This is a genomic window from Sphingobium chungangianum, from assembly GCF_977014255.1.
In genome coordinates, this window is the sequence record NZ_CDRNIV010000006.1 from 1 (window position 1) to 447,963 (window position 447,963).

At 62.8% G+C, this 447,963-nt stretch carries 433 protein-coding genes, 5 tRNA genes, 6 pseudogenes and 2 riboswitches (1 of these 446 only partly in view); of the genes and pseudogenes, 250 read left to right on the forward strand and 194 right to left on the reverse strand.

Translation table 11 applies throughout. The annotated features are described in order from the left end of the window. Positions 1–55 precede the first annotated feature (55 nt). Together cofD and cofE are read right to left on the reverse strand one after the other, a co-directional pair. On the reverse strand, positions 56–988 hold the full coding sequence (gene cofD / locus ACWNC0_RS06880; protein WP_449470531.1) for a 2-phospho-L-lactate transferase: 933 nt from the start codon (positions 986–988) through the stop codon (positions 56–58). Then, entirely contained in the window at positions 985–1,740 is a 756-nt protein-coding gene (cofE, locus tag ACWNC0_RS06885) for a coenzyme F420-0:L-glutamate ligase (RefSeq protein WP_449470532.1), read from the reverse strand. Before cofE ends, cofD begins: the two co-directional genes overlap by 4 nt. Before the next feature lie 102 nt (positions 1,741–1,842). Between cofE and ACWNC0_RS06890 the strand changes: the two genes are divergently transcribed. After that, positions 1,843–2,823 (forward strand): polysaccharide deacetylase family protein, encoded by a 981-nt coding sequence (locus ACWNC0_RS06890; RefSeq protein WP_449470533.1) that lies wholly within the window; start codon positions 1,843–1,845, stop codon positions 2,821–2,823. A 32-nt stretch (positions 2,824–2,855) separates the two neighbouring features. On the opposite strand, the gene ACWNC0_RS06895 is transcribed toward ACWNC0_RS06890, so the two are convergent. Beyond that, positions 2,856–2,947: transfer RNA gene (locus ACWNC0_RS06895), tRNA-Ser, on the reverse strand. A gap of 233 nt (positions 2,948–3,180) precedes the next feature. On the opposite strand from ACWNC0_RS06895, the gene ACWNC0_RS06900 reads away from it, so the two are divergent. After that, entirely contained in the window at positions 3,181–3,975 is a 795-nt protein-coding gene (locus ACWNC0_RS06900) for an EipA family protein (RefSeq protein WP_449470535.1), read from the forward strand. Between the two features lie 6 nt (positions 3,976–3,981). Here ACWNC0_RS06900 and dinB read toward each other — a convergent pair whose 3' ends face one another. Genes dinB through ACWNC0_RS06915 form a run of 3 tightly spaced genes read right to left on the reverse strand, consistent with a single transcriptional unit; the run spans position 3,982 to position 6,160 of the window. Continuing rightward, positions 3,982–5,061, reverse strand: a complete 1,080-nt coding sequence (dinB, locus tag ACWNC0_RS06905) for a DNA polymerase IV (protein ID WP_449470537.1) — start codon at positions 5,059–5,061, stop codon at positions 3,982–3,984. 56 nt (positions 5,062–5,117) lie between these two features. Next, positions 5,118–5,648 (reverse strand): YceD family protein, encoded by a 531-nt coding sequence (locus ACWNC0_RS06910; RefSeq protein ID WP_449470539.1) that lies wholly within the window; start codon positions 5,646–5,648, stop codon positions 5,118–5,120. Then, positions 5,645–6,160, reverse strand: a complete 516-nt coding sequence (locus tag ACWNC0_RS06915; RefSeq protein WP_449470540.1) for a ubiquinol-cytochrome C chaperone family protein — start codon at positions 6,158–6,160, stop codon at positions 5,645–5,647. The genes ACWNC0_RS06910 and ACWNC0_RS06915 overlap by 4 nt, the downstream gene beginning before the upstream one ends. 88 nt (positions 6,161–6,248) lie before the next feature. Between ACWNC0_RS06915 and ACWNC0_RS06920 the strand changes: the two genes are divergently transcribed. The 4 genes from ACWNC0_RS06920 to ACWNC0_RS06935 all read left to right on the forward strand — a co-directional run bounded on the left by ACWNC0_RS06920 (position 6,249) and on the right by ACWNC0_RS06935 (position 9,721). Further along, positions 6,249–6,803 (forward strand): outer membrane protein assembly factor BamE, encoded by a 555-nt coding sequence (locus ACWNC0_RS06920; protein WP_449470542.1) that lies wholly within the window; start codon positions 6,249–6,251, stop codon positions 6,801–6,803. Positions 6,804–7,335: 532 nt separating this feature from the next. Next, positions 7,336–8,097 (forward strand): LuxR C-terminal-related transcriptional regulator, encoded by a 762-nt coding sequence (locus tag ACWNC0_RS06925; protein ID WP_449470543.1) that lies wholly within the window; start codon positions 7,336–7,338, stop codon positions 8,095–8,097. A gap of 174 nt (positions 8,098–8,271) precedes the next feature. Next, a complete protein-coding gene (locus tag ACWNC0_RS06930) occupies positions 8,272–8,904 on the forward strand; it encodes a DUF1326 domain-containing protein (protein WP_449470544.1) in 633 nt (210 codons plus the stop codon). Then, on the forward strand, positions 8,894–9,721 hold the full coding sequence (locus tag ACWNC0_RS06935) for a DUF2182 domain-containing protein (protein WP_449470546.1): 828 nt from the start codon (positions 8,894–8,896) through the stop codon (positions 9,719–9,721). Before ACWNC0_RS06930 ends, ACWNC0_RS06935 begins: the two co-directional genes overlap by 11 nt. Positions 9,722–9,802: 81 nt before the next feature. Here the strand turns inward: ACWNC0_RS06935 and ACWNC0_RS06940 are convergent, their stop codons facing one another. Further along, positions 9,803–11,167 (reverse strand): aspartate aminotransferase family protein, encoded by a 1,365-nt coding sequence (locus ACWNC0_RS06940; protein WP_449470547.1) that lies wholly within the window; start codon positions 11,165–11,167, stop codon positions 9,803–9,805. Positions 11,168–11,504: 337 nt separating this feature from the next. Here ACWNC0_RS06940 and putA point away from each other — a divergent pair, with 337 nt between their 5' ends. Then, positions 11,505–15,110 (forward strand): trifunctional transcriptional regulator/proline dehydrogenase/L-glutamate gamma-semialdehyde dehydrogenase, encoded by a 3,606-nt coding sequence (gene putA, locus ACWNC0_RS06945; RefSeq protein WP_449470548.1) that lies wholly within the window; start codon positions 11,505–11,507, stop codon positions 15,108–15,110. A gap of 45 nt (positions 15,111–15,155) precedes the next feature. Here putA and ACWNC0_RS06950 read toward each other — a convergent pair whose 3' ends face one another. From ACWNC0_RS06950 to ACWNC0_RS07045, 20 genes are all read right to left on the reverse strand, one after another. Next, entirely contained in the window at positions 15,156–15,932 is a 777-nt protein-coding gene (locus tag ACWNC0_RS06950) for a 3-keto-disaccharide hydrolase (RefSeq protein WP_449470550.1), read from the reverse strand. A 414-nt stretch (positions 15,933–16,346) separates the two neighbouring features. Continuing rightward, a complete protein-coding gene (locus ACWNC0_RS06955) occupies positions 16,347–16,790 on the reverse strand; it encodes a deoxycytidylate deaminase (protein WP_449470552.1) in 444 nt (147 codons plus the stop codon). A 183-nt stretch (positions 16,791–16,973) separates the two neighbouring features. Further along, positions 16,974–18,785 (reverse strand): HEAT repeat domain-containing protein, encoded by a 1,812-nt coding sequence (locus ACWNC0_RS06960; RefSeq protein ID WP_449470554.1) that lies wholly within the window; start codon positions 18,783–18,785, stop codon positions 16,974–16,976. A gap of 1 nt (position 18,786) precedes the next feature. Further along, positions 18,787–19,680, reverse strand: a complete 894-nt coding sequence (locus tag ACWNC0_RS06965; RefSeq protein WP_449474557.1) for a phosphorylase family protein — start codon at positions 19,678–19,680, stop codon at positions 18,787–18,789. 363 nt (positions 19,681–20,043) lie between these two features. Beyond that, on the reverse strand, positions 20,044–20,481 hold the full coding sequence (locus tag ACWNC0_RS06970; protein WP_449470556.1) for a very short patch repair endonuclease: 438 nt from the start codon (positions 20,479–20,481) through the stop codon (positions 20,044–20,046). Positions 20,482–20,489: 8 nt separating this feature from the next. Beyond that, positions 20,490–25,973: a hypothetical protein gene (locus ACWNC0_RS06975; RefSeq protein ID WP_449470557.1), complete on the reverse strand. Its 5,484-nt coding sequence runs from the start codon at positions 25,971–25,973 to the stop codon at positions 20,490–20,492. Further along, the gene (locus tag ACWNC0_RS06980; RefSeq protein ID WP_449470559.1) at positions 25,970–27,490 is read right to left on the reverse strand and encodes a hypothetical protein; all 1,521 of its coding nucleotides are present in this window, start codon (positions 27,488–27,490) and stop codon (positions 25,970–25,972) included. Before ACWNC0_RS06980 ends, ACWNC0_RS06975 begins: the two co-directional genes overlap by 4 nt. Next, positions 27,487–29,343 carry a hypothetical protein gene (locus ACWNC0_RS06985; RefSeq protein ID WP_449470560.1) on the reverse strand — a complete coding sequence of 619 codons (1,857 nt, stop codon included), beginning with the start codon at positions 29,341–29,343 and terminating at the stop codon, positions 27,487–27,489. Before ACWNC0_RS06985 ends, ACWNC0_RS06980 begins: the two co-directional genes overlap by 4 nt. A 258-nt stretch (positions 29,344–29,601) precedes the next feature. Then, positions 29,602–30,927, reverse strand: coding sequence for a DNA cytosine methyltransferase (locus ACWNC0_RS06990; protein ID WP_449470562.1), 1,326 nt, complete (start codon positions 30,925–30,927; stop codon positions 29,602–29,604). A 437-nt stretch (positions 30,928–31,364) separates the two neighbouring features. Then, a complete protein-coding gene (gene rlxS / locus ACWNC0_RS06995) occupies positions 31,365–33,296 on the reverse strand; it encodes a relaxase/mobilization nuclease RlxS (RefSeq protein WP_449474558.1) in 1,932 nt (643 codons plus the stop codon). A gap of 283 nt (positions 33,297–33,579) precedes the next feature. Beyond that, on the reverse strand, positions 33,580–33,945 hold the full coding sequence (locus tag ACWNC0_RS07000) for a hypothetical protein (RefSeq protein ID WP_449470564.1): 366 nt from the start codon (positions 33,943–33,945) through the stop codon (positions 33,580–33,582). A 233-nt stretch (positions 33,946–34,178) separates the two neighbouring features. Continuing rightward, positions 34,179–34,778, reverse strand: a complete 600-nt coding sequence (locus tag ACWNC0_RS07005) for a lytic transglycosylase domain-containing protein (protein WP_449470566.1) — start codon at positions 34,776–34,778, stop codon at positions 34,179–34,181. Beyond that, entirely contained in the window at positions 34,766–35,347 is a 582-nt protein-coding gene (locus tag ACWNC0_RS07010; RefSeq protein ID WP_449470568.1) for a S26 family signal peptidase, read from the reverse strand. Before ACWNC0_RS07010 ends, ACWNC0_RS07005 begins: the two co-directional genes overlap by 13 nt. Next, positions 35,344–35,574, reverse strand: a complete 231-nt coding sequence (locus tag ACWNC0_RS07015) for a helix-turn-helix domain-containing protein (protein ID WP_264593074.1) — start codon at positions 35,572–35,574, stop codon at positions 35,344–35,346. The genes ACWNC0_RS07010 and ACWNC0_RS07015 overlap by 4 nt, the downstream gene beginning before the upstream one ends. A gap of 153 nt (positions 35,575–35,727) precedes the next feature. Further along, positions 35,728–36,027, reverse strand: coding sequence for a DUF736 domain-containing protein (locus ACWNC0_RS07020; RefSeq protein ID WP_449470569.1), 300 nt, complete (start codon positions 36,025–36,027; stop codon positions 35,728–35,730). A 322-nt stretch (positions 36,028–36,349) separates the two neighbouring features. Further along, positions 36,350–37,327 carry a hypothetical protein gene (locus ACWNC0_RS07025; protein WP_449470570.1) on the reverse strand — a complete coding sequence of 326 codons (978 nt, stop codon included), beginning with the start codon at positions 37,325–37,327 and terminating at the stop codon, positions 36,350–36,352. A 109-nt stretch (positions 37,328–37,436) separates the two neighbouring features. Next, positions 37,437–39,221 carry a ParB/RepB/Spo0J family partition protein gene (locus ACWNC0_RS07030; protein ID WP_449470572.1) on the reverse strand — a complete coding sequence of 595 codons (1,785 nt, stop codon included), beginning with the start codon at positions 39,219–39,221 and terminating at the stop codon, positions 37,437–37,439. A gap of 100 nt (positions 39,222–39,321) precedes the next feature. Beyond that, complete coding sequence (locus tag ACWNC0_RS07035) at positions 39,322–39,735, reverse strand: DUF2958 domain-containing protein (RefSeq protein ID WP_449470574.1); 414 nt, start codon at positions 39,733–39,735, stop codon at positions 39,322–39,324. Continuing rightward, positions 39,732–40,697 (reverse strand): ArdC family protein, encoded by a 966-nt coding sequence (locus ACWNC0_RS07040; protein WP_449470576.1) that lies wholly within the window; start codon positions 40,695–40,697, stop codon positions 39,732–39,734. Before ACWNC0_RS07040 ends, ACWNC0_RS07035 begins: the two co-directional genes overlap by 4 nt. Positions 40,698–41,134: 437 nt before the next feature. After that, positions 41,135–41,377 (reverse strand): helix-turn-helix transcriptional regulator, encoded by a 243-nt coding sequence (locus tag ACWNC0_RS07045; RefSeq protein ID WP_449470578.1) that lies wholly within the window; start codon positions 41,375–41,377, stop codon positions 41,135–41,137. 80 nt (positions 41,378–41,457) lie between these two features. On the opposite strand from ACWNC0_RS07045, the gene ACWNC0_RS07050 reads away from it, so the two are divergent. Next, on the forward strand, positions 41,458–41,724 hold the full coding sequence (locus tag ACWNC0_RS07050) for a hypothetical protein (RefSeq protein ID WP_449470580.1): 267 nt from the start codon (positions 41,458–41,460) through the stop codon (positions 41,722–41,724). An 8-nt stretch (positions 41,725–41,732) separates the two neighbouring features. Here the strand turns inward: ACWNC0_RS07050 and ACWNC0_RS07055 are convergent, their stop codons facing one another. From ACWNC0_RS07055 to ACWNC0_RS07095, 9 genes are all read right to left on the reverse strand, one after another. After that, positions 41,733–42,506 (reverse strand): DNA -binding domain-containing protein, encoded by a 774-nt coding sequence (locus ACWNC0_RS07055; RefSeq protein ID WP_449470581.1) that lies wholly within the window; start codon positions 42,504–42,506, stop codon positions 41,733–41,735. A gap of 26 nt (positions 42,507–42,532) precedes the next feature. Further along, positions 42,533–43,399, reverse strand: coding sequence for a phytanoyl-CoA dioxygenase family protein (locus tag ACWNC0_RS07060; protein ID WP_449470582.1), 867 nt, complete (start codon positions 43,397–43,399; stop codon positions 42,533–42,535). Then, complete coding sequence (locus ACWNC0_RS07065; protein WP_449470583.1) at positions 43,396–44,001, reverse strand: acyl-homoserine-lactone synthase; 606 nt, start codon at positions 43,999–44,001, stop codon at positions 43,396–43,398. The genes ACWNC0_RS07060 and ACWNC0_RS07065 overlap by 4 nt, the downstream gene beginning before the upstream one ends. A 67-nt stretch (positions 44,002–44,068) precedes the next feature. Continuing rightward, positions 44,069–44,854 carry a LuxR family transcriptional regulator gene (locus ACWNC0_RS07070; RefSeq protein ID WP_449470584.1) on the reverse strand — a complete coding sequence of 262 codons (786 nt, stop codon included), beginning with the start codon at positions 44,852–44,854 and terminating at the stop codon, positions 44,069–44,071. A gap of 194 nt (positions 44,855–45,048) precedes the next feature. Beyond that, positions 45,049–45,948, reverse strand: a complete 900-nt coding sequence (locus tag ACWNC0_RS07075; protein ID WP_449470586.1) for an EamA family transporter — start codon at positions 45,946–45,948, stop codon at positions 45,049–45,051. Positions 45,949–45,989: 41 nt separating this feature from the next. Next, positions 45,990–46,856: a PhzF family phenazine biosynthesis protein gene (locus tag ACWNC0_RS07080; protein ID WP_449470588.1), complete on the reverse strand. Its 867-nt coding sequence runs from the start codon at positions 46,854–46,856 to the stop codon at positions 45,990–45,992. Positions 46,857–46,881: 25 nt separating this feature from the next. Next, positions 46,882–47,700, reverse strand: a complete 819-nt coding sequence (locus tag ACWNC0_RS07085; protein ID WP_449470589.1) for a nuclear transport factor 2 family protein — start codon at positions 47,698–47,700, stop codon at positions 46,882–46,884. Further along, on the reverse strand, positions 47,700–48,188 hold the full coding sequence (locus tag ACWNC0_RS07090; protein ID WP_449470590.1) for a cupin domain-containing protein: 489 nt from the start codon (positions 48,186–48,188) through the stop codon (positions 47,700–47,702). The genes ACWNC0_RS07085 and ACWNC0_RS07090 overlap by 1 nt, the downstream gene beginning before the upstream one ends. Next, entirely contained in the window at positions 48,181–49,164 is a 984-nt protein-coding gene (locus tag ACWNC0_RS07095) for an alpha/beta hydrolase family protein (RefSeq protein ID WP_449470591.1), read from the reverse strand. Before ACWNC0_RS07095 ends, ACWNC0_RS07090 begins: the two co-directional genes overlap by 8 nt. 415 nt (positions 49,165–49,579) lie before the next feature. Between ACWNC0_RS07095 and ACWNC0_RS07100 the strand changes: the two genes are divergently transcribed. Together ACWNC0_RS07100 and ACWNC0_RS07105 are read left to right on the forward strand one after the other, a co-directional pair. Then, the gene (locus ACWNC0_RS07100) at positions 49,580–49,798 is read left to right on the forward strand and encodes a hypothetical protein (RefSeq protein WP_449470592.1); all 219 of its coding nucleotides are present in this window, start codon (positions 49,580–49,582) and stop codon (positions 49,796–49,798) included. Positions 49,799–49,929: 131 nt separating this feature from the next. Further along, a pseudogene (locus ACWNC0_RS07105) lies at positions 49,930–50,368 on the forward strand (nucleoside deaminase). A 26-nt stretch (positions 50,369–50,394) separates the two neighbouring features. Here the strand turns inward: ACWNC0_RS07105 and ACWNC0_RS07110 are convergent. Then, complete coding sequence (locus ACWNC0_RS07110; protein ID WP_449470594.1) at positions 50,395–51,753, reverse strand: aminotransferase-like domain-containing protein; 1,359 nt, start codon at positions 51,751–51,753, stop codon at positions 50,395–50,397. Positions 51,754–51,877: 124 nt separating this feature from the next. Next, entirely contained in the window at positions 51,878–52,768 is an 891-nt protein-coding gene (locus ACWNC0_RS07115) for a LysR family transcriptional regulator (protein WP_449470595.1), read from the reverse strand. A gap of 126 nt (positions 52,769–52,894) precedes the next feature. Between ACWNC0_RS07115 and ACWNC0_RS07120 the strand changes: the two genes are divergently transcribed. Beyond that, positions 52,895–53,668, forward strand: a complete 774-nt coding sequence (locus ACWNC0_RS07120) for a class I SAM-dependent methyltransferase (protein WP_449470596.1) — start codon at positions 52,895–52,897, stop codon at positions 53,666–53,668. On the opposite strand, the gene ACWNC0_RS07125 is transcribed toward ACWNC0_RS07120, so the two are convergent. Next, the gene (locus ACWNC0_RS07125; protein ID WP_449470598.1) at positions 53,659–54,408 is read right to left on the reverse strand and encodes a sulfite exporter TauE/SafE family protein; all 750 of its coding nucleotides are present in this window, start codon (positions 54,406–54,408) and stop codon (positions 53,659–53,661) included. The two genes, ACWNC0_RS07120 and ACWNC0_RS07125, sit on opposite strands and share 10 nt — an antisense overlap. A gap of 255 nt (positions 54,409–54,663) precedes the next feature. Between ACWNC0_RS07125 and ACWNC0_RS07130 the strand changes: the two genes are divergently transcribed. The 13 genes and pseudogenes from ACWNC0_RS07130 (at position 54,664) to ACWNC0_RS07190 (ending at position 66,615) form a co-directional block, all read left to right on the forward strand. Next, on the forward strand, positions 54,664–56,712 hold the full coding sequence (locus tag ACWNC0_RS07130; RefSeq protein WP_449470599.1) for a conjugal transfer protein TraG: 2,049 nt from the start codon (positions 54,664–54,666) through the stop codon (positions 56,710–56,712). 2 nt (positions 56,713–56,714) lie between these two features. After that, entirely contained in the window at positions 56,715–57,110 is a 396-nt protein-coding gene (locus tag ACWNC0_RS07135; RefSeq protein ID WP_449470601.1) for a CopG family transcriptional regulator, read from the forward strand. 47 nt (positions 57,111–57,157) lie between these two features. Next, positions 57,158–58,114, forward strand: a complete 957-nt coding sequence (gene trbB, locus ACWNC0_RS07140) for a P-type conjugative transfer ATPase TrbB (RefSeq protein WP_449474559.1) — start codon at positions 57,158–57,160, stop codon at positions 58,112–58,114. Positions 58,115–58,134: 20 nt separating this feature from the next. Beyond that, positions 58,135–58,446, forward strand: a complete 312-nt coding sequence (locus ACWNC0_RS07145; protein WP_067535036.1) for a TrbC/VirB2 family protein — start codon at positions 58,135–58,137, stop codon at positions 58,444–58,446. After that, a complete protein-coding gene (locus ACWNC0_RS07150; protein WP_449470602.1) occupies positions 58,443–58,730 on the forward strand; it encodes a VirB3 family type IV secretion system protein in 288 nt (95 codons plus the stop codon). The genes ACWNC0_RS07145 and ACWNC0_RS07150 overlap by 4 nt, the downstream gene beginning before the upstream one ends. Beyond that, a complete protein-coding gene (trbE, locus tag ACWNC0_RS07155) occupies positions 58,724–61,168 on the forward strand; it encodes a conjugal transfer protein TrbE (RefSeq protein ID WP_449470603.1) in 2,445 nt (814 codons plus the stop codon). Before ACWNC0_RS07150 ends, trbE begins: the two co-directional genes overlap by 7 nt. After that, complete coding sequence (gene trbJ, locus ACWNC0_RS07160; RefSeq protein ID WP_449470605.1) at positions 61,168–61,914, forward strand: P-type conjugative transfer protein TrbJ; 747 nt, start codon at positions 61,168–61,170, stop codon at positions 61,912–61,914. The genes trbE and trbJ overlap by 1 nt, the downstream gene beginning before the upstream one ends. Before the next feature lie 132 nt (positions 61,915–62,046). Further along, positions 62,047–63,354, forward strand: coding sequence for a P-type conjugative transfer protein TrbL (gene trbL / locus ACWNC0_RS07165; protein WP_449470607.1), 1,308 nt, complete (start codon positions 62,047–62,049; stop codon positions 63,352–63,354). A 3-nt stretch (positions 63,355–63,357) separates the two neighbouring features. Then, positions 63,358–64,174 (forward strand): annotated as a pseudogene (gene trbF, locus ACWNC0_RS07170) (conjugal transfer protein TrbF). Beyond that, positions 64,171–65,004 (forward strand): P-type conjugative transfer protein TrbG, encoded by an 834-nt coding sequence (trbG, locus tag ACWNC0_RS07175; RefSeq protein WP_323809718.1) that lies wholly within the window; start codon positions 64,171–64,173, stop codon positions 65,002–65,004. The pseudogene trbF and the gene trbG overlap by 4 nt, the downstream one beginning before the upstream one ends. Further along, a complete protein-coding gene (locus tag ACWNC0_RS07180) occupies positions 65,001–66,197 on the forward strand; it encodes a TrbI/VirB10 family protein (RefSeq protein ID WP_449470608.1) in 1,197 nt (398 codons plus the stop codon). Before trbG ends, ACWNC0_RS07180 begins: the two co-directional genes overlap by 4 nt. 2 nt (positions 66,198–66,199) lie before the next feature. After that, on the forward strand, positions 66,200–66,430 hold the full coding sequence (locus ACWNC0_RS07185; protein WP_323809720.1) for a DUF2274 domain-containing protein: 231 nt from the start codon (positions 66,200–66,202) through the stop codon (positions 66,428–66,430). Beyond that, positions 66,427–66,615, forward strand: coding sequence for a helix-turn-helix domain-containing protein (locus ACWNC0_RS07190; RefSeq protein WP_449470609.1), 189 nt, complete (start codon positions 66,427–66,429; stop codon positions 66,613–66,615). The genes ACWNC0_RS07185 and ACWNC0_RS07190 overlap by 4 nt, the downstream gene beginning before the upstream one ends. A gap of 48 nt (positions 66,616–66,663) precedes the next feature. On the opposite strand, the gene ACWNC0_RS07195 is transcribed toward ACWNC0_RS07190, so the two are convergent. After that, entirely contained in the window at positions 66,664–67,158 is a 495-nt protein-coding gene (locus ACWNC0_RS07195; protein WP_449470610.1) for a winged helix-turn-helix transcriptional regulator, read from the reverse strand. A 101-nt stretch (positions 67,159–67,259) separates the two neighbouring features. Here ACWNC0_RS07195 and ACWNC0_RS07200 point away from each other — a divergent pair, with 101 nt between their 5' ends. From ACWNC0_RS07200 to ACWNC0_RS07225, 6 genes are all read left to right on the forward strand, one after another. After that, positions 67,260–67,697 (forward strand): MAPEG family protein, encoded by a 438-nt coding sequence (locus ACWNC0_RS07200; RefSeq protein ID WP_449474560.1) that lies wholly within the window; start codon positions 67,260–67,262, stop codon positions 67,695–67,697. Continuing rightward, on the forward strand, positions 67,694–68,002 hold the full coding sequence (locus ACWNC0_RS07205) for an antibiotic biosynthesis monooxygenase (protein ID WP_449470612.1): 309 nt from the start codon (positions 67,694–67,696) through the stop codon (positions 68,000–68,002). Before ACWNC0_RS07200 ends, ACWNC0_RS07205 begins: the two co-directional genes overlap by 4 nt. 36 nt (positions 68,003–68,038) lie before the next feature. Beyond that, a complete protein-coding gene (gene panB / locus ACWNC0_RS07210; RefSeq protein ID WP_449470613.1) occupies positions 68,039–68,881 on the forward strand; it encodes a 3-methyl-2-oxobutanoate hydroxymethyltransferase in 843 nt (280 codons plus the stop codon). A 165-nt stretch (positions 68,882–69,046) separates the two neighbouring features. After that, entirely contained in the window at positions 69,047–69,886 is an 840-nt protein-coding gene (locus ACWNC0_RS07215) for a type IV toxin-antitoxin system AbiEi family antitoxin domain-containing protein (RefSeq protein WP_449470614.1), read from the forward strand. Next, positions 69,876–70,796: a nucleotidyl transferase AbiEii/AbiGii toxin family protein gene (locus tag ACWNC0_RS07220; protein WP_449470615.1), complete on the forward strand. Its 921-nt coding sequence runs from the start codon at positions 69,876–69,878 to the stop codon at positions 70,794–70,796. The genes ACWNC0_RS07215 and ACWNC0_RS07220 overlap by 11 nt, the downstream gene beginning before the upstream one ends. Positions 70,797–71,045: 249 nt before the next feature. Beyond that, positions 71,046–71,810, forward strand: a complete 765-nt coding sequence (locus tag ACWNC0_RS07225; RefSeq protein ID WP_449470616.1) for an isocitrate lyase/PEP mutase family protein — start codon at positions 71,046–71,048, stop codon at positions 71,808–71,810. Between the two features lie 356 nt (positions 71,811–72,166). Here the strand turns inward: ACWNC0_RS07225 and ACWNC0_RS07230 are convergent, their stop codons facing one another. Beyond that, positions 72,167–72,871, reverse strand: coding sequence for an SIR2 family protein (locus ACWNC0_RS07230; protein WP_449470618.1), 705 nt, complete (start codon positions 72,869–72,871; stop codon positions 72,167–72,169). A gap of 103 nt (positions 72,872–72,974) precedes the next feature. After that, a complete protein-coding gene (locus tag ACWNC0_RS07235; protein WP_449470619.1) occupies positions 72,975–73,553 on the reverse strand; it encodes a non-canonical purine NTP pyrophosphatase in 579 nt (192 codons plus the stop codon). Positions 73,554–73,575: 22 nt separating this feature from the next. Here ACWNC0_RS07235 and add point away from each other — a divergent pair, with 22 nt between their 5' ends. Next, on the forward strand, positions 73,576–74,550 hold the full coding sequence (gene add, locus ACWNC0_RS07240; protein WP_449470621.1) for an adenosine deaminase: 975 nt from the start codon (positions 73,576–73,578) through the stop codon (positions 74,548–74,550). 148 nt (positions 74,551–74,698) lie between these two features. Beyond that, positions 74,699–75,787, forward strand: coding sequence for a hypothetical protein (locus ACWNC0_RS07245; protein WP_449470623.1), 1,089 nt, complete (start codon positions 74,699–74,701; stop codon positions 75,785–75,787). A gap of 31 nt (positions 75,788–75,818) precedes the next feature. Here ACWNC0_RS07245 and ACWNC0_RS07250 read toward each other — a convergent pair whose 3' ends face one another. The 4 genes from ACWNC0_RS07250 to ACWNC0_RS07265 all read right to left on the reverse strand — a co-directional run bounded on the left by ACWNC0_RS07250 (position 75,819) and on the right by ACWNC0_RS07265 (position 81,208). Beyond that, complete coding sequence (locus tag ACWNC0_RS07250; RefSeq protein WP_449470625.1) at positions 75,819–77,375, reverse strand: argonaute/piwi family protein; 1,557 nt, start codon at positions 77,373–77,375, stop codon at positions 75,819–75,821. Next, entirely contained in the window at positions 77,372–79,288 is a 1,917-nt protein-coding gene (locus tag ACWNC0_RS07255; protein ID WP_449474561.1) for a toll/interleukin-1 receptor domain-containing protein, read from the reverse strand. The genes ACWNC0_RS07250 and ACWNC0_RS07255 overlap by 4 nt, the downstream gene beginning before the upstream one ends. 427 nt (positions 79,289–79,715) lie before the next feature. After that, entirely contained in the window at positions 79,716–80,945 is a 1,230-nt protein-coding gene (locus ACWNC0_RS07260; protein WP_449470626.1) for a tyrosine-type recombinase/integrase, read from the reverse strand. A gap of 176 nt (positions 80,946–81,121) precedes the next feature. Then, a tRNA-Leu gene (locus tag ACWNC0_RS07265) sits at positions 81,122–81,208 on the reverse strand. Positions 81,209–81,350: 142 nt separating this feature from the next. Here ACWNC0_RS07265 and ACWNC0_RS07270 point away from each other — a divergent pair. Both ACWNC0_RS07270 and ACWNC0_RS07275 read left to right on the forward strand, forming a co-directional pair. Further along, the gene (locus tag ACWNC0_RS07270) at positions 81,351–82,106 is read left to right on the forward strand and encodes an alpha/beta fold hydrolase (RefSeq protein ID WP_449474562.1); all 756 of its coding nucleotides are present in this window, start codon (positions 81,351–81,353) and stop codon (positions 82,104–82,106) included. Then, positions 82,106–82,936, forward strand: a complete 831-nt coding sequence (locus ACWNC0_RS07275) for a tetratricopeptide repeat protein (RefSeq protein ID WP_449470628.1) — start codon at positions 82,106–82,108, stop codon at positions 82,934–82,936. Before ACWNC0_RS07270 ends, ACWNC0_RS07275 begins: the two co-directional genes overlap by 1 nt. Positions 82,937–82,942: 6 nt before the next feature. On the opposite strand, the gene ACWNC0_RS07280 is transcribed toward ACWNC0_RS07275, so the two are convergent. Beyond that, positions 82,943–83,647, reverse strand: a complete 705-nt coding sequence (locus tag ACWNC0_RS07280; protein WP_449470630.1) for an SIMPL domain-containing protein — start codon at positions 83,645–83,647, stop codon at positions 82,943–82,945. A gap of 103 nt (positions 83,648–83,750) precedes the next feature. On the opposite strand from ACWNC0_RS07280, the gene ACWNC0_RS07285 reads away from it, so the two are divergent. From ACWNC0_RS07285 to ACWNC0_RS07295, 3 genes are read left to right on the forward strand one after another with little or no spacing between them, the layout of a single operon-like run. Beyond that, positions 83,751–84,185: a VOC family protein gene (locus ACWNC0_RS07285; RefSeq protein WP_449470631.1), complete on the forward strand. Its 435-nt coding sequence runs from the start codon at positions 83,751–83,753 to the stop codon at positions 84,183–84,185. A 4-nt stretch (positions 84,186–84,189) separates the two neighbouring features. Then, positions 84,190–84,912, forward strand: coding sequence for a hydroxyacylglutathione hydrolase (gene gloB / locus ACWNC0_RS07290; RefSeq protein ID WP_449470633.1), 723 nt, complete (start codon positions 84,190–84,192; stop codon positions 84,910–84,912). Between the two features lie 57 nt (positions 84,913–84,969). Continuing rightward, positions 84,970–85,371 carry a hypothetical protein gene (locus ACWNC0_RS07295; RefSeq protein ID WP_449470635.1) on the forward strand — a complete coding sequence of 134 codons (402 nt, stop codon included), beginning with the start codon at positions 84,970–84,972 and terminating at the stop codon, positions 85,369–85,371. Positions 85,372–85,374: 3 nt separating this feature from the next. Here the strand turns inward: ACWNC0_RS07295 and ACWNC0_RS07300 are convergent, their stop codons facing one another. From ACWNC0_RS07300 to ruvA, 3 genes are all read right to left on the reverse strand, one after another. Then, a complete protein-coding gene (locus ACWNC0_RS07300) occupies positions 85,375–87,117 on the reverse strand; it encodes an AMP-dependent synthetase/ligase (protein ID WP_449474563.1) in 1,743 nt (580 codons plus the stop codon). A gap of 132 nt (positions 87,118–87,249) precedes the next feature. Further along, positions 87,250–88,269 carry a Holliday junction branch migration DNA helicase RuvB gene (ruvB, locus tag ACWNC0_RS07305; RefSeq protein ID WP_449470636.1) on the reverse strand — a complete coding sequence of 340 codons (1,020 nt, stop codon included), beginning with the start codon at positions 88,267–88,269 and terminating at the stop codon, positions 87,250–87,252. After that, positions 88,266–88,874, reverse strand: coding sequence for a Holliday junction branch migration protein RuvA (gene ruvA / locus ACWNC0_RS07310; RefSeq protein ID WP_449470638.1), 609 nt, complete (start codon positions 88,872–88,874; stop codon positions 88,266–88,268). The genes ruvB and ruvA overlap by 4 nt, the downstream gene beginning before the upstream one ends. A 136-nt stretch (positions 88,875–89,010) precedes the next feature. Here ruvA and ACWNC0_RS07315 point away from each other — a divergent pair, with 136 nt between their 5' ends. The 3 genes from ACWNC0_RS07315 to ACWNC0_RS07325 all read left to right on the forward strand — a co-directional run bounded on the left by ACWNC0_RS07315 (position 89,011) and on the right by ACWNC0_RS07325 (position 91,612). Further along, positions 89,011–89,586, forward strand: coding sequence for a peptidase S14 (locus tag ACWNC0_RS07315; RefSeq protein ID WP_449470639.1), 576 nt, complete (start codon positions 89,011–89,013; stop codon positions 89,584–89,586). 89 nt (positions 89,587–89,675) lie between these two features. After that, positions 89,676–90,266 carry a DUF1345 domain-containing protein gene (locus tag ACWNC0_RS07320; protein WP_449470640.1) on the forward strand — a complete coding sequence of 197 codons (591 nt, stop codon included), beginning with the start codon at positions 89,676–89,678 and terminating at the stop codon, positions 90,264–90,266. A 44-nt stretch (positions 90,267–90,310) separates the two neighbouring features. Further along, a complete protein-coding gene (locus ACWNC0_RS07325) occupies positions 90,311–91,612 on the forward strand; it encodes a methyltransferase family protein (RefSeq protein ID WP_449474564.1) in 1,302 nt (433 codons plus the stop codon). A gap of 1 nt (position 91,613) precedes the next feature. On the opposite strand, the gene ACWNC0_RS07330 is transcribed toward ACWNC0_RS07325, so the two are convergent. Beyond that, positions 91,614–92,987, reverse strand: a complete 1,374-nt coding sequence (locus tag ACWNC0_RS07330; protein WP_449470641.1) for a glutamate--cysteine ligase — start codon at positions 92,985–92,987, stop codon at positions 91,614–91,616. Between the two features lie 112 nt (positions 92,988–93,099). Continuing rightward, complete coding sequence (locus ACWNC0_RS07335) at positions 93,100–93,846, reverse strand: 16S rRNA (uracil(1498)-N(3))-methyltransferase (RefSeq protein ID WP_449470642.1); 747 nt, start codon at positions 93,844–93,846, stop codon at positions 93,100–93,102. Positions 93,847–93,933: 87 nt separating this feature from the next. Here ACWNC0_RS07335 and ubiA point away from each other — a divergent pair, with 87 nt between their 5' ends. Next, positions 93,934–94,836: a 4-hydroxybenzoate octaprenyltransferase gene (gene ubiA, locus ACWNC0_RS07340; RefSeq protein ID WP_449470644.1), complete on the forward strand. Its 903-nt coding sequence runs from the start codon at positions 93,934–93,936 to the stop codon at positions 94,834–94,836. Further along, the gene (locus tag ACWNC0_RS07345) at positions 94,833–96,281 is read left to right on the forward strand and encodes a phospholipase D-like domain-containing protein (protein WP_449470645.1); all 1,449 of its coding nucleotides are present in this window, start codon (positions 94,833–94,835) and stop codon (positions 96,279–96,281) included. Before ubiA ends, ACWNC0_RS07345 begins: the two co-directional genes overlap by 4 nt. A 15-nt stretch (positions 96,282–96,296) precedes the next feature. Here the strand turns inward: ACWNC0_RS07345 and smc are convergent, their stop codons facing one another. From smc to ACWNC0_RS07365, 4 genes are all read right to left on the reverse strand, one after another. Beyond that, a complete protein-coding gene (gene smc, locus ACWNC0_RS07350; RefSeq protein WP_449470647.1) occupies positions 96,297–99,737 on the reverse strand; it encodes a chromosome segregation protein SMC in 3,441 nt (1,146 codons plus the stop codon). A 92-nt stretch (positions 99,738–99,829) separates the two neighbouring features. Next, positions 99,830–100,564, reverse strand: coding sequence for a thioredoxin domain-containing protein (locus ACWNC0_RS07355; protein WP_449470648.1), 735 nt, complete (start codon positions 100,562–100,564; stop codon positions 99,830–99,832). A 45-nt stretch (positions 100,565–100,609) separates the two neighbouring features. After that, positions 100,610–101,290 (reverse strand): thioredoxin domain-containing protein, encoded by a 681-nt coding sequence (locus tag ACWNC0_RS07360; protein WP_449470650.1) that lies wholly within the window; start codon positions 101,288–101,290, stop codon positions 100,610–100,612. Positions 101,291–101,335: 45 nt separating this feature from the next. Continuing rightward, entirely contained in the window at positions 101,336–101,878 is a 543-nt protein-coding gene (locus ACWNC0_RS07365; RefSeq protein WP_449470651.1) for a DUF721 domain-containing protein, read from the reverse strand. Between the two features lie 26 nt (positions 101,879–101,904). On the opposite strand from ACWNC0_RS07365, the gene mutY reads away from it, so the two are divergent. From mutY to ACWNC0_RS07385, 4 genes are read left to right on the forward strand one after another with little or no spacing between them, the layout of a single operon-like run. Then, entirely contained in the window at positions 101,905–102,963 is a 1,059-nt protein-coding gene (gene mutY / locus ACWNC0_RS07370; protein ID WP_449470652.1) for an A/G-specific adenine glycosylase, read from the forward strand. A gap of 15 nt (positions 102,964–102,978) precedes the next feature. Further along, entirely contained in the window at positions 102,979–103,881 is a 903-nt protein-coding gene (gene nudC / locus ACWNC0_RS07375; protein ID WP_449470653.1) for an NAD(+) diphosphatase, read from the forward strand. A 47-nt stretch (positions 103,882–103,928) separates the two neighbouring features. Beyond that, on the forward strand, positions 103,929–105,275 hold the full coding sequence (locus ACWNC0_RS07380; RefSeq protein ID WP_449470654.1) for a TldD/PmbA family protein: 1,347 nt from the start codon (positions 103,929–103,931) through the stop codon (positions 105,273–105,275). Continuing rightward, positions 105,262–106,059, forward strand: coding sequence for a 3'(2'),5'-bisphosphate nucleotidase CysQ (locus ACWNC0_RS07385; RefSeq protein ID WP_449470655.1), 798 nt, complete (start codon positions 105,262–105,264; stop codon positions 106,057–106,059). Before ACWNC0_RS07380 ends, ACWNC0_RS07385 begins: the two co-directional genes overlap by 14 nt. A gap of 73 nt (positions 106,060–106,132) precedes the next feature. On the opposite strand, the gene ACWNC0_RS07390 is transcribed toward ACWNC0_RS07385, so the two are convergent. Together ACWNC0_RS07390 and purD are read right to left on the reverse strand one after the other, a co-directional pair. Continuing rightward, complete coding sequence (locus ACWNC0_RS07390) at positions 106,133–106,645, reverse strand: hypothetical protein (protein ID WP_449470657.1); 513 nt, start codon at positions 106,643–106,645, stop codon at positions 106,133–106,135. A gap of 78 nt (positions 106,646–106,723) precedes the next feature. Then, the gene (gene purD, locus ACWNC0_RS07395) at positions 106,724–108,001 is read right to left on the reverse strand and encodes a phosphoribosylamine--glycine ligase (protein WP_449470658.1); all 1,278 of its coding nucleotides are present in this window, start codon (positions 107,999–108,001) and stop codon (positions 106,724–106,726) included. A gap of 7 nt (positions 108,002–108,008) precedes the next feature. Here purD and xseA point away from each other — a divergent pair, with 7 nt between their 5' ends. From xseA to ACWNC0_RS07415, 4 genes are all read left to right on the forward strand, one after another. Continuing rightward, entirely contained in the window at positions 108,009–109,514 is a 1,506-nt protein-coding gene (gene xseA, locus ACWNC0_RS07400; protein ID WP_449470659.1) for an exodeoxyribonuclease VII large subunit, read from the forward strand. Positions 109,515–109,547: 33 nt separating this feature from the next. Further along, complete coding sequence (locus tag ACWNC0_RS07405) at positions 109,548–109,760, forward strand: DUF2093 domain-containing protein (protein ID WP_449470660.1); 213 nt, start codon at positions 109,548–109,550, stop codon at positions 109,758–109,760. Then, positions 109,757–110,596 (forward strand): M23 family metallopeptidase, encoded by an 840-nt coding sequence (locus ACWNC0_RS07410; protein WP_449470661.1) that lies wholly within the window; start codon positions 109,757–109,759, stop codon positions 110,594–110,596. The genes ACWNC0_RS07405 and ACWNC0_RS07410 overlap by 4 nt, the downstream gene beginning before the upstream one ends. Positions 110,597–110,914: 318 nt before the next feature. Further along, positions 110,915–113,986: a TonB-dependent receptor plug domain-containing protein gene (locus ACWNC0_RS07415; RefSeq protein ID WP_449470662.1), complete on the forward strand. Its 3,072-nt coding sequence runs from the start codon at positions 110,915–110,917 to the stop codon at positions 113,984–113,986. Between the two features lie 158 nt (positions 113,987–114,144). Here the strand turns inward: ACWNC0_RS07415 and clpB are convergent, their stop codons facing one another. Together clpB and ACWNC0_RS07425 are read right to left on the reverse strand one after the other, a co-directional pair. Next, complete coding sequence (gene clpB, locus ACWNC0_RS07420; protein WP_449470663.1) at positions 114,145–116,724, reverse strand: ATP-dependent chaperone ClpB; 2,580 nt, start codon at positions 116,722–116,724, stop codon at positions 114,145–114,147. A 112-nt stretch (positions 116,725–116,836) separates the two neighbouring features. Beyond that, entirely contained in the window at positions 116,837–116,971 is a 135-nt protein-coding gene (locus tag ACWNC0_RS07425) for a hypothetical protein (protein ID WP_449470665.1), read from the reverse strand. Here ACWNC0_RS07425 and ACWNC0_RS07430 point away from each other — a divergent pair. The 3 genes from ACWNC0_RS07430 to ACWNC0_RS07440 are packed head-to-tail and all read left to right on the forward strand — an operon-like array spanning position 116,970 to position 120,671. Next, entirely contained in the window at positions 116,970–119,846 is a 2,877-nt protein-coding gene (locus ACWNC0_RS07430; RefSeq protein WP_449470667.1) for a M16 family metallopeptidase, read from the forward strand. The two genes, ACWNC0_RS07425 and ACWNC0_RS07430, sit on opposite strands and share 2 nt — an antisense overlap. Before the next feature lie 24 nt (positions 119,847–119,870). Then, positions 119,871–120,173 carry a hypothetical protein gene (locus tag ACWNC0_RS07435; RefSeq protein ID WP_449470669.1) on the forward strand — a complete coding sequence of 101 codons (303 nt, stop codon included), beginning with the start codon at positions 119,871–119,873 and terminating at the stop codon, positions 120,171–120,173. 48 nt (positions 120,174–120,221) lie between these two features. Beyond that, positions 120,222–120,671: a MarR family winged helix-turn-helix transcriptional regulator gene (locus ACWNC0_RS07440; RefSeq protein ID WP_449470670.1), complete on the forward strand. Its 450-nt coding sequence runs from the start codon at positions 120,222–120,224 to the stop codon at positions 120,669–120,671. A 165-nt stretch (positions 120,672–120,836) separates the two neighbouring features. Here the strand turns inward: ACWNC0_RS07440 and pal are convergent, their stop codons facing one another. The 6 genes from pal to ACWNC0_RS07470 form a co-directional block, all read right to left on the reverse strand. Then, a complete protein-coding gene (pal, locus tag ACWNC0_RS07445; RefSeq protein WP_449470672.1) occupies positions 120,837–121,352 on the reverse strand; it encodes a peptidoglycan-associated lipoprotein Pal in 516 nt (171 codons plus the stop codon). Between the two features lie 59 nt (positions 121,353–121,411). Beyond that, positions 121,412–122,734, reverse strand: a complete 1,323-nt coding sequence (gene tolB, locus ACWNC0_RS07450; RefSeq protein ID WP_449470674.1) for a Tol-Pal system beta propeller repeat protein TolB — start codon at positions 122,732–122,734, stop codon at positions 121,412–121,414. Next, a complete protein-coding gene (locus ACWNC0_RS07455; RefSeq protein WP_449470675.1) occupies positions 122,731–123,702 on the reverse strand; it encodes a cell envelope biogenesis protein TolA in 972 nt (323 codons plus the stop codon). Before ACWNC0_RS07455 ends, tolB begins: the two co-directional genes overlap by 4 nt. 18 nt (positions 123,703–123,720) lie before the next feature. Then, positions 123,721–124,200 (reverse strand): protein TolR, encoded by a 480-nt coding sequence (gene tolR, locus ACWNC0_RS07460; RefSeq protein ID WP_449470677.1) that lies wholly within the window; start codon positions 124,198–124,200, stop codon positions 123,721–123,723. Positions 124,201–124,325: 125 nt separating this feature from the next. Then, the gene (gene tolQ, locus ACWNC0_RS07465) at positions 124,326–125,048 is read right to left on the reverse strand and encodes a protein TolQ (RefSeq protein ID WP_449470678.1); all 723 of its coding nucleotides are present in this window, start codon (positions 125,046–125,048) and stop codon (positions 124,326–124,328) included. Then, positions 125,045–125,515, reverse strand: a complete 471-nt coding sequence (locus ACWNC0_RS07470) for a YbgC/FadM family acyl-CoA thioesterase (protein ID WP_449470679.1) — start codon at positions 125,513–125,515, stop codon at positions 125,045–125,047. Before ACWNC0_RS07470 ends, tolQ begins: the two co-directional genes overlap by 4 nt. Before the next feature lie 213 nt (positions 125,516–125,728). Between ACWNC0_RS07470 and ACWNC0_RS07475 the strand changes: the two genes are divergently transcribed. Beyond that, complete coding sequence (locus ACWNC0_RS07475) at positions 125,729–126,607, forward strand: 3-hydroxybutyryl-CoA dehydrogenase (protein ID WP_449470680.1); 879 nt, start codon at positions 125,729–125,731, stop codon at positions 126,605–126,607. 63 nt (positions 126,608–126,670) lie between these two features. Here ACWNC0_RS07475 and pspF read toward each other — a convergent pair whose 3' ends face one another. Further along, positions 126,671–127,687 (reverse strand): phage shock protein operon transcriptional activator, encoded by a 1,017-nt coding sequence (gene pspF / locus ACWNC0_RS07480; protein WP_449470681.1) that lies wholly within the window; start codon positions 127,685–127,687, stop codon positions 126,671–126,673. Positions 127,688–127,834: 147 nt separating this feature from the next. On the opposite strand from pspF, the gene pspA reads away from it, so the two are divergent. From pspA to ACWNC0_RS07510, 6 genes are all read left to right on the forward strand, one after another. Continuing rightward, positions 127,835–128,503, forward strand: coding sequence for a phage shock protein PspA (gene pspA / locus ACWNC0_RS07485; protein ID WP_449470682.1), 669 nt, complete (start codon positions 127,835–127,837; stop codon positions 128,501–128,503). A gap of 17 nt (positions 128,504–128,520) precedes the next feature. Continuing rightward, complete coding sequence (pspB, locus tag ACWNC0_RS07490) at positions 128,521–128,802, forward strand: envelope stress response membrane protein PspB (RefSeq protein WP_449470683.1); 282 nt, start codon at positions 128,521–128,523, stop codon at positions 128,800–128,802. Between the two features lies 1 nt (position 128,803). Next, complete coding sequence (gene pspC / locus ACWNC0_RS07495; RefSeq protein ID WP_449470685.1) at positions 128,804–129,184, forward strand: envelope stress response membrane protein PspC; 381 nt, start codon at positions 128,804–128,806, stop codon at positions 129,182–129,184. A 21-nt stretch (positions 129,185–129,205) separates the two neighbouring features. Next, complete coding sequence (locus tag ACWNC0_RS07500) at positions 129,206–129,439, forward strand: hypothetical protein (protein WP_449470687.1); 234 nt, start codon at positions 129,206–129,208, stop codon at positions 129,437–129,439. 35 nt (positions 129,440–129,474) lie between these two features. Continuing rightward, positions 129,475–129,897, forward strand: a complete 423-nt coding sequence (locus ACWNC0_RS07505; RefSeq protein WP_449470688.1) for a SufE family protein — start codon at positions 129,475–129,477, stop codon at positions 129,895–129,897. Positions 129,898–129,964: 67 nt separating this feature from the next. Continuing rightward, positions 129,965–130,459 carry a hypothetical protein gene (locus ACWNC0_RS07510; RefSeq protein ID WP_449470689.1) on the forward strand — a complete coding sequence of 165 codons (495 nt, stop codon included), beginning with the start codon at positions 129,965–129,967 and terminating at the stop codon, positions 130,457–130,459. 112 nt (positions 130,460–130,571) lie between these two features. On the opposite strand, the gene ggt is transcribed toward ACWNC0_RS07510, so the two are convergent. Then, positions 130,572–132,272 (reverse strand): gamma-glutamyltransferase, encoded by a 1,701-nt coding sequence (gene ggt, locus ACWNC0_RS07515; RefSeq protein WP_449470690.1) that lies wholly within the window; start codon positions 132,270–132,272, stop codon positions 130,572–130,574. 58 nt (positions 132,273–132,330) lie between these two features. Continuing rightward, the gene (locus ACWNC0_RS07520) at positions 132,331–133,401 is read right to left on the reverse strand and encodes a quinone-dependent dihydroorotate dehydrogenase (protein ID WP_449470692.1); all 1,071 of its coding nucleotides are present in this window, start codon (positions 133,399–133,401) and stop codon (positions 132,331–132,333) included. Between the two features lie 342 nt (positions 133,402–133,743). Here ACWNC0_RS07520 and ACWNC0_RS07525 point away from each other — a divergent pair, with 342 nt between their 5' ends. The 12 genes from ACWNC0_RS07525 to ACWNC0_RS07580 all read left to right on the forward strand — a co-directional run bounded on the left by ACWNC0_RS07525 (position 133,744) and on the right by ACWNC0_RS07580 (position 142,417). Further along, positions 133,744–134,688, forward strand: a complete 945-nt coding sequence (locus ACWNC0_RS07525; RefSeq protein WP_449470693.1) for a helix-turn-helix domain-containing protein — start codon at positions 133,744–133,746, stop codon at positions 134,686–134,688. A 113-nt stretch (positions 134,689–134,801) separates the two neighbouring features. Then, the gene (locus tag ACWNC0_RS07530) at positions 134,802–135,212 is read left to right on the forward strand and encodes an RrF2 family transcriptional regulator (protein ID WP_449470695.1); all 411 of its coding nucleotides are present in this window, start codon (positions 134,802–134,804) and stop codon (positions 135,210–135,212) included. A 13-nt stretch (positions 135,213–135,225) separates the two neighbouring features. Further along, entirely contained in the window at positions 135,226–136,710 is a 1,485-nt protein-coding gene (gene sufB, locus ACWNC0_RS07535) for a Fe-S cluster assembly protein SufB (RefSeq protein WP_449470697.1), read from the forward strand. A gap of 41 nt (positions 136,711–136,751) precedes the next feature. Then, positions 136,752–137,240 carry an endonuclease domain-containing protein gene (locus ACWNC0_RS07540; RefSeq protein WP_449470699.1) on the forward strand — a complete coding sequence of 163 codons (489 nt, stop codon included), beginning with the start codon at positions 136,752–136,754 and terminating at the stop codon, positions 137,238–137,240. Next, positions 137,237–137,692, forward strand: coding sequence for a hypothetical protein (locus ACWNC0_RS07545; RefSeq protein ID WP_449470701.1), 456 nt, complete (start codon positions 137,237–137,239; stop codon positions 137,690–137,692). The genes ACWNC0_RS07540 and ACWNC0_RS07545 overlap by 4 nt, the downstream gene beginning before the upstream one ends. 3 nt (positions 137,693–137,695) lie before the next feature. Then, positions 137,696–138,442, forward strand: coding sequence for a Fe-S cluster assembly ATPase SufC (gene sufC / locus ACWNC0_RS07550; protein ID WP_196225023.1), 747 nt, complete (start codon positions 137,696–137,698; stop codon positions 138,440–138,442). Continuing rightward, on the forward strand, positions 138,439–139,191 hold the full coding sequence (locus tag ACWNC0_RS07555; RefSeq protein WP_449470703.1) for a SufD family Fe-S cluster assembly protein: 753 nt from the start codon (positions 138,439–138,441) through the stop codon (positions 139,189–139,191). Before sufC ends, ACWNC0_RS07555 begins: the two co-directional genes overlap by 4 nt. Continuing rightward, positions 139,188–140,411: a cysteine desulfurase gene (locus tag ACWNC0_RS07560; RefSeq protein ID WP_449470704.1), complete on the forward strand. Its 1,224-nt coding sequence runs from the start codon at positions 139,188–139,190 to the stop codon at positions 140,409–140,411. The genes ACWNC0_RS07555 and ACWNC0_RS07560 overlap by 4 nt, the downstream gene beginning before the upstream one ends. Next, positions 140,404–140,883, forward strand: coding sequence for an SUF system Fe-S cluster assembly protein (locus ACWNC0_RS07565; protein ID WP_449470706.1), 480 nt, complete (start codon positions 140,404–140,406; stop codon positions 140,881–140,883). Before ACWNC0_RS07560 ends, ACWNC0_RS07565 begins: the two co-directional genes overlap by 8 nt. Positions 140,884–140,991: 108 nt before the next feature. Next, a complete protein-coding gene (locus ACWNC0_RS07570; RefSeq protein WP_196225027.1) occupies positions 140,992–141,354 on the forward strand; it encodes a HesB/IscA family protein in 363 nt (120 codons plus the stop codon). A gap of 18 nt (positions 141,355–141,372) precedes the next feature. Further along, positions 141,373–142,179: an SDR family NAD(P)-dependent oxidoreductase gene (locus ACWNC0_RS07575; RefSeq protein WP_449474565.1), complete on the forward strand. Its 807-nt coding sequence runs from the start codon at positions 141,373–141,375 to the stop codon at positions 142,177–142,179. Between the two features lie 82 nt (positions 142,180–142,261). After that, positions 142,262–142,417: a hypothetical protein gene (locus ACWNC0_RS07580; RefSeq protein WP_449470708.1), complete on the forward strand. Its 156-nt coding sequence runs from the start codon at positions 142,262–142,264 to the stop codon at positions 142,415–142,417. Here the strand turns inward: ACWNC0_RS07580 and ACWNC0_RS07585 are convergent. Then, positions 142,414–143,316, reverse strand: a complete 903-nt coding sequence (locus ACWNC0_RS07585; protein WP_449470709.1) for a DMT family transporter — start codon at positions 143,314–143,316, stop codon at positions 142,414–142,416. The two genes, ACWNC0_RS07580 and ACWNC0_RS07585, sit on opposite strands and share 4 nt — an antisense overlap. Further along, positions 143,313–144,326, reverse strand: coding sequence for a threonine aldolase family protein (locus ACWNC0_RS07590; RefSeq protein ID WP_449470711.1), 1,014 nt, complete (start codon positions 144,324–144,326; stop codon positions 143,313–143,315). Before ACWNC0_RS07590 ends, ACWNC0_RS07585 begins: the two co-directional genes overlap by 4 nt. A gap of 158 nt (positions 144,327–144,484) precedes the next feature. Between ACWNC0_RS07590 and ACWNC0_RS07595 the strand changes: the two genes are divergently transcribed. Next, positions 144,485–145,576, forward strand: coding sequence for a branched-chain amino acid aminotransferase (locus tag ACWNC0_RS07595; protein WP_449470713.1), 1,092 nt, complete (start codon positions 144,485–144,487; stop codon positions 145,574–145,576). Positions 145,577–145,758: 182 nt separating this feature from the next. Then, positions 145,759–146,967, forward strand: a complete 1,209-nt coding sequence (locus ACWNC0_RS07600; protein ID WP_449470715.1) for an FAD-dependent monooxygenase — start codon at positions 145,759–145,761, stop codon at positions 146,965–146,967. Positions 146,968–147,039: 72 nt separating this feature from the next. On the opposite strand, the gene ACWNC0_RS07605 is transcribed toward ACWNC0_RS07600, so the two are convergent. Then, positions 147,040–147,555, reverse strand: coding sequence for a cytochrome b (locus tag ACWNC0_RS07605; RefSeq protein WP_449470716.1), 516 nt, complete (start codon positions 147,553–147,555; stop codon positions 147,040–147,042). 24 nt (positions 147,556–147,579) lie between these two features. Next, entirely contained in the window at positions 147,580–149,523 is a 1,944-nt protein-coding gene (gene acs / locus ACWNC0_RS07610; protein WP_449470718.1) for an acetate--CoA ligase, read from the reverse strand. Positions 149,524–149,692: 169 nt separating this feature from the next. On the opposite strand from acs, the gene ACWNC0_RS07615 reads away from it, so the two are divergent. Beyond that, the gene (locus tag ACWNC0_RS07615) at positions 149,693–150,364 is read left to right on the forward strand and encodes a glutathione S-transferase family protein (RefSeq protein ID WP_196225035.1); all 672 of its coding nucleotides are present in this window, start codon (positions 149,693–149,695) and stop codon (positions 150,362–150,364) included. Between the two features lie 4 nt (positions 150,365–150,368). Here ACWNC0_RS07615 and ACWNC0_RS07620 read toward each other — a convergent pair whose 3' ends face one another. After that, positions 150,369–151,532 carry a diguanylate cyclase gene (locus ACWNC0_RS07620; RefSeq protein WP_449470720.1) on the reverse strand — a complete coding sequence of 388 codons (1,164 nt, stop codon included), beginning with the start codon at positions 151,530–151,532 and terminating at the stop codon, positions 150,369–150,371. Between the two features lie 92 nt (positions 151,533–151,624). Then, entirely contained in the window at positions 151,625–152,506 is an 882-nt protein-coding gene (locus tag ACWNC0_RS07625; RefSeq protein ID WP_449470721.1) for a LysR substrate-binding domain-containing protein, read from the reverse strand. A 336-nt stretch (positions 152,507–152,842) separates the two neighbouring features. Here ACWNC0_RS07625 and ACWNC0_RS07630 point away from each other — a divergent pair, with 336 nt between their 5' ends. The 3 genes from ACWNC0_RS07630 to ACWNC0_RS07640 all read left to right on the forward strand — a co-directional run bounded on the left by ACWNC0_RS07630 (position 152,843) and on the right by ACWNC0_RS07640 (position 157,387). Beyond that, positions 152,843–155,137 (forward strand): CDC48 family AAA ATPase, encoded by a 2,295-nt coding sequence (locus tag ACWNC0_RS07630; RefSeq protein WP_449470722.1) that lies wholly within the window; start codon positions 152,843–152,845, stop codon positions 155,135–155,137. 151 nt (positions 155,138–155,288) lie between these two features. After that, on the forward strand, positions 155,289–155,915 hold the full coding sequence (locus ACWNC0_RS07635) for a class I SAM-dependent methyltransferase (protein WP_449470724.1): 627 nt from the start codon (positions 155,289–155,291) through the stop codon (positions 155,913–155,915). A gap of 206 nt (positions 155,916–156,121) precedes the next feature. Continuing rightward, positions 156,122–157,387 (forward strand): glutamate-5-semialdehyde dehydrogenase, encoded by a 1,266-nt coding sequence (locus ACWNC0_RS07640; protein WP_449470726.1) that lies wholly within the window; start codon positions 156,122–156,124, stop codon positions 157,385–157,387. Positions 157,388–157,521: 134 nt separating this feature from the next. On the opposite strand, the gene kdsA is transcribed toward ACWNC0_RS07640, so the two are convergent. After that, on the reverse strand, positions 157,522–158,349 hold the full coding sequence (gene kdsA / locus ACWNC0_RS07645) for a 3-deoxy-8-phosphooctulonate synthase (protein WP_449474566.1): 828 nt from the start codon (positions 158,347–158,349) through the stop codon (positions 157,522–157,524). A 5-nt stretch (positions 158,350–158,354) separates the two neighbouring features. Continuing rightward, entirely contained in the window at positions 158,355–158,648 is a 294-nt protein-coding gene (locus ACWNC0_RS07650; protein WP_449470727.1) for a hypothetical protein, read from the reverse strand. Between the two features lie 21 nt (positions 158,649–158,669). Here ACWNC0_RS07650 and ACWNC0_RS07655 point away from each other — a divergent pair, with 21 nt between their 5' ends. Beyond that, positions 158,670–159,797: a hypothetical protein gene (locus ACWNC0_RS07655; RefSeq protein ID WP_449470728.1), complete on the forward strand. Its 1,128-nt coding sequence runs from the start codon at positions 158,670–158,672 to the stop codon at positions 159,795–159,797. After that, positions 159,794–161,158, forward strand: a complete 1,365-nt coding sequence (locus ACWNC0_RS07660) for a cytochrome P450 (protein WP_449470730.1) — start codon at positions 159,794–159,796, stop codon at positions 161,156–161,158. Before ACWNC0_RS07655 ends, ACWNC0_RS07660 begins: the two co-directional genes overlap by 4 nt. A 141-nt stretch (positions 161,159–161,299) precedes the next feature. Here ACWNC0_RS07660 and ACWNC0_RS07665 read toward each other — a convergent pair whose 3' ends face one another. Then, positions 161,300–161,596: a hypothetical protein gene (locus ACWNC0_RS07665; protein WP_449474567.1), complete on the reverse strand. Its 297-nt coding sequence runs from the start codon at positions 161,594–161,596 to the stop codon at positions 161,300–161,302. 79 nt (positions 161,597–161,675) lie between these two features. Beyond that, a riboswitch (TPP riboswitch) is annotated at positions 161,676–161,786 on the forward strand. Positions 161,787–161,841: 55 nt separating this feature from the next. On the opposite strand from ACWNC0_RS07665, the gene ACWNC0_RS07670 reads away from it, so the two are divergent. The 8 genes from ACWNC0_RS07670 to ACWNC0_RS07705 all read left to right on the forward strand — a co-directional run bounded on the left by ACWNC0_RS07670 (position 161,842) and on the right by ACWNC0_RS07705 (position 170,237). Then, positions 161,842–162,249 (forward strand): DUF2065 family protein, encoded by a 408-nt coding sequence (locus tag ACWNC0_RS07670; RefSeq protein WP_449470731.1) that lies wholly within the window; start codon positions 161,842–161,844, stop codon positions 162,247–162,249. Between the two features lie 14 nt (positions 162,250–162,263). After that, entirely contained in the window at positions 162,264–164,111 is a 1,848-nt protein-coding gene (gene thiC / locus ACWNC0_RS07675) for a phosphomethylpyrimidine synthase ThiC (RefSeq protein ID WP_449470732.1), read from the forward strand. A 137-nt stretch (positions 164,112–164,248) separates the two neighbouring features. Further along, positions 164,249–164,533 (forward strand): hypothetical protein, encoded by a 285-nt coding sequence (locus ACWNC0_RS07680; RefSeq protein WP_449470733.1) that lies wholly within the window; start codon positions 164,249–164,251, stop codon positions 164,531–164,533. Between the two features lie 59 nt (positions 164,534–164,592). Further along, complete coding sequence (locus ACWNC0_RS07685; protein ID WP_449470734.1) at positions 164,593–165,693, forward strand: hypothetical protein; 1,101 nt, start codon at positions 164,593–164,595, stop codon at positions 165,691–165,693. After that, a complete protein-coding gene (locus ACWNC0_RS07690) occupies positions 165,680–166,747 on the forward strand; it encodes a nucleotidyltransferase family protein (protein WP_449470735.1) in 1,068 nt (355 codons plus the stop codon). The genes ACWNC0_RS07685 and ACWNC0_RS07690 overlap by 14 nt, the downstream gene beginning before the upstream one ends. A gap of 113 nt (positions 166,748–166,860) precedes the next feature. Further along, positions 166,861–168,801 carry a DUF4838 domain-containing protein gene (locus ACWNC0_RS07695; protein WP_449470736.1) on the forward strand — a complete coding sequence of 647 codons (1,941 nt, stop codon included), beginning with the start codon at positions 166,861–166,863 and terminating at the stop codon, positions 168,799–168,801. Positions 168,802–168,867: 66 nt separating this feature from the next. Then, positions 168,868–169,659: a transporter gene (locus ACWNC0_RS07700; protein WP_449470737.1), complete on the forward strand. Its 792-nt coding sequence runs from the start codon at positions 168,868–168,870 to the stop codon at positions 169,657–169,659. An 11-nt stretch (positions 169,660–169,670) separates the two neighbouring features. Continuing rightward, positions 169,671–170,237 (forward strand): DUF4337 domain-containing protein, encoded by a 567-nt coding sequence (locus ACWNC0_RS07705; protein ID WP_449470738.1) that lies wholly within the window; start codon positions 169,671–169,673, stop codon positions 170,235–170,237. Positions 170,238–170,256: 19 nt separating this feature from the next. Here the strand turns inward: ACWNC0_RS07705 and ACWNC0_RS07710 are convergent, their stop codons facing one another. Both ACWNC0_RS07710 and ACWNC0_RS07715 read right to left on the reverse strand, forming a co-directional pair. Continuing rightward, positions 170,257–171,678, reverse strand: a complete 1,422-nt coding sequence (locus tag ACWNC0_RS07710; RefSeq protein ID WP_449470740.1) for a hypothetical protein — start codon at positions 171,676–171,678, stop codon at positions 170,257–170,259. A 14-nt stretch (positions 171,679–171,692) separates the two neighbouring features. Further along, positions 171,693–173,141: a virulence factor family protein gene (locus tag ACWNC0_RS07715; protein WP_449470741.1), complete on the reverse strand. Its 1,449-nt coding sequence runs from the start codon at positions 173,139–173,141 to the stop codon at positions 171,693–171,695. A gap of 497 nt (positions 173,142–173,638) precedes the next feature. On the opposite strand from ACWNC0_RS07715, the gene ACWNC0_RS07720 reads away from it, so the two are divergent. Further along, the gene (locus ACWNC0_RS07720; RefSeq protein ID WP_449470743.1) at positions 173,639–173,848 is read left to right on the forward strand and encodes a hypothetical protein; all 210 of its coding nucleotides are present in this window, start codon (positions 173,639–173,641) and stop codon (positions 173,846–173,848) included. A 305-nt stretch (positions 173,849–174,153) separates the two neighbouring features. On the opposite strand, the gene ACWNC0_RS07725 is transcribed toward ACWNC0_RS07720, so the two are convergent. Beyond that, on the reverse strand, positions 174,154–175,167 hold the full coding sequence (locus ACWNC0_RS07725; RefSeq protein WP_449470744.1) for an IS110 family transposase: 1,014 nt from the start codon (positions 175,165–175,167) through the stop codon (positions 174,154–174,156). Positions 175,168–175,328: 161 nt separating this feature from the next. Then, positions 175,329–175,718 (reverse strand): hypothetical protein, encoded by a 390-nt coding sequence (locus tag ACWNC0_RS07730; RefSeq protein ID WP_449470746.1) that lies wholly within the window; start codon positions 175,716–175,718, stop codon positions 175,329–175,331. Between the two features lie 331 nt (positions 175,719–176,049). On the opposite strand from ACWNC0_RS07730, the gene ACWNC0_RS07735 reads away from it, so the two are divergent. The 4 genes from ACWNC0_RS07735 (at position 176,050) to ACWNC0_RS07750 (ending at position 181,239) form a co-directional block, all read left to right on the forward strand. Continuing rightward, complete coding sequence (locus ACWNC0_RS07735; RefSeq protein ID WP_449470747.1) at positions 176,050–178,536, forward strand: autotransporter domain-containing protein; 2,487 nt, start codon at positions 176,050–176,052, stop codon at positions 178,534–178,536. A 394-nt stretch (positions 178,537–178,930) separates the two neighbouring features. Continuing rightward, a complete protein-coding gene (locus tag ACWNC0_RS07740) occupies positions 178,931–179,386 on the forward strand; it encodes a carboxymuconolactone decarboxylase family protein (RefSeq protein ID WP_449470749.1) in 456 nt (151 codons plus the stop codon). After that, positions 179,386–180,237 (forward strand): sigma-70 family RNA polymerase sigma factor, encoded by an 852-nt coding sequence (locus ACWNC0_RS07745; protein WP_449474568.1) that lies wholly within the window; start codon positions 179,386–179,388, stop codon positions 180,235–180,237. The genes ACWNC0_RS07740 and ACWNC0_RS07745 overlap by 1 nt, the downstream gene beginning before the upstream one ends. Before the next feature lie 222 nt (positions 180,238–180,459). Next, positions 180,460–181,239, forward strand: coding sequence for a transglutaminase-like domain-containing protein (locus tag ACWNC0_RS07750; RefSeq protein WP_449470750.1), 780 nt, complete (start codon positions 180,460–180,462; stop codon positions 181,237–181,239). Between the two features lie 320 nt (positions 181,240–181,559). Here ACWNC0_RS07750 and ACWNC0_RS07755 read toward each other — a convergent pair whose 3' ends face one another. Next, positions 181,560–181,880 carry a hypothetical protein gene (locus tag ACWNC0_RS07755; RefSeq protein WP_449470751.1) on the reverse strand — a complete coding sequence of 107 codons (321 nt, stop codon included), beginning with the start codon at positions 181,878–181,880 and terminating at the stop codon, positions 181,560–181,562. A 40-nt stretch (positions 181,881–181,920) separates the two neighbouring features. Further along, entirely contained in the window at positions 181,921–182,280 is a 360-nt protein-coding gene (locus ACWNC0_RS07760) for a hypothetical protein (protein WP_449470753.1), read from the reverse strand. Positions 182,281–182,392: 112 nt separating this feature from the next. Here ACWNC0_RS07760 and ACWNC0_RS07765 point away from each other — a divergent pair, with 112 nt between their 5' ends. From ACWNC0_RS07765 to ACWNC0_RS07780, 4 genes are all read left to right on the forward strand, one after another. After that, a complete protein-coding gene (locus ACWNC0_RS07765) occupies positions 182,393–182,731 on the forward strand; it encodes a hypothetical protein (RefSeq protein ID WP_449470754.1) in 339 nt (112 codons plus the stop codon). 253 nt (positions 182,732–182,984) lie between these two features. Next, positions 182,985–183,356 carry a DUF6481 family protein gene (locus ACWNC0_RS07770; RefSeq protein ID WP_449470756.1) on the forward strand — a complete coding sequence of 124 codons (372 nt, stop codon included), beginning with the start codon at positions 182,985–182,987 and terminating at the stop codon, positions 183,354–183,356. A gap of 115 nt (positions 183,357–183,471) precedes the next feature. Further along, positions 183,472–183,663, forward strand: a complete 192-nt coding sequence (locus tag ACWNC0_RS07775; protein ID WP_449470757.1) for a hypothetical protein — start codon at positions 183,472–183,474, stop codon at positions 183,661–183,663. Then, entirely contained in the window at positions 183,660–183,845 is a 186-nt protein-coding gene (locus ACWNC0_RS07780; protein ID WP_449470759.1) for a hypothetical protein, read from the forward strand. Before ACWNC0_RS07775 ends, ACWNC0_RS07780 begins: the two co-directional genes overlap by 4 nt. Positions 183,846–184,203: 358 nt before the next feature. Here ACWNC0_RS07780 and ACWNC0_RS07785 read toward each other — a convergent pair. Further along, positions 184,204–184,290: transfer RNA gene (locus tag ACWNC0_RS07785), tRNA-Leu, on the reverse strand. 151 nt (positions 184,291–184,441) lie between these two features. Here ACWNC0_RS07785 and ACWNC0_RS07790 point away from each other — a divergent pair. Continuing rightward, a complete protein-coding gene (locus ACWNC0_RS07790) occupies positions 184,442–184,924 on the forward strand; it encodes a hypothetical protein (RefSeq protein WP_449470761.1) in 483 nt (160 codons plus the stop codon). An 81-nt stretch (positions 184,925–185,005) separates the two neighbouring features. Here ACWNC0_RS07790 and gltB read toward each other — a convergent pair whose 3' ends face one another. The 7 genes from gltB to ACWNC0_RS07825 all read right to left on the reverse strand — a co-directional run bounded on the left by gltB (position 185,006) and on the right by ACWNC0_RS07825 (position 196,052). After that, entirely contained in the window at positions 185,006–189,526 is a 4,521-nt protein-coding gene (gene gltB, locus ACWNC0_RS07795) for a glutamate synthase large subunit (protein WP_449470762.1), read from the reverse strand. Continuing rightward, positions 189,523–190,059 (reverse strand): hypothetical protein, encoded by a 537-nt coding sequence (locus ACWNC0_RS07800; protein WP_449470763.1) that lies wholly within the window; start codon positions 190,057–190,059, stop codon positions 189,523–189,525. Before ACWNC0_RS07800 ends, gltB begins: the two co-directional genes overlap by 4 nt. Then, on the reverse strand, positions 190,056–191,507 hold the full coding sequence (locus tag ACWNC0_RS07805; protein WP_449470764.1) for an NAD(P)-dependent oxidoreductase: 1,452 nt from the start codon (positions 191,505–191,507) through the stop codon (positions 190,056–190,058). The genes ACWNC0_RS07800 and ACWNC0_RS07805 overlap by 4 nt, the downstream gene beginning before the upstream one ends. Positions 191,508–191,670: 163 nt before the next feature. Continuing rightward, a complete protein-coding gene (locus ACWNC0_RS07810; RefSeq protein ID WP_449470765.1) occupies positions 191,671–192,480 on the reverse strand; it encodes an undecaprenyl-diphosphate phosphatase in 810 nt (269 codons plus the stop codon). A gap of 174 nt (positions 192,481–192,654) precedes the next feature. Continuing rightward, the gene (locus ACWNC0_RS07815) at positions 192,655–193,602 is read right to left on the reverse strand and encodes a complex I NDUFA9 subunit family protein (protein ID WP_449470767.1); all 948 of its coding nucleotides are present in this window, start codon (positions 193,600–193,602) and stop codon (positions 192,655–192,657) included. Between the two features lie 89 nt (positions 193,603–193,691). After that, on the reverse strand, positions 193,692–194,270 hold the full coding sequence (locus ACWNC0_RS07820) for a TMEM165/GDT1 family protein (protein ID WP_449474569.1): 579 nt from the start codon (positions 194,268–194,270) through the stop codon (positions 193,692–193,694). Between the two features lie 100 nt (positions 194,271–194,370). Beyond that, positions 194,371–194,499: riboswitch (yybP-ykoY riboswitch) on the reverse strand. A gap of 53 nt (positions 194,500–194,552) precedes the next feature. Then, entirely contained in the window at positions 194,553–196,052 is a 1,500-nt protein-coding gene (locus ACWNC0_RS07825) for a pectate lyase (protein WP_449470768.1), read from the reverse strand. Between the two features lie 286 nt (positions 196,053–196,338). On the opposite strand from ACWNC0_RS07825, the gene ACWNC0_RS07830 reads away from it, so the two are divergent. Next, positions 196,339–197,463: a hypothetical protein gene (locus ACWNC0_RS07830; protein ID WP_449470769.1), complete on the forward strand. Its 1,125-nt coding sequence runs from the start codon at positions 196,339–196,341 to the stop codon at positions 197,461–197,463. 33 nt (positions 197,464–197,496) lie between these two features. After that, positions 197,497–197,940 (forward strand): DMT family transporter, encoded by a 444-nt coding sequence (locus ACWNC0_RS07835; RefSeq protein ID WP_449470771.1) that lies wholly within the window; start codon positions 197,497–197,499, stop codon positions 197,938–197,940. A gap of 27 nt (positions 197,941–197,967) precedes the next feature. Here the strand turns inward: ACWNC0_RS07835 and ACWNC0_RS07840 are convergent, their stop codons facing one another. The 11 genes from ACWNC0_RS07840 to rpsM all read right to left on the reverse strand — a co-directional run bounded on the left by ACWNC0_RS07840 (position 197,968) and on the right by rpsM (position 209,568). After that, on the reverse strand, positions 197,968–198,669 hold the full coding sequence (locus tag ACWNC0_RS07840) for an HAD family hydrolase (RefSeq protein ID WP_449470773.1): 702 nt from the start codon (positions 198,667–198,669) through the stop codon (positions 197,968–197,970). Positions 198,670–198,680: 11 nt separating this feature from the next. Further along, positions 198,681–199,670 carry a UbiA family prenyltransferase gene (locus ACWNC0_RS07845; RefSeq protein WP_449470775.1) on the reverse strand — a complete coding sequence of 330 codons (990 nt, stop codon included), beginning with the start codon at positions 199,668–199,670 and terminating at the stop codon, positions 198,681–198,683. A 573-nt stretch (positions 199,671–200,243) separates the two neighbouring features. After that, positions 200,244–201,677, reverse strand: coding sequence for a DNA recombination protein RmuC (rmuC, locus tag ACWNC0_RS07850; protein ID WP_449470777.1), 1,434 nt, complete (start codon positions 201,675–201,677; stop codon positions 200,244–200,246). A gap of 71 nt (positions 201,678–201,748) precedes the next feature. Then, entirely contained in the window at positions 201,749–202,921 is a 1,173-nt protein-coding gene (locus ACWNC0_RS07855) for an aminotransferase (RefSeq protein WP_449470779.1), read from the reverse strand. A 202-nt stretch (positions 202,922–203,123) separates the two neighbouring features. Then, the gene (gene guaA, locus ACWNC0_RS07860) at positions 203,124–204,683 is read right to left on the reverse strand and encodes a glutamine-hydrolyzing GMP synthase (RefSeq protein ID WP_449470781.1); all 1,560 of its coding nucleotides are present in this window, start codon (positions 204,681–204,683) and stop codon (positions 203,124–203,126) included. A gap of 42 nt (positions 204,684–204,725) precedes the next feature. Then, on the reverse strand, positions 204,726–205,979 hold the full coding sequence (locus ACWNC0_RS07865; protein WP_449470782.1) for a TCR/Tet family MFS transporter: 1,254 nt from the start codon (positions 205,977–205,979) through the stop codon (positions 204,726–204,728). Positions 205,980–206,154: 175 nt separating this feature from the next. Continuing rightward, positions 206,155–206,721 carry a hypothetical protein gene (locus ACWNC0_RS07870; RefSeq protein ID WP_449470784.1) on the reverse strand — a complete coding sequence of 189 codons (567 nt, stop codon included), beginning with the start codon at positions 206,719–206,721 and terminating at the stop codon, positions 206,155–206,157. 184 nt (positions 206,722–206,905) lie between these two features. After that, positions 206,906–207,331 carry a 50S ribosomal protein L17 gene (gene rplQ / locus ACWNC0_RS07875; protein WP_449470786.1) on the reverse strand — a complete coding sequence of 142 codons (426 nt, stop codon included), beginning with the start codon at positions 207,329–207,331 and terminating at the stop codon, positions 206,906–206,908. A gap of 224 nt (positions 207,332–207,555) precedes the next feature. Then, positions 207,556–208,617, reverse strand: coding sequence for a DNA-directed RNA polymerase subunit alpha (locus ACWNC0_RS07880; RefSeq protein ID WP_449470787.1), 1,062 nt, complete (start codon positions 208,615–208,617; stop codon positions 207,556–207,558). 118 nt (positions 208,618–208,735) lie between these two features. Then, on the reverse strand, positions 208,736–209,125 hold the full coding sequence (rpsK, locus tag ACWNC0_RS07885; RefSeq protein ID WP_004208752.1) for a 30S ribosomal protein S11: 390 nt from the start codon (positions 209,123–209,125) through the stop codon (positions 208,736–208,738). A 74-nt stretch (positions 209,126–209,199) separates the two neighbouring features. After that, the gene (gene rpsM / locus ACWNC0_RS07890) at positions 209,200–209,568 is read right to left on the reverse strand and encodes a 30S ribosomal protein S13 (protein WP_007707977.1); all 369 of its coding nucleotides are present in this window, start codon (positions 209,566–209,568) and stop codon (positions 209,200–209,202) included. A gap of 413 nt (positions 209,569–209,981) precedes the next feature. Here rpsM and ACWNC0_RS07895 point away from each other — a divergent pair, with 413 nt between their 5' ends. After that, complete coding sequence (locus ACWNC0_RS07895; RefSeq protein WP_449470792.1) at positions 209,982–210,506, forward strand: hypothetical protein; 525 nt, start codon at positions 209,982–209,984, stop codon at positions 210,504–210,506. A gap of 558 nt (positions 210,507–211,064) precedes the next feature. On the opposite strand, the gene ACWNC0_RS07900 is transcribed toward ACWNC0_RS07895, so the two are convergent. The 3 genes from ACWNC0_RS07900 to ACWNC0_RS07910 all read right to left on the reverse strand — a co-directional run bounded on the left by ACWNC0_RS07900 (position 211,065) and on the right by ACWNC0_RS07910 (position 212,124). Next, positions 211,065–211,349 carry a 3TM-type holin gene (locus ACWNC0_RS07900; protein ID WP_449470794.1) on the reverse strand — a complete coding sequence of 95 codons (285 nt, stop codon included), beginning with the start codon at positions 211,347–211,349 and terminating at the stop codon, positions 211,065–211,067. Next, positions 211,342–211,881, reverse strand: coding sequence for a glycoside hydrolase family 108 protein (locus ACWNC0_RS07905; protein WP_449470796.1), 540 nt, complete (start codon positions 211,879–211,881; stop codon positions 211,342–211,344). The genes ACWNC0_RS07900 and ACWNC0_RS07905 overlap by 8 nt, the downstream gene beginning before the upstream one ends. A 166-nt stretch (positions 211,882–212,047) precedes the next feature. Beyond that, positions 212,048–212,124 (reverse strand) — tRNA-Pro (locus ACWNC0_RS07910). Between the two features lie 185 nt (positions 212,125–212,309). Between ACWNC0_RS07910 and yajC the strand changes: the two genes are divergently transcribed. From yajC to ACWNC0_RS07945, 7 genes are all read left to right on the forward strand, one after another. Then, entirely contained in the window at positions 212,310–212,645 is a 336-nt protein-coding gene (yajC, locus tag ACWNC0_RS07915) for a preprotein translocase subunit YajC (protein WP_196225079.1), read from the forward strand. A 7-nt stretch (positions 212,646–212,652) separates the two neighbouring features. Further along, a complete protein-coding gene (gene secD, locus ACWNC0_RS07920; protein WP_449470798.1) occupies positions 212,653–214,251 on the forward strand; it encodes a protein translocase subunit SecD in 1,599 nt (532 codons plus the stop codon). Between the two features lie 18 nt (positions 214,252–214,269). Beyond that, positions 214,270–215,256, forward strand: coding sequence for a protein translocase subunit SecF (gene secF / locus ACWNC0_RS07925; protein ID WP_449470799.1), 987 nt, complete (start codon positions 214,270–214,272; stop codon positions 215,254–215,256). 53 nt (positions 215,257–215,309) lie between these two features. After that, complete coding sequence (locus tag ACWNC0_RS07930) at positions 215,310–215,651, forward strand: MTH938/NDUFAF3 family protein (RefSeq protein WP_449474570.1); 342 nt, start codon at positions 215,310–215,312, stop codon at positions 215,649–215,651. A 134-nt stretch (positions 215,652–215,785) separates the two neighbouring features. Next, complete coding sequence (locus ACWNC0_RS07935) at positions 215,786–216,904, forward strand: Ppx/GppA phosphatase family protein (protein ID WP_449470801.1); 1,119 nt, start codon at positions 215,786–215,788, stop codon at positions 216,902–216,904. Next, on the forward strand, positions 216,901–217,575 hold the full coding sequence (locus ACWNC0_RS07940; RefSeq protein ID WP_449470802.1) for an RlmE family RNA methyltransferase: 675 nt from the start codon (positions 216,901–216,903) through the stop codon (positions 217,573–217,575). The genes ACWNC0_RS07935 and ACWNC0_RS07940 overlap by 4 nt, the downstream gene beginning before the upstream one ends. 39 nt (positions 217,576–217,614) lie before the next feature. Then, a complete protein-coding gene (locus tag ACWNC0_RS07945) occupies positions 217,615–219,123 on the forward strand; it encodes a YifB family Mg chelatase-like AAA ATPase (RefSeq protein ID WP_449470803.1) in 1,509 nt (502 codons plus the stop codon). Between the two features lie 72 nt (positions 219,124–219,195). On the opposite strand, the gene ACWNC0_RS07950 is transcribed toward ACWNC0_RS07945, so the two are convergent. Continuing rightward, positions 219,196–220,302, reverse strand: coding sequence for a M23 family metallopeptidase (locus ACWNC0_RS07950; protein ID WP_449470804.1), 1,107 nt, complete (start codon positions 220,300–220,302; stop codon positions 219,196–219,198). 203 nt (positions 220,303–220,505) lie between these two features. After that, complete coding sequence (locus ACWNC0_RS07955; RefSeq protein ID WP_449470805.1) at positions 220,506–222,791, reverse strand: putative bifunctional diguanylate cyclase/phosphodiesterase; 2,286 nt, start codon at positions 222,789–222,791, stop codon at positions 220,506–220,508. A gap of 365 nt (positions 222,792–223,156) precedes the next feature. Between ACWNC0_RS07955 and rpsL the strand changes: the two genes are divergently transcribed. The 28 genes from rpsL to ACWNC0_RS08095 all read left to right on the forward strand — a co-directional run bounded on the left by rpsL (position 223,157) and on the right by ACWNC0_RS08095 (position 241,770). Beyond that, complete coding sequence (gene rpsL, locus ACWNC0_RS07960; protein ID WP_007686591.1) at positions 223,157–223,528, forward strand: 30S ribosomal protein S12; 372 nt, start codon at positions 223,157–223,159, stop codon at positions 223,526–223,528. A gap of 13 nt (positions 223,529–223,541) precedes the next feature. After that, positions 223,542–224,012 (forward strand): 30S ribosomal protein S7, encoded by a 471-nt coding sequence (gene rpsG, locus ACWNC0_RS07965; RefSeq protein WP_013847768.1) that lies wholly within the window; start codon positions 223,542–223,544, stop codon positions 224,010–224,012. A gap of 152 nt (positions 224,013–224,164) precedes the next feature. Then, positions 224,165–226,258, forward strand: coding sequence for an elongation factor G (gene fusA / locus ACWNC0_RS07970; protein ID WP_449470806.1), 2,094 nt, complete (start codon positions 224,165–224,167; stop codon positions 226,256–226,258). Between the two features lie 137 nt (positions 226,259–226,395). After that, positions 226,396–227,586: an elongation factor Tu gene (gene tuf / locus ACWNC0_RS07975; protein ID WP_449470807.1), complete on the forward strand. Its 1,191-nt coding sequence runs from the start codon at positions 226,396–226,398 to the stop codon at positions 227,584–227,586. Positions 227,587–227,794: 208 nt separating this feature from the next. Then, the gene (gene rpsJ / locus ACWNC0_RS07980; protein ID WP_004208724.1) at positions 227,795–228,103 is read left to right on the forward strand and encodes a 30S ribosomal protein S10; all 309 of its coding nucleotides are present in this window, start codon (positions 227,795–227,797) and stop codon (positions 228,101–228,103) included. 275 nt (positions 228,104–228,378) lie between these two features. After that, complete coding sequence (rplC, locus tag ACWNC0_RS07985; RefSeq protein ID WP_449474571.1) at positions 228,379–229,134, forward strand: 50S ribosomal protein L3; 756 nt, start codon at positions 228,379–228,381, stop codon at positions 229,132–229,134. Between the two features lie 3 nt (positions 229,135–229,137). Beyond that, entirely contained in the window at positions 229,138–229,761 is a 624-nt protein-coding gene (rplD, locus tag ACWNC0_RS07990) for a 50S ribosomal protein L4 (protein WP_449470809.1), read from the forward strand. Beyond that, on the forward strand, positions 229,754–230,071 hold the full coding sequence (locus ACWNC0_RS07995) for a 50S ribosomal protein L23 (protein WP_021239762.1): 318 nt from the start codon (positions 229,754–229,756) through the stop codon (positions 230,069–230,071). Before rplD ends, ACWNC0_RS07995 begins: the two co-directional genes overlap by 8 nt. Positions 230,072–230,073: 2 nt before the next feature. Further along, positions 230,074–230,910 carry a 50S ribosomal protein L2 gene (rplB, locus tag ACWNC0_RS08000; RefSeq protein WP_196225088.1) on the forward strand — a complete coding sequence of 279 codons (837 nt, stop codon included), beginning with the start codon at positions 230,074–230,076 and terminating at the stop codon, positions 230,908–230,910. Positions 230,911–230,915: 5 nt separating this feature from the next. After that, a complete protein-coding gene (rpsS, locus tag ACWNC0_RS08005; RefSeq protein ID WP_007686576.1) occupies positions 230,916–231,194 on the forward strand; it encodes a 30S ribosomal protein S19 in 279 nt (92 codons plus the stop codon). Next, the gene (rplV, locus tag ACWNC0_RS08010) at positions 231,194–231,580 is read left to right on the forward strand and encodes a 50S ribosomal protein L22 (protein WP_449470811.1); all 387 of its coding nucleotides are present in this window, start codon (positions 231,194–231,196) and stop codon (positions 231,578–231,580) included. Before rpsS ends, rplV begins: the two co-directional genes overlap by 1 nt. A gap of 4 nt (positions 231,581–231,584) precedes the next feature. Then, positions 231,585–232,280: a 30S ribosomal protein S3 gene (rpsC, locus tag ACWNC0_RS08015; protein ID WP_449470812.1), complete on the forward strand. Its 696-nt coding sequence runs from the start codon at positions 231,585–231,587 to the stop codon at positions 232,278–232,280. Between the two features lie 21 nt (positions 232,281–232,301). Beyond that, on the forward strand, positions 232,302–232,733 hold the full coding sequence (gene rplP / locus ACWNC0_RS08020) for a 50S ribosomal protein L16 (RefSeq protein WP_267249803.1): 432 nt from the start codon (positions 232,302–232,304) through the stop codon (positions 232,731–232,733). 3 nt (positions 232,734–232,736) lie between these two features. Further along, a complete protein-coding gene (gene rpmC, locus ACWNC0_RS08025; RefSeq protein ID WP_056691689.1) occupies positions 232,737–232,940 on the forward strand; it encodes a 50S ribosomal protein L29 in 204 nt (67 codons plus the stop codon). A 12-nt stretch (positions 232,941–232,952) separates the two neighbouring features. Beyond that, positions 232,953–233,216: a 30S ribosomal protein S17 gene (gene rpsQ, locus ACWNC0_RS08030; protein ID WP_006960320.1), complete on the forward strand. Its 264-nt coding sequence runs from the start codon at positions 232,953–232,955 to the stop codon at positions 233,214–233,216. A gap of 164 nt (positions 233,217–233,380) precedes the next feature. Further along, positions 233,381–233,749, forward strand: coding sequence for a 50S ribosomal protein L14 (gene rplN, locus ACWNC0_RS08035; protein WP_007686569.1), 369 nt, complete (start codon positions 233,381–233,383; stop codon positions 233,747–233,749). Next, positions 233,749–234,060, forward strand: coding sequence for a 50S ribosomal protein L24 (gene rplX / locus ACWNC0_RS08040; RefSeq protein WP_196225092.1), 312 nt, complete (start codon positions 233,749–233,751; stop codon positions 234,058–234,060). Before rplN ends, rplX begins: the two co-directional genes overlap by 1 nt. Further along, entirely contained in the window at positions 234,060–234,632 is a 573-nt protein-coding gene (rplE, locus tag ACWNC0_RS08045) for a 50S ribosomal protein L5 (RefSeq protein WP_449470813.1), read from the forward strand. The genes rplX and rplE overlap by 1 nt, the downstream gene beginning before the upstream one ends. Positions 234,633–234,684: 52 nt before the next feature. Further along, on the forward strand, positions 234,685–234,990 hold the full coding sequence (rpsN, locus tag ACWNC0_RS08050) for a 30S ribosomal protein S14 (RefSeq protein WP_449470814.1): 306 nt from the start codon (positions 234,685–234,687) through the stop codon (positions 234,988–234,990). Positions 234,991–235,002: 12 nt separating this feature from the next. After that, positions 235,003–235,398, forward strand: coding sequence for a 30S ribosomal protein S8 (gene rpsH / locus ACWNC0_RS08055; protein WP_021239751.1), 396 nt, complete (start codon positions 235,003–235,005; stop codon positions 235,396–235,398). Further along, on the forward strand, positions 235,398–235,931 hold the full coding sequence (rplF, locus tag ACWNC0_RS08060; RefSeq protein ID WP_449470815.1) for a 50S ribosomal protein L6: 534 nt from the start codon (positions 235,398–235,400) through the stop codon (positions 235,929–235,931). Before rpsH ends, rplF begins: the two co-directional genes overlap by 1 nt. 1 nt (position 235,932) lies before the next feature. After that, positions 235,933–236,298, forward strand: coding sequence for a 50S ribosomal protein L18 (gene rplR, locus ACWNC0_RS08065; protein ID WP_449470817.1), 366 nt, complete (start codon positions 235,933–235,935; stop codon positions 236,296–236,298). A 2-nt stretch (positions 236,299–236,300) separates the two neighbouring features. Beyond that, positions 236,301–237,026 (forward strand): 30S ribosomal protein S5, encoded by a 726-nt coding sequence (gene rpsE / locus ACWNC0_RS08070; protein ID WP_449470819.1) that lies wholly within the window; start codon positions 236,301–236,303, stop codon positions 237,024–237,026. Between the two features lie 5 nt (positions 237,027–237,031). Then, positions 237,032–237,211: a 50S ribosomal protein L30 gene (rpmD, locus tag ACWNC0_RS08075; protein ID WP_196225097.1), complete on the forward strand. Its 180-nt coding sequence runs from the start codon at positions 237,032–237,034 to the stop codon at positions 237,209–237,211. Between the two features lie 279 nt (positions 237,212–237,490). Then, on the forward strand, positions 237,491–238,015 hold the full coding sequence (rplO, locus tag ACWNC0_RS08080) for a 50S ribosomal protein L15 (RefSeq protein ID WP_449470820.1): 525 nt from the start codon (positions 237,491–237,493) through the stop codon (positions 238,013–238,015). Positions 238,016–238,231: 216 nt separating this feature from the next. Then, positions 238,232–239,596: a preprotein translocase subunit SecY gene (gene secY / locus ACWNC0_RS08085; RefSeq protein ID WP_196225099.1), complete on the forward strand. Its 1,365-nt coding sequence runs from the start codon at positions 238,232–238,234 to the stop codon at positions 239,594–239,596. A 45-nt stretch (positions 239,597–239,641) separates the two neighbouring features. Further along, entirely contained in the window at positions 239,642–240,298 is a 657-nt protein-coding gene (locus tag ACWNC0_RS08090; RefSeq protein WP_449470821.1) for an adenylate kinase, read from the forward strand. 431 nt (positions 240,299–240,729) lie between these two features. After that, positions 240,730–241,770 (forward strand): acyltransferase family protein, encoded by a 1,041-nt coding sequence (locus tag ACWNC0_RS08095; protein WP_449470822.1) that lies wholly within the window; start codon positions 240,730–240,732, stop codon positions 241,768–241,770. Between the two features lie 90 nt (positions 241,771–241,860). Here the strand turns inward: ACWNC0_RS08095 and ACWNC0_RS08100 are convergent, their stop codons facing one another. Further along, complete coding sequence (locus ACWNC0_RS08100) at positions 241,861–242,673, reverse strand: CsgG/HfaB family protein (RefSeq protein ID WP_449470823.1); 813 nt, start codon at positions 242,671–242,673, stop codon at positions 241,861–241,863. A 164-nt stretch (positions 242,674–242,837) separates the two neighbouring features. Here ACWNC0_RS08100 and lepA point away from each other — a divergent pair, with 164 nt between their 5' ends. From lepA to ACWNC0_RS08115, 3 genes are all read left to right on the forward strand, one after another. Further along, complete coding sequence (gene lepA, locus ACWNC0_RS08105) at positions 242,838–244,643, forward strand: translation elongation factor 4 (protein ID WP_449470824.1); 1,806 nt, start codon at positions 242,838–242,840, stop codon at positions 244,641–244,643. 126 nt (positions 244,644–244,769) lie between these two features. After that, complete coding sequence (locus tag ACWNC0_RS08110) at positions 244,770–245,156, forward strand: PH domain-containing protein (protein ID WP_449470825.1); 387 nt, start codon at positions 244,770–244,772, stop codon at positions 245,154–245,156. 151 nt (positions 245,157–245,307) lie between these two features. Next, positions 245,308–246,006: a hypothetical protein gene (locus tag ACWNC0_RS08115; RefSeq protein WP_449470827.1), complete on the forward strand. Its 699-nt coding sequence runs from the start codon at positions 245,308–245,310 to the stop codon at positions 246,004–246,006. Between the two features lie 362 nt (positions 246,007–246,368). On the opposite strand, the gene ACWNC0_RS08120 is transcribed toward ACWNC0_RS08115, so the two are convergent. Beyond that, entirely contained in the window at positions 246,369–246,665 is a 297-nt protein-coding gene (locus ACWNC0_RS08120) for an I78 family peptidase inhibitor (protein ID WP_449474572.1), read from the reverse strand. An 11-nt stretch (positions 246,666–246,676) separates the two neighbouring features. Next, positions 246,677–247,843 (reverse strand): ribonuclease D, encoded by a 1,167-nt coding sequence (gene rnd, locus ACWNC0_RS08125; protein ID WP_449470829.1) that lies wholly within the window; start codon positions 247,841–247,843, stop codon positions 246,677–246,679. A 128-nt stretch (positions 247,844–247,971) separates the two neighbouring features. Between rnd and aspS the strand changes: the two genes are divergently transcribed. The 5 genes from aspS (at position 247,972) to ACWNC0_RS08150 (ending at position 253,815) form a co-directional block, all read left to right on the forward strand. Next, a complete protein-coding gene (aspS, locus tag ACWNC0_RS08130) occupies positions 247,972–249,756 on the forward strand; it encodes an aspartate--tRNA ligase (protein WP_449470830.1) in 1,785 nt (594 codons plus the stop codon). Positions 249,757–249,920: 164 nt separating this feature from the next. Further along, complete coding sequence (locus tag ACWNC0_RS08135; protein WP_449470831.1) at positions 249,921–250,703, forward strand: polyphosphate kinase 2 family protein; 783 nt, start codon at positions 249,921–249,923, stop codon at positions 250,701–250,703. Positions 250,704–250,788: 85 nt separating this feature from the next. After that, positions 250,789–252,108, forward strand: a complete 1,320-nt coding sequence (locus ACWNC0_RS08140) for a methyl-accepting chemotaxis protein (protein WP_449470833.1) — start codon at positions 250,789–250,791, stop codon at positions 252,106–252,108. A gap of 79 nt (positions 252,109–252,187) precedes the next feature. Then, on the forward strand, positions 252,188–252,373 hold the full coding sequence (locus ACWNC0_RS08145) for a hypothetical protein (RefSeq protein ID WP_196225106.1): 186 nt from the start codon (positions 252,188–252,190) through the stop codon (positions 252,371–252,373). A gap of 92 nt (positions 252,374–252,465) precedes the next feature. Further along, the gene (locus ACWNC0_RS08150) at positions 252,466–253,815 is read left to right on the forward strand and encodes a S41 family peptidase (protein ID WP_449470834.1); all 1,350 of its coding nucleotides are present in this window, start codon (positions 252,466–252,468) and stop codon (positions 253,813–253,815) included. Positions 253,816–254,073: 258 nt separating this feature from the next. Here the strand turns inward: ACWNC0_RS08150 and greB are convergent, their stop codons facing one another. After that, positions 254,074–254,556 (reverse strand): transcription elongation factor GreB, encoded by a 483-nt coding sequence (gene greB, locus ACWNC0_RS08155; protein ID WP_449470835.1) that lies wholly within the window; start codon positions 254,554–254,556, stop codon positions 254,074–254,076. A 106-nt stretch (positions 254,557–254,662) separates the two neighbouring features. Then, positions 254,663–256,702: a transglycosylase SLT domain-containing protein gene (locus tag ACWNC0_RS08160; RefSeq protein ID WP_449474573.1), complete on the reverse strand. Its 2,040-nt coding sequence runs from the start codon at positions 256,700–256,702 to the stop codon at positions 254,663–254,665. 154 nt (positions 256,703–256,856) lie between these two features. Here ACWNC0_RS08160 and dapA point away from each other — a divergent pair, with 154 nt between their 5' ends. The 6 genes and pseudogenes from dapA to recA all read left to right on the forward strand — a co-directional run bounded on the left by dapA (position 256,857) and on the right by recA (position 262,952). Beyond that, the gene (gene dapA, locus ACWNC0_RS08165; RefSeq protein ID WP_449470836.1) at positions 256,857–257,735 is read left to right on the forward strand and encodes a 4-hydroxy-tetrahydrodipicolinate synthase; all 879 of its coding nucleotides are present in this window, start codon (positions 256,857–256,859) and stop codon (positions 257,733–257,735) included. 45 nt (positions 257,736–257,780) lie between these two features. Beyond that, the gene (smpB, locus tag ACWNC0_RS08170) at positions 257,781–258,263 is read left to right on the forward strand and encodes an SsrA-binding protein SmpB (RefSeq protein ID WP_196225111.1); all 483 of its coding nucleotides are present in this window, start codon (positions 257,781–257,783) and stop codon (positions 258,261–258,263) included. Then, positions 258,263–258,871: a DUF2062 domain-containing protein gene (locus tag ACWNC0_RS08175; RefSeq protein WP_449470838.1), complete on the forward strand. Its 609-nt coding sequence runs from the start codon at positions 258,263–258,265 to the stop codon at positions 258,869–258,871. Before smpB ends, ACWNC0_RS08175 begins: the two co-directional genes overlap by 1 nt. A gap of 43 nt (positions 258,872–258,914) precedes the next feature. After that, positions 258,915–261,339 (forward strand): annotated as a pseudogene (locus tag ACWNC0_RS08180) (response regulator). A gap of 80 nt (positions 261,340–261,419) precedes the next feature. Beyond that, a complete protein-coding gene (locus ACWNC0_RS08185) occupies positions 261,420–261,776 on the forward strand; it encodes a response regulator (protein WP_449470840.1) in 357 nt (118 codons plus the stop codon). A 102-nt stretch (positions 261,777–261,878) separates the two neighbouring features. Beyond that, positions 261,879–262,952: a recombinase RecA gene (gene recA / locus ACWNC0_RS08190; protein ID WP_449470841.1), complete on the forward strand. Its 1,074-nt coding sequence runs from the start codon at positions 261,879–261,881 to the stop codon at positions 262,950–262,952. A 170-nt stretch (positions 262,953–263,122) separates the two neighbouring features. Here the strand turns inward: recA and ACWNC0_RS08195 are convergent, their stop codons facing one another. Further along, positions 263,123–264,493, reverse strand: coding sequence for a sulfotransferase domain-containing protein (locus ACWNC0_RS08195; protein WP_449470842.1), 1,371 nt, complete (start codon positions 264,491–264,493; stop codon positions 263,123–263,125). A 159-nt stretch (positions 264,494–264,652) separates the two neighbouring features. On the opposite strand from ACWNC0_RS08195, the gene ACWNC0_RS08200 reads away from it, so the two are divergent. From ACWNC0_RS08200 to ACWNC0_RS08215, 4 genes are all read left to right on the forward strand, one after another. Beyond that, positions 264,653–265,468 carry an ImuA family protein gene (locus ACWNC0_RS08200; protein ID WP_449470844.1) on the forward strand — a complete coding sequence of 272 codons (816 nt, stop codon included), beginning with the start codon at positions 264,653–264,655 and terminating at the stop codon, positions 265,466–265,468. Beyond that, positions 265,365–266,960 (forward strand): Y-family DNA polymerase, encoded by a 1,596-nt coding sequence (locus tag ACWNC0_RS08205; protein ID WP_449474574.1) that lies wholly within the window; start codon positions 265,365–265,367, stop codon positions 266,958–266,960. The genes ACWNC0_RS08200 and ACWNC0_RS08205 overlap by 104 nt, the downstream gene beginning before the upstream one ends. After that, positions 266,957–270,571 carry an error-prone DNA polymerase gene (locus ACWNC0_RS08210; protein WP_449470846.1) on the forward strand — a complete coding sequence of 1,205 codons (3,615 nt, stop codon included), beginning with the start codon at positions 266,957–266,959 and terminating at the stop codon, positions 270,569–270,571. Before ACWNC0_RS08205 ends, ACWNC0_RS08210 begins: the two co-directional genes overlap by 4 nt. Positions 270,572–270,762: 191 nt before the next feature. Next, positions 270,763–271,224, forward strand: a complete 462-nt coding sequence (locus ACWNC0_RS08215) for a GFA family protein (RefSeq protein WP_449470847.1) — start codon at positions 270,763–270,765, stop codon at positions 271,222–271,224. On the opposite strand, the gene ACWNC0_RS08220 is transcribed toward ACWNC0_RS08215, so the two are convergent. Both ACWNC0_RS08220 and ACWNC0_RS08225 read right to left on the reverse strand, forming a co-directional pair. Beyond that, positions 271,218–275,432 carry a translocation/assembly module TamB domain-containing protein gene (locus ACWNC0_RS08220; RefSeq protein ID WP_449470848.1) on the reverse strand — a complete coding sequence of 1,405 codons (4,215 nt, stop codon included), beginning with the start codon at positions 275,430–275,432 and terminating at the stop codon, positions 271,218–271,220. The two genes, ACWNC0_RS08215 and ACWNC0_RS08220, sit on opposite strands and share 7 nt — an antisense overlap. Continuing rightward, on the reverse strand, positions 275,432–277,534 hold the full coding sequence (locus ACWNC0_RS08225; RefSeq protein WP_449470850.1) for a BamA/TamA family outer membrane protein: 2,103 nt from the start codon (positions 277,532–277,534) through the stop codon (positions 275,432–275,434). The genes ACWNC0_RS08220 and ACWNC0_RS08225 overlap by 1 nt, the downstream gene beginning before the upstream one ends. Positions 277,535–277,663: 129 nt before the next feature. On the opposite strand from ACWNC0_RS08225, the gene recJ reads away from it, so the two are divergent. From recJ to ACWNC0_RS08250, 5 genes are all read left to right on the forward strand, one after another. Further along, positions 277,664–279,430: a single-stranded-DNA-specific exonuclease RecJ gene (recJ, locus tag ACWNC0_RS08230; RefSeq protein WP_449470852.1), complete on the forward strand. Its 1,767-nt coding sequence runs from the start codon at positions 277,664–277,666 to the stop codon at positions 279,428–279,430. Positions 279,431–279,529: 99 nt separating this feature from the next. Next, a tRNA-Glu gene (locus ACWNC0_RS08235) sits at positions 279,530–279,604 on the forward strand. 105 nt (positions 279,605–279,709) lie between these two features. Further along, complete coding sequence (locus tag ACWNC0_RS08240; protein WP_449470854.1) at positions 279,710–280,477, forward strand: histidine phosphatase family protein; 768 nt, start codon at positions 279,710–279,712, stop codon at positions 280,475–280,477. Continuing rightward, on the forward strand, positions 280,474–281,364 hold the full coding sequence (locus ACWNC0_RS08245) for an NAD(P)H-hydrate dehydratase (protein ID WP_449470856.1): 891 nt from the start codon (positions 280,474–280,476) through the stop codon (positions 281,362–281,364). Before ACWNC0_RS08240 ends, ACWNC0_RS08245 begins: the two co-directional genes overlap by 4 nt. Positions 281,365–281,409: 45 nt before the next feature. After that, positions 281,410–281,877, forward strand: coding sequence for an MgtC/SapB family protein (locus ACWNC0_RS08250; protein ID WP_449470858.1), 468 nt, complete (start codon positions 281,410–281,412; stop codon positions 281,875–281,877). Positions 281,878–281,886: 9 nt separating this feature from the next. Here the strand turns inward: ACWNC0_RS08250 and rlmN are convergent, their stop codons facing one another. Both rlmN and ACWNC0_RS08260 read right to left on the reverse strand, forming a co-directional pair. Continuing rightward, a complete protein-coding gene (gene rlmN, locus ACWNC0_RS08255) occupies positions 281,887–283,146 on the reverse strand; it encodes a 23S rRNA (adenine(2503)-C(2))-methyltransferase RlmN (protein ID WP_449470859.1) in 1,260 nt (419 codons plus the stop codon). A gap of 58 nt (positions 283,147–283,204) precedes the next feature. Further along, on the reverse strand, positions 283,205–283,693 hold the full coding sequence (locus ACWNC0_RS08260; RefSeq protein WP_449474575.1) for a hypothetical protein: 489 nt from the start codon (positions 283,691–283,693) through the stop codon (positions 283,205–283,207). A 150-nt stretch (positions 283,694–283,843) separates the two neighbouring features. On the opposite strand from ACWNC0_RS08260, the gene dnaN reads away from it, so the two are divergent. Together dnaN and ACWNC0_RS08270 are read left to right on the forward strand one after the other, a co-directional pair. Beyond that, complete coding sequence (gene dnaN / locus ACWNC0_RS08265; RefSeq protein ID WP_449470860.1) at positions 283,844–284,956, forward strand: DNA polymerase III subunit beta; 1,113 nt, start codon at positions 283,844–283,846, stop codon at positions 284,954–284,956. A gap of 181 nt (positions 284,957–285,137) precedes the next feature. Next, a complete protein-coding gene (locus ACWNC0_RS08270) occupies positions 285,138–287,747 on the forward strand; it encodes an EAL domain-containing protein (RefSeq protein WP_449470861.1) in 2,610 nt (869 codons plus the stop codon). Between the two features lie 87 nt (positions 287,748–287,834). On the opposite strand, the gene ACWNC0_RS08275 is transcribed toward ACWNC0_RS08270, so the two are convergent. Together ACWNC0_RS08275 and ACWNC0_RS08280 are read right to left on the reverse strand one after the other, a co-directional pair. After that, on the reverse strand, positions 287,835–288,254 hold the full coding sequence (locus ACWNC0_RS08275; RefSeq protein ID WP_449470863.1) for a response regulator: 420 nt from the start codon (positions 288,252–288,254) through the stop codon (positions 287,835–287,837). A gap of 65 nt (positions 288,255–288,319) precedes the next feature. Beyond that, positions 288,320–290,839 carry a TonB-dependent receptor gene (locus tag ACWNC0_RS08280; RefSeq protein WP_449470864.1) on the reverse strand — a complete coding sequence of 840 codons (2,520 nt, stop codon included), beginning with the start codon at positions 290,837–290,839 and terminating at the stop codon, positions 288,320–288,322. 154 nt (positions 290,840–290,993) lie between these two features. Here ACWNC0_RS08280 and pip point away from each other — a divergent pair, with 154 nt between their 5' ends. Continuing rightward, on the forward strand, positions 290,994–291,935 hold the full coding sequence (gene pip, locus ACWNC0_RS08285) for a prolyl aminopeptidase (RefSeq protein ID WP_449470865.1): 942 nt from the start codon (positions 290,994–290,996) through the stop codon (positions 291,933–291,935). A 46-nt stretch (positions 291,936–291,981) separates the two neighbouring features. On the opposite strand, the gene ACWNC0_RS08290 is transcribed toward pip, so the two are convergent. The 5 genes from ACWNC0_RS08290 to uvrB all read right to left on the reverse strand — a co-directional run bounded on the left by ACWNC0_RS08290 (position 291,982) and on the right by uvrB (position 296,328). Further along, positions 291,982–292,377: a hypothetical protein gene (locus ACWNC0_RS08290; protein WP_449470867.1), complete on the reverse strand. Its 396-nt coding sequence runs from the start codon at positions 292,375–292,377 to the stop codon at positions 291,982–291,984. A gap of 88 nt (positions 292,378–292,465) precedes the next feature. After that, entirely contained in the window at positions 292,466–293,047 is a 582-nt protein-coding gene (locus ACWNC0_RS08295; RefSeq protein ID WP_449470868.1) for a hypothetical protein, read from the reverse strand. 13 nt (positions 293,048–293,060) lie between these two features. Beyond that, positions 293,061–293,615: a demethoxyubiquinone hydroxylase family protein gene (locus ACWNC0_RS08300; protein ID WP_449470870.1), complete on the reverse strand. Its 555-nt coding sequence runs from the start codon at positions 293,613–293,615 to the stop codon at positions 293,061–293,063. Next, positions 293,612–294,097, reverse strand: coding sequence for a disulfide bond formation protein B (locus ACWNC0_RS08305; protein WP_449470872.1), 486 nt, complete (start codon positions 294,095–294,097; stop codon positions 293,612–293,614). The genes ACWNC0_RS08300 and ACWNC0_RS08305 overlap by 4 nt, the downstream gene beginning before the upstream one ends. A gap of 47 nt (positions 294,098–294,144) precedes the next feature. Then, the gene (gene uvrB / locus ACWNC0_RS08310; protein WP_449474576.1) at positions 294,145–296,328 is read right to left on the reverse strand and encodes an excinuclease ABC subunit UvrB; all 2,184 of its coding nucleotides are present in this window, start codon (positions 296,326–296,328) and stop codon (positions 294,145–294,147) included. A gap of 55 nt (positions 296,329–296,383) precedes the next feature. Here uvrB and ACWNC0_RS08315 point away from each other — a divergent pair, with 55 nt between their 5' ends. The 5 genes from ACWNC0_RS08315 to ACWNC0_RS08335 all read left to right on the forward strand — a co-directional run bounded on the left by ACWNC0_RS08315 (position 296,384) and on the right by ACWNC0_RS08335 (position 299,316). Next, positions 296,384–297,226, forward strand: a complete 843-nt coding sequence (locus ACWNC0_RS08315; protein ID WP_449470874.1) for an acid phosphatase — start codon at positions 296,384–296,386, stop codon at positions 297,224–297,226. A gap of 88 nt (positions 297,227–297,314) precedes the next feature. Next, positions 297,315–297,851, forward strand: coding sequence for a DUF3617 domain-containing protein (locus ACWNC0_RS08320; protein ID WP_449470875.1), 537 nt, complete (start codon positions 297,315–297,317; stop codon positions 297,849–297,851). Positions 297,852–297,855: 4 nt separating this feature from the next. Continuing rightward, on the forward strand, positions 297,856–298,134 hold the full coding sequence (locus tag ACWNC0_RS08325; RefSeq protein WP_449470876.1) for an HNH endonuclease: 279 nt from the start codon (positions 297,856–297,858) through the stop codon (positions 298,132–298,134). Between the two features lie 78 nt (positions 298,135–298,212). Beyond that, the gene (locus tag ACWNC0_RS08330; protein WP_449470877.1) at positions 298,213–298,713 is read left to right on the forward strand and encodes a DUF3617 family protein; all 501 of its coding nucleotides are present in this window, start codon (positions 298,213–298,215) and stop codon (positions 298,711–298,713) included. 129 nt (positions 298,714–298,842) lie between these two features. Beyond that, complete coding sequence (locus tag ACWNC0_RS08335; RefSeq protein WP_449470878.1) at positions 298,843–299,316, forward strand: hypothetical protein; 474 nt, start codon at positions 298,843–298,845, stop codon at positions 299,314–299,316. A gap of 1 nt (position 299,317) precedes the next feature. Here the strand turns inward: ACWNC0_RS08335 and ACWNC0_RS08340 are convergent, their stop codons facing one another. From ACWNC0_RS08340 to ACWNC0_RS08375, 8 genes are all read right to left on the reverse strand, one after another. Next, on the reverse strand, positions 299,318–300,538 hold the full coding sequence (locus ACWNC0_RS08340) for an MBL fold metallo-hydrolase (protein ID WP_449470879.1): 1,221 nt from the start codon (positions 300,536–300,538) through the stop codon (positions 299,318–299,320). Positions 300,539–300,617: 79 nt separating this feature from the next. After that, a complete protein-coding gene (locus tag ACWNC0_RS08345) occupies positions 300,618–300,932 on the reverse strand; it encodes a hypothetical protein (RefSeq protein ID WP_449470880.1) in 315 nt (104 codons plus the stop codon). Further along, entirely contained in the window at positions 300,929–301,825 is an 897-nt protein-coding gene (locus ACWNC0_RS08350) for an iron-containing redox enzyme family protein (protein ID WP_449470881.1), read from the reverse strand. The genes ACWNC0_RS08345 and ACWNC0_RS08350 overlap by 4 nt, the downstream gene beginning before the upstream one ends. 134 nt (positions 301,826–301,959) lie before the next feature. After that, complete coding sequence (locus ACWNC0_RS08355; RefSeq protein WP_449470882.1) at positions 301,960–303,000, reverse strand: ATP-dependent DNA ligase; 1,041 nt, start codon at positions 302,998–303,000, stop codon at positions 301,960–301,962. Next, positions 302,997–303,785, reverse strand: a complete 789-nt coding sequence (xth, locus tag ACWNC0_RS08360) for an exodeoxyribonuclease III (protein WP_449470883.1) — start codon at positions 303,783–303,785, stop codon at positions 302,997–302,999. The genes ACWNC0_RS08355 and xth overlap by 4 nt, the downstream gene beginning before the upstream one ends. A 59-nt stretch (positions 303,786–303,844) precedes the next feature. Then, positions 303,845–304,450 (reverse strand): alpha-ketoglutarate-dependent dioxygenase AlkB, encoded by a 606-nt coding sequence (locus ACWNC0_RS08365; RefSeq protein ID WP_449470885.1) that lies wholly within the window; start codon positions 304,448–304,450, stop codon positions 303,845–303,847. Next, positions 304,447–304,737 carry a hypothetical protein gene (locus ACWNC0_RS08370; protein ID WP_449470887.1) on the reverse strand — a complete coding sequence of 97 codons (291 nt, stop codon included), beginning with the start codon at positions 304,735–304,737 and terminating at the stop codon, positions 304,447–304,449. Before ACWNC0_RS08370 ends, ACWNC0_RS08365 begins: the two co-directional genes overlap by 4 nt. Positions 304,738–304,751: 14 nt before the next feature. Next, on the reverse strand, positions 304,752–305,570 hold the full coding sequence (locus ACWNC0_RS08375; RefSeq protein ID WP_449470889.1) for an alpha/beta fold hydrolase: 819 nt from the start codon (positions 305,568–305,570) through the stop codon (positions 304,752–304,754). Between the two features lie 168 nt (positions 305,571–305,738). Between ACWNC0_RS08375 and ACWNC0_RS08380 the strand changes: the two genes are divergently transcribed. Beyond that, the gene (locus ACWNC0_RS08380; RefSeq protein ID WP_196225163.1) at positions 305,739–306,356 is read left to right on the forward strand and encodes a hypothetical protein; all 618 of its coding nucleotides are present in this window, start codon (positions 305,739–305,741) and stop codon (positions 306,354–306,356) included. A gap of 56 nt (positions 306,357–306,412) precedes the next feature. Here the strand turns inward: ACWNC0_RS08380 and katG are convergent, their stop codons facing one another. Continuing rightward, positions 306,413–308,662, reverse strand: a complete 2,250-nt coding sequence (katG, locus tag ACWNC0_RS08385) for a catalase/peroxidase HPI (RefSeq protein ID WP_449470891.1) — start codon at positions 308,660–308,662, stop codon at positions 306,413–306,415. Between the two features lie 313 nt (positions 308,663–308,975). Between katG and ACWNC0_RS08390 the strand changes: the two genes are divergently transcribed. Then, the gene (locus ACWNC0_RS08390) at positions 308,976–309,776 is read left to right on the forward strand and encodes a DUF2189 domain-containing protein (RefSeq protein WP_449470893.1); all 801 of its coding nucleotides are present in this window, start codon (positions 308,976–308,978) and stop codon (positions 309,774–309,776) included. A gap of 51 nt (positions 309,777–309,827) precedes the next feature. Here ACWNC0_RS08390 and ACWNC0_RS08395 read toward each other — a convergent pair whose 3' ends face one another. The 6 genes from ACWNC0_RS08395 to ACWNC0_RS08420 are packed head-to-tail and all read right to left on the reverse strand — an operon-like array spanning position 309,828 to position 314,756. Then, entirely contained in the window at positions 309,828–310,502 is a 675-nt protein-coding gene (locus ACWNC0_RS08395; RefSeq protein ID WP_449470895.1) for a c-type cytochrome, read from the reverse strand. A gap of 4 nt (positions 310,503–310,506) precedes the next feature. Beyond that, on the reverse strand, positions 310,507–310,860 hold the full coding sequence (locus ACWNC0_RS08400; protein ID WP_449470896.1) for a cytochrome C oxidase subunit IV family protein: 354 nt from the start codon (positions 310,858–310,860) through the stop codon (positions 310,507–310,509). Positions 310,861–310,865: 5 nt separating this feature from the next. After that, positions 310,866–311,561: a heme-copper oxidase subunit III family protein gene (locus tag ACWNC0_RS08405; protein ID WP_449470898.1), complete on the reverse strand. Its 696-nt coding sequence runs from the start codon at positions 311,559–311,561 to the stop codon at positions 310,866–310,868. Between the two features lie 11 nt (positions 311,562–311,572). After that, positions 311,573–312,172, reverse strand: coding sequence for a cytochrome c oxidase subunit 3 (locus ACWNC0_RS08410; protein WP_449470900.1), 600 nt, complete (start codon positions 312,170–312,172; stop codon positions 311,573–311,575). Next, positions 312,169–313,887: a cytochrome c oxidase subunit I gene (locus tag ACWNC0_RS08415; RefSeq protein ID WP_449470901.1), complete on the reverse strand. Its 1,719-nt coding sequence runs from the start codon at positions 313,885–313,887 to the stop codon at positions 312,169–312,171. Before ACWNC0_RS08415 ends, ACWNC0_RS08410 begins: the two co-directional genes overlap by 4 nt. Continuing rightward, the gene (locus ACWNC0_RS08420; protein WP_449470903.1) at positions 313,887–314,756 is read right to left on the reverse strand and encodes a cytochrome c oxidase subunit II; all 870 of its coding nucleotides are present in this window, start codon (positions 314,754–314,756) and stop codon (positions 313,887–313,889) included. Before ACWNC0_RS08420 ends, ACWNC0_RS08415 begins: the two co-directional genes overlap by 1 nt. 324 nt (positions 314,757–315,080) lie before the next feature. Between ACWNC0_RS08420 and ACWNC0_RS08425 the strand changes: the two genes are divergently transcribed. Together ACWNC0_RS08425 and ACWNC0_RS08430 are read left to right on the forward strand one after the other, a co-directional pair. Then, the gene (locus ACWNC0_RS08425; RefSeq protein WP_449470904.1) at positions 315,081–316,901 is read left to right on the forward strand and encodes a GumC family protein; all 1,821 of its coding nucleotides are present in this window, start codon (positions 315,081–315,083) and stop codon (positions 316,899–316,901) included. Beyond that, positions 316,880–317,380, forward strand: coding sequence for a hypothetical protein (locus ACWNC0_RS08430; protein WP_449470906.1), 501 nt, complete (start codon positions 316,880–316,882; stop codon positions 317,378–317,380). The genes ACWNC0_RS08425 and ACWNC0_RS08430 overlap by 22 nt, the downstream gene beginning before the upstream one ends. Before the next feature lie 449 nt (positions 317,381–317,829). Here ACWNC0_RS08430 and ACWNC0_RS08435 read toward each other — a convergent pair whose 3' ends face one another. Next, on the reverse strand, positions 317,830–319,170 hold the full coding sequence (locus ACWNC0_RS08435; RefSeq protein WP_449470907.1) for an O-antigen ligase family protein: 1,341 nt from the start codon (positions 319,168–319,170) through the stop codon (positions 317,830–317,832). A gap of 191 nt (positions 319,171–319,361) precedes the next feature. Continuing rightward, the gene (locus ACWNC0_RS08440) at positions 319,362–320,117 is read right to left on the reverse strand and encodes a LuxR C-terminal-related transcriptional regulator (protein WP_449470908.1); all 756 of its coding nucleotides are present in this window, start codon (positions 320,115–320,117) and stop codon (positions 319,362–319,364) included. Positions 320,118–320,759: 642 nt separating this feature from the next. On the opposite strand from ACWNC0_RS08440, the gene ACWNC0_RS08445 reads away from it, so the two are divergent. The 4 genes from ACWNC0_RS08445 (at position 320,760) to ACWNC0_RS08460 (ending at position 326,018) form a co-directional block, all read left to right on the forward strand. Next, positions 320,760–322,841 carry a polysaccharide biosynthesis protein gene (locus tag ACWNC0_RS08445; RefSeq protein WP_449470909.1) on the forward strand — a complete coding sequence of 694 codons (2,082 nt, stop codon included), beginning with the start codon at positions 320,760–320,762 and terminating at the stop codon, positions 322,839–322,841. A 52-nt stretch (positions 322,842–322,893) separates the two neighbouring features. After that, positions 322,894–324,141, forward strand: coding sequence for a DegT/DnrJ/EryC1/StrS family aminotransferase (locus ACWNC0_RS08450; protein WP_449470911.1), 1,248 nt, complete (start codon positions 322,894–322,896; stop codon positions 324,139–324,141). Between the two features lie 87 nt (positions 324,142–324,228). Beyond that, complete coding sequence (locus tag ACWNC0_RS08455; RefSeq protein WP_449470913.1) at positions 324,229–324,795, forward strand: polysaccharide biosynthesis/export family protein; 567 nt, start codon at positions 324,229–324,231, stop codon at positions 324,793–324,795. Continuing rightward, positions 324,792–326,018, forward strand: a complete 1,227-nt coding sequence (locus tag ACWNC0_RS08460; protein WP_449470914.1) for an outer membrane beta-barrel protein — start codon at positions 324,792–324,794, stop codon at positions 326,016–326,018. Before ACWNC0_RS08455 ends, ACWNC0_RS08460 begins: the two co-directional genes overlap by 4 nt. A 12-nt stretch (positions 326,019–326,030) precedes the next feature. On the opposite strand, the gene ACWNC0_RS08465 is transcribed toward ACWNC0_RS08460, so the two are convergent. The 4 genes from ACWNC0_RS08465 to ACWNC0_RS08480 form a co-directional block, all read right to left on the reverse strand. Then, positions 326,031–327,440, reverse strand: a complete 1,410-nt coding sequence (locus ACWNC0_RS08465; protein ID WP_449470915.1) for a pectate lyase — start codon at positions 327,438–327,440, stop codon at positions 326,031–326,033. Further along, entirely contained in the window at positions 327,434–328,582 is a 1,149-nt protein-coding gene (locus ACWNC0_RS08470; RefSeq protein WP_449470916.1) for a glycosyltransferase family 4 protein, read from the reverse strand. The genes ACWNC0_RS08465 and ACWNC0_RS08470 overlap by 7 nt, the downstream gene beginning before the upstream one ends. Before the next feature lie 115 nt (positions 328,583–328,697). Beyond that, positions 328,698–329,885 (reverse strand): glycosyltransferase, encoded by a 1,188-nt coding sequence (locus tag ACWNC0_RS08475; protein ID WP_449470917.1) that lies wholly within the window; start codon positions 329,883–329,885, stop codon positions 328,698–328,700. Positions 329,886–329,908: 23 nt separating this feature from the next. Then, the gene (locus tag ACWNC0_RS08480) at positions 329,909–330,754 is read right to left on the reverse strand and encodes a hypothetical protein (protein WP_449470918.1); all 846 of its coding nucleotides are present in this window, start codon (positions 330,752–330,754) and stop codon (positions 329,909–329,911) included. Between the two features lie 186 nt (positions 330,755–330,940). Between ACWNC0_RS08480 and ACWNC0_RS08485 the strand changes: the two genes are divergently transcribed. The 3 genes from ACWNC0_RS08485 (at position 330,941) to ACWNC0_RS08495 (ending at position 335,131) form a co-directional block, all read left to right on the forward strand. Next, positions 330,941–332,113: a glycosyltransferase family 4 protein gene (locus tag ACWNC0_RS08485; RefSeq protein ID WP_449470920.1), complete on the forward strand. Its 1,173-nt coding sequence runs from the start codon at positions 330,941–330,943 to the stop codon at positions 332,111–332,113. 281 nt (positions 332,114–332,394) lie between these two features. Further along, positions 332,395–333,588, forward strand: coding sequence for a calcium-binding protein (locus ACWNC0_RS08490; RefSeq protein ID WP_449470922.1), 1,194 nt, complete (start codon positions 332,395–332,397; stop codon positions 333,586–333,588). Between the two features lie 202 nt (positions 333,589–333,790). Next, positions 333,791–335,131 (forward strand): lipopolysaccharide biosynthesis protein, encoded by a 1,341-nt coding sequence (locus tag ACWNC0_RS08495; protein ID WP_449470924.1) that lies wholly within the window; start codon positions 333,791–333,793, stop codon positions 335,129–335,131. A gap of 9 nt (positions 335,132–335,140) precedes the next feature. On the opposite strand, the gene ACWNC0_RS08500 is transcribed toward ACWNC0_RS08495, so the two are convergent. The 6 genes from ACWNC0_RS08500 to ACWNC0_RS08525 are packed head-to-tail and all read right to left on the reverse strand — an operon-like array spanning position 335,141 to position 340,265. Beyond that, the gene (locus tag ACWNC0_RS08500) at positions 335,141–335,824 is read right to left on the reverse strand and encodes an HAD family hydrolase (protein WP_449470926.1); all 684 of its coding nucleotides are present in this window, start codon (positions 335,822–335,824) and stop codon (positions 335,141–335,143) included. Continuing rightward, positions 335,805–336,803: an ATP-grasp domain-containing protein gene (locus tag ACWNC0_RS08505; protein ID WP_449470928.1), complete on the reverse strand. Its 999-nt coding sequence runs from the start codon at positions 336,801–336,803 to the stop codon at positions 335,805–335,807. The genes ACWNC0_RS08500 and ACWNC0_RS08505 overlap by 20 nt, the downstream gene beginning before the upstream one ends. Before the next feature lie 43 nt (positions 336,804–336,846). After that, entirely contained in the window at positions 336,847–337,530 is a 684-nt protein-coding gene (locus tag ACWNC0_RS08510; protein ID WP_449470929.1) for a PIG-L deacetylase family protein, read from the reverse strand. Further along, positions 337,527–338,450 (reverse strand): methionyl-tRNA formyltransferase, encoded by a 924-nt coding sequence (locus ACWNC0_RS08515; protein ID WP_449470931.1) that lies wholly within the window; start codon positions 338,448–338,450, stop codon positions 337,527–337,529. Before ACWNC0_RS08515 ends, ACWNC0_RS08510 begins: the two co-directional genes overlap by 4 nt. Further along, positions 338,422–339,024, reverse strand: a complete 603-nt coding sequence (locus ACWNC0_RS08520) for a sugar transferase (RefSeq protein ID WP_449470932.1) — start codon at positions 339,022–339,024, stop codon at positions 338,422–338,424. Before ACWNC0_RS08520 ends, ACWNC0_RS08515 begins: the two co-directional genes overlap by 29 nt. Further along, positions 339,024–340,265, reverse strand: coding sequence for a glycosyltransferase family 4 protein (locus ACWNC0_RS08525; protein WP_449470934.1), 1,242 nt, complete (start codon positions 340,263–340,265; stop codon positions 339,024–339,026). Before ACWNC0_RS08525 ends, ACWNC0_RS08520 begins: the two co-directional genes overlap by 1 nt. Positions 340,266–340,450: 185 nt before the next feature. On the opposite strand from ACWNC0_RS08525, the gene ACWNC0_RS08530 reads away from it, so the two are divergent. Continuing rightward, complete coding sequence (locus tag ACWNC0_RS08530; RefSeq protein ID WP_449470936.1) at positions 340,451–341,314, forward strand: sulfotransferase family protein; 864 nt, start codon at positions 340,451–340,453, stop codon at positions 341,312–341,314. A gap of 162 nt (positions 341,315–341,476) precedes the next feature. Next, positions 341,477–342,892, forward strand: coding sequence for an FkbM family methyltransferase (locus tag ACWNC0_RS08535; protein ID WP_449470938.1), 1,416 nt, complete (start codon positions 341,477–341,479; stop codon positions 342,890–342,892). 30 nt (positions 342,893–342,922) lie between these two features. Here the strand turns inward: ACWNC0_RS08535 and ACWNC0_RS08540 are convergent, their stop codons facing one another. Further along, entirely contained in the window at positions 342,923–344,029 is a 1,107-nt protein-coding gene (locus ACWNC0_RS08540; RefSeq protein ID WP_449470940.1) for an AI-2E family transporter, read from the reverse strand. 180 nt (positions 344,030–344,209) lie between these two features. Here ACWNC0_RS08540 and ACWNC0_RS08545 point away from each other — a divergent pair, with 180 nt between their 5' ends. After that, positions 344,210–344,647, forward strand: a complete 438-nt coding sequence (locus tag ACWNC0_RS08545; protein ID WP_449470942.1) for an acyl-CoA thioesterase — start codon at positions 344,210–344,212, stop codon at positions 344,645–344,647. A 211-nt stretch (positions 344,648–344,858) separates the two neighbouring features. Here ACWNC0_RS08545 and ACWNC0_RS08550 read toward each other — a convergent pair whose 3' ends face one another. Further along, entirely contained in the window at positions 344,859–345,245 is a 387-nt protein-coding gene (locus ACWNC0_RS08550) for a DUF983 domain-containing protein (protein WP_449470944.1), read from the reverse strand. Positions 345,246–345,339: 94 nt separating this feature from the next. Here ACWNC0_RS08550 and pabB point away from each other — a divergent pair, with 94 nt between their 5' ends. The 7 genes from pabB (at position 345,340) to ACWNC0_RS08585 (ending at position 350,865) form a co-directional block, all read left to right on the forward strand. Beyond that, entirely contained in the window at positions 345,340–346,521 is a 1,182-nt protein-coding gene (gene pabB / locus ACWNC0_RS08555; RefSeq protein ID WP_449470946.1) for an aminodeoxychorismate synthase component I, read from the forward strand. A gap of 18 nt (positions 346,522–346,539) precedes the next feature. Further along, positions 346,540–347,163, forward strand: a complete 624-nt coding sequence (locus ACWNC0_RS08560) for an aminotransferase class IV (protein ID WP_449470948.1) — start codon at positions 346,540–346,542, stop codon at positions 347,161–347,163. Positions 347,164–347,426: 263 nt separating this feature from the next. Beyond that, complete coding sequence (locus ACWNC0_RS08565) at positions 347,427–348,629, forward strand: pyridoxal phosphate-dependent aminotransferase (protein ID WP_449470949.1); 1,203 nt, start codon at positions 347,427–347,429, stop codon at positions 348,627–348,629. A gap of 51 nt (positions 348,630–348,680) precedes the next feature. After that, positions 348,681–348,860: a hypothetical protein gene (locus tag ACWNC0_RS08570; RefSeq protein WP_449470950.1), complete on the forward strand. Its 180-nt coding sequence runs from the start codon at positions 348,681–348,683 to the stop codon at positions 348,858–348,860. Positions 348,861–348,913: 53 nt separating this feature from the next. Next, complete coding sequence (locus tag ACWNC0_RS08575; RefSeq protein WP_449470952.1) at positions 348,914–349,081, forward strand: hypothetical protein; 168 nt, start codon at positions 348,914–348,916, stop codon at positions 349,079–349,081. Beyond that, positions 349,068–349,739 (forward strand): peptide-methionine (S)-S-oxide reductase MsrA, encoded by a 672-nt coding sequence (gene msrA, locus ACWNC0_RS08580; protein WP_449470954.1) that lies wholly within the window; start codon positions 349,068–349,070, stop codon positions 349,737–349,739. Before ACWNC0_RS08575 ends, msrA begins: the two co-directional genes overlap by 14 nt. A gap of 13 nt (positions 349,740–349,752) precedes the next feature. Next, the gene (locus ACWNC0_RS08585) at positions 349,753–350,865 is read left to right on the forward strand and encodes a zinc-binding dehydrogenase (protein WP_449470955.1); all 1,113 of its coding nucleotides are present in this window, start codon (positions 349,753–349,755) and stop codon (positions 350,863–350,865) included. 58 nt (positions 350,866–350,923) lie between these two features. On the opposite strand, the gene ACWNC0_RS08590 is transcribed toward ACWNC0_RS08585, so the two are convergent. From ACWNC0_RS08590 to ACWNC0_RS08630, 9 genes and pseudogenes are all read right to left on the reverse strand, one after another. Continuing rightward, entirely contained in the window at positions 350,924–351,307 is a 384-nt protein-coding gene (locus tag ACWNC0_RS08590; RefSeq protein WP_449470957.1) for a VOC family protein, read from the reverse strand. A gap of 318 nt (positions 351,308–351,625) precedes the next feature. Continuing rightward, positions 351,626–352,159 carry a translation initiation factor IF-3 gene (gene infC, locus ACWNC0_RS08595; protein ID WP_449470959.1) on the reverse strand — a complete coding sequence of 178 codons (534 nt, stop codon included), beginning with the start codon at positions 352,157–352,159 and terminating at the stop codon, positions 351,626–351,628. A 126-nt stretch (positions 352,160–352,285) separates the two neighbouring features. Then, positions 352,286–354,268 (reverse strand): threonine--tRNA ligase, encoded by a 1,983-nt coding sequence (gene thrS, locus ACWNC0_RS08600; RefSeq protein WP_449474577.1) that lies wholly within the window; start codon positions 354,266–354,268, stop codon positions 352,286–352,288. Positions 354,269–354,375: 107 nt separating this feature from the next. Then, positions 354,376–354,741, reverse strand: a complete 366-nt coding sequence (locus ACWNC0_RS08605; RefSeq protein ID WP_449470961.1) for a DsrE family protein — start codon at positions 354,739–354,741, stop codon at positions 354,376–354,378. Then, positions 354,729–355,496, reverse strand: coding sequence for a HesA/MoeB/ThiF family protein (locus tag ACWNC0_RS08610; protein WP_449470962.1), 768 nt, complete (start codon positions 355,494–355,496; stop codon positions 354,729–354,731). The genes ACWNC0_RS08605 and ACWNC0_RS08610 overlap by 13 nt, the downstream gene beginning before the upstream one ends. Further along, the gene (gene dut / locus ACWNC0_RS08615; protein ID WP_449470964.1) at positions 355,493–355,957 is read right to left on the reverse strand and encodes a dUTP diphosphatase; all 465 of its coding nucleotides are present in this window, start codon (positions 355,955–355,957) and stop codon (positions 355,493–355,495) included. The genes ACWNC0_RS08610 and dut overlap by 4 nt, the downstream gene beginning before the upstream one ends. After that, positions 355,932–357,116 (reverse strand): bifunctional phosphopantothenoylcysteine decarboxylase/phosphopantothenate--cysteine ligase CoaBC, encoded by a 1,185-nt coding sequence (coaBC, locus tag ACWNC0_RS08620; RefSeq protein WP_449474578.1) that lies wholly within the window; start codon positions 357,114–357,116, stop codon positions 355,932–355,934. Before coaBC ends, dut begins: the two co-directional genes overlap by 26 nt. A gap of 60 nt (positions 357,117–357,176) precedes the next feature. Beyond that, positions 357,177–358,716, reverse strand: a pseudogene (ubiB, locus tag ACWNC0_RS08625) (2-polyprenylphenol 6-hydroxylase). A 173-nt stretch (positions 358,717–358,889) separates the two neighbouring features. Continuing rightward, positions 358,890–359,621, reverse strand: coding sequence for a class I SAM-dependent methyltransferase (locus ACWNC0_RS08630; RefSeq protein WP_449470966.1), 732 nt, complete (start codon positions 359,619–359,621; stop codon positions 358,890–358,892). 120 nt (positions 359,622–359,741) lie between these two features. On the opposite strand from ACWNC0_RS08630, the gene mutM reads away from it, so the two are divergent. From mutM to ACWNC0_RS08650, 4 genes are all read left to right on the forward strand, one after another. Next, entirely contained in the window at positions 359,742–360,554 is an 813-nt protein-coding gene (gene mutM / locus ACWNC0_RS08635; protein ID WP_449470967.1) for a bifunctional DNA-formamidopyrimidine glycosylase/DNA-(apurinic or apyrimidinic site) lyase, read from the forward strand. Between the two features lie 117 nt (positions 360,555–360,671). Beyond that, the gene (gene rpsT / locus ACWNC0_RS08640) at positions 360,672–360,935 is read left to right on the forward strand and encodes a 30S ribosomal protein S20 (RefSeq protein WP_449470969.1); all 264 of its coding nucleotides are present in this window, start codon (positions 360,672–360,674) and stop codon (positions 360,933–360,935) included. Positions 360,936–361,370: 435 nt separating this feature from the next. Next, entirely contained in the window at positions 361,371–362,783 is a 1,413-nt protein-coding gene (gene dnaA, locus ACWNC0_RS08645; RefSeq protein WP_449470971.1) for a chromosomal replication initiator protein DnaA, read from the forward strand. A 37-nt stretch (positions 362,784–362,820) separates the two neighbouring features. After that, on the forward strand, positions 362,821–363,426 hold the full coding sequence (locus ACWNC0_RS08650) for a peptidylprolyl isomerase (RefSeq protein ID WP_449470973.1): 606 nt from the start codon (positions 362,821–362,823) through the stop codon (positions 363,424–363,426). Between the two features lie 73 nt (positions 363,427–363,499). On the opposite strand, the gene ACWNC0_RS08655 is transcribed toward ACWNC0_RS08650, so the two are convergent. The 4 genes from ACWNC0_RS08655 to secB form a co-directional block, all read right to left on the reverse strand. Next, positions 363,500–364,147, reverse strand: coding sequence for a DUF4136 domain-containing protein (locus ACWNC0_RS08655; protein ID WP_449470974.1), 648 nt, complete (start codon positions 364,145–364,147; stop codon positions 363,500–363,502). A gap of 165 nt (positions 364,148–364,312) precedes the next feature. Next, the gene (gene trpS / locus ACWNC0_RS08660) at positions 364,313–365,317 is read right to left on the reverse strand and encodes a tryptophan--tRNA ligase (protein WP_449470976.1); all 1,005 of its coding nucleotides are present in this window, start codon (positions 365,315–365,317) and stop codon (positions 364,313–364,315) included. Between the two features lie 4 nt (positions 365,318–365,321). Next, a complete protein-coding gene (gene murJ, locus ACWNC0_RS08665; RefSeq protein WP_449470977.1) occupies positions 365,322–366,914 on the reverse strand; it encodes a murein biosynthesis integral membrane protein MurJ in 1,593 nt (530 codons plus the stop codon). 134 nt (positions 366,915–367,048) lie between these two features. After that, positions 367,049–367,549 (reverse strand): protein-export chaperone SecB, encoded by a 501-nt coding sequence (gene secB / locus ACWNC0_RS08670; RefSeq protein ID WP_449470978.1) that lies wholly within the window; start codon positions 367,547–367,549, stop codon positions 367,049–367,051. A 186-nt stretch (positions 367,550–367,735) separates the two neighbouring features. Between secB and ACWNC0_RS08675 the strand changes: the two genes are divergently transcribed. From ACWNC0_RS08675 to ACWNC0_RS08690, 4 genes are all read left to right on the forward strand, one after another. After that, a complete protein-coding gene (locus tag ACWNC0_RS08675; RefSeq protein ID WP_449470979.1) occupies positions 367,736–368,392 on the forward strand; it encodes a Tim44/TimA family putative adaptor protein in 657 nt (218 codons plus the stop codon). After that, complete coding sequence (gene mltA, locus ACWNC0_RS08680; RefSeq protein WP_449470980.1) at positions 368,389–369,642, forward strand: murein transglycosylase A; 1,254 nt, start codon at positions 368,389–368,391, stop codon at positions 369,640–369,642. The genes ACWNC0_RS08675 and mltA overlap by 4 nt, the downstream gene beginning before the upstream one ends. 12 nt (positions 369,643–369,654) lie before the next feature. Then, the gene (locus tag ACWNC0_RS08685) at positions 369,655–370,188 is read left to right on the forward strand and encodes a Smr/MutS family protein (protein WP_449470982.1); all 534 of its coding nucleotides are present in this window, start codon (positions 369,655–369,657) and stop codon (positions 370,186–370,188) included. Between the two features lie 99 nt (positions 370,189–370,287). Further along, positions 370,288–371,964: a putative bifunctional diguanylate cyclase/phosphodiesterase gene (locus tag ACWNC0_RS08690; RefSeq protein ID WP_449470984.1), complete on the forward strand. Its 1,677-nt coding sequence runs from the start codon at positions 370,288–370,290 to the stop codon at positions 371,962–371,964. A gap of 3 nt (positions 371,965–371,967) precedes the next feature. Here ACWNC0_RS08690 and dapE read toward each other — a convergent pair whose 3' ends face one another. After that, positions 371,968–373,110, reverse strand: coding sequence for a succinyl-diaminopimelate desuccinylase (dapE, locus tag ACWNC0_RS08695; protein WP_449470985.1), 1,143 nt, complete (start codon positions 373,108–373,110; stop codon positions 371,968–371,970). 50 nt (positions 373,111–373,160) lie between these two features. Between dapE and ACWNC0_RS08700 the strand changes: the two genes are divergently transcribed. Continuing rightward, the gene (locus tag ACWNC0_RS08700; protein ID WP_449470986.1) at positions 373,161–373,604 is read left to right on the forward strand and encodes a cupin domain-containing protein; all 444 of its coding nucleotides are present in this window, start codon (positions 373,161–373,163) and stop codon (positions 373,602–373,604) included. Between the two features lie 26 nt (positions 373,605–373,630). Beyond that, positions 373,631–374,635 carry a S66 peptidase family protein gene (locus ACWNC0_RS08705; RefSeq protein ID WP_449474579.1) on the forward strand — a complete coding sequence of 335 codons (1,005 nt, stop codon included), beginning with the start codon at positions 373,631–373,633 and terminating at the stop codon, positions 374,633–374,635. Positions 374,636–374,640: 5 nt separating this feature from the next. On the opposite strand, the gene ACWNC0_RS08710 is transcribed toward ACWNC0_RS08705, so the two are convergent. The 3 genes from ACWNC0_RS08710 to ACWNC0_RS08720 are packed head-to-tail and all read right to left on the reverse strand — an operon-like array spanning position 374,641 to position 375,972. Next, positions 374,641–375,000: a hypothetical protein gene (locus tag ACWNC0_RS08710; protein ID WP_449470988.1), complete on the reverse strand. Its 360-nt coding sequence runs from the start codon at positions 374,998–375,000 to the stop codon at positions 374,641–374,643. Between the two features lie 45 nt (positions 375,001–375,045). Continuing rightward, entirely contained in the window at positions 375,046–375,510 is a 465-nt protein-coding gene (locus ACWNC0_RS08715; protein ID WP_449470990.1) for a vgr related protein, read from the reverse strand. Positions 375,511–375,513: 3 nt separating this feature from the next. Next, positions 375,514–375,972 carry a copper chaperone PCu(A)C gene (locus ACWNC0_RS08720; protein ID WP_449470992.1) on the reverse strand — a complete coding sequence of 153 codons (459 nt, stop codon included), beginning with the start codon at positions 375,970–375,972 and terminating at the stop codon, positions 375,514–375,516. A gap of 173 nt (positions 375,973–376,145) precedes the next feature. Here ACWNC0_RS08720 and dnaK point away from each other — a divergent pair, with 173 nt between their 5' ends. Beyond that, positions 376,146–378,044, forward strand: coding sequence for a molecular chaperone DnaK (dnaK, locus tag ACWNC0_RS08725; protein WP_449470994.1), 1,899 nt, complete (start codon positions 376,146–376,148; stop codon positions 378,042–378,044). 98 nt (positions 378,045–378,142) lie between these two features. Next, positions 378,143–379,282, forward strand: a complete 1,140-nt coding sequence (gene dnaJ / locus ACWNC0_RS08730) for a molecular chaperone DnaJ (RefSeq protein ID WP_449470996.1) — start codon at positions 378,143–378,145, stop codon at positions 379,280–379,282. A 150-nt stretch (positions 379,283–379,432) separates the two neighbouring features. Here dnaJ and ACWNC0_RS08735 read toward each other — a convergent pair whose 3' ends face one another. The 3 genes from ACWNC0_RS08735 to ACWNC0_RS08745 all read right to left on the reverse strand — a co-directional run bounded on the left by ACWNC0_RS08735 (position 379,433) and on the right by ACWNC0_RS08745 (position 382,362). After that, positions 379,433–379,771 carry a hypothetical protein gene (locus ACWNC0_RS08735; protein WP_449470998.1) on the reverse strand — a complete coding sequence of 113 codons (339 nt, stop codon included), beginning with the start codon at positions 379,769–379,771 and terminating at the stop codon, positions 379,433–379,435. 342 nt (positions 379,772–380,113) lie between these two features. Further along, positions 380,114–381,916 (reverse strand): acyl-CoA dehydrogenase C-terminal domain-containing protein, encoded by a 1,803-nt coding sequence (locus ACWNC0_RS08740; RefSeq protein ID WP_449471000.1) that lies wholly within the window; start codon positions 381,914–381,916, stop codon positions 380,114–380,116. A gap of 35 nt (positions 381,917–381,951) precedes the next feature. Then, positions 381,952–382,362 (reverse strand): MerR family transcriptional regulator, encoded by a 411-nt coding sequence (locus ACWNC0_RS08745; protein WP_449471002.1) that lies wholly within the window; start codon positions 382,360–382,362, stop codon positions 381,952–381,954. 97 nt (positions 382,363–382,459) lie between these two features. Between ACWNC0_RS08745 and ACWNC0_RS08750 the strand changes: the two genes are divergently transcribed. From ACWNC0_RS08750 to ACWNC0_RS08790, 9 genes are all read left to right on the forward strand, one after another. Next, on the forward strand, positions 382,460–382,870 hold the full coding sequence (locus tag ACWNC0_RS08750; protein ID WP_449471003.1) for a DUF2946 family protein: 411 nt from the start codon (positions 382,460–382,462) through the stop codon (positions 382,868–382,870). 53 nt (positions 382,871–382,923) lie between these two features. Beyond that, positions 382,924–384,972 (forward strand): TonB-dependent receptor family protein, encoded by a 2,049-nt coding sequence (locus tag ACWNC0_RS08755; protein ID WP_449471005.1) that lies wholly within the window; start codon positions 382,924–382,926, stop codon positions 384,970–384,972. A 65-nt stretch (positions 384,973–385,037) separates the two neighbouring features. Next, entirely contained in the window at positions 385,038–386,657 is a 1,620-nt protein-coding gene (locus ACWNC0_RS08760; RefSeq protein WP_449471007.1) for an NAD(P)/FAD-dependent oxidoreductase, read from the forward strand. A gap of 281 nt (positions 386,658–386,938) precedes the next feature. Beyond that, positions 386,939–387,433, forward strand: coding sequence for an energy transducer TonB family protein (locus tag ACWNC0_RS08765; RefSeq protein ID WP_449471009.1), 495 nt, complete (start codon positions 386,939–386,941; stop codon positions 387,431–387,433). Between the two features lie 54 nt (positions 387,434–387,487). Next, complete coding sequence (locus ACWNC0_RS08770; RefSeq protein WP_449471011.1) at positions 387,488–387,805, forward strand: DUF6894 family protein; 318 nt, start codon at positions 387,488–387,490, stop codon at positions 387,803–387,805. After that, positions 387,777–388,493: a Crp/Fnr family transcriptional regulator gene (locus tag ACWNC0_RS08775; protein ID WP_449471013.1), complete on the forward strand. Its 717-nt coding sequence runs from the start codon at positions 387,777–387,779 to the stop codon at positions 388,491–388,493. The genes ACWNC0_RS08770 and ACWNC0_RS08775 overlap by 29 nt, the downstream gene beginning before the upstream one ends. A 125-nt stretch (positions 388,494–388,618) precedes the next feature. Next, positions 388,619–390,190, forward strand: coding sequence for a GAF domain-containing sensor histidine kinase (locus ACWNC0_RS08780; RefSeq protein WP_449471014.1), 1,572 nt, complete (start codon positions 388,619–388,621; stop codon positions 390,188–390,190). 25 nt (positions 390,191–390,215) lie between these two features. After that, positions 390,216–390,584, forward strand: a complete 369-nt coding sequence (locus tag ACWNC0_RS08785) for a response regulator (protein WP_449471016.1) — start codon at positions 390,216–390,218, stop codon at positions 390,582–390,584. Then, positions 390,581–390,856, forward strand: coding sequence for an Hpt domain-containing protein (locus tag ACWNC0_RS08790; protein WP_449471017.1), 276 nt, complete (start codon positions 390,581–390,583; stop codon positions 390,854–390,856). The genes ACWNC0_RS08785 and ACWNC0_RS08790 overlap by 4 nt, the downstream gene beginning before the upstream one ends. A gap of 132 nt (positions 390,857–390,988) precedes the next feature. Here the strand turns inward: ACWNC0_RS08790 and rplL are convergent, their stop codons facing one another. The 3 genes from rplL to ACWNC0_RS08805 all read right to left on the reverse strand — a co-directional run bounded on the left by rplL (position 390,989) and on the right by ACWNC0_RS08805 (position 394,858). Then, entirely contained in the window at positions 390,989–391,363 is a 375-nt protein-coding gene (gene rplL / locus ACWNC0_RS08795) for a 50S ribosomal protein L7/L12 (protein WP_449471019.1), read from the reverse strand. An 81-nt stretch (positions 391,364–391,444) separates the two neighbouring features. Then, positions 391,445–391,960 carry a 50S ribosomal protein L10 gene (rplJ, locus tag ACWNC0_RS08800; RefSeq protein WP_449471020.1) on the reverse strand — a complete coding sequence of 172 codons (516 nt, stop codon included), beginning with the start codon at positions 391,958–391,960 and terminating at the stop codon, positions 391,445–391,447. A gap of 792 nt (positions 391,961–392,752) precedes the next feature. Continuing rightward, positions 392,753–394,858, reverse strand: coding sequence for a RelA/SpoT family protein (locus ACWNC0_RS08805; protein ID WP_449471022.1), 2,106 nt, complete (start codon positions 394,856–394,858; stop codon positions 392,753–392,755). Between the two features lie 111 nt (positions 394,859–394,969). Between ACWNC0_RS08805 and ACWNC0_RS08810 the strand changes: the two genes are divergently transcribed. From ACWNC0_RS08810 to ACWNC0_RS08820, 3 genes are read left to right on the forward strand one after another with little or no spacing between them, the layout of a single operon-like run. After that, a complete protein-coding gene (locus tag ACWNC0_RS08810) occupies positions 394,970–395,452 on the forward strand; it encodes a winged helix-turn-helix transcriptional regulator (RefSeq protein ID WP_449471024.1) in 483 nt (160 codons plus the stop codon). Positions 395,453–395,498: 46 nt separating this feature from the next. Next, positions 395,499–396,605 (forward strand): sensor histidine kinase, encoded by a 1,107-nt coding sequence (locus ACWNC0_RS08815; protein ID WP_196225242.1) that lies wholly within the window; start codon positions 395,499–395,501, stop codon positions 396,603–396,605. Continuing rightward, entirely contained in the window at positions 396,602–397,402 is an 801-nt protein-coding gene (locus ACWNC0_RS08820) for a LytR/AlgR family response regulator transcription factor (RefSeq protein WP_196225243.1), read from the forward strand. The genes ACWNC0_RS08815 and ACWNC0_RS08820 overlap by 4 nt, the downstream gene beginning before the upstream one ends. Before the next feature lie 7 nt (positions 397,403–397,409). On the opposite strand, the gene ACWNC0_RS08825 is transcribed toward ACWNC0_RS08820, so the two are convergent. Further along, a complete protein-coding gene (locus ACWNC0_RS08825; RefSeq protein ID WP_449471027.1) occupies positions 397,410–397,826 on the reverse strand; it encodes a GtrA family protein in 417 nt (138 codons plus the stop codon). A 45-nt stretch (positions 397,827–397,871) separates the two neighbouring features. On the opposite strand from ACWNC0_RS08825, the gene ACWNC0_RS08830 reads away from it, so the two are divergent. After that, entirely contained in the window at positions 397,872–399,773 is a 1,902-nt protein-coding gene (locus tag ACWNC0_RS08830) for a hypothetical protein (RefSeq protein ID WP_449471029.1), read from the forward strand. On the opposite strand, the gene ACWNC0_RS08835 is transcribed toward ACWNC0_RS08830, so the two are convergent. Then, on the reverse strand, positions 399,735–400,193 hold the full coding sequence (locus ACWNC0_RS08835; protein ID WP_449471030.1) for a nucleoside deaminase: 459 nt from the start codon (positions 400,191–400,193) through the stop codon (positions 399,735–399,737). The genes ACWNC0_RS08830 and ACWNC0_RS08835 overlap by 39 nt on opposite strands. Positions 400,194–400,232: 39 nt before the next feature. Beyond that, on the reverse strand, positions 400,233–400,454 hold the full coding sequence (locus tag ACWNC0_RS08840) for a hypothetical protein (protein ID WP_196225247.1): 222 nt from the start codon (positions 400,452–400,454) through the stop codon (positions 400,233–400,235). A 155-nt stretch (positions 400,455–400,609) separates the two neighbouring features. Here ACWNC0_RS08840 and rpmB point away from each other — a divergent pair, with 155 nt between their 5' ends. Continuing rightward, entirely contained in the window at positions 400,610–400,903 is a 294-nt protein-coding gene (rpmB, locus tag ACWNC0_RS08845) for a 50S ribosomal protein L28 (RefSeq protein ID WP_196225248.1), read from the forward strand. A 122-nt stretch (positions 400,904–401,025) separates the two neighbouring features. Here the strand turns inward: rpmB and ACWNC0_RS08850 are convergent, their stop codons facing one another. Then, positions 401,026–402,027, reverse strand: a complete 1,002-nt coding sequence (locus ACWNC0_RS08850; RefSeq protein ID WP_449474580.1) for an esterase-like activity of phytase family protein — start codon at positions 402,025–402,027, stop codon at positions 401,026–401,028. Between the two features lie 277 nt (positions 402,028–402,304). On the opposite strand from ACWNC0_RS08850, the gene ACWNC0_RS08855 reads away from it, so the two are divergent. After that, complete coding sequence (locus ACWNC0_RS08855; protein WP_449471032.1) at positions 402,305–402,715, forward strand: glycine zipper 2TM domain-containing protein; 411 nt, start codon at positions 402,305–402,307, stop codon at positions 402,713–402,715. A 133-nt stretch (positions 402,716–402,848) separates the two neighbouring features. Here the strand turns inward: ACWNC0_RS08855 and ACWNC0_RS08860 are convergent, their stop codons facing one another. Continuing rightward, positions 402,849–403,076: a circumsporozoite protein gene (locus tag ACWNC0_RS08860; protein WP_449471033.1), complete on the reverse strand. Its 228-nt coding sequence runs from the start codon at positions 403,074–403,076 to the stop codon at positions 402,849–402,851. Positions 403,077–403,291: 215 nt separating this feature from the next. Here ACWNC0_RS08860 and ACWNC0_RS08865 point away from each other — a divergent pair, with 215 nt between their 5' ends. The 5 genes from ACWNC0_RS08865 to ACWNC0_RS08885 all read left to right on the forward strand — a co-directional run bounded on the left by ACWNC0_RS08865 (position 403,292) and on the right by ACWNC0_RS08885 (position 409,838). Further along, entirely contained in the window at positions 403,292–404,263 is a 972-nt protein-coding gene (locus ACWNC0_RS08865) for an ArsR/SmtB family transcription factor (protein ID WP_449471035.1), read from the forward strand. Further along, positions 404,260–405,192, forward strand: coding sequence for a methylenetetrahydrofolate reductase (gene metF / locus ACWNC0_RS08870; protein ID WP_449471036.1), 933 nt, complete (start codon positions 404,260–404,262; stop codon positions 405,190–405,192). The genes ACWNC0_RS08865 and metF overlap by 4 nt, the downstream gene beginning before the upstream one ends. Further along, a complete protein-coding gene (locus tag ACWNC0_RS08875; protein ID WP_449471037.1) occupies positions 405,189–406,235 on the forward strand; it encodes a homocysteine S-methyltransferase family protein in 1,047 nt (348 codons plus the stop codon). Before metF ends, ACWNC0_RS08875 begins: the two co-directional genes overlap by 4 nt. 125 nt (positions 406,236–406,360) lie before the next feature. Continuing rightward, positions 406,361–408,958, forward strand: a complete 2,598-nt coding sequence (gene metH / locus ACWNC0_RS08880) for a methionine synthase (RefSeq protein ID WP_449471038.1) — start codon at positions 406,361–406,363, stop codon at positions 408,956–408,958. Positions 408,959–408,971: 13 nt separating this feature from the next. Then, positions 408,972–409,838: an SGNH/GDSL hydrolase family protein gene (locus ACWNC0_RS08885; RefSeq protein WP_449471040.1), complete on the forward strand. Its 867-nt coding sequence runs from the start codon at positions 408,972–408,974 to the stop codon at positions 409,836–409,838. Positions 409,839–409,845: 7 nt separating this feature from the next. On the opposite strand, the gene ACWNC0_RS08890 is transcribed toward ACWNC0_RS08885, so the two are convergent. After that, positions 409,846–410,991 (reverse strand): serine hydrolase, encoded by a 1,146-nt coding sequence (locus tag ACWNC0_RS08890; RefSeq protein ID WP_449471042.1) that lies wholly within the window; start codon positions 410,989–410,991, stop codon positions 409,846–409,848. 185 nt (positions 410,992–411,176) lie between these two features. Between ACWNC0_RS08890 and ACWNC0_RS08895 the strand changes: the two genes are divergently transcribed. Then, positions 411,177–411,995: an alpha/beta fold hydrolase gene (locus ACWNC0_RS08895; protein ID WP_449474581.1), complete on the forward strand. Its 819-nt coding sequence runs from the start codon at positions 411,177–411,179 to the stop codon at positions 411,993–411,995. Between the two features lie 11 nt (positions 411,996–412,006). Here the strand turns inward: ACWNC0_RS08895 and nadB are convergent. The 5 genes and pseudogenes from nadB to purM form a co-directional block, all read right to left on the reverse strand. Further along, positions 412,007–413,609: pseudogene (gene nadB / locus ACWNC0_RS08900) on the reverse strand (L-aspartate oxidase). Positions 413,610–413,613: 4 nt separating this feature from the next. Continuing rightward, on the reverse strand, positions 413,614–414,066 hold the full coding sequence (locus tag ACWNC0_RS08905; protein ID WP_449471043.1) for an endonuclease domain-containing protein: 453 nt from the start codon (positions 414,064–414,066) through the stop codon (positions 413,614–413,616). Further along, entirely contained in the window at positions 414,063–415,001 is a 939-nt protein-coding gene (locus tag ACWNC0_RS08910; protein ID WP_449471045.1) for an ABC transporter ATP-binding protein, read from the reverse strand. The genes ACWNC0_RS08905 and ACWNC0_RS08910 overlap by 4 nt, the downstream gene beginning before the upstream one ends. A 72-nt stretch (positions 415,002–415,073) precedes the next feature. Further along, the gene (gene purN / locus ACWNC0_RS08915) at positions 415,074–416,024 is read right to left on the reverse strand and encodes a phosphoribosylglycinamide formyltransferase (protein ID WP_449471047.1); all 951 of its coding nucleotides are present in this window, start codon (positions 416,022–416,024) and stop codon (positions 415,074–415,076) included. A 109-nt stretch (positions 416,025–416,133) separates the two neighbouring features. Next, positions 416,134–417,228 carry a phosphoribosylformylglycinamidine cyclo-ligase gene (purM, locus tag ACWNC0_RS08920; RefSeq protein WP_449471049.1) on the reverse strand — a complete coding sequence of 365 codons (1,095 nt, stop codon included), beginning with the start codon at positions 417,226–417,228 and terminating at the stop codon, positions 416,134–416,136. A 184-nt stretch (positions 417,229–417,412) separates the two neighbouring features. On the opposite strand from purM, the gene ACWNC0_RS08925 reads away from it, so the two are divergent. From ACWNC0_RS08925 to ACWNC0_RS08970, 10 genes are all read left to right on the forward strand, one after another. Continuing rightward, positions 417,413–418,615, forward strand: a complete 1,203-nt coding sequence (locus ACWNC0_RS08925; RefSeq protein WP_449474582.1) for a heavy-metal-associated domain-containing protein — start codon at positions 417,413–417,415, stop codon at positions 418,613–418,615. Next, positions 418,612–419,244, forward strand: coding sequence for a chromosomal replication initiator DnaA (locus tag ACWNC0_RS08930; protein WP_449471051.1), 633 nt, complete (start codon positions 418,612–418,614; stop codon positions 419,242–419,244). Before ACWNC0_RS08925 ends, ACWNC0_RS08930 begins: the two co-directional genes overlap by 4 nt. A gap of 10 nt (positions 419,245–419,254) precedes the next feature. After that, positions 419,255–421,393: an RNA degradosome polyphosphate kinase gene (locus tag ACWNC0_RS08935; protein WP_449471053.1), complete on the forward strand. Its 2,139-nt coding sequence runs from the start codon at positions 419,255–419,257 to the stop codon at positions 421,391–421,393. A gap of 6 nt (positions 421,394–421,399) precedes the next feature. Beyond that, complete coding sequence (locus tag ACWNC0_RS08940) at positions 421,400–422,914, forward strand: Ppx/GppA phosphatase family protein (RefSeq protein ID WP_449471055.1); 1,515 nt, start codon at positions 421,400–421,402, stop codon at positions 422,912–422,914. A 189-nt stretch (positions 422,915–423,103) separates the two neighbouring features. After that, positions 423,104–424,009 (forward strand): acetylglutamate kinase, encoded by a 906-nt coding sequence (argB, locus tag ACWNC0_RS08945; protein WP_230463238.1) that lies wholly within the window; start codon positions 423,104–423,106, stop codon positions 424,007–424,009. 155 nt (positions 424,010–424,164) lie between these two features. Continuing rightward, positions 424,165–424,455, forward strand: a complete 291-nt coding sequence (locus tag ACWNC0_RS08950) for a YggT family protein (RefSeq protein WP_196225267.1) — start codon at positions 424,165–424,167, stop codon at positions 424,453–424,455. Continuing rightward, complete coding sequence (locus ACWNC0_RS08955) at positions 424,452–424,775, forward strand: DUF167 family protein (protein WP_449471057.1); 324 nt, start codon at positions 424,452–424,454, stop codon at positions 424,773–424,775. The genes ACWNC0_RS08950 and ACWNC0_RS08955 overlap by 4 nt, the downstream gene beginning before the upstream one ends. Beyond that, a complete protein-coding gene (folD, locus tag ACWNC0_RS08960) occupies positions 424,772–425,665 on the forward strand; it encodes a bifunctional methylenetetrahydrofolate dehydrogenase/methenyltetrahydrofolate cyclohydrolase FolD (RefSeq protein WP_449471059.1) in 894 nt (297 codons plus the stop codon). The genes ACWNC0_RS08955 and folD overlap by 4 nt, the downstream gene beginning before the upstream one ends. Then, positions 425,662–426,312 carry a hypothetical protein gene (locus ACWNC0_RS08965; RefSeq protein WP_449471061.1) on the forward strand — a complete coding sequence of 217 codons (651 nt, stop codon included), beginning with the start codon at positions 425,662–425,664 and terminating at the stop codon, positions 426,310–426,312. The genes folD and ACWNC0_RS08965 overlap by 4 nt, the downstream gene beginning before the upstream one ends. After that, positions 426,309–426,926, forward strand: coding sequence for a MarC family protein (locus ACWNC0_RS08970; protein ID WP_449471062.1), 618 nt, complete (start codon positions 426,309–426,311; stop codon positions 426,924–426,926). Before ACWNC0_RS08965 ends, ACWNC0_RS08970 begins: the two co-directional genes overlap by 4 nt. Positions 426,927–427,171: 245 nt before the next feature. On the opposite strand, the gene ACWNC0_RS08975 is transcribed toward ACWNC0_RS08970, so the two are convergent. Then, positions 427,172–427,852: an OmpA family protein gene (locus ACWNC0_RS08975; RefSeq protein WP_449471064.1), complete on the reverse strand. Its 681-nt coding sequence runs from the start codon at positions 427,850–427,852 to the stop codon at positions 427,172–427,174. A 153-nt stretch (positions 427,853–428,005) separates the two neighbouring features. On the opposite strand from ACWNC0_RS08975, the pseudogene ACWNC0_RS08980 reads away from it, so the two are divergent. From ACWNC0_RS08980 to arsC, 4 genes and pseudogenes are all read left to right on the forward strand, one after another. Continuing rightward, positions 428,006–429,321, forward strand: a pseudogene (locus tag ACWNC0_RS08980) (hemolysin family protein). A 181-nt stretch (positions 429,322–429,502) separates the two neighbouring features. Then, positions 429,503–429,850 carry an ArsR/SmtB family transcription factor gene (locus tag ACWNC0_RS08985; RefSeq protein ID WP_449471066.1) on the forward strand — a complete coding sequence of 116 codons (348 nt, stop codon included), beginning with the start codon at positions 429,503–429,505 and terminating at the stop codon, positions 429,848–429,850. After that, entirely contained in the window at positions 429,847–430,515 is a 669-nt protein-coding gene (locus ACWNC0_RS08990; RefSeq protein ID WP_449471068.1) for an aquaporin, read from the forward strand. The genes ACWNC0_RS08985 and ACWNC0_RS08990 overlap by 4 nt, the downstream gene beginning before the upstream one ends. Continuing rightward, positions 430,508–430,918 (forward strand): arsenate reductase (glutaredoxin), encoded by a 411-nt coding sequence (gene arsC, locus ACWNC0_RS08995; RefSeq protein ID WP_449471070.1) that lies wholly within the window; start codon positions 430,508–430,510, stop codon positions 430,916–430,918. Before ACWNC0_RS08990 ends, arsC begins: the two co-directional genes overlap by 8 nt. A 102-nt stretch (positions 430,919–431,020) precedes the next feature. On the opposite strand, the gene ACWNC0_RS09000 is transcribed toward arsC, so the two are convergent. Then, a complete protein-coding gene (locus ACWNC0_RS09000) occupies positions 431,021–431,680 on the reverse strand; it encodes a c-type cytochrome (RefSeq protein ID WP_449471072.1) in 660 nt (219 codons plus the stop codon). A 187-nt stretch (positions 431,681–431,867) separates the two neighbouring features. Between ACWNC0_RS09000 and ACWNC0_RS09005 the strand changes: the two genes are divergently transcribed. The 7 genes from ACWNC0_RS09005 to ACWNC0_RS09035 all read left to right on the forward strand — a co-directional run bounded on the left by ACWNC0_RS09005 (position 431,868) and on the right by ACWNC0_RS09035 (position 436,663). Next, positions 431,868–432,758, forward strand: a complete 891-nt coding sequence (locus ACWNC0_RS09005; RefSeq protein WP_449471074.1) for a prephenate dehydratase — start codon at positions 431,868–431,870, stop codon at positions 432,756–432,758. A gap of 40 nt (positions 432,759–432,798) precedes the next feature. Next, a complete protein-coding gene (locus ACWNC0_RS09010; RefSeq protein WP_449474583.1) occupies positions 432,799–433,527 on the forward strand; it encodes a sterol desaturase family protein in 729 nt (242 codons plus the stop codon). Next, positions 433,524–433,961 carry a DUF2141 domain-containing protein gene (locus tag ACWNC0_RS09015; RefSeq protein ID WP_449471076.1) on the forward strand — a complete coding sequence of 146 codons (438 nt, stop codon included), beginning with the start codon at positions 433,524–433,526 and terminating at the stop codon, positions 433,959–433,961. Before ACWNC0_RS09010 ends, ACWNC0_RS09015 begins: the two co-directional genes overlap by 4 nt. 72 nt (positions 433,962–434,033) lie before the next feature. Then, on the forward strand, positions 434,034–434,876 hold the full coding sequence (locus ACWNC0_RS09020; RefSeq protein WP_449471078.1) for a MipA/OmpV family protein: 843 nt from the start codon (positions 434,034–434,036) through the stop codon (positions 434,874–434,876). 82 nt (positions 434,877–434,958) lie between these two features. Then, positions 434,959–435,870 carry a tetratricopeptide repeat protein gene (locus ACWNC0_RS09025; RefSeq protein ID WP_449471080.1) on the forward strand — a complete coding sequence of 304 codons (912 nt, stop codon included), beginning with the start codon at positions 434,959–434,961 and terminating at the stop codon, positions 435,868–435,870. An 11-nt stretch (positions 435,871–435,881) separates the two neighbouring features. Beyond that, a complete protein-coding gene (locus ACWNC0_RS09030; RefSeq protein WP_449474584.1) occupies positions 435,882–436,493 on the forward strand; it encodes an LON peptidase substrate-binding domain-containing protein in 612 nt (203 codons plus the stop codon). Further along, positions 436,490–436,663 (forward strand): Trm112 family protein, encoded by a 174-nt coding sequence (locus ACWNC0_RS09035; RefSeq protein ID WP_449471082.1) that lies wholly within the window; start codon positions 436,490–436,492, stop codon positions 436,661–436,663. The genes ACWNC0_RS09030 and ACWNC0_RS09035 overlap by 4 nt, the downstream gene beginning before the upstream one ends. A gap of 62 nt (positions 436,664–436,725) precedes the next feature. Here ACWNC0_RS09035 and ACWNC0_RS09040 read toward each other — a convergent pair whose 3' ends face one another. Beyond that, on the reverse strand, positions 436,726–437,334 hold the full coding sequence (locus ACWNC0_RS09040) for a TlpA family protein disulfide reductase (protein ID WP_449471084.1): 609 nt from the start codon (positions 437,332–437,334) through the stop codon (positions 436,726–436,728). A 58-nt stretch (positions 437,335–437,392) separates the two neighbouring features. On the opposite strand from ACWNC0_RS09040, the gene argH reads away from it, so the two are divergent. Genes argH through ACWNC0_RS09065 form a run of 5 tightly spaced genes read left to right on the forward strand, consistent with a single transcriptional unit; the run spans position 437,393 to position 442,019 of the window. Next, complete coding sequence (gene argH, locus ACWNC0_RS09045) at positions 437,393–438,760, forward strand: argininosuccinate lyase (RefSeq protein WP_449471086.1); 1,368 nt, start codon at positions 437,393–437,395, stop codon at positions 438,758–438,760. Continuing rightward, positions 438,757–439,017: a hypothetical protein gene (locus ACWNC0_RS09050; RefSeq protein WP_449471088.1), complete on the forward strand. Its 261-nt coding sequence runs from the start codon at positions 438,757–438,759 to the stop codon at positions 439,015–439,017. Before argH ends, ACWNC0_RS09050 begins: the two co-directional genes overlap by 4 nt. 25 nt (positions 439,018–439,042) lie before the next feature. Then, on the forward strand, positions 439,043–440,308 hold the full coding sequence (gene lysA / locus ACWNC0_RS09055) for a diaminopimelate decarboxylase (RefSeq protein WP_449471089.1): 1,266 nt from the start codon (positions 439,043–439,045) through the stop codon (positions 440,306–440,308). Next, positions 440,308–441,066: an NAD(P)-dependent oxidoreductase gene (locus ACWNC0_RS09060; RefSeq protein ID WP_449471091.1), complete on the forward strand. Its 759-nt coding sequence runs from the start codon at positions 440,308–440,310 to the stop codon at positions 441,064–441,066. Before lysA ends, ACWNC0_RS09060 begins: the two co-directional genes overlap by 1 nt. Further along, positions 441,063–442,019 carry a zinc transporter ZntB gene (locus tag ACWNC0_RS09065; protein ID WP_449471093.1) on the forward strand — a complete coding sequence of 319 codons (957 nt, stop codon included), beginning with the start codon at positions 441,063–441,065 and terminating at the stop codon, positions 442,017–442,019. The genes ACWNC0_RS09060 and ACWNC0_RS09065 overlap by 4 nt, the downstream gene beginning before the upstream one ends. 13 nt (positions 442,020–442,032) lie before the next feature. Here the strand turns inward: ACWNC0_RS09065 and ACWNC0_RS09070 are convergent, their stop codons facing one another. Then, positions 442,033–442,656: a response regulator transcription factor gene (locus ACWNC0_RS09070; RefSeq protein ID WP_449471095.1), complete on the reverse strand. Its 624-nt coding sequence runs from the start codon at positions 442,654–442,656 to the stop codon at positions 442,033–442,035. A 52-nt stretch (positions 442,657–442,708) separates the two neighbouring features. Further along, entirely contained in the window at positions 442,709–443,380 is a 672-nt protein-coding gene (locus ACWNC0_RS09075) for a TetR/AcrR family transcriptional regulator (RefSeq protein WP_449471097.1), read from the reverse strand. Positions 443,381–443,469: 89 nt separating this feature from the next. On the opposite strand from ACWNC0_RS09075, the gene ACWNC0_RS09080 reads away from it, so the two are divergent. The 3 genes from ACWNC0_RS09080 to ACWNC0_RS09090 are packed head-to-tail and all read left to right on the forward strand — an operon-like array spanning position 443,470 to position 447,657. Continuing rightward, a complete protein-coding gene (locus tag ACWNC0_RS09080) occupies positions 443,470–444,981 on the forward strand; it encodes an efflux transporter outer membrane subunit (RefSeq protein ID WP_449474585.1) in 1,512 nt (503 codons plus the stop codon). Beyond that, on the forward strand, positions 444,974–446,122 hold the full coding sequence (locus ACWNC0_RS09085) for an EmrA/EmrK family multidrug efflux transporter periplasmic adaptor subunit (protein WP_449471099.1): 1,149 nt from the start codon (positions 444,974–444,976) through the stop codon (positions 446,120–446,122). Before ACWNC0_RS09080 ends, ACWNC0_RS09085 begins: the two co-directional genes overlap by 8 nt. Before the next feature lie 38 nt (positions 446,123–446,160). Further along, positions 446,161–447,657 (forward strand): DHA2 family efflux MFS transporter permease subunit, encoded by a 1,497-nt coding sequence (locus ACWNC0_RS09090; protein ID WP_449474586.1) that lies wholly within the window; start codon positions 446,161–446,163, stop codon positions 447,655–447,657. On the opposite strand, the gene ACWNC0_RS09095 is transcribed toward ACWNC0_RS09090, so the two are convergent. Next, positions 447,654–447,963, reverse strand: partial view of an ABC-F family ATP-binding cassette domain-containing protein gene (locus ACWNC0_RS09095; protein WP_449471101.1) — the end only. The gene runs 1,268 nt beyond the window's last position; the window shows 310 of its 1,578 coding nt (coding positions 1,269–1,578); its start codon lies beyond the right edge, outside the window; the stop codon is at positions 447,654–447,656. The genes ACWNC0_RS09090 and ACWNC0_RS09095 overlap by 4 nt on opposite strands.

Below are 447,963 nucleotides of genomic sequence, written 5' to 3' on the forward strand. Positions count from 1 at the left end.
GCGTCTTGCACAATTGCGGCGCCTTGACTGGGATGACGATCCAGCAGCGCACGGTTCAGCTGGCGATCCGGTCCGCCAGTGCCAGGGCGGCGCGCGCAACTCTTTCCCGGTCCTCCAGCGTCTTCATCAGCGTGTCGCAAACGTCGTGTGGGATCGAAATGTCAGAGGCGTCGTCGCGTTCGTCGATCAGCAGCCCATCGATCACATCGGCATAATGGGCCGCGATGCTTTTATTGGTCACGGTCAGGCCCAACTCCTGCATGAGCTTGGCGGTGGGTCCCTTGACCGCCTGGCCCCCGACGATCGGCGACACCGCAACAACCGGCGCGCGAGCGGAAGCCAACGCTTCCCGGATGCCAGGCACCGCAAGGATCGGATCGACACTCAGCCAGGGATTGGACGGTGCTATCACAATGGCCCGTGTGTCAGTGGCGGTGATCGCTTCGATCACGCCTGCCGCCGGTATAGCGCGCTCTGCGCCTTCGAAACGAATGGCCCGCACCTCTGGCGCGCAGCGGCGTTCGACGAAATAGCGCTGGAAGGGCATGTCGCCTTCGCTGGTGTTGAGATGCGTCGCAACCGGGTCATCACTCATCGGCAGGATGGTAAGGTCCAGCCCCCATGCAGAAGCGAAGCTGGCGGTAATCGAGCTCAGCGTCTCTCCCCGCGCCAGCAGATGAGATCGCAGCACATGCAGCGCTAGGTCGCCATCGCCCAGCAGGAACCAATCTTCGCCGCCCAGGGATTTGAGGGCGTCCATGAAGCTCCAACTCTCGCCTTCCCGGCCCCAGCCTTGCGCCGCATTGGCCTTACCGGACAGGGTGTAGAGAAGGGTGTCGATGTCAGGAGAGATGGTGAGCCCGAAGTGTCGGAAATCGTCGCCCGTATTCACGATGGCGGTAATCTGTTCTGGCGGGCAAATGCGCATGAGACCCAGCACCAGCTTGGCGCCGCCCACGCCACCTGTCAGCGTCACGATACGGCTCATCGAAACAGATCCTCATCCAGCGGCCGGACAAGCGCCGTTGCAGGCGCGTCGCCCTGTGGCCAGCGCAATCCACGCATAAGCACGGCCGGAATGCCTTCGGCCCCTTCGCCGGTTACCAATGCGGCGGCGGTCGCAATCTGGTCAGCCAAGGCGATCTGCGTCACTTCCAGGCGGCGGCCATCCCTGTCCCTGTCTCCCCTTCGGTCGATCAGCGCAGGCAAGCGTGCCGCGCCTATGGCAACTCCGACCACCCCGTAGCGCCATGGCCGCCCGAAGCTGTCGGATATCACCACCGCAGGCGCGATCTCGCCGTCGGTAAGGGCATGGCTGATCGCGGCAGCTGAGCCATCAGGATCGAGGGGCAACAGCAACGCCCGTTCCGGACCGCCCGGGCCGATATTCGATCGGTCTATGCCGCTATTGGCCATGACATGGCCCAGCCTGTGACGAGTGATCAATATGTGGGGCACGGCACGGACGACGGCGACGCTTTCGCGCAGCACAAGCTCGACAAGGCGCGGGTCCTTTTTGGTGGTTGTCGCCAGTTCCAGAGCCTCCGGTCCCGGCTCGACCTGGGCAAGATCGACCATGCGACCTTCCGCCTTGGACAATATCTTCTGCGTGACGACCAGCACGTCGCCGTCCAGCAACGGCCAGAGCCCTGCCATTTTCAAAGCGTCTTGCAGCAGGACGGCCAAATCATCACCGGCACAAATTTCAGCCATGCCGGTCAGCGGGTGAATTGAAATCATAAGGCGATGTAGCGCGCGACTGGTCCAGTGGGTAGCCGCCCTGTCGCCATAGTTAGGGCGGCGTTACGGCTCCTTAACATGGATGGGGTAGGGACATCGGCAATGACTGCCCTGCTGATCACCGTGGACACAGAATTATCGTCACTGCTTCACGAGCGGGGAATAAGTCTGGAGGATAATATCCGCCTGTCCATCTGGGCAGAGTCTCGGGGCCAAGCCTATGGCGTCGGCTGGCAGATGGCGGAGCTGGAAAGGCATGGCCTCAAAGGCGTGTTCTTCGTCGATCCGATGCCCGCGCTGGTTTATGGAACCGAGTTTTTGAAGCCCATCGTCGCCTCGATCGTGGACCGGGGGCACGAGGTGCAACTGCACGTTCACAGCGAATGGCTCCGCTGGGCGCGCCACTCCCCTGTCGAAGGGAGGCTGGGCCGCAATATCGGTGACTTTTCGATGAATGATCAGATCACCCTGCTGCGCTTGGGCAGGCAATGGCTGGAGGAAGCCGGAGCGCCTGCGCCCATGGCCTTTCGAGCAGGCAATTTCGGTGCCAATGACGATACGCTGCGCGCCCTCGCTCATGTCGGCATGACGTGGGACAGCAGCGTAAACCCCGCCTATCACCGCTATGGCTGCCGCATCAACGGTGCGCGCGATCAGGTCGCACCAACGCGCAGCTTCGGTGTCTGTGAGCTTCCAGTTTCGGGCATCACCGACCGGCCCGGCAGCTTTCGCCCTGCGCAAATTTGCGCGATGTCGGCGAAGGAGATGCGCACCGGGCTGTGCCACGCGGTGGGCGAGCGGCATGCCGCGTTCGTCGTCGTCACGCATAGCTTCGAAATGCTGACCCGCGACCGCCAACGTCCCAATCATGCAGTAATGCGCCGGTTCACCGCTCTCTGCCGGGAGGCTGTGAAGCTGACGGGCCTTCGTGTCGGTGGTTTTCATGACCTGCCGCCCAGCTTGGCGACAGAGGCGAACCCCTCGCACAGCCGCGTCCCGCCCGACCGTTTTCGCACCACCAGCCGGATGGTTCAGCAGCTATGGGCCAGCTGGCGCTACGAACGCCGCTTCATACCGTTCTGAACAGCGGCGGCGGACGGGATTTTACGGAAAGGTGGCGGAGACGGAGGGATTCGAACCCTCGGTGCCGAATTCTCAGCACGACGGTTTAGCAAACCGTTGGTTTCAGCCACTCACCCACGTCTCCAAACATGGCCTGAATACCCGCTTGGGGCGGGACAGCGGCTAGGCGAGAAGCGCTATAACGGTGGCTTTCGCGCAAGGCAACGGGTGTATGCCATGAAATTCTTACAAACTTGTCCGCTGGATTCGTTCCAGCCCAGAATCGACTCGGGTCGCCGTTCGTTCATTGTCGTTTCAGCTTGCTTTCCGATAATCTGATAGTTGGTCGAAGAGCGGAAAATTCGGGGAGTAGCGGGCATGATCGGGATTTTAAGGCGTGCGGCGGCTCGCAATGTGCGGCGGGGTGCGATGGCATTTGCCGCCGCGGGCATGGCGTTCAGTCCAATTGTTGCGACTGCGCAGGTGCGCACGGTCGATCCCAACACCGCGATCGACGCGGACCTCGCGCCCGTTCCGCCCGCGAACAGTACCCCGACCGACCCCGGCGTCGACCACAGCGTTCCGCCCCCCAGCAATACGACGCCGGATTATGCCCCGCCCGCGGCGAACAGCACCGCCACCGGCGCGCCGGTAACGTCCAACTCGCCCCCCGCCGCCTTGAGCCCGAGCGAATCCTATCAGGAAGATGACCTGATCGGGGCGGCCGAGGGCGTCTTTGGCAAGGGGGCCGAGGGGCTTGCCGGCATGATCGAGAAGATCCTGAAGGATCAGGGGCGTCCCAACGCCTATATTGCCGGTCGGGAAGCATCCGGCGCCTTTGTCGTTGGCTTGCGCTATGGATCCGGCACGCTCAACCATAAGGTGGAAGGCAAGCGGGAGGTGTATTGGACCGGGCCATCCATCGGCTTCGATGTGGGCGGCAATGCGTCCAACACCTTCGTCCTGGTCTATAATCTCTACGACACGCAGGACCTTTATCACCGCTTCCCCGCTGCCGAAGGCACGGCCTATCTCGTCGGTGGCTTCACAGCCAGCTACCTGCGTTGGGGCAGCGTCGTGCTGATCCCGATCCGTCTGGGCGTTGGTTATCGACTGGGCATCAATGCTGGTTACATGAAGTTCACGGAAAAGCGGAACTGGCTGCCTTTCTGATCTGGTTTAAAGGACAAAGCTAAGCTGCTGGCCTCCCTCGACCGGCTCTTCGGCGTCGAGATTATGCACCCCAAGACCCAGCAGCCGAGCCCCCATGGGTAGCGGCAGCTGGGCGAGTAGCAGGGCACGCGCCGTTTCCGCCAGCAAGTTGGGCGACCGTACTGGGGCGCCCATGCTTTTCGACCGGGTGATGATTCGGAAATCGGCAAATTTGATTTTCAGGACGATGGTGCGGCCATAGGCGCCGCTCTTCTCGATCCTTCCCCAGAGGCTTTGCGAGATACGGTCTATTTCTGTGACCAGCGCGTCCTGCGTTATCAGGTCGTCGAAAAATGTGTCCTCAACGCTGACGGACTTCCTTTCCTGCCGCTCGTGGACGGGTCGGTCGTCCTCCCCGCGCGCGGCACGATAATAAAAGGGGGCGGCGCTGCCGAAATGCTGCTGGAGGAAAGGCAGGTCCCGCTCGCGAAGGTCGGCGCCGGTCTCAATCCCCAACGCCTGCATCCGCCGCGCCGTCACCGGCCCCACGCCATGGATGCGTCGCACCGGCATCTCCGCCATGAAGCCTGCTCCCTCGCCGGGTCGCACGACGCAAATGCCGTCCGGCTTGTTCTGATCTGAAGCGAGTTTGGCTATCAGCTTGTTGTAGGAAACGCCCGCCGAGGCGGTGAGGCCCGTTTCTTCGTGGATCATGCGTCGGATTTCCTGGGCGATGACCGTTGCGGAGGCTAGGCCCGGCTTGTTCACCGTGACATCGAGATAAGCCTCATCAAGCGACAGCGGCTGAATGATGTCGGTGAAGCGGGCGAAAATCTCCCGCACATGAGCCGAAACGGCGCGATATACTTCGAACCGAGGCTTCACGAACAGAAGGTCCGGACAGAGCCGCCGCGCCCGCGCGCCGGGCATGGCCGATTTCACGCCAAATGTGCGAGCCTCATAGCTGGCGGTGGCAACGACCCCTCGCGGGCCGCCTCCGCCCACGGCGATCGGCTTGCCCCGCAAGGTTGGGTCGTCGCGCTGTTCGACCGACGCATAAAAGGCATCCATGTCGATATGGATGATCTTGCGCGGCCCGGAATCCATGGCAGGGGTTTATGCCACAGCAGGAACGAAAGCAAAACGCGGAAGGTGTCGTCAGGTCAGGACTTCTTGTCCTTCAAAGACTGGAGGACAGCGAAAGGACTGGCCTGTTCTTCCGAAAGGACGCCCGCTTCCCGCAGATAGGAGTCTGCGTCGGCAGAACGGGGATAGGGCGCCATGGCCAAGGCCATAGTTTCGGCGACCGCTTCCCCCATGTCGATTGTCTGCCCATCAAAGCCGATGATGTCGCAATCCTCCGAATCGATCTCCATCTCTTCGTCATCGCCTTCATCGCCGCGCTCCGCGACGAAGCGCAGCAGGAATTCGGTGTCGATCTTCTCGGGCACGGCCACGCCGGTAGCGACGCAGGGCTGGGCCAGTTCCGCCCGCACGCGCCCGCGTGCCTCGATGCCGCTATCATTTTCGCTCAGCGTATAATCGGCTTCAAGGCGGCTGAGCGAAAGCAGATGGAAACGCTTCGCCAGTGCTTCCCGCTCGTTGGCGTCGGCGGTGATCGTCACTCCTTGCGCATGCCGCACGATCTGATCAGCGCGCACCGGGCGAGAGAATTCGGGTGCAGGGTTGCTCATCCAATATCTCCGGTCAGCAATGCGTCCAGCGGCAACGCGGAAAGCCGAGCCCAGCGCGATCGCAAGCGAGATTCGACATGATTGATCGCACCATCACCCGGCGTCGCGCCACGATACAGGTTGCGCTCCAGCGCTTCCCGCAGCTCCGCCTCGCCCAGTAGTGCAGCTTTATAGGCTGACAGTCTGCCGCCCAGCGCGCTCACCATCCGGCCGATATGCTTGCCCACCACGACGTCGCCCACGCCTTCCTGACGCAGCTGGCCGTCCATGTCATCGACGAATAATTCCGTCAGCCAAACGCTCTCCTGCGCGGCGCCGATCGCTTCCATCCGCATCAGCACCTGCGCGAGTATGGCGACGATCATGTCGAACCGGCCGTCCATGGTGTCGGGGACCTGGCCTTCCATATACCAGTGCGGCTGACGCCCCTCGTGGACGATGGCCTGATAGAGCGGCTGCATCGCTTCCTTGGGATCGGTTCGCGCGAACAGGCGCTGGAATAGGTTTGGCATGTCGAAGCAGTTTCCTGGCTGAGCTGAGCGGAGGCCCCCTTGCCGGGGGTCGCGCATTTCCATATTGATCGGCGGGCCGCGCGATGCAATGGCGGCTTTGGTTTTCGCGTTTTCCCGGGGCCTGTCCCGGCAGGAGAAGTTCATGCGTCAGTTCAGCCGACATCTGTTGCTCGCCGTCGGCCTTGGCGCGCTGGTCCTCGGCACATCCGCCTGCACCCGCATCCGGACGCATCAGGGCTATCAGGTGGACAAGCTGTTGGTCGATTCGATCCAGCCGGGCATCGACAACCGTGCCTCCGTTGAAGGAACGCTGGGCCGACCCAGCTTCACCGCGCAATTCGGTGATCAGGACTGGTATTATGTGTCGCGCGACATGCGGGCGCTTGCCTTCTCCAATCCCAAGCCCGTGGCCCAGACCGTTTTGCATGTCCGTTTCGACCCGGCGGGCAATGTGACTGCCGTGGATCGCATGGGGCTTGAGCAGGTCGCCAAGATATCGCCCGCGGGCGACAAGACGCCGACCCTTGGCCGTCATCGCAGCCTGTTCGACGAGATTTTCGGGAACATCGGCACGGTGGGAGCCGGTGGCATGGGCGGCGGTGGCGGCAGCAATACCGGCGGTGGCGGTCCTAACGGTTCCTAAGGACAGGATAGCAAGACTGTCCGGGGTCGACGCTCCCTTTTAGCGGAAGCCTTATTACCGGATTCCCCCTGGCGGCTGTGGCAAGAAAGCCCCGCCTTCGCGAGTCTCGAGCAGGCTTGCGCGCCAGCAGCGGCGACATCAAAAAATTCCGGCGATCCAAGTCATTGGACTCGTTTGGAAACATGGTTAATTTTTCGCGTTAACAAATAGAGACTCGCAACGGCGACGGCTCAGGCATATGCTCGATCAGTGTCGTCGGCCGTAAGACTAAAGTAGTATATCTCGCTCTGCACGTACGGCATACTACATAAGGTTAAAGTCAGAATATAACGCATTAACAGTTCGTTAGTGAATTCTGACACTAACCCCAAATTTCCGCGAGCAGTTCAGGACTCTTGTCGCGCAAATATGCTAGTCATAACTTATTGAAACGAAAAGAAAGGGTCGCACTGCAGGCATTTGGAAACTGGTCTTTCACGCTTCGTTTGGGGCCTGCTAACGAAGGTGGAAGGGATCATGAGGGGAATACCCAATGGCTTACCCAGTCAATGTGCGTCTGTTGTGCGGTAATGCAATTGTTAGAGAAGGGCTGAGCCGGATTCTCACTGAACGAGATTTCCGGGTTAACCAATATCCCAATATTGCCGCTGCACTCCAGAAGGCGGAGGTGCCGGAAGAAGATACCGGACCGTCGCTGCTCCTGGTCGATAATGGAACCGAAGAACTTGATGCGGACAGCGTCGCCGTCCTTCAACGGCGATTTCCCTGTTCCTATCTGGTGGTTCTGTCCGACCGGTTCGATTTCCAGACGATGCTGAAGGCCTTCCGGCTTGGTGCAATGGGTTATATCATCAAGGAAATCAGCTGCGACCGCCTGGTGGCGACGCTGCATCTGGTGGCGATGGGCGAACGGGTGCTCCCACCGCAACTCGCCGATGAATTGCAGTCGCGACCGACACTCACGGACGCGCTGGAGGTTGAACGGCCAGTCGATGCCGCCAGCCTGTCGGATCGCGAGCTGGAAATTCTGCGCTGGTTAATCATGGGGTGCCCCAACAAGGTGATCTCCAAGAGAATGGAAATCAGCGAGGCGACGGTGAAGGTCCATGTGAAGGCGGTGCTGCGCAAGCTGCGCGTCAAGAACCGCACCCAGGCTGCGATCTGGGCAGCCAATCATGGAATGCGTGGACGGGTGCCGGAGGTAGAGCCGGTAGTGCCAGTGGAGGTGACGATCCCCCATCCCGCGCAGCTGCCGCCGCTTGAAATGGCTGCCATGCCGCTTAGCCGTGCCTGAACTGGATCGTCGCCCGAAAAGGGCTGCGGTCACCCCCTCATAAATTCTGAATGAGGCTCCTGCGCGCAAACGCAGGAGCCTCAGAAGCCCAAGGCAGAGCAGGCTTCGGCCTGTTGAACAACAGCAAAAGCTGCTATGCTGACCCCGTCCAAGACTCAAGGCGGGAGAGGTCCCATGGCCACGCGCTGGACCATCAAGGGCAAGGAATTTGTCCACTGCAATTGCGCCTATGGTTGTCCCTGCCAATTCAATGCGTTGCCGACGCATGGACATTGTCAGGCCGTTGCCGCGATCGACATCGAACAGGGCCATCATGATGACACCGACCTGTCGGGCTTACGCATCGGCCTGATCGTCGCCTGGCCGGGGCCGATCCATGAAGGCATGGGCGAAGCCGTTCCGATCGTCGATGAACGGGCGGACCCGACGCAGAGAGAAGCGTTGCTGCGCATCATGAGCGGGCTGGACACTGTGCCTGGCGCCACCTTCTTCCAGGTTTTTGCCACGACCTACACCAAGGTGCACGATCCCGTATTCGCGCCCATAGACTTACGGGTGGACATTGACGGCCGATCCGCCCGGCTGAACGTTCCCGGCTGGATCGATGCGCGTGGCGAGCCGATCGTCAATCCGGTCACGGGAGACGCCCATCGCGCGCGCATCAACCTGCCCCAGGGTTTTGAATATGATGTGTGCGAGGTCGGTCGCGGTTGGGCGAAAACCCAGGGGCCGGTCGATGTGCAGCTCAGCGATTCCCATGCGCAGTTCGCCGAGCTTCACCTGACCGAGAGTGGCGTTGTCCATTAGGCCGGTGCCACCACCAGACGGCACCCCTTCTGTTGTCCATCAGCTATTGTCGCGAAACAACCTGATCGTCGGAGCGGCGCTGCTGCTGCTGGTGATGATGGCCTGGATGTGGCTCCTTTCCACGCCGGACGCCTCAATGGGGGACATGGCGGGGGAAGGGATGGCGGACATGCCGATGGGCGCGATGCCCATGGCCATCCAGCCCTTGTCGTCCAGCTATTTTCTCGCCGCCTTCGCCATGTGGTCGATCATGATGGTCGCCATGATGCTTCCTTCCGCCGCGCCCATGATATTGCTGCATGCGCGGATTGATCGAGCGACCAGTGACTATGCGCGTTTGCTGCACAGCCTTATGGTCATGGGCTCTTATCTGCTCATATGGATAAGTTTTTCAGCGATCGCGGCTGGCGCACAGGCCCTGCTGCTGCATGGTGGCTATTTGTCAGCCGCGACGCTGTCTCTGGGTGGCCGCATGGGCGCTGCTGGCCTGTTGCTGGTGGCGGCTCTCTATGAATTGACGCCCGCCAAGCATCGTTGCCTGGAAAACTGCCAGTCGCCGCTCATCTTCATTCATCGCTACTGGCGCCCCGGTGCAGGCGGCGCGTTCCAGATCGGCATGCGGCATGGACTTTATTGTCTGGGCTGCTGCTGGGCGCTGATGATGCTGCTGTTTGCGGGCGGCGTCATGAATCTCGCCTGGATCGCATTCCTCACATGCCTGGTCGCAGCCCAGAAGATGGCGCCGCCGCGCTGGCGGTTGGACCGGTGGACCGCTGCATTCCTGCTTTTCGCGGCACTGTTTGTCGCGCTTCGCTGACGACGGGTGAGCCGCGCGGCAACCGGGGGCCGGATCAGAGCAACCGCTGCGTCGTGCGGCAGTTGCTCCGATGCCGGGCTGTTAGCCGATGGTTTCTTCGAAGATAGCCATCGTACGTTCGAACCGAGCGAACAGCTCGTCAAGCTCTTCGGCGGTGATGATAAGCGGCGGGCAGAAGACGATCGTATCGCCTAGCGCCCGTACGATCAGGCCCTGCGTCAGCCCGATTTCGACCAAGCGTGACCCGGCCTTTACTGCGGGGTCGAAGCTGGTCCGGTTTTCAGGATCGGCATAAAGCTCGATAGCGCCGACCAAGCCGACCCCACGCACTTCGCCCACATATTTGCGGCCTTCATAGCTGCGCAGCGCCTTCGAGAATTGCGGCATCAACGACTGCACGTGGCCGACGACATTATCTTCTTCGTAGATTTTGAGCGTTTCCAGCGCGATGGCGCAGCTGACCGGATGGCCCGAATAGGTGAAGCCGTGGCCGAAGGTGCCGATGGTGCCGCTGTTCCGGGCGATCGGCGCATAGACCTTCTCATTCACCATCACGGCGGAGATCGGTGCATAACCAGATGACAGCCCCTTCGCCGTGGTGAGGATATCGGGTTTCATGCCGAAAGTGGTCGAACCGAACATCTCCCCCGTCCGGCCGTAGCCGCACACCACTTCGTCCGCGACGAGAAGCACGTCATATTTCGCCAGTACCTTCTGGACCTTTTCGAAATAGGTAGCCGGCGGCGTAAGCACCCCGCCCGCACCCATGACTGGTTCGGCGAAGAAGGCGGCGACCGTCTCCGGACCTTCTTCCAGAATGAGCTTTTCAAGATTGTCGGCGAGGCGAGTCGCGAAATCCTCTTCGCTTTCGCCCGGTTCGGCGTAGCGGAAGTAATGCGGGCAATCGGTATGCAGAATATTATGGATGGGCAGGTCGAAATCGCGATGATTGGTGACAAGCCCGCTCAGGCTGGCCGACGCCACGGTAACGCCGTGATAGGCGTTGCGTCGGGCGATGATCTTCTTCTTCTCCGGCTTGCCGATGGCATTATGATAATACCAGATCAGCTTCACAGCAGAGTCGTTTGCTTCAGATCCGCTGTTGGCGAAGAACACCTTCGACATCGGCACGGGCGCGATCGACAGCAGCTTGTTGGCCAGCGCGATCACGGCTGGATTGGAACGGCCGGTGAAGGTGTGATAATAGGGTAATCCACGCAGCGCTTCGCTGCCCGCCTTGGCCAGACGCTCGTTGCTGAAGCCCAGAGAGGCGCACCACAGCGCTGATACAGCTTCAAGATAGCGGTTCCCCCGATCGTCTTCCACGAAGACGCCGTCGCCCTTGGTTATGACAAGGGGGCCGACCTCAGGATGGGTCGCCAAATTCGTGAAGGAGTGGAGGTGAGCTGCAATATCAGCTGCAGCATTTTCTCTGGGATCGTACATTATCTTCGTGCTTCCGATCTTTTAGAAACTGACATTTCGGCCGTCCCGGAGATGGATATGCGCCCGACGACCATTACGCGCAGAATGTGGGGATCGACTTACCCTCATCCATGCAGGGAAGTAGCGTGCCCGCCGGATGCATAAGAATTTTGTGGACACTTATCAACACATGATCATGGGACGGGGCGGTTTGTCTGAGATTTCCGTCGATTGAAGGCGGCGAACAAGTCCAGATAGAGTGATTTTCCAGCTTTTCCCCGACCGGGATGCTGAATTGGGTCAATCCATCCATATATGCGATTCTTAGGCCCAATGATGGAGGGTAGTTGGAGCTGCCATGACCCGACGCGTGCCCTTCCAAGGCTTTGCGCCGCCCATACGTCCCCAGTCACCTCTTCGGCGAGCGATCACCGCCGCCTACCGGCGGGAAGAGCCCGCGTGCATCGCGCCGCTGCTGGAAGCCGCGACTCTTGAGCCATCGGATCGCGAAGCGATCAGAAAACTCGCCCGCCTGCTCGTGACCACGCTCCGCGCCAACCACAGGGGCAACGGCGTGGAAGGGCTGATCCAGGAATATTCACTTTCCAGTGAAGAGGGCGTGGCGCTGATGTGCCTCGCCGAAGCCTTGCTGCGTATCCCCGATCAGACGACACGCGACGCATTGATCCGCGACAAGCTTTCTAATGGCGGTTGGGGATCGCATCTGGGCGGTGGCAAATCACTGTTCGTCAACGCCGCGACATGGGGCCTGGTCGTGACCGGTAAGCTGGTCGGCAGCGTCGATGATGATGGGCTGGGCGCCGCGCTGACCCGGCTGGTGGCGCGCGCGGGGGAGCCAGTGATCCGTCGCGGCGTGGATCTCGCCATGCGGATGATGGGCGAACAGTTCGTCACGGGCGAGACGATCGAGCAGGCATTGAAGCGAGCTCGCAGGCTGGAAGCGAAGGGCTTCCGCTACAGCTACGACATGCTGGGTGAGGCGGCGACGACCGGGGCCGATGCCGACCGCTATCATGCCGATTATGAGCGTGCCATTCACGCGATCGGAAAGGAGGCGCGCGGACGCGGCGTGTATGAAGGCCCCGGCATCTCGATCAAGCTTTCGGCGCTGCATCCCCGCTATGCCCGCTCTCAGGCGGATCGGGTGATGGGGGAATTGCTGCCCCGCGTGCGGCAACTGGCTCTGCTCGCCAAAAGCTATGATATCGGCCTCAACATCGATGCCGAGGAAATGGACCGGCTCGAACTCTCCCTTGACCTTCTCGAAAGTCTGGCGACAGACGCGGAATTGGCAGGATGGGATGGCCTGGGGTTCGTCATTCAAGCCTATGGCAAGCGCTGCCCCTTCGTCATCGACTGGATCATCGATCTTGCCCGGCGTGCAGGACGCCGCATGATGGTCCGTCTGGTGAAGGGCGCCTATTGGGACGCGGAGATCAAGCGCGCCCAGGTGGACGGCCTTGCCGACTTCCCGGTCTACACGCGCAAGGCGCACACCGATGTCGCCTATATCGCTTGCGCAAAAAAGCTGCTTGCGGCCCCCGATGCGATCTTTCCGCAATTTGCGACCCATAATGCGCAGACCCTCGCGACCATTTACCGCATTGCCGGGCCGGATTTCAGCGTCGGCCAATATGAATTTCAGTGCCTGCACGGCATGGGAGAGCCGCTATACGAACAGGTCGTGGGCAAGGAAAATCTCGACCGCCCGTGCCGCATCTATGCGCCGGTTGGCACGCATGAGACGCTGCTAGCCTATCTGGTCCGCCGCTTGCTTGAGAATGGCGCCAACTCTTCCTTCGTCCATCGGATCGCGGACCCGGCGGTTTCGGTCGATGACCTGATCGCTGATCCGGCCGAGGTGGTCCGTGCCATGCCCCATCCCGGCGCGAAGCATGACCTGATCGCCCTGCCTGCCGATCTGTATCCCGATCGGCGCAATTCAACCGGCTTTGACCTTAGCGATGAAAGCACGCTCGCCGCCCTGTCGCAGGCCCTTCGCGATAGCGCCGCGATCGAATGGATGGCGGCGCCGACCTTCGGTTCAGGGGAGGCGCGCGCCATACGCAATCCAGCCGATCATCGGGACAGGGTCGGCACGGTGGTGGAATTGGCGGCCGGGGACGCCGCAGCCCTCATGTCCCGTGCCGCGACATCCGATTGGGGTAGCGGGCCGGTGGAGGAGCGCGCAGCCATTCTGGAACGCGCCGCCGACGCGATGCAGGCGCGCATGCTCATCCTGATGGGCCTGTTGATCCGCGAAGCCGGAAAATCTCTTTCCAACGCGATCGCGGAGGTTCGCGAGGCGGTCGATTTCCTCCGCTATTATGCGGCGCAGGCACGGGCCAATCTTGGCGCCGGGCAGGATCCTCTGGGACCGATCCTGTGCATCAGTCCGTGGAATTTTCCCCTCGCGATCTTCACCGGTCAGGTCGCCGCCGCTCTGGTTGCAGGCAATCCGGTGCTGGCAAAACCCGCAGTCCAAACGCCACTGATCGCGGCAGAGGCCGTGCGCTTTCTGCATGAGGCGGGCGTGCCCCGGCATGCTCTTCAACTGGCGCCGGGCGATGGCGCGTTGGGCAGCGCTCTAGTGGTGGCGCCGGAAACTGCAGGCGTGATGTTCACGGGATCGACCGCCGTTGCGCGACTGATTCAGGGCCAGCTTGCCAAGAGGCTTTCACCCGCAGGCCATCCTATTCCGTTTATCGCCGAAACGGGCGGGCAGAACGCGATGATCGTCGACTCGTCTGCTCTCGCCGAACAGGTGGTGGCGGACGTGCTGGTCTCCGCATTCGACAGCGCGGGTCAGCGCTGTTCGGCGCTGCGCATACTCTGCCTGCAGGAAGAGGTGGCGGATCGCATTCTCTTGATGCTCAAGGGCGCGTTACGGGAAATGCGCGTTGGCAGCACCGATGCGCTGAGGATGGACATCGGCCCGGTGATCACGCAGGCAGCAAAGAGGACGATCGATCAGCACATCGCCAGAATGCGCGAGCGCGGAAAACGGGTTGATCAACTCACCCTGCCTGCCGAGGCGGCACACGGCACCTTCGTCGCGCCAACGATTATCGAGATCGACGATATAGCCGAGTTGGAGCGGGAGGTTTTCGGCCCGGTCCTGCATGTCGTGCGTTTTCGCCGGGAGCGGTTGGGCACGCTGATCGATTCGATCAACGCCACTGGCTATGGGCTGACCTTCGGCCTTCACACCCGGCTCGATGAGACCATCTCTTATGTCACATCGCGGGTGAGGGCGGGCAACCTTTACGTGAACCGCAACATGATCGGCGCAGTTGTCGGCGTCCAGCCGTTCGGGGGCTGCGGGCTTTCTGGAACGGGACCCAAGGCTGGCGGGCCGCTTTATCTTAACCGACTGGTGACGCGGCCATTCGCATGTGGATGGAAGTCGCGGCATCCTGTTTCACCCATCCATGATTTCGCGGATTGGCTGGAAGAAAAGGGAGAAATCGGCAGCGCGAGGAAAGCTCGTGCCTATGCCGCCGCCTCTACTCTTGGAGTGGAACGCGCGCTCGCCGGACCAGTCGGGGAACGCAACCTTTACAGCCTGCATCCCCGTGGTCAGGTGTTGATGATGCCGCAGAGCCGAGATGGCTTGTTCGAACAGATGGCCGTCATCCTTGCGACCGGGAACCGGGGCGTGGTTGCGGAGGCGCTTCCCGACGATTTGCCCCCAAATGTCGCCGCTGCATTCGCTGGCCTGCCTGACGGGCCTTATGCAGTTGCGCTGGTGGAAGGACACAGGGCAGCCGTTGCCCGAGCCGTGGCGGAAGTCACGGCGATGCCGGGGCCGATCATATCCGTTCACGCAGCTGAGCCGGACCAGCCCCTTGCCTATCATTGCGATTGGTTGCTTGAAGAAGTGTCGATCTCCATCAACACGACCGCTGCTGGAGGTAATGCCAGCCTAATGATGATCGGATAAGCGCCAACGCCGACGCTTCCATAGCCGATCCCTTCACGGATTGCGCTACAGCAGCTTCAACCGGATGTTGCGGAATTCCACCTTCATCGGCGGACCTACGTGCGCCTGCATCCCGATCTCGCCCTTGCGCCGACGATCCGCCGACTCATCGATCGCCGCCGCCATCAATTGGCCGTTCAACAAATGATAGATTGCCGGACCCTTGGCGATGATATGGGCTTCGTTCCATTCCGCTTTGATCGCTGCTTTCAGAGGGCCGGGCTCACCAATGGAACAGATTATTTGCGACGGCGGTGACGTTGTTCGCGCAAACTGACCACGGCGGGCGATAAAGCCGCGCCCCCGTTCCTCGTAGACCATGGCCGTGAAGAGATTCCGGCCGTCGATATCAAACTGTAGCCCCGACATGGCGAAGCGATTGGTAGGCGTGATCGCGTCTTTGACAACGGTGCTGCGGTAATTGACGCCGCTATTGCCTTCAGGGGTGATCCGATACTCCGCCTTCAATTCGAAATCCTCGGGCCTCCCGCCTTCCCAGATCAGGAAAGTGTTGCTCCGAAGCAGTGTGTCCGGCGTCACTTCGCCAACTATGCAGCCGTCTTCCACGCGCCAGTATCGCGGATCACCGCGCCAGCCCGCCAGAGTGTGACCGTCAAACAAGGATCTGAACCCCGGCCCATCACCGTCAACCGGCCGGGGCATCAGGGGCATGGCTTTTGGTGCAGGTGCCTCTGGCCGTTGCGTCGCCACGGCCAAGCGCGGGAATAGCGTCAACGTGGTCGCTGCGGCGATGAACGTCCGACGTCCGGTCCTCTGATCCATGCTTTTCTCCAATGTCGATGCGCTGGTTCGGCGGTTAACAGCATGGTCGCGAAAAGTCCTGCTTGGTCAAGCCGGGTACCGCCCGCACCGCCGGAAGGATCATCAAAAGCGATATATTACTGGAGATTATAATTGGATTTCGCGGGACAGCGTCCGGCAATTTTCTGTCGAAAGCGCTGTAATATCAGTCGCTCGCTTGGCGCCTTTAGCGTCCAAAAATGGTGCCAGAAGAGCTTTCTGGGGCTCTGCCTAAGCGGTTGATTTCGCAGTAAAATCATGGACTTGCGAAGTCGCCACAGGCAGCATTAGCATGCTTTCAATTCGTGGAAAAGGCTGGACGAGCACGGACGATAGGGTTCGGGTCCCTTGCTACCGCCTTGTCGCAGCCAACGCGGGGGCGCTCCAGCGATTTCGCTAGGGTGTGGAAATGAAGCGAACAGCGACGCCTGCTTCCTCCAGGAGATCCACCGAAACGCGAAATCCCTCGCCCCACTGCGGGTCGGAGAACTCAGGAGCCAAGCTCACAAGTTCTGATATGCCTGCCTGGACGATAGCCCGGGCACAATCGACGCAGGGAAACCAGGGCAGGTACATGCGACAGCCAGCGAGCGGAATTCCGTTGCGTGCAGCCGCATAGATAGCATTCCGCTCGGCATGCTCAGTCCAGAAATACTTGGCCGGCCGCTCATGCCGGTGATCATGGTCATCGTTTAGACCGCGCGGGAACCCGTTGAACCCGATCGATCGGACGCTGTTGTCCGGGGCCACGATCACGCAGCCGACCTGACGGCTCCGATCCTTACTCCAGCCGGCTACAAAGCCGGCCAGCTCCATGAACCTCTGGTCCCAGTCAGCCATGGTGCGCGCCCTCCTGCACCACCGGTGCCGGGGCATACAGTTTCTCCGCCTCGTTCAGGCACCCGCGCCATAAATCCCGGTCCCCAAGGCGCTCGGTTGCGAGGAACATCGCTTGTACGCAAGCCTGCACGAAGGACAGCCATTCAGGCGGAGCGACTGAGGGTTCGACGAGCAGGCTGGACCTCAGTTCACGTGCAATCCGGTCAGACCTCGAGATAGCCGACGCTCGCTCTGCGATCGCGGCGCTCGCTTCCCCCTAAGCTCCGGACTCGCGATGGTGGCAAGCTCGACCAGCGATCTTGTCGCACCGTAGCGGACGTCCTCGTCGGCATCGTTGTCTACCAGGTCTCCAAGGCAATGAAGCGCTTCTTGCTCTGGGATTGCCCCGAGCACGTGGGCGATCCTCCACCTCACCGTCGCATTGGGGGAGGCCGCAAGCCATTCGGCCAACTGGGGCAGGATCCATCCGCCGTCGGCGACCCTCTTGGCGACGTTTGCCACGGTCCAGCCAAGGATGGAGTTTTCGTCCAGGATCTTTGCCAGCGTTGCGAGCTCAATGGCCTGTGTCTCGGATATTCGAAACACTTCCTTCCATTCGTTAAACCATGGAATGTCGGAGCCAACGGCATCGACTATGGCGCAAAGCTCGGCGAGGGTCGTCGCCTGACGAAAAGGGCCTGCTTCCTCGATCTGCATAAGACGCAAGGCGTCCGCAGCGCGTTGGCGGGTAGCAATGACAGGGTCGAAGCACTTGTCGCCGAGCATCGCGAGAATCACGGTCCGCATCTCTGCGCCCACTGGGGTGTCATCTTGTCGCCTTTGCGCGAGGGCATAGCCAGCTGCATAGAGGTTCCAGTCATACAGCTTCTGCAGGAACAAGTCCGCGGGCCCCTCCGCGAGCTGCTCGAACGCCAACTCGACTGCGTCGAACGAGCTGGCATCGAAGCTCAACTCCCGGAACAGCCCTGGCGTCCAGAGGGCGGGGTCGAGCCGCGCGACATAGGTTGCGGCAAGGAAGTCGTGCGCGATGTGGTGCTGGAAGAATCCGTTCGTGTCGTCGATCCTGATCGCGCCGGACTGCTCGAGCTTGTCGAGGATGGGTTGGCCCACCGTCTCCCTAAACGACACGACGTCGAACATCCGGGATCGTGCAGCGGAGTATGCAGCAAAGCAAGCTTCGGCGACTGTCCCGACCTCGGCATCGGCAAGTCCGAAGTGTTCGTGGATCATCGTATCCAGCATCGTCACGCGACCTTCGCCGGAGGTCCCGGACCGCAACGCTGCATCAAGGAAGAACGGGGAGGACCGCAGGTCGTTCTCAACCACCGCAGCATCCTTGGGCAGGTGCCGGCGGATCTCGTCGGCGGCCAGCGGCAGTGGCGTTCCAATCCACCACCGGGCTGGGCTTGGCAGTTCCCTGCGGACGAGGCGATCCACGACGATGACCGAGGTATTCATGTAAAACGCCACGATCTCGTCGAGCACCGTGAGTACTTCCAGGCCAACCTTGGCGGTAATCTCGTTCAGGCCGTCTACGAATATGATCTTGCGAACGTTGGGCGGCAGGCGATCAAGGTCAATGATGCCGAGCCCCAGCCCCGAAAAGCGGCGGACGAGAAAGTCTGCGCCGGCACCGACATTGTCCTGGGTCCATTCCTTCCAGCGCTCGTAGTCCGCGCCTGTCCATTGCTTCAAGTCGATGAATACCGGCACGACGCCGGCATCGATCGCGCACCTGAACAAGCGTCGCAGCAACCAGGTCTTTCCATCCCCGCCCCGGCCAGACAAGATTGCCCGTCCCGTGGAAAGCGAGTGGTCGAGCACCTCGTCCTCGCGAAGCGTTGTACCAAGCTCGCCCGCGAAAATGCTGTCGTAGGACCGCGACCAGCGGGTAAGGAGCGAAAATGCCGGCTCGTGCGCCTTCCACGAGGCAACAAGGCTGCGCGCCGAGGCGATAACCTGTTCGCGAAAATCCTCTGGCTTGGGTTGCGGCATGTCAAATCCCTCCAATATCGGGCGGAAGGGTCTGGACGAACTGCCTTGCGACCAGCGCAGCGGCGTGCGCGGCGAAGGATTTCCATTGTGCGCGCTGCTCGTTGTTTTCCCCGTCGGCCACCAGATCCGAGATGCCCCGAACGATCACATAGCGAGGATGATACCAGAACGATCCCCGCCCGTGGCAGACGGCCCTGGCCATTCCGATGGACTCCATGTCAACCGCAAGCGGCTTGTCGAAGGGCTCGAGCAACTGCTTCTGCACCGGGCTGTGGACGTCCCCCAGCACCTTCTCGGCAGACACGATCCCGCCCACGTGGATCTTGCACGGGGCCCCGGCATCGGGGGGCTGGTGGTCCACGTCCAGCGCGTCGCGAATGTTGAAAGTCTTCGAGATTGGCGCGCAGACGTTCTTGCGCAGGGGTTCCGACGGATGGTCGATGGCGTAGGTGCGAACCCTGGCGGCGTTGTTGTCGATCTTGAGGAACTCGACGTAGTTGACCTGATCGGCGAACACGACGTCGCCGGTGCGAATTCCGTCCCGGCCTTGGTTATTAGCATCGCAAAGGCCGCCCGCGACGCCCAGCAGGATCATCACCTGAGGTCGCAGGTCTTCCATGAAGTCGGTGGCATCGGCGGACACGGGCACGTTGGAGCGGTCCGACGCCTGGATCAGCGCAAGGTCCCACTCCCTCATGCCTCGGTCGTCGTCGACGAAATAAGGCGTCCCCGCGACATTGTGGTGCAACCCGAAGACCGACTTCGCGGCTTCGAATTCTTCCTCAATGATCGTGATTATCCCGACCCTAACGCGCCCGACGCGTCCTGTCGGGGCAACTCTTTCCACGACTTCGCTCGATGTCGCTTGCCGGGAACCCAGGAGGGAGGCGAGCATGCGTTTCACCAGCGGAACCCCAATCGAATCTGCATGCCTGAACGTCTCCGACCCCAACGGCTCCCCTTGGCACCGGCATGTGCCGAAAGCAATTGAATATTCCCCATTTGTTCCATTTTGCCTCCTGCGGGTGCATCCCCTGCCTAGACCCAAAAGACAATGAAAGTTGCTGCTGAGGTGTTGATTGCCACTGAGAGCTGACCTGGGGCGCCTATAAGTTTCCACTAAGTATTCTCGATAGAAATCACGAATGAGCTCTCAGTGGTAATCAACACTCGTCAGCCCCCAGCATTGCCATTCTCCCCAAAACACGGGACGAAGGAATGTCCATGGCCTTCCACGCCCTTGCCTGTTGCGAGGGGCTCATGCCTCTTCCCTCGGGACATGGTCGATCTCGGCAGCGATGCGGCGCGCGGCCTCGCCAGCCTTGCCTCGCGAGCCTAGCTCGCATTCCCATGCCACGATTACCCTCCATCCCTGCGCTTCGAGGGCTGCGGCATTCCTCACGTCACGCTGGACATTCCGGTCGAATTTTTCCTGCCAGAAGGCGGTGTTGCTCTTGGGGGTAGTCGCGACCTTGCATCCAGCATGCCGATGCCAGAAGCATCCGTGTACCAAGACCACCGTCTTGAACCTTGGCAAGACTATGTCTGGCTTGCCCGGCAAGAGCTTGCCATGCACGCGAAACCGGAGACCCAGCGCATGCAGCGCCCGCCGAAGCGCCAGCTCAGGCGACGTGTCCTTAGACCGGATCCGAGACATGCGCTCGGAGCGCTCGGATGGGCTCAGAAAATCGACCAAAGGCGTTCCTAGTGCTCGCGTTCCCCCCGTGCCTTCTCGAGCTCGTAGAATGGGTAGCCGCGGATGAACTCGCCAGGGCTGTCGAATGACTTGTACAGGCACTGGTGGTTGCCGAGACCCTTGATGCGCTCGGCCATCTCGGATGCAGTCGCCGTCAGCCCAAGTGCAGAGAGCTCCGTTGGAGTCACGTTCGGGACCTTGTGGATGAACCAGGTTAGCAACGGCTCGCGGTAGTCGGTGCCCCCGGCCTTGAAATGCCGGAGGTATTGCGAGGCCAGAATCACACCAGTGCCGAATTCCCGACCTTGGAGCAGTAGCTTGCGCAGCACGTCGAACTCGTAGCGCATGATGTTGTCGGCTTCGTCGACCAGCAGGTAGGAATCTATCGCTCGCAGCTGCGGATCCTGCCCAAGGAAGGGGCGCTTGGGAACCCGGAGCATGTTCTCGTAGAACATGTTGAGCATCACGGCGACCAGCATGTTCTTGCTGTGGTCATCCTGCCCTAGAGCGTCCAGAGCTATCACCACGACCCCGTCGAGGAAACTGTCGAACGGTACCGTCTTCGACTGGTCCTCCTCGAAGATCTCCATGTCCAGCATGTCGCCAATGATCGACATTGGCGAATCCGGCTTCCCCTCCACGATCTCATGGTAGGCCGTGTGTACCTCGCGCAGCGTCGGAGGGACGCCCGGCGCTGCGCTGTCGTAGGCTTCCTTCACTGCTCGCTTCAACTTGTCGCGCTGGACGGTGCCGATCCCCGAGTAGATCTTGCCTAATACGTCCGCGAAGAACCTGAACCTATCGAACCAAGGCGCCGGGACGTCTCCGCTTGTCCGCGTGTCGAATAGGTTGAGGGGTATACGATGTGGCCGGACGACGCGCGCGCCTGTCGCCGCGACGAAATCTTCACTGCTGTAGTCTCGCTTGTAGTCGAAAATCAGGAATCGCGGCGGGTGGCCGCGGTTCTCCGGGGCCGACGATGCAATTTGCGCAATCAATGACTTGAGCAGCTGGGTCTTGCCTGTACCGAGGTCTCCCACCACGCCGATGTTCAGCTGGTTTAGGCGCGTGTCCGATATATTCAGCTCAAGGTCGCGCGGACGGAAACCGTCGATCGTTTGGCCAACCTCGAGGATGACGCCGGATCCAACGGGCTCTGCTGCACGCTTGTTGCTGTCAACTGGTGCGGCCGTCTGGCTGTCTGTTGCCTTAACTTCCGCGAGCGGCCCTTCATCGGCAGCGCCTGACTCACTCGCCCTGTCTTCCATAGGCCCGGGAGATATCTCGGGAGGCTCCGCGGCAGGGACTGCGACGACCGCTCCCGGCATTAGCTGCCAGTCGCCAAGGCGAGCCCGGACCATGTCGTAGAACGACGCTGGGTCGTCCGCCACGACCTTACCGGCATCGTTGCGGCCGATGACGATTGTCTCCTCGAAGCCGTCGTTATCGAAGTCCTGCGGCTTGCTAGTGGGATTGTCGTCGAGGATGATAAGCCTTCCGCGGGTATCGACTTCGACGGCGTCCCCGCCCCCGAGGATTGAACGGGCGATGCGTTCGTGGAAGTCAGACCATCGCACCGCATGGCCGATCACATCGTGATGCTGGCTGTATACGCGAAGGCCGAACCCGATGATCGACAAAAGCAGGTGCTGGTACGCAAGGGCCCACAGTCGTGGCTGCTCATCGTGCCGCTGCATTGCCTGTAGCAGCGAGGACAAGGCCCTTGCCTGCGCCAACGCATCGACCGCCTCCGTGGCGCCAAACCGCGATGTGGGCCGGCATTTCACCTCGACCGGGGTTAGCTTGATGCGCACATTGCCGCCGGAAAGGTCAATGCCCACGACAATCAAGTCAGGCCGGAGCTGCGTAAGGTCGCCGCGTTCCTTGCCGAGCGCCTTGCACAAGTCGCCAATGTACCCACGGAATGGGTCCACCGGCACGACGATGGCGATGGTCGCATCGTCGGCCGACCCACCAATCACGGGAAGCAGTCCGTCTCCCTCATGCTGGCTTCCGCGGAAGCGGTCCTGCAAAAAGCGCACGCCCACGAAGATCCCGAGGTCCCCAGTCGCGCCGGCGTCATCGCCCGCGAGGCCCTTGATGGTTGGAATGCCTCGGCGCGCTACCTCAAGCAGTACGTCCTGCACCTTTTCAATGCCAAGCTTGTCGCATCCGGGGAGCCTGGCGAGGGCCTGCGACAGGGCATCACGGTCTGCGTCGGTGACCTGGGAGAGCAAGTAATAGCCGTTCGTGTCGCCCGCCCGATGTGAGTACGATGGAAGGTCGAAGTCCCACAGGTAGGCTCCCTCAAGCCACCCGCCGAGGAAGCAGGCCGGGTCTATCGCAGCAGAGGAAACCGCCACGAAGTCGGTCCGGCGCTCCCTGAGCATATGCTGGACCTCGTGCACGTTGGGAGCGAATTGCAAGCCAGTCCTTGCCGGCCCTAGGTTCTCCATCGCGGACAACAGGCTGGCGACCTTGTCTGGCAGGACCTCGCCGGAGGGGCCTGAGGCAGTCGATTGCCTGGACTCCGCAAGAAAGGCCCCAGGTAGCTGCCTCCGGACGCGGTGCCTGATCATACCGCCCAAGCCGAGCGGGGTGCGACCGTCGACTCGCTCGGACCGCGGCTCGGACATGTCGAGCTGCGCGATAATCCCCAGGTCAGGCACTGCGCCATCTGGTTGGTCGAGATACCAGCGGACGCTGTTCGCAGTGTCCTCGGACAGGTTCGCGATCGTTGCGTCGTCCGGCCGCGCACTTTGGGGGCGATCGTCGAACACCTCAATGAACCTAGGCCCGACTGCCAAGCTCCGCGGCTTGCGCGATTCCTCCTGGAATCGCGCGGTACACCAGTCTACGAGGCCTTGGTTGCAGGCGTCTGTTGTCCCGCCAGCGCTGGAGATGGCAACCGCGATCACTGGCTTTGCCGCCAGCAGGTCCGAGACGTCGTCCAGTGCTCGCTTCACCTGTGCAGCGCTGAACCCTACCGAAATCCCTCCGACGCTGATTCCGAAGGCATCGCCGAAGGGCTCGGCGAGCGAGCGCTCGGGCAGCTTCTCGAGTTCCCGGCCGTTCCACAGGACTGACCAGTAGTCGGTGCCATTCTCGACCGCCAGATAGTCGACTTGGTCTAGGCCGGCGGGCGAGCGAAGATGGAGCGCCAGGATGTCGGGGACGCAGTCGGGATCGAGCACGCTAGCGGCCGGGCAAGGCTTGCCTGCCTCGTCCGCCTCGGCAAGGATCCGCTGGGCCACCACATGCCAGCCCACGCGGAGCGGGTGCATTGGCGAGAGCATTATGGCAACCGGTTCCCTGGCAAGGCTGCGACCGCTTGCATCCAGGGAGGTTACCGCCAGGACGTCAGACCAGCATGCTATCTCGGGATCGGACGCCAACCACGCTTGGTAGGCATCGACGTATTTCTCCACGAGCGCGGCAAACTGCTCGTCGCGCATCGCCCACTCCCCAAGGCGCGCCGTCTCGAAGACGCCCGACTGGTCCCCATCGCCGCGAACGCGCCGGGCTATTTCCTCCCTGGCATCGAGGAAGTCGATGGGCGGATTGAATTCGAGGGGCTCCGGCCGGGGATCCTGGATGAACGATCCGCGCGACAAGACGGGTCCCCCATCGACTCCCCAGTTGGGAGGTGACCAGTGGTCGCCATAGTCCTCGGCAAGCACGATTGGCTGGTAGGATTGCCGAATGCTGTCACTGGCGAGAATCCAATCCTGGAGCATCGTCGAGCGCACGGCCCGGTTGACGGGAATGACGGCCTTCGCGTCGAAGCTCTCCAGCTGGCGCCGGTTGGCCTTGATAAGGCGCTCGAACTCACTGCGACACCCAACTTCCGGCACGTCTTCGCAAGTAATGTAAGTCCGGCAGCTCTCCCGCGTGAGGGTGCCATTCTTGTCGGCGCGCGAGAATCCAAGGTCGAGCTGGCAATTCCCGTCGGCCTCTATCTCGGCCCGGAACATTTCAACGCTCGCCGACCGGAGCGCGACGGCAGCCGGTGCACCAACGTTGCCATCCGGCTGGTCGGCCGACACCTGTCCCGTGGCGTCAAGCGTGACGCCCGGGGAAGCGAAGACGAGCAATTCGTACCTGCCAGGCCCCGGGAGGCTCAGGCTTGCTTCCCATTCCAAAGACGCCTTGGCGCCGCGCTTGGCGGGCCTGCGCGGCGGCGAGAACTTCCTTGCCAGGCGGCATGCCACCACGATTCCCGGCTGCCAGGTGGCCAGCGAGATCACCTTCATGGACCCCGGCTTGAAATCGTCGGCAGTCGCCTTGTAGGTTAGTGGAAGCTTATGCGCCGGCGGACCGGCATCTAGAAGAATATCTTCGCCATCGGCGGCCACCGAGCCAACCAGCCCATTCCCGGCAGCAGGCGTGCGGTTGACCTCGATGGTCGCCCCGCTTGGGTCACCGCCCTTGGTTTCGAATCTCAGTTCCACCTCGCGCGAGACTATCGCGGGCATTGCCTTGCTGAGATCGGCCAGCGAGTTAGTGCATATCATTGCGATGTCACCAGCCGAGGACGGCTCCTCGGCGAGCAGCTCGCTCCACTTCTCGACGTCAAGCGAGGCCCACCAGGAGGGTGGAGCCGATAGTTCAAGCCAGCTTGCTGGCCTATAGTACGCGGGCGTTGCTCGCTCGAAAGTCGTGGCGACCTCGCATGTCGAGCGGACTTGCTCCAGGAATCCGGCCAGATGTTGTTGGTCATCATAGCTGGCGCCATCGGACAATCGATCCACGCTTCTCCGGAAGCCCTCGGTCATGGCCTCAGCAATGCTCTTGAGCGTGCCAATCTGTTCCCTGGCTGCCAGGGTTCCGGCTCGCATCGGCGGCATTCCACACGCAAGGCTAAGCGCCACGCCTGGCATTAGACCGCTGGCCGGGCCGATCGAGAACAACCTCGAGAGTAGGCGCCACGCGCCTTCGCGGGGCGAGCTGCCGGACTCAACTTCATCGGCCGCGCGGGCGCCAGCCTCGACTAGTTGCCTTGCCTCCTCGACCTGCGCGTCTGGAATACCCGCTTGGGAGATTGCCTGAAGCACCAAACTCTGGACGAAACTGTCCTCCCACCAGGACTCAAATGTCGCGTTGCCCCCGTTGTTGCGCTCGGCGACCCCGAACTTGCCTGTTGTCGTGTCGACCGAGAGGATCTTGTGCTCGCCCGGCGGCAGGAGGGCGACGTAGCTCGCATGGTCAGGAGTATTGCGCAGGACGAGGAGATGGTCTTCGTCGCACCATCCGGACGCCCCTAGCGAAGGGTTCCCGCTTGCCAGCTTGTCCCGCGGAACCTGCAGGAGAAACGGCAGGTGGGTTGGTGGCGCATCGCCGGACATGGCTACGAGTTCGTCGAACACGCCGCTCATGAGCTCATGCGGCGGACCCAGGAAGACTAGGCGTATCTCGCGCGGTCCATCCGGCGTGGATGCTGCACCGAGCTGCGATCGAATGCGATCCGCCAGGACGGATGCGAGCTTGTTCATGCGCCGGCTCCCGTTGGCATCGCCTGGCGAAATGGGGGGACAAGCAACATCCCGCTCTCCGCATCCGGACTGTCCAGCACCAGCCCGAGCATCCGGAGCTGGTGGCCAAGTTCATTCTGCGGGATGTCGCGATGGTCCATGGTAACGCCGTACTGGGCAAGGTGCTGGGCAAGCCGGTGGACCGAACGCGGCCCCCCCAAGCCTGCGAGTGAGCAGTGCACTAGGGCGATGGTGGCGACGGGCCCGAGGGACGTGATCCACGGGCTGTTGGCATAGGTGCCGCGCTTCCGGAGGATGTAGCCTTGGTCGTAGCCCCTCAACCTCGGATTTGCCGTCTGCCGCTGCTGGAGGCTGTAGGTCACGAACTCATCGATATTCTTGCCGACCCCTCTCCGGCACAGGAGCGTCCTGGTTTCCCTGTCGATCAGGTCCTCTACCGTCTCGCGGATGTCCAGTGCGAGCTGGCCGGTGCAGGTTCGTCGAACCTGATCGCAAGTAATCGCTAGGCCAGCGGCAGAGCCAAGCAGGTCTGCTGGGTCCACGTGCTTGTCCTGAAGTGCCCAGAGTACGGCGTTGATCCCAAGCCGGGCGGCAAGGTATCGGGAGATGCTATCCCGGATACCCGGCAGCGGCTTGCTCGATAGCGGAAGAAAGGAGAACTGCTCGGGGAACATGCGCTTGCGAGCATCCTCCGCGGTAGCGGGGCCAGCGCCGTTCAGCGCTTCCGACAAGCATGCCCACACTCTTGAGTGCAACTCGCACAGCCACACGACGTGGGCGACAGTCCCCAGGCGAAGCACCGCCTCGAGCAAGCTGGTCCATTGGCGTCTGGTGAGCAGGGCCTTGGAGGCCACAATCGAATTCAAGTCATGGACGAATTGCCGGGCAGGAAAGGCACCGGAGCCTATGTCCGGACTACCGGGCAAGCCTTCGGATGGCGGCGGCACAAACGCCCAAGCGGGCTCGGGCAGCCAGGCCTCGACCTCTGACTGGAGGAAGCGAGCAAATACATCGTCGTCATCCCTGACGGTGAGCGCGTCGAACAAGCGTCGCCAGGTTTCTTCCGCCGAAGCGTGGTCCGGCGAGCCCAGCCAGATCATTCGTCGCACAAGCGTGCCGGGCGTCCAAGGGCTGCCATTCAGCCTGGGGGAACCCGAGAACACCGCGACTTGCGGCACAAGGGGGGTGACCTGGAGGAATCGCTTGGCGGACTGGTTCGGGCGCTTCGGACTCTCCAGGAGCGAATTGAGCAAGGTATCAAAGCTGTCCGCGTCCAGTGCTCCCTTTGCCGCTGGATTCTTCTTCTCGCGCTCCCTCCTGATTAGCCCCTGTAGCCTCGTGCCCTGCGATGGTACGGACCGCTCGGTGGCCCCTGGCAACCCGATCACACGGTAGAGCGACGAGAGCACAACTTCGGAGGTTGAGTTCTCGGGCGCCGGTGTCATTGCCAGTGCACCGCTTCCATAGGCGCCGTGCGACTTGCTCCAAGGAGCTTCGCGGAATGCGGCCAACGTCATCGACGGCTGCTCCCGCCAACGACCCCGAACCCTGAGCGCCGCTGCTCGACCGTGATCCCGGTTCCGAGCCGGATCTCGGCCCTGCGCAATACGGTTTCATCCCGCACGATAGGGCCTGCAAGGCGGGCGCCAGTCGTGTCGAGCAGCGCGAGGACCGACCGCGGGAGCGAGGCATTGGACAATCCCCGCTTTATGTCCTTCACAGCCTTGAACAATTCGTAGGTCAAGGCGACGTCCTGAGCCGAATTGCCCTCGCCGACTTCCAGGAATCGCAACGGAGCCGCTGGCCGCCCCTCCGTGTTCGGACTGGCTGGCTGGACATGGCGCCTCGGGACGACGAGAAGCGCCTGCACCGAGGAAGGTGGCAATGGCTGGCCAAAGGTCGTGGTGAGGGACACCTCGAACTCCTGTGCCTTGTTGAGCAGAAATTCAATCTCGCGGGCGACCTCGAAAACACCGTCATCTCGCTGGTCCTCGACGACCTCCTGGAATTCCTGAAGCACGGGGGCGTCCAGAACCGTCATCGTCCGGACGCCGATCGACCTTCGTACCAGCCGGCACGCGAAGTCCCGGACTAGACGCTGGACGCGCGTGGCCGTCGCTGGGCGCTTCTTGCGGACATCTTGCCTCGATAGGTGCGTATCAAGCTCGGCGAGCCTGCGAAGCAACTCGACTTCAAGCGAGGTCAAGATCCTGGATTTGCGAACATGCTCGAGCCCCTCGGCGACCGAGCGGCTGAAGCGAGTGTCGATGTCCCGGAGCCGGTAATGCGTATTGCGGCTGACCTCGACGACTGTGTCTGGTCGCGCAAGGGCCGGATCGAGAAGCCCCGCAAAGCTATCGAGCAGACCGTCAATCATGCCGGGAAGGTAAGGCGAGCGCCGTGACGTCAGGAACCATTGTAGGCCCATGGCCGTGTTGTTGTCCTGTAGCCCAAGTTCCTTGATGTCCTTCAGCAGCGACGGTCCAGCATCTCGGTCCCAGAGGTGAAACAAGGCATGTTGGTACTGGGCGGCCACGAGCTCGAAGATTGCGGAGGATGTCCGCATCGATGGCTTGGCATTGCGCACAGCCTGGTCGTCCGCCACGGCGAGTCGTCCTGCCCAGGCGCAGGGCATGAGGTCCGACGCGCGGGTTTCGTGCCGGTGTCCCGCAAGCATGTACGAGAACAGCGAGAACAGATCGCGGAAGCTCCAGCGCTTGCCGCTGCCAAGTTCATACCAGCGCAGCATCGAGAGGAACGCAGTTTCCTCCCGGCCGTGGGACAGTTGCTCCCGGCTTGAGCAAAATGGGCAACGCGAGCCAGCCTCGCAGGCCCCAGCCGCTGGCCAACGACTGGCGTCGATGGCGTGGCGAAGGACCTGCCCGGCAGGGGACGGCTCTCCCTCCTCTACCCCGACCATCAAGGACTCCATGTCCATGGGCCACACGGCAACGGCTGGATGGTCCTCCAGGGGCCAGCATGGCGGCGCGTCCGGCAGGAGGCTGACAGCGCGCGTGACTTTCTCGATCAGGGCGCGGGGCGCCAGCATTCCCTTCTCGGTCGCTACGATCAGGGCATCGTCGAGCACGCCACGGTTGACGCAGCAAAGGTAGAGTCCAGAGGCGGCATCCGAGCAGGCGGCATCGAGCTCGTCGAGCAATAGCTCGGCGGCAGGCTTCCCGCTGCCATCGGCGACGAAGGAGGCGTCCTGTACGATCGACAAGGGCAGCGACCCGCGCGCTGGCCGGGCAAGCTGGCCGGCATCGACCGACACCAGCCTGGTTACTTTGCTATCCGCAGGCCGGAACGCTCGAGACAATTCGGCCAGGAGCGCCCCATCGGCGCCCATCGCCGCGTCGAGCCATCCCATGGTCCTCTCGATTGCCTCGGTCTTCCCGTTGCCTGGACCGCCCACCAGCAGGATAACGCGAGGCGCAGTTGGCGTTGCTGTACCGATCTCGGCGCACCACAGCCCGAGCTTGGCTAGCAGGTTTGTTCTGAAGACCTCCTGGCCACCAGGGCGCCCGCTCGACTCGTCGAAGGGCCGGCGAACGCCTCCCGACCTGTTGCCAGCCCATTCCAGGAGTTGCGCGGGAAAGGGCGCCTCGGCTAGTTGCGATGCCACGCGCTACCTCGTCGCAGCCAGGGCGGGCTGCGTCGAGGTCTGGCCGAAGAGCCTGCTGGTCAGCTCGATTTCGGCGAGAGCCTTGTCGAGGGCACTGCCAAGCGCGCGGGCAAGGAATGGCGGGACTGCATTTCCTACCTGCGTGTAGCGTGGGCATTCCTTGGTCCGCCGGTCCCCGCCCGTCGTGTACTTGCCCTTGAACTGGAACCAGTCCGGGAAGGACTGGAGCCGAGCGCTCTCCCGCACAGTTAGGATGCGGGGCTCCGAATAATGAAGGACATCGTCCGGAAGAGTCGTGATCGTGGGGGCCGGGTTCGTCGCCGACATCGGGTAGATGCGGTGCTTCTTCAAGCCGTAGCTGCGGCGCGACTCATCATCCATGCGGACGCCGCGGCGGCACTCCGCCAATATTCGCGCAAAGCGCTCCCGGACGTCGTCCCGGTGCCGCGCGAGGCGCATGCTGTTTGGCGTGTCTTCGCTATCGCCCCGCATCAGGCGCTGGTAGCCGGATGTTGCCTCGCCCCGCCTTGCCTCGAGGAACCCGCGGGCGGATTCCGGATCCTCGCAAGGCCGCAGTTCCGTGCCTGCGGTCTCAAGGTCGGATATTGCATCGAAAGCCGAAACGGACTCGCCGAGGCCAAGGAGTGCCAGCTGCCTCACGCGCTCCTCCTCGATCAGCGCGAAGACGCGCGCAATACCGCCGTCCAGCCAGTGCGAAAGATCCTTTCGAACCCCAATCGCGATCAGGCGCGAGCGGCGCTGCGGTACGCCAAACCGGGAAGCGTCAACCAGGATGGCCTCCACCTCATAGCCTATGCCATCAAGCTTCTCGGCCAGCTTGTCATAGAACGAGCGCTTCTTGGGCGCCGGCCCGAAGGGAATCTCGACGATATTTGAGCGGCGATGGACGACGCGCATTCCGGGCACGTTCTCGAGTATCAGTGCCGCTGGCCTGATAGCATCGACCGCCTCGACATATTTCTCGAAGAGCTGGTTTCTCGGGTCGTCCTCGATGCGTCGACCCGCGAAGCTGAAGCCTTGGCATGGCGGACCGCCCGCGAGAATGTCGACTTGGCCGCGGAGCTGCCGGAGCTCCTTCTTATGTTGCTTCAGTAACTCGTCGATGCCCCAAGCTTGCTGCTGCAACCAGCTGGGCCATTCGAATGCATGCCGCTGGGTGAGTGAGCCGGACACGAAATTCGCCGCGAACGTTTCGAAGGCCATCGGGTCGCGCTCGACGGCGAAGAGGCCCTGCATGCCGGCCATCGACAAGCCCAGTGACAATCCGCCGCAACCCGAGAACAAGTCTATGAACTTCCGCGCCTTCATTCGAACCACTCATCCATTTCATGCCCGTGACTTAGCGGGCAAGGCAGAACGAGGTATCGGGCTTCGTTCTTCTTGGGTCCGATAAATGACAACCTGCCCCCGCGCGAGGTGCAGGCATAGCAATGAATATCGCCCCTTGCTATCGCCATCATCGCCGCGGTGGCACCCCTTTCCTTTTGCGTGCGAGAGTATCCTGCAAGACCTGCCCCTAGCATCAAGGTTGCAGTGGTGCCCATTGTGCGAACATAACTAGAACGAGATCGAGTCGCAACGGTTGGGATGCGCTAATCATCGATGTGCAACGACTATCGCCTCGATCATGGAGGAGTTCGACGATCTCGAGATCAACATCGAGACATCTGAGGGCGTACCCGAAGATGACAGCGCTGATGCAGTGGAGCGCCATCAAAAGGCGTGAGGGGTCGGGTAATCGGCGGTCACGTGATTGCCGGGCCGGACCGTCCCCGCCCAAGCTTCCAGTTGATGCTGTCCGTGCGCATGACCCCCGATACGGGTTTGCCGATGTTGCGCTCGAGAACATCGCGCCAGGGTACGAGCGTGAAATCGCGCGACCGTTCAACAAGCGCGTAGCTGCCGCTCTCGAGTTCGACGCGACGCGCGATAATGCCCTCAACCCGCTCTCCCATCCGGCCAGGCTCAAAACGCTTGCCGAGCCGGTCCGCAAGGCCTTCTCCAGCACGCCGCAATTCACGATCGCGTAGCGCATCAACGGCGCCTTCTCTAAGCCTAAATGTCTCGCGATCCCCGGTGGCCAGCTGCTGCTCGACCAGCCATTGCCGGCGGGCAGCAAGCGCAGTCCTGACCTCTCGGCCAAAGCCTATGTCGCGCGGGGCGTACAAGGCGCCCTCGGCGAGCTGATGGTCGAGCCACGTTGGCGCCTCGCTTGAAGCCAGTTCGGCGATAGGTGTCTGGGACAATATCGACAGCGTCACCGGCCGGTCACGCTGCTGGCGCTGGGAATAGGCTTCCGCCTGCGCCAGGTGATCGGCGGAAATCTTCCAGCTTCCATCCGCCAGTCGCTCGGGCCCGGCCCCGGCGCGCCGCATCGCTTCCAGCCGGCGGACATGGCTGATCGCGAATACCTCGCTAGCGGTCGGATCGTGCGCCAGGTGCAGGTCGACCGAGTACTGGCCACCATTGGCGCGGGCGATCGCGTCGACGGTGCGGTCCGACTGTGTTGATTGCAGCCTCGTCGCCTCGATTCTGACCGTTGCATCTTCGGGCACGGACGGCAGCCCGTCTCCCCGTCCGACGTCGATATAATGGACCCGGCCATCGATGCCGTCGATCATCAGGTAGTGGCGGTCACGATGCTCGTCGGAAAAGCCGCGATGAATCACGCGGCCGATGATCGGTTCGCTCACGGATGTCGTCACCACTTGCTCGACTCCGGCACGTTCCAGGCGACGCGCGGTCAGCTCGCGCTGCATGAGGCGGACGATGTCGCCTCGCTCGCCCATGCGCCGCAATGTATCCTGGATCCCGTCTGCAAGTCGGTAGCGACCGCCGCCTATATCCTCGGCCAAATCCATGGCCTTGAGCTTGCGCAAGCGCCCCGCCGTCACCGACTGCAGGAAGGGATCGTTGTCGGTTGGAGAGACCACGCGCTCACCATCCATTCGCCTCAGCAGCTTTCGGTCGATCGCGGTGAGGCGCTCCTGATCGACATCGTGGCGGAGTCGGGCCTCGATTTCCTGATCGGTTCGCGGCCCGAGATCCAGCGTGATCAGCTCGGAAGCGCGCTCGCGCAGGCCATGCGAAATATACTCCCGCGCGATGATCAGATTGTCGCCGTGTTCGTCGACACCACGCAGGACGATGTGGGTGTGCGGGCGCTCGGTGTTGAAGTGGTCAACGGCGACCCAGTCGAGCTGGGTGCCCACGTCCTGCTCGACCTGCGTCATGAGGCGACGGACATAGGGTTTGAGGTCGGAATATTCGGCGCCGTCCTCGGCGGACACTATGAAGCGAAATTGGTGACGGTCGCCGGCGGTCCGTTTCAGGAAATCGTCGCCATCGGCGCGGTCGGTCTCGGGACCATAGAGCTCGCCTGGCAACCCCTCGCGCGTAACCCCGTCGCGCTGGATGTAGCGCATGTGCGCGCGAGCGACCTGACCGGCCTTGCCTTGCAGGCGGATTAGGCTCGCCTTGATCACCGCCCGGCGCCCCCGAAATCCGGCCAGTCGATCGCGGCTGGAAAGCAGCCGCCCGATGCTCGCGCCGCGCCCGATCCGGCTGCCATCGAAGCGGCGCGACCGCCCCCCCTCTTGGTGCCCGCAAGCCGTGCCGCGGCAACGATGCGGCCGCCATATTTGACGACGCGCTTGCCGTCCTTGCCGCGCTTCCAGCCGAGCTTCGGCGTAAAGTCATCGTCAGACATGACCAAGCCGCAAAGTCTCGCGATTTCGAACAGAAAATGGCGATTTTCCGCCATTCGCGCGTATTATATCTCGCTTGGGAGCGCGCCTGTCTCTCGAAAAAAGGATGTGCAGACAGTTGCTTACGCAGTGTCGCGAGACACTGCCTTTATCTTGTTTCCCCTCTCTTCCCTCCTCCTCACCATTCCAGATCAAAAAATGGGGAGAGACAGACGCCTTCCGACGCCGCCTCTCCCCGCGGACCTTGCTACGATCAGTGCGCATGGAGCATTGCATCCCGCGCCCTGGCCAACGACCTGAACAGACGGCATCCCAGAATCCCATGGGCCTCGCCATCGCCATCGCCATCCACGAGCATGGTGGCGCAGAACCAGTTGCCGTCCAGTCGCCCATAAATCGCGATCCGATCCAGTTCGAATTCCTCGTCGTCAGGGCTTTCGTAGGCGGCGATCCAGCGCTCCTCGACCCGTGCATCCCAGCGGAAATCCGCTTCCTCGGCCGCCAGAAACCGATGTGCCAATTCTTCCCCGGCACCCCGCCCGAACTCCAGTTCAAGGCCAGATACCAGCGCCGCCATCACGCGATCCGACGCCGTTCCGATGCTCTGATCCATGCTCATTGTGACCTCCAACGCTACCGTCCTCACCATCGAGAACGGCGTCCGAGGGACAGGTGGCGGAGCGGCTGTCAGGGTCGCGGAGCGAAGCGCAGCGCCGCGAAGCGGACGTGGGGGGAGCCGATTTTCGAAGAAAATCGGAGGGTACCCGCGGGCCTTGAGAGCCGCTCCGCCACCTGTCATGCTGGGTCTGTCGAGACGAGCTTCCTTCCTCCCGGCCACGCACGACATCACCGTCAATCCGCATTCGACAGCGCGACGAACAGCGTAGATGACGGTGTGTCAGAAGAGGTAGCGGGCACGTTTCGCCGTACCGCGAAGATCGACTGCTGCGGGGCGGGCCTGGCAGTCATGATCATGCTTTTCGCTGGCGAAGGAGCCACTGCCGCAAGGTAGCCCACTGTCTCCTCCGGCAGTGCGCGACCGCCTGACAGATGCTCGGCATAGCGCCTTGGACCGGCATTATAGGCCGCGAACATGCCCGGATAGCCAAAGCGATCGTACATTAGCCGCAGGTAGAATGTGCCGGCCAGGATATTATCGCGCGGATCATCCGGGTTGCCCCCTAGGCCTAGCCGCACGCGCATGTCGGCCCAGGTCGCGGGCATGAGTTGCATGAGCCCCTTGGCGCCTGCAGACGAACGGATCGGACGGCCTTTCCACTGGGTTTTTCCGCCGCTCTCGGCGCGCATGACGCGCTCGATCCATTCGCTGGGGATACCGAAGCGCAGCGATGCCTCGCGGATAAATGGCTGCCAGGTTGCCACCGATTCGGCGTGTGCAGGCGTCGCACAGGCGATTGCCAGTGCGATGACGGAGCGCTTCACCGGCGCCACAGCAGCTTTGCCTTTCCGATGACGTCGGCGCCTTCGGTGGGGCCGAAGTAGCGACCGTCGAACGAGGACGGGTTGTCCATCAGCAGGAATAGCTGGCGCCCGCGCAGGACAAGGCAGCCAGTCCAAAATGGCATGGACCGTCCTGCTGCATCGGCTGTCCGGCGCTCGGCAGCCCATCGCCCATTGATGAAGACTTGGCTCCCGAGTGCGCAAATCTCGTCGCCGGCATAGGCTGCGACACGCTTCACGAGCGGTACGTTCAACGGCAGGTAGCGGCGAGAAGCAGCGAGATGCCGATAGCGCTGCGGGACGCGTGCGATTGCCATGTCGCCAGGCTCGAGCATGGCTTCCGGCTCAACGGAATAGAGGCCGACCGGCGCGCTGGCGCTGGCATTCCAGACGAGACGTGGGGTCGGTGGAAGCATGGCCGAGAGGAGCAACATTCCGATCCCCGCACTCCCCGCGAGGACATGACGCCGAAGCCGACTGCGCTGCGTTTTTCGAGTGCGCAAAGCTTCGCCCCACGCCAGGAGGGGTGCGTCATCCGACAGTTTGCAGTGCCCGCTCACCGGTCGATTTCCCGCGCGCTATGCTCGCTCGACCACGTGTCGAGGTCATCGATATGATACTGCACGAAGCGGCTATGGCGGCGGAAGACGGGCCCCTTTCCAGCCCGGCGCAGGCGCTTCAGGAGGCGGCTCGACATCTTGAGATACGCAGCCGCCTGGTCAGTATTGAGGAAAGGTGATCCGCGCTTGGCGCGGTTTGCCCGCGTGATTTCGTCGTCGGTGTCCATGGGGAAGCGATATCCTTGCAGCCGCGACCGCCCCGTGCGGTCGCGGCACCCCGCTTGCCGGGTGGGACACCGCCTGATCAGTGTCGAATTCGGGGGTAGCGCTTTCGACACCGGTGAAGGGAGCCCCGCGCTTGGCCGGCGCGGGGCCGAGGATCACCGTGACCAGATGAGCTTGTGCTCGCCGTTTTCGCCCTGGGTCAGCGTCGCGTAGATTGGTGCGGGGAAGGACGGATCGTCGAACTTGAGGCTGAGGTATTCCGCTCCGGTCTCGCGTGCCGCCTTGGTCCAGCCCGCGCCGAACTCGACGCCGCCAGCGTTGACCCGGTGGTCCGGTGCCTTGTCGTTCTCGCGTTCAACGGGCCGGATCGTGGCCTTGACGCGGAGTGTCAGAGTGCGGATTTCGCCGTTGTAGACGCCGTCTTCGTTGCGGATGAAGCTGCCGATTTGTGCCATTTAAAGTCTCCTTCTCGATCTCGAGAGCCGCCCCATGCGGCCTCGATGGCAGTCAACCAGGCGGCGATCGACCGCCGCGCACCGCCAGGCCGAAGCGCTAGCGGAGGACGGCCCGAGGTGGGCTTCTTGTCTCGCGAGGAAGCCCGGAGGGCGGGGAAGAAGGTCAGCGAAGCCGTTGCGCGGACAAGGTCGAACGCCGCCAGACCTGCCATGAAGAGATGCCAGGCGGCGCCTTCGATATCTAGTTGCGGGATCGTGATGGCCCGGATCGGCGCATCGCTTAGCGCATCCATGCAAGGCCTGCCGACGCGATCCGCTGGCCTCAGCTTCCGAACATGTCCTCGAGGAAATCAAGCGAGGTATCGCGCGCCGGGACGCCGGGCATCTCGTGGACGATGCTTTCGACAATGTTGCGGGACGAGGCGTAGCGCAGGTGCTTGCCGGCCCGATAGTCGTCGATCAGGTCTGGCCTGTCAGTGCGATAGAAGAGCCGCTCGCGCGAATAGACCTGCACGACATCGTTGAGACTTCGAGCTTCGTCAGCCCCGACCACCAGCGTCGAAAGGCGCGGCTCCGTGGTGTATCGCATCGGGATTGCATAGAGCACGGCGAGCCTTGGCGTCAGCGGAGCAAGGATGCGAGGTGAATGCGGCGCCATGCTGGGCGAGTTGAGATTGTGGTAGAAGCCGTCGCCGAAAATGAATTCGCGGTCTGGCGAAAGCATCGCAGTCGCCTTGCCGCGCGACCCGAAGGCCTCGACGGCGCGGCGGTGCATGTCCCGAATGTTCACCGCGATCAGGCTGTTGCGCTCGCGCTCTGGGAGCGGCCCCCGCAAGCGCTCGGCGAGCGATACGGAGGATTCGCGGGTCATCGGACTGCGGATCGCCAACGAGACAAGCGCTTCCACCATGCGTCCGAACCTGTCGTCATCCGATGGCTGGGGCAAGAAGCGTTGGCGGTTCGGCCGGTCGATCCGGTTCTCGTATTCTAGGCTCTCAAGCCAGGAGATCACGCCCGGAAATCCATCATCAGCGCGCTGGAAAAAGCTCTCGAAGTTCTGGTCCCATGGCGTCGTTTCACCTGATTCCTTGCCGAGCTTGATATAGTGGCCGTTGCCGATCACGCCGAAGGAAGCAGGCTTGGCGCGTTGCTCGGAACCATCTGGCCGCAGCCAGTGAACGCCGCCGTTTTCGTCTGCCCAATGCTTGGAGACGCATTCGGGCCACCAATGATGTCGTTCGGATTTCGCTTTTGCCATGATCGACAGATAGGTTTGGAATGCCGCTGCGTCAGCATCCAACCATCTGCACCGCTACGAACCAAGCATGCGCGCCGACGCCGATACGGCGGAGGCGCGCCGATTTTTTCGGGTTCGGTAAGCGGGCGGGCCAGGGCCCGCCCGTCTCATGTCATGCGGCCTCGGCGAAGGGCACTCCCATATCTGCAGCGCCCGGCTGCACCACCAGATCGCGCGCGGCGATGACCTTGGCATGGGCAGCGACGGTGCCGACGCCGCCTCGTTCCGTGTAGGCGCTTGGCGGGAACTGCATCCAACGGGGCACCCAGCGTTCGACCTTTTCGCGTCCGTCATTGCCCGCCAGATGGTCGGCGACGATGCGCTTCAAGGTCTTTGCCTTTTCGCCCGCGTTGGCGCGCGCGACCGTCTCACCGGCCACTTCGCCGACCATTCGCCCTAGAACCTCGCGGTCGCGCAGCAGCGAGAACATGGCGTCATCGGCTTGCCACCAGTCGGCCATGGCGATCCCGATCTCGTTGCCAACCACCTCGACGGCGGCACTTCCGGCAGGGAGTGTCTCGCCGATGACAACGGCGATGATGCGGGCCACATCCTCATCGGACAGTGCGATCAGGCGGAGGAATACCCCCACGACGCCATAGTCGTCGCCATTGCCGCCGATAACGCTCGGCTCCTCGGACGAAAGACCGAGCAGGTCGAGCGCGGCGCGCCGATGCCGGTCGAAGACGGCTTCGCCGCGGCAGGTCTCGATGCTTTCGCGCACCTCGTCATTGCGCGTCGATTGCCGCTCGGGACGCACAGTCCATAGCTGCGATCCGACGATTGCATGGGCCACCATGAGCCGCAGCGCGACGCCGGGATGGCCGAGTAATGCGGCGCGCACGGCGGCATGGCGATGCAGGTCGACATAGGTCTGGAGCGTCGAAGTCAGTTCAGGGCGCTGCGGCTTTTGTCCTTCGGGCGTTTCAGCACAGGCCGCGCGCCGGGCTTCCTTGCGGGTGACATAACCCTCATGGAACGTCACTTCGCCGGTACTGCTCACATCGGCATAGACGCGCCCGCCCTTGCGCTTCGGAGCCTTTTCATACTCCCACGAATGGAAGTGCTCCGACGGTGGAACGATGACGACATCGCTCCAGCCTTGCTCCAGATAGGCGGATCGCGCGGTCTGGATGGCCGCATTCTGCGCGGTCCAGAATGCGTCGGGATCAGCAAAACAGCGGTCCTCGCCGAACAGGTCGGCGATGGTCGCTCCGCAGAAATCGTCAAGGTTGAACAACGCGAACCGGGCGGGGATCGACTGGCCTCCGAACAGCCATGCCTTCAACTGGTGCCCGGTCGGCACGTAGCTATCGGGATCGTCGTAGAGCGCCAGCCATGCCTTTTGCTGGCTCTTGCTGGCAAGGGTCAGGTGGCGGACGGTGGCGCGATCGATCTTTTCCGAGCGGTAGAGGTCGCGGATGCGGGGCAACAGATTGCCCAACGCAAGGACACGGCGGATGGTAAGGTCGGGCAGGCCGAAGGTTGCCGCAATGTCGTCCACCTCGCGGCCTTCCTTGACCAGCCGGGTGAAGCTTTCCCATTGGCGAACCTCGTCGGCATCGAGCCGCGCCATGTTCTCGATCATCGAGGCCTCGATGGCGGCGGCATCGTCGCCTGCTTCAAGGATGCCGCAGGGCAGCAGCAGGCTTTCAGGATCGACTTCGCCCGCCGCGCGGCGCTCATTGGCGACAACAAGGCTGGCATGAAATCGGCGGCTTCCGGCAACAATGCCGAAGCAGCCGTCGGCATTGGCGGGGCGAACCAGCAAGGTCTGGATGACACCGCGCGCACGGATGGTCGGCAGGATGTCCGACACGTCGGGGGCCTTCTGGCGCGCGCGCATGTTCGTCCGGTCCACGAAGAGCTTGTCGAGGGGGATGTATTCGAGTTTCATGGCAATCACCTTTCAAAGGTGCCGGTCCCGTCGTTCGTGCAAGTTTGGCGGGATCGGCTTTTGATGGCGGCGAGACGCGCCGCCTCGCGTCATTCCGCCGTCAGGCTGGCGGAATCTCGGGAGCCATGCCGCTAGCGGCAACACGGCGGAACAGGGCCTCGGCGTGGATGATCGAACCGGCGCGGCGCGAGCAATCGGCCCAGGCCGAAAGCGGGTGCGATGTCTTGAAACCGAGGTCGCGCTCGATGGCGAGGCCGAACGGCAGGCGGACGGAGGCAATCTCCGACAGGCTGAACCAGCCAAGCTCGGGGCATCCAAAGCCAAGATCAGCAAGTCCGAACAGCGCGTCGCCGTCCTCGGCGAGCTCGGTCGCAAGCCAGGTCGCCGCGCCCACGGGATTGAACAGCTTGATCACGGGCAAGGGATCGAACCGTTCGCCGCGCGCCTCCGATACTTGTCGATTGGCGTAGTTGTCGCGCAGGGCCTGTTGCAGCTCCGGGGTGAGGAGGATCATGCCGCGATCCTCCCCTCAGTTTGCACGTCACGTGCCTCGCGATGGCGAGACAATAGCCAGTCGGCGGCCTTGCTCGCGGCGCTTGCCGCCCGGAAGATCGCCCGATTGTCCTCCCGCAGGACTTCAAGCCATGCGCCGATATAGTCGGCATGGCGTACGGTCGGGGAGATGCCGAGCGCCGCGCAGAGGAAGGCCGATCCCATTTCCGCGACCAGTTCTTCGCGGGCGTAGTCCTTCGATCCGAAGGCGTTGACGAGGTTGCGCCCCAGCCGGTTCGGGTGCCCGGTGGCGTGGGTCAGTTCGTGAAGGCAGGTCCGGTAGTAGTTGACCTGCAGGAAGAAGGCGGGCTGCGGCGGGACCTGCACATAGTCGAGCGAGGGCACGTAGAAGGCCTTGTCCCCGCCGATCCGGAAATCGACGCCCGAGGCTGCGATCACCTCCTCGGCCAGCGGCACGACCTCACGTTCGGGCAGCGGCGCCGGGTCTGAGGCAAGGCCTTCGCGCAAGCCTTCGCACTGCGCGACATTGAAGACGGTGAACCGCTTGAGGAATGGCACCGCCTTGGCCTCGCCCCCATCACGTTCGGCCCGCTGCTTTTCGGCCTCGGGAGTGAAGCGGTCGGCATAGACGACGCACTGCCCCCGTTCGCCCTTGCGGACGCAGCCGCCTGCTTCCTGCGCTTGCCGGAAGGTCAGCCACGATTGCGATGGCCAGCCGTTCTCGATGACCGCGCCCCACAGGATCAGGATGTTCACACCCGAATAGGGACGCGCGGTCAGGGCATTGCGCGGCAGGCCGGGACCGATCCCGCCAGTCGTGCCCCAAGGCTGCACCCATGGCAGGCGTCCGGCCTCAAGCTCGAACACGATCCGCTGGGTCACCTCGTCATAGAGAGTGCCCCGGCTTTCCTCCCTTTCCTTCGCAACCTCCCGGCTGGCACTACGCTTGATATTCCTCGGCATGGCTTGTCCTCCACACCGCCCCAAAAAAAAAAGCCCCATGGCTTTCCCGCAGAGGCGGGGGTGGGCGGCAAGCCGCGACCAAGAGGCCCGGCTCCAGCGGTTGGCGCACCGCAGGGCGAAAGGAACTGGAGCACCCCGAGCAAAGGCGAGGGGGTTGCGCCGGCCGCGACGGGCCTAGCCGGAAGCGCCGCCCGCACCCGCCGATACGGGAAGGCCACCAGCGACGCCGCCGCGCCAAGCGGCGACCATCAGCCGGTATCTTGACCGGCCCACGCCAGGGATCGAAGCCGAATGGCCGAGACGCCAAGGCGGCTCGGCGGCGCAGCCGCGAGAGCTCGGTCGTGCGCTTGACGCACGAGGCGCCGTCTAGTTTTTCTCGATGAGATCTTGCTCAAACATGCCGAACGAGAATGGCCGTGCCTTCGGGAGCCCTTATTTCAGTGTCGTTTCAGAACCTCAGTTGGAAGATTTTTCATCAACAGGACGTGGGGTTCAAGGCCGAAGGAGCGCGCCAATTCGTCCAGCCGGTCGATTGTGACGCTATACTTCTCGCGTTCCAGTGCACTGATATATGTTCGATCAACCTTTGCAGCGTCCGCCAATGCTTCTTGAGACATGCCCCGCGCTGCGCGAAGTACGCGTAAATTTTGCGCAAGGGTTTCTCGGCTCGACACGCTCACTGTTGAGCCGTGTTGCGCTGATTTTAGCCATGGTGTAGAAACCTCAAATTGACGAGCAAACTACACAAAAAGCAACTCTCATGCTTCAGAATGTCGCACCTATGGGGCCAGTCAGCGCGTATGATCGCCGCAACCTATCCATTTATGCGCAGCTTCTCGATGCGGAAGAGAGCGGCTTGGACTGGCGCAACAGCGCAGAAGAAATCCTAGGCCGCGACCCGTGTGCCGAGGCAACGCTTGCTTGTTGGCAGAGTCACATCAAGCGAGCGCGATGGATTATAGGAAGTGGCCTCGCCGAAGCTGTCGAGTACTTCAACAAGCGAGAAACGCCAGATTTCTCGGTGTAACAACTTTGTCACCCAAGTAGCTCCCGATAGCCGCCCGTCGCCATGTCGCGAGCCATTGCGATCAGTCGCCTGCACTGGGACTTGAGCGCTTCTCCCGCCCATTCTTCCCGGATGCGATCAAGGCCGAAGAGCATCACGCCGACGTCCCGAATGCTCGCACCCGCGACGAGCGCGTCATGAACGCGCAGGGCCAGCACCTGCCGCCGCAGGCGCTGGCTGGCAGGCGGGACTACCGTGAGATGCCCAGTGCGGCGGAAATTCAGGAACCGGCGAAGCGCGGCCAGCGTAGGCTCAAGATCCACGACCCCAGACAGGTCGTGCATTAAGGATACAGGCCCCTCCAGCAACGAACCGCCCGCTACGTCGAGGCGAATGGCGCCAGCGCCAGAGCCAAGCAGGACATGCTCGCGCTGATCCCCACGAACCACCGTCGCCCGGACAGCGCTCCCGATATGATCGAACGGCTCCGTCTGCAGGTCCATAACCGCCAAGGCCACTACCTGGAGGACGGAGGCATCCACCGCGGCGCTCCACAGGACCGGGGCCTCCATCCACCCAAGGCCGGCATCGGGCATGGCAAGGCAACCCCAGCGGCCCGTGCAGTCGGCGGGCGCGGGCTCAAGGAGCGTCACGTCGCCATGGGCAACGGCAGAAGTGCCGGCAACCGCCTGATAGGCGGGATCCCGCCGCAGCCATTCCCAGGCAAGCCCCGCGGGACCGGCATGGTCAAGATAGCGATAGGATGCGGCGGCCGGCCAGGCATCTGGCAAGGCCGCCGGCATCGCGTGTCACCCGAGCCGGTGCGGCCTCAGCCCATCTCGCCCAACTGGCCGCGAACGAAGGCGGCGACGGCGTCCTCTTGGTCGGGCCGTAAGGCGTCGACCGCCGGCAGGCAGTCCGGCACGTCGCCGCGCAACAATATCGAGGGACATTGCCCCTCGACGTTGCCGAGGTTCGGCCGGTGCTGGGCGTATCCGACCAGTGCCGCCAGTTCGGGCGAAAACTCCCTAGCAATGGCTGGCGGATAGACGAGCCACTGCAACTCGAAAGGCTTCAGCCAGCCGAGGCAGTAACTGACGATAATGCCGCGTCGCGGCGCTGGGCTGGTATTCCCGCCGCCGCCATGCAGGGTCGAGCCCAGGAAGACCAAGGCATCGCCTGGCGACAGCCGGGGTACGATTGCTTCCGCCTCGTCCAGTTCTACGACCTCCGCGTCGATGTGGCTGCCCGGCCAGAGCCGAGTCCCGCCATTTTCCCGGGTGAAGGGATCGAGCGGCCACATCACGTTGACGAGATATTCGAGCGTGCCCTTGGGCCCGGGCCACATGTCCTGGTCGCGATGCGGCAGTTGCGGCAGCGCGCCTGGATGGATCTCGATCGCCTGGGTGAGGTTCAAGGCGATCCTGTCGCACCAAGGCAGGAGTGCGGCTTCGACGATGGCAAGAACGCGCTCGTGCATGACAAGCCGTGCCATGTCGGGCGAACGGCGAAGCAAGGCCCCGAACCGCTTGGTGCGAGCGCCGTAGAATCCGCCGTGACACAGTGGTGTCGCTCCAAAGCGGGTATCCAGTCCGGCATTGATGCCCGCAACCAGTTCCGGACCGATGGCACGCTCGAGGATGCAATAGCCATCGCGCGCCAGCGCAGCGCTCTCCCGGTCGACACGCGCGCTCATGCCGCCACCGCCTGAGCCGTGTCCATGTAAGTGCCGGACCAGCGCAGCCGATCAGGCGTATCTTGCCCCACATGGGCGGCGAAGGCGCCGACCAGGCCGCCGTCGATGCGCACCGCCGGGCCAAGAGGCTCGGCGGCCCAGCCCATGGCGAGGACTTCCTTGCGGAAGGCATCGGGCAGGACGCCGGTCAGGCAGGTGATCCCGCGCTCCAGCGCGAAGTCGACCATGGTGGAGATCAGACTGTTGCGAAGCTCGCGTCGCCGCAAGGCACCGTGGCGCGGGGGCAGGCACAGCCGCGTGCTTTCCCAGATCGTCGGCCCTATCGGGACGCCGAGCGGGCACAGGTGTGCGAACAGTTCCCCGAGCATGTGCGGGCGCGTCGATGGCATCAGCCGGATCGAGGCTTCGTGTTCGCCGTTCGCGTCAGCGCAGATGATGTAGACCGTGCCGGCGGTATCGAACTGGTCGATTTCGAACAGGCCGTCGACGACGGGCACGTCCCATCCGAAAAGATCGACGAACAGGCGCTTGCGATCGGCGAACATGGTCTCGAGGAGCTGGCGGCTCCCCGGCGCGAGGTGGTTTTCAACGACGTGAATCATGAGGTGCTCCCGGTTTGCGGACAGCCGCAAGGGAAGCACCGGCACGGCCTCGAAACAGGCCGAGTGATTACTCGGGTTGACGAGCCACGAGTTCGTCGAGGCCGATTTCGCCAGCGAAGATCGCGCTCACGACGAGTTCGGTGCGATCATGGGCGCCGAAGAGCGCGCGCGCCTCGGTCATGTAGCCATCGACGGTGCGCGGGGTGAGCGAGAGGGTTCGCGCGATTTCCTTGTTGGACATGCCGCGTCCGGCGAGGATCACGCAGTCGCGCGGACGGGGGTGGAGGCGCGGCGCCGGCCGTGGCTGGCGCTGGCCCATGACCAGGCGGCGTCCTGCCTGGAAGGCGAATATGCCGATCATCTGGACGGGTCCGAGCAGGCGACTTGCGCGCTTCGGCGATTTCAATCCGGCGAAGGTGCAAGAGCCCATGCAGTCCCCGAGCAGCACGGATGGCACGGTGATGCCCTCGTTCAGCCCCTCAGCCTGGCCTGCCTCGAGACAGCGGCGGTCATGACGATCGAGGTGGATGATCCGGTCGAGCTCGGACCAGAGAAATGCGCCATCAGTGAAGGCACAGGCCCGGATGACGGGATCGCGGCGATACCGGCCCTCATCGATGATCCGGGCAGCAGCTGCCTCGGGATATTGGCGGACATCAACCCTGCCCGGGGGCGCACCGCGCAGGTCGGCGTGATGGATGAGCGCATAGTATCGGAAGCCCAGGTCGGCGGTGACCGCCTCCATTAGCAGGGCAAGGTCGCCTGGCGACGCTGCCGCCCGGGCGGAGCGGATGAAGGCATCCGCCAGGGCTACGCTTGGCGCCAGCCGCGACCGCCATCGGTCGGCAGGCATGCTCGGCTTTTCCCTCCCGCCGGGTCAGCCCGGCACCCAGACCCTTTCCCAAGGGCGCAACTGCGCGTGATCCGCAATGCCGCCGGCCTTCGGCGCCAATATCTTGCCTGCTCTCGAGCCACGCACCGGCCACGGCCCGGGCGGCCCGTCCCGCCGGGGCAAATGGTCGTAGTGAAAGAATGAACCCGCCCAGATCAGGATGCTGGCTTTCCGCATGAAGCTGCCGGCGCAGCGGCGGCGGCCTTGGTCGTCAGGCGCGGGCGGGTCATGCCGAGGAACAGGCCCCCGACAATGGCCAGCGCGGCGATAATCTTCCAAGGCTGGAGTGGCTCGGACAGATACCAGGCAGATGCTCCGAGCCCGAAGGCGGGGACGAGGAGCGCCAGTGGTGCAATCCGTGACGCGGGATGCCGGGCCAGCAGCCAGTTCCACACGCTGTAGCCAAAGAGGGCGTTGGCAAGGGCCTGCCATAGGACGACCATCCAGCCGCCCCAGCTGGCATGGACAATGCTACCGAGTACCCGGTCGGGGCCGTCGACCAGGAGGGCCGCGGCAACCAGCGGCGGGATCGCGAAAAGGTTGCTCCAGGCGACGAGCGAGATGGCTCGCGCTGGCCGAGCACGGCGCACAATGATGTTCGCACAGGCCCAGGCGAGCGCTGCCCCAAGGACGCAGGCAATACCGAGGATGCTGGCGTCGCCGTCCGCAACGTGCCCGCCGATAACAGCAATGCCGAACCCTGAAATGATAAGGCCCAGGACATCGCGTCGGTCGAGGCGCTCGCTCCCCGTCAGGGCAGCAATGACCGCCGTGAAGAGGGCCTGCATCTGGAGCAAGGTCGAGGCGAGGCCGGGCGAGACATGCCCGTTCATCGCATAGAGCATCAGCCCGAACTGAAGGGCGCCGCTGAGCAGGCCGTAGGAAATGACCGTGAGCGGTCGGACGTCGGGCCAGGGCAGGAAGGGCAGCAAGGGCACCGAGGCAAAGAAGATGCGCAGTGCCCCGAGGGTCAGCGGGGAAAATTCCGCGAGCCCCTCGTGGATCACCACGAAATTGGTTCCCCAGACGGCTACGACCAGCAGGGCTATGGCCAAGTGTCCGGGGGGCACGCCTGGGCTGGCGGCGTGGTGCGAACTCACAGGGTCACCGTGCCGCTGAAGACCGGGACGCAGCGTCCCGCGACTGCGGACCGGATTTCGTCGGCGGTTCGCCAGGCCCGCAGGAACAGCATGCTGGGCCTCCCCATCTCGACACCCTGGACCGCCTGGAATTCCAGCTTGTCCTCGCCGCCTAGCGAGAGAAGGAGTGCGGCGAGCGCCGCATTGGCGCTGCCGGTCGCCGGATCCTCCCAGGTCCCTGCCAATGGCGCGAACATTCGCGCGCGGACCATGTCACCGCAGCGTTCGTAGGCGAGGATCGAGAGGCGCGTGCAGTCCTCGGCCGAGGCAGCTTGCCGGAAGGCGGTGATATCCGGGGCCAGGTCGGCGACACTGCCTTCCACCACTTCGACGAGCAGGAAGTCGATGCCGACGCTAGCGACGAGCGGCGGGTGGCGGGAGGTGACGATCCGGGCCGGGTCGATCGACAGGCACGGTGCCACCATGGCGGCCGGCAGGCCAGGACCCGTCGAAAGCGGCCGGGGCGCCTCGATCTCCACTTTTCCATCGGGACACAGGCTGACCTCGACGATCCCGGCCGGGACCTCGAAGCGCAGCCTGGGACCGCTCGCGAGGCCGAGCGAGGACATGATCCAGGCCGTGCCGACATTGGGATGACCGGCAAAGGGCATTTCCGCCGTGCGGTTGAAAATCCGAACCCGAGCCGTATTCGACGGATCGTCCGGCGGCAGTACGAACGTGGTCTCGCTGTAGTTCATCTCGGCGGCGAGCGCCTGCATTGTCGTTGCATCTAGCCCTTGGGCTTCGGGAAAGACTGCCAGCGGGTTTCCGCCGAAGCGCCGCTTGGTAAAGACATCGACAGTGAAATAGGAATAGGTCGGCACGGGCAGTGGTCCTCAGGAAGCAGGGTCAGGAAGGCAGGCGAAGCGCGGGGCGGTCGGTGGCGTGGCCATAGAGCGCTTCGCCCGCGGCCTTTCCGCCGGGCCCGAACTGGAAGATCTCGCAGGCCCGCATGACCGAGGCATCCAGCTCAGCTTCGTAATGGATGACCATGGCCTGCGCGGGCTCGTCGCAGACCATGCCGATCAGCCGGAAGTGGAGATGGCTGATCCGGTCCAGTGCAGCCTGCCAGTAGGCCCGGATCTGCACCGTTCCCTCAAGCTGGCCTGTCCCGGCGATCCTCGCCGCCATGGGGCTGCGAAAGATCGCGTCTTCCGCAAAGCCGGCAAGGACAGCCTCGGCGTCACGCCGGTTCCAGGCATCGATCCATTCCTCGCCATGGCGGACCATCTGCTCGCGCGTCATCATTGCGACCACCCTCGCAGCGGGGCCTTCGCCCAGCGCATCGTGGCAGCAGACGCAGAGCTTGTTGCCCTCCGGGTCGCGGAAATAGGCCCCATAGTAGTCGGCGTGGTATTGGTGGCGCGGTCCAGGAGCCCCCTCGCTGGTGCCGCCGGCTTCGAGCGCCAGGGCAAAGACAGCATCCACGGTCGGCCGATCGGGGGACAGCAGCGCAACCATGCCGCCATTGGCGGGCGAGGCCGGGCGGCCATCATAGGGCCTGCCGACGATCAGGAGCGGCCGGGCCGCATTGGCAGGCTGCCACGCCGCCCAGCCGACAACCGGATCGGAAAAGCGGGAACGCCATCCCAGTCGCTCGAGGATCGGCCCGTAGAAGGCTTCGGCCCGGTCAAGGTCGTTGGCTCCGAGATAGATGTGCGAGAACATCAGTAGGGCGTCCCGTCCTTGTGGAGGAACCGCCATCCGCCCTCGGCCCAGGTGGCTTCGAGGTCATCCTCCGGATAGGAGCCGCCATCCTCGGGATTGCGGTCACCGATCTCGAGGTAGAGGACGTCCTCGCTCGACCTGTTGACCAGTTGGTGCGCACATCCGCCAGGCGTGAACCCGGCGCACATGCCGGGCTGGAGCAGGAACTCCCCGTCCTCGGTTCGCAGCGTTGGCGTCCCGCTCAGGACGTAGAGGAATTCCTGCTGGTGGCTGTGCCGGTGCAGCAGGGCCGATTCCGCTCCGGGCCGCAGGGTGGTGAGATTGACGCCGAACCGGGTGAGGCCGAAGGCATCCCCCAGCTGCCGCTTGATCCGGCCCGCCATCCGGGTGGCAAAGGGCTCCGGATAGTTGCTCGGCTTGGCGCGTGGAGGAAGGTCGAGGGCGACCAGCGGCTGCCAGCCAGTATTGTCGTCAAGACCATTAGGCATGGGTGTTTCCTTTCGCGAGGGAATGCCCCGTCACGGGGCGGATGATGCCAATGTCCCAGCATCCACCGCCGCTCTCGAGCCAGCGCGCGCTGGACTGCCAGAAGGTGTCGCGATGGCGACTGTGGAACAGGTCGAAATGGCCGACGCGCTCGCACCCGATGTCGGCTGGCTCGATCACCGCGAGCGACCGCCGCGCTCCGGCGTAGTAGGACAATCCGCGCTCGATCGCCGCTGGCGTACCGAAGGGATCATCGCTCGTGGTGACGGCGAGCAGCGGCCCCTGGAAAGCCGCAAGCCGGCGGATAATCTCGGCCCGCTCCGCCCGGGGCAGGCTTTTTTCCATTCGCGCCCCGCGGAAGGCCCACTCGAATGCTACTCCGGCCGGCAGGTCCTCCAGCCACCCGATCCGTCGCCCAGGAAAGTAACCGAGCAGCGCGGTAATTGCCGGCATGGCAACATGCCACTTGAGGCAATGGCTCAGCCGCGCCCAGCGGGCATAATCGCGCCAGTAGGCATATTGCGCGCCGACCGTCAGGACGGCTGCGCAGCGATCCATGCGCGGGGCGAGCCCAGGAATGAAACCGCCGATGCTGTGGCCGACGACCATGATCGGGCGACCTTGCGCGAGCCGCTCCGCTTCATCGAGGACTGCGGCGAAATCGAGTGTGCCCCAGTCGCTGCCGCGATAGCCGCATCCGCGCAACGCTGCCGGCCGGGAGCCGCCGATTCCACGATAGTCATAGGTGATGACATCGTGGCCGCGCCCGGCAAGGAATGCCGCATAGCGATGGTAGTAGCGGGCAAGGACGCCGGTCGCGGGGTTGATGACCACGACGCTGCGTGCTGGGCCGCCGCGCCAAAGCTGCGCTGCCAGCACGACGCCATCGTCGCAGCGGACGTGCAATGCATGCGCCGTGCCGACAACGCCATCACTTGGCTCGACCATTCTGTCGGCAATTGACAGGGCTGGATTCACGTCGCCTCCAAATTGAATCATGGACTCGGCGATTATTGTATCTATTGATCTCTCGATTGCCAGCATTTGTTCACGAGGTGGCCGGTGGGCCAAAATCAACGAGGTAATGGCCGCTCGCGGCAAGGCGAGGCTACAGCGCACGACCGGCAGGCCACGTTGGTCGTGGGACTTGGCATGGTGGCAGCCGCGATCGCATGTGCGCGCGTTGCAAATGTTCATTGGGCAGGCTGGCAATGGGTGCTGGTGCTATTCGTCGCCTTCGACCTCGGCGGCGGCATAGCTTCGGCGTGCATGCCTCCGACGTTGCGCTCCGTTCGCCCGCAAGGCGATCCCTTGCGTCCCTTGCACAATGCGGTCCTTCACATCCATCCGCTCCTTCTCGCGCTGGTCGTTCCGGACCAGGAACTGGACAGCGATGTTCCTGCTCCACGGCGCCGGGGCAGCGGGTGTCGCGGCGGCCGGTCTTGTTCCGACTTCCTACCGCGCGAGCCTCGCGCTGGCATGGAGTGCCGGAGCCATTGCGCTCATCACCTCGATCGGGATCGTCCCTGGCCTCGCATGGCTGGCACCGACCTATCTCCTGAAGCTTGTCGGCTCGTTCGCGGTTCTGGCGCCATGGGAGCAGCAGTCGTGACGTCTACCTGCCCGCGCAATACGCGCGACCTGAATTCTCGCACTTCTTGACTGACAGGGAGCACGCCCATGCCAACACATCCCTCGGATAAGGAATTCATGCGAAGGGCCATAAGCCTGTCGCAACAGGCCATGGCGACTGGGTCAGGCCCACCATTCGGCGCGGTGATCGTCCGCGGCGGCAGGATCGTCGCGGAGGGACTTAACTGTGTCCAATCATGACCCCACCGCCCATGCCGAGATCGTGGCGATCAGGAAGGCCTGCCGGAGCCTCTCCAGCCCGTTTCTCGAGGATTGCGTAATCTATTCGAGTTCGGAGCCCTGTCCGATGTGCCTGTCGGCAATCCATTGGTCGCGGATCTCGGCGATCTACTATTCGACGGATCGCGAGGCAGCGGCCCGGGCCGGATTCGATGACGCCTTGCTCTATGCCGAACTGCAAAGGCCGATCGCCTTGCGCCAGGTTCCGATGTCGCAGGTCCTGCCTCGCGAAGGCCAGCGGACGTTCGACCTTTGGGCCGCGAATGGACATATGGCAGTGCAAACGCGACTGGGGAGCGTGGCAGGCTGAAGCAGGAAGCCTGCCCGATGGCACCGCTAGACGATCATTTCCTCGGGTTCGTCGCGAAGCGCGGCGACCACGCGAAGCGCGCGTTCGAGGTCATCACGGCTGGTCGTCGCCATGATCGACAGCCTGACCCCACCGGCGCATTCGCCGCCAACGAAGGATGCATCGGGCGGGGTGAGGCGAACCCCCTGCTCGCTCGCGCGGCGCGCAAGCTTTTCTGCTCGGATGGCAGGCATCGGCAGCCAGAGATGTGGGGCGCCCTCAGGCATGGGGACAGCTTCAAGGCCCAGGACGCGCTGGGCCATTGCAATCCGCGCCTTGGCTTCCTTGCGCAGGACGGAAGCAACGATCGTGTCCGCACCCAATTCGATCAGCCCGCAGGCCATCTCGACTCCGTAGGGTGGTGCTCCCCAGACCTGCGCCCGCAAGGCGCGCATGATCGCGGAACGCCTGCCTGGTGGCGGCGCGATCACGCCGACGCGCAAGAGAGGCGTCAGGCACTTTGACAGGCTGTTGAGATAATAGGTCCGCTCGGGCGCCAGGTCCTTGAAGGTCGGTGCCTTTCGGGTCGAGTAGACAGAGTAGATGTCGTCCTCGACGATCCAGGCATCGTGCTTCTCGATGACGGCGAGGAGATCGCGGCGACGCTCCTCGCCGGTCTCGAAGCCGATCGGATTGTGGCTGACAGGCGTCAGGTAGACAGTCCTGGCCTTGGTAGCTTCGAGGATCCGGTCGAGGTCATCGGGTTCCATCCCTTCGCCATCATGCCGGACAGGGACCATCTGCATGCCCAGGGATCGTGCGGCGGCGATTGCGCCGGGATAAGTAGCCCCTTCGGTCGCGATCAGCGGCGAGGCGCCAAGCCGGTCCTGGAAGGCCAGGTGGACGCCATGCTGGACGCCGATGGTAACGATCACGTCGTCTTCAGAGAGGCGCAGCCGCGTGCGCGCGAGCCAGTCGACGAGGATGCGGCGCTGGGCGGGCGTTCCGCGTTGATCGGCATAACCGCCGTGCGGCAGGGCGAGGGAAGCGCGCATTGCCCGGTCGGCGGCGGCCTTGAACATGTCCTCGGGAATGACCTGCGGCGGGCCATTGATGGAAAGATCGACGGTGCCGCCCTCGACAGGCGGGATGCGAATGTCGTTGACGAATGTACCGCGCCCGACTTCCCCGCGCAGGATGCCACGCGAACCGAGCAGGTCGAGAGCCTTGGTGACCGTGCCGATGGCAACGCCAGCCTGCCGTGCGAGGACGCGGTGCGTGGGCAGCCTGTCACCAGGCTGGTAGCGGCGCTCGCCAATGAGGCGCTCGACTGCAACGGCCAGTCGCTCATGCAGCGGACCGTCCATTTCGGGCAATTCGATCTTTTCGTCTGGGGCGGTATCCAAGGCTACTCGCAATACAATCTTGTGAATTGTACTATATCGCAGGGATCAGCAGCATAGCCCAGCAGAAAATGGTCCCCCGGGTCGGCGGAATGCCTTCCTCGCGAAGGGACCCGTCGAGGGTGCGTCAGCGCTCGCTTCCCTGGCGCTTGATCTCGTCGACGAGCGCCAGGGCATGGCCGCTGAGGTTCCCGAAGCGCCTGGCGCAGAGCAACAGGCGGCGGTGGGCCCAGCGATCAGAGAGGGGCACGAGACAGAGAGCGTCCGAGCCCAGGCGCTCGGCAGCGCGCAGCGGGAGGATGCCTATGCCGATCCCGGCTTCCACGAGGCGGGCCACCGTCTCGAAGCTGCGCAGGCGCACGCGGTAGTTGATCCGCCGCCCGAGCTTGGCCGCCTGGTCGGCAAGATGGCTGTGGAGCGCTCCGGCGCTCAGGCCCACGAATGGTTCGTCGAGCAGGTCGGGGAAAGCAACGGAATGGCGTGCCCCCAAGGGATGTGACCTCGGGGCAAGCACCACCAAGGTGTCATCAGCCACCTCGGCGGTCTCCAGTTGACCAAGATCGACAGAGTCGGCGACGAGCCCGAATTCGGCGCGCCCTTCGGCCACAGCCGTCACGATGTCGGAACTGGTGCGTTCCTCGATCTCGATGTCAACATCGGGATTGGCCGTCAGAAAGACGCGGATGGCGTCAGGGAGCGGTGCGACAAGGCCTGCGGTGTTCGAGAGCATCCGGATCCGGCCCTTGAGCCCGGAGGCAAAGGCCCTGAGGTCCCCGCGCATGCGTTCGACCTGCGCCGTTACCGTCCTTGCGTGCTGGAGCAGCGTTCGGCCAGCTGGCGTCGCGGTGACGCCGCGCCGGCCGCGCTCGAGCAGCGGGACGCCAAGGACATCCTCCATGCCGCTGATCCGGGCGCTGGCCGAGGCTAGCGCGAGGTGGACTGCGTCTGCCCCGCGAGAAATGCTCCCTGCCTCCACAACGGCGGCGAACAATTTGAGATCGACCAGGTCAAAACGCATGAGCCTTCGTTATCACCGAAGCCTGTTGCCGTATATCCCGCATTGTGGCCTTCAAACAGGCGCTTCAATGCCATGAGCGCCGCTATTCCATCGGCAGGAACGAAGTCACACCCAAGGAGCCGTCCCATGACATCGCAGAACGAGGCCGCCGCACGGCAGTTCGGCCCACAGGCGCAAGCCTATGTCGCAAGCTCGGTCCATTCGGCCGGCCCAGACCTGGAGCGACTGGAGGCGATCGCGCGCGATATGCCCGCAGCACGGGTGCTTGATCTTGGCTGTGGTGGTGGTCATGCCGCCTATCGCATCGCCCCCCATGTCCATGAGGTCGTCGCCTGCGACCTTTCCGCCGAGATGCTGGCCGCGGTCGCTGCCGAGGCGGCACGACGCGGGCTCACGAACATCACCGTGGAGCTGGCGGCCGCCGAGCGCCTGCCCTTTTCGGACGACGCATTCGACTTCGTGGCCTGCCGCCTCACAGCCCATCATTGGGGCGATCTTGACGCGGGACTGCGCGAGGTGTGCCGGGTGCTGCGAGCTGGCGGCAAGGCGGTCGTCATCGACGTCGTCGCGCCCGGCCTGCCTGCCGCCGATACTCATCTCCAGGCGATCGAACTGCTGCGCGATACCAGCCATGTCCGCGACTATCGCATGGACGAGTGGATGGGCGCGCTCGAGCGTGCCGGCCTGCATATCCTCGGTGCCGCGAAACATTGGCTGCCCATGGAGTTTGCCTCCTGGGTGGCGCGGATGAAGACGCCTGAAGCAAATGTCGCGGCGATCAGGGCACTCCAGTCCGGGGCTACCGCCGCGGTGCGCGAAATCCTCGATATTGCCGAGGACGGTAGCTTCCGGATCGAGGTTGCCATGTTCGAACTCGAGGCCCGGCGTGCTCAGGCATAGGCCCTTGCGAAGAATGCGAGCGTGACCAGCGAGGCCAGGGCCAGCGTCACCGCTCGCATCCATCGCGGGGGCAAACGGGTGGCGACACGCGCCCCGAGATAGCCACCGGCGATGGCCGAAGGGGCAAGCAGCAGCACCGCGCGCCACTCGACCGTGCGCATGGCGGCAAAGACGATCAGGGCCGCAGTGTTCGCGGCCGTCACGAGGAATGTCCGGGGCGCCTGAAGGCGCTTGATGTCGCTACGGGTCGCAACGCTCCAGAACGCCATCATCATCAGACCGACGGCACCACCGAAATAGCCTCCATAGATGCCGAGAAGGGCCTGGGCGGCCAGGATCGTCGGGCCGCTCGCCTCGACGTCGCCCCGGAAGTGAGCCGCGAGCCGCTGGCCGAAGGCGAGCGCAAGCAAGGCAAGGAGTAGCAGCCACGGCAGGACAAGGTCGAAGAGCGTGGCCGGTGTCGCCAGTAGCAGCACCGATCCGGCAAGGCCGCCCAGCAACGAAGTGAGTGCCAGGCTCCGAAGCGAAACCCCGGCCACCCCGCCAAGGTCATGACGGTAGACCCAGGCGCTTGCCATGCTTCCTGGATAGAGCGCGACGCTGCTCGAGGCATTGGCGAGCACCGGCGCGACGCCGCAGGACAGGAGGGCTGGCAAGGCTACGAATGAGCCGCCCCCGGCGATCGCGTTCATGGCACCGGCAACGAGGCCCGCAGCGGCAAGGACAAAGATGTCGTTCATGCCGGGATTGTCCGCGCTGGAGGCCGGGGCCCGCAATCTGGATTTTGCGAAGACGCGGCTTCGGGCCAGGCGAAGGCACTGCCTAGCGAGCGCTCCGGCAAAATCACTTCCGCGCCGCCATGCATGGCGGCCATCACCGCAATGGCACCAGGAAGGTCCTTCGCGGCACCCGCTGGTGACTGATGCCGGAAGGCGGTTGGCCCGATGCTTGGGGCTGCCCGCCACCGAATGAGTCGGCGGCGGGCGGAGGCCTGCATGACCCCGACCAAGCTGCTCATAGGACAGATCCTTGTCGTGCTCGCGATCATCGTCGCGGGCATCTGGTCTGCCACCCAATGGGCGGCGGCGGCCCTCGCATACCAGCCGCAGCTTGGCGAACCCTGGCTCCTTTTTCTAGGAATTCCGGTCTATCGACCCTGGTCGATCTTCGTCTGGTGGTTCCAGTACGACGCCTATGCGCCGGTCGTCTTCGACGAGGCCGGTGCAATAGCGGCGGCAGGTGGCCTGGTCGGCTGCGGAGCTGCGATCTTCGGGTCGGTCTGGCGCGCGCGCCAATCGGGCAATGTAACGACCTACGGCTCGGCGCGCTGGGCTGGCCTGCGGGATATCGCCGCCGCTGGCCTGCTGGACGAGCGCGGCGTGATCCTCGGCCGGCTCGGCGCGCGCTATCTGCGCCACGACGGTCCCGAGCACATCATGGCATTCGCGCCGACCCGCTCGGGCAAGGGCGTGGGCCTCGTCGTACCCACGCTGCTCGGCTGGACAGGTTCGGCCGTGATCCACGACATCAAGGGCGAGAACTGGCAACTGACCGCCGGCTGGCGCCAGCGCTTCTCCCACTGCCTCCTGTTCAATCCGACCGATGCCCGCTCGGCCCGCTACAACCCGCTGCTGGAGGTCCGCCGCGGCATCGACGAGGTTCGCGACGTCCAGAACATCGCCGATATCTTGGTCGATCCCGAAGGCGCGCTCGAGCGGCGCAACCACTGGGAAAAGACGAGCCATTCGCTGCTCGTGGGCGCGATCCTTCATGTCCTCTATGCGGAGGAGGAGAAGACGCTCGCCCAGGTCGCCACCTTCCTTTCGGACCCCCAGCGCCCGTTCACCGCGACCTTGCGGCGGATGATGGCTACCAACCACCTTGGCAGCGATGCGGCACCGCGCGTGCACCCGGTCGTCGCCTCGGCCGCGCGCGAGCTCCTCAACAAGAGCGAGAACGAGCGCTCGGGCGTCCTCTCGACCGCCATGTCCTTTCTCGGGCTTTACCGCGACCCAACCGTCGCTGCCGTGACAAGCGCGTCGGACTGGCGGATCGCCGACCTCGTCGAGGCCAAAAATCCGGTCTCATTGTACCTTGTCGTGCCACCATCGGACATCAGCCGCACCAAACCGCTGGTTCGGCTCATCCTCAACCAGATCGGTCGCCGGCTGACCGAGGAGCTGCAGGCGGAGGGCGCCGCGGGCCAGGCTAGCATGCGCGGCAACCGTCATCGGCTTCTCATGATGCTCGACGAATTCCCCGCGCTGGGCCGCCTCGATTTCTTCGAGACGAGCCTCGCCTTTCTCGCCGGCTACGGGGTGCGCGCATTCCTCATCGCTCAGAGCCTCAACCAGATCGAGAAAGCTTATGGCGAGCACAACGCTATCCTCGACAACTGTCATGTCCGCATTGCTTTCGCCAGCAATGACGAGCGCACCGCGAAGCGCATCTCGGATGCCCTTGGCACTGCCACCGAACAGCGGGCCATGCGCAACTATGCCGGTCACCGGCTCGCGCCCTGGCTCGCCCACGTCATGGTCAGCCGCCAGGAGACCGCCCGCGCACTGCTGACGCCTGGCGAGGTCATGCAGCTCAGCCACAAGGACGAGCTCGTGCTGGTCTCGGGCCATCCGCCAGTGCGCGCCAGCAAGCTGCGCTACTATGAGGACAGTTGCCTTGCCGCCCGCGTGCTGCCTGCACCCGCGCTGACTCCTGGCGCGTACCAGGATTTGCCGCCGCAGCGCGCCGACGACTGGGCTGGCCAGGTCCGCAGCGCTGACGAACGGCTCGGCGGCCGCCTCGACCTTGATGACGGCGCCGATGCCGGCGGGCACGAGCAGGCTCGCCACCCCGCGCACGAGATCGAGGTCGTCGCATTACCAGACGCAGAGATCGCCGATCCCCTCGGCCTGGCCGACGACGATGGTGACCAGGCTGCCGAGCGCCGAGCCATGGACCGGGTCCAGGCGCTCGGAGCGGCGCGAGCCGTCTACGCGCTTGATGCCGGGACGCCGCGTCCCGACGACCTCCAGCTGGATTTTTGACCATGGAGAAGGTTCGGCATCAGCTCTTCCTCCCGAGATCCCTTAGCGACAGGCTTGAGGCGCTGGCCGCGAGGCCCGGCGCGACCAAGTCGGCAATCCTGGTCGATGCCTTGACCGCGTGGCTCAATCGCCGCGGCGCGTCCGAGCTCGAGGACCGCTTCTCGATCCGGCTGGACCGTCTGACCCGGGCTATCAGCCGGGTCGACCGGGATACCTATGTGATCCTCGAGACGCTGGCCCTTTTCATCCGCTTCGAGCTCGCGATCCAGACCCCACTTGCCGAGAATGACCAGGCTGGTCGTGCGCTGGGTGCCAAGCGCTTCGAGGCCTTCGTCAACCAGGTGGGCCGCCAGGTCGCGACCGGTCGGCGGACGCTGGGATCGGAGCCGGGCGAGTGAGCGCGCAGCAAGACCCGGCGACGCTTTCGAGCGCGCGACGCCGCGCGATGCTCAGGACCGCGATGGGGCCGGAGATCGCTTCGGCGCTCGCTGACCCCCGGACCCAGGAGATCATGGTCAACCCGGACGGCGCCCTGCGGATCGACCGCCTTGGCGAAGGCCGTATCGACACAGGCGTGCGAATCCCGCCCGCGCAAGTCGAGCGCATCATCCGCCTCGTGGCCAGCCATGCCCGCGCCGAGATCCATGGCGACAGGCCGGTAATCTCGGCGGAGTTGCCGCCCCATGCCGAAGGGCGTGCGGGCGAACGCTTCGAAGGCGTGCTGCCGCCTGTTTCCGAGGCTCCCTGCTTTTCCATTCGCAAGCCTGCCGAGCGGCTCCACCTGCTCGAGGACTATGTCGCCGAGGGCATCATGCCGGCTGAATCTGCAGGGTTGCTGCGCACGGCGGTGGCCGACCGGCTCAACATCCTCGTCGCCGGCGGCACCAGTTCGGGCAAGACGACGCTTGCCAATGCGCTTCTTGCCGAGATGGCCAGTGTCGATGCCCGTGTCATCCTCATCGAGGACACCCGGGAATTGCAATGCCCCCTGCCTGACACGGTCGCGCTGCGGACCAGGGCGGGCGCCGCCTCGATGACCGACCTCGTGCGCTCGACGATGCGCCTGAGGCCCGACCGTATCGTGGTTGGCGAGGTGCGCGGCCCAGAGGCGCTCGACATGTTGAAGGCATGGAACACCGGGCACCCTGGCGGCATCGCCACGGTCCACGCCAACTCGGCCCGCGCTGCGCTCACCCGGATCGAGCAGCTCGTCCAGGAGGCCGTGGTGACCGTGCCGCGGCAACTCATCGCCGAGGCCATCGACATCATCGTCTTCATCGCTGGTCGCGGCGCTGGCCGCCGGGTGGCCGCGGTCGTGCGGGTCGCCGGGTTGGACCCTCGCACCGGTGCCTACGACCTTGCCGATCTTCTCAATCCCCAACCCGAAGGAGATGCTTCATGACCAAGCCCACCCGTTTCCCGATGCCGTCCGCGCTGGCTGCGGTCGCTGCCCTCGCCACTTCCCTCATGGTCTCGGCGCAGGCGCATGCGGCGGGTTCCGGCATGCCATGGGAGGAGCCGTTGCAGCAGGTGCTGGAGTCAGTGCAGGGCCCCGTCGCGAAGATCGTCGCGGTGATCATCATCATCGTCACCGGTCTCACGCTCGCGTTCGGCGAGACAGCCGGTGGCTTCCGCCGCCTGATCCAGATCGTCTTCGGGCTGTCGATCGCCTTTGCCGCGTCGAGCTTCTTCCTCTCCTTCTTCAGCTTCGGCGGCGGGGCCCTCATCGCATGAGCGGCAGCGTCCACCATTCTGCCAGCGGCCACGTCGAGGGCTTCGAAGCGCCAATCCATCGCTCGCTTGGCAGCCCGATCCTGCTCGGCGGCGCACCGCGCGGCATCGCCATCGTCAACGGTACGCTCGCTGCGGCCGTCGGGCTGGGCCTCCAGCAATGGCTGGCCGGCCTGGTGCTCTGGGCGGCGGGGCACAGCCTCGCCGTCCTCGCCGCCCGGCGTGATCCCGACTTCGCCCCGGTGCTCGTCCGGCACCTGCGGCAGAAAGGTTACCTCGCATGCTGAACCTTGCCGAATATCGGTCGCGCGCCGACCGGCTGGCCGATCACTTGCCGTGGGCGGCCCTGGTCGGGCCAGGCATCGTGCTCAACAAGGACGGAAGCTTCCAGCGCACGCTCGCCTTTCGCGGGCCAGACCTTGAGTCCGCCACCGAAGCCGAGCTGATCGGTGCCTGCGCGCGAGCGAACAATGTCCTTAAGCGCCTTGGCAGTGGCTGGGCGATGTTCTTCGATGCCGAGCGGGTGGCCGCCCCCGGCTATCCCGCAAGTCGGTTCCCTGATCCGGCCAGCGCCCTTGTCGATCGCGAGCGCCGCGCTGCGTTTGAGGCGGAAGGCGTGCATTTCGAGAGTCGCTACCACCTGACCCTCCAATGGCTACCTGCCGCCGATGCCGTGGATAGCGCCGGGCGCAGGCTCGTCGACCGGCCAGATGCCGACGGGGCAAGGGACTGGCGAGGGGCGCTGTCGGGCTTCGCGGCCGAGACCGACCGCGTGGCAGACCTCCTGTCGAGTTTTATGCCCGAAGTTCGTGCACTGGACGACAGCGAGACGCTGACCTTCCTCCACGGGTGCATTTCGGAAAAGCGGCATCCTGTCTCCGTGCCGGAAACGCCGGTCTATCTCGACGCGCTGCTGGTCGATACGCCGCTGACCGGTGGGCTCGAGCCGATGCTCGGGGCAAGCCACATGCGAACGCTGAGCGTGCTCGGCTTCCCGAATATGAGCCGGCCGGGCATCCTTGACGCGCTCAATCACCTTGGCCTGCCTTATCGCTGGGTCACGCGCTTCATCGCGCTCGACAAGGCAGAGGCAACCAGGACGCTGACCGGAATTCGCCGGCAGTGGTTCAACAAGCGCAAGTCGGTCAGCGCCCTGCTGCGCGAGGTCCTCTACAACCAGCCGACGCAGTTGCTCGACAGCGATGCGGACAACAAGGTCGTCGATGCCGACGAAGCCCTGCAGGTGCTCGGGCAGGACCATGTCGCATTCGGCTACCTGACCACGACGATCACGGTAAGCGACCGGGACCGGGGCGCAGTCGAGGAGAAGCTCCGCGCCGTCGAGCGCATCGTCAATGGCCTTGGCTTCACGACCATTCGTGAAGGCGTGAATGCCGTCGAGGCGTGGCTCTCCTCGCTTCCCGGCCAGTCCTACGCCAACGTCCGGCAACCGCTTGTCCATACGCTCAACCTTGCGCACCTCATGCCGCTTTCGAGCACCTGGGCTGGCCCTCGCCGGAACGATCATCTCGACGGGCCGCCCCTGCTCCTCGCCAGCACGGCGGGCTCGACGCCCTTCCGCCTGTCAACGCACGTCGGGGATGTCGGCCATATGCTGGTCGTTGGCCCCACCGGAGCTGGCAAGTCCGTGCTCCTCGCCACCCTTGCGCTTCAGTTCCGGCGCTACGAGGGCGCGCAGGTCTATATCTTCGACAAGGGCTTTTCCGCGCGTGCCGCCGTTCTTGCCTGCGGCGGCATGTACCATGCCCTGGGCAGCGACGAGGGCAAGGCGCTCGCTTTCCAGCCGTTGGCCGGAATCGACCGGCCCCTCGAGCGCAGTTGGGCAGCGGAATGGATCGCGGCCCTGCTCGAGCATGAGAAGGTCGCGGTCACCCCGGACGTAAAGGACATGCTGTGGTCGGCGCTGGGCAGTCTCGCCACCGCACCGGCTGAGCAGCGGACGATGACCGGCCTCGCGCTGCTGCTCCAATCCAATGCCCTGCGCACGGCCTTGCAACCCTACACGTTGGACGGCCCCTATGGGCGTCTGCTCGATGCCGCCGAGCAGGGCCTCGAGCTTGCCGACATGCAATGCTTCGAGACGGAGGCCTTGATGGGCCAGGCCGGCGTGGTCGCCCCGGTGCTGTCCTATCTCTTCCACCGCCTGGAGGAGCGGTTCGGCGGCCGCCCGACGCTGCTTATCCTCGACGAGGCCTGGATATTCCTCGACCATCCGCTGTTCGCAGCCCGGATCCGGGAATGGCTCAAGGTCCTCCGCAAGAAGAACGTCTCGGTGGTCTTCGCCACGCAGAGCCTTGCCGACATCGCGGGGTCGTCGATCGCACCCGCCATCATCGAAAGCTGCCCGCAACGCATCCTGCTCCCGAACGATCGGGCGATCGAACCGCAATCCCGGAGCATCTACGAGCAATTCGGGCTCAATGACCGACAGGTCGAGCTGGTCGCAAGGGCGACGCCCAAGCGCCAGTACTACCTCCAGTCTACCCGTGGGAACCGCCTGTTCGAACTGGGTCTCGGCCCTGTCGCGCTCGCGTTCTGCGCTGCCTCCGATCCCGCGACCCAGGCTCGCATCGACGCGCTGCTCGAGGCGGGCGGCACTGACAACTTCGCGGCCCGCTTCCTGCGCACCGCTGGCCTCGACTGGGGGGCTGACCTCCTGGCCCAGGCACCCGAATCCTTGTCCCCCGAAGAAGGAGAATCCTGATGCGAATTCCTGCCCCCGCCCATGCCGTCGCATGCAGCCTTGCACTGGCCTCCGTCTGCGTGACGGGCGCGATACTCGGCCTGCCCGCTGCGCCCGCCCAGGCGCAGATCTCGGTCTTCGACCCGAGTAACTACGCCCAGAACATCCTGACCGCTGCGCGCACTCTCCAGCAGGTCAACCAGCAGATCAGGCAACTCCAGAACGAGGCGCAGATGCTTGTCAACATGGGCAAGAACCTCTCCCGGATCGATTTTCCCCAGCTCGACGCCCTTCAGCAGAAGCTCGCCCAGATCGATCGCCTCATGGGCCAGGCCCAGGGTATCGATTTTCGGGTCGACCAGCTCGACGACCGGTTCCGATCGCTGTTTCCGCAGGACTTTGCGACAGCCCTTCGAACCGACCAGCGCGTGCAGGGCGCCCGCGGCCGGCTCGAGGCCAGCATGGATGCCTTTCGCCAGACGATGACGGTCCAGGCGCAGGTCGTCGAGAACGTGCGGGACGACACCCAGGCGCTCGCCGACATCGTCTCGCGGAGCCAGGGCGCCGAGGGCTCACTGCAGGCGCAGCAGGCGACTAACCAGTTGCTCGCCCTGACGGCAAAGCAGCAGTTCCAGATCCAGCAGATGATGGCCGCCCAGTTCCGGGCCGAGGCCCAGGAACAGGCCCGCCGGGCGACGCAAGGGGCCGAGGCGCGCGCCGCAACGAAGAAGTTCCTCGGTTCCGGGTCGGCCTACACACCGCAGTAGCCCCCACGCGGCAGAAAGCCGATCCGGTCCTGGCGGCAAGGCGAGCCTCCCGCGCCTGCCGTCGCCCGCGGGGCGTGGCCTGCCCCCAGTCACGCCCCGCGGCATCCACCCCCATTCAGGAAGATCACGCCCGTGAACGACCTCAACGTCATCGACCGCTTCATGCAGTCGTTCATTACCTATATCGACAGCGGGTTCGGACTGCTCGGCTCGGACGTGGGCTTCCTGACGTCCGTGCTTATCGGCATCGACATAACGCTTGCCGGCCTGTTCTGGGCGATGGGCGGCGAGGACAATGTCATCGGCCGCTTCGTCCGAAAGATTCTCTACATCGGCGCGTTCGCATTCATCCTGAACAGCTTCTCTACGCTCGCCGACATCATCTTCCGGTCTTTCGCGCAGGCGGGGCTCACCGCTGGCGGCGGCACGCTTGGCGCCGATGACCTGCTCAAGCCAGGTCGGCTCGCAGGGACCGGGTTCGAGGCAGCCTGGCCGCTGCTCAGCCAGGCGAGCGAGATGGTCGGTTTCACAACCTTCTTCGACAATTTCCTGACGATCATGGTGCTGCTGTTCGCGTGGGCCCTGGTGATCATCGCCTTCTTCATCCTCGCGGTGCAGATGTTCGTCACGATCATCGAGTTCAAGCTGACGAGCCTTGCTGGCTTCATTCTCGTGCCGTTCGCCCTTTGGAATCGAACCAGCTTCCTCGCCGAGCGCGTTCTCGGCAACGTGGTCTCCTCGGGCATCAAGGTGATGGTGCTCGCGGTGATTGTCGGCATCGGATCCAATTTCTTCGCCGAGTTCACGGCTGCCCTCCAGGGCCAGGAGCCAGACATTGGTCAGGCCATGAGCCTTGTGCTGGCGAGCCTGTCCCTGTTCGGCCTCGGAATCTTCGGCCCCTCGATCGCAAGCGGCCTTGTCTCGGGCGCTCCCCAGCTTGGCGCTGGTGCAGCCTTCGGCACGGCGGCTGGGGCGGCGGGCATCACCATGGTGGCAGGCGGCGCGGCCGTGGGCGGTGCGCGCGCGCTCGGCGGGGCAGCGCTGGGAGCGGTCCGTTCCGGCACGGCCATGGGTTCGGCAGCAAGCACGACCTATGGCCTTGGCCAGAAGGCGGCGGGCAACTCCTCGGTTAGCGCTGGCCTTGCGGGGGTAGGGAGAGCCGCAGGCAATGCAGTTCGGGCCAAGGCATCGGATGCACTGGGCCTCGGCGAAGCTGCGTCGAACGGACGCCAGGCCGCCTGGAATGCGCTCCACGACACGAAAACGAACCCTGCACAGGCCCAGGCAGGAGGCGACAACGAGGCGGCGCCCGCCTGGGCGCGCGCCATGCGGGCCGAGCAGTCCTCGCGGCATCGCCGGCAGCTGGCCCTTCATGCCCTTCAACAGGGCGACCGAGGCGGCGGAGCCGCCACTCCCGACATCAAGGAAAGGAACGACTAGGCCATGATCTTCAAGCGCAGCGTCCAGCGCTATGGACGCACCCCAATTCCGGAGACGCCATACCAGCGTGCAGGGCCAGGTCTGGGATGACCGGATCGGCTCGGCCCGGGTGCAGGCACGCAACTGGCGCCTCGCGGCCTTCGTGAGCCTCGGCCTCGCCGCAAGCCTGTCGGGCGGACTTGTCTGGCAGTCCCTGCAGAGCCGGGTGGTACCCTATGTGGTCGAAGTCGATCGACTGGGCGAAGCCCGCGCCGTCAGCGAGGCGGCGGCCGGCTACCAGCCAACCGATCCGCAGATCGCCTGGCATCTTGGCCGCTTCATCACGAACGTACGCTCGGCGTCGCTTGACCCTGTCCTGATGAAGCGCGGTTGGCTCGAGGCCTACGATTTTGCGACACGGCGCGGGGCCCAGTTCCTGGGCGACTACGCCCGCAGCAATGATCCGTTCGCACGTATTGGCGAGCGAACGGTATCGGTCCAGGTCACGAGCGTCGTGCGGGCTTCCGACACATCGTTCCAGGTCAAGTGGACCGAGACCGTGTTCGAGCGCGGTGCACGGGCCGGGAGCAGCCGTTGGACGGCCATCCTCACCATCGTGACCAAGCCCCCCGTCGATGCCGACACGCTCCGTCGCAATCCGCTCGGCATCTACGTCGACGCGATCGACTGGAGCCGCGAGCTCGATGGCGAGCCGCAATCCCCATCACCCTCGAGGCCAGTTCCAATGGCCACGCCAACCTCGAACCTGCCACTCGGCTCGCCGCTCGATCCCGGCCTAGCGGCGCCTGCCACCCAGAACGCCAAGGAGGTCCAGCCATGATCATCCGCTCCATGCTTTTCCCCATTGTCGCGCTTGCCTGCGTCCCGGCCCAGGCCCACGAAGGTGCATCGCCCGTGCGCCGAGTGGCCGTCGCCAATCGCAACGCGACCGAGCAACCCGCGGCGCAGGGGTTCATCAACGCAGCGCAGGTCTATGCCTTTTCCGAGGGAATGATCTTCCAAGCCTACACCGCGCCAGGAGCAGTGACCGACATCGCATTGCAGCCGGGCGAAGCCCTCGTGGCCGTGGCGAGCGGTGACACGGCGCGCTGGGTTATCGGCGATACGACCAGCGGGAACGGCGATACCCGGCGAACGCACATCCTCGTAAAGCCGTTCAACGCTGGGCTCATCACCAACCTCGTCATTACCACCGACCGGCGGACGTACCACCTGCGCCTCGCCAGCACGGCACGAACGCCAATGGCGGCGATAAGCTGGACCTATCCCCAGGACGAACTGCTTGCGCTCAAGCGGCAGGCGGAAGTTGCCCGGTCCGCGACGCCGGTCGCAGCGGGCCTCGATGTGGACCAGTTGCGCTTCGACTATGCCTTGTCAGGGGACCGGCCTGCATGGCGGCCGCTGCGCGCATTCGACGACGGACAGAAGACATATATCGAGTTTCCCTCGGGCCTGTCGCAGGGCGAGGCGCCGCCATTGTTCGTGCTTGGGGCCGACGGAAAGGCCGAACTCGCCAACTATCGGGTGCGCGAGCGCTACTACATCATCGACCGCCTGTTCGATGTGGCCGAGCTGCGGCTCGGTCTCAAGAAGCAGCAGGTCGTCCGTATCACTCGCGGGGGCCGGGCGAAGCATCGGAGGGGCGCATGACGGCCGAAAACGCCGGGCAGCCGGCTACGCCCGCCGCCAAGGTCGATCCCGAGACGCTGGTCCTGCGTGCGAGTCCCGCACGGGCCATCCGGTTTCGGCGGGGTGCGATCATCGGCATTGCCGCACTGGGCTCGGCCAGCCTGATGGGCATTGCCTGGATGGCGCTGAAACCCCGGATCTTCCACCGGCAAGCCCAGGAAAGCGAGCTGGCGCAGCCGTTGGGCAAGACCTCGAGCGACGCACTTGCGGCCTTGCCGTCAAGCTATGGCGATGCCCCAAGGCTGGGGCCGCCATTGCCAGGCGACCTTGGCCGACCGATCCTGCGCGCGCAGCAGCAACAGCTCGCGCCGGTGGACGGCGCTGCGGCCGCCCGGACAGGCGCCGACACTGCCGAGGCAGAGAGGATGGCGCGCCTCGCGGAGTTCAAGGCTGCGCGTCAGTCGGGGCTCATGGTCCAGACGAGGCCCGGCGATTCCGCGCCATCGGCAACCGAAGCCAACTCGGAGGGCCAACCGCTCGTCCCGGCAGCAGCGGCGGCCCCGCAGGATCGCAAGACAGCATTCGCCGAGCGGGCGGACCCGGGGGGCGATGCCAATCCGCACGCGCTGATGGCCCCGGCCTCTCCCTACATGCTGTCCGCGGGAAGCGTCATCGCGGCCAGCCTCATCACGGGTATCAATTCGGACCTGCCAGGCCTGGTCACTGCCCAGGTCACACAGAACGTGTTCGATAGCGCAACCGGTCGTTTCCTGCTGGTGCCGCAAGGGGCCCGGCTGGTCGGCAAGTATGACAGCGTCGTCGCCTTCGGGCAGCGCCGCGCGCTGGTAATCTGGCAAAGGATCATCCTGCCCGACGGTAGCTCGCTGCGCCTCGACAACATGCCTGCGACCGATCCGTCGGGCTATGCGGGTCTCGCGGACAAGGTCGATTTCCATAGCTGGGCACTGCTCAAGGGCGTCGCCATGGCGACCTTGCTTGGGGTGGGTTCGGAACTGTCCATCAAGGGCGAGAGCGACCTCGTCCAGGCGATCCGCGAGTCCACGCAGCAGAACGTATCGCGCGCTGGCGACCAGTTGACGTCCCGAAACCTCGACGTCCAGCCGACCATCACGATCCGCCCCGGCGCACCAGTACGGCTGCTGGTGAGCCGGGACCTCATCCTCGCGCCCTGGCGCGGCAATATTGGAGGATAGCCATGGCCGAACTGAAGCTTGCCAAGCTGCCGGACCGCACGCCGGTCAAGCTTGCGATCACGATCACGCCCGACCTGCAAGGCGCCTTGCGTGAATATGCCGCCATCTATGCGGCGGCCTATGGCTGCGAAGAGCCCATCGCTGAACTGATTCCGGCGATGCTGACAGCCTTCCTCGAGAGCGACCGGGCCTTTGTCCGGGCTCGCGAGGCAGCACAGCGGGGGCGGGCATGATTGACCATAAGACGGAGCAGGCATTGCAGCCACTGACGGTCCGGGTCGCCACCGCCGTGCGCATCACGGGCCTCAGTCGCTCGCGGATCTACGAGTTGATCCAGTCCGGGGACCTCGAGACCATCAAGGTCGGCCGGGCGACGCTGATCCAGTTCCGGAGCCTCAGGAACCTGACCCAGACCTAGCCGACGGCCCAGTTGCCGCATCAAGCACGGGGTGACGGCAATCGCTCGCTATTCCGCACTGTCTACCGGATGCGGGGCCCAGTCCTCGAAGCGGGCGGCCAGGTCATCCGGGGGGACGATACGGCCCTTGTCATCGACAAAGGCGACATGGATTTCCGAACCGTCGGACTGGCGCACCAGTCTCATGGGCGGTGTGCGGCCCTGGCCAACCCAGTGATCGGACCACTCGCGCATGGCCAGGAACGGCAGGCGTAGCGCCTCGCCCATCTCGGTGAGGCAGTATTCCTTCCGGGGCCGGCTGCCGTCCGCCTTGTAGTCCTGCTGGGTCATCAGCCCCGAAGCGACGAGGCGCTTGAGCCGGTCGGCCAACACGGTCCGCGGAATTCCAATCTCGGTATGAAAATCGTCATATCGCCTCACCCCGAACAGGGCGCTGCGCAGGATCAGCAACGACCAGCGATCCCCCAGGAAATCGAAGCTCGCCGCCAGCGTGCAATGGCTGATGTGGATCGGGGACTGTCGGCGAAACGGAGGTGTGGCCATGCGGCCCACAATATCTGGGTTGCAAAAACAAATCCAGCCTCTATGCCTAGGTATCAAATATGGACTCAGTATCGATGTGAGGAGGCACCGTCGTGAGCGCAATGAACCTGGCCATTCTCTGGCCAACCGTGGCCCTGGCAGGGCTGATATTCGTCGTCTGGTCCGTTCTGCTGCGGAAGCGCTTCGCCCATATCGCGGCCAACCGGCCCACCGCTGCCGACTTCGCCAATGCGGAAGCTGTCGGCCGTTACTTTCGTCCCGTCGAACGGCCCGCGCAGAACCTTGCCAACCTGTTCGAGATGCCGGTGCTCTACTTCGCGCTGGTGCCACTGCTGATCCTGACGGGCGGTGCCTCGCCTGCGCAGGTCGCGCTGGCGTGGATCTTCGTCGCGCTCCGGGTGGTGCATTCCGCCATCCACATCGGCCCCAATACGGTTCGGACCCGGGCCCGCGTCTATATCGCCTCGAGCATCGTGCTGTTCGCGATGTGGGTGGGCTTCGTCATCGATCTCCTGGCAATCAGCGGAGTTGGCGCATGAGCTTTTCCAAGGGCGACGCCCAGCGGCCCCATGTCCTCATCATCCATGAAGTGGAGGACTACGAGAAGTGGAAGGCTGTGTTCGACGATGCGGCCGCGATCCGGCGCGAGGCCGGAGAGATCGCCTATCAACTGCTGGCCTACGACACGGATGCCCGTCAGGTCGTCCACTTCTCGCAATGGACTTCTCTCGATGCGGCTCGCGCCTTTTTCGAATCTCCGCAGCTCGTCGAAATCCGGCGTATCGCTGGCGTTCGGGCGCCGGAGTTCCGCTACCTCAACCAGATCGAAGCGAGGACGCTTTGATGGTTGCATGTCATTGTCCTGCAGGAGTGAAGCCCCATGTCCGTTCCCGTTAGGCTGAAGCGCCTCACAGCCCCTGACGTCCTTGGTAGGAAGGCTGGCGAGAAACTTGTCGTCCTCACCGCATACCATGCCCAGTCGGCCCGGATGGCTGATCCGCATTGCGACGTCCTGCTTGTCGGCGATTCCCTTGGCAATGTTCTCTATGGCTTCGACACGACCCTGCCGGTGACGCTCGACATGATGATCATGCACGGGCGGGCCGTGGTGGCTGCATCGCGCCGGGCGCTGGTCGTGGTGGACATGCCCTTCGCATCGTATGAAGTCTCGAGAGAGCAGGCATTCGCGTCGGCGGCACGCGTCATGCAGGAGACTGGCTGCGGAGCCGTCAAGCTCGAGGGCGGGGTCCATTTCGCCGAGACCATCGCCTTCCTCGTTGCCCGCGGCATACCGGTCATGGGGCATGTCGGCCTGACTCCGCAGTCGATCCACACGATCGGATCGTTTAGATCCCAAGGAAAGGCCGAGGCCGCCGCCTTGGGCAGCTCCAACCAGCCGGGACCGATCGAGGCTGATGCCATCGCTGTCGCCGAGGCCGGTGCATTCTCGATGGTGATAGAAGCGGTGGTCGAGCCTTTGGCACGGCACATCAGCGAGAGGGTCGCCGTACCCACGATCGGCATCGGCGCGAGCCAGGCTTGCGATGGGCAGGTCCTGGTCCTTGAAGACATGCTGGGGATGACGGAGCGAACGGCGCGCTTCGTGCGCCGGTTTGCGGATCTCGGATCGGAGGCCGATGCGGCAATCGGAGCCTTTGCCGATGCGGTCAGGAAGGGAGCATTCCCTGCCCGAGAACATCTGTATGGGCTGCCCGGAGCATGACCGCTGGGTTGCCTGGGAGTTGCCCTGACATCCGGGAATGCCGATCAGGTATGGCGCTGCGCTCAATTTTACGTTGATCGCATTTAGTCCATCACAAATGCGCCAAATCAGCGATTGTCGAAATGCAAATTGCGGAAATTTTGATAATCTGCTATTTAGGCCGTTATGGCCGAACCAAATCGCAATAGACTAAAATATGTCCTTGATCGGGTTCCGGCTGGCTTCCTGGTCGACTCCCAATGGTTGGGGGCCCATGACGTCGCCAAGAGTTCGGCATCGAACTATGATCGAGACGGCTGGCTCGAGCGTGTTGCGCGGGGCGTCTATCGCCGCCCCTACCCGGGCAAGCCAGCGGGAAATGTTGTCGAATGGAAGATGGCGGTGCTCTCGGCCCAGTGGATCATGGGTTATGATTTCCATGTCGGCGGCATGAGCGCGCTAAGCCTTGAAGGGCACAACCACTATCTCGGCCTCGGCCGCAGCGCGAATGTCTATCTCTACGGCAACGTTCCGTCCTGGTTGTCCAGGCTAACTCTCGACGCTCATTTTGTGATGCGGCGAAGGCAGTTGTTCGGTTCGGAGCCTCTTGGAATCGAGGACCATGACTTCGACCCTGCGGCAGGGACTGGGCCGAACCCCTGGGACTGGCCGATGCGGCGATCGACCCCCGAGCGCGCGGTGCTTGAAGCCCTGAACGAACTTCCGGACCAGGAGAGCTTCCACAAGGTCGACATGCTTTTCCAGGGACTGGCGACGCTGCGCCCCGGCCGGTTGAGTGCCTTGCTGGGCGCCTGCAAGAGCGTAAAGGTGAAGCGGCTGTTCTTCCTGTTCGCCGACCGGCATCGGCATCGGTGGCTGCCGCACATCGATCGCGCTGGAATCGATATGGGCAAGGGGCCGCGCATGCTGGTCGAAGGCGGTCGCTATGCGGCAGCCTATCAACTTGTCGTGCCAGAGGAGTTTGCGGCGGCCGAGCCTGCCAACGAGGTCGGCGATGGCGCGTGAACGCTATGCGGCCCAAGTCAGCCTCCTGGTGAGCGCAATCCCCATCGTGGCCGACGAGCCGGATTTCGCACTCAAGGGCGGCACGGCGATCAATCTCTTTTATCGCGACATGCCGCGGCTCTCGGTCGACATCGACTTGACCTACGTGCCGCTCCACGATCGCGAAACCGCCCTTGCCAACATCGATGCTGCCTTCGATCGCATTGTCGAGCGTGCACGGAAGAGCCTCCGCGGTGTCGATGCGCGACGGATCAGCGGCGGGGGTGACGGCGACACCAGGGTCCTCCTCCGTTCCGCCGATGCCGAAGTGAAGATCGAAGTTTCGCCCGTTCTTCGAGGCACCGTGAAGGCGCCGCACATCATGCGGGTCACGGATGCGGTGGAGGAGGCATTCGGCTTTGCGGAAATGCCGGTGCTTTCCTTCGAGGACATCTATGCCGGCAAGGTCTGCGCGGCACTTGATCGCCAGCATCCACGCGACCTCTACGATATCCATCTGCTCTACCAGCACGAAGGCATCAACGACGACCTGTTCCGAACCTTTCTGGTCTATGCCGCCTGCTCGGGCCGCCCGATCCACGAATTGATCGATCCCAACCGCATCGATATCGACCGTGCCTTCGCGCAGGAATTCGACGGCATGACGATCGAGCATGTGCCGCTCGAAACGCTCCTCGTCGCCCGTGAGCGCCTGATCGAGGATATCCAAGCACGGACCAATGGCGCCGCGGCGGAATTTCTCCTGTCTCTCCACGATGCGCAGCCTGACTTCAGCCTGATTGGCTTGCCAGAAGCGGCGAACCTCCCTGCGGTTCGGTGGAAACTGATCAATCTCAGGAAGCTCATGGCGCTAAACCCTGAGAAGCATGCCGATCTACGTAGTAGGCTCAATGCTGCAATCGGCAGATAATGCAGGCCTCTTAGGTCTGGCGGCTATCGCCCTCACAGCGGACGTTGCAGGAACCTGACGACGAAACGGGAAAGCGCCCAAGGCGCTGGGAACAGTTGGGTTGCAAAAGCAAATCCAGCCTATATAGCTAGGTATCGAATCTGCACTCAGATTGATTTTGCGACGTGGAATCAGCGCATCACCCGGCGTTCACATGCCGGCATTCGAATCCGTCCGACCGGGCAATAGGCTTTGAGTAGGAACCGCATCATGCCGACTACCTCCGAAAAGCGTGCTGACTTTCGGGCAATGCACGACGCAGGATTCTTCATAGTCCCAAACGTCTGGGATGCAGGCAGTGCCGCCCGTCTAACCAAGCTCGGTTTCAAGGCGCTGGCTTCAACCAGTGCCGGTGCAGCCTGGGCTGCAGGCAAAAACGACGGCGATCTTTCGCGCGATGAAGTGCTTGCTCATCTCAGGCTGCTTGTCGATGCAACCCACCTGCCGATCAATGCCGACTTCGAGAACGGCTTTGCCGACACCCCCGCTGGTGTCGCTGCAAACGTCGCGATGGCATTGGACACCGGCATCGCTGGCATCTCGATAGAGGATTGGTCGGGCAGTGAGATGTACGAATTGGGCATCGCCGTGGAGCGCATAGCGGCCGCACGGGCGGTTATCGACGCGATCGATCTCAGCGTCATGCTGATTGGGCGGAACGAGAATTTTCGTGTTCCCGGCATGACGACTTCCGAAAGCATCACGCGTGCGATCGCCTATGCCGAAGCGGGCGCCGATTGCCTGTTCGTGCCTTTCATCAGCGATCCAGCCGCAGTGAAAGAATTGGTAGCCGCCGTGTCGCCCAAGCCAGTCAACCTCGTCGTCCATGAGTATGACGCATCGATCCGGGATTACGCAGAGCTTGGCGTGCGCCGCTTCAGCTTGGGCGGGAGCTTGGCGAGACGGGCTTGGTCGGCGGTCGAAGTGGCCGCAAGGGAGCTAAGGCAATTCGAGGGGGCAGCCGTTATCCAGTAGCTCCTTGTGATCGCAGTTAGCTACTAAGCAGCCTACGATCCGTTGGACGGATGATTTTCGGCTGAAAGCAAATGGCAGCTTCAGATTCGCATGGGCTGGAGCGGTCCTTCGTTGCTTCAGTGCTGAGTGCCGCTCCCGACCAAGTCCTGCCGATCGCTGGGCACGCGTTCGAAGGCAACTTCTGCCAAAGTCTACCGCTAGCCCGATTCTCCGCTGACCGACAAAAACTTTCCTAATCTCGCTCATTTAGTCCGCTCGCACACCATCCCGAAAGCCGCGGCTAATTAGCTCCCCAGCAACTGGCGAGAATTGGTAATAGACTCAGCGGGTGGCTGCGTCCGCAGCCGAGAGTCTGCTCACCCGGCTCCGCGTACCATTTCAACTAGGCGGTCGAAAAACTCCGGAAGCGCCTCGTCAGGGTCAAGGGCGTCGGAAACGATAGGCGAAACGCCGCGGCTCTCTAGTACCTCTTCCTGTACGACGTCCGGTCGAACCAAGAAGATGAATGATCGTGGCCGCCGCTTCGCATAAGCCGTGCCGTCCCAAGTACGCTTGAGCTTATAGAGGAGAAGGCGAAGGTTAAGATCTCTGAGGCTGTATCCGACGAACAAAATCGTGCGGCCCAGCACATCCGACCGGAGCTTCAGATCAAGTGGCGATTCAAATTCTAGTCGTTCGAAATAATCCGACTCTGTTACAACGAGAGAATTGTCGTCTGAAAAGTCACCATGAAACTTAACGACGTGGGCGTGATCCGGCTTCGCATCAGCGATGTCGACTACCGACGCGATCTTTGAGACATTGTGCCCGCGCAGCCGAAACGCACGCTCCAGATTACTATCGTAGTTCGTCGTGTAAATGAGCGGGAAGCCAAGATCTACAATCTGGCCATGAACCTTTGAGGCAAGAAGCTTCTCGTCCGTGACGTTCCAGCTTCTGTCCATCCAACTACGCAAGTCCCCGATGCTTCCTTTCCGTAGTTTGTAAAACTCTGCCACCTGCAGATAATCTGCGCCTGGACCGACCAGAACGGCAGGATCGAAATCCAGCTCTTCGGCCATGTGCTCAATCAGTTGTCCCCACGACGGGAGGCCGAGCGGTCGAGACAAGCCTGCCCCAACGAAAAGGATCACTCTACGATCCCGAATTTCTCGCGCGAGCATGTCAAGCATCGGCCTTCCCCCGCAGATAGTCTGCAAATGCATTCAGGGCGATCCGCCGCATTGAGATGTCGTTCTTTCCCTGCCCCATCTCTGCGAAGGTCTGCTCATATCCGTCTGGGACAAATATACAGTCCCATTGAAATGAGCGATCACCGCGCGGTGCCGACGCGACTGTGCCGCGAATCTCTCCCTCGAAGTGATGGATTCGCCGACCGTCGCAGTAGCCTATCCACGTTTTTGCTGTGAGGCCTCGCTTTTCCCCATTGCCGAACAGTTCGCAGAACCGGTCGGCCTCGAGGGAATCCCAGAACGGTTGGGTTAAACCGCCCGGAAACCCATTAAGCGCATCGATGTAAAGGCACGTTTGCTCAACAAAGAGCCGGTGGCCGATGCGTTCGAAAGCACGCAGCACCTTGTCCCGCACGATCGCTTTCACGTCTGTTGTCTGAATCTCATCAATCGCGACGCTTATCGGGACCACTTGGGCGCCTAGTGGTTCAAGAATCTTCCGCGCCTCATGAAGCTTGTGCTCGTTCTTTGAAAGAAATCTAATCCGCATCGCGCCGTCCACTTCGCTCACATGGCCATTATCGCCGCTCTCTATGCTAGTCGACCTTCACGTCCACCTTCGGGGGACGCTCGTCCGGGAAACCGTACTTTCCCTTGCGGAACGTAGCGCCGTCTCAATTCCCGAGGCAATCCTCGCCGATGCGCGATATGGCTGGCACAACTTCGCAACTTTCTTGAAGGCCTACGATCTCGTTACTTCGGTGGTGAAGTCGGCCACGGACTTAGAGGTAATCGCGACCTCTTACCTGAAGCGGTGCGCCGAGCTGGGTGGTCGCTATGTGGAATTCATGTTGTCGCCGCCGGACCTCGCTCGCACCGGCGTACCGTTCAATGATCAGTTGAAGGCGCTCAGTTCTGCGGCTGATCGCGCTGCAGAAGAATGGGGCGTGCATTCGCGCCTCATCGCTACGGCGGTTCGCCATCTCGGGCCGGCTGCCGCCATTGAAGCCGCACGCATGGCTACCTCGATACAGTCCAACATGCTGGTTGGCTTCGGACTAACCGGAGACGAGCATTTGTATATGGTAGGCGAGTTCGCCGAGGCGTTCCGCATCGCGCGAGGAGAGGGGCTGCGGGCAACGGCGCACGCTGGCGAACATCGACCAGCTGATACGATACTACAAGCAATCGAAATGCTTGGTCTTGAACGCGTTGGTCACGGCATCAGAGCTGTGGAGTCGCAGGACATCATGCGACAGCTAGCCGAGGCCCAGATGCCACTCGAGATTTGCCTCGGCAGCAACTTAGCCCTCGGTCTCTGCCGCTCGGTGACGAGGCACCCCGTGGGCATACTCGCGGATGCCGGCTGCACCATTGTGCTCGGCACGGACGATCCGGGCTTCTTTGACACCGATATTGCCAAGGAGCACGCCCTTGCCCTTCAAGCAAATCCGCGTCTCGGGTTCGAGACTGTATCCGCGAACGCAATCGAGGCTGCTTTCTGTGACCAACATACTAAGTCAGTACTCGCCAAATTGCTCGAAAGCAGGCTGCGTGGCAACTCATGACCGAACTAGCCCCTGTGCCGACTGGGCGGTGTCGGCTGGCTATCTTGATCTCAACCGGTGACCTGATGGAAATTTCAAGACACGCTTGATCATCAAAGGTCCGTCTCCGATCTAACGGGATCAGGCTCAAGGGGGAATTACGGGCGATATGGCGGAAGAAGAGCAGACGTTTCTCAATACCTTCGGCTTAGATGTTTACGAGGTTCTAGCAGCAATGGAGCGTGCGAGGGCATTGCTCGACGATCCTGACACGGTCCGGGCTGTCCAGGAATTCACGAATTCCAGCCCCGGGGCCCTAAAGCGTAAAAGCGATGCGGTTCGAGGAAGCTCGGCATGGCTTGCGGGTGCCGGCAACATGACAATGACCCATATGGCATTCACCGACCCTCTGAAGCTGGATGACTGGGATGTCCTGCTCGACCGCATCCTTACGCAGCCGCCCTGCTATCGTGATCTCGCCGACTGGTGGTTGTATTTCGCCGCTCTCGAAGCGAGCACCGGGTTCCAACTCGAGATCTGCCTGGCCGCGAAGCGTGAACAGCAACTGACAGGTCGTCTGCTAGGCGCGCTTTCGGAACAAGCGAAGCGCTGGGGGGAGGTGATCGCACCGGCGGTCAAGCGCAGCGGTGCCACACTCGCCATCAGCGACATCGATCTCGAGCTTGGCGGCGGGGAGCAAACCACCGGCGGGGACTTCGGGCTCATACTCGATTTCGACGGCCGCACGGTGCAGCCCGGCGAGGCGAAGCGACCGGATGATCGCCGGATCGTGCCGCTTATCTTTCAGGCCAAGCGCTATGCTCGGCCCGATGCGGATGTGTCCCAGACCCACCTGAGACGTGGGCCGCAAAGGACGCTGCTCGCGAGCAACACCTGCGCATCCGCCTATATCTTCTACGACAATCTCGGCGATCCCGAAACGCCGTTGCCGCCGCTGGTGAAGCCGGTGGCAAAGGTGCCCCATGCCGGCAAAACGGATGTGCTCAAGGACAGCCTCGACCTTGCCACCTATCTCCTCCAGGCCGCCATCGATCCTGCCACCGCACCGCGGGCCAATTCACCCGATGATGCGCTCAGGATGATCTTCAGTCAGGCGCATCCCAGCGATTTGTCGGCCCTCGCTGTGGTGTCGAGCGACCCGCAGGCGGGCAACCGCTATCGCTCCGGCTTCTCGATGCTCAAGCATGTCATGAACAGGGGTGGGGACGAGGAGCAGCACGTCCATCTGAGGGATTAGCGCTCGCTGGGCGGAAGCCGCCGCCGCCCAGTCAGACATAGTATTTGAAGGGCTGCTTCTCTTGTCCTTTGGCTGACCCCATCGTGAGGACGTCACCAACCATGCGCGCGAACCGTACCGTGACCGGCAGGCCGTCATTGAAGTTGCAGCTGTTATAGTTGATCTTGGTTAGGCCCATGATGTCCTCGAGGACCGACCGGATCTCAGGCTTGGCATATTTGCTGCGCATGACGGTGATATGGAGCGGGTTGGGTGTCTCCGGCCCGATATAGGTGTCGAGCTGGGGCACGTAGCCGGTCGTCCAGAGATAGGCGGTCTGCTGGTCGAGCAGCAGTGCCGTCCCTCGCAGGACCGGATAGTCACCATCCCGGAAGAGCTTGGTCTCGCCGCCCGTCGTTCGAATCCGGACGCCGACCACGTTTGTTTCCTTGGGGGCTGCCGCGCAGAATGCGTTCCACTCCTCGTCATTGAAGTAGGTCTGGCCGTGAATGAAGAGCTCCCGGGGCGGCTCGTCATAGAGCTCCTGGTAGGTCTCGAGCACGAGACTGAGGAGCCGCTTCGCCGCGTCGGGCTTCAGGTGATACTCGTAGTCGCCCGTCTTCCATGGCCCGTTCGCCCCGCGGAATACGACGCCGTCGCCTTCGTTCAGGAACATTTGCGCTGCGCAGCAGGCATGTCCCTCGGGGTCGTGGGGAAGGCTCTTGTAGACCATCCCGATATAGCAGACTCCCGGTCGGATTGTCGCCAGCCGCCACGGCGGTTTGGGCTGCGTCTTGTAGTAGAGGCCCGTGGCGAGGTTCCAGGCAACCGTCGCGGCGTCCTGTGTCTTGCGCAGCGGATAGCCAGCCTTGTTCTTGAAAGCCTCGGGTGCCAGCGTGGTTTCGCGAACCAGCTGCGTCGGCGCGATATTGAGGAACTCCGCTTTGATGCGCCGATGGAAATCCGGGACGTCAGCGAAGATATCCTCGTCTGTCTGGTCGATCACGCCGGCGGCCGCCAGAAGCGGCAGGACCTCTTTTGCCTTCTGGCGCCGCGCGAAATCGCCCGGAGCCATGGTGACCCCGCTGCGGCGGGATTCCGGACGGCAACGGTCATAGATGATCTCGGGTAGAGCGAGCACCCACACATCGACTGCCTGCTCTTCGTTTCGCAGATGCTTACGCACCCGCTCAATGAAGAGCTTGGCGACCTTGTCGACGGCCTCGTGCAGATTGACGATGCTGGTCGCCTTCTCGATGTCCGCGGCTGGAATCGAGAGTGTACTGATCTCGTCAGGCTCGAAGCTGATGCCGAACGCTTCCTCAAGCCCTGGGAAGTTCGCGAGGTGGAGGCGGTCCTGCTTTTCGCCCTTGCCCGGCGGCGGCACGGCGACGACCTGCTGGATTTTACGCGCCCATGAGCGGAAATGGCCGATGCCTTCCGTCGTCCCGACCACGCCGACGCGGATCTCGCGCGTCTTCTTTGAACGGGCATGCGGACCGTAGAGGAACAGGCCGTCCTTGGGATGAGGGCTGGGCTGGCCGAAGGCAAATTCGAGGTCGGGCTCGCGAATATGGTCGACGATGAGCGATGTCTCCGGGAACTTCATTCCGGATCCTCCTCGTGGGCTTCAGGGCGACCCAGCGTGCTCAGGTCGGTTTCTTCATCGTCTCCGCTCTGCGTATCCGGCAGGTCCGTGCTCACCGGGGATGAGAACAGGATGGGAGCTGCTTCCAGCACGACATCCTCAGAAGCCGAAAGGCGAAGGCGGATGTAGGCGGATTCTCCCGACAACAGTTCGAGAAAGGCGAGCATCCGGCCATACCACTGCTTGTTGCGCCAACCCTTGCAGATCGTCCGCCGCAGCTTGTGCATCTTCCGCTTGTCGTCAATTTCGAGGCCTTCGGCCGTCCCGTTGTCGCCGGCAAAGAGGACGCGAGATTTCAGCTTGAAATGCCAGAAGGGCCAGAAATTCGGAAGTGCGGTGACACCGAACTGCCAGATATGCCCCTTCGCGCGGTTGCGCAGCATGGAGGATCGGCGGTCGCCCTGCTTGCCCCATGGGATGCGCTGGCCGATCGCCGCGACCGCGGGGGAGGCATGAAAGCCGGATCCGCCGGAGAACTGGTATTCGATTAGCCCCTTCTCTCGGCAGAAGGCGAACCAGGCCTGTTTCATCATCACGTTGATCAGGTTCTGGGCCGGCTGCTTCTCGAGCCGCAGCTTGCGATCCCCCTCCTGGACGAGCCGATCCAGCGGGATGCTGCGTTTCAGCTTGAAGCGACCGACCGACGCGAAGGCCTCGGCGATCGCGTCTTCACTCTCGAATGTCAGGATGCCGCGCCCTTGTACGGCCACTGGAAAAGGATGGGTTGCCGCAAAGCGCTTCATGCGGTCGAGATCGACCACACCGGATGGCTCATAAAAGTGGATGGCATCCGGCGCCTCGACGATCCGCAGCCAGTTGGACGTGAGCCGCTCAGGTTCATTCTTGAGCGGTATCTCGCCTCTGCGGCGAAAGATCTCCCAATGGGGGTCGATAGTGGCTGCATCCGTGCGCCGGGGTGTGCGCTGTCGTTTAAGCGTGTCGAGAAGAGTGCTCAGGCCCTCGCCCCAGCCACGCACGAAGTCGACGGCGATTGCGTCACCGAGCCCTTTGATCTTGCGACCCTGCTCGAGCTTGAGTTGAATGATGAAGCGATTGTCGTCGACCGCCTTGGCAACATCGAGCGCGATGTCGATGTCATCCTGCATCGCCTGGTCATCGGCGGTCGCATTTCGGCATACCAGAAGGACCTTCGCTGCCCGGTGTTCAAGTGCGCGACTGACCTCGCGCCGCCAGCGATCGCCCGGCTGCAAAGTCAGGATGTCGGCAAAGACCTGATAGCCTTCTGCCTCCAGCTTTGGTGCAAGCCAAAGAGCGAATTCATCGTCCGATGGCGACGCTTTCAGGATGAAGAGAACGTCGCGCGCCGGTGGCTCGGCATCGGGACTGGCAACTGCCGGCAAAAGGCGGGCGAGGGCTGGCGGCACCGGCGCCGGTTTGGGCAAGGCATCGGAAACGGCTTGTGTGACGATGGACTTGAGGACGGCGCTATCCCGCGCCCAAAGCGCCTGATGGGCGGTAACGATGGAAGGAAATTTTCGCAGCAGACCGTTGAGGTCGCCCTGACCGAAAATGTCTCCGGTGCCGTGCAGCCACGACCCGATCGCGCCCGCCAGATCTGCCTTGTTCTTAGGGGTCAAGGTGGCTGATGTCGTCAGGATGTATCGGCTGGGCTCCAGCGCATCGATGCTGGCGCGTTCCGCCTTCATCTTTGAAAGGAGCTTAGCTGACCCGGAGCGCAGATAGTGCTTGGCCTGCAGGATGATCGCGCCGTCCGCAGTGGCATGCCTCCCGTCCATCCCATCGTCAGGCCCTTCAGGGAAGGCCTCGAACCGCAATCCCAGTTCAGCACCGATCAGATCGCGACAAAGATCCTCGAATTGAGAATGGGATAGGTTGGCGAAATCATAATCCATCAGACCTGATTGGGGGATGCGTCGCGCGCGGGTCAAGAACGCCTTGTGTGATTTGCAGATTTATCGGGCGGTACCCACCCGTTGCAACCGCAGTTATCCGGACTCACGTAAGAATGACCGCTTGGAGGAGGGCAAGTTTATTCCTGAGCGACCGAGATGATGGCTGTTGCCATCAAAGGATTGTTAGCCAGCTGAACGCTGGGAGCGTCTGGTTTCTTGAGTCGTGCGCCCAGAAGCAGAAAGTCGTGAAGGTCCCAAGGCAAGCCGCTAATCTGCGCTCGCGTCGCCGCGCAGTCAGCGTCGGCTTTCTCTGGGCCGCCGCCGGTAAGCCGACTGACCGGAAAGTCCCACAATAAGCCCGTGAGCCTTAATGCTGGCCATAGATCGCGCTGGCAGTCAGCGACCGCCAGCGCGTGGAAGTGTGTCATCAGGATGCGCGTCTTGCCGCCGGGAAGCTGGGCCGCAGAATTTTGCCACCGTCGCGCAGTTCGTCGAGATAGTCCGACCAGCGCTGCATCATCTGCACGCGCTCATCCCAATATTCGCCGCGGGCGTAGGCCCGCCGCACTTGGTTGGTATCGACATGCGCGAGTTGGCGCTCGATCGCGTCGGGATGCCATTCGCCCATCTCGTTGAGAAGGGTCGCGGCCATTGCCCGGAAGCCATGGGCAGTCATCTGGTTCGTGGTGTAACCGAGCTTGCGCAGGCCTTGATTCACGGCGTTCTCTGACATCGCCTTCCGTGGCTTTCCGAGGCACGGGAACAGGTATTTCCACCAGTGCGTGTGCTCATGGAGTTCCTTCAGCATCGCGATAACCTGCCGAGATAGTGGCACCCGGTGCGGTCGGCGCATCTTCATCCGTTCGGCGGGGATGAACCAGATGGCTTCATCGAAGTCGATGTCGGTCCATTCGGCCTGCCTGAGTTCGCCTGGGCGGAGCAGGACATGCGGAGACAGGCGCATTGCCATGATCGTCACCTTGTGCCCGCTGTATCCGTCGATGGCCCTCAGCAAGGCTCCGACCTCCGATGGCCTCGTGATAGCTGCGAAGTGCTTGACCTTGGGCGCTGCGATCGCGCCGCGTAGGTCGGCAGCAACGTCCTTGTCGCAGCGCACGGTTGCAACGCCGTAACGGAAGACGCGGCTCAGCACGCTTCGCATCCGCCGGGCGCTCTCGTAGGCTCCGGTGGCCTCGACCTTGCGCAGGACGGCTAGTGCCTCGTGCGGTGTGATCTGCGCGATGGGGATGCTGCCGATCACGGGGTAGGCCTTGGCAAGCAGCCACGCGATTTTCTCGATCGTTACCTTTGCGAGGCCGTCCCGCTCGCATTTAACCAGCCATTCCTCGGCCACCGCCTGGAACGTGTTGGCCGCGGCATATTTGGCAGCGATGCGGGAGCGCTTCTTCTCCAGCGCGGGATCGATCCCGTTTGCCACGAGCTTCTTGGCCTCGTCCCGCCGGACGCGGGCATCCGCGAGGCTTATGGTTGGCCACCCTCCGAGATGGAGCGTCTTCTGCTTGTCCAGGAAACGGTACTTGAAGCGCCATAGCTTCGAGCCGTTGGGTCGGACGGTGAGATAGAGGCCTTGAGAGTCGGAGAGGGCGTACTCCTTGTCCCTTGGCTTGGCTGCGTTGATCTGGATGTAGGTCAGCATATCGATTTCCCAGCAAAGCCGGGTCGATCCGTGACCACCAAATGAACCACCAAAGGGGGGTGGTTTTTGGTGCTCTTGGCCGGATGTCGCCGGACGGTGTCTGGCGATTCTCGGTCAAGAAATGCTGTAAAACCAGCCGCTTACTGGACTTACCTGGACGTTGCCAGAGCCAATAGTGGTGCCCAGAAGAGGACTCGAACCTCCACGACCTTGCGATCGCCAGCACCTGAAGCTGGTGCGTCTACCAATTCCGCCATCTGGGCACGGGGTAGGACGGCGCGATTAGCCGTTGGTCCTCACACTGTCAATTCCGCGACGGGCATTATTTTTCTTCCTTTCTGGTTTTCTGCGCGTCAGCGTCTATTGCATCAGGCAGGACGCATTGATCGCCAGTGGAGACAGCCGATAGCCCCCTTCCAAGCCGCGCCGCTGGCGCTGTTCGCCCGTCCCGATGGGGTCCGGCTCGCATATCGGTATCGTGCGGGCGCGGGGCCGACCATCGTCTTTCTGCCGGGCTACATGTCCGACATGGAAGGGGGCAAGGCGGTGGCGATCGATGCCTGGGCGGCGGAGACGGGACGGGCCATGTTGCGGCTCGACTATGGCGGCAATGGCGCCAGCGAAGGCCGTTTTGAGGATGGCACGCTCGCCAGCTGGCGCGACGACGCGCTGCTGCTGGTCGATGCCCTGACGGAAGGGCCGTTGCTGCTGGTGGGGTCGTCTATGGGGGGCTGGATTGCCCTGCTCATCGCGCTGGCTCGCCCTGATCGCGTTGCCGGGCTCGTCGGCATCGCGGCCGCTCCGGATTTCACCGAATGGGGCTTCAGCGACGCGGACAAGGCTTTGTTGGCAACCCAAAGGAGGCTGACCGAACCCACGCCCTATGGCGATCAGCCGCTGGTGACGACGCTTGCCTTCTGGCAGTCGGGCCAGGCGCTACGCTTGCTGAACGGTCCTGTCGCCATCGATTGCCCTGTGCGGCTGATCCAAGGGCAGGAGGACCGCGACGTCCCTTGGCAGACCGCGCTGCGGCTAGCCCAGCGCCTGCATTCATATGATGTGCAGACGCTGCTGATTAAGGATGGCGACCACCGTCTGTCGCGCGATGGCGACATTGCATTGCTGATCCACACTCTCGGCAGTCTTTTGGACAATCTTTGATGAGCTTTTTCCTTCCGTTGCTGCTTTTGACGCCGCAAGCCTATGATCCGGAAATTGAGGCGGTGATGAACCGGCCCAAGAAGGAGGCGCAGGCGCCCGCACCAAGCCCCGCTGCTGACGGTCGCATTCCCGTTCCGGAAAAATATGCCAAGCCTTTCCAGGCCTGTCTCGACGAGGCGCTTCAATCGCCGGAGCAGGGCGTCGCGTTCGCGCAGAAATGGCGGCTGGAAGGGGGCAGCTTCTACGCGCGCCATTGCATGGGTTTCGCCTATGCCCGGGCGGAGCGGTGGGCGCCCGCGATTGTGTCTTTTGAACAAGCTGCTGATGAGGCCGAGCGCAGCGGCGAAATGGCGCAGAGCGCACGCTTATGGGCGCAGGCTGGCAATGCCGCGCTGGCGGCGGGCGATCCCGCCAAGGCGCGCACCAGTTTCGACGCGGCACTGGCGCGCGGCCTGCCCGACGGCGTGGAAAAAGGCGAAACCCATCTCGATCGCGCCCGCGCCCTCGTCGCGCTGGGTGAGGTCAAGGAAGCGCGCGCTTCGCTCGATGTGGCTCTGGCGCAGGTGCCACAGGACCCGCTGGCGTGGCTGCTCTCGGCCACGCTCGCCCGCCGCGCGGGGGAGTTGAAGCTGGCGCAGGCGCATATCGCGCGGGCGGTGCAGCTCTCTCCCGATGATGCGTCGGTGGCTTTGGAGGAGGGCAATATCGCTGTCCTGACTGATCATGCCGACATCGCCCGATCGGCTTGGCAAAGAGCAGTCAAGCTCGCGCCGCAATCGTCCGCAGGCAAGGCGGCCGCCGATAATCTCACCCGGCTGCCGCCCGCCTGAATCCGCCTATTTAAGGTAGAAGTCGACGGTCGTGACTACGCGGACCTTCTTGTAGGGGGTGTCGCTCGATCCGTCCGCCTCTCCATCGCGTGGATCGATGGAAAAATAGCCCTGGGTGGCGCTCTTGATGCCGCCGACGCTTGCCCCGCTGTCGCGCGCGAATTGCTCGGCTGCGGCGCGGGCATCGCGGGTCGCGGCGGCCACCATCGGTGGCTTGACGTCGTTGAGCTTTGTGAAGCTATAGCGCATGCCGGAACCTTCCTGCAGCGTGACGCCCCGGCGGACCAGGTCGAACTGCTGCGCGACGGCTTTTTGAGCGCGTGCGATGTCGGTCGTGCGCAACAACATACGTTGAGTGATAGTGATCGTGTTGACGCCGTTGTTGATATATTGATTGACGCCCGCGCCCGTAGGGGTCAGCGCCTCCGGCTTGAAGCCGAGGCTTGCGAAATAGGCCTTCAGCTCTCGCGTATTATTGTCGATCTCCGCACGCACCGCAGGCAGGTCGAAGCCGGTTGCGGCATAGCTGATCGACCAGGTCGCAAGGTCGGCCGTGACATTGCGCTCCGCCAGACCCCTCACTGTGACTGACCGGTCCGCAGCCTTCGCGCGCTTCAGCCCGTCACCCAGCAGATAGCCGCCGCTGACCAGCCCCAGCGCCAGCAACCCGGCACAGCCCAGCAGCACCTTGTCGCGATACTCGATTGCCATTCGCGTCTCCTCTTCCATCCACGCCTGCGCCGCCCTATCTTGAGATCATTCCTGCCATTGCCGAGATGAACCGTTGCTTGATAGCGACGAACGGAGCGACTGCTTGACCAAATATCTGCATACGATGATCCGCGTGACTGACGTTGACCGCACGGTCGCCTTCTTCAAGCTATTGGGGCTGGAGGAGCAGAAACGCTTCGACAATGAAAATGGACGCTACACCCTCGTTTTCCTCGCCGCGCCGGGGGATGAGGATGCTCAGGTGGAGCTGACCTACAACTGGCCACCGGAAGACGGCAGGCCAGCGGAAAGCTATGGCGAGGGCCGGAATTTCGGCCATCTCGCTTATCGGGTCGATAACATCTACGCGGTGTGCCAGCGGCTGATGGATGCGGGCGTGACCATCAACCGCCCCCCGCGCGACGGCCACATGGCCTTTGTCCGCACGCCCGACAATATCTCGATAGAATTGTTGCAGGATGGCTATCTCGATCCTGCCGAACCTTGGGCGTCGATGCCCAATACCGGCGTCTGGTAAGCCCATGTTGAGCGTTGTCCGAATCCCGGTGCTGTCCGATAATTATGTCTGGCTGCTGCACGATGATGCCAGTGGCGAGACCGTTGTGGTCGACCCGGCGGTGGCGGACCCTGTGCTGGCGGCGGCGGCCGAGCGGGGCTGGACCATCAGCCAGATCTGGAACACGCATTGGCATGGCGATCATGTGGGCGGCAACGCGGCGATAAAGGCGGCGACCGGCTGCCGGATCACCGGGCCGACCGCAGAGGCAGCCAAGATCGGCACGCTCGATCGCCCAGTGGGGGAAGGGGATGAGGTTCGCATCGGCGATCATGTCGCCACCGTGATGGAGGTGCCCGCCCATACGGCGGGGCATATCGCCTATCATCTGGCTGGCGATCACATCATCTTTGTCGGCGATACGTTGTTCGCCATGGGTTGTGGGCGGCTGTTCGAAGGGACGGCGGATCAGATGTTCGCCAACATGGTTCGGCTCGCAGCGTTGCCGGATGACACGATGGTCTATTGCGCCCATGAATATACGCAGGGCAATGGCCGTTTTGGCCTGACGATCGAGCCGGACAATGAAGCACTCGCCGACCGCATGGTGCAGGTCGATGCTGCCCGTGCACGCGGCGAGGCCACCGTGCCTACGACCATAGGGCTGGAGCGCGCGACCAATATCTTCATGCGCGCGAGCGATGCCACCGAACTCGCCCGCCGCCGCACGGCGAAGGATACCGCCTGACGGTTCAGGCGTTACGCCGACGTCTCCATTTATGGAGAGATGTGCAGGAGGATTGCCATGCGTGCATCGATATGTCTGGTGCCACTGATGCTGGCAGCGTGCGCAGGCGGTAGCGAGCCCCCGCGCCTTACGGAGAAGCAAGCGGCCCGGCTTGAGGCTGCACTGGAAGGCAAGGTCGCGGGCGAGCCAGTCAACTGCGTGAGCCGCTATCCGGGCTCCAGCCTCACCGCTGTCAGCGAAAGCGTTTTGCTGTACCGGGTGAGTGGGCGGCTGATCTATCGCAATGACCTGATCGGCAGTTGCACCGGGTTGGGGAGGGGCGACACCCTCATCATCAAGCCGACAGGTTCGCAATATTGCCGGGGCGATCTCGCGCGGAGCGCCGATCTGGTCACCGGGTCGATCACCGGCGGTTGCGCGCTGGGGTCTTTCACGCCCTATCGCACCCCCGGCCGCTGAAGGTCAGCCCTTGTAGAGCGCGTCCAGCCGCTCCTGGTAGCGCGCCTTGATGACGTGGCGGCGTATCTTCATCGATGGCGTCATCTCGCCATTTTCGATGGTGAAGGGTTCGTCCGCCAGGATGATGCGCCGGACCCGTTCGGTGACGGACAATTCCTCGTTCACCCGATCGACCGCCGCCCTTAATGCTGCCTGATAGGCGGCGTTGGATGCGGTGTCGTCCGCATCAACGCTGTGCGCCGCCGCCCATTCGCGTGTCCACTCTGCATCGGGCACCAGCAACCCGACCAGATGTGGCCGTCGGTCGCCATAGACCATGGCCTGACCGATCTCCGGCTGTAGCGTCAGTATGCCTTCGACCTTCTGCGGCGACACATTATCGCCCTTGTCATTGACGATCAGGTCCTTCTTGCGATCGGTGATGCGGATGCGCCCCTTGGCGTCGATCTCGCCAATGTCTCCGGTGTGCAGCCACCCGTCCTTCAGCGCCTTTTCGGTTTCGGCGGCATTGCGCCAATAGCCCTGCATCACCAGTTCGCCGCGCACCAATATTTCGCCATCCTCGGCGATCCTGACCTCCACCCCGTCGAGCGGCGGGCCGACCGTGTCCATCGCGATACCCGCGCGCGGCCGGTTGCAGCTGACCACTGGCCCCGCCTCCGTCTGACCATAGCCCTGCAACAGCGTCAGCCCCATCGCGTCGAAAAACAGGCCGACATCCGGATTGAGCGGCGCGCCGCCCGATACCAGTGCCTTCATCCGCCCGCCAAAGCGCTTGGCGATCTTGGGCTTCAGCGTCCGGTTCAGCAGCAGCTTGATCGGCAGGTCGGCGACCGATGTGTTACCGTTCTGCTCCTTCGCGGCGATCCGCAGCGCTTGCGCCAGCAGCCAGGCGGGGAACTTGCCCTGCTTCTCGATCGACTTGATGATCCGCGCGCGCAGCACTTCGAACAGGCGGGGCACGACGACCATGATCGTCGGGCGCGCTTCCTCTATGTTGCTGGCGAGCTTTTCCAGCCCTTCCGCATAATAGATTTGCCCGCCCAGCATGATCGGCAGGAATTGTCCGCCGCTATGCTCATAGGCGTGGCTGAGCGGCAGGAAGGACAGGAAAACTTCATCCCCCCAGCCGAAATCCTCCGCGACCAGCCTGCCCGCGCCTTCGATATTGCACAGTATCGCGCCGTGATGCTGCATGACGCCGCGTGGCGCACCACCCGTGCCGCTGGTATAGATGATGCAGGCGAGGTCATCCCGTCCGGCCGTCTGTTCGGCGGCGCAGGCGTGGGGATCGGCGATGCGGGACGCGACCATGTCGGCCCACAGATGGCAGGACAGATCGCCCTGCGCGCCCCGGAGCGGTTCCATGCCGATGATGAAGCTCGCCTGCGATCGCAACACGGCGGGCATCAGCGTCTGCGCCAGCTTGGCCGTCGACACGATCACCGCGCGGGCGCCGCTGTCCGTCAGGATATGCTGATGATCGCGCGTGGTGTTGGTGGTGTAGGTCGGCACCGTCACGCATCCCGCCGCCATGATGGCGAGGTCGGCAATGCAGAATTCGGGGCGGTTCTCGCTCACCAGCATGACGGGGTCGCCCGGCTTAAGCCCCTGCGCCTTAAGCGCGGCGGCAAGTCCCGCCACCTGCAACGCCACCTCGGTCCAGCTGAGCGATTGCCAGCCGCCAGCCGTCTTGCGCCAAAGGAAGGGGAGGTCGCCCATTTCCTTTGCGCGGGCAAAGAACATGGTCACCAGATTGGGATACTGTTCGATCGCCCGCAAAGCAGCGCAACTCCTTGATTCAAGAGCGCGTCCGATGCGCGCATCCGCTCCTTGCCGACGCTATAGCCGCGCCTTGCCGTAGCGGTCACGCATTTTTCAGTCGAACAGACCGTCCTGCAGCCCGGCGGGCGGATTGAGCCCTAGATGCTTCCAGCCCGGCCCATTCAGGCAGCGGCCTCGCGCCGTGCGGGCGATCAGGCCAAGCTGGATCAGATAGGGTTCGATCACCTCTTCGATCGTATCGCGCGGTTCCGACAGACCGGCCGCCAGTGTTTCCACGCCCACCGGCCCCCCCCGATAGATGTCGGCGATCATCATCAAATAGCGCCGGTCCATCAGGTCGAGGCCCAACTGGTCGACCTCCAGCCGCCTTAGTGCCGAGTCCGCCGCCTTGGCGTCCACCGCTTCGACGCCCGCGACATTCGCAAAGTCGCGTACCCGCCGCAGCAACCGCCCAGCGATGCGGGGCGTTCCGCGGGATCGCCGGGCAATCTCGATCGCCCCGTCGGAAGTGATGCCAAGGTCCAGCAGCCGCGCCGCGCGTCGCACCACTAGTTCCAGTTCCTCGACGGTATAGAATTGCAGCCGCACTGGAATGCCGAAGCGATCGCGCAGCGGTGTTGTCAGCAGTCCTTGCCGTGTCGTCGCGCCGACCAGGGTAAAGCGGGGCAGGTCTATCCGCACCGACCGGGCCGACGGACCCTCGCCGATCATCAGGTCCAGCGCGCGGTCCTCCATCGCGGGATAAAGCACCTCTTCGACCGCGGGGTTGAGCCTGTGGATCTCATCTACGAACAGCACGTCGCCTTCGTCCAGATTGGTGAGCAGCGCCGCCAGATCCCCGGATTTGGCGATCACAGGCCCTGACGTCGCGCGGAAGCCGACGCCCATTTCCTTCGCCACGATCTGCGCCAGCGTCGTCTTGCCAAGCCCCGGCGGGCCGAAGAACAGCACATGATCCAGCGCGTCGCCACGCTGCTTTGCCGCTTCGATAAAGACCCGCAAATTGCCGCGCGCAGCCTCTTGCCCGATGAACTCGGTCAGGGATTTGGGCCGCAGGGCAGCATCCACATCCTCCGCCCGGCGCGTGGAGGCGATCAGCCGTTCCTCGCTCACTTGGCCGCCTTCCGCAGCGCCAGCCGCACCAGCGCATCCAGGGTCGCGCTATCGCCCAACTCTTCTTCCGCAGAGGCAACCGCGCTGCTCGCCTCGGCAGGCTTGAAGCCGAGATTCTGCAGGGCGGAAATCGCATCCGCTCCCAATCCTCCAGCCATGACAGGCGCGATGCCCGAGCCCAACAGGCCGCCCGCGCCCGGCGCCGCGCCGATCTTGTCCTTCAATTCGTTGACGATCCGCAGCGCCAGCTTCGGCCCCACGCCATTGGCGCGCGCCACCATCGCCTTGTCCCCGGTCGCCACCGCGCGATGCAGTTCGGCCGGTTCGAGCGCCGACAAGATCGCCAGCGCCACGCGCGATCCCACGCCCTGAACGCCGATCAGCAGGCGGAACCAGTCGCGCTCTTCTCCCCGCGCAAAGCCGACCAGCCTAATCGAATCCTCCGACACCAGCATTTCGGTATGCACCGTCACCGCTTCGCCTACCGGCCCCAGCGCCGACAAGGTGCGCGACGATGCGCCGACGAGATAGCCCACGCCCCCCACGTCGATGATCGCATGGTCGGTGCCCGTGCTATCCAGCCGCCCTTTGAGTTTCGCGATCATGCCCCGCACCCTTTGGTCATGATCTGTTCTTTACAGCCTCTTGAGCGCAGCGCCAGTCAAAAGCGCGCCTGCCGTGGCACCAATTCCCCCGCCGGACGTAGTGCAGCCCGATCCCTAGTCTATCAGGAACCCATTGATGTCGATGCAAGCGCCCTTGCTCTCGCCCCAGGACTTCGCCTGTCCCGCCATCCGCCTGTCCGGTCCCGTCGATCAGTCCATGTATCTGTACTTCAAGGACGCGCTGGCGGGGGCGCCCTCCGAGGGGCTGGTGGTGACAGAAATTTCGACGCTTGGCGGCGATCCCGAAATCGCCCGGATGATGGGCGAGGATATCCGCTTCCATTCGGAACTCAGCGCCGCGCGGCGGCTGGTGTTTCTGGGAAAGACCGCCGTCTATTCGGCTGGCGCGACCTTCATGGGCTTTTTCGCCAAGGAGAACCGCTACCTCACGCGGGGCACGCGGGTGATGATCCATGAACGGCTCATCACCAAGGAGATCCACTTGCAGGGGCCGCTGTCCACCTGCATCGCACCGCTAAGGGCCGCTTTGAACGAAATAGAGGCGTCGATCGCCATCCAGAATGAAGGCTTTTCCAACCTGATCCTGGGCTCAGGCATTTCACTCGACGAAGTGCTGAAGCGGGCACCGGAAAACTGGTATCTCGAAGCGAATGAAGCCGCGACGCTTGGTCTGGTGGCGGCGGTGCTCTGACGCCGCTTGCCAGCCTGGTCATTTTGCGGCTTTCTGGGCGGATGAAGTCCTCTTCCTCCCACTCTCCGGTTTTTCCCTGGCGTTACGGCATGTTCCTGGTGCTGCTGGCGACCGCCTTGCCGTTCGGTTGGGTGATGCCCTGGCATCAGGCGGTGATGGCGGGGTTCGATTGTGCCGCTCTTGCCTTCATCGCCGCAGCGGCGCCGCTTCTGAAAGCCGACCCCGATCGCATGCGCCGCACCGCGCAGGAAAATGATGCCAATCGCCGCCTGATGCTGCTCCTGACCGGCATTGTCTCGCTGGTGGTGCTGGTCGCGGTGGGAGCAGCCGTCAGCCAGCATGGCGGCCCCAACGCAGCGGCCGTCGCGCTGTTGCTGGTGACGCTGGCGCTTGCCTGGCTCTTTTCCAACCTCGTCTATGCGATGCATTATGCGCATCTCTTCTACCTGGCCGATCCGCGCGGGAAGGATCAGCAGGGCATCGACTTCCCGGGTACGAAGGAGCCCGGTTACAGCGATTTTCTCTATTTCGCCTTCACCCTCGGCATGACCTTCCAGACGTCCGATGTCACGGTGACCCGCACATCCATGCGTCAGGTGGTGACCGCGCATTGCCTCGCGGCGTTCCTGTTCAACCTTGGTATTCTGGCCTTTACGATCAATGTGCTGGGCGGCGTCTGAGGCGGCTTCACGGCTTGCTTACCATTTCCCGGCATAAGCCGGGCATGTCTTCCGCTACCGATCCTTGTCCACCCTCTGCCGTCAGCCATGGCGTAGGCTTCGCCGGACTGGCCGGTCTTGCCCTTTGGGCGGTGGTGGCGCGGCATTATGGGATGAATGGCCCCAATGCGGGCTTCGCGGCGGTAATCGCCTGCGGGCTGCCGATGATCTTGTGGTCGCTGCTGGTGGACAAGGTTCATCGCAATCCATCGACCGGTATCGACTGGCAGGCACTTCCCCGACCATGGCGCGCCGTCCTCGACATCAGCCTCGTCAAGATCGCTGGCCTTTGGGCGACATGGCTGGCGATCGCGATCTTCTACTGTTTGGCCCGCTGGTACTGGAGCGGAAACTATCATTATTCCATGAACCTGTTCATGGGCGCGGCCCCTTGGCTTGTGCTGTTCTCTGTCCCTTATGTCGTCTGGCTGGATCGGCGGCTGGTCGAACCCCGCGATGCCACCCATGCCTTTGGACAATGGATCATCGGGGGAGCAGCGGGCGCGCCGGACATGGCGCAGGTCGCCAATCATGCCCGCGCATGGGCGGTCAAAGGCTTCTTCCTTGCCTTCATGCTCTCCATCGTGCCTGGCAATTTTGCCAGCGTGGTGGACTGGCGGTTGGATCCTGCCTTCGCCAATCCAGTGAACCTTGCCGCCTTCCTGATCGCGGTCATGTTCATGATCGATGTCTGCATGGCGACGGTCGGCTACCTGCTGACATGCAAGCCGCTCGATTCCCACATACGCTCGGCCAATCCGCTGCTGACCGGTTGGGTAGCGGCGCTGATCTGCTACCCGCCCTTCGTGCTGATGGGGTCGGGGGGGCCGCTCGACTATCATGCAGGCGGCGCGGAATGGGACGTTTGGACGCAGGGACATACGACCTTGCAATGGATATTGGGCAGTTGGCTCGTCCTGCTAACCGCCATCTATGCTTGGGCGACGGTGGTGTTCGGCATCCGCTTTTCCAACCTCACCCATCGCGGCATCCTGACCCATGGGCCGTATCGCTGGACCCGTCATCCCGCTTACCTGTCGAAGAATCTCTTCTGGTGGTTTTCGGCGCTGCCCTTCCTCACGGTCTCGGGAAGCCTCACCGACATGGTGCGCAATTGCGCGATGCTGGCGGCGACCAACGCCGTCTATTATTGGCGCGCCCGGACGGAAGAAGCCCACCTCTCCACTGATCCCGCCTATCGCGACTACAGCCAATGGATGGAGCGCAACGCGCCCGTCCCACGTCTGTTCGCGTGGGCAACGGGCCGCCGCCGCAAGACTCAAACAGCCCTGACGCCAGCGGAATAGGTTAGAAGCTTTCCTCGGCGTAGACGCGCGAAAGATCGCCCGCCCACTCGCCATGATAGCGGGCGAGCAGATCTTCGGCATGCGTTCGCCCTGCCGCGACGATCTCATCAAGCGGTGCCAGATAGCCCGTTTCATTGTCGCCAATATCGTTCAGCCGTGCCCGCGCCCGCAGCCCGCTGCGGCTGATATCCAGCACTTCCGCCGCGATGTCGCGCAGCTTGCGCCCGCCCGGTAACGGTGCGTCCAGCGCCAGCTTCGGCGCGGCGTCGCGCAACGTCTGGCGGTCCTCCATGGTCCAGTCCTTCACCAGATCCCACGCCGCATCCAGCGCGCCCTGATCATAAAGAAGGCCAACCCAGAAAGCGGGGAGGGCGGTGATGCGATCGGCGCGTCCGCCATCGGCCCCGCGCATTTCAAGGAAGCTCTTTAGCCGCACTTCGGGGAAAGCGGTGGACAGATGATCTTCCCAATCCTTCTCGGTCGGCTTCTCGCCGGGCAGAATGGAAAGCTTGCCCTCCAGGAAGTCGCGGAAGCTGAGGCCTGCCGCATCGATATAGCGGCCGTCGCGATAGACGAAGTACATCGGCACATCGAGCGCATAGTCCGCGTACCGCTCATAGCCAAAGCCGTCCTCGAACACGAAGGGCAGCATGCCCGTGCGGTGCGGGTCGGTGTCCGACCAGATATGGCTGCGATAGGACAGGAAGCCGTTGGGCTTGCCTTCGGTAAAGGGCGAATTGGCGAACAGCGCAGTTGCCAGCGGTTGCAGGGCCAGGCCGACGCGGAACTTCTGCACCATGTCCGCCTCGCTGCCATAGTCGAGGTTCGTCTGAATGGTGCAGGTTCGCAGCATCATGTCGAGGCCCATCGTGCCTACGCGCGGCATGTGCCGCAGCATGATGTCATAACGCCCCTTGGGCATCACCGGCAGTTCGTCGCGTGTCTTGTCGGGCCACATGCCCAGGCTCAGGAACCCCAGGCCCAGCATGTCGCCGACATATTTGACCTGTTCCAGATGCCGTTGCGTCTCCGCGCAGGTCTGGTGAAGATTTTCCAGCGGCGCACCGGACAGTTCCAGCTGACCCGCCGGTTCCAGACTGACCGTTCCATCGGCTCCGGACAGGGCGATGATGTTATCGCCCTCGAACACTGGGCTCCAGCCATAGCGGGTGAGGCCGATCAGCAGCGTGTGGATGCCGCCCTGCTCGCTGTAGGACGGCGCATGATGATCCGCCCTGGAATAGACGAACTTTTCATGCTCGGTGCCGATACGCCAGCGGTCCTTGGGTTTGGCACCCTTGGAAAAAGCCACGATCAGCTGGTCGCGGCTTTCGATGACGGGATCGATTCCCCCTGAGTCGGTTCTCGTGCTCATGCCCCGCCTTAGCCTGTCCCCCTTGCGCGTCAATCGACAGCGCGCGGGGGACAAATAGGTTGCGTCCACCGGGGCTGCAATCCCATTTCGGATTGCAACTGGAACAGCTATCCTATCGCCAGTCGCCGTTCAGCGTCATCCACGCCGACGTCGCGGCGATCGCCGCCGTCTCCGCGCGCAGGATGCGAGGGCCAAGGGACACGGGCACGGTCCTAGCCACAGCGCGGATCGCCTCCCGTTCTGCCGGGTCGAAGCCGCCCTCCGGCCCGATCAGGAACGCCGCAGGGCCTTGATGCGCGCGCAGCGTCTCGTGCAGCGGCTCACCCCCGCTTTCGTCGGCGAAAAACAGCCAGCGATCCTCCGGCCAATCGCGCAGCAACGCGTCCAGCTTGACCATGCCGCCGAGGTCAGGCAGCGCGGTGCGGCCACACTGTTCGGCCGCCTCGACCAGATGCGCGTGCAGCCGGTCGAGGTTGAGCTTGTCCACCACCGCGCGCCGCGTCAGCACCGGTTGCAGCTTTGCAACGCCCAGCTCGCATGCCTTTTCCGCGATCAGGTCGATGCGGCCTTTCTTGATCGGGGCGCAGCATAGCCAGAAATCGGGCACATCCTCCGGTGCCTTGGTCTGGCTGACGCATTCCAGCACCAGATCGCGCTTGCGCATGTCCCGCACCCGCGCGGCCCACTCGCCGGACCTGCCATCGAACAGCAGGACGATGTCATCGGGCTTCACCCGCATGACGCTGATCAGATAATGGGCCGGGTTGCCATCGACAGGCACGGCCACGCCGTCGCCCAACTGCGTTTCGACATGCAGGCGCGGCGCGCTCTGCGGCGGCCATGCGGGGGTTGCGGTCATATGCCAATGCTCCGTTCGGGCTGAGCTTGTCGAAGCCCTCTACTTCTCTAAAGAGGAAGAACGGCCCTTCGACAAGCGAGCGTGACGTTGATTGACAGTATAGTTCCAGACAGCGAGGCCCGCAGCCTGCTCGCGCGCTTGCCCGCGACACCCCGCGCGCTTGCGCTGCTGGCTCGGCTCGATCGTCCGATCGGCTGGTGGCTGCTCTTCTGGCCGGGCGCCTGGGCGGTGGTTCTGGCGGGCGGGGCAGGGGAGCGCTGGCCTCTGATCCTTTGGCTGTTGCTCGGCAGCATCGCGATGCGGGGCGCCGGTTGCGTGTTCAACGACATCGTCGATCGCGATCTTGACCGGAAAGTCGCCCGCACCGCCGCCCGGCCGCTCGCGAGCGGTGCTCTTTCCCTGCGTACCGCCTGGGCATGGCTCATCCTGCTTTGCCTCGTCGGCCTCGTTGTCCTGCTGCAATTGCGCCCTTATGCGCAGATCGTTTCGCTCGGCAGTCTCGCGCTGGTCGCCGCCTACCCCTTCATGAAGCGGATCACCGGTTGGCCGCAGCTCTGGCTAGGCCTCGTTTTCTCCTGGGCGGCGCTGGTCGGCTGGAGCGAGGTCGCAGGGGCGCTTACCCTGCCGGGGCTCCTCCTTTACGCAGGCACCATCTTCTGGGTCGTGGGTTATGACACCATCTATGCATTGCAGGACCGGGAGGAGGATGCGTTGATCGGTATCGGGTCGAGCGCCTTGTCGATGGGACGTCATGTGCGCGGCGGCGTAACGCTCTGCTACCTGATTGCACTTTCTCTCTGGGCTGCCGCTATTTGGCAGGTGCGGCCGCAATGGCTTGCTTTCGCTGCGCTGCTGCCGATGGCGGTTCAACTTTTCTGGCAGGTGGGAACGCTCAAGGAGGATGGAGCCGATCCGCTCACCAAGTTCCGTTCCAACCGTTTCGCGGGGCTCCTGATGTTTCTTGCCTGCCTCGTCGTGGGGAGTGCATGAGCATGCCGCAAGAGGGTGAGGATTGCTGGCGCATCGCCCGCGCCGCAAAAGCCAGCGTCATTATCGACGCGGATTGCTATTTTCGCCACGCGCGCGCCGCCATGCTCAAGGCGAAGCGTCGGATCATGCTCATCGGCTGGGACTTCGACGCGGCGATCAGTCTGATCCGCGAGGATGAGGTCAAGGACGGAGCCCCGGTCATCATCGGCGACTTCATCAGCTGGCTCGTCGCGCAAAAGCCTGACCTCGAAATCTTCCTCCTGCGTTGGGACATCGGCGCGATGAAGTCGATGGTGCAGCCTGCCAACCTCTTCACCACCGTCAAATGGATGGCGCACAAGCGCATACAGGTGAAGCTGGACAGCCATCATCCGCCAGCGGCTTCGCACCATCAGAAGATCGTCGTGATCGACGATTGTTTCGCCTTTTGCGGCGGCATCGACATGACCAGCGACCGTTGGGACACGCGCCATCATCGGGACGAGGATCCCGGCCGCCGCCATCCGGACGGTTCCGCCTATGGGCCATGGCATGACGCGACCACGGCCTTACAGGGCGATGTCGCGATGGTGCTGGGCGACCATGCCCGCGCCCGTTGGAAGGGGGCTGGCGGCGGCGATCTGGAGCCGATCTTCGGCGAGCATGATTGCTGGCCCGACGCGCTGCCGGTGCAGTTCGAAAATGTCGATATAGCCATTTCCCGCTCTGCGCCGGAAATGGACGACCAGCAGCCGTTGCGAGAGATTGAGCGACTCTATCTCAACCAGATCGCGTCGGCGAAGCGGACCATCTATGCCGAAAGCCAGTATTTCGCCTCCCGCCGCATTGCGGAGGCAATCGCCGCGCGGCTGGGTGATCCCGATGGGCCGGATATCGTCATCATCAATCCGGAACAGGCCGATGGCTGGCTGGAACAGCAGGCGATGGATACCGCCCGCGCGCGCCTGTACGAGGCCCTGCGCGCCCGCGACACATACGGGAAGCTGCGCATCTACCATCCCTTCACCGTGCGCGGTGAGCCCATTTACGTCCATGCCAAGATCATGATCGTCGATGACCGAACCGTGCGCGTGGGCTCGTCCAACATGAATAACCGCTCGATGCGGCTCGATACCGAGTGCGACGTGACGATCGACGGGGCACTGCCCGTCAATGCGGGGCACGAAACGACCATCCTAGGCATCCGTGATGACCTGATCGCCGAACATCTGGACCTGCCCGTCGAGCGGGTGGCGGCCGTCATCGCCGAGCGCGGGCTGATTGCCGCGATTGAGCAACTGCGCGACAAGCCCGGCCGAACCCTGCGTCCCTATGTGACGCCGAATCTCAACGACGTGCAGGCGTGGCTGGCCGACAATGAAGTGCTGGACCCCGAAGGGCCTGAGGAGATGTTCGAGCCGGTTGCCGACCGCAGCCTGTTCCGCCGCATGCGCAAGAAACGCTGAGGCGCTGCCTCCTACCTATTCTGCCGCCAGCAACGCTTCCGCGCCGCCAAGATTGACGGAAACGAGGCGGCTCACCCCGCGCTCCACCATCGTGACACCGAACAGCCGGTGCATGCGCGCCATCGTCACCGCATTATGGCTGACGATCAGATATCGCGTGTCGGTCTGCCCGACCATGACATCGAGGAGGTCGCAGAAACGCTCGACATTGGCATCGTCCAGCGGCGCGTCGACCTCATCCAGCACGCAGATCGGCGCCGGGTTGGTCAGGAACAGGCCAAAAATCAGCGCTACCGCCGTCAACGCCTGCTCCCCGCCGGACAGCAGCGTCAGCGCGGCCAGCTTCTTGCCCGGCGGCTGCGCCATGATCTCCAGCCCCGCCTCCAGCGGATCGTCGCTGTCGATCAGTTCCAGATGCGCCTGTCCGCCATTGAACAACGTCGTGAACAGCCGCCGGAAATGCCCATCGACCGCCTCGAACGCCGCCAATAGCCGCTGCCGCCCTTCACGATTGAGGCTGCCGATCGACCCACGCAGCCGGTTGATCGCCTGGCTCAGCTCCTCGCTTTCGGCCCGGCTCGTCGCCTGCGTCGTTTCCAGCTCCTCCAGCTCCTGCGCCGCCACCAGATTGACCGGCCCGATCCGCTCGCGCTCGGCGGCAAGGCGGTCATGTTCACCCTGCTCGCTCTGCGCGATCCTTATGTCGGCACTGGCAAAGCCGAGCTTCTCGGGCAGCACGGGGGGCGGACACTCAAAGCGTTCGCCCGACAAGCGGTTGGTCTCGACCCGCTTCTCCTCGGCTGCCTCGGCTCGCGCGGCGGCAGTCGCACGCCGTTCGCGCGCCTGCGCCAGCGCCTCGCCTGTTTGCGCGGCCCGTTCCTCGGCGACGCGCAGCGCTGCCTCGGCCTCGCTCTCCGCCCGCCGTGCCGCTTCCGCCGCTTCCGCCAGCCCAGCGCCCTGCTCGGACAGGGCGGCGATCGCCGTCGCCAGCGTGTCGGGCTGCTGCGCTAGTCCATCGCGCTCGGACGCGATCGCTTCGCCGCGCTCCACCATGGCGGCGATCCGCTTCGCCGCCTCGCCCGCTCGCGCGCGCCAGCCCTTGGCTTCCGCGTCCGCCGCAGCCATGCGTTCACGATCGCTTGCCAAAGCCCGGTCGGCCAACGCCTGATCCGCCTGCAACTGGCTGACAGCCATGCGCGCCTTCTCGCTCGCTTGCGAAAGCGATGCCACCAGCGTCCGCGTCCCGGCCCCGTCGGGCACCGCCGCGCGGGCTGCGTCCACCTTGTCATGCTCGGCCCGGGCAGCGCTCAGATCAGCGCGTGCTTCAGCCAGTCGTTCCTCGATCGCCTCCCGCCGCCCGGAAAGCCGCTCCAGCGCCGTAGCCGCTTCGTCGGCAGCACGAAGCGCCGCGCGCAACCGCTGGTCGGCCGCGCCAAGCTGCGTCCTCGCAGCCCCCAGCGCCTCGGCCGCCGCCCGTTCTCCACTGGCCGCGCTATCCTGCGCCGCGCGCGCCGCCTCGACCTCCGCTTCGGCCGCCGGTCGCGCCGCAGCAATCGCTTCCAGCCGATTGAGCCGGATCAGCCGCTCGGCCGCCGCCGCGCCTCCCTCGACCGCGACATAGCCGTCCCAGCGCCGCAGCTGTCCGTCCTTGGTGACCAGCCGCTGTCCCACCGCCAGCGTCTGTCCATCATCCGTTTCGGCGACCGCGATCTGCGCCAGCCGCCGCGCCAGTTCCGCAGGCGCGCGCACATAATCTGCCAGCGAAGCGCATCCGGCGGGCAGGGCCGGATCGCTGTCCAGCGCCGCCGCCCCAGTCCAACACCGCGTGCCTTGCGCGCCGACCGGCGCCTCCAGGTCATCGCCCAGCGCGGCGGCCAGCGCCCGCTCAAACCCCGGCGCGGCCTTCAACTGATCCAGCGCCCGTTCGCGCCCGCTTCCGCTCTCGATCGCCCGCTTGAGCGCCGCCGCCTCGCTATCCAGCGCCGCCAGTCCCGCCCGTGCGGAAGATACCGCCGCTTCGGCCGCCGCCCGCGCCTCGGCTGCCGCCTGCCGCGCCGTTTCAGCTTGCCCGATCGCCGCCTCGGCCGCATCGCGATCCGATCCAGCCGTTGCCTGTGCCGCCAGCGCCTCGCTTCGTTTCGCCTCCAGCGGCGCCGCATCGGGCAGGGCGCCCGCTTCCGCTTCCAGCCGCGTGGCTTCCCGCTCCGCCCGTTCCAAACGGCTCCGCGCCGCCGCCAACGCCGCTTCGGCTACGCGCAATTCAGCCTGCTCGCCCGCCTGTCGCGCCATCGCCTTGGCGAGGTCCAGCTCGGCATCGCGCGCAGCATCCTCTGCTCGCGCTATCCGCCCGGTAAAGTCAGGCCGCATTGCCTCAGTCTCGGCAGTCCGTTCCTTCAGAACAGAAATCTCGGCCGTAAGCCGCGCAATCGCCTCGGCCGCATCGTTGGCTAGCGTGCGCTCACGCGCCCGGTCCTCTTCCAGCCGCTCGGCCTGCTGCGCCAGATCATGCAGCCGCCGCACCACCCCATCGCGCTCAGTCCTAAGCGCCGCGAGCCGATGCCCCGCCTCATTCGCCTCGTCTCGCGCGGCCTGTGCCGCCACCCGCCGCCCGGCGAGCGCATCCACTGCCGCATTGGCATGAACCGCCGCCGCCGCCTGAGCCTCCTGCGCGGCGCTGACGGCGCTTTCGGCCTCCACCGCTTCCTTCCGCGCGGCATCCGCGCTCGCCGCCGCCTCGCGCCAGCGGGCGAAGATCACGCGCCCTTCGGCGACCCTGATCTGCTCGGACAGCTTGATATAGCGCTCGGCCGCCTTGGCCTGCCGCCGCAGGCTGCTGGCCCGCGCTTCCATGTCGGTCAGTATCTCGTCCAGCCGCACCAGATTGGCCTCGGCCGCGCGCAGCTTCTGCTCGGCATCCTTGCGCCGGACGTGCAGCCCGGAAATCCCTGCCGCTTCCTCCAGCATCGCGCGCCGTTCCTGCGGGCGCGCGGCGATGACGGCGGCGATCCGCCCCTGACTGACCAGCGCCGGGCTGTGCGCTCCGGTGGCGGCGTCGGCGAAGACCAGCGCGACATCCTTCGCCCGCACGTCGCGGCCATTGGCCCTGTAGGCGCTCCCCGCACCGCGTTCGATCCGGCGGATAACTTCCAGTTCGCCGTCCGCGCCCACTTCGACCGCGTTGAACAGTTCGCCCTGTTCCTGCACCGTCAGCAGCGACACTTCGGCAAAGTCGCGTTGCGGCCGGGTGGACGTGCCTGCGAAGATCACATCTTCCATGCCGCCGCCGCGCATCGACTTGGCGCTGGATTCTCCCATCACCCAGCGGATCGCTTCCAGCAGGTTGGACTTGCCGCAGCCATTAGGCCCGACAATCCCGGTCAGGCCGGGCTCGATGCGCAGCTCCGTCGGATCGACGAAGCTTTTGAAACCGGAAAGCTTGAGGCGCTTTATCTGCATGGCCACCCCCCGGACCAATTGCCGGGGCAGCGTGATGCTGCCCCGCCTTCAGCGGGCAAACTCATCGCAAATGTCCGCCCCCCTTGAGCCAATCAGATACCCGCTTCCTTGAGCTTGGGCTGCAAAGTCGCCCAGGTTGCGACATTGTCAATCTTCACATCATTCAGGATGAAGGTCGGCGTGCCCTCGATCTTATATTGATTGTTCGCCGCCTCGACGCCCTTGGCCAGCTTTTCGGCGGCGGCGGTATCGGCCAGGCACTGCTTGGCCTTATCCTCGGCAATCCCACGCTGCTTGGCGAAGTCGACCAGCCCCACGGCGGCGGCCAGATTGCCGAAACGCTGCGCAGGCGGTGCGCTCATCAACGCCTGATATTTGGCGTCGCCCAGCGACTGCGCCTTTTCGAACATGGCATTCTGGTTGGCGAAGAACTGCTCGCTCAGCGGATAGAAGACGTCCTTGCCGCCGCAACGGGCCAGCAGCGACGTGGAAATATCGATCGGATCACGCACGAAGTTGCGGAACTCGAAGCTCATCTTTCCGGTGTCCACGATCTTGCGGATCTCCTCCGAAGCCTCCGCCGAAAAATCGCGGCAATGGCTGCAGGTATAGGACCCATATTCGATCAGCTTCACCTTTGCCTGCGGGTTGCCCATGACGAATCCGCCTTCGGGGGTCTGCGTCACTGTGGCGGACCAGCTGGTCCCGGCAGGGGCAGCAACAGCAGCGACCGGTTCTGCGGACGAGTTGCTGGCCGCGTCCTTTTTCCCGCAGGCGGAAAGGGACAGCGAGAGGGCGATAAGGGCAAGTCCGGTAATGGCTTTCACTGTGTGCAGGCTCCGTTGCTCGGGCATCAGGATCAGGGGTTTAGTTTACTGTGCGGCGGCGGGCAATGCGTCGCGCAAGCTGGCCCAGCTCGATCCGTCCACGCGCGTCCCGTTGATGGTGAAGCCCGGCGTGCCGCCAATCTTCACCTTGTTCCACGCCTCGTCGGTCATCGCCAATATCTGCTTCATCGCCGCTGGATTGGCGATGCAGGCGTCAAGCTGCGCAGGCGTGAACCCGCGCTTGCCCATCAATGTGTAAAGGCCCGTGTTGCGCCCAATGTCGCGCAACAGGGCGATCTGCTCGGATGGCTTGGCCGCGCCACGGTCATAGGCCTGCAACTGCTCCATCCAGGCATCCTGATTTGCAAACAGCGCCTCATGATTGCCAAAGAAGCGTTTAGGCCCGCCGCATCGCGCCAGCAGCGCCGCCGTCAGGTCATATTTGTCCCGCACCGCATTGCGCGCTTCCACGCTCACCTTGCCGCCCTTCACATAGTCAGCTTTCAGCGGCGCGCTCGCCTCACCCACGAAATGGGCGCAGTGCGAACAGGTATAGCTCACATATTCGACCAGCTTCGTCGGAGCGGCCGGGTTGCCCATCACATGTCCCCCAATGGGCGACAGCGCGACCCGTGTCGTCCAGTTGACGGCGGGCGCGGCGATCAGCGTACCGGGGAGGGTGATCAATGCGAAGAGGCCAAGGATTAGCAAGCGCGATTTCGTCATGCGTTCTTCCAATGAAGCGCCGCCCCTGTACGGCAATTGAACGGTTCAGCTGATTTTCGGCAAACCATTGGAATTGACAAGCCCCTGCGCGAGAGACTCCAGAACGGCGCGCAATTCGGGGTCGCCAATGTCACGCAGCGAATCGCCAAGCTCCACCGGCACCGGTCTCAAATTACGCGGCGGCGGCCGGCGTTCGGGCGCGGAACCGCGCACCTCGCCCTGCTTCATCGCGACCTTCGCCACGGCGGCATAGCCAAAGAAGCGATTCACCCGGTCGATGATGTCAGGCAGGACATGCTGGATCATTGGCGCATGGCCGCTCATCACCGTCAGTTGCAGCGTCCCGCCTGCTTTCTTGCCTACCGGAAAGCGGATCGATTCGGGGGCGGAAATCTCAGCGTAATGCTGCCCCACAATCTCGGCCCAGCGCGTGACGATGCTCGACTGGACAAAGCCGAACTTGCGGAAAGCGGCAGCGCCGATCTGCGGCATCAGGTCGGCAATCTGGCGCGGACCGCCGACGCGAGGCCGTTCGGCCGCTGCCTGGGCACGGCTTTTCAATTTGGGTGTCGCGGGCCGTTCCGTCATGCTCCGCTTAATGGCATAGGGCGGCCATGGACGTCGAGCGGAACCTCATGAAAATCGCAGCAGATCTGCTCGGACATTATGACGTCCATGCCCGTCGCCTGCCTTGGCGCGCTCCGCCGGGCGCCAACGCGGCGGACCCCTATCGCGTTTGGCTGTCGGAGGTCATGCTTCAGCAGACGACGGTCGCCGCGGTCGGCCCCTATTTCGCGAAGTTTACCGATCGCTGGCCGTCGGTGGAGGCGCTCGCTGGGGCAGAGGATGCCGACGTCATGGCGGCATGGGCGGGCCTTGGCTATTATGCCCGCGCCCGCAACCTGCTTGCCTGCGCGCGCGCCGTCAGCGATCGGCATGGCGGCGTTTTCCCGGACAATGAAGAAGGACTGCGCGCCCTGCCCGGCGTGGGTGCCTATACCGCCGCCGCCGTCGCCGCCATCGCCTTCGGCCGCCGCGCGGTAGTGGTGGATGCCAATGTGGAGCGCGTCGTCGCCCGCCTGTTTGCCATCGACACGCCGCTGCCCGCTGCCCGACCAGCCATCCGCGCCGCTGCGGACAGCATCACGCCCGATGCCCGCGCAGGCGATTTCGCGCAGGCGATGATGGACCTTGGCGCGACCATCTGCACATCTCGCAACCCCGCCTGCGGCATCTGCCCGTTGCGGCAGGACTGCGCAGCCTTCCGCACCGCCGATCCCGCCGCCTTCCCGGTCAAGACCGCGAAGAAGGCAAAGCCGCACCGTCTCGGCCACAGCTGGTGGATCGAGCGCCCTGACGGTCATGTCTGGCTCGTCCGCCGCCCGGCCAAGGGCCTGCTCGGCGGCATGCGCGCCCTTCCTTCCTCCCATTGGAGCGCGACGCCCGACGCCACTCCGCCGCTTGCGGCAATCTGGAAGGCGCTGCCGGAGCCGGTCGCCCATGTCTTCACCCATTTCTCGCTGGCCTTGACGGTTCATGTCGCCCATGTGGCAGAGGAAAGCATGCCAACGGGTGACGGCGAATGGTGGCCGCTCCCCCGCATAGGGGAGGCGGGCCTGCCGACCCTGTTCCGCCGCGCCGCCGAGGCAGCAATGAAGGCTAAGCAGCAATGAAGGAGAGCGAATCTCATGTCCCCTGACCAGCTTGGCTATGCTGGCGGCCGCCTCGATCGCGCCGATCATATCCGGATGAAGCCGGACCTTGTGGCGCAGGCGCTTGCCTCGCCCGATGCCCGCTGTCTCGTCCTCGACGGCCTTGATCCGGTCACGCAGGACGGCCATCTCCTCATGGAGCCGCCGTCTGCCGACGCCCGGGTGGAGGAGCATCTGCTGCTCGGCATCGACGAAGCGCAGCGCCCGATCTTCGCCCGCCTTATCGAGGAAAGCGGCACGAACTTCGTCCCCAGCGCCCGCAGCCGCGCCATCGTTACCGAAGTGCCCGCCGACGAAGTCGCGCTCTATGGCGCGGCGCGCAGCCTCGTCCACTGGCACGGCCGCCATCCTTTTTGCTCCGTCTGCGGATCGCGCACCCGTCCGGAAAAGGCAGGCTGGGCGCGCCGCTGCTGCTCTTGCGATGCGGAACATTTTCCCCGCGTCGATCCGGTCGTCATCATGCTCGCCGAACATGACGGCCGGGTGCTGGTCGGACGGCAGCATAGCTGGCCGCAGGGCTTCTACTCCGCGCTCGCCGGTTTCGTGGAGCCGGGCGAAACCATCGAGGAAGCCGTTATGCGCGAGATCAAGGAAGAGGCGGGCGTCACCGTCCATTCCGTCCGCTATGTGATGAGCCAGCCCTGGCCCTTCCCCTCATCGCTTATGATCGCTTGCATCGCGCAGGCTGACGATGATGCGCTCACGCTGGATGAAACAGAGATTCAGCATGCCCTCTGGTGCAACGCAGCCGGAGTCCAAGCGGCGCTGGCAGGGGATGCAGACGCGCCCTTCACCTCGCCTCCGCCAATGGCCGTCGCCCACCATCTCCTCAAACACTGGGCCGATGCGCAGGTTGCCCAGCCGGGTTCAAGCGCGTAAGGCCCATGGCCTGACGCCTCACCCCTCAGCAGGAACGCCCCGCACCCATGCTCAGCCTTGAAGAAGCCCAGTCCCGCGCGCAGGATCTGGTGACGGCGGCTCGCAGGGCCGGGGCGGACGCGGCCGACGCCATCTATGCCTGTAATGCATCGACCACGGTCGCGGTGCGCCTTGGCGCGCTGGAGGATGTGGAGCGATCGGAGGGCGAAGAAATCGGCCTGCGTGTCTTCGTCGGCCAGCGCTCCGCCAGCATCGCCGCGTCGGACATGAATCCCGCGACCTTGAGCACGCTGGTCGACCGCTCCATCGCAATGGCGCGGGAGGCGCCGGAAGATCCCTATGCGGGCCTTGCGCCTGAAGACCGGCTGCTGCGCGGCGCTTTGCCTGCACTAGATCTTGCCGATCCGAGTGAGCCTGAACCCGCGAAACTGCGCGAGCGCGCCCTCGCTGTCGAGGAAGCCGCTCGCGCCATCGCAGGCGTCACCAACAGCGAAGGCGGCGGCGCATCCAACGGCCGCAGCCAGGTCGCGCTCGCCACCAGCCACGGTTTTGCCGGTGCCTATGCGGGCACTAGTCATTCGACCTGGGCCAGCGTCCTTGCGGGCACCGGCGCGGACATGCAGCGGGACCATGCCAGCCACAGCGTCCGCCATCTGGTAGATCTCGATGATGCCGCGACGATCGGCACCCGCGCGGGGGAGCGCGCCGTTGCCCGCCTCAACCCCGCCAAACTCGAAAGCGGCGTCCTTCCCATCCTGTTCGATCCGCGCATCGGTTCCAGCCTGCTCGGCCATCTGATCGGCGGCATGGTCGGCCCGGCCATCGCCCGGCGATCGAGCTTCCTGCTCGATTCCCTCGGGGAGAAGCTGTTCGACAGCGCCATCACCATCATCGACGATCCGCTCCGTCCGCGCGGAATGCGCTCGCGCCCCTTCGACGGTGAGGGATTGCCGGTCGCCCGTCGTGCCCTGATCGATGCGGGCGTGCTGACCGGTTGGCTGATGGAAAGCGCTTCCGCCCGCCAGCTCGGCCTTCAGCCCACCGGCCATGCCAGCCGGGGCGGCAGCGGCGCGCCCGGCGCAGGCGTCACCAATGTGCACATGGAACCGGGCAACATCTCTCCCGCAGCCCTGATGGCGGACATAAAGCGTGGCCTCTATGTCACCGAACTGATCGGCATGGGTGTGAATGGCGTCACCGGCGACTATAGCCGCGGCGCCGCCGGTTTCCTGATCGAGGATGGCGTGATCACCCGTCCGGTTTCGGAAATCACCATCGCCAGCCATCTGAAGGACATGTTCCGCGCTCTCGTCCCGGCGAACGACCTTGTATTCCGCTATGGCATGAACGTGCCCACGATCCGCATTGACGGGATGACCGTTGCCGGGGGCTGAGATCGATCTGCGCGCGCTCGTCGGCGCGGTATCGGACGCGGCCGACCGAGCGCTTACCCTCTGGGCGGGCGGCCAGACGCAGGTGCGCCAATGGGAAAAGGTCCCCGGCCATCCTGTGTGCGAGGCGGACCTCGAAATTGACGAGATGCTCCGCCAGAGCCTCAGCGTCATCGACCCCACCGCCGGATGGCTGTCGGAAGAAACCGCCGACACCGTCCACCGCCTCGACCTCGACCGCGTCTGGGTGGTCGATCCGATCGACGGCACCCGCGACTATCTGCGCGGTCGTCCGGGTTGGTCCGTGTCAGTCGCGCTGGTCGAACATGGCGCGGTGCGCATCGGCATCCTCGCCGCGCCTGCCCGAAACGAATTGTGGATCGCGCGGGTAGGGGAGGGCGCCACCCGCAACGGCCGCATGCTTTCCGCAGGGTCCCGCATGATCCTGCCCGGCGCCCGCGTCCCCGCCGACCAGCTCCCTCGCTACGACCGCGACCTCGTCACCGTTCACAAACCCAACAGCATCGCGCTGCGCATGGCGATGGTCGCCGCCGATGAGGCCGACCTTGTCGCCACCGTCCGCTGGGGCAATGAATGGGATGTCGCCGCCGCCGCGCTGATCGCGCAGGAAGCAGGAGCAACCGTCACCGACGCGCTCGGCGTTCCCCTGTCCTTCAACCGCCCCGATCCCACCGCCTTCGGCCTGCTCTGCACAGCCCCCGGCATCCACGAAGCCGCGACGCAGCGCCTCGCCCCCCGCGCCCGCGAACTGCTAGGGCAAGGCTGAAAGAGCGGGTTACGTGGTCCGATCGCCTATCGTCTTTTCCTGAGCCGAAGCTAACACCGGCACTCGCTACGCCCTAAAGCTTGCCGTATTTCGCTTCGAACCCGGCAGTATCGCCAGCCGCCAGATATTTCGCCTGATCAACCCATTGGTCGCGCACCGGCCGACCCTTGAAAGTACCGAGCTTGGTATCGATCGCCGCGATGTCGGCTTCGCTCCAATTAGCGATTTGCGCGTAGCGGGTCACGCCCAGCTCGATCAGCAGTTGATTGAGCTTGGGGCCGACCCCCTTCAACCTCAGCAGATTGTCATGCGCGTCCGATGTGGGGGCTGCCGCCGGAGCAGCGGAAATCGGCGGTGATACCGGCGCGACTATAGGCTGAGGCTCAGCCGCGATCGTCGTGGGTGCAACGGTCACCGGCTCTGCGGCGGGTGCTACCGGCGGCTCTTGCCGTTCCACCACGGGGGCACGCTCGGCCGGGGCGTTGTCGATGGGCGTCTTGCGCCCCGACAGCAGGAACACGACGCCGATCAGGACCAGAAGCCCGATCAACAACCACAGGCCATAGTCCATGAAAAATTCCTGCATCACGCTCCCTCCCGTTTTTTTCAGGCTCTTATCTAAGGGCGCTGGCGCACGATCGGCAAGAGCCTGCGTTGGATGCCTTCAGCGCCCCTCGCGCTCCACTTCGCGCCAGCCAATGTCACGACGGCAAAATCCGGTCGGAAAGTCGATGGCGTCCACCGCCCGATAGGCCGCCGCCTGCGCCTCGCCCACGCTGCTGCCGCTCGCCGTGACGTTCAGCACCCGCCCGCCATTGGCGACCAGCACGCCATCCTTGTCCGCCGTTCCTGCATGGAAAACCCGCGCGCCGCCAGCTTCGGCCGCGTCTATGCCGCCGATCGCGCCGCCCTTTTCCGGCGTACCCGGATAGCCATTCGCCGCCATCACCACCGTCAATGCGGTGCGGTCGGCCAGCTTTACCGGCCCCTTCTCCGCCAGCCGTTCCTGCGCCACCGCCAGCAACAGTTCGACCAGATCGCCGTCGAAGCGCATCATCAGAACCTGGCATTCCGGATCGCCGAAACGCGCGTTATATTCGATCAGCTTCGGCCCCTCATCGGTCAGCATCAGTCCCGCATAAAGCACGCCCGAATAAGGCGTCCCCTCGGCGGCCAACGTTTCAACGGTCGGCCGGATGATCTTCTCGATCACTTCAGCTTCCAGCTCGGGCGTCAGCACCCGCGCCGGGCTATAAGCGCCCATCCCGCCGGTATTGGGGCCGGTATCGCCGTCACCCACCCGCTTATGGTCCTGCGCAGAGCCGAAGGGCAGGATGGCGCTGCCGTCGGTCAGAGCGAAGAAGCTCGCCTCCTCGCCCGTCATAAACTCTTCCAAGACTACTTCCGCGCCCGCCGCGCCAAATGCGCCGGAGAACATGTCCTCGATCGCTTCGACGGCCTGATCGCGCGTCTCCGCAATAATCACGCCCTTGCCCGCCGCGAGGCCATCGGCCTTGATCACCACCGGCAGGCCGAAATCGCCAAGCGCCGCGATCGCACCATCCTTGCTGTGGGTGCGCTCATAGGCGGCGGTCGGAATGTGCGCGCGCTTGCACAAATCCTTGGTGAAGCCCTTGGACCCTTCCAGTTGCGCGGCCTTCTTGCCCGGCCCGAACACCGGATAGCCCTTGACCCGCAGATTGTCGGCCAGCCCATCGACCAGCGGCGCTTCCGGCCCGATCACCACCAGCCCGATCGCATGGCGCAGGCAGAAATCGACCACCGCGCGATGATCCGTGGCATCCAGGTCGACCAACGTCGCATGCTGGGCTATGCCGGGATTACCGGGCGCTGCATAAAGGGTCGTGAGGCTGGGCGATTGCGCCAGCTTCCAGGCCAAAGCATGTTCGCGGCCGCCGCTGCCCAACAAAAGGATGTTCATTTCGCCCATGTCCCCGGAATATGAAGCTGGTTTGGATGCATCGGGCCGCCTGTTAGCCGAGGAACGGGCGGGGGACAACGCGCCGCCGCTTTCGGTGAGCGAATTGTCGGCCATATTGAAGCGCACGGTCGAGGATCGCTTCGGCCATGTCCGCTTGCGCGGCGAGATTTCCGGCTTCAAGCGCGCTGCGTCAGGCCATCTCTATCTTTGCCTGAAGGATGACAATGCCGTCATCGACGGGGTGATGTGGAAGGGCGGGGCGCAGCGTCTGCCCTTCGCGCCGCAGGACGGGGTGGAGGTGATCGCCACCGGCAAGCTCACCACCTATCCGGGCCGTTCCAAATATCAGATCGTGATCGAACGGATGGAGCTGGCGGGCGAGGGCGCGCTAATGGCGCTGCTCGAAAAGCTTAAAGCAAAGCTTGCGGTCGAGGGACTGTTCGACCGCTCCGCCAAACGCCCGCTCCCCTTCATGCCGCGCACCATCGGCGTCGTGACGTCGCCCACCGGCGCAGTCATTCGGGACATTCTCCACCGGCTCGAGGACCGCTGTCCCACCAATGTCCTGCTCTGGCCGGTGCTGGTGCAAGGGCAGGGGGCGGCAGAGCAAGTCGCCCGCGCCGTGCGCGGCTTTTCGGCCATGCAGCCTGGCGGCCCGCTGCCTCGTCCCGACCTCGTCATCGTCGCGCGCGGCGGTGGATCGGTTGAGGATCTATGGAGCTTCAACGAGGAAATCGTCGTCCGGGCCGTGGCGGAATGTTCGATCCCGATTATCTCTGCCGTTGGCCATGAAACCGACACGACGCTTTGCGACTATGCCGCCGACATGCGCGCGCCTACGCCGACCGCCGCTGCCGAAATGGCGGTGCCGGTGCGCGCCGATCTCATGGCGATGCTGACCGAACAGGGGCTGCGCATGAACCGCGCGGTGCGTCGCGGTGCCGCGCAGGCGCGCGAGCGGCTGGAGGTGCAGGCCCGGCTCATGCCCACTCCCGACATGCTGCTCGCACCCCAGCGCCAGCGGCTCGACCAGCTGTCCGGCGATCTTGGCAATGGTCTGCGCCACCGCGTCGCCGACGCCCGCGCGCATCTGGGGCAAGCCGGCGGCGCGCTCCGTCCAGCGCTCCTGCACCAGCATTTGAGCCGGGCGAAGGAACGGCTCGACCGTCAGCGCCTGCGTCCCGATTATCTGACCCACGTTTTTCACGACCGCGCCACCGCCTTCGACCGCCTGTCGCGCCTGTTCGTCTCGGTCAATCCCGACCTGCCGCTCAAGCGCGGCTTTGCCCGCGTCATGGCGGGGGACCGCCTCGTCAGGACAGTCGATGAAGCCCGTGCCGCAGGCACGGTAGCGCTCCATTTCGACGATGGCGCGGTCGCGGCGACGGTGGAAGGCGGCCCACCATCACCAGCCCTTGAGAAGGCGCCCCCGCAAGCTATATCCCCATCATCCCGCCCTTCCCGCAAATCGCAGGAAGGCGGCGAAATCCGCCAGCAGGACCTGTTCTCCTGATGTGCATGAATGTGAAAAAGGCCGCCTGATCCCATGCTGATGTCCAACCGCGATCGTCCGGCCCGCCTCCATTATATGGCCTACAGCTTCCGCGTGCTTCAGGCGGGCGACCATGTCGTCTGCGCCGTCACCGGCCAGCAGATCCCGCTCGACGACCTGCGCTATTGGAGCATCGCCCGGCAGGAACCCTATGCCAGCGCCGAAGCCTCGGCCCAGGCGGAGCTGAAGGCGCGCGGCCTGCGATGAAATGCTGGGCAGCCGCGCTTCTGCTGATAACCGGCAGTGTGGGCGCGGCGAGCAATCCGGCTCCCCTCCCCGCCGCCAGCATCACGCTTCAGGGCACCGCGCAGCAGGGCGGCACGCTCACCGGCACCACGCCGCCCGCAACGACGGAATTGCGCCTCGACAATCAACTCGTCCGCGTCGATCCCGATGGCCGCTTCCTCATCGCCTTCGACCGTGACGCCGGGCCGCAGGCGCACCTCACCGCCCGCCTCTCCGATGGCCGCACAATCAGCCAGACGATCAGCATCGCCCCACGCGCCTGGCGGATAGAGCGCGTGAATACGCCGCTCCGCCCGGTGCGCGACAATGAAGCCTTCCTGGCCTTGCGCCGCCCGGAACTGGCGCAGATCGCCGCCGCCCGCGCGCAGGAAACCGGCGCTGAAGGCTGGCGCCAGCGCTTCCTCTGGCCGCGCGTCGGGCGCATCTCCGGCCTATTCGGATCGCAGCGCGTCTATCAGAGCGTACCCGGCGCCTATCATGGCGGCATCGATATCGCCGGGGCGACCGGCGATCCCGTTCTGGCGCCTGCTGACGGCGTGGTGACGCTGGCGGCCGATCATCCCTTCTCGCTGGAGGGCAATCTGCTGATCATCGACCACGGCCACGGCCTCAACAGCGCTTTCCTCCATCTGTCGCGCATCGACGTGCAGCTTGGCCAAGCCGTCCGCCAAGGTCAGCGCATCGGCGCGGTTGGTGCGACCGGCCGCGCGACAGGTCCGCATCTTCACTGGGGTTTGCGCTGGAATGAAGCGCGGATCGACCCGCTTCTGCTCACCGGACCAATGCCAGCAAACTGAACTGAGATGCATTTGCGCAACTTAGTGTAACCTGCGGCAAGGGCAGAGCATCAAAGTTCCACCTGCCATAAATGACGCCAAATAAAGTTGTTAAACGAACGTAAAACCGCGCTTATCGCGCATGTGGCAAATTTACGACAGTGAAACAGCAAAGTGCGCTCCGCTCCCTAGCATTGCTTTACACGCATAAAACGACTGCGCAGACTATCGCACAGCACGGATGAAGAGGGGTTTGCTGTCGGGCTCCAAGGCCCCCCTTCATGCGTCGGTAACTAGGCGCAGGTTCGCTTGCGCCGCTCCAGAGCAAGGGACTGGACTGTGAAGAAAATCTCGAACAATGCGTGGCTGCGCAATAGCGCAGCGCTGCAGGCGCTCGCATGCGCGGGCGCCGGTTTCGCGGCGCTCGCCGCTCCTGCCTTTGCGCAGGACACTCCGGCTGGCACCGTGGCCGAAGAACCTCAAGCGACCATCGTGGTCACCGGGTCCATCCTGCGGCAGGACGTGAACAACACGCCTTCGCCGATCTCAGTCCTGACGTCCGAGTCGCTTGAACAGCGCGGCATCCAGACCACGCAGGAAGCGCTTCAGCGCATCTCGTCGAACAACGGCGCGGCGCTCACCAACAGCTTTTCGGCGAACGGAGCCTTCGCGGCGGGTGCGTCCGCCGTTTCGCTGCGCGGCCTGTCCACCAGCTCCACGCTTGTCCTTTTCGATGGTCAGCGCGCCGCCTATTATCCGCTGGCGGATGACGCGACGCGCAACTTTGTCGATCTTAACACTATCCCTGACGATATTGTCGATCGCGTCGAAGTGCTGCGCGACGGCGCATCGTCCACCTATGGCGCCGACGCTATCGCGGGCGTCATCAACGTCATCACCAAAAAGCAGTTCAAGGGTATCGGCGGCCGGATCGAGGGCGGCATCACCGAACGTGGCGATGGCGAAAACTACCGCGCCACCCTGACTGTGGGCACGGGCGACCTCAACCGAGACGGCTATAACATCTACGCCAGCGGCTTCTGGTATCGCCAGAACGCACTCTACAATCGCGATCGGCCCTACCCCTTCAACTCTCAGGATCAGTCGGGCATCTGCCGTGATGGCGTCTGCGGGCCGCAGGTCGGCCCCAATGGCGGCTCGATCAACCCGTCCAGCACTGGTTATGTCGGTTGGGCAGACGCCACCGGCACGAGCGACCGCCGCTCCTTCGCGACCACTTTCTTTGTTGCGCCAACCGATTCAACCAGCGCGCTTGACGATCCGCTCGGCCGCTATCAGATTCTAAATCCCGCCGCAGGCTGTATCGCTGGCGAGACTCCCTACACCCTGACCGCAGCTGAATTGGCCGATACCGATCAGAACGCCTTTGCGCCCAACACCGTCTGCCAAGGCGATCTGGTGCGTCAATATGGCGTTATCTCGCCCCGGATCGAACGTTTCGGCGGCGCATTGAAGGCGACAGTCGCCGTCACTGACGATATCGAAGCGTCCTTCACCGCCAACTATCTTCAGAGCAAAGTGAGCTACACCGGCGAACCGGCGACCATTCGCGCCAATGGCCCGGCGGGCATCGCGTTCCCCCGCTTCAGCACCTATAATAGCGGCCTGCCCAACGCTCCGGGCTCCTTCGCACTGGCGCTGCCGGTCTATGTCTGCCCGCTAGTCAACGGCCTGCCGCAGCCCAATTGCGACATCACCAACGGTACGCTGAACCCGAACAACCCCTTCGCAGCGCAGGGCCTGCAGGCCCGGATCATGGGCCGTATTCCCAACCTGACGGAATATAATGAAACGCTCAGCCGCACCTATCGTGGAGCCTTCTCGATCGCTGGGCCGATCACGGATAACTGGAACTTCGCGGCGGACATCGTCGGCATGGTGACCGACCTCACCCGCACGTCGAAGGGCTATGTCTACATCCAGAACCTGCTGAACGTGGTCGCCGACGGCAGCTATAATTTCGTCAATCCGCTGTCGAACAGCCAGTCGGTCCTGGATTATCTGTCGCCCGACAACATCACCAAGTCCAAGTCCGAACTTTATGCCGCTCAGGTCAGCTTCAACGGCACGCTGTTCGATCTACCCGCTGGCCCCGTCCAGCTTGGCTTTGGTGGTCAAATCCGTCTGGAATCGATCAACGCTCCCAGCGCCAACGACGACTTTGCAGGTCCGACCCAGCGCTATTTCATCCTCAATGCCTTCGGCACCAAGGGTGAGCGCGTCGTTCGGTCGGGCTTTGTCGAGTTGAGCGTCCCCGCTTTCGAAGGCTTCGAAGTCAACGCATCGGGCCGCTATGACAATTATAACAGCGGCCAGGACGCCTTCTCGCCCAAGGTCGGCTTCCGCTACAAGCCGTTCGACGCGCTGACGCTACGCGGCACCTGGTCGCGGGGCTTCCGCATCCCGAGCTTCGCAGAAGCTAACGCGCTGCCGACGACCGGCTTCGTCAACAATACGTCCGGCACATTCCCCGACTCTTATCTGGCGCAGTTCGGATGCAGCAAGGCCACCTTCGCCAGCTGCCCGACCTATCTCAATGCCAGCAGCTATGGCCAAACCCAGTTGGCCAGTCCCGATCTTGAACCGGAAAAATCGACCAGCTGGACGGCGGGCGTGATCTTCGAGCCCAGCCGCAACATCCGGCTGAGCGTCGACTATTATAATATCAAGAAGAAGGGAGCGATCATCCCCGCGCCTTATGGCCCGGCGCTGGCCGCCTATTATTCGGGTGCGGCGATCCCGGCGGGCTATAACATCATCGCGGATTCGCCAGATCCGCTGCATCCGGGCGCTCTGCCGCGCGTCGCCTATGTTCAGGCGCCGTTAATCAACGCCAACACGATCCGGTCGGAAGGCCTTGATTTCGCGGCGACCGGCCGGTTCGACTTCGGCGATGTGCGTCTCACCAGTTCGCTGGAGGCGACCTACATCATCAATCTCGACACCACATTCGCCGACGGCAGTGTCGAAAGCTATGAAGGTACGCTTGGCAACAACAGCCTGACCGCCGGATCTGGCACGCCCGAATGGCATGGCAGCTGGGCCAACACGCTGGAATGGAAGCGCTGGACCCTTTCGGCGACGGCAGAATATTTCGGCGGCTACAATCTGTCGGCAGAAGACATCGAAGGCCCCGGCACGTCGGGTGATTGCGGCCTGCTCTCGCCGCAGTTCGTCAAGTGCGACGTAAAGCCCTATATCACCGTCGATCTCACCACCAGCTACAAGCTCAACGACAATTTCACGGTCTATCTGAACGTGCTCAATGTCTTTGACGATCTGCCGCCGATCGATCCGATCACCTATGGCGCGAACAACTACAACCCGGTTCAGGGTGGCACCGGCATCTACGGCCGCGGCTATCGCCTGGGTGTTAAGGCCAACTTCTAAACAGGCGATCAACTAAAAAGGGGAGGGGCGCCGGTCATTCCGGCGTCCCCTTTTTTTCTTTAAGCCCCCTCCCCTTCAGGGGAGGAGTTGGGGTGGGGGCCATCCGCTCGGCACAGCGTCTGCCCCCCTCCCCTCCCTGAAGGGGAGAGGCGGACAGCTCACCCCACCCGCAACTGCAAGGCGCCATCCCCCTCGTCCACACGCACCGTCGCGCCGTCCGGCACCTCGCCGCGCAGAATCAGGTCCGCGAGCGGGTCCTGCAGATACCGCTGCACGGCCCGCTTCAACGGCCTTGCGCCATAGACCGGGTCATAACCGACCCGTCCCAACCAAGCCCGCGCGCCATCTGTCAGGTCCAGCTTCACCTTGCGGTCCTTAAGCAGCTTGCCGATGCGCGCGACCTGAATATCCACGATCGGCGCCATGTGGCTCGCACCCAGCCGGTGGAACAGGATCACTTCATCAAGGCGGTTGAGGAACTCCGGCCTGAAATGGCCCCGGACGATGTCCATCACCTGATCCTCGACCTTCTCGACAGGCTCATCATCGGCCAGCGAAGCGATGAACTGGCTGCCGAGGTTCGACGTCAGCACGATGATCGTGTTGGTGAAGTCCACCGTCCGCCCCTGCCCATCGGTCAGGCGGCCGTCGTCCAGCACCTGCAACAGCACGTTGAAGACATCGCTGTGCGCCTTCTCGACCTCATCGAACAGCACGACCTGATATGGCCGCCGCCGCACCGCTTCGGTCAAGACGCCACCTTCCTCATAGCCGACATAGCCCGGAGGCGCGCCGATCAGCCGGGCGACCGAATGCTTCTCCATGAACTCGCTCATGTCGATCCGCACCATCGCGCTGTCGTCGTCGAACAGGAATCCGGCGAGCGCCTTGGTCAGCTCCGTCTTGCCGACGCCCGTGGGGCCAAGAAACAGGAACGACCCAAGCGGCCGGTTCGGGTCCTGCAAGCCCGCGCGGGAGCGGCGCACGGCGGTCGATACGGCCTTCACCGCGTCGGCCTGGCCGATCACCCGCTTGCCCAGCATTTCCTCCATGGCGAGCAGCTTTTCACGCTCGCCCTCCATCATCTTGTCGACAGGAATGCCGGTCCAGCGCGACACGACCGAGGCAATGTCCTCCGGCGTCACTTCCTCGCGCAGCATCGCGCCTTCAGTAGCGCCCTCGGCCTCCGCAATCTTGCGCTCCAGATCGGGAATGCGCCCATAGGCCAGCTCGCCAGCCTTGGCGAGATCGCCCGCCCGCTGCGCCTGTTCCAGTTCCACGCGAGCAGCCTCCAGCTGTTCCTTCAGCTTGCTGTCGCCCGCAATCTTGTCCTTCTCCGCCCGCCAACGCTGCGTCAGCGCCGCCGACTGCTCCTCAAGATTCGCGAGGTCCTCCTCCAGCGCGTCCAGGCGATCCTTGGAAGCCTTGTCGGTTTCCTTCTTCAACGCCTCTCGCTCGATCTTGAGCTGGATGATCCGCCGATCGAGATTTTCAATCTCTTCGGGCTTGCTCTCCACCTCCATGCGCAGACGGCTCGCTGCCTCGTCCATCAGGTCGATGGCCTTGTCCGGCAGGAAGCGGTCGGTGATGTAGCGGTTGGAGAGCGTCGCCGCGGACACCAGCGCGCCGTCCGTGATCCGCACGCCATGGTGCAGCTCATATTTTTCTTTGAGGCCGCGCAGGATGGAGATCGTGTCCTCCACTGTCGGCTCGCCCACGAAGACCGGCTGGAAGCGCCGCTGGAGCGCAGGGTCCTTCTCAACATATTTGCGATATTCATCGAGCGTCGTCGCGCCGATGCAGTGCAGTTCGCCGCGAGCAAGCGCGGGCTTCAACAAATTGCCCGCATCCATCGCGCCTTCCGACTTGCCCGCGCCGATCAGCGTGTGCATCTCGTCGATGAACAGGACGACCTGCCCTTCGGCGCCCTTCACCTCGTCCAGAACGCCCTTCAGTCTCTCCTCGAATTCGCCGCGATATTTCGCGCCCGCGATCAGGCTGCCCATGTCGAGCGCCATCAGCGTGCGGTCCTTCAGCGTATCGGGCACGTCGCCATTGGCGATGCGCAGCGCAAGGCCCTCCGCAATCGCGGTCTTGCCCACGCCGGGATCGCCGATTAGCACCGGGTTGTTCTTGGTTCGCCGCGCCAGGATCTGGATCGTCCGTCGAATTTCCTCGTCGCGCCCGATCACCGGGTCCAACTTGCCCTCGCGCGCCGCCTCGGTGAGGTCGCGGGCGAATTTCTTGAGTGCATCATAGCGATCCTCCGCGCCTGCCGTGTCGGCCGTGCGCCCGCCACGCAGATCGTTGATCGCGCTATTCAGCGCCTCCGCCTTCAGTCCCGCCGCCGCCAGAGCCTTGCCCGCCGCGCTCGTGGTCGCAAGGCAAAGCGCCAGCAGCAGCCGCTCAACCGTGACAAAGCTGTCCCCGGCCTTCGCCGCGACCTGCTCGGCGCTGTCCAGCACCCGCACCGCGTCATTGTCGAGGCCCGGCGTCTGCTGCGCCCCGCTGCCCGACACCGCAGGCACCTTGGCCAGCGCCGCATCGGTTTCCCGCAGCGCGACAGCGGGATCGCCGCCCGCCGCCTTGATCAGGCCGGAAGCCATGCCCTGATTATCTTCCAGCAGCGCCTTCAGCAGATGCTCCGGACTGATCCGCTGATGGCTCATGCGGATCGCGACGGTTTGCGCCGATTGCAGGAAGCCCTTGGCGCGGTCAGTGAATTTTTCGAGGTTCATAGGAAGCCCTTCGTGAAACTGGTCACGATGTAATGTTGCATAAAAGCCACACAAGAGGCGCTACGCAATTATCCTTAGCATCGCTCGCCCACCCGGCGCAAACCTCCCCATTTTAGAGGAAGATAAGCCTTCGATCCTGACGCGCGTTCATCCAATGCATATTGCGCCGTCCCCATGCGCCGCTATGCTGCGGCCAGCCATTGCCGCCTCCCCGGCGATGATCTCCAGCTTCGATGAGGGCGCCCATGATTTTTTCCTCCACCTCGCGTCGCCTGGCTCTGTCGCTTGGCCTGTCTTCAATAAGCCTGTCGATCATCGCCCTTCCAGTCCCCGTCGCGCTTGCTGCCCCAGCGGCTCAGACGGCTTCAGTCCCGCTTTCCAGCCTCGTTTCCGCCGTCGATATTCCCTATGAGCAGTTCACGCTGAAAAACGGCCTGCGCGTCATCGTCCATACCGATCGCAAGGCTCCCGTGGTGGCGGTGTCGGTCTGGTATCATGTGGGCTCCCGCTTCGAGCCTGCGGGCAAGACGGGCTTTGCTCATCTGTTCGAACATCTGATGTTCTATGGTTCTGAAAATGCCGATGGGCCTTTCTTCGGACGGCTGGAGGATATCGGCGCGACCGACTGGAACGGTACGACCTGGTTCGATCGCACCAACTATTTCGAAACGGTGCCGACCGGCGCGCTCGATCGGGCACTGTTCCTCGAATCCGACCGCATGGGTCACCTGCTCGGCGCGGTGACGCAAACCAAGCTCGATGCGCAGCGCAGCGTCGTGCAGAATGAAAAGCGGATGGGCGAGAATGAGCCCTATGGGCTGGTCGAATATGCCCAGCTTGCGGCCATGCTGCCCGAAGGCCATCCCTATCGCCACTCGACCATCGGATCGATGGCGGACCTGAATGCAGCCAGCCTTGCCGACGTGCAGAACTGGTTCAAGACCCATTATGGCCCGAACAATGCCGTGCTCGTGCTGGCGGGCGATATCGATGTGCCGACCGCCAGGGCGAAGGCCGAAAGATGGTTCGGGAACATCCCGGCCGGTCCCGCGCCCAAGGATGTGGATGCCACCGTGCCGACGCTCGACAGGCAAGTCGACAAGCTGATGCACGACAATGTCGCGGCGACCCGGCTCTACCGCAACTGGATCGTGCCGGGTGTCAATTCGGATGACCTGCCCCAACTCGATCTGGCGATGTCGGTGTTCGGCGGGCTCAAATCCTCCCGCCTCGACAATATATTGGTGCGCGATGAGAAAGTGGCCGTCGGCGTCAAGGCCAGCATCCAGCCATTCGAAAAGCTGTCGATCGCGGAAATCACGGTCGATGTGAAGCCGGGGCAGGACGCCGCCGCCGTCGGCAGGCGGCTCGACCAATTGTTGGCCGACTATCTCGCCAAAGGGCCGACCGCTGACGAGGTTCAACGCGCGGCGACCCAGCAGCTGTCGGGTACGATCGGCGGTCTGGAAAAGGTCGGCGGCTTCAGCGGCAAGGCGGTGACCCTGGCGGAAGGCGCGGTCTATTCCGACGATCCGGGCAAATATAAGAAGGACCTCGCCCTCTACGCCGCCGCCACGCCGCAGTCGGTGGGCGACGCCGCCCGCAAATGGCTCGGGCGTCCGGTATTTCGGCTGACGGTGGCGCCGGGTGAACGGACGGCCGAGGATAATGCGCTCGCGGGCAACGCCACGCACCACCCCGCCTATTTCCGCGATCCCAAAAAGCCCGCGCCGGTAGCCGCCACGCCTCCGCCACCCACACGGGTCGCCGAACCGCCAATCGAGCCGGTCAAGGATCTGGATTTCCCCGCTGTCGAGGAAGCCCGGCTCAAGAACGGCATTCCGGTCGTTTTCGCCCGGCGCGCGACCGTCCCGGTGGTGCGGGTGTCGGTGTCCTTCGACGCGGGCAACGCAGCCGACGACAAGGCAAAACTGGGCACGGCCGCGCTGACCACGGCCCTGCTGGATGAAGGCACGAAGACGCGCAGTTCGGTGCAGATCGCGGAAGAACAGGAACGGTTGGGCGCGTCGATCGGCGCGAGCAACGGCATGGATAGCACCAATGTCGGCCTCTATGCGCTCAAGCCCAATATCGATGCGTCGCTCGGCCTGCTCGCCGACGTCATTCGCAACCCCGCCTTCGCTCCGGCAGAGGTGGAGCGCATCCGGGGCCAACTACTGACCCGCATCGCCGCCGAGAAAACCGAACCGATGCCGATCGCCCAGCGCCTGCTGCCGCCGTTGCTCTATGGCGCCGCACATCCCTACGGCATCCCCTTCACCGGATCGGGCACGGCCAGCGGCGTCAAGGCGGCGACCCGCGCTGATCTTGCCGCCTTTCATGACAAATGGATGCGGCCTGACAATGCCACCATCTTCGTGACCGGCGACGCCAGCCTGGCCGAAATCATGCCGCTGCTCGAAAAGCGCTTCGGCGACTGGAGGGCGCCTGCCGTGGCCAAGGGCAAGAAGCTGTTCCGCATGGACCGGATGGCGCGCCCGGCGCGGATCATCCTGGTCGACAAGCCGCAAAGCCCGCAATCGATGATCCTGGCGGGCCTGTTGACGGGCAAGCAGGGCACCGACAACCCATTGACGCTGCAGACCGCCAATGAAGTGCTGGGCGGCAGCTCCACCTCGCGTTTGATCATGGACCTGCGTGAAACGAAGGGCTGGGCCTATTCCGCTGGCACCGCGTTGCCCGGCGTTAAGGAAACCATTCCCCTGCTGGTCTATGCTCCCGTCCAGACCGACAAGACCGGCGCGTCCATCGCCGCCGCGCGTCAGGACATTGCCGATTTCCTGACCGCCAAGGGCACGACAGAGGCCGAACGCAACCAGACCATCAACAGCCAGATCCTGTCTCTGCCCGGCAGCTTCGAAACATCGTCGGACCTGATGGGGGCGATGATGCGCAACCGCCTGCTCGGCCGCCCGGACGATTTTTATGAAACGCTGCCGGGCCTCTACCGCGCGATGACCGCCGCCGACCTCGACAAGGCCGCACGCGAGGCGATCGATCCCGCGCGGCTGATCTGGGTCGTCGTGGGCGATGCGAAACTCGTCCGACCACAGCTTGACGCGCTGGGCCTGCCCGTCGAAATGGGAACCCTTGCCGATTGATGGCTGCTTTGAGGAGATGAAGTGATGGCGAATGTCGATGGCGCTTATGATTGCGTGGCAAAGACGCCGCTGGGCGATCAGAAGGGCGTGTTCACCGTCATCAGCAACGGCACCAGCTTCCACGGCACCTTCGCGGGCATGATGGGGTCGCTGGACGTCGCCGAGGGCAAGGTCGACGGCGACAAACTCAATTGGAAGATGAACATGACCATGCCCATGCCCATCACGATGGAATGCGAAGCGGTCGTGGAAGGCGATGCGATCAACGGCACCATGCAGCTGGGCGCGTTTGGCGCGGCGGGCTTTTCCGGCACGCGGCGCGTTTAAGCGGGCGTTTCCGCCAATGACCGGCCGCGCCACCCTGGGATTATCCTGATGCCTAGTTCCGGCCTGACGCAGGGGCTGGTGCAGCAGTTCCCGCTGGTCGCGCGCGGCTGGCGGCAACTGGCTGATGAAGCGCTGGCGGAATTGCGGGTGTCCTCCAGCGCGGGCTGGTGCCTAGTGCACCTCGCCCGGCTGGGACCCGACGTAAGGCAGGCCGACCTTGCCGATCAGCTGGGCATTACCCAGCCCTCGCTGGTGCGGACGCTGGACGGGCTGGCGGCGATGGGATTGATCGAGCGCCTGCCGCATCCGGAAGACAAGCGATCGAACCGGGTGGAGTTCACCGATGCAGGTCGCGACCTTGCCGCACGGATCGAAGCACGGCTCGATGACCTGTCGCAACAGCTGTTCGAAGGCGTCCCCGAAGCTGCCGTCGAGATCACCGTCAACATGATGCAACTCCTCACTCGCCGCATCGCTGAACGGCGCAAACAGGCTTAGGACGCGCCACCATTCGTGAGTGCCCCAAAGCGGGGCCGCTCATCCTAAGCGCCTGCCGTGAGCAGGGAGAGGCACGGAACGCCCGTTGCCATATCCTGACACAGAAAAGCCCGCCGGTCCGAAAACCGGCGGGCTTCCTAAAGCCCGGTGCGACCCGAAGGCTTTTTAATACTGAACAGTCACCGTCACAGCGCGGCGGTTCTGTGCCCAGGCGGCCTCATCCGAACCCAGCGCAGCCGGACGTTCCTTGCCATAGCTGACCGTGTTGATCCGGCTGGGGTCGATGCCGAGTGAGGCGAGATAGTTTTTCGCGGCATTGGCGCGGCGATCGCCCAGCGCGATGTTATAGTCGCGGGTGCCGCGCTCGTCGGCATGGCCTTCGATCGTGACGCGAACATTGGGGTTCTGCTGCAACCATGCCGCCTGGCTCTGCAAGGTCTGCTGATCCTGCGCATCGACATCATATTGGTCGGTGTCGAAGAAGATGCGGTCGGATGAGACCGACGCGACGAAATCCTCCTGGCTGCCCTTGACCGGTCCAGTGGTCGTGCCGGTCCCGGTGCCGGTCTGCGCACTGGTATCGGTCGCGGGCGGGGGTGGCAGGTCCTTGGGCGCCTTCTTGCCGCAGGCGGCGAGCGCGAGGACGGACACGGCGATCAAAAGGGGGCGGTTGAGTTTCATGGGAGGCTCCTCAAAAAGTCCATGCGGTCGTTACGCTTGCGCGATGATGTGGTTCCCTATCAGGGCAGCAGCGGACCCCATGAAGGGTCGGAGCCGCTTAGGGGCGTGGGGATGCGGCGTTCGTTGACGCCGGTCAGGTCGACTTGCCAGACCTGGCTGGTGCCTTCGCGCCCGGCGGTGGTGCGGAAAAATTGCAGGACGCGGCCGTTGGGCGACCAGGTGGGCTGCTCATCCTGCCAGCCATTGGTGAGGATGCGTTCATTGCCGCCGTCCGGGGTCATGACGGCGATCTTGAAGTCGCCCGAAATCTTGGTGAAGGCGATCAGGTCGCCGCGCGGGCTCCATTCGGGCGTCGCATAGCGGCCGCCGCCATGGCTGATGCGGCGTTGGCCCGATCCATCAGCGTTCATGACATAGACTTGCTGGCTGCCCGAACGGTCGCTTTCAAAGACGATCCGGGTGCCATCGGGGGAATAGCTGCCCCCGACATCGATGCCGGGCGCGGTGGTGAGGCGCACTGGCTGACCGCCCTGCGCCGACACACGATAGATGTCGGTGTTACCCGCCACCGCCATCGAAAAGAGGATGTTGCGGCCATCGGGCGACCAGCGCGGCGCAAAGGTCGCGTTGTTGCTTTCGGTGACGAGGCGCTGACGGCCGGTGCCGATGTCATAGACATAGATGCGCACCCGGCTGCCCAGATAGCTCACATAGACGATCGACTTATAGTCGGGCGAAAAGCGCGGCGTAAGCGCGATAGACTGGCCATTGGTGATGAAGCGGTGGTTGGCGCCATCGCTATCCATGATGGCAAGGCGCTTGGTACGGTTCCCCTTGGGGCCGCTCTCCGCGATATAGGCGATGCGGCTGTCGAAGAAGGGGCTTTCGCCCGACAGGCGCGCATAGATGGCGTCGGCGCACTTATGCGCGGCGCGGCGCCAGTCGCGTGGGGCGACGACATAGCCTTGGCGGGTCAGTTCCTGCTTGAGCGCCACGTCATAGAGATAGCAGCCGACCGTGATGTCCGCCTCGCCACCCGTGGTGCGGACGAAGCCCTGCACCAGCGCCTGATAGGCGCCCCATTTGTCATAGGCCGGGTTGGTGACTTCGGGAAAGGCGATGGCGGGGATGCCGCCGGGACCGGACGGATCGAACAGGCCCGAGCCCTTGAGGTCCGAGGCGATTACTTCGGCGATCTTGCGGCCAAGTTCGCTGGACGAACCAGCCGGGGTAGACACCTCCGCCTGTGGGGGGAGGGCGGGGACGACGATCTTGAGGTTGCTGTCGATATCGCCGGTGACGTCGACCGACAACTGGGCCATCGCAGGGCTGGCAAAGGCTGCGCAAAGGGTGAGCAGTGCGGTTATTCCAAAGCTTCTCATCGCGCTTTCCTTGCGTAGACTCTCAACGGCTTGAGCCATTTCCACTGTTCATAATATTCGTCCGGCAGCCCCTGGAAAGGGGACGCCTGCATGACCGCCTGTACGGCGCGTTCCTTGTAGATGGAGACCTGCGGCTTGTTGCTGGCCGTCTGGCCCTGTACGTCGATCACTTCGGGCCTGCCGATTACTCGGCCGTTGCGGTCAATCTTCACCTCCAGAAAGGCCACCAGCTGCTCGACATCCGCGCCGGAAGGGAGCTTCAAATGCCGATAGATTTGATCGCCGATGAGGCGGTCAAGCGCAGCCTTCTGGACGGGACCCATGGTCGCAGCGGGCGGCGGCGCGGCCCTGCGCGGAGCGTCGGCTTCGGTGTCGATGCCCTTCAGGAAATCCTTGCCGAGCAGCGACCCTTTGGGCTTTTCCGCCTTGCCCTGACCGGACGCGCGGGCAGGGGCATTGGGCTTGGCCTTTGCGGCAGGCTTTTGCGCGGCCTTGGCCGGAGTGGGCGCGGCGGCGGCGGGCTTCGCTTTGGCGGGCGTCGGCTTGGCCGCTGGCCGTGTAGGCGCGGGCTTTGGCTTCGGCTTTGGCTGGGGCTTTGCCACGTCCTTCCTTGCCGTGGCCAGTTCGGGCTTGGCGGGTTTCGCCACGGGCTTGGGCGGCGCAGGCTTCGGCGGCGAGGGTGCGGGCGTTGGCGTTGGCTCCGGCACAGGCGCGGGTTCAGGAACGGGCGCCGGTGCCGCATCCTCGGTCGGGCCTGCTTCCGGCGCGACGCTGGGTGGCGGCGGTTGGGTCGAGATTTGCGGCGCGGCGGATTGCAGCGCGGCCTCGTCCACCAAACTGACGTCCATCGGCGGCGAATTTAGTTTGAGCGGATTGGGGGTGGCGAGAAAGCCAACCGACAGCAAGCCGAACAGCAGGACATGTCCCGCCGTCGCCACGCCAAGGCCGATTTTCTCCGCACGTTCCATCCCCGAGTCCTATGGTCCCTATTCTGAACCGCCGCTGACGGCGCCTGAGGAGATTGGGGCATCGCCGCCGCCGGTGCTGACCAGCGCGACCTTGTTAAGCCCGGCGCGGTTGAGTTCACCCATCACGCGCATGACCCGGCCATAGTCGAGGCCCGTGTCCGCGCGCAGGAAAATTTGCGGCGGTTCGGCTTTGCCTGCGTTGGCGGACATGATCTCGGCGAGGCGATCCGGCAGGTCAGCATCGCTGATCTGTGTCTCGTCGATGTAGAGGCCGCCGTCGCGGTCGATGGAGACGACGGTCGGCTTCTGATCCTGATCGAGCCCCTTGGCGCGGGTTTCCGGAAGATTCACCGGAACGCCGGTAACGAGCAGCGGCGCGGTCACCATGAAGATGATGAGCAGCACCAGCATGACGTCGACTAGAGGGGTGACGTTGATGTCCGCCATCGGCGCGCGGCCCCGGCCACGGCGGTGGGAAGGTGGGCCGGACATGGCCATTTACACGACCTCCGTCATGCCAGCGAAAGCTGGCATCTCAGGCCGGATAGGGCCGGGCGTGAGGCACGAGATCCCAGCTTTCGCTGGGATGACGAAATGGGGTGGGATGATGGTGAGAGGTGCCATCACCGCTGCGCCTCCAACTCCCGGCTGAGTGTCGAATAAAAGCCGTCCGCGAAGCGGGTGAGCTTGGATTCCATGCGGTTGATGCCATGGCTGAAGCGGTTGTAAGCGATGACCGCCGGGATGGCGGCGAACAAGCCGATCGCCGTGGCGAAGAGCGCTTCGGCAATGCCGGGCGCGACGACGGCGAGCGAGCTGTTCTGTTCCTTCGCGATGGCGGTGAAGGCGCGCATGATACCCCACACGGTGCCGAACAGGCCGACGAAGGGCGCAACCGAGCCGATCGTCGCAAGGATGTTCAGGCGATCGGACAGGCGATCGACCTCTGCCGCGATCATGCTGGACATAGCCGTCGACAGGCGGTCGCGCGTACCGTCGCGGTCGATGACCTTCTGCGCGGTGGAGCGGCGCCATTCGGTGACGCCTGCGGCCATCACCTTGGCAGCGGGGAAGTCGGATGACTTGCCGCGCGCTTCATAGAAGCGGTCGATATCTTCCGCTTTCCAGAAATCATCCTCGAACGCGCTGCTGTGGCGGCTGGCCTTGCGCAGGGTGAAGGTGAAGCCGATGATCATCGCCCAGGTCCAGATGCTGGCGAGCACGAGGCCCAGCATCACCACCTTCACGACAATGTCGGCCTGCAGGAACAGGGCGAGCGGCGAAATGGTCGCAGCTTGGGTGGCGGCGCCGACAGCGGCGCCGACGTCGGGCATCGAAAGGCTCATGGGTTGATGTCTTCCCCTCTCATCAAACGGCTGAAAATGTCTATCCAGGGCTTGGGTTGCCGCGTGGGACGGCCCTGGCTGGTCAGGAAGGCGACAGAGACCTCGCCGTCCGTCAGTATTTCATCGCCGCACCTGACTCTTTGCTGAATGGTACACGCGACGGGGCGAATGGCCGTCACGCGGCTTTCGACCAGTAAATCATCGTCAAGCCGGGCCGGGCGCTTATAGGCGATTTGGAGGCTGGTGACGGCATAGACGCCGGTCCCATCTTCCTGCGCGGCGCGCTGATCGATCCCGGCGACGCGCAGCATGTCGGATCGCGCGCGCTCCATATAGCGCAGGTAATTGGCGTGGTAGACGAGCCCCGACAGGTCCGTATCCTCAAAATAGACGCGCAAGGGAAAGTGATGCACGGCGGCAATGAACCTTCCGGTTGCCGGCTCGGGCATGGACGCTGAAACGGACATGCGCGGCCTTTTAACCATCAAGCAGGCGGCAGGCAAAGGCGGAAATGAACAGGGTCGAAGCAGCCTGCCGGGCGACGGGGGCTATCCGTCCCACAAACGCGGCGTGCTAGCCCTGATTAACACAGCAGCCGTTGTGATGGATGCTCGAAAGCGCTGGCCCCCTGCTTCCCATAGCGCTAGTGGGCGGCAAATTGATTTTGCGAGGACATTAGCATGACCGACATTCAGACCGTGGGCGTCATCGGCGCTGGTCAGATGGGCGCGGGGATCGCGCAGGTCAGCGCGCAGGCTGGCTATGATGTGATCCTGTGCGACGTCGATCTGGCCCGCGCCCAAAAGGGGCTTCAGGGCATTTCAAAGCAGCTTGCCCGTGCGGTCGAAAAGGGCAAGTTGAGCCAGGAAGATTCCGAAGCCGCCTTCGCCCGCATCCGGCCGAGCGGCGACTTGGCTCCGCTGGCCGAAGCTCAACTGGTGATCGAAGCCGCGACCGAGCGGGAAGAGATCAAGCGCAGCATCTTCACTAATGTCAGCGCGGTGATCACGCCCGGCACGATCCTGGCGACCAATACGTCGTCCATCCCCATCACTCGTTTGGCGCAGGTGGTGCCCGATCCGGCGCTGTTCGTGGGCATCCACTTCTTCAACCCCGTACAGGTCATGGCGCTGATCGAGTTGATCCGCGGGCTGGCAACATCGGACGAAACGGTCGCGACGATCGAAGCCTATACCAAGCGGCTGGGCAAGCATGTCGTGCAGGCGTTCGATTCCCCCGGTTTCGTCGTCAATCGTATCCTGCTGCCGATGATCAACGAATCCATCTTCGCGCTGGGCGAAGGGGTTTCCAACATTCGCGACATCGACACGGGCGTGCGGCTGGGGCTGAACCATCCCATGGGTCCGCTGACGCTGGCGGATTTTGTTGGCCTCGATACCTGCCTTGAGATTCTGAACGTGCTGCGGTCGACGACCGGGGATTCCAAATATCGCCCCGCGCCGCTGCTGGTGAAATATGTCGAGGCTGGCTGGCTGGGACGCAAGACCGGCAGGGGCTTTTATGACTATTCGGGGCCGGAGCCTGTCCCGACCCGCTAAGTGAGGGACTTCGACATTTGAACGAGACAAGCGGCTCGTTCAAACAGCCTGAACGGCGGTAGGCTAGAGCGGGCGCTCAGCACCCAAGCCATGTTTCCTCAAACAATGGCGCAGCTGGTCATAACTTAGGCCAAGAGCCTTGGCGGTCGCGCGTTGATTGTAGCGGTGGCGTTCCAGCACTGCCTGCACGATCGCGGCTTCATGCGCGTCCACGGCGGCCCGCAGGTCGCGGACGTCGGTGAAGCCGGTTGCGGGGGCGGGCTTGGGTTCCTCTGCACTGGCGTTGAGCGGCGGCGTTTGCGGCTTCCAGGGCGAGGCGAAGGGGTCGAAGATGATCCGGCCGACGGGGGCCGAGGGATCTTCCCAGCGATAGACGGCCCGCTCCACGACATTGCGCAGTTCGCGGACATTGCCGGGCCAGCCATGCGCTTCCAGTGCGGCGAGGCAGTCAGGCGTGAAGCCACGCCATTCGGACCGTCCCAGTTCGGCGGCCATGCGGCGGCCGAAATGATCGGCGAGCACGACCACATCTCCCTCGCGGGCGCGCAGTGGCGGCAGGGTGATGACTTCGAAACTGAGCCGGTCTAGCAGGTCCGCACGGAAGCGGCCCGTTTCGGCCAGCAGGGGCAGGTCTTCGTTGGTGGCCGCGATGATGCGGACGTCCACCGTCATTGGCCGGGATGCGCCGATGCGGGTGACTTCGCCATATTCGATGACGCGCAGCAGCCGTTCCTGCGCGGCCATGGAGAGGGTCGCCAGTTCATCGAGAAAGAGCGTGCCGCCATCGGCTTCCTCGAACCGCCCGGCGCGGGCGCGGGTGGCGCCGGTGAAGGCGCCCTGTTCATGGCCGAACAGTTCCGCCTCGATCAGCGTTTCCGGAAGCGCGGCGCAGTTCATGACGATGAGCGGCTCGCCCCAGCGCGGAGAGAGGCGATGGAGGCGTTCGGCGATCAGTTCCTTGCCCGTGCCACGCTCGCCAACAACCAGGATCGGGCGATCAAGTTCGGCGGCGCGTCCTGCCTGCTCGACTGCGTCAAGGAAAGGTAGCGACTGGCCGATGAATTGGCTGTTTCGTTCCATGACCATATTATGGTGAAAATCGCCACTTGTTGGCAAGATTAATTGGCGCTGGAGGGAGTCAACGTAGGAAATTCCGGCTTTTCACGAATTGGCACGGCTCCTGCAAAGAATGCGGGCAAGGCCGCTGAACGAAGGATCGTAGTTCCGATGGGTATCTTTTCTCGCACGCGCGACATCATCGCCGCCAATGTCACCGACCTTCTCGATCGGGCGGAAGACCCCGCGAAGATGATCCGCATGATCATCCTGGAAATGGAGGAAACGCTGGTCGAGGTGCGTGCGTCCGCCGCGCGGACCATCGCTGATCAGAAGGAGATGCGCCGCCATATCGGCAAGCTGCAGGGCTTGCAGGACAGCTGGACCGAGAAGGCGCAGCTGGCGCTGAGCAAGGATCGCGAGGACCTGGCCAAGGCGGCGCTGGTGGAAAAGCAGAAGGCGGCCGACATGGCGGAGAAGCTCTCCCATGAGATCGAGGTGCTGGACGAGGCGCTGAAGGCTTCGGAAGAGGATATCGCCAAGTTGCAAGGGAAGCTGCGCGAGGCGCGGACCCGGCAGAACAGTCTGGTCACGCGGATGGAAAGCGCGCAAAATCGTGTCCGCATGCGCGAAGCCTATGCCGGGGAAAAGGTGAATGAGGCCTTCGCCCGCTTCGATATATTGGAGCGCCGGGTCGATATGGCCGAAGGGCGTGCGGATGCGCTGAATCTCGGCCAGGGTCAGAAGACTCTGGAGGAGGAAATTGCCGAGTTGCAGTCGACCGAGAAGGTCGATGCCGAACTCGCCGCGATGAAAGCCAGCATGAACAGGACAGCTTGAACAGGGGAGCGTGACGCATGGAGGATGTGTTTTTACCGATCATGATCTGCGGCATGCTGTTCATCGGCATGCCCTGGCTGATCCTGCACTATACGACCAAGTGGAAGCAGGCGCCCAAGATCACCGATGAGGATGAGCGGTTGCTGGACGAAATGCACCTGCTCGCGCGGCGGCTGGAAGACCGGCTGCAAACGGTCGAGCGGATCGTCGCCGCCGATAATCCCGATTTCCGTCCGTCGCGCTCCGCGCTCGACGACGCTTATGATCTCGACCGCCAAGATATTGGCAGGAGGAACTGACATGGCCGCGCGCCGTACGAAATTCTACCTCGACAAGCAGAATGGCAAATGGATGGGCGTGTGCTCAGGCATCGCCGACTATGCGGGCATCGACGTGACGTGGGTCCGCGTCGGCGCGGTGCTGGTGACGCTGATGGGCGCCTTTCCCTGGTCGCTGATCGCCTATTTCGCCGCTGCTTATTTCGCCGAGAACAAGCCGCTGGGCCTTTATGCCGACCGGGATGACGAGAAATTTTGGCAAGGCGTGCGGACCAATCCGGCGCGGTCGGCACGGGACGTGCGATCGAAGTTTCGCGACATCGACCGGCGTCTGGCGGATATCGAGACATTCTACACCAGCCGCAACACGAGGCTGGCGGACGAGATCGACAGCCTGCGTTGAGCAAGGCGTTCGGAGGACGGCATGCAGGAGCTGGCTTTTACGCTGACCATCGCGGCGAGCTGCATTATCGCGCTGTTGATCGTCGCGGCGGCCACTTTGCGCGGCTGGAACGGCTGGCTGGCACTGAAGCGTGCGGAGCTGGCGCGGCCGGACGTTGACGCTGTGCCGCCTTCGGCCAGCGCGCGGATCGAGGTCGCCGACCTCAAGGAACGCATCCGCAAGCTGGAGGCTATCGCGGCGGGCGTCGATCTGTAAGGAAAGCGGCTTTCGCGGGCAGCTTTTCTGCCTATATGCGGGATATGACCGATGTGCCTGCCCTTGCCGATCTTCAGGAAGAATATGAATTTCTGGACGCGGATGACCGTTACCGGCTGCTGATCGACCTTGGGCGCGCGCTGGAGGCGATGCCCGACGCGCTCAAGACCGACGCCACGTTGGTGCGGGGCTGTTCGGCGGCAGTCTGGGTTTATCCGACGGTGCGCGACGATGGGCGGCTGCATTTCCTGGCGGACAGCAATGCGGCGATCACCAAGGGGATCATCGCGCTGGTCCTGCTGACCGTGCAGGATCAGGCGCCCGCCGAGATTGGCGCGGCGGACATTGAAGGCGCGCTGGCGCCGTTCGACCTCAAGAATCAGCTCAGCTCCAACCGGACACAGGGCATCCCCAACATGATTGCGCTTATCCGGCAAACTGCGGAGCGCTACAGCTAGGCGGGAAACCTGCGGACGTCCGGGCGTTCTCTTTGCGTGAGCGAAACGGAAGTTGAGGAGATGCGCGATGCGGAGCCTATTGGCGCTGGCGGCGATCAGCCTGCTGGCGGGCTGTTCTGGCAGCGAAAAGGAAGGGCCGACCCAGCGCGAGCAGATCGGCCAGACGTGGAAATATGAGGGTGGCGACGGCGGCAAGCCCAAGGTTGCTTATATCGGCAGCGCGAACAGCGTGCAGACCATGACGGCAGAAGATACGTTCTCGGTGCTGCTGGTGCAGCCGATGCCGGAAGGTGGCACGGACGTGACCGTTAAACTGGTGGGCGCGCCTTTCAGCTGCGACCTGTCCGACTGTCGCGTCACGGCAGTGACCGATGATGGCAAGAGCCATGATTGGCGCGGGCGGATGACGGAAAATAAGGACGGGATAGAGGTGCTACCGGCCGCGAAGGCCGATGAGGCGATCAAGGAAACGAAGCTGTTGAAGGTTAACCTCGTGGTTGGCCCGAAGGATAAGGCATTTCCGTTTGAGTTTAAGGTCGCGGGATTGGATTTGAAGGGGTGAGGGCCGCCGTCGTGAACAGTCGTCATCCCAGCGAAAGATGGGATCTCGTGCGGGTGCGCTCATAGGCCTGAGATCCCAGCTTTCGCTGGGATGACGGGAGGTAGGTGGACGGTTATTCCTGAAGCGAAACCCCGGGGCTTCTAGGATCGGCCGCGCCCCGCCAGTGCCCGTCGGGCGCGCGCTCCGCCGCATTTGCTTTCAACCCCATCGGAGCGATCGTGACCTTGTGGCCCCAGCCTTCGAGCGGCGCCTTCATCGCTTCGAGTGGCGTCCCCTGCTCAAGCACAAGACCGTTGGCGTCGAAAAATTCCAAGCCCAGCGCGATGGAATCCTGCGCGGACAGGCCCCAGTCGAAATGGGCGATCAGGGCCTTCGTCACCTGCATGATAATCGTTCGCCCCCCCGCCGCGCCGACGGTGAAGACCGGCGTTCCTTTCCCGTCATAGACGATCGTCGGCGACATGGAGGACAGCGGCCGCTTGCCCGGTTCTACCCGGTTGGCGACAGGCGCGCCGTTCTTTTCGGGCGTGAAGCTGAAATCGGTCAGTTCATTGTTCAAGATGACGCCATCGGCGATCAGCTGACTGCCGAAGAAGCTTTCGATGGTGGATGTCCAGGCGGTGATGTCGCCGTCGCGGTCGATCGCCACGAAATGACTCGTCCCGCTTTCCGGCTGGGGCAGCGCCGCAGTCCGGGCCTCCGCACCCGGCGGGCTGCCCGGACGATAGTCGTTGAGGGTGCGGCCCAGCGCGATGAGCGCTGATCGCTTCTTGAGATAGGCCGGGTCGATTAGCCCCGCGATCGGCACGGACACGAATTCGGGATCGCCCAGCCATGTGTCGCGATCGGCATAGGCGAGGCGCATGGCTTCACCGATGACATGCCAGGAACGGGGATCATCCTTCCCCCATTGGGCCAGTGGGAAGCGTTCGACCATCCCCAGGATTTGCAGAACGGTGATCCCGCCGGACGAAACCGGACCCATGCCGCAGATGCTGTAGCCGCGATACGGGCCGCAGACGGGCTTGCGCGCCTTCACTTGATAGGAGGCGATATCGGCCTCCGTCATCGGCACGGGATTTTTGGGCGCATTGGTAACTGTGCTGGCGATCGCCCGTGCGGTCTCGCCCTTGTAAAAAGCGTCTGGCCCTTCCGCGGCGATGCGCCGAAACAGGGCAGCGAGCGGAGGGTTTTTGAGCATCGTGCCAACAGGCGCGGGCGCGCCATCTATCCAGAAGAACTTCTGAATCTCGGGAAAGTCGGCCCAGATGGGGGCGACCGCCTTCATCGCGGTGTCGAGCCTCTGACGGACCTCAAAGCCATCTTCGGCCAGGCGGATCGCAGGCGCAAACAACGCCGCCCACGGAAGCTTCCCCCATTTGAAATGGGCTTCCCAGGCGAGCCGGAGGTTGCCGGGCACGCCCACGGAATAGCCGCCGGGCCAGGCGGACCGGAAGGCGAGGGGCTGACCATCCGCACCGATGAAACGATCGGGCCGGGCCGCCGCCGGGGCGGTTTCGCGCCCGTCGATCGACTCCAGCACCCCGGTCTTGCCATCATGATGCATCAGGAAGCCGCCGCCGCCGATGCCGCTATTATGCGGTTCGACCACATTGAGGGCGAGCATCATGGCGATCGCGGCGTCGGTCGCGCTGCCGCCCTGGCGAAGCATCTCCTGCCCCGCCGCCGCCGCGCGCGGATCGGCGGCGGAAACCGTGGCATTGAGTGAGACAGGCTCGCGCGCCGCCACGGGGGCGGCATATAGAAAAGCGAGTATTATAGGGGCCAGCAGGCCAGTGAGGCGAGGCGTCATGCCCCGCACCCTATCGTCCGACCGGGCCGCCGCAAGCCCCTGAGATCAACCATCGAGATCAGCTGTCGATGCCGATGACCTCACTGATATGCGTGAAGCCATCCCGCGCCATCAGCTTTTTCAACCCCGCATTGATGCGCCGGGCGAGATACGGCCCTTCATAAACAAGCGCGCTGTACAGCTGAATCAGGCTCGCCCCCGCGCGGAGCCGGGCATAGGCCTGTTCCGCATTGCCGATGCCGCCAACGCCGATCAAGGGCAGGCGCGCGCCCAATATCCGGCGGAAGTCACACAGCCGCTGAAGCGACAGATCGGTGAGCGGCGCGCCTGACAATCCCCCGCTTTCATTGGCATGGACCGACTGGAGCGGGGGCCGCGAAATGGTGGTGTTGGACACGATCAGTGCGTCCACCCCATGATCGAGGCAAGCGTCGGCGATATCCTCGACATCCTCGGGCTCCAGATCGGGCGCGACCTTCAGGAAGACGGGCGGCAGATGACCCCCGTCCCGGCCCCCGTTCACGCCACGCGCGGCCATGACGGCGCCCAGCAACTGATCTAGCGCTGCCCTGTCCTGCAAGGCGCGCAGTCCCGGCGTATTGGGGGATGAGATGTTGACCGTCAGATAATCGGCAAGCGGCGCCATGCAGGTCACGCCGGTGACATAATCGGCGATGCGGTCGGTAGCGTCCTTGTTCGCGCCGATATTGATGCCGACGATCGGTGCAGGCCCATCGCCAGCAGGACGGCGGCGCTTGGCGACGCGCTCGGCCGCCGCCGCCAGGCCGCCATTGTTGAAACCCATGCGGTTGATGACGGCGCGATCCTCGACCAGGCGGAACAGTCTAGGCTTGGGATTACCCGCCTGCGGCATCGGGGTGAGCGTTCCGAGTTCGGTGAACCCAAAGCCCAGCGCATGCATCTTGTGCGCGACCAGCCCTTCCTTGTCATAGCCGGCAGCCAGTCCGACTGGATTAGGAAAGCGGATGCCCGCCACCGTCTGGGCCAGCGCGGCGTCCGGTGCGGGTGGAGGGGAAACGGGCATCAAGCGGAGCAGCATGACCGAAAAATGATGCGCGCGTTCTGCATCGAGCGCGAAGAAAAGCGGGCGGACAAGGCGATAGGACATGGGGCGCCTATGCCATTGCGGCAGGCCGGCGTCGAGTCGCTGTGGCAAAGGGGCAACAGGTGGCCCACAACAATAAATTCTGCTGCGAAATCATTCATTTTAGTCCTGATTCAACCCACGAGATGTCCGATCCATCCAATCAACCGAGTCCGATTCGGACTTATGAAAGTGCTGCGACCCGAAGGCTCTTGGCCATCTTTGGCTGACGAGACCTTTTACTGGCCCGGCGGGTAAAACCGCCGGGCCATTTTTTTTCGAAGCCGTTCGGAAAAATCGGTGGTTTCCTCAGTATCGCTCTTGCGCGGGCGCGAAGAAGCATCATAGTGCGCTGGTGGGGTGAATATGGGGCCGCATCGCGACAGTGCATCCGGGGGGGTGCCAAATGGCAGGGAAAAGGACGGAGACCCGTCGCTTTCCTATATGGTGGAAGCGGCTCAAGGTCCGGTTCGATTAAGCTATTTCGCGCCGCCCGAACATCTGCGGGCCTATTTCGGCTCGGTTTACCTCTTCACCGAAAGCGCTGACCGCTATCTGGATGTGACACGTGCCGACGTTCCCCAGTTGCGGTTCATGGTGCAAGGGACAGGAAGCTACCATTTCCATGATGGAACGGTGGAGGCCACACCGGATATATGCCTGCTAGGCCCGACCCTCGGCGCGACCCGGTTTGAACTGGATGGACCCGCCTGCGTCGTGGGCGTGTCGTTGCTCCCGGCCGGGTGGGTCAGCCTGGACGGCGGCGACGCCAACGCGCTTGCCGATCGTGTACGGGACATGGCCCCTGAGAAAAAGGGAGCGATGGCCGCGCTTCGGGCCAGCCTGGCGACCATGCGTGACCCGGAGGCCATAGCTGCCCATTGCTGGTCTGTTCTGGGACAATTGGTGAAACCCTTGCCCATTTCGACCTGGCAATTGCTGGAATCCATAGATGCATGGCTGATGGGGGAAGGATCGCCCCGAATTGAAGCGCTGGTGGAGCGAACGGGGTTGTCACCGCGCCAACTCGCCCGGCTGACCAATCGCTATTATGGCTGCCCGCCCAAGCTGCTGGCGCGGAAATATCGGGCGCTGCGATGCAGTGCGCGCATCGCGCTGGACCAGCATAGCTGGCAGGAATTATGCGAGGATGGCCGCTTCTACGACCAGTCGCACTTCATCCGCGAGATCAAGCATTTCATCGGCTTGACCCCGCACCAGTTGCAGACCGAACCGACGGCCGTGGCACAGCTTACCCTGCTGCGGCGCTCGCTGGGTGCGGACGTGGCGGTGCTGAACCGTTTCAGCTGAGACGAGCGGACTCATAGAAATGGCTTGATTCCACGCGCCCGCGCGACCACATGCGCAATCGGATTGATTCGATCCGATTTGAGAATGGTTCGCAACCGGGACGCTTGCCAACGATGAGACTTTCGAGTTTCGCAGATTATGCCGTGGTGCTGATGTCCGCCGCTGCGCGCCATTGCGGAGCGGCAAAGATGAATGCGACCACGCTTGCCAGCGAAACCGGCATCCCGCTGCCCACCGCGCAAAAGCTGGTGAGCCGTCTCTCGGCTGCGGGGCTGCTGGAATCGAGTCGCGGAACGGGCGGCGGCGTGCGACTGGCGCGACCTGCGGCGGCAATCACCTTGGTGGATGTCGTGGAAGCGGTGGAAGGGCCGATCGCCATGACCGCCTGCGCCGAACAGGGCGCCCATGATTGCACGCTGGAACATGGCTGCCGCGTACGCCCGCACATGAATGTCGCGAACAATGCGATACGATCCGCCTTGGCCGGGGTGACGATCGCCAGTTTGACCCGAGAATTGGCCTGACACGAGAAATGGCATGACCGAAGAGACGACCACTGTTCGCAATCTGGAAGCGCATGAGGCCGCCGAGCGCGCCTCTGCCTACGAACATGGCTGGTCATCCGCCATCGAACAGGACTTCGCGCCCAAGGGCCTGAATGAGGATACCGTCCGCTTCATCTCCGCCAAGAAGAAGGAGCCGGAATGGCTGCTGGAATGGCGGCTGAAGGCCTTTGCGATGTGGCAGAAGATGGAGTCGCCGGACTGGGCCAAGCTCAACATTCCGCCAATCGACTATCAGGACGCCTATTATTACGCCGAGCCCAAGAAGAAGGCAGAGCTGGATTCGCTGGATCAGGTCGATCCCGAAATCCTCGCCACCTATCAGAAGCTGGGCATCCCCATCGCTGAGCAGGAGATGCTGGCCGGGGTAAAGGGCAGCCGTAAGGTCGCTGTCGATGCCGTATTCGACTCCGTGTCCGTCGCCACCACCTTCCGCAAGGAGCTGGAGGAAGCGGGCGTCATCTTCCGTTCGATCAGCGAAGCGGTGCGCGAATATCCCGACCTCGTGAAGAAGTGGCTGGGGAAGGTCGTGCCGATGCACGACAATTATTTCTCCACGCTCAATTGCGCGGTCTTTTCCGACGGCACCTTCGTCTACATCCCCAAGGGCGTGCGCTGCCCGATGGAGCTTTCCACCTATTTCCGCATCAATGCGGAGAATACGGGGCAGTTCGAGCGCACCCTGATCGTTGCGGACGAGGGGAGCTATGTCTCCTATCTCGAAGGCTGCACGGCACCGATGCGGGACGAGAATCAGCTGCACGCCGCCGTGGTCGAACTGGTCGCGCTGGACGATGCGGAGATCAAATATTCGACCGTCCAGAACTGGTATCCGGGCGACGAGAACGGCAAGGGCGGCATCTATAATTTCGTGACCAAGCGGGCGCTGTGCCAGGGGCGCAATTCGAAGGTCAGCTGGACCCAGGTGGAAACCGGCTCCGCCATCACCTGGAAATATCCCAGCTGCGTGCTGAACGGCGAGAACAGCGTCGGCGAGTTCTACTCGGTGGCGCTGACCAACAATATGCAGCAGGCCGACACCGGCACCAAGATGATCCACAATGGCAAGGGGTCGCGATCGACCATCGTGTCGAAGGGCATCAGCGCGGGCCGCTCGAACAACACCTATCGCGGTCTGGTGCGCGTGGCGCCGGGCGCGGAGGGCGTGCGCAACTTCACCCAGTGCGACAGCCTGCTGCTCGGCGACCAGTGCGGCGCGCACACCGTGCCCTATATCGAGGTGCGCAACCCCTCGGCGCAGATCGAGCATGAGGCGACGACCAGCAAGATCAGCGACGACCAGCTCTTCTACGCAATGCAGCGCGGACTGGATCAGGAAAGCGCCGTCTCGTTGATCGTGAACGGCTTCGCTAAAGAGGTGCTGCAACAGCTGCCGATGGAGTTCGCCGTCGAGGCGCAGAAGCTGTTGGGGATTTCGTTGGAGGGTTCGGTCGGTTGAGGCACAACCCCACCCCAACCCCTCCCCTGAAGGGGAGGGGCTTGAGCGTCAGCGATGAAGCGCGCCGCCTGAACTCCCCTCCCCTTCAGGGGAGGGGCCGGGGGTGGGGGCTGTCGGCTGGGCAGCTCGCTCAGTTGGACGGCTTCGCCCGCGAGCTGCGTCGTGAGCCGACAGAGCCTGAAAAGCGCCTTTGGGCGAAACTCTCTCGGTCTCAACTCGGCGATCAAAAATTCCGCCGGCAGTCTGTGATCGGCGCAAGCATCGCCGACTTCCTGTGCTCACAGAAGGCGCTGACAGTCGAAATCGACGGAGACACCCACACCGATCGATCCGATGCGCCACGTGATCAGCGGCTGGCGCAACTCGGCTATCAAGTCGTGCGCTTCTCAAACCATGACGTAATAACAAATATTGAAGGCGTGTGCGAACGGTTGCTGGCCATCTTGGACGGCGCGCCGGATCGCTGGCACAGCCCCCACCCCAACCCCTCCCCTGAAGGGAAGGGGCTTTCAGAGGAAGCCCACTCTTGAGTGACGAAGACGATATCCAGGATGCCCTCGCCGATTTCGCGGAGGATGTGACCAACGGCCAGTCATGGACCGCTGCGATCCGCATCCTGACTGAGGATTATGAGCTGGAAGAGGGCGAGTTGCAGGCTCGCGCCGCCAAGGATTTCGGCGACCTCGACGCCTATCAGGCGGAATGCCGCGCCGCGCTGGAGAAGGGCGACGTCGCCTTCACCGAGAAGTTGAGGACCGATAAGGCCTTCCACAAGGCGAAGGCGCCCAACCTCGCCCGCATGGGTCCGGTGACGGAGTTCGTGACCGGGCTATTGGAAAAGGGTTCGCCCGAGCCTGGCGCGGACTGGTGGCCCTATATGCCGATCAAGCGCCATATCGACACGCTTTTCCCCGCGCCGGGCGATGTGCGCGACATGGCCTTCTGGACCGCGCGGACGCTTCAGCGCGCGCATAAGGGATAACCAATGCTGACGATTGAGAATCTGACCAACGAAATCGACGGCAAGGCGATCTTGAAGGGCCTCTCGCTTTCCATCAAGGCGGGGGAAATCCATGCGATCATGGGGCCGAACGGCGCGGGCAAGTCGACGCTGGCCTACACGCTCGGCGGCCGTCCGAACTATGAAGTCACCGGCGGCACGGCCTCTCTGGACGGTGTGAACTTGTTCAGCATGGACCCCCATGAGCGCGCCGCCGCTGGCCTGTTCCTGGGCTTCCAGTACCCCGTCGAAATCCCCGGCGTGTCCAACCTCCAATTCCTGCGCGAAAGCCTCAATTCGCAGCGCCGCGCGCGCGGAGAGAAGGAACTGAACGGCGGCGAGTTCATCAAGCTCGCCAAGGAAAAGGCAGCGCTGCTCGGCCTCGACATGGAGATGCTGAAGCGTCCGGTGAATGTCGGCTTTTCCGGCGGCGAGAAGAAGCGCGCGGAAATGGTGCAGATGGGCATCCTCGATCCCAAGCTGGCGATCTTGGACGAAACGGACTCCGGCCTCGACATCGACGCACTGAAGATCGTGGGCGCGGGCATCAACGCCATCATGCGCAAGCCTGACAAGGCGGTGCTGCTGATCACCCACTATCAGCGCCTGCTCGATTATGTGAAGCCGGACTATGTCCATGTGCTTGCTGGCGGTCGGATCGTGAAGTCCGGCGGCCCGGAACTCGCGCTGGAACTCGAGCGCGAAGGCTATGCGGAGGTGGTTGCGGCGTGACGACGCTCACCCTTCCCACGCGCAAGGCGGAAGAATGGCGCTATAGCGACTTGGAAGCTGTCGCCTCGATCTGGCCGACGCCCGCGCCGACGCGCATCGATGTCGTGGCCGGACAAACGTCGCGCCACCATCTGTTGCAGGATGCGGGCGAGGGCGCGGCGGTGGTGCATGATTATGTCATCACCATCGCGGACGGCGCGCGCTGCGATTTTCATGTGCTCAACATCGGCGGCAAGTTGGGCCGCGTGACCTTCGCGGTGACGCTGGGCAAGGGGAGTCATTTCGAACTGAACGGTGCGATCATCGGCGGCGGGGATCAGGTGCTGGAGATCATCACCAAAGTCACCCATGCCGAGCCGGACGCGACCAGCGGGCAGACGATCCGCTCGATCCTCGGCCAGCGCGCAACGGGCAGCTATCTCGGCTCGATCAATGTCGCGCGCGATGCGCAGCGAACGGACGCTTTCCAGTCGGTGAAGGCGATGCTGCTCGACCGCACCGCCACGGCCAATGCCAAGCCGGAACTGGAAATCTACGCCGACGACGTGAAATGCGCCCATGGCGCGACCGTGGGTGAACTGGACCGTCAGGCTCTGTTTTACATGGCGAGCCGGGGCATGGACCCGGCCACCGCCAAGACGCTGCTGCTGAAGGCCTTCGTCGCTGGCGTGTTCGACGACGTGGCCGATGAGGCGGTCAAGGACAGCCTCGAAGCCGCTGCGATCGCCAAGCTGGAGACGCTGGTATGACCGACCAGACTCAACAGCCGAACGGAGGTTTGCAGTTGCGGGATGACTTCCCCGGTGTCGGCAGCTGGCACTATCTCGACAGCGCCGCCACCGCGCAGAAGCCCAACGCCGTCATCGACGCCATCGCCCGCGCCTATGGCCCGGACTATGCGACGGTCCATCGTGGCGTCTATGAGCGCTCCGCCAACATGACGCTCGCCTATGAAGCCGCCCGCCGCAAGGTCGCGCAGTTCATCGGCGCGGCATCCGATAGCGAGATCGTCTATGTCCGTGGCGCGACCGAGGGCATCAACCTCGTCGCGCACAGCTGGGCCGGAACGCAGCTCAAGGCAGGCGACCGCATCCTGCTGTCGATGCTGGAGCATCATAGCAATATCGTGCCCTGGCAGATCGTCGCCGAACGGGTTGGCGCAGCGATTGACGTTGTGCCGCTCACCGCCGACGGCCAGATCGACCTTGACGCCATGCAGGCGATGATCACGCCCGCGCACAAGATGGTCGCGCTGGCCCATGTGTCGAACGTGTTGGGCAGCGTCCTTGACGTCCGGCGCGCCGCCGACATCGCGCATGGCGTAGGCGCGAAGATATTGATCGACGGTTGCCAGGCCGTGCCCCGCCTTGCCGTGGATGTGCAGGCGCTCGATTGCGATTTCTACGTCTTTTCCGCGCACAAGCTTTACGGCCCGACCGGCATTGGTGTGTTGTGGGGCCGCAAGGAGTTGCTCGACGCCATGCCGCCCTATCAGGGTGGCGGGTCGATGATCGACAAGGTGACCTTTGAAAAGACCACCTACGCCCCTGCACCGACCCGGTTCGAGGCGGGGACGCCGCATATCACCGGTGTCGTCGGCCTGTCCGCCGCTATCGACTATGTGCAGGCGATCGGGCTCGACGCGATCCATGCCCATGAATGCATGCTGGTGGCCAAGGCGCGGGTGGCGCTGGAGAGCCTGAACAGCGTGCGCGTTTTTGGCCCGGAGGACAGCGCGGGCATCCTCTCCTTCGAAGTCGAGGGGGTGCATCCGCACGATGTCGGCACCATATTGGACGAAACGGGTGTTGCGATCCGCGCCGGGCATCATTGCGCCCAGCCGCTGATGCGCCATCTGGGCGTCGAAGCGACGGCGCGGGCCAGTTTCGGCATTTATAGCGATGAGGGCGATGTCGATGCCCTTGTCAAAGGCATAGAGCGAGTGAGGAAGATCTTCGCCAATGACTGAGGCAAATTCCGGGGAACGGCAGATTCTGGTGGAAGAGGTGGACGCCGTGAACGCACCGCCCAAAGCGCGCGTGGAGGAGGCGGCAGCGGATGCCGCGCCGCGCCAGCGCGACTATCTGGACGGCTTCCTTGCACAGAAGCCCGCGCAAACGCCTGTGGGTGAGCCGGGCGGCAGCCTTTATGACGGCGTCATCGATGCGCTGAAGGAAATTTACGACCCGGAAATCCCGGTGAACATCTATGACCTCGGCCTGATCTACGGCGTCGACGTCACCGAGGACGGCCATGTCGTCGTCACGATGACGCTCACCACACCGCATTGCCCGGTGGCCGAATCCATGCCGGGTGAAGTCGAACTGCGCGTCGGCGCGGTGCCGGGCGTGGGCGATGCGCAGGTCAATCTGGTCTGGGATCCGCCATGGGACCCGCAGAAGATGAGCGACGAGGCCAAGCTCGAACTAGGGATGCTCTAACCATCTCCCCTCCCGCAGGTGGGAGGGGACCAAGGGGTGGGCGCGAGCGCAGCGAGCTTCGCGCGGAACCCTGACCCTCCCGCCAGCGGGAGGGGAGGAGAACGAAGAATGACCGAGACGACCACCAAGACCCGTGCCCGGCCCGCCGCTGTCATCCTGACGCCCAACGCGGAAGCGCGCATCGCCGACCTGATGCGCCAGGCTCCCGAAGGGGCGATCGGCGTCAAGCTGTCCACGCCACGCCGCGGCTGCTCGGGCCTTGCCTATTCGGTGGACTATGTGACCGAGGAAGCGAAGTTCGACGAGAAGATCGAAACGCCGGGCGGCACCTTCTACATTGACGGCGCGTCGGTCCTCTATCTGGTGGGATCGACGATGGACTGGGTGGAGGATGACTTCACCGCCGGTTTCGTCTTCAACAATCCCAATGCCAAGGGCAGCTGCGGCTGCGGCGAAAGCTTCACGGTCTAGTTCGGGAGGGACCCCGCGATCCCCCACATGCTGATCCTTGGCATGGGCTACACCGCCTCCCGCCTTGCCGCCCGACTGCGCGGCGAGGGGTGGGAGGTGACAGGCGTGCGCCGGATCTCCGATTGCGAGGCAATAGCCTTCGATGACGACGATGCCGTTCGCGCCAGCATCGCCCAGGCGACCCACATCCTCTCTTCCGTCCCTCCGGAAGGCGAGGCCGACCCTGTGCTCACCCGCTATGGCGCGTCGATCGCTGCCGCCCCGGCCCTCTGGAGCGGCTATCTGTCCTCGACCGGCGTTTACGGCGATGCTGCGGGCGCCTGGGTGGACGAAGCGAGCCCCATCGGCTCGGGCCGCCGCGCGGCGCGAGTGCAAGCGGACAGCGACTGGCGCGCGCTTCGCGAGGACATGCGCTGTTTCCGCCTGCCAGGCATCTATGGTCCGGGCCGGTCGGCGATCGAGCGTGTACGCGAGGGCAAGGCGCACCGGATCGACCTGCCCGATCAGATTTTCAGCCGCGCCCATGTCGATGACATCGTGAACGGCATCATCGCCTCCTTCGACGGGCCGCCGGGCACCTATAATCTGGCCGACGACCTGCCCTGCGCGCAGAACCGCTTGATCGAGGCGGCCTGCGCCATGCTGGGCGCACCGCTTCCGCCGCTGCTGACGCTGGACGAGGCCCATCTGTCGCCCATGGCGCTATCCTTCTATGCGGAAAATCGGCGGGTGGCGAACGGCCGGGCCAAGCGGCTCCTGGGCTGGGCACCGCGCTATCCCACCTATCACGAAGGCCTTGCCGCCTGCCTCGCCGGGGCGGGATGACTCAGGTCACCGCATCGCTTGCGCGGCGTTAACCAAAACGCCCCATGGATGGTCCCACAGCTTACGCCAAGGACTTCTCGCCATGGAACGGATCGACCGCAACTTCGCCGCGCTCAGCCAGCGCATGAGCCGCCTGGCGATGCCCGAAGCCGCCAATCCCGCGCCGCAATCGCTCGCCAGCCTGATCGACAGGGTAAATGCGGCGAAGCGTCATTATGAGCCGCGGGTTCGCCGTTAAGTCGCCTTCGCCCGCAGCGCGATCACCATGCCAGCCACCGCCAGCACTGCGCCTGCGACACTCAACATCGACCAGCGATAATCCTCGAACAGCGTGGAAATCAGCATGGCGATAACGGGAATGAGCACGCTGCTATAGGCTGCCCGCCCCGGCCCCACCCGCTGAATAAGCTGGAAATAAAGCGGGAAAGTCACCACCGAGCCCGCAACGCCCAGCCAGGCTATGCCAAACAGATAACCCGCGCGCCACTCGATCACTGGCGGTCCCACGGTCACCAACGCATAAGCCGCATCGACCGCGCTGCCGATCAGCATGCCCCAGGTGAGCACCGCCGCCATCGGCAGGCGGCGGGCGATCTGCATACCCTGCATGACATTCGCCGTGGATGCGCTGAGCAGCCCCGCGACGCTGAGCCCGATGCCGACCAGCACGGCTTCGGCCGACACCGGCGCCGCGCGATATTCGCGCAACAGCAGCAACATGATCCCCGCAATCGCCACCAGCGACCCCAGCACGAAGGCGCGGCTGACCGGCTGGCGAAAGGCGATCCAGGCGAGGACGCTGTTGGGGATCAGCAGCAGCGCATAGACCGTCGCGACGACGCCGGAGGTCAGATAATGTTCTGCCCGATAGACGAAGTTGAAGTTGAGCACGAACTGCGCCACGCCCAATGCGCCCGCAAAGGCCATCCCCGCTGGCGGCAACCGCAAGGGAACCCGGCGGATCATCGCGAACAGCGCCATGCCCGCCGCGCCCAGCAGGAAGCGGTAGCAGACCGACCAGCTCGGCGGTACCGCGCCCAGCTGATCGCGAATGACGATCCAGGTAGAACTCCAGATCAGCGTGACGAGCAGGAAGGGCAGGATGACGCCGCCCCGCGCCTCGGACGATCCACTCATCCCAGAGCCTTAAGGGCGTCGGCGAGTGGCTGGACCGCCGCAGCATCCTGTGCCCAGTTGGTAACGAGACGCGCAGCCCCTTCGCCCCAGTCGTAAAAATCGAAGCCTTGCGCGCGCAAGCCTGTGGCCTCGGCAGGAGAGAGGCGGATGAACAACTCATTGGCCTCTACGGCGTGGAGCAGCCGATCGGGCACTGCCCCCGCCAGCGCGGCAGCGGCGGCATTGGCGGCGCGGGCGTTGGTCAGCCACAGCTCATCCTCCAGCATCGCCAATATCTGCGCGGCAAGATAGCGGCCCTTGGACAGCAGATGCCCGCCGCGCTTGCGCCATCGTGCCGCTTCGGCCGCACGCGCATCTGCCTGCGGACCAAAGAAGAGCAGCGCTTCGCCCACCATGCCGCCATTCTTGACGCAGCCGAAGGTCAGCACATCGACACCAGCCCGCCACGACAGATCACCCGGATGGCAACCCAGATGCGCCACGGCATTGGCAAAGCGGGCGCCGTCCATGTGCAGGCCAAGATCATGACCCCGCGCCACATCCCCGATCACGGCGACCTCTTCCGGCGTATAGACGCGGCCATATTCGCTCGCCTGAGTGATGCTGATCGCACGGGCCGGAATCTGGTGCACGTCCGGACGGATCGCCTGCAATCGTTCGACCAGCGTGTCAGGCGAAAGCTTCGCGCCATCTCCCGGCAAACCCATCAGGCTGGCACCGTGGGTGTAAAAGGCGGGCGCGCCACATTCATCGACCATGATGTGCGACTCTTCATGGCAGAGGATGCCGCCATAGGGCGGGCAGAGGCAGGCAAGCGCTATGCTGTTCGCCGCCGTGCCGGTCGCCACCCACAGCGCGCGAACCGGGGCGCCGAACAGATCCGAAAAGGCGCCGTCCATCCGCGCGCTCCACGCGTCGCCATCATAGCCGTGGTCAGCCAGATCAGCCGCCGCCATCGCCGCCATTACTTGCGGGCAGACCGGGGTCGCATTGTCCGAAAAGAAGTGCATGGTTGAGGGCATAAGCGCGCCGCCGCCCGCCGCCAAGATGCCAGCAGGTGGCGAGCGGCCCTTTCGAAACCGGAACAAATTGGACAGTAATCATGACCCATTGTTTCGGCCAGCCGTTTGTGACATAGGCGGCCGGTCCTACTAGAGGAGCATTGATCATGGACGTCCAGCAGAAGTCGCGCTTCACCGTCAACCCGAGCAGCAAGGCTGTGGCGGCTGACCAGCGCGCGCTATTGCTGGAGGATCCCGGCTTTGGCCGCCTGTTCACCGATCATATGGTGACGATCCGCTATACCGAGGGGCAGGGGTGGCACAGCCATGCCGTCGGCCCGCGTGAACCGTTCCAGCTCGATCCTGCCTGCGCCGTTCTGCACTATGCGCAGGAAATCTTCGAAGGCATGAAGGCCTACCGGCTTGAGGATGGCAGCATCGCCATGTTCCGGCCGGAAGAAAATGCCCGCCGCTTCGCCGAATCGGCGGAACGCATGGCGATGCCTGTCCTGCCCGAAGACATTTTCCTGGAGGCTGTCGAGGAACTGGTGAAGATCGACGCCGCGTGGATACCCACCGGCGAAGGCAGCCTCTATCTCCGCCCCTTCATGTTCGCGAGCGAAAGCTTCTTGGGCGTTCGTCCGGCGGCGGAATATATCTTCTGCGTCATCGCCTCGCCCGCCGGCGCCTATTTCAAGGGCGGCAAGAAGGCGGTCACGCTTTGGGTGTCGGAACATTATACCCGCGCGGCGAAGGGCGGCACGGGCGCGGCCAAATGCGGCGGCAATTATGCGGCGAGCTTGGTCGCGCAGTCCGAAGCGACCAGGCATGGCTGCGATCAGGTCGTCTTCCTCGACGCCGCCGAGCATAAGTGGGTCGAGGAACTGGGCGGCATGAACGTCTTCTTCGTGATGGATGACGGGTCGATCGTCACCCCGCCGCTGTCGGGCACCATCCTGCCCGGCATCACCCGCAACAGCATCATCACCCTCGCCCGCGCCAAGGGGCATGAGGTGCGCGAAGAACCCTATAGCTTTGCGCAGTGGCGCGACGATGGGGCCAGAGGCAAGCTGCGCGAGGCGTTCGCCTGCGGCACCGCTGCGGTCGTGACGGCGATCGGCACGGTGAAGAGCGTCGATGGCGACTTCACCATCGGCAATGGCGACGGCGGCATCGTGACCGAAGCCCTGCGCGCCGAGCTGACCGGCATCCAGCGCGGAACGGTTGCGGATCCCGCTGGTTGGGTGCGCAAGCTTTAAGGCAGCGAACCTCTCACTCCCGGACAGGAGATGTGGATAGATTATTCGCGCAGAGGCGCAGAGGACGCAGAGGTTTTTTCTCTCTGCGATCTCTGCGCCTCTGCGCGAACTAATGACCCAGCACTCTTTGATCGGGGTTTGTCACGCTTCCCAATCGGCCGCCAAGCGCCTAGATAGCTTGCATGCAACGTTTTGATGTCGTCATCTTGGGCGGGGGCCTTGTCGGGCTGACCCTGGGCATCGCGCTTTCCGGTCATGGGGTGCGGTGCGCCGTCATCGATCCTGCTGATCCGGTCGAAACCAGCGCCGTCGGTTTCGACGGCCGCGTGTCCGCCATTTCCTCGACCAGCCATGCGATGCTGTCCGCGATTGGTGTGGCCGCATTGCTGGAAGGGAAGGGCTGCCCCATCGACCGCATCTGGGTCAGCGACGGGCTGGAGCCCGGTGCGCTCGACTTCGCGCCCGATGCTGACGATGGGGTCATGGGGATCATGTTCCCCAATCGCGACCTGCGCGTCGCCCTGGCTCAGGCAGCGGAGAAAGCGGAAAATCTGACCCGCTTCCAGCCCGACCGAGCCACCCATGTCGATCGCAATGCCGATGGCGTCAGCCTGACGCTCGCCAGTGGGCAGGTTCTGCACGGCGCGCTTCTGGTGGCTGCCGAGGGCCGGAACAGCCCGACGCGCGAAGCTGCGGGCATCCGCACCACTCGCTGGCAATATAAGCATACCGCCATGGTAACGGCGATCGATCATGAGGTGCCGCACGCCAACACGGCCTACGAGATTTTCTATCCCGGTGGCCCTTTCGCGCTGCTGCCGATGCTGCCGGGCACGCGATCGGCGATCGTGTGGACCGTGCCGACCGAGCAGGCGCCGGTGATGCTGAAATTGTCCGAGCGGGCATGGCTCGCCGAAGCACAGAAGCGCATGGGCGGTTTCCTGGGCGAAATATCGCTGGCCGGGCCGCGTTCCAGCTACCCGCTCGGCTTCCACCATGCCGCGCGGATCACCGACACTCGGCTGGCGCTGGTCGGTGACAGTGCGCACGCGATCCATCCGATTGCCGGGCAGGGCCTGAACCTCGGCTTCCGCGACGTCGCCGCGCTGGTGGAGGTCCTTGTCGATGGCATACGCCTCGGCCTTGATCCGGGCGACGCGCAGTTGATGGCACGCTACCAGCGTTGGCGCGGGCTGGACGCGATGTCCGTCAGCGTTGCCATGGACGGTCTCGTCCGGCTGTTCGATGTACCCGGCCGCATTCCTTCAGCCGTCCGCCGCTTCGGCCTCGCCGCCGTACAGCGCACACCGATGCTCAAGAACCGCTTCATGGCGGAGGCACGCGGCGAATCCGGCGCGCTGCCCAAGCTGCTGATCGGGGAACTCGTCTAAGTTTTTCCGTCATGCCAGTGAAAACTGGCATCTCGCTTGGACCCCAGCTTTCGCTGGGTGACGACGAAGAGCTTACCCCCACATCCGCCGCATCACGTCATCCTTCAGGATGAAGTGATGGCGCAGCGCCGCCGCGACATGCAGGACGAGGAGCGCGATCCAGGCGAAGGCGAATATCTCATGCGCCTCGGCGGAAAAGCCAACGATCGCGTCATCCTTCGTCACCGCAAATTTCGGCACATCGAACAGGAAGAACCAGTTGAGCGGCCATTTCCCCGCCGAACTCATGATCCAGCCGGTGAGGGGCACCAGCAGCATGAAGGCATAGAATGTGTAGTGCGTAACCTTCGCGGCCAGCCTTTCCCAGGCGGGCAAACCCTCAGGCAAAGGCGTTTGCCGATGGGTCAGACGCCAGACCAGCCGAAGGATCGCCAGCGCCAGCACGGTGAGGCCGACCGATTTATGCACCGGCATCACCTGCCAATCGCGCGGCAGGGAGTCATGCGCCAGTCCCAGCCACAGGTTGAATAGGATCAGGATCGCCATGACCCAATGCAACGTGCGGGCAACCAGGCTGTATCGTTCCACCGGCGTCTCCTGATCCTTGGCGCTTTATCCGTGACGGTTGGCGACCAGATTATCCACCACCGAAGGATCGGCAAGGGTGCTTGTGTCGCCCAGAGCCTGCGCCGACACCTCGCCTTCCGCGATCTTGCGCAGGATGCGGCGCATGATCTTGCCGGAGCGGGTCTTGGGCAGGCCGGGGGCGAACTGGATGACGTCGGGCGTGGCGATCGGGCCGATCTCGGTGCGGACCCAGGCGATCAGCGTCTTGCGCAATTCCTCGCTCGGCTCCTCGCCGCTGTTCAGCGTGACATAGGCGTAGATGCCTTGGCCCTTGATGTCATGGGGCATGCCAACCACAGCCGCTTCGGCGACCGCTTCGTGCAGCACCAGCGCGCTTTCGACCTCGGCCGTGCCCATGCGGTGGCCGGACACGTTGATCACATCATCGACGCGGCCGGTGATCCAATAATATCCGTCGGCATCGCGGCGCGCGCCGTCGCCGGTCGTATATTTGCCGGGGAATGTGGTGAAATAGGTCTGGAAAAAGCGCTCATGATCGCCCCAGACGGTGCGCATCTGACCCGGCCAGCTTCCGGCGATGACCAGATTGCCCTCCGCCGCTCCTTCCTGCACCTTCCCCTCGCTATCGACGATCTGCGGGATCACGCCCGGCATCGGCAGCGTTGCCGAACCCGGCTTCAGGTCAGTGGCCCCCGGCATAGGCGCGATCATCGCCGCGCCCGTTTCCGTCTGCCACCAGGTATCGATGATCGGGCAGCGATCCTCACCCACGACATGATGATACCAGCGCCACGCCTCGGGGTTGATCGGCTCGCCCACGGTGCCCAGCAGGCGCAGCGACTTGCGGCTGGTGGAGCGCACAAACTCGTCGCCCTCCTTCATCAACGCGCGGAGGGCGGTGGGCGCGGTGAAGATCGTCTGAACCTGATGCCGGTCGACCACTTCCCAGATGCGGCTAGGCGTCGGATAGTTGGGCACGCCCTCATACATCAGCGTCGTCGCGCCGTTCGCGAGCGGGCCATAGACGATATAGCTGTGCCCGGTGACCCAACCGATGTCGGCGGCGCACCAGTATATGTCACCTGGGCGATAATCGAAGCAAAGCTCATGGGTAAGGCTGGCCCACAGCAGATAGCCGCCGGTCGTGTGCAGCACGCCCTTGGGCTTGCCGGTCGAACCCGAAGTATAGAGGATGAACAGCGGGTCTTCCGCATTCATCGGCTCGGGCGGGCAGTCGGCTGAGACCTTCGCGGCTTCCTCATGCAGCCACAGGTCGCGGCCTTCCTGCATGGCGATGGCGCTGCCGGTCGCCTGCACCACCACGACCTTTTTGACGCTTGGGCAATCCTTGAGCGCGGCATCGACATTGGCCTTGAGCGGCACTTGTCTGCCCGCGCGGCGGCCTTCGTCGGCGGTGATGACGATGTTGGAATCGCAATCGATGATCCGTCCCGCCAGCGCCTCGGGCGAGAAGCCGCCAAAGACGACCGAATGGATCGCGCCGATCCGCGTACAGGCGAGCAGGGCGAACGCCGCCTCCGGGATCATCGGCAGATAGACGGTGACGCGGTCGCCCTTCTTCGCGCCCGCAGCTTTCAGCACATTGGCGAAGCGGCAGACTTCCTCATGCACCTCAGCATAGGTGTAGCGGCGCGGCTCGGCATCGGGCGAGTCCGGTTCCCAGATGATCGCGGTCTGATCGCTCCGTTCCGCCAGATGCCGGTCGATGCAGTTGGCGCTGACGTTCAGCACGCCGTCGGCAAACCATTTCACGCCGAAATCCGCTTCGTCGAAGCTGCTTTCGTCCGTCTTGCTGGGGAAAGTCAGCCAATCCAGGCGCTTTGCGCGCTCCAGCCAGTAGGATGCCGGCTCGTTGATCGACCGCTGATAATCTGCCTCACGCCCATCCCGGTCGAGCAGCGCCGAAGCGGCCCATTCCTTGGATACCGGGAAAAAATCGTCAGACATCGAGTATCCTTTCCTGTGCGTTGCCTGCCCCTCTAGAGGGTAGAGGCGATCATCGGAAGCCCGGATCGTTCCGGTGCCGCCAAAGTTTCCACCATTTTGCCGCGCATTAAAGGAGTGACCACCCAATTTGCCGCTTTTCGCAGGCGCCGCCTCCGCTTAACAGGAAGCCATGTGGCAGCTCTTCCAATTCCCGCTTTGTCCCTTCTCCCGCAAGGTGCGCCTGCTGCTCGGCGAAAAGGGGATAGGCTATGACCTTGTGCGCGAATCGCCTTGGGAAGCGCGCGACGAGTTTCTGGATCTCAACCCCGCCGGAACGACGCCCGTCATGGTCGATCAGGAAAAGGGATCGACGCTGATCGACAGCCAGGCGATCTGCGAATATTTCGAGGAGACGGTCGAGAAATTCCCGCTGATCTCCGGCACGGCTGCGGGCAGGGCGGAGGTACGGAGGCTCGTCGCCTTCTTCGACCAGAATTTCTACGGCGATGTGGTCGGTCCGCTGCTGCATGAGCGGATGAAGAAGCGGTTGATCGAACGCGCGCCACCCGATGCGCGGGTGCTGCGCGAGGCGATGAAGCGCGCCAATGTCCATATGGATTATATGGACTATCTGCTCGATCACCGCAGCTGGATGGCGGGTGGCACGATGAGCCTTGCCGACATCGCGGCGGCAGCGCACCTGTCAGTCGCGGACTATCTGGGCGGCATAGACTGGGCCGGGCATGAGACGGTGAAGCGCTGGTATGCAGGCTTCAAGTCGCGCCCGTCCTTCCGGCCCCTGCTGTCGGAGCGGATGGAGGTCATCACCCCGCCGCCCCATTATGAAAAGCCGGATTTTTAGGGAGTCATTCGCCCTCAACCGCGAGATAGACGCGGTTCCGGCCATGCTCCTTCGCTAGATACAACGCCCGGTCGGCCGCCTTCAGCGCCGCGCGCGGATCGTCATGGGCCAGCACATTGGCAACGCCCGCCGAAAAGCTGACCCGTTCCATGCGCTCGCCATTGGTGCGGTTGACCAGGCTGCGCGTGGCAAGGTCCCGCCGGACATCGTCCACCGCTTCGCACGCCTCCGCCGCCGTCTTGCCGCGAAACAGCATGACGAACTCCTCGCCGCCGTGCCGCGCGACATGGCATTGGTCATTACTTGCCTTGGCCAGCAGCCCCGCGACGAACTTCAGCACGCGGTCGCCCGTGTCATGGCCGTGCGTATCGTTGATCACCTTGAAATGATCGATATCGCAGAAGGCGACGGCCAGCGGCTGGCCTTCCTTCCGGGCCATCGCCACCTCTTCTCGCAATGTGCTTTCAAAAGCGCGCCGGTTGGGCAGGCCCGTCAGATGGTCATGCTCTGCCGCCCGCCGCGCATTGGCAAGGCTGGAGCGCAGCGCATGATTCTGCTTCTGGTTCTGGCGTAGCTGCCCTTCGACCTGACGGGTCTTTTCGACCATGGACCGCGTAAGGGCTACCAGCCGCGCAAGGACGGGTTCATTTTTCGCGCCAGCGGCAAGGCCCTTCACTTCTTCCTGCAGCGCCGCGCCATAATCCTTCGCGGAATTGCGCGATTCGGTCATCAGGCCGGTGAATTCGGAGAGATTCTCCTCGACCTTCGCCAGCATCGTGGACAGCGCCTCGGGCGTCACCTCATCCCCGCGCTGCTCCGCCACGATTTCTTCGACCCAGCTGTTGCTGATCTTGCCACGCTCCGCCAGCACTGCCCTGATCGCCTTTTCCACGCCGATCTGCGACCCGGTCAGATAATCATGCGCAACGCCGAAATTCAGCGGTGTGAGGTCAAGATCGTGCGCGAACAGGAAATTGCCGATCTCGTCATACAGCTTGCGCCGCCGATTGATCTCGCGATGCGCGGTGCTGCCAGAACGGGCGCGCTGGGGTTCGGCTTCGTCCGTCTCTTCCTCTGCGTCCGGTTTGCCCGACAGGCCGCGAGCCCATCGAGTCAGACGATCGGCCAGGCCGTGCTGCGCGTTTGCGGATGATGATGCCCCAGTCATGCCGGTAATAACGGACCGAACTGACTAAGGTTAAGAGCGCGGGAATCAAAAAAACGCCCAGCCCCCCGATCCACCGACAATATTGGCGTCGATCAGATATCCGCCGCGATCAGCCAGTCGCGGAAAATGCGCACCGCGCGTGTCTGCAAGGCGCGGGGCCGACAGACGAAATAATAGCGATAGGGGCTTTCCACCCGCGTTTCGGGGAACAGGCGAACGAGGCGTGCGTCGTCCGCTTCCTTGAAGTGGCTCGCATGCATCACCGCGACGCCCAGGCCCTGCGCCGCCGCCTCCAGCATCAACTGGCCCGAATCATAATTGTCGATCGCGAGCGGCTGCAGGTCCGGCAATCCCACCGCTTCCTTCCACGCCTCGAACGAAAGGTTCATGTCGCGATGAAGCAGGATGGTGTGCTCCGCCAGGTCCGCGGGAGTCGCGATCTTCTGCGGCGATTCCAGCAGCGCCTTGCGGCCGATCAGATAGACTTCGTCATGATCCAACTCATGGGCATAGAGCGCCGGATCGATATCCTTCGCAAGCACGATCGCGGCGTCCAGCCCTTCGCCCAGCCGCGCGACCGCATGCGGCGTCGTTTCGATGTCGATGTGCAATTGCGGATGCTTCTGCCGCAACGCGCCCAGATGGGGGAACAGCCGCTGCGTCGCGAACAGCGGCATCACCGCGAGGCGCAGGCGAAGCTGGTTGCCGCCGCTCTGAATATTCTCCAGCGCCTGGCTCAGCGAATCAAGCGCGGGCGCGATGTCGTCGAGCAGCTTCTGGCCATCGGCATTGATTTCCAGCGCCTGATGCTTGCGGTCGAACAACGGGCGGCCAATAAATCGTTCCAGCGCCTGAACGCGGCGGCTGAGCGCGGGCGTGGACAGCGCCAGTTCTTCAGCCGCAGCCTTGACCGAGCCAAGACGGGCTACCTGAACAAAGGCCTCAAGGGCGGTAAGGGGCGGCAGTCTGCGCATAATCGATCTGTAGCTAAGCCATAACTCTGTTGCGACGCGTCATCGGTACGCTTCGAAGGTTGAGCGGCCTATCCCAAGTCATCCTCTTTTCACCAGCATGAAAAAGCGTCAACCGGTAAGATGCAAATTTTGCAACTGTCTCGTTCTTTTCGCAATTGCAAAATATCATGCTGCACCGCACATAGGAAAGGCCTTTCAGGCATCCTCTCCTAAAACTTTTCGGGCTGGCCTTCGGGTCGGCCCTTTTTTTGTCCCGGCCTGTCATGATCGCTGGCCCCTTTCCTTGGCGACTGGCGTTTCCTATCTCGTTACGCAGTGACAAGAATGGGGATGGCAATGGCCGAACAGGAAAGCGCGGAACGCCGAATTCAGGTAGCAAATGCGCGACCCGAAGACGCAGGACGCGGGCTTGCGCGCATTCCGCTGGCGGTGATGGCGGAACTTCATCTGTCCGAGGGCGACGTGATCGAGATCGCGGGGAAGCGGTCGACGCCTGCCCGCGTGGTCCGCCCTTACAAGGAAGATGAGGGGCTCGATGTCCTTCGTCTCGACGGGTTGCAGCGCGCCAATGCGGGGGTCGGATCGGGCGATTTCGTGCATGTAACCAAGATCGAGCCTCGCCCCGCGCAACGGGTTGTGTTCGCGCCTGCACAAAATAATCTGCGACTTCAGGGCAATCCGGAAGCGCTGAAGCGTGTTTTCTTCCAGCGTCCGCTCGGGGCTGGCGACATCGTTGCAACGGCAGGCCAACAGCAGGTCCCGCCGAACGACATGCCCCCGCAGCTACGCCAGATGCTCGCCGCGCCCGCCTATGCGCTTCAGGAAATCAGGCTGGTGGTGGTGTCCACGACGCCCAAGGGGTACGTGCAGATCGACGCCGATACCGAGATCGACCTGCGCGCCGAATATGAGGAGCCCAAGGAGTCCCGGCGCGCCGATGTCACCTATGACGATGTTGGCGGCATGGCTGAAGCGATCGACCAACTGCGCGAAATGGTGGAGCTGCCGCTCCGCTACCCCGAATTGTTCGAACGGCTGGGCGTCGACCCGCCCAAGGGCGTGCTGCTCCATGGCCCGCCGGGCACGGGCAAGACGCGCCTCGCCCGCGCCGTCGCCAATGAATCGGAGGCTGAGTTCTTCCTGATCAACGGGCCGGAGATCATGGGTTCGGCCTATGGCGAATCGGAAAAGCAGCTGCGCGAGATATTCGAGGCAGCGACCAAGTCCTCGCCCTCGATCCTGTTCATAGACGAGATTGATTCGATCGCGCCCAAACGCGGCAGCGTGACCGGCGAAACCGAAAAGCGGCTGGTGGCCCAGCTACTGACCCTAATGGACGGGCTGGAGCCGCGTACCAATCTGGTCGTCATCGCCGCAACCAACCGGCCAGAGGCGATCGACGAGGCGTTGCGCCGCCCGGGCCGCTTCGACCGCGAGATCATCGTCGGCGTTCCCGATGAGCGTGGGCGTCGTGAGATCATGGGCATCCATACCCGCGGCATGCCGCTGGCCGAAGGCGTCGATCTCGGTGAACTCGCGCGGATGACCTATGGCTTTGTTGGCGCGGATCTGGCGGCGCTCACGCGGGAGGCGGCGATCGAGACGGTGCGCCGTTTCATGCCGCGCCTCAATCTGGAGGAAGGGATCATCCCGCCCGACGTGCTGGAGGAGCTATCCGTCACGCGCGAAGACTTCATGGCGGCGATCAAGCGCGTCCAGCCATCGGCCATGCGCGAGGTGATGGTGCAGGCGCCCAATATCGGCTGGTCCGACATTGGCGGCCTCGACGAAGCGCAGATGCGCCTCAAGGAAGGGGTCGAGCTGCCGCTCAAGGACCCGGACGCCTTCCGCCGTATCGGCATCCGTCCGGCCAAGGGCTTCCTGCTCTACGGCCCTCCGGGCACGGGCAAGACGCTGCTGGCCAAGGCGGTCGCACGAGAGGCTCAGGCGAACTTCATCGCGACCAAGTCCAGCGACCTGCTGTCTAAATGGTATGGCGAAAGCGAACAGCAGATTGCCCGCCTGTTCGCCCGCGCGAGGCAGGTGGCGCCCACGGTCATCTTCATCGATGAGCTGGACAGCCTCGTCCCCGCCCGTGGCGGCGGCCTTGGCGAACCGGCGGTGACGGAGCGGGTGGTGAACACCATCCTCTCCGAGATGGATGGGCTGGAAGAACTGCAATCGGTCGTCGTCATCGGCGCGACCAACCGGCCGACGCTGATCGACCCGGCGCTGCTGCGCCCGGGCCGTTTCGACGAGCTCATCTATGTCCCGGTGCCCGACAAGGCAGGGCGCAGGCGCATCCTGACAATCCATACCGGCAAGATGCCGCTGGGTGAGGATGTCGATCTCGATGATCTGGCGGAACGGACGGAGCGGTTCACCGGCGCGGATCTGGAAGATCTGGTCCGCCGCGCCGGTCTGATCGCGCTACGCCAATCCCTGTCGGTGGAGCGGGTCGAGCAGGCGCATTTCAATGAGGCGCTGGAGGAAACCCGTGCGTCGGTAACGCCGGAAATGGAGCATGAATATGAAAAGATTCAGTCCCAACTGAAGCAGAGCGCCATGCGGGTCGATCCCATCGGCTTTGTGACGCCGGGGATGCTCCGATCCCGCGAATCGCAATCTTAACAAGGGCTCGCGGTTTGCGGATTGAACCCATCCGCAGTCCGCGCGTTCGCTTACCCATGGCCGGGCAATATGCCCGCCAGCATGCAAAGCGGCTTGCCAGGCTTGCCGATATTTGCAAGGCCCAGACGTGAAGGCAAACAGGCGAGTATTGATGGCCTCCATTCCCTTGAAGAAAAAAGCAGATCCGGCGTCATTCCTGGGTCAGTGGAGCATGTTTTTCCGCCAGTTCGTGAAGCATCCCGGGATGATCGGTTCCGTGATCCCCTCTTCGGCTGCACTGGTGAACAGCATGCTGGACCGGGTGGATTGGCAGCATACGCGCCTGTTCGTGGAATATGGGCCGGGCGTCGGCACCTTCACCCGCCCGATCCTGGAGCGCATGCACCCGGACGCGAAACTGGTGGCGATTGATCTTAACCTTGACTTCGTCGCATGGCTCGAAGCGCAGATCGACGATCCCCGCCTGCGGGTCGTACATGGGTCGGCGGCGGATGTGCGCCGCTTCATTGTTGAGGCAGGACACCGGCAGGCTGATTATATCCTCTCGGGGATCCCCTTCTCCACCCTGCCGGATGGCGTCGGCGAACTCATCTGCGCGGAAACGCAGCGCGCGCTGCGACCCGGCGGTGAATTTCTGGTCTATCAATATTCGGCATATGTCCGTCGGTTGCTTGCCGGGCAATTCAACGAGATCGCCGAGCGGGTCGAATGGCGCAACATTCCGCCATGCCGCACTTTCCGCGCGCTGAAGGCGGAAAGTCTGGCGCAGGCTGCCTGAAATATCATCCCACCCCCTTCGCCCTGAGCCTGTCGAAGGGCCTTTCTTCTCTTCAAATTAGGTGGAGGGCTTCCACAAGCTCCGTCCGGGATATTGGTTGGATCGCGAGATAAACTCCGTAATGCTATAGTAGAGCCAAAGCCCACCCAGTGCATTTCGTCCCACGACGCTTTCATGCTAAGGGCGCGGGCGAAAGGCTCGACCAGATGAATGACCTGACCCAGACTCCCGAAATGCTGATTGCCGCGATGGGCGCGCGCGCCCGTGCCGCTGCCGCGACGCTGGCCAGCGCAAGCGACGCGCAGAAGATCGACGCCCTGCGCCGCGCCGCCCAGGCGCTTCGGGATCAGGCGCCGCAAATCCTTGCCGCGAACGCGCGCGACGTGGAAAACGCCGCCGCCAATGGTCTCTCGCCAGCCATGCTCGACCGTCTGCGTCTCGATGAAGCCCGCGTGGCGGCAACGGCCGCTGGCGTCGATCAGGTCGCGAGCCTCGACAATCCGCTCGGCAGCGTGATCGACAAGCAGGTCCGGCCCAACGGCATGGAGCTCTCGCGCGTCCGCGTACCCTTGGGCGTGATCGGCATCATCTATGAAAGCCGCCCCAATGTGACGGCCGACGCCGCCGCGCTGTGCCTGCGCGCGGGCAACGCCGTCATCCTGCGCGGCGGTAGCGAGGCGAAGGAAAGCAACCGCGCCATCCACGCCGCCATGGCCGAAGGGATCGCCGCCGCTGGCCTGCCCGCCGACGCGGTGCAGCTTGTGCCCACGACAGATCGCGCCGCCGTTGGCGCATTACTCAAGGCGTCTGACTTCATCGACCTCATCGTTCCGCGCGGCGGCAAGAGCTTGGTTGCCCGCGTACAGGAAGAGGCGCGCGTGCCCGTGCTCGCGCATCTCGACGGCATCAACCACAGCTATGTCGATGGCGCGGCCGATCCGGACATGGCGGCCAAGCTGATCGTCAACGCCAAGATGCGCCGGACGGGCATCTGCGGCGCGACCGAAACGGTGCTGATCGACAAGGCATTCAGCGCAGCACCCACCATCGTGAAGGCCCTGCTCGACGCTAAGTGCGAAGTGCGCGGCGACGCGGCGGTGCAGGCGATGGACGCGCGCGTGATTGCTGCGTCGGACGAGGATTGGGATACCGAATATCTCGACGCCATCGTTTCCGTGCGGCTGGTCGATGGGCTGGACGAAGCGCTCGCTCATATTGCCGCTCACGCCAGCCATCACACGGACGCGATCATTACCGAAGACGCGGCGAAAGCCGAGCGCTTCCTCAACGCCGTAGACAGCGCGATCGTCATGTGGAACGCCTCCACTCAATTCGCCGACGGCGGCGAGTTCGGCCTTGGCGCGGAGATCGGCATCTCAACCGGCCGCCTCCACGCGCGCGGCCCGGTAGCGTTGGAAGGTCTAACCACCTACAAATGGCTGGTGCGCGGGACGGGCCAGACGCGGCCTTGATATAGGGGACGACCTTTCACCGTTCGGGCTGAGCCTGTCGAAGCCCTTCACTTTTCTCAAAAGAAGTGGAGCCGTTGGCTTCGCCGGCCTTCGGCTCGACAAGCTCAGGGCGAACGGGGATGAGAGAGGCGTACTCAGCCCTTCACCACCTCATCGATAGCCTTCAACTTCCCAAGCAGCGGCCCCATCCACTCCAGCGGCAGCATGACCGGCCCATCCGAAGGCGCATTGTCAGGATCCTCATGCGCCTCGGCAAACACCGCCGCAACGCCCGCCGCAACCGCACTGCGTGCCAGAACGGGCGCGAACTCCCGCTGTCCACCCGAAGCTGACCCCAACCCACCCGGCTGCTGTACCGAATGGGTCGCGTCGAACACCACCGGATAGCCGGTCTGCGCCATCACCGGCAGCGACCGCATGTCGCTAACCAATGTATTGTAGCCAAAGCTCGCGCCCCGCTCAGTCAGCAGGATGCGGTCATTGCCGGTCGAAGCGACCTTCTGCGCCACCGCCGCCATGTCCCAGGGAGCAAGGAACTGACCCTTCTTCACATTGACCACAGCCCCAGTCCGCCCCGCGGCAAGCAGCAGGTCGGTCTGACGACACAGGAATGCCGGGATTTGCAAAATATCCACCGCCTCCGCCGCCGCCTCCACCTGACCGGCCTCATGCACATCAGTCAGCACGGGACAGCCCAACTGTGCCTTCACCTCAGCCAAGATCGCCAGCCCTGCATCGATCCCCACGCCACGCTGACCCGACACCGAAGTCCGGTTCGCCTTGTCAAAGGAGGATTTGAAGATGAGCGGCACGCCCGCCTTGCGCGCGACCTCCGCCAGCCTCTCTGCCATCATCATCACATGATCGCGGCTCTCAATCTGACAAGGGCCGGAAATCAGGACGAGGGGCAGATCATTGCCGATCGTCACCGGCCCAACGGAAACATGCTTGGGATTAGTCATGCCGCTCACTTCGGCGCTTTCGCAAAACGGCGCAAGAGCTGTCCCCGCCATAGCCCCTTGCCCGGATGATAGTTCCAGCAAAACCAGCCGAACACCAGGCAGGCGAGCAGCGCAGGCAGTGCCATCGGATCGCCATTGCCCCGCATATGCCGGTAAAAGGCCAAATCCGCCCGCCACCGGTCCCGCTCGCTGCCGCCGCCATTGATGCCATAGGCATTGTCATGTTTCCGGCAGCCGATGTTTCGGTTGTATTTGCGGTGATCTATGAAATAGCAGTAATCGCGTTCGGGTGTCGTCATGGCCCGATGTGGAACAGGGCCGTGCAAAAGTTCAAGCGTAAAGTCTTCTACCTTGGCGGTTTCGATCCGCGCGGGGTGCGTTTTTACCACCAGATGTATCGTGAGCAGGTGGAGCGCTATGCGCGCCTCTCCGGTGAACAGGTGGAGGTAAGCGCGCGTCGGTCCGGCCCGGCCTCGTCCGCCATCTGGACCGTCACCAACCATAGCGCGGGGGTCGAAACCGACTATGAATTCCTCCGCTGGGAGGATTTGGTCGGCAAGGTTTGGATCCGCAACCCGCTGCTCCTCGCCTGGAGATCGATCGCCACCTACGCCGCCCACGCCCGCCACATGCAGTTCCTGCGGATGCGGAAGCTGCGCCCCGGCCCGGTCATCACCATCCTCTACCCCCCGCTGCTCGCCATCCTGATCCCGCTCGCGCTGGCGCTAATCCCCGCCTTGCTGCTGTCACTGCTCATGCCCTTTTGGGTGGCGGCGTTGATCGGCATCGGCATCAGCACCCTGCTTTCTGGACGATTGCTTAACAAACTAATTGTCCCCTGGCTGCTGCGCTTCATGTATTACAACCACAGCGTCGCCGCGCGCGGTCCCGGCGAGGAAATGGACGCCCGCCTCGACCAGTTCGCCGCCCGCATCGTGCAGGAGATCGACGGCCGGTGGGACGAAATCATCTTCGCCTCTCACAGCAACGGCACCATCTACGCCATGAGTGTCCTGCGCCGCATACTGGAACTGCGCGAGGGCAGGCCGTTGCCGGACAACTTCACCGCCCTGACGCTGGGCCAAGTCGTCCCAGTCATCGCCCTGCGCAAGGACGCGCGCTGGTATCATGCCGACCTCAAGGCGCTGGACGAGGGGCAATTCCGCCTCGTCGATTTCTCCGCGCCCCCCGATGGCGCAGCCTATCACGACGTGCACCCCATTCGCCTCGTGTCGGAACGCTGCGCCGCCCGAGTCGATCTACTCTCGCCGCGCTTCCACCTTTTCTACGATCCGGAAAATTACCACAGCGGTTGGTCGAACAAATATGAAGCGCATTTCGACTATCTGCGCGTCGGCGATCGCCTATCCCCCGTCGACTATGTCAGCCTGACCGCAGGCCGTCGCACCATCGACCAAGCCATCGCCGCATTCAGGGCTATCCCGTGACCGAACCCTTCACGCCTCCCTATCCTCAGCCGCCCCGCACCAAGCGCGGCCTGATGAAGCGTTTCCTGCGCGGTTGGCACAGCTGGATCCATGTGCTGTTCGAAAAAAGCTACACGATGAAGCTGGGCGAAATCCGCATGCCCGGCCAGATCATGTATATCGCGAACGAACTGCCGCTGGTGGACAAGATATTGCGCGGCGGCACGGCCTTTCCCAAGCATCGCGAGCTGGTCCGCAACCTCTCGCCGCTGATCGGCAACAGCGTCTTTTCCGCCAATGGCGAGGATTGGGAAAGCCAGCGCGCCATGGTCAATCCGGCCTTCGCCCATACCGCGCTGCACCGGTCCATGCCGCTGATGGTCGCCGCCGCCAACGATCTGCTCGCTCGCATCGATGCCGCCGACCGTACAAAGCCGGTCGATATCGACCCAATGATGACCCATGTCGCGGCCGACATCATCTTTCGCACGCTTTTCTCCGAAGCGCTGGACGAGCATCGCTCCAACATCATCCACAACGCCTTCGGCAAGTTCCAGCGCTACGCCCACAGCGCCTCGATGCTGCGCCTCTATGGCTTCCCCGCCCGCTGGTTCGAAAATCGGTCACTCAAGCCCGCCAAGGCGATCCACGACGTCTTCCGCCCGATCGTGGAGGCCCGCTATCATGGCTTTCATCAACGAAGCGAGTCCCCGCACAAGGACATCCTCCAGTCGCTGATCGAAGCGAAGCATCCCGGAACCGGCGATCCCTTCACCCTGCAACAGGTGATGGATCAGGTCTCCACCGTCTTCCTCGCGGGCCATGAAACATCGGCCAGCACCATGACCTGGGCGCTCTATATGCTGGCCGAATGCGCCCATATCCAGAATGCCGCGCGCGCCGAAGTCGTGGCGCTGGCGGACCAGGAGGCGCTCACCGCCGCAATGCTCAAGGACATGGGCCACGTCCGCAACATCTTCCGCGAAACGTTGCGCCTCTATCCCCCCGTCGCCTTCTTCCCACGCGAAGTACCTTGCCCGATGCCGATGCGGGACAAGCAATTGGAGGAAGGCGCGATGCTGGTCGTCGCGCCCTGGCTCACCCAGCGGAACAAGGATAATTGGGGCTGCCCGCACAGCTTCGATCCCGATCGCTTCGACGACCCCGCCAATGCCGAGATGGTGAAACAGGCCTGGTTCCCCTTCGGCCGAGGCCCCCGCGTCTGCGTCGGCGCAGGCTTTGCCCAGCAGGAGGTGATGACCGTTATCGCCAGTGTCCTGCGCCGATACCGCCTGTCCGTGCCGGAAGGGTTCAAACCAGAACCGATCAGCCGCCTGACGATAAGGCCAAGGACGGGCATGAAGCTGATGTTCAGAACCTAATTATTTCCCCTCCCGCAGGCGGGAGGGGTTAGGGGTGGGCGCGAGCGAAGCGAGCTTCATCGCCAGCGCCCTAAAGTAAGCAGATGTTGCGCAGGCCCACCCCCGGCCCCTCCCGCTTGCGGGAGGGGAGCAGAAACCGCCTCAACCCCTGATCCGCCCCACCATCACCTGTCCCGCCGCACGCTCCCGCACATAACGCCGCTTCAGCACCACGCTCGCCACCAGCAACGGCACGCCAACAATCACGCAAATCGCCCCCAACATCGGCGGCCACAGTCCGAACAGGCTATGCACATCCAGCGCGGACGGCGTCAGCACCAGCAGGAACCCGGCGGTCAACAGCCACAATCCCCACCGCCTCGGCCGCACAGCCACCATGCGCATTTCATGCCGGTGCGCCTTGCGCCCTTCCTTGGTGGACAGATCATGATGCTTCATCGCCTGCCATAAAAGCGGCAAAGCGCCCCTTATGTCCAGCGCAATGGGCTGGCGTCGCCTGCGCATTTCCGCTATCGCCACCCAATCCCCGGGGGACCGCTCACAAGCGGTTGAGAGGCGGCTGATGTGGCTGCGACCCGTTGAACCTGATCCGGATGAGACCGGCGTAGGGAGGGAGGGCTTGTCACAGGCATGTCCGCGTCCTCCTTCCGCCCAGCGAAGAAGAAGAGGAGGACGGAGCTGCCATGGACACCATCTCCATCCTCACCCTGCGCCTGTCCGAAGCCATCGGCCTGTACATGATCGTCGTCGGTATCGGCGGGCTGATCGCACCGTCCCGCTGGCGAGCGATGATGGACGATCTGGAACGCTCGCCCGGCCTCGTCATGGCGCTCGGCTTCCCCGTCTTCGTCGTCGGCACGGCTCTCGTCCTCATCCACAGCATCTGGACCGATCCGCTGGCCGTCCTCGTCAGCCTGATCGGCTATGTTGCACTGATCGAGGGCGCACTGCTGCTCGCCGTGCCCGCGCCGCTGCTCCGCTTCGGCCGCTGGTCACTAAACTTCACCCGCGCCTGGGCCGCTGTCAGCATCGTCCTGGGCATCCTCCTCTTCCTCGCGGGCCTTACCGGCCGCGCAACCGTCATCGCCTGAAAGGAACCACCACCATGGCCGACATTCCCGCCCGCACCGAAATGCGCGTCACCACCGGGCCTATTCGCGGCTCGCGCAAAATCCATGTCGGCCCGCTCAAGGTCGCCATGCGCGAGATCGACCTCGAACCCGGCAGCGGCGAGCCGCCCGTCCGTGTTTACGACACCTCCGGCCCCTACACCGATCCCAATGCGCGCATCGACATCATGGCGGGCCTGCCCACCCTGCGCCGCGACTGGATCATCGGCCGGGGCGATGTGGAAGAATATGACGCCCGCGCCATCCAGCCGGAAGATAATGGCCTCAAAGGCCCCGACCGCAGCGGCGGCGTCCAGCCTTTCCCCCATGTCGTGAAGCGCCCCTTGCGCGCCAAGCCGGGCATGAATGTCTCCCAGATGCACTATGCCCGTCGCGGCATCATCACGCCGGAGATGGAATATGTCGCCGAGCGGGAGAATCTGGGCCGTGCACGTCTCGCCGAATATGTCCGCGACGGGCAGGACTGGGGCGCGGAAATCCCCGACTATGTGACGCCGGAGTTCGTCCGCGAGGAAGTCGCCCGTGGCCGGGCCATCATCCCGTCGAACATCAACCATGCGGAAAGCGAGCCGATGGCGATCGGCCGCAACTTCCTGGTCAAGATCAACGCCAATATCGGCAACAGCGCCGTGGCCTCCGACGTGGCGAGCGAAGTCGATAAGCTCGTCTGGTCGATCCGCTGGGGCGCGGACACGGTCATGGACCTGTCGACGGGCCGCAACATCCACGACACCCGCGAATGGATCATGCGCAACTCGCCGGTCCCGATCGGCACCGTGCCCATCTATCAGGCGCTGGAGAAGGTCGGCGGCATCGCCGAGGAGCTGACCTGGGAAATCTTCCGCGATACCCTCATCGAGCAGGCCGAGCAGGGCGTCGATTATTTCACCATCCATGCCGGTGTGCGCCTGCCCTACATCCCGATGACCGCCAAGCGCGTCACCGGCATCGTCAGCCGAGGCGGGTCGATCATGGCGAAATGGTGCCTTGCCCATCACAAGGAAAGCTTCCTCTACGAGCATTTCGACGAAATCACGCAGATCATGAAGGCCTATGACATCGCCTATTCGCTCGGCGATGGCCTGCGCCCCGGCTCCATCGCGGACGCGAATGACGAAGCGCAGTTCGCCGAACTCTACACGCTGGGCGAACTCACCAAGCGCGCCTGGGAACAGGATGTGCAGGTCATGATCGAAGGGCCGGGCCATGTGCCCATGCACAAGATCAAGCAGAATATGGACAAGCAGCTCGAAGCCTGCGGCGAGGCGCCCTTCTACACATTGGGGCCGCTAACCACCGACATCGCGCCGGGTTACGACCATATCACCAGCGGCATCGGCGCGGCGATGATCGGCTGGTACGGCACGGCGATGCTCTGCTACGTCACGCCCAAGGAGCATCTGGGCCTGCCCGACCGCGATGACGTGAAGGTCGGCGTCGTCACCTACAAGCTCGCCGCCCACGCTGCCGATCTGGCGAAGGGCCACCCCGCCGCCAAGGTCCGCGACGACGCGCTCTCCCGCGCCCGCTTCGAATTCCGCTGGCGCGACCAGTTCAACCTGTCGCTCGATCCTGACACGGCGGAGAAATATCACGACCAGACCCTGCCCGCCGAGGGCGCGAAGACCGCGCATTTCTGCTCCATGTGCGGCCCCAAATTCTGCTCGATGAAGATCACGCAGGAGGTTCGCGACTTCGCAGCGAAGCAGAACCAACCCGCCGACTCATTCATCGCGGCCGAAGATGCGGAAAAAGGCATGGCCGAAATGAGCGAGACGTTCAAAAACAAGGGGGGTGAGATTTACCTGCCAGCTTCGGAATAATCCAACCAAGCTCCTGAAATATCATAGGCTGTAGAGGGCGGGCGGGGTTATACCTTCTGATATACCCCGCCATAGCAGTGCGGTCGGCCCGACCTAGATGGTAGCCTCCCTCAACCCTGAAAAAGAGGAGGCTACCCTTGGCTGAGGAACCCACCATTTTGGCTGCGGCCGAAGATCGCCGCCGCTTTCTGAAAACCTGCGGTCGCTTCGCTGCGACCGTTCCCCCAGCGATGACGATCATGTTGTCGACCTCCCTGTCGTCACAGGCAATCGCGGCATCGGGCGGCGGCGGCGGCGGTGGCCCCAAGGGCAATAATGGTGTCGGCAACGGCCCCGATCCCCAGCCCCCGGGCAACCCGCCGATCAATGACGGCCCTGGCACCAGCCCCGGCAATCCGGGCAACAAGGGCGGCAAACACTGAACGCCAAGGTTCAGCTGATTGATGGCGAATGGGCGGAGCGCCCTGACGGGGCGGAATTGATGCTGCGCCTTACACCCGGGACTTCGATGACCTTCATCGGCGATCAGCCGGTGATCGTTTCGCAGTCCCGGCACGCCATTTATGAACTGAACCAGATAGCAGGCTATATCGGATGTCGCCTCGAGGACGGCGTGTCCCTGTCGCAACTCGCGCAGGAAGTCGCCGACCGGGGCGTCGATCAGGTCGCGTCCATGCTCGACACGGTATTGGCGGAATGGTCCCACTCCGGGCTGGTCCACGCCACTGCCCGCCCGCCCGCATCCGCGCCCATCCTGACGCAATCCATATCGCTCGGCAGTCGCGCCCTCACGCTGCGCTATCATGACGAGGCGCTGGTACGGCACGTGGCGCCGCTTTTCGCCCATCTTCAAATGGACGCGGCCTCAACGCCGCCCTCCACCATCTATCATCTCTGGCAAAGCAACGGACTTTGCCTCTTCAGCCGTGATGCGGGCGATGCTTCTGTCCTGCAACTCCCTCAGGCCGCCACCCTGGTCAAGGCGCGGATCATCCAGGACATCATCGATGATCCCCGCTGGAACCTGGCGCTGCATGCAGCCTGCGTCAGCCGCAACGGAAAGGCGCTCCTGCTGACCGGACCGCCGGGGGCGGGGAAGACGACCCTGACCTCGTGGCTGGTCGGCAGCGGCTTTACCTATCATGGCGATGACATCAGCATGCTGGGACCAGACGGCCATGTGCTGGGCCTTCCCTTTCTGCCAACCGTAAAATCGGGCGCCTGGCCGATGATGGCCGCGCGCTATCCGGGGCAACTCCAGCCGCTAATCCACTGGCGGCCCGATGGGCGGCGGGTGCGTTACCTCGCCTTGTCGCCGCCTTCGGGGCAAGCGCCCCTGCCGGTGGGCTGGATCTTGAAGCTGCGGCGGACGAAGGGCGCATCCGCTTGCCTGATCCCGCAACGTCCCACGGCACTGGTCAAGCATCTGCTATCCGAAGCCGCCTCATGCAGCGGAGAGGCCACTCGCCCCGCGATCGACAGCTTGATCCGCGCCGTCGGCGGCGCCCGGACCTGCGAACTGGAATATGACGATCTGGATGAAGCGGCCGCGCTGCTGGGGGTATTTTGTGATCCGGCTTGATCACCTAAATGGCTTATTGTCCTGCCTGCGCGGCCAAACACCCTCGCACGCCGATTGGCCCCGCATCATTGCACTCGCCAACAAGACCTTGTGCAGCCCCGCCGTGGCCGCGCGGCTTAGAAAAGCCGGACGCTTTCCCGCGCTGCCATCGGACGTCGCGACATTCTTCGCCGAGATGGAAAGACGTAATGGCGACCGTAACGATCGCATCATGGCGCAGCTGGACGAAGCCGCCGCGACCATGAACGCGGCCGGTGTGTCGCCGATCCTGCTGAAGGGCACGGCATGGCTGGCCCATGCGCCACCGGACGAGCGTGCCGCCCGGATGCTGGCGGACATCGACCTGATGGTGCCCGCCGATCGTTTCCTGCCCATGATCGATCAGCTGCGCGGCATCGGTTACTGCCTCGACACGCCCGATCCCCAACCCGGCGTGCCCGTTGTCCTCTCGCGCCCGCAGGATACGGCGACGATCGACCTTCACCCCGATTATGGTAGCATCAACTCGCTCTCCTATAGCTTTGACGATCTCGCGCAAAATGCCGCCCTGCTGGAACTGGCGGGCGGGATAGTCCTGCTGCCATCGCCGGTTGCATGCACCACGATATTGCTGCTGCATGACCAGTTGAAGGGCAGGGACTATTTGCGCGGCCGGATCGACCTGCGCCATCTGCTCGACATGCAGTCTTTTGCCAGCCGTTTCCAGCAGGATGATTGGGATGAGCTGAACCGGCATTTCCAATCCGGCTATGCCCGCAACGCGATGCGCACCCAATTGCTCACGGCGCGCAAGTTGCTCGGCATGGAAGTGCCACGCGCCCTCACGCGGGGAATCCGCGCGCGGCTTCAATATATACGGCGCCTGGCCCAATTGCGTTGGCCGGGTCTGGCGCCCTTTCTGACCTTCCTGTCCCTCCTTGATCCCAGTTATATCCTCGCCCGCCGCGCCGCCCGAAGGACGCTGCTCGACGGCGAGCCGATCGCGGTCTCCGGACTGCCCAGGCGTGAAAGCCTGGAACGGCTGTTCATCCGCAACGAACTGGGGAAAATATAGGAAAGGCCCTGCTGTCCTTTCACCATTTGGACGTACTCCCTCCGCCACAGCCCCCAGGACCGTCAATTGGACTAAGAGGGGGGCACCCTGATCAGAAGGGAGGAGGGCTGCCAATGGGACAAGCCATTTCACGCAGGACATTTTCCTTCGGATCGGCGGCAGCCCTGCTTTCGGCGCCAAACATAAGCCAAGGCCAGGCAACATCCCTATCCAGCATAACCCTTATTAAGGGCGGCATCCCCCGCCCGCTGGTCATACCGGATCAGCCGCAAGATTGCGTCGTCTATGCCGCGCGGGAACTCGCCGCGCATCTCGCGAAGGCCACCGGCACGCCGCCCCAGATCATCCCGGAACACGTAGCGTTGGGGCAAAGCACGTCAGGAGGTTTCTTCTTTCTGGGTGATACCGCCATGGCACGCGCATCGATCGATCTCAGCAGCCTCGCCCCCGAAGCCTGCATCCTTCGCACGATCGGAGGAAATTTCTGTATCGCGGGGCGCGATGGCCCCGGCGACCCGCTGGACCCCGATGTCACAGCAGGCACGTTGTTTGGCGTTTACCATTTTCTGCAAAACTACCTGAAGGTCCGCTGGCTTTGGCCCGGAGATCTGGGGACCATGGTGCCGAAAACGGCATCCCTCGTCGTGCCGAGCCTTGACGAGGTCGTCACTCCCCATTTGATGCAGCGTCATGTTCGCCTGTTCAAACCGGGCAGGATCGATCGTCCGGAACTCGGCTTTTCCACCACGGCGGCGGCGGACTACCGTGCGGAGGAGCGCATATTCACCAGGCGCCACCGGATGGGCCGCCGCCAGCACATTGGCTATGGCCATGCCTTTGGCGACTGGTGGGCCAAGTATGGCGATCAGCACCCCGAATGGTTCCAGCTCGTCGATGGACGGCGCGGGCCGGTAAAGCCGGGCGCCCGCTTTTCGATGTCGATCGCCGACCCCGGTCTACACCAACAGATCGTCACCCTCTGGCACGAGAAGGGCGGCGCCAGACCAGGGGCAAGCTTCCTCAACGCGGTCGAAAATGACATGCCCGGGCTCTGCGAATGCGCGCTTTGTCGCGCTCTCGATAGCCCTCCACCGCCCGACTATCTGACATTCATTCCACCCCAATCAAAAATGGCCCGCCATCCTTTCGTGACGGATCGGTATGCGCGCTCCTGGCTCGAAATCCAGCGCCTCGCGGCGCGGGATGATCCGGACGTCACGGTCGTGGGCTACGCCTATTTTAACTATTTCGCGCCGCCGACCTCTGGCGTGCGGCTCAACAAGAACATCCTCGTCGGCTTTTGTCCCTCGTCATGGTTCTACCCGCGCACGGCGGCGGTGCAGGAGTGGATGAAAAAGCAATGGCGCGGCTGGGCAAACACTGGCGCGCGCATCTTTCTGCGCACGAACCATTTCCTCGATGGCTATTGCATGCCGTTCATCTTCGCCCACCAGTTTGCAGACGAATTCCGGAACGCGGCCACGAACGGCCTGGTGGGCACCGACTTCGATTCCCTCACCGGGCAATGGGCGACCCAAGGCCCGACGCTCTACCTGCTGATGCGTCTTCAGTCTCAGCCGGACGCAGATGGCAATGCGTTGCTGGAGGAATATTATGCCTGCTTCGGCCCTGCCGCTCCGGACGTGAGGGCCTATTTCGAGCATTGGGAAAACTACACGATGAACCTCAGCGGAAGGCTGGAGCAGACCTTCGCCGAATTGAAGGCGTCGCGCTGGAAAAGCTGGGCCAGGGCAGCGGCCATCGTCTATCCGGAAGGAAGCTTTGCAGCCGGGCAAAAACTTCTGTCCAGAGCCGCGCAATCTGCGGCGCATGATCCGCAAGCGGCTGAGCGGGTGAACTTCCTGCAACTCGGGCTGGAACATGCGCGGCTCTGCTGCCGGGCGGCCCGTGAGCGCAGTGCGGGCGGGGTGCAGAAGTCCGAAGCGGCCGGGCAGGCGGCCGATGCCCTTATCCAGTTCCGGCGGAAGCACGAACGCATGTGGATCGCAAATTTCGATCATTGCGCCTGGGTCGAGGGTGAGAGCTGGAATTGACCTGAGCAAATGCGCGTGAAGGCGCTGCTTTACAATGCATGCGGCGGCAATTAGCCCAGAGCCGTGATGAAGCTCTTCGTGCCCGTCGCTGCCCTTTTGACGGTTCTGGCGAATGGGGCGGCGGCGCGGGACTATTGTCCCGATCGCCCCGGCTTGGACACGCCGCCCTGCACCCTTGAACCGGGCGCGTTATCGGTGGAAACATCGGCCGTCGACTGGACGCATGACACATCGCCGGACTCGGTAAGCGATACCATTTTGCTGGGCGATGTCGCACTGCGCTATGGCATCGCGGAGCATGCCGAGCTGCGCCTTGGCTGGACCGCTTCTGGCATCGTCCGTACCCACGATCGCCAAACCGGGGACGTCCAACGGCAATCAGGCTCAGGCGACGTCAGCATCGGGATCAAGCGCAACCTGATCGACCCCGATGGACACGATCTGTCGTTCGCTCTTCTGCCCTGGATCAGCTTGCCGACGGGCGGCAGTGCGATTGGCGCGGGTGATTGGGGCGGCGGCGTACAGCTTCCCATCAACGTGCCCGTGGCGGAGAAGCTTTCCCTGCTGTTCACGCCGGAGATAGACGCAGCCGTGGACCGCGACCGAAAGGGGCGGCATCTGGCATATGGCTCGGCGGGTGGCATCAACTTCTCCGCAAGTCCGCTGTTCAACCTTGCTATCGAAGGCGCCGTGATGCGCGACGATGATGCAGGGAGAATGAGCACACAGGCTGTTGCGGGCCTCTCCGCCGCACTGATGGTTGGCAAGACTGCTCAGGTCGATATCGGCTCTGAATTCGGCCTCAATCACGACACGCCTGAAAGGCGCATCTATGTCGGTCTCGCCCGGCGCTTTTGATAGAGGACGCCATGGAAGTCGAACTGAATGCAGAGGCGAAGGACAAGCGGCTTAATCGCATGGTCGCGATTACGGTCGTCATCCTCTCCATCTTCACGGGCCTATGCAACATCAAGGATGGCAACATAGTCCAGGCTATGCAGCAGGCGCAGTCCAACGCCGTAGACAGCTGGAATGAATATCAGGCGGCCAAGACCAAATTGCATATCAGCCAGACCAGCCGCAGTCAGATTGTCCTTCTGGCCGACACGCCTCATCGGCAGGCGCTGTCGAAACGCACCGTCGATGCGCTTGATGCCAGCATCGCGAAATATATCCGGGAAGTGCCTGCTCTGGCTCGGCAAGCAAGAGCCGATTCCGCCCTCTATGATGCCCTCAACGTCCATGACGACCAATTCGACGCGAGCGAGGCAATGATTTCCACCGCCATATCACTCGCCGCCGTCGCCGCGCTGGTGGAAAGCGCCTGTCTGCTCGGCGTCGGCTGGATGTTCGGTGCGTTCGGCATGTTCCTGGGCCTATGCGGCTTTGCCGGTTGGGCGTTTCACCCGGACATCCTCAGCCATTTCCTTGGCTGACCCCGCGCCGATCCGGCTCTCAGTTCATCAGGCTGGCATAGCGCGCGGGTGGGGCCGGCAAGGTGAAGCGGGCGACAGTGCCCGACAGAATAACCAGCACAATCACCAGCGCGGCCGACCTTTTCCCGCGAACGGCTTCGTCGCGTCGCCACAGGATGATCCAGCCTAGCGCCGTCGCCAGCATCGCCCAGAGATGATAGCGAAGGTCGGATGATATGCTGAGCAGCATGAAGCTCGCTTCCTGAAAGAGCGTCGAAACGAACAGGGCCGTTGCGAGTTCGCGCTGCGCTCCCTCGGGCCGGCACCAGCAGTTCCACAACCCCCACAACGCCGCGACGATCCAGAAGATCGGCCACGCGACAGGCGCTTCGGTCAGCAATCCAGCCACCCCCTGCCACCGCATCGCCATGGACGAGGGATTGGGAAAACCCAGGTCATTGGGCTCTGATCGGGCGGGCGGTGCGGCCAGCGGCCAATGCAGGGGCACCAGCCAGCGCTCTGTCGAATTCAGATGGCCAAGCCGGTGCGCGATATAGGCGTAGGGATGCGCAATGACAGCCTTGGCAAACTGCCCATAAAGCTGACCGAGGGGCATCTTGTCCCATGGCCGGATTGCGGACGCGCAAAAGGCGTTTTCACCCAGCGGATCCCAGAACAGCGGCTTGACGCAATGATGCGCCGCGAGCGTCCGGATTGCTTGAGCAGAGATGCCTGTCGCCGGGTCGCCCGTCCGAACGGCAATAGCTGCAAGATCATATATGGGCTGGCTGCTGCGCACCCCACTGTCCCGCGCACCCAGCAGGCTGTGGTTGATCGGTTGGGAAAGGAGCAGGACCACGGGAATGGCGGCGATCATCGCGGCGAGGCGGAAAAATTCGTTCCGGGGACGCGGCACCAGCAGAAACGCCAGCGGGACGGTCGAGAATGCCCCGTTCGCGCGAACCAGCGTGGCATAGATCAGGCACAGGATGACGATGACGAAGGCAAATGACGGGATGGGCCGGTCGTGCAGGCGGAACGTGGCAATCAGGCCAAGCGCAAGGGTTAGCGCGCCCACGAGCTGACTGTCCTTGACCACGATGGCGAGCCAGCCCAGCAGAAGTGGTGTCGCGCCCAGGACGAGCAGGACGACCGTCCTTCGCTGACCAAGTGCCCGGCCGAGCAGCCCGATCCCGATCCAGTAACCGGCCATCTGAATTATGAACATAGGCGCGGTGCTTGGTCGGGCGAAGGACAGCACGGCCCAGAGACGGGCCATGATGGGAGGATGCCAGTCGTCATAACTCTGGCTCAAAACCTGCCGATATTGAACGATCGAGTCATATTCCGCGATGCCCGGCCAGAAAAGTAGCAGGGACGCAAGCAGTAGGGCGCAGGCGGCGAGGATCGGCCAATGGGATGAGGCCGAAGTCACCTGCTGCGACCCTGCGGTGGTGGGCATGTCCTGTGCTTCCATCATCTGGGCATGTGCCGGAGGATCTGCGCCACCAGAAATGGCGCGTTGCGTTCGAAATGATGCCCGCCCGGCACCGTGACGACCGTTGCTATGCCCCGTGGGATGTCAGGACAGGCGCTGTCGGTTTCCAGATTGCCCCGGATGCACAGCATAGGCACGCCGCGCAGCCGCGCTATGGCGGGAATGGTCGGGTAGGCGCCTGTCGAACCCATGTTCAGCCAGTTGCTCAGATGGAACTGGAAATCCGCCGTTCCGCTGAGGCCGAGCAACGCCATCCCCTTCACTTGCGATCGCACGGGCCGGGCCAGATGCCCCGCAATATAGGGCAATACATCCGCACCAAAGCTGTAGCCGACCAGCAAGACCTTGGGGCGACCCCAATGTTGCGAATAGCTCCGGATGATGGAGGCGAGATCGGCGGCGGCACCGGCCGGGGTACGTTCGCTCCAGAAATAGGACAGGCTATCCACTCCCACGACCCGTACCCCTGCCTTTGCGAGTTCCGCAGCGACGCCCTTGTCCAGGCCGACCCATCCGCCGTCCCCGGAATAGATCACCGCCATCCTGTCGGTGCGCCGCGCGGCGGGATCGTCAACGATGGTGATCGGGAGGTTCGCAGGCATCGGCACAAGATTTTGCGAATATCCGGGCGCGGCATACCGGGCTGCAAGGAATGGCTTCACTTGCGCCGCGAGCTGCGCGTCGAGACTGAAATGCGGATCAAGCCCGACCACCGTGGCGCCACGATATTGTGCGAAGTCAACGGCCTGCGCATCTGCGCCATTCCTATTCAAACTGATCCAGGGGGAAGCCAGACGGGCCACGGGGGCGATCGTCCGGCCAGCGTGAGAATATGTGCGGGCCGTTAGCGAGAGCATGGCCGATTTGCACCAATGGGCCCGGCCCGGCAGAAATGGACGAAACCCAGTCGTGATCACCGCGCGATAGGCTCCATCCGGTCCCGTGACGAGCGTGGCATAGGCGAACGTGGCTCCCAGCCCTCGCCCCACCAGAACTGGTTTCATATACATGGGCACGCCGAGCCGGTGCTGAATTTCGCGCGCCAGCGGAACGATGGCATAGTTCGGATTGATGCATGTCTTCTGCGAACCGAGCGCGTGCAGGAAGACCGGGGTCGAAATGCCGGTGACCAGCGCGCCCTCGGCCGTCAGCCGATCGGCGAGCGCGCGGTCATCCTTCGTCCAACCCCGCGCATCAGATAGCAGGATGACCAGCCCTCGCGGCGAGGTCTTGCTCCGGAACACTGCCACCCTTCCCAACAGGGACGAGAAATGATCCCAGTCCGATCGAACCGACGTCGTTAGTGAAGACCGATGGACCACGGCCGCCGCTCGTCCGAAATCCGTCAGGATCAGCAGTAACGCGACCAGAAACAACAAAAGTCGGCCAGCGCCCGATCGGCTAATTTTTTCTGACCGCGTCTCCATCTTATCGCCATCCAGCCGCCCGCCACCATCGGTAGCGCTTCGCCGCAGCCTGAGCAATGTGGCGACTGTCCCATCCATAGCCCTTGCTACGCCCACTGCCAAAGCCCGCTTGAAGCCCAGGCTGTGACCCAAGGAATCTCAGCGCGGGGAATCGGCCGGAAAGAAGGGCGCGGATCTGCTGTTCAATCCTACCTCAAGCCTCGCGGGGAGGGGGGGCATCCATCCGCAAACGGCGCAGAGCAGCACGGCATCATGCGGGGCGCCCCCAAGGGGGTGAATTCTGCCTGCTGTGAAGACTGTTGGTGCAGTGGGCAGTCTGGAGCGAACGCGTCTCTTCCCTGCTTTTCCCTGATGTCGCCCCAAATTCCGGTTCTGCTTCTGGAAGGAATGAGCGAGGCCGACCGCAAGGCCTATGTCATTGCCGTCAACAGGCTGGCGGAGCTCGCTGGCTGGGACCGCGAGCTGCTGGCCTGGAGCTGGGCGATCTGTCAGCGCTGGTGCCAGACTTCGACTTTGATGCCATCGGCTTTGAAATCGCGAAGGTTGAAGCGCTGCTGAACGAGGCGAATCCGAAGGAGGTAACCGAAGACGCCGTTGAGGAGCCGGAGCGGAAGGCTCCGCCTGTCATGCGCAAGGGGGATATCCCACCTGCCGAAGCCGAAGAGCAATATTATGCCGTGCTGGACGACGTATTCATGGCTGCGTAACTTAAACCAAATAGCCTCCGGCAAACCCGGGGCGTGTGTGGATGCCTCCCAGATTGCAAGGTGATTTTCTGACTTTGCTCGGCAGAGCGCTTCATCGGTCGTGTGTCAGGCCTCTGGTGTGGCTTGCTGACGCCACGGGCCGTTATGCAGTTCGAACGATCCGGGCCACATCGGTTCAGCGAGCTTGGTTCGCTCTCGCCCCGGGACTGGTTAGCCGCACCGTGAACATTGAAGTCCTTGCCACATAATATCAGTCGATCTCCTTGCCGGGACCAAGGCCCCGAGCGCTATGGCAGTTACGCCATTCACGCCAAACGGTAGTCTTCCTCGCGTGTCATCATCGCCCAGATTGTCCGCGCCATTTTGTTCGCCAGCGCGACGGCAACCACCATCCGCGGTCTGCGGGCCATCAGCCGTCCCAGCCAGTTGTCGGGGAGAACGCCTTTGCGAACAATCCATCGAATCCTGCTCATCGCACCGACAACGAGAAGCTTGCGAATGTCGCTTTGTCCCATTTTGCTCATGGACCCGAGCCGCGCCTTCCCACCCGTCGATCGCTGCTTCGGTACCAGGCCGAGCCATGCCGCAAAGTTTCTGCCGCTGCCGAATGTGCGCAGGTCTGGCGCGAAGGCCATGATCGCGCCGGCGGTCACTGGTCCGACACCCGGTACCGTGCAGAGGCGGCGAAGCTCGGCGCTGACCGTTATAGCCTCTCGTAATCTGAACGAAAGTTCGTCGATTTTGGCAGAGAGGGCGTCGATGTGCTCCAGGTAAAGGCGTGCGATATCCCGGATACTGGCAGGCACGTCGATGTTATCGTTGTCCACCGTCGCGCGGATATCTTTCAGGTGAGGAACGCCTTGGGGGAATACCAGACCGAATTCGGCCAGGTGCCCTCGCAGGGCATTGATGGTCTGCGTACGCTGGCTGACAAAACATTGGTGGGTTCGGTAGGCAACCGCCCGCGCTTGATGTTCCGCACTCTTTACCGCCACGAAATGCAGGTTCGGGCGCACAGCTGCTTCGGCAATGGCCGCCGCATCTGCCGCGTCGTTTTTCTGCCTCTTCACGAACGGTTTTACATAGATCGGTGGGATCAACCGAACCTCATGACCTTCTGCGCCCGCAAACCGGCCCCAGAAGTGGCTCGTCGCGCAAGCTTCCATCGCGACGATGCAGCGAGGCTGACCCTTGAGCAAAGCCTCCAGTTTGGACCGAGAGACCGTCCGATTATATAGAACCGACCCTGCTTGATCGGTCGCGCAGACCTGGAAGCTCCGCTTTGCCAGATCGATCGCCAGCATGTGTGCGTCCGACATATGCTCCTCCTTCGCGCGCCACCATGGCGCTCGTCAGCATCATACGATGCCGGGCGAAGGGAGGCATCCACCGCATCAGTTCAATCACCCTTTCCCATCGGTTCCGATTGCGGCGCCTGTGGCGTGCGAGCCAATCGTTATAGGGCGCCCAGTGATTTGGCTCAGATGGCAAAGATCTTCATCAGCGCCTTGTCGTCGCGCACCAGGGGATGATTGAGCAGGATTTCCACCTGGCGGAAGCCGCGCTGTTCGGTGAGCGAAATAACGCGACACAGTTTTTCGAACTCGTCGTCGCTGTCGATCACCTTCTGCGTGTCGAGGTCATCAATGCTGGTGCGGAATATGATTTCCACGAAGCGATCGATGTGGAGCGGCATCGTGCCTCCGTAGTTCGAACCAACGACGAAACATGAGATAATGCGTGCGTTCGTCGGCACGATGCTTTCGACCGCAGAGATACACCGCCGCGAACGAATGCGGCGGGTGGCTGACGTTACCTTGCATGTTGCAACGCCGCACCTACCCGCTGCACCCCAGGCATCGTCGGCCACTTCGAATTCAGATACCCGACCTGACTATTTCTTAATCTATATCAATATCAATATCAATATCAATGGGAATTTTGAAGACGGGTTATGGGGAAGTACACTATTAAAATTGTAATAACTTGGCAATGGAATGTTAATCTATAATAAAATGTTATTGAAGAAACGGGGGAACTTTCATTTATCATCATCGTTTCCCGATATAGCTCCCTGCCAGGGAGGAAAAAGGGATCAATATATGGATTTGAAAAAATTTGGGCATTCCGCTCGTCGGAATGCTACGTCTTCGCGCGCACTTTTGGGTGCGACTGGCCTTGCAGGTTCGCTCGGAATTTTGATGTTGGCCTTGCCTAATACCGCGCTGGCTCAGAATGAATGCGGCGCGCTGCCTGGGGCCGGCGGTCTGGTTTCCTGTCCTGCATCCGGCAATCCCTATCCGGCCGGCATCACCTACCTTCCCACGGCCGGCCTGACGGTTGTTCTCCCGGCCGACGTTTCCATTCAGACGGCTACGCCTGCAACCCCCGGTGTTCAGATGGTCGGCGCGGGTGATCTGGCAGTCGACGGCAGCGGCGCGTCAATCGCGACCAGCGGCGCGCTTTCCAATGGCGTGACGGTTTCCAGCCTGGGCGGTTCGGCAGACGTGGGACTTGCATCGGTCTCCACGACCGGTGCGGGATCGACGGCGGTCTCCGCCCTATCAGACACCGGGACTGCCAGCGTGATAGCGACCGGCAACGTCACCTCCACCGGTCGCGGTGGAGCAGGCATTTCGGCAGTGTCGGCAACGGGCGATGCATTCGTAACCGCAAACAATGTCAGCACCGTCGCTGCGCTGCCTGCGGACACGGCGACTAGCCGCAGCGCCATTTTCGCGCAGGGCGCCAACGCAGCGGTAATTTCCACCGGCACGGTGACGACGGCGGGTCGTGCTTCCTTGGGTGGAGTCGCCGATGCCATCTCCGTCACGGCGACGGCGGGTAATGCCAGCGCAGTCGTGAATAATGTCGCGGCCAGCGGCGACACGTCGCGCGCGATCGCGGTGACGGCCAGCAACAATGCCAGTGCTACGGTGAATGGGCTGGTTTCGGTTTCAGGCCTCGGCGCAGATGCGTTGGCGGTCACGGGCGGAAATCTCGCGCTGGTCACTGTGGGGCAGGATGGTCGCTTATCAGCGGCTGACGGCAACCTCATCACGCTAACGTCGGTCAATGGCAGCACCCTGTCCAACTCCGGCACGATCGGTTCCAATCCCAATGGTTTGGCGGTCCAGGCGCTTGGCGGTCCGGCAACGATCAACAACAGCGGTTCCTTGTCCAGCGACATTGTCCTGACTGTCGGCAACGATACGGTGAACAACAGCGGCACATTCGTCGTTGGCCCCAACCCCGATTTCGGAGCGGGAACCGACGCCTTCGTCAACACTGGCGTGGTCAGCCTTGGCGCGGGCGCAACGGTGGCGGGTGCATCGACATTCACGGGTCTGGAGAGCTTTTCGAACGCCGGCCTGATCGATCTGCGCAACGGTGTAGTGGGCGATAGCCTCACGCTTCCGGGCACCTTCTCGGGCACGGGCGCAAGCCAGTTGGGCGTCGATGTGCGGGCTGGCGGCAGCGATCGTCTGATCCTGGGTGGCGCTGCCACGGGGACAACGACCGTGCTGCTTGATACGCCGTCCCTTACCGCACCCATCTTCACCTCGGGGGCCGTCATCGTTCAGGCGGGTGCACCGTCCGCGGCGTCGGCTTTTCAGTTCAACGGGGGCTTCCAGAATGCAGGCCTCGTTCGATATGAAGTCGCTTATGACCCGGCTACCCTGTCCTACAGCGTCACGGGCGGACCAAGCGACGCGGCGTTCCGCACGCTCAATTATGTGGATGGCGCCCGCAGCCTGTGGATGAAGTCCGCAGACGTGGTCACCGCGCAACTGCGGTCGCGCCGCGACTCACTCTGGGCCCATGGCGATGCTGCGAACTCCGGCAAGTTCTGGCTACAGATGCACGGATCGGTTGAGGATCGCGGTGGAAGGCGGACGGTGTCCAGCTTTGGGCAGAGCCGTGTCATCAACACAGGCTATAAGCAGGATTATTACGGGGGACAGGCCGGCTTCGACTTCGGTGGTGGCGTTGGTGAAAAGGGTGGCTTCGCCTTCGGTGTGACCGGCGGCTATATAAACTCCTCGCAAAACTTCGCTGCTTCGCCGGACAGGATCACCTTCAACGCGGTGAATGCCGGTGTCTATGGCAGCTTCACCTCGGGCAACATATTTGCAAACGTCCTCGGCAAATATGATCATTATTGGGCCAACGCCAACAGCCCGACCGGCGGCTTCAAACAGAAATTCAATGGCTCCGTCTATGGTGTACGTGGCGAGGTCGGTCTGCGGTTCGGCAGCGACGCCTTCTTCATCGAGCCCGCCGCAAGCCTGTCCTACACGCGCTCGGACATCGACAACTTCTCGGTCCTTGGCACCACTGCGGACTTTAACGAGGACGATGGCCTGCGGGGCCGCATCGGTGGGCGTGTCGGCGGACAGGTGCACATTGGGGACACCGCCGTGCTGGCACCCTATATAGGAGCCAACTATGTCCACGAGTTCAAGGGACGGGACGAGGTAAGCTTTAGCAACGGCGTGCAGACGGTCGCCTTCACCAATGACCGCATGAGGGATTATGGTGAAGCGGTTCTGGGCGTCACCATTGGCCAGACGAGCGGCATTTCCGGCTTCTTGGAGGCCAATTATGTGCGCACTTTCAGCAACGGCGGTGGCTCCAACAGCCTTGAAGGCGCTGGCGGACGGGCGGGCTTGCGCATCCGCTTCTGAATGCACGGGTGCCGCGGTCGATCAGGCTGCGGCACCTGATAGCAAACAGGATCGGAAGACGCCTTTGGCCGGATTTTCATTCTAAGGGGCCGGTCGGGGACGCGACGCTGGCCAGACCATGGGCCTCTAAGGAGTGGCTCCTGGGCAGACTGGGCAGACTGGGCAGACTGGGCAGCTGAAAGCTGCCCTATGTGTTTTGCCCCACGAGGCATCCACCCGTTTCGGTCACTTAGCCATCAACTTTGCATTCTCTTAAGCAGACACTCGACGTGGCCAGAACAACGCTCACAGGGAAGATGGCAATGAACAGCCGATAAAAAAATGCGGAGCATGTCACACGGCCATCCTCTGCCTCGTCATGACGGTATCCAACAGCGATGAAAGGATCCGACACATGAATGACCGCGCTGATGTCTACGCCGCTGGCGGGCCTCTTTTCAAAGCCTGGTACGATCTGTCGATGCAGGTGGAGAAATCCGGTCTCGAAAAAAGCCTGCTGGAACTGGTCAAGATCCGTGCCTCCCAGATCAACGGCTGCGCCAACTGCCTCAACATGCACACGTCCGATGCACGCAAAGCGGGCGAGACGGAGCAGCGCATCTATTTGCTCGGTGCGTGGGCGGAGGCGCCATGCTACAGCGCCCGCGAACGGGCAGCTCTCGGCTGGACCGACTGTCTAACGGAAGTTGCCACGAAGCGGGCACCTGACCATGTTTATGCTGAGCTGGCGTCGGAGTTCAGTGCGGAGGAGCAAGTGCAACTGACGCTGGCGATAAATGTCATAAATGGCTGGAACCGTCTGGCTGTCGGCTTCTGTCTCTACGATCCCGCGCTCGGCTGGCCGTCTTGATCGACGATGGCGTTACCAGCTTCGACACGCAGCGAGCCACCTTGCTGCGCGTCGCCTATCGCATGCTCGGCTCGATGGCCGATGCGGAGGACATGCTGCAGGAAGCCTTCATCCGCTGGGCCAGAACCGACAGGCAAGCTGTGCGCGTCCCCGCCGCTTTTCTCCGCCGCATGGTGACACGCCTCTGCCTCGATCACCTCAAGTCCGCGCGGGTGCGGCGGGAAGACTATATCGGGCCCTGGCTCCCCGACCCGATCGTGGAGGCGGAACCGCTGGAGGATGTCACCCTCCCCCTCATGCTTGCCCTTGAGCGCCTTTCCCCACTCGAACGAGCGGCATTCCTGCTTCACGACCTGTTCGGTGAGAGCTTCGATGATATAGCCCGGTCCGTCGGCCGAGACGCTGCCGCCTGCCGCCAGCTTGCAGCCCGTGCGCGGGAGCATGTACGCAGCGAACGAACGCGATTTCCTGTCGAACGCGATCATGGACTGGCGATCGTTGCAGCCTTTTACGAAGCATCCCGGGCGGGTGACGCCGCAAAGCTCGGCTCACTGCTCGCCGACGATGTGCGCTTCCATTCCGACGGCGGCGGCAGACGTCCAGCGGCAGGCCGTATTCTCGATGGCGCCGTTGAGGTTTTGCGCGGACTATCCGCGATTTTTCGCCTGCGGCGCGGTCATCCTGAGTTGGTCAAGCAGGCCTTCGTGAATGGTCTGCCCGGCTTTGTCACGCGAGAGGCAGATGGCATATTGCAGACGACAGCTCTGCTCATCGAAAACGACCAAGTGAAAGCAATCTATGTCATGCGGAACCCCGACAAGCTCCGGCACGTGGAAAAACTGATCCACTAATTGCTGCAACATATATCATGTATCGAACGGCGATCGACTACAGATGTTGGCGCGATGGAATCAATCCACGGAAAGGTCGTTATTCAGCAGATAGATCACACGAGATTTGCCCTGCGCTGCGGTGCCAGCAAGCCCCTTTTACCAGAATTAATTCGTCGCCGAAGGAGCTGAGGAGCGCCTCGGGCTTTGTGCGGTGAAGCACTCGTAAAGCAAAGACTTCCCATGAAGATCGCGATCTCGACCGAGCTCAACTACTACGTGCCTGAAAAGGCCGATCTGCTGCTGCAGCTGGAGGCGGCGATCATCCCTGAACAGCGGGTGCTCGACGCGTACATCCAGCTGCCGCCAACGGAACACTTTGCACGTATCGCGGGGCACGACACCATCGGCGACCGAATCTGGCTGCGCACCCAGGGTCAGCTGACTGTGCGATACGACGCCATGGTCGAGATCAACCGGCTGACGGCCGACATCGCCCAGTTCGACGCGGTGCCCCCGCACCGTTTGCCGGGTGAGGTAATCGAGTACATCCTGCCCTCTCGCTACTGCGCCTCGGACGAGTTTCAGCCCATCGTTTCTGACCTGTTCGGTGACACCATCGGCGGGCAGCGCGTGGCTGCGATCCGTGATTGGATCGCGGCGAATCTGATTTACGAGGCGGGCAGCTCGACCGCAGCAACCGGTGCCATGGACACCTACCATTCGCGTGATGGTGTCTGCCGCGACTTCGCGCACCTGATGATCAGCATGACAAGGGCGAGCGCCATCCCTGCGCGCTTCTGCAGCGTTTACGGCATCGGCGTGGAACCGCAAGACTTCCACGCTGTGGCCGAAGTCTTCCTCGACAACACCTGGTACATGATAGATCCGACGGGCATGTCTACGCCCGACACGATGGCGAAGATCGGCGTCGGCCGCGATGCCGCCGACGTGTCATTCCTTACCAGCTACGGCAGTGTCGAGATGCAAAGCCAATCGCTTCAGGTAACCCCGGTGACCTAAAGACCGTCCGGGTCAATTCTGCGAGGATGGTTTGTCCAGACCCCCACCGGAATTGATACGCGTTCTTCCATCTATTCGCGCTTCAAGCCGGCCGCACGACGACGCGGACGTCTGGCGCATCAAATGGGAGCGACGGTCTACCCCATGAGCTCGCAGGGGCTTCCGACCCATCCCGGTTGTTCAGCCGCTAATTTTCCGTTCTCAACTGCGGTCGGTCTGCTTCTTCATTCTGCATGCCCAAGACTGGCCGATTTCGGACTGACGCGTTCGGAGCGGAGATGTAGGGATCGCGGCCGTTCATATGGCTTTGACTATCGCCCCTAGTCGCCGTTGGCATCGACTGTGAAAATCATCGTTTTACCTCGTGACGCAGGATCCCATCCTGCCAATAACGCCGCCCGCACGCCCCGTGCGGCAATCGTGTCGTTGATGTGGGAACGCCCTTTCGGCAATCCTTTCATCAGGCGCTTGGGCGTAGGAAATTCCAGTATGGCCTCGCGCGGCATGTCTTGCTGACGCAACGAGACAGTCATGCCCTTCCAGCCATCACCAGAGGATAGCTGGGGCTCGCTCAGCAGTTCCCAGTCATATTTGAATCCGTCGATTTCGACTGTGCCGCCATGGCTGCGGATATTGGACATGGTTCGCCCCTAGCATGCAGATGTCGGTACTTCACCCCCTTCACTGATAGTGCAGCGTCTTCCCGAACCCCTCATTCGCCTTGGTCATCCTGGCCAGCTTCCTGAGGTGACTGCGAACATGCCGCTCGAACCGTATATCGTCATGGATGCTCGTCGCCGGATATTCGTCCTGGCCGATCAGTTCCTTAAGGCGATTGGCGAACGCGGCCTGCTTTTGGGGGCAATCGCCATGCCTCAGCGCGCGACAAACCCACTCCTCGGCAGCGGCCTTGTCATAGTCGTCGCGCGCCTCATAACCGCGCCGGTCCGCCGCCGCCTGATCCAGCCTTGACGCCTCAATCCGGCGTTCCAGCCACATGCGGACCTGTTCTCCGTCCCATGGTTTCAATGAATCCGTCATCGCTGTTTCCCATTCCAGTTCTCGGCAAGGCGCGGAGCGATATACTTGCCCGAATAATGCAGCAGTGCGCATCGCTATAGCCGACAGACAATCAGGCGGTTAAATCGACCCCATGGCCCGCAAGCGTTCGAAATACGATCCCTATGACCATCTCCCACAGGAAGATGAGGCCCCTGAAGCCCCCGTGCCCTGTTGGCTGTGCGGCCGACCAACCGGCAAGACCATCGTCTGGCATCACCCCATACCCAAGAGCCGCGGCGGGCGCGATGTCGTGCCGATGCACTCCATTTGCCAGCAGACGCTGATTGCCAACTTCACCAATTCCGAACTTCAACGCCACGGGATGGAGGTGGCGGGCCTGTTGGAAAATCACAACGTGCGCAAATTCGTCGACTGGGTGGCGAAGAAGGATCCGGACTTCACGGCGACCATCGCGAAGAAGCAACGCTGATTGGGCGGACTGTCGGAGCTACAGTCCCTCGTTCGATAACAGGAGTCATGACCTCCTGGACCCAGGGAATGGAAGAGCGGTGGTCAGAAAGCGGCAGTGCGGATCAGACCGAAGGGATCGCATTCGCATCGCGCAATCTCGCGACCTTGAGATCAAGAAGGTTTTTTGCTAGCGGCTCTGGCTTCAACGGCAAATACGACGTGCCTTTGCAACACGCGGTGCCTCATCGAAATCGAATGTTCAAGGATAAACATTGCCTTCCTATAAAGCTCCCTCGTTCCAAGACCGTATTGCCGCAGCAGGATCGGCCAAGCAAAAGGCCTTGGATGCACTGAAAGCCAAGCCGCCCATCGACGAGGCAGTTATGGCGGAACGGCGCCGAGCGCGCGAAGCGCAGGATCAAGCAATTGCAATCGAGCGGGCGGCCAAGGCTGAAGCCGCTGCTTTAGCCAAAGCTCAAAAGGCGGAACGCAGAGCGGCCGAGCAGGCGGCGGAAGCTGAAAAACAAGCCGCCGCTGAGGCTGCGGCAGCACTCAAGGCCGCCAGGCTGACGCCCCCCAGCGCTGCTGAAATGAAGGCCGCTCGGGATGCTCGCTACGCTGCGCGCAAAGCTCGAAATAAATAGCTGATGCCGCCCTCCTGCAGGAGGGCTGCGAGGATGCCCGACGCGCACCGTCCAGGGCGAGTTGCTCAGGGCAACGTGCCGACACGCAGCATCCACGCTAATTCTGGAGAACAGTATGGCCGATTTGTATCAGAAGGCATTGGAGTCGGAACGCCGAAGCCTGTGGGCCGAATGCAGGCTGAAAGGCCTTGCAAAGGATACTCCGGAGCGCATCCGTATAGCGGAACTGGACGAATTGCTTGCGAAGCATAAAGCCAAGAAAGGCGGCGGATCTGCTCCGTCCGGCCCTGAGGCGGAAATTCCATGAACGGTTACATCAAATTCGAGACGCCCGATGGCGATGTCCTCGCCATTAATGCAGACCGTGTCAGCTTTGTTCGACGTTACAGAGGAACTGATCAAGCCAGCGCCATTAATTTCGAAAAGGGGCATTACATCGTCGTCAGGGGCGACCTCGATGCAGTAATGGAAGCGCTCGCCGAGGCGTAATTCGCTGAGTTTGACCCTTTGTAGCCGTTCGGCCGCCAAATTTCCGGCCCTAGCTGCGGACCAGCCGCTTTTTCAACTCCTGCATTCTGGGATGGCCGTTTGCTGACTGCGACTTTCCGGGCAGCGGGAGCCGGAAGCTGCCGCTCCGCCGCGACCATCGTACGATGCAACAAAATCGGCAATAGGGTTGCGGAGATAAATTCTAGATCAGGTTGAAAACTACGCAGCCTGAGCAGATGCGAGGATAGCATCTCCGACCCACGTTCCCAAAAACCACGCCGCCAAACCCTGCGGAACTGCGCCATTTCGCAGGCCCAGCATGCCCGAAGGCGAAAATTAGTTACCTTGTCAAACTGAATGGTGCGGTCGAGAAGACTCGAACTTCCACGGCCTTTCGGCCACAACGACCTCAACGTTGCGCGTCTACCAATTCCGCCACGACCGCACATCTGAAGGGAAACCGGCGGTGCCGGTGCCTTGGTAGGAGGCGGCCCTTAGCAAAGGCCTTGGACCCATGCAACAACCGATCTTCATGTGCGTTTCTTTTGCCGGGTGTTGGCGATGATTCAGGCGAGCGCGGAAGAGGAGAAGGTCGCATGTCCCCCCGTTTCTGGTTGTTCAGCCTGGCGAGCGCGGGGGCCGCGTTGGTCAGTGGGCTAGGCCTTGGCCTCTACGCGACGACGCCGCCACGGCTGTCCTTCACCGATGTGCAATCCTCCTCCTATCCCGCGTCACCCATCTCGGTCACGCAATCGGAAAGCAGCACCGATCTCGCCGGGCCTCAGGAGATCAACTGCAAGGGGTGCGGCCCGACCCTCGCAGACCGGCAAATGGCAAGCATGACTGCGGGCTGGAGCGGCTATGATGATCCGGTTGTGCAGCATTATGAAGCGCAGGATCAGCAAGCCGACGATTGGCAACCGCTTGAGGATGCCCCGCCATCGCCGATGCACAGACTGCCAGCCAACATAGACCGGTTTGCGAACGGTGACGATGCGCAGCCGCAGCCGACGCAACTGGCGCAAGGCAATGGCGCGAAATTCGATTCTGCGCCTGCCGTTTCACCCGTTCCCTATTAGGCAAAGCAGCGCAGCGGCCCGACGCACTGGCTGACCCAAGCAAAAGGGGAGGAAAGCGCTCTGCCTTTCCTCCCCCTCATCCTATTCCGCAGCCACCACCTCGGCGCTTGCATCGCTCAAAGGATGGGTCAGCCGGTGCACCATCTCCTTGGGGCAAACCTGCCAGAAATGACGCCGCCAGCGATCCCAATCATCCAGGATCGTGTTCGACCATTTGCTGTCGGTCGTGACCGCATGCTCGGCGATCAGCGCCTTTAGCTGCGCTTCCCAATGGGCGCTTTCCAGCCGCTGCCAGATGATGTTTTCCGGGTTGGCGCGTCGTTCGAAGCTGCCGTCCTCGTCCAGGATGAAGGCCATGCCGCCGGTCATGCCCGCGCCGAAGTTCGCGCCGGTCTTGCCCAGGATCACCGCCGTGCCGCCGGTCATATATTCGCAGCCATTGGCGCCGCAACCCTCGACCACCACCTGCGCGCCCGAGTTGCGGACGGCAAAGCGCTCGCCTGCCTGTCCCGCCGCGAACAGCTTGCCCGCGGTCGCGCCGTAGAGGACGGTGTTGCCGATGATGGTGTTGTCCTTGCTCGTCAGCGGCGAGGAAACCGTCGTGCGCACGACGATGGTGCCGCCCGACAGGCCCTTGCCCACATAATCATTAGCATCGCCAAAGACTTCCAGCGTGATGCCCTTGCACAGGAACGCGCCCAGCGACTGACCGGCCGACCCCCGCAGCCGCACGGTCAGGTGCCCGTCCGCTAGGGCAGACATGCCGAACCGCTCGGTCACCGCCGCCGACAGACGGGTGCCAACCGCACGATGCGTGTTGCGCACCGTATAGGTCAGCTGCATCTTCTCGCCACGCTCGAACACCGCCTTGGCATCGCGCATCATCTGCGCGTCCAGGCTGTCGGGCACCTCGTTGCGCCATGCGGTGAGGCTGAAGCGCCGCTGGTCATCAGGCGCGTCCACCTTGGCCAGGATGGGGTTCAAATCGAGGTCGTCGAGATGCTCGGCACCGCGATTAACCTGCTTCAGCAGTTCCGTGCGCCCGATCACTTCGTCCAGGCTGCGATAGCCCAGCCGCGCCAGCACTTCGCGCACTTCCTCGGCGATGAAGGTCATGAGGTTGATGACCTTCTCCGGCGTACCGGTGAACTTCTCGCGCAGCTTCTCATCCTGCACGCACACGCCCACGGGGCAGGTGTTGCTGTGGCACTGGCGCACCATGATGCAGCCCATCGCCACTAGCGACAGCGTACCGATGCCGAACTCCTCCGCGCCCAGGATCGCCGCGATCACGATGTCGCGCCCGGTCTTTAGGCCCCCGTCCGTGCGCAGCTTCACCCGATGGCGCAGGCCATTGAGCGTCAGCACCTGATTGGCTTCGGAAAGCCCCATTTCCCACGGCGTGCCGGCATATTTGATCGATGTCTGCGGCGAAGCGCCGGTGCCGCCGACATGGCCCGCGATCAGGATGACGTCGGCATGCGCCTTCGCCACGCCAGCCGCGACCGTGCCGATACCGGCCTGACTGACCAGCTTCACGCACACCCGCGCGCGCGGGTTGATCTGCTTGCAGTCGTAGATGAGCTGCGCGAGATCCTCGATCGAGTAGATGTCATGGTGCGGCGGCGGCGAGATCAGCGTCACGCCGGGCGTCGAGTGGCGCAGCTTCGCGATGAACTCGGTCACCTTGAAACCGGGCAGCTGGCCCCCTTCGCCGGGCTTGGCGCCCTGCGCGACCTTGATCTCGATCTCCTCGGCGGACCCCAAATATTCGGCATGAACGCCAAAGCGGCCAGACGCGATCTGCTTGATCACGCTGTTCGCATTGTCGCCGTTCTCATAGGGCTTGAACCGGGTCGCATCCTCGCCGCCTTCGCCCGACACAGCCTTTGCGCCGATCCGGTTCATCGCGATCGCCAGCGTTTCATGCGCTTCCGGCGACAGCGCGCCCAGCGACATGCCGGGCGTCACAAACCGCTTGCGGATTTCGGTCGTGGCCTCAACCTCGTCGATCGGCACCGCCTCCCGCGCGAAGTTGAACTCCAGCAGGTCGCGCAGATAGACCGGCGGCAAATCCCGCACGCCGCGCGAGAATTGCAGATAGGTCGAATAGCTGTCCGTCCCGACCGCCGTCTGCAACAGGTGCATCAGCTGCGCGGAATAAGCGTGGCTCTCCCCGCCATTGCGCTGGCGATAAAAGCCGCCGACCGGCAGGCGCACGACCGCGCTGTCATAGGCCGCCTCATGCCGCAGCACGGCATTATGATGCAGCGACGCATAGCCTTCGCCCGAAATCTTCGCGGGCATGCCGGGGAACAGGTCGTTGACCAGCGCGCGGGACAGGCCCACCGCTTCGAAATTATAGCCGCCCCGATAGCTGCTGATGACGGCAATGCCCATCTTGGACATGATCTTCAGCAGGCCTTCGTTGATGGCGACGCGGAACCGTTCGAAGCAGGCTTCCAGCGTCAAATCGCCGAACAGGCCGCGCGCATGGCGGTCGGAAATGCTGGCCTCAGCGAGATAGGCGTTCACCGTGGTTGCACCGACGCCGATCAACACCGCGAAGTAATGGGTGTCGAGCGCTTCGGCGCAGCGCACGTTGATCGACGCATAGCTGCGCAGCCCCTTGCGGACGAGATGCGTGTGCACCGCCGCCGCCGCAAGTACGCCCGCAATGGCGACTCGTTCAGGATTGATATGCTCGTCCGTCAGGAAGATTTCGGTGCGGCCTTCACGCACGGCCTGCTCCGCCTCCTCGCGGACGCGCGCAATTGCCGCACGCAGCTGTTCCTGCCCGCCTTCCGCCGGGAAGGTGCAGTCGATTTCGGCCACAGCCGGGCCGAAATGCGCCTTCAACCGCGCCCATTCGGACGAGACCAGCACCGGCGATTCCAACACCAGCACATGGCTGTTCTGCGTATCCTGCTCCAATATGTTGTGCAGATTGGAAAAGCGCGTGCGCAGACTCATCACATGCCGTTCGCGCAAGCTGTCGATCGGCGGGTTGGTGACCTGGCTGAAATTCTGGCGGAAGAAATGGCTGACCGTGCGCGGCTTGTCGGAAATGACGGCCAGCGGCGTGTCATCACCCATCGATCCGACGGCTTCCTTCGCATCCTCGACCATCGGGGCGAGGATCAGCTCCATATCCTCCAGCGTCAGGTTTGCGGCAACCTGGCGGCGCGTCAGCTCGGCCTTGTCCCACGCGGGCAGGGCGCTGGCGGTCTGCGGCAGATCGCCGACCTTCATGAAGTCCTTGATCAACTCGGCATAGGGCCGCTCGCCCGCAATCTGGTCCTTGATCGCGCGGTCGTCATAGATTGCGCCTTCCTGCAAATCGACGGCGATCATCTGCCCGGGACCCATGCGGCCCTTCTTGACGATGGTGGTTTCGGGCACGACGACCATGCCGGTTTCCGACCCCACGATCAGCAGGTTGTCGCCGGTCAGTGTGTAGCGCAGCGGCCGCAGCGCATTGCGATCGACGCCCGCCACGACCCAGCGGCCATCCGTCATCGCCAGCGCGGCGGGGCCGTCCCACGGTTCCATCACGGAAGCGAGATATTCATACATATCGACATGCGCCTGTGGCGTTTCGCCAGCAGCGGCCTGCCAAGCTTCCGGCACCAGCATCAGCTTCGCCGTCGGCGCATCGCGGCCAGACCGGCAGATCGCCTCGAACACGGCGTCGAGCGCGGCGGTATCCGACGCACCAGCCGGGATCACCGGCTTGATGTCTTCGGAGTGATCCCCGAAGGCCAGCGAGGCCATTTTGATCTCGTGGCTCTTCATCCAATTCTTGTTGCCGCGAATGGTGTTGATCTCACCATTATGCGCGAGCGTGCGGAACGGCTGGGCCAGCCACCATTGCGGGAAGGTGTTGGTCGAATAACGCTGGTGGAAGATCGCCACCCGACTCTCGAACCGCTCGTCCCGCAGGTCCGGGTAGAAGACCGACAGCGATTCCGCGAGGAACAGTCCCTTGTAGATGATCGACCGGCACGACAGGCTACAGATGTAGAAATCCTGTATCTGCGCCGCGATCACCTTCTTCTCGATCCGGCGGCGGATGAGGTAAAGGTCCTTCTCAAACTCGACCTGATCGCGCTCCTCCGGCATCGGCCCGGCGATCATGATCTGCTCGATCTCGGGACGAGTGCGCTGCGCCTTCTCGCCAATGACGGAGACGTCAACCGGCACCTGACGCCAGCCATAGATGGTGTAGCCCGCTTCGATGATCTCGGATTCAACGATCGTGCGGCAAGTCTCCTGCGCGCTCAAATCCGTGCGCGGCAGGAAGATCATGCCGACAGCCAGCCGGTTGGGCAGAGGCTTGTGCCCCGAATCCGCGATCGCATCGTCAAAGAAGCGCACCGGCAGATCGACATGAATGCCCGCGCCATCGCCGGTCTTGCCATCGGCATCGACCGCGCCACGGTGCCACACGGCCTTCAGCGCATCGATCGCCGAAGCGACCACGCGGCGGCTCGCGCGGCCATCCGTCGCGGCGACAAGGCCGACGCCGCAGGCATCGCCTTCAAATTCTGGGCGGTACATGCCTTCACGCGCGAGGCGGATGCGTTCGCTTTCCGTGGTCATGATGAACTTCCCTTGATCTTCTGTGACGCGGCCCACTCTTCGACCGCTTGTTTGATTTTGGCCTCCAGAGCAGGCTGATGCTCGCTGGATGCCTTAAGGCCGATCTGCGCCAGTCGCGGCATCATCTGTGGCATGACACTTTGCGCCTTGCGCATCACAGGATCAGTTTGGAGGACGGCTAAGCGTTGTAACTCTGCTACACTGAAATAATCCGCATAGATCTGCGCCGCGTCATCGAGCGCCGTCCGCTTCATATCAGCAAGCATCGCTACCAGTTCCTCGTTCACGACACGGCGTAATGTCTGTTTCAGATCGGCGGGCATGGTGATGCCCAACTTCGATTCTTGCTGGACGACATTATGTTCGAAAGCAGTAGTAGCCATCGCCAGACCCGTCTGTTCCATCTGCCGCTCAAAGTCGGTGGCCACCAGCAGGTCGCGCGCAGCCGCGAGGGCGGCCAGCCGGTCGCCGGTTTGGGCGCTCGCTGGTGCGACTGCAAAGGCCAGGGCCAGGGGGATAGCAATCAGCCTCATGCCGCTTGTCTCTCGCTGACCGCAGCCTTGGCCTTCGCCTTCAGATAACGGTGCATATGCTCGGTCACATCACGGCCGTCGCGGATCGCCCATACGACCAGCGAAGCGCCCCGCACGATGTCGCCAGCGGCGAACACGCCGTCCATCGACGTCATCATCGTCTTGTGATCGACGCGCAGCGTGCCCCAGCGGGTGACCGACAGATCCTCCGCGCCGAACAGCTTGGGCAACTCTTCGGGATCATAGCCTAGCGCCTTGATGACGAGATCGGCGTCCAGCGTGTGTTCGGTGCCCGGATCGGCCTCCGGCGCGCGGCGGCCCGAAGCGTCGGGCTGGCCGAGGCGCATCTTCGTCACCTTGACGCCGGTGACATGTTCCGTGCCCTCGAACGCGATCGGGGCGGAAAGCCAGACGAACTCGACGCCTTCCTCCTCCGCATTCTGAACCTCGCGTTGCGAGCCCGGCATATTCTCCCGGTCGCGGCGGTAGAGGCACTTCACCGAAGTCGCACCCTGACGCACGGCCGTGCGGACGCAGTCCATCGCCGTGTCACCGCCCCCGATGACGACCACCTTCTTGCCATTGGCATGCAGCGATCCGTCCTCATGCTCCGGCACTGCGTCACCGAACCCGGCCTTGTTGGAAGCGATGAGGAAGTCGAGCGCCTTGACCACGCCCGGCGCGCCGACCCCCGGCGCCTTGATGTCGCGCGGTTTGTAGACGCCGGTGGCGATCAGGATGGCGTCATGGCGGCTGCGCAATTCTTCCATCGACGCATCGCGGCCGACCTCAAAGCCTTCATGGAAGACGATGCCGCCATCCTTCAGGCGCTGGACCCGGCGCATGACCACATCCTTTTCCAGCTTGAAGCCGGGAATGCCATAGGTCAGCAGCCCGCCCGCGCGGTCGTGCCGGTCATAGACATGCACCTCATAGCCCGCCACGCGCAGATATTCGGCGGTTGTGAGCCCCGCCGGACCCGCCCCGATCACGCCCACCGACTGACCCAGCGGCTTGCCAGGAACCAGCGGCTCAACCCAGCCTTCTTTCCAGGCGGTGTCGGTGATGAACTTTTCAACAGAGCCGATCGTGACCGCGCCATGGCCCGAAAACTCAATAACGCAATTGCCTTCGCACAGCCGGTCCTGCGGACAGATGCGGCCGCAGATCTCCGGCATCGTGCTGGTCAGGTTCGACAGCTCATAGGCTTCGCGCAGCCGTCCCTCGGCCGTCAGGCGCAGCCAGTCGGGGATATGATTGTGCAACGGGCAATGCGTCGCGCAATAAGGCACGCCACATTGCGAGCAACGCGCCGCCTGCTCTTCCGCTCGCTCCAGAAGAAAGCTGCTGCTGATCTCCAGGAAATCGTCGGCGCGATCGTCGGCCGAACGCTTCTCGGGATAGGCTTGGCCCGTTCCCACGAATTTCAGCATCGGATTGTCAGCCATGATGAGTCCCTAAAATCTGTTCAGGGCTCACATAGCAGAAAAACCGCCAAAGTCACGCGGATTCGAGCATAAAGGTCATGATAGCTGACCTAAACTGAGACTATTTCCAGCACGCTTGATCGAGCGGGCGATCGGTAAGGCTAAATCTATGACCGATTCGGTCCTACCTCAACCACAGCCATATGAGCGCGCCCGTCCCAGCGATGATCCGATACCAGGCAAAGGGGACAAAGCCCTGCCGAGAAACCAGGCCAACAAACCACCGGATAACCAGCAGCGCGACGATGAAGGACACCACAAAGCCCAGCGCGATGCTGCCCCAGCCCACCGTGGCGGAGGTCACGTCGCTACCCTTTTTCAGCAGCTCCAGCGTCGATGCGCCCAGCATCGTCGGGATAGCCAGAAAGAAGCTGAACTCCGCCGCCGTCCGCCGCTCGACGCCCAGCGCCAGCGCGCCCATGATTGTCGCGCCCGACCGGCTAACCCCCGGGATCATGGAAATGCACTGGATGAACCCGATGCCGATCACTCGCGCCAATGGGATGTCGGCAATGCCGTGAAAGCGGTTATCCTTCGCCATCCGCTCGATCGCCAATATGGCGATGCCGCCGATGATCAGCGCCCAGGCAACCACCTGAGGCGCACCCAGCAGCACTTCGATATAATCATGCATCGCCAGCCCGACCACGACGGACGGCAGAAAGGCGACCAGCAGGTTGCGCAGAAACCGCCAGCTCATGGGTTCCTTGCGCAGCAGCCCCATCGCCACCGCCCAAAACGTCCGCCAGTACAGCACCACCACCGCCAAAATCGCGCCCAGCTGGATGATGACGTTGAACATCGCCCAAGTCGCCGCGTCATAACCCAGCAGTTCGCTCGCCAATATCAGGTGCCCGGTGGAGGACACGGGCAGGAATTCGGTCAGCCCCTCGACGATGCCAAGCAGGATGACCGTCAGAAAATGGAGGTCCATGGGCGGCTCTGGTCCTTGAACTGGAAAGGGAAATCCGCGCGGAACCCGGCGGAGGAAAGATCGCGCTTATTGTGCAGATGCGGGACGCGCGTGCAATGCACGGCAACGCTCATCGCCGCGCCATCCCGTCATTCCATCGACAGCTGGCAGGCGGCGATGGCTCGCGCGCTCAGGTCAGGCCTTGACGCGCCCGGCGAAGCGGCCATGGCGGCGGTAGCGGACCAGCCAGCTATCGGCGATCGCCTCCATCGGCGTGGGGGACACGCCCAGATCAGCAAGACCCGGCATGCCCGCCGACACGATATTGTCCTTCTGCAACATCGCATATTGATCCCGCGTGATCGGCGCGCCCGGCAGCCAGCCAAAGCTCGCGATGGTCGATGCGATCGGCGCAGGCACCGCGATCAGGCTGCGATGGCGGCCAATGGCCTTGGCGATCCAGCTGTTCAGCTCCATCATGCTGAGCTGTCGCGGGCCGCCCAGTTCGAATGTCTTGCCGCCGTGAAGGCCGGGGTCCGCTGCCGCGTTGACGATCGCCTGCGCGACGTCGGCGACATAAACCGGCTGGAATTTCGTATCGGCGCCGATCACCGGAACCACCGGCAGGCGGCTGATCAGCTCGGCGAAGCGGTTGAGGAACTGATCTTCCGGCCCGAAGATGATCGAAGGACGAATGATCGTCGCGGCAGGGAAAGCTGCCCGAACCGCCGCCTCGCCCGCTGCCTTGGACCGTCCATAGGCCGAAGGGCTCTCCGCATCCGCGCCGATGGCCGACACATGGACCAGCGCCTTGACCCCGGCTTCCGCCGCGGCCTTCGCTACATTGGCCGCGCCGTCATGATGCGATCCTTCCAGGTCGCCGCTCAGCACGCCGACCAGATTGATGACGATATCGCTCCCCGCAATCGCCCGTGCGACGCTCTGCGCATTCCGAATATCGGCCGCGACAAGCTGCTTCTGCCCCAGCGCGCCCAGAGGCTGGATGCGAAAAGCGCTCGCCAGGTCGCGCTGGGCTATGCGCACCCGCGCGCCGCGTTCCATCAGGGCCTGGGCGACCTGTCGGCCAAGGAAGCCGCCGCCGCCGAACACCGTAACCAGATTGTCCTTCATCACGCGTTCCATGCCTGTCCTGCTTGGGGAAAATGACTTAGCTCCCCTTGCAACAGCCGCCGCCCGCTGACAACAGCCGGGCGGCGGTCCCTGTTCCTTTTTTAACCGATCCAGCCTTGCAGGTCCGCGATCATCCACAGCCCAAGGCCCAGGAACAGCAGCGCCGCGCCGATCTGCAACGCGCGCATCGGCACCTTCTTCGCCAGCGCTTCGCCAAACAGCACCGCAGGCACATTGGCGATCATCATGCCCAGCGTCGTGCCCGCCGTCACCGCCAGCACATTGTCGAACTGCGCGCCCAGCGCCACCGTCGCGACCTGCGTCTTGTCGCCCATCTCCACCAGGAAGAAGGCGATCAGCGTCGTTCCGAAGACCCCCGCCTTGGACGGCGCTTTCAGTGGCTCGTCCTCATCGATCTTGTCGGGGATTAGCGTCCATCCCGCCATCGCGATGAAGCTCGCCGCCACGGCATAGCGGAACCAAGGCTGCGTCAACACGCCCGCGATCGAATGCCCAACCAGCGCCGCCAGGAAATGATTGGCCATCGTGGCGAACAGGATGCCGAAAATAATCGGCACTGGCTTCCTGAAGCGGGTGGCGAGCAGCATAGCCAGCAACTGCGTCTTGTCGCCCATCTCGGCGAGCGCGACCAGTGCGGTAGAGGTGAAGAGAGCGTCCATCGATACTATATCCGGGGCCGGGCGAAGGGTTGAAGACGCAATGCCACCGCCTCTTCCCGCCCGGCCGGACAGGGAAGAGCCGATGCCATTGGTCTCGCCCGATACGGCCCGCTCAAGGCGTTCGCCTTGGCTTCCCATATCCCGCATGCCACGGCCTCTCGGCCAAATATGTTGACATACGGCCCGTTCGACTAAGCGAACGGCTGGCTACTCCCCAGATGACGGCCTGCCTTTAGGAGAGATTGGTGGTGTATGCAATGGCGGGAAGGGCGGGGGAGGGCTTCACATCATCGCCGCTCTCAAAAGGCCGCCCAGCCCAGCGAGCGCGGCGACGGTCAGAGCGACCACCCACGCCGTAACAGTCCGGGGTTTGTCTTGATCTTCCTGTCTTTCCGCGAGGCTGGAGCCCGCCAGCGCCTGGCGATGCGCATAATCCAGAAATTCGTCGAGATTGCTCCACCCGTCGCGGTTCGCATCTTCCCAGGCGTCGTTTCTGGTCGCGTCGGTGCCGTTCGCCTTTTCCCATTGGTCGGACATGCCGTCTCCGTCGGAATCCGCATAAGGCGTTCCATCGGCTATCTCGGGAAGGATGCCGGGCTCATGGCGGATCTTGCCAGTGCCCTGCCTCACCTCCTTCACGATCCGTGTGTCCACAGTATCGCGGGGAAAGGCCCCGGCCGTCGTCAGCGCGCGATGATAGGCCTGCCTGGCGTCGATGACCGGGGCGCCGATGGGACATGACGGCGTCTGCACCATCGCTTCGCGCACATAGGGCGGCGGCTCCCGGACGATCCTGCCATCGATATAATTGCCCGCCTCATATATCTGCGCGCGGCCGGTCGAATTCACCGACTGGCGAGCGATAATGTATCGCCCGGGCACCATATTGGGTCCAGCCTTGAAATAGTTTCCCACGATATTGACGGGGCTTCCGCCATGCTGTTCCCAAACTTCGACGAAATCGGAACGCGCATTGTAGATAAGGTTGTTGACCACATCGACGCAGGAACCGGGGAAGAAGTTGACGTCAGGATTCCTGTCGCCGTTATGGGCGCAGATATTGCCGATGAACGTCAATTTCTGGCTGCCTGTGGCATCGCTGCTTAGAAGCGCGCATTTATCGTGCCGACGCAATCCCTCGGCAAGAATGGAATTGGATATCGTTATATTGTCGTTCTGCCCCTGACCGCCGACGGTTTCATCCTCGGACCACGACACGCTGACATGGTCGATGATGACGTTGCTGCTCTTCTCGAAGATGATCCCGCTGTCGGAAGCGCGCGTGTCCCCCCGATTGTCCAGCCGCACCCTGATGTGGCGAATGATGACATCATGCGTATTTTTGGCGACAAGGGGCGTCAGACCGTATCGGCCGCCCGCATGCGTGATCAGGATGCCGCCGCCGGGCGCCGTCTGCCCCGCGATCGTGATATAGGGATTGCGGATCACCGGCCGCTCGGTCGTCCAGCGGATGACCCCGCCGACCCGGAAAACGCATGTGCGCGGCCCCCGCGAATCGATGCAGGCCCGCAATGTTCCCGGCCCGCTGTCGGCCAGGCTCGTCACCGCTATGATCGCGCCGCCTCGCCCGCCCTGGGTGAACCGACCATAGCCGACCGCTCCGGGAAAGGCCTCCAGGGTCCTGGCCTCGGCGGCTACGGGCATGATCACCAGCAATAAGGCGACCGCTTTCGGCAGACCCCAGGCGCGCATCGACAGCTCCCCGCCCGCGGGCAAGGGATGCCGCCTGATGTGCCCGGCGGGAACGATTTCCCCGGCCATGCCTGTTTCTCGCGCCGATTTCATGCCCCGATGATCACCAAAGCGCCGCAAATCGAAACAACTATTCCGGACCTATCCGGGGAGGAAAAGCGATCCCCCCAAGGAGTGGCCTTTGTCCGAAATCGCAAGTGTGGACCCAGTGGGGCTCCTGTAGAAAATCGGGATGGATCAAAGCCATGGGAAAGTTTCGTGACCGTCCGCCGTGCTCTGCGCGCCATCACGATCAACCTGTCCCGGCCGATGATCTCCACGGCGGCGCTGAACTGAGGGATGGTGGGGGATGGCCTTGGAAATGCACTCTAAGGAACGGCGCGGCGGAACCTACCTCGCCCCGATATTCATGGCCACCATGCTCGTGGCGCTTGTCCTGCCGATGTTCTTCGAGGTCTATCGAACCGTCTATTATGGCACGATGTCCTATGATGACTATTCGCGCTATTTGCTGTGGGTGCTGGGCGAGCCGGGCGGGAAGATCCCACCCAGCCCGCACGTATACCGCATCGGTTCGGTAATCCTCGCCGCACCCTTCTACCAGCTGCCGGTCATCCTGTTTTCGGGTCAGGGCATTCATCACGCGCCCGTCATGATGCAGCCGGAATATGTAAGGGCCTTGCAGGCGATGTGCGCGGCCAACGCGGCTTATGCGGCGATATCCGCCTGCCTTGTCGGCCTCTATCTCGCCTTCTGGCGCAATGTTTCGGTGGGCTGGGCCTTTTCCGCCACCCTCATCTTCCTCTTGCTGACCCGCTATCTCGGCATGGGCTCCGCCGACGGCATAGCGACGCTGCCGCTCGTGATCGCGGCCATCGCGATGATCGAGCGCAGGATCGCCATCTTCGCCGCCGCCGTTATCCTGGGGACCATCGTCAATGAAAAGGTGGCGCTCATCGCCTTCTTTGGCGCGAGCCTCCGCATGCTGTTCGTGGTGGAGCATCGCAAGGTCTATTTCGTCATGGCATGCGTCGCCGCCGTCGCGCTGGCAGCCTATGCGGCGACGGTCCTCACCCTCGCCATGCCGGGCCTCGACAATCAACGGGATCCCGGCACCTATGTTTCGGGGATGATCCGTTCGATCCGCCATCTTTTCGGCATGAAGGGTGCCTATCAGAATCTCTGGCCCCCGATCGTCGTGATCATCCTGTGGTGGACCGCAATTCGGCCGAGCCGGGACCCGATGGTCTATTTTTGCGACATCGGCGGCGTCATCGCCTTGTTCCTGTTCGCGCTGGCGCTGGACGTCCAATATAATGTCGGCCGCATCGTGATGTTCTCGATGCCGCTGTTTCTGCTTGGCGCTGTGGAGAGCATGGCGCGGTCGCGACTGGGCGCGGCATCAGATACCTCGAACCGTCCGGTGCGTGGTGCGGCAAAATCCTCCGCCCCGATCGCGGCATTTCCCGAACATTCCTAAGGCATCAGCGGCGGCGAAAAGGAAAGGCGTTTTATGGCAAAGGCAATGCTCCTCGGACTGGTACTTGCAAGCGTCTTCCTGTCTGCGGCGGCGCAGTTGATCCTGAAGATCGGCATGTCGAGCGCGGCGGTGCAGAGCGCTCTGGCCCAGCCGGAGCAATCGCTGTTCCGCACGGCGATGGTGATCGCGACCTCGCCTCTGGTCATCCTCGGGCTCAGCTGCTTTGTGCTAAGCGCGCTCATATGGTTGCTGGTTCTGGCGCGCGTCGATCTCTCCACCGCCTACCCCTTCATCGGGCTGGGCCTCGTCATCACGGTGGCGTCGAGCTATTTCATCCTTGGTGAGCCGATATCGACCACCAAGCTTGTCGGCGTTGCGTCTATCGTCTTCGGCGTGGTGCTGATCGGCTTCTCCGTCTCCCCGACGGACAAGCCGGAACAGCTTTCCGGGAAGCTCGAACAGGCGTCCCGTCTCTGATTCCCGGTCCCCACGAGAGGACCATCATCACGCCATTTTCATGAGCAGCGGCTGAAACAGCGCGTCGCCGAAGGAACGGAACCGCTCGACCTCGCCTGATGCGCCCCGCGACAGGATCAGCGCGCGCATGTTCAACCGCGCGGCCACCGCCCAATCCCGTTCGACCCGATCGCCGATCAGCACCGCGCGATCGGCTGCGACACCCGACAGGCGCAACAGCTTTTCAAGACCTGCTGGATCGGGCTTGGGACGGCCAACGTCGGGATCAGTGGCCGCGACGATATAGTCGGCGGTCAGGTCCAGCGCCGCAAGTTTCGCGACCGCGGGATAATCCGAAAAGATCGCGATCCGCTTACCCTCGCGCGCTATCGCCTGGAACAGCTGCTGGATACCCGGACGGCGGCAGGCGGCAAGCATGGACAGCGGCCGCTCTTCCATCCATTCAGCGACCAGCCCGCGCACCTCTTCGGGGGTGCAGCCCCTCTCGGCCGCCGGAATGCTGTATTGATCGGCCAGGAAATCCTGCGACCCTTCGGCCAGCGCCTCGCGACAACGGCGAAAGGAACGCAGCGTCAGCAGCGTGTCCAGGCTTCGCCGGGCGATCGCATCCCGCAGCAGTGCCGCCAGCATCCGCGCGCGCAGCCACCTTTGATCGTAGAGCGTGCCATCCATGTCGAAGATGACGAGGTCGATCGCGCTCCAATCGATCGGGATGGACTGCGCCGCCATGCCGGACCCGATCAACCGACCTTGATGAGATAGGGCTGCGACAGCGAACTCAGCCACGGCAGGTCGACAAAGGTGGCGACCACCACCGCCAACACGGCAAGGCCGGTCGCGGCGAGCAGGCGGCGCGAACGGAACAGCCGTTCCGGCCGCTGCGCCACCGATCCCTGCCGCAACGCCAGCCACATATAGATGGCGAACAGGCCCGCGATGAAGGGAAAGGCGATGATATATTCAAGACGATATTTGATCAGGAACACCGCAATGAAAAAGGCCGACAGCATGGCGTAGAGGAAGCAGGATACGGTCAGGTTCTCGCTCGTATAGCTGCGGAACGACTTGCGATAGCGGTGCAGCATCTCGACGCCCTGATCCGCGACGACATCGCGATATTCGCTCAGCCGCTTGGCGCCCATCAGGAACGCGCCGCCTGCCCAATAGGCGATGAAAAGGCTGGCCGGGGGCAGGGCGGTCGGGTCCACCATGGCCCAGCCCAGCACCAGACGGATCGGATTGTTCACAGACTCGCTGATGACATCCAGATAGACCTTGTCCTTCGTCCGGATCGGCTCGACATTATAGCTTATGCCAGAAAGTCCGAACGCTACCGAGGCGACGAAGAACAGCTGCCCCAACTGATAGCCGAGCAACAGCCCGAGCAGCAGCAAGGCGAGATATTCGGCATAGACCAGCGTCGGCGAAAGCGCCTGATGAACCGCGGTGCGCTGCGACTTGACCGGATGAAAGGCGTCAAAGTCCCGGTCCAGCCATTCGTTGATCACATAATTGGCCGACGCGATCAGGATGGCGCTCGCAAACCCCAATAGCAGGCGATCGATCGACAGATGCGCCGCGCCATGGTGGACAGCATAGGCCAGCACAATGCCAGGGATGATAAAGACATGCTTCGTCATATGGTCGAAGCGCGCGATCGAAAGATAATCGCGTAGCGACGCCTGGGATGCAATGGCGCCACGGGCGGTGGCGTCAGACTGGTTGATCATCACTTACTGCTCCTTCGGGGCATGCAGATAAGCTCATCCCGTTCGCGGCATTGGGCGGCGAAACGGGCGTTACTTGCTGTCCATTATCGTCCACGATGTTGCCGATATTATTGCCATAGGGGCCTGGGTCAGGCCAGAGGCGCCCCCGGTTCAAAGGGGGCAGAAGCGCGACGCATTTGGATACGGATCAGAGGCATTCTGTCCCGAAAGAGCCTTGACCCATATGGCAATTCCGGGCGGCAGGATGACCGACCCCCCCGGCTCCGCAAGTGGGCAATCGCGGCGCAACCCGAATCTCCGGCGAGCCGTCAGCGGCATTGACCGCAGGGGCGCATCCCCGTGGGCTTATCAGCCCATCAGGAACGATAGCAAAGTCGTCTAAAGCTTTTTCAAAGCGGATGGCATCATCCGCTGGCTCAGAAAATGCGGGAAAAAAGACAAATGGAGCATGATCCGATTCAGCCTGATTGGATCATGCTCCAATCGCGCTGGGAAAGCCTGCCGCACCCTTGTCAGCCGGTGTCGGCTACTTGTTCACGATAACCGGAACCAACAGGCCCCGGCCGACAAGCCTCACTCCGCCGCGTCTGCCACGGCCTCGGGTAACGCCCGTACCGCCTCGGGCGAAGCAGGCTCGCGCACCAGCGCCTCTACCGGCTCAAGCTCCTCCAGCTCGCGCCCGCCCGTCTCGATATTGAGGTCACGCAGCTTGCGCCCGGTCACCAGCACGCGTCCCTCGAAGCTACCGACGAAGCTGTTATAATCGCTCACCGCCCCGGTCAGCCGGTTGCCCAGCTTCTTGAGCGACCCCGCCGCAGCCGCCAGCCGTTCATACAGCTCCTTGCCCAGCGCGCCGATCCGCTTGGCTTCGTCGGCCATCTTCTCCTGCCGCCACACCGCCGCGACCGTGCGGGCGATGGCGATGAGGTTGGTGGGCGTCGCCAGCAGCACCCGCTTGCCGAAGGCGTGATCCCAAAGCTGCGGATCATGCTCCAGCGCCGCCGACAGGAAATGCTCGCCCGGCACGAACATGATGACATAATCCGGCGCTTCATCGAACTGGTCGGCATAGCTTTTGCGCCCCAGCGTCTCGACATGCGCGCGCATCGCGGCGGCATGGGCGGACAGCAGCCGCTTACGCTCCTCCTCACCATCGGCGCCATAGGCGTCCTGATAGGCGTTGAGCGATACCTTGGCGTCGATCACCAGAGCGCGGCCGCCGGGAATGCGCACGATCGCGTCAGGCCGCAACCGCCCATCCTCACCCTCGACGCTCACCTCGGTGCGGAAATCGACATGTTCGGACAGCCCGCACGTCTCCAGCACGTTGCGCAACTGCTGCTCGCCCCAGCGGCCGCGCGCCTTGGGCGCATGGCGCAGCGAATCGACCAGCCGCTGCGCTTCGGCGCGCACGGCTTCCTGTCCCGACTTCATCGATTCGATCTCGCCACGCAAGATGCCGTAAGCCTCGGTGCGCTGCTGTTCGATCTGGCTGATCTTCTGGTCGTACCGCTGGATCGTCTCATTGACCGGGTGCAGCAATTGCTTGAGCTGCGCCTCGCTCTTCTCATGCGCCTGCGCCAGCCGCTGATCGGCGCGCTCCAGGAAATGGCTCTGCGCCTGATGCAGCAGCTTGCCGCCAATCTCGCTGAACTGCGCCGACAACTGCTCCTTCGCGTCCTTCAGCGCCACGATCTGCGCCTCGAAAGCCTCGGCCCGTGCCTGCGTGTCGGATTGCAGCGCCGCCAATTCCCGCTCGGCAAGGCCCCGCGCCGCCCGCTCATCCTCCAGCCGCTGCGCGAGGACGCCCGCCTGCGCCGCCCGCTCCTGCGCCACCACAAGTTCTTGCAAGGCGCCATTACGCTGCGCTTCCGCCTGCGCCAGCTTCGCAACAAGCTCGGCCTTTTCCGCCACCAGCGGCGCCATTGCCTTCCCACGCAACAGCCAGCCCAGCGCCAACCCTGCGATCAGGGCGGCCAGACTGAGGATGATGGCAAGGCTGTCCATTAATGATCCCCCGATGGAACGAAAGGTGAACTTAGCGGCCGTCGCACGGTGCCGCAAGCGCTAGTTGTGCCTCACCCGAGCATAAGGCGAAAACGGCCAAGCCGCGCGATCGCCTCATCGATCACCGCATCGCTTTTGGAAAAGCAAAGCCGCACCAGATGCGTGACCGCCGCGTCCGGATAAAATGCCGATATCGGAATGGCTGCCACGCCCGCTTCCTCGATGATCCGTTCGCAAAAGCCGACATCGTCGAGCGCGATCCCGGAAGCGGCCAGATCGACCGTGACGAACCAGGTGCCTGCACTCGCCTGCACGTCATAGCCGACCAGCCGCAAGCCATCGACCAGTCGATCGCGCGACGCCTGATAACCCGCCCGCATGTCCGCAAACCACGCTTCCGGCTTGGCCAGCCCCTCCGCCACGGCCCATTGCAGATTGGGCGGACTGGTGAAGGTCAGGAACTGGTGCGCCCGGCCCAACAGCCTCGCAACCGGCGCCGCCGCACACATCCAGCCGATCTTCCAGCCGGTGACCGAAAATATCTTGCCCGCCGATCCGATCTTCACCGTGCGTTGGGCCATGCCGGGAAACCGCATCAACGGCTGATGGACCCGGCCATCGAACGTCACATGCTCCCACACCTCGTCGCAAATGGCGATCAGGTCATGTTGCGCGCAAAAGGCCGCCAGCATGGCCAACGCCGCCTCGTCCATCACGCTGCCGCTGGGATTGAGCGGATTGTTGAGGATCAACAGGCGCGTGCGCGGCCCCACCGCCGCCTCCAGCGCCTCGCGCGTCACGCGCCAGTCAGGCGGGGTCAGCCTGATCACCCGCGCCACCCCGCCCGCGCGCTCCACCAAAGGCAGATAGGCATCGTAAAGCGGCGCCAGTAGCAGCACCTCGTCCCCCGGCTGCACCAGCGCAAACAGGCTGGCCGCAATCGCCTCGGTCGCGCCGGAGGTGATGATGATCTCTTCCGGGGTTAACGCCAGCCCCTGATGCCGCCCATAATGCGCCGCCACTGCCGATCGCAATTCCGGCAGACCACCGCTTGGCGGATATTGGTTGGACCGGGTCATCAGGGCGTCGGCGGCGGCGCGCAATATGTCCTCCGGCCCCTGCGCGTCGGGAAAGCCCTGGCCGAGGTTGATCGCCCCCGTATCCCGCGCGCGGGCCGACATTTTCTCGAAGATCGTGGCGGGCATGTCCCGATAGACGGGATGGCCAAGAGGCACGCTGGTCATCGCGTCAGCCTAAAGCCTACCATAGCCCGAGTATAGCGGGGGCTTGAAAAGCAGAGCCCACACTCCCCACCGTTCGGGCTGAGCCTGTCGAAGCCCTTCACTTCAGATGGAGGAAACGCCGTCGCTCAAGGGGTAAACGCGCGGCACCTTACGGTGCCGAATAAACCGGATGGCCGTCCCCCGGACGGTCATTCAATCCGGTTTATTCCCACTCAATTGTCCCCGGCGGCTTGGACGTAAAGTCATAGCATACCCGGTTGATACCCTTGACCTCATTGATGATCCGCGTCGCCACCCGGCTGAGGAACGCCGCATCGAACGGATAAATATCCGCCGTCATGCCGTCGGTCGATGTGACCGCCCGCAGCGCGCACACACTGTCATAGGTGCGATGGTCGCCCATCACGCCCACCGTCCGCACCGGCAGCAGCACGGCAAAGGCCTGCCAGATCGCGTCATAGAGACCTGCGTTACGGATTTCCTCCAGATAGACCGCGTCAGCCTTGCGCAGGATATCGCACCGTTCCTTGTTCACCTCACCCGGAATGCGGATGGCAAGGCCGGGACCGGGGAAGGGATGGCGGCCGACGAAAATCTCCGGCAGCCCCAATTCACGACCCAGCGCGCGCACCTCATCCTTGAACAGTTCGCGCAGCGGCTCGACCAGCTTCATGTTCATGCGATCGGGCAGGCCGCCGACATTATGATGGCTCTTGATGGTCACCGAAGGCCCGCCGGTGAAGCTCACGCTCTCGATCACGTCGGGATAGAGCGTCCCCTGCGCCAGGAAAGCCGCGCCGCCGATCTTCTTCGCCTCATCCTCGAACACGTCGATGAAGGTCTTGCCGATGAACTTGCGCTTGGCTTCCGGGTCGGTGACGCCTTCCAGCCCCTTCATGAACAGCGTTTCCGCGTTCACATGGACCAGCGGAATATTATAGCTGCCCCGGAACAGCGATACGACCTGCTCAGCCTCGCCGCTGCGCATCAGGCCATGATCGACGAAGACGCAGGTCAGCTGGTCGCCGATCGCCTCATGGATCAGCACCGCTGCGACCGCGCTATCGACGCCGCCCGACAGGCCGCAGATCACCTTGCCGTCGCCCACCTGCTCGCGGATTTCGGCGATCTTGGTCGCGCGGAATTCCGCCATCGTCCAATCGCCCTTCAGGCCGCAGACATGCCGCACGAAATTGGCGAGCAGCTTGGCGCCATCGGGCGTATGCACGACTTCGGGATGGAATTGCGTGGCGTAGAAGCGCTTTTCCTCATTCGCCGTCATGGCAAAGGGCGCACCCTCGCTCACCGCCACCACTTCAAAGCCCGGAGCCAGCTGCGTCACCTTGTCGCCATGGCTCATCCACACCTGATGCCGCTCACCCTCGGCCCACAGGCCGTCGAACAGAGCGCAACGCTTCTTGATCTCGATGAAGGCGCGGCCGAACTCGCCGCTTTCGCCGCCTTCGACATTGCCGCCCATCTGCTGCATCATCGTCTGCTGGCCATAGCAGATGCCCAGGATCGGGATGCCCGCGTCAAAGAAGCTTTGCGGCGCGCGCGGGCTGTCTTCCCACATCACCGACGAAGGGCCGCCCGACAGGATGATGCCCTTGGGCTGCATCCGCTTGAATGCGGCATCGGCGCTGTTGAACGGCGCGATTTCCGAATAGACGCCCGCCTCGCGCACGCGGCGCGCGATCAGCTGCGTCACCTGGCTGCCGAAGTCCACGATAAGGATGGAATCCTGAAGGGGCAGCGTCATCGAATCGCCTTTATGAGCCGAGAGAAATGGGATTGGGCGCGGTTAGTGCGCTTGGCCCCGCTTGTCCAGCGAAGGGACGTGCTGCGCCCGCCCCGCCGCCCAGCCGAGCAGCGCCGCGCCAGCCAGAACCGCCCCGGCGATCAGGAACGGGCTGCCGATGAAGGGCAGCATCGGCTGCTCGCCCACCGACAGGCTATAGACAGCGCCAAAGAAGATCGGTGACAGAACCCCGGCGATCGATCCGACGCTGTTGTTCGCGCCCTGCAACTGCCCTTGCTCGGACTCCGAAACGCGTTGCGTCATCAGCGACTGGATCGTGGGCATGGCGAGCCCCCACAGCGCATTGGGGAACACGGCCGCGATGAACAATGCCTCCGTGGACGCCAGGCCCATGGCCGCCAACCCCAGCGCGCCAAAGGAAAGTCCGATGATCATCGTCCGCCGATCGCCCAGTCGCTTGGCCATTGGCCCGACAAGCAGTCCCTGCACGCTCATGTCCAGTACCCCGACCAGCGCGAACAATGTGCCGACCTGCCAAGGCCCCCAGCCATAACGATCGCCCGCATAAAGAACGAACACCGCCGAAAACAGGTGATGCGCGAAATGGAGCAGGAAGTTGACGGTGGCGAGGCTCGATAATTCGGGATGCGACCTGAGCAGTTTCAGCGCGCCGAACGGATTGGCCCGCTTCCACGAAAAGGCCATCCGCTTTTCCGGCGCGAGCGACTCAGGCAATATGACGAGGCCATAGAGGAAGGCGAGGGCGGAAAAACCCGCCGCCGCCCAGAAAGGCGCCCGCACGGAAATCTCCCCCAGCATGCCGCCCAGCAGCGGCCCGGCGACGAACCCACCGCTGAACGCCGCGCCGATCAGCCCATAGCCTCGCGCGCGCTTCTCGGGCGGCATGATGTCGGCCATATAGGCGAAGGTGGACGTGAAGCTGGACGAGGTAACCCCCGCCAATATGCGCCCCAGCGCCAGCCACCACAGATTGGGTGCCAACGCCATCAGCAGGAAGTCCAGCGCCAGCCCGGCAACGGAAATCAGGATCACCGGCCGCCGCCCGAAGCGATCGGACAGCGATCCAATGATCGGCGAACACAGGAACTGCATCACCGCCCACAACGCCACGAGCAGCCCGTTCCACAAGCCCGTGCCCGTGGTCGATCCGGTCAGCTCCTCGATCAGTTGCGGCACGACCGGAATGACGATCCCCATCGACATGACGTCGAGCATCGCCGTCAAAAGGATGAACGCGATGGCGGCGGTACGGGGCGGGACGGGCGGCGGGGACATGATGGCTCCTCGCGCTGCGACGGCCTTAAGCCTTCAAAAGCAGAAGACGCCACCAGCTCAGCGCATGCATTGGATCGGGGACTCTCCTGACGCGCTCGGTTCAATCACGCCATGACGAAGCCCGACCTCCTAGCGGCTTCGCTGACCGAAAAAAAGGGGTTTGCTCCGGCCCCGGCTATCGCGCCGCCGGGTTCCGGGAAAATTGGAGATTGGCGATCCGGCCATTCTGCACCGAACAGGTGAAATGGAGCGTCCGGCCGTCCTCCGACCGCCAGCTGGAACGGGCATCGATGTCACCCTCGACCTGATAGCGCCCACGCGTCTCCACCGGCTCCTGCACCTGCCGTACCTCGGCAAAGCCGCCGTCCCGCTCGGCCTCGTCACGGGCCGCGACCGCGCATTCGGTGATCGCCTCCTCGCGTTCCCGGTCGACCCGCGCGTCTTCAGCCCGCTCGCCCGGACGGGCATAAGCTTGATTGCGCGAAGGGGAACCGGCCTGCTCGTCCACCCCGCCCGTCACATCGGAAAAATCATCGTCCGCCCGCTGCTGCGCCTGGGGCTGGCTGCCCCGCTCCTCGCCGCCGGTCACATCGTCATCCGCATAAGGATCATCCCGCGCCTGCCGGTCGCTCGCGCCAGGATAGCCATAATCCGGTTGCGTCTGTGCGTGGACCACGCTGCCGGGCACCAGTGCGGCCACGCCCAGCATCGCTGCCGTCATCCAACCCGCCTTGCCGGTCATCCCATCACTCCATGTCAGCTGCGCGACTTGTCTAGGCTTGACCGGCTGTCGCACGGCTGAACGTGGCCGGGGCATCGTCGAGGCAGAGGTAGGTGGCGCAAAAACAAAACAGGCCGCAGCTCCATCGAGCCGCGGCCTGTTTCGATTTATCCGGCCGCCCCTAAAAGGCGCGCCTTGCCCTTGATCAGGCCGCTTCCAGCTCGTCCGCGTCGGCGTTCTGGACCGGACCGGAATCCTTGCCCTTCGCATCGACGTCGCGGTCGACCAGCTCGATGATCGAGATCGGCGCGGCGTCCGAAGCGCGGATGCCGGCCTTGATCACTCGGGTATAGCCGCCGTTGCGATCCTTGTAACGCTCGGCCAGAACTTCGAACAGCTTGATCAGCTGCGTGTCGTCCTGAAGACGGGCGTGGGCCAGACGGCGGTTCGACAGGCCACCCTTCTTGGCGAGGGTGATCAGCTTTTCGACGTAGGGACGCAGTTCCTTCGCCTTGGGCGTGGTCGTCAGGATCTGCTCATGCTTGATGAGCGAAGCCGCGAGGTTGCGGAGCAGCGAGTTACGATGCCCGGCGCTGCGCTGCAGCTTACGATGACCAACCTTATGACGCATATCTCTTTCCTTCCGTTCGTTAAGGGGCCGTTTCAGGTACCCCAGACCAGGCGGTGTTCAGGGCCACCGCCTCTTGCCCTTTCAAATCCTCCCTGCGCGAAGCGTGGGGAGGGGGACCGGCGAAGCCGGTGGAGGGGACGTCGCGTAAGCGACGGTTGCACCGTCGCCCCCTCCACCACCCTGCGGGTGGTCCCCCTCCCCATCTTGCGATGGGGAGGATCAAATCAGCCCAGCAGCTCTTGTTCGAGCTTCTTGGCCATTTCCTCGATATTTTCCGGCGGCCAGCCGGGGATGTCCATGCCCAGACGCAGGCCCATGGACGACAGCACTTCCTTGATTTCGTTCAGCGACTTGCGGCCGAAATTGGGGGTGCGCAGCATCTCGGCTTCGGTCTTCTGGACCAGATCGCCGATGTAGATGATGTTGTCGTTCTTGAGGCAGTTTGCGCTGCGAACCGACAGTTCCAGTTCGTCCACCTTCTTGAGCAGGTAGCGGTTGATCTGGTTGGTGTCGCTCTCGCCCTCGGCGGCAGCAGCCGCAGCGGTGCCAGCAGCCGGAGCGGCCACGGGCAGCGCGTCTTCGAAGTGAACGAACAGCTGCAACTGGTCCTGCAGGATGCGGGCAGCATAGGCCACCGCGTCTTCCGGCGTGACGGTGCCGTCGGTCTCGACGGTCAGCGACAGCTTGTCATAGTCCAGTTCCTGGCCGACGCGGGTATTGTCGACCTTGTAGGCGACCTGACGCACCGGCGAATAGAGCGCGTCGATCGGGATCAGGCCGATCGGCGCGTCGGCCGGACGGTTGGCGACGGCGGGGACATAGCCCTTGCCGACGTCAGCGGTCAGTTCCATGTTCAGCGTCGCACCCTGGTCCAGGTGGCAGATCACCAGGTCGGGGTTCATCACTTCGATGTCGCCAACGGTGGTGATGTCACCGGCGCGCACTTCGCCCGGACCAGTCGCGGACAGCTGCAGGCGGCGGGGACCGTCGCCTTCCATGCGGAGCGCAACCTGCTTGATGTTGAGGACAATGTCCGTCACATCTTCACGCACGCCGGCCAGCGACGAAAATTCGTGGAGCACGTTCTCGATCTTGATCGAGGTGACCGCCGCGCCCTGGAGCGAGGACAGAAGAACCCGGCGCAGCGCGTTGCCGAGCGTCAGGCCGAAACCACGCTCCAACGGTTCGGCAACGAAAGTCGCCTTCCGCTTGCCGTCGCCCGTCGCCTTGATCTCAAGGCTGTTGGGCTTCTTCAATTCCTGCCAGTTCTTCATGTTGACAGTCATGTATTTCCCCTGGGGATAGGCCGGAACGTTTGAAATCCTGAACCCGACAGGACCGCTCGGCGATGTAGATGGGTTAGCGGGCGGCGCGTCCGCCGCCCGGAAAACTCAAGCGCAGCGGTTAGACGCGGCGGCGCTTGGAAGGACGCACGCCATTGTGCGGGATCGGCGTCACGTCGCGGATCGATGTGATGTGGAAACCGACGGCCTGCAACGCGCGCAGAGCCGATTCACGGCCTGAACCGGGACCCTTAACTTCGACTTCCAGGGTGCGCACGCCATGTTCGGCAGCCTTGCGGCCAGCGTCTTCGGCGCAGACCTGAGCGGCGTACGGGGTCGACTTGCGGCTGCCCTTGAAGCCCATCATGCCGGCCGAGGACCAGCTGATCGCATTGCCCTGGGCATCGGTGATGGTGACCATCGTGTTGTTGAAGCTGGCGTTGACGTGCGCGACGCCGGCCGAGATGTTCTTGCGCTCGCGCCGCTTAATGCGCTGGGGTTCGCGTGCCATGTTGCTCTATCCTACTGAAATCGTTGAAAGCGGAAGTTACCGGAGGGCCATGCCGAAAGGTTGACCCTCAACGATTACTTCTTCTTGCCGGCGATCGGCTTAGCCTTGCCCTTGCGAGTGCGCGCATTGGTGTGCGTGCGCTGACCGCGAACCGGCAGGCCCTTGCGGTGACGCAGGCCGCGATAGCAGGCCAGATCCATCAGGCGCTTGATGTTCATCGCGGTTTCACGACGCAGGTCACCTTCAACGGTGAGGTCGGCGTCAATGGCTTCGCGGATCTGCAGGACTTCGGCGTCCGACAGGTCCTGAACGCGGCGGCTGTGATCGATGCCCAGCTTGTCGGCGAGGTCGACGGCGGTCTTGCGGCCGATGCCGTGGATGTAGGTGAGCGCGATGATCACGCGCTTGTTGGTCGGGATGTTAACACCCGCAATACGTGCCATGGTAATCTGTACTCCTGCTCCACGGGGCGGTTGGCGCCACCCCATCTCAAAGCGTCCGGGCCGAGCCCTAGAAGGACTTCGGCCGATTCGATAGCCCCCGAGACGCAAAAAAGACGGCCAGTGCCATGCACTGCCGCTCACCAGCGTGTCCGGGATGCGTCCGCCCCTAGCGATTCGGCGGGAAACTGTCAATTGGCAAGGGTGTTTAGGGCTGCGTTCTAGGGATAGCACACTCCTGCTCCCCCTCCCGCATGCGGGAGGGGGCCCGGGGGTGGGCCAGCGCAACGCCGATGTGACGAAAGGAGTGCTACTCGCGTTCTCCTTCCGGAGAAGGGCGTATATTGCCACCCGCCAGCCCAAAAAATGCATTTCCCGGTTGAACCCGTTCCACCCCCTCGGGCATTGAGTGGCACATGCGCATATTCCCCGCCTCCGCCATCCTCGCGTCCCTGCTCCTCCTCCCCGCCTGCGTCGGCGCCCCAGAAGCGCCCCCGCCGCCAGCTCCGCGCCCTGCGCCCGCGCCCTCGGCAAGGTCGCCTCTACCCGTTCCCGGACCGGTCGAATGGCAATATCGTCCCGCGACGCCCGGCAACTGGAGCTACCGCGCGGAAGGGTCGGGATCCGTCGCGACCTTCGCCAGCCCCGCATCCGGCACGCTGCTTTCCTTGCGATGCGATCCCGCCGCAGGCCGGATCAGTCTTCTGCGCGCCGGGACAGGGAAGGGGAACGTCACCCTCCGCACCAGCTATGGCGCGGTCAGCTGGCCCGCCACGCCGAATGGTTCGGGAACCCTCGCAGTCCGCGCCGCCAGCGACACAGTGCTGGATCAGATTGCCTACAGCCGGGGCCATTTCGCCGTCGAGGTGCAGGGGCTCGAAACCCTGATACTGCCCGCCTGGGCAGAGGTCGGCCGGGCCATAGAGGACTGCCGTCGCTAAAGGGTCGGTTTCCGACCGCTTGCCGTACATCTTGTGGGGGGATCGACTGAAAAGCACCAGATCGGCTTTTCAAGCGGACGCGCCATTATGATTCGAAAAAAGAATTTTACAAGTCTTGATCATGCTTCCCGTCTGATTCACAGTCCATGTCGTGGCCAGGTCAAAAACGGTTTTCCAGGGCGGGCTGCGCGGGCTTTAACAAGCGAAAGGAGGTGATCCGATGTCTCATGGTTCAGCAGTGAGGTCGGTCAAGTCCATTCGGGAAACGCGCCGCTGAGCGACGTCATAACGTCGGTTTTTACAGACATTGAAACAGCCTCTGCCGCGACCAGTCGCGAACGGGCTTCCTTTGTCTGCAAAGATAGCGCGATCAACGTTTCCGTGTGGCGGCACTTCCGGCCGCTGTGACCATGTCAATGATGGGCCGCTGGGACTTATCTACCCAGCGGCCCCTCTCATTTTTGTGGCTTTGAGCGCGACCTAGTTCCCTCGCCCCTTTAGGGGAGAGGGTTAGGGAGAGGGGCTGCGCAACGCCCGATCCGAAGCGCAACTCTCCCCCTACCTCTCCACCCCCTTAACCTTCCCCCACGTCCGCGCCGCCGTATATCCAAGATACCCCGTGCCAAACAGCGCATAGAGCGGCTCCGGCAACGCCTCGAAATAGCCCCGCATCGCCCGGACGATCGCCGCCGCCCCCTCCGGCCACATGCCCCCGATCAGCCCCACCGGCACCGACCACAGCAGCAGGGCGTACATGACGTATAGAAAGGCTGGCCGCGCCCGCAGCGTCCAGCGATCGGCGCGCCGCCTCCGATTGCCCGCAGCCGTCCCGCCTCTAACCAAGTCGGTTCGCCAACCAGCCGTAGAGGAAGGCCTCGTTCGCGGGCCTGCTCTCCGCCAGCGCCAGATAACGTTCCCCTTGCAGGGCCTCGATCGCCTTCAGCAGCACCTTCTCCCCCGCTTTCCCGCGCAGTGCCATGAATGCGCTCAGCCCCGCCAGCGTCTTGGCGCCGATCGTGCGGTCGATCTTCAGGTCGGGATAGTCCTTCTGATTGCGATTAAGCGCGTTGAGCGCCCGTTGCAGGAAGCCGGTCGCCGTGCCCGGCCCCATATTCACCGCGCTGTCGAACAATTCGGCGGCGATGTCCGGCGCAACCTCCGCGACAAAGGCATAGCCCGGCCGTTCCCAGTAAAGCCTTCGGCAGATCGTCTCGGCCAGCTCTCGCGGCAATTTCCGCATATCGCCCGCATAGCCATTGGCCCGCGCGACGGCCTGGGTGATTCCGAAATTCGTAGGCCCGCCCCGATCCGCCGGATGATGGGAATAGCCACCTTCGCGCGCGATTACCTCGTCAATCAGTGCCGAAATATCCATGAACCCGCCTCCCTCGTCGAATGAGGCAGGGCATTTATCCCATTTGGTTAGCTGTAGGACAGCAAAAATTCGCGCCCAACGCGAGAAATAGGAAAAATAGGATTTTAGGGGAGGGGAAGGGCAATCCGCAAAAATGCGTTCTTCTCGCCACTTCCTTCATGATTTTTGGTCGGGACGAGAGGATTCGAACCTCCGACCCCCACACCCCCAGTGTGATGCGCTACCAGGCTGCGCTACGTCCCGACCGGAGCGGCGGCACATAGAAGCATGTTTGAGAACATGCAAGCGTTTCGGCGCGCGCTTTTTGCCGCTTTCTTCCTTCCCTAATCATGTTGCCTCCCTATCCCGATCTGTGTTAGCCGCGCGCCTTTGATCCGCAGGCATTTGCCTGTCTGCGGCTGGACAAGAGATAAGGCGAAAGTCCCACCATGTTCATTACCCCAGCCTTTGCCCAGACCGCGGGCGAACAGTCGTCCGGTGCCTCCATGCTGGTGCAGATGGCGCCGCTCGTTCTCATCTTCGTCGTCTTTTACTTCCTTCTAATCCGTCCCCAGCAGAAGCGGATGAAAGACCATAAGGCGAAGATTGGCGCGGTTAAAAAGGGCGATCAGGTCGTGACCGGTGGGGGCCTTGTCGGCAAGGTAGCCCGCGTCGATGAATTCTACGTCGATGTCGAACTCGCGCCGGGCATGAAGGTGAAGGCGGTCAAATCGACGCTCACCGATGTTATCGATCCGGCGACCGCCAAGCCCGCGAACGACTGATCGGCCGATGCTGAACTTCTCGCGCTGGACTATCGCAGCGATCCTGCTGCCCCTGTTGATCGGCATCACCTGCGCCATCCCCAGCTTCCTGCCGGACCCTGCGGTTCAGCGGCTGCCTGGGTTCATGCAGACCCGAGTGAACCTTGGCCTTGACCTTTCCGGTGGTAGTCATCTTCTGCTCGAAGCATCGACGCAGGACGTGGCTAAGCAGCGCCTCACCAACATGGAGGAGCAGGTCCGCACCGAGCTTCGGCGCGGTAGCCCGCGCATCTCGGTCGGTGACATTTCCAGCCGTGACGGAAAGCTCAGCTTCATGGTCCGCGATCCCTCGCAGGTCGATGCTGCGGTGGAGCGTATCCGCCCGCTGACGCAGGGCGCGGGCCTCACAGGGCAGCGCGACTTCAATGTGGAGGTCGTCAACAGCTCGACGATCGTGATCACGCCGACCGAGGCAGGGATCGACAATGCGGTCAAAAGCGCGATGGAGGTGGCGACAGAGGTCATCCGCAAGCGCATCGACGAAATGGGCACGCGCGAGCCGACCATCCAGCAGCAGGGCGGCAATCGCATTGTCGTGCAGGTGCCCGGCCTTCAGAATCCGAAGGCATTGAAGGATCTGCTTGGCCAGACCGCCAAGCTGGAATTCAAGCTTGTCGATACCAGTGCCAATCCATCCGAAGTCGCGCAGGGCCGCGCGCCGGTCGGCAGCGAAGTACTGCCTTATCCGGGCAACCCATCCGGCGTTCCGGCGATCGCGGTCAAGCGCCAGGTCATGGTGTCCGGCGAAGACCTGACCGACGCGACGCAGGGCTACGACCAGAACAACCAGGCGATCGTCAACATCCGCTTCAATGGGTCAGGCGGGCGCAAGTTCGGCCAGGTGACTTCCCAGAATGTCAATCGGCCCTTCGCCATCATCCTGGACGGCCAGGTCCTGTCGGCGCCGAACATCAATGAACCGATCCTCGGTGGCTCCGCACAGATCAGCGGCAACTTCACCGTTGAAAGCGCCAACCAACTCGCCATCGCCCTGCGATCGGGCAAGTTGCCAGTCGCCCTGACCGTGGTGGAAGAGCGCACCGTCGGCCCACAGCTCGGCGCCGATTCAATCCGCGCCGGATTGTTGGCTTCGGTGATCGCGGTAGCTGCGGTCGCGATCTTCATGTTCGCCAGCTACGGCCGCTTCGGCATGTATGCGAACCTCGCGGTCGCCATCAACGTGCTCGTTATCCTTGGCGTCATGGGGATGCTGGGGGCGACGCTGACGCTTCCGGGGATCGCGGGCTTCGTATTGACTATCGGCACGGCCGTCGATGCCAACGTCCTCATATATGAGCGCATCCGCGAAGAACGGCGGCGCGGGCGCGGCGTGGTCCAGGCAATCGAGTTCGGCTACAAGGAAGCAAGCCGGACTATCTTCGAGGCGAATGTGACCCATGCGATCGCCGGCGGCATCATGCTCGCGCTCGGCTCCGGCCCGGTCAAGGGCTTCGCGATCGTGCTATTGATCGGCATAGCGACCAGCGTGTTCACCGCCGTCACCTTCACCCGCCTGCTCGCGTCTCGCTGGCTTCGTGCCAAGCGTCCGACCGAGATCCACATTTAAGGGGCCGGGAGAAAACCCATGAAACTTCTTAAGCTCGTCCCTGACAATACGAACATCGGCTTCGTAAAGCTGCGCCATTGGGCGTTCGCCCTTACCGCGCTGCTGACCGTGCTCGCCGTGGGCGCGACGATCCATCGTGGCCTCAACCTTGGCGTCGATTTCGTCGGCGGCCTGATGATAGAGGCCCGGTTCCAGCAACCGGCGCAGCTCGATCGGGTTCGCACGACGATTGACCGGCTCGGCGTAGGTGATGGATCGCTGCAACAGTTCGGCGATCCCAAGACCGTACAGATCCGTCTGCCGCTACCCGAAGAGGGCGGAGCAGGCGCAGCCAATGCGATCGTCGAAAAGGCGCGCAAGGCGCTGACCTCTGAATTTCCCGGTGTTACCTTCTCCCGCTACGACACAGTGTCGGGTAAGGTGTCCGGCGAGTTGATCCAGAATGGCGTGCTGGCGGTGATGCTGGCGGTGATCGGCATCGCTATCTTTTCCTGGTTCCGCTATGAATGGCAGTTCGGCGTGTCCACCTTCGTGGCGATCATGCACGACGTTCTTATGACTCTCGGCTTCTTCGCGATCACCCAGCTGGAATTCGACCTGAACATCGTCGCTGCCGTCCTCACGATCGTCGGCTACTCGATCAATGACAAGATGGTGATCGACGACCGTATCCGCGAAAACATGCGGAAATATCGCAAGATGGATATGAAGGCACTGATCGACCTTTCCGTCAACGAAACGCTGCCTCGAACCGTGATGACGTCGCTCACGATCATGCTCGCCCTGGGCGCGCTGTTGCTGTTCGGCGGTCATGTGTTGCGTGGCTTCACCGCTGCCATGATGCTGGGCATCGTCGTCGGCACCTATTCATCGGTATATGTTTCGTCGTCGCTGCTGATCACGCTGGGGCTCTCGCCGCAGCTGACGGAACGGAAGGCGGGCAAGCCGAACATCGCCGCCCAGGCAGAGCGCATGGGTCCGCGTGATGACGGGGCGCGGCCCTGACTGACAAGCGCACTGGTATCGAGGTCCGCCGAGATGAGACGGGGCAGGGGCCGATCGTAACCGGTTTTTCGGGCAGAGGCTTTCGCGTCAGGGATGACGTCTTTCCCGAAGGGCTGTTGCTCACCCCGGTCCGCGCATCGAAGTGGAGCGAGGCGCCCTCTTCGGAGAAGCTAACGCTTGCCTCCCTGGGTGACCTGCTGACGATCGATCCCCTGCCGGAATTTCTCTTGCTCGGCACCGGGGGAGGTTTGCGCCAGCCGCCTCGGGTTTTCGTTCGCGAACTCGAAAATATGGGCATCGGCGTGGAAGTGATGGACAGCCGTGCCGCAGCCCGCGCCTGGGGCGTGTTGCGGGCCGAAGAGCGCTGGATCGTGGCGGCCTTGCTCCCGCTTTGACGGGTGCGGCGCTCGGCAGCGCGCTATGTCATTGGCTTTTCTGGCGCCGTCTTGCGCTTTGCGCGGCATCCGCATAGTTTGGCATCAAGTTCCGCCACCTGTCGGTGTCGGCGAAGAAGAAAAGTGATCCGGCCATGGTGCAGCAAAGCCGCCCATCGCCGCAGAGTTCCGGTCCCGCCGGGGGTGTTTCGGGCAAAGCTGCCCGCTCCGGCCAGGGTAATGGGAGCACGGCTGCGGCCATACCTCCCCCGTCGAAGCAGCGGGGCTCATTGCCTCATCCACCGCGTGGCAGGCGGTCTTATGCTGCGATAGATTTGGGCACCAACAATTGCCGTTTGCTGATTGCCAAGCCATCGGCTGACGGCTTCATCGTCGTCGACGCCTTTTCTCGTATCGTGCGATTGGGTGAAGGCCTGGCTGCGACCGGACGGATCAGCGATGCCGCGATTGACCGAGCGATCGCCGCGCTTTCCGTATGCGCTGACAAGCTGCGACGAAGGCACGTGACGTTGGCGCGATCCGTCGCAACCGAGGCATGCCGCCGCGCTGTCAACGGCGCGGAGTTCATCCAGCGCGTCTATCGCGAGACGGGGATCGCTCTCGACATCATCAGTGCGCAAGAAGAGGCGCGGCTTGCCGTCATGGGCTGTCACGCGCTGCTGGAGCCTGGCGACGGTCCTGCATTAATCTTCGACATAGGCGGCGGATCGACCGAATTGGTGCTCGTCGATGCAAACCGGGCGGGCGCGCCGCACATCGTGGATTGGGTCAGCGCGCCATGGGGCGTGGTGTCGCTCACCGAAAGCGAGTTGTTCGATCATGCCGATCAGAATGAGCGTCTGGCTGCCTACGGCCGAATGCGATCGCGTGTGGCGGATGCTTTTGCGCCACTCGCCCGCCGCTTGCCGCGACAAACTTCCTCGATACGTTTGCTGGGTACATCGGGTACGGTGACGACACTGGCCAGCGTGCATCTCAATCTGCCGCGCTACGATCGGCAGGCGATCGACGGGCTGATTGTACCTTCGACATCGATGCGGTCGATTTCCGGCAGGCTATCCACCATGTCGTTGGCCGAACGGCAAAAATTACCCTGTATTGGTTCTGAGCGAGCCGATCTGGTAGTGGCCGGATGCGCCATCCTGGAATCCATCCTGGACATCTGGCCCGCTGAGCGGTTGGGCGTGGCTGATCGCGGCATTCGCGAGGGTATATTGCGCGGCCTTATGGATCGCGATGGAGTAATGATGTGAGAGGCGCGGGCGCCGGCAAGGTTCGGGTCAAATCGGCAAAAGGGCGGACGGCGCAATCGACCCGCTGGCTCGAACGGCAGCTGAACGACCCCTATGTTCGCAAGGCGAAGGCGGAGGGCTGGAGAAGCCGGGCTGCATTCAAGCTGATCGAACTGGATGAAAAGTTCCATTTCGTGAAAGGCTCACGCGCCGTGGTCGATCTGGGCGTCGCGCCCGGTGGCTGGGCGCAGGTGGTGCGCAAGCTCTCGCCCAAGGCGAAGGTCGTGGGGATCGATTTGCTGCCGACCGACCCAATCCAGGGCGTCACGCTGTTCCAGATGGACTTCATGGATGACAAGGCGCCGGCTGTCCTGGCTGAGACTCTTGGCGACGCGCCCGATCTTGTGATTTCCGACATGGCCGCGAACACCGTTGGCCATCCGCAGACCGATCACTTGCGCACCATGGCCCTGGTCGAAGCAGCGGCTTGGTTTGCAGTGGAAAATCTGCGCAAAGGTGGAACGTTCGTGGCCAAGGTGTTCGCGGGCGGCACCGACGCCGATCTGCTTGCGGTGTTGAAGAAGCATTTTACGACGATCAAGCACGCGAAGCCGCCCGCCAGCCGCAAAGGCAGCGTGGAATGGTATGTCGTGGCGCAGGGTTTCAAGGGACGGCCCGACGAACAGGGCTGACGCAGCCACGCGCAGCGTTTTTCAGAAAATGGGGGCACATTGGTTTCGACGGTATCGACGGTCGCCTATCTCGGGCTGGACGCGCGCAGCGTGGAGGTGCAGTGCCAGCTCGTTCCGGGCCTCCCCAACTTCATCCTTGTCGGCTTGCCGGACAAGGCCGTGGCGGAAAGCCGCGAGCGGGTGCGCAATGCCATCGCCGCGATCGGCCTGTCCCTTCCGCCCAAGCGGATCACGGTAAATCTTTCACCTGCGGACCTCCCCAAGGAAGGATCGCATTTCGACCTCCCTATTGCACTTGCGCTGCTCGGCGCCATGGGGGTGATCGATGCCGAGACGCTGTCGGGCTATGTGGTCGTGGGAGAATTGGGGCTTGATGGCCGCATCGCTTCTACCCCCGGCGTGCTGCTCGCCGCATTGCATGCTGGCGAAAAGGAGTTGGGCCTCATCTGCCCTGTCGCTCAGGGGCCGGAAGCAGCCTGGGCTGGTCAGGTGGAGGTCATCGCGGCCCCCGATCTGCTGAGTCTGCTCAACCACTTCAAAGGTAATGCCGCGCTTTCCCCGCCACAGCCGGGCGTCGTGGAGGTTCCACATCGTACGGCAGATCTGCGCCAGGTGAAGGGCCAGGAGACGGCAAAGCGCGCGCTGGAGATCGCCGCAGCCGGGGGGCATAACCTGTTGATGGTGGGGCCACCGGGCGCAGGTAAGTCGTTGATGGCAAGTTGCCTGCCCGGCATCCTGCCACAACTCACCCCGGCCGAAGCGCTGGAAACGTCCATGGTGGCAAGCGTCGCAGGGTCACTGGAAGGCGGCCGCATCAGCCGCGCACGGCCGTTTCGCACTCCACACCATAGCGCATCGATGGCGGCGTTGGTCGGCGGCGGGCACAAGGCGCGGCCGGGTGAGGTCAGCATGGCGCACCTTGGCGTCCTCTTCCTCGATGAGCTGCCCGAGTTCCAGCGCACTGTACTCGACTCGCTGCGTCAGCCGCTGGAAACAGGCGAGGTTACGGTTGCTCGCGCCAACGCCCATGTCACCTTCCCGGCGCGGGTCCAGCTCGTCGCCGCAATGAACCCTTGCCGCTGCGGCCATCTTGCTGATCCCGCTCTCGCTTGCTCACGCGCGCCGCGCTGTGCCGCGGATTATCAGGCCAAGGTTTCGGGGCCACTGCTTGACCGTATCGATCTGCATGTCGAGGTTCAGGCCGTGACGGCGGCAGATCTCGTCCTGCCTCCTCCAACTGAAGGTTCGGCGGAAGTAGCAGGCAGGGTGGCGGCCGCGCGCGACCGTCAGACGCAGCGCTATGCCGGAACTCGAGTGCGAACCAATGCGGAAGTCGATGGAGAGCGGCTTGAGGAAGTTGCCGGCCCTGATGCAGCTGGGCGGGAGCTGCTGGCGCAGGCGGCGGCGGCGATGAAGCTCTCTGCCCGGGGCTATACCCGGGTATTGCGCGTAGCCCGGACGATCGCCGACCTTTCTGGCGCGGAACAGGTCGGCCGCGTACATATAGCCGAAGCGCTCAGCTACAGGCGGCGGGCGCCAGTCAACTGACGCGAAAAGTCTCGGCGAGTATGATGCTTGTGGGTGAACCGCCGGACTATCGACCGTTGAAGTCGCAAAGCTTCAGCCGCGGCTTCGGATATCAGCGTTCCGAGCAGCGGCGACTTGTTGGACGTTTCGGGCGGCTTCCAGGAAAGGTCGCGGATTGACGGGCTTCCCCTTCAAGCGCACTTCGAAATGGAGGTGGTCACCCGTTGAACGGCCGGTTGAACCCATACGCGCGATCTGATGTCCACGGAGCACCTGTTGCCCAACACGGGCATTGAAACCGGACAGATGGGCATATCGCGTCATCAAGCCGTTACCATGGGTGATCTCCACCACATTGCCATAGCCGCTCCGCTGACCAACGAAGCTGACACTGCCTGTCGCGGCGGCCAATATGGGTTCGCCGTGACGGCCGGGAAAGTCGATACCCGCATGGAATGCGGCATGGCCATTGAACGGATCGCGGCGATAGCCATAGGAACTGGATTGCATCGGGGCCATCGTCGGGAGGCCAGATGGAATGGTCTTCAGACTGGTCTCCAGAGATTCCATCCGGGCAAGAGCATCAGAAAGACGTTCGAATTCCTGGGGCATCGGCCTCTGCCCATCAGGCCAGGGCACGAAGGGACCGCCTTGCGCCCGGGGAGCGGCACGCGCCAATAGGTCGGGATTAAGACCCAGGCGGCGAATTGCATGCGCCGTTTCGTCCGCCCGGCGCTTGACCGCATGAGTAAGAAGCGCCGCGAACTGGCGCTGTCTCGCGTCAATCGCTCTCAGAGGATGAATGTCTTGCGCGGCACTGATGCGAACCTTTAATGAATCGGCGCTGCCTTGCGTGGGAGCTGGTTTAGACAGGTCTTTCAGTGCCCCGCCAGCTTGGGAAGCGTCCTCGCCAAAATGAGCGTGATAAAGATCGTACATGAAGTCTTGCCGGGCCTCCAGGTCACGCGCACGTTGTTCAATGGATTTCCTGTACTCAGCTATCGACCTGGTTTTCGCATTGATCGCGGCGCTTTCCCTCTCCATTTCAGACCGATTCCAGGAAAGCGACAGAGCCAGCGTGGCCGCGCCGATAATCAGCGCTGCGGATAGGAGAAGCGTCGATATCTGGGTGCGGCTCGAGATGCGGACACGCTGCAGCTTTCCGCCAGACTGGAAGATGAATTGCCGCTCCGGGCACAAAGCGGCAATCCTCGCCCATAGGCTGAAAATGCCTAATCTACACCGCTGCAACAATGACGACCCCGTGCTCAATTCTTAGAGAATCGGCCCGTTAGCAAAGGGACGAACAGCACGCGAATCCGCCAACGCGGACTCGTGATGAGTCGAAATCAGATCGGGGCGAAACGTGCTTCGGCCGTTCCGGTTCCTGACGAAAAGTAAAATCATGCCTCGGTGGGACGAGCTGCGACATGCAACCCCAGTAGCGCGGGAACTTCGCTAGCCGGGACAGCTGCCCCGAAATGAAAGCCCTGCGCATAATGGCATCCACCAGCACGCAGATAATCAATCTGATGAACATTCTCGACGCCCTCGGCGACCGTTCGAATGCCAAGGCTGTAGGCAAGGTTCAGCAATGTTCGCACAATGGCGGCGTCATCCGGATCGGTTTCCAGGTCCCGGACGAAACGCTGATCTATCTTGATGATATCTATTGGAAACTGCTTCAGATGCGAGAGTGACGCATAGCCGGTGCCGAAATCATCCAGCGCGATGGACAGGCCCGCAGTACTCAATTGATGAAGACTGCGTTCCACGACCTCCGCATTCCGGCCAAGAAAAACCGACTCCGTCACCTCCAATTCGATCCTTGCAATGGATACCCCCGTCGCGGCGAGTCGGGAGAGCAAACGATCAGGGAAGCTGCCATCGTGAAGCTCAACCCCTGGCACATTGATGGCGACATGACCGAAATCCAGTCCCTGATCCTGCCAGCGTCGACAGTCGGCCAGAATCCGATCCAGCATCCGCTCGTTGATTGTCCGGCCTAGCTCGGAATGTTCGAACGCAGCGGCAATCTCGGACGGCATGATGATTGAGCCGTCAGTACGAACGCATCTAAGCAGCGCCTCGAAGCCGATGATGGCGCCCGTCGATAGATCGATCTTGGGCTGATACCAGGGGACGGGTGGGGCATGGACTAAGGCGTGGCGTGCGCGATCCAGCATTCGGGCTTCCTGCTGCCAGCGTTCGAGCAGCGAGGGCTCGAACAGGCACGCGCGACCTCGTCCGCCATTTTTCGCTTCATACAGGGCGATGTCTGCGAATTTTATAAGGTCCGCAATGTCCCCGGCATGTTCTGGAAAAAGTGCGACGCCCATGCTGACACGGCAATCGACGTCACGATGGCCGTAGGCTAGTGGCTGATGAAGTTGAGCCATCATGCGCGCCAGGATCGCTTCCAGATCCGGTCCATTGCGCAGCCGCGTCAACAGAACGGCAAATTCGTCGCCCCCCATGCGCGCAACCAGATCTCCTGGTCGCACTGCGCGCCGTAGGCGCTCGGATACAGCGCGAAGGAGCGCGTCGCCGACTGCATGCCCGGCGCTGTCGTTGATCCGTTTGAACTCATCGACGTCGATCAGCACAACGGCCATCTGCCCGCCCGCATGGCCTGTCGCACTTGCCGCCTGCGTCAGCGTCGCCATGAAATGCGAGCGGTTTGCCAAGCCTGTCAGCGCGTCGGTCATGGCAAGATGGGCAAGATGCCGCTCGGCATCCTTCCGGTCGGTAATATCAACGATACTGGAAAGGATGCAGTCTTCGTCGTCTATCTGAATCGGGCGCGTCGCGAGCAACACATCGTGGACCACCGCATCTTTTCCGACGATCCGGCATTCCTGATTGTTGAGCGCATCTCCGCTTGCGATCTGGTCCCGCAGGCTTGCCTGCGCGGCGGAGCCCTCGCCAAGCAGGTGAACGCGCGAAATGTCGCCGTCTGATCCGAAGGCCTGAGCAGCAGCATCGTTGAAGCGGATTACTGTGCCGTCCTGACGCGTGACCAGCAGCGGGATGGGCACGCTCATGAACATGCGCTCTAGCGTTTCGCTGTTGCGCGCCAACGCGGCTCGAGCCGTACCGGCGGCCTGGCTCGCTATCCACTCGAGGCGTTGGAGGCGGTTTGTCCGCATGATCGTGATCCACATGCCGCAATGAAGGATCAGCACGGCCATGATCATGCCGGGGGCGGTGGGGGATAAGGGCGCAGGCGCCAGATAGCCGATGAGTAGCGCAACTCCACATCCCAGCCCGCCGCCGAAATTGCCCCGGAAGCTGGTAGGCACGCCAAGGTAAAAGATCAGCGGCAGCATGACGAGCACGAAAATCGCGATATCACTGCGGGAACTGACCAGGAATGCCACACCGATTGCGGTTACGATCTGCCAGGCCAAGCAGAGCCGCTCGACCTTCTGGAAGGACTCCAGCTTCCGGCTGAAATACAGGCATCCAAGTGACCATAGCACCACAATGAGGCGCGCCGGTACTGCGATCCAGAAATGGGGCGTGCCGAAAAAGCGCCAATCACTCAGCAGGAAAAGCGCATTCAGGGCGACCGAGCAGAGGAAGAGTATACGGGCGTGCCGACGCGACTCGGTGAGGCGCTCCGCTTGAAAAGCGGCTTCCTGTGTCCGGCTGAGAAACTCACCCGTGAAGAGAGAAAGATGGGTCACGGCCAATCCACGTCGGCGCACCCGGTGGCGCCACTGGAAATCAATAGAATAATGTCGGTTATCAATCTGCTAATGAAGGCTTCACCATCTTGGAACGAAACCGAAACGAGGTGGCGCGCCGCTGTTCTTGACCGGATTACCGTGCCTCGCTATAGGCGCGCCTGCCCAGCGGCGATCCACTTGGAAAGATTCGGTCTTTCTGGTCGGTGACATGCCAGGCGACATAGAGCTGAACATTGCCGGTGCTCTTGCGGCTCCAGGCGGGTTTCCCGCCGGGGCCTTTGCTGTTTGGAAGGTCATCCTTTTCAGGCCGTGAAGAACGCGGGAATGCTTGCGGTAAAGTAACTGAAAAGGTGAAGGGCTTCATGCCAACAATCAACCAGCTGGTCCGCAAGGGCCGCGAACTGCAGAAGACCAAGTCGAAGGTCCCTGCAATGGAAGCGAACCCGCAAAAGCGCGGCGTTTGCACCCGTGTTTACACGACGACCCCGAAGAAGCCGAACTCGGCTCTCCGTAAGGTGGCGAAAGTGCGTCTGGTCAACCAGCGCGAAGTCATCACCTACATTCCGGGTGAAGGTCACAACCTTCAGGAGCACAGCGTTGTGCTGATCCGTGGCGGCCGCGTACGCGACCTTCCCGGTGTGCGCTATCACGTGCTGCGCGGCGTTCTGGATACCCAGGGCGTCAAGGACCGTAAGCAGAGCCGTTCGAAGTACGGCGCGAAGCGTCCGAAGTAAGGGAGACTAGAATATGTCACGTCGTCGTCGCCCCGAAAAGCGCGTTATCCTCCCCGATCCCAAATTCGGTGATATCGTGCTGTCGAAGTTCATGAACAGCATCATGCAGGACGGCAAGAAGGCCGTCGCCGAGTCCATCGTTTACGGTGCGCTCGAAACTGTCGAAGCGAAGTCCAAGAAGGACCCGATCGGCATGTTCCATGACGCGCTGAACAATGTGAAGCCCGGCATCGAAGTCCGCAGCCGCCGCGTCGGCGGTGCGACCTACCAGGTCCCCGTCGAAGTGCGCCCCGAGCGCGCCCAGGCGCTGGCGATCCGCTGGTTGATCACCGCGTCGCGCAACCGCAGCGAAACCACCATGGCCGCGCGCCTGTCGGGTGAGCTGCTGGACGCTGCCAACAACCGCGGCAATGCCGTCAAGAAGCGCGAAGACACGCACCGCATGGCGGAAGCGAACCGCGCCTTCTCGCACTACCGCTGGTAAAAGAAGGCGGGCGCTTTGGCACCCGCTTTTTCTATCTGGTTTTGAATATCGGTCCGTTCGCCGTGGGGCTACCCATGGCGGACGGATTGGTTTAGGGGCCAGCCGCAAGACTCACTCACTCACCGCCGGTGCGCCGGCAACGGAGAAGCATCATGGCCCGCAGCCATCCGCTCGAACGCTATCGCAATTTCGGTATCATGGCGCATATCGACGCCGGCAAGACCACCACGACCGAGCGTATCCTTTATTACACCGGCAAGTCCTACAAGATCGGCGAAGTCCATGACGGCGCCGCCACCATGGACTGGATGGAGCAGGAGCAGGAGCGTGGTATCACCATCACGTCTGCGGCCACCACTTGTGTGTGGAAGGCCGAAGAGGGCAAGGGTCCTGAGCATCGCCTGAACATCATCGACACCCCCGGCCACGTCGACTTCACCATCGAAGTTGAACGTTCGCTGCGCGTGCTCGACGGTGCGGTCGCCGCGTTCGACGGCGTTGCTGGCGTTGAGCCGCAGTCGGAAACCGTGTGGCGCCAGGCCGACAAGTATCGCGTGCCGCGCATGTGCTTCATCAACAAGCTCGACCGTACCGGCGCCAACTTCTATTATTGCGTGCAGACGATCATTGATCGCCTGGGCGCTACCCCGGCTGTACTCTATCTGCCCATCGGCGCGGAATCGGAGTTCAGGGGGCTGGTCGACTTGGTCGAGAATCGCGCGATCATCTGGAAGGATGAAAATCTGGGCGCAGAATTCTTCTATGAAGAGATTCCCGCCGACCTCGCCGACAAGGCTGCCGAATATCGCGAGAAGCTGATCGAGCTTGCCGTCGAGCAGGACGATGCCGCGATGGAAGCTTATCTGGAAGGTAACCTCCCGGACGTTGCGACCCTGAAGACGCTGATCCGCAAGGGCACGCTGGGCCAGGCGTTTACCCCGGTGCTGTGCGGCTCGGCGTTCAAGAACAAGGGCGTTCAGCCGTTGCTCGACGCGGTCGTCGACTATCTGCCTTCGCCGCTCGACATTGAGGACGTGCAGGGCATCAACCCCGCGAACGATCAGCCCGACAGCCGTGCAACCGCTGACGACGCGCCTTTCTCGGGTCTAGCGTTCAAGATCATGAACGACCCGTTCGTCGGCTCGCTCACCTTCCTGCGCGTCTATTCGGGCACCCTGACCAAGGGCACCTATCTGAACTCGGTCAAGGACAAGAAGGAAAAGATCGGCCGCATGCTGCTGATGCATGCCAACAGCCGTGAGGATATCGACACCGCCTATGCGGGCGACATCGTTGCGCTGGCCGGCATGAAGGAAACCACCACCGGTGATACGCTGTGCGCCGAGCGTCAGCCGATCATTCTGGAGCGGATGGAATTCCCCGAGCCGGTCATCGAACTTTCGGTGGAACCCAAGACCAAGGCTGACCAGGAAAAGATGGGCGTCGCGCTCAACCGTCTGGCTGCTGAGGATCCGTCCTTCCGCGTCACGACCGATCACGAATCGGGTCAGACGATCATCAAGGGCATGGGCGAACTTCACCTCGAAATCCTGGTCGACCGCATGAAGCGCGAATTCAAGGTCGAGGCGAATGTTGGCGCGCCGCAGGTGGCCTATCGCGAATATCTCAAGAAGCCGGTCGACATCGACTACACCCACAAGAAGCAATCGGGTGGTACGGGTCAGTTCGGCCGCGTGAAGGTGAAGTTGACCCCGGGCGAGCGCGGCGCGGGGATCCAGTTCAAGGATGAGATCAAGGGCGGTAACATTCCCAAGGAATATATTCCCGCTATTGAAAAGGGCTTCCGTGAGACGGCGGCAACCGGTTCGCTGATCGGCTTCCCGATTATCGATTTCGACATCGTGCTTTATGATGGCGCGTACCATGACGTCGACTCGTCGGCGCTGGCGTTCGAAATCTGTGCTCGCGGAGCAATGCGCGAAGCGGCGCAGAAGTCGGGCATCACGCTGCTCGAACCGGTCATGAAGGTCGAAGTCGTAACCCCGGAAGAATATCTGGGCGATGTCATCGGCGACATGAACAGCCGTCGTGGTCAGATTCAAGGCACCGACACGCGCGGCAATGCCCAGGTGGTCGAAGCCATGGTGCCGCTGGCCAACATGTTCGGCTATGTGAACTCGCTGCGTTCCTTCACTCAGGGCCGCGCGAACTACTCGATGATCTTCTCCCACTATGACGAAGTGCCGCAGAACGTGGCGGACGAAGTCAAGGCGAAGATGGCCTGATGATTTTCCTTAATCGGGCCGTGCAAACGGCTCGGTTAGGGGCTGGTAATCTGTGAATTTGCTGCTATGGACGCGCCTTCGCGAGGCGCGGCCGAGCGGTCAGACCAAAGCTGATTTTGATTAGAAGGTAGGAAAAAATGGCTAAGGCTAAGTTTGAGCGGAACAAGCCGCACTGCAACATCGGCACCATCGGTCACGTTGACCATGGCAAGACCTCGCTGACCGCGGCGATCACCAAGGTGCTGGCTGAAACCGGCGGCGCGACCTTCGTTGACTACGCGAACATCGATAAGGCTCCCGAAGAGCGCGAGCGCGGCATCACCATTTCGACGGCGCACGTTGAATATGAGACCGAAGCCCGTCACTACGCGCACGTCGACTGCCCGGGTCACGCTGACTACGTCAAGAACATGATCACCGGTGCTGCTCAGATGGACGGCGCGATCCTCGTCGTTTCGGCCACCGACGGCCCGATGCCGCAGACCCGTGAGCACATCCTGCTCGCCAAGCAGGTTGGCGTTCCCCAGCTCGTCGTGTTCATGAACAAGGTCGACCTGGTCGACGATCCGGAAATCCTCGAGCTGGTCGAGCTGGAAATCCGCGAGCTGCTGAGCTCGTATGATTTCGACGGCGACAACATCCCTGTCATCCCCGGTTCGGCGGTCAAGGCTCTTGATGGTTCGAACGACGAGATTGGCAAGAACGCTGTTCTCAAGCTGATGGAAGCTGTTGACAGCTTCATTCCGCAGCCTGAGCGTCCGATCGACAAGCCCTTCCTGATGCCGATCGAAGACGTGTTCTCGATCTCGGGTCGTGGTACCGTTGTGACCGGTCGCGTCGAAACCGGCATCGTCAAGGTTGGCGAAGAAGTCGAGATCGTCGGCATCAAGGACACCCGCAAGACCACCGTCACCGGCGTTGAAATGTTCCGCAAGCTGCTGGACGAAGGTCGCGCTGGCGACAACATCGGTGCACTGGTTCGTGGCGTCGGCCGTGAAGACGTTGAGCGTGGTCAGGTTCTGGCCAAGCCCGGTTCGGTTACGCCGCACACCGAGTTCGACGCTGAAGTGTACGTTCTGTCGAAGGAAGAAGGCGGCCGTCACACCCCGTTCTTCGCGAACTATCGTCCGCAGTTCTACTTCCGCACCACGGACGTCACCGGCGAAGTCATCCTCCCCGAGGGCACTGAGATGGTCATGCCCGGCGACAATGTGAAGCTGAACATCAAGCTCATCGCCCCTATCGCGATGGACTCGGGTCTGCGCTTCGCCATCCGTGAAGGCGGCCGCACCGTCGGCGCCGGGGTTGTCGGCACGATCTCGAAGTAATATAGGACCGCAGCGGCGCGAATCGCCTGATTCGCGCCGCTCGGAATTTCTACCGCCCCGGATCGCCTTTCTCCGGCTCGACTGAGCTAGAAGGGCCGGAAACGGGGCGGATATTTTTTGGTGGTGCATTCTCACAAGTCATCGGCTGCTCCAGCTGATTTCTGAAAATGCTCCAGGTTTTTGGCTCTTTCGCATCGGTACAGGAACAATGGACAGCAACATCCGCATTCGCCTCAAGGCGTTCGATCACCGCGTGCTTGATCAGGCGACCGGCGACATCGCCGAAACCGCCCGCCGCACCGGCGCCCTTATTCGCGGTCCGATTCCCCTTCCGACGCGCATCGAAAAGTTCACGGTCAACCGTGGTCCGCACATCGACAAGAAGTCACGCGAGCAGTTCGAGGTCCGCACCTACAAGCGTATGCTTGACATTGTGCAGCCGACGCCGCAGACGGTCGACGCGCTGATGAAGCTGGACTTGGCTGCCGGCGTGAACGTGGAAATCAAGCTGGCTTAAGCTGGCAAGTCCCTGATTTTCCGCAAGGATGGCAGGGTATCGGGCATTCCGGGAGACCGGAAGCTCAAACGACACAAGGGATACCGCACGGCCTCTCCGGTAAACTGGAAATGGCTCGTGGTCCTGGTCCCCCGTCGCTGTTCCCGAGTAGGGAGTGGCAACCAACCCGGACGGGGTGATTTGTTATTTGGGTTGGCCGCGAAGGAGGGATCCTGAGCGGTTTTTTCGTTGGATACGCCCGCTGCTAAGGCGGGCCTCTATGGGAGTAATCAGTGATGCGCACAGGCGTGATCGCTAAGAAAGTCGGGATGACCCGTCTGTTCCAGGAGGACGGACGGCATGTACCGGTTACGGTTCTGGCCCTTGAGGGCAATCAGGTCGTGGCTCGCAAGGAAGTTGATCGTGACGGTTATGTCGCGGTTCAGCTTGGTGCGGGCGTCGCGAAGGTCAAGAATGTCGCCAAGCCGCAGCGCGGTCACTTCGCCAAGGCGGAAGTGGAGCCGAAGGCGCGTCTGGTCGAATTCCGTGTCGCCGAGGACGCGCTCCTCGATGTCGGCGCCGAGATCGCGGCCGATCATTTCATCGCTGGCCAGTTGGTCGATGTTGCCGGTCACACCCAAGGTAAGGGTTTCGCCGGCGCCATGAAGCGCTGGGGCTTCGGAGGTATGCGCGCCACCCACGGCGTGTCGATCAGTCACCGTGCCCATGGTTCGACCGGTAACCGTCAGGATCCGGGCCGCGTCTTCAAGAACAAGAAGATGGCAGGTCATATGGGCGACCGTGAGCGGACCCAGCAGAACCTCGAAATCGTGCGCACCGATGTCGAGCGCGGCCTTCTCTTCGTGAAGGGCAGCGTTCCGGGCGCGAAGGGGACCTGGCTCACCGTCAGCGACGCCGTCAAGGTCGCTCGCCCGGCGGACGCACCCTATCCCGCCAGCCTGAAGCAGGCTGCGAACAGCAATAGCGCTCCGGCGAACACCCCGGCTGAAGAAGCTGCGGCTCCCGAAGTCACCGAAGGCCAGGAGGGCTAAACCATGAAGGTCAATGTACAGACCCTCGACGCGCAGACTGCTGGCGAACTGGAGCTCAACGATGCCGTGTTCGGCCTCGAGCCTCGCGCCGACATCCTGCACCGCGTCGTCACCTGGCAGCTCGAAAAGCGTCGCGGCACTGCCCGCGGCACGCGCGAGCGTAGCGACGTTGCCCGCACCGGCAAGAAGTTCGGCCGCCAGAAGGGTGGCGGCACCGCCCGTCACGGCGATCGCCGCGCGCCGGTATTCATCGGCGGTGGTAAGGCTCACGGTGCCCGCGTCCGCGACTTCAATCCCTCGCTGAACAAGAAGGTTCGTGCGCTGGGCCTGAAGATGGCGCTGTCGTCTAAGATCAAGAGCGGATCGCTCACCATCATCGACAGCCTCGACGTCAAGGACGGCAAGACCCGCGAGTTGGTCGCCAGCCTCGCCAAGCTGAACCTCACCAAGGCGCTGTTCATCGACGGTGACGCCGTGAACATCAGCTTCGCCAAGGCTTCGGCTAACATCATCGGCGTGAACCTGCTGCCCGCTGTGGGCGCCAACGTTTACGACATCCTGAAGGCCGATTCGCTGGTGCTGACGCGTGCCGCGGTCGAAAAGCTGGAGGCGCGTTTCAATGGCTAAGAAAGAAGCCGCGAAGGTCGACAATCGTCATTATGACGTCGTTGTCGCCCCGGTCATCACCGAGAAGTCGACGCTTCTCTCCGAGAATAACGCCGTGGTCTTCAAGGTCGCCAATGATGCGACCAAGCCGGAGATCAAGGCGGCCGTCGAGGCGCTCTGGGGCGTGACCGTCAAGAGCGTGAACACGCTGGTCGCCAAGGGCAAGACGAAGAAGTGGAAGGGCAAGCCCTACACTCGTTCGGACGTGAAGAAGGCGATCGTTCGTCTGGCTGACGGCCAGTCGATCGACATCACCGAAGGAGTGCGCTGATCATGGCGCTTAAGAGCTACAACCCGACCAGCCCCGCGCAGCGTGGCCTGATCCTGGTCGACAAGTCCAGCCTGCACAAGGGCAAGCCCGTCAAGGCGCTGACCGAAGGCAAGCGCAAGACTGGTGGCCGTAACAACAAGGGCCATGTGACCTCGCGCGGTATCGGCGGCGGTCACAAGCAGCGCTATCGCATCATCGACTTCAAGCGCCGCTTGTGGGATGTCGAAGGTACGGTCGAGCGTCTGGAATATGACCCCAACCGCACAGCCTTCATCGCTCTGGTGAACTATCCCGATGGCACCCAGGCCTACATCCTGGCACCGCAGCGGCTTGCGCCGGGTGACAAGGTCATCGCGGGCAAGAAGACCGACGTGAAGCCGGGCAATGCGATGGAACTGGGTCAGATGCCGGTTGGCACGATCATCCACAACATCGAGATGAAGCCGGGCAAGGGCGGTCAGCTTTGCCGGTCGGCGGGCACCTACGCCCAGCTGGTCGGCCGCGATCGCGGCATGGTGATGGTCCGCCTGTCCTCGGGCGAGCAGCGCTACATACGTTCCGATTGCATGGGCACCATCGGTGCCGTGTCCAACCCGGACAATGGCAACACCAATCTCGCCAAGGCAGGCCGCAACCGTTGGAACGGCATCCGTCCGCTGACGCGCGGTGTGGCGAAGAACCCGGTCGATCACCCCCATGGCGGTGGTGAAGGCCGGACCTCGGGCGGCCGTCATCCGGTTACTCCCTGGGGCAAGCCGACCAAGGGTGCGCGCACCCGCCACAACAAGGCGACGGACAAGTTCATCATCCGTAGCCGCCACGCGAAGAAGAAGAGGTAAGCGAGATGGCTCGTTCCGTCTGGAAAGGTCCTTTCGTGGACCTCAGCCTTCTGAAGAAGGCGGAAGTGGCGCAGGACGCCGGTGGCCGTTCGGGTCCGATCAAGACCTGGTCGCGCCGTTCCACCATCCTGCCGCAGTTCGTTGGCCTGACGTTCAACGTCTATAACGGCCGCAAGCATGTGCCGGTCTCGGTGAACGAGGATATGGTGGGTCACAAGCTGGGCGAATTCGCCCCGACCCGCTACTTCCCCGGCCACGCTGCCGACAAGAAGGGCAAGCGCTAATGAGCAAGGAAAAGGCTCCCCGTCGCGTCGCCGACAATGAGGCGCTGGCCGTTGGCACGCAGATCCGTGGTTCGGCCCAGAAGCTGAACCTGGTCGCCACGCTCATCCGCGGCCGTAAGGTCGAAGAGGCGTTGAACATCCTTGCCTTCTCGAAAAAGGCGATGGCAGTCGACGTGCGCAAGGTGTTGGCTTCGGCCATCGCCAATGCGGAAAACAATCACAATCTGGACGTCGACTCGCTGGTCGTCGCGGAAGCATCGGTGGGCAAGAGCTTCACCCTGAAGCGCTTCCACGCCCGCGGCCGCGGCAAGTCGACCCGGATCCTGAAGCCCTTCAGCCGCGTGCGCATCGTCGTTCGCGAAGCAGCTGAAGAAGCGGAGGCGTAAGACTATGGGTCACAAGAGCAATCCGATCGGTCTGCGCCTGCAGATCAACCGCACCTGGGATAGCCGCTGGTACGCGGAAGGCGCCGACTATGGTCGCCTGCTGCTGGAGGATCTCAAGATCCGCCAGTATATCATGAAGAACCTGCCGCAAGCCGCGATCTCCAAGGTCGTGATCGAGCGTCCGGCTAAGCTGTGCCGCGTGTCGGTATATGCTGCTCGTCCCGGTGTGATCATCGGTAAGAAGGGTGCGGACATTGAGAAGCTGCGCAAGAAGCTGGGCAGCCTGACTTCTTCGGACGTCAGCCTGAACATTGTCGAGATCCGCAAGCCGGAAGTAGACTCCAAGCTCGTGGCACTGGGCATTGCCGACCAGCTGGAGCGTCGCGTGGCGTTCCGCCGTGCGATGAAGCGCGCGGTGCAGTCCGCCCTGCGTCTCGGCGCGGAAGGGATCAAGATCACTTGCGGCGGCCGTCTGGGCGGCGCGGAGATCGCACGTGTGGAATGGTATCGCGAAGGCCGCGTTCCGCTGCACACGCTCCGTGCGAACGTCGACTATGCTGAAGCCACGGCGCACACCGCCTATGGCGTTTGCGGCATCAAGGTCTGGATCTTCAAGGGCGAAATCCTTGGTCATGATCCGATGGCTACCGACCGGCTGATGCTGGAGGCTCAGACCTCCGGCGTACGCCCGGCGCGCTGAGAATAAGGTAGGTATAGCGTCATGCTGCAACCGAAAAAAATGAAGTTCCGCAAGACCTTCAAGGGCCGGATCAAGGGCGACGCCAAGGGCGGTTCGGACCTGAACTTCGGCTCCTATGGCCTGAAGGCTCTGGAACCCGAGCGCGTTACCGCGCGTCAGATCGAAGCGGCCCGCCGCGCGATCACCCGGCACATCCGCCGCCAGGGTCGTCTGTGGATCCGCGTGTTCCCCGACGTTCCGGTGTCGAAGAAGCCTGCCGAAGTCCGTCAGGGTAAGGGCAAGGGTTCGGTCGAATATTGGGCGGCTCGCGTCAAGCCAGGTCGTATCCTTTTCGAACTCGACGGCGTTCCTGGCCCGCTCGCAGCAGAGGCATTCTCGCGCGCCGCGATGAAGCTGCCCATCAAGACCAAGGTCGTTGCCCGCCTCGGCGACACCTCGCACCTGGAGGGCTAAGCCGTGGCCAACGTTGCCGACCTCAAGACCAAGACGGACGACGAGCTGTCGACCGAACTCAACAACCTGAAGCGCGAGCAGTTCAACCTGCGTTTCCAGGCGGCCACCAACCAGCTGGAAAAGCCCAGCCGCGTGAAGGAAGTCCGCCGTTCGATCGCGCAGATCAAGACCCTGCAGACGGAGCGTAACAGCTCCGCCGCGAAGTAAAGGAAACACACGATGCCCAAGCGCGTGCTGACGGGAACGGTGGTTTCCGACAAGACCGACAAGACGGTGGTGGTTCGCGTAGAGCGCAAGGTTAAACATGCGCTCTACGGCAAGATCATCCGCCGCTCGAAGAAGTATCATGCCCATGACGAGGGCAATGTTTACAAGGAAGGCGAAACGGTCCGCATCGAAGAGACCGCTCCGATTTCCAAGCTCAAGACCTGGAAGGTCATCGAGCGCGTGGACACCCACAAGTCGCCTGAAACGGCGGCCTGAGGTTAGTCACCGGCCTTGAGGGTCGAAATTTCGGACGCGGGGCTGGCCTTTTCTTGTCGGAGAGGTTACAGGCCCGCGCTTCGTGTTTCGAATCTTCCGGTCGAAACCCGAATTCGGAACCGCCGGGACAGTCTCGGTAGGCCAGACAAGAAGGAACCGGATCAATGATCCAGATGCAATCCAATCTTGACGTCGCCGACAACAGCGGCGCCAAGCGCGTCCAGTGCATCAAGGTGCTGGGCGGCTCGAAGCGTCGCTTTGCGAGCGTGGGCGACATCATCGTCGTCTCGATCAAGGAAGCTGCGCCTCGTGGCAAGGTGAAGAAGGGTGACGTGCATCGCGCCGTCATCGTGCGCACCGCTAAGGACGTGCGTCGCGCTGATGGCAGCGTGATTCGCTTTGACGGCAACGCCGCCGTGCTGATCAACAAGAACGAGGAGCCGATCGGCACCCGTATCTTTGGCCCGGTCGTTCGCGAACTGCGCGCCAAGAAGCACATGAAGATCATCAGCCTTGCTCCTGAGGTGCTGTAATGAGCGCTGCTAGAATCAAGAAGGGCGACAAGGTCGTCGTGCTGGCGGGCAAGGACAAGGGTCGCACTGGCGCCGTCCTGGCTGTGCTTCCCAAGGACGACAAGGTCCTGGTGGAAGGCATCAACGTGCATGCGCGTCACCGCAAGCCCGACCAGGCGAACCCGCAGGGTGGCATCGAGCGCAAGCCCGCGCCGCTCCACATTTCGAACGTCGCTGTCGCCGACAAGGATGGCAAGCCGACCCGCGTCCGTTTCGAGGACCGCGACGGCAAGAAGGTCCGCGTCGCCGTCAAGTCCGGTGAGGTGCTGTAATGAGCGACAAGTACACCCCGCGCTCTAAGGCGCAGTATGACGCGGAAATCGCGAAGGCGATGACCGAGAAGTTCGGTTACGAAAACGTCATGCAGGTCCCGAAGATCGAGAAGATCACGCTCAACATGGGCGTGGGCGAAGCGACCCAGGACAAGAAGAAGGTCACGTCGGCCGCCGAGGAAATGGAACTAATCGCTGGCCAGAAGCCGGTGATCACCAAGGCTCGCAAGTCGATCGCGCAGTTCAAGCTGCGTGAAGGCATGCCGATCGGCGCCAAGGTCACGCTGCGTCGTGAGCGCATGTACGAGTTTCTTGATCGTCTGATCAACGTTGCTCTGCCCCGCGTGCGCGACTTCCGTGGTCTCAACCCGAAGAGCTTCGACGGCCGTGGCAACTATGCCTTTGGCATCAAGGAGCAGATCATCTTCCCGGAGATCAACTATGACCGCATCGACAAGGTGCGCGGCATGGACATCATCGTGACCACCACGGCGAAGACGGACGAGGAAGCGCGCGAACTGCTGCGTCTCTTTGGCTTCCCCTTCCCGATCGAAGAGAAGCAGGCGGCCTGAACCAGGTCCCGCTTCTCTTTCCAAAGACACCCAAGGAAAGAGAACTTAAGTCATGGCGAAACTGAGTTCGATCAACAAGAATGAGCGCCGCAAGAAGCTGGTCAAGAAATATGCCGGCCGCTATGCGAAGCTCAAGGCGATCGCGAATGATGCCGCGGCCGACGACAGCGATCGTCTGATCGCGCGTCTGAAGATGGCGGAGATCCCCCGCAACGGCAACCCGACGCGCGTTCGGAACCGCTGCGAACTGACGGGGCGTCCCCGCGCTTACTACCGCAAATTCCGCCTCTGCCGCGTGCAGCTGCGTGATCTGGCCAACAAGGGCCTGATCCCCGGCGTCACCAAGTCGAGCTGGTAAGGATCATTTGAGATGGCATTGACCGATCCCCTGGGTGATATGCTCACCCGCATCCGCAACGGGCAGCAGGCGAAGAAGGACAGCGTTGTGTCCCCCGCTTCGAAGCTGCGCGCCCGCGTGCTCGACGTGCTGCAGCGCGAAGGCTATATCCGTGGTTATTCCGAGGAAGCTCTCGGCAAGCATCCGGGCCTGCGCATCGAGCTGAAATATTTCGAGGGCCAGCCCGCGATCAAGCATGTCGCCCGCGTGTCCAAGCCTGGTCGCCGCGTCTATTCGGGTTCCAAGGAACTGCCGGTGGTCCGCAACGGCCTGGGCATCACCATTGTCTCGACGCCTCGCGGCGTTCTGTCCGACGCTGAAGCGCGTGAGCAGAATGTCGGCGGCGAAGTGCTGGCGGAGGTGTTCTGATGAGCCGCACTGGTAAGAAACCGGTTGCCGTCCCCGCGGGCGTCACCGCCGCCATCGAAGGCGGTCAGCTGTCGGTGAAGGGTCCCAAGGGTACCCTCGCCATTCCGCTCGCCGACGAAGTCACCTACAGCATCGAAGACGGATCGATCGCCGTGAAGCCTGCCAATGACAGCAAGCGCGCCCGCGCTTTCTGGGGCATGCAGCGCACGCTGATCGCTAACCTGATCACCGGTGTTACCGAGGGCTTTTCCAAGAAGCTGCTCATCACCGGTGTCGGCTACCGCGCCAACTCGCAGGGCAAGACCCTGAAGCTGCAGCTCGGCTATTCGCACGACGTCGATTTCGCGATCCCGGAAGGTATCGAAATCAAGACCCCGGATAACACCACGGTCGAGATTATCGGTATCGACAAGCAGAAGGTGGGTCAGGTTGCGGCCGAGATCCGCCGCTGGCGCAAGCCCGAACCCTATAAGGGCAAGGGTATCAAGTACGCCGGCGAGTTCATCTTCCGCAAGGAAGGGAAGAAGAAGTAAGATGGCAAAGCTTTCCCTCTTCGCGCGGCGTCGTCGCCGCGTTCGCACCGCGCTCAAGGCAGTATCGGGCCACAAGCCCCGCCTCAGCGTCCACCGTTCGGGCCGTCACATCTACGCCCAGGTCATTGACGATGCGCAGGGCAAGACCCTGGCCGCCGCGTCGACCCTGGACAAGGACGTCGGGTCGAAGGCTCTGGGTAAGACTGGCGCCTCTTCGGAAGCCGCTGCCGAAGTCGGCAAGCGCGTTGCCGCTGCGGCGACCGCTGCCGGCGTCACCAAGGTCGTGTTCGATCGTGGTGGCTTCCTGTTCCATGGCCGCGTCAAGGCGCTGGCCGATGCCGCCCGCGAAGGCGGGCTGGAGTTCTGATCATGGCTGACGAAAACGAAATCCAGGCCCAGGCGGGCGCACCTGCTGCTGTCGAAGGCGGCGAGAATGCACCGACCGAGGGCCGTGGTCCCGGTCGCGGTCGTGGTCGCGGCGGTGACCGCAACCGTGGTGAGCGTGGCGGCCGTGGCCGTCGCGACGATCGTCGCGGTGGTAACCGTGACGAGGAACAGGGCGAAGAGCTGATCGAGAAGCTGGTTCACATCAACCGCGTCTCGAAGACCGTCAAGGGCGGTAAGCGCTTCGGCTTTGCTGCTTTGGTGGTTGTCGGCGACGGCAAGGGTCGTGCGGGCTTCGGCCATGGCAAGGCGCGCGAAGTGCCTGAAGCCATCAGCAAGGCGACCGCTTCGGCCAAGAAGGCGATGGTTCGCGTTCCGCTGAAGGAAGGCCGCACGCTGCACCATGATGGCCTCGGCCATTTCGGTGCGGGCAAGGTGACGGTTCGTTCGGCTCCGGCCGGTACGGGTATCATCGCCGGTGGTCCGATGCGCGCCGTGTTCGAAAGCCTCGGCGTTGCAGACGTCGTGACGAAGTCGAATGGCACGTCCAACCCTTACAACATGATTCGTGCGACCTTCTCGGCGCTGGGCGAACAGACCAGCCCTAAGTCGGTGGCGCAGCGTCGTGGCAAGAAGGTTGCTGACCTGCTTCGTCGTGGTGGCGCCTCGGCCGAAGTCGCGCAGGCTGATGCCGAAGCGATCGTGGAGTAACGTATATGGCGAAGATCAAGATCAAGCAGATCGGCTCACCGATCCGCCGTCCCGCCGACCAGAAGAAGATTCTGATCGGCCTCGGCCTTGGCAAGATGCACCGCGTGGTTGAACTGGAAGACACAGCGGAAGTCCGCGGTGCCATCGCCAAGCTTCCCCACATGGTGGCAGTGGTCGAGGGCTGAGCCTTCCGTTCACAACGAAATGAAGCGGGAGAGGGGGAAACCCCTCTTTCGTTTTTTTGGAAGACGCGCTAAAGGCGCGACTTCCAAAATCCCAACGTAGGCTGGGATTTCATGCCGGATGGCGAGTCCTCTTGTGAGGAGACCCCCGGTTTCATTTGGTTAGGCGCGACCCGAGAAGTCGCGTTCAGCCGCCAGCGGTCCCAGCCTTCGCTGGGACTTCGGCGTGACTGCTCAAAGAGCAATCACGCCTCGCGCGAACATAGCGAAAGCGAGTGCACGATGACGAAGCTTAACGAACTCAATGACAATGCCGGTGCCCGTAAGGGCCGTATGCGCGTCGGCCGTGGTATCGGCTCGGGCAAGGGCAAGACCGCCGGTCGCGGCCAGAAGGGTGCCAAAGCACGTTCGGGCGTTGCGATCAACGGCTTCGAGGGCGGCCAGATGCCGCTCCACATGCGTCTGCCGAAGCGCGGATTCAACAACATCTTCGCCAAGGATTACGCGATCGTGAACCTGGGCGCGCTGCAGAAGGCGATCGACGCGGGTAAGCTCGACGCGAACGCCACCATTGACCATGCTGCGCTGAAGGCAGCCGCACTGGCTCGCGGTGGCAAGGACGGCGTTCGCCTGCTCGGTAAGGGCGAACTGACCGCAAAGCTCAACCTGCTTGTTGCGGGCGCGTCGAAGGGCGCGGTGGAAGCGGTCGAGAAGGCTGGCGGCAAGGTCGAAGTGATTGCTGTCGTTCCGGCCGCCGAAAAGGCCGCTGCCAAGAAGGGCAGCGCCAAGGCCGCCAAGAAGGCATAACAAGCCGCCGAGGCTTGCAAGCATGGCCCCGCTGCCCGATATGGGTGAGCGGGGCCTTGTGTGTTTTAGGATCAGGGACCTTTATCGCTGGCTCTGGTCTGGTTCAGAATGAACGGTGTGAATTTCCGCGTTCGACAGGGCGCGATCACGCCGCTAAGGGGTTAGCGATTCCGCGCCGGGTATCTGACCGGCAAGATGTTTTGAAGGGCAGCCAAGATGGCATCGAGAGCCGACCAGCTCGCATCCAATCTCAGCCTGGCAAAGTTCAGCCAGGCGACCGACCTCAAGAAGCGCCTATGGTTCACACTGGGCGCCTTGATCGTGTTTCGCTTCCTGAGTTTCGTGCCGCTACCGGGCGTCGACCCGACCGCGCTGTCTCAGCTTTACAAGCAGACGAACGGTGGTGTCCTGGACATCTTCAACACCTTTTCGGGTGGTTCTCTGTCACGCATGAGCCTGATCGCGCTCGGGGTGATGCCATATATCACGGCCTCGATCGTCGTACAGCTCGCGGCCAGCCTTTCGCCGCAGCTCGCCGCGATTAAGAAGGAAGGCGAGAGCGGTCGCAAAAAGCTCAACCAGTATACGCGTTACGGCACGGTTGGCCTGACTGCGGTGCAGGGCTATTTCATCGCGGTCGGCCTCGAAAGCTTCGGCGCGCAATCGGGTGTGCAAGCAGTGGTTGATCCCGGTTTTCTGTTCCGGATCGCAGCGGTCGTGTCGCTAATCGGGGGCACGATGTTCCTGATGTGGCTGGGTGAACAGATCACGTCGCGCGGTATCGGCAACGGCGTCAGCCTAATAATCATGGCTGGTATCGTTGCTCAGCTTCCGGTCACCCTAAGCAATCTTTTCAAATCGGGCAGCGAGGGATCGATCTCGGGCCTGTTGATCGTGATGGTCATCGCATTGGCGGTCGGCTTGATCCTGCTGATCTGTTTCATGGAGCGCGCGCAGCGCCGCGTGCTGATCCAGTATCCCAAGCGCCAGACTCGTCAGGGATTGATGCAGGCGGATCGCAGCCATCTGCCGCTCAAGGTAAATACCGCCGGCGTTATCCCGCCGATCTTCGCCAGTTCGCTTCTGCTGATGCCACTCACCATTTCCCAGTTCGCGGGTAGAACCATTGCCGGTGAGAGCAGGCTTGGGGATTTCGTACTGACGCTGAACCAATATCTGTCGCACGGCAGCCCGGTTTACATGGGCCTTTATGGCCTGGGTATCGTGTTCTTCTGCTTCTTCTACACCGCGGTTGTGTTCAATCCTGAGGAGACGGCAGATAATCTCAAGCGGAATGGCGGGTTTATACCGGGCATCCGTCCCGGCAAGAACACCGAAAATTATCTGGACTATGTGCTGACCCGGATCACGGTGATTGGTGCTGCCTATCTGGCCATCATATGCCTGGTGCCGGAATTTGCCATCGCCCGGGCGGGTATTCCCTTCTATCTGGGCGGGACGAGTCTGCTGATCGTGGTCAATGTCACGGTGGATACCGTGACGCAAATCCAGAGCCATTTGCTGGCGCACCAATATGGGGATCTGATCAAGAAGGCGAAGCTGAAGGGACGCCTTCGCTAAAAAGCGCATCGAGGCGCGGCGCAAGAACAGGGGAGTATGCGCAAAATGAATATCATTCTGCTGGGTCCTCCAGGAGCAGGGAAGGGCACGCAGGCGAGCCGCCTGGTCGAAACCCGTGGCATGGTTCAGCTGTCGACGGGTGACATGCTCCGGGCGGCGGTAAAGGCGCAGACGCCGATTGGCCTCAAGGCCAAGGCGGTGATGGAGGCGGGTGAACTGGTTTCGGATGAAATCGTTTCCGGCATCATCGGCGAAGCATTGGATGGGTTGGCCGACAGCACTGGCGTGATCTTCGACGGCTATCCGCGCACCGAAGCTCAGGCCCATTCGCTCGACGCCATTCTTGCCGATCGCGGCCGTACATTGGACCATGTCATCGAACTCGACGTCGATGAGGACGCTCTGGTTGAGCGCATCACGGGCCGCTTCACCTGCGCGACCTGCGGTGAGGGCTATCACGACAGCTTCAAGCAGCCCAAGGTCGCTGATGAGTGCGACAAATGCCATGGGCATGAGTTCAAGCGCCGTCCCGACGATAATGAAGAAACGGTTCGCACCCGGATGGCGGAATATCGCGCTAAGACCGCCCCCATCCTTCCAATCTATGAAGCGCGAGGGATCGTGTCCCGTGTGGACGGCATGGCTGACATGGACGATGTGACTGCGGCAATCGCGGGCATATTGGATCACGCCAAAGGCTGAGGTAATTTCTCCCGTCTTTCAGAGGCGGGAGGAGGGCAAGAGCAGCTTCCCGGCCCGCGCCGGTTGGCGGGCAGTATCGAACATGCTCGCATGATCTTTGCCGCACCATATAAGCATTTAAGGCGCCTTTCCGGGGCCTTGGGGCCTCTCCAAGCTGAGGCGGTCACTGGTACGCTCGACATCGCGCTCGATCCGGCGGGCAAGGACGTTTGTGTAAGCATGTCGCGAGAGGCTATATGCGAATGGGTCCGGTGCAGATCGCGCCCATTGTGGACAAGGTTCTGGCCGAGCAACTTGCACGGCTGAAGCGCACAGCGGAGCAGGGAGACTGACCTTCCAAGCTGGACTCAGCATGGAGGTGCCAGCAACAATATATATCCGACCCTAATATCTTAACCGATTGATTGCTGTTTCATTGCTAATGCATCCGGGTGACTGCTTCGCTCACTCGGAACCGCCTGGTCGAACTAGATGCCTTGAGAGGCATAGGCGCGCTGTGCGTGCTGATTTTTCATTATTCCACGCGTTTCCACGAGCTTTTTCCCCAAGCGGCGCACGTGCCCTTCAGCTTTCCCGGGGGCAATTATCGCGTCCTGCTGTTTTTCACGATCTCGGGCTTCGCCATATTCTTCACGCTGGATCGGATCGGTAGCGTCGCCGACTTTGCGGTAAACCGGATCGCTCGGCTTTATCCGGCTTATATCGTCGCGATGTTGCTAACCTTGTCGATCGAATATGCGGCAAAGGCGTCCCAATTGCTGGTAGGTCCCAGCGCGATCCTGGCTAACTTCACGATGTTGCAGGGGTTCGCGTTTCTTCCTGAGGTAGACGGCGCTTATTGGACTTTGACCGTCGAAATCGCCTTTTACTTCTGCATGATATCGATCTGGAAATGGGCTGGATTGAAAAGGCTCGAACCGATGCTGGCATTGTGGCTCGCGGTTCGCGCGATTTATGGGTTATGGCCCGACATGCCAGAACGCATCGTCATGCTTTTGGTACTGCGCTATCTCCCCTTCTTCATCATCGGGATGCTGTCGTACCGTGTATGGTCCGGTCAGCGAAGCTGGCGCCAGCAATCTCCCTACTCCCTCCTTGCACTGCTGTCGGTCGCCTTCGTGGAAAGTTGGGACGTCACGCTAATGGCTTGTATTCTGCTTGCAGGCTTTGCAGCGCTGATCAGAGGGCATTTGCAGTGGATCGCGTCACGTCCACTGCTCTGGATGGGTGGGATCAGCTATTCCTTCTACCTCATCCATCAGCATGTGGGTTTTGTCGTGATGCTGAAAATGGCGGAGCAGGGCTACAGCCCGTGGCTTGCCTTCTTCTCCGCGTTTCTTGTCGCGTTAACTTTGGGCACGGGCATCAACAGGCTGGTGGAGCGCCCCGCCGGTGAGGCGATAATATCGTGGTGGCGACGGCGGCGTGGAAAGAGGTTTGTGCACGCTGAAGCCTCGTCCCGGCCTATTTGATGAAGATGTCTATTCTGTCGCACAGACAGTGGGGGTGAGCGGAAGGAGAAGCACAGGGGCTCGGCATTGGTGCCAAGCCCCTGCAAAGATTTATTGCGCGCGGGGGGCGGCTGCTGCCGCGTTGGCAGGCAACCCGCCCATCTGCGTGACCAGCTTGGTATAGGCGTCCAGATAGGCGAGCACGATCACCTGACCGATTTCGGTATTCTGGTAGCCGCTAGCACCGGCAGCAGCAAAGCCACCCCACCAACCGGCACCACCGCCACCACCGAAGCCGATGTCGGTCTTGCGCGCATAGCCTTCGGTCAGCGCCTCTTCTTCAGTCGTACGGGCGTTGACGATGGAAAGCGTGACGTTCGCTTCCTTCTTCTTGATGTTCAGGCCGCCAGCAAGTGCGCCGAACGTGCCGCCCATCAGGCCGCCAAGTGCCGCGCCGAAGCCGCCGCCGCCAGAGTTGCGGTTGGACGAGACAATGTCAGGCTCCAGATAATAGTCGGCTGCCTTGACCTGGCCCCGGCCCAGGTTCGATCCAGCCTGCAATTCGCCCGAGTCCGCCATGGCGCGTTCCATCGCCCGGCTCTGCATGGCGCGGCCGCGGTTGACGATGCCGAAGCAGCCAGACTGCTGGATGAACACCTTGAGGATCGCTTCCGGGCTGCCCAGGTTCAACTCGCGCCACCACTGGTTGTCGGGTTCGACGATCGCGACAGTGCCAAGGCGGCGGGTACAGCGGGGAATCTCCTGCTGAGCGCGCTCCTGCGACCTGCGGCCCGAGGAGGCGCCTTTGGTGGTGCCATCCTTATAGGTCTTGCCAGAAGAACTCATATTCGTCTGCGCCATCGCAGACATCGGCGTAACAAGCATCGATGCTGTCGCGACGAGCGCGGAAACCGTCTTGAACATTGCCCCAAATCCCTTTCGAGCGGTTAATTATGGAATTTTTATTATGGTACGACCCGTTTAAGGCTCGCGTCAATTACCATAGCTCGCGGGCTTTTCCTACTGATGGTCAGGCTGTTTGCAAGCTCTGCTGACAGGCCCGCAAATGGCTGCTATCGGCGCGGTCCATGACCAACCTTTCGCACATCCGTAATTTCTCGATCATCGCGCATATCGACCATGGCAAGTCAACGCTGGCCGACCGGCTGATCCAGCGCACCGGGGGGCTGACCGACCGGGAGATGTCGGCCCAGGTCCTCGACAATATGGATATCGAGAAGGAGCGCGGCATCACGATCAAGGCGCAGACCGTGCGCCTCGACTATGTCGCGAAAAATGGTGAGACGTATGAGCTCAACCTCATGGACACGCCAGGCCATGTCGACTTCGCCTATGAAGTGAGCCGGAGCCTCGCCGCCTGCGAGGGCGCGTTGCTGGTGGTCGATGCGGCGCAGGGCGTGGAGGCGCAGACGCTGGCCAATGTCTATCAGTCAATCGAGCATGACCATGAGATCGTGCCGGTGCTGAACAAGATCGACCTGCCTGCCGCCGAACCGGAAAAGGTCCGAGCGGAGATCGAGGAAGTGATCGGCCTGGACGCTTCGGAAGCGGTGCTGGCGAGCGCGAAGTCGGGTATCGGCATCGACGATATTCTCGAAGCCATCGTCGCCAAGATTCCGCCGCCCAAGGGCGACCGCAACGCGCCGCTGGAAGCGATGCTGGTCGACAGCTGGTATGACCCTTATCTCGGCGTCGTCATCCTGGTCCGCGTCGTCAATGGCGTGATCAAGAAGGGGCAGCAGATCAAGTTCATGATCGGCGAGACCGAGCATCTGATCGACCGCGTCGGATGCATGCGGCCCAAGATCGAACAGCTGCCGGAACTCGGGCCGGGCGAGATCGGCTTCATCACGGCGCAGATCAAGGACATCAGCCAGACCCGCGTGGGCGACACGATCACCACGGTCAAGAATCCTGCCGCCAATCCGCTGCCGGGCTTCAAGGAAGTGCAGCCGGTGGTCTTCTGTGGGCTGTTCCCGGTCGATGCCAATGATTTTGAGAAGCTGCGCGATTCGATTTCGAAGCTGCGGCTGAACGATGCGTCCTTCTCCTTCGAGATGGAGACGTCGGCGGCGCTGGGCTTCGGCTTCCGCTGCGGTTTCCTGGGGCTGCTGCATCTGGAGATCATCCAGGAGCGGCTGACGCGCGAATATGATCTCGACCTCATCACCACCGCGCCGTCGGTGGTCTATGAGATGCACATGAAGGATGGGGAGGTGCGCCATCTGCACAACCCCGCCGACATGCCCGACCCGAACCATATCGAGATGATCGAGGAACCATGGATCGAGGCGGTGATCTACTGCCCCGATGAATATCTGGGGTCGATCCTGAAGCTCTGCCAGGACCGGCGCGGTATCCAGAAGAACCTGACCTATGTCGGCGGACGCGCGCAGGTGACCTATGAGCTGCCCCTTAACGAGGTGGTGTTCGACTTTTACGATCGCTTGAAGTCGATTTCGCGCGGTTATGCGAGCTTCGACTATCATCAGATCGGGACGCGCGAAGGCGACTTGGTCAAGATGAGCATCCTCGTCAACAATGAGCCGGTCGACGCGCTGTCGATGATCGTTCACCGAAGCGCGGCCGAAGCGCGCGGGCGGCATATGTGCGAGCGGTTGAAGGACCTGATCCCCCGCCACCTGTTCAAGATTCCGATCCAGGCGGCGATCGGCGGTAAGGTGATCGCGCGGGAGACGATCGCGGCGATGCGCAAGGACGTCACGGCGAAATGCTATGGCGGCGACATCACGCGTAAGAAGAAGCTGCTGGAGAAGCAGAAAGAGGGCAAGAAGCGGATGCGGGAATATGGGTCTGTACAGATCCCGCAGGAGGCATTCATTGCGGCGCTGCGGATGGGGGATGAGAGCTAACAACTCCTTCGTTCGGGGTGACCTCCTCCAAACCTCCTCCTTTCGTGGAGGGCCGCGTTAGCCAAGGATTGACGCGGGCGGGGCATCCATGATCATGTCCGTCCGCACTTCTTGATGGGACGAATGATGAGCGACGCCTGGCTGTATGACGAGCATCCTGCGATGTTTCGCGCGCATCCGTTTCTGTTCATCCTGCTGCTGATTTCTGTCGTGGGGCTGCTGGCGATTGGGGTCTGGTGGCTGCGGACGAAGGGGGAGCGGTTGGCATTGTCCGACCGGGAGGTGCTGATGGAGCGCGGGCTGCTGGCCAAGCAGCGGACCGAGATTGCGCTGTCGAGCATTCGTAGCGTGCGCATCACGCAGACATTCGGGCAGCGCATCTTCGATGTCGGCAATGTCGAACTGTTCAGTGCGGGCGACATCGCGGAAATCGCGGTCAGGTCCATGCCTCGGCCGGGCCGCATCCGGAACATCGCGGCGTCGCGCAATCTGGATTTGCTGCCACAGCGTTGACGGGCGTTCGCGCCCCCTTGACCTGACGCCAATTTATTTCGACGATATGTCCTGACTGAAGGGACAATGAAAAGCCTGTATCCGGGGAAGGATGCCGCTGGGTGACGCTGCTTCGCAATGGCGCGGGGCGCGGTTGCAAAGGGTGTCCTTCATGGCCTTGCCGGTGATGCTTTCGCTGCCTGAATTAACTGAGCCGCAGCGTGAGGCCGTTCGTGAGGCCTGCGGCTTTGCCTGCGTCCGATGTGGCGTCACCATCTATCGCTATCTTCGCCTGCCTGATTCGCCCCAAGCGACATTGCTCTGCCCGACTTGCCATGCGCTGGTGGAGGAGGGGCGGCTGACCACGGCGCAGGTGCAGGGATTTCATACCAATCCGGTGGTCCGCCAGCGGCACTTCGCCCGGGACCGCATGCCATTTTCCTCGGAGTTGCCGACTTTGATCGTCGGAGGCTCACGGCCGCTGCGCGATACGCCGATTCCGCTGGTGCTGGATGGGGAGCCGATCCTGATGTTCGCGCCGCCACGCCGCAGCCGGGGCGCGACGCGGATTAGCCTGCGGCTCGGTGATCCGGACGGCAATCCGGTGCAGGTGATTCAAGGCAATGAATGGCTGGCCGCCAATGGTAGCTGGCGGTTCCTGCTGCGTGGTGATCGCTACAGCGTCATGGCGGCGCGGGGCGAGGGCCTAGCCATTTTGCGGATCGTGGCGCGTAACCGGATCGCCGTGGAGCATCTGCGCACGACCATCCGGGGGCGGCGGTTGGAGGTGACGCCGGATTGGCTGGAGATCGACGGTAAGCGCCATGTGAACCGGATCGGTAGCGGCGCGCTTGTAGGACTGGAATGTTGAGGGGAGGCGCCAAAAATGGCGGATTTCCGTCGAAGTTCACAGTGTATGCGCGCGCGAGAGCGAGCGCGCGTGGGCGCGAGGGAGTGATGTGGACGTTTCAAAGAGAGGGGCGGGGATAGGGTTGTTGTGGGGGAATAGGACAGGGTGAATTTTGGTCTGGTGTTGGGAATAGGATGGTTTTTGGAGGGGGTGTGGTGTTTGGGTGACTGTGACCGTTCCCTCCCGCAAGCGTTCAAATCAGGCACGTGATTCGTTTGAAGGGTTAGGGGGGCGAGCGTAGTGAGCTTCTTTTAATCATATCGGCGTTGCGCTGGCCCACCCCCCGGCCCCCTCCCGCTTGCGGGAGGGGGAGCAGGAGTGCGCTAACCGCATCTCGCTGAGGTGATTACCATCTTCTCGTCATAGCTGACGGTGAGGCGATCGGGGCGGAAGTCCATGGTCATGGCCATGCCGGGGGCGCCCCAGCGGAGGGTGCGGGCGCCGGATGCTTCCAGCAGTTGCGCTCCGATGTCGGCGCTTGCGGTCTGGCCGACGAAACGGTCGAGGCCGTCGTTGCGGCAAGGCCCCTCGGCTGTCGCGGGCGTGGTGGCGGGGCCTTGTCCGTCAGCCGTGGTGCAGGCCGCTAGCAATAGGGGAATCATCAGCGCCGCTGCCCGCATCATTCTCGTTCCTATTCGGTGCGTGTCATCTTGAGGCGGCCGCCCTTGACCGCGAAGGCCAGGCGTCCTTCCACAAGGTCAACGGCATCGCGGCCGAATTGTTCATAGCGCCAGCCTTCCAGGATCGACAGGTCATCGCGGACACCTGCGGCCAGCGCGTCCAGATCGTCGCTCCGGGCCAAGAGGCGGGCGGCGACGTTGATGTCGCGCGAGCGAATCTTGAGGAGGAGCTTTAGCAAATCCGCGACTAGCGCGCCGTCCTTGCCAAGGCCGGGACGCTTGGGATCGCGTTCGGGCATCTCATCCTTGTCGAGCGGCGTGTGGCTGCCGAGCGCCGCCATCAGGCGGGCGCCGATGTCGTTGGTCTTCCAGGTGGCGGACAGGCCGCGCACCTTGCCAAGGTCTTCCTGGGACCGGGGCGGATGGCTGGCGATGTCGGCCAGCGTCTCATCCTTGACGATGCGACCGCGCGGCAAATTCTTGTCTTGCGCCTCGATCTCGCGCCATGCGGCGAGCGCTTTCAGGCGGCCGAGCACATCGGCCTTGCGGCTGGCGATGCGGACGCGTTTCCAGGCTTCATGCGGCTCGTTCACATAGTTGGAGGGATCGCAGACACGCTCCATTTCCTGGTCCAGCCAATCGCCGCGGCCGGTCTTGCGCAATTCCTCCAGCATCATCGGGAAAATCTGGATCAGATAGGTGACGTCGCCGATGGCATAATCGATCTGCCGCTTGTCGAGCGGGCGGCGTCCCCAGTCGGTGAAACGCGCGCCCTTGTCGAGTTGTACGCCGAGCCACGCGTCGATAAGGTTGCCGTAGCCGATCTGCTCGCCAAGGCCCAAGGCCATCGCCGCGATCTGCGTGTCGAACATCGGATGCGGGGTCCGGCCGGTCAGGTTGTAGATAATCTCCAGGTCCTGCCCGCCTGCATGAAAGACCTTCAGCACATCCTCGTTGTCGACCATCAGGTCGAGCAGGGGGCTAAGGTCTAGGCCCGGCGCCTTGGGGTCGATCGCGGCTGCTTCGTTGCTGTCGGCCACCTGGACGAGGCAGAGGTCGGGCCAGTAGCTGTTTTCGCGCATGAATTCGGTATCGACCGCGATGTAGGGCGATTTGGCGATACGGGCGCAGAATGAAGCGAGAGTCTTGCTGTCGGTGATCAGCGGATGGATTTGCATATGGTCTTCGATCTTATTATGGGCTGGCCCGCTCCCTGGCGGGCTCGTCGATGTTCGACATGAGTGCCCATAGCGGGGCTGCAACAATTTGTCATTTCCGTAAAACGAAGCTGAAAGACCAAAACGCCATGCACGCCTATCGCACCCACACCTGCGGCGCCCTTCGTGAAGGTGATGTCGGCGCGACTGTCCGCCTGTCGGGATGGATCCATCGCAAGCGTGATCATGGCGGCGTGCTGTTCATCGACCTGCGCGATCATTATGGGATCACCCAAATCGTCGCGAAGGCGGACAGCGATCCGCTGAGGGTGCTTGAGGCGTTGCGCCTCGAATCAGTGGTGACGATCGACGGCACGGTCGTGGCGCGCGGCCCCGAAGCGACCAACCCCAAGATGCCGACCGGCACGATCGAGGTCGTGGCCGATAGCGTGACGGTGCAGTCGACCGCCGCCGAATTGCCGCTGCCGGTCGCGGGGGAGCAGGAGTATCCCGAGGATATCCGCCTGCGCTACCGCTTCCTCGACCTGCGGCGCGAAACGCTGCATGCGAACATCGTCAAGCGGACCAAGGTCATCTCCGACATGCGCCGCCGCATGGAAGGCGCTGGCTTCACCGAATATTCGACGCCGATCTTGACCGCGAGCAGCCCGGAAGGCGCGCGCGACTTTCTGGTGCCGAGCCGCATCCATCCGGGGAAATTCTACGCCCTGCCGCAGGCGCCGCAGCAATATAAGCAGCTGCTGATGGTGGCGGGCTTTGACCGCTATTTCCAGATCGCACCCTGCTTCCGCGACGAAGACCCGCGCGCCGACCGTCTGCCGGGCGAGTTCTACCAGCTTGACCTCGAAATGAGCTTCGTCACGCAGGAGGATGTGTGGAGCACGATGGAGCCGGTGATTGCTGAGGTGTTCGAGCAGTTCGCCGACGGCAAGCCGGTGACGCCAGCGGGCAGCTTCCCGCGCATTCCTCATGACGAGGCGATCCTGAAATATGGATCGGACAAGCCGGACCTGCGCAATCCGATCCTGATTCAGGACGTGACCGAGCATTTCCATGGGTCGGGCTTCGGCATCTTTGCGTCGCTGGTCGAGAGCGGCAGCGTCATTCGTGCGATCCCGGCTCCCGGCGCTGGTGCGGGCAGCCGTAAATTCTTCGATGACATGAATAATTGGGCGCGGGGCGAGGGCTATTCCGGCCTTGGCTATATCAACATCAAGGATGGCGCACCCGGCGGTCCCATTGCCAAGAACCATGGCGAGGAGCGGACGGCAAAGCTGATCGAGGCGCTAGGCCTTGGTCCCAATGATGGCGTGTTCTTCGCTGCGGGCAAGGAAAGCCAGGCTGCGAAGCTGGCGGGTCTGGCGCGCATTCGCGTGGGCGAGCAGCTCGACCTGATCGACAAGGACCGGTTCGAACTGTGCTGGATCGTCGATTTCCCCTTCTACGAATATGACGAGGAATCGAAGTCGGTCGACTTTGCGCATAACCCCTTCTCCATGCCGCAGGGCGGGATGGATGCGCTGGAACATCAGGACCCGCTGACGATCAAGGCGTATCAGTATGACATGGTCTGCAACGGCTATGAGATTGCTTCAGGGTCGATCCGTAACCAATCGCCTGAGCTGATGGTGAAGGCGTTTGAGAAGGTCGGCCTTAGTCAGCAGGATGTGGAGGAGCGCTTTGGCGGCCTCTATCGCGCGTTCCAATATGGCGCCCCGCCTCATGGCGGCATGGCGGCTGGCGTGGATCGCATCGTCATGCTGCTGTGCGGGGCGCAGAACCTGCGCGAAGTGACGCTGTTCCCGATGAACCAGCGCGCCGAGGACCTGCTCATGGGCGCGCCCAGCGCGGCGGAGTTCAAGCAGCTGCGTGAACTGCATGTCCGGGTCGTGGAGCCGCAGGCCAAGGCTTGATCACCCTACCGTCATCCCAGCGAAAGCTGGGATCTCGGTCGAGATCGCACTTCGCCTCTTGAGATCCCAGCGTTCGCTGGGATGACGGGGCAGGGGCGGGGTAGATTTGACTTTTCGTCGCTTCAGGCGTTGCTTTCCTCATCTGCACAGGAAGGATGACGCGCATGGCGATTGACCTTGCCGACTATGAGAAGGGCAAGCCTCTCAAGGGCGACTATGAGGCGGAGCTGGAAAAGCTGCAGGGGCGGCTGGCGAAGATTCAGGTTGCCCATGTGATCCATGACCGGCGGTCGGTCATCCTGTTCGAAGGCTGGGACGCGGCGGGGAAGGGCGGCATCATCAAGCGGATGACGGCGCAATGGGACCCGCGCTATTATCGCGTCTGGCCCATCGCCGCGCCGTCCGCCGAAGAATGCGACCATCATTTTCTCTGGCGTTTCTGGACCCGGCTGCCTGCGGGCCGCAACATCGCGGTGTTCGACCGCAGTTGGTACGGGCGCGTGCTGGTCGAGCGGGTGGAGGGGCTCTGCTCCAAGGGCGAATGGAAGCGCGCCTATGACGAGATAAACGCCTTTGAAAAGCAGCAGGAGGATGCGGGTACCAACATCATCAAGCTGTTCGTCCACATTACCCAGGAAACGCAGGACAAGCAGCTGGCGCAGCGGCTCGATACGCCGTGGAAGCGGTGGAAGACGGGCGCGGAGGATTATCGCAACCGGGCGCGGCGTGACGATTATCTCGACGCGATGCACGACATGTTCAAGAAGACGGACAGCAAATATGCGCCATGGCAGGTGATCGACAATAATCACCGTGCGGCCGGGCGGATCGCCGCGCTGAAATATGTCGCCAAGTCATTGGAAAAGTTGGTGCCGATGGATTTTCCTGAGGCCGACCCGGAGGTGGTCAAGCTCGCCAAGGAAGCATTCAACTATAAGATGCCGTAAAAAACCAAGACAAAACAGTGCGTTGTCATAAATCTGTCATCAAAATCTAACTGCTCATTTACCATTCGGGCGCTACCAGCAACTCATGTACGCGCCCATGATGCTCGATCCTTCGCCGTCGCTGCCTCGCTGGCAGGGCTTGCCCTTCGTCTCCACCAGTCCGGCGATCCGGATTGGGCGGCCGTTGAGCGAAGCGGTGGAGCATTTTCAGCAAAATCCTTCGCTGCGGCTCCTGCCCGTTCTGGACGAAGCGGATCGGCCCAAGGGCGCGATCTATGAGCGGGACATGCGACGGATTCTGTTCAATCCTTTTGGCCATGCGCTGCTGCGTAACCCGAGCTTTGGCGGGCGGTTGGATGACCATATCCGGCCCTGCGCCTCGGTCGAGCGGAGCGCCACGATCGAGATGCTGATCGACCTCTACGCAGCGCAGGGGCAAAAGTGCGAAGGGCTGATTGTCATAGAAGGCGGCCGTTATGCCGGGATGGTCGGCGGGCAGTTGCTGCTGAAGCTGGCAGCGGAGCGGGATGCACGCGTGGCGATCGCGCGGGCGGAGCGATTGGAGCGCGTGACGCGGGAGAGCGGCAGCTTTCGCGACGATATCGCGACGCTGATCGCCGATCTGGTGGGGATGGCGGATATGCTGTCCCGGCTGGCGAGCGACGCCGCGGAACGCGCGGCCCATAACGGGCAGGCGGCTGCGGGCATGGCGGTGGCCGCCGCGCAAACCGCTGACAATTTGTCCGGCATTGCAGGGTCGGCCAACGACCTTGGCCTGCTGTTCCAATCGATCGAGGATGAGGTGCGTCAGGCGGGTGCCGCGATCAAGGCGGCGGTCGAACAGACGCGGCTGGGGTCAGCACAGACCCAACAATTGCGCATTCAGGCAGATGGCATCGGAGAAGTGACGGCGTTGATCGACGCGGTTGCCCGGGCAACCGCGACGCTGGCCCTGAACGCGGGCATAGAGGCCGCACGCGCCGGCGAGGCGGGCCAAGGCTTTGCCGTTGTCGCGCGCGAGGTGAAGCTGCTTGCGGGGCAGACCCGCGACGCCGCAGCGGAAATTGCCGATCGGATAGACCATATCCGCGCGACTGTCGGTCATGTGGCGCAAGGCCATGCGTTGATGGGGTCCGCGATTGAGACGGCCGATCGGCTGTCGGCTTCCGTGTTCGACGCGGTGGCGCGCCATGGCGCCTTCAGCCGGGGCATCGCCGCCAGCATGTCCGAAGCGGGCGAGTCCAGCGATCATGTCCGGCTGAGCGCCAGCCAGATCAGCGGCAATGCCGACGCGGCGGTCGATGGCGCGCGCAACATCCGGCATGCGGCAAGCCAACTTGCGGGCGAAGCGCAGCGGCTGGATGCGCGGGCCAGTCTCTTTATCGAGGCTATTCGATTGGATTGACGTCGGCTTCAGGAAAAATGGCTGGCGCCATGCGCAAATGCGGCTAACCTTTCCATCCAACAAGAAGGAGAGGAAAGCCATGCTCGTGATGTTCGTGGGCGCCGACCGGACCGAAACCGCCATCAATGCCGCGCAGGTCACCTTCGTATCGTCCGTCACGGACGGCACCCGCATCCGCTTTGGTGAAGGCCGTAGCGTCACCGTGGTCGAACCGATCGCCCAGGTGATGGAGGATCTCAATCAGGCGTTACGGCCGCACGAATAGCGCCGTGTCCGGCGCTACGCCGTAACCGATGCTTTGCGTATGCCTGAGAAGCATCCTATACTGATGGCTTGATGCCAGGACTCAGGACAGCAATGAAATCCAATTTCTTCCGGGGCGCCGTTGCCCTTGGCGCACTCGCGCTCATCCCCGCCACCACGGCCGCGCTCGCGGACGGGGAAGCGAGCAGCTACAAGGCGCTAGACGAGTTCATGGACGTCTTCCAGAAAGTCCGCAGCGACTATGTCGAGAAGGTGGATGACGAAAAGCTGATCAAGGGTGCGATTGACGGCATGCTGGCCAGCCTCGACCCGCATTCCAGCTTCCTCGACGCGCGCGATTTCCAGAATCTGCGGACCCAGACGGAGGGCAGCTATGGCGGCCTTGGCCTGTCGGTCACGCAGGAGGATGGCGCGGTCAAGGTGATTGCGCCGACGCAGGACACTCCCGCCTGGCGCGCGGGGATCAAGGCGGGCGATTATATCACCCATCTCGACGGGCAGCTCATCTATGGCGGCACGCTGGATGAAGCGGTCGACAAGATGCGCGGCGCTCCAGGCACATCGATCAAGCTGACCATCGTGCGCGCGGGCCGTGACAAGCCGATCGAAGTGACGCTGACGCGCGAGATCATCCAGCTGAAGCCGGTAAAGTGGGAAGTGAAGAACGGCGTTGGCGTGATCAACATCGTCAGTTTCTCCGCCAATACCGGCGCCGACCTGCGACAGGCGATCCGCAGCATCGACAAGAGCCTTGGGCATAAGCCGACGGGCTATATCCTCGACCTCCGGTCCAATCCGGGCGGGTTGCTGGATGAAGCCGTGTCCGTGAGCGACGCGTTCCTGGAGCGTGGCGAGATCGTTTCGCAGCGCGGCCGCAACAAGGGCGATGTCGAGCGCTATTATGCCAAGCCCGGCGACGATGCGAAGGGCCTGCCGGTCGTTGTTTTGGTCGATGCGGGGTCTGCTTCAGCGTCCGAAATCGTCGCGGGCGCGCTTCAGGACCAGCATCGTGCTTTGGTGATGGGTGAGCGCAGCTTCGGCAAGGGCAGCGTGCAGACGATGCTGCCGCTCACCAATACGACCGCGCTCAAGCTGACGACGGCGCGCTATTATACGCCGTCGGGCCGGTCAGTGCAGGAAGGCGGGATCGAGCCTGACGTTCGCGTGCCGCAGTTGTCGGACCCCGATTACAAGAACCGGCCGAAGTTCCGCGAAAGCGATCTGCGACGTCACCTGATCAATGAGATCAAGACGGATAATGCCGCGTTGGAAGAAGACACCAAGGAAGATCCGCGCTTCGCCATGTCTGCTGACGAGCTGAAGAAGAAGGGGATTGAGGATTTCCAGCTGGATTATGCGCTGAAGACGATCGCGCGGCTGGCGGCGAAGCCCGGTGCGGTGATCGCGCAGGCGCAGCCGATGGGGAAGAACGCGGCGCGGTGAGCGGGCCGGTTGGTTTCGCCTTTCGAGGGGCCAGTCATTTCCCTTTCGGCAAGCGGGCGAGGAATGCGTTGGACGAGTAGCGGACTTCCTCCCTCTCCCCTTCAGGGGAGAGGGCTGGGGAGAGGGGAATAAGGAAACGGCGTCCTAACAGTCCCCTCTCCCGCCTTCGCTAAGCTCGGCACCTCGGCCAGAGGCACGTGACTCTGGCCGACCCCTGAAGGGGAGAGGGAATGGTTCGAACCCTTAACGAGCTTCGCGTCACTCCGGATAACCGATCTCCATCACCTCATATTCCTTCTCCCCGGCGGGCAGCATGACGCGGCGTAGATCGCCTACCGCGGCATTGCGCAGGGCGCGCGCGATGGGGGAGCTCCAGCCGATCCGACCCGCGCTGGCGTCGGTCTCGTCATTGCCAACGATGGTGACGGTGCGGTGATTGTCGTCTTCGTCGGCGATCGTCACGGTCGCGCCGAAGAAGACGCGGGTCTTGTCGGGCTGCTGACGCGGATCGACGACTTTCGCGTCCTTCATCTTCTTTGACAGGCGGCGGAGTTGGCCGTCGATCTCACGCATGCGCTTGCGGCCGTAGAGATAGTCGCCATTCTCACTGCGGTCGCCATTGCCCGCTGCCCAGCTGACGATCTCCACGATGCGGGGCCGCTCAACGCCGAGCAACTGGTCATATTCGGCGCGGAGCTTCGCGAAGCCTTCAGGGCTGATGTAATTAGGGTGAGGGGTCATGGCCAGACGGTCCTATCCCTTCGAATGCAGCTTGTCGAAGTCCTCATCTCAACGAAGAGAAGTGGGGGGCTTCGACAGGCTCAGCCCGAATGGAGAATAAGGGCGGTCAGCCTGGAGTTTGCTTGCCCAGATATTTGGAGAGGGGGGTGTTGGAGCCCCGGAAGCGGGCGCGTTCAGGGTTCATCGCTTCATAGACAACCGCATTTTCCAGCACGCGCTGTACATAGTTGCGCGTTTCGAAAAGCGGGATCTGCTCGATCCAGCGCAACATGTCGGCGCCCGGCAGGCGCGGGTCGCCATTGGCCGAAATCCAGCGGTTCACATTGCCGGGACCGGCATTATAGGCCGCGACGGCCAGCGGGTAGCTGCCGCCATAATAGTTGAGCATGCGCTGGAAATAGGATGATCCGAGCATGATGTTGTAACTCGGGTCGTTGAGCGAGCCGGGATCATAGCCGAGGCCGAGCTTGCCCGCCTGTTCCCGCGCGGTGCCGGGCATCAGTTGCATCAGACCGCGCGCGCCAGCATGGCTGACGATCTGCCGGTCGAACTGGCTTTCCTGCCGCGCGATGGCATGCACCATCGTCCAGTTGGATTGCGCCGTCGGCGGCACAGGCACGCGAGGGAATGCGCTTTCACCATAGCCGGTGAGGCCGCTCGACACGGCACGGCGGCCGACCATTACGCCCATGTCGGGCCTGCCGATGCTCTTGGCGAGTTCGGCGGCGAGATAATGATCGCTGTCGCTGTCGGCATTATTGGCGATGGCGCGGGCGAATTTGCTCTGATCTTCCCAATAGCCCATCTGCCCCAGCGCCTTCACGGCGCGGACGACCGAGCGATTGTTGAAGGACGTGCGATCGGCGGCGGAAATCTCCACGGCCCGTTCCACGAGGGCAGGCGCGGGCACCGGCTTTCCGACGCGTTCCAGGGCAAGTTGGCCGTAGAACTGATCCGGGAACACCGAAGCCTGGGCGAAATAGCTGGTCGCGGTGGCCGTATCACCGGCTGCCAGTGCTGCGCGGCCTGCCCAATAATAGCCCTTTGACTGGGTCTGGGGGGATTTGGCAGCCGTTGCGTAGCGCCGGAACATCGCCGCCGCGTCCGATGGGCGGTTCAGATTGTAGAAGGCGGTCGATCCCGCCAGCCAGGCGAGGCTGGTATAGTCATCGCGCTCGCCGATCGGGCGGCTGGAAACGTCGGTGCCGGGCGCATAGGCGTCGTCAAGCTTGCTGGCGATGCCATAGGCGAAGCTCCACTGGCTGTCATTGGCGGCGGCGCGCGCCTGGCCGAGCAATGTCTCATACCATTTTTCCGCATTGCCCGGGCGGAAGGTCAGCTGGGGACGGTTGGCGAGATATTGCCGCGCGGCGATCCAGTTGCCCGTGTTCAACAGCCAGGTCGCCTTGTCCGCAACGAAGCCCGCGTCGGATATGCCGACCGGTTCCGCGACTTGCATCCGGGCGGCGGCGTCCGGCGCCTTCTGGCGGAAGGCGATGCGCGCTTCGTAGACCGGCCGTCGCGTGGGCGTCACATAAGCGAGCATCCGTTGCGCCCCGGCGATGTCGCCGCCCCACAGTAGCACGTCGGCGCGCTGATCATGGTCCGCACTCGTCCAGCTGCTGCCGAAGAGCGATAGCAGCCGAGCCTCGTCATCCGGCGAAAGCGTGCCGCCGACCCAGGCGCTGCGTGCGGCGATGCGGGCTTCGGGCATGCGGCCCACCTGCATCAGCGCCAGCGCATTGCGCGCATGGCCGGTTGCGGTGCGCGCGGGGAAGCGGGCGAAGAAGGCTGTAACCTGACGCGGATCATAGCTGTTGGGATTGATGCCGGTTTCCGCCAGCCGCCGCATCCGGTCCTCCCCCGGCCAACCCGGATTGGCGAGGATGAAGCTGGCATAGGTCGAAAAGCCCAGGCCATCGCTCTGCTGCAACGCGCGCCACTGGCTGATAGTCGCGGAGACGGACGGATCGGAAGCAACGCCGATTCGGTTGCTGACCTGATTCCAGGGCGATGGCTGAGGCGATGACTGAGTCGAGGCGGGCAGTTGCTGGACCACCGCGCCAGCCGGATAGGGCGACGCGACGGGGGCTTCAGTCTGGGCGCTGGCGCCGGCGGTAAAAAGAAGAAGAGCGATCAAGGGCATGCGGACCATTGCTGTTTCGAGGTGGCGAGCTGACAGCCTACTGGACATCATCGCAATTCCATCCTTATCAGGCCCTGAATGACGCGCTATAGCGCGCCGACGCCTACACTCGACAGTGTGCCCCGGAATGCCGGTGAATTGAAGGAGTTTATTGATGTTTTCCGGGTCGATTCCGGCGCTGGTCACCCCTTTCCGCGACGGAGCCGTGGATGAGGCGGCATTTCGCGCGCTGGTGGATTGGCAGATCGAGGAGGGAAGCAGTGCCTTGGTGCCCTGCGGCACCACCGGCGAAAGCGCGACCATGACGGTCGAGGAGCATAATCGCGTCGTCGCGATCTGTGTCGATCAGGCCGCGGGCCGGGTGCCGGTGATCGCGGGCTGTGGGTCCAATGACACGCGAATCGCTCTGGAGCATATGTTCGCGGCGCAGGCGTCTGGCGCGGACGCGGCGCTGGTGGTCGCGCCTTATTATAACAAGCCGAACCAGGAAGGCGTCTATCAGCATTTCGCCTATCTGGCCGAGCGCTGTCAGCTGCCGATCGTCCTTTACAATGTGCCGAGCCGCACGATCACCGACATTGGCGTGCCAGTGATCCACCGCCTGACGGAAGAATATCAGACGATCGTGGGCATAAAGGACGCCACCGGGAATCTGGGGCGGGTCACCGCGCAGCGGCTCGCCTGCCGCGATGATTTCTGCCAGCTGTCCGGCAATGACGAAACCGCGCTGGGATTTAACGCCATGGGGGGCAGGGGCTGTATCTCCGTCACGGCCAATGTCGCGCCGCGTCTCTGCGCGGAGTTCCAGGCGGCTTGCGCGTCGGGTGACTGGGCTGGTGCACTGGCGTTACAGGACCGGCTCTACCCGCTGCACGACGCGCTGTTCAGCGATTCTTCACCTGGGCCGGTTAAATATGCGCTCAGCCGCGTGCGGTCCGACATGCCGGGTGAGCTGCGGCTGCCGATCACCTGGCCTTCGGAATCGAGCCGCGCCGCTGTCGATCGGGCTTTGGAAATTGCGGGTCTCGTCTAAATGGGCTGCGGCCTTATATGGTGAAGTGAGTTAATTAAGAGTCCCATGGCCCGCCCCCGTCCCGAATTGTTCGACAAGAAGAAGATCGTCGCCGAGAACCGGCGCGCGCGTTTTGAATATTTCCTTGAGGATGTGTTCGAAGCGGGCATCGCGCTGCAAGGCACGGAGGTGAAATCACTCCGTTTCGGCGAGGGCAACATCGCCGAGAGCTATGCCGAGGTGAAGGGCGATCAGGTGTGGCTGGTCAACAGCAACATCCCCGAATTCAGCCACGGCAATCGCTATAATCATGAGCCCAAGCGGCCCCGCAAGCTGTTGCTGCACGAGCGGGAGATCGCGCGCATGCATGGTGCGGTCGAACGCAAGGGCATGACGCTCGTCCCCTTGAGCGTCTATTTCAACAGCCGGGGCAAGGCGAAGGTCGAGCTGGCGCTGGCCAAGGGCAAGAAGACGCACGACAAGCGTGAAACGATCAAGGAACGCGACTGGAAACGTGATCAGCAGCGCATCATGAAGGACCATCGCTGATGGGTCCGAAGGCGAGCATGGGCCGTCTTGCCCGCTGGTGGCACGCCAACGCGCCGACCCGTGAATCGCTGGAAGACAACCGCTTCATTGCCCCCGTGGCGCATCGTGTGCTGGAACCCTCGCTGTGGCGCTTCACCCGCCGTTCCGTGCCGCGAGGCGTGGCATTGGGATTGCTGGTCGGGATATTCCTGCTGATCCCCGGCGTGCAGATTGCGGGCGCGGCGCTGCTGGCGCTGCCTTTCCGGGCCAATATTCCGCTGGCGGCAGCCATGACGTTCCTGTCCAACCCGGCGACTACACCGCTGTTCCTTATGGCTTCGGTCTATATCGGCAACTGGTTCCTGGGCCGCAGCGCTGACGCGTCCGGTTTCATGGCGCTGGTCGATAAGCATGCGTCGATCCGCGAATGGTGCGGCTGGCTCTTTTCCGAAGCGGCGCCCGCCATGCTGTTTGGGCTGGCGTTGATTTCGATCGCGTTCGCGGTGGTGGGATATTTCCTTGCCGACTGGATCTGGCGCCATCGGATGGGCCGGAAATGGCATGCGCGTAAATTGAGGATTGGCAAGGCACCCGAAAGCAGCGCATTGGAAGAAGTCGCCCGCGTCTGACGTCGGCGAATAGTCCAGGCGTTTTCAGGGGGAAGGCCGGCCGATGGCCTCGCGCGTCAAAAGGGATGAGGAAGCGTGGACGGGCGAGCGCCCTTCCCGGCTGTCCCTGCCGCTGCTGATATTGGCGGCGCTGCTTTCGGCGGTTCTCGTCATCTATGCGACCGGCAACCCCGCTATTGCCACAGGGTTCGGCGCGATGATCCTTGCCATCGCCGCGCTGCTCAGCTGGTATCGGCGTATTTTCCCGGAAGAAGCCGCCGATGGCGAGGCGGTGCCGGATTGGACGGTAGCGCGCGCTGCTGCGGATGCGTCCAACATGGCGATTGCCGTGACCGACCGGGCCGGGCGGCTGGTCTGCGCCAGCGACCTGTTCGGCGAATGGTTTCCCGGATTTCCGACGCCCCCCAATCTCACCGCTGAGCCGGGCCTGACGGAAAGCCTGAGCGCTGCCGCCCGCGCGGCCTGGCGCGATGGTGAGGCGCGGGTCGAAGGTGTGTCGCAGGGCGCTCTCCGGCTGGATGTCGATTTGTGCCGCACCGGCCGGTCGGAAGATTATCTGCTGTGGCGTTTTACCCCGGTTCGCCAGCCCAACGCGCTGGATGATGTGCACCGCCTGCTGACCGGGGACGCGGGGCGGCAGATGGGCGAGGCCGGGATCATGGCGGTGATGATCGGCGGTGAAGGGCGTATCCGCGCGGCGAACGGGGCTTTCCTGCTGCGTGCCGCTGGCCGGATCGACGCCAACATCACCGGCCGCGACTTTGCCGCCCATATGCGCGTCGATGACAAGGGGCGGCTATTTCTGGCGCGCGAGGAATCGGGCGGGCTGCCGCTGCGGTTGCTGCAGGTGCCCTTGCGTCGGACGGCTCAGCCTGCTGGTAGCCAAGTGGGCCAAGATGGTCCGATGCTGCTGCTGCTGATCGATGAGCCAGCGGGCAGCGCGGGCGGTACATCGGCGCTTTCCTATATCGAAACGCTGCTGTCCCTGCTGCCCTTCGGCCTCGCCATGGCGGATCGCGATGGTCGCGTCCTGTTCCTCAACAATGCCTTCTCCCGCGCGGCGGGACTCAAGCGTAGCGAACGGCCGAGCTATCCCGGCGATCTGGTCGTGCGAGAGGATCAGGCAGCGGTTGCCGACGCCGTGCGCCGCTTTGCCGTTGGCCCGCAAATGTCAGGCGATATCGCCATCAGGCTGCGCAACGAACCGGAGGAGCCGACGGCGCTGAGCCTGGCGGGCGTTCGGGGCCTTGGCGAGGCGGCGGTGCTGCTCAGCCTCAAGGACAATAGCGAGGAAAGCAAGCTCAAGCGGCAGGTGGCGCAGGCGACCAAGATGCAGGCGATCGGCCAGCTCGCCGGGGGCGTCGCGCATGACTTCAACAATATCCTGACCGCGATCATCGGCCATTGCGACCTGATGCTGATGCGCCATACGCCAGGCGACAGCGACTATGACGATATTCAGCAGATCAAGTCGAACAGCAATCGCGCGGCCGGGCTGACGCGCCAGCTGCTCGCCTTTTCGCGGCAGCAGACATTGCGTCCGCAGGTGCTGCAATTGCCCGATATCGTTGCCGACGTCTCCAACCTGTTGAAGCGCCTGCTGGGTGAGAGCGTGAAGCTGGAGGTGAGCCACGGCCGCAACCTGGGCGCGGTGCGTGCTGATCCGGGCCAGCTGGAGCAGGTGATCGTCAACCTGGCGGTCAATGCGCGCGACGCTATGCCGGAAGGCGGCATCCTCAATATCCAGACCTATGCGGTTCCGGCCGGCAAGGTGCGCGAGATGCGGCAGGAGATATTGCCTGCCGCCGATTATACCGCGCTGCGGGTGTCGGACATGGGGCTTGGCATCCCGCCCGACATTCTTTCCAAGATATTCGAGCCCTTCTTCACTACCAAGGAACTGGGTAAGGGCACGGGGCTCGGCCTCTCCACCGTCTATGGCATCGTCAAGCAGTCGGGCGGCTATATCTTCGCCGAGTTCTGAAATTGGCCGGGGGGCGAGTTTCGTCATCTACCTGCCCGTCTATCAGGGCGCAGACATGGAGCAGGCGATCCCCGCCAAGCTGCCCATCAAGCGCAGCGAGACATGGGGCACGGGCACGGTATTGGTGGTCGAGGACGAGGATATGGTCCGCGCCGTCGCCGAACGCGCCCTTTCGCGTCAGGGCTACAAGGTGCTGACCGCCAATGATGGCGAGCAGGGGCTGGAGGTGCTGGCGAGCGGTGAGAAGATCGACCTGCTGATTTCCGACGTGGTCATGCCCAATATGGATGGCCCGTCCATGGTCGCGCGGGCACGGGATACGCATCCCGACCTGCCCGTGCTGTTCATGTCGGGCTATGCCGAGGAGCAGCTGCGCAAGTCGATCGACCTTGCCAATGTCGCCTTCCTGCCCAAACCATTTTCCGTCAGCCAGTTGGCGGAGGCCGCCCGGGACGCCTTGGCAATGGGTGCAGTGGCGGAATGAACTTCTTGAACGATCAGGCGTTTATGCTGGTCCGCGCGCCGATGATAAGATAGCGAGCGTAACGAAATAGGGGATCGCACATGTCGGACGGCAAGACCATCCTGGTGGTCGAGGATGAAGCGATGATCGGCATGATGCTGGAAGATTATCTCGAAACATTGGGATATCGCCTGTATGCCATCGCCGTCTCGGTGGATGAGGCGTGTGAGCATGCGCGTCAGGGCGGCTTCGACGCCGCATTGGTGGACTGCAATTTGCAAGGTGAGAAAAGCTGGCCGGTCGCGGACTTGCTGGCGCAAAGCGGCATCCCCTTTGTTTTCGCGACGGGCGGCATGGCTGATGATGTGCCGTCAGGGCATTCGGATCGGCCGACTTTGGCAAAACCTTATACGATCGGCGCCGTTGAGCGGGCGCTGACGAAGGTTCTTTCCGCTTAAATAGGAAATTTCCGTTCGCCTCTTGTTCTTTGAGAACAAAGCGGATACATGGTGGCCAAGGCGCCACTTAATCGGCGCTTCCGCTTGACAGGGGATAGGCCGATGACAGCAATGCTCTCACTCATCGATTCCAAGAAGACAGGGACAATGGACAGACAGAAAGCATTGGAAGCGGCCCTTTCCCAGATTGACCGCGCCTTCGGTAAAGGTTCGGCCATGAAGCTGGGCAGCCGCGAGAAGATCGAGATCGAGGCGATCTCGACGGGATCGCTGGGGCTCGACATCGCGCTGGGTATTGGCGGCCTGCCCCGCGGCCGCATCATCGAAATCTATGGCCCTGAAAGCTCCGGCAAGACCACGCTGGCGCTGCATGCCATTGCAGAGGCGCAGAAGACCGGCGGCGTTGCGGCTTTCGTCGATGCTGAGCATGCACTCGACCCCGCTTATGCCAAGAAGCTGGGCGTCGATATTGACGAGCTGATCGTGTCCCAGCCCGATACCGGTGAACAGGCTCTGGAAATCGTCGATACGCTGGTGCGGTCGAACGCCATCGACGTGCTGGTGATCGACTCCGTCGCGGCGCTGGTGCCCCGTGCGGAAATCGAAGGTGAGATGGGCGATAGCCATGTCGGCCTGCAGGCGCGCCTGATGAGCCAGGCGCTGCGCAAGCTGACCGGCTCGATCTCGCGTTCCAAGTGTCTGGTGATCTTCATCAACCAGGTCCGCATGAAGATCGGCGTCATGTACGGCAATCCGGAAACGACGACGGGCGGCAACGCGCTCAAATTCTATGCGTCGGTTCGCCTCGACATCCGCCGTACTGGCCAGATCAAGGATCGCGACGATATCGTCGGCAACGCGACCCGCGTGAAGGTGGTGAAGAACAAGGTGGCGCCGCCGTTCAAGCAGGTGGAATTCGACATCATGTATGGCGAGGGGATTTCGAAGATCGGCGAGATACTCGATCTGGGCGTCAAAGCTGGCGTGGTCGAAAAGTCGGGCGCCTGGTTCTCCTACGACTCCGTCCGCATTGGCCAGGGTCGTGAGAATGCCAAGACCTTCCTCAAGGAAAATCCCGAAATGGCGGAGCGCTTGGAAAAGGTGATCCGGGGCAAGACCGAAGAGGTTGCCGAAGGAATGATGACCGGACCCGAAGCGGAGGATGATGGCGAATAAGCACGGCTAATGCCTGCGGCCGGATCAGCCGCAGGACAGCCGCGCGGCTCTGCCCGCCTTACGTTTCACGCACTGAAAAGGCCCGCCCGCGCATTTTCGCGGGGCGGGCCTTTTACCGTTATAAAGCGCGACTGGGCGAGGCTTGCTCAACAGGGCCAGATGAACATTGATCAGCGGCTGGGGCTTATCATTCCTGCCGGTTTGAGGTCGGAGGGCGGATTTTTGGCGTGGCTCCGCTGGCGTCTTTTGCTCTGCTCGACGGCGAGCTTTTTCTTGAGCCGTACGCCCTGAAGACCCCAGTCTCCAAAATGTACGGCAGCCAGGAATATGAGGAGGCCGTTCATGAACAAGGCGATGGTCAATGGCAGCGCCAGAAAGACGTCGAGTATTTGTTCGGTGGGTGTTTCCACAGGCCCCACCCGGTCGATCCCGAACAAGGCGAGGCCGTCTTCAAGGGAATGACCATCCCATTCTCGCCGGAAAAGCCATTCGCCTACTTCTATCGCCAGAATGCTCGGGGCGATGAGCATGGCGGCGAGGCCGATCATGACCATCGCTTCGCTCAAGAGCTGTACGCCAAGAGAGGGGAGGCGGCGCTTGGTTGCAGGATCATGCACCTGCCTTTCGGGCGCTGCGGATTGCGATATCTCGATCGGTCTCACAGTGGATGACGAAGGCGGGTCCGAAAAGCCGTATCGATCCAGCTTGACCAACATCCGGCGGTTCAACTGAGACTTGCAGCTATCCTCGATGAATTTTTGTTGCTCGATCGTCAGTTCCTGACGGAAGCTGTCGGATTGTCCCTTTCTCATCCGCAGAGCATCTGAATCCGATCGGTCATATTCATGGCCGGGAATGCCCTGGGCGAGTTCCAATGCCTTGAGTTTTTCGAAGGATGAGTTTTCCACCGCATATCCAAGAGCACGGCTATTGACGGGCTCATCCAGGAAATTGAGCATCTTTTCGACTTCTGCCTCCGTTTGAAGCAGTAGATCCTCATAATATATGATGTGATGATCATGCCGTTCGAGGCCATTGGCCCAGCTATTCATATATTTAATATAGTGCGGCAGGCCCCTATTCTCATCCATGAGAAAATCATCAACGCTGCCTTGAAACGACATCTTGTGCCGAGTCACATGGTGATAGTCGGAAATGAGTACGGCCCGCGGATCCCGGATCAGGAATATGATGGGAAGGCGGCCGGGCAGGGTTGGTTTGAAGCGCAGATGGGTGGAAGGGATGAGGGGGAAAGAGGCCTCCTCCGACCTGCGGACAAAGGCCGGTATGCCGCGCACCGGATCCAAGTCGAAATTGGGAGCAAAGGTGAACATGCTCTGGGTCGTAATGGGCGGATATGCACGCGACGCGAGGAAATATTGCGCCAGGATAAACCTGAGCCAGGTCCTGCCCGACTTCGGATAGGAGGCAAGGAGCGCGGTCGCAGCGCTGGAAACCAGACGCAGGCTGCGAGCCGAAGCGATACGGCGCGCCAGAATGAAGGGCGCATGAGCCAGCGAAGCGATGTGGGGCGTGTCCATCAACACAGATTAGCTTGGCAGAAAGCCGGGTGTGAAACTTTTCCGGATGATGGCCAATGTGTGTAAGAAGCTGAAACCATCCTCCCTTTTTTCTGATGGCAGCCAAGTTGATTGACAGGGGATGCGCTATCGTCGAAAAGAACATATAGAGAACATTCTATGGTGGATTCGGTGAACAGGCTTGCAGCCCTCAGGCGGCACATTGCATCACTGGAAGGGATTCCGGCCGTCAAAGCAGATGCGCGTATCACGACCGGGCATGCGGCTTTTGATCAGGCATTGCAGGGTGGCCTTGCCAGAGGTCGGGTGCATGAATTGTTCGGAAATGCTGAAGATGAGGGCGCCACTGCCGGTCTTTCCCTGATCCTTGCCCATCTTGCGGCGCGTGAGGCTCCTCTGTTCTGGTTGCGCCTTCCAGATGGAACGGCGGGACAACCTTATGGCCCGGGGCTCTCCGCGCTTGGAATAGATCCAGCCCATTTGCTGATCGGCGTGATGAAGGATGAGGCGCTGCTGCTGCGCGCGGCGGTCGATGCGTTGCGATGCCCGGCGCTGGGCGCGCTGGTCATCGAACTGCGCGGGCGCGCGCCGCTGCTGGACCTGACGGCAAGCCGCCGCCTGGCGCTGGCGGCGGAGACGTCGGGGGTTACCGCCTTCGTGCTGCGGATCGGCGGCGATCCGGTTCCGAGCGCGGCGGAGACACGGTGGCGGGTGGAGGCTGCGCCATCCGTGCCGTTGCCGGGCAATGCGCCGGGCATGAGCGCCTTTTCACTCCACCTGTTGCGCCGCCGTTCGGGGGCAGACGGCATGACATGGCGGATGGTGTGGAATGCCGAGCGGGGAGATTTTGGAAAAGAGTGCGATGAACGCCATGAGCATGGATGGGCAAGCGGAGGACGCGCTGAGGGGGCGGCGCTACCTGGCGCTGTGGTTCCCCTTCCTGCCGGTCGATCGGCTGCGCATCGCGCGGCCTGACCTGTGGCAAGCGCAGGCCGGTGCCGGGCCGGTCGTCATCGTGGAGGCTGTGCGCGGGGCCATGCGTCTTGTGACACCGGATGCCGATGCACTGGCTCTGGGCCTGAACGCGGGCATGACGCTGGCCGATGCACGGGCGCAAGAGCCCGATCTTGTCAGCTTCGAAGCGGATCATCATGCTGATCAGGATTGGCTGGAGCGGCTGTGCGATGGGTGCGCGCGCTATACGCCTGCGGCTGCGATCGATCCGCCGCATGGGCTGATGCTGGACATCACCGGCTGTGCACATCTGTGGGGCGGGGAGGAAGCCCTGGCGCGCGAAACGGTGGACCGGTTCGATCGGCACGGCATGGAGGTGCGCCATGCGATAGCGGGCACGCCGGAAGGCGCGCATGCGCTGTGCCGTTTTTCCGCAGGGCCAGCGCCTGATGAGGAGGCTGCTTTGCGTCGCCTGCCGGTCGAGGCGCTGGAGCTGGAGCAGGAGAGCGGGGTGGCGTTGCGGCGCGCGGGGCTGCGCACCATCGGCGATCTTGCCGCCCGTCCAGCCGCGGCACTGGCCGCGCGCTTTGGCGAGGAGGCGGTGGATGCGCTCCATCGCCTGCTGGGTCTGGGGCATCGGCCGCTTAGCCCCCGCCGCCCGCGCCCTGTCCTGCGGATCGAGCGCCGTTTCGCCGAGCCTGTAGGCAGCACCGCCTATGCGCTGCAACGGGTTGAGGAGATGGCGGCCGAAGCGGGCGAGCGGCTGACCGAGCGGGGCGAGGGCGGGCGGCGGTTCGAGCTGTTGTTCTTCCGCACCGATGGCCTCGCCTTTCCGCTGCGGGTGGAAACCGGCCTGCCGGTGCGCGATGCGCCCGCGATCATGCGGTTGGTGCAGGAGCGGATCGACAGCCTGTCCGATCCGCTGGACCCTGGATTTGGCTTCGACATGTTGCGCCTTACCGTGCCGCGGACCGAACCGATGGCCGCGACCCAACTGGCGCTGGAAGGGGGCGAGGCAAAGCGCGAGGAGGCGGTGGCTGCACTGGTCGACCGGTTGTCCGTCCGCGCTGGCCGCAACCGCATCCAGCGTCTGGAGCCGCGGGACAGCCATATTCCCGAGCAGGCGCAGCTTGCGCTGCCTGCGATCGAAAGCCGCACCCCGTCCAGTTGGCCGCGCCAGGGAGAACCCGGCGACCCGCCGATGCGCCCCATTCATCTGTTCGACCCACCCCAGCCGATCGAGGTGGTGGCGGAGGTGCCAGACGGCCCGCCCCATCATTTCCGCTGGCGACGCAGCGCGCATGAAGTGACCCGCTATGAAGGGCCGGAGCGCATCGCGCCCGAATGGTGGAAGGCGAAGGACGGTGCGCTGGCGGGCGAAAGCACAGGCATGACGCGCGACTATTACCGGATCGAGGATGCGCGCGGCCGCCGCTACTGGATTTTCCGCCATGGCCTTTACGGCACGGAGGCGCGGCATCCCGGCTGGTACATCCACGGCCTGTTCGCATGAAGCGCGGCAAGGGGCCTGATCCGTCCAAGCCCAAGTCGATGGATCGGCGGGAATTGGATGCGGTGGAAGCGGTGCGGGAAAGCGCGCGGATAAAGGAAGCACGACCTCCTCCGCCGCGCAGGGCTGGGTCCGCTTTTGCAGAGTTGGTGGCCGCCACCAACTTTTCCTTCCTGCGAGGCGCGTCCCATGCCTCGGACATGGTGGGGCAGGCGATCGACCTCGGCCTAAAAGGACTGGGAATCGCCGACCGCAACACGGTCGCGGGCGTGGTGCGGGCATGGTCTGCGCTCAAGCGCGCCCCCGAAAAGGCGCGGACCCGCTTGCTGGAAGCAAAGAAGGAGGCTGGGCAGCCGCTGGAACTGACTGAGGAAGAGGAGCAATCGTGCCAAACCGACCTCAAACTTGTTGTCGGCGCACGACTGGTCTTTTCCGATGGCACTCCGGACATCGTCGCATATCCCTCGACCCGGCGTGGCTGGGGGGAACTGACCAAGCTGCTGACGGTGGGTAATTTGCGATCGATGAAGGGCAACTGCATCCTCACCTATGAGGATCTGACCGCCTATCTCGATGATCTGCTGTTGATCGTCCTGCCGTCCTCCACCGCCACAAAGCAGGCGGCCCATCGAAAGCCGGTGGAGTATGAGTATGACGACAGGCCCTCCAAGGAGGCGATCCGGCAAGGGCATTTGAGCCTGGTGCCGCCGCCGCGTCCTGCCGATCTTAAATCCTATCTTCGGCGGCTGGCCCGATTGGCGCCAGGCCGGATCTGGCTGGGTGCGGCGCTATGCCGGGATGGCCGGGACGCGCGCCGGATCGCGGGCTTCAAGTGGCTTAGCGCACGCACCGGCGTGCCGCTGATCGCGACCATGGACGTGCTGTATGCCAAGCCTGACGAGCGGCCCTTGCAGGATGTGCTAAGCTGCATCCGCGAAGGCGTGACGATCGGCAAGGCTGGACGTTTGCTGGAGGCCAATGCCGAGCGGCACATGCATGCGCCCGAGGAGATGGCGCGGTTGTTTCGCGACTGCCCTGAAGCTCTGGCCGAAAGCATGCGCTTGCTTGGCAAAGTGCGTTTCAGGCTGGATCAGCTATCCTATGAATACCCCCATGAGCCTGTGCCCGAAGGTTGGACGGCGCAGCAATGGCTGGAGGAACTGACCGTATCGGCCGCCCATGCGCGCTATGGCCCGCATATTCCGGCCAAGGTGCGCAAGTTGCTGGATGACGAGTTCGAGCTTATTCGCGAGCGCAATTATGCTTATTATTTCTTGACGGTTTACGACATCGTCGCCTTTGCCAGAATGAAGGGCATATTATGCCAAGGGCGTGGATCGGCAGCCAATTCCATGGTCTGTTTTTTGCTGGGAGTCACTTCGGTCGATCCGGAACGGCATGAACTGCTCTTTTCCCGCTTCGTGTCGGAAGAGCGGGACGAGCCACCGGATATCGACGTCGATTTCGAGCATGAGCGGCGCGAAGAGGTGATGCAATATATCTACGATCGCTATGGCCGCCATCGTGCCGGGATCGCCGCGACCGTTATCCATTACCGATCACGCAGCGCTGTAAGGGAGGCGGCCAAGGTATTGGGGCTTAGCGAAGATGTGGTGGCGCGCCTGTCGAGTACGGTATGGGGCAGCTATTCGGGCGATTTTCCTGAAGCGCGGATAACCGAGGCGGGCTTTGACCTTCACAATCCGCAGATCGTGCGGTTGCGGGCAGTGGTGGATCAATTGCTTGACGCACCTTTTCCCCGGCATCTGTCGCAGCATGTCGGCGGTTTCGTGCTGACCCAGAACCGGCTCGATGAAACCGTGCCGCTTCATCATGCGGCGATGGCGGATCGCAGTTTCATCGAATGGGACAAGGATGACATTGATGCGCTGGGATTGATGAAGGTCGACATTCTGGCGCTGGGCATGTTGAGTTGCATCCGCAAGGCTTATGATCTGATGAGGCTCCATAGGCTGGGCGATCATGATCTGAATATTGACCTTAAATCAGACGACCCGGCCGTTTATGACATGCTGGAAAAGGGCGACAGCATCGGCGTGTTCCAAGTGGAAAGCCGGGCGCAGATCAACATGCTGCCGCGTTTGCGCCCCCGATCCATTTATGACCTGACGGTGCAAGTGGCGATCGTGCGGCCTGGGCCGATCGAAGGCGACATGGTGCATCCCTATCTGCGGCGGAGATGTGGGGAAGAGGCGGTGGAATTTCCCGCGCCCGATCCTGCATATGGGTCCTACGACGAACTTAAGTTGCTGCTAGGCAAAACCTACGGCGTCCCCCTGTTCCAGGAACAGGCGATGAAGCTCGCCATCGTCGCTGCTGAATTTACGCCATCGGAGGCTAACCAGCTGCGGCGGTCGATGGCGACTTTCCGGCAAGTGGGGGGCATGGACAAGTTCAAGGAAAAGATGATCGGCGGCATGGTACGGCGCGGTTATGAACGCGATTTCGCCGAGCGCTGCTATAGCCAGATCGAGGGGTTCGGCAGCTATGGCTTTCCCGAAAGTCATGCTCTGTCCTTTGCGCGGCTGGTCTATGTGTCGGCGTGGATCAAATGCCATCAGCCCGCCGTGTTCGCATGCGCGTTGCTCAATTCCCAGCCGATGGGCTTTTATGCCCCGGCGCAGATCGTGCGGGATGCGCGGGAGCATGGCGTTGCCGTGCATGATGTGGATGTGAATATGAGCGGGTGGGACAATGCGCTCGAACCGCTGCTGCAGTCGCGCAATGCGCGGCGGGGAGAGGGAGAGGGACGGGCGTTGGCACTGCGGCTGGGCTTTCGCCAGATTGATGGTTTTCGCGAGATTTGGGCTGCGCAGATGGTGGAGACGCGGGAGGGGGGCCTATTTACCAGCCTGGAGGATCTGGCGCGGCGGGCTGGGTTGCCTGCGCGGGCGCTTCGCTTACTGGCGGATGCGGACGCTTGCCGGTCGCTCGGGCAGGACCGGCGGGCGGCGCTGTGGGAAGCGCGGCGCACGCCGTCCAATGAACTGCCGTTGTTCGCCGCTGCCCGCAAACGGGACCAGAAGGCGGCGGGAGAATTGGGGCAGGAACCGGACGCGATGCTGCCTGCCATGCCGCTCGCCGAACAGGTCGCGGCCGATTACCAGATAACGCGCCTGTCGCTCAAAGGCCATCCGATGCAGTTCCTGCGGCCGGTCTTCGCAGCCGAGGGGGTGCTCAGCTGTGCGGAAACATCGGCCGCGAAAAACGGGACGAAGGTGCGGACGGCGGGCGTGGTGCTGGTGCGGCAGCGACCGGGTAAGGGCAATGCGGTTTTCATCACGATAGAAGATGAGACGGGCGTCACCAACATCCTGCTCTGGGCGCGCCTGTTCGAAATGCAACGGCGACCGGTCATGGCGTCGCGGCTGATGCTGGTCGAAGGTGAGGTGCAACGGAGCAAGGAAGGCGTCGTCCACCTGATGGCGAGCCGGGTGCATGATCGCACCGCGGAGCTATCGCGCCTGTCGGATACGCATAGGCCACAGATCGCCTTGTCGCGGGCGGATGAGTTTGTGCATCCTCAGCATCCCCGGACGTCCAGCCATCCGCGCAATGTGCGGATATTACCGAGGTCTCGGGACTTTCATTGAGGGTGAGGATAAGAGCAAAATCCTCCCTGCGCAGAGCGTGGAGAGGGGGACCGCCGCGCAGCGGTGGTGGAGGGGAACTGGCATGACCTCCGGCGCCTACGGGCGCTCCCCTCCACCAGCCTGCGGCTGGTCCCCCTCCCCATCTGTCGATGGGGAGGATAAACTTTCATCCCGAAGCCAAGGAGAATCCCATGTCCATTCCCAATCTCCCCATCGAAGGCGGTTGTCGGTGCGGGCGTGTGCGTTTCCGGTTGAGCGAAGCGCCTTGGGGTGAGGCGGCTTGTCATTGTACCGGGTGCCAGAAGATGACCGGCAGCGCCTTTTCCACCACGATCATCATGCCTTCGGGCGGCTTTGAACTGATTGCGGGAGAGACTGTGATCGGTGGGCTGCATGGCGAAGACGTGCACCATCATCATTGCGACTGGTGCAAGAGCTGGGTCTTTACCAAGCCCGCCGCCGACATGGGCTTCGTCAATGTGCGGGCAACCATGCTGGACGATGCCATCTGGTTCGCGCCGTGGATGGAGACGCAGACGGCGGAGAAGTTGCCTTGGGCGCAGACCGGGGCGGTGGTCAGCTTTGAACGCTTCCCCGGCATGGATGAATATGAAGGGCTGATCGCCCGCTACCGCGCCGAGCGGCTTCAATAATCCTTCGAATAGCGCAGGTTCGCTGATGATCCGGCGTTGGTGCCGGTCTTCGACAGCAGGCTGAGCGTCTTTGACAGGGAGATTTCCAGCTGAGTGGCGGTGAAGCCCTTGGGATCGGTGATCACCTCCACATAGATATTGTTGGAGATGTGCTGGCCCACAGCCAGCGATGCGCCGCGCCCCGTTTCCTTGTCGCCGCTGACGATGCCGATGCGGTCGACCCCTGAGGCATTCTGCAACTTGCCCATCGGGTTGAGGCCGCCGCCACCGCCGCGCAGGCCGTTGAGCGCAGCGGCAAGCTGGATCGCCTGCGTCGCGGACAGGTTCGCGACATTGTCGCCGAACAGGATGCGTGCCAATATCTCGTCCTGCGGCAGGGTGGGTGTCGAAATGAAGCTGATGTTCGGCTTCTGCGCCGTGCCGCCGACGGCGATGCCTGCTGCCACAGTATTGATTCGAGTTTCGGCGCGGATCGCCAGCACGGGGTTCATCATCGGCCCGTTGAAGGTGATGATCCCCTGTTCAAGGTCGAACTGATGGCCGGAGAAGCTGTAGCGGCCGCGGATCACCTCGATCTTGCCGACGACGCGCGGGGCCTTTGTCGTGCCGGTGACGCGCATGTTGGTCTTCCATTCGGAATCGAGACCCATGCCGGTCAGGTAGATTTCATTGTCGGCGCGCACGCGGATGTCGAGCTTCCAGTCGGCGGGCTTTGCCGCTGCCTGCCGGGCCGCGACGCGCTGGTCGAGCAGGTCGGTGCCCTCGCCCTTACGCCGAACGCCCTGAAGCTGGCGGATGTCGGCGCCGCCCTGCCAGGCGATGCGGTATCGGGTTTCGGGAAGCGACAGGTCGCCCTTGATCAGTCCGCCGTCTGCCGCGCTGTTCGTTACGTTGATCGTGCCGGTGACGACGCTGGTGATCGCTTCGCTGCGCGCGATGCGGGCGCGGTCCAGCTTGACGGCGATGTTCATGGGGTAGCCGCTTTCGGCCGCGAGACCGACCGAGCCGCTCGCCTGCACGGTGCCGTCGCCAGCGCGGCCGGAAAAGTCGCGTATCTCCAGCCGGTCGTTGGTGAAGCGGCCATCGAGACGCATTTGTGTCAGGCGCGTGCCGAATGTTTCATTCTCGTAGGTCAGCGCGTTGGCGCGGACGAGGCCGTTAAGGCGCGGCGCGGTGAGGCGGCCGCTGAAATCTGCTGCGACGGCGATGGGGCCGGTCAGTTGCTGGTCAGCGAGCCCCGCGAAGGAGAAGAGCACGTCGGCAGGCCCGGCATAGCGTATGCCGCCGCCGAGGGGGGCGGATTGGAGCTGCTCTGTCCAGCTTGATCCAGAGCCGGGAGGCGCGAGGGTGGCGATGAAGCGCCCTAATGGCGCGTTGCCGCGCCGGATGAGTCCGCGCAGGTCGCCGCCGCGGTTCGAGAGGCGGCCTTCGATCGCCATGGAGACCGGATCGGAGACGGCGGACAGGCTGGAGCGGCGGAAATCACTGATTGCTAAGCGCGTCGTGGCGTTGGGGAAGGCGTTGCGGCTCTGGTTGAAGTCGATCGCGCCGGTCGCCTTGCCGCTGATGCCAAGGCCGGGGCTGGCGATGTTCATGATGGCGAGATCGAAATCCTTGAACCGCGCCTGGAGAGCGGTCTGGTTGCCGAAGCGTCCGGCGAGATCGACCCTACCTTGAGGCAGGACGAGCGTCGCCGGTTCCAGCCGATAGCCCTGCGGTTCGATGCGGATGATTGCGGGTTGGGCGAAGCGGAAGGGGATGTTGCTTGCCTTGCCTTCCAGCGCGACGGCGTAGAGGTTGGGGCGGAGCGCCGCATTGACCGCGATTGAGAAGGGCACGCCCGTCGATCCGTCGGCCACCAGTTGCGCGCGTCCACGTCCGCCTCGATAATTGATCCGGGCGCGGCTTTTTCGCACGACATAGTCGCCATAGGCGGCGTTCGCCATCTGGATATCGGCGATGATACGCGGCTGGTCGGTGAGCAGGATGTCCGCCGTCGCGATCGCTCGGCCGATCACTACATCAGCTTCGCCGGGCAGTTTGGCGTTGCTGGCGGTTGCACTGATGGCGATGCTTTGCGCCTTGCCCACCGCTGAAAGCCGGGCAGCGCCATTGATGCCAGACCCGTTCATGGCGAGCTGACCGGCGAAAGGTCCGGCTGCGGTCTGCTGGAGGCGGCCGTTCATGTCGACGCCTGCGAAACGTGCCCGTGTGATATCTATGGTGAGCGGGCCGCGCGCCGTGCGGATCAGCACATTGGCGAAGAAGGGGCCATAGGCGGAGCCGCCGGTTGCCTCCAGCCGGTAGCCGCCAGCCTCGCCATTCAGTTTTGCGACGACATTGGAGAGCTGCACGCCGACATTGGGCCGGGCGGCGCGCAGGACCGCTTGAGGCCTCTCCATTGTTCCGCGCACGCTGAGCGCCAGCGGGCCATATTGGTTCGACGTGGCGGAGGCGTCGAAGGTGATGGCGCCATTGGTGTCGTAGCTGCCCGATCCGGAATGGATGCGGAAATTGGGTGCCGCGCCCTTCAGGTCCGCAAGGGTGAATTTGCCTTCCGGCGTCATGCCGATGCGGCCCGAGGCGACGGCATTGCCGCCCAGGAAATCGCGTACGGAGGCGTTTTCCCACCGTGCCGTCCGGACGCCGAACTTGCCAGCGAGGCCCCAGCCGCCCTTGGGTCCGGGCACCAGCTTCACATCGGTGTTGAGGTTGACGATGCCGACGCCGTCGATCTTGTAATCGTTAACGCGCCCCTTGAGCGCGCCCCGGTAGATGGCGTTGTCGAGGTCGGCGAGGACGATGGCGGTGGCGTCTACACGGTCGCTGTCGATCTTCAGATTGTCGCTGATCAGCTTGCCCGCGGCATAGGCGAAGTCGCCCTTGACCCGCAGATTCTGAAGCAGTCCGCCCGCTGCGGCATTGAGGCCGGTCACGCGCCGCGCAGTCGCATTGACGGGAATGCGGATGCGATCGGCGTTGATCACTGCCCGGCCGCTGACCTTTAGCCCCTCGATCCCGGTCTGGTCGAAGGCGAGCATCGCGGCGCTCAGATCATAATCTATGAAGGGCGTCGCCATTGGGCCGTCGAGGATGATTGAAGCGCGCACATCCTTGCCGCGCACCTTTTCCATGATCGCGCCGGGCGTCAGGAGCGCGGCGTCGATCTTGAGGCCGCTGAACCGGCTCTTGCCGAGGTCGACGAGGCCCTGTGCTGTGGCGGCAAGGGCGGTGGAGCGCAGCGTGCCCTTCACGTTCACGCGCCGCTCGTTGAGACCGGCGAAGAGATCGACATCAAGGGCGGGTGCGGTCAGCCGGTCCACGGTTCCGGCAAAGACGAGGCCCGGCCGCACCGGACCCTTGGCCGTGAAGTTGCCGTCGCGCGCGGCGAGGGCGATGTTCGCAAGCTCGCCCTTAGGGGAGTTGGCGACGATCCGGCCGTTCCATGCCTGCCATGTGCCGCGTCCGTCGAGCGTTGCGGTGAGGCCATCGGTAAGCCCGCTCATCTTTGCGATGACGCCACCCTTTGGAGCGGTCAGCGTGCCCTCCATGGCGAGACGGTTCTGTGCGGGTACGGCGTCAATCGAGGCCTGGAGCCGGTCGCCGCTGTCCACGACGGCATTGGCGCTAAGCTGCGCGCGGCCATCGGCGATGTGGGTCACGCCGTCGATGGCGATCTCGCGCTTCTGGCCGATAACCGGCTTTGCCAGCACGAACCTGGCGATCTTCAGCCGATCGACATCGATGTCGAGGTCGGGCAGGATTGGCGCGTTGGGGTCGCTTTTCGTGACGTTGAACTGCGGGCTGCGGGCTAGCACGACCAGCGGGCTTTCCAGCAGCCGCACGGAAATATGATTGTTGAGGTAGCGGAAGGGGCTCCACACGACATGGACACGCGGGGATACGGCGAAAGGCCCTTTGGGATCACGCAGGACAAGATCGTGGATGACCATGTCGCTGTAGACCGATCCCTCGATACGGCCGACCTCGATCGCCATGCCGGATTCCAGCTTCAGCGCCGCGATCTGGCGGATCAGGAATTTCTTGCCCGGCTGGGTGTTCAGGAAAAGCAGCAATCCAGCGCCTAGCACGACGAGGCCAAGGATCAGGGCGGTGACACCCAGCACGATCTTTTGCCATAGCGGCCGTCCTTGGCGGACAATGATCGTCTGGCTTTTGGGAGCGGGTGGAGGCGGGTCTTCGGCCATCAGAATGCCTGTCCAATGCCGATATAGAGGGTGAATTTGGACTCGCCGGGCTGCCGGTTAATCGGCATCGCGATGTCCGCCCGGAAGGGGCCGAAGTCGGTATAGAAGCGGCCGCCCAAGCCTACGCCATAGCGAATGTCGGAGAATTTCGGGATGGCGCTTTCATAGACCTGTCCCGCATCGACGAAGGCGACCACGCCATAATTGCCGAAGCGGTAGCGACCTTCGACGGCGAACTCGTTGACGGATCGGCCGCCGACCGGATCGTCATTGACGTCCTTTGGTCCCAATTCCTGATAGCCAAAGCCGCGCACCGATCCGCCGCCGCCTGCATAGACGCGGCGGGAGGGTGCGATCTGGTCGCGGGCAGCGCCGCTGATCGTGCCGAGCCGGGTCCGAGCCGCGATCACCAGCGCATCGGAAACGGGATAATAGCCGCTAAGGTCGAATGTCCCGCGGACATAGGGTGACAGATTGCCCTGCAACGATGCTTCGGGCGACAGGCGCAGATTGGCGCGGAAACCCCTGGTCGGATTGAGCAGATCGTTCGACCGGTCATAGCCAAGCTGGACCGGCAGCGAGCCGATGAAATAGGTCAGCCGCTGCTTTTCCGCCGTGGCGGGATCGACCGTCGTCTGCTCGTTCGACAGCAGGATTTCGGCGCCATAAGTGTAGGTCCAGCGTTTCTGGAAGATCGGCGTCGACTGGCGCGACCAGCTGATGTTGAGGCCCGCCGTAAAGGCTTCATAGGCATCATAATTTTGGTGGTTGAGCAGGGCGCCAGCCTGGAAGGTCTTGTCCCGCTTCCCCGCGTTGGAGCGGCGGAAGGTGCCGGAGACGCCCTGTTCCTGCGTACCCGCGATCACCTTCGCGATCACCGCGCCTTCTGGCGGGAAGAGGTTGCGGTGTGTCCATGTGCCTTCGGCGCGGAAGCCTTGCCCCGTGCCATAGCCAAGCTCGCCCGCCAGCGTGCGGGGCGGACCCGCCTCCTGATCGACATGCAGGTCGACATATTCGGTGCCATTGGGGCCGGGCTCGTTCGTGCGCACCGGATCGACCGCGACACTGGAGAAGAGGCCCGTCGCGACGAGGGCGCGGCGCAGGTCATCTACCTTGCGGCTGTCATATAGTTCGCCGGGCTTGAAGCGGCTGATGACCTTCATATGGTCAGCGTTGAAGGCCTGCTTGCGGCCCGAGGTGGTGATGCCCCGGAACGATCCGCGCGGGCCGACATCGACAGGCAGGGTGTAGTCGCCCGTGATGGTCGCCGGATCGAGCAATATGTCCCGTTCCCCGACCTTGGCGAAGGGGTAGCCATTTTCGGGCAGCTTCACCCCGACATTGGCCTCCGCGCTTTCGACATTGGCGGCGATGATATAATCGCCGGTCTTGAGCGGCAGGTTATCGCGAACGAGGCCCGGCGGCACCGTTGGTCCAGCGTTGATGACGATGTCGCCGATCTTGTACCGCTTGCCCGGAGTGACGGACAACACTGCCTTCAGCGTGCCATCGCCCGTCTGGTCGAGCGAGGCGAGGGCGGTCGCGTCGTAATAGCCCTGCGAATAGAGCAGCCGCACGGCGAGCGCTTCATCCTCATGCGCGCGCGCCTGCACCATGGCGGCGGTTTCGGCGCGCCCTTTGCCATCGACCAGTGCTGACTCGCCCCGGAACTCACCTTCAAGGCCGGTCTTGCTAAAGCCTTCGATCTCAACGGCATAGCGGATCTCGGGCGTCTTTTCGTGCGGGCTGTCGCTTGCCACCTGAGGCGGCACGGTTACGCTGTCGAGCGGGGGCAGGGGTTGTACCAGTTCCGCTTCCGCTGGGGGTTCGGTGACGGGCGGCAGTTCGGCAGGCGCGGTGGCCTGCGGCATTTGCTGATCGATCCAGCTGTCTATCGACGGCAGCGGAGCGGAAGGGTTGGCGGGGTCACTTTCGCCAGCTTTGGGCAACCGCGCTTCAAATTCCTCGTCGGGCAGGATCGGCGGCTCCTGCCCGGCAGCAACCGTACCAGCAGATGTCTGGGCTTGCAGCGACAGGGGTGACGCAGCGATCATCAGAACGCCCAAGGCACGCCGGGCGCGTTTCGCCTGCCTGAAACCCATGTAAATTCAGCTGCCCCTTTCCGTCCGCCGTGCACGCGGGGAAGACGAATACGCGCAAGGCGTTGTTTCGGTTCCGCCGTCGGCCGTGAACCGCTTCCCTCGGGCGTCGGCCCGGTTTAGGGATCAGAAATGACCATAGCGCTGAATGTATCCCGCTCTATCCTTGGACAACCGTGGCGCTGGCGAGGCGCAGGCGCGGATGCGCGCGAGCCGGGCTATCTGCCCGACGACTTGGTTACACAGTTGCTGCTGGCCCGTGGCTGTCCGCGCGAAGCCGTGGAAGCGCATCGTAATCCGACCATCCGACACTTCATGCCCGATCCCAGCCTGTTCCGCGACATGGACAGCGCTGCCGAACGGCTGGCGGACGCGGTGCAGGGAGGCGAGCATGTCCGCATCTTCGGCGATTATGACGTGGACGGCGCAACCAGCGCGGCCTTGCTGATCCGCCTGCTGCGCGATCTTGGCCTGCCCGCCCGGCCCTACATCCCGGATCGGCTGATGGAAGGCTATGGGCCGTCTGGCGAAGCGCTGGTGCGGCTGGCCGGGGAGGGGGCAACGCTGATCGTCACCGTCGATTGCGGCGCGCAGGCGTTCGAGGCGTTGGCCATGGCGAAGGCTGTGGGCGTCGATGTCGTGGTGGTCGATCACCATAAATGCGCCGCCGCGCTTCCCGAGGCGTTCGCGCTGGTCAATCCCAACCGTCTGGATGAGGTGGAGGAAGCGGCCGCTCATGGACATCTGGCGGCGGTGGGGGTCGCATTTCTCTTGGGCGCCGCGCTTATCCGCGTGTTGCGCAAGCGGGGATGGTTCGCACAACGGGCCGAGCCTGCCCTAATGGAATTGCTCGACATCGTGGCGCTCGGCACCGTGGCGGACGTGGCACAGCTCAAGGGGCTTAATCGCGCCTTTGTCGCACAGGGCCTCAAGGTCATGGCAAAGCGCCGCAACATCGGCATCTCCGCGCTGATCGACGCGAGCCGCCTTAGCCGTGCGCCATTATGCCATGATCTGGGATTTGCGCTCGGCCCCCGCATCAATGCTGGCGGGCGGGTAGGCAAGGCTGATCTGGGCGTGCGCCTGCTGACGACGGAAGACCCGATCGAGGCCGCGAGCATCGCTGCCGAGTTGGACCAGTTCAACGAGGAACGTCGCGTGATCGAGGCGGCGGTACAGGTCGAGGCGGAGGAACTGCTGGCGGCGCAGGGCAACCGGGCCGTGGCGCTCATAGCCGGAGCTGGCTGGCATCCGGGCGTGATCGGCATCGTCGCCGGGCGCATCAAGGAGAAGGCGGGACGTCCCGCGATCGTCGTGGCGATTGATGATGCGGGTACGGGCAAGGGCTCCGGCCGTTCGATCTCCGGCGTTGATCTTGGCGCGGCCGTGCTGGCGGCCAAGGATAGCGGCTTGCTGGTTGCTGGTGGCGGCCACGCCATGGCGGCAGGGCTGACCGTCGCGGCTGACAAGCTGGATGCGCTGGCTGATTTTCTGGACGAAAGGCTTGCCCCCGCCGTCGCCCGCGCCCGCGATGATCGAGCATTGCTGATCGACGCCGTGCTTGCCCCCGCGGGCGTCAATCCGGACTTCGTGGCCGCGATCGAGGCAGGCGGCCCCTATGGCGCTGGCTGGCCATCCCCGCTCATCGCGGCTGGACCGATGCGCGTCATCAAGGCCGATGTCGTCGGCAATGGTCATCTGCGCGCCGTCATGGCGGGGGACGATGGCCGCTCCATCAAGACCATCGCCTTCCGCCAGGCGGAGAGCGAGTTGGGGCAAGCTATCCTTGGCGCACCGCGCGACCGCCGCCTGTGGGTCGCGGGCCGTGCAAAGATAGACGATTGGGGCAGCCGGCCCGCCGCTGAACTGCATCTGGAAGACGCCGCCTGGGTCGATTGAAAGAAGTGGTCGTTTTCCTGCCCCAAAGGGGTTGACCGCCGCAAGCTCCCCCCTAAAGCCGCCCTCGCTTCGCAGCGCCGCCCAAGCGGTTCTGCATGTGGCCCCTTCGTCTAGCGGTTAGGACGCGGCCCTTTCACGGCTGAAACACGGGTTCGATTCCCGTAGGGGTCACCATTTTCCAAGCGCAGCCTTCATCATAAGCCGCGTTCCGCCGGGATCAAAGCGGCGACGCGGCCGTTCTTCATGCCTTAGCAACCGGCATGGAAGGCAGCAGGACTCGTGGCGTCACTTCATTGGCCGAGCCAGCTCATCATCGTACGTCATGGCCAGAGCGCCGGAAATGTGGCGCGCGACGCCGCCACCGAAGCCCAGTCCGATCGCATAGCCTTGTCCGTGCGGGATGCGGACGTTCCGTTAAGTGGATTGGGCCGTGAGCAGGCGCAGGCGCTAGGCCATTGGTTCGGCAGCGAGGAGGAAGATCAAAGGCCGGAGGTTCTGTTGTCGTCCCCCTATCTGCGGGCGTTTCAGACCGCGCAGATTTTCCGCGAGGTTGGCGGAGCCGCCGCCGAGGAACCGATCTGCTTCGATGAGCGACTGCGCGAAAAGGAATTCGGCATTTTGGACGGGCTGACGACGACGGGCATCCGCAATCTGGAGGCCGACCAGTATGAATTCCGCCAGATGCTCGGAAAATTCTATCACCGGCCGCCGGGCGGAGAGAGCTGGTGCGACGTCATCCTGCGGCTCCGATCGGTGATGGATACCATATCGCTGCACTATGCCGGGCGACGCGTGATGATCTTCACGCATCAGGTCGTGGTGTTGTGCCTTCGCTATATCATCGAGGGATTGAATGAAGCGGAAATACTGGCGATCGACCGGGCTGGCGATGTCGCGAACTGCGCGATCAGCGACTATGTTTATGACCCTTCCCACGGGCGCAATGGCGGGCTGGTACTGCGCCGTTACAATGTGACCGCGCCGATGGAGGAAGAGGAAACCCCTGTCACACGCGAACCCGATGCCATCGCCGGAGCACGGGGATGACGCCAGAGACTCTCGATAGCGCATGGTTGCGGACGCACCCCCTCCCGATTCCCGACCATGACTCCGACAAGGATGGGCGGGGTCGTGTGTTGGTCGTCGGTGGCGCGGAATTCGTGCCCGGTGCGCTGCGCCTGACGGGCGAGGCGGCACTGCGGGCAGGTGCTGGCAAGTTGCAGATGGCGACTGTCCGTTCTGCCGCCATGTCGCTGGGCGTGCTGGTTCCCGAAGCCGCGATGACGGCGCTGCCTGCGGAGGAGAATGGCGAGATCGCCGCCGGAGCAGCTGAGCGTCTGGCGCCGCAGCTCGCCCGCTGTGACGCGCTGGTTCTGGGGCCGGGCATGAGCGTGAGTTCCCAGACGGATGAACTGGTCGCGGCCATATTGGCCGCCACTGATCCGCCGGTCACCATCGTCCTCGACGCGGCGGCGCTGACATCCGCACGCGAGTTGCGATCCACCGTCGCCGGGCATGAGGGACATATCATCCTGACGCCTCATCATGGCGAGATGGCTATCCTGACCGGGCAAAGCGTCGAGGCCGTGTCGGCCGATCCCGTGAAGATTGCGCTGCAAGTGGCGGCGGAATTTCAGGCGGTGGTCATCCTGAAGGGCGACCGCAGCGTGGTCGCGGCTCCGGACGGCGCCTGCCTGTTGCATGAGGGCGGTTGCGTCGGCCTGGCCACCGGCGGTTCGGGCGATGTGCTGGCGGGGATCGTCGGCGGTTTGGCGGCGCGCGGCGCAGACCCGCTGCGGGCGGCTGCCTGGGGCAGCTGGTTGCACGGCCAGGCAGGGCGCGAACTCGCCCGCACCATGGGGCCTGTCGGATTTCTGGCGCGCGAATTGCTGCCGCTGATTCCCGGCCTGCTGGAAGCGCCCGGCAACAGCTAACTGCATCGTTGCGCATCCGAATTCATCTTTGTGCGTTTCGGGTGGATGAGCGACAATTTTTCGGTGCTGCCGCATCTGGTCCCTATCGTCATCGCCTACTGTCTGGCTCTGCCTATCGGCTGGAACCGGGAGCGAGCGGAACGCAGCGCTGGCCTGCGCACCTTTCCGCTGGTCGCCGTCGCGAGCTGTGGCTTTGTCCAGACGGTGGAAGGAATGATGGCGCAGGACCCGGCGGCGCTTGCCCGGGTGTTGGAAGGCGTGATCGCGGGCATCGGATTTCTGGGCGGTGGTGCGATCCTGCAACAGAAACATTCGGTCAGGGGCACCGCAACGGCAGCCAGCCTTTGGATCACGGGTGCGATCGGGCTTGCAGCCGGGCTTGCAAAATATGATGTCGCGGTGGTGCTTACCGGCCTTACCCTGCTGACCTTCTGGGTCATGGCGCCATTGAAGCCCGCCGAGAATGAACGGGGCGATGAAGAGAAGATCAGTGAGCCAGAAACGCCGCGCTGATGGCGCTGCTTACCCCAGCGCTGCCTGCTTTTCCGCCGCCAGCCGGTCCAGTTCCGCCCGACTCTTCTTCTCGCTCGCCGACTTGAGTTGCCCGCAGGCGGCCATGATGTCCCGTCCGCGCGGCGTGCGCACTGGGGCGGAGATGCCGCCTTCAAACACGATCTCGGAAAAGCGCTTGATCCGCTCGGGCGTCGAACATTCATAGTCCGTGCCCGGCCATGGGTTGAAGGGGATCAGGTTGACCTTGGCAGGCAGCTTGTAGTGACGCAGCAGGCGAACCAGTTCGCGCGCATCTTCATCGCTGTCATTCTTGTCCTTGATCATCACATATTCGAACGTGATGCGGCGCGCATTATTCGCGTTCGGATAGTCGGCGCAGGCTTGCAGCAGCTGTTCGATCCCGAATTTCTTGTTGAGCGGCACCAGTTCGTCACGCACATCCTTGGTCACGCCATGGAGTGACACGGCAAGGTTGACGCCGATCTCTTCCCCCGCGCGCGCCATCATCGGCACTACGCCAGAGGTGGAGAGCGTGATCCGCCGCTTTGACAGAGCGAGGCCGTCGCCGTCCATGACAACCTTCAGCGCGTCGCGCACATGGTCGAAATTATAGAGCGGCTCGCCCATCCCCATCATCACGATGTTGGTCAGCATCCGCCCATCGGGGCTATATTGCGAGCTATCGTCCGCTTCGTCATCGTTGGCGGACGCCATGCTGCCCTTGGGCCATTCGCCCAGCGCATCGCGGGCCAGCATGACCTGCCCGACGATCTCGCCCGGCGTCAGGTTGCGCACGAGGCGCATCGTGCCCGTATGGCAGAAACGGCAGTTGAGCGTGCAGCCCACCTGGCTGGAAACGCAGAGCGTTCCGCGATCGGCGTCCGGAATGAACACCATCTCATAATCCTGCCCATCGTCCGACCGGAGCAGCCATTTGCGGGTGCCGTCGCTCGATACCTGCGCTTCGACGACCTCGGGGCGCCCGACGATGAAGCGTTCCGCCATCCAGCCGCGCATCGGCTTGGCAAGGTCGGTCATCGCATCGAAATCGGTTTCGCCGCGATGATAGAGCCAGTGGAACAGTTGCTTCGACCGCAGCTTTGCCTGCTTGGCATCCAGCCCTGCTTCCTCCAGCGCGCTTTTGATCTGCGGGCGCGACAGGCCCATCAGGTCGGTGCGCCCATCTTCGCGAGGCGTCACCGCGCGCGGGACGGGCACAGGGTCGATAGCGCCGGGAATCGGCATCAAGGGGCTGGCGGATGAATGCATGGCAGCGCCCATAGCGGATTTTTCGAAAATTATAAAGGGAGCGTCGAGCGCCCGCCTGTCACCGCAGCCGTGCGCAGCCCAGAGCCGCCGCGTCGATCGCTGTTGCGGCGCCGCGCAGCGTGTAGGTGTCCGCGAAACCGCGTCCATTTGCGCCCCGTGTCTGTACGCTCATGCTGCCTGCCGATCGCATGGCCGCAATGATGGCCGCGTCCGCGCGAGGGTCGGGCGCCCAGGCATCCGCCTGTCCCGCGACCAGCGGGAAGCGCCTCTCCCCAACATTCAGGATAACGGGAGAACCATCCGCCCGCACCCGGCTCAGCCGGAAATGCACCTGTCCGCGTACGCGCTGGCGCGGCCAGTTCCCAACGGCGGCGAAACCATTGCCAGCGCGGCTCACGGGTTTGGAGATGGCATAGCAACGCGGTGCCGCCGGGTCACGGAACGCCCCCCAAGCCTCGAACATCCCCAGAGAATCACGTGCGAATGCTGGCGTCGCGATCAGCAGGAGCAGGAACCAGACGTGCTTCATGACGCTGGCAAAGCCCATCATGTCCTCTTTTGCAACCCTTGCCGTCACGAAACGATCAGCAGGTGCTTGCCGCCGCCGCAACAGTGGTTATGAAGGATCATCCATCATTGTCGCCCGGATTCGACCGCATCCGGGCTTTGCGCAGAAAAGAAACGGACAAACAGGGACATGAAGGCCACCATCGAACGCGCCACGCTCCTCAAGAGCCTCAGCCACGTCCAGTCGGTGGTCGAGCGGCGCAATACGATTCCGATCCTGTCCAACGTGCTGATCGAAGCGTCTGCCGATGGCGCGATCAAGCTTATGGCGACCGACCTCGACCTCCAGATTGTCGAAAGCGTGTCCGCGCAGGTGGAACAGCCCGGCGCGACGACCATTTCGGCCCACACCCTGTTCGACATCGCCCGCAAGCTGCCCGAAGGGTCGCAGGTGTCGCTGCAAGCGGCGGAAGGCAAGATGCTGATCCAGGCGGGCCGCGCCCGCTTCAACCTGTCGACCCTGCCGCGCGACGACTTCCCGGTGATCGCGGAAGGCGATCTGCCGACCAGCTTCGAACTGCCCGCAGAGACGCTGAAGCAAATCATCGACAAGACGCGCTTCGCCATCTCGACCGAAGAGACGCGCTATTATCTGAACGGTATTTATTTCCACGTGTCGGATGATGGTCAGCCGGTCCTGAAGGCCGCGGCGACCGACGGGCACCGCCTCGCTCGCGTCACCGTGCCGCGTCCCGACGGCGCCGATGGCATGCCGGGCATCATCATCCCCCGCAAGTGCATCGGCGAACTGCGCAAGCTGCTGGACGAGGTTGAAGGCTCGGTCCAGATCACCCTGTCCGCCAGCAAGATCCGCTTCGGCCTTGGCAGCGCGATCCTCACCAGCAAGCTGATCGACGGCACTTTCCCCGATTACAGCCGCGTCATTCCCACCGCGAACGACAAGCTGCTCAAGATCGACCCGCGCAGCTTTGAGGAGGGCGTGGACCGCGTCGCCACGATCGCGACGGAAAAGACTCGGGCGGTCAAGATGACGCTCGATCGCGACAAGATCACCCTGTCGGTCACCAGCCCCGAAAACGGCACGGCGGCCGAAGAAGTGCCGGGTGCGTTTCAGGGCGAGGGCTTCGATATTGGCTTCAACGCGCGCTATCTGCTCGACATTCTGGGCCAGATCGACAGCGAGACGGTGGAACTACACCTTGCGGACGCGGCAGCGCCGACGCTCATTCGGGAAAATGATCGCAGTCCTGCGCTCTATGTCCTGATGCCGATGCGCGTTTAGTCGGGAACGGGGTGAACGGTTCTGCGGGACCGCATGCCTCATCCTGCTCAGTCTGTCTCGGCCTCTGTTGACCGAACACTGAGGCAGTATTGGCGTGACGGGAGGCGCGTTCCCTCGCCCGTCACGCTTTGCCAGCCGGTCGGGTAAGTTTCTTTCAACATCTGTGCGTTACGCACGGCATATGGCCCCGTCGCGCACCAAGCTGAACGATACATCGTATCGCCCCGCCGATCTTGCGGTCGCGCTGGGTCTGGCTGAGGGCGGGACGCAAGCGTCGGCCTTCTGGATATCCGGAGCCTTCGCCCATATCGCCCGCCTCTGGCCGCTGGTGCTGCTGGGCAAGCTGTGCACCATCACGCTGCTCCATGTGCCGCTGTTCACCTTTGGCAACATTCTCCACTTCCTCACATTCCTGGCGATGTTGCTGATAGACGGCATGCTGATCGTCGTTCCGCGCGCGGAACGATTCCAGAATCTACGGCCGCATGTGCAGAAATGGCTGATGTTGCCGATGGTATTGCTGTCGAGCATGAGTTTCAGCATGCTGCTGGGACCCGCGCAATTTGCAGGGCCGTTGTCGATATCTCTCGCGGCGGAAGTCGCGATGGCGTTGATCGCCGTGTCGATATTCGGCGACCGGCGGTTGCTGGGGGTCAGTTATTTTCTGGGCACGTTGATCGTTTCAGCGTTTCAGGAAGCGGGCTTTGCGCAACTGGGTTTGTTGGTAAGTTGCATCGCGGTCATGATGATCGCTGCGGTGCGCCAGGCAACGTCTGATTTCGAACGGGCAATCGCCCAACATCAACAGGACCTGCGCGCGCAACGATCCGACCGCCTGTTGCAGGAATATGAGCAATCGGGGCAGGGCTGGTTCTGGGAAACCGACCGCCAAGGCTGCCTTACCTATCTTTCCGAAACGCTCGCGCGGACACTGGATATTGCGGAGGATGAACTTGTCGGCCAGTTGATCACCGACATTGTCTCTGCGGGTGATCATCAAAGTGGCGGGGGCGAGCGCACGCTCGGCTTCCATTTATCGACGCGCACCGGCTTTTCGGACATCCATGTTCGAGCCGCGGCTACCCGCGACGAGCGCTGGTGGTCGATATCCGGCCAGCCGGTTTTCAACGAATTTGGCCAGTTCCACGGCTTCCGCGGGAGCGGCGCCGACCTTACCGAAATCCGCCGGAGCCAGGCGGAGGTGAAGCGGCTTGCCCAGTTCGATTCGCTGACTGGCCTTGCCAATCGCGTACAGATGCTGCGGGCGCTGGAAGATGCCCTGGCTGGCTCCCCCGGCAAGTCGGGCGATTGCGCGCTGCTGATGCTGGACCTGGATCGCTTCAAGACCGTCAACGATACGCTCGGGCACCCCGCCGGGGACGCGCTGCTGCGGCAGGTGAGCCAGCGTCTTCAACGTGTCGCGGGCGATCGCGGGCTTGTAGGGCGGCAGGGCGGTGACGAATTCAAGGTGCTGCTGCCCGGCAGACATGATCGTGCGTTGCTTTCCCAACTATCCACGATGATCATCAACACGCTTTCGCAACCTTATATGATTGAGGGGAAGGCGGTCGTCATCGGCGTGTCCATCGGGATTTCCTGTTGCCCGCATGATGGCGACACGGCCGATGCGCTGATCCGCAACGCTGATCTCGCGCTCTATGCTGCAAAAGGCGACGGGCGGGGCGTCCATCGTTTCTATTCGTCCGAAATGCATGCCGATGCAGAGGGTCGCCGTCAGTTGGAGGAAGATCTTCGCCACGCGCTGGCTTCGGACGGGCTGCACCTTGTCTACCAGCCGGTCGTGTCTTCAAGGACGGAGCGGGTCACCGGCTATGAAGCGCTGCTTCGCTGGACCCATCCCGTACGTGGCGAGATTTCGCCAACCATTTTCGTGCCCATCGCCGAGGAGACAGGACTTATCGGCCCGATCGGTGACTGGGTACTGCGCACCGCCTGCCGCGACGCTTCGGATTGGGACGAAGATATTCGCGTCGCCGTCAATGTCTCGCCGATCCAGTTCGCCAATCCAGGATTGCCCGCGACGGTCATGAGTGCGCTTGCCGCTTCCCAACTCGCGCCCCAGCGGCTGGAGTTGGAGATCACCGAAAGCGTGTTCCTGAATGACAATGACGGAACGGATTCGATGTTCGCCCGGCTCAAGGGGATTGGCGTCCGTCTGGCGCTCGACGATTTCGGCACCGGATACTCCTCGCTCGGTTATTTGAAGAAGGCGCCCTTCGACAAGATCAAGATCGACCAGAGCTTTGTGCGCGGCGCGGTGATGACCGGCAGCCGCAACAGCGCGATCATCAAGGCGATCGTCAGTCTGGCCGAGGCGCTGGGCATGGACACCACGGCGGAGGGCGCGGAGACGCAGGACGAACTGGCGCTGATCCGCGATCTGGGGTGCAGCCATATACAAGGCTATGTCTATGGCCGCCCGCTTGTTGCCAGCGATGTGCTGGCCCGGCATCGCGCACATGGCACGGTGGCGTTGGTGGAGGGTTTTCAGTCCAGCCGCCCAGAGCGCAAGACGATGCTGCGGACGATCGCGGTCCATGCCGATGGTCACGCCTATACCGGGCGCATCCGCAACATCTCCTCCACCGGTGCCATGATCGAGGGGCTGTGGCATGTGCCCCAGGGCACCGAGCTGTCGATCGAGTTCAGTGACAGCCAGAATGTGAGCGCTGTGGTTCGCTGGTCGCGCGAGGATCGGATGGGCGTTGAATTTACCAGCGCCATCGACATCGCCGCTGCCTGCGCTCTGCCTCGCTCCTTGGCATCCTGACCTGACCCGGTTCGGGCGGTGGCGCCCGAAAGCGCATAAAAAGGAGCTGTCGGATGACAGCTCCTTTTGTTGTACGGGGCGGATGTTTCAGGCGGCGATCGCTACCTGTTCGGCCTGAACGAGGCCACGCGCGACATCTTTGACCAGTGCGATGAAGCGTCCGGCTTCCCGAGCGATCATCGCCTTGTTGAAGCAGGCGGCCGCACCCCGGTCGAGCGCTTCGGCCATGATCGGCGCTCCGTCGCGCATCAGGCTGGACAGCATGATGACGGGGCAGGGATCGATGTCCATGATCTCGTCAAGGATGCTGAGCCCATCCCGGCCCGGCATGGCGACGTCCATCGTCACCACATCGGGCTTTTCCATGCGGATGAGGTCGATCGCCTCTTCGCCGTTGCGGGCGATGCCCACTACATCGAACCGGCAATCGCGTTCCAGCAGCGTCTCGATCATGGCGCGAATGGTCAGCGAGTCATCGACCACCACGATCCGTATCGGCTTTGCCATGCATTCCTCCGACCCTTGTTTTCAAAGGTCATAACGGACGGAAAATGGAGAGTTTTAGGCAAGAGTCAGAAGAACAGCTTGCGGAAGGAAATGCTGATCGTGCGGCCCAGCGGATCGAGATAGCCCTGCTGGTAACGCAGCGGCGTTCCTCCGGTCGCGTCCGTCACGTCGCGGCGCGTGTTGAAGATGTTGTTGATCCCGATCGATACCCGCGATCCGCGCAGAAAGGGATGATTCTTCACAAGCGACGGCATCTGCCCCAGATTGGCGAATAGTCGCAGGTTAGCGGTCGCCAGACTTCCGAAATTGAGCCGGGAAGTACCGCCCAGCGCGCCATCGACATGGGTGCCGCTTTCCCAATCGACGCTCAGCCGCGCGCCAAGGCCATTGTTGGTGTAGCCGACGCGCGCCTCCACCTCATGCCGTGGCTGGCCGCCCGATGATCCTGTCGCGTCGCCATTCAACAGATCGAGTTCCGGCACGCCCGGTGCGATCAGGATGCTCTCGGTAAAATGCCATGTGTGGTAAAGGCTGAAGCTGAGGCGCCCGCCTCCGCCTCCACGTCCGCCACCCATGCCGCCCGGCCCGCCAAAACCGCCGCCTGGCCGTCCGCCGCCTCCGGGGCCGCCAAAGCCGCCTTCGCCGCGCGGTCGGTCTCCGCCCTCCTGTCCGTGAGGCGGCGGAGCGCCATCCTGACCCGCTTGCGCGCCACGCTCTCCGTCCCGTCCGCCGCGATTGCCGAACAGTGCGCGCATATCCTGCAGTTCCTTGGGCCGATCCTCAGGCTTTGCACCGGCGGCGCGCCAGGCCTCTGCCAACTTCTGGATGCGCGACTTCAGCGGGAAGGAGAGGTCGAAGCCCCAGCGCAGCTGTTCGCTTTGCGAGCGCAGATAATTGATCGGCGTCGCATCGATTTCGGTCAGCAAACCGCCAACGCGAGTGAAGCGGCCCTCGAAAGCATCCAAGATTGCTGGCGTAGGCTCGGGGAATGCCGCGATCGGATTGCTCGTCCGGCTGTTGAGGTAGGTCGCCGTCAAAGTCAGATTGGGCTTGTCGAAAGGCTTCACCGTTGCGCTAAGCCGGAACTGGTCGCGCACGCTTTCCTTCAATTGGGCGTTGCCCCCTGTCACCCGCGTGACGAAGACTGTCTGGCCGCTTTGATAATCAAAGACGGGTACATTCTCCGTCCTGACTTCAGGATCGCTTAGCTGGTTCCCCGTCGGCGCGGCCCGGTCCTGGTTCGCGGACACCAGCAGTTGCACTGCCGGGATCGGCCGCCAGCGCAGGCCGTAGCCAAGCGTGGAGAGCGTGCCGAAGTCCGAAAGCTCTTGCACCGCCGCATTCACATTGACGCCGATATCCCCAACCGCGGCCAGCACGCCTCTCGCCTTGCTGGTGATCGGCAAGTCCAGAGTGACCTGCCCGCTGGCGATCTGCCGGTCATAGTCGATGTCCTGTTCGAACCCGTTTCGGATCGACCAGCCCTCAAACCCATTGGCCGACGCCCCCACCCGGACGGAGCTTGTGACGGCACCCGCAGGCAGGTCAAAGACGGGGCCTGATAGGAGCAGGTCGCCCGTCACCGCCTGCGACCGCGCGCTCGCCCGGTCGGTCGATGTCGATCGGTCGGTTCGCGTGCGCGTATCCGACAGGTCGCCATTGCCAGTGAAGGACCATTGCCACCCCTTGCCGAGCAGCCCGTTGAAGGTCAGGCCCAGATGGCCGGTCGTTCCGCGAATCTGCTGATCGAGCCGGTTGTCCCGCAGAAATTCGGCATAGAGCGGCCCGTTGCCGATCGGCGCGGCAAGTGCGGCGGCAGACAGTCCTTGCAGCGAGTCATTGTCCGACAGCTCCACCCGGCCGTTCACGGTCATCGATACGCCGCCGAGCGCGCGCGCATAGGTGGCGTTCGCGGACACGCTCTCGGTCGCCGGGCTCAACGTGCGAAAGCGGGTGATGTCGATCATCGCCGGACTGATCGCCGTCCGTTCGATCCCGCGTTCGCTTTCCAGTAGTGAAGCAGCGGCATTATATTTGACGTTCAACGTAAAGCGATTGTCGCCCCGGATGCGCAGCAGGCCCGCCTCGGCCGACCCGCTTTCTCGCCCGCCATCGGTGGTCGTGGCCGCCCGCAGATCGGCCAGCTCCGCCCGAAAACGCTGGCGCAGGACGATGTTCGCCACCTTTTGCGTTGGTGCATAGCCATAGGACAGGGCGACCTGTTCCGGCAGGATATCGACGCGCGCCACCGCCTCGGACGGGATATCCTGGATTTCGGAAAAGCTGGAAATGCGCTTCCCGTTCAGCAGCACGACCGGGGTCCCGTTCGTCTGTGCCGACAATTCGGTGATCATTTCCGAAATGGAGGTGACGCCCAGAGCGCGGATGTCGGCGGAGGAAAGCTGCTGCTCAGGCTTGATATTGCCCAGCACCGCGCCCCGCTGCGGCTGGCCGGTGACGATGATCTCGTCGCCTTCGTCCATCTGCGCAGGCGGCTCCTGGGCTGAAGTCTGCGCCATCAGCGCAGCGGGCGATGCGCCCATCATGAAAAACAGCATCAGCGAAGCCGGTCGGCGCACGAACATACCCCTTTTGGAAAAGCGAACTCTTGATGGTCCGTCACTAGGGGCGAACTGTCTCAAAATCTTGGCAAGGCCAAGGCGAATTTGTCGCAAATTGTAGCAGACGCCTTCACGCGCTGCGGTTCCCTTCGCTCATCGGCTCGCCTAGGCTGAGGGCATGCGCACTTTGTACCCTGCCATCGACCCATACGCTCACGGCCACCTCGACGTTGGCGATGATCATTCCGTCTATTGGGAGCGCGTCGGCACGCCGGGGGCAAAGCCTGCGGTCTTTCTCCACGGCGGGCCGGGCGGCGGCATCTCGCCTGATCACCGCCGCCTGTTCGATCCGGATCGCTACGACATTTTACTCTTCGACCAGCGCGGTTGCGGCCGTTCGACGCCGCATGCTTCGCTGGAAGGGAATACGACCTGGCATCTCGTAGCGGACATCGAGCGCTTGCGTGAATTAATGGGCGTTGATCAATGGCTTGTCTTCGGGGGCAGCTGGGGATCGGCGCTGGCGCTCGCCTACGCGCAGAGCCATCCCGCCCATGTCAGCGAATTGATTCTGCGCGGCATCTTCACGCTCCGCCAGCAGGAGGTCGACTGGTATTATCAGGAAGGTGCCAGCCGCATCTATCCAGATAAGTGGGAACGCTTCCTTGCGCCCATAGCGGAGGAGGATCGTGGCGAATTGCTTCATGCCTATCACCGCATCCTGACGGGTGAAGATCGTGCGGCGCAAGTCGCGGCGGCCAAGGCGTGGAGCGTATGGGAGGGCGAAACCATCCGTCTGCTGCCCGACGCCGCACTGTCAGCCACGCATGAGGATGACGCCTTTGCACTGGCCTTCGCGCGGATCGAAAATCATTATTTCGTGCATCGCGGCTGGCTGGAGGAAGGCCAGCTCATCCGTGATGCGGGCAAGCTCCGCGACATTCCCGGCGTGATCGTTCAGGGCCGCTACGACATGGCCTGTCCCGCCGAGACCGCCTGGGCGCTGCACAAGGCATGGCCTGAAGCACGGTTCGAGATGATCGAGGGCGCTGGGCACGCCTATAATGAACCCGGCATCCTCGACGCCCTGATCCGCGCCACGGACAGTTTCGCAATCTGAAATTCAGATGATGAAGGGGGATGGGCAATCGTCGAGCATCAAAAGCTCAAGGCTCGCCCTTGGACTCCTGCATCCGTCGTTCGGCAAACCATTGCTCCAGCATCTTGGCGGTGCAGCCGGTAAAGCCGTTGCTCCCGATCGCCGAGCAGCTGCCGGGCAGATTTTGGCGCTGTACCTCTTCCATCGTGGCCACTTGGCTACCCCAGCCCGGCCCACCGGACGGGGCGGGCTTTTCGCGCAATTTCTTCGGGATGCGGTAGCGTTCGGACTCGGGCTTGCGCGCGCAAACGACGATCTCGTCGCCTTCGCCCTTGGGACAGGGGTCGTTCCCATAGACGATCAGATTGAACACGCGCTGTGGCGGCTCGGCCCTGGCTGGGGCGAGTAAGGCTATGGGTGCAAGCGCCGCCATAGCGAGGAAGGCATGAACCGGGACGCGCATAGGTGATATCCTCTTTTCGCCCCTGTCCCACCGGCGGAGTGCCCAATTCCGCCAGCCTTACCCAGACGCCAAGCGCCCGGAGCAACCGTCAGGGCTGCGTCGGTGTAGTCGGCTGCGGAGTGGTCTGCTGCGGTTGGCTGCCCTGCGCCTTTTCCTCCGCTACGGCTCGCGCTTCGATCGCCTTGCTATCCGCGTCGATGGTGGAAAGCCGCCGTGCCCGTTCGGCTTCGACCAAATCTTTCCAGCTGGCATTGTCCGCCGCCTGCCGTTCCGCCTTGGCAAGCCTTGCCAACTGGTTGAAGCAGCCGGTGAAACCGCCGGGGCCAGTGGCCGAGCAGCTTTCCGTGCCGGTGCGGCCGACATATTCCATGGACCGTACGCGCTCGCCCCATGCCTGATTGCTCGGCTTGTTGGGATCGCCGCGCAGCGGTTCGGGAATGCGGTAGCGTTCTTCCTCGCCCTTGCGCGCGCAAACGACAATGTCGGTGCCGGCGCTTTGCGGGCAGGCGTCTTCGCCATAGACGATGACCAGATTGACGCGCTCCGATCCCGTCGTACCGGCGGCGGCGGTGGGCGCCTGCTCCTGCGCGGGTCCGGCCTGCTGCTGCGCTATGGCGGGCAGGGTGCTTGCGGCCAAAAGCAGCATGGCGGCTGTCGCGGTCTTCATCATCGTCCTTATCTCCTCAGATCCGCTTCGACAGCGCGATTGCAGCCCGGCACCCCAGGCGAATGATACCCGACAGCAGCGGATAGGCGGGTGCCTGCTCCGCTCCACGGGCGATCGCGGTTTCGCGATGTTCGACTTCTTCCGCCTGAAAATCCGTGATGGTGGCGGCAAGTTCCGGGTCATCGCCCGCCAATTCCGCCAACTGCTCGCCATAATGACGGTCGATCTCCGTCTCGATCGCGGCGGTGCAGGCCATGGCGGCGCGTGGGCCGATCGCGGCGGTCACCGCGCCCAGTGCAAAGCCTGCGACGTTCCAGATCGGCTGAAGCGCGGTCGGCCTGACGCCGCGCCGCGCGATCATTGCGTCGAATATCTTGCGATGCCGTTCTTCCTGCGCCGCCATGCCCGCGATGACGCGCGCGTCGGGGTGGCGATCGCCAAGGACGGCAAGTTGCCCGGCATAAATGCGCGTCGCGCCGAACTCACCCGCCTGATCGACGCGCAGCATCGCCGCGCGATCATCGGCCGTCACCTTCCGGCCGGGGCGGGGGAACTCCCTGGGCGCGCTCATGCCTCTGTCCTCGACTTGATCAGCAGGGCCAAGATGGCGAGCGCGCTGGCTCCGGACAAGAGCCCGTTGAAGCCGGCGAGCGAAATGCCGAAGAGTGTCCAGGGCGCGACGTCGCAACGGGTGATCGGGGTCGCCATGATCTGGTTCAATATGTCCGCAGGGTTGCCCGCCGCGGGAGTGGTCGAGCAGGCGGTCAGCCCCTGCCACCAGCCATATTCGACCCCCGCATGAAAGAGGCCAATGCCGCCGCTGATTCCGATCGCCAGCCCGGCCAGCCCCGCGAACAGCGCACTGACGCAGGGCCGCCTTTTCACGGCGTAGGCGATCAGCGCGAGCGGGATCGCCGCCATATGCGGATAACGCTGCCACCAGCACATCTCGCACGGATGCAGGCCGCCTACATATTGCGAAGCGTAGGCGCCGCCCAGCAGCAGCAGCGGCATGGCAAGGGCGATAGCGCGGGCGAGAGGCAAGTTCTTCATGGTGCTCGCTTAAACGGCCCCGAACCTTTCGTCATGCTGAACTTGCGTCAGCGCCCGAACTTCCGCTGTGTCTTGCCGTAACGCAGCTTGCGCGTCCCCGGCTTGCCTTCGGTCGCCCGCCCACGCGGCGCCGCGACCTGCTCGTTGGCGGGCAGGCCCAGCTCCTCCGCCTCCAGCTTGCGGATTTCGTCGCGGATGCGGCCTGCTTCCTCGAATTCGAGGTCGGCTGCGGCCGCGCGCATCTTCTTTTCCAGATCCTCGATATAGGCGCGGAGGTTATGGCCGACGAGGTGTGGGCGGTCGTCCAGCCCGGTATCGACCGTGACCTGATCCTTGCTCGCGACATGGGCGATGATGTCGCCGATGTTGCGCTTGATCGTGGTCGGCGTGATGCCATGTTCCAAATTATACGCCTGCTGCTTTTCACGGCGACGGCTGGTCTCGTTGAGCGCGCGCTCCATGCTGCCGGTGATGCGATCGGCGTAGAGGATGACACGCCCATCCACGTTGCGCGCGGCGCGGCCAATGGTCTGGATTAGCGATGTTTCCGATCGCAGGAAGCCTTCCTTGTCCGCGTCGAGGATCGCGACCAAGCCACATTCCGGAATGTCGAGACCTTCGCGCAGCAGGTTGATGCCGATCAGCACGTCGTAGACGCCCAGCCGCAGGTCGCGGATCAACTCGATACGCTCCAGCGTCTCTACGTCGCTGTGCATGTAGCGGACCTTGATCCCCGCCTCATGCATGAACTCGGTCAAATCCTCGGCCATCCGCTTGGTGAGCGTGGTGACGAGGGTGCGATAGCCCTGCGCCGCGACCTTGCGGCATTCGTTGATCAGGTCGTCCACCTGATCCTCAACCGGCTTGATCTCGACCGGCGGGTCGATGAGGCCGGTGGGGCGAATGACCTGTTCGGAGAAGGCGCCGCCGGTCTGTTCCATTTCCCACGGCCCCGGCGTTGCGGACACGCTCACCGTTTGCGGCCGCATCGCGTCCCATTCGTTGAAGCGCAGCGGGCGATTGTCGATGCAGCTAGGCAGACGGAAGCCATATTCGGCGAGTGTGATCTTGCGCCGATGATCACCCCGCGCCATCGCGCCGATTTGCGGCACGGTCTGGTGGCTTTCGTCTACGAACAGCAGCGCGTTTTCGGGGAGATATTCGAACAAGGTCGGCGGCGGCTCGCCGGGCAGGCGGCCGGTCAGGAAGCGGCTGTAATTTTCGATCCCCGCGCAGGAGCCGGTCGCGGCGATCATCTCCAGATCGAAGTTGGTCCGCTGCTCCAGCCGCTGCGCCTCCAGCAGCTTGCCTTCGGCCTGCAACTCTTTCAGCCGCTCGGTCAGTTCGAAACGGATCGCCTCCATCGCCTGCTTCAGCGTCGGCCCCGGCGTCACATGGTGGCTGTTGGGGAAGACCTTCACATATTCGAGGGTCGCGATCTTCTTCCCCGTCAGCGGATCGAATTCGACAATTTCCTCGATCTCGTTGCCAAAGAAGCTGACGCGCCAGGCCGTGTCCTCATAGTGGGACGGGAAAATCTCCAGATTATCCCCCTTCACCCGGAAATTGCCGCGCGCGAAGGCCGCGTCATTGCGCTTATATTGCAACGCCACCAGCTTGCGGATGATCTCCCGCTGATCCTCGATCCCGCCCTTCTTCATCGAGAAGGTCATGGCCGAATAAGTCTCGACCGAGCCGATGCCATAGAGGCAGGACACCGACGCGACGATGATCACATCGTCCCGCTCCAGCAGAGCGCGTGTCGCCGAGTGGCGCATCCGGTCGATCGCCTCGTTAACGCTCGACTCCTTCTCGATATAGGTGTCCGATCGCGCCACATAGGCTTCGGGCTGATAATAGTCGTAATAGCTGACGAAATATTCGACCGCATTCTCCGGGAAGAAGCTCTTGAACTCACCGTAAAGCTGCGCTGCGAGAATCTTGTTGGGAGCAAGGATCAGCGCGGGCCGCTGCATCGCCTCGATCACCTTGGCCATGGTGAAGGTCTTGCCAGAGCCGGTGACACCCAACAGCACCTGATCCTTTTCACCCGCCCTTGCCTGTTCGACCAGTTCGGCGATGGCGGTGGGCTGGTCGCCCGATGGTTCATAGTCGGAAACCAGCTTGAACGGCCTGCCGCCCTCGCTCTTTTCCGGGCGTGCAGGACGGTGGGGGACGAAGCCTTCGCCGGTCTCGGGCTCGTCCAGCGTGGTGCGAATCTGAATGGACATGCGGGGCAATATGGGCATGGTCCCGCACCACAGCAATGTGGGGCAGGCATCCCACATGACGATAGTGGAGGACCCGATGCGCAAGGCCATTTTCCTGTTCACCACGCTGGCCATGTTGCAGGCATGCGCGACGACGACCGGCGGAGCCGGTTCGGCGCAGACGCCGCCATCGGCCATGCAGGGAAAGAACCCACTGGGCAGCGGTTATCTTGGCGGCGGCGCGCTTCCTGACAGCCTGTTGCTCTCCCCGCCACCGCCAGCCGCAGGATCAGTGACCGAGGCGCGCGATAGGGAAGGGGCGGCCGCAGCGGTCGCGATGCAGGGTAGCGCACGTTGGGATTTCGCCAAGGCCGATGCCGACCTGCGCCCCGGCCATGCGGCGACCGCCTTTTCCTGCGCGGCGGGCTTCCTGATCGATCAGGCCCATGCACCCGCGCTGACGCGCCTCCTGACCCGTGCGATGGGGGACCTCGGCATGTCCACCGCCGACGTCAAGAAGCGATACATGCGTCCGCGCCCCTTCATGGATAATGGCAAGCCAAGCTGTACGCCGGATTGGGAAAAGTTTCTGCGCCGTGATGGCTCCTATCCCTCGGGTCACAGCGCCATCGGCTATGGCTATGGCCTTATCCTGGCAGAAGTGATGCCCGATCGCGCGGCAAGGCTGGTGGCGCGGGGTCGCGCCTTTGGGGACAGCCGCCGCATCTGCAATGTGCATTGGCTGAGCGATATCGAAGAAGGGCGGGTTATCGCCTCCGCCACCGTGATGCGCCTCAACGCCGAACCCGCCTTCGCCGCCGATCTTGCCGCCGCCCGCAAGGAAGTCGCCGCGTTGCGCGGCAAACCCTGGGAAACCGCGCCCGATTGCGCGCAGGAAGCTGCGGCGCTGGCTCAATAGCCCGCAGGACCATTTTTCATTCTATGCCTGTCCTGATATGCTGATGGTTAGACAGGCCGGGTCATGCCGGCATCAACGGGGGAAGATCATGCTTAAATCCTTGGCCGTCATTATTCCTGCCACGCTGTTGCTCGCCAGCTGCGGCGACAAGCCTTCTGGCGAACCGCAGACGCGCGAGGAAGTCAAAGCCCAAGTTCAGAAGGTGCAGCTGAAGCCCGGCCAGTGGGAAGGCGCCTATACGCTCGAGGATATCGACATGCCGAACATGCCCGGCGGTGGCGATCAGATGAAAGAGCAGATGAAGAAGATGATGAGCCGCACCTCGATCAAATATTGCGTCTCTCCCGAAGAAGCGGCGAACCCCAGCGGCAAGATGTTCTCGGGCCAGGAAAACAAGGATTGCACGTACAAGGGCTTCGACGTCAGCGGCGGGTCGGTGAAGGGTGAGATCGCCTGCAAATCGGAAAATGGCACGATGAACGCCGTCATGTCTGGCGACTACGCGCCGGAAAGCTATGAAATGCACATGGACATGAAGATGAGCGGCGCGCCCAACGGCATGAACATGAGCATGAAGGCGAAGACCACGGGCAAGTGGATTGGCGCGGACTGCGTAGCATCCTGATCTGATGGAGGGCGCGGAGGGCTTTTGCTGGCTCTGCGCGCGTCCTTTAAGCAAATGGGTTGAATGGTATCATCCGGTGCCGAAAAGCCGAGGCGGGCGCGAAACGGTGCCCGTCCATCCAATCTGTCATCGGGCCATCCATGCGCAGCTCAGCAATGTGGAGCTTGCCCGAACGCGGGGCGATCCCGCCGCCCTTCGCGCGCATCCCGGCATCGCCCGCTTTCTTGGCTGGGTCGCGGCCAAGCCGCCCGACTTCCACGCGCCGACCTACAGGAAACGCTAGCGTCGCTTTTTTCTCTTGCGCTTCGCCGCGCGCCAAGCGAGCCTCTGCCTGTTCCGTAAGAGAACAGGGGAAGAGGATATGCGAAAGACGATAATCGCGGCGTTGCCGCTGGCGATGACGCTTGGCTTGGCCGGATGCGGCAATGAGGCGCCTGCACCCGAAGCGGTCGAAGCGCCCATCGTGATCAAGGGGGGCGAATGGACGATCACCCGCAAGACCACGGGCTACAACACGCCGACTGTCACGCCCGAACAATATCAGGTCGCGCTGAAGCAGGTTGACGAGGAAAAGCTGTGCATCGCCGTCGATGCCAAGGGGACACCCGATGCCGATGCTCTGGCAGGGGATGAGGGCAAGGATTGCACCTACAAGGACAAGCTGCTGCGCAAGGGGCGGTTGATCGCGACCTTGGCCTGCAAGTCAGGCGGGGCGACATCGGAAATCGTACTGGAGGGCAATTACACCGCCGACACGCTGACGCTGGGCAGCACCATGACGAAGACCGCCGGCGGCAGCCCGGTATTGCGCACCACCCATGACGTAACCGGCAAACGCACCGGAGAGTGCAGCAAGGCCTGAACTGCCTGTCTTGGAAACCCTCCGCTGCCTGCCAGCGGAGGGTATTCTGTCCGGAATCTCCAATGCTGACGACGGGATTCTGTGCCATTGTTGCGCCCGGCATCCATCAGAATGTCGGAGAGTCGAGACATGCTCTTTCATCTTTCGATTGCCGCGCATGATCCAAAGCATGTTGCGGAGGTTATCGCTGAAATGTGGCGGGGCGAGGCGCTGTATTTCCCGCCCGTGACGTCGGGCAGCTGGATCGCCATGGCTGGCGATGACCGGGGCACCGCCATAGAGGTCTATCCGATCGACACCGTCTTGCGCGAAGAGGAAGGCGACGCCGATAGCTTTGGGGAGCGGACTGGCGAAACCCGTTACACCGCAACACATGCCGCGCTGGCCACGCCCCTGTCCCGCGAAGAGATCATGGCGATCGCGCAGCGGGAAGGCTGGCCCGCCAAATATCGCAAGCGTGGCGGCGTGTTCGGCGTGATCGAATTGTGGATCGAAGGGCGGCAGATGGTGGAGATGCTGACGGCCGAGATGCAGGCCGAATATCTGACGGCGATGACGACGGACAATTGGCGCGCGATGCTGGAAGCAGGGCCTCCCGCCTGACCTATTGCAATGCCCGGATGGCGCGTTGGTCGCATCGTTTTGGACTATGCGGCACGGCGGAATAGGCGGGCACCTGGATGGCCTGGCCGATCCGCAACGGCGCAAAGCGCTGCCGCTCTATGCCTTCGCATTTCAGGAAAAGCTCCAGCATGCGGGGCGGTGTGTCCCATTTTTCATAAGACAGCCGGAATGTGCCCCAATGGATGGGAATGGCGGTCGATGCCTTGAGCTTTTCGAACACCTCGACCGCGCGCTGCGGCCCGATGTGGGAGTCCGCCTCCATCTGCCCCGGCCAGAAACGGAAGGCGCCGATCGGGATCATCGCAAGGCGGATCGGGCCGAACCGCGCCGCTTCAGTGGGCCATGCCATGTCGCCAGCCCCCGTGTCGCCCGCGAAGAAGATGTTGCCCGCGCGCGTTTCGATGAGGAAACTCGACCATAATGCGCGGTTGCGATCAGTGCCCCACCGGCTGCTCCAATGATGATTGCGCAGCACATGGACGCGATAGTCGGGGCAATGTTCGTAATTTTCACACTGGATGACCGTTTGCGTCCCCAGATTGTTGAGGGCAGCCCCCGTCACGGATTGGCCCCAATCCAGCGCGATCGCCGGAATGCCATTGTCCTTCAGGATGCGCTCATTCCCCAGGCTAACGATGATCTTGGGTCGATCTCGTTCCCACAGCTTCTTGAGCGTGGGGATGTCCATATGGTCATAATGATTGTGGCTGACGATGATCAGGTCGATCTTCGGCAGATCATCCATCCGGATTCCCGGCTGCGCGACCCGCTTTGGTCCTAAAGGTGGGAAGGGGCTCGCATAGTCGGACCAGGTGGGGTCGGTAAGGATATTGACCCCTGCTGCCTGCACCAGCACCGTGGCATGGCCGACCCATGTCGCCACCATGCCGCGCGGCGCGGCGAAGGCTGGCGGGCGGGTGGGCTTTACTGCAACCGTCAGCGGCCATTCGGGGCGCTCGTCCTGTCCCGTCAGCCAGCGGAGGAGAAAACCCCGGCGGTTCGTCCCCGGAGGACCGGAAAACTCGATCTCGCCATCGGGATTGAAGAAGTGCTCGCCGTCATAATGGCCGCTGACCGGCCCGTCATAATAGATGCGGTCGAGAAAAGGCGGGATGATCGTGATCGCAAGGCACAAGGCGATTACGAGAAACAGCAGCCCGATGCCCGCTCCACGAATGACTTTCCCGATGATGGGGCCCATGCCGTCTCCTGCTTCGATCACGATGCAGGGTCATAGCCGCGATATGGCGCGGGACAAGAGTTGCTTATCCCGCGCGTCCTCAATGCCGCATATGTCGAAGCCAAGGTAGCAAGCGTCTTTGAAGATCCTGAACCTCGCTATCCTCTCCTTCCAGCAACGGGATGGCATAGGTCTCAAGATCATCCTTCAAGAGGCTTACGCTCTGGCTGTGATGGTGCAGATCTACCACCGCGCCATCGGGCATATGGATGGCTAGCGCGGCCATGCCGTCGCTGATGCTGGCGTGGGGGCCATCGACCTCATAATCCTCCGCCAGCAGCAGATCGACCATCATGCCAGCCAGCAGCGGGTCGTCCTCAACAATCAGGATGCGGCCATTGGATCGCGCCATCATCCTTGCTCCAAGCCAAAATGGCTACGGTAGCGGTTGAAGCAGCGCTCGCCACAGCTAAGGCGCATCAACGCGCCTTCCGCGATTGCGACGGCGCGGCGAGGGTCCTCCGCCACCAGCGGCTTGATCGCCAGCTCGTTCCAGTCGCGGCTATGTTTGACGTCCAGCACCGCATGCAGATCAAAATATCGTCGCTCCGACTGGCTGAGCCCAATTCGTCGCAAGGCGCGCGCGGTGTGCGCCGATCGGCCCGGCGCGGTCAGTTCGATCGCGCCCAACGCGCCGACGCTGTGCCAAGCATAGCAGCGCTGCGTCGCCATCGCGGTCATCGCGTTAGCCAGCGCCAGGCTTTCCCAGACAGTCGTCTCGATAGTCGGCGTCAGTTCCAACGTCGTGACCAATTGCGCCAGCATGGGGCCATGCATGCCCTTTTCCTGGCCGCGCCCCATCTCGTCCCAATAGTTGCGCGCAAGTTCCAGCTTGGCGGAGTCCGGGAGCTTCACCTGCGTCAGGGCAACGAGATCGTCGAAGCCAGCCTCGCCCGCCGCTTCCTGCGTCAGGAACCAGCGGATTTCATCGCGCGACGCATGGTCGGCGAGCCAAGGAAACAGCGCGTCATGCTGGCCGGGGCCAGTCTGCTCCAGCGCCTCGAACCATTGGATGAAGCCTTCGGGATCGGTTGGCGCCTGCGCCGCGCGGTCGCGCACCATGGCGCGCAGTTCTTCCATAAAGCCATGCTCCAGCCGCAGCATGGCTTCATCCTGGCGGAACCGGCTTTCCCAATCCTCCGGATAGGATGGCGTGAGACGTTGCCGATTCCAATGACTGAGGCGTTCCTGAAAACTTTGTTGAAGAAATTGTGATGCGCAGTCGGGTGCGACGAAACGGGTGGCCACGGAAATACTCTCCTGATTGTACCCCTGTTCAATTCGGGGGAGAGCGCGGCGTTCCCTCAAAAATGCCTAACAGGGATCAGTATGAGGGTGTTTACTGGGACAAAAGCGGGTCGACCGGGGTTTTGGCAGTTCACTCAACCGCCAAGCAATTTATCGATCTCGGCTGGGCGCAGCTCCATCTGCAACTGATCACATGTGCATTGGCGCGGCGCCTTGTCGGGCCGCCAGCGTAGAAAGCGCGTCCCATGGCGAAAGCGCCCGCCGGTCACCTGATCATAGATCACTTCCACAACCAGTTCCGGAGCTAGAGGCTCCCAGACGCTTTCCTCGCCCTTGTTCCAGCGGCTTGGCCCACCCGGCGCCTTGCCGGTGAAGCCGGAGCCTCCCGCAATCGGCTCAAGGCGTTGCAACAGAAGAGGCCGCTCATCCGCCTTGAACCCGGAGGTGAAGCCCACATGGTTGAGCTTGCCCGCCTCATCATACAGGCCCAGCAGCAAGGATGCAGCGCCGTGCCCATCAGCCGTGCGGCGGAAACCACCAACCACGCAGTCGGCGCTGCGATAATTCTTCATCTTCATCATCGCGCGCTCGCCGGATCGATAGGGAAGGTCCAGTTGTTTGGCGATGATCCCGTCGAGTGCGCCGCCGCTGCCTTCCAGCCAGCGGTCGGCATCCTCTATCCGCTCGCTGGCAGGGGACAGGAGCAGCGTCTCGGTCCCATTCTTCGCGTGAAAGCGCTCCAGCGCTGCTCGCCGTGCCCGCAACGGCGCGTCCATGAGGTCGCTCTTGCCCAGCGCGAGACAGTCGAACAGCATCAGCTGCGCCGGGGTTTCGCGGGACAGGCGCGCTATTCTGCTTTCCGCCGGATGCAGCCGCTGTTGCAACGCATCGAAGGACAGCGCGCCGTTCAATGGCAGGATCAACTCGCCGTCCAGCACATAGCGGCGCTCGGTCGTTGCGAGCAGTGCATCCATGATATCCGGAAAGAAGCGCGCCAGCGACTTGCCGGATTTGGATCGGATGTCGGCTCGCGCTCCATCGCGGCCCACGACGGCGCGGAAGCCGTCCCATTTGGGCTCATATTGCCATCCCGGTGGTGATGGCAGTTCGGACACGAGCCGCGCCTCCATCGGCAGAGGCAGGATCATAGCCTTGGGGTCTTCGGCCTGCGTCATGGCTCCGCTCTGCCCAAGTCGAGCGTGATGACGACCGGCGCGTGATCGCTGGTCTTCTCCCAGGCGCGGGGCCGGGTGTCGACCTCCGCGGCGATCAGCTTGGCAGCTGCAACCGGGTTCAGCAGCGCATGATCGATCCGTAGACCGGCATTGCGCTCCAAGGCGCCACGCCAATATTTCCAGAAGCTGTAGATCACCTCATCGGGATGCAGCCGCCGGATCGCGTCGCTCCATCCCTGGTCGAGGAGGCGCTGGTAAGCGGCGCGAACCTCCGGCGCGAACAGGGCATCGTCGCGCCACCGGTCGGGCGCATACACGTCAAGGTCGGTCGGCATCACATTATAGTCGCCAGCGACGATCACCGGCGCGTCCACGTCGATGAGCGAGGCCATATGCGCGTGCAGCCGATCGAACCAGCGGAGCTTGAAGTCGAACTTGGGACCGGGACGGGGATTGCCGTTGGGAAGGTAGAGGCAGGCTATCAGGATCCCGTTCACCGCCGCTTCGATATAGCGGCTCTGCACATCATCCGGATCGCCGGGCAGTGCTCGCCGGGTTTCATGGATGGCGCCAACCCGGCTCAGGATAGCGACGCCATTCCACCGGCTCTGCCCGTGCCAAACGGCGTCATATCCCGCGTCCCGGATGGCGCGCTCGGGAAAATTCTCCTGCGGAGCCTTCAACTCCTGCAAGCATATAATGTCGGGCTCAGCCTGCTCCAGCCACCGCAGCAGCACCGGTAGGCGCCCGTTCACGCCATTCACATTATAGGTCGCGATCCTCATGGCTTTCACAAGACGTTTCGCGACCCGATTGGTTCGAGGGTTTCCAAAAACTCGTCCAATCAAAAGGCCGCCCGGGTGGTTCCGGCGCGCGCCATCTCAGCGCCCTTGGCGGACAGCGAACGGAAAGTGATTGACCAGCGGGGTGCGTCCACGCCCGCGATGCTATGCTCCCATTCATGCCGGGCTTCGCCGGACAGATGATAGATGGATCGAGCGGCAACGGGGACGGATAGGCGGTCGAGCCCCTTCGCCGTGCGTCTGCGAAAGCGCAATGTCGTGGGACTGCCCAATGAAATCCCGACAACATGTTCGAAGACTGGCCGGTCCCTGTGCCAGCCTATGCCCGCCCCTGGATCGTATCGGATCAACAATGCCTGCACCAGGTCGGCATCTGCCACGCCCGCAAACCGGGCAGCGCGCGCCTTGATTGGTTGAAGCCATGGCGGAATAGGGTCGCTTGGGCCAAAGCGGCCATTGTCAAAATCATAAGTCCACCCGAGCGATAGCGTCAGCCGCTTTCCGGTCCATCCTTGAAAACGAAATGGCGACAGGGGCAGCGCGTCCATCTTCATGATGAGCATCGCTTCCTCATCGCGGGTCAGCATATCCTCGCGATAATCCAGTCCGGGGATCAGGGGCGCGTCGAACAGGCTTGGCTGGGTCATTTTCTCCGCCGGGCGAGACGTCGTCGATTGCGGCCAACGGCCTTGCGATAATGGGCAATGGAACCGCGCATCGCGGCATCTGGGTTGGTCCCCAGATCGCCGGTCATCGCTCTCCATTGCAGCACGCCTATCGCTTCGATCTTCTCCGCGATCATGAGATGCGCTTCGCGCGCTGCGGCTGGGTTGCCTGCCAGCAGCCTGGGTATCCTGAGGCCGATCACCGTCCAGACTTCCAGCCCCAGCTGCCAGCTGTTCATGAAAAGGCTGAACGGGTTCGTCTTCTGCATGACGGGCGCTGCAGTTATTGCGCGAGGAAGCTCAGCAGATCGGCGTTCAACCGATCCGGCGCGGTTGCGAACAGGCCATGCGGTTCGCCATCATATTCGATGAGCTGCGCCCCCGGTATCGCAGCGGCCGCCGCTCGCCCGGTCGGATCGATCGGCACCGTCTTGTCGCTCGTCCCGTGGATGATCAGCGTCGGTATGGTGAACGCGCCCAGGTCGGGCCGGAAATCGGTTCGGCCAAAGGCGTGGATGCAATCGATCGTCGCCTTGGGGCTCGCCATGATCGCCAGCATGAAGGTCCAATCGAGCAGCGCGCTGCTGACGGGTTTGGAAACGAGGCCAATGCCGTAGAAGGTCTTGGCGAAGCTCTGCAGGAAAGCGAAACGGTCTTCGCGCACCTGCGCCTGCATCTGGTCCAGTGCCGATTCGTCGACACCGTCGGGATTGCTGTCATCTTTCAGAAGATACGGCACGACAGAGCTGATCAGCGCTACCCTGTCCACCTTCGCCGAACCATGGCGCGACAGGTATCGCGCGATTTCGCCGCCTCCCATGGAAAATCCGACGAGGGAGACTTTGGCCGCGCCGACCTTATCAATGACGGCGGCGAGATCATCCGCGAAAACATCGTAATTATAGCCATCGGCGGGATGACCCGATTGCCCGAAACCGCGACGATCGTAAGTGATCACGCGATATCCCGACTCTAGCAGCGCAAGCGTTTGATATTCCCACATGTCGCCGGTCAGGGGCCAGCCGTGGATCAGGATCACCGGGTGGCCCGACCCCATGTCCTTCACATGGATGACATGACCTTCGCGGGTTTCGATATGCATGGGAGCCACTCCTGATAGGGGAGTCAGGGCAACCGGTGGCGCGGCGCATCGTTCCCTCCGCTTCGATTTCCTCGTCTTCGTCCTGCGGGAACAAAGCCCCTTCACCCCGGTTAACAACATCGGCGGCGGGCGTCATAAACGGCCTTAAAAACAGGCCAAGGAGATGTCATGGTGACGCTCACTCCGCTGGAGATCGGCCTTGGGCTGGTCGTCCTTGTCCTGCTGGCCGGATTAGCCGTGCTGATCATGCGCAACCGGCAGCATGCCAATCTGCGATCGAAATTCGGGTCTGAATATGACCGCACCGTCGAGGAGGCGGGCAGCTCCCGCAAGGCGGAAGCAGAATTGCAGGAACGGGAAAAGCGCGTGGCCAGCTTTTCGCTGCGCCGCCTTTCCCCGCAGCAAACCGACATGTTCACCGATGGCTGGATGAAGGTCCAGAACCAGTTCGTTGATGATCCTCAAGGTGCGGTGTCACGCGCTGACGTACTGCTGACCGAAGTAATGGAGGCGCGCGGCTATCCCATCGTCGATTTCGACAGGCGTTCAGCCGACTTGTCCGTTTATCACCCGGAAGTCGTGCAGAATTATCGCTCGGCCCATGACATCGCCATACGCCATGCACGCGGGGAGGCCGATACCGAGGATCTGCGTCAGGCGATGATCCATTATCGCGCGCTCTTTGAAGAACTGGTGCACGAACCTGGCGAACCTGACGGCATGTCCCACATGACGCGGCCCAGCCGTTTTGGCGACACGGATTATGGCCGCCGGGACCTTCATTGAGGTTAAATGAAATTGGCCGCCGCAGCTTCCTCATGAAAGCTGCGGCGGCCTTGTGTTCAGGCGGTGGCGGTTAGTGCCGATCGTTTCAGGTCGAACCGGTCGGCGTCCATCACCTTGACCCATGCCGCGACGAAGTCATCGACGAACTTGCGCCCTGCATCGGCCGACGCATAGACTTCCGACAGCGCGCGAAGCTGTGAGTTCGATCCAAAGACCAGATCAACCCGCGTGCCGGTCCACTTCGGTTCGCCAGAGCTGCGGCAGCTGCCGACGAACACGTCGCCCTTGTCGCTTTCCGCCTTCCACGCCGTACCCATGTCGAGCAGGTTGACGAAGAAGTCGTTGGTAAGCTGTCCCGGCCGGTCGGTGAAGACGCCGTGCTGCGATCCGCCATGATTGACGCCCAGCACCCGCAATCCGCCGACGAGCACCGTCATCTGTGGCGCGCTGAGCCGCAACAGGTTGGCGCGGTCGATCAGCAATTCTTCCACCGGCACGCGATAGCTGACTGGCAGATAGTTGCGGAACCCGTCCACCTTCGGTTCCAGCACGGCGAAGCCTTCGACATCGGTCTGCTCCTGCGATGCGTCGGTGCGGCCCGGCGTGAAGGGCACGGTCACATCATGCCCCGCATCCTTCGCCGCCTTTTCGATGCCGACAGAGCCGCCCAGAACGATGAGGTCGGCGATGCTGACCTTCTTGCCGCCGGAAGCTGCGCCATCGAACCTGGCCTTGATGCCTTCCATCACGCCCAATACGCGGGCCAGTTGATCGGGCTGGTTCACCTCCCAATCCTTCTGCGGCGCGAGCCGGATGCGTCCGCCATTGGCGCCGCCACGCTTGTCCGATCCCCGGAAAGTGGATGCCGACGCCCATGCCGTCTGCACCAGTTCCGATACGGTCAGCCCGGACGACGCGATCTCCTGCTTCAGCGCTGCAATGTCCGCCTGCTCGATCGGGGCATAGTCCGCAGCCGGGATCGGGTCCTGCCAGATCAGATCCTCGGCAGGAACATCGCTTCCGAGGTAGCGACTCTTGGGACCCATGTCGCGATGGCACAGCTTGAACCAGGCGCGTGCGAAGGCATCGGCGAACGCGTCCGGGTCATTACGGAAGCGATCGGCGATCTTGCGATATTCGGGGTCCATCTTGAACGCCATATCCGCTGTGGTCATCATCGTCGGCAGCCGCCTGTCGGGGCTGTGCGCGCCCGGCGCCATATCCTCCGGCTTCTGGTTGATGGGCTGCCACTGATGCGCACCCGCCGGGCTCTTCACCAGCTCATAGTCATAGTCGAGCAGCATGTGGAAGAAGCTCATGTCCCACTGGATCGGGGTTGGCGTCCATGCGCCCTCGATGCCGCTGGTGATCGTGTGATCGCCAACGCCGCTTTCATGTCCACTCTGCCAGCCAAGGCCCTGCTGCGCGATGTCCGCGCCTTCGGGCTCTGCCCCGATCTTCGACGCATCGCCCGCGCCATGCGCCTTGCCGAAGGTGTGGCCGCCAGCGGTCAGCGCCAGCGTCTCTTCGTCATTCATGCCCATGCGCGCAAAGGTTTCGCGGATGTCGCGCGCGGATTGGAGCGGATCGGGGTTGCCGCCCGGTCCTTCTGGATTGACGTAGATGAGGCCCATCTGGATCGCCGCGAGGGGATTTTCCAGCGCCATTTCCTTGTCGGGCTGGATGCGGGTCTGGTTGTCGGGATTGCCGACCCACTGTTCTTCCGTGCCCCAGTAGATATCCTTCTCCGGTTCCCACACATCCTCGCGCCCGCCGCCGAAGCCGAAGACGGGACCGCCCATCGACTCAATGGCGACGTTGCCGGTCAGGATCATCAGGTCCGCCCAGGACAGTTTGCGGCCATATTTCTGCTTGATCGGCCACAGCAGGCGGCGTGCCTTGTCCAGATTGGCATTGTCGGGCCAGCTGTTGAGCGGTGCGAAACGCTGCCCGCCCGAAGATGCGCCGCCGCGCCCGTCGCCCGTGCGATAGGTGCCCGCGCTGTGCCAGGCCATGCGGATGAAGAAAGGGCCATAATGCCCATAGTCCGCTGGCCACCATGGCTGGCTGTCGGTCATCAGCGCTTGAAGGTCTTTCTTGACCGCTTCCAGGTCGAGCGATGCGAATTCCTTCGCATAGTCGAAGGACTCGCCCATCGGATTGGCGTGCGCGCCATCTTGATGAAGGATTTCGAGCGACAATTGATTGGGCCACCAGTCGCGGTTGGTGCGTCCGAGCAGTGACCGCAGCGCGGCTGGCTCCTTCATCGGGCAGCTCAGCGGGCTTCCACCAGTTTTCGCGTCCATGATTTTGGCTCCTTTTAAATACAGAGGGCAGGCTAAACCCGGCCTGCTAGCTAAGGAAGCGATTAAGATTGGTCATGATGATCGATAAAAGCGATCACTGATGGCTCGTCAGGACGGCTCCCAGGGCAAGGATAGGCTGCTTTTTGGTTCCGCTCCATTACGCTTTGGTGTAATCTGCCGCTGTTGGCCATGAGGCGTCCCTCATGCCGAGACGATGCGCTGCGCAGGTCAAAAGGCTGCCCCCGTCACCGGTCCCGACTGAGGATTGAAGGTTGAGCGTCCGTCATGGTGACTTCGCGAAGGGAGAGCGACCATGGCGATTACGCATCCAGCTGATCTGGCTTCCGATCGGGACGATTATGAAATCCGCAAGATCGGCTTTGATGATCTGCGTATCTCGCTGCGACAGGGCTGGGAAGATTTTCAGGCCAAGCGCGGCGATCTGGTGTTCATTGGGCTGATCTATCCGGTTGTCGTGCTGTTCGCCATTCTGATCGCCAGCCGCGTGTCGATCCTGCCGCTGCTGTTTCCCCTGCTGGCGGGCTCCGTCCTGTTCAGCCCTGCCTTGGCCAGCGGCTTTTATGAACTCGCCCGACGCCGGGAACATGGACTGGATTCCCGCTGGCGCCATTTCCTGGACGTGGTCAGGGGGCCGTCGGCACCGTCGCTGTTCGACCTCACCAGCATTACGGCCTTGCTGTTCCTGGGGTGGCTGGCCGCCGCCTGGTTCATCTATAATTCGACCGTCGGCAGGTTCGGGCCTGAAGTCGTTTCATCCTTCGGGGCCTTTGTGAGCGCAGTGTTCGGAACCGCCGAAGGCTGGCAGATGATCATCGTCGGCAATCTTGTGGGCCTGTGTTTCGCCATCATTACGCTGGCGGTCAGCGTCGTGTCCTTCCCGATGATAATCGACAAAAAGGTCAGTTGGGGCAACGCGCTGAGGACATCGGTTCGGGTCGCGCGGACCAGTCCCGTGACCGTAGCGGCCTGGGGGCTGATCGTGGTCGGGCTGCTGATCCTGGGCGCATTGCCGGGGCTCGTCGGACTGGCCGTCGTGCTGCCGCTGCTGGGATATTCGACCTGGCATCTGTACACGCGCGCGGTCGTGCGCTGAGGTTGCGCTGACGACACCTGCTCCACTTTTCGGGAGCGGGTGTCGGGCAGGTCATTGACCGGCTTGCGCGGCCGGTTTCGGCAGGGGTGGCGCTCCGCCTCCCAACGTCGCCAGATATTTGATGACAGCCGCCCGATCTTCCGGACGGCGAAGCCCTGCAAAGCTCATCTTCGTTCCTGGCACATCCCGCATCGGCGAGGCGAGGAACGTGAATAGCTGGTCGTAGGTCCAACTGCCCCCATGCGCTTTCATCGCAGGGGAATAGGCAAAGCCCGCATGGCTGGCGACCGGCCGCCCTACCACGTCCCACAGATTAGGCCCGATGCGGTTTGGTCCTCCCTGGCCAAAGTCGTGGCAACTGGCGCAAAGCTGCGTCTTCGCCTTGCCAGCATTCGCATCCGCGCTGGCGAGCAATGTGCCAAGGTCGACTGGCGCCGCCGCAGGGGTAGCGGCGGCGGCAGAGGATGGCGCGGGCGACTTGCCCCGCATATCCCGGTGATAGGCGATCAGCCGGTTGCCCTCGCCCGGGTCGCCAAGGCTGGATGGCCAGTCCCGCTGCACCGACGCCATGTCCACGCGCGGCGGCATGTCGTCGGCGGGCTTGTAGGCGAGCGAGCCTGCGTTGGCATCTGGATAAAGCCGCCCCGCAAACCAGTTGAAGCTCCAGAGTGCACCCGTGGCCCCCACGACGCACAGCCCCGTCACCAGCCAGCGCATCCGGTTCATGGCTTCATCCTCCCCCACCCATGAAGATCGCGCGCGTCCAATAGGCATAATCCGCCTCGATCGTCATGATCCGCACCAGCACCAGCAGCAGCAGCGGCGGCACGAGGATCGCGTAGATCAGCGACAGCCTTTCCCAGGCGAGATGCATGAAAATGGACAGGATCAGCCCGGCCTTCAGCAGCATGAACAGGATGATCAGCGTCCAGCGGACGATCCCCTGCACATGCATATAATCGACCATGTAGGACATGGCGCTGAGGACGAAAAGATAGCCCCAGACCTTCAGGTAGAGGCTGATCGGATGATGCTGCCCTTCATGGACTATGGAGCTATCGCTGCCGGGTATCTCATGCTTCATGGACATCACCAAAGGTAGAAGAAGGCGAAGATAAAGACCCAGACGAGGTCGACGAAATGCCAGTAGAGCCCCGCGATCTCTACCGGGCTATAGTCGCCCGTCCTGTCATAATGCCCGCGCGCCACCTTGGACGCGATGATCAGCAGCAGGATGACGCCGCAGGTCACATGCAGGCCGTGGAAGCCGGTGATCATGAAGAAACTTGCGCCAAATTGCGGCGCGCCCATCGGATTGCTCCAGGGGCGCACGCCTTCCTCGAAGATCAGTTTGCTCCATTCGAACGCTTGCATCGAGAGGAAAGTCAGGCCGAACAGCGCCGTCACCAGCATGAGGATAGCTGTCTTTCGCCGGTCGCGCCGGTAACCGAAATTGACCGCCATCGCCATGGTGCCGCTGGAACTGATAAGCGCGAATGTCATGATCGCGATCAGGACCAGCGGAATGTCGTGCCCGCCGATATTGAGCGCGAAGACTTCCGCTGTATTGGGCCAGGGCTCGACCGCCGACGCCCGCATTGTCATGTAACCTGTCAGGAAGCAGGAAAATATGAATGTGTCCGAGAGCAGGAATATCCACATCATCGCCTTGCCCCAATGGGTGTGGCGGAAGACTTCCTGATCGGCGGACCAGTCGGCGACAATCTCCCGCAAAGCGGGAGTGATAATCTCCTTGTCTCTTCCGTCGGGCACCGTGTGAGCCATGGTGATGGACCTCATGTCGATACGAGCAGGGCGGCGATCAAAATCCAGATGAAGAGCAGGAAATGCCAGTAGACCGCGCACAGGCGAATATGGCCGGGGTCCCGCTCCGCCAGCACCCAGGAAGCAGCTACCAGGCCTCCGGCGATGTGGAGACCGTGAAGCGCCGTCAGCAGATAGAAAAAGGCGTTGGCCGGATTGGACGACAGATAATAGCCTTGCGCAAGATAGTGACGCCACAGCAGCCATTGACCGAAGAGGAACGCCAGGCCGAGCGCAGCGCCCGCGAGGGAAGCGCGCGCCGCCCGTCCAGCTGCGTTGGATCGGCGCGCGATCTCCCATGCTATGCTGCTCGCGACCAACATCCCGCTATTGACCCAGAGCAGCGGCGGATCGGGCATGGCGACCCAGTCGTCCGCATGCCCCATGGCGGCGTGCAGCCCCATGCGCATGAAATAGGCCGCGCCCAGTAGCGAGAACATGACCAGCGCAACGGCGAAATAGACGCGGAGCCCCACGCTCCCGGCGGACGGGCGGCTCGCGGATGGAGACGCCGGGTCACGATCGCTCGCCGGTTCCCAGCTTCTCTCCGCAAGGCGCGAGAGGATCGTCATGAGCGCGGCTCCGTCTGGGGGATGAAGTCGCGAGGCGCGCCCGGCACGCTATAATCATAGGGCCAGCGATAGACGGTGGGCAGGGCCGGTCCCCAATTGCCATGTTCGGGCGGCGTCTGCGGCGTTTGCCACTCCAGGCTCGCCGCGCCCCACGGGTTCGGGTCTGCGCGCGGTCCCCAAAAACGGCTCCAGATCATGTTGAAGAAGAAAAGTCCTTGCGCCGCAAAGACGATCAGTGCCGCAATGCTGATCCATTCATTGGCCAGATGTACCGACGGCGGGATGAACCCGGTTTCGCCCAGAGCATAGTATCGGCGCGGCACGCCCAATATGCCCAGATAATGCATCGGCAAGAAAATCGCATAGACGCCAAGGAAGGTGATCCAGAAGTGGAGCTTGCCCAAAGTCTCGTTCCACATCCGGCCGAAGATCTTGGGATACCAGTGATAGATTGCGCCGAAGATCACCAGCACTGGCGACACGCCCATGACCATGTGGAAGTGCGCGACGACGAAGAAGGTATCGGACAGCGGGACGTCGACGCTGACATTGCCCAGGAACAATCCCGACAGCCCGCCATGGATGAAGGTGAAGATAAAGGCGATGGCGAACAGCATCGGCACACGAAGATGAATGTCACCGCGCCACAAGGTCAGCAGCCAGTTATAGACCTTGATCGCGGTGGGGATCGCGATGATCAGCGTCGATGTCGCGAAGAAGAACCCGAAATAGGGATTCATGCCGCTCACATACATATGGTGCGCCCACACGACGAAGCTCAAGGCGCCGATTATGACGATTGCCCAGACCATCATGCGATAGCCGAAGATGTTGCGCCGGGCGTGGACGCTGATCAGGTCCGATACGATGCCGAAGGCCGGCAGGGCGACGATATAGACTTCAGGATGGCCGAAGAACCAGAAGAGATGCTGGAAGAGGAGGGGGCTTCCTCCCTCCGTGGGTGTGATCGCGCCCATCGATTGCATCGTCGGCATGAAGAAGCTGGTGCCCGCGAAATGGTCGAACAGCATCATGATCGCGGCGACGAACAGCGCGGGGAAAGCGAGCAGGCCCATGATCGACGCGGTGAAGATGCCCCATACCGATAGCGGCATCCGCATCAGCGTCATGCCCTTCGTGCGCGCCTGCAGCACCGTCGTCACATAGTTGAGCCCGCCCATGGTGAAGGCGGCCACGAATATGGCGAGGCTCACCAGCATGGTGGCGATGCCCCATTGGTGGCCGGGGGTTCCCTCGCTGATCGCCTGCGGGGGATAGAGCGTCCAGCCCGCGCCCGTGGGTCCGCCCGGAACGAAAAAGCCCGATACGAGCACGATGACCGACAGCAAATAGAGCCAGTAGCTCAGCATATTGACGAACGGGAACACCATGTCCCGCGCGCCGATCATCAACGGGATGAGGTAATTGCCAAAGCCCCCGAGCAGCAGCGCCGTCAGCAGATAGACGACCATGATCATGCCATGCATCGACACGAACTGGAGGTAATTGTCGGGCTGGATCGCGGGGAAGGCGCCGGGAAAGCCGAGTTGCAGCCGCATAAGCGCGGACAGCACCAGTGCCACCAGTCCGATCGCGATGGCGGTCAAGCTATATTGGATGGCAATGACCTTATGATCCTGGCTCCAGACATATCTGGTGACCCAACTGTGGGGATGATGCAGTGGCCGCAGGTCGTCAGCCAGGGTGGTAGCCATCAACTCTTGCTCCAGGACGCGGGGACGCTGCAGGCATTTGCCTTGATCAGCAGGATGGACATGGCGGCGGGCGGCGTTTCGGCCAGGATTTGTCCAAAGCTCGTCTGCTGCGCTTGCCAGGCGGCGAAAGCCTTGGGCGACTCCACCACCACGCGCCCGCGCATCTCATGGTGGCCCGTGCCGCACAGTTCGGCGCAGAGGATGTCGAACGTGCCCACCTTAGTCGGGGTCATCCAGAAATAGGTGACGATGCCGGGCACGAGATCCATCTTTGCCCGGAACTCCGGCACATAGAAGTCGTGCAGCACATCCTTGGACCGCAGCACCATCTTGACCGGCTTGCCCAGCGGCAGATGCAGGTCACCCGCCTCTATGAGCACATCATCGCGTCCGAACGGGTCCAAGGGATCGAGGCCGAGCGCGTTGTCAGGCGTCACATATTTGACCGCCGCTGCGCCCAGCACGCCATCGGGTCCGGGATAGCGGAAGGACCACTGCCACTGCTGCCCCACCGCCTCAATGACAGTGGCGTCCTGCGGCACGGAAACATAGCGGCCCCATGCGGCGAGGCCGGGAGCCAGCATCCCCGCGATGCCGATCGCCGTCCAGAGCGTCAGCCTTTTCTCCAATGAGGCGTTTTCCGGCTCATAATGCGCCTTGTGTCCGGTGCGATGTCGGTAGCGGACCAGCACCCAGGCCAGGAACAGGTTGAGGATGATGAAGGCCGCCGCGCAAATCCAGAGCGTTACGTCCAGCGCGGAATCAATGGAGCCCCAATTTGAAGCGATCGGCGTTCGCCACCATGGGCTGAACAGGTGAAATGCGACCGAACCAAACACCAGCAAGGCGATGGCGACCGCAATCGGCACAGGCTCTCTCCCATCAATGCAGGCGCGCCTCACAGCCATCGACCCGGCTTTAATTGAGTCGCCCCGGAAATAACCGCATTGGTAATCTATAGAAAAATCGCACCGGGTGGAAGTGGTTAGCCGCGATACCGCTTCCCGGGATTTAAGACTGCCGCGCGCGGGTGCGCGGAAGGGGGAAGGGCTGCGCCTCTTGCGTCACGCGATGCCCGAAGGGGTTAATCATTATGCCTGCGCTCTGCGACCGAAGATTGTTTGATCGGACCTGGCAAAAGCGGGAGGTTCGGCGGCCAATGAGGTCAGAATGCCGCTGTGGAGGATCTATTCATGCTATCGCAATCGGGAACGCTGAACGCGCCCCTGCTCGAGGCAATGTCTGACCGGCCGATGGAGGGGGGCTCCCGGCCCTCCAGCCTGTCGGCCCGCCAGGTTATCAAGATCATCCGGCGGCACGAACTGTTGCTCGGCGCCATTGTATTCTTCGCGGTCCTCATCGTACTGGTGGTTCAGTTGACCGCGACGCCCATCTATCAGGCGACGGCGACGGTGCAGGTCGAACTGAATGACGACAGCGGATCGCCCGACATGGCCGCGCGCAACCAGCAGCGCGTCGCCAACGAAGCGGGCATCTACCGGTCCCGTTCCCTTGCCGAACGCGTGGTGCAGGATTTGAAGCTCGCGTCCGATCCGCGCTTCGTCGAAGCGCCGCTTCCCGCTAACGCCGTCGTCGACAACCGCCGCCTGTCCCGCCTCGCGGGCAGGCTGATATCCAGCACATCGATTTCAAGCTCCAAGGATTCCGACTTCATCGACATCACCGTGCGATCCGAGTCGGCCGACCTGGCGTCGGAAATCGCCAATCAATATCCCGCCAGCCTTGCCGCCTACCGCTCCGTCATGCGCGACGACCGGCAGGGCAAGATCGTCAGCCAGCTGGATGACGAGCGGGCGCGGCTTGCGATCGAGGCGCATCAAGCCGAAAAGGCGGTCGCCGACTTCCGGCGCCAGCATCAGATGCTCACCGGCGCCGGCGGGTCGGAAGATTATCAACAGATCAACCGGATCGCCACCGAAGCCGCCTCCGCCGCCGCCATGCGCGCCGCGCAAAGCGCGCGGGCAGCTGGCATCGCGAGCGCCGTGAGCAACATCACGACGGCGGGCGCGACGTCCCCGCTGCTCGACCAGCAAAGGCGGCAACTGGACGATCTGACCCGCACGCGCAGCGAACTCGCCATGATGTATGGGTCCGAACATCCCAAGATGCGTGGAGTAGAAGCGCAGATCGCGGAAACCACCGGCAGCATGCAGCAGGAACAGGCGAGGGTCATCGCCGCTGCCACGACCCAGGCCCAGAACGCGGCCGCCCGTGAAGCGGGCATCGCAAGGAGCGAGGCGGCCTCTGCCGCATCGCGCGCAGGCCAGTTGGAAGGAACGCTGCGTTCGATCACTGGCAAGGCATTCGCGAACACCGCCGCGACGGTCGAGCTGAACTCGCTCGAACGCAATGCGGAAGCCGCGCGCAGTGCTTTCACCGCCATGAGCACGCGTGCGCAGCAGGTGAAAGCCAGCCTCGCGGCATCGGGCATCCATTCGCGCCTGATGTCGCCTGCCGCCGTCCCGCAGGACCCGATTTCGCCCCGGCCCAAGTCCGCGACCTTCGCCGCGTTCGTCGGATCGCTGATCCTGGGGCTGCTGGTGGTGTTCGGCATCGAGCTGACGGACAACCGCCTCTGGAATGCCGAGCAGATATATCATCAGTTCGGCTTGCGCACCTTTGCCCTGCTGCCCGAGTTGGATGGCGACGCCCTGAGGTCGGCAAAGGCGAACCCGGTGCTTCAGGATCCCCAGTCGCTCTTTGCCGAGGTGGCCCGTGGGCTGGGAAGCGAGGTCGCCGAACTGGCCCAGCCGGGAAGGGCGCAGACCGTTCTGATCACCTCGCCCATCACCGGAGACGGCAAATCGACCGTCACCCTCACCCTGCTGGCTGCGGCCGTCGCCATGGGCCGCCGCGCGATCGTGATCGACCTCGATCTGCGCCGTCCCAGTGACGTTCTGCGTCCCACCGATGATGCGGGGGGAAGCCGGACCTCATCGATTTTCTCAGCGGTGCGGTCGATGCGCGCCATATGCTTCCAACGCTCGCCCTGACGCAAAGGCCAGACGCAGAGCAGCCGTCCGAAATCACTACCTATGAGCCCGTCGTCCTCAGCGCGCGGGAACCTGCGCGCAATCCGGCCGCGATCATGCGGCTGGGGAAGGTCAACGACCTGTTGGACCATCTGCGCGAACATTATGATCTCCTGATCATCAATGCGCCCCCCACGCTTGCCACGCGGGATTCGCGCATGCTGATGGACGCGGCCGATCAGACGTTGCTGGTCGTGCGGTGGGGTCGCACCACGATCGAACAGGTGCGCGCGGCGTTGCAGGTGCTCCAAAAGCCGGTGGACGGTGTTGTCATCAATCGCGTCGATTATGCGGAACACGCCCGTCGCGGCTATGGCGATCCGGTCCAGTTCTACATGGATTCAGCGGAATATTTCAGTGGCGAGATGCCGACCCCTCGCCGCTGGTATGAGCGGATGGCCCCATCGCGCTGGCGCGACCGCGCGGACCATATGGCATGACGGCCTGAAGGCTGCGCGACCCCTTCGTGCAGCCTTTCGCGGACTGGCCTGTCGTTGCGCGCGCCAGGGCAGGCGCTCTCCCCAGAGCAGAGTGCCAAGTTGCGGGCTCATCAGAAGCTGTCGGCGGGAAGAGGGCTGAAGCGCCTTTCTTCCGAAACGAACCTCATGCAATCTCATGCGCGAGATTGCGGCGCCGATCATTTGGGCCATGAACGCCGCTGACGAACGATGGACTTAACAGCCAGGCGCGCAGAGTTGCCCCGCGAGATCGCAATCTCCGCTGATGCCTTGGCGCCCGCATATTCTCCCCAAATCGACACGCCCACTTAACCCTTCTGTCCGGCGTCTCGAAGGCCCCAGACGGAAGAAGGGTGAATGATCCGGAAGATGTGTCAATGGTACCCAGGAGAGCGAGTATGGGCAACGGTCACTGAAACCCGGCAGAGCCTTCAGCTTTCCAGCGGGGGTAGATGGCCGCGCATGCCTCTGCGTTGCGAGGGCGAAGGCAAGAAGCGAGGGCTGATCACGCCCGGCCCGATCAGCGCAGGACTGACGGCGAGGAAAACGAACAGGAACCAGCATCGCCCATAGACGTGCGGCATGCCCATCACCGCGTTGGCAAAGGTTACGAGCGTCGTGACGATCGTCAGCAGCACGAGCTTTCCATATCGCGCTCGATAGCCGACGATGCCCGCCAATATGGGAACGGTCATCAGCACCAGATAGCCCAACAGCGACAGGCCGCCACCCTCGTTCAGCAGCAGCAGGTAGAGGTTATGGACAGGAAGACCATAGCGGCTTTCCTGCCGATACTGATCCGCGCCAAGGCCGATGATGAGATTCTTGTCGGCCATCTCCAACGCTTCCCGGTTCAACTCCTGCCGGGACTCGAACGTACCCGCGGTCGAAAGATCGCCTGAGTTCAGGGCGGAAAGAACCCTGGTCTGGAATGTCGCGGGAAGATAATTCTGCCCGAATGCGAGCACAGTCGCGCCCAGCGACGCGACGATGATCAGGGTCTTGAAATTCCGTCTGCCGCCGAAGAAAATCAGGGCGGCGGCGATCATGCTGTAAAGTCCGGTATTGGAACTGGTCAGGATCACGCCCGTGATGAGAATGGCGAGGCAGGGCAGCGCAATCATCGGCCGCATCTGTTTGGACAGGAGCATCAGCCAGACGAGCGTCATCGCCATGACCGTCAGCACGCCCATGCCATTGGGATTGCCGGCAAAGCCCTGTAGCCGCTTGTTGCCGGTGACGAGGGCCATCTGTTCCCTGTCGATGCTGTAATAACCGGCCGAGTAGACCATGGCGCCGAGCGCGCACATGACCACCATGCCCCAGATTCCGCATTTGATGAGGCGGACGACTTCCTCTTCCGACCGGCGCAGCAGGACGAGCGGCACGAGCAGATAGGCGAAGGAATATTGGGTAACCAACACCAGGCACCTGACCACATCGCCCTTGAAAACGCTGCCTATGAAAAGGCCGCCGCTAAGCATCAGCAGGCCCAGCACCCAGAGCCAGGTCAGACTGGCAAAGGGCGACGCCACCCTCCCTGTCGCCACACGCAGGAAGAAGGCGCCTGCGAACATCACGTCGCTTATGGTTATGTACAGGCTGGGATGGCGGAACGCGTTATAAGGCGCGAAAAACACTGCACCTTGCAGCAGGACGAATTCCCATCTGTGGAGTTCGTCCGTCCAGAATTGCGTTCGTTCCTGAGCGGGGCTGGCACGACGGCCGCCGGGCAATGGATAATGGCTTGCCTGATACTGACTGGTTTGCACGCCTGGCGCTCCGGCTATTTTTCTGCCTTGTTCCTTAACTAGGATGCAAATCTGGCCGGACTTAGTCCATTGCACATAATGCCTGCCCGGCGTTCAAAAGGGCAGGGGGCGATACCCGATTGGGTAGGGGGTCGGGCAATGAAAACGGATGGTTAGCGCGGCTCAATGCTACCTCTGTTCTTCAGCGATTTTCACACGCTTGCCGAATAACCAGCCGTCTCGCGCGTCGCGCCTTTCGGCGGGAAAGCGGCAGGGCTGGCCTTGGGCGGAGAGGGCCTAGCGCTGTCAGCTGCCAGACCATGCAGTCCCTGTCCTGCTGCCCATATGGCTGCCTGGGTACGATTGGACACCCGCAGTTTGCGCAGGACCGCTTTCACATGAACCTTGACTGTGGCTTCGCTGATCGAAAGCTCGCGGGAGATGACTTTGTTGGGCAGCCCTGCGATAAGGCGCCGCAATATCTCCATTTCCCGTGCCGACAGATTGGCGCAGTCGATAGATACCGCGTTGGGCGTTTCCTCGCAGACGGCGGATTGATCGATCAACTTCTGGGCCAGTTGCGAAGGAAAGATCTTTTCCCCCAACGCGATCAGGTCGAGATACCCTCCCAATCGTTCGCAAGACAGGTCATTGATCAGATAACCTTCGGCGCCCGATCGAAAAGCATCCAGCATTGCGTCGAAATCGAATTTGTTGGCGAGTATCGCGATCCGCGCGCTTGGATAATATTCGCGCGCTCGGGCAAGCGCCGCGCCGTTCCATTCCATGTCCTGATCTTCGATCAGCAGCAAAAGGCAGTCGGAATCGGCGACGTTGGCGGGGCAAGGCTCGTCCAGTCTGGCCCCGGTATAGAGGATCTGACGCTGTTGTGACGAAAGAAGCCGCCGGAGACCCTCTCTGACGATGGAGCTTCCGCCCACAAGCACAACATCTGAATCCATTGTCATTGTCCGCCTCCCTCAACATCACAGAAAGACTGTGATGGATTGAATGCAAAAGCACTTGCTGAAGGCGACCCCTGTCTTATCGGATCGGAGAGTATCACAAATGCAGCGTTGAACAATAGGCGTAACATTTTGGAAAAATTTAACTTACGTGAAGATCGTGCGTTGGCGCGATTTTGCTAACCGCTTGTCTATTCATGAATTTGTCTGAACCATCCCAAATAGCAAAGAAGCGCTGTCCTTTTGGGTGGCCTGATGACATGTGCTGAACAGCATGTGCGATTCGCGCGTAACCTATTGTGGAAATGATCTTCTGGCAGCGGCTTGGATTTAGCCCGTCAGTCGATGTCGGGGGCAAGGACGGCCCGACGCACATGTCAATTAGCCAAAAGACTTAATCCAGCTTCCTCCCGCAAATCATTCGGGGCGACGGCCTGCGGATATTCTGCTCGTTCGGCCAACGCCCGCACCGATTCCTGCCACAAGGGATGATAGCTGTCTGGTTCATTGCGGCCGGGGGCCAAGTTGTTACCGTTTTACTCGTGATCTGGACGATCGCGCTCCGCATGCTGCGACAGGCCCTCTTTGGCAGCATGCGGGGCTTGTTCGTCGGAGGTCCTTCTCTTGAACCGCAAGGGTTTTGCTATGGATGCGAGCGCGCCGCCCGCTGGATCTGACCCGCTTCTCGACGATCTCGCAGACCCGCGGGCGGAGGTTTCCGCTGGTGGGCCTGGATGGGCGATATTGCTGCACGATCTGCTGACGCGGCCGACCGGCTTTCCCGGCCCGGCCCGCTTTGCAGCGCTGATGCTGATCGACGCGTCGTTGATCCTGACCACCCTGCTTCTGGTCGTGATGGCCATACCGGGCAGCGTTTCGGCGGCCTTCTATGACCGTCCCAGCCTCATGATCTTCTTCACCCTGGTGGCGGTGTTCGCTCTCTGCCTGACGGGCCTTTACTGGCGAAGCTGGCGCTTCCTCTCCTTCGGCGACTGCATCGCGCTTTCTACGGGGGTCGCGGGCGGAGCTACGGCGGCATGGAGCATGTGCCTGATCATCTCGGCAAAGATACGGGCCGTGCCGCTGGAGGCGGTCGGCTTCGCGCTGCTGCATTCGGCATTGCTGCTGGTGGCGATGATCGGCGTGCGAACGGTGCGCCGGGGCCTGCGCGAATTTGCCCTGGCGCATATCGTCCCTCCCGGCGGTGGTCACAACATATTGCTGCTGGGTGAGCTGGACTGGATACGGTCGCTGATGGACATGCTCCGCGCCGAACGGACCAATCGGTTCAATGTCGTCGGCGCGCTGACCTTTGACGGACGCGAGACGCGGTTGCAGGTCGCCGGTGTACCTGTGCTGGGTTCGCCCGACAAATTGCCGCAGATCGTTGAGATGCTGGCGACGCGGGGGCTGAAGCCCGAAAGCCTCGTCATACGCGGCGACAGGACGATGCCGCGCAGGTCCTTCTCCCATCTGGTGAAGTTGGCCGATCAGTGCGACCTGACAGTTGCGCACGCCAATGACCTGCAAAAGGCGAAGGACGGAACGGCGCGCCTGGAAATCAAGCAGTTCGAGCTGGCCGACCTGCTCGGCCGACCCGAAGTCTCCCTCCAGCGCAGCATCGTGGATCGGCTGATCCGTGCCCGCCGGATATTGGTGACGGGCGCGGGCGGCACGATCGGCGGTGAACTTGTGCGGCAGATCGCCACCTTCCGCCCCGCGGAGATCGTTCTCCTCGATCATTGCGAGTTCAATCTTTACACCATCGAGATGCAGGCGCGGGACAAGTTCCCGGATCTCATCTGCCGGCCCGAACTCTGCTCGATCCGCGACCGCGCGGCGCTCGACGACGTCTTCCAGCGTCATCAGCCGGAGGTTGTCTTCCATGCCGCCGCGCTCAAACATGTGCCCATTGTCGAGGCCAATCCGTGCGAGGGCGCCCATACAAATGTGCTTGGCACGCGAAACGTCGCGGATGCCGTCTGCGCTTATGGCTCGCTCGCGATGATCCAGGTGTCGACGGACAAGGCGGTCAATCCGGTGGGCGTCATGGGCGCCACCAAGCGCCTCGGCGAACTCTACTGCCAGGCGCTTGACCTGATCGGCCAGTGCGACCCTGATAGCCCGCGTTTCATGACGGTACGGTTCGGCAATGTGCTGGGTTCCAGCGGATCGCTCGTGCCCCTGCTTCAACAGCAAATGGCCGCCGGAAAGCCGCTCACCATCACGCACCCGGACATCAAGCGCTATTTCATGACCGTGGGCGAAGCGGTGCAGCTCATCCTGCAAAGCAGCGCCCGCGCGATGGAAACCAACATTGATCGCGGCACCATTTTCGTCCTCGACATGGGTGAGCCGATCAAGATCGTCGACATCGCCCGGCGAATGATCCGTCTGGCGGGCCTGCGTCCGGACATCGACGTGCCGATCAAGTTCGTTGGCCTTCGTCCCGGCGAGAAGCTTTACGAGGAATTGTTCGACACCACCGAGGAACAGCTTCGCTCCACGATCCCCGGCGTGATCGAAGCAAGCCCCTGCCCGGTCCCGCTCGAAAAGCTGGTGAATGCCTTCACCGAATTGGCAAACCTCATCCATACCCATGATGAGGATGGGGTGCGCGACCTGATGAAGGAATTGCTGCGCGCGCCCGCCCAATCGAACTGGGCAAAAACGCTGCGAGAATTGACTCGGGAGATCGACCTTGTCGGCAAGGCTGCGAACGAATGACCGGGTGCCATCGGTTCCGGCGGCCGATGCCCATAGCCCGGGGGATGACGATATGAATTCCGTAGTCCAGACGCGCGAAATCAGCGCGGCGGCCGTCACGCACCCGCCTTTCCCACCGCCAGACCGGCGTTGGCCGCAATATGAAGCGGACGAGATCGATGCCGTGGTCCGGGTGCTGGAAAGCGGCCGCGTCAACTCGCTGGTACATGGTGACGAGTGCCGCGCCTTCGAACGCGAGTTCGCGCTGTATTGCGGCATGCCCCATGCGATCTCTCTCGCCAACGGCACGCTGGCACTGGAGCTGGCGTTTCGTGCGCGGGGCGTCGGGCCGGGCGATGAGGTGATCGTTCCCGCCCGCAGCTTCTTCGCCAGCGCCTCTGCCGTGGCGGCGGTCGGCGCGGTGCCGGTATTTGCCGACATCGACGCCAACAGCCACACGATTGATCCCGCAGCCGTCGTTCCGCTGATCAACGGACGGACGAGGGCCATATTGTGCGTCCATCTGGCTGGCTGGCCCTGTGACATGGACGCGCTGTCGGCGATCGCGAACGGGCATGGCCTGTGGCTGGTGGAGGACTGTGCCCAGGCGCATGGCGCCGCCATCGATGGAAAGAAGGTCGGCTCCTTCGGCCACGCCGCCGCCTTCTCCTTCTGCACCGACAAGATCATGTCGACGGGCGGGGAAGGGGGCATGTTGCTGCTGAAGGACGAAGCGCATTGGGAACGCGCCTGGGCTTATAAGGACCATGGCAAGAACCCCGCGATGCTCTCGGCGCCTTCGGCAGGTAACGCCTTCCGCTACCTGCATGAAAGTTTCGGCACCAATTGGCGGCTGACGGAAATGCAGGCCGCGATCGGGCGGGCGCAGTTACGCAAGCTGCCGTCCTGGCTGGCGCGGCGGCGCGCCAATGCCGCCATCCTGCGCGAAGGACTGGGCGATCATCCGCTGATCCATGTGCCACAGGTGCCGCAGGGGGTGGATCACGCCTTCTACAAATTCTACCTCATGCTGGATGCTGCGGATGCTAGACCTGCCGTCATCGCCGGGCTCGCTCGTCATGGCATACCCGCCGGGACAGGATCATGCCCGGACATGTCCCGGGAACTGGCCGTCCGGAACAGTGCCCACCCCAATCTCCATCCCCTGCCGATCGCCGCCGAAATAGGCGAACGCAGCCTCATGCTGCCGGTCGATCATCTGCTGGGCGATAAGGATATGCAAATCATCGTCGATGCGCTGCTGGAGGTGCTCGAGGATGCTCGGGAAGGCGACCAGAGTTTATCCTTTGCGAACAAATAACTATCCAGAAGCAATTGACATTAATTTATTTCTGTTCTGAAACTGTAACAAAAATGGCCAGAAGTGGCCAGGAAATGGGAGGTGGTCATGCGGCTAGTTCACTCTATCGGCATTTCCCTGATGCTCGCGCTTTCGGCCTGTACCGGCTCTGTGTCCGGTCTGCCTGCTGTTTCCACTGCCAACGCCGATCAATATCGGCTTGGCCCGGGTGATGAACTTCGCATCATCGTCCCCGGCTTTACCGAAATCGACAATAGCACGGCCTTCGTCGTCAATGATCGCGGCGAACTGACGTTGCCGCTGATGGGCGGGATTCCGGTCAGGGGATCGACCATCCCCGAACTGGAACAGCGCATCGCCGCCCTGCTGGTGGAAAAACGGCTGATGGTCTCGCCCGCCGTCAGTGTTCAGCCGGTGAAGCTGCGGCCCATCTACATCCTTGGTGAAGTGCGTAGCCCCGGCGAATATCCCTATCGCCCCGGCATGACGGTCGTCACCGCAGTATCGGTGGCAGGCGGGTACACATTCCGCGCCAATCGCAACACGGTTGCCATCATCCGTCAGGTGAATGGTCAAGCGTCCACCGCCAAGGCTTCCGAAAATACGCCGATCCAGCCGGGTGACACCATCAAAGTCGTGGAGAAATGGTTTTGACAGCAAAGCGCCTCATCCCCTTCTGCTCATGCGTCATTTTGACGGGCATGGCCCTTCCCGCTGCCGCACAGCAGCTGGATCGAGCCACGCCGTTGCTGGAAACGCCGGAGGAATATGAGGCGAAGGCGGTACAGTTGGGGAGGATATCGGCTTATCTCGGCGCGGATGCCCGGCTTGAATATGATTCCAACATCTACGCCCTGTCATCAAATGAAATCGACGATGAGCGCCTGACCATCTCGCCGTGGCTCAACCTGCGGCTGAGCGATAGCAAATTCGAGTTGGCGGCGCAGGCGCGGGGGGTAATCCGGCGCTATTTCAAGAATGACAGTGAAAATTCCGAGGGCATAAATACCAGTATCGGCGGCGTGTATCACCTGTCGGGCGCCGATAATATCACCGCTAGCGCGGGCTGGATGCGGCTGGTCGAGGACCGCGGCGAACCTGAATCCCGCACGGGCGTCGGCACGCCGCCGCGCAGATATGACCAGTGGCAAAGTGACCTTGGCTATACGCATCAGGGCGCCCGCTTCAATCTCGGCGTGAAGGGCACCTGGCTCAAGAACAACGCCTTGGCCGCCGTCGATGCCGAACGCGACTTCGACCAATATTCCGGCTCTGCCCGGTTGGGATATCGGGTCAGCGGCATGATGAATGTCTTTGGAGAAGGCTTTATCACCAGACGCGAGTTCCGGTTGCCGGTGGACGCGTCAGGTGTGGACCGCGATTCAAAAACCTATGGCGCACGGGCGGGGGTGGCCTTTGAACCCGGCGGCCTGATTCGTGGCGAAGCCTCAGTCGGCGTGTTCCGCTTCAACCCCGACGACGCGCTATTTGACAGCAGGACCGGCCTGTCGGTTTCGGCCGGGCTGACCTATACGCCGTCGCCCAGATGGGCGGTCACGCTCGACGGGTTCCGGGGTGATGTTGCCACCGTCCGCACCGGCGCGCAGTCGCGTACTGACACGAGGTTCCGTCTGGGTGTGCAGAATGAGATTTACCACAATCTGCGCTGGCAGGCTTCCGTGCTGTACCGCCGCAGCAGTTTCATCGGTTCGGGCCAGCACGAACGGACGATCGCCGGTGTGGCCGAAGTCGAATATCTGGTGAACCGCAATATTTCCTTCGCGCTCACAGGACGCATCGCCAATCGCGACAGCACAAGAGCGTTCGATGATTTCGACCGCTCGATTGTCGGCGCGGAAATCCGCCTGCAATATTGATTGGATAGAGGATCAGCGTATCTGCCGCCCGGCCATGACTTCGCGATGGGCAAAATCCAGGAATTCGTCCAGATTCAGCCAATTGTCATGGTCGGCATCCTGCCAGGCATCATTGCGCCGGGCGTTCATGCCATTGGCCCGCTCCCAGCTGTCGGCCATCCCGTCCTCATCCAGATCGACATAGGGCGTTCCGGACGCAATCCGGGGTAGCGGGCGTGGTCCGTTTCGCATTCTTGCGTTACGCAGGATATTCCCTGTCCGGTTGCGAACATCGCTGACGGTACGTAGGTCGAGCGCATCTCGCGGAAATGCTCCAGCGCCGTCCAGTACCTGGATATAGGCCTTTTCGGGTGAGGCGACCTTCATGCTGAGGGGGCAGACGGGCCGCCCCACACGCGCAGCGGCTGCGGCGCGGGTCGTCATGACCTTGACCTGATCCAGCCTGTTGGCGGCCATGAATATTTCCGATTGGCCCGTGCTGGCGCCCACATCACGATCTATTGCAGCAATCTTGTCCGTGCCGTCTGGACCGTTTTTGTAATAGTTGCCGACGATGTTGACGGGCGTTCCGCCATAGATTTCCTGCACGCGGGTGAATTGCGACCTGGCGTTATAAAGAATATTGTTGACGATCTCCACGCATGACTTGGGCGTGAAATTCACGTCCGGACTTCTGCTTCCATTATGAGCGCACAGGTTGCGGATGAAGCTGACCTTCTGCGGCTCCCGCGGGTCGAAAGCGAGCATCGCGCATTTGCTCCGCCGGGAAATGCCCTCTGTAAAGATGGAGTTGGACATTGTGATATTGTCGTTCACGCCAAAGCCGCCGATGATCTGACCTAATGCCCAGGCACCGCTGACATGATCGAAGATGATGTTGTGGCTGTTCTCAAAAAGAAATGATCCGTTGCTGGCGGCAGCATTCCCGTTGAGATCGGTTCGTACGCGGATATGGCGAATGATCACGTCATGCGTATTTTTGGCAACGATCGGGGTGTTGCCGCTTTCGCCTCCCGCATGGGTGATCAATATTCCGCCCCCAGGCGCGGTTTGACCGGCGACGGTGATATAGGGATGGCGGATCACGGGCCGATCCGTCGTGAAACGGATCACGCCAGCGACGCGGAAGATGCACACGCGCGGCTTTTTGGCCTCTATGCATGCGCGCAGGGAACCGGAGCCGTGGTCCGCCAGCGTGGTGACCGGCATGATCACGCCGCCACGTCCGCCACGGGTCCGTCGGCCAAAGCCTTCGGCTCCGGGGAATGCTTCGGCGCCGGGTACTTCGGGCAATACTGAAGTTCCGTCGGAATTGCCGGTGCCCGTCAATTGCCGCACGATATCGGAAGGCGTGACAAACGGAGCCACCAGTAGCGCGGCGATCCCGACACCCAGGGCGGCCACCGCATTCGAACTCACCATCGCCTCCGGTTCCGGCGCGGCCCCGTCCCGAGGAGCGACTGATAGATTGCGGACACTTGCGACGCATGCTGCTCCACGCCGTAACGGCGGTTCGCCAGGATCTGCGCCTGCGCGGCGATCGCCGTCAGGCGATCGGGACAATCGAGCAGCTCGACGATGGCCCGCCCCATGGTGGCGGGATCATCGGGTTCGACCAGCATGCCCGTCACGCCATGGTCGATCGCTTCGATATTACCGCCCGATGCGGCAGCAATTACGGGCGTGCCGAGCAGCATGGCTTCGATCAGGGACCGGCCAAAGGGCTCGTTGACGGCCGTCACCACATGAATGTCGCAGCCCGCCATCAACGCGGCGGAGGGATAGCGAAAGCCCATGAGGCGCAGGCGATCGCTTACGCCCAGCGCTTTGGCTTTTTCGTTGATCTGTTCCTCTATCCCGTCCGTCAGCGGCAATCCGAACATCAACCCCATCACCGGAAGATCGGGCCGCTTCCGGACAATATGTGCCAGCGTTTCCACGAACATCAGCGGCCTTTTGCGGTCGATGAAATGGCCGAAAAAACCAAGAAGGCGGGTGGCAGGATCTACCCCCAGCTCCGATGTCAGCGCCAGATGCGCCTGCGCCCGATCAATCGGCGCCGCGTCGGCATCGAAGGGGCTGTAGATGACGGAAGTCTTGCGCGCCGCGCGCTTTCGACGGCGCACCTCGGACAAGGCATAGGCGGATACGCCGACGATGCGATCCGCCGCGAAGGGGGCGACGAAGCGGACGCCTCGGGCATCATGACTGCCCCTATGGTGCCACAGCATCTTGGCCCCCGCCAGACGCGCGGGCAGTGCCCAGGACATATGCATCGGCCCATCATTGGTATGGACGATCCGGACGTCGTTCAGCCTCAGAAAACGGGTCATGCGCCACTGATCGATCAAGGCGCTCACCGTCTCCGCCTTGCCTCCCGCTTTGGGAACGCCAGGCGATTCGCCGAAGAATCGGGTATCGGGCAGAGTGTCGAACTCCAGCCCCTCGGATCGCAGGAAATCGCCGAACTGCCCCGATCCATAATGCAGGACGATGAGGGGCGAGAAGCGGCTCCGATCCAGCTGATGGATGAGCTTGGTCGCGGAAATATGGCTGCCTCCCATGGCGCCCCCGGCAAAGGGGAAGCAGATGCGCGCCGGGGCAGCGCTTCCAGCTTCGCGGTCCAGTGTCGCGGCGGTTCCGGACAGAGGGGGGAGGCGGGCAAGACCTGCAACATGTTCACATCACCTGTGCGCGGCGTGGCGAGGCGGGGGCTCCCCGTTCCTGAAAGGAGGAACCAGATACATCCCGGTAAAGCTGGTGGTAGCGCGCCGCGATCTGGCCCATCGAAAACTGCTCCTGCACGCGCGTGCGGGCGATCTCACCCCATTGGTGGCGCCCATCGGAACCCAGCCGGTCCATCGCCATGATCGCCTCGGCAAGCGCCGCCGGGTCGCGTGGCGGAACGACCATCCCGCTTTTGCCGACGATCCAGCCGCTGTCCCCGACATCGGTCGCGATGCAGGGCACGCCGCACGCCATCGCCTCGCCCAGTATATTGGGAAAGCCTTCACCCCAGGCCGAAGGCAGTGCGACTATGTCGAGGCCGGGCAGCAATGTCTCAAGATTCCGGTCATGGCTCCGCAGGGTCAGGCGATCGGCGGGCATGGACGCCAGCAGACGCGCAAGCGGACCGCTGGGTCCGTCCATGCCTTGACCCGTCAGCAGCAGGTGCACATCCGTGCCACGCTCGCGCGCACGTAGCACCGCTTCGACCAGATTGGCCGCATCCTTCATCGGATGATTGCGCGCCGCCATCCCGACGATCAGCGCGCCCGGTGCAATCCCCAGATCGCGAACAAGCGCATCGCGAGCCTCTTCGCGCGGGCGGAAGAGTTCGCAATCGAACCCATTGGGGATGACCGCCATATCTTCTGCGTGAAAACCCAGCCGCTGATGCTGCGCCGCCGCCGCATGGGAGTTATAGATGATCGTGCGCGGCCAGGATGAACATGCGGCGGCTAGCCGCACGATGACCCGCATCAGGGGCTTTTCCTGCGACAGTTCATCGATGCTGTGGCGCACATTCCAGATCACCGGCACAGTGTCCGCGCTCGCCAGTGTCGCCAGCCGGGTGGCGAGATGGGCGTGATACATCCACGCCATGATGACCGCTGGCCTTTCCTGCCGAATGACGGCGCGAAGGCGGGCAAGCCCCGGCAGCAGGTCGATGGCCCTCCTCATGCCGCAATGATGAAGCGGCACGCCGCTCGCGCGGATGCGGTCTCCAGCGACACCCGGTGGCATCAACGACACGACCGACGGCTGCATCGCGCCGCCCTGCCTGTGTTCATGATCCACCAGCTTGGCGAGCATGGTTTCCGCGCCCCCGACATTCAAAGCGGTTATGACGTGGAGAATCTTCATGGGGGCTCCTGAAGCCGTGCCGCTCACATTGTGGTCAGCAACTTTTCTATTTCCGATCCGGCACCGATCCGTTCCACCACCTCCAGGGCACCACTGTCGCTCATGGCGAACAGCGTCCCATGATGGTCCCCGGACATCCGCGTGCGCACGATGAACAGCAGCGATCCTGGGCCTTTGAGATAGGAACGAAGATTATCCAACGCCTTCCGAAGTTCAGACTCGGCGAAGTAATTTTCGTTGAGGACGTTGGCGGCCCGCACCAGATCGAAACGGCGGCCGAAACCGTCACGCGGGGTCAGCACATCATCCTCGACAATCGTCATGAGGCCATGGTTGCGGACGCGCGGGCTGACAAGTTCGACCTTCCTGACGCCCGCACCCTGGCGCAGCCTGCGTGCCGCCAGACCGCCGACGATGCGGGACAGGATCGGCCGCACCAGCCACATGCCGGTCAGATAATCCAGACGGCGCCGCCATGGCTGTATCGACCGGCCGAACAGGTCGACCTGCAACAGCTGACCTTCGGGGTTCAGCAGCGCCGCGCACCTTTTGCCCAGCGGGACGATCCACGCATGGATGGCGTAATCGGTGCCGGTGATGCGCGGCCGGTATCCCTCGCGTGCAAAGGCGTCGCACAGGTCCAGCGTGGTCGTCCCCGACGATACGCCGACGTCCAGTACTTCCCGCACATCCAGCCCGCGTGCCTTGACCGCTTCCACCAGACGGCCGTCAAGCGCGCCGAACCGCCCGCCCCAAGTGCATTTGAACGTGTTGTTCGGGTTCTTGATGGAACTGAAGAAGGCGTCTTCCACCTGTTGCGGAAGGGCTTCTGCCGGGTGCGAGAAAAATTCTGTTGCTGCTACTATCATAGCCGTTGAGCCTACAATGTGTGGCGGCGGCATGAAGTGGGCGCTTGGCTATGACGCAGGCCAATAGGGATTAGCCCAAATGCGAGCGGCCTGCGGTTCTGGCTAAGCCGCTTGGCCGCCGCGACCAACTGGCGATAATCCGCATGTCCCATGGATTTGACGCGGCCAAGGCTTCACTGTGCGCGGATGACAATGCCGATCCGGACGGATGCCTCAGGCGGAGGCAAGCCGCACATCGCCTTCATTCTGCCCGGCCTGCGTGCTGGAGGATCGGAACATATCGTCAGCCTGCTGTGCAATCATTTCAGCCGGTCGGGCTGGACGGTCAGTCTGTTCGCCTTCGAAGAGCCCGGAGCGCGCCCCTATTATGCGCATGATCCGGCGGTCAGCATCACGCAGCTGGGCTTTCCCGTCGGGCGCTTGCCGGTGCTGCGATCCGCCCTCGCGGTTTTCAATCGCATCGGCGCGCTCCGCAAGGCACTGGCAAGCACGCGCCCGGACCTGATCATCAGTTTCCTGACGCGCACCAACGTCGTCACCGTTCTTGCCGCAAAGCCGCTCGGCATCCCGGTGATCGTGTCGGAACGCAACAATCCTGCGCAGCAACGACCCGGCGCCTTCTGGTCGGCTCTACGCCGCTACACCTATGCCCGCGCGCATGGGCTGGTGACGATGACGCAAGGCGCGATGCAATATTTCCCCAAGGTCATGCGTCCCCGCCAGTGGGTCATTCCCAATCCCACCTATGCTCCGATCACGCTTGATAAGGCGCGCCCCTGCGGCAGGCAGGTCGTCGCCGTCGGGCGGCTGGTGCCGCAAAAGGGGTTCGACCTGCTGCTGGATGCCTTCGCCCGCGCGGCCCCCCTCATCCCCGACTGGTCGCTCACCATCTGGGGGGAGGGGCCGGAGCGCGCGAAGCTCGAAGCGCAGCGGGACGCGCTTGGCCTGCAAGACCGGGTGTTGATGCCGGGCGTCACGCAGGATCATGGTGGCTGGCTGCGTGAAGCCGACATCTTCGTCCTCTCCTCCCGCTTTGAAGGGTGGGGGATCGTCGTGGGCGAAGCGATGGCGGCGGGCGTCCCCGTGATTTCCTTTGATTGCCGCTTCGGCCCCGGCGAAATGATCGCCGACGGGATCAGCGGCCTGCTGGTTCCGGATGGCGACGTGTCCGCTCTTGGCGCGGCCATCGCCGCCTTGTGCGCCGACCCCGATCAGCGCCGCCGCCTGTCCGAAGGGGCGCGGGCCGCCTCTCAGCGTTTCACCGTCGACCGCGTCCTTGTCCAATGGGAGCGCGCAGCGATGGAGGCGATCGCCCCGCGCCAATCCGGGGCAAGCTCAACCAGGCCTGTCGCTATCTGAACGGCGCAGCCTGTTTTTGCCACTTTTAGACGACGCTGATTATTTATCGGCGCGCGCGCCCTGAGGCGTGCGAACTGGAGTCTTGTCCGGGGAAGTCACTGCGCTAAAACGCATAATGTCGCAAGCGCGGCTCCAGATGGGCTTTCGCGTGCTCCCGGACTCGCCGGAATCCGCGCCCGCCCGGCGGTTTCAATCAACCTATCATTTATATTAGCGTGGGACAGTTACGTCGGCCCCGCGCCATTTTCATGCGCGTAGGGCCTCCACTGGGAGCGAGTGAAATGGCGAAGTTTTACGGGACTGTCGGAAACGACGTCATCAAGGGAACATCCTTAATCGACTATATATTCGGTGGCGCAGGCAATGATCAGCTGTGGGGCGGGTTAGGCGACGATTATATTGAGGGGAATGATGGCAACGACGTGCTTCATGGGGAAGCGGGCGTCGACTTCCTCAAGGGCGGTTCGGGCGATGATCAGCTTTGGGGAGAGGACGGCAATGACTCGCTCGACGGCGGTCTCGGTAACGACCGTATCTATGGCGGCCTGGGCAACAACATCGTCGTCGGCGGGGATGGCAACGATCGCATCGAAACGCTGGACGGGCACGACCAGATATTGGGGGATGCCGGGAATGACACCATCCTTGCAGGCGGGGGGCGCGACTATATCGATGGAGGCGCGGGAGATGACATCATCTACGCTGGCGCTGGCGATGACGGGTTCCTGAACGAAATCAATCCGGCCACTGGCAAGCTGACGACACAGGCTGTGGCGGGCGGGGCTGGCAACGACTGGATCTATGGTGAAGACGGCAACGACAAGCTGAAGGGGCAGTCCGGCGACGACCATGTTTATGGTGGCAATGGCAATGACCGGGTCGATGGCGGCGACGGCAACAACTATCTGTCGGGCGGCAGCGGCGACGATATTCTGGATTCCGAAATCGGCGTCGATCAGCTTTACGGTGGCGATGGCCGGGACAACATGGAAGCAGGCGGCGGCAACGACTTCCTCGACGGCGGCAAGGACGCGGATTCCCTGAATGGCGAGGCTGGAAACGACATTCTGTTCGGCGGCGATGGCGACGACCTGCTCTTGGGCGGCGACGGTGCCGACGAGCTGCACGGCGATGCCGGGATCGACAAGCTCGCCGGCGATCTGGGCGCCGACAGGCTATGGGGTGGCGCGGGCGCCGACTGGTTCGTGTTCAAGGGCGCGGGCGCGCTGGATGGCGGCGACCGGATAGAGGATTTCCAGGACGGCGCCGACCGCATCGTGCTGGAAAAGCTTGGCGTCACCAAATATGCCGCGGGCGGGGCGCCGGGTACGGTGTTCGCGCATGATGGAGCCTCGGGCAACGTCTTGCTGGATGTCGTGACCTCTTCCGGGGTGAAGTTCAGCATCGACATTGCCGATCCCCTCGGGACGTTGACCGCCCATAATTTCACGGCTGCGGATTTTATCTTCGCCTGATCGCCTTGCCGACTGCCGGAACGGGGCACCGCTTGCCTGCGGGTGAGCGTGCGGCCCCGTTTCGCAATTCTTCCCCCGCACCGGCTATTCGGAGTTAAGACGACAGAGAAGCTGCGTCTTTCCTGCTTCGGTCCCATCATAAGTCTCGAAAAACAGGACTGAAGGTGGCGTGCCGATGAATGCGGTGGGATTTCGATTGAAGATGACCTTTTCCGCGATTCGGTTGCGCGATGCGCTGGCTCATCGGCGTGCGCGGGCCGTCTTCCATCTTCTGTCCGGCACCGCCGCGACACTGGCGCTGACGCTTCTGTCCATTGCACTGGTCGCGCGGCTTTTGGGTCCGGCTGCTTATGGCATCTTCGCCATGATCCTGACGCTCGGCCAAGCGTGTGAGCGTCTGCTCAGCTTTCAATCGTGGCAACCGCTGATCCGCAGCGGGGCAACCATCGATCCTCACACAGACCCGGTTTCTTATTTCGCGCTGCTCAAATTCGGCTGGCTGCTCGATATCGGCGGCAGCATCGCGGCCTGGGCGATAGCGAGCGTGCTGACGATCGCCGGACATTATCTGTTCGGCTTCTCCTTCCAACACGTGGGCTACACACTGCTGTTCGCCACCTCGCTGCTGTTCAACTTCAACGGTGTCTCAACCGCCATATTCAGGCTTGCGGGCCAATATCGGACGGTGGCGCAGATTCAGGTCGCGAACGCGTTCGTCCGCCTCCTTTGCGTGGCAGTTGCTTATCTGGCGGGCGCGGGCATGCTCCAGATCATCCTCATATGGACGATCACCCAGATTTTGGGCTCGATTGCCAATTTCGTTTTTGCCATGCGCTTTTTGCCCCAGCCTGGATTTCGTCAACTGCTAAGAGCAAGGGCGAAAGGGATCACCGGCCGTTTTCCCGACATCTGGCGCTTCGCGCTCGGGTCGAACCTTTCGCTCACCCTTTGGTCGAGCGTGCAGGTCGTGGACACGCTGATCGTCGGATGGCTCGCCGATCCGGCAAGCGCGGGCCTGTTCCATATCGCCAAACGCATCAGTCGCATACTTCTCCAGGTCGGCGCGCAGGTGCAGGCCGTGGTCTATCCCGATCTCAGCCGGTTGGTGGCGGCGGGCAAGCGCCACGCCTTCGTTCGCGTGCTCGTTCAAACCGAATTGCTGCTGGGGGCCTTTGGCGTCTTCTGCTTCGTTGCCATGCTGTTGGTGGGCGGGCCTTTGATGCGCCTTGCGGTCGGGCCGCATTTTGCCGGAGCCGTTCCCTTGCTCACCGTGCAGATCCTCGCGGTCACTTTCGCGATCAGCGGGTCCGCCAGCCGCGCCGGGCTGCTCGCCCTGGGCGACCAGCGCGCACTTCTCCGCACGGTCATGGCATGCACGCTCGCCTTCTATTGCGCCGTGTTTTCGTTGGTTCCGTCGGTCGGAGCGATGGGCGCGAACATCGCCCATCTGCTGTTCGGCGTAATCTGGCTGGGCAGCCTGACGCTGTGCCTGCGCCGGGCGATCAATGTCGCCCCTTGGACGGTGGAAGAAACTCGGAAATAGAGGCGCTCGTCAAAGCTCTTCCAGCGTCTCGATGATCCGATCGGCCTTCACGCCCTCATGCATGCCGAACTTGTGGATACGGTCGGGCCGGGCAATCTGCACCGTCCGCCACCCGCGTGACCGGGGCGCGGTGAAATCCTTCGACGGGTTGTCCGCGACATAGGTCAGCGATCCGCCCGACCGGCCGAAAATCCGCTCGACATGCTCGAACGCGCGCGGGTTAGGCTTCCAGCACTCGCGCCCCCATTTGTCGGTGCATATGCCAAGGTGGATGCCACGCCCATATAGGCCCAGCGCCCTGATCTTGCGCCTCTGCGCGTCGAGGAAGCCATCGGTGATCACCGCAAAGCCCGTCCTGCCATCACGCCCCGCAAGGAACCGCTTCGCGTCGGGCGCAAGGCAGATGTCGGGCCGGTGCTGCCGGTAAGTAGCCAACATCCGCGCGATCAGAGGGGGCGACGGCGCGAGGCCCATCTCCTGCAAGCTGTCGTCGAATATCTGGCTGCGACGCCCCGCGTCGAACCGCGCGCGCATCACCTCGCCCAGCCCGTCGATGCCCAGCGCGTTGCTCGCCCATTGCCCCACGGCCCTTAGCCCGCTCAGCACATAGTCGCGCTCCAGATAGAGCGTGTCGTCCAGATCGAAGACGATGACGCGCTCGAACCGGGTGCTTTCAGACGAAAACGGCATCATCGAAACGCAGCATCAGGACATTGTCCTGCCAGCCATCATGCGCCGTACGCGGCAGTCCCAGCCGTTCTTCCAGCATCCACTGCGCAAACCGCGCCCCCGCCCGATGCGCCAATGGATAGCCCCCGCCGAAACGGGCGTTGATCTCGAAAATGGAAGCGTTCCCGTCCCCATCCACCCGAAGCTGAAAGCACATCGCCCCGCGCGCGCCATCAAGGGCGGAGCCCAACCGCCAGGCTAAGTCCTGGATGACGGCATCCCGCACAGTGACGCCTTTCTCAACCTCCCCCGACCGTACCCGCAGCCGTTCATGGGGAACCGCGCATTGCAGCTGTCCTGCGCCATCGAAATAGAGGCTGATCGTAAATTCCCGCCCCGCCAGAAACTGCTGGAGAATATAGGGTTCACTCTTGTCGAGCGCCGCCACCTCCTCGCGATCATAGACCATGCCGATGCCCCGGCTGGAGCTGCCATGTCGCGGCTTGGCCAGCAGCGGGAGCGGCAGATCGGCCGATCCCTCCAGATAATCCTCCACCGATATGGTAGCGGGGGAGGGGAGACCCGCACCCGTCAGGAACCGCGCCGTGGCCAGCTTGTCCCGCGCCATCTCGACCAGTGGCGCGTCAGAAACCGCCACATGACAGTTGATCGCGGCGAACTGCTCGCGCGCACTGGCATAGGCGATAAGCTCGGTATCGATCGTCGGCACGATCAGTTGGAACTGCTCGCGCCTGCAAATATCCAGCATCGCCGGAATGAACGCGTCGCTCTCCGCAGGCGGCGCGGTGAAGCTGCCGTCTGCTTCGATACAGGCCGGACTCCAGTCCGGCTTCAGGTCGCACGCGAACATGGCAAGGTCGATGCCCAGCGCCTCCGCCGCTTCGCGAAAGCTCCGCATCAGGCCCACCCGCCGCCCGGCGGAACTCAGCATCATGCGCAGCGACCGGCCGCTGCGTTCGGGTCCCTCCCAATCCGTGCCCAAGGTTGCCGATGCTCCTCCAGTCCGAGTCGCGGGTGCGTCCATGTCAGGCTACCTCTCTTATCAGCACAAAGGCTTCCGCCGCCCGCCGGCTGACGCAACTGCCCCGCACCTGCGCCAGCGCGCGCAGGGTTTCGAAGGATCGTTCATTGGGAAAAGGACGAACCTGCGATTCAAAACAGCCAAAGGCCTCGATCTTCTGATCCAGATGCTCGCTGATGTCGATGAAGACGTGCGGCTGAAACGGAGGCGTCAGATATGGCGCCGCCCAATTGGTTTCCGACACGGTCTCATAAGCCAGAATGCGCTTTGGATAATGCGCCCCGACGGGCCGCGCCGCCACCATCGCGGCTTCGAATATCAGGCCATGGTCGAAATGCAGGTCGCCGGGGAAGGGCAGGAACAATGTGTCGGCACGGCTCTCCGCCACCACAGCGGCGATGCCCTCATTCAACTCCGCGCGGGGCAGGCAATCCAGCGCCGCCGCCTCAAATTCCAGGAAATGCGTCCGCGCGACGCCCAGCACCTCATGCGCCTGGCGCGCTTCGGCCTGCACCCGTTCCACCTGCGCCGCAGTGAAGCGCGGGGGCTTTCCCTGCGTCGCGATGACGACCTCGACATGGCGCCCTATGGCAGCGAGGCGAGCAATCGTTCCCCCGCAGCCCAGAACTTCATCGTCGGGATGGGGCGCGATCACCAGTGCGCGCTCTATGCTGTCGATCATGGTCATGCCGCTGCCTTGGCCCGCCCCAATATGGCGTGGTTGGGCAGGGGCGCCTCCCGCGCCGTTTGCCACCGCAACACATGCAATCCCTGATCGTCGCCGCAGCGCACGACGAAGCCTTCCGCCATACGCTCGACAATCTGCCCCGGCGTCGCGGCGGCATGATGGCGCAATGGCACCAGCGAAGCCTCTTCGATGACGATCTTCTCGCCCGCATAGCTCGTCCAGGCGCCGGGATAGGGATGACCGCAGGCCCTGACGCAGCGCCAGATCGCCGATCCCGGCGCCGACCAGTCGATCAGCGCATCTTCCGGCCGCCTGCGCGCGGCATAGGTGGCGCACCGCTCATCCTGTATCGTGAGCGTCGGCGATCCGCCCGCAATATCCTCCAGCACGCCCGGCAGCATCGCTTCCAGCGCTGCCATATGCTTGGCGTAGAGCGTCGCCGCCGTCTCGTCCGGCGTCAGATGGAAATAGCGCTGGCCAAGCAGCGGCCCGCTATCCACCCCCGCATCGATCAGGAACAGCGAGGAAGCGGAAATGGGCTCATCCAGCAAGATGGTCCATGGAATGACAGCGCGGCCCCGCAGGCGTGGCAGTGGCGCGGGATGATAGCCCACGACTTCCCGCCTTGCGGTAGCGCGGAATGCTTCCCCGCAAATCTGCGACCAGCCGATGACGAAGATATAATCGGGCGCCACATCGCGGATCGCCTGCAACGCGGCATCGGAATTGATATTGGCGGTCCGCACCATCCGCGCCCCGGCTTTTTCGGCCTCGCCCGAAAGATCGACGAAATCGGAATGACGATGGGCAAGATCCGGCGGCAGGGTGAATACCGCCGCCAGATCCCATTGGCGGGATGCGCCAAGGGCCGTCACCGCGACCCGCGTGCTTTCAACCGCGCCAACGACTATGGCCTTCATGCGCCCTCCTGATCGATGACTGGTTGGACCGTTCGCCGCGCACGGCCACGCTGATCGTCCGGGCAAGGATGGTAAGGTCGAGCCACAAGGAGCGGTTCGCAATGTACCAGAGGTCCAGCGCGATCTTGTCCCGCTCACCCAGCAGCGTGTTGCCGTTGACCTGTGCCCATCCGGTGAGGCCGGGCCTGACCGCGCACCGCTGCCGTCCCCGCTCGCCAGCTTCCTCTATGGTCGCGGGCAGCAAGGGGCGGGGGCCAATCAGGCTCATGGTCCCGGTCAGGATATTCCAAAGCTGGGGCAGTTCATCCAACCGCGAGCGCCGCAGGAACCCGCCGATCCGTATCGTCCGCATCGCATCGGGCAGCAACCGACCATCCCGGTCGCGGGCGTCGGTCATCGTCCGAAACTTGATGACGGGAAAGCGCCGCCCGCCCTTCGTCACGCGAACCTGCCGGTACAGCACGGGCGCCCCATCGGTCAGCCTTATGGCACCGGCGATCACCGCCATGACCGGCAGCGCCAAAGGCAAAGCGGTGGCCGCGAACAGCATGTCGATCAGCCGCCTCATGCCCATCAGGATTCTCCGGCAAGGATCGGCGCGTTGACCCTCTTCCGCTCGGCCCGCCCGGCCACGGGGCCGTTCATCTCCATGGTGGAAAGCAGCAGCGCATTCACCATCTCGACCGAATAATTTTCTTCAACCGTCTTGCGCGCCGCCATGCCCAATTGCGCGGGCAGGCTCGGCCGCTCGCATATCCGCACCATCGCGTCGGCCAGCGCGTTGGTATCGCGCGGCGCGACGATGAAACCGTTCACCCCCTGCCTGATAGGCTCGCGGCAACCTGGCATGTCGGTGGTGATCACGCCTCGGCCCGCCGCCATCGCTTCCAATATCGTGCGCGGCAGCCCCTCCCTATACCAGCTTGGCAGAACGAAGATGCTGGCCTGCCCCAGATAGGGGCGAACATCGCGCGTCTCGCCCAGATATTCGATAATGCCTTCGTCCTGCCATTGGGCGATCGCCTCACGCGAAACGGCCGCCGGATTTTCATCGAGAGGCCCAAGTAGTTGCAGGCGCACATCGGGAAAGCGCGCCCGTACGATCCGGGCCGCCTCGACATATTCGATCAGCCCCTTGTTCCGCAGCAGCCGCGCAATCATCAGGAATACGGGCGGTCCTTCCGGCAAAGCCGCCCGCGCATAATGGGAAAGGTCCACGCCCGACCCCGGCACCTGAATGACCCGGCTGTCGGGGCGCAAAATATGATGGCGCAGCATCTCGCCACGGTCGTCGCTATTGAACACGAACACTGCCTTGGCGGTGCGCAGCGCCTGCCGGTACAGGATGGATACTATGGCCCGCACATAGGGCAGTAGTCGCGATTCACCGTCGCTGAACACATGACCAAGCCCGCTCACCATTGCGTAGAAGCGGATGGACGGGAAAAACCGGCTGGCGATGCCGCCATAGATGATCGGCTTCTGCGTATAGGCCATTACCGCGTCCGGCCGATGTTTCCGGAAGCAACCGATCAGCCAGCTCAGCGTGCCCATGTCGGCAAAGGGGTTCATCCCCGCCCGCGCCATGGGGATGGGCAGGTAGGTCGCGCCCATCGCCGCCAGCTTTGCCTCGATTTCGGGATCGCGGCCGGGCGCGCAGACAATGACCTCATGCCCGTTGCCGATCATTGCCGCGATCAGCCGCCCGCGAAAATTGATCACCGAATAGGCGAGGCTGGCGATGACGATGATCTTCATGCGGTCCCGTGACTGCTCCCGGATCGCCGCGCTATTGGGTGCGGCAAGGGCAAGCATAGGACAAAGCAGCCGAAAAACGCCGCACCATTCCGCACCTATACTTGAGGCCAGCCGCCCATCCTTTCGGATGATGAATGGGGATCGGGATTTGATTTCTGCTCAAAGGGATAAGGCCTCTACCCCTCTTCGGATCGTACCTATGCCCAACTGCCCGGCGCCCACATCCGCCCTATCTGAAGAACATGATTGATCGCCAGCCAAGCTTCGTCGTTATCGGCGCCATGAAGGGTGCGACAACCTGGATCGCTCATCAACTCCGCAATCATCCCGGCCTGTGGCTCCCTGACGCCGAACCGCATTATTTCAGTTCGGAATATGATCGCGGCCCAGACTGGTATGCCTCCCTCTTCGATCCTGCACCGCCCGGCCGCATCATTGGGGAAAAGTCGGCGGACTATCTAGCGCATCCGCAAGCCCCGGAGCGCATGGCGGCCATGCTTCCCGACGCCCGGCTCATCGCTCAGCTGCGCGACCCGGTTCAGCGCGCCTATTCCGATTATTGCATGCTCTTCCGACGCGGACAGGTCAGCAGCGACCCGCGCAAATATCTGGAAAGCGCGCAGCCAGAACAGTCGCGTTTCCTGTCGGGCGGGCTTTACGGCGCCCATCTGCGCCGTTTCCTCCGCCATTATCCGCGCGATCAGATCCACGTGATCCTGTACGAGTCGCTGCGGGAACAGCCCGAACAGGTCATCGCGGACGTGTGCACCCATATCGGCGTGCCGGTACATATCGCGCCCGAGGAGGTGGCCAGCCGGAAAAATGACAGCGCCAGCCCGATGTTGCCGTTGCCGCTGCGCCGTATGCTGCAACCGATGCGCCCGGTGCTGGACCCCTTCCGCTCCAACCCCCATCTGGCGAAACTGCGCGCATCCCTGGCGGCGCCGATCCGCTACCCGCCCCTCACGGATGAATTGCAGCAGATGCTGCGCGATTTTTACTGCGAGGATCTGTTGATCCTGCAAGACATCCTCCAGATAGATTTGCGCCACTGGATCACCGGCGATCCTGCCACGAGGGACGTTCAAGCCGTGGCGGCGAAGTGAGGCGCGCCGTCATTCTCCAGTAACGGCGGCGACTTATCTGACGCCGTATGGAGCATCGGCCCGACCCGCGGGCGGGCAACTGCGGAGGTACTCCGGAAAAGTCGGCCACGGACAATCATGCATGACGTAAATTGCCGGCCATAAGGGAAGTGAGGTGCGCTGATGCCCGGTTTCAGGGTGGTTCGACCTTGGCTGTTGAACCTCTATGTCCACCGATTGCCTCGCTTTCGCGGGAAATGGCGGCTGTTGTCGCCTTTCGCCAGGTTGCTGGATGGCACGCCGATTCGGTCGAGCTATGGCCGTGTCCGACTGGCGTTCGATGTCCGCGACCGGACTCATCTGCTCGGGCTGACCGGGGAATATGGCGCGCGAGTCTCCGATGAGGTGGAATGCCTCCGTCCCGGTGACTGCTTCATCGATGTCGGTGCCAATTGCGGCATCTTCACCCTGCTTGCAGCGGAGCGGGTGGGGCCGGACGGGCTGGTGGTCGCCTTCGAACCTTGCTTTTCCACCTTCGCAAAGCTGGTCCGGAACATCAGCCTGAACGCGTTTAGCAATGTCCTGCCCTTCAACATGGCCCTTGCGGCCCTGACCCGTCCCGACCTGCTCGACAATAGCGCGACAGGGCATTCCGGGCGCTTCTCCATCGCCAGCGAGCCTGTGGAGGAGGGGGAACGGGTCATGACATTGTCGATCGGCGACTTTCCCGGCCTCCTCAAGCTGATCGGCGAGCGATCCATCACGGTGAAGATCGATGTGGAGGGATTTGAATATGCCGTCCTTCAGGGGCTGGCGCCGATCCTCGCCCTCCCGCAAACGCGTGCAGCGGTCGTCGAAATCGATAACCAGAACCTTCACCGCTATGGTGCTGATGCAGGCGAAGTCTTCACCCTGCTAGAGCGCAATGGCTTCATCCGCGTCGATCGTGACGGCGCAGGCGATCATTTCGACGCGGTTTTCCACCGCCGGACTGACATCGCAGTAACCGTCGCGGCTTGTGCTAACGTCACGCCATTTCGTCGGCCGCCTTCTCATGCCGCCCCCGTCTCGCTCTCGCTTACCCGATCAACATCCCGCCTCGCGCGCGTCGCTGCGGCCCTGCTGGTGTTGGCAGGCGGCTGGTTCGCCATGGGCAAGGGCGTGTCGGTCGATCGCGGCCCGGCGGAGGAATATTTCATCAAGGAAGCCTTACAGTCGCACAAAGTCGCGGAAATGCGGGCCGTCCTGCGCCGTTCGTCGCCGACGGTGTTCAACGTCGGCGAAGTCGGCTCCTTCGCCCGCATCGCGCTTCCCGTCCTGCCGCAGGGTTGGCGTATCACCGATGTACAGCTTTTCCCTTCCGACAGCGGCCCTAGCCTGCAGATGACCATCACCAACGACGTCAGCCGTCCGGTATCCCTGTTCGCCGTCCGCGACGATGGCGTGGCGCCCGCCAAACCGGCCGTGCTCACCCGCGATGGCAAGACCGTCGCCTATTGGCAGGAGGGCGAACTGGCCTACGCCCTGATCAGCAAGAAGAAGCAGCCAGCCGAACTCGATCGCCTTGCCGAGGATATCGCCGACAATGTCTCCTCCTAAGGGCGGTTAGTACAACCCTCAGCGATCCGCCTAAGCGGACGGCGTCTCTTCCTGCGTCAACGGCCCTTCCAGCCCGTTGCCCGTCCGCATCCGCGTCACGATGTTCCACGTCGCGATGAACAGCGCGGCGATGACCGGCCCGATGACGATGCCGTTGAAGCCGAACATGTCGATGCCGCCCAGCGTCGTGATCAACACCACATAATCGGGAATGCGCGTATCCCGCCCGACCAGCATCGGCCGCAGCAGATTGTCGATCAGGCCGATGACGAACAGGCCGCAGACGATCAGGATGATCCCCTTGACCACCGCGCCCGTCGCCAGCAGGTAAATCGCCACCGGCACCCACACCAATCCCGTGCCCACCGCCGGGATCAGCGAAAAGCATCCCATCAGCACGCCCCACAGCAGCGCTCCGGTGATCCCCAACGCCCAGAAAACGGTGCCGCCGATCATCCCTTGAACGATGGCTACGACCACGCTGCCCTTGATTGTGGCGCGGGTGACGACAACGAACTGCTGCATCAGCGCCCGCCGGTGGGTGGAACGCAGCGGCGCCGCGCGATCCAGCCGCGCCGCCAGCGCAGACCCGTCGCGCAGCAGGAAGAAGGTGAGGTAGAGCGTGACGCTCAACGCCACGAAAAAGCTGAATGCGCTCTGCCCGATCTGGAACACCTGCGATGCGACGGACCGGAAGCTGTTGGCGATCCCCTGACCCAGCATGTCGCGCACCGCCGCGAAATTGGTGATGCCCACGCGCGCCAGCAGGTTCGAAGCCCAATCCGGCAGGTTCGCCCGGAATGCATTGAACATGGCGGGGATATTGATCTGGCCCGACTGTATCTTGGCGTAGAAAAGCCCCGCTTCCTGCACCAGCGAGACAGCCAGCACGATGGCGGGCAGGATGACGACGGCCACGATCAGCAACAGCGTCAGCCCCGCCGCGCTATTGGGGCGGCCCGGGATCTGCCGCAGCAGATTCTGGTTGATCGGCCCGAACAATATGGCGGCGATCACGCCCCACAATATGGCCGCGAAAAACGGCTCGATCACCAGCGCAAAGGCCACCGACACCAACAGGACGAAGCCCAGAAAAACACCGTCTTCGATGCGGACATTCTGCGGCTTGTCGGTCATGTTCGCGCTTTGGCAGAAATGGGGGGCAAAAGTCCATCTCCCGCGCGATGGCGGCGCTTTTGCACCGCGACCAACATCCGCTGTGTCAAAAAGGTCGCAGTTGCGTCAATTTTCCCTGAGCGATTGAATCCGCGTCGGCGAAGCGTAAGAGCTTCAAGGACAACCATCGGAAAGCAGGACATGGCAAAACCCGAATCCTGGCGGCTGAGCCCGGAAGCCTACAGCTTCATCACCAGCATCGATACGCGCTTCCAGGATATCGACACGATGGGCCACATCAACAATGTGGCCATCTCCGGCATCTTCGAAACCGCCCGCATCCGCTTCCACCATCATCTCGGCCGTCACCCGCAGGAACAGGGCGTGCGCTGGCTCGTCGCTGCCGTATCGCTCAACTTCGTGGAGGAATCGCACTTCCCCTATCCGTTCGAAGTGCATTGCGGCATCGGCCATATCGGCCGCACCAGCTGGACCGTCAGCTCCGCCGCCTTCCAGAAGGGAGTCTGCGTAGCCACCTGCGACACTACCGTCGTCACCCACGGCTCCGAAGGCCGCCGTAGCATCGACGCCAGCCTGCGCGAAGCCATGGAGCGCAACTTCCTCCGCCAGCCGGCCTAACTCATGACCGTCACCCCAGCGAAAGCTGGGGTCTCGTGAGGCTTGCCCGCGCCATCTCCCTGAACCAACCTCCCTCACCCCCGTTTGCCCTGAGCTTGTCGAAGGGCTTTCCTTCTTGAAGGGAAGGGGAAGGGCTTCGACATCCGGACGAGGCAAGTGACTCGTTCGGACAGCCCGAAGGAGAGCGGAGTGATGAAGGGGTGGAGTTAGATCAGCCCGCAAACCCATCCATCCGCCGCGCCCACTGAAACGCGATCACCGCACCCTTCACCGGCTGGATCATCACCGCTGCCAGCACCACGGCCAACCCCGGCCACAACGCCGCCTGCACCCCCAGCGGGATGGCCAGCGCATGGTTCACCTCGATCATCAAGGGTACCAATATGTGCCCTAACAGCAGGATCACGATATAGGCGGGGAAATCGTCAGCCCGCGACACATCCCATGGCTGGCCGCACGCATTGCAGGCCGGGCTGGGCTTCAGGAAGCCCGCGAACATCGCGCCCTCGCCGCAGGCGGGGCAACGGCCGCGCAGCGCTGACGTCAAGGCCGGGCGAAGCGGCCGCGCCACAGCATCTGCGGAAGGATGATTGCTCATGCGCCGTCCCTATGGCCGCGCGGCGGACTGTGCAACACAGGTTTAAGCGCCTACCTCCCTTTCGCCCCGCCAAAAGGCTGTTAAGACGGCCCCCATGCGACTGCCGGGTGCCTCCGAAGCCTTTGTCCTGTTCGACGATGCGCGAGAGCGCAATCCCGCGCCCGCGCGTCTCTACCGCGACCCGGTGGAGATCATCTGCGCCAATTGCCTTGAGGATGTGCAGCCCGCCCTCGACCGCATCGCGGAAGCGGGCGAAATGGGCCTCCATGTCGCCGGTTACATGAGCTATGAGGCGGGGCTGATGCTGGAAGATCGCCTACAGCCGATCGCTCTCCGTCAAGGCGACCACGCGCCCGCCATGCCGCTCCTTTGGTTCGGCCTGTTCGAAGGACATCGGCTGATCGATCCCGCGCTGATGCCGGATCTGCTACCCGATCCCGCCACCGCCAGCATAGAAGCGCCGCAGCCGCTGGTGGATGAAAAGGCTTATCGCGCGGCCTTCGCCCAGGTGCAGGACTATATCCGGGCAGGGGACATTTATCAGGTCAATCTGACCTTCCCCTGCGCCGCGCGCTTCGACGGCGACCTGATGGCGCTCTACGCCGCGATCCGTCCTCGCCAACGCGCGGGCTACGGCGGCATCATCCGCACCGGCGCCCACAATATCCTCTCCTTCTCGCCCGAACTTTTTTTCACCAACGTGCGCGGGCAGCTGACCGCCCGGCCCATGAAGGGCACCGCCCTTCGCTCCGCCGACCCCGTCCGCGATGCGGCACTGGCACGGGAATTGGAGGAGGACATCAAGCAGCGCGCGGAAAATCTGATGATCGTCGACCTGCTGCGCAACGATCTGTCCCGCGTGTCGCGCGCCGGAACCGTGATCGTGCCCGATCTCTTCCATGTCGAAACCTATCCAACCGTGCATCAGATGGTCTCGACCATCCGCGCACGGCTGCTACCGGGCCTGTCGCCCGTCGATATCCTGCGCGTCCTCTTTCCCTGCGGATCGATCACCGGCGCGCCAAAGGTGCGGGCGATGGAAATCATCGACACTGTGGAGGCTTACCCGCGCGACATCTATACCGGCACGATGGGCTGGATTGATCCGAACGGAGACGCCGCCTTCAATGTTGCCATTCGCACGATTTGGGTTGAAGAAGGCAGCAGGGAGGGGCGCCTGGGATTGGGTTCGGCCATTGTCGCGGACTCGGATGCGGCATCCGAGTGGGCGGAATGCCTGGCCAAGGGGCGCTTCCTCACGACCGCGGGACAGTAGGGGGCGTGAATAGTTTCGATGTCATTGGCTGACGGACGGTTCGACCTGCTCGAAACCATGGCTTTCGATCCGGTCGACGGTATCAGGTTGCTGGAGCTGCACCTAGAACGGCTGAAGGAAAGTGCCACGGCACTCGACTTCGTCTTCGACCGTCACGACGTTCGCAACGAATTACAGGCCGCGACTTTCCGTCTGCGCGAACGCAGCCGCCTTCGCCTTCTCGTCTCGCGGCGCGGCTCCATCGCCATCGAAGTGCGCGAACATCGCACCTGGCCCCAGGCGATCATGCAGGTGGCGATCGTGCCCCGCAAAAGCCGAACCGATGACTTTCGCCTCGCGCACAAGACCACCGACCGGACAATCTATCGGGACGCGTTGAAGCGCGGCGGCACTTACGAAGTGCTGATGACCGACGAAGAAGGCTTCCTCACCGAAGGCTGCTTCTCCTCCATTTTCGTGGAACGCGGCGACAAGCTGGTGACGCCGCCCCTCTCGCGCGGCATCTTGCCCGGCGTCCTGCGCCGCAGCCTCATTGAAATGAACGAAGCGGTCGAAGCCGACCTCAAACCGCGCGACTTGGAAAACGGCTTCTTCATCGGCAACGCCGCCCGAGGCATGGTCGCGGCCTCCCTCGCAAGGTAGAAACTCTCCCCTCCCGCAAGCGTTCAAACGAGGCGCGTGACTCGTTTGAAGGGTTGGGGGTGGGCCAGCAGCCCGCCGACCGTGTAACCACCGTCATCCCAGCGAAAGCTGGGATCTCAGGCCAACTCACGCCAAGCCTCCCCAGATTCCAGCTTCCGCTGGAATGACGAAAACTATCTGGCGGTTGCCCCCTGCGCGATAGCGCACTAAGGAGCCTCGCGTCCGCCCGCGCGGACTCACTATTCATCAGAAAGAGTGTCACGATGAGCCAGACTTCCGCTGCCCTCGGTCGCATCCAGCCCTCCGCCACCCTGGCGATGAGCGCGCGTGTGAATGCCCTCAAAGCCGAAGGCGTCGATGTCATTGGTCTCTCGGCCGGCGAACCCGATTTCGACACGCCCGACTTCGTCAAGGAAGCTGGCATTGCCGCGATTCGCAAGAACCTGACCCGTTACACGGACGTCGATGGAACCGCCGATCTCAAGGACGCGGTCGCCTTCAAGTTCAGCCGCGACAATGGCCTGACCTACAAGCGCAGCCAGATCAGCGTGAACTCGGGCGGCAAGCACACCCTGTTCAACGCGCTGGTCGCCACTGTCGACGTGGGCGATGAAGTCATCATCCCGGCGCCCTATTGGGTCAGCTATCCCGACATCGTGAACTTCGCGGGCGGCACGCCCGTCTTCGTCGAAGGCCCCGCGAGCCAGGGCTACAAGATCACCGCCGCGCAGCTCGACGCCGCGATCACACCGCGCACCAAATGGCTCATCCTGAACTCGCCCTCCAACCCTTCGGGCGCGGCCTATTCGGCCGACGAGCTGAAGAGCCTGGGCGAAGTGCTGCGCCGCCATCCCCATGTCCTCATCATGACCGACGACATGTATGAGCATGTCTGGTACGCGCCGACCCCCTTCGCGACCATCGCGCAGGTGTGCCCCGACCTCTACGAGCGCACCCTGACCGTGAATGGCTGCTCCAAGGCTTTCTCGATGACCGGCTGGCGCATCGGTTTCGCCGGTGGCCCCGAATGGATCATCAAGGCGATGGGGAAGCTCCAGTCGCAGTCCACGTCGAACCCCTGCTCGATCAGCCAGGCGGCCGCCGTCGCCGCGCTGACGGGTGAGCAGGACTTTCTTGAAGAGCGCAACGCCGCTTTCAAGAAGCGCCGCGACATGGTCGTGTCGATGCTGAACGACGCGCCGGGCCTCGACTGCCCGACGCCCGAAGGCGCTTTCTACGTCTATCCCGACGCCAGCGGCTTGATGGGCAAGACCACGCCCAAGGGCCAGCTCATCGACAATGACGAAAAGCTCATCGGCTATTTCCTCGACGAAGCCCGCGTCGCCGCCGTCCATGGCGCCGCCTTTGGCCTCTCGCCCGCCTTCCGCATCAGCTACGCGACCTCGGAGGAAATTCTGGCCAAGGCGTGCAAGCGCATCCAGGAAGCCTGCGCCGCCCTCAAATAAGTCCCCTTAATTCTCCCCATGCTGAGCATGGGGAGGGTCGAAGAGAGGCACGTGACTCTCTTCGACAGCGAAGCTGGTAGAGGGGAAAAGGCGCGCAACATCGCCGTTTCCCTCATCCTCTCCGAAAAAAACGGACTCTCGTCCGGCGCACCGTCTTGCAGCCAGAACAAGGTTGCCTATATCCCGTTTCAATTCGAAACGGGACTAGCCGCCTCGTTCACCAAAGGCTAACCCTCCCACTGCTAATCCCCGTCCTTCCGGGAAATGATAGAAGGAAGAAGGCCATGCTGACATTCCTCAAATCCGACCTGTTCCTTCGCTTTCTCGGCGGGTTTGTGATCGGGTCCGCTGGCGTCTTCGCCCTCCACCTCGCCGATCCTCCGGCCCTGACGACCCCGGCCATGGCGGCGTCCGACAGCGCCCCCGAGGCGAATTCAAATGCGGCCCTTTAACGCCTTTCTCATCGCCCTCTCTGCGGCCGCCGCCGTCGCCTCTCCCCTGCGCGCCGAGCGCCCCGTTCTCGCTCCGGCACCCGCGATAGATGCCCCGGCAACCCGAAAGCTGGAGACCGCAGTTTTTGCTGGCGGCTGTTTCTGGGGAGTCGAGGGCGTCTTTTCCCACATCAAGGGTGTCCGTCTCGTCACCTCCGGTTTTTCTGGCGGCCCTGCCAACCTCAAGGTCGACTATGACCGTGTGAGCGAAGGCGACACGGGTTTCGCCGAATCCGTCCGCGTCACCTACGATCCCCGGCAGGTCAGCTACGGCACATTGCTGCGAGTCTTCTTTTCGGTGATCGCCGACCCCACCACGCTCAACTATCAAGGTCCCGATCGCGGCGCCCAATATCGCAGCGCACTCTTCCCCCTCACTCCGGGGCAGGACAAGGCCGCTCGCGCGTATCTGGCACAGCTGGACAAGGCGGGACTGTGGCGCGACCCGATCGTGACGAAGGTCGAACGCTTCACCGGCTTCCAGGCCGCTGACGCCTATCATCAGGATTTCCTGACCCGCAACCCGCGCCATCCCTATATCAAGCGTTGGGACATGCCCAAGCTCGCCGCGTTCAAGGCGATGTACCCCAACCTCTACAGCGCCCGCCCCTCAGCCTGAAAAGGACATAGCCGTGACCCGGATCCAAGGATTGAAGCTTCTATCGACCTTGGACGAGGATGGTCGGCTGACCGTCGAACTGGCGGAGGAGACGCTACCGCCGCCTCGGGCGGACGAGGTGCTGGTCCGCGTAGAAGCGGCACCCATCAACCCGTCAGACCTCGCCCTGCTTTTCGCCTCCGCCGACCTTGAAAATGCTGATTACAGCGAAGGCCGGATCGTCGCCCTCATGCCTGACGCGGCCCGTCGCGCGCTGGCGGGTCGGGTGGGTCAGCCCATGACGATCGGCAATGAAGGGGCTGGCACCGTCATCAATGCTGGCGAATCCCCGGAAGCTCAGGCCCTGCTCGGTAAGCGCGTCGCCCTGATCAGCGGCGGCATGTTCGCGCAATATCGCATCGTCAACGCCCCCGCCTGCATGGTCCTGCCCGATGAGGTGACGGCGGAGCAGGGCGCTTCCGCCTTCGTCAACCCCATGACGGCGCTCGGCTTTGTAGAAACCATGAAGCGGGAAGGGCACAAGGCCATCGTCCACACCGCCGCCGCCTCCAACCTGGGCCAGATGCTGGTGCGCATCGCTCAGGAAGACGGCATTCCGCTGGTGAACATCGTGCGTAACGACGCGCAGGTGGCCATCCTCGAAGGGATCGGCGCGGACCATGTGCTCAACAGTTCGGCAGAGGATTTCCCCGCTCAGCTTGAAGCCGCCATCGCAGCAACCGGCGCGACCATCGCCTTCGATGCGATCGGTGGCGGTAATCTCGTCAGCCAAATCCTGCATGCCATGGAACAGGTCGCCAGCAAGGACGCGCCCTACAGCCGCTATGGTTCCGACAGCCCCAAGCAAGCCTATATTTACGGCGCGCTCGACCTGTCCCCCACCATCCTGACGCGCAGCTTTGGGTTTGGCTGGTCTGTTGGCGGCTGGCTGCTCTTCCCCTTCCTGCAAAAGGCGGGACCGGAAACGATCGAACGGATGAAGCAACGCGTGATGGACAATATCACGACGACCTTCGCCAGCCACTATAAGGGCCACATCTCGCTGTCCGAAGCGCTCAACCGCGAAGCCGTGCTGACCTACAATGCCCGGCGCACCGGCGAGAAATATCTGATCGTTCCGAATTGATCTGGAGCGCGGGAGTTCAGGAGCGCTGCGTCAGCGCTCCTGAAAAAGCCCCGTCGCGTCAGGCCGCCATCTGGTGCAGCACGCACAGCTTGTTGCCTGTTGGGTCGCGCAGATAGGCCAGGTACAATTTGCCCATGCCGCCGTCACGAACACCGGGCGGATCTTCGCAAGTCGTGCCGCCTGCCGCGATCCCCGCCGCATGCCATGCATCGGCCTGCTCGGGCGAAGAGGCAGAAAAGCCGATGGTTCCGCCATTGGCCGCACAGGCCGGTTCACCGTTGAGCGGCTTGGAAATCGCGAACGCACCGGTCGGCGTCATGTAGAAGACACGATCCTTGTCGTCGATGAAACCAGGCGACACACCCAGAGCGCCCAGCGTCGCGTCATAAAATTGCTTGGATTTCTGAATGTCGTCGGCACCAACCATGATGTGGCTGAACATATGCATCCCCTCTGCCATTTCGCGCGGCCCGCAACCAGCCGGGCTCACCGGCCCGGTTGAGGAACGCTTCGAATAAAAAAGCCGAACTCTCCGATCCAATGGTTCGGAAAGCTCCACAAAACCGCGGCTTGCCTTTGCCGCCCCTTATGCATGAACCAGCTGGAGCACGCTGTCGATCCTCATCGGCGCATCAATGTGATCCCGGGAAATGCTTCACGGCCGATGGCGTATCGCCGCTGCGTCGGTGCCTTAAATAGCAAATGGGCGGAGCCTGAACCCAGACCCCGCCCAAAAAGCATCCGCCAAAACCGGCAAGCCTTATTTCGGCGCGAGCACCATCAGCATCTGGCGGCCTTCCATGCGGGGATAGGCTTCGACCTTGGCGATCTCGCCGACATTCTCCGCCACGCGCTGGAGCAGCTGCATGCCAAGCTGCTGGTGCGACAGCTCGCGGCCACGGAAGCGCAGGGTGATCTTCACCTTGTCGCCATCGCCGATGAAATCATGGACCTTCTTCATCTTCGTATCATAGTCATGATCGTCGATGTTCGGACGCATCTTGATCTCTTTGAGTTCCTGCGTCTTCTGGGTCTTGCGGGCGATATTGGCCTTTTTCTGGGCCTCGTACTTGAACTTGCCGATGTCGAGGAACTTGCAGACCGGCGGATCAGCGGTCGGGGACACTTCGACCAGGTCTAGGCCCAGCTCATAAGCGCGCTCCATGGCCTCCTGCGTCAACATCACGCCCAGATTTTCGCCTTCGTCGTCGATCACGCGCACCTTGGGCACGGTGATGAACTCATTGTAACGGGGACCGGACTTAGGCGGCGGCGCCATCGGGCGGCGCATCATTGGGGGACGTATAGCGGCTTCTCCTATTATTGTTCCAAAAACGGCTCTGGCGGCCTTTAGCGCAAAGCCGAAAGGGGCGGCAAGTCCGCAGTTACGGAATCACCGGCCCCATGTGGCATCGCTGCCTCACCGCATATCGGGGGCGAGCGCCTCTTTTGCAAGACGCTGGATGACATCATCAACGGCAAGGACGCTTTGCCCCTCCTTGCCCAACTCACGCAGCGCCACCGTGCCTTCATCGGCCTCACGGCGACCCACGACCAGCAAATTGGGCACTTTGGCAAGGCTATGCTCGCGCACCTTGTAGTTGATCTTTTCGTTGCGAACATCGATTTCGGCGCGGATTCCGGCGGCCCGGAGCTTTTCCACCACCGCGTTCGCATAGTCATCCGCGTCCGAAACGATGGTCGCGACCACCGCCTGCACCGGCGCCAGCCAGAGCGGGAATTTGCCCGCATAATGTTCGATCAATATGCCGATGAACCGCTCATAGGACCCGAAAATCGCCCGATGGAGCATGACAGGGCGGTGCCGCTCGCCATCTTCACCCACATAGGAAGCGTCGAGTCGCTCCGGCAGCACCCGATCCGACTGGATCGTGCCCACCTGCCAAGTCCGCCCGATCGCATCGGTCAGATGCCATTCCAGCTTTGGCGCATAGAAGGCGCCTTCGCCCGGTAGTTCCTCCCAACCATATTCAGGCGTGTTCAGCCCAGCGGCCGCGACAGCGTTGCGCAGTTCTTCCTCCGCCTTGTCCCACATTTCCTCGGTGCCGAAGCGCTTCTCCGGACGCAGCGCCAGCTTGATCGAGTAAGTGAAGCCGAAATTCTTGTAGATCCGGTCTGCCAGTTCGCAGAAAGCCCGCACCTCCGCCACGATCTGGTCCTCGCGGCAGAAGATATGCGCGTCATCCTGCGTGAACTGGCGCACACGCATCAACCCGTGCAACGCGCCATGCGGCTCATTGCGATGGCAGCAGCCATTTTCGTAGAAGCGCAGCGGCAGGTCGCGATAGCTTTTGATCCCCTGCTTGAAGATCAAAATGTGCGCCGGGCAGTTCATGGGCTTGAGCGCCATCCAGTCGACATCGTCGGACACCAGCGGCCCTTCATCCTCGACGTTCGGCACCTCGTCGGGGATGACAAACATATTCTCGCGATATTTGCCCCAATGGCCCGACTGCTCCCACTGGCGCGCATCCATCACCTGCGGCGTCTTGACCTCGCGATAGCCCGCCGCATCGATGGCGCGGCGCATATAGGCTTCCAGCTCGCGCCAGATCAGATAGCCCTTGGGATGCCAGAAGACCGACCCATGCGCTTCCTGCTGGAGGTGAAACAGGTCCATCTCCGCACCCAGCTTGCGATGGTCGCGCTTGCCCGCTTCTTCGAGGCGCATGAGGTGCGCGTCCAACTGCTTCTTGTTGAGCCAGCCGGTGCCATAGATGCGCGACAGCATCGCGTTCTTCTGGTCGCCGCGCCAATAAGCTCCCGACACGCGGGTCAGCTTGAAAGCATTCGGGTCGAGCTTGCCGGTCGATGCCAGATGCGGCCCCCGACACATGTCGAGCCACTCGCCACCGGACCAGTAAACCGTCAGTTCCTCGCCCTCGGGAAGCTCCGCCGCCCATTCCGCCTTGAACGTCTCGCCTTCCGCCTTCCAGCGCGCGATCAGGTCCTCGCGCGTCCACACCTCGCGGCGGAGCGGCTTGTCGGCTGCGATCAACGCCCGCATCTTCGCTTCGATCGCGGGCAGGTCCTCTTCCGTGAAGGGCCGGTCCTTCGGAGCGAAGTCATAGTAGAAGCCGTCGTCCGTCGCCGGGCCGAAGGTGATCTGCGTCCCCGGAAACAACGCCTGCACGGCTTCGGCCAGCAGATGCGCAAAGTCATGCCGCGCCAGTTCTAGCGCGTCCGCCTCATCCTTGCTCGTCACCAACGCGAGTTGCGCGTCGCCTTCCAAAGGCCGCATGATGTCGCGTAGTTCGCCGTCCACACGCGCCGCGATAGCCGCCTTGGCCAGACCCGGCCCGATCGCCGCTGCAATATCCGCCGGCGTAGTGCCGGGCGCGACTTCACGCACGGAACCGTCGGGCAGGGTGATCTTCAGCATGGCGGACAAGGGACAAGTCTTTCTGTGATTGGATGGCAGCGCAAAATGCCGCGCTTTCCCCATAAATGGGCGGCCCCGTCTGTCAATAGAAGGGCTCCGGGTGAAGCTCACGCGAAGAGCAGGCGCGCCTCGTCGCTGGTCTCCTGAAGGAAGGAGACGGGGCCGCCGACTTGCGCCTCTGCCGGGAGCATGTCTGCGGTCATGTTGGCCAGCGTGAGCCCGCTTTGGCACGCGAGGATATTCACCCCAAACGCAAGCGCCTCGCTGATCAGCACTTCGAGCGGCGGCAAACCAGTCGCCGCATGTGCCGCGTCCGCCGGGGCCGTGATCGGGCGCCGCAGCAGCGCCACCGCATCCAGTTGCAGGAAGATGCTTGCCGCTCCGCCCAACGCCGCCTGCGCGCTCGCCAGCACCAGTGCGCCGCGTAGCCGCTCCGCGTCAGCCGTGGCGACGACAATTCTCAGTTCGCGCATAGTTCGGCGGCGCATGCCTTGCAGCCGGGGTCCTTGGCCACGCTCAACGTACGGAACCGCATGGAGAGCAGGTCGGCGAGCAGCAGCTTGCCCGCCATGTCCGCGCCGAAGGGGACCAGCGCGCGGATGACTTCCAGCGCGGCCAGGCTTCCCATCACGCCGGTAAGAGCGCCAATCACGCCTGTTTCGGCGCAATTCCGCTCCGGCGCGTCCTCCGGATCGCCGACAAGGCAGCGATAACAGGGCTGATCGGCTTCCCAGCCGCGATAGGTTGCGAGCTGCCCCTCAAACGGCCCGACCGCCGCCGACACCAACGGGATGCGCAGCCGCTGCGCGCAGTCCGCCACCGCCAGCCGCGTCGCGAAACTGTCGCATCCGTCCAGAACGACATCCGCGTCCCGCAGCATGAGCGCGGCATTATCCGCATCGATCCGGGCGTTGATGGGGATCAACTTCACATCGGGATTGAGCCGCGCCACCGCCGCCATCGCGCCTTCAGCCTTCGCGACGCCGATGTCGCCGGTCCCGAACAGAACCTGCCGCTGCAAATTAGAAAGCGCGACATGATCGTCATCGATGACCCGGATCGTGCCGACGCCCGCCGCCGCCAGATAGAGGATCGCCGGGCTGCCGATCCCGCCCGCGCCGATCACCGCGACATCGGCCGACAGCAGCCGCGCCTGACCCGCGCCGCCAATTTCCTTGAGGACGATATGGCGGGCGTAGCGTTCCAACTGCTCGTCGGAAAGGGTCATGAGCTACTCACTCCCGTCGATCCGAAACCACCCGAACCCCTGACCGTCTCGTCCAGTTCCTCAACCTCGGCGAAGCGCGCCACCTGCACCGGCGCCGCCACCAGCTGCGCGATGCGGTCACCGCGTGAAATGACGAAAGGTTCAGCGCCCAGGTTGATGAGGATGACCTTCAATTCCCCGCGATAATCCGCGTCGATCGTGCCCGGCGTATTGGGCAGGCTGATCCCATGCTTCAGCGCCAGTCCCGACCGTGGCCGCACCTGCACCTCATAGCCATCTGGAATCGCCATCGCGAAGCCTGTCGCCACGGCATGCCGCCCGCCCGGCACGATGATCACATCCTCGGCGGCCACCACGTCCATGCCAGCCGCATGCTCGGTCGCATAGGCAGGCACTGGCAGCCCCTCACCATGGGGCAAGCGCTTCAGACGGATTTCAATCGGAGAGAGAGGGGAGGACATGAGCAACCTTTTCGATGATTCGGGTGGCGACGGCATCCTTGGGCAAATGCTCCCAACTTTCGATGCCGTTCGCTGTGACGATATGCACGCTGTTGCTGTCGCCGCCCATCACGTCGCCTGACACATCATTGGCGATGATCCAGTCCGCACCCTTGCGCGCCAGCTTTGCCTCAGCATGTTCGGCAACCTTCTCGGTCTCGGCAGCAAAGCCAATGAGCAGGGCAGGGCGCCCCGCATGTTTGCCCAAGGTGCCCAGAATGTCAGGATTCTCCACCAGCGCCAGCGGCGCAGGCTTCCCTGATCCATCCTTCTTCAGCTTCTGTTCGCAAGCGTCAGCCGTGCGCCAATCGGCAACCGCCGCCACCATGATCGCCACATCGGCGGGCAACGCGCCCTCGACCGCCGCCAGCATCTCCCGCGCGGTTTCCACATCGACGCGATCCACGCCCGCAGGCGTCGCCAGATGCACCGGCCCGGCGACCAAAGTCACCCGCGCACCGGCCCGCGCCGCCGCCGCCGCGATGGCAAAGCCCTGCTTTCCCGAAGAGCGGTTAGCGATGTAGCGCACCGGATCGATCGGCTCATGCGTCGGTCCAGCGGTAACCAGAATATGCCGCCCTTTAAGCGGCAGTTCCGCGCCCTCAAAATCCGGTTGCCCCGCAAGCGGATCTTTCGCAGCCGGATGCTCCAGCAACCGCTCAATCTCTTCCACGATCGCTTCGGGTTCAGGCAAACGCCCCTTGCCGAACTCGCCGCAAGCCATCTCGCCGCTATCCGGCTCTATCAGATGGACGCCATCGGCATGCAGGCGCGCCAAATTCCGCTGCGTCGCTGCATGATGCCACATGCGCACGTTCATCGCGGGCACCGCCAGCACCGGCTTGTCCGTCGCCAGCAGCAGCGTCGTCGCCAGATCATCGGCGATGCCATTGGCCATCTTGGCAAGAATATTTGCCGTCGCGGGCGCGACCACGACCAGATCAGCCTGTCGGCTCAGCTGGATATGCCCGATCTCCCGCTCTTCTTTCAGGTCGAACATGTCGCCATAGACATGGTCCTCGGTCAGCACGCCCAAGGACAGCGGCGCCACGAAGTTGGTCGCGCTGTCGGTCAGCACCGCCCGCACAGCGATGCCGCGCTTCTTCAGCAGCCGCACCAGCTCCAGCGACTTATAGGCGGCGATGCCACCGGCGACGATCAGGAGGATGCGGCGCTGAAGTCATAGTTGCAGATGTAGCAGGGCCGTAACGACCGCTCCAGTCACTGCGGCAACACCGGCCACCGCGGCATAGCGCCACCCCCCGCCGATGCGGATCAGCCTGACTTCGGTCAGCGGCGGCGGCGGCGGCGCCCCCCTTTTCCGGAAAGGCTTCCTCGATGCGCCGCACAAGGCCGGGCAGCCGCTGAAGCGTCCGCCAATTCTCGATCAGCGCATCGGCCGCCTTCGCTTCCGGCCCCAGTTCCGCGCGCAGCCATTCCCTCACATAGGGGCCGCTCGTCTCCCACAGGTTGATGTCGGGATCGAGCGCCGTCGCCACGCCTTCCACCATCACCATGGTCTTCTGGAGCAGCAGCAAATGCGGCTGGGTCTGCATGTCGAAGTCGCGGGTGATGGCGAACAGCCCGTCCAGCATGCCACCGACCGAAAGCTCGCGCACCGGCTTGCCCCGCATCGGCTCGCCCACGGCGCGCAGCGCGGTCGCGAATTCCTCGACATTATGGTGGCCGGGCACATATTGCGCCTCAAAATGGATTTCGGCGACCCGCTTATAGTTGCCGGTAATCAGGCCGTAGAGAATCTCCGCCAGCCACATGCGCGCCCGCCGGTCGATCCGCCCCATGATGCCGAAGTCGATCGCGACGATGTCGCCATTGGCGGTAACGAACAGATTCCCCTGATGCATGTCGGCATGGAAGAACCCCTCGGCGATTGCCTGTCGCAGGAATGCGTTGACCAGCCGCGCCGCCAGTTCCTTTACGTCATGACCCGCCGCGATCAGGCCGTCGCGATCAGAGATCTTGATCCCGTCGATCCACTCCATCGTCATGACCTTGCCGGTCGTGCGATCCCAATCGATGACGGGTACGCGATAGCCCGGCATCGCCTCCATCGCCTCGGCGAGTTCGGACGCCGAAGCGGCTTCCCGGCGCAAATCCAGCTCGCGCGCGGTCCAGCGCTTCATGTTGGCGATGACCAGGCGCGGCCGCAATCGCGCGACCTCGCCACCCAACATTTCCACATGGGCAGCGGCCCATTCATAGGTCTGGATGTCGCGGTTGAACTGGTCCGTGACGCCCGGCCGGATCACTTTCACCGCGACATCGCGGCCGTCCGTGGTAATGGCGCGATGCACCTGCGCGATCGACGCAGCACCCACCGGTGCTTCATCGAAGCTGGTATAGATGCTCTCCAGCGGACGCCCGAAACTCTGTTCGATCTGCGCGCGAATGGTGGCGAAAGGCACGGGCGGCAGCGCGTCTTGCAGCCGCAGCAAATCGTCCGCAGCCTCTTCCCCAACCAGATCGGGACGGGTCGCCAATGTTTGTCCCAGCTTGATCGCCGCAGGCCCGATCGCCTGAAAGGCATCGGCATAGCGCGGTTGCCTGGGCACCCGCGCCCCCACCCGCGCCAATCGCACCAGCCGCCTCACGGGCGTAGGCGTCAACGGATCGCGCTCAATCCCCCGCAGCGCCCCATGTCGCGCCAGCGTCCGGCCCCATTTCAGCAGCCGCCAAATATGCGTGATATGAGATGGCATCTACCTAAGCACCTCCCCTTCAGGGGAGGGGTTGGGGTGGGGGCGAGCGGAGCGAGCAACTGCCGTCGCGAGGTCAGAGCAGCGCCGCTCACGCGGCGCACCCACCCTTCGAAGCAGGCACGTGACTGCTTCGAACCCTCCCCTGAAGGGGAAGGGCTTTGAACGTTGCCCCATCAAATCTTCCACCCCGAATGGATCGCCACCAACCCACCCAGGATCGGCTCGACCTTCGTCTGCACGAAACCAGCCTCCCGGATCATCCGCTCAAATTCAGGCATAGGCGGAAAGCGCCGGATCGATTCGATCAGATACCGATAGCTGTCCTCATCATCGGCGAGCAGCTTGCCGAGCTTGGGCACCAGCCGATGCGAATAGACATCATACACATCGGCAAAGCCCGGCCATGTGGTCGTCGAAAATTCCAGGCAGAAGAATCGCCCGCCAAATTTCAACACGCGGTGCGCTTCCCGCAGCGCCTTGTCGATATGCGTCACATTGCGGATGCCAAAGGCGATCGTATAGGCGTCGAAGCTGCGGTCCTTGAACGTCAGTTCTTCCGCATTCTGCTCCGACCAGATCAGCCCTTCGAGGCCCTTCTTCTTCGCGCGCTCGACGCCCACGGCCAGCATTTCCGGATTGATGTCGGACACGGTGACGTGCGCGCCATGCTTGGCCATGCGAAAGGCGATGTCGCCAGTGCCGCCCGCCATATCCAGGATCGCTTCATCCTTGCGCGGCTTCACCCGCCCGACAAACTGGTCCTTCCATAGCCGGTGCGCGCCCACGGACATGGCGTCGTTCATCAGGTCATATTTGGACGCAACATTGGAAAAGACCGCGCGCACCATCCCCTGTTTTTCAGAGGCATCCACGTCGCGATAGCCGAAAGAAGCAGTGTCGTTCATGGGCCAGCCTCCTAGAGCATTTGCATGTCCGGTGGAAACACCCCAGATCGGCGAAAATGTTCAGTGACTTGTCGGCATTATTCGGCCTGACGATCCGATCGCTATCCAAGAGAGATTTGAATGCCTGAACTGCCCGAAGTCGAAACCACGGTCGCTGGCCTCCGGTCGGTGCTGGAGGGCGCGGTTCTGACCCGTGTCGAAGCACGCCGCGCGGATCTCCGCTTCCCCATACCGGTCGATCTGCGGCAGCGACTGACTGGCGCGACCGTCACATCGCTGTCCCGCCGCGCCAAATATGGGCTCATCGAAACCAATCGCGGCGACACGCTGATCTTTCATCTTGGCATGTCGGGGCGTTGGCGAATCGATCCTGCCGAAATCGGGACACATGACCATCTTCTGATCGAGACCGGAAACGGACATCTGCTTTCCCTTAACGATCCGCGCCGCTTCGGCTCGATCGACCTCGTGCGCACCGACGGCTCACAGGCTTATGGTCCCTTTACCCGCATGGGGCCGGAGCCACTCGGACCCGATTTTTCGGCGAACTATCTCGCGCAGGTGCTGAAAGGGAAGGCGACATCGATCAAGGCGGCGCTGCTCGATCAGCGAATCGTGGCAGGGCTCGGCAACATCTATGTCTGCGAAGCGCTCAACATGGCGGGCATCTCCCCAACGCGCGAGGCGGGGCGGATCAGTCGGGCGCGCCTCGGGCTGCTGGCCGACGCGATTCGGGAAGTGCTGACAGCCGCGATTGCGGCCGGAGGGTCCACCCTGCGCGATTATGCCCGGCCCGATGGGGAGCTTGGCTATTTCTCCAAACAGTGGCGAGTCTATGGCCGGGAAGGCGAAAGCTGCGCCTGTGGCGGCGTGATCCGGCGACGTGTGGACGGCGGGCGATCGACTTTCTACTGCCCGAAATGCCAGAAATAGCACGCGCCTTCCCGTTGACGCTTTGGCTTATCCCCTGTAAGGGGCGCACCTTCACAGGGACGGCTGGCGATTCCGGCTGACCCTATTCACGAGATTTGACGAGACCGAGGACTTTAAATGGCCAATACGCCGCAAGCCAAGAAGCGCATCCGCCGCAACGCACGCCGCGCCGAAATCAACGGCGCCCGCATCAGCCGGATTCGTACCCTGGTGAAGAAGGTCGAATCCGCTCTCGCTGCTGGCGACAAGTCGGCTGCGGCCACGGCGCTTCAGTCCGTCCAGCCTGAACTGGCTCGTGGCGTCGCACGCGGCGTGCTGCACAAGAACACCGCCGCTCGCAAGTTCGGGCGTCTCACGAAGCGGGTTAGCGCGCTCGCCTGAGCCGCTTCACTCGATCGTCACGTAAAAATCGAAAAACCCGTCCCGCTCTGGGGCGGGTTTTTTTCATGATTCCGTCACGCGGCCGTAACGGACATCCGCAGTTTCCCGCGATTCCCTCACGATTCGAGCAAAAGGGCACAGAGGTGTATATTTGCTAAGTATCTGTATTTGCGTGATATTCTGTTCATTTCGCCATTTTCCCCGGTTTTCCGCGTCAACGTCTTTATTTCATATTTTTGAAGGGCCTTGCCCTTGATCAGGCGAAGATTGCCTGTCTATTTTCAACTCTCTGATCACCACTCGAATCGATTCCGGTGATCGTCATTAGGTTGTTTTTGCGCAGACTTGTTGGGGAAGCTCCCGCTTTTCCAAACGGATTTTTGCGTCTGATGGTCCCTGCCCGGCAGGGGCACAGTTGATGGGGGTCGACTGTTTATGAAGGGTTTCACGGCAGTGGCGGATAGTTTGAGCGTTCAGGCATCGCATGATGGCGCGCGTCTGGAATCGGCGTGGGATGCGATCCGCGCCGGGCTTCGCCGCGACATCGGCCCGCGCATGTTCGACCAGTGGCTGAAGGCCGCTCGGCTGGGTGACTATTGCCCCGAATCCCAGACGCTGGACCTGCTGTTCGCCTCCGACTTCACGGCCAATTTCGTGTCCGGTCATTTTGGTGACCGGCTGTGCATGGCATGGCGCTGTGCTGGCGTGGGGGTCCGGGAGGTCAGGCTTCGCCGCGCGCCTAACGCCATCGGCCCGCGCCTGCTCGAAGCTGCACCGGTGGAGGAGATCGCCGTTGTTGATCCGGTTTCCCTTGACGCCGCCCCCGCCTGCAACTTCCAGCCGCGCCACAGCTTTGCCGATTTCGTAACCGGCGAATCCAACCATCTCGCCTTTTCCGCGGCGCAGGCGATCGCCGCAGAAGCGCAGCCCCGCTTCAGCCCGCTTTTCATCCATGGCAGCACGGGACAGGGCAAGACGCACCTGCTCCACGCCATCGCCCAGCACTTCTCCACCCACTCTCCCGCCGCGCCCGTGCTCTACATGTCGGCGGAGCGGTTCATGATGGAGTTCGTGAACGCGATGCGCGCGAACGAGACCATGATGTTCAAGGCGCGCCTGCGCGCTGCCCGCCTGCTGCTGATCGACGATATCCAGTTCATCGCGGGCAAGGGCTCCACGCAGGAAGAATTTCTACACACTATCAATGACTTGATCGATTCTGGCGCTCGCATCGTCGTGACCGCCGACCGCGCCCCGCAACTGCTCGATTCGATCGACGCCCGCATCCTCTCCCGCCTCGCCGGAGGGCTGGTCGCGGACATCCGCCCGGCCGACCTCGACCTGCGCCTGTCCATCCTGGAAGCCAAGCGCGCCATCGCCGGCGACCCGCCGGTCCCTGACGCCGTCATCGATTTTCTAGCGCGTTCAATTCGCTCAAACATTCGTGAGTTAGAAGGCGCTTTCAACAAACTGATCGCCTATGGCCAACTCACTGGCCGCTCCGTCGATCTGGAATTTGCCCAAAGCATGCTCGCCGACGCCGTGCGCGCCAACGCGCGCCGCATCACGGTAGACGAGATCCAGAAGGTCTGCGCGGCGCACTACAAGATCGACGCCTCGGAGATGCGGTCCAAGCGCCGCGCTCGCGCTGTGGCGAGACCCCGTCAGGTGGCCATGTATCTCGCCAAGAAGATGACGCCCCGGTCGCTGCCCGAAATCGGACGCATTTTTGGCGGCCGCGATCATAGCACCGTCATCCACGCCGTGCGCACGATCGAGGGACTGCGGCAAACGAATGCGGATATAGACGCCGACATCCGCGCCCTCCTGCGCCAGCTGGAAAACTGACGCTGAAAGCGATGTAGCGATGGATTAGGGTGTCGCCGTGATCCGACATTTTGCCCTTCTGCTCGCTGCTGTACTTTCCTTCACGGCCGCTGCTGCTCAGGTTCCGGCTTCTTCTCCTTCCCAGGATGTGCAGGTTGCGCTCGATACAAGTGCTGGCCGCATCATCGTCGCCGTCCATCTAGCCAAGGCGCCGATCACCGCGCGCAACTTCTTGCGCTACGTCGATCAAAAGCGGCTGGATGGCACCACATTCTACCGCGCCGTGGGGACAGCCGATTATGGCTTCGTCCAGGGCGGAACGCAGAATGATCCCGCGCGCACACTCCCACCCATCGCCCATGAGTCCACCACGCAAACCGGGCTTACCCATGATGAAGGCGCGCTTTCCATGGCACGCTATGCGCCTGGAAGCGCCACCGGGGATTTCTTCATCGTCCTTGGCAAGATGCCCAGCATGGACGCGCAACCCGCGTTGCCGGGCGATAATCAGGGGTTTGCTGTGTTTGCCCATGTGGTGGAGGGCATGGACGTGGTCCGCGCGATCCTCTCGGCACCAAAGTCGCCGACTGAGGGCGAGGGGGTTATGAAGGGGCAGATGCTGGAGCAACCTATCCGGATCACGACAGCCCGTCGGCTTCCCTGATCCTGCCAAACCGAGAAAATTCGGCGGTCTCCTACTCCGAAGTGAAGACCGCCGATGAGCGTTTCGTCCGAGGTCAGCCCTTCCGTTCGGGCGGCAGGGTGATCTTCACATCCTCTCCATTCTGCCCCGGAAAGCCGGTGAACATGGCGTCGATCAAGTTGGGGACGAGATAGGTCAACCTGTTCGACAGGGATTGCGCGGACGCCTTGCCTTCGAACAGCCGCCTATTGTCGGCCGCCCGATCGATCTTCATGCTGAGGTCGCTGGTATATACGGTATAGCTGCTGACGTCGCTGTAACCGGGGCCGAACAGCCACGGATCATAGAAGCCGTAGCCCCACGGCCGACCCCACCGGCCGCGCCAGCCCCAGCCGCCATAGAAATAGGGGTCGGGCGGGCCGAAGCCGGTAGAGCGCACCTTCTCACGCCCATTATCGACATGATAGGCGACGCGGACGATCAGGTCCGCGCGGGCCGGATCAGATGCGGGAGTGTAGCCTGTCTGCGCCAGGCGTTGACCTACCATCCCTGCATATTGCGAAAATTCAAGGCCACCGGCGAGACTGGGGTCATCAGAAACGATGGTGAAGCTCTGTCCGGCGGGTGCAGGCAATTGCTGGAAGCGCGCGACATTTGCTTTGAAGGATGAAGCGCAGCCAGAAAGGGCGATCAGCGCCAACGTCGGCGCCGCAACCATACCAATCTTTTTGATAAGTTTCATATTCCAGCGTCCCTAAGGCAGAGAACCATTGCAACCTTGCGCCCGACAATAGCAGAACGCAACTGAACATCATTTGAACGCTCAAACAAGGCGGGCGGACGCAATAATGTCAGCTATAGGCAAGACGTCACGGGGATCGTTATTCCGTCGACGACGGGCAGCGTTTCAGCGCATCAGGCCCATCGCATCATAGGCCGACCGCAATGCGGGTTCAGCGGCGGCACGCGCCTTCGCCGCACCATTCTCCAATATAGCGTCGAGAGCCGCGTCATCCGTGCGCAGTTCCAGGAAGCGCGTACGGATAGGCCGGAGGGTTTCAACCAACAGTTCGCCCAAAGCAGGTTTGAATGCCCCGAAACCCTTGCCTGCAAATTCGGCGCACACGGCGTCGGCCGTTCTTCCCGCCAAAGTCGCGTAGATGCCGATCAGATTATTCGCTTCCGGTCGGCCCTGCAGACCCTCTGCCGTTTCGGGCAATGGTTCCGGATCAGTCTTGGCCTTCTTCACCTTCTGCATGATCGCGTCATCCTCATCGGTGAGGTTGATGCGGCTCATGTCCGACGGATCGGACTTCGACATTTTTGCAGTGCCATCGCGCAAGGACATGATGCGCGCCGATTCCTTGGGGATGATCGGATCGGGCAAGGTGAACAGCTCGACCCCGAAATCCGTGTTGAACTTTGTTGCGATGTCCCGGGCCAGTTCGAGATGCTGCTTCTGGTCCTCGCCCACAGGCACATGCGTAGCGTTATAGACGAGGATGTCGGCTGCCTGCAGCACCGGATAGACGAACAGGCCGATCGAGGCGCCTTCGCGATCCTTGCCGACCTTGTCCTTGAACTGCGTCATGCGGTTCAGCCAGCCAATCCGCGCCGTGCCGTTCAGCAACCAGCATAGCTCCGCATGGGCGGGGACCCGCGCCTGATTGAACAGTACGGAGCGATCAGGATCAATCCCCGCGGCGACAAGCGCCGCCGCCATGTCGCGGACATTACGAATGCGCTGCTCGCGCCCCTCATGCACGGTGATCGAGTGCATGTCGGCCAGAAAGAAGAAGCATTGGCTTGCCGCATCCATCTCGTCCTGCATGCGCACCCAATTGCGGATCGCGCCCAGATAATTGCCCAGATGCAGATTACCGGTCGGCTGGATGCCGGAAAGGACGCGCATTCTTTTATCCATTCTCTTGGGTTGTGGTTGAGCCCCGTCGGCGCATGAGTGCCTTAAGGTCGGACACCCGATAAGCGCCCGTCAGGAAACAGGCTATCCCGTAAAGCGCTATCCCCGCGCCGACAAGCACGGCCAGCGCAAGATAACGCTGGATCATTGCCCCCGCTAACCATGGTTCAAGGAGGCTTTCGCCCGCGACAAGCGCGCCGCCCATGACGAGCGCTGCCAGCGCAAGTCGAGGAAGCCTTCGGCGCAGCTGCGCATCAGCGATGAAATGGCCGCGCTTTACCAGCGTTGCATAAAGCATGGCGACATTGACGGTCGAGGACATCGCGGTCGCCAGAGGCGGGCCTACATGCCCGAGCAGGGGGATTAGTGCGATATTGCCGATGATGTTGATGAGGATCGACAGCATCGCATAACGCACCGGGGTCTTGGTGTCGCCACGTGCATAATAGCCGGGCGTCAGAACCTTCACGAGCACATAGGAGGGGAGGCCGATCGAGAAGGCGGACAATGCCCAACCACAGCGACGCGCATCCTCAACGCTGAAGCGGCCATATTGAAAAAGGCCGCGAACGATCGGCTCGGCAACCGTGATGAAGGCGATCGTCGCGGGCAATGTGAGAAAGAGGGCCAACTCCACGCCGCGATTTTGCGTTTCCATGGCCACCTGCTCTTGCCCCGTCGACAGAAGCCGGGAAATGGTCGGCAGCAATATGGTGCCGAGGCCGATCCCGATCAGTCCGAGCGGCAACTGGTTCAACCGATCGGCATAGTAGATATAGGTGATCGACCCGGAGGCGAGCAGCCAACCGGACAACGCAGTGGAAATAAGCAAGTTGATCTGGGAAGCGCCAGCCCCGGCGGCAGCTGGCACGATAAGACGCAGCAACTCACGTACATCACCGTCAAGACGGGGGCGTTTGATCTTCATCGATACGCCCGCGCGACGGCAGGCCCAGATCAGCCATAAGAGTTGCAGCGCTCCGCCCACAGTGACCGATATGGCCTGGACACGAGCCGTTTCATATTCGTCCGCCCCGTGGAAAAGCCACAGCCCGGCGATCATGGCGACATTGAGCAATATCGGGGCGGCCGCATTCACCCAGAATTTATCGAGCGAATTCAATATGCCGCCCAACAAGGAAGCAAGGCTGATCAGCGCGAGATAGGGCAGGGTGATGCGCGACAACAGCACCGCGAAGGCAAACTGCTCCGGCGTCGGGTTTTGGCGCGAGAAACCGCCGGATAGCAGCCAGGTGATGGGGTAGGCCGCAGCAATCAGGATGACAGTGAAAAGAATAAGCACCGGCAACAGGACGGCAAGCGCACGTTCGGCGAAATGATAGCCGTCCGCGACACCGCCCGGCCCCGCCGCCTTGCGGTTGAACATCGGAATGAAGGCTGCGGAAAAGGCGCCCTCCGCAAACAGGGCGCGAAACATGTTGGGCAGGCGAAATGCTACGCCATTGAAGGCGTCCGACGCAAAGCCTGCACCGACATAGCGCGCGGCCAATGAGTCACGGACCAGCGCGAGCACCCTGCTGGCGAGCGTCAGCCCGCCTACCGAGCCAAGCGCCTTGACCAACTTCATGGGATTATCTCTCCCGCCGAGCGAGGTTGGGCTGGTCGGTTCTGCCTACGGCCGAAGCGCAGGGCAGTTCGCTTACTCCGATTACCGCAAGCTTGGCGAGCCCAGCGGGAGCGGAGTGCGGCCTCATATGCGCTTCAGGCGTGACCAGCCGGTTCGCCAGCGGTTTGTGCGATCGCCTGAGCCTGCTGCTCGTAAAGTCCACCGAAATCGATCGGGTCCAGCAACAGCGGAGGGAAACCGCCATCGCGGATCGCATCGGCCAGAACGCGGCGGGCGAAGGGAAAGAGCAGGCGCGGCGCTTCTGCCAGCATGAAAGGCTGAAGCTGTTCGTCCGGCAGATTGCGCATGCCGAAGAGCGCGGCGTACAGCAGTTCGACCGCAAATGCCGTACCCTGCGGAGCGAGCGCCTTCACTTCGATTTTCAAGGAAACTTCTACGACTTCATCACCGACCTTGTCGGCCCCGATGTTGAACTGAACATCGATTTGCGGCTGATCTGGCCATTGGTAGACGGCAGGCGAATTAGGGTTCTCGAACGAGAGATCCTTCACATATTGGCTGATGAGCGCGATCTGTGGGCTCGTGTCGGCGCCGTTACCCGCGCTGGTCTGGATCGTATCGGCTTCGTCGGCCATTTGAGTTCCCTGAATTTCCTGTTGGTCCGGGGGCAACAAGCCCCAAGACGTTGGCCCGTGCGCTTAGCAGGGGCGGCGGGGCAGGGCAATGCCGCCGCCGAAAGGCGCCATTTGAATATGGGCGGAAACATGCCTATGTTGATTGCGTTGTCGTTTTCAGATCTAGTCTAAAGGGTTCTTTGCCCCGTGTATGTAATCGTGATCCTCGCCCTCATCGCCGGTTTTCTGGCGTTGCGGCTCTACTCCGTACTGGGAAAGCGGACGGGGCATGAGCAGGAACCTGCACTGCGTCCGGCTGAGGAAAGGGCGAAGGTAACTGTCCTCCAGCCTCGCACGATGACGGACATGGCCGGTGATTCGGTGCGGTTGGCCGATGGCTTGATTGCCCAAGGTGGCGAAGCTGGCGTGCGCGCATTGATCGCGGCCGATCGGAATTTCGATGTCCCGCAATTTGTCGAGGGTGCGAAAGCAGCCTACAAGATGGTGCTTGAGGCATTCTGGCGGGGCGATCGTTCGGAATTGGAATGGCTGTGCGATACAGATGTTCTGACCTCTTTCGAGGAATCGATCGCACAGCGCGAGGCTGCGGGTCATGTGCTCGACAACCGGCTTGTTAGGATCGAAAAGGCGCAGATCGTGGGCGCCAGCGTCGATGGACGTGTTGCCGAAGTGTCGCTTCGGTTTGAGGCCGATATCGCAGCGGTGACGAGGGACAAGGATGGCAATGTCGTCGCCGGTTCGCTCACTGATGCAGTGAGTACCAACGATATCTGGACATTCACGCGCGACTTGCGCAGCACCGATCCCAACTGGAAGCTTAGCGAAACCGACGAGGCGGCATGAACTTCAGGCAGCCGGGGGCAGCGCTGTCGGCTGCGCTGCTCTTGTCGGCATGCGCGGGCGGTGTCATCCCACCCGGAGCGACAGGTCCTGCCCCTTCGAGACCAGTGCGCGGGTCTGAGGCCCCGGTCAGCGCAGTTCCCGCGACGCCGCGCCCCGCTTTACCGTCCGCGACGCCATCGACCGAGGCTGCCGACAATTTAACTGCGATGGCAGCCGGAGTTGCGCGTGGTCCCGACATTGCGCCACTGATCGAAGCGGGCGAGCGTTCGCGCAAGGCGCTGGAGGCATTTCGTCTTTCCTGCCCGTCGCTGATGAAGCGCATCGATCAGAGCGGCCTTACAAGAGGGTCGGACTGGAACAATGCCTGCGCTGCCGCGTCCAGCTGGCCTGAAGCGAGCGCCAACGAATTTTTTGTCCGCTATTTCGAGGCGGTGCAGGTTGGCCTCGGCACAGCGTTCGTCACTGGATATTATGAGCCGGAAATCTCCGGGTCGCGAAATGAGCAAGCAGGCTACCAGATCCCGATCTATCGCCGCCCGCCCGAGCTGATCGACGTCAATCTTGGCCTGTTCAGTGACAGTCTGAAGGGCAAGACCATCCGCGGCAAGGTGCAAGGCAGCAATTTCGTCCCCTTTGACGAGCGTTCCCAAATCGTCGCTGGTGCGCTCGCCGGTCGTGGGCTCGAACTTGCGTGGGCGGCGGACCCGGTCGAATTCTTCTTTCTTCAGGTGCAGGGCAGTGGACGTCTGCTGCTGCCCGGTGGCGATGTCATGCGGATCGGCTATGACGGGCAGAATGGCCGCGATTATGCTGGCATCGGCAAGCTGATGAAGGATCGCGGACTGATCCAGGCGGGATCGATGCAGGATATCATGGCATGGTTGCGCGCCAACCCGGTGGAGGGCGCGCAGATCATGAATGAAAACAAGAGCTTCGTGTTTTTTCGCGAACTGACAGGGCCGGGGCCGATTGGCGCCATGGGAGTGCCGGTGACGGCTGAGGCGACCGTCGCCGCTGATCCGCGATATGTCCCGATGGGGGCGCCGGTGCTGCTTTCGCTTGATCGCGCGGAGCCCAATGGCGTCTGGATTGCCCAGGATACGGGCGGTGCCATCAAAGGCGCCAATCGATTCGACAGCTTCTGGGGTGCAGGTAGCCGAGCGCGGTCGATCGCCGGGGGCATGTCGGCACGCGGTAGCGCGCTGATCTTGCTGCCCGTTGGATCGGCGGCGCGGCTGACGTCACAATAATTGCGGCTGGCGATGGCCCGTCGGCATCTTTCCTCTGACGAACAGGCGCTTTGGAGCGCTCTTACTCGATCCGTTCGCCCACTGCGGCCTGGTCGGCATAAAGTCGATATGACTGAGCCTGTCGCAACGGTGCCAGGCAGCCGAGCTTTGCCGCCTGTTCCTTCGCGGCCTATGGAAACACGTCCATCCCGCTCCCCGGCAGCTATTCTCGATAATGGGTGGGAGCGCCGTATCCGTGGCGGGACACTGGCACCGGACGTGGCAATCGACCTCCACGGTCACACCCTCTCGAGCGCGCATGCAATGCTGAATCAGGCGCTTTCGTCCGCATTGGCCCGTGATTTGCGCATCCTGCTCGTGATTACAGGGAAGCCTCCCAAAGCGGCCGTTCCAAACCGCGAATACCGGCGGGGCGCAATCCGGGGTGAGATCGGTCACTGGCTTGAAACCAGCCCCTTTGCAGACCGGATCGCAAGCGTCAGACAGGCCCATCCCCGCCATGGCGGCGACGGAGCTATCTACATCATATTGCGGCGCAAAAAATAGCCGCCGTAAGCTCTGCCACTGACCTTTTCTTAACCAGCGTCCTCCATAAGCATCCCGATCCGTGGCTCATTATCGAGCTACGCTCTGGGCAGGAGGCACATGCAGGGCGTGACATTGAAAAGCCGCGCCACTGCCTTCGCCTGCGCCGCGGGGGCGCTGGTGTTTATCCTGTCGCTTGTGCTTGGGCAGGATCAGGCCGAAGATATCCTTGGCATCGGCAGATCGCTGATCGTCGCGATCCTTTGCGGCACATTGAGCTGGGCTTCAGCGCGCCAGACGGTCGCCACGACCGCGAGCGCCATTGATGTCGCAACCGAAAGGCTGATCGCCGCTGCCCATGGTGATCTGCAATCGTCCGTACCGCCTGAGATCGCCGTCGAATTGCCCGACCTGTCGGTAGCGATGACCAGCCTGTTCAGTCAGGTCCGTACCAACCTCGACCATGTGCAAACACTCGCATTGTTTGACCAGGTGACGGGCCTTGCCAACCGCACCAGCTTTTGCCGACAGGTCGAAAGGCTGCTGGCCGAGCGGGAAGAGACTTGTGCAGCGGCGCTGTTCTTCATCGATCTCGACGGCTTCAAGGGGGTGAATGACACGCTGGGCCATGCCGCAGGTGACCAGTTGCTCGCTCGTGTCGCCGGACGTCTCCGCGAAGTCGTGATGGCGCAGGTCAGTGCAGGCATGAACGATGCGGTCATCGGTCGGCTCGCGGGTGATGAGTTCACGATGTTTTTCCCCAAGTTGCCCGGACCCGAGGCTGCGAGCCGGATCGCGCGCGCTATTCAATTCGCCCTGAGCGAGCGCTTCGATCTGGGCAGCCAGCATATAGAGTTGGGCGCATCGATCGGCATCGCCTGTTACCCCGATCACGGCGATACCCTCTCTGCCCTGCTGCGATCCGCCGATATCGCCATGTATCATGCCAAGCACCGGGGCCGGAACCGGGCCGAAATGTTCACTGCCGAACTGGCGCTGGAAGCCGCCGACCGCGCCGAACTGGAGCGGGATTTGTTACTGGCGCTGCAACGGGACGAGTTTATTCTGGAGTTCCAGCCACAGGTGGAGGCTGTGAGTGGCCGGGTCGTCACGGCCGAAGCCTTGATCCGCTGGGCACATCCCGAACGTGACATGGTCATGCCGGGCTTCTTCGTACCTGTCGCGGAGGAAAGCGGCGCCATCGTGGCGTTGGGCGATTGGGTAATGAGCCGCGTTTGCGAAACGGCGGCGCGTTGGTCGAAGGCCGAGATCGGGCAGCGCATCGCGGTAAACATCTCGTCACGGGAACTGTCCCAAGCGGATTTCTTCCTGCGGCTGCGGCACGCCATGGCGGCGCATCAGACTCCGCCGCACATGCTGGAGCTGGAAATTTCCGAATCGCTGGCGATGGGAATGGACGAGCGGGTGCGTGCGCAGTTGAAAGCGCTGCGTGAGGAAGGCGTGCGGATCGCCATCGATGATTTCGGCACTGGCTATTCCAACCTGTCCCGCCTCAAGGAGTTGCCCGTCGATCGGGTCAAGATCGATCGGAGTCTGGTGCGCGACATCGCCGTGTCGGCTGAGGCACGTACCATTTGCAGTGCCGTTGTCGGGCTAATCCAGGGGCTGGGTATGGAGGTCGTGGTGGAGGGCGTCGAATCGGAAGCGCAAATGGAAATGCTGCGCGTTATCGGTTGCACGATGTTCCAGGGATATCATTTCGCCCGACCCACCAGCGAGCAGGATTATCTGGCCCGCTTTGCACCAAAGCAGGCCATCCAGCGCCGAATGGTTTGAAGATCAGGCCGCTAAGGCCCGGCGGACAACAAGCGCGTATATGCGCGTCAGATCTTGCAGGTCCTGCACGGCCACTGCCTCATCCAGCTTGTGCATCGTCGCATTATTCAGGCCGAATTCGACCACGGGGCAGAGTCGCGAGAGGAAACGGGCGTCCGAAGTGCCACCAGTGGTGGAAAGTTCCGCTTCCACCCCGGTCACTTCCCTGATCGCTCCTGCGACAAGGCTGGACAAGGCTCCGGGTTCGGTCAGGAATGGTTCGCCGCTGACCTTTGCGGTGACGGTGCCGCCCTCCGCTGCGGCAATCGCGTTGATCCGTTCAATCAGCTGCGCGCCACTATGTCGATCATTGAAGCGGATGGAGATACGCGCATTCGCTGCGGCTGGAATGACATTGGTTGCGGGGTTGCCGACTTCCAGGTCCGTGATCTCGATATTGCTTGGCTGAAACCAGTCGGTGCCTTCGTCCAGCACCGCGGCATCTATGGCGGCAAGAATGCGAACGAGCCGTGGCACGGGATTGTCGGCCAGATGCGGATAGGCGACATGTCCCTGCACGCCATCGACCCGAATCCACATATTCACCGAACCGCGTCGGCCCACCTTGATGACGTCGCCCAGCCGTTGGGACGAGGTGGGTTCACCAACCAGGCAGAGGTCGGGCCGCAGTCCATGCGCGGCCATGCGGTCCATGAGCGCCAACGTGCCGAAAACCGCAGGGCCTTCTTCGTCGCCAGTGATGATGAGGCTGACCGTGCCCAGCAAGTCTTCCGGAATGCTGGCAAGCGCGGCGACGAATGCAGCGATCGACCCCTTCATATCGACTGCGCCGCGACCGTAGAGCAGATTGCCGCGAAGTTCGGGCGTGAATGGGTCGCTTGTCCAGCCATCCCCGGGGGGCACTACGTCCAGATGCCCGGCGAAGGCGAAGTGCGGACCCGCTCCGGTCGTCCGCCAGGCGAGCAGATTTTCGACCGGACCGTCGGGCTCCTCCCCCACAACAAAGCGGTCGACCGTGAAGCCGAGCGGAATCAGCATCGCTTCCAGGACGGCGAAAACCTCACCCCGCGCAGGCGTTACCGAAGGACATGCAATCAGCTTTCGTGCTATGTCCACTGTGTCGGCATTGGTGCTGGTCATGCTCATGAGGCTGCGTTAGCGAAAGCCGAGCGCCTTTGCCAGCGGAGGAAGAGATCATGCCCAAGATCGATCTTGCAGCCATAGAACAGAACAACAGGACCGGTTATCCGGCTCCCTATTCCGCGGCAGTCGATGGACGCTGGGTCCGAAAGCTCGGCCATGGTTGCGGGCTAGCCGATTTTGGCATTAGTCATGTGATATTGAAACCGGGCGCGGCTTCATCGCAGCGCCACTGGCATGAGGACGAAGATGAATTCGTCGTCATGCTGAGCGGGCAGGCCGTGCTGATCGAAGAGGAAGGCCGCTTTTCGATGCAGGCGGGCGACATGGCTGCTTTCCCCAAGGGAGAGCCAAATGGGCACCAGTTGATCAATGAAAGTGAGGGCGATTGCGAGTTCCTGGCTTTCGGGCGGGTGCCACAGGGAGACGCGCATTACCCTGACATTGATCTGCGATGGTCGATGGGAGGCTATCGGCGCAAGGATGGGAGCGCTTTTTGAGCAGCTATCCGGGTTTCGACAGGCGGATGATGCTGGCGGGCATGGGGACCGCCCTGTTGGCCGCCAAGGCACCTGTTCCAACCCTCATCAAGCCGCCACGCTTGCGTCCGGGCGATGTCGTGGGGCTTGTTGAGCCAGCGGGCTTTACGGATGACATGTTCGATCTGGCTGTCGTGCGGGAAACGATATTGGCGATGGGGTTGAAGCCCAAGCCTGCCCGGCATCTGGTCGAACGATATGGCTATCTGGCGGGCAAGGACGAGGACCGGGCCGCCGATGTGAACGCGATGTTCGCCGATCCGGAGGTCCGGGCCGTGTTTGCTGTTCGGGGCGGATGGGGATGCGCGCGCATCCTGCCTTATCTGGACTTTGCAACGATTCGCGCGAACCCCAAGCTGTTGATAGGATTCAGCGATATAACCGCGCTACACATGGCCTTTGCGGCGCGGGCGGGCTTCACGACGATCCATGGACCCAATGCCGCAAGCAGCTGGCCGCAATTCAGCTGGGATGCCTTTCGCGCAATTGCCTTTGAAGGCGCTACGCCGACCTTGATCAACCCGCAGCCCAAGGAGGACCGGCTGGTTCCATTGGGCGGGCGCATCCGGACCTTTGGCGCAGGACGTGCCAGCGGGCGATTGCTGGGCGGTAACCTGACCGTGCTGGCGGCCATGATGGGCACGGGCTGGCTGCCAGACTTTGCGGGTGCCATCCTGTTTCTGGAGGATGTGGATGAGGCACCCTACCGGATCGACCGGATGCTGACCCAGCTGTCGCAGGCAGGCATTCTTGGCAAGGTTGCGGGCGTGGTGTTTGGTCAGTGTACAAGCTGTAGCGCACGGGAGCCGTCCTATGGCGGTTTCACCTTGTCCGAAGTGCTACAGCAGCATTTCGGCCCCCTTGGCGTTCCAGCATTTCAAGGCGCTGCCATAGGCCATGTAGCGAGCCAGTTCAGCCTGCCATTGGGCGTACGCGCTGAAATCGACGCTGGTACGGGGAGCATCCGTTTGCTGGAAAGGGCGGTTAGCTGAGGATTTCAGTCGGCTTCGTCGGAGGGACGGCTGTACGCTCCGCGTCCATCGGGCGGAATTAGCTCCTTACCCCGGATGGTTAGTGTCAACGTATTAAAACCGGGCTGCGGCACGTCTTTCGTCGGTTCGGCCAGCAGCCGGACGGTGTCATCCACCTCCTGCCAGCGTCCTTCGGCGAAAAGATCAAGAGCGCCGTAGACGAGATACCATTGAAACCGCCCGTCCGACCGGAGCATGAGTTCAGATCCGGTTTCCATGACACCACGAAGATAATAATGGCCCGCACGCTCAGCGGGCGAAGGCTCTGCCAAGGCTGGCGTGGCGAAGAAGGCCACCAGCGGTAGGAATGGTGCGATCAGCCGCATGCGGGCCAAGATAACAGATTTTGGCGACGAAAACCTGTCTTACGACTAGGCCCGGCTGAAGGGGAGGAGCTCTTCATAGACATGCAGCGGTGGCTTCCCCTCCACGCGTGCGCCTTTCCGCATCAGGAACGCATGGCGGACGATTTCCGCCTGTTGCTCAAGTCCATACCTCCAAAAAGGCCGACCCTGCACGATGTCGTAGCCATAGCGACAGAAGGGATGGCGCATCAGCGGCAGATACCATTTTCCGCCCCTTTGCGCCTGCCAGACATGGGTCATCTCGTGGATGAAATGACCCTGCAAGTGCAGCCCCTGGTCGCAGAAATCCGCGCAGAAGAGGCCGCTCTTGGGATTGAACCAGAGATGCCCGTCCGGCGACATGGTCACGCGGGCGGGCTGAAATGGCCACCATTTGCGATTGTGAGCCCGAACCTGATCATAGGCGATCGCATCGCCGAAAACTGATCGGGCTAGCGCGACTTCTCCCAAGGTCAGAAACCGGCTGGTCAATGCTTATTTGGCTCCTTCGGCCTTTGGAGATGGCGCGCCAGATTTTTGGATTGCGGCATCGATCAGCAGGCGGTCGCCATTGGCGAGGAGGAAGGTCAGCGTCATTTTGCCCCGGCTGATAGCCGTGTCATTGACTCCCCAGATCATCAGATGCTTGCCGCCCGGCGCGAAGGCGACCTTGGTCCTGGCGGGAATGTCGACTGAATCGATCTTCTGCATCATCATCATGCCGTTATGATCCATGCTCTCGTGCATCTCTACCTTGAGCGCGTAATCGGTTAGCACGCCGCGTAGTTGCGTCGCTGCGTCACCGCCATGCACCACGAAATATCCAGCCGATGGCGTATCCTTGTTGGGGCTCAGGCGGACCCAGGCCTGGTCGATATAGGTCGGTGCAGGATCGCCGCATGCCGCAAGCGTGAAAGGAGCGGCAAGGGCAAAGAGGCTGAATAGTGCGCGCATCAGGAGCCTTTCGTGACTGTCTCGTTTCCGGTCGGTTGTTACGGTAATCGCCCGCGCTTCTTGTGCCAAGAAAGATCGCGCCTATATCCCATCCGCAAACGGCCTTGCCTTGGCGCTTTCGTGAGGTATGGGGCCGTCAACCGCTGAATGAAATTGGGGTTTAAGAGGACAAGATGGGAAAAGTAATCGGCATTGACCTTGGCACCACCAACAGCTGCGTGGCTGTGATGGATGGCGGCAAGCCCAAGGTGATCGAAAATGCGGAAGGCGCGCGCACCACGCCGTCGATCGTGGCATTCACCAAGGATGGCGAGCGCCTGATCGGCCAGCCTGCCAAGCGTCAGGCCGTCACCAATCCGGACAACACGATTTTCGCGGTGAAGCGCCTGATCGGCCGCCGCTTTGATGATCCGACCACCAAGAAGGACATGGAGCTTGTCCCCTATCACATCGTGAAGGGCGGCAATGGCGACGCATGGGTTCAGGCTGGCGGCAAGGATTACAGCCCCTCGCAGATTTCCGCCTTCACGCTCCAGAAGATGAAGGAAACCGCCGAGAGCTATCTGGGCGAAACGGTCACTCAGGCGGTCATCACTGTTCCCGCTTACTTCAATGACGCCCAGCGTCAGGCGACCAAGGACGCCGGGCAGATCGCGGGCCTTGAAGTGCTGCGCATCATCAACGAGCCGACTGCTGCTGCGCTCGCCTATGGGCTTGAGAAGCAGGACGGCAAGACGATCGCGGTCTATGACCTTGGCGGCGGCACCTTCGACATCTCGATCCTTGAGATCGGCGATGGCGTGTTTGAGGTGAAGTCGACTAACGGCGACACCTTCCTTGGCGGTGAAGATTTCGACGCCAAGCTGGTCGAATATCTGGCCGAAGGCTTCAAGAAGGATGAGGGCATCGACCTCACCAAGGACAAGCTGGCGCTCCAGCGTCTAAAGGAAGCGGCCGAGAAGGCGAAGATCGAACTGTCCTCGGCGCAGTCGACCGAAGTCAACCTGCCTTTCATCACCGCTGACCAGAATGGCCCCAAGCATCTGGTGAAGAACATCACCCGCGCCGATCTGGAGCGTCTGGTGACGGACCTCATCAAGCGCACCATGGAGCCTTGCAAGAAGGCTATGGCCGACGCTGGCATTTCCGCGAGCGAGATCAGCGAAGTCGTCCTCGTCGGCGGCATGACCCGCATGCCCAAGGTGCGTGAGGCCGTGAAGGAATTCTTCGGTAAGGAACCGCACACCGGCGTCAACCCGGACGAAGTCGTCGCCATGGGCGCGGCCATCCAGGCGGGCGTGTTGCAGGGCGACGTCAAGGATGTGCTGTTGCTCGACGTCACCCCGCTGTCGCTCGGCATCGAGACGCTGGGCGGCGTGTTCACCCGCATGATCGACCGCAACACCACCATCCCGGCCAAGAAGTCGCAGGTTTACTCGACCGCTGACGACAATCAGCAGGCGGTGACGATCCGCGTGTTCCAGGGCGAGCGTGAAATGGCGGCGGACAACAAGCTGCTCGGCCAATTCGATCTGGTGGGCATCCCGCCCGCGCCGCGCGGTGTGCCGCAGATCGAGGTCACCTTCGACATCGACGCCAACGGCCTCGTCAACGTCCATGCCAAGGACAAGGGCACGGGCAAGGAACAGCAGATCCGCATCCAGGCTTCGGGCGGCCTCAGCGACGCCGACATCGACCAGATGGTCAAGGACGCCGAACGCTTCGCCGAAGAGGACAAGAAGCGGCGTGAAGGCGCAGAGGCCAAGAACAATGCCGAAAGCCTGATCCACACCACCGAGCAGCAGCTTTCCGAACATGGCGACAAGGTGGACGCGGCCCTTAAGTCCGAGATCGAAACCGCGATTGCCGCGACCAAATCCGCTGTCGAAGGCGGCGACGCCGAAGCGATGAAGGCCAAAGCGCAGGAACTCGCCCAGGTTGCGATGAAGCTCGGCCAGGCGATCTACGAGAAGGAACAGGCTCAGGCCTCGGCTCCGGGCGCTGAAGCTCCGAAGGCTGATGACGATGTCGTGGACGCCGAATTTTCGGAAGTAGACGACAACAAGGCATAAGGCCCGATGAAACGGTTCTCGACTTCGCTCGAACCGAACGGTTATGGTAGCCGTTCGTGCCGGGCGAAGCCGAGGGCCGTGCGCGCGCCGGGGGCGAGATGAGTAGCGAATTGGACTATTACGAATTGCTCGAGGTCGAGCGCACCGCCGACGCGGGCGTGATCAAGAGCGCCTATCGCAAGCTGGCGATGAAATATCACCCGGACAAGACCGGGGGATGCAGCGACGGCGAAGCGAGGTTCAAGGCGGTTTCCGAAGCCTATGAGTGCCTGAAGGACCCGCAGAAGCGCGCGGCCTACGATCGCTACGGTCACGCTGCCTATACCAATGCCCAGAATGGCGGCGGTGGCGGCTTCAACGGGCGCGGAGGCGCGGGCGGCTTTTCCGACCTCGGCGATATTTTCGAGACGATCTTCGGCCAGAGCGGCTTCGGCGGTAATGGCGGGCGTCAGGCGCAGCGGCGCGGGGCGGACCTGCGCTACGACATGGAGATCACGCTCGATGAAGCCTATCACGGCAAGAAGACCGAGATAGAAATCGAGGTTTCGGCCTCCTGCGAAAGCTGCGACGGTTCGGGCGCGCAGCCCGGCACCGGCGTCAAGGCCTGCGGCACCTGCGGCGGTCATGGCCAGGTACGGGCGCAGCAGGGTTTCTTCGTCGTCGAGCGCACTTGCCCCGGCTGTCACGGCGCGGGGCAGGTGATCGAAAGCCCCTGCCGCACCTGCCGCGGCGAAGGCCGGGTGGACAAGCCCAAGACGCTGTCCGTCAACATCCCCGCCGGCGTCGATGAAGGTACCCGCATCCGCCTCTCCGGTGAAGGCGAAGCGGGCGCACGCGGCGCACCTGCGGGCGACCTCTACATCTTCCTGCATGTGAAGCGGCATACGCTCTTTGAACGGGACGGCACGACCCTGTTCTGCCGCGCGCCGGTCAGCTTCACCACGGCGGCGCTCGGCGGTTGCATCGAAGTGCCCGGCCTCGACGGCCAGCGTCACGAGATCAAGATCCCGAGCGGCATCCAGTCCGGCAAGCAGATCCGCCAGCGCGGCGCGGGCATGCCGGTGCTGAACGGCCGGGGACAAGGCGACCTTGTGATACAGGTCGATGTCGAAACCCCGACCCGCCTCTCCGCCAAGCAGAAGGAACTGCTTGAGGCTTTCCGTGATACGGAAACCGGTGAGGAATGCCCACAGTCGACGGGCTTCTTCAGCAAGCTCAAGGAATTGTGGGGCGACTAAGCGCGCGCCGTCTCAGACCTGAAAATCAGAAGGCCGGGCGCAGCATCATCTGCCCCGGCCTTTTTGCATCAGCTGGGCAGAACTCGTTTCTCTCCCCGGTGAACGTTCGTTTCGTCGCCCGACGGTCAACCACCAATGCCAGACAGGCGGTTATTGTTGTGGTATGCTTAAGCGTTGTTCTACCATAGACAAAAATCGCTTCAGGCGCTCTTCTGCGCCCCTGTAGTGCGGGCATGGAAGCCCGATGGCGATGATATCTTCGTTGTTCAGATATTCAGTGCCGTGGCTCGCTACGATTGCGGCCCTTATCCGGTCTTGGCGTGCTTTATACTGCTGATTGTAGAGGCGTTTCGTGCGCTCAGCAGACATGCCTTTGCAGCGCATCTCGTTGAATGCGTCGTGCGACAATGCATTTCGGAAAACATCGAAATTTTGAAAAGGCGGGGCATCGACGACGGCGGGAGAAGCCAGCGAGGTCAGCAGATACATCCAACTCATGCCCGACTAATATCACGCCGCCGGAGACGGGCAACGTCCGCCAACCACCCATTTCCTGTCATCCAGCGTAAGCTGGGATCTCATGAGGCTAAGCTGTGCCCTGTCGTGAGAGATGCCAGCTTGCGCTGGCATGACGGAAGGATATCCGCTCACGACCCAATCAGAAATGCCTTTCCGCACATGAAAGGGGTAGCGGAGGGGGCCAGCGACCCGCTGCAAAGCAAGGCGAATGTCACGAAAGCCCACCCCCGGCCCCTCCGGCCAGCGGGAGGGGGGTGGCAACAAACCCAGCCATTTCGTCATCCCCACCTGTAAAGAATGAGAGTGCCTCGTTCAGGCCGCCAAAAACATGTCGGGATCGATCGCCATCAGGCTCTCGGCGCCACCCTCGATCTTCCGCCGCAGCGCGCCCGCATCCGGCATCACCCGCTCAGCAAAAAAGCGCGCCGTGACCAGCTTCGCCTCCAGATAGCGCGCATCCCCTTCGCCCGCTTCCAGCAGCGCAGCAGCTGCCTTCGCCATGCGCAGCCACATAAGGCCGGTCGAAACGATGCCCAGGATATGCATATAATGTACCGCGCCAGCCCCTGCATTATTAGGGTTCTGCATCGCATTCTGCATCAGCCACATGGTCGCCGCGCCCAGCTGCCCGCTTGCCTTCTCCAGCGCCTCGGCCACGCCAGCCAGCTTCTCATTACCCTTCGCCTGCGCGACCTCGTCCGCGACGATTTTCAGGAAAGCCTGCAGAGCCCGGCCGCCATTCATCGGCAGCTTGCGGCCGACCAGGTCCATCGCCTGCACGCCGTTGGTGCCTTCGTAGATTTGGGCAATACGGGCGTCGCGTACATATTGTTCGGCGCCATTTTCCCAGATGTAGCCATGACCGCCGAACACCTGCTGGCACATGACCGCAACGTCGAAGCCCTTGTCGGTGCCATAGCCTTTCAGCACCGGGGTCAGCAGCTGGACGAGATCGTCGGCGGCCTGCCGTTCCTCCTCCGTCGCGGCGTGCTGCGCCAGATCGACCTGCATAGCGCCCCACAACATCAGCGCGCGCAGCCCCTCGGTCAGCGCCTTCGCCTCCATCAGCATGCGCCGCACATCCGGGTGGACGAACAGCGTATCGGCTTTTTCGTCTTTGTCTTGTGGGCCGGTCAGTGCGCGGCCTTGCCGCCGGTCGCGCGCATAATGGACCGCGTTCTGGAACGCGATTTCCGCCTGGCCGAGGCCCTGCATGCCTACCCACATGCGCGCGGCGTTCATCATGATGAACATGGCGGCGAGGCCCTTATTCTCCTCGCCCACGATCCATCCCTTGGCGCCATCATAATTCATGACGCAGGTGGCGTTGCCGTGGATGCCCATTTTGTGTTCGAGCGATCCGCACGATACCGCGTTGCGCTCACCCAGTGAACCATCGTCATTCACCAACAGCTTGGGCACGACAAAGAGGGAGATGCCCTTGCTGCCTTCGGGCGCGTCCGGAGTCTTGGCGAGCACCAGGTGGATGATATTCTCGGTAAGGTCCTGCTCGCCGGAAGAAATGAATATCTTCGTGCCGGTGATCAAATAGCTGCCGTCACCCTGCCTCACCGCCTTGGTCTTGATGAGGCCAAGGTCCGTGCCCGCATGGGGCTCGGTCAGGTTCATCGTGCCCGTCCATTTGCCAGACACCATGTTGGGGAGATATTTCTGCTTCTGCTCTTCGCTGCCCTTGGCGAGCAGAGCGGACACGGCCCCGCTGGTCAGGCCATGATACATTTCGAAGCTGTGATTGGCCGACAGCACATATTCGCCAACAGCAGACGCGACAATATTGGGCAGGCCTTGTCCACCATATTCGACCGGCGCGTGCAGCGTGGTCCATCCACCTTCCACATAGGTGTCGAATGCCTGCTTGAAGCCCGGCGGCGTCGTGACGCTGCCATCCGGGTTTCGAACGCAGCCTTCCTTGTCGCCGACGGCATTCAGCGGAAAGAGTACTTCCTCAGCAATCTTCGCGCCCTCTGTGAGGATGGCATCCACCAGATCCGGCGTCGCGCTCTCAAAGCCAGGCAGATTGGTATAGCGATCAAGGCCCACTACATGGTCGAGTATGAAGCGGGTTTCGCGAATCGGGGCGGAATAGCTGGGCATCAATCTTCTCCGGTTATCTTTTTAGTCGCGAATGTTCAGGGCTTGTCGAGAGCTGCAACAAAGCCCGAAAGTTCCGCGATGGCGGCATCTATGTCGCTTTTCTGGCGGGTGAGCAGTTCGATGCGAGCCTTGCATTTGGCGACTGTGACGCGCCGCTGCTCCTCATGTTCCTCATCCGCATCGTAAAGGTCGATCATTTCGCGGATCTCGGCGAGGCTGAAGCCGACCCTTTTGCCACGCAGGATCCAGGCAAGCCGAGCGCGGTCACGGCGCGAATAAATGCGGGCGAGGCCGTGGCGTTCCGGTGCGATCAGCCCTTCATCCTCATAGAAACGCAGGGCGCGGGCCGTGACGCCAAACTCCTCCGACAGGTCGGTGATGGTGTAGCTTTGCCGTTCTTTGTTGTCGGGCAATTCGATGCCCGCGATGCCGCTGCGCTGATCCATGGCGTCTTAGCTAGGAAAGCTTTACGTTAACGTCAAGTGCGATCTGCGGCAATTTGCCCTGATGACAGTCGGGCCTTGGGAGGTTAAGCGGCGCCCGATGACTGGGGCAATCAGACAATCGGAAGTCGCGCGGGGCTTGCTGGCCGCGTTGGCGCTGCTTGTCCTGGCCATCCAGTTAATTACGCCTGCCGGTTTCATGCCGGTTCGTACGGAGCGAGGCGTGATGGTGACGCTCTGTACGGGGCAGGGCGCGGTCAACGTCCTGGTCGATCGCGATCAAGCGCTGGGGAAAGAACATCATTCGCAGGATGACGGCGTCCCGGTTCAACAACATTGCTCCTTCGCCGCCTCCGTTCAGCCGGTGGTTCCTCCGCTGATTTTGGCCGATCTGCCGTTGCCAGCGTGGCAGACTGTTTTCGGGCCTATCGCATTCGCGCTCAAGACGGGGCTGATCGCCCGACTTGCCGCACCCCCCCCGCCATCATCCGGTCCTCCGCTGTCCTCCTGAAGCTGTCGTTTATGCTGCGCTGAGCGCGGCACGATTTTCTTGAGGATGAATTCATGTCTGCATTTACCGCTTTGCGCAGCGTGTCGCTGTGCGCTCTTGCCTGTTCGCTGCTTTCCACCCCAGCTTTCGCTGATGAAGCTGGTGACCAGGGCCGTATCATCGTAACCGCCAGTCCTACAGTAGAAGATGCCGTCACCCATATAAGCCGGACGGCGGGCGGCGCCGATGTCGTTGCTGCCAAGGATTTCGAAGACAAGTTGGCCGTATCGCTGCGCGACGCGCTGGCCTTCTCCGCAGGTGTCTACACGCAACCGCGCTTTGGCCAGGAGGTGCGCATTTCGATACGCGGTTCCGGACTGTCGCGGAGCTTCCATATGCGGGGCCTGACGCTGTTGCAGGATGGCATCCCGATCAACATGGCCGACGACAACGGAGACTTTCAGGAACTGGATCCGCAGGTGTTCCAGCATCTGGAGGTCTATCGCGGCGGCAATGCGCTGCGACTTGGCGGATCGACTTTGGGTGGCGCCATCAATGCGGTGACACCCACCGGACGGACGATGCCGGGCGCGGAATTGCGCATAGATGGCGGCTCGTTCGATACGCTGCGTGCGAAGGCGGCCTATGGTTATGCCGATGCTCGTGGTGACGCTTGGGCATCCATTACCGCCGACAGGTCCGATGGGGACCGCGCTCACGGAGAGAGACGCGCTTTGCGTTTCAACGGCAATGTTGGGATCAAGTTGAACGATCGGGTGGAAACCCGTTTCTATGTCAGCGCCCAAACGATCCGGCAGAAGCTGTCGGGAGCGCTGACCGAAGCGGATGCGCTGAATGACCCGGCCAAGGGCAACTTTGCAGGTGATCAGGCGCGCAACATCGATTCCATCCGGTTTCAAAACCGTACCACGGTTGAACTGGACGGCGGTCAATTGGCCTTCGGCGCCTATTTCAATGCGAAGGCTCTAAATCATCCCATTTATCAGGTGGTCGATCAGAAATCAGAGGATCGTGGACTGTTCGCCAGCCTTGACCTTTCGGGAGAGGTGCGGGGGCTTCCGGTCGAACTAACGCTGGGGACGCAGGCACGTTTTGGCCATGGTGATTTCCGGCAGTTTGTTAATATCGACGGCAAAGCGGGCGCTCTCACGTCCATGCAAAAGGCGCGGGCGCAGACGATCAACAGCTATGTGGAGGCCAGGATCGCTCCGGTTCAGGGCTTATGGCTGATCGCAGGTGGCATCTATACGCATGGTGAGCGGCGGCTGGACAATCGCCTCGTGCCTTCACGCAGCGGCGAGGCGAAATTCGATAGCTTCGCGCCTAAAGTCGGGCTTCTGTATGCACCCTCTCAGGCGGTGCAGGTCTACGCAAATTACAGCCGGTCTGTGGAGTTGCCTGGCTTCATCGAACTGGGCCAGATTGCCGCTGGACCAAGTGGGCCACTACCCGGTTTCACGCCACTCGATGCGCAGCGGGCCTGGACGGCGGAAATCGGCACGCGCGGCAGCGCGGGTCCAGCCCGTTGGGACATAAGCATCTATCGCGCGGACCTGCAAGGCGAGTTGCTGCAATATAATGTCCAGCCGGGCATCATCCCGGCGGCAACATTCAACGCGGGCCGGACGCGGCACCAGGGCATCGAAGCTGCGCTGGACCTGACCCTCGCGCCGTGGGCGACGTTGCGCCAGGTCTACCAGTATAGCGACTTCGGTTTCCGGAATGACGCGCAATTCGGCGACAACCGCCTCCCCGTCGTGCCACGTCATTTCTACCGCGCGGAAGTTAAGCTGGGAACCGATCGCGCCAGCATCGCTCCGGCTGTGGAATGGGTGCCGCAGGGTGCTTGGGTCGATTATAGCAATAGCAAGCGGGTTGATGGCTATGCGACGTTCAACATCGGGGCGCAGGCGCAGTTGACGAAGGGCGTCAGCCTGTTCGTCGATGCACGCAATCTGACGGGTAAGCGAGCGATAGGCGATATCGGAGCGCTCGTAAGCTACAGACCGGACGATCCATCGATCCCTGGGAACCAGGCCAGTGCGGCCTTCTATCCCATCGAACGTCGGGCGGTTTACGCGGGCCTGCGCGCGCGTCTCTGAAAAGGCAGCGGCCTATCCTCATGAGGGGGTGGAGCGGGGCGGTAAATGCGGCTAGAGGCGGCGCCATGTTGCGTCTCTCCGGCCTCAAGCTGCCCCTCGACCACCCGGCCGATGCGATGCCTGCCGCCATTTGCGAGCGGCTGGGAATTGAGGCATCGGACCTCGTCCGTCACGTCATCGTGCGCCGGGGCAATGATGCCCGGCGGAAGAGTGCAATCCAACTGGTTTATACTGTCGATGTCGAGCTGGTGGACGAGGCCGCGTTGCTTGAACGGCTTGCGGGCGACAACGACGTGCGCCGCCGCCCGGATACCGACTACCGCTTCGTCACGCATGCGCCACAGGGCTGGTCGGGGAAACGCCCGGTCGTGGTGGGCGCAGGCCCATGTGGACTTTTCGCGGGACTGATCCTCGCGCAGATGGGCTTCCGGCCCATAATCCTCGACCGTGGCAAGGTTGTGCGGGAGAGGACCAAGGATACCTGGGGTCTTTGGCGGCGAGCCGAGCTGAACCCCGACAGCAATGTCCAGTTCGGGGAAGGCGGCGCGGGCACCTTCTCGGACGGCAAGCTCTATTGCCGTGTTAAGGACCCGCGTTTCCTGGGCCGTAAGGTGCTGGAGGAATTTGTCGCTGCGGGCGCGCCTGAAGATATTTTGACCGAAGCGCATCCCCATATTGGGACGTTTCGCCTCGTCAGCATGGTCGAAAGCCTGCGCCGCCAGATCGAGCAACTGGGCGGCGAATATCGCTGGCAGCACAAGGTCGATGAACTGGAGATGGAGCGGCAAGGCGACGGAACGCAGCGCCTGCGCGGACTGCACCTTTCCAACGGCAGCTTTATAGAGGCCGACCATGTTGTGCTTGCCGTCGGACACAGCGCCCGCCCGACTTTCGAGATGTTGCACCGGCGCGGCGTTCATATCGAAGCCAAGCCATTTTCAATCGGGGTGCGGATCGAGCATCCACAAAGCTGGATCGATCGAGCCCGCTACGGCAATTGCGCGGGTCACCCGGTACTTGGAGCGGCGGCCTACAGCCTTGCGCATCATTGCGAGAATGGCCGCACCGTTTACAGCTTCTGCATGTGTCCCGGCGGGCGCGTGGTCGCTGCCACGTCTGAAGAAGGACGTGTCGTCACCAACGGCATGAGCCAATATAGCCGTGCGGAATTCAACGCCAATTCAGGCCTGGTGGTTGGCATAGAGCCGGAGCGGGATTTTCCGGGAGGGCCTTTGGCGGGCATCGACCTTCAGCGGCATTGGGAAAGCCAGGCCTTTGTCGCAGGCGGCTCTTCCTACTGGGCTCCAGGCCAAAAGGTCGGCGATTTCATGGCGCGGCGTCCCTCAGAAGCGCTCGGGGAGGTCGTCCCTTCCTACAAGCCGGGCGTCACCATGACCGATCTGTCCCTTTGCCTGCCTGACTTTGCAATCGACGCCTTTCGCGAGGCGCTGCCCGCATTTGGCCGACAGATTGCCAATTATGATCACCCTGATGCGGTCATGACCGGTGTCGAAACCCGAACCTCATCCCCCATCCGCATCACACGAGGCAAGGATTTTCAGAGCCTGAATGTGGCCGGACTTTACCCCGCTGGCGAAGGCGCGGGCTATGCAGGCGGCATATTGTCGGCGGCCATTGATGGCATCAAGGTTGGGGAAGCCGTCGGCTTGGCGATTTCCGCCTGAGTCGTGCGGCGTTGCCGTAAGGTAAATCCATCAAAATCCAATGAGGGTAGCGGTTTAACGCTGTCTTTTGCCAAGCTAAAACAAGTTAAGCGGGTAAATTACTTTCGATCGATAAATTAAGCTCCGATGAAATAATTCTTATGCCCATGACTTCATTGGCGATAATTTGTTACCCGGCCACGCGGCTTTGCAATATATAAGCAGCCGCTGCTCTCGGCCGGTCCGACGCTGCCGCAGCGGCTTTTCAGTAAAAAATTGCTAGAGAAACAGAGGAGGCCTCTATGTATGCCAAGCCTGTGATGGCGGCGCTTTGCGTCTGCTTGGCTGTGCCGATGGTGGCAGATGCCAGGCAGGGATCTGGGCAACTGACGGTGGTAGCACCCGATAAAAGCGCAATAAGCTATGAAAAGTGGACGGATCGGACAGCATCAAGATTGTCGCGGAGCATCCGTCAGGCAACTTCCCTTTATCGTGATGGAGCATCGATCGGATATTCCCGCGTGCAGTTCCGTCTGGGAGAACAAGGGCGGCCGGAGAATATTTCTCTGGCGGGCTCTTCGGCATCCCGCAGTGTCGATCGCATATCGATGCGCGCTATCCGATCGATGGGATCGCTTTACCCCTTACCGCAGGAGGTGCGCCCTGGGTCGAAGTTCGAGGCATGGGTGATTGTGGCGAATGATGCGACGGACAGGGACAACATGCTGAGCAGTTTGCGCGCTCAACACTTTGCGCAGGCGGCGGCCGATCGGCCGATCCTCCTCGCGGCGCGTTAAATAGCAGAAAAGTCGGCTCCAAGCGCGCGGCATGAAGTGTGCGTCTTGAGCTGCGTGAAACTTACCGTCAAAGGCGGCGTTCCCCATGCCATGCGCCGCCTTCATTTCGATCTTCACAATGGCACCGGCTTTACCCGCGATGACGAGGGGCGGGAGTTGGCCGAAGAGGCTGATGCCCGTGCTCTTGCCATAAGCAGCATACGCTCGATCCTGAGCGAGGAAGTGCTGATGGGCGTCGTCGATCTGACGGGCTGGATCGACATAAGGAGTGATTCTGGCGTACAGATGGGACGAGTGTCCTTCAGCGAGGCTGTGTGTCTCCGGCTCGCCCCAGGAGACCGCGATGGTAGAGGCTCATCTCGCCAAACTTAGATTCCGTCACCCGTTATCTGAGGAAGAGGAAGAGGCGATCCGGGCGATCACGCCGCCGGGCCGTCATGTGCCTCGCAACAGCATCATCGTGCATGAGGGAGAACCTCTGGAGGCCAGCACGTTGCTGCTCGAAGGAGTGATGTGCCGCTTCAAGGATTTGGCGGATGGCAAGCGGCAGATCACGCAAATACACATCGCGGGCGACTTCGTTGATCTTCATGGCTTCACGCTGAAACGGCTGGAGCATGATGTCATGACGCTGACAGACTGCGTCGTGACCCTGGTGCCCCATGAGCAAATCCGACAGTTGATCGAGCAGTGGCCGCGCATAGGCCGTCTGTACTGGTTCAGCACAAACCTGGATGCGTGCATGAGCCGCGAATGGGAATTGTCGCTCGGTCAGCGTTCGGCGGCGGGCCGGATGGCGGCTCTTTTTTGCGAACTATATGTCCGTCTACAGGTGATCGATCAGGCGAGCGACCGGTTCTATATCGGGATGAGCCAATCTCAGCTCGCCGACAGCCTTGGTATGACTTCGGTCCATGTAAACCGCACGCTCAGATTGCTCCGCGACCGGGGGCTTTTGAAATATCAGCGGGGCGAAGCGCAGATCCTTGATCTTGAGGGTTTGAAGGCCCTCGCGGAGTTCGACGCGCGCTATCTCTACCTCGATCCTGATCCGCTTTGACATTGCTTCTCAAGGAAGGTGTTGATTTCGTTGCAGTTAAGGTGTCGATTGGTGCCGTGATCATAAGCGGGACTTGAGGACCGATGCCAACGATGCAGGAGCGGCAGCCCAAAGATGCCCAAGGCATGAAGCCTCCCATTCCGGGGGACGAGGCCGATCGGTTGCGAGCGCTGGAACATTACCGGCTTGGCGGCATCGGTCGAGAACGTCCGTTCGACCATATAACCCAGTTCGCAGCTGACCTGTTCGATGTGCCCATGTCGCTGGTGTCGATCGTGGGATCGGACACCCAATGTTTTCGCGGTGCGTGCGGCATCGATGAGACCCACACCTCGCGGGATGTCGCCTTTTGTGCCTTCGCGATCCTGCAACCGGAGGTCATGGTGGTGCCGGATGCGACGAAGGATCCGAGGTTTAGCGGCAACCCATTGGTCACAGGGCCGCCGCACGTCCGCTTCTACGCTGGTGCGCCCTTGCGGGTGGCTAATGGCCAGCCGCTTGGGACCTTGTGCATCGTTGATTACAAGCCGCGTGATTTCAGCGAGGCGCATCGGCAGCGGCTCGCCCAGCTGGCACGGACGGTGATCGACCTCATCGAATTGCGGGTCGAAGGATTTGCGGCTGACGAACATCGGCGCAAGCTTGATGACGAACGCCAGTTGCTGAAGCTAACAGTGGAAAACGTCAGTGGCGGCGTCGCGGTGGTGGATCGGGACCTGCGGCTGATGCTGTGGAACCAAGCCTTTGTCGATCTGTTCGATTATGCTCCCGATAGCGTGACGGGCGGAAGGGATGCGCGTGAACTTATCCGCCTGACCGCACAGCGCGGTGAACTGGGACCCGGCGACCCGGATCAGATCGTCGCGGGCTTCGTCGAGTCTATCCGCACCAGCGACAGTCGTCGGTTGGAGATTCAGCGCCGGAACGGTCGCATCCTCGATATCCGCCGGGAATCGATCCGTGGGGGGCGGTTCATCATGACGGCGCGGGATGTGACGCAGGAACGGCAGATCAGTCGCCTGAAGGACGAACTGGTATCGACCGTCAGTCACGAATTGCGGACGCCGTTGACCGCTATCTCTGGCGCATTGGGACTAATGGCGGGTGGCGCCGCTGGAGAGTTGCCTGACAGGGCCAAACAACTGGTCGCGATCGGCAGCAAGAATGCGGAGCGGCTGATCCATCTGGTCAATGACCTGCTGGACATGGACAAACTTCAGTCGGGGAAGCTGGTCTTTCATTTCGACGAACGGGAATTGGGCTTGTTGTTGACCGAGGCGATCGAGCAGATTGAGCCATATGCCGAGCGTTTCGGTGTTAAGCTTGAATTCGACCACCCGGCTGAAGCGGTTATTGTGAAGGTTGATGGTAATCGCCTGTGTCAGGTGATGACCAACCTATTGTCCAACGCTTGCAAATTCTCGCCCTCGGGTGGGACCGTACGTGTCTCCCTTGAGCGGGCGGGAGACGTCGCCCGGATCAGCGTTGCTGACGAGGGGCCGGGGATTTCGCCAGAGTTTCGCGCGCGGCTGTTCAAGCGTTTTGAGCAGGAGGACGGTGCGCATCAGCATGGCCATGCGGGCACCGGCCTTGGCCTCGCAATCAGCAAAGGCATCGTAGAGGCGCATGGCGGAAGCATCGCGCTGGATTCCGCGGCGGAAACAGGGGCGACGTTTATTGTCGAATTGCCGCTATGATGCCGAATTGACAGAAAGGCCCGAGTTGACCCGCATTCTTTATGTTGATGATGAGGCGGACCTGCGGGAGATCGCGGCCATGTCGCTTGAGCTAGACCCGGAGTTCGAGGTGCGAACGGCGGCCTCGGGTGCGGAAGCGCTTGAGCAGGCGAGGCAGTGGCAGCCTGCTCTCATCCTGCTTGATGTGATGATGCCGGGCATGGATGGGCCTGCGACTTTGGCGGCGTTGCAGGTTGAGCCCGCCACCGCGACAATTCCCGTCGCGTTTATCACGGCCAAAACTCATCCACGGCACGTCACGAACCTGAAGGCCCTCGGTGCGCGAACCGTGCTTGCCAAGCCGTTCGACCCGATGAGCCTCGCGGGGACCGTGCGGACATTGCTGGAGCCATGAGCGATACCGAAGCGCAAATGCAGAAGTTGCGACAGCGCTTCCATGCGCGGGCCGCGTCCGATCTGAGTGCCATCATTTCGGCGCTTGAAGCAGGGGATCGCTCCCGCCTTTTGCACCTCGCCCATGGATTGGCGGGCGTGGCCGGGATCTTTGGCTACGCCGATATTGGCGGCCATGCATCCGCGTTGGAGGAAGCGGTGGACGCGGGCGTTGATGGTGCGGCCATAAAGGCCCTGGGGCAGGCGCTTATAGAAGCGCTGGCGCGCGTTTAGGGGCGACTGGTCCAGAAGGAATCAGACAAGCTGCTCCGCCTGTGTCGGTATAGAAAAGGGCGGCATCCGAAGATACCGCCCTTGTTCCAGCTGAGCTGGATCGGTGCTCCGCGCGGGGCGGAGCAAAACCGATTACTTGAGCTCGACAGTCGCGCCGGCTTCTTCCAGCTGCTTCTTGATCTTCTCGGCTTCGTCCTTGCTGGCGCCTTCCTTGACAGCCTTGGGCGCGCCTTCGACGAGCGCCTTGGCTTCGGTCAGACCCAGGCCGGTGATGGCGCGGACTTCCTTGATGACGTTGATCTTCTTGCCACCGTCGCCGGTGAGGATAACGTCGAACTCGGTCTGCTCTTCAGCAGCCGGAGCAGCGGCGCCAGCAGCCGGACCGGCGACGGCGACGGCAGCAGCGGCCGAAACGCCCCACTTTTCTTCCAGAGCCTTCGACAGCTCAGCGGCTTCGAGGACGGTGAGGGCCGAGAGCTGATCGACCAGTGCGTTGATGTCTGCCATGTTACTATATTCCCTTCTGGGCGGGGCATGAGCCCCTCAATTGAAAGTTGAAAACGTGTCTTGTCGGTAGGACCGCGGCGATTAGGCCGCGTTCTTTTCCGCATAGGCGTTGAAGACCCGCGCGAGCTGCGCAGCCGGTGCCTGGGTGACGGTCGCGAGCTTGGTCGCGGGTGCAACGAGCAGCCCAACGATCTTCGCACGCAGTTCATCCAGCGACGGCAACGATGCGAGCGCCTTGACGCCCTCTACATCGAGCAGCACTTCGCCCATTGCGCCACCAACGATCTCAAGCTTGTCGTTGGTCTTGGCGAATTCGACTGCAACCTTGGCGGCGGCAACCGGATCGGCCGAGGAGGCGAGGCCGACAGGACCGGTCAGCAGGCTGCTGAGCGCGGTATAGTCGGTGCCTTCAAAGGCGATTCTGGCGAGGCGGTTCTTCGTAACCTTGTAGGTGCCACCGGCTGCACGCATCTTCTGACGCAATTGGGTCGACTGTGCGACCGTCATGCCGAGGTTGCGGGTCACTACGACCACGCCAACATCTGCCAGATGTGCGTTCAGCGCGGAAACGACCTCAGCTTTCTGATTACGATCCATGCCATTCTCCACTTCATGTTCGCTGGCGAACCAGCAAACGACTAAAACCCGCGCGAACGCGGGGCACTTAAAGTCCGAAGGGGAGAGGTCGACTGGCCCGTATCCCTTGAGGAGAACAGGCAGACCCGGACAGGACACAAGGTCCGGCCGGTAAAGAGCTTTTCCCCGTCTAGGCCGGAAATTAAGAAGGGCAAATTCCCTTCACCGACTGTCTCGGACGGAAGACCCCGAAGGGTCCGCTGCGGGGGCCTCTACAGAATTGGAGGTTTCCTGTCACGCGAAAGTTGAAAGTGACGTAGGGAATGGCGGAAAAGCGCCATTTTTGTCCCGAAGTTCACACCATATGCGCGCGCGTGCCCGGGCGCGCGTGGGCGTCATGGGAAGCGGTTCGACGTTTCAAAGAGGGCTGGGGGATAGGCAGGTTGGGGCTGTGTAGGACAGCGGAATTGGGAGGGAGTGGGGGAAATAGGATGGTTTTTGCGGGGGGTGTGATGTTGGGGATACAGGTGGGGATGGCTTGCGACTGATAGGAACATTCCCTCTCCCCTTCAGGGGAGAGGGTGCCGAGCGAAGCGATGGCGGGAGAGGGGCCATAAGGAGCTGCGGCTCGTCATTCCCCTCTCCCCGGCCCTCTCCCCTGAAGGGGAGAGGGAGAAGATCCGCGGTCAGCGCTTTTGCCCGAGATGCCAGCCTTTGTTGGCGTGCTGCTTAAGAATAAGATCTTGCGTTGCGCTAGCCCACCCCCCGGCCCCCTCTCGCTTGCGGGAGGGGGAACAGGTACGCCTTCGCGGATTAAACCCGGTCGGCCTGTACCACCGCGTCCAGTGCTCGCAATGCCGAGAGGATGCGGTTCAGGTGCTGGGCGTCGTTCACCTCCAGGTCGATGATGTCGGTGTGGAACGGCCCTTCGCGGTTCACCAGCTGGAGGTTCAGAATGTTCGCCTTGGTCGCGCCGAACACGTTGGCGACGGCGGCGAGTGCGCCGGGCTGGTTCTTGACGATGACCTGGAGCCGCGCGGTTCCGCCCTTGGATTTGCTGTCCCAGCTGAGATCGACCCAATCGTCGTCTTGCCCGGCTTCTAGCGACCGGCAGTCAATGGTGTGCACCTCGATCGGTTCGCCAGTGCGGCGCACGCCGACGATGCGGTCGCCGGGTACAGGATGGCAGCAGTCGCCCAGATTATAGGCGATGCCGGGCGTCAAGCCGCGGATCGAGACGGGCGCGTGCTGGCGCGGATGCGCTTCCTCGATCCCGTCTACGCTGGTGGAGCCGGGTATAAGAGCCTCCATCACCTCTGAATCCAGCAGGCGATGGGTAGCGATGGCCACCATCAGAGACGCGCGATCATCCAGCTTCAGCCGTTTCAGGGCGGCCTTCAGCGCCTTGTCACCCAATTCGCTCGCCAATTCGGGCGAGAAGCGGCCGATGATTTCCTCATAGAGCTTCTCACCCAGCGCAACTTCCTCGCCGCGCTGCTTCTGCCGGATATAGCGACGGATCGCGGCGCGGGCCTTGCCGGTGATGGCGAACGTCAGCCAGCCCGGCTGCGGCTCCTGCCCTTCCGATTTCAGGATTTCGACCTGATCGCCATTTTCAAGGCCGGTGCGCAAGGGCACGACGCGGCCGTTGACCTTGGCCCCTACCGTCTGGTTGCCGAGCGAGGTGTGGACCGCATAGGCGAAGTCCACCGGCGTGGATCCCTTGGGCAGCTGGTGCAGCTCGCCTTTGGGCGAGAAGGCGAAGATGCGGTCCTGATACATCGCCATGCGGGTATGTTCGAGCAGTTCGTCCGCATCCTGGCTCTGTTCCAGAATTTCGACGAGGTCGCGCAGCCACGCCGCATGATGATCGGCCGCGTCGCCCTTCTGCTTGTAGGCCCAGTGCGCCGCGAGGCCGAGTTCGGCGTCGTTGTGCATGTCGCGGCTGCGAATCTGTACCTCGATCCGGGCGTTATCCTGATGGATCACCGTGGTGTGCAACGAGCGGTAGCCGTTGCGCTTGGGCGTGGAGATGTAATCCTTGAACCGGCCCGGCACCATTTTGTAGGTCTGGTGAATGACCCCGAGCGCGCGGTAGCAGTCCTCTGTCGTTTCGGTGATGACGCGGAAGGCCATGACGTCGGTCAGCTGTTCAAAGCTGATGTGCCGTTCCTGCATCTTTTTCCAGATGGAATAGGGGTGCTTTTCGCGGCCCGACACGGTGACCGACAGGTTCTTGCCGCCGAGCAGCAGTTGCAGTTCCGCGCCGATGCGATCGACCTTGCCATGGCCGCCTTCCTTCAGCTGTTCGAGCCGCTTGGTGATGCTATCATAGGCTTCCGGCTCAAGCTCCCGGAAGGCGAGCAGCTGCATCTCGCGCATGAAGTCGTACATGCCGATCCGCTCCGCAAGCGGGGCGTAGATGTCCATCGTCTCGCGGGCGATGCGGCGGCGCTTCTGCTCATTCTTGATGAAGTGCAGCGTGCGCATATTGTGCAGCCGGTCGGCGAGCTTCACCAGCAGCACGCGAATGTCGTCCGACATGGCGAGCAGGAATTTGCGGAGATTCTCCGCCGCCCGCTCATTTTCCGACATCGCTTCGATCTTCGACAGCTTGGTGACGCCGTCGACCATCTTGGCGACGTCCTTGCCGAACGCGCTCTCAATCTCGTCATAGGTGACGAGCGTGTCCTCTATCGTATCGTGCAGCAGCGCGGTCACGATCGTCTGGTCGTCCAGGCTGAAGTCGGTAAGAATGCCCGCCACTTCGATCGGATGGCTGAAATAGGGGTCGCCGCTGGCGCGCTTCTGGGACCCGTGTTTCTGGACGGAAAAGACATAGGCGCGGTTGATCATCGCCTCGTCCGCATCCGGATCGTAGCGCTTCACCCGCTCAACAAGTTCATATTGACGCAGCATCGTGACCCGATTGTCCGGGAAGCATCTTGCTGTGCAACAAAAAAATCCCATCTTTGGACAAAATGGCTGCTCTTTTGCATGGGCTGTGGCTTTGAGCTATCTAGACGGACGATGAAACATAATCTGGCGCAGGACCTGGAACAGTGCGCGCTCCCGAGCGCGCTGGAAGCGATGGGCGAGCGCTGGTCGTTTCTCATCCTGCGCGGCGCGCTGTCGGGCATCCGGCATTTTGAAGATTTTCAATCGTCGCTCGGTATCGCGCGCAACATCCTGGCGAACCGGCTTTCGCGGCTGGTCGAGAATGGGATCATGCTGCGTCAGCCGATGCAATGCGACCGGCGCAAGATCGAATATCGCTTGACGGAGAAGGGGCAGGAACTCGCCCCGGTCATGATCGCATTACGTCAATGGGGCGAGAAATGGGGATGTGGATCGCCGTCTTGTCAGGTGCTGGCGGACAAGCGTGACGGTCAGCCCATCCGCCGGGTGACCATTCAGGCCCACGACGGCCGGTCGTTGGAGTTGAAGGACCTTGTCTGGCTTTGCCCCGACGAGGTCACGCCGATGGATCAGGAAGCTGCTACGGCGGCGTAACGTGGGTGGCTTCACCCTGAACCTGAATTCGCCTAGGCTGGCGGCGATGTCTGTTCAACCTATTCAGCCTCAGCCCTTTTTCGCTGACAAGAACCGCGCTTTCTGGAACCTGCAATCCGTCGGATGGGCGGGTGCGTTCCTGCTGCGCGGTTCGTCCACCATCGCCAATGGGCAGCCGCTCTCCAGCCTGATCCCGGTGATGATTTCCACTGTGTCGGGCTATTCGGTGACCCTGCTGATCGCGGTCATCTTCCGATTTCTGCAACGACAGCGGCCGATCATCACCTGGGGTGCTTCGATCGTTACCGTGGTAATGGCGGCTGGACTGGTCGCCTTTATCGACGCCTGGGTTTTTTCGACCCAGAACCGGGCGAGCGAAACGGCGGGGCTGCAACTCTTCCTTGGCGCCTTTTATCTCAGCATAACGCTGCTGGGTGCCTGGTCGGCGCTTTACTATGCCATCAACTTCTACCTTCAGGTGGAGGAGCAGGCGGACCAGCTGCTGCATCTGGAAAATCAGGCGTCGAGCGCGCAACTCGCCATGCTGCGCTATCAGCTCAATCCGCATTTCCTGTTCAATACGCTGAACAGCATATCGACGCTGGTGCTTTTGAAGCAGACGGACCGCGCAAACGCGATGCTCTCACGCCTGTCGTCCTTTTTGCGCTATACCCTGATCAATGAACCCACGGCGCAAGTGACGATCGAGCAGGAGGTGGAGACGCTCAAACTCTATCTGGAGATTGAGAAGATGCGGTTCGAGGACCGCTTGCGGCCGGTATTCAACATCGATCCGGCCGTCGCGCAGTCGCGATTGCCTTCCCTGCTGCTCCAGCCGCTGGTGGAAAATGCCATCAAATATGCGGTCACCCCCAAGGAAGAAGGCGCCGAAATCTCCATCACGGCGCAGCCTGCCGGTGAAAATGTCCGGATCGTCGTATCGGATAGCGGCCCGGGATTGAACGAGGGGTTCACTCGCCCGAACATCCCCATGAGCGAGGGAACAGGCGTTGGCCTGGCGAATATCCGTGACCGCCTGATTCAGGCGTTCGGGGAACGACAGAGCTTTGAAACGCGTTCCACGCCAAGCGGCTTTTCGGTTCATATCGAAATGCCGCTTAATCTGGATGAACCATCGAAAGTGGCCGCATGACCATCAGAACAATCCTCGTCGATGACGAAAGCCTGGCTATTCAAGGCCTCAAGCTCCGTCTGGAAGCGCATGAGGATGTCGAAATTGTTGAAACCTGCTCGAATGGCCGTGAAGCCATCCGCGCCATAAAGACGCATAAACCCGACCTTGTGTTCCTCGACATTCAGATGCCGGGATTTGATGGCTTTTCTGTCGTTCAGGGCCTGATGGAAGTCGAGCCGCCGCTGTTCATCTTCTGCACCGCTTATAGCGATCATGCGATTCGCGCCTTCGAGGCGCAGGCGGTGGATTACCTCATGAAGCCGGTGGATGAAGGCCGCCTTGCCGACGCGCTCGACCGCGTGCGTCAGCGCCTGTCGGAAAAGAAGCAGGTGCAGGAAGCGGAGAAGCTGCGCGAGGTGCTGGCGGAGGTCGCTCCTGATGCGATGAACGATTTCAACGCGGATGAAGAGGCGCCGTCATCAAATCGGTTCGAGAAGCTCATCAACATCAAGGACCGGGGTCAGATTTTCCGCGTCGATGTGGATTCGATTGAGCGGATCGACGCGGCGGGCGATTATATGTGCATCTATACGGCCGACAATTCGCTCATCCTGCGCGAGACGATGAAGGATCTGGAGAAGCGGCTCGATCCGCGCAATTTCCAGCGGGTGCATCGGTCGACCATCGTCAATCTGAGCCAAGTGCGGCAGGTGAAGCCGCATACCAATGGCGAATGCTTCCTGGTGCTGGAATCAGGCGCTCAGGTGAAGGTCAGCCGGTCATACAGGGATGTGGTGGCCCGCTTCGTCCATTGAGGCGAGTCTAGCGGAATACCCATTGGCGGTTGAGGCCGAACACCACGGCTGGCGTCACGAATATCATGGCCGGGATGGGCGACCATTCCGGCCATTGCATATGGGTGACGCAGAGGAAGACCCAGAGGGCGTTCAAAGCATAGCTAAGCAGGGACACGGCCACGAACTTGACGCCGCGCGCCGCATGGTTCCCGTCGCTATCCTGATCACGGAAGGTGAAGAGGCTGTGGGTGACATAGCCGATCAGGACTGCCGCCACATAACCGGTCGTGTTGGCAAGCTGCGGGTGCCATCCGGCTAGCGCCGCGAGCGTCCAGTAGATGGTGGCCTGACAGGCTGTGATGAACAGGCCGCTGAGGCCATATCGCACGATCTGCCAGAACAGGGCCTGCCGTTCCGGCGTCAGACGTGACAGCAATTTCATGAAGGCCCCGTTGCGATTTGATGCGAACGCTCTAATCCACCGGCCATGAACTTGCAAAGCGGCTTCACCCTGCGGGAAAGATCCCGGCGCGCCCTGGTTTGGACGTCTGCATGGGCGCAGGTGCACTGGAAATGGCTGACCTTCCTGATGTGGGTCGCGGCCGTGACCTGGCTGCTCTATTCGCGCTGGCCGTCGATCCATTGGCTGACGCTCAACGATACCGACGACAATATGCGGTATTTGCAGGTCAAGGACTGGCTGGCGGGGCAGGGCTGGTACGATCTGAGGCAATATCGGCTTGATCCGCCTGCCGGGTTCAACATCCATTGGTCGCGGCTGGTCGATCTGCCGATTGCGGCGTTGATGCTGTTCTTCCGCGCTTTTCTGGAGCAAGGGCTGGCGGATCGGCTGGCCTGCGCCATCGCGCCGATGATTCCGTTGTTGCCCTTGATGCTGGGGCTCGGCTTCATCGCGCGCCGCCTCGCTGGAGGCAATGGCTGGATATTGGCCGCCCTGGCCCCCTTCGCGGCGCAGATGGGCATCAGCATGTTCCTGCCGATGCGGGTCGATCATCATGGGTGGCAGCTGGCCCTGACGGTACTGATGCTCGCGGGGCTGATCGACCGTAACTGGCTGCGCGGCGGCATCGTGGCGGGGGTGAGCAGCGCGTTGTCGATCACCATCGGTATGGAGATGATCGTCTATCTGGCGGCGGGCGGAGCGCTGATCGCGCTTCGTTGGGTATTCAAGGAAGGCGCGGCGAGGCGGATGCTGCCCTATGCGCTGAGCCTTGCTGGCTCGGTTTCCATCTTGTTCCTGCTGTTTGCAAGCTACGCAAACCGGCAGATGGTGTGCGACGCTATCTCGCCTATCTGGGTCGCCATATTCGGGGCAGTGGGCGCGGGCATGACACTGCTGGCGCTGCTGCCACTACGCAGCTGGCAGGCCCGGCTGTGCGCTGGCGTGCTGGTGGGGGGCGCCGTCGCGGCCTTTGCATGGCTCAATTGGCCGCAATGCCTGACGGGCGCCTATCAGATTTCGCCGGAACTGGAGCGGCTGTGGCTCGCCAATATTCGTGAGGCCAAGCCGATCACGGTTCAGGCGTGGAGCCTGATCGTGCCGCTGATGGCCATTCCGGTTGCGGGGCTGTTCGGACTGATCTGGGCGCTTTGGGAGTCGCGGCGTGACAGCGACCGGCTGTGGGCCTGGGCGACGGTCGGGCTGATGATGCTATTCTCGACGGCGCTTCTCTTTTGGCAGTTGCGGGCCGGACCAGCGGCGCAGCTGCTCGCCATCCCACCGGCGGCTTGGGCGGCGCATCGGGTGCTTCAGCTTGTCTTCTTCGGCAGGCCTCTTGCGCGTGTGTTCGGCATCATCGGCGCCGCGCTGCTCGCCGTAGCAGCGTTCGCGACGCCGCTTTACCCGCAGATCAACGAGTTCTGGGCAGCAGCGACTGGTGAAAAGCCCAAAGTACAGCGCCCAGCGGCGAAGGCTCGACTGCAGTCGATCAGCAAGGCCAATGGCCGCTGCCGGTCGCTGCCAGCGCTGGAGGTGCTGAACCAGCTTCCTTCCGCTACCATTTTCACGATGGTGGACCTGGGGCCGCGCCTGATCGCGACCACGCATCATAGCGCGATCGCGGGTCCCTATCATCGCAACGGCACGGTTATCCTGGACCTGCACCATGCCTTCGACGGACCGGCGGACGCATTCCGGCCGATCGCCGCGCGGCATCATGCGACCTACCTGCTGATCTGCCCCGGCTTTCCGGAAGGGACGGTTTACCAATCCCGCAGCCCTCGCGGCTTTTATGCGGGGTTGATGCGGGGCGATGTTCCCGGCTGGCTGCATCCCGTGGCGTTGAAGAGCGGCTTCACCTTGCCCTACACCCTCTATCGCATCGATTATTCAGCGGCGGGCAGCGAAAAAGTCACGCAGCAGCGCTGACGCTTCCGCTTCGCCCAGTCCGCCATAGACTTCAGGGCGGTGCAGGCATTGGGGCTGGGTGAAAAGTCGGGGGCCTTGCTCGACCGCTCCGCCCTTGGGGTCGGCAGCACCATAATAAAGCCGGGCGATGCGCGCGTGGGATATGGCGCCAGCACACATTGGGCAGGGTTCCAGCGTTACCCAAAGGTCGCAGCCGGTGAGGCGGAAATCGCCCAGCCCTTCCGCCGCAGATCGAAGCGCGACGATTTCGGCATGAGCGGTCGGGTCGCAGTCGCGCCGGTTGCGATTTTCTCCTTCGCCAACGATCCGCCCGTCGAGCGTGACGACGGCGCCGATCGGCACCTCACCCGCAAGTTCAGCCGCCCGTGCAAGTTCGAGCGCGCGGCGCATGGGTTCGGGAAGCGGAAAGGGCGGTGCCATCCGCCAGCCCTTACAGCATAGCTATCGTCTATAAAATGATCAGGGCTTCTTCACATCGACCGTTGGCACTTCGACGGTTTCGTTCCGCGTGCCTACTTCGACCTTGGCCACGTCGGCCTGGAACTTCGGCATTTGCCCGCCTTCCACGGCGATTTTGGGCAGGCTGCCCTCCTGGGTCTTTTGCAGGTCGATGAAGCCGGTCGCGATGCCAGCGGCCAGCACCAGCAAAACAATCACCAACAAGCCACCAATGAGTCGCATTGCTCCCTCCTTTCGTCTATCGGCTGCAAACGTCCGAGCCATGGAAAGGGTTGCGAAAGCGATCCGATCTGGCCGGTGGGCGGGTTGACGGCTTTCCGGAATCCCGCTACTGGCGCCGCTTTCCGAACGAACATGAACTACAAGGTTGATTGACTATGTCGCGCATTTGCGAGCTGACCGGCAAGGGTCGCCAGGTGGGTCACAATGTTTCCCACGCCAATAACAAGACGAAGCGCGTGTTCCTGCCCAACTTGCAGAATGTGTCGCTGATTTCCGAAACGCTGGAAACCACCGTCAAGCTGCGCGTGTCGACGCATGGCCTGCGTTCGGTTGAACATAATGGCGGGCTGGACAACTGGCTGCTGAAGACCAACGACGACAAGCTGTCGCTGAAGGCGCGCCGTCTGAAGCGCGACATCGTCAAGAAGCAGGCTGCTCCGGCCGCCTGATTCGGTTCGATTCGTTTCGGCTTTAAGAAGCGGCCTGGTAACGGGCCGCTTTTTTGCGTGCCGGGAGGATGCGCCCGCGCATCATTCCCGCATGTGCGGCGCTGCCCGACACCGCTCTTTTCTCAACGAATGCGGGGCGCCCCGCGCAGCGCAAATTTCAGCAGCAGGGTGCGCTGAAAAAATTCATGATTATCGTCTGACACGATCCACACGATAGTGCGCCCGGCCTCGCGCGTGATAGCCAGTCCTTCGAAGTTATCGGCCAGCAGGGGCGGAGCGAGACGGGCGATCGTGCGGGCGGTCAACCGATCGCCGGATTCCGGATGGGACGGCAGCTCTATGAGGGCAAGAGTGGCCGTGAACAGATCGCGCAGCGTCACGCGGCGATTGAGCACCAGAATGTGACGGTCATCCAGAGCGACGGCATCCGTCGGACGATAGCCGCGCGGCGCTACGTAGCGAAGATGCATGGGCGATGCGGTGCTTTGCTCCGCCGGATCTCCGGCAAAGAGCAGCGTGTCATGGCTTCCATCCGCCGTCATTCCCATTTCCGCGATCACGAGGAAGCGCCCGTCGGGTAGGCGCGCCATGGATTCGATCGAGCCCGTTTCCGGCCAGGCTTCTATCTCCGGCCAGGTGCGGCACGTTTCCACCCGTGAAAAGCCGGGGGCGTAGCGGCAGATGCGCTGAAGCATCTCAAAACCGACCCAGTAGCGATCCGATTCCGGATCATGCGCCATCGCCTCTGAATCCCACGCCCACCATGGCTGGGATCCGTCCTGTGCCCTGATTGGCAGGGGGGCGATGAAGGGATGCCGGCTATCGAGAACGGGGTTGACCGCGAAACCCATTAGAGTGCCGGAATCGCTCAACGCCAGAACCTGTCCCTGCTGATCTACCAGCAGGGATGAGATGCCGCCAAATCCATGGTGGGGGCTGCTGAGTTGCCAGCCTCCCAGATAATCGAGCGCGCCGATGCCGTGAACAGCCGGATCGGACGCATTTAGTGGCAGGGCGCGCGCGGTAACGAGCAGCGGGCCAGGCCCAAATAGTTCAGGCTTGTTCTTGTGCGGCGCCGGCAAAAGCAGGATCGCAAGCAGCAGGACGATCAGGATACGGCGCATCGCCCCGCCATAGGCAATCCCGCCTGCCGGACCAACGGCTGATTGTTCATATATGCTGTTCGCCTGCGGGACAGGGACCAGTTTTTCCATTGCGGTGATGAGCGTTCAGGTCCGCTCTTGATGAGCGGCAACCGGCTGGGGACGGTGCTTTTTTATCTGAACGGTGGCTGACACGCCCATTCAGGCTTGGCTCAATGCGAATCGGCCAAAAGGGGTGCAATCGATGGGGCGGCGGAGACGCGCCGGAGTCGGTAACGACATGATTGAGGAGCACGCCATGAAGACCAAGTTTCTGATCAATATGGGGGCCGCGCTGGCAATGGGCGTTGCTTCCTTGGCCGTAACCGCAGCGCCTGCGCAGGCCCGTGACGGCTGGGGCCGTTATGATCGCGGCGACTATTATCGCGGCGATCGGGGCTATCGCGGATACCGGGGTGACTATTATCGCGGCTATCGTGGCGACCGTTACTATCGCGACAATTATTATCGTGGCTATCGCGGCGGCTATCGCTGCCGGGACAATGGCACGGGCGGCACGATCATAGGCGCGATTGCCGGTGGCTTGCTGGGCAATGAGATCGGCAAGGGCGGTGGCCGCTACGGCCGCCGGGGTGACGGCACCACGGGCGCGATTGTCGGTGCGGGCGTAGGTGCGCTGGCTGGCCGGGCGATCGATCGGGACTGCTGATCAGCCACCCATTGCTGAATAGAGGAGGGCTGCCCCAAAAGGGCGGCCCTTTTCATTGCAATCGCGCGGCCCAAAAGAAAAGGGCCGCTCCGTTGCCGGGCGGCCCTGTTTCCAAAAATCCCGAGAAGGGAAATTACATCGCGTTCGCGGCAGCGTTCGATGCAGCGTTGCTGGCGTTCGAAGCGGCGTTGCTGGCGTTCGAAGCAGCATTCTCGGCAGCGTTCATGGCGTTGTCAGCAGCATTCGAAGCGTTGTCAGCAGCATTGGCCGAAGCATTGGCGGCATTGTCTTCGCCCTTCGAGCAAGCGGCGAGGCCGAGCGAAGCGGCGAGAACGAGCGAAAGAGCAATCGACTTGGACATGGGCAAACCCCTCTCAGAGATAAAAACGTCGCAGACCACTCTCGGAGAAAAGTTCACCCCCCATTGCGCCTGCGGGGCCGATTCGTAATGCCTTGGATCACTCAAGGCAATCCCCATAGTGCGACTCGCCAATTTCCGGGCTTCCACTTCCATGGCCTGTTTGAAGGGCGGCAGGCCCATTGACGTATATAAAGATTTCTTTATATGATGTGCCCATGAGCGCCGCACTCGACATCTTTCGCGCCCTTGGCGATCCGACGCGGCTGCGCATCATCTATCTTCTGCGCGCCATGGAGCTTGCGGTCGGTGAAATCGCGCAGGTCGTGGGGCAGAGCCAGCCGCGCGTGTCCCGCCATGTCCGTATCCTTGCGGAGGCGGGTCTGGTCGAACGGCGCAAGGAAGGCAATTGGGTTTTCCTGCGCCTGGTCAGGGGGGAGGCCATGGCGCCCTTCCTGACGCTGTTCGATCAGCTGGTGCCGTCGGAAAGCGAAGATCTGTGGCAGAAGGCCGACCTTGCCCGGCTGGCGGCGGTTCGTGCGGATCGGTCACGGGCGGCGGAAAGCTATTTTGCCGAACATGCCGAGGAATGGGACGCGATCCGGTCGCTGCATGTGCCCGATGTGGATGTCGAAGCGGCCATGACCGCGCTTTTGAGTGCTGAATCCATCGGTCATCTGCTCGATATCGGCACGGGTACGGGCAGGATGATCGAGCTGTTCGGGCGCTCGGCGGATCAGGTTACCGCGCTTGACCGCAGCCCCGATATGTTGCGGCTGGCGCGGGCCAAGCTGCCTGCCGATGCAGGTGACAAATATGCGTTGGTGCTGGGCGATTTCGGCGCCCTGCCGCTGGAGCCGGGCAGCGTGGACACCGTGGTTCTGCATCAGGTTCTGCATTATGCGCAGGCGCCCGAAGCGGTGATTGCGGAAGCGGCGCGCGTCACCGGGGCAGGCGGTCGGGTGCTGATCGCCGATTTTGCGGCGCATGAACGGGAAGAATTGCGGCTGCGCGATCAACATGCGCGGCTTGGCTTTTCGGACGCGCAGATCGAAAGCTGGTTTGCGGATGCAGGTTTGGAGCTGGAACGGGTGGAGGTGCTGCCCGGCCAGGAATTGACGGTAGTATTATGGCTGGGCCGCCGCCGGGGCGCGCGAATCCTGCCCATCGAAGGACGACTTTCCCTATGACCCTGAGCTTCCCATCCGTCGAAGAGGCCGCGCGGGCTTGGCAAGCGCCGCTCTACGCCGATCTGGCGGGCGATCTGAATGTGAGCTTCGAATTCTTCCCGCCCAAGACGGAGAAGATGGAAGAGCAGCTGTGGTCGGCGATCGAGACGTTGACGCCGCTGGCGCCCAAGTTCGTGTCGGTGACTTATGGCGCTGGCGGATCTACGCGGGAGCGGACGCACAATACGGTGGCGCGGATCGCGAAGGAAACGCCGTTGTCGGCTGCCGCCCACCTGACCTGTGTCGCGGCGAGCAAGGCCGAGATCGACGAGGTGGCGGACGCCTATTGGGAGGCGGGTGTGCGCCATATCGTCGCCCTGCGCGGCGATCCGCCGGAAGCGGGTACGAAGTTTCAGCCGCATCCTGAGGGTTACAAGGGCGCAGCGGAACTGGTCGAGGGCCTGCGCAAGCGTCACCCGTTCGAGATTTCGGTGGCCGCTTATCCCGAAACGCACCCGGATGCGTTCTGCGCGCAGAGCGACATCGACAATTTGAAGCGCAAGCTGGACGCGGGTGCTAGCCGAGCGATCACGCAATTCTTCTTTGAACCGGAAACCTTCTTCCGCTTTCGTGACACGGTGGCGGCTGCTGGCATTACAGCGGACATCATTCCGGGCATCATGCCGGTGAGCAATTTCGCGGCTGTCCAGCGCATGTCGGCCATGTGCAACACTGACGTGCCGGGCTGGATGGGCAAATTGTTCGAGGGGCTGGATGATCTGCCCGCCGCGCGGCAGCTGGTGTCCGCGACGTTGGCGGCGGAGCTGTGCCGCAAGCTCTATGCGGGCGGGGTGCGCGACTTTCATTTCTATACGCTCAACCGGGCGGAATTGAGCTATGCGATCTGTCATCTGCTCGGCCTCCGCCCGCAACTGGAGAAGACGGCATGACCGCCGAGGAACGCTTCCGCGCCGTGGCAGCGGAGAAGATCATGATATTCGACGGCGGCTATGGAACGTCGATCCAGAAGCACGGGCTGACCGAGGCGGATTATCGCGGGTCGCTCGGCCTGGCGAAGGATCAGAAGGGGAATAACGACCTTCTGTGCCTGACGCGGCCTGACATCGTCGAGGGTATTCACACCGCCTATCTCGATGCCGGGGCGGACATGATCGAGACGAACACCTTCAGCTCCACCAAGATCGCGATGGCCGATTATGGCTGCGAGCATCTGGTGCGGGAGATCAACATCGCCGCCGCGCGGATTGCGCGCAAGGCGTGCGAGGCGGCAACGGCGAAGGATGGGCGGCCGCGTTTCGTGGCGGGATCGATCGGGCCGACGAATAAGACTTTGTCGATCTCGCCGGACGTCAATGATCCGGCCTATCGCGAGGTCGATTATGACACGCTGAAGGCCGACTATCGCGAGCAGTGCGATGCGTTGATCGAGGGCGGGGTGGATTTCCTGCTGGTCGAGACCTGCTTCGACACGCTGAACGCCAAGGCGGCGGGCATGGCGGCGCGGGAGGCCGAGGCGGCGGCGGGGCGGCCTGTGCCGTTGATGCTGAGCTTTACCATTACCGATATGTCGGGGCGCAACCTGTCGGGGCATACGATCAACGCCTTCTGGTATTCGCTGCGGCATTTGAAGCCGCTGACCATCGGGGTGAATTGCGCCTTTGGGGCGGATTTGCTGCGGCCTTATTTGAGCGAGCTGGCGAAGAATGCCGATACGCTGATTTTGGCCTATCCCAATGCGGGCCTGCCCAATGAGTTGGGGCAGTATGATGAGTTGCCGGAGACGACGGCGAGCCTGATCCGCCAGTGGGTGGATGAAGGCTTGGTAAACATGGTCGGCGGTTGCTGCGGCACCACGCCTGCGCATATTGGTGCTGTGGCGAAGGCGCTGGCGGGGCATAAGCCTCGGGTGGTGCCTGAGTTGCCGGTAGTGACGCGGCTTGCCGGGCTGGAGCCCATGCACATCGCGGCGTAGATCAAAATTCCCTCTCTCCTTTAGGGGAGAGGGTTAGGGAGAGGGGCCTGTAAAGGCGGCCTCTCCTCGCATTCCCCTCTCCCCCGGCCCTCTCCCCTGAAGGGGAGAGGGAGAAGGTTCAGAAAATGACCCAATCGACCGCCACTTTCGTCAACATCGGTGAGCGCACCAACGTCACCGGATCGGCCAAGTTCAAGAAGCTGATCATGGCGGGCGACTATGCCGCCGCCATCGATATCGCCCGCGATCAGGTGGAGAATGGCGCGCAGATCGTCGATGTGAACATGGACGAGGGGTTGCTCGACGCGGTCGAGGCGATGACGACCTTCTTGAAGCTCATGACGTCGGAGCCGGACATCAGCCGCGTGCCGGTGATGATCGACAGCTCCAAATGGGAAGTGATCGAGGCGGGGCTGAAATGCGTGTCGGGCAAGCCGATCGTGAACTCGATCAGCATGAAGGAAGGCGAGGAGGCTTTCCTGCATCATGCCCGCCTCTGCATGGCCTATGGCGCGGCGGTAGTCGTCATGGCCTTCGACGAGACGGGGCAGGCGGATACGCAGGCGCGCAAGGTCGAAATTTGCGAGCGCGCTTACAAGTTGTTGATGTCGATCGGCTTTCCGCCGGAGGACATCATCTTCGACCCCAATATTTTCGCGGTGGCGACGGGGATCGAGGAGCATAATAATTACGGCGTCGACTTCATCGAGGCCTGCCGCGAGATCAAGAAGCGCTGCCCGCATGTCCATATTTCTGGCGGCCTTTCGAACTTCAGCTTTTCCTTCCGCGGCAATGAGCCGGTGCGGCGGGCGATGCACAGCGTGTTCCTCTACCACGCCATTCCGGCGGGTCTGGACATGGCGATCGTCAATGCGGGGCAGTTGGACGTCTATGACGCCATCGACCCCGCGCTGCGCAAGGCGTGCGAGGATGTGCTGTTGAACAGCGATCCGGAAGCAGGCGATCGGCTGGTGGAGCTTGCCGAAAGCTTCAAGGGCAAGGACGCGGCGTCGGAAAAGGCGGCCGAGGAATGGCGCGGCTGGCCGGTCGCCAAGCGGCTGGAACATGCGCTGGTCAAGGGCATCGACATGTATGTGGTCGAGGATACGGAGGAAGCCCGCCTCGCCGCCGTCAAGCCGATCGAGGTGATCGAAGGCCCGCTGATGGACGGCATGAATGTCGTGGGCGACCTGTTCGGCGCGGGCAAGATGTTCCTGCCGCAGGTGGTGAAGTCCGCACGCGTCATGAAAAAGGCCGTCGCGCATTTGCTGCCCTTCATCGAAGCGTCGAAGGAGCCCGGCGCGAAGGGCAAGGGCCGGATCATCATGGCGACCGTCAAGGGCGATGTGCATGATATCGGCAAGAACATCGTCGGCGTCGTGCTCCAGTGCAACGGCTTTGAAGTGATCGACATGGGCGTGATGGTGCCGTGGCAGGACATCATCAAGGCCGCGAATGAGAATGATGCGGACATGATCGGGCTTTCCGGCCTCATCACCCCTTCGCTGGATGAGATGGTGACGGTGGCGCAGGAAATGCAGCGCGCCAACATGACGATGCCGCTGCTGATCGGTGGCGCGACCACGTCTCGCGTGCATACGGCGCTCCGCATCGACCCGGCTTTCACGGGTCCGGTGGTCCATGTGCTGGACGCCAGCCGCGCGGTCGGCGTGGCGACGGCGCTCGTGTCCGAAACGCAGAAGACCGATTTCGTCCAGAAAACCAAGGACGACTATGAGCATGTCCGCAAGGCGCGCGAGGGGAAGGGGCAGAGCCAGCTTCTGTCGATCGAGGATGCGCGGGCCAATGCTTTTGAAATGGATGAGGCGCTGAAGGCATCCCGTCCGCTGCTGCCGGGTATTCACAGCTTCCCCGATTGGGACCTTAAGGACCTGATCAACTATATCGATTGGACGCCCTTCTTCCGCGCGTGGGAACTGGCGGGCAATTATCCGGCGATCCTTGAGGACAAGGTCGTCGGCGAAAGCGCCACCAGCCTGTTCAACGATGCGCAGAAGATGCTGGACAAGATCGTCAGCGAGAAGTGGCTGACGGCGCGCGGGGTCGTGGGCCTATGGCCCTGCCGCCGCGAGGGCGATGACATCATCGTCCATGTCGAGGATGAAAAGCACGTCACGCTGCCGATGCTGCGCCAGCAGATCGCCAAGCGTGAGGGCCGGGCGAATATGTGCCTGGCTGACTTCATCAGTCCCAATGGCGACTGGATGGGCGGCTTTGCCGTGTCGATCCATGGCATCGAGCCGCATTTGGCGCGCTTCAAGGCGGCTATCGATGACTATTCGGACATTCTTCTGAAGGCGCTGGCGGACCGGTTGGCCGAAGCCTTTGCCGAGCGGCTGCATCATTATGTGCGGACCGCGCTGTGGGGCTATGCGGAAGGCGAGCAACTGACCAACGAGGCGCTGATCCGCGAGCAATATCGCGGCATTCGTCCGGCTCCCGGCTATCCGGCCTGCCCCGAGCATAGCCTGAAGCCGCTGCTGTTCGACATGCTGGACGCGCATCATGCGACCGGGATCACTCTGACGGAAAGCTTTGCGATGCTGCCCACGGCGGCGGTCAGCGGCTTCTACTTCGGTCACGCGCAGGCCGAATATTTCGGCGTTGCGCGCGTCGGCCGGGACCAGCTGGAAGATTATGCGCAGCGGCGCGGGATTGACCTGGAAACCGCGGAGCGTTGGCTGCGGCCAAATCTGGATTGAGGAGCAGGGGCCGATGCGGCGTTTTTCCCGAACTTCCTTCCCTCGCTTTCTCCTGCTGGGGTTGGTCGCTGCCGTCACCGGCTGCGCGCATGATCAGAGCGTTCGGTACGATGGCGGCATTGCTCCGGGATCGGTCTATGTGGCGATGGGCAGTTCCTTCGCCGCAGGGCCTGGTATTGCGCCATCCGCGGACAGCAAACCGGCCATGTGCGCCCGCTCCGCAAACAACTATGCGCAGCAGCTTGCAAAGCGGCGCGGGCTGGAGCTGGTCGATGTCAGTTGCAGCGGGGCGACGACCGGCGGCGTACTCGACGGTTGGGCAGGCATCCGCCCGCAGATCGAAGCACTGACGGAGGAAACGCGGCTCGTCACCATCACCATTGGCGGCAATGACGTGGGCTATATCGGGGGTCTGATGGGGGCGTCCTGCCGTCAGGTGAATGCGGCGAGCGGGGCTCGCTGTCCGCCCACCCTGGCGCCCAAGGAAGAAAGATGGACGGCGCTGGAAGCCGCCCTCCGTCGGATAGCGGCCGAAGTGCGACAGCGCGCGTCCAAGGCCAGGCTGATATGGGTCGATTATCCTGTGGTGCTTCCGGGGAAAGGCCTTTGTGCCGCCACGCCGGTTTCTCCTCAAGATGCGGAGATGGCGCGGGCCATGGCGAAACGGCTGGCCGCGCTGACGGCGCGCGTGGCGCGGGATACCGGCTCATCCATTCTTGCGGCCTCGCGCCTTACCGTCGGTCACGACGTCTGTGCACCGGACCCGTGGATGGACGGTTATCCGGTGCAAGGCGGCAAGCCGGTCAGCGCACCCTATCATCCCACGCTGCCGGGCATGACGGCGATTGCCGCCGCGCTCGACAGGATGCTTGATCGCTAAGGCGGCGTTACCGCTTTTCGTGGTTCGCGGCCACGGCCTTTGCCACCGCCTGCATGAGTTGCCAGCGCGTCGGGATCGATTCGGTCGTGCTGCCGATCATTACCGCGACCGCATAGCTTGTCCCGTCTGGCGCCGTCATGATGCCGACGTCGTTGAAGCCGGTCGAGCGAGCGCCCAGTTCCTGCCCGGTCCCGGTCTTGTGCAGATAATGCCAGCCAGCGGGCACGCCGCCCTTGATCCGCTGCGGCCCGGTTTTGGCTTCGCTCATGATGGACATCAGCAATTGGGCCGAAGCGGGGGACAGCATGCTGCCTTCCTTGAGCTTGGCGAGCGCCTGCACGATCGAAGAGGGCGCGGCGCCATCAGGCGGGCTGGCGAGATAATTGTCGAGCGCCTTCGCTCGCGCGGCCATCGGCAATTTGGCGCGAGCCGCGTAAAAATTGCGGCCGATAGAATAATCCTGCCGCCACTCCAGACCTGCGGTCGTCGCCTGTAGCAGCCGTTCGCCCGGCCCGAAGCGGATATCCTTGATGTAGCGCCGGGACAGATAGGACCGCACAGCCTCCGGCCCGCCAACCGCGCGCAGCAGGGTGTCGTTCGCCGTATTGTCGCTTTGCGTCATCGCGCGGCGCATCAGGTCGGAATAGGTCGTCGTCCATCCGCTGTTCCCCACCAGCGCAGCACTTGGCTGGTGGAACAGGGTCAGGTCTTTCCGCGTGATCGTCGCCGAATCAGACAGGCGAATCTTGCCGCGATCCACCGCGTCGAGGAACGTCATCGATACCCAGAGCTTCGACACGCTCTGCTGCGGGAAAAGCGAGTTGCCATTCCACGCGACCGTCCAGTCGCTGCCGATACGGCGAACGGCGATGCCGACTTTTCCGCTGAAGCTCTGGCCCAGGTTACGAACGACGCTGACGAGAGCGGGGGGCGGCGTTTCGCGTTGATCGACGTCCAGCGCCTGGAAAGGTTTTGGCGGATTGGCGACAGGCTTGATGGGGAAGGTCGACGTCGTCGGCTGCACCCGCTGCGTGGCGCGCGCATGAGGTTCCACAGGCGCGCTGACACAAGCCGAAAGCGCCGCCATCAACAAGACAAGACGGGCCGAACCGCCATAAGGACGCGTGTCGCGCCCGTCATTTCCATTCTTCATCTGCGTCCCCGCGCTCTCCCTACCTCTCTTGGTGGCGCGAGCCTTCCGACTGACAAGGTTCATGCGACGAATGATTCCACAATTGCGATGTAAGGAGTCTGAACGGAATGCTTCTTGCGCTCAGTTAAGGTTAAGCCGCGACCGGGGATGGAGACGAGATGAACATAGAGGTTTTGGACCGGCGAATGCTCCTGCTGGGCGGCGCGGCTGTGGCGGGCGCGCTGATGTTCGGCAGCACGGCTATGGCTGCTCCGTTTGCATCGCGCAGGATCGCCGTGACCGTTCGGGGCACCGGACGCGACGTGATATTGATAGCGGGTTTGGCGAGCGGGCCGGGGCTGTGGAACGGCGTGATGGCGGCTTTGCCGGGCTATCGCTGGCACCTCGTCCATGTGCGTGGCTTTGCGGGATTGGCGGCCGATGCCAATGTGAGCGGCCCCTTGATCCAGCCGCTGGCGGATGAGATTGCGCGCTACATCAGTTCGGTAGGGCTGCGGCGGCCAGCGGTCGTGGGACATTCCATGGGCGGTACGCTGGCTATGATGCTGGGGCTGAAGGGCGTGGCGGGCCGATTGATGGTGGTCGATATGCTGCCGGACGGCGCTGCCATGGTGGGCGGCACGGCGCGCGGCATGGGCTATCTCGCCGACCAACTCAGCCAATATTTCACGGGGACCAAGGCGGGGCGGAGTTACCTTGCGCAGATATTGGCGCAAGCTCCGGGTGCGAGGGGGAGTGACCCGGACGTCATTGCCAATGCCCTTCGCGACCTCGCCAATATCGACCTTGGGCCGCAGCTTGGCCGCATCAGCGTGCCTATGGACGTTGTTTACGCCACCGGATCCGATGCCGCCCAAGCGGCGCAGATCGGTCGAAACTTTCGCGCGGCCTATGCTGCCAAGAAGGATTTGACGCTGACGCCGATCGGGCCGGGCGGCCATGTCATCATGGCGGATCAGCCCGCGCGGTTCAGCGCGGCGGTGAAGCAATTCCTGTCCAGTTGAGCCGCCCACCGTCAGGGTGCGAGCACCGTGTCCACGGCCTCAGGCAGCATGTCGGGATAGTCGAGCGTGTAGTGCAGGCCCCGGCTTTCCTTGCGGCGGAGCGCAGAGCGGACGACTAGGCGGGCGACTTCCAGCAGGTTGCGCAGTTCGATTAGGTCGGGCGTCACGCGGAAATGGCCGTAATATTCGTCCACTTCCTTGGCGAGCAGATCGATGCGGTGTTGCGCCCGTTCCAGCCGTTTGGTGGTGCGGACGATGCCGACATAGTCCCACATGAAGCGGCGGATTTCCTTCCAGTTGTGCTGGACGATGACCTCTTCATCGGAATTGGTGACGCGGCTTTCGTCCCATGGCCGGATTGGCGGGGGTGCGGGCAGATCGTCCCAATGGGCGCGGATGTGCCGAGCCGCCGTCTCGCCGAAGACGAAACATTCGAGCAGCGAGTTGGAGGCCAGACGGTTGGCGCCGTGAAGGCCGCTTTCGGTGACTTCGCCAGCGGCATAAAGCCCGGGCATGTCGGTGCGGCCGTCAAGATCGATGATGACACCGCCGCAGGTATAATGCTGCGCCGGGACGACCGGGATCGGTTCCTTGGTGATGTCGATGTCGAGATCGAGCAGCCGGGCGTAGATGGTCGGGAAATGGTGCCTGACGAACTCCGGTTCCTTGTGACTGATGTCGAGATGGACATAATCGAGGCCGAGCCGCTTGATTTCATGGTCGATGGCGCGGGCGACGACATCGCGCGGGGCGAGTTCGGCGCGCGGGTCGAAGCGGGGCATGAAGCGCTCGCCGCCGCCGGGAACGCCGGGGGAGCTTCAGATGCCCGCCTTCGCCGCGCACCGCTTCGGTGATCAGGAAATTCTTGACCTCCAGATTGTAGAGGCAGGTCGGGTGGAACTGGTTCATCTCCATGTTGGAGACGCGGCAGCCCGCGCGCCAGGCCATGGCGATGCCGTCGCCAGTCGCGCCGCGTGGGGCGGTGGAGAAGAGATAGGTACGGCCCGCGCCGCCGGTGCAGAGGATCGTCGCCTTGCCCAGCAGGGCATCGACATGCTTGGTCCGCTTGTTGAAGGCGTAGACGCCCCAGACATGACCGTCGCCCGAATAGCGCTCGCCATGGCGGGAGGTGATGAGGTCGATCGCGACCATATCCTCCAGCAGGGTGATGTTGGGATTGGCGCGGGCGGCCTTGAGCAGGGCGACCTGCACGGCGTGGCCGGTGGCGTCGTCGACATGGACGATGCGGCGATGGCTGTGCCCGCCCTCCCGCGTCAGGTGCCACCGTTCGCCAAATTCCTCGCCGCCGTTGAAGGGGACGCCGAGCGCCGCCAGCCGATCGATGGCGGCGGGGGCTTCGGATACGACCAGCTCCACCGTTTCGCGATTGTTGAGGCCTGCGCCTGCGACCATGGTGTCGTTGACATGGGCTTCGAAACTGTCGCCTGCGTCGAGGACGGCGGCGATGCCGCCCTGCGCCCAGTTGGTCGAGCCGCTGTCGAGGGCGGCTTTGGCGAGGACGATGACCTTGCGGTCTTGCGCCAGGTTGATGGCGGCGGTTAGGCCTGCCGCGCCGGAGCCGATGATGACGACGTCGTGGGTGGTGGTGGGCATGGACTTACTCGCTCCCCTCCCGCAGGCGGGAGGGGTTGGGGGTGGGCAAATGCGCAAGCGTGGTGACTATGTGGGACATCACGCCTTCCAGATTGGTCAGCACATCTGCATTGGTGAAGCGTAAAATGGAATAGCCTTGGGCGCGGCAATAGGCGTCGCGGCGCGCGTCATAATCGGTTCTGTTGTCGTGGGTGGAGCCGTCGAGTTCTATGATGAGCTTGGCTTCACGGCAGAGAAAGTCCGCGAAGTAGGGGCCGATTGGGATTTGGCGGCTGAATTTGTGGCCGTTTAGCTGACGGCTGCGGAGGTGTTGCCAGAGGAGGCGTTCTGGTGGGGAGGCTTCGTTTCTGAGGGATTTGGCGCGGGTGGTGTTTCGGCTTTTGAAAGGTCGCGCTGGCCCACCCCCCGGCCCCCTCCCGCTTGCGGGAGGGGGAGCAGGTTGCCGTTCTTCCTTCACGCCGCTGCCGTCAGGTTGAGGAAGACATCCTCCAAGTCCGGGTCTCGCGTGACCACATCGACAATCGAGAGGCCGTTGGCCTGGACGGCGCTCAAGACCTGCCCGGCATTGGCGCGGTCCTTCATATAGGTGATGGTCAGCGTGCGCGGGTCGGACAGCTCGACCTTTTCGAAGCACGGAGCGTCCGGCGCGGCGGTGATGTCGCGGTCGACCGTCACTTGCACGACCTTTTCCTGCGCCATGGCGATCAGTTCACGGGTCGGCTTGTCGGTGATGAGGCGGCCATGGTTGATGATGCCGATGCGGTCGCACAGCTCTTCGGCTTCTTCGAGATAGTGTGTGGTGAGGACGATGGTCACGCCCTGCGCATTGAGTTCGCGGACATAGGCCCAGAGCTGCTGGCGAAGCTGGACATCGACGCCTGCGGTCGGCTCGTCCAGCACGAGGATCGGGGGTGAGTGGACCATGGCCTTTGCCACCAGCAGACGGCGCTTCATGCCGCCCGACAGGGTGCGGGCATAGGCGTTGGCCTTGTCCTCCAGATGGACAGCGCGCAGCAGTTCCATCGAGCGGCGGCGCTCCTTTGGCACGCCATAATAGCCCGCCTGATTCTCCAGCGTCTCGAACGGCGTGAAGAAGGGGTCGAAGACGATTTCCTGCGGTACGATGCCGATGCTGTTCTTGGCATTGCGGGGGTTCTGGTCGATGTCGAAACCCCAGATTTTCGCCGTGCCGCTGGTCTTGTTGACGAGGCCAGCGAGGATGTTGATCGTCGTCGACTTGCCCGCGCCATTGGGGCCGAGCAGGCCGTAAATCTGACCGCGCGGGATGGTGAGGCTGATATTGTCGAGCGCGCGCTTTCCGCCCGCATAGACTTTGGTGAGGTTGGTGATCTCGATCGCGGGCATGGGGGCGGGGGCGGGGCTGTCGGTCATGGCGGCTTATGTGGAGTGGAACGGCTGAAAATGAAAGTCACCTGTTCCTGCCTGCGCAGGAACACGGTGCTTTCAAAACTCGTCAGCTACGTCCATCAGGCCCATGAGCTTCCTGGGCGCTATTTCCCGCCAGCTTTTTGCCAGCCGGTCGTCAATATGATTCCAGTCGGTGTCGCCAAGGTCGAGGCGGATGCCGACCCAGCCGTCGCCGAAATAGGCGGGGCGGAAATAGCGGGCGGGGTCGCTATCGATCAGCATCGCCTGTTCTTCGGGCGCTGTGGTCTTGACGAGCAGGGCGGTGATGCCGTCGCCATGATGATCATGGCTGAAATAAGCGAATTTCTTGCCTTTTTCGATGCCGAAACAGGGCATGCCATGCGACGTCACCTCATCCGCCTGGGGAAGGGCGAGGGCGCATTCGCGGACCTTGGCCAGCAGCCATTCGGGCTGGCGCTCGCGGGTCACGAAGTCGGCGAGGGTGCGGGAATAAAGCTGATGTTCGGCGATCAGGATGCGGGCGGCTAGGCTGTCGGCGGTGTCGCCGGGGAGGATGGCGACTTCCGTCTGCGCCAGCACCGGGCCGTCGTCCAACTCGCTGGTCACGACATGGACGGAGCAGCCCGCATGGCTATCGCCCGCGTCGAGCGCCTTTTGGTGGGTGTCGAGGCCCTTATATTTCGGGAGGAGGCTGGGGTGAATGTTGAGCATCCGGTCTTCCCAGCCAGCGACGAACTCAGGTGAGAGCAGGCGCATGTACCCGGCTAGCGCGACATATTCCGCGCCAGCCTTGCGCAGCTGCGCGTCGATGATCTGGTCAAACTCGGCGCGCTTTAGCCCCTTGTGGCTTTGGGCGAAGGTGGGGATGCCTTCCGCTTGTGCGAGGATGAGGCCAGCGGCTTGCGGGTCGTTGGCGGCGACCAGGACGATCTCATAGGGGCAGGATGGGTGCTTGGCGGCGTAGAGCAGCGCCGCCATGTTGGACCCTCGCCCGGAAATCAGGATGCCGACTTTGGCCTTTGTCATATCATCCCCGTTCGGGTTGAGCTTGTCGAAGCCCCTCCCTTTCTTTGAAGAGAAGTGAAGCCCTTCGACAAGCTCAGGGCGAACGGTTATTCTTATCTCGGCCTTCTGATTAACCCAGATGCGTGGCAGTCCAGTCGGCCTTGGCGCTCCAGGTCTCCTGGCTTCCCTTGACGGTGCAGCCCTTTTCGCCAGCCTCTACAACGCCGACGCGGACGACGGTTTCGCCAGCGGCTTCGAGTTCGGCGGTGACAGCGTCCGCCGCGTCAGCATCCACTGCGAGCACCATGCCGACGCCGCAGTTGAAGGTGCGGGCCATTTCCTCCGGCTCGATATGGCCCTGCGCTTGCAGGAACGCCATCAGGCGCGGCTGTTCCCAGCCGTCGGCATCGACCACGGCATGACAGCCTTCGGGCAGGACGCGGGGGATGTTTTCGAGCAGGCCGCCGCCGGTGATGTGGGCGAGCGCATTGATCTTGCCGCCGCGCACCAGCGGCAGGAGCGGCTTCACATAGATGCGCGTCGGCGCCATCAGCGCGTCGATCAGCAGTATTTCATTGTCGAAGATGGCCGGGCGGTCGAGTTTCCAGCCCTTGTCTGCGGCGAGGCGGCGGACGAGCGAGAAGCCGTTGGAGTGGACGCCCGAGGAGGTGAGGCCGAGCAGGACGTCGCCTGCCTTCACCTTGTTGCCGGTGAGCGCATTGCTGCGCTCCACCGCGCCGACGCAGAAACCGGCGAGATCATAGTCACCGGCGGCGTACATGCCCGGCATTTCGGCGGTTTCGCCGCCGATGAGGGCGCAACCGGCCTGCTTGCAGCCTTCGGCGATGCCCGCGATCACGCGTTCGGCGACGCCGCTCTCCAGCTTTCCGGTGGCGTAATAGTCGAGGAAGAAAAGCGGCTCGGCGCCCTGCACGATGAGGTCGTTGGCGCACATGGCGACAAGGTCGATGCCCACGCCGTCATGGCGATCATGATCGATCGCGAGTTTCAGCTTGGTGCCGACGCCGTCATTGGCCGCGACCAGCAGCGGGTCGTCATAGCCAGCGGCCTTCAGGTCGAAGAAGCCGCCAAAGCCGCCCAGTTCAGCATCAGCGCCAGGACGGCGGGTCGCCTTGGCCAAGGGGGCGATGGCGCGGACCAGTGCATTGCCCGCTGCGATATCGACGCCAGCCTTGGCGTAGCTGTAGGATTCGGTGTCGCTCATGCCCGCGCCCACTATAGCAATGATGCGGAAAACGGAACGGCAAATGGGTTGCCGCTTGGCAGATGGGGGAAATCTCGCCAAAAGGGCGCGCGTGAGCCTGTCCACTGCCTTCCAAAGCCAGATTTTCCGGCCTTCGTCGCTGATCCGCCGCTTGTCGCGGCCCGTCCAGATTCTGGGCGCGATCATGCTGGGCCTCGCTGCCGCGGCCTTGTTCGCGCAGATGGAGGGCGAACGCGGCGTGCCGCCGATCGCGAGTGGGGGCGATTATCAGGTCAGCGGCATCAAGGTCGATGTGCTGGGCAAGGATGCCAACAGCGCGCGCCTCGCAGGCTGGCGGCTGGCGCAGCGGCAGGGCTGGCGGATGCTGTGGACGCGCACCCATGGCGCGGCCGGGGTGCCGAACCTTTCCGATTCGCAGCTTGAGGCGATGATCTCCGGCGTGGAGATCGAATATGAGCAGGTCGGGCCGACCCGCTACATCGCGACGCTGGGCATTTTGTTCGACCGCGCGCGGACGGGGCAGCTGCTGGGCGTATCCGGCCATGTCATGCGTTCGCCGCCGCTGCTGGTCATTCCGGTGATGTGGGATGGCGGGTCCGCTGTTTCCTATGAGCGGATCAATGAGTGGCAGAAGGCCTGGGCACGGTTCCGCACCGGCGACAGCGCGATCGATTATGTGCGTGTCGCCGGATCGATCGCCGACCCCATCCTGCTGAATGCCGGGCAGGTCGGGCGTCGTGGCCGTTTGTGGTGGCGTGTGTTGCTGGATCAATATGGCGCGGCCGATGTGGTGGTGCCGATCGCGCGGCTTCAGCGGGAATATCCGGGTGGTCCGGTGAGGGGCACCTTCACGGCGCGCTATGGGCCGGACGATACGTTGATCGGCAGCTTCTCCCTGCGCGCGACCGCCGAAAGCGCGATCCCGCAGATGCTGGATGAAGCAGCGCGGCGAATCGATCAGCTTTATACCGCTGCGCTCAATGACGGTCGTTTGCGGCTTGACCCGTCGCTGATCATCGAGGAGCCGGTCGATCCGGACGCGCTCGCGATCGAGAATGGGGCCGAACAGTCATTGGAGACGACCGAAACGCCGGTGCCGTCGGCGACGACCAGCGGCGTCTCGATCCAGTTCGACACGCCCGATGTAGGATCGGTGGCGCAGGGCGAGGCGGCGGTGCGGTCTATCGTGGGCGTCAGGTCTGCGGCGACCAGCAGCTTGGCGCTAGGTGGAACTTCCGTGATGCAGGTCAGCTTCGACGGCAGCGTCGATGCGCTGCGTGCCGGGCTTCAGGCGCGGGGCTTCACCGTGTCCGGTTCCGGAAATGTGCTACGCATTCGGCGGGGCGGCGCGGCGCCTGCGGGAGCGGGAACATCGGCGCCGCAATGAGCCAGATCAGCCTGCCGTTCGAATGGCCAGGGCAGGGGACGGACGATGACTTCCTGGTCAGCGAGGCCAATCATGTGGCCGTCCGCCATCTGGAAAATTGGCGCGAATGGCCTTTGACGATCAGCGTGTTGAGTGGTCCGGCCCGGTCGGGGCGATCGATGCTGGGCCGCCGTTTCGCCGCGATGAGCGGCGGCACGGTGATCGACGATGCGCAGGGGCAGGACGACCGGCTGCTGTTCAACGCCTGGAATGATGCGCAGACGAGCGCCAAGCCACTGCTGCTGATTGGGGACAGCGCGCCGACGTTGTGGGACGTGGCTCTGCCGGACCTCCGGTCGCGCCTTGCCGCCGCGCCGCATGTCGCGATCGAACAGCCGGACGAGCCGCTTGCCCGGGCGCTTGTCGAACGGGCGCTTGGCCGCGCCGGTTCGCGTTATGCGCAGGATTTGCCGGAGTGGCTGCTGCGCCGGATCGAGCGCAGCTATGCCGCGATTGCCGAGGCTGTTCGCCTGCTTAACGAGGCGGCATTGTCATCGGGACGTAAGATTTCTGTCGCTATGGCCAAAGAGAGCCTGCAAGCGGCGGGTTTCTTGCCTATAGTGGCGGACGATCCGCACCCCTCATCATAGTGAGAGAGACGTGGCCGAAGCTGATCCGTCCGCCAGCCTGACACTGCCTACCGACCGCTATTTCAACCGGGAGCTGTCCTGGCTGGCGTTCAACCAGCGCGTGCTGGAAGAGGCGATGAACCGCGCGCATCCGCTGCTGGAGCGGCTGCGATTCCTGTCGATTTCCGGCGCGAACCTGGACGAATTTTTCAGCGTGCGCGTGGCGGGCCTCAAAGGCCAGCAGTTGCAGGATGTCGATATGCGGTCGGCCGATGGGCTGACCCCCGCGCAGCAACTTGCCGCGATCACCGATGAAACCGCGCGGCTGATGACGGCGCAGCAGAAGGTCTGGGGCGCGCTGCATGGTGAGCTGACGCGGGTCGGGATCGAGGTCATGGGGCCTGCGAGCGAGATCGATGCGGCCAGCGAGACATGGCTGCGCGAGCATTTCCTGAGCCAGGTTTTTCCGATCCTGACGCCACAGGCGCTGGACCCGGCGCATCCATTTCCTTTCATCCCCAATCAAGGGCTTTCGATCGTCTTTGACCTCGAAAGGCTGTCGGACAAGCAGCCGATCCGCGAACTGGTGATGATCCCGTCCTCGCTCGCCCGCTTTGTCCGCATGCCGGGCACGCCTGCGCGCTACATGGCTTTGGAAGCGGTGATCCGCCGTTTTTCGGGCGATCTCTTCCCCGGCTATCGGGTGCGCAACAGCGGTGTGTTCCGCATCATCCGCGACAGCGACATCGAGATTGAGGAAGAGGCGGAGGATCTGGTCCGCTATTTCCGCAGCGCCATCAAGCGCCGCCGCCGGGGCCGCGTGATCCGCATGGAGATTGAGGAGCGCATCCCCGAGCCGGTCGAGGAAATGTTGCAGGACATGCTTCAGGGGCATGAGGCGATCATTGCCGAGGTCGAGGGCTTTGTCGGCATCGGCGACCTGAGCGGCATTGTCGAGGAAGACCGGCCGGACTTGAAGTTCGAACCCTATGCGCCGCGCTTCCCGGAGCGCATTCGCGAATATGGCGGGGATTGCTTTGCGGCGATCCGGGCGAAGGACATTGTCGTCCACCACCCCTATGAAGCGTTCGACGTCGTCGTTTCGTTCCTGAAACAAGCTGCGTCCGACCCGGACTGCGTCGCGATCAAGCAGACGCTGTATCGCGCGGGCAAGCAGTCGGCGATCATCCGCGCGCTGATCGACGCGGCGGAGGCGGGCAAGTCGGTGACGGCGGTGGTCGAGCTGAAGGCGCGGTTCGATGAAGAGCAGAACCTGATGTGGGCCGACGCGCTGGAGCGGGCGGGCGTGCAGGTGGTCTATGGCTTCATCGACTGGAAGACACACGCCAAGGTGTCGATGGTCGTCCGGCGGGAGGGAGAGGCGTTCCGCACCTACTGTCATTTCGGCACGGGCAATTATCACCCCGTCACCGCGCGCATCTACACCGATTTGAGCTTCTTCACCGCCGATCCCGCCTATGGCCGCGATGCCGCAGCGCTGTTCAACTATATCACCGGCTATGTCGAGCCGCAGAGCCTTGAAAAGCTGGTGATGAGCCCGCGCGACCTGCGCAATCGGCTCTGTCAGCTGATCGATGCGGAGATCGAGCATGTCCGCGCTGGCCGCCCCGGCGATATCTGGGCCAAGATGAATTCGCTGGTCGATCCGGCGATCATCGAGAAACTCTATGCCGCCAGCAATGCGGGCGTGCAGATCGACCTGATCGTGCGCGGCATCTGCTGTCTGCGGCCGGGCGTGCCGGGCATGTCGGAAAATATCCGGGTGAAATCGGTCGTCGGCCGCTTTCTGGAACATAGCCGCATCACCGCTTTCGGTAATGGCAAGGCGCTGCCCAATAATGGCGCGAAGGTGTTCATCAGCTCGGCGGACTGGATGCCGAGGAACTTTGATCGCCGCGTCGAATTTCTTGCCCCTGTGGAGAACCCGACCGTTCACGACCAGATTTTGGACCAGGTGATGGTCGCCAACCTGATCGACACCGAACAGAGTTGGGAGCTGGACAGCGACGGCCATTATGCCCGCGTCGATTCGACCGATCGCCCGTTCAACCTGCACCGCTATTTCATGACCAACCCGTCTCTGTCGGGTCGGGGTGCGTCGCTGGATAGTGGGGCGGTGCCGACATTGCGCCTGCGCGGACGGGCCTGAACGGTCATGAATTCGATGCTGAGCCAGGTGCGTGCCATCGCCGAAACGATGGTGACCTCACCTGCCCATGCCAAGGCGCGCACGGCCATCATCGACATCGGGTCCAACAGCGTGCGCTTAGTCGTCTATGACGGGCCACGGCGCATCCCCTTCATCCTGTTCAATGAAAAGGTAATGGCGGGGCTGGGCGCGTCGCTTGGGCGGACGGGACGGATCGAGCCGGAAGCCATGGAGCGCGGATTGCGGGCGGTAGGGCGCTTTGCCCATCTGTGCCGCGAGATGGAGGTGCGGGACGTGCGCTGCGTCGCCACCGCCGCCGTGCGTGATGCCGCCAATGGCGAAGAGTTCATCCTGCGCGCCAAGGACATGGGCCTCGAAGTCGAGTTGCTGTCCGGGAGGCAGGAGGCGGTTGCGGCGGCCTATGGCGTTCTGTCGGGCATCCCCGGCGCGGACGGCATTCTTGGCGATCTGGGCGGCGGCAGTCTGGAACTGGCGCGGGTACGCGACGGCGCGGTGCATGAGACGATATCGCTGCCGCTGGGCGTGCTGCGCCTGCCGCAGATCCGGGCGAAGGGGCCAGCCGTTCTGGAACGGCAGGTGAAGAAGATGCTGGCGAAGGCGGGCTGGAATGCCGGACCTGACCTGCCCTTCTATCTGGTGGGCGGGTCGTGGCGCGCTCTGGCCCGGTTCGACATGCAGCTGACCAACTTTCCGCTGCCGGTGGTGCATCAATATGCGATGCCCGCCGCGCGCGCAGAGCAGCTGACGCGAATCGTGTCCCATGTGGGCCGGGCGCGGTTGAAGGATATTCCGTCGATCACCGGATCGCGCGTGCCGACTTTGCCCGATGCGGCGGCGCTGCTGTCGGTCGTCGTCCGGCAGTTGAAGTCCAGTGAACTGGTCGTGTCGGCCTATGGCCTGCGCGAAGGGCTGCTGTTCGAGGATCTGCCCGCTGACATTCGTACGCATGATCCGCTGCTGGTGGCGGCGGAGGCGGAGGGCGAGGCGCAGGGGCGCTTCGCGGGCCATGGCGACATGATCGACCGCTGGATCGGGCCGCTGTTCCGCGACGATGAGCCGTCCTGGCGGCGCATCCGCCGGGCGGCTTGCCTGCTGGCCGATGTGGGTTGGCGCGCCAATCCGGATTTCCGCGCGGAACGTGGGGTGGAGATTGCCCTGCACAGCAATTGGGTGGGCATTACGGCCTGCGAACGGGTGATGCTGGCGCAGGCGTTGCATAGCAATTTCGGTGGAGCTGCTGCCCCTGTCCCAGGCATTGGCGAACTGGCTTCTGCCGCAGCGCTCAAAAGGGCGACTTTGTGGGGGCTGGCTATCCGTCTTGGCCAGCGGCTGTCGGGCGGGGTCGAGGGGCCTTTGCTGGCGTCGAAGCTGGAGATGTTGGGCGACACGCTCGAACTGCGGCTGAAAGGCGTGGACATGGACCTGTTCGGCGAGGCGGTCGAGCGGCGGCAGCGGCATCTGGCGCAGGCCATGGGGGTCAAGTACCGGATGGCCTGGTGAGTGGGTGTGTGAAGGGGGGACTCTCTCCCTCTCTCCTTTAGGGGGAGAGGGCTGGGGAGAGGGGAGCAACGCCAAGGTCTAACAGGCCCCTCTCCCGCCTTCGCTACGCTCGGCACCCTCTCCCCTGAAGGGGAGAGGGGAAATTGCCCAACTTGCCCCCGCATCTATAAGGCCCTATTGCGCGCGCCCATGAACAGCAAGCACGCCCCCGACCCCGCTCTCCTCGCCAAGGCCGAAACGCTCGTGGAGGCGCTGCCTTATATGCAGCGATATGCGGGGCAGACGTTCGTCGTGAAATATGGTGGCCATGCGATGGGCGATCCCGAGGCAGCGCGCGATTTCGCCGAGGACGTGGTGCTGATGAAGGCGGTCGGCATCAATGTCGTCGTCGTGCATGGTGGCGGGCCGCAGATCGGCGCGATGCTCAAGAAGCTGGGCGTCGAATCGCATTTCGTGAACGGCCTGCGCGTCACCGACAGGGAAACGGCGCAGATCGCCGAGATGGTGCTGGCGGGTTCCATCAACAAGGAAATCGTCGGCTGGATTTCCGGCGCGGGCGGGAAGGCTGTGGGCATTTCCGGCAAGGATGGCGGGCTCGTCCTGTGCGAGAAGGTCGGCGATACGCGGGCGCCCGATCCCAATTCGGGGATTGAGCGCAATGTCGACCTGGGCTTTGTCGGCGATCCGGTGAAGGTCGACCGGTCGATCCTGGACACGCTGACGCAGAGCGGCATCATCCCGGTCATTGCGCCGGTGGGCATTGGCGCTGACGGACACACCTATAATGTGAATGCCGACACGATGGCGGGCGCGATCGCGGCGGAGCTTCAGGCTTCGCGCTTCTTCCTGCTGACCGATGTCGCGGGCGTGCTGGACAAGCAGGGGCAGTTGCTGACTGACCTCGACCCGGCGGCGATCAAGGTGCTGCAAGAGGATGGCACGATCAGCGGCGGCATGATCCCGAAGCTGGAAACCTGCGTGAAGGCGGTCGAGGGCGGCGTGGACGCTGCTGTCATTCTCGACGGACGGGTGCCGCATGCGATGCTGCTGGAGATTTTCACGAAGCGGGGTGCGGGTACTTTAGTGCGGCGGTGAGGGATTCTCGCACCGTCATCCCAGCGAAAGCTGGGATCTCGGGCGGCGTCGCGCTTCCTCTCCTGAGATCCCAGCTTCCGCTGGGATGACGACAGGAACCCTTGTCGCGGCCTCCCCCGCTCGGCTAGAGCAGCGGCAGTCAATTTGGAGACCGCATGGCCTACGCGCTCTATCAGATCATTGTCATCCTGCTCGATGTGCTGTGGTGGATCATCATCATCCAGGCGATCATGAGCTGGTTGATCGCCTTCAATGTCATCAACACGTCCAGCGATATCGTGCGCACGATCATCGTGGCGCTCGACCGGATGACGGCGCCGATCTACAATCCGATCCGAAGGGTGATGCCTGACCTTGGCGCGCTCGACCTGTCGCCGATGGTCGTGCTGCTCGCCATCCTCATCATCCGACAGGCCATATTGCCGCCGCTCTTCGGGCTGGTGTGAGCGTCTGGAGGCAGGACGGAAACGACCTGCTGCTCTCTGTCCGGTTGACGCCAGGCGCGGCGCGTGAAGATATTGGCGGGTGCTGGACGGATGAGAAGGGTGCGCAATGGCTGGGCGCGCGCGTCCGCGCCGTCGCGGAAAAGGGCAGGGCGAACGCGGCGCTCATTGCGCTGCTCGCCAAGGGGCTAGACTGGCCACGTAGCGCGATTTCACTGGAATCGGGTGACAGCAACCGGCTAAAGCGGCTTCGTATCAAGGGCGGTGTCGACGCGCTGGCGCGCCTGTCCGCCATCATCAAGGAACGGGTTGAGGCAGCATGACCATCGGCAAGATCATCGACGGAAAAGCCTTCGCCGCCACGCTGCGCGCGAAAGTGGCGGAGGGCGTCGCCGCCTTTGTCGAACGTACGGGGCGCAAGCCGGGGCTGGCCGTCGTGCTGGTGGGCGAGGACCCGGCCAGTTCCGTCTATGTCCGCAACAAGGGCAAGATGACGGTCGAGGCGGGCATGGAAAGCCTGGAGTTCAAGCTGCCCGCCAGCATCGGCGAGGATGCGTTGCTCGAACTGGTCGAGGAATTGAACGCCGATGACCGGGTGGACGGCATCCTCGTCCAATTGCCGCTGCCCGACCATATTGACGAGGCGGCGGTGATCGGCACGGTCGACCCGGCCAAGGATGTGGACGGGTTTCATGTCGTCAATTCCGGGCGGCTGGCGACGGGGCAGGAGGCGCTGGTGCCCTGCACGCCGCTGGGCTGCATCATGCTGTTGAAGGATGAGTTGGGCGACCTGTCAGGCATGGAGGCGGTAGTCGTGGGCCGCTCCAACATCGTGGGCAAGCCGATGGCGCAATTGCTGCTGGCTGAGAATTGCACTGTGACCATCGCGCATAGCCGCACGCGGGACCTGGCTTCGGTCGTGCATCGCGCCGACATCGTGGTGGCGGCGGTGGGCCGTGCCGAGATGGTGAAGGGCGAATGGATCAAGCCGGGCGCCACCGTCATCGACGTGGGCATCAACCGCGTGACGGATACCGAGGATGGCAAGAGCCGAATCGTCGGCGACGTCGCCACGGCGGAAGCGCTGGCCCATGTGCGGGCGATTACCCCGGTGCCGGGTGGGGTGGGGCCGATGACGATCGCGGTGCTGCTGCGCAATACGCTGGTGGCGGCTCATGCGCGCGCGGGGCTGGCAAAGCCGGAGGGGCTGTGACGGCAAGGCGGGCCGTCCTGATCGCGGCTTGCCTTATCGGGCTGGTCGCGGCGCGGCCGCCGATACGGCATCAGCCTGATCCCAGTTCCGTCTTCGCCGCCGAAATCGCCTTCAACCGTTTGGCGCGTGACAAGGGGCAATGGACCGCCTTTCGCGAGACCGCTGCCGAGGATGCGGTGATGTTCGTGCCGCAGCGGGTGCTGGCGAAGCAATGGTTGAAGGGCCGCGCCGATCCGCCAAAGCCGGTGAGCTGGACGCCGTCCACCATATATGTGTCGTGCGACGGCAATCTGGCGGCGAGCACAGGCAATTGGCGGCGGCCGGATGGAACGGTCGGCTATTTCACGACGATCTGGCGGCGGGACAAGCGGGGCGCGTGGGAATGGGTGCTGGATCATGGCGATACGCTGGCCGCGCCGCGTCCTGCGTCGGAGTTTCTGGTGGGGAAGGTCGCCACCTGCAAGCGGGGCAAAGCGCCTGAGGTGGTGGGAGCCAAGGCGAAAGCAGCAGTGCCACCTGCCGATGAAAGCCTGTTGTGGAATGCGGAGGTTGCGCCTGATGGCAGCCGCCATGTCAGCGTGCGGGTCTGGAACGGGACCGGCTATGACCTTGTGATCGACGACAGGGTGGCGGCGCCCGGAGCATGATCGAGCTGTTCATCTCCGCCTTTGTCACGCTGTTCGTGGTCATCGATCCGCCCGGCTGCGCGCCTATCTATGCCAGCCTGACGACCGGGGCGAGCCATGCGCAGCGGCGGGCGATGGCGATCCGCGCGGTTGGCATCGCGGCGGTGATCCTGTTTATCTTTGCGCTGTGGGGGAAGCAGCTGCTGGGGGTGTTGGGCATCGCACTCGACAGCTTCCGGATCGCGGGCGGGATCATGCTGTTCATCATCGCGATGGACATGGTGTTCGAAAAGCGCACCCAAAGGCGCGAGGACCGCGCGCACAAGATCGCCGAGACGCCTGAGGTCGAGGATGTGTCGGTTTTCCCGATGGCGATGCCGATGATCGCGGGACCGGGATCGATCGCCACTGTGATGCTGCTGATGTCGCAGGCCGAAGGACTCGGCGAGCGGCTGGTCGTCATGGGCGCGGTGCTGGTGACGCTGGTGCTGATGCTGGGCGCATTGCTGGCCGCTGGGCCGATCATGGCGCGGCTGGGCAGCAAGATCGAGGCAGTGATTACCCGGCTGTTGGGCGTTCTGCTGGCGGCGCTGGCCGCGCAGTTCGTGATCGATGGGTTGAAGGCGAGCTTTTAGAGCGTGATAGTCGTACGCGGAAGCATCCGCATTTAGGCTCCTTCTCGTCACCCCGGGCTCGACCCAGGGTCCCGTGCCTCGGCAGCGTCAGACAAGAAGCGGGACCCCGGATCAAGTCCGGGGTGACGATTACTCACATATGATCATGCTTTAGGTTCGTCCCGACAAGACGCCAGAATGCCCGCTAAAAAAGAAGCCGGGAGCGCTTGTGGCGCGTCCCGGCTCCGTTCGAAGTGGCGGCAGGCTTAAGCCCGGACGTCGCTTTCCGTGACCGGCGCGATCTTGATTTCGACGCGGCGGTTGCTGGCCTTGCCCTCGACCGTGGCGTTGGAGGCGATCGGCTGCGTTTCGCCAAAGCCGCGCGTTGCGATGCGGGCGGACTGGACGCCGTGGCTGGTCAGATAATCAGCGACCGACTGGGCGCGGCGTTCGGACAGCGTCTGGTTATAGGCGTCCGCACCGTCGCTGTCGGTATGGCCGTAAACGTCGATATAGGTTTTGGGATATTGCGCGAGCACGGACGACACTTCGTCCAGCGTCGGGCGGAACTGCGGTTGCACGGCGGCGCTGTCGGTGGTGAAGGTGATGCCCGACGGCATGCGCAGCACCAGATTGTCGCCATCGCGGATCACGTCCACGCCGCTGCCAGCGGTTTCCTCGCGCAGCTTGCGTTCCTGCGCGTCCATGTAAGCGCCGATTCCGGCACCCGCGACCGCGCCGATGCCCGCGCCCAGGATCTTTTCCGTGCGGTCCCGCTTGCCGCCAACGAGATCGCCGAGCAGATAACCGCCCAGCGCGCCACCGATGCCGCCGATCGCAGCCTTAGAAATCTGACGCTGCCCGGTGTTCGGGTCGGTCGTGCAGGCGGCGGTGGCGAGCATGGCGGCCAGACCTGCCGTGCCCATGATGCGATGAGAAATCCGCATAGATTCAGTTCCCTTTTTGTCTTGCACCCGAAAGCGCGGATGCAGGCCCCAATCGTCAAAGCCCGCCTTTTGTTCCACAGGCGAACTGAACCGCAGGTGAGGGGACGGTTGTGAAACTGTAAGGAACAGGGTTATAGGGCGTAGCTGACCACCATGGCCACGATCCCCCCGCACGCTCCGACGCCCTTTCCCTGGGCAGACCTCGTCATCATTCTGGCGCTGGTCGCTTTGAATGGCGTTTTCGCCATGTCGGAACTGGCGATCGTGTCGGCTCGCCGCCCCCGGTTGCAGGCGATGGAGAAGGCGGGGCGGCGGGGCGCGCGCACGGCGCTGATGCTGGCGAGCGATCCCGGCAAGTTCCTTTCCACGGTCCAGATCGGCATCACCCTGATCGGCATCATCGCGGGCGCCTATTCCGGCGCGAGCCTTGGCGGACCCGTCGGCGAGCGGCTCCAGCAATTCGGATTGTCGCCCAATAGCGCCGAGAGTCTTGGTTTCGCGCTGGTCATCGGCCTCACCACCTATGCCTCGCTGATCATCGGGGAACTGGTGCCCAAGCAGTTCGCCCTGCGCTCGCCTGAACCCATTGCAGTCATCATGGCGACGCCGATGCTCTGGCTCGCCAAGATCACCGCGCCGATCGTGTGGGTGCTGGACGGGTCGAGCGCGCTCATTTTCCGCCTGCTGCGCATGACGCGGGAGTCGGAACATCATGTGACGGCCGAGGAATTGCACCTGATCGTCGCGGAGGCGAGCCGGTCTGGCGTGATCGAGGAAAGCGAGCGCGCGATCATTTCGGGCGTCGTGCGGCTGGCCGACCGGCCGGTGCGCGAAGTCATGACGCCGCGCATGGATGTGGACTGGATCGACATCGGCGCGGATGATGAGACCATCCGGGCGAGGCTACTCGAAACGCCGCATACCCGTCTGCCAGTGGGGCGTGGAACGGTCGAGGATATTATCGGCGTCGTGCAGGCGCGCGACATCATGACCGCGCTGTTCAGGGGAGAGCGGCTGAACCTGGAGTCATTGATGCGCCGTGTGGAGGTCGTGCCCGATCAGGTCGATGCGATGGACGCGCTGGAAGTGCTGCGCCGTGCGGACGTGCCCATGGTGATGGTGCATGACGAATATGGCCATTTCGAAGGCATCGCGACGCCCGCCGACCTGCTGTCCGCCATCGCGGGGCATTTCGCGTCCGATCGCGACGTGCATGATGAACCTGACCTTGTCGAACGGGAGGACGGCAGCTTGCTGGTGTCGGGCCAGATGCCGATGGACCTGCTCGCGGATCGGATCGGTATCGACCTGCCCGAGGACCGGGATTATGCCACGGTGGCGGGCCACGCGCTGTGGCTGCTCAAGCGCTTGCCTGAGGTCGGTGATTTCATCGACGACCAGGGTGGCGATTTGAAATTGTCGATATGGATGGGCGCAAAATCGACAAGCTGCTGGTCGCGGAGCGTTAAAACGGCCTTCTGGCGACATTGCAGGAGATTCGGGTCGGCTTGTGACCAGGGCCGGTCATAAGGACGCTTGATTCCGATAGGCGAACGCACCCATTGGCTTGGGCGAGATAATTCGATATTTCGGATTTTATCGAATAGTCGAATCGGAAGGTCGCCATCCGTGGCAGGTGAAAATCAGCAGATGTCGTTACCGGACGCCGTCGAAGCACTGTCGGCATTGGCGCATAATCACAGGCTGGCCGTCTTCCGCCTGCTTGTTCGTGCAGGGGCCTCAGGTGTCCCGGCCGGAGAAATAGCGCGCGAAGTGGGCGCATTGCCCAGCACGCTCTCCACGCATCTCACCATCCTGGGGCACGCTGGCCTGATCCAGTCCCGACGCGAGGGGCGATCGGTTATTTACTCCGCCGATTATGAGGGGATGGGTGATCTTCTGAAGTTCCTCGTTTCCGACTGCTGCGCAGGACGTCCGGAAATCTGCGCGCCTTTGGTCGCCATGGTGGACACCGCAAATTGCTGTTCGCCTCAATGACAGTCATCCGCAACATTGCCGCTGAAGCCTTGGGCACGGCCATGCTGTTGGCCGTCGTCGTGGGGTCGGGGATCATGGGACAGCGGCTTGCCGCCGGTAACGATGCGATTGCATTGTTGGCGAACACGGTGGCGACCGGGGCGGGCCTCGTCGTCCTGATCCATATGTTCGCGCCGCTGTCAGGCGCACATTTCAACCCGGCGGTAACGCTTGTTTTCCTGCTGCGGGGTGAAGTCACCCCCCAAAAGGCTTTGCAATATGTGGTCGCACAGATTTGCGGCGCCGTTGTTGGCGTATGGACCGCGCACGCGATGTTCGCCGAACCAGTGTTGCAAATCTCAACAAAATTGCGTGACGGCTGGGGGCAGGGTTTTGCGGAAGCCGTCGCCACCTTCGGCCTGATCGGGACGATATTGACGACACAGCGGTCCCGACCCGAGTTCACGCCGACGGCGGTGGGGCTCTACATCACGGCCGCTTACTGGTTCACGGCGTCCACATCCTTCGCCAATCCTGCCGTGACCGTGGCTCGCGGCCTGACGAACAGCTTTGCGGGGATTGCGCCATCATCGATCCCCTTGTTCATCGGCGGCCAAAGTGCAGGCGCCATAGTCGCGCTGATGGTGTTTGGCTGGCTTTTACAGGAGGACCCGTATCGTGCCTGATACCTTTCCCATTAGGATATATCACAATCCCGATTGCGGCACGTCGCGTAACGCGCTCGCGATGATCCAGGCTGCGGGCTATCGTCCCGAGGTCATTGAATATCGCGACATCGGCTGGACCCGTTCCCTACTGGAGCGCCTGCTCGCTGATATGCGCGCGTCGCCGCGTGATCTGTTGCGAGAAAAGGGCACGCCTGCCGCGGAACTCGGCTTGATGGGCGCGGATGCCACGGATGATCAAATCCTGGCGGCGATGGTTGAGCACCCCATTCTTGTGAACCGTCCTATTGTGGTCTCCCCCCTGGGTACAAAGCTGTGTCGTCCGTCAGAGGTCGTATTGACCCTATTGGACCGCCAGCCCGAGAGATTCACCAAGGAGGATGGTGAAGTCGTAAAGCCCTGAGACGACCCGAGTTTCAAAAGGGTGCATTTCCCAAAACGCAACGGGCGCGGCATTCACTGCCGCGCCCGTCAGGTTCAACAGGAGGGGCCGACCCCTCCGCTATTATTTGCCAGCAGCGGCAGGTCCGGTCGCCGGAGCCGCGTTGGCCGGGGCCTTGCCCTCTACGCTTTCAGCGGCGTTCGTCGCATTGGCGGCGGCTTCGCCGGGCGTTGCGCTCGCTTCTGCGGGTGCGGCATCGGCGGCGGGCAGGGGCAGGTTGGAACCCTGCGTGTTGAGCCATGCGATCAGGTTGGCGCGGTCGGCCGGGTTGCCGAGGCCCGCGAAGGTCATCTTGGTGCCGGGCGCGAATTCACGCGGGCTGGTCAGCCAGTGATCCAGATTCTCGAAGGTCCAGTTGCCGCCCTTCTTTTTGAGCGCGTCGGAGAAGGCGAAGCCGCCCTTGCCCTGTCCGATGCCTTCGCCAACGGTAGCATAAAGGTTGGGGCCGATGCCGTTGGCGCCGCCCTGGTTGACGGTGTGGCAGGCCGCGCACTTGGCGAAGACCTTTTCACCGGCGGCGACATCCGCGCTGGCGAGAAGCGTGTTCAGGCCGGGACCAGCAGCTGCGCCGCCTTCACCCTCGGCCTCCACGCCTTCGATCGCGTAGCCCATCTTTTCGGGCCGTTCGTCATGGAAATATTTGGAGCTGACGATGCCGCCACCCAGCGCAATGATCCCCGCAAACAACGCCCAGCCTGCAATGGTGTTGAAACGATCACTCATTTCGCTTGGATTCCCTTGAATTTCTGTTCTGGCGGCTTGGTTTCCGCGCCCCCTCTAGCGCGCTGCCATAATGACGCAAGAGCGAACGTGCAAGCATGGTTGGAAGCTGTGGCGCCTTCGCCGGTGTCAGTCGGGGATTCCGACACGCTTGCGCGCGCGTGGAGGAGTGCCTAAGCGCGCTTCATCCATGGAAAACTATCCTGCCCCCGCCCGCGCGCTGGTCGCGGAACTCGCCGAAAAGGCCGCAGCGGACCCGTCGCGCGCCATCGCCTATCAAGGCGCGCCGGGCGCCAATTCGCACCTTGCCGCGCTGGGATATGCGCCCGATTGGGTGCCGCTGCCCTGCTTCGCTTTTGAAGATGCGATCGACGCGGTGCGCAATGGTTTGGCGGCGCGGGCGATCATTCCCATCGAAAACAGCCTGCATGGCCGGGTCGCCGACATGCATTTCCTGCTGCCCGAATCGGGGCTGCACATCGTCGATGAATATTTCCTGCGCATCCGCCACTGCCTGATGGCGGTGGATGACAGCCCGGTAAAAAGCGCGATCAGCCATCCGCAGGCGCTGGGCCAATGCCGTCATTATCTGCGCGAGCGGGGTATACAGCCGGTGACCTATGCCGACACGGCGGGCGCGGCGGCGCTGGTGGCGGAATCGCGCAAGCCGGGGGAGGGTGCGGTCGCGCCCTATCTGGCGGCCGAGCTTTATGGGCTGAAGATGGTGGCGGAGAATATCGAGGATAGCGACGACAATATGACGCGCTTCCTTGTGCTGTCGCGCGAGCCGACCATGCCGGAGCCCGATGATGCGCCGGTCATGACGACATTCCTGTTCGAGGTGAAGAATGTGCCCGCCGCGCTGTACAAGGCGATGGGCGGCTTTGCGACCAACGGCGTCAACATGACGAAGCTGGAAAGCTACCAGCGGGGCGCGAGCTTCGCCGCGACGGAGTTCTTCTGCGACATTGAGGGCATGCCGGGCGACCCCGCCGTTGACCGGGCGCTCGCCGAACTGGAATTCCACAGCAAGTGGGTGCGCATGCTGGGCAGCTATCGTCAGGCGCGGCCCCGGACCTGATGGGGTGACGGGCCGGGCGCTGCTGCCTATAGTCGATCCCATGCTGGCCGCGATCCTTCTTTCCGCTCTTGCCATGAGCGCGATCGTGGCGGTGCGCTACCTGATCACCAGCGGCGGCTTTGCACTGGCGACGCGTGTCCGGCAGCCGGGCCTCTATGCCGGGCTGGACCCGCAGATCCGGCGGGAGATTGCGTGGTCGCTGGCATCGGCGTTGATCTACGGCATTCCGGCGGGCGTGGTCGCCTGGGGATGGCAGGCGCAGGGCTGGACGCGCATCTATACAGACGCTGCTGCCTATCCGCTCTGGTATCTGCCTATATCCGTGCTGCTATACCTCGCGGCGCATGATAGCTGGTTTTACTGGACGCATCGCTGGATGCACCGGCCGCGCCTGTTCCGCGCCGCCCATGCCGTGCATCATGCGAGCAGACCGCCAACGGCATGGGCCGCGATGAGCTTTCACCCCTGGGAAGCGTTGAGCGGCGCCATCGTCATTCCTGCGCTGGTGTTCCTGATCCCCATTCATGTCGCTGCGCTGGGCTGCGTGCTGGCGATCATGACCTTGATGGGCGTGTCCAACCATATGGGGTGGGAGATGTTTCCGCGCTGGATCGTGCAGGGACCGGTGGGCCGCTGGCTGATCACCGCCAGCCATCATCAACGGCATCATGAACAATATAGCTGCAATTACGGGCTTTATTTTCGGGTCTGGGACCGGCTGTGCGGGACCGACCGGGGACTGGGCGATTTTAGGAAGATGCACGGATGAAGGAAAAATTGCTGCTCGCGGCCGGGGCCATGATGATCCTGCCCGGCGCCGCGCCGGTGGGCCAGCCGCAGCCGATCAGCATCGAGGTTGAAGGCCTGCGATCGCTCAAGGGAAACCTGCTCGTCTGCGTCGCCCGGTCGCCCGCCTATTTTCCCGATTGCAGCCATGATCCCGATAAGCGCCATCTGGTCGTCGCCGCCACATCGGGGGCGATCCCGCTGGGCGACTTGGCGCCCGGAACCTATGGGGTCGCGATCATCCATGATGAAAATGGAAATGGGAAACTCGACACTTTCGTCGGTATTCCGCGCGAGGGCGTAGGGTTTTCCCGAAACCCGGCCATCCGGTTCGGCGCGCCCAGTTTCCGCTCTGCGCAATTCACCGTGACCGGGTCGGCGATGCGTCAGGACATAAAGGTCAAATATTTCCTCTGATTGCATCCATCCGGAACTGTAATGGCAGCGAAACATTCTAAACGCTGACTATTTAGATGGAACAGGGGATTTATGAACCATCGACAGATATTGTTCGCGGGCCTTGCCTTTATTGCGCTGGGTGCCGCCGACACCGCTTTTGCCCAGACGAACGACAGCAATGTGCTCACCGTCGGGATCGGCGCCGCCGTCATTCCCAGCTATGAAGGGTCGGACGACTATCGGGTGATCCCCGTCCCGCAGCTGCGCGGCAAGGTGAGCGATTTCGCCTTCTGGACGCGCGGGCCGAGCCTGTATTTCGATGTCATTCCCAATCGGGGGCAGGATATCGACCTGCAATTGGGGCCGGTGGCGGGCGTTCGGTTCGATCGGTCGAGCCGCAAGAATATCAAGGATGCCGCGGTGCGCGCGCTAGGCGAACGCGATAAGGCGGTGGAGCTGGGCGGCTTCGTCGGCATCGGCAAGACCGGCATCCTGACCAGCGCCTACGACAATCTGTCGGTGCGCGTCGCCGTGACGAAGGATGTCGCGGGCGCGCATGAAAGCTTCATCGTGACGCCAGCGATCGAATATTTCACGCCGCTTTCCACGCGCAGCTTCGTGGGCCTGGGCGTGTCGGCCGATTATGTGGGCAAGAAATATGGCCGCTATTATTATGATGTCGATGCCGCCGGGGCGCTGGCGTCGGGCCTGCCGGAATATTCGCGCGCAGGCGATGGTTCGGGTTTCAAGAAGGTCGGCGTCAACCTGACCGGCGGCCTGTCATTGTCGGGCGACATCCGGAAGGGCTGGGCGCTGTTCGCGCTGGGTGGCTATTCGCGGATGCTGGGCGACTATGCGGACTCGCCCATTGTGAGCATCGCGGGGTCCAGGAACCAATGGATCGGCGCGGTCGGGGTCGGCTATACCTTCTGATCTTGTGCGGATAGGGTGACGCCCCACATAAGGCGCTGTATGGACGCGGCACCCAAGCGCAACAAGGCAGGAGAATACGGCAGTGGCGACCCTAGGAATGAGCGACACCGATAAAGCAGCGGTGGAGGCGTTCCGCCGTGACGTGGTGGACCCGTCGCGCACCAGCCTGGTCATTGTCGATTTCTGGGCGGAATGGTGTGGCCCCTGCAAGCAGTTGACGCCGGTCATCGAAAAGGTTTGCGCCGACTATGCGTCCAAAGGCGTGAAGCTGGTGAAGATCAACGTTGATGAGGATAAGTTCATCGCCGCCCAGTTTCGTGTCCAGTCGATCCCGACCGTCTATGCCGTGTTCCAGGGCCAGCCGGTCGCCGATCTCAGCCAGGCGCGAACCGAAGGGCAGCTGAAGCAATATCTCGACCAGTTGCTGGCGCAGTTGCCGATCGAATCGGATGAGAAGACGCAGCTGGAGGAAATCGCCCCGCTCATTGAAATGGGCGAGGAAATGCTGGCGGGCGGGGAGCCAGACCGCGCGCTTTCGGTGTTCGAGCAGGTTGGCCAGATGGTGCCTGACAATGCGGATGTCGCTTCCGGCCATGCCCGCGCACTGGTGGCGCTTGGGCAGCTGGATGAAGCGGAGGCCGTGCTCGCCGCTCTGCCCGCCGACGTAGCCAAGGATCAGGCGATCGACCGCGCCCGCGCCGCCATTGCTTTGGCGCGCGACGCCAGACCCGTCGCCGACCTGTCCGGGGTCGAGGCGAAGGTCACCGCCAATCCCGACGATCATGATGCGCGCTTCGAACTGGCGGGCGGCCTGATGGCGAATGGTGAGCGGGACCGGGCAGCCGAGGAACTGCTGGAGATTGTCCGCCGCGACCGCGAATGGAATGAAGGTGCGGCAAAGGCGCAGTTGCTCAAGCTGTTCGAGGCCACCGGCCTTGAAGACCCATGGGTCGCGGGGCAGCGGCGGAAATTGTCGCAGATCCTCTTTTCCTGACGGCACGGCCGGTGAACCGCGCGCGCGTCTCCATCTTTCCGCTGTCCGGGGCGCTGTTGCTGCCTGGCATGGACATGCCGCTGCACATATTCGAGCCGCGTTACCGGGCGCTGATCCATGACGCCATGGCGCGGGACCGGCGCATCGGCATGATCCAGCCGCGCGGGGAGGGGGTCAAGCCCGCCCTGTTCGATGTCGGATGTCTGGGCCGAATAAGCGAGTTCGAGGTGCTGGATGACGGCCGTTTCAACATCATATTGGAAGGGCTGGCGCGTTTTCGGGTGATCCGCGAACTCGACGTCACCACCGCCTTTCGCCAGATCGAGGCCGATGTCGAGCAAGCGCCGGAGGATGAGGTGCTTCACGCCGTCGAGCGCGCGGCGCTTGAACAGGAATCGCGGCGTTTTGCCGAAGCATTGGGCTATGTCGTGGACTGGACCGCCGTGTCGCGGCTCGACGACACGTCGCTGGTGAACGGCATAGCCCAGATCGCGCCATTCGATCCTGCCGCCAAGCAGACCTTGCTGGAGGCGGACAGCCTAAGCGAGCGGTGCGACCGGATCATTCAGCTGATGCAGATCGTTGGCCGGATGGAGCCTGATGGCGGGGCGACGATGCAATGATTTCGCCGGACCCTTATCTGTTGGCGAAGCTGGTCTGCCCTGTGACGCGGATGCCGTTGCGATGGGATGCTGAGAGCAGCGAGCTTGTTTCGGAGGCGGCGGGTTTGGCCTTTCCGGTGCGTGATGGCGTGCCGGTGCTGGTGGTGCGGGAAGCGAGGTCGCTAGGTTAGAAAATCCTCCCCATCGAAAGATGGGGAGGGGGACCATGCGAAGCATGGTGGAGGATTTGACTCTAAGACTCCAAAGCCGTCTCGATCAGATCCCGGCCTTCCTTGCTGTTCCAGTCCATCGCGCCGATCACGCGCAACATCTCCTTGCCCTCCCGGTCGTACAGCACGGTCGTGGGCAGCATGCCGGTGGCATAGTGGAAGCCGAACTGGTTTTCCGGATCGATGAAGCTCTTAAGGTGCGGCAGCGCATGCTTGGCGAAGAAGGGCTTCACCACGCTTTCGCCCTGGCTGTCCTGAGATATGGTCAGCACGGCCAGACCCTTGGCCCCGTAAGCCTTGGCGACGGCATCTAGGGTCGGCATTTCCGCGATGCAGGGCGCGCACCATGTCGCCCACAGGTTCACCAGCAACGGCTTGCCCGCGAAATCCTGCAAGGTGGCGTCCTTGCCATCCGGCCCGGCGAAGGCGAAATCGGGGGCGGGGGTGCCTGCCTTTGAACGGTCGAGCGTGAAGCTGAACGCGCCTTTGCCGCTTTGCGGGGCGGCCGTCCCCTCTCTGGGCGCCTCGCCGCTTGTCGGGGGGACTGGCGCGCTGCTATTGGCTTGATCTTGCCCCGCGCCCGGCGATTGCCTATCGCACGCGCCGAGGCCAGCCAGCAGGAGCAGTGTCATTACGCAGGGCAAAGTTGATCGGGACGGGGAAGGTCGCACGGGAGACGGCTCCAACAGCATGTGGGGCGGACGCTTCGCAGCTGGTCCGGCTTCGGTCATGCGCGAGATAAATGCCTCCATCCCGTTCGACAAGCGATTGTGGAAGCAGGACATCGCAGGGTCGAAAGCGCATGTGGCGATGCTGGCCAAACAGGGCATTGTCGAAGGCGAGGACGCGCAGGCAATCACCGAGGGGCTGAACCGCATCGCCGCCGAGTATGAAGCGAACGGCGTGCCGGTTAATCTGGACCTTGAAGACATCCACATGGTGACCGAGTCCCGGCTGGCCGAACTGATCGGTCCGACGGCGGGGCGGCTGCACACAGCGCGCTCGCGCAATGATCAGGTGGCGACCGACTTCCGCCTGTGGGTGCGCGATGCGATCGACGAGGTGGCGGCGGGGCTTGAGGCGCTGCAACAGGCATTGCTGACCCGTGCGGAGGAGCATGCAGATGCGGTCATGCCGGGCTTCACGCATCTCCAGTCCGCGCAGCCGGTGACGCTGGGCCACCATTTGATGGCCTATTTTGAGATGGTGCGCCGTGACCGCAGCCGCTTTGCCGATGCGCGCGAACGTCTGAACGAATGCCCGCTGGGCGCGGCGGCGCTGGCCGGGACGGGCTTTCCGATCGATCGGAAAGCGACGGCGGCGGCACTGGGCTTTGCCAAGCCGACCGACAACAGCCTCGATAGCGTCAGCGACCGCGACTTCGCCCTCGATTATCTGATGGCGGCGACACAATGCAGCCTTCATTTGTCGCGCCTCGCGGAAGAGTTCATTATCTGGGCGAGCCAGCCCTTCGGCTTCGTGAAGTTGCCCGACGCCTATTCGACCGGCAGCTCGATCATGCCGCAGAAGCGCAATCCTGACGCCGCCGAACTGGTGCGCGGCCATGCCGGGCGGATCATGGGCTGCATGACGGCGCTTTGCGTCACGATGAAGGGCCTGCCGCTCGCCTATTCCAAGGACATGCAGGACGACAAGCCGCCGGTGTTCGAGGCGCATGATTTGCTGGGTCTGTCGATCGCGGCGATGACCGGGATGATCGAGACGGTGACGTTCCGCACCGATCGGATGCGCGGCCTTGCCGAAAGCGGCTTTGCCACCGCCACCGACCTTGCCGACTGGCTGGTCCGCGAAGCCAATGTGCCGTTCCGAGAGGCGCATCATATCACCGGCCGCGCCGTCGCGGCGGCAGAGAGTGCGGGCACGCCGCTCGCCGACCTGCCGATCGAGACGCTGAAAGCCATTGACGCCCGCATCGATGAGCGCATCTATGCGGTGCTGACGGTCGATGCGTCGGTCGCGAGCCGCAAAAGCCATGGCGGCACCGCGCCCGATCAGGTGCGCGCGCGGATCACTCAGGCGCGGAAGGAACAGGCATGAGGATCGCCATCAGCCGGAACATCGCCTTCGCCCTGCTGGCGCTTGGGGTTGCCGCCTGTGGCGGACGTCAGCCGTTAAAGCCGGTCGCAGGGCAGAAAATGCCTGCGGTGCCGGTCGGCGCGGTGGCTGCCCCCACCGCGCAGCAGCTCATGACCCCATCCATGCAGTCGCGGCCCGAGCGGAGCGTCGACATCCTCTCGCAGTCGGAGGAGCGCAAGGATGATCCGTTCAACCTGCCGCCCGAAAACCAGCCCTGACAAGATTCGCTAGGACAAAAGAGCCTTGGACCATTTCGACTATGTGAACGGCGCCATGCATGTGGAGCAGGTGCCGATGGCGGACATCGCGCAGGCGGTCGGCACGCCGGTCTATATCTATTCGACCGCTACCCTGACGCGCCACGTCAATGTCTTTCGAGAGGCCCTGTCGCGGCTGGACGATCCGCTGATCGCCTTTGCGGTGAAGGCCAATCCCAATGGCGCGGTGCTGGCGACGCTGGCGAAGCTGGGGCTGGGCGCTGATGTGGTTTCGGGTGGCGAGCTGCTGCGCGCGATCGCCGCTGGCATCCCGGCGAATCGCATCGTCTTTTCCGGCGTCGGCAAGACCGCCGAAGAGATGCGGCTGGCGCTGGAGCACGGCATTTTCCAGTTCAATCTGGAGAGCGAGCCGGAAGCCGAGATGCTGTCGGAAGTTGCGGTGTCCATGGGCAGACAAGCCCCCGTCGCCTATCGCATCAACCCCGATGTGGACGCAGGCACCCACGCCAAGATTTCGACCGGCAAGTCGGAAAACAAGTTCGGCATCCCCTACACCCATGCGCTGGAAAGCTATGCCGCCGCCCGCGACCTGCCGGGTCTGGATGTGCAGGGTGTCGCCGTCCATATCGGCAGCCAGCTGACCGATCTTGCGCCGCTGGAGGCGGCCTTCGTCAAGGTCGGCGCACTGATCGAACAGCTCCGCGCCGCTGGGCATGCCATCCGTACCGCCGATCTGGGCGGCGGACTGGGCGTCCCCTACGACCCGTCGCTCCCGATCCCGCCGCTGCCGGCTGTCTATGGCGAGATGGTGACGCGGGTGACGCAGGGCTGGAACGTCCGCCTGATGTTCGAGCCGGGTCGGGTCATCGTCGGCAATGCAGGTGCGCTGCTGTCGCGGGTGGTGCGCGTCAAGCAGGGTGCGCAGGCGCCGTTCGTCATCGTCGATGCGGCGATGAACGACCTGATGCGGCCAAGCCTCTATGATGCGTGGCATGATATTCGCGCCGTTGATCCTTCGGGCGCGCGGGAGACCGCCAATGTGGTGGGGCCGGTCTGCGAGACGGGCGATACTTTCGCCATGCACCGCGACATGGACGTGGTGCAGGCGGGCGATCTGGTCGCCTTCATGACGGCGGGCGCTTATGGCGCGACCATGGCGGGCACTTATAACAGCCGCCCGCTGACGCCCGAAGTGCTGGTGTCCGGCGACAAGTGGGCCGTGGTCCGCGCGCGTCCGCCGATCGAGGCGCTGATCGAGGCGGACAGCATTCCGGACTGGGTGCAGGGCTGATGCAAAGCCTGCCCGTCTTCCTGGTGTTGAAGGGCAGGCCGGTTATCCTGACGGGAAGCGGTGAGGCTGTGGATGCCAAGCGGCGGCTCCTCGAACGGGCGGGCGCGCATGTCGTGGGGGAAGCTGAGGACGCGGCCATCGCGATCGTTGCCGATGGCGATGATGCGACGGTTGCGCGGCTGAAGGCGCGGGGCGTGCTGGTGAACGCGACCGACCGGCCGGAGCTTTGTGATTTCACCCTGCCTGCCATCATCGATCGCGATCCCGTGCTGATCGCCATCGGCACGGGCGGTGCGTCGGCGGGGCTGGCAAAGGCGCTGCGCCAGCGGATCGAGGCAATATTGCCGCAAAAGCTGGGCAGGCTTGCCACCGCGTTGCACGCTGCCCGAGACGCCATCCGCGCACGCTGGCCCGATGCCAGCGCTCGCCGCCGCGCAATTGATGCCGGGCTGTCGGCTGGCGGTCTGATTGACCCGCTGGGCGAGGATTCCGCTGACGAGGTGCCCCGCTGGCTGGCGGAGCAGGGCGACGCCGAACCCTCCCGTCTTGTCGCACTGCGCCTGCTGTCGGGCGATCCCGATGACCTGACGCTCCGCGCGGCGCGCCTGCTCGGGGAGGCTGATCGCATTTATCATAGGCCCGATGTGCCAGCGGCGATCCTCGACCGCGCCCGCGCCGACGCCGCGCGCATCCCTGCCACCGCGCCGCCGGATATACCGGGCGAGGGCCTCTCGCTCTGGCTGGAGATGCCGCAATGAGCCGGGTGTTCGTCTATAACAGCGAAGCGGCCCGCGAAATCTCGCTCGATGATTTTTGCGCGCAGGCCGATCATGCGCCTTTCAGCTGGATTCATGCCGATGGCTGGCGGGAGGATGCGCAGAGCATCGTTTCGCGCTGCGACCATATGCCGCAGGCGGCGCTGTCGGCGCTGTTGGCGCAGGAAACCCGGCCGCGTTGCACCGTGATGGCGCATGGTGCGCTCATCAACCTGCGCGGTCTGGGTGCGGACGCCGAGGCAAGCGGCGATCCGTTGGTGTCGATCCGCCTGTGGGCCGAACATGCGCGGGTGATCACCGTCAGCTACCGCCCGCTCGCGGCGATGGAGCCGGTGGTGAAGCAGATGCTGGCCGGAGAGATTCGCGATCCGGGCGACCTCATCGCCGCCTTTGCCCAGGAAATCACCGAAGCGCTCGATCCCGAAGTGGCCCAGCTGGGCGATGATCTGGACGAGATCGAAAGCACGCTGAGCGATAATGGAGCGGCGGAGGTCCGGCGGCAGGTGTCCGAAATCCGGGCGTCGGCGATCAGCTATCGCCGCTTCATCTCACCGCAGCGGCAGGCGCTTGAAAGATTGTCGGCGGCGGATGCGCCCTGGCTTCACCCCGATGATCGGCTGCATTTGCAGGAAGCGGCGGACCGCTGCGCCCGCATGGCGGAGGAGCTGGAGGCGGTGCGCGAGCGATCGGCGCTGGCGCATGAAGAGCTGACGGACCTGCGCGCGGAACAGATGAACCGGCAGGCGTTGATCATATCGGTCGTGGCGCTGGTTTTCCTGCCGCTCACCTTTCTGACCGGGCTGCTCGGCATGAACGTCAACGGCATTCCCTTCGCCCATGAACCCTGGGCCTTTTGGGGCGTGGTGGCGGTATGCGTCGCCATGGCGATCGGGATTGGCGGCTGGTTCACCGCGACTCGCTGGTTGAAGCGCTGAAGCCCTGATCGTTTCAGGGGCGGGCAGCGTTCAGCCGGGCGATTTCATCATTCAACGCCTGGATCGATGAGACCAGCCGCGCCCGATCGACCTGCATTTCCTCAAGCGCGTCGCGCGTCTCGCCCAGTTCCACCGCGCGTCGCGCAATGCGGGCGTCGAGTTCGGCATTGTGCCGGGTGAGGGCGTTCACCTCATCGGCGCGCTGGCACAAATGGCGGAGCCGTGCGTCCAGCACATCGAAGTCGAAAGGCTTGGTGACATAATCGTCCGCACCTGCTTCCAAAGCCTCCACGACGCTGGCGTTATCCTGCTTGCCCGCGATCATCACGAAACTCGCCTGACCGGCAAGGCCAGCGGCACGGATTTTCTTCATGGTGGCTATGCCCGGCAGGATCGCCAGTCCCATGTCGATCAGGATGATGTCCACCGACCGGCTGAGAAGGCGGTTCAGCGCCACGAAGCCATTTTCGGCCAGCACCACGTCATAATGGAGATGGGAAAGGCGACGCGCGATCACGGCGCGGGCCGTGTCGTCTTCCTCGATCAGCAAAAGCCTGCGGCGGCGGAGCGGGCGAGCGCTCTTCGCCTTGTCGCTGTCGGTATTGAGCGTCCTCGCAGCGGATTTGAAAAACTGCATGGCATGCGTCTCCTCACACGCCTTGATCTAGGATAAGTGCGCAAAGAAATGGTTAATGCGATCTTTCGTGTGAAGGTGCTTCCGCTTCGGGCGCATAGGCGCGCAGGAAGCAATCGACCGCAAAAGCCACGTCGGCGTCCAACTGCTCGGGCGTGGGTGGCTGACCATTGCCCCAGATCATCTGCTGGTGACTGCCCGACAAGGTGAGCACAATCAGCGTCCGCGCCGCAAGCTGGGCATCGGCGCGGCGCAATTGGCCCTGCTCCATCGCCGCCTCCAAAAAGCGGGCGAGCAGGTTGCGCGTATATAAGGGCGCGAGTTCCAGGAAAATCTCGCCCATTTTGGGAAAACGGCTCGACTCCGCCGCTACCAGCCGATGCAGCGCGATCGCGTCTGGTGACGTTACCTTGCGCAGCAGATCATGACTGAAGCGCAGGAGCGTTTGATCAAGTGGACCACCCGTGTCCAGAAGCTGGGCGAGGCTGGCATGATAGGTTTCCGTCGCGTCGCGTAGGACGGCAGCGAACAATTCCTCCTTGCCGGGGAAATAGCTCCACAAGGTGCCCTTCGACCCACCCAGTTCGGCGGCGATGGAGGACATGGTGGTCGCGGCATAGCCATTTTCCAGGAATGACCGGCGGGCGACCGCGACGATCGCATCACGGCGATCGCGCCTGTTTGCTTCGCGGCGGGATAGGGAGGCAAGGTCTGCAGGGGCGCTCATAAAGGCGTACCATATAGTACGATTATCTTGTTGACAAGGCCGTGCAGCAGGCGCAAAGGCGGTTTTCATACCACATGGTACAGTTTCTTATGTCCCTAAATCGTCTCATTAATTCCGCGCATGCCGGGTTTCTGCCGGTCGCGATATTGGCGCTTTCCGCCTGCGCGGCCGTGCCAGATCTCGGCAAGGCGCCCGCGCCCCGGACAGCCTCCAGCATCGCGGCGTCGCAAACGCTGGGGCAGGGCGACGCGCTATGGCCAGCCGATGGATGGTGGAAAAGCTATGGCGACTCGCAACTCGACGCGTTGATGGAGGAGGGACTTGCCGCCTCCCCCGACATCGCCGGGGCTTCCGCCCGCTTCCGCCAGGCGTCCGCCGCCGCGCAGCAGGCCGGAGCCCCGCTGCTCCCGTCCGTTGATTTTACCGGATCGGCGGCCGCGACGAAGCAGAGCTATAATATGGGCTTCCCCAAGGACTTTGTGCCCAAAGGCTGGTTGGGTACGGGAAAAGCCGCGCTCGACCTGAATTTCGACCTTGATCTGTGGGGCCGGAACCGGGCGGCGCTGGCTGCCGCCACATCGGAGGCGGAGGCTGCCAGCATCGATGCCCAGCAGGCGCGTCTGATGCTGACGACGGGCATCGCCGATGCTTATGCCGACCTGGCCCGCCTGTTCGACCAGCGGGCGATCCAGCAACGCGCGCTGGACATCCGATCCGCCAGCCAGAAACTGGTGACGGAGCGGCAGCGCAACGGGCTGGAAACGCGGGGCAGCGTGCGGCAAGCCGATGCGACCGTGTCCGCCGCCCGCGCCGTGCTGGCGGGCATCGACCAATCCATCGCCGTCCGGCGGCATCAGATCGCGGCGCTGATCGGCGCAGGCCCTGATCGCGGCCTTGCCATCACGCAGCCGCATCTGGGCAAGGTCACGGATTTGGGCCTGCCCGCCGATGTCACCACCAACCTGGTGGCACGCCGTCCCGATGTCGCCGCCGCGCTTGCCCGCACGGAAGCCGCTGCCAAGCGCATCAAGGTCGCCCGCGCCGACTTCTTCCCGGCCATCAGCCTCAGCGCCCTCGTCGGGGTACAGTCACTCGGCTACAATACTTCCTTCCTTGACCCCTCGACGTCGGGTCCCCGCTCTTTCCTCGACACCTTGTTCAGCAAGGATTCGCTGTTCGGCAATGTCGGACCAGCGATCAGCCTTCCCATCTTCCATGGCGGGGAACTGCGTGGCCGCTATCGTGGCGCGCGGGCGACCTTCGACGAAGCCGTCGCCAATTATGACAAGACCGTCCTTGGCGCCTATCGCGACGTGGCCGATGCCGTCACCGGCCGCCGGATATTGGTTCAGCGGCTGACGGAAGCCCGCGCCGCGCTGGCCGCGTCGGAGGAAGCCTATGCCATAGCGCAGAAGCGCTACAGAGGCGGTCTGTTCACCTTCCTCGACGTTCTGAATGTCGAGGACCAGCTGCTTTCCGCCCGCCAATCCGTCGCGGAGCTTGAAGCGCTGACCTTTTCCACTGACATTGCCCTCATTCGCGCGCTCGGCGGCGGCTTCGCTGCCAGCGGCACATCGTCCAAGGACCTGCCCAATGGCTGATGCAGCCCCCGAATTCACCGCCGATACCGGCAGCGCCGACAAGAGCGCGCGGATGGAGCAGCGCAAGAAATGGCTGGTCCGCTTGGCCTTGGCCGTTTTGGTCATCGGCGCGATCTACGCCCTTTGGTATCTGTTGATCGGCCGCAATCATGTCGGCACGGACAATGCCTATGTGAACGCCGAGATCGCGCAGGTGACGCCGCTTATCTCCGCGCAGGCGGTCGAAGTGCGGGTGACCGATACGCAGGCGGTGAAGCGCGGCGACATATTGGTGCGGCTCGACCCCACCAACGCCCGCATCGCCGTCGCGCAGGCGGAGGCCGACCTTGCCGAAGCGCGCCGCCGTTTCCGCCAGGCCTCCGCGACCAGCTCATCACTCGCCGCTCAGGTCCAGGCGCGGGGCGCCGACATCGCGCAGGCAGGCGCGCAGCTCGCCGCTGCGCAGGCGGACTATGACAAGGCGCGCGTCGATCTTCAGCGGCGCGAGGCATTGGCGCCCGAGGGTGCCGTGTCGGGTGAAGAAGTAACCAGCGCGCGCAAGGCATTTGCGGCAGCCCGCGCGGGCCTTGAACAGGCGCGCGCAGGCGTGGCGACGGCACGCGCGACTCAGGGCGCTGCCGAAGGTCAGCTCGCCGCCAATGACGCCCTCGTCAGTGGCTCGACGGTAGAGACGGACCCCGCCGTCCTCGCCGCCAAGGCGAAGCTGGAAAATGCGCGGCTCGACCTTGGCCGCACCATCATTCGTGCGCCGATCGACGGGGTGGTGACACGCCGTCAGGTGCAGGTCGGCCAGCGCGTGGCGCAGGGCAGCCCGATCATGAGCATCGTCCCGCTCAGCCAAGTCTATGTCGATGCCAATTTCAAGGAACGGCAGCTGCGCCGCGTACGCGTCGGCATGCCCGCCACGGTCGTGGCGGACATTTATGGCGGCGACGTCGTCTATCATGGCAAGGTCATCGGCTTTTCGGGCGGCACCGGATCGTCCATGGCGCTGATCCCCGCGCAAAACGCGACCGGCAACTGGATCAAGGTGGTTCAGCGCCTGCCCGTGCGCATCGCGCTGGATCCCAAGGAACTTGCTGCGCACCCGCTCCGCGTGGGCCTCTCGACCGAGGTCGAGATCGACCTTTCGGGCGCCTGAGGAACCACGCGGTGACGGAGGCGGCAGAAAGATTTTTCATGGACCCCCGGCGGCGGATGCTGGCCGGGTTCGTGTTGGCGCTCAGCAATTTCATGGTCGTGCTCGACCTGACGATCGCGAACGTCTCGGTGCCGCACATCGCCGGAAATTTGGGCATCACGCCTGACCAGGGCACTTGGATCATCACATCCTATGCTGTGGCGGAGGCGATCTGCGTGCCGCTCACCGGCTGGCTCGCTCAGCGGTTCGGCACGGTGCGCCTGTTCATCTGGGGCATGATCGGCTTCGGGCTCTTCTCGCTTCTCTGCGGCCTTTCGACGACGCTCGGCATGATCGTCGCCTGCCGTATCGGACAGGGGCTGTGCGGCGGCCCGCTGATGCCGATGTCGCAAACCCTGTTGATGCGCATCTTTCCCGCCGAACAGCGGGCCAAGGTGATGGGATTGTGGGCCATGACCACGCTCGCTGGCCCAGCGGTGGGGCCGATCATCGGCGGCTATATCAGCGACAATTGGAGCTGGCACTGGATCTTCTTCATCAACCTGCCGATCGCGGTGGTGTGCGTGTTCGCCGCGATGGTGCTGCTGCGCCCCGCCGAAACGGAACGGCATAAGCTCCCCATCGACTTTATCGGCCTCGCTTTGCTCATATTCTGGATCGGCTGCCTCCAGATCATGCTCGACACCGGCCGCGACCATGACTGGTTCGGCGATCCGATGATCGTCGCGCTGGCCGTGATGGCAGGGATCGGCTTCCTCGTCTTCATCATCTGGGAACTGACGGAGGAGCATCCGATCGTCGATCTGCGGGTGTTCCGCCATATCGGCTTCACATCGGGCGTGCTGACATTGTCGCTATGCTTCGGCGCCTATTTCGCTGGCATCGTGATCATCCCGCAATGGCTTCAGATGTCCATGGGCTATCCCGCCTATTCGGCAGGTTTCGTCACCGCCTTTACGGCCATGACCGCGATCTTGGCCGCACCCTTTGCGGGCCGCGCGGTCGGCAAGATCGACGTGCGCCTGCTGATATCGGGTTCGGTGATCTGGATGGGTATGGTCACGATGTGGCGTTCGGGCTGGACCAGCACGGCCGACTTCTGGACTTTGGCCATGCCGCAGGTCGTGCAGGGCTTTGCCATGCCCTTCTTCATGATCCCTCTGACCACCCTGACGCTGGGATCGGTGCGGCCGGAAGAGACCGCGTCGGCGGCGGGCATGCAAAGCTTCCTGCGCACGCTGGCGGTCGCGATATCCACCTCCATCGTGCTGACCGGCTGGGGCAATGGCCAGCGAACCGCGCGCAATGAAATGGTGTCGGCACTTGATCCGGGCGTCGGATCGCAGCTGGCCGATTCCGGGCTGTCGGCTCAGCAGACGCCGCAGATGATCGCCAATCTGGTCGATCAGCAAGCGACCATATTGTCGATGAACCATGTCTTCTTCGTGGCGGCGCTGGTCCTGTTCCTTGCGGGCGCGCTGGTCTGGTTCGCGCCCAAGCCCACCGGCCGGGTGGACATGTCGGCGGCGCATTAAGACAAGCCTATCTCCCGGCCGATGCCGATGGCGCGCAGGAACGCCGCGTCATGGCTCACCACGATCAGCGCGCCGTCATAACCGCGCAGGCCCTGTTCGATCGCCGCAATGCTGTCGAGGTCGAGATGATTGGTCGGCTCGTCCAGCATCAGCAGCAGCGGCAAGGTGGCGCCTCCCAGCACGCAGGCCAGCCCGGCGCGCAACAACTGCCCGCCGCTAAGGCTACCCGCCTGTTGCAACGCCAGATCTGCCCGAAAGCGAAAGCGCGCCAGCGCCGCCCGCGCTTCATTATGCGTCGCTTGCGGG

What these genes read in the sequence shown, in the direction of transcription:
- ACWNC0_RS06930 (WP_449470544.1), top strand. Translation starts at nt 8,272, where the DNA reads ATGGCCACGCGCTGGACCATCAAGGGCAAGGAATTTGTCCACTGCAAT.
- ACWNC0_RS08365 (WP_449470885.1), bottom strand. Translation starts at nt 304,450, where the DNA reads ATGACCCAGCCAAGCCTGTTCGACGCGCCCCTGATCCCCGGACTGGAT.
- ACWNC0_RS07880 (WP_449470787.1), bottom strand. Translation starts at nt 208,617, where the DNA reads ATGACTGTCAACATGAAGAACTGGCAGGAATTGAAGAAGCCCAACAGC.
- uvrB (WP_449474576.1), bottom strand. Translation starts at nt 296,328, where the DNA reads ATGTCCATTCAGATTCGCACCACGCTGGACGAGCCCGAGACCGGCGAA.
- ACWNC0_RS08390 (WP_449470893.1), top strand. Translation starts at nt 308,976, where the DNA reads ATGGCGATTACGCATCCAGCTGATCTGGCTTCCGATCGGGACGATTAT.
- ACWNC0_RS07825 (WP_449470768.1), bottom strand. Translation starts at nt 196,052, where the DNA reads ATGGCCGGGGAAATCGTTCCCGCCGGGCACATCAGGCGGCATCCCTTG.
- argB (WP_230463238.1), top strand. Translation starts at nt 423,104, where the DNA reads ATGAACAGCAAGCACGCCCCCGACCCCGCTCTCCTCGCCAAGGCCGAA.
- ACWNC0_RS08140 (WP_449470833.1), top strand. Translation starts at nt 250,789, where the DNA reads ATGTACGCGCCCATGATGCTCGATCCTTCGCCGTCGCTGCCTCGCTGG.
- ACWNC0_RS08395 (WP_449470895.1), bottom strand. Translation starts at nt 310,502, where the DNA reads ATGAACCGGATGCGCTGGCTGGTGACGGGGCTGTGCGTCGTGGGGGCC.
- acs (WP_449470718.1), bottom strand. Translation starts at nt 149,523, where the DNA reads ATGTCTGACGATTTTTTCCCGGTATCCAAGGAATGGGCCGCTTCGGCG.
- msrA (WP_449470954.1), top strand. Translation starts at nt 349,068, where the DNA reads ATGCGGCCCTTTAACGCCTTTCTCATCGCCCTCTCTGCGGCCGCCGCC.
- ACWNC0_RS08495 (WP_449470924.1), top strand. Translation starts at nt 333,791, where the DNA reads ATGACCTTTTCCGCGATTCGGTTGCGCGATGCGCTGGCTCATCGGCGT.
- ACWNC0_RS08490 (WP_449470922.1), top strand. Translation starts at nt 332,395, where the DNA reads ATGGCGAAGTTTTACGGGACTGTCGGAAACGACGTCATCAAGGGAACA.
- ACWNC0_RS07255 (WP_449474561.1), bottom strand. Translation starts at nt 79,288, where the DNA reads ATGGATTATGATTTCGCCAACCTATCCCATTCTCAATTCGAGGATCTT.
- ACWNC0_RS08215 (WP_449470847.1), top strand. Translation starts at nt 270,763, where the DNA reads ATGTCCATTCCCAATCTCCCCATCGAAGGCGGTTGTCGGTGCGGGCGT.
- ACWNC0_RS07195 (WP_449470610.1), bottom strand. Translation starts at nt 67,158, where the DNA reads ATGGCCACACCTCCGTTTCGCCGACAGTCCCCGATCCACATCAGCCAT.
- rplV (WP_449470811.1), top strand. Translation starts at nt 231,194, where the DNA reads ATGAGCAAGGAAAAGGCTCCCCGTCGCGTCGCCGACAATGAGGCGCTG.
- ACWNC0_RS08370 (WP_449470887.1), bottom strand. Translation starts at nt 304,737, where the DNA reads ATGCAGAAGACGAACCCGTTCAGCCTTTTCATGAACAGCTGGCAGCTG.
- ACWNC0_RS07260 (WP_449470626.1), bottom strand. Translation starts at nt 80,945, where the DNA reads ATGCTGACCTACATCCAGATCAACGCAGCCAAGCCAAGGGACAAGGAG.
- rplL (WP_449471019.1), bottom strand. Translation starts at nt 391,363, where the DNA reads ATGGCAGACATCAACGCACTGGTCGATCAGCTCTCGGCCCTCACCGTC.
- ACWNC0_RS07070 (WP_449470584.1), bottom strand. Translation starts at nt 44,854, where the DNA reads ATGCCTGCCGACCGATGGCGGTCGCGGCTGGCGCCAAGCGTAGCCCTG.
- ACWNC0_RS07150 (WP_449470602.1), top strand. Translation starts at nt 58,443, where the DNA reads ATGAGCGGCAGCGTCCACCATTCTGCCAGCGGCCACGTCGAGGGCTTC.
- ACWNC0_RS07435 (WP_449470669.1), top strand. Translation starts at nt 119,871, where the DNA reads ATGGCGAATGTCGATGGCGCTTATGATTGCGTGGCAAAGACGCCGCTG.
- ACWNC0_RS07275 (WP_449470628.1), top strand. Translation starts at nt 82,106, where the DNA reads ATGAGCTTTTTCCTTCCGTTGCTGCTTTTGACGCCGCAAGCCTATGAT.
- ACWNC0_RS08940 (WP_449471055.1), top strand. Translation starts at nt 421,400, where the DNA reads ATGAATTCGATGCTGAGCCAGGTGCGTGCCATCGCCGAAACGATGGTG.
- rpsS (WP_007686576.1), top strand. Translation starts at nt 230,916, where the DNA reads ATGGCTCGTTCCGTCTGGAAAGGTCCTTTCGTGGACCTCAGCCTTCTG.
- ACWNC0_RS08115 (WP_449470827.1), top strand. Translation starts at nt 245,308, where the DNA reads ATGGCCTTGCCGGTGATGCTTTCGCTGCCTGAATTAACTGAGCCGCAG.
- tolR (WP_449470677.1), bottom strand. Translation starts at nt 124,200, where the DNA reads ATGGCCATGTCCGGCCCACCTTCCCACCGCCGTGGCCGGGGCCGCGCG.
- ACWNC0_RS07115 (WP_449470595.1), bottom strand. Translation starts at nt 52,768, where the DNA reads ATGCGTTTTGACCTGGTCGATCTCAAATTGTTCGCCGCCGTTGTGGAG.
- ACWNC0_RS08410 (WP_449470900.1), bottom strand. Translation starts at nt 312,172, where the DNA reads ATGACGATCCTCTCGCGCCTTGCGGAGAGAAGCTGGGAACCGGCGAGC.
- cofE (WP_449470532.1), bottom strand. Translation starts at nt 1,740, where the DNA reads ATGATTTCAATTCACCCGCTGACCGGCATGGCTGAAATTTGTGCCGGT.
- pspA (WP_449470682.1), top strand. Translation starts at nt 127,835, where the DNA reads ATGGGTATCTTTTCTCGCACGCGCGACATCATCGCCGCCAATGTCACC.
- ACWNC0_RS07425 (WP_449470665.1), bottom strand. Translation starts at nt 116,971, where the DNA reads ATGGGCGCCCTCATCGAAGCTGGAGATCATCGCCGGGGAGGCGGCAAT.
- ACWNC0_RS06940 (WP_449470547.1), bottom strand. Translation starts at nt 11,167, where the DNA reads ATGTACGATCCCAGAGAAAATGCTGCAGCTGATATTGCAGCTCACCTC.
- ACWNC0_RS07030 (WP_449470572.1), bottom strand. Translation starts at nt 39,221, where the DNA reads ATGAAACTCGAATACATCCCCCTCGACAAGCTCTTCGTGGACCGGACG.
- purD (WP_449470658.1), bottom strand. Translation starts at nt 108,001, where the DNA reads ATGAACATCCTTTTGTTGGGCAGCGGCGGCCGCGAACATGCTTTGGCC.
- add (WP_449470621.1), top strand. Translation starts at nt 73,576, where the DNA reads ATGCTAGTCGACCTTCACGTCCACCTTCGGGGGACGCTCGTCCGGGAA.
- ACWNC0_RS08760 (WP_449471007.1), top strand. Translation starts at nt 385,038, where the DNA reads ATGTTGCGTCTCTCCGGCCTCAAGCTGCCCCTCGACCACCCGGCCGAT.
- lepA (WP_449470824.1), top strand. Translation starts at nt 242,838, where the DNA reads ATGACCAACCTTTCGCACATCCGTAATTTCTCGATCATCGCGCATATC.
- dnaN (WP_449470860.1), top strand. Translation starts at nt 283,844, where the DNA reads ATGAAGGCCACCATCGAACGCGCCACGCTCCTCAAGAGCCTCAGCCAC.
- ACWNC0_RS07125 (WP_449470598.1), bottom strand. Translation starts at nt 54,408, where the DNA reads ATGAACGACATCTTTGTCCTTGCCGCTGCGGGCCTCGTTGCCGGTGCC.
- nudC (WP_449470653.1), top strand. Translation starts at nt 102,979, where the DNA reads ATGTCCCCTGACCAGCTTGGCTATGCTGGCGGCCGCCTCGATCGCGCC.
- ACWNC0_RS09065 (WP_449471093.1), top strand. Translation starts at nt 441,063, where the DNA reads ATGAGCCGGGTGTTCGTCTATAACAGCGAAGCGGCCCGCGAAATCTCG.
- ACWNC0_RS07560 (WP_449470704.1), top strand. Translation starts at nt 139,188, where the DNA reads ATGACCGACCAGACTCAACAGCCGAACGGAGGTTTGCAGTTGCGGGAT.
- argH (WP_449471086.1), top strand. Translation starts at nt 437,393, where the DNA reads ATGTGGGGCGGACGCTTCGCAGCTGGTCCGGCTTCGGTCATGCGCGAG.
- ACWNC0_RS06915 (WP_449470540.1), bottom strand. Translation starts at nt 6,160, where the DNA reads ATGCCAAACCTATTCCAGCGCCTGTTCGCGCGAACCGATCCCAAGGAA.
- clpB (WP_449470663.1), bottom strand. Translation starts at nt 116,724, where the DNA reads ATGAACCTCGAAAAATTCACTGACCGCGCCAAGGGCTTCCTGCAATCG.
- ACWNC0_RS07780 (WP_449470759.1), top strand. Translation starts at nt 183,660, where the DNA reads ATGAACGGTTACATCAAATTCGAGACGCCCGATGGCGATGTCCTCGCC.
- ACWNC0_RS07250 (WP_449470625.1), bottom strand. Translation starts at nt 77,375, where the DNA reads ATGAAGTTCCCGGAGACATCGCTCATCGTCGACCATATTCGCGAGCCC.
- gltB (WP_449470762.1), bottom strand. Translation starts at nt 189,526, where the DNA reads ATGACCACGGAAAGCGAACGCATCCGCCTCGCGCGTGAAGGCATGTAC.
- ACWNC0_RS08375 (WP_449470889.1), bottom strand. Translation starts at nt 305,570, where the DNA reads ATGCATATCGAAACCCGCGAAGGTCATGTCATCCATGTGAAGGACATG.
- ACWNC0_RS07570 (WP_196225027.1), top strand. Translation starts at nt 140,992, where the DNA reads ATGACCGAGACGACCACCAAGACCCGTGCCCGGCCCGCCGCTGTCATC.
- ACWNC0_RS07565 (WP_449470706.1), top strand. Translation starts at nt 140,404, where the DNA reads ATGACTGAGGCAAATTCCGGGGAACGGCAGATTCTGGTGGAAGAGGTG.
- rpmD (WP_196225097.1), top strand. Translation starts at nt 237,032, where the DNA reads ATGGCGAAGATCAAGATCAAGCAGATCGGCTCACCGATCCGCCGTCCC.
- rplJ (WP_449471020.1), bottom strand. Translation starts at nt 391,960, where the DNA reads ATGGATCGTAATCAGAAAGCTGAGGTCGTTTCCGCGCTGAACGCACAT.
- ACWNC0_RS08205 (WP_449474574.1), top strand. Translation starts at nt 265,365, where the DNA reads ATGAGCATGGATGGGCAAGCGGAGGACGCGCTGAGGGGGCGGCGCTAC.
- ACWNC0_RS07405 (WP_449470660.1), top strand. Translation starts at nt 109,548, where the DNA reads ATGCTGATGTCCAACCGCGATCGTCCGGCCCGCCTCCATTATATGGCC.
- ACWNC0_RS07060 (WP_449470582.1), bottom strand. Translation starts at nt 43,399, where the DNA reads ATGAGCGCGCGTGTCGACCGGGAGAGCGCTGCGCTGGCGCGCGATGGC.
- folD (WP_449471059.1), top strand. Translation starts at nt 424,772, where the DNA reads ATGACCATCGGCAAGATCATCGACGGAAAAGCCTTCGCCGCCACGCTG.
- ACWNC0_RS08820 (WP_196225243.1), top strand. Translation starts at nt 396,602, where the DNA reads ATGACCATCAGAACAATCCTCGTCGATGACGAAAGCCTGGCTATTCAA.
- ACWNC0_RS06950 (WP_449470550.1), bottom strand. Translation starts at nt 15,932, where the DNA reads ATGGATCAGAGGACCGGACGTCGGACGTTCATCGCCGCAGCGACCACG.
- ACWNC0_RS06990 (WP_449470562.1), bottom strand. Translation starts at nt 30,927, where the DNA reads ATGAAGGCGCGGAAGTTCATAGACTTGTTCTCGGGTTGCGGCGGATTG.
- ACWNC0_RS08810 (WP_449471024.1), top strand. Translation starts at nt 394,970, where the DNA reads ATGAAACATAATCTGGCGCAGGACCTGGAACAGTGCGCGCTCCCGAGC.
- ACWNC0_RS07525 (WP_449470693.1), top strand. Translation starts at nt 133,744, where the DNA reads ATGGGGCCGCATCGCGACAGTGCATCCGGGGGGGTGCCAAATGGCAGG.
- ACWNC0_RS08970 (WP_449471062.1), top strand. Translation starts at nt 426,309, where the DNA reads ATGATCGAGCTGTTCATCTCCGCCTTTGTCACGCTGTTCGTGGTCATC.
- ACWNC0_RS08425 (WP_449470904.1), top strand. Translation starts at nt 315,081, where the DNA reads ATGCTATCGCAATCGGGAACGCTGAACGCGCCCCTGCTCGAGGCAATG.
- ACWNC0_RS08260 (WP_449474575.1), bottom strand. Translation starts at nt 283,693, where the DNA reads ATGGGCTTTGCCAGCGTCATGAAGCACGTCTGGTTCCTGCTCCTGCTG.
- ACWNC0_RS06965 (WP_449474557.1), bottom strand. Translation starts at nt 19,680, where the DNA reads ATGCTCGCCTCCCTCCTGGGTTCCCGGCAAGCGACATCGAGCGAAGTC.
- ACWNC0_RS07020 (WP_449470569.1), bottom strand. Translation starts at nt 36,027, where the DNA reads ATGGCACAAATCGGCAGCTTCATCCGCAACGAAGACGGCGTCTACAAC.
- rlmN (WP_449470859.1), bottom strand. Translation starts at nt 283,146, where the DNA reads ATGCATTCATCCGCCAGCCCCTTGATGCCGATTCCCGGCGCTATCGAC.
- ACWNC0_RS09090 (WP_449474586.1), top strand. Translation starts at nt 446,161, where the DNA reads ATGGACCCCCGGCGGCGGATGCTGGCCGGGTTCGTGTTGGCGCTCAGC.
- ACWNC0_RS07120 (WP_449470596.1), top strand. Translation starts at nt 52,895, where the DNA reads ATGACATCGCAGAACGAGGCCGCCGCACGGCAGTTCGGCCCACAGGCG.
- rpsK (WP_004208752.1), bottom strand. Translation starts at nt 209,125, where the DNA reads ATGGCACGCGAACCCCAGCGCATTAAGCGGCGCGAGCGCAAGAACATC.
- ACWNC0_RS08090 (WP_449470821.1), top strand. Translation starts at nt 239,642, where the DNA reads ATGAATATCATTCTGCTGGGTCCTCCAGGAGCAGGGAAGGGCACGCAG.
- ACWNC0_RS08415 (WP_449470901.1), bottom strand. Translation starts at nt 313,887, where the DNA reads ATGGCTACCACCCTGGCTGACGACCTGCGGCCACTGCATCATCCCCAC.
- ACWNC0_RS07365 (WP_449470651.1), bottom strand. Translation starts at nt 101,878, where the DNA reads ATGACGGAACGGCCCGCGACACCCAAATTGAAAAGCCGTGCCCAGGCA.
- guaA (WP_449470781.1), bottom strand. Translation starts at nt 204,683, where the DNA reads ATGACGCTGCCCCTTCAGGATTCCATCCTTATCGTGGACTTCGGCAGC.
- ACWNC0_RS08120 (WP_449474572.1), bottom strand. Translation starts at nt 246,665, where the DNA reads ATGCGGGCAGCGGCGCTGATGATTCCCCTATTGCTAGCGGCCTGCACC.
- ACWNC0_RS07475 (WP_449470680.1), top strand. Translation starts at nt 125,729, where the DNA reads ATGACCGACATTCAGACCGTGGGCGTCATCGGCGCTGGTCAGATGGGC.
- pip (WP_449470865.1), top strand. Translation starts at nt 290,994, where the DNA reads ATGCGCACTTTGTACCCTGCCATCGACCCATACGCTCACGGCCACCTC.
- ACWNC0_RS08465 (WP_449470915.1), bottom strand. Translation starts at nt 327,440, where the DNA reads ATGGTGAGTTCGAATGCGGTGGCCGCCCTGGGTGTCGGGATCGCCGCG.
- ACWNC0_RS09085 (WP_449471099.1), top strand. Translation starts at nt 444,974, where the DNA reads ATGGCTGATGCAGCCCCCGAATTCACCGCCGATACCGGCAGCGCCGAC.
- ACWNC0_RS08355 (WP_449470882.1), bottom strand. Translation starts at nt 303,000, where the DNA reads ATGACGCAGGCCGAAGACCCCAAGGCTATGATCCTGCCTCTGCCGATG.
- rpsM (WP_007707977.1), bottom strand. Translation starts at nt 209,568, where the DNA reads ATGGCACGTATTGCGGGTGTTAACATCCCGACCAACAAGCGCGTGATC.
- ggt (WP_449470690.1), bottom strand. Translation starts at nt 132,272, where the DNA reads ATGACGCCTCGCCTCACTGGCCTGCTGGCCCCTATAATACTCGCTTTT.
- ACWNC0_RS07765 (WP_449470754.1), top strand. Translation starts at nt 182,393, where the DNA reads ATGGCCCGCAAGCGTTCGAAATACGATCCCTATGACCATCTCCCACAG.
- ACWNC0_RS06900 (WP_449470535.1), top strand. Translation starts at nt 3,181, where the DNA reads ATGATCGGGATTTTAAGGCGTGCGGCGGCTCGCAATGTGCGGCGGGGT.
- purN (WP_449471047.1), bottom strand. Translation starts at nt 416,024, where the DNA reads ATGACAAAGGCCAAAGTCGGCATCCTGATTTCCGGGCGAGGGTCCAAC.
- dapA (WP_449470836.1), top strand. Translation starts at nt 256,857, where the DNA reads ATGTTTTCCGGGTCGATTCCGGCGCTGGTCACCCCTTTCCGCGACGGA.
- ACWNC0_RS08855 (WP_449471032.1), top strand. Translation starts at nt 402,305, where the DNA reads ATGAAGACCAAGTTTCTGATCAATATGGGGGCCGCGCTGGCAATGGGC.
- secF (WP_449470799.1), top strand. Translation starts at nt 214,270, where the DNA reads ATGAAACTTCTTAAGCTCGTCCCTGACAATACGAACATCGGCTTCGTA.
- ACWNC0_RS08865 (WP_449471035.1), top strand. Translation starts at nt 403,292, where the DNA reads ATGAGCGCCGCACTCGACATCTTTCGCGCCCTTGGCGATCCGACGCGG.
- ACWNC0_RS08750 (WP_449471003.1), top strand. Translation starts at nt 382,460, where the DNA reads ATGACTGGGGCAATCAGACAATCGGAAGTCGCGCGGGGCTTGCTGGCC.
- ACWNC0_RS08830 (WP_449471029.1), top strand. Translation starts at nt 397,872, where the DNA reads ATGAACTTGCAAAGCGGCTTCACCCTGCGGGAAAGATCCCGGCGCGCC.
- ACWNC0_RS08225 (WP_449470850.1), bottom strand. Translation starts at nt 277,534, where the DNA reads ATGGGTTTCAGGCAGGCGAAACGCGCCCGGCGTGCCTTGGGCGTTCTG.
- ACWNC0_RS07725 (WP_449470744.1), bottom strand. Translation starts at nt 175,167, where the DNA reads ATGTCGGACGCACACATGCTGGCGATCGATCTGGCAAAGCGGAGCTTC.
- ACWNC0_RS08610 (WP_449470962.1), bottom strand. Translation starts at nt 355,496, where the DNA reads ATGACCCTTTCCGACGAGCAGTTGGAACGCTACGCCCGCCATATCGTC.
- ACWNC0_RS06910 (WP_449470539.1), bottom strand. Translation starts at nt 5,648, where the DNA reads ATGAGCAACCCTGCACCCGAATTCTCTCGCCCGGTGCGCGCTGATCAG.
- rplX (WP_196225092.1), top strand. Translation starts at nt 233,749, where the DNA reads ATGAGCGCTGCTAGAATCAAGAAGGGCGACAAGGTCGTCGTGCTGGCG.
- ACWNC0_RS08630 (WP_449470966.1), bottom strand. Translation starts at nt 359,621, where the DNA reads ATGAACGACACTGCTTCTTTCGGCTATCGCGACGTGGATGCCTCTGAA.
- ACWNC0_RS08700 (WP_449470986.1), top strand. Translation starts at nt 373,161, where the DNA reads ATGCCCAAGATCGATCTTGCAGCCATAGAACAGAACAACAGGACCGGT.
- ACWNC0_RS06960 (WP_449470554.1), bottom strand. Translation starts at nt 18,785, where the DNA reads ATGCCGCAACCCAAGCCAGAGGATTTTCGCGAACAGGTTATCGCCTCG.
- ACWNC0_RS07600 (WP_449470715.1), top strand. Translation starts at nt 145,759, where the DNA reads ATGCAACGTTTTGATGTCGTCATCTTGGGCGGGGGCCTTGTCGGGCTG.
- trbB (WP_449474559.1), top strand. Translation starts at nt 57,158, where the DNA reads ATGCTCAGGACCGCGATGGGGCCGGAGATCGCTTCGGCGCTCGCTGAC.
- ACWNC0_RS08910 (WP_449471045.1), bottom strand. Translation starts at nt 415,001, where the DNA reads ATGACCGACAGCCCCGCCCCCGCCCCCATGCCCGCGATCGAGATCACC.
- ACWNC0_RS08470 (WP_449470916.1), bottom strand. Translation starts at nt 328,582, where the DNA reads ATGGGAGGCAGCCATATTTCCGCGACCAAGCTCATCCATCAGCTGGAT.
- ACWNC0_RS07065 (WP_449470583.1), bottom strand. Translation starts at nt 44,001, where the DNA reads ATGATTCACGTCGTTGAAAACCACCTCGCGCCGGGGAGCCGCCAGCTC.
- ACWNC0_RS07670 (WP_449470731.1), top strand. Translation starts at nt 161,842, where the DNA reads ATGGACACCATCTCCATCCTCACCCTGCGCCTGTCCGAAGCCATCGGC.
- ACWNC0_RS08805 (WP_449471022.1), bottom strand. Translation starts at nt 394,858, where the DNA reads ATGCTGCGTCAATATGAACTTGTTGAGCGGGTGAAGCGCTACGATCCG.
- purM (WP_449471049.1), bottom strand. Translation starts at nt 417,228, where the DNA reads ATGAGCGACACCGAATCCTACAGCTACGCCAAGGCTGGCGTCGATATC.
- ACWNC0_RS08535 (WP_449470938.1), top strand. Translation starts at nt 341,477, where the DNA reads ATGCCCGGTTTCAGGGTGGTTCGACCTTGGCTGTTGAACCTCTATGTC.
- ACWNC0_RS07455 (WP_449470675.1), bottom strand. Translation starts at nt 123,702, where the DNA reads ATGGAACGTGCGGAGAAAATCGGCCTTGGCGTGGCGACGGCGGGACAT.
- mltA (WP_449470980.1), top strand. Translation starts at nt 368,389, where the DNA reads ATGAACTTCAGGCAGCCGGGGGCAGCGCTGTCGGCTGCGCTGCTCTTG.
- ACWNC0_RS08755 (WP_449471005.1), top strand. Translation starts at nt 382,924, where the DNA reads ATGTCTGCATTTACCGCTTTGCGCAGCGTGTCGCTGTGCGCTCTTGCC.
- ACWNC0_RS06955 (WP_449470552.1), bottom strand. Translation starts at nt 16,790, where the DNA reads ATGGCTGACTGGGACCAGAGGTTCATGGAGCTGGCCGGCTTTGTAGCC.
- ACWNC0_RS07855 (WP_449470779.1), bottom strand. Translation starts at nt 202,921, where the DNA reads ATGACCAGCGTGCCTCTTGGCCATCCCGTCTATCGGGACATGCCCGCC.
- metH (WP_449471038.1), top strand. Translation starts at nt 406,361, where the DNA reads ATGACCCAATCGACCGCCACTTTCGTCAACATCGGTGAGCGCACCAAC.
- xseA (WP_449470659.1), top strand. Translation starts at nt 108,009, where the DNA reads ATGTCCCCGGAATATGAAGCTGGTTTGGATGCATCGGGCCGCCTGTTA.
- ACWNC0_RS08380 (WP_196225163.1), top strand. Translation starts at nt 305,739, where the DNA reads ATGGTGACGCTCACTCCGCTGGAGATCGGCCTTGGGCTGGTCGTCCTT.
- ACWNC0_RS07895 (WP_449470792.1), top strand. Translation starts at nt 209,982, where the DNA reads ATGCGCATATTCCCCGCCTCCGCCATCCTCGCGTCCCTGCTCCTCCTC.
- ACWNC0_RS09035 (WP_449471082.1), top strand. Translation starts at nt 436,490, where the DNA reads ATGATTTCGCCGGACCCTTATCTGTTGGCGAAGCTGGTCTGCCCTGTG.
- ACWNC0_RS07055 (WP_449470581.1), bottom strand. Translation starts at nt 42,506, where the DNA reads ATGCCGGCGGCCTTGCCAGATGCCTGGCCGGCCGCCGCATCCTATCGC.
- ACWNC0_RS07625 (WP_449470721.1), bottom strand. Translation starts at nt 152,506, where the DNA reads ATGCGCAGACTGCCGCCCCTTACCGCCCTTGAGGCCTTTGTTCAGGTA.
- ACWNC0_RS08195 (WP_449470842.1), bottom strand. Translation starts at nt 264,493, where the DNA reads ATGGACACGCCCCACATCGCTTCGCTGGCTCATGCGCCCTTCATTCTG.
- ACWNC0_RS07015 (WP_264593074.1), bottom strand. Translation starts at nt 35,574, where the DNA reads ATGGACACCGACGACGAAATCACGCGGGCAAACCGCGCCAAGCGCGGA.
- ACWNC0_RS08330 (WP_449470877.1), top strand. Translation starts at nt 298,213, where the DNA reads ATGCGAAAGACGATAATCGCGGCGTTGCCGCTGGCGATGACGCTTGGC.
- ACWNC0_RS07000 (WP_449470564.1), bottom strand. Translation starts at nt 33,945, where the DNA reads ATGAGCATGGATCAGAGCATCGGAACGGCGTCGGATCGCGTGATGGCG.
- ACWNC0_RS07685 (WP_449470734.1), top strand. Translation starts at nt 164,593, where the DNA reads ATGCTGCGCCTTACACCCGGGACTTCGATGACCTTCATCGGCGATCAG.
- ACWNC0_RS07035 (WP_449470574.1), bottom strand. Translation starts at nt 39,735, where the DNA reads ATGATCCTCCTCACCCCGGAGCTGCAACAGGCCCTGCGCGACAACTAC.
- ACWNC0_RS07440 (WP_449470670.1), top strand. Translation starts at nt 120,222, where the DNA reads ATGCCTAGTTCCGGCCTGACGCAGGGGCTGGTGCAGCAGTTCCCGCTG.
- rpsJ (WP_004208724.1), top strand. Translation starts at nt 227,795, where the DNA reads ATGGACAGCAACATCCGCATTCGCCTCAAGGCGTTCGATCACCGCGTG.
- ruvA (WP_449470638.1), bottom strand. Translation starts at nt 88,874, where the DNA reads ATGATCGCGAAACTCAAAGGGCGGCTGGATAGCACGGGCACCGACCAT.
- ACWNC0_RS08500 (WP_449470926.1), bottom strand. Translation starts at nt 335,824, where the DNA reads ATGATGCCGTTTTCGTCTGAAAGCACCCGGTTCGAGCGCGTCATCGTC.
- ACWNC0_RS07130 (WP_449470599.1), top strand. Translation starts at nt 54,664, where the DNA reads ATGACCCCGACCAAGCTGCTCATAGGACAGATCCTTGTCGTGCTCGCG.
- rpmB (WP_196225248.1), top strand. Translation starts at nt 400,610, where the DNA reads ATGTCGCGCATTTGCGAGCTGACCGGCAAGGGTCGCCAGGTGGGTCAC.
- ACWNC0_RS08605 (WP_449470961.1), bottom strand. Translation starts at nt 354,741, where the DNA reads ATGCGCGAACTGAGAATTGTCGTCGCCACGGCTGACGCGGAGCGGCTA.
- rpsQ (WP_006960320.1), top strand. Translation starts at nt 232,953, where the DNA reads ATGCCCAAGCGCGTGCTGACGGGAACGGTGGTTTCCGACAAGACCGAC.
- ACWNC0_RS08890 (WP_449471042.1), bottom strand. Translation starts at nt 410,991, where the DNA reads ATGAAGAATGGAAATGACGGGCGCGACACGCGTCCTTATGGCGGTTCG.
- ACWNC0_RS07135 (WP_449470601.1), top strand. Translation starts at nt 56,715, where the DNA reads ATGGAGAAGGTTCGGCATCAGCTCTTCCTCCCGAGATCCCTTAGCGAC.
- ACWNC0_RS07755 (WP_449470751.1), bottom strand. Translation starts at nt 181,880, where the DNA reads ATGTCCAATATCCGCAGCCATGGCGGCACAGTCGAAATCGACGGATTC.
- ACWNC0_RS08450 (WP_449470911.1), top strand. Translation starts at nt 322,894, where the DNA reads ATGAATTCCGTAGTCCAGACGCGCGAAATCAGCGCGGCGGCCGTCACG.
- ACWNC0_RS07200 (WP_449474560.1), top strand. Translation starts at nt 67,260, where the DNA reads ATGAACCTGGCCATTCTCTGGCCAACCGTGGCCCTGGCAGGGCTGATA.
- dnaJ (WP_449470996.1), top strand. Translation starts at nt 378,143, where the DNA reads ATGAGTAGCGAATTGGACTATTACGAATTGCTCGAGGTCGAGCGCACC.
- ACWNC0_RS08345 (WP_449470880.1), bottom strand. Translation starts at nt 300,932, where the DNA reads ATGATGGCGCGATCCAATGGCCGCATCCTGATTGTTGAGGACGACCCG.
- ACWNC0_RS08655 (WP_449470974.1), bottom strand. Translation starts at nt 364,147, where the DNA reads ATGAAACTTATCAAAAAGATTGGTATGGTTGCGGCGCCGACGTTGGCG.
- pal (WP_449470672.1), bottom strand. Translation starts at nt 121,352, where the DNA reads ATGAAACTCAACCGCCCCCTTTTGATCGCCGTGTCCGTCCTCGCGCTC.
- ACWNC0_RS07330 (WP_449470641.1), bottom strand. Translation starts at nt 92,987, where the DNA reads ATGAGCACGAGAACCGACTCAGGGGGAATCGATCCCGTCATCGAAAGC.
- ACWNC0_RS08930 (WP_449471051.1), top strand. Translation starts at nt 418,612, where the DNA reads ATGAGCCAGATCAGCCTGCCGTTCGAATGGCCAGGGCAGGGGACGGAC.
- greB (WP_449470835.1), bottom strand. Translation starts at nt 254,556, where the DNA reads ATGACCCCTCACCCTAATTACATCAGCCCTGAAGGCTTCGCGAAGCTC.
- ACWNC0_RS09000 (WP_449471072.1), bottom strand. Translation starts at nt 431,680, where the DNA reads ATGAGTGATCGTTTCAACACCATTGCAGGCTGGGCGTTGTTTGCGGGG.
- ACWNC0_RS08305 (WP_449470872.1), bottom strand. Translation starts at nt 294,097, where the DNA reads ATGAAGAACTTGCCTCTCGCCCGCGCTATCGCCCTTGCCATGCCGCTG.
- ACWNC0_RS06890 (WP_449470533.1), top strand. Translation starts at nt 1,843, where the DNA reads ATGACTGCCCTGCTGATCACCGTGGACACAGAATTATCGTCACTGCTT.
- ACWNC0_RS08565 (WP_449470949.1), top strand. Translation starts at nt 347,427, where the DNA reads ATGAGCCAGACTTCCGCTGCCCTCGGTCGCATCCAGCCCTCCGCCACC.
- rmuC (WP_449470777.1), bottom strand. Translation starts at nt 201,677, where the DNA reads ATGGACAGCCTTGCCATCATCCTCAGTCTGGCCGCCCTGATCGCAGGG.
- ACWNC0_RS07870 (WP_449470784.1), bottom strand. Translation starts at nt 206,721, where the DNA reads ATGACCGGCAAGGCGGGTTGGATGACGGCAGCGATGCTGGGCGTGGCC.
- ACWNC0_RS07650 (WP_449470727.1), bottom strand. Translation starts at nt 158,648, where the DNA reads ATGACGACACCCGAACGCGATTACTGCTATTTCATAGATCACCGCAAA.
- dnaK (WP_449470994.1), top strand. Translation starts at nt 376,146, where the DNA reads ATGGGAAAAGTAATCGGCATTGACCTTGGCACCACCAACAGCTGCGTG.
- recA (WP_449470841.1), top strand. Translation starts at nt 261,879, where the DNA reads ATGACAGCAATGCTCTCACTCATCGATTCCAAGAAGACAGGGACAATG.
- ACWNC0_RS08885 (WP_449471040.1), top strand. Translation starts at nt 408,972, where the DNA reads ATGCGGCGTTTTTCCCGAACTTCCTTCCCTCGCTTTCTCCTGCTGGGG.
- rpsL (WP_007686591.1), top strand. Translation starts at nt 223,157, where the DNA reads ATGCCAACAATCAACCAGCTGGTCCGCAAGGGCCGCGAACTGCAGAAG.
- rplR (WP_449470817.1), top strand. Translation starts at nt 235,933, where the DNA reads ATGGCAAAGCTTTCCCTCTTCGCGCGGCGTCGTCGCCGCGTTCGCACC.
- ACWNC0_RS08575 (WP_449470952.1), top strand. Translation starts at nt 348,914, where the DNA reads ATGCTGACATTCCTCAAATCCGACCTGTTCCTTCGCTTTCTCGGCGGG.
- dapE (WP_449470985.1), bottom strand. Translation starts at nt 373,110, where the DNA reads ATGAGCATGACCAGCACCAATGCCGACACAGTGGACATAGCACGAAAG.
- xth (WP_449470883.1), bottom strand. Translation starts at nt 303,785, where the DNA reads ATGAGGATCGCGACCTATAATGTGAATGGCGTGAACGGGCGCCTACCG.
- metF (WP_449471036.1), top strand. Translation starts at nt 404,260, where the DNA reads ATGACCCTGAGCTTCCCATCCGTCGAAGAGGCCGCGCGGGCTTGGCAA.
- ACWNC0_RS08850 (WP_449474580.1), bottom strand. Translation starts at nt 402,027, where the DNA reads ATGCGCCGTATCCTGATCGTCCTGCTGCTTGCGATCCTGCTTTTGCCG.
- ACWNC0_RS08975 (WP_449471064.1), bottom strand. Translation starts at nt 427,852, where the DNA reads ATGCGGATTTCTCATCGCATCATGGGCACGGCAGGTCTGGCCGCCATG.
- sufB (WP_449470697.1), top strand. Translation starts at nt 135,226, where the DNA reads ATGACCGAAGAGACGACCACTGTTCGCAATCTGGAAGCGCATGAGGCC.
- ACWNC0_RS07245 (WP_449470623.1), top strand. Translation starts at nt 74,699, where the DNA reads ATGGCGGAAGAAGAGCAGACGTTTCTCAATACCTTCGGCTTAGATGTT.
- ACWNC0_RS08790 (WP_449471017.1), top strand. Translation starts at nt 390,581, where the DNA reads ATGAGCGATACCGAAGCGCAAATGCAGAAGTTGCGACAGCGCTTCCAT.
- secB (WP_449470978.1), bottom strand. Translation starts at nt 367,549, where the DNA reads ATGGCCGACGAAGCCGATACGATCCAGACCAGCGCGGGTAACGGCGCC.
- thrS (WP_449474577.1), bottom strand. Translation starts at nt 354,268, where the DNA reads ATGCTGAAGATCACCCTGCCCGACGGTTCCGTGCGTGAAGTCGCGCCC.
- yajC (WP_196225079.1), top strand. Translation starts at nt 212,310, where the DNA reads ATGTTCATTACCCCAGCCTTTGCCCAGACCGCGGGCGAACAGTCGTCC.
- ACWNC0_RS07995 (WP_021239762.1), top strand. Translation starts at nt 229,754, where the DNA reads ATGGCTAAGAAAGAAGCCGCGAAGGTCGACAATCGTCATTATGACGTC.
- ACWNC0_RS07380 (WP_449470654.1), top strand. Translation starts at nt 103,929, where the DNA reads ATGCTCAGCCTTGAAGAAGCCCAGTCCCGCGCGCAGGATCTGGTGACG.
- ACWNC0_RS07630 (WP_449470722.1), top strand. Translation starts at nt 152,843, where the DNA reads ATGGCCGAACAGGAAAGCGCGGAACGCCGAATTCAGGTAGCAAATGCG.
- recJ (WP_449470852.1), top strand. Translation starts at nt 277,664, where the DNA reads ATGACCATAGCGCTGAATGTATCCCGCTCTATCCTTGGACAACCGTGG.
- tolQ (WP_449470678.1), bottom strand. Translation starts at nt 125,048, where the DNA reads ATGAGCCTTTCGATGCCCGACGTCGGCGCCGCTGTCGGCGCCGCCACC.
- ACWNC0_RS09080 (WP_449474585.1), top strand. Translation starts at nt 443,470, where the DNA reads ATGTCCCTAAATCGTCTCATTAATTCCGCGCATGCCGGGTTTCTGCCG.
- ACWNC0_RS08540 (WP_449470940.1), bottom strand. Translation starts at nt 344,029, where the DNA reads ATGACCGACAAGCCGCAGAATGTCCGCATCGAAGACGGTGTTTTTCTG.
- ACWNC0_RS08270 (WP_449470861.1), top strand. Translation starts at nt 285,138, where the DNA reads ATGGCCCCGTCGCGCACCAAGCTGAACGATACATCGTATCGCCCCGCC.
- ACWNC0_RS08300 (WP_449470870.1), bottom strand. Translation starts at nt 293,615, where the DNA reads ATGAGCGCGCCCAGGGAGTTCCCCCGCCCCGGCCGGAAGGTGACGGCC.
- trbE (WP_449470603.1), top strand. Translation starts at nt 58,724, where the DNA reads ATGCTGAACCTTGCCGAATATCGGTCGCGCGCCGACCGGCTGGCCGAT.
- rplC (WP_449474571.1), top strand. Translation starts at nt 228,379, where the DNA reads ATGCGCACAGGCGTGATCGCTAAGAAAGTCGGGATGACCCGTCTGTTC.
- rpsH (WP_021239751.1), top strand. Translation starts at nt 235,003, where the DNA reads ATGGCATTGACCGATCCCCTGGGTGATATGCTCACCCGCATCCGCAAC.
- ACWNC0_RS08245 (WP_449470856.1), top strand. Translation starts at nt 280,474, where the DNA reads ATGACGCCAGAGACTCTCGATAGCGCATGGTTGCGGACGCACCCCCTC.
- gloB (WP_449470633.1), top strand. Translation starts at nt 84,190, where the DNA reads ATGTTGAGCGTTGTCCGAATCCCGGTGCTGTCCGATAATTATGTCTGG.
- rplN (WP_007686569.1), top strand. Translation starts at nt 233,381, where the DNA reads ATGATCCAGATGCAATCCAATCTTGACGTCGCCGACAACAGCGGCGCC.
- ACWNC0_RS07510 (WP_449470689.1), top strand. Translation starts at nt 129,965, where the DNA reads ATGCGGAGCCTATTGGCGCTGGCGGCGATCAGCCTGCTGGCGGGCTGT.
- putA (WP_449470548.1), top strand. Translation starts at nt 11,505, where the DNA reads ATGACCCGACGCGTGCCCTTCCAAGGCTTTGCGCCGCCCATACGTCCC.
- ACWNC0_RS08160 (WP_449474573.1), bottom strand. Translation starts at nt 256,702, where the DNA reads ATGCCCTTGATCGCTCTTCTTCTTTTTACCGCCGGCGCCAGCGCCCAG.
- secD (WP_449470798.1), top strand. Translation starts at nt 212,653, where the DNA reads ATGCTGAACTTCTCGCGCTGGACTATCGCAGCGATCCTGCTGCCCCTG.
- ACWNC0_RS08430 (WP_449470906.1), top strand. Translation starts at nt 316,880, where the DNA reads ATGCTTCCAACGCTCGCCCTGACGCAAAGGCCAGACGCAGAGCAGCCG.
- panB (WP_449470613.1), top strand. Translation starts at nt 68,039, where the DNA reads ATGTCCGTTCCCGTTAGGCTGAAGCGCCTCACAGCCCCTGACGTCCTT.
- ACWNC0_RS07430 (WP_449470667.1), top strand. Translation starts at nt 116,970, where the DNA reads ATGATTTTTTCCTCCACCTCGCGTCGCCTGGCTCTGTCGCTTGGCCTG.
- ACWNC0_RS08685 (WP_449470982.1), top strand. Translation starts at nt 369,655, where the DNA reads ATGGCCCGTCGGCATCTTTCCTCTGACGAACAGGCGCTTTGGAGCGCT.
- ACWNC0_RS09060 (WP_449471091.1), top strand. Translation starts at nt 440,308, where the DNA reads ATGCAAAGCCTGCCCGTCTTCCTGGTGTTGAAGGGCAGGCCGGTTATC.
- ACWNC0_RS08860 (WP_449471033.1), bottom strand. Translation starts at nt 403,076, where the DNA reads ATGTCCAAGTCGATTGCTCTTTCGCTCGTTCTCGCCGCTTCGCTCGGC.
- ACWNC0_RS08220 (WP_449470848.1), bottom strand. Translation starts at nt 275,432, where the DNA reads ATGGCCGAAGACCCGCCTCCACCCGCTCCCAAAAGCCAGACGATCATT.
- ACWNC0_RS08950 (WP_196225267.1), top strand. Translation starts at nt 424,165, where the DNA reads ATGGCCTACGCGCTCTATCAGATCATTGTCATCCTGCTCGATGTGCTG.
- ACWNC0_RS07145 (WP_067535036.1), top strand. Translation starts at nt 58,135, where the DNA reads ATGCCGTCCGCGCTGGCTGCGGTCGCTGCCCTCGCCACTTCCCTCATG.
- ACWNC0_RS07805 (WP_449470764.1), bottom strand. Translation starts at nt 191,507, where the DNA reads ATGGCTGACAATCCGATGCTGAAATTCGTGGGAACGGGCCAAGCCTAT.
- ACWNC0_RS08690 (WP_449470984.1), top strand. Translation starts at nt 370,288, where the DNA reads ATGCAGGGCGTGACATTGAAAAGCCGCGCCACTGCCTTCGCCTGCGCC.
- ACWNC0_RS08150 (WP_449470834.1), top strand. Translation starts at nt 252,466, where the DNA reads ATGAAATCCAATTTCTTCCGGGGCGCCGTTGCCCTTGGCGCACTCGCG.
- rnd (WP_449470829.1), bottom strand. Translation starts at nt 247,843, where the DNA reads ATGCAAATCCATCCGCTGATCACCGACAGCAAGACTCTCGCTTCATTC.
- ACWNC0_RS07665 (WP_449474567.1), bottom strand. Translation starts at nt 161,596, where the DNA reads ATGAAGCATCATGATCTGTCCACCAAGGAAGGGCGCAAGGCGCACCGG.
- ACWNC0_RS08590 (WP_449470957.1), bottom strand. Translation starts at nt 351,307, where the DNA reads ATGTTCAGCCACATCATGGTTGGTGCCGACGACATTCAGAAATCCAAG.
- ACWNC0_RS08135 (WP_449470831.1), top strand. Translation starts at nt 249,921, where the DNA reads ATGGCGATTGACCTTGCCGACTATGAGAAGGGCAAGCCTCTCAAGGGC.
- ACWNC0_RS08340 (WP_449470879.1), bottom strand. Translation starts at nt 300,538, where the DNA reads ATGGGCCCCATCATCGGGAAAGTCATTCGTGGAGCGGGCATCGGGCTG.
- smc (WP_449470647.1), bottom strand. Translation starts at nt 99,737, where the DNA reads ATGCAGATAAAGCGCCTCAAGCTTTCCGGTTTCAAAAGCTTCGTCGAT.
- pspC (WP_449470685.1), top strand. Translation starts at nt 128,804, where the DNA reads ATGGCCGCGCGCCGTACGAAATTCTACCTCGACAAGCAGAATGGCAAA.
- ACWNC0_RS08925 (WP_449474582.1), top strand. Translation starts at nt 417,413, where the DNA reads ATGCTGGGCCTCGCTGCCGCGGCCTTGTTCGCGCAGATGGAGGGCGAA.
- ACWNC0_RS07085 (WP_449470589.1), bottom strand. Translation starts at nt 47,700, where the DNA reads ATGTTCTCGCACATCTATCTCGGAGCCAACGACCTTGACCGGGCCGAA.
- ACWNC0_RS08560 (WP_449470948.1), top strand. Translation starts at nt 346,540, where the DNA reads ATGTCATTGGCTGACGGACGGTTCGACCTGCTCGAAACCATGGCTTTC.
- ACWNC0_RS07180 (WP_449470608.1), top strand. Translation starts at nt 65,001, where the DNA reads ATGACGGCCGAAAACGCCGGGCAGCCGGCTACGCCCGCCGCCAAGGTC.
- ACWNC0_RS07360 (WP_449470650.1), bottom strand. Translation starts at nt 101,290, where the DNA reads ATGACGAAATCGCGCTTGCTAATCCTTGGCCTCTTCGCATTGATCACC.
- ACWNC0_RS07695 (WP_449470736.1), top strand. Translation starts at nt 166,861, where the DNA reads ATGGGACAAGCCATTTCACGCAGGACATTTTCCTTCGGATCGGCGGCA.
- ACWNC0_RS08100 (WP_449470823.1), bottom strand. Translation starts at nt 242,673, where the DNA reads ATGTTCAAGACGGTTTCCGCGCTCGTCGCGACAGCATCGATGCTTGTT.
- ACWNC0_RS09075 (WP_449471097.1), bottom strand. Translation starts at nt 443,380, where the DNA reads ATGAGCGCCCCTGCAGACCTTGCCTCCCTATCCCGCCGCGAAGCAAAC.
- murJ (WP_449470977.1), bottom strand. Translation starts at nt 366,914, where the DNA reads ATGAAGTTGGTCAAGGCGCTTGGCTCGGTAGGCGGGCTGACGCTCGCC.
- katG (WP_449470891.1), bottom strand. Translation starts at nt 308,662, where the DNA reads ATGGACGCGAAAACTGGTGGAAGCCCGCTGAGCTGCCCGATGAAGGAG.
- trbJ (WP_449470605.1), top strand. Translation starts at nt 61,168, where the DNA reads ATGCGAATTCCTGCCCCCGCCCATGCCGTCGCATGCAGCCTTGCACTG.
- ACWNC0_RS07595 (WP_449470713.1), top strand. Translation starts at nt 144,485, where the DNA reads ATGGACGTCCAGCAGAAGTCGCGCTTCACCGTCAACCCGAGCAGCAAG.
- ACWNC0_RS08405 (WP_449470898.1), bottom strand. Translation starts at nt 311,561, where the DNA reads ATGGCTCACACGGTGCCCGACGGAAGAGACAAGGAGATTATCACTCCC.
- rpsT (WP_449470969.1), top strand. Translation starts at nt 360,672, where the DNA reads ATGGCCAATACGCCGCAAGCCAAGAAGCGCATCCGCCGCAACGCACGC.
- ACWNC0_RS08510 (WP_449470929.1), bottom strand. Translation starts at nt 337,530, where the DNA reads ATGACCATGATCGACAGCATAGAGCGCGCACTGGTGATCGCGCCCCAT.
- fusA (WP_449470806.1), top strand. Translation starts at nt 224,165, where the DNA reads ATGGCCCGCAGCCATCCGCTCGAACGCTATCGCAATTTCGGTATCATG.
- ACWNC0_RS08200 (WP_449470844.1), top strand. Translation starts at nt 264,653, where the DNA reads ATGGTGGATTCGGTGAACAGGCTTGCAGCCCTCAGGCGGCACATTGCA.
- pspF (WP_449470681.1), bottom strand. Translation starts at nt 127,687, where the DNA reads ATGGAACGAAACAGCCAATTCATCGGCCAGTCGCTACCTTTCCTTGAC.
- ACWNC0_RS06980 (WP_449470559.1), bottom strand. Translation starts at nt 27,490, where the DNA reads ATGACGTTGGCCGCATTCCGCGAAGCTCCTTGGAGCAAGTCGCACGGC.
- ACWNC0_RS07500 (WP_449470687.1), top strand. Translation starts at nt 129,206, where the DNA reads ATGCAGGAGCTGGCTTTTACGCTGACCATCGCGGCGAGCTGCATTATC.
- ACWNC0_RS08295 (WP_449470868.1), bottom strand. Translation starts at nt 293,047, where the DNA reads ATGATGAAGACCGCGACAGCCGCCATGCTGCTTTTGGCCGCAAGCACC.
- tuf (WP_449470807.1), top strand. Translation starts at nt 226,396, where the DNA reads ATGGCTAAGGCTAAGTTTGAGCGGAACAAGCCGCACTGCAACATCGGC.
- ACWNC0_RS07300 (WP_449474563.1), bottom strand. Translation starts at nt 87,117, where the DNA reads ATGTTCTTTGCCCGCGCAAAGGAAATGGGCGACCTCCCCTTCCTTTGG.
- ACWNC0_RS08875 (WP_449471037.1), top strand. Translation starts at nt 405,189, where the DNA reads ATGACCGCCGAGGAACGCTTCCGCGCCGTGGCAGCGGAGAAGATCATG.
- ACWNC0_RS08525 (WP_449470934.1), bottom strand. Translation starts at nt 340,265, where the DNA reads ATGCTTGCCCTTGCCGCACCCAATAGCGCGGCGATCCGGGAGCAGTCA.
- ACWNC0_RS07590 (WP_449470711.1), bottom strand. Translation starts at nt 144,326, where the DNA reads ATGCACTTCTTTTCGGACAATGCGACCCCGGTCTGCCCGCAAGTAATG.
- pspB (WP_449470683.1), top strand. Translation starts at nt 128,521, where the DNA reads ATGGAGGATGTGTTTTTACCGATCATGATCTGCGGCATGCTGTTCATC.
- ACWNC0_RS07790 (WP_449470761.1), top strand. Translation starts at nt 184,442, where the DNA reads ATGTCCCCCCGTTTCTGGTTGTTCAGCCTGGCGAGCGCGGGGGCCGCG.
- ACWNC0_RS08765 (WP_449471009.1), top strand. Translation starts at nt 386,939, where the DNA reads ATGTATGCCAAGCCTGTGATGGCGGCGCTTTGCGTCTGCTTGGCTGTG.
- ACWNC0_RS08825 (WP_449471027.1), bottom strand. Translation starts at nt 397,826, where the DNA reads ATGAAATTGCTGTCACGTCTGACGCCGGAACGGCAGGCCCTGTTCTGG.
- ACWNC0_RS07325 (WP_449474564.1), top strand. Translation starts at nt 90,311, where the DNA reads ATGTCTTCCGCTACCGATCCTTGTCCACCCTCTGCCGTCAGCCATGGC.
- ACWNC0_RS08720 (WP_449470992.1), bottom strand. Translation starts at nt 375,972, where the DNA reads ATGCGCGCACTATTCAGCCTCTTTGCCCTTGCCGCTCCTTTCACGCTT.
- ACWNC0_RS09005 (WP_449471074.1), top strand. Translation starts at nt 431,868, where the DNA reads ATGGAAAACTATCCTGCCCCCGCCCGCGCGCTGGTCGCGGAACTCGCC.
- thiC (WP_449470732.1), top strand. Translation starts at nt 162,264, where the DNA reads ATGGCCGACATTCCCGCCCGCACCGAAATGCGCGTCACCACCGGGCCT.
- ACWNC0_RS08110 (WP_449470825.1), top strand. Translation starts at nt 244,770, where the DNA reads ATGAGCGACGCCTGGCTGTATGACGAGCATCCTGCGATGTTTCGCGCG.
- ACWNC0_RS07710 (WP_449470740.1), bottom strand. Translation starts at nt 171,678, where the DNA reads ATGCCCACCACCGCAGGGTCGCAGCAGGTGACTTCGGCCTCATCCCAT.
- mutY (WP_449470652.1), top strand. Translation starts at nt 101,905, where the DNA reads ATGGACGTCGAGCGGAACCTCATGAAAATCGCAGCAGATCTGCTCGGA.
- ACWNC0_RS07635 (WP_449470724.1), top strand. Translation starts at nt 155,289, where the DNA reads ATGGCCTCCATTCCCTTGAAGAAAAAAGCAGATCCGGCGTCATTCCTG.
- ACWNC0_RS07040 (WP_449470576.1), bottom strand. Translation starts at nt 40,697, where the DNA reads ATGCCGAGGAATATCAAGCGTAGTGCCAGCCGGGAGGTTGCGAAGGAA.
- ACWNC0_RS07205 (WP_449470612.1), top strand. Translation starts at nt 67,694, where the DNA reads ATGAGCTTTTCCAAGGGCGACGCCCAGCGGCCCCATGTCCTCATCATC.
- ACWNC0_RS07580 (WP_449470708.1), top strand. Translation starts at nt 142,262, where the DNA reads ATGGAACGGATCGACCGCAACTTCGCCGCGCTCAGCCAGCGCATGAGC.
- ACWNC0_RS06975 (WP_449470557.1), bottom strand. Translation starts at nt 25,973, where the DNA reads ATGAACAAGCTCGCATCCGTCCTGGCGGATCGCATTCGATCGCAGCTC.
- ACWNC0_RS07775 (WP_449470757.1), top strand. Translation starts at nt 183,472, where the DNA reads ATGGCCGATTTGTATCAGAAGGCATTGGAGTCGGAACGCCGAAGCCTG.
- ACWNC0_RS09015 (WP_449471076.1), top strand. Translation starts at nt 433,524, where the DNA reads ATGAAGGAAAAATTGCTGCTCGCGGCCGGGGCCATGATGATCCTGCCC.
- ACWNC0_RS07345 (WP_449470645.1), top strand. Translation starts at nt 94,833, where the DNA reads ATGAGCATGCCGCAAGAGGGTGAGGATTGCTGGCGCATCGCCCGCGCC.
- ACWNC0_RS07530 (WP_449470695.1), top strand. Translation starts at nt 134,802, where the DNA reads ATGAGACTTTCGAGTTTCGCAGATTATGCCGTGGTGCTGATGTCCGCC.
- ACWNC0_RS09040 (WP_449471084.1), bottom strand. Translation starts at nt 437,334, where the DNA reads ATGACACTGCTCCTGCTGGCTGGCCTCGGCGCGTGCGATAGGCAATCG.
- ACWNC0_RS07320 (WP_449470640.1), top strand. Translation starts at nt 89,676, where the DNA reads ATGTTCCTGGTGCTGCTGGCGACCGCCTTGCCGTTCGGTTGGGTGATG.
- ACWNC0_RS07335 (WP_449470642.1), bottom strand. Translation starts at nt 93,846, where the DNA reads ATGACCGCAACCCCCGCATGGCCGCCGCAGAGCGCGCCGCGCCTGCAT.
- ACWNC0_RS07810 (WP_449470765.1), bottom strand. Translation starts at nt 192,480, where the DNA reads ATGGACCTCCATTTTCTGACGGTCATCCTGCTTGGCATCGTCGAGGGG.
- rplQ (WP_449470786.1), bottom strand. Translation starts at nt 207,331, where the DNA reads ATGCGTCATAAGGTTGGTCATCGTAAGCTGCAGCGCAGCGCCGGGCAT.
- ACWNC0_RS07760 (WP_449470753.1), bottom strand. Translation starts at nt 182,280, where the DNA reads ATGACGGATTCATTGAAACCATGGGACGGAGAACAGGTCCGCATGTGG.
- ACWNC0_RS08275 (WP_449470863.1), bottom strand. Translation starts at nt 288,254, where the DNA reads ATGGCAAAGCCGATACGGATCGTGGTGGTCGATGACTCGCTGACCATT.
- ACWNC0_RS07215 (WP_449470614.1), top strand. Translation starts at nt 69,047, where the DNA reads ATGGCCGAACCAAATCGCAATAGACTAAAATATGTCCTTGATCGGGTT.
- rpsC (WP_449470812.1), top strand. Translation starts at nt 231,585, where the DNA reads ATGGGTCACAAGAGCAATCCGATCGGTCTGCGCCTGCAGATCAACCGC.
- rplB (WP_196225088.1), top strand. Translation starts at nt 230,074, where the DNA reads ATGGCGCTTAAGAGCTACAACCCGACCAGCCCCGCGCAGCGTGGCCTG.
- ACWNC0_RS08895 (WP_449474581.1), top strand. Translation starts at nt 411,177, where the DNA reads ATGCTCCTGCTGGGCGGCGCGGCTGTGGCGGGCGCGCTGATGTTCGGC.
- ACWNC0_RS07470 (WP_449470679.1), bottom strand. Translation starts at nt 125,515, where the DNA reads ATGTCCGTTTCAGCGTCCATGCCCGAGCCGGCAACCGGAAGGTTCATT.
- ACWNC0_RS06920 (WP_449470542.1), top strand. Translation starts at nt 6,249, where the DNA reads ATGGCGGCTTTGGTTTTCGCGTTTTCCCGGGGCCTGTCCCGGCAGGAG.
- tolB (WP_449470674.1), bottom strand. Translation starts at nt 122,734, where the DNA reads ATGAGAAGCTTTGGAATAACCGCACTGCTCACCCTTTGCGCAGCCTTT.
- ACWNC0_RS07865 (WP_449470782.1), bottom strand. Translation starts at nt 205,979, where the DNA reads ATGTCCCCGCCGCCCGTCCCGCCCCGTACCGCCGCCATCGCGTTCATC.
- ACWNC0_RS07220 (WP_449470615.1), top strand. Translation starts at nt 69,876, where the DNA reads ATGGCGCGTGAACGCTATGCGGCCCAAGTCAGCCTCCTGGTGAGCGCA.
- ACWNC0_RS08280 (WP_449470864.1), bottom strand. Translation starts at nt 290,839, where the DNA reads ATGTTCGTGCGCCGACCGGCTTCGCTGATGCTGTTTTTCATGATGGGC.
- trpS (WP_449470976.1), bottom strand. Translation starts at nt 365,317, where the DNA reads ATGCGCGTCCTTTCCGGCATCCAGCCGACCGGTAATCTGCATCTGGGC.
- ACWNC0_RS08710 (WP_449470988.1), bottom strand. Translation starts at nt 375,000, where the DNA reads ATGCGGCTGATCGCACCATTCCTACCGCTGGTGGCCTTCTTCGCCACG.
- ACWNC0_RS08735 (WP_449470998.1), bottom strand. Translation starts at nt 379,771, where the DNA reads ATGTATCTGCTGACCTCGCTGGCTTCTCCCGCCGTCGTCGATGCCCCG.
- trbG (WP_323809718.1), top strand. Translation starts at nt 64,171, where the DNA reads ATGATCATCCGCTCCATGCTTTTCCCCATTGTCGCGCTTGCCTGCGTC.
- ACWNC0_RS08745 (WP_449471002.1), bottom strand. Translation starts at nt 382,362, where the DNA reads ATGGATCAGCGCAGCGGCATCGCGGGCATCGAATTGCCCGACAACAAA.
- ACWNC0_RS07845 (WP_449470775.1), bottom strand. Translation starts at nt 199,670, where the DNA reads ATGATCAACCAGTCTGACGCCACCGCCCGTGGCGCCATTGCATCCCAG.
- ACWNC0_RS08290 (WP_449470867.1), bottom strand. Translation starts at nt 292,377, where the DNA reads ATGCGCGTCCCGGTTCATGCCTTCCTCGCTATGGCGGCGCTTGCACCC.
- ACWNC0_RS08840 (WP_196225247.1), bottom strand. Translation starts at nt 400,454, where the DNA reads ATGCGACTCATTGGTGGCTTGTTGGTGATTGTTTTGCTGGTGCTGGCC.
- ACWNC0_RS08210 (WP_449470846.1), top strand. Translation starts at nt 266,957, where the DNA reads ATGAAGCGCGGCAAGGGGCCTGATCCGTCCAAGCCCAAGTCGATGGAT.
- ACWNC0_RS07185 (WP_323809720.1), top strand. Translation starts at nt 66,200, where the DNA reads ATGGCCGAACTGAAGCTTGCCAAGCTGCCGGACCGCACGCCGGTCAAG.
- ACWNC0_RS07100 (WP_449470592.1), top strand. Translation starts at nt 49,580, where the DNA reads ATGTTCCTGCTCCACGGCGCCGGGGCAGCGGGTGTCGCGGCGGCCGGT.
- ACWNC0_RS08480 (WP_449470918.1), bottom strand. Translation starts at nt 330,754, where the DNA reads ATGATAGTAGCAGCAACAGAATTTTTCTCGCACCCGGCAGAAGCCCTT.
- ACWNC0_RS07230 (WP_449470618.1), bottom strand. Translation starts at nt 72,871, where the DNA reads ATGGCCGAAGAGCTGGATTTCGATCCTGCCGTTCTGGTCGGTCCAGGC.
- ACWNC0_RS08485 (WP_449470920.1), top strand. Translation starts at nt 330,941, where the DNA reads ATGACAATGCCGATCCGGACGGATGCCTCAGGCGGAGGCAAGCCGCAC.
- ACWNC0_RS08520 (WP_449470932.1), bottom strand. Translation starts at nt 339,024, where the DNA reads ATGGGCATGAGGCGGCTGATCGACATGCTGTTCGCGGCCACCGCTTTG.
- kdsA (WP_449474566.1), bottom strand. Translation starts at nt 158,349, where the DNA reads ATGACTAATCCCAAGCATGTTTCCGTTGGGCCGGTGACGATCGGCAAT.
- ACWNC0_RS08455 (WP_449470913.1), top strand. Translation starts at nt 324,229, where the DNA reads ATGCGGCTAGTTCACTCTATCGGCATTTCCCTGATGCTCGCGCTTTCG.
- ACWNC0_RS07835 (WP_449470771.1), top strand. Translation starts at nt 197,497, where the DNA reads ATGGCAAAGGCAATGCTCCTCGGACTGGTACTTGCAAGCGTCTTCCTG.
- ACWNC0_RS07050 (WP_449470580.1), top strand. Translation starts at nt 41,458, where the DNA reads ATGCTTCAGAATGTCGCACCTATGGGGCCAGTCAGCGCGTATGATCGC.
- cofD (WP_449470531.1), bottom strand. Translation starts at nt 988, where the DNA reads ATGAGCCGTATCGTGACGCTGACAGGTGGCGTGGGCGGCGCCAAGCTG.
- ACWNC0_RS07390 (WP_449470657.1), bottom strand. Translation starts at nt 106,645, where the DNA reads ATGCAGGAATTTTTCATGGACTATGGCCTGTGGTTGTTGATCGGGCTT.
- ACWNC0_RS08530 (WP_449470936.1), top strand. Translation starts at nt 340,451, where the DNA reads ATGATTGATCGCCAGCCAAGCTTCGTCGTTATCGGCGCCATGAAGGGT.
- ACWNC0_RS07520 (WP_449470692.1), bottom strand. Translation starts at nt 133,401, where the DNA reads ATGTCCTATCGCCTTGTCCGCCCGCTTTTCTTCGCGCTCGATGCAGAA.
- ACWNC0_RS07715 (WP_449470741.1), bottom strand. Translation starts at nt 173,141, where the DNA reads ATGGAGACGCGGTCAGAAAAAATTAGCCGATCGGGCGCTGGCCGACTT.
- ACWNC0_RS09010 (WP_449474583.1), top strand. Translation starts at nt 432,799, where the DNA reads ATGCTGGCCGCGATCCTTCTTTCCGCTCTTGCCATGAGCGCGATCGTG.
- ACWNC0_RS07735 (WP_449470747.1), top strand. Translation starts at nt 176,050, where the DNA reads ATGTTGGCCTTGCCTAATACCGCGCTGGCTCAGAATGAATGCGGCGCG.
- ACWNC0_RS08985 (WP_449471066.1), top strand. Translation starts at nt 429,503, where the DNA reads ATGTCGTTACCGGACGCCGTCGAAGCACTGTCGGCATTGGCGCATAAT.
- pabB (WP_449470946.1), top strand. Translation starts at nt 345,340, where the DNA reads ATGCGACTGCCGGGTGCCTCCGAAGCCTTTGTCCTGTTCGACGATGCG.
- ACWNC0_RS07800 (WP_449470763.1), bottom strand. Translation starts at nt 190,059, where the DNA reads ATGAGGCTGATTGCTATCCCCCTGGCCCTGGCCTTTGCAGTCGCACCA.
- ACWNC0_RS07700 (WP_449470737.1), top strand. Translation starts at nt 168,868, where the DNA reads ATGAAGCTCTTCGTGCCCGTCGCTGCCCTTTTGACGGTTCTGGCGAAT.
- rpsN (WP_449470814.1), top strand. Translation starts at nt 234,685, where the DNA reads ATGGCGAAACTGAGTTCGATCAACAAGAATGAGCGCCGCAAGAAGCTG.
- rplE (WP_449470813.1), top strand. Translation starts at nt 234,060, where the DNA reads ATGAGCGACAAGTACACCCCGCGCTCTAAGGCGCAGTATGACGCGGAA.
- ACWNC0_RS08545 (WP_449470942.1), top strand. Translation starts at nt 344,210, where the DNA reads ATGGCAAAACCCGAATCCTGGCGGCTGAGCCCGGAAGCCTACAGCTTC.
- ACWNC0_RS08515 (WP_449470931.1), bottom strand. Translation starts at nt 338,450, where the DNA reads ATGAAGGCCATAGTCGTTGGCGCGGTTGAAAGCACGCGGGTCGCGGTG.
- ACWNC0_RS08815 (WP_196225242.1), top strand. Translation starts at nt 395,499, where the DNA reads ATGTCTGTTCAACCTATTCAGCCTCAGCCCTTTTTCGCTGACAAGAAC.
- ACWNC0_RS07620 (WP_449470720.1), bottom strand. Translation starts at nt 151,532, where the DNA reads ATGACTGGGGCATCATCATCCGCAAACGCGCAGCACGGCCTGGCCGAT.
- ACWNC0_RS08440 (WP_449470908.1), bottom strand. Translation starts at nt 320,117, where the DNA reads ATGACAATGGATTCAGATGTTGTGCTTGTGGGCGGAAGCTCCATCGTC.
- ACWNC0_RS07815 (WP_449470767.1), bottom strand. Translation starts at nt 193,602, where the DNA reads ATGGAACGCGTGATGAAGGACAATCTGGTTACGGTGTTCGGCGGCGGC.
- ACWNC0_RS09070 (WP_449471095.1), bottom strand. Translation starts at nt 442,656, where the DNA reads ATGCAGTTTTTCAAATCCGCTGCGAGGACGCTCAATACCGACAGCGAC.
- rplD (WP_449470809.1), top strand. Translation starts at nt 229,138, where the DNA reads ATGAAGGTCAATGTACAGACCCTCGACGCGCAGACTGCTGGCGAACTG.
- ACWNC0_RS08445 (WP_449470909.1), top strand. Translation starts at nt 320,760, where the DNA reads ATGGATGCGAGCGCGCCGCCCGCTGGATCTGACCCGCTTCTCGACGAT.
- ACWNC0_RS07750 (WP_449470750.1), top strand. Translation starts at nt 180,460, where the DNA reads ATGAAGATCGCGATCTCGACCGAGCTCAACTACTACGTGCCTGAAAAG.
- ACWNC0_RS07090 (WP_449470590.1), bottom strand. Translation starts at nt 48,188, where the DNA reads ATGCCTAATGGTCTTGACGACAATACTGGCTGGCAGCCGCTGGTCGCC.
- ACWNC0_RS07705 (WP_449470738.1), top strand. Translation starts at nt 169,671, where the DNA reads ATGGAAGTCGAACTGAATGCAGAGGCGAAGGACAAGCGGCTTAATCGC.
- ACWNC0_RS08145 (WP_196225106.1), top strand. Translation starts at nt 252,188, where the DNA reads ATGCTCGTGATGTTCGTGGGCGCCGACCGGACCGAAACCGCCATCAAT.
- ACWNC0_RS07615 (WP_196225035.1), top strand. Translation starts at nt 149,693, where the DNA reads ATGTGGCAGCTCTTCCAATTCCCGCTTTGTCCCTTCTCCCGCAAGGTG.
- ACWNC0_RS08835 (WP_449471030.1), bottom strand. Translation starts at nt 400,193, where the DNA reads ATGGCACCGCCCTTTCCGCTTCCCGAACCCATGCGCCGCGCGCTCGAA.
- ACWNC0_RS09020 (WP_449471078.1), top strand. Translation starts at nt 434,034, where the DNA reads ATGAACCATCGACAGATATTGTTCGCGGGCCTTGCCTTTATTGCGCTG.
- ACWNC0_RS07820 (WP_449474569.1), bottom strand. Translation starts at nt 194,270, where the DNA reads ATGGACGCTCTCTTCACCTCTACCGCACTGGTCGCGCTCGCCGAGATG.
- ACWNC0_RS07190 (WP_449470609.1), top strand. Translation starts at nt 66,427, where the DNA reads ATGATTGACCATAAGACGGAGCAGGCATTGCAGCCACTGACGGTCCGG.
- ACWNC0_RS06985 (WP_449470560.1), bottom strand. Translation starts at nt 29,343, where the DNA reads ATGGGATGGCTCGACGCGGCGATGGGCGCCGATGGGGCGCTCCTGGCC.
- ACWNC0_RS08250 (WP_449470858.1), top strand. Translation starts at nt 281,410, where the DNA reads ATGAGCGACAATTTTTCGGTGCTGCCGCATCTGGTCCCTATCGTCATC.
- ACWNC0_RS08175 (WP_449470838.1), top strand. Translation starts at nt 258,263, where the DNA reads ATGGGTCCGAAGGCGAGCATGGGCCGTCTTGCCCGCTGGTGGCACGCC.
- dut (WP_449470964.1), bottom strand. Translation starts at nt 355,957, where the DNA reads ATGTCCTCCCCTCTCTCTCCGATTGAAATCCGTCTGAAGCGCTTGCCC.
- sufC (WP_196225023.1), top strand. Translation starts at nt 137,696, where the DNA reads ATGCTGACGATTGAGAATCTGACCAACGAAATCGACGGCAAGGCGATC.
- ACWNC0_RS08185 (WP_449470840.1), top strand. Translation starts at nt 261,420, where the DNA reads ATGTCGGACGGCAAGACCATCCTGGTGGTCGAGGATGAAGCGATGATC.
- aspS (WP_449470830.1), top strand. Translation starts at nt 247,972, where the DNA reads ATGCACGCCTATCGCACCCACACCTGCGGCGCCCTTCGTGAAGGTGAT.
- ACWNC0_RS07740 (WP_449470749.1), top strand. Translation starts at nt 178,931, where the DNA reads ATGAATGACCGCGCTGATGTCTACGCCGCTGGCGGGCCTCTTTTCAAA.
- mutM (WP_449470967.1), top strand. Translation starts at nt 359,742, where the DNA reads ATGCCTGAACTGCCCGAAGTCGAAACCACGGTCGCTGGCCTCCGGTCG.
- ACWNC0_RS06925 (WP_449470543.1), top strand. Translation starts at nt 7,336, where the DNA reads ATGGCTTACCCAGTCAATGTGCGTCTGTTGTGCGGTAATGCAATTGTT.
- ACWNC0_RS08775 (WP_449471013.1), top strand. Translation starts at nt 387,777, where the DNA reads ATGGTAGAGGCTCATCTCGCCAAACTTAGATTCCGTCACCCGTTATCT.
- ACWNC0_RS08550 (WP_449470944.1), bottom strand. Translation starts at nt 345,245, where the DNA reads ATGAGCAATCATCCTTCCGCAGATGCTGTGGCGCGGCCGCTTCGCCCG.
- rplF (WP_449470815.1), top strand. Translation starts at nt 235,398, where the DNA reads ATGAGCCGCACTGGTAAGAAACCGGTTGCCGTCCCCGCGGGCGTCACC.
- ACWNC0_RS07225 (WP_449470616.1), top strand. Translation starts at nt 71,046, where the DNA reads ATGCCGACTACCTCCGAAAAGCGTGCTGACTTTCGGGCAATGCACGAC.
- ACWNC0_RS07280 (WP_449470630.1), bottom strand. Translation starts at nt 83,647, where the DNA reads ATGGCAATCGAGTATCGCGACAAGGTGCTGCTGGGCTGTGCCGGGTTG.
- ACWNC0_RS08475 (WP_449470917.1), bottom strand. Translation starts at nt 329,885, where the DNA reads ATGAAGATTCTCCACGTCATAACCGCTTTGAATGTCGGGGGCGCGGAA.
- ACWNC0_RS08320 (WP_449470875.1), top strand. Translation starts at nt 297,315, where the DNA reads ATGCTTAAATCCTTGGCCGTCATTATTCCTGCCACGCTGTTGCTCGCC.
- ACWNC0_RS08325 (WP_449470876.1), top strand. Translation starts at nt 297,856, where the DNA reads ATGGAGGGCGCGGAGGGCTTTTGCTGGCTCTGCGCGCGTCCTTTAAGC.
- ACWNC0_RS07505 (WP_449470688.1), top strand. Translation starts at nt 129,475, where the DNA reads ATGCGGGATATGACCGATGTGCCTGCCCTTGCCGATCTTCAGGAAGAA.
- ACWNC0_RS07585 (WP_449470709.1), bottom strand. Translation starts at nt 143,316, where the DNA reads ATGAGTGGATCGTCCGAGGCGCGGGGCGGCGTCATCCTGCCCTTCCTG.
- ACWNC0_RS08315 (WP_449470874.1), top strand. Translation starts at nt 296,384, where the DNA reads ATGACGATAGTGGAGGACCCGATGCGCAAGGCCATTTTCCTGTTCACC.
- ACWNC0_RS08400 (WP_449470896.1), bottom strand. Translation starts at nt 310,860, where the DNA reads ATGAAGCATGAGATACCCGGCAGCGATAGCTCCATAGTCCATGAAGGG.
- ACWNC0_RS07640 (WP_449470726.1), top strand. Translation starts at nt 156,122, where the DNA reads ATGAATGACCTGACCCAGACTCCCGAAATGCTGATTGCCGCGATGGGC.
- rpsE (WP_449470819.1), top strand. Translation starts at nt 236,301, where the DNA reads ATGGCTGACGAAAACGAAATCCAGGCCCAGGCGGGCGCACCTGCTGCT.
- dnaA (WP_449470971.1), top strand. Translation starts at nt 361,371, where the DNA reads ATGAAGGGTTTCACGGCAGTGGCGGATAGTTTGAGCGTTCAGGCATCG.
- dinB (WP_449470537.1), bottom strand. Translation starts at nt 5,061, where the DNA reads ATGGATTCCGGGCCGCGCAAGATCATCCATATCGACATGGATGCCTTT.
- ACWNC0_RS07315 (WP_449470639.1), top strand. Translation starts at nt 89,011, where the DNA reads ATGTCGATGCAAGCGCCCTTGCTCTCGCCCCAGGACTTCGCCTGTCCC.
- rplO (WP_449470820.1), top strand. Translation starts at nt 237,491, where the DNA reads ATGACGAAGCTTAACGAACTCAATGACAATGCCGGTGCCCGTAAGGGC.
- ACWNC0_RS07905 (WP_449470796.1), bottom strand. Translation starts at nt 211,881, where the DNA reads ATGGATATTTCGGCACTGATTGACGAGGTAATCGCGCGCGAAGGTGGC.
- ACWNC0_RS08990 (WP_449471068.1), top strand. Translation starts at nt 429,847, where the DNA reads ATGACAGTCATCCGCAACATTGCCGCTGAAGCCTTGGGCACGGCCATG.
- ACWNC0_RS07410 (WP_449470661.1), top strand. Translation starts at nt 109,757, where the DNA reads ATGAAATGCTGGGCAGCCGCGCTTCTGCTGATAACCGGCAGTGTGGGC.
- ACWNC0_RS07935 (WP_449470801.1), top strand. Translation starts at nt 215,786, where the DNA reads ATGGTGCAGCAAAGCCGCCCATCGCCGCAGAGTTCCGGTCCCGCCGGG.
- rpsG (WP_013847768.1), top strand. Translation starts at nt 223,542, where the DNA reads ATGTCACGTCGTCGTCGCCCCGAAAAGCGCGTTATCCTCCCCGATCCC.
- secY (WP_196225099.1), top strand. Translation starts at nt 238,232, where the DNA reads ATGGCATCGAGAGCCGACCAGCTCGCATCCAATCTCAGCCTGGCAAAG.
- ACWNC0_RS08335 (WP_449470878.1), top strand. Translation starts at nt 298,843, where the DNA reads ATGCTCTTTCATCTTTCGATTGCCGCGCATGATCCAAAGCATGTTGCG.
- ACWNC0_RS08705 (WP_449474579.1), top strand. Translation starts at nt 373,631, where the DNA reads ATGATGCTGGCGGGCATGGGGACCGCCCTGTTGGCCGCCAAGGCACCT.
- ACWNC0_RS07840 (WP_449470773.1), bottom strand. Translation starts at nt 198,669, where the DNA reads ATGGCGGCGCAGTCCATCCCGATCGATTGGAGCGCGATCGACCTCGTC.
- smpB (WP_196225111.1), top strand. Translation starts at nt 257,781, where the DNA reads ATGGCCCGCCCCCGTCCCGAATTGTTCGACAAGAAGAAGATCGTCGCC.
- ACWNC0_RS09050 (WP_449471088.1), top strand. Translation starts at nt 438,757, where the DNA reads ATGAGGATCGCCATCAGCCGGAACATCGCCTTCGCCCTGCTGGCGCTT.
- ACWNC0_RS08740 (WP_449471000.1), bottom strand. Translation starts at nt 381,916, where the DNA reads ATGCCCAGCTATTCCGCCCCGATTCGCGAAACCCGCTTCATACTCGAC.
- ACWNC0_RS07295 (WP_449470635.1), top strand. Translation starts at nt 84,970, where the DNA reads ATGCGTGCATCGATATGTCTGGTGCCACTGATGCTGGCAGCGTGCGCA.
- ACWNC0_RS08780 (WP_449471014.1), top strand. Translation starts at nt 388,619, where the DNA reads ATGAAGCCTCCCATTCCGGGGGACGAGGCCGATCGGTTGCGAGCGCTG.
- infC (WP_449470959.1), bottom strand. Translation starts at nt 352,159, where the DNA reads ATGATGCGCCGCCCGATGGCGCCGCCGCCTAAGTCCGGTCCCCGTTAC.
- rplP (WP_267249803.1), top strand. Translation starts at nt 232,302, where the DNA reads ATGCTGCAACCGAAAAAAATGAAGTTCCGCAAGACCTTCAAGGGCCGG.